Source organism: Ruegeria sp. S263, assembly GCF_056780525.1.
Genome location: NZ_CM165558.1, coordinates 3,234,305 through 3,684,136, shown reverse-complemented (window position 1 = coordinate 3,684,136; position 449,832 = coordinate 3,234,305). Strand labels below are relative to the sequence as shown.

Annotated in this window: 445 protein-coding genes, 4 tRNA genes, 1 other RNA gene, 2 pseudogenes and 2 riboswitches (1 of these 454 running past the window's edge); of the genes and pseudogenes, 264 read left to right on the top strand and 188 right to left on the bottom strand. The window is 57.3% G+C overall.

Annotated elements, in window-relative coordinates; genetic code table 11:
- The first annotated feature begins 211 nt into the window (after positions 1-211).
- Positions 212-838 carry a cytochrome P460 family protein gene (locus ACT2B1_RS18200; RefSeq protein WP_171240144.1) on the top strand — a complete coding sequence of 209 codons (627 nt, stop codon included), beginning with the start codon at positions 212-214 and terminating at the stop codon, positions 836-838.
- A 4-nt stretch (positions 839-842) separates the two neighbouring features.
- On the opposite strand, the gene ACT2B1_RS18195 is transcribed toward ACT2B1_RS18200, so the two are convergent.
- Complete coding sequence (locus ACT2B1_RS18195; protein WP_171126403.1) at positions 843-1,187, bottom strand: hypothetical protein; 345 nt, start codon at positions 1,185-1,187, stop codon at positions 843-845.
- Positions 1,184-2,101 (bottom strand): DnaJ C-terminal domain-containing protein, encoded by a 918-nt coding sequence (locus tag ACT2B1_RS18190; RefSeq protein ID WP_171240145.1) that lies wholly within the window; start codon positions 2,099-2,101, stop codon positions 1,184-1,186. The genes ACT2B1_RS18195 and ACT2B1_RS18190 overlap by 4 nt, the downstream gene beginning before the upstream one ends.
- Before the next feature lie 154 nt (positions 2,102-2,255).
- On the opposite strand from ACT2B1_RS18190, the gene ACT2B1_RS18185 reads away from it, so the two are divergent.
- Entirely contained in the window at positions 2,256-2,642 is a 387-nt protein-coding gene (locus ACT2B1_RS18185; protein WP_171124558.1) for a hypothetical protein, read from the top strand.
- Here the strand turns inward: ACT2B1_RS18185 and ACT2B1_RS18180 are convergent, their stop codons facing one another.
- Together ACT2B1_RS18180 and ACT2B1_RS18175 are read right to left on the bottom strand one after the other, a co-directional pair.
- The gene (locus ACT2B1_RS18180; protein WP_481668313.1) at positions 2,643-3,743 is read right to left on the bottom strand and encodes a cystathionine gamma-lyase; all 1,101 of its coding nucleotides are present in this window, start codon (positions 3,741-3,743) and stop codon (positions 2,643-2,645) included.
- A complete protein-coding gene (locus ACT2B1_RS18175; protein WP_171124554.1) occupies positions 3,744-4,586 on the bottom strand; it encodes an LOG family protein in 843 nt (280 codons plus the stop codon).
- A gap of 79 nt (positions 4,587-4,665) precedes the next feature.
- Between ACT2B1_RS18175 and ACT2B1_RS18170 the strand changes: the two genes are divergently transcribed.
- On the top strand, positions 4,666-5,583 hold the full coding sequence (locus tag ACT2B1_RS18170) for a threonine/serine dehydratase (protein ID WP_481668312.1): 918 nt from the start codon (positions 4,666-4,668) through the stop codon (positions 5,581-5,583).
- 107 nt (positions 5,584-5,690) lie between these two features.
- A complete protein-coding gene (dapD, locus tag ACT2B1_RS18165; RefSeq protein WP_171124550.1) occupies positions 5,691-6,518 on the top strand; it encodes a 2,3,4,5-tetrahydropyridine-2,6-dicarboxylate N-succinyltransferase in 828 nt (275 codons plus the stop codon).
- A gap of 50 nt (positions 6,519-6,568) precedes the next feature.
- On the opposite strand, the gene ACT2B1_RS18160 is transcribed toward dapD, so the two are convergent.
- Positions 6,569-6,904, bottom strand: a complete 336-nt coding sequence (locus ACT2B1_RS18160; protein ID WP_171124548.1) for a cupin domain-containing protein — start codon at positions 6,902-6,904, stop codon at positions 6,569-6,571.
- A gap of 97 nt (positions 6,905-7,001) precedes the next feature.
- Between ACT2B1_RS18160 and ACT2B1_RS18155 the strand changes: the two genes are divergently transcribed.
- Positions 7,002-7,346, top strand: a complete 345-nt coding sequence (locus ACT2B1_RS18155; protein ID WP_170388822.1) for a hypothetical protein — start codon at positions 7,002-7,004, stop codon at positions 7,344-7,346.
- Between the two features lie 6 nt (positions 7,347-7,352).
- Here the strand turns inward: ACT2B1_RS18155 and ACT2B1_RS18150 are convergent, their stop codons facing one another.
- Positions 7,353-8,411 (bottom strand): transporter substrate-binding domain-containing protein, encoded by a 1,059-nt coding sequence (locus ACT2B1_RS18150; RefSeq protein WP_171124546.1) that lies wholly within the window; start codon positions 8,409-8,411, stop codon positions 7,353-7,355.
- A gap of 208 nt (positions 8,412-8,619) precedes the next feature.
- Here ACT2B1_RS18150 and dapE point away from each other — a divergent pair, with 208 nt between their 5' ends.
- Genes dapE through rnr form a run of 3 tightly spaced genes read left to right on the top strand, consistent with a single transcriptional unit; the run spans position 8,620 to position 12,643 of the window.
- The gene (gene dapE / locus ACT2B1_RS18145) at positions 8,620-9,759 is read left to right on the top strand and encodes a succinyl-diaminopimelate desuccinylase (RefSeq protein ID WP_171240149.1); all 1,140 of its coding nucleotides are present in this window, start codon (positions 8,620-8,622) and stop codon (positions 9,757-9,759) included.
- Position 9,760: 1 nt separating this feature from the next.
- The gene (locus tag ACT2B1_RS18140; RefSeq protein ID WP_481668311.1) at positions 9,761-10,336 is read left to right on the top strand and encodes a TIGR04282 family arsenosugar biosynthesis glycosyltransferase; all 576 of its coding nucleotides are present in this window, start codon (positions 9,761-9,763) and stop codon (positions 10,334-10,336) included.
- A gap of 48 nt (positions 10,337-10,384) precedes the next feature.
- Positions 10,385-12,643, top strand: coding sequence for a ribonuclease R (gene rnr, locus ACT2B1_RS18135; RefSeq protein ID WP_481668310.1), 2,259 nt, complete (start codon positions 10,385-10,387; stop codon positions 12,641-12,643).
- Between the two features lie 77 nt (positions 12,644-12,720).
- Here rnr and ACT2B1_RS18130 read toward each other — a convergent pair whose 3' ends face one another.
- Both ACT2B1_RS18130 and ACT2B1_RS18125 read right to left on the bottom strand, forming a co-directional pair.
- Complete coding sequence (locus ACT2B1_RS18130) at positions 12,721-13,122, bottom strand: DUF1801 domain-containing protein (protein ID WP_171240152.1); 402 nt, start codon at positions 13,120-13,122, stop codon at positions 12,721-12,723.
- Complete coding sequence (locus tag ACT2B1_RS18125; RefSeq protein ID WP_481668309.1) at positions 13,119-13,814, bottom strand: glutathione S-transferase family protein; 696 nt, start codon at positions 13,812-13,814, stop codon at positions 13,119-13,121. The genes ACT2B1_RS18130 and ACT2B1_RS18125 overlap by 4 nt, the downstream gene beginning before the upstream one ends.
- Before the next feature lie 82 nt (positions 13,815-13,896).
- Between ACT2B1_RS18125 and ACT2B1_RS18120 the strand changes: the two genes are divergently transcribed.
- Entirely contained in the window at positions 13,897-14,610 is a 714-nt protein-coding gene (locus ACT2B1_RS18120) for a helix-turn-helix transcriptional regulator (protein WP_171240154.1), read from the top strand.
- A gap of 87 nt (positions 14,611-14,697) precedes the next feature.
- Complete coding sequence (locus ACT2B1_RS18115) at positions 14,698-15,972, top strand: lytic murein transglycosylase (protein ID WP_254449196.1); 1,275 nt, start codon at positions 14,698-14,700, stop codon at positions 15,970-15,972.
- A gap of 57 nt (positions 15,973-16,029) precedes the next feature.
- Here ACT2B1_RS18115 and ACT2B1_RS18110 read toward each other — a convergent pair whose 3' ends face one another.
- Both ACT2B1_RS18110 and ACT2B1_RS18105 read right to left on the bottom strand, forming a co-directional pair.
- The gene (locus tag ACT2B1_RS18110; protein WP_171124530.1) at positions 16,030-17,427 is read right to left on the bottom strand and encodes an aspartate aminotransferase family protein; all 1,398 of its coding nucleotides are present in this window, start codon (positions 17,425-17,427) and stop codon (positions 16,030-16,032) included.
- 75 nt (positions 17,428-17,502) lie between these two features.
- On the bottom strand, positions 17,503-18,186 hold the full coding sequence (locus tag ACT2B1_RS18105; protein ID WP_481668308.1) for a GntR family transcriptional regulator: 684 nt from the start codon (positions 18,184-18,186) through the stop codon (positions 17,503-17,505).
- Positions 18,187-18,326: 140 nt separating this feature from the next.
- Between ACT2B1_RS18105 and ACT2B1_RS18100 the strand changes: the two genes are divergently transcribed.
- The 5 genes from ACT2B1_RS18100 to ACT2B1_RS18080 all read left to right on the top strand — a co-directional run bounded on the left by ACT2B1_RS18100 (position 18,327) and on the right by ACT2B1_RS18080 (position 23,611).
- The gene (locus ACT2B1_RS18100) at positions 18,327-19,412 is read left to right on the top strand and encodes a polyamine ABC transporter substrate-binding protein (RefSeq protein ID WP_171124526.1); all 1,086 of its coding nucleotides are present in this window, start codon (positions 18,327-18,329) and stop codon (positions 19,410-19,412) included.
- A 68-nt stretch (positions 19,413-19,480) separates the two neighbouring features.
- Positions 19,481-20,608: an ABC transporter ATP-binding protein gene (locus ACT2B1_RS18095; protein ID WP_171126390.1), complete on the top strand. Its 1,128-nt coding sequence runs from the start codon at positions 19,481-19,483 to the stop codon at positions 20,606-20,608.
- Positions 20,608-21,498, top strand: coding sequence for an ABC transporter permease subunit (locus ACT2B1_RS18090; protein WP_171124522.1), 891 nt, complete (start codon positions 20,608-20,610; stop codon positions 21,496-21,498). The genes ACT2B1_RS18095 and ACT2B1_RS18090 overlap by 1 nt, the downstream gene beginning before the upstream one ends.
- Positions 21,495-22,313 carry an ABC transporter permease gene (locus tag ACT2B1_RS18085; RefSeq protein WP_171124520.1) on the top strand — a complete coding sequence of 273 codons (819 nt, stop codon included), beginning with the start codon at positions 21,495-21,497 and terminating at the stop codon, positions 22,311-22,313. Before ACT2B1_RS18090 ends, ACT2B1_RS18085 begins: the two co-directional genes overlap by 4 nt.
- Positions 22,310-23,611 carry an NAD(P)/FAD-dependent oxidoreductase gene (locus tag ACT2B1_RS18080; RefSeq protein ID WP_481668307.1) on the top strand — a complete coding sequence of 434 codons (1,302 nt, stop codon included), beginning with the start codon at positions 22,310-22,312 and terminating at the stop codon, positions 23,609-23,611. The genes ACT2B1_RS18085 and ACT2B1_RS18080 overlap by 4 nt, the downstream gene beginning before the upstream one ends.
- Before the next feature lie 2 nt (positions 23,612-23,613).
- On the opposite strand, the gene ACT2B1_RS18075 is transcribed toward ACT2B1_RS18080, so the two are convergent.
- The 3 genes from ACT2B1_RS18075 to ACT2B1_RS18065 are packed head-to-tail and all read right to left on the bottom strand — an operon-like array spanning position 23,614 to position 26,408.
- Positions 23,614-24,483 carry a phosphotransferase family protein gene (locus ACT2B1_RS18075; RefSeq protein ID WP_481668306.1) on the bottom strand — a complete coding sequence of 290 codons (870 nt, stop codon included), beginning with the start codon at positions 24,481-24,483 and terminating at the stop codon, positions 23,614-23,616.
- Positions 24,484-24,538: 55 nt separating this feature from the next.
- The gene (locus tag ACT2B1_RS18070; RefSeq protein ID WP_171240159.1) at positions 24,539-25,201 is read right to left on the bottom strand and encodes a flagellar hook capping FlgD N-terminal domain-containing protein; all 663 of its coding nucleotides are present in this window, start codon (positions 25,199-25,201) and stop codon (positions 24,539-24,541) included.
- Between the two features lies 1 nt (position 25,202).
- Positions 25,203-26,408 carry a flagellar hook-length control protein FliK gene (locus ACT2B1_RS18065; RefSeq protein WP_481668305.1) on the bottom strand — a complete coding sequence of 402 codons (1,206 nt, stop codon included), beginning with the start codon at positions 26,406-26,408 and terminating at the stop codon, positions 25,203-25,205.
- Positions 26,409-26,519: 111 nt separating this feature from the next.
- Between ACT2B1_RS18065 and ACT2B1_RS18060 the strand changes: the two genes are divergently transcribed.
- From ACT2B1_RS18060 to ACT2B1_RS18035, 6 genes are all read left to right on the top strand, one after another.
- Positions 26,520-26,795 carry a rod-binding protein gene (locus tag ACT2B1_RS18060; RefSeq protein WP_481668304.1) on the top strand — a complete coding sequence of 92 codons (276 nt, stop codon included), beginning with the start codon at positions 26,520-26,522 and terminating at the stop codon, positions 26,793-26,795.
- Positions 26,785-27,144 carry a flagellar biosynthesis protein FlgN gene (locus ACT2B1_RS18055; RefSeq protein ID WP_481668303.1) on the top strand — a complete coding sequence of 120 codons (360 nt, stop codon included), beginning with the start codon at positions 26,785-26,787 and terminating at the stop codon, positions 27,142-27,144. Before ACT2B1_RS18060 ends, ACT2B1_RS18055 begins: the two co-directional genes overlap by 11 nt.
- Positions 27,145-27,353: 209 nt before the next feature.
- Entirely contained in the window at positions 27,354-28,562 is a 1,209-nt protein-coding gene (locus ACT2B1_RS18050; RefSeq protein ID WP_481668302.1) for a flagellin N-terminal helical domain-containing protein, read from the top strand.
- Positions 28,563-28,640: 78 nt separating this feature from the next.
- Positions 28,641-29,015 carry a flagellar biosynthesis regulator FlaF gene (gene flaF / locus ACT2B1_RS18045; RefSeq protein WP_481668301.1) on the top strand — a complete coding sequence of 125 codons (375 nt, stop codon included), beginning with the start codon at positions 28,641-28,643 and terminating at the stop codon, positions 29,013-29,015.
- A complete protein-coding gene (gene flbT / locus ACT2B1_RS18040; RefSeq protein WP_481668300.1) occupies positions 29,015-29,416 on the top strand; it encodes a flagellar biosynthesis repressor FlbT in 402 nt (133 codons plus the stop codon). Before flaF ends, flbT begins: the two co-directional genes overlap by 1 nt.
- Positions 29,413-30,204 carry a DUF1217 domain-containing protein gene (locus tag ACT2B1_RS18035; protein ID WP_171240166.1) on the top strand — a complete coding sequence of 264 codons (792 nt, stop codon included), beginning with the start codon at positions 29,413-29,415 and terminating at the stop codon, positions 30,202-30,204. The genes flbT and ACT2B1_RS18035 overlap by 4 nt, the downstream gene beginning before the upstream one ends.
- Before the next feature lie 88 nt (positions 30,205-30,292).
- Here ACT2B1_RS18035 and ACT2B1_RS18030 read toward each other — a convergent pair whose 3' ends face one another.
- From ACT2B1_RS18030 to ACT2B1_RS18020, 3 genes are all read right to left on the bottom strand, one after another.
- Positions 30,293-31,864 (bottom strand): DUF427 domain-containing protein, encoded by a 1,572-nt coding sequence (locus ACT2B1_RS18030; RefSeq protein WP_171240167.1) that lies wholly within the window; start codon positions 31,862-31,864, stop codon positions 30,293-30,295.
- Between the two features lie 105 nt (positions 31,865-31,969).
- A complete protein-coding gene (locus ACT2B1_RS18025; protein WP_171126381.1) occupies positions 31,970-32,671 on the bottom strand; it encodes a winged helix-turn-helix domain-containing protein in 702 nt (233 codons plus the stop codon).
- Complete coding sequence (locus ACT2B1_RS18020; protein WP_171126380.1) at positions 32,643-32,930, bottom strand: hypothetical protein; 288 nt, start codon at positions 32,928-32,930, stop codon at positions 32,643-32,645. The genes ACT2B1_RS18025 and ACT2B1_RS18020 overlap by 29 nt, the downstream gene beginning before the upstream one ends.
- 177 nt (positions 32,931-33,107) lie before the next feature.
- On the opposite strand from ACT2B1_RS18020, the gene ACT2B1_RS18015 reads away from it, so the two are divergent.
- The 4 genes from ACT2B1_RS18015 to ACT2B1_RS18000 all read left to right on the top strand — a co-directional run bounded on the left by ACT2B1_RS18015 (position 33,108) and on the right by ACT2B1_RS18000 (position 37,040).
- A complete protein-coding gene (locus tag ACT2B1_RS18015) occupies positions 33,108-33,575 on the top strand; it encodes a hypothetical protein (RefSeq protein WP_171126379.1) in 468 nt (155 codons plus the stop codon).
- A 110-nt stretch (positions 33,576-33,685) separates the two neighbouring features.
- The gene (locus ACT2B1_RS18010) at positions 33,686-34,303 is read left to right on the top strand and encodes a ribonuclease HII (protein WP_171240168.1); all 618 of its coding nucleotides are present in this window, start codon (positions 33,686-33,688) and stop codon (positions 34,301-34,303) included.
- Between the two features lie 107 nt (positions 34,304-34,410).
- Positions 34,411-35,514, top strand: coding sequence for a site-specific DNA-methyltransferase (locus ACT2B1_RS18005; RefSeq protein WP_171124496.1), 1,104 nt, complete (start codon positions 34,411-34,413; stop codon positions 35,512-35,514).
- A gap of 143 nt (positions 35,515-35,657) precedes the next feature.
- The gene (locus tag ACT2B1_RS18000; protein WP_171240169.1) at positions 35,658-37,040 is read left to right on the top strand and encodes an adenylate/guanylate cyclase domain-containing protein; all 1,383 of its coding nucleotides are present in this window, start codon (positions 35,658-35,660) and stop codon (positions 37,038-37,040) included.
- Positions 37,041-37,122: 82 nt separating this feature from the next.
- Here the strand turns inward: ACT2B1_RS18000 and ACT2B1_RS17995 are convergent, their stop codons facing one another.
- Positions 37,123-38,259, bottom strand: coding sequence for an alkane 1-monooxygenase (locus ACT2B1_RS17995; RefSeq protein WP_481668299.1), 1,137 nt, complete (start codon positions 38,257-38,259; stop codon positions 37,123-37,125).
- Positions 38,260-38,318: 59 nt separating this feature from the next.
- Positions 38,319-39,374 (bottom strand): A/G-specific adenine glycosylase, encoded by a 1,056-nt coding sequence (gene mutY, locus ACT2B1_RS17990; RefSeq protein ID WP_481668298.1) that lies wholly within the window; start codon positions 39,372-39,374, stop codon positions 38,319-38,321.
- Positions 39,375-39,455: 81 nt separating this feature from the next.
- Here mutY and ACT2B1_RS17985 point away from each other — a divergent pair, with 81 nt between their 5' ends.
- Together ACT2B1_RS17985 and ACT2B1_RS17980 are read left to right on the top strand one after the other, a co-directional pair.
- Positions 39,456-39,962 carry a DUF721 domain-containing protein gene (locus tag ACT2B1_RS17985; protein ID WP_171124490.1) on the top strand — a complete coding sequence of 169 codons (507 nt, stop codon included), beginning with the start codon at positions 39,456-39,458 and terminating at the stop codon, positions 39,960-39,962.
- A gap of 14 nt (positions 39,963-39,976) precedes the next feature.
- The gene (locus tag ACT2B1_RS17980) at positions 39,977-40,639 is read left to right on the top strand and encodes a DsbA family protein (protein WP_171124488.1); all 663 of its coding nucleotides are present in this window, start codon (positions 39,977-39,979) and stop codon (positions 40,637-40,639) included.
- Between the two features lie 35 nt (positions 40,640-40,674).
- On the opposite strand, the gene lpxK is transcribed toward ACT2B1_RS17980, so the two are convergent.
- The 5 genes from lpxK to ACT2B1_RS17955 all read right to left on the bottom strand — a co-directional run bounded on the left by lpxK (position 40,675) and on the right by ACT2B1_RS17955 (position 46,824).
- The gene (lpxK, locus tag ACT2B1_RS17975) at positions 40,675-41,673 is read right to left on the bottom strand and encodes a tetraacyldisaccharide 4'-kinase (protein WP_481668297.1); all 999 of its coding nucleotides are present in this window, start codon (positions 41,671-41,673) and stop codon (positions 40,675-40,677) included.
- Between the two features lie 4 nt (positions 41,674-41,677).
- Positions 41,678-42,895, bottom strand: coding sequence for a 3-deoxy-D-manno-octulosonic acid transferase (locus ACT2B1_RS17970; protein ID WP_481668296.1), 1,218 nt, complete (start codon positions 42,893-42,895; stop codon positions 41,678-41,680).
- The gene (locus ACT2B1_RS17965; protein WP_171240172.1) at positions 42,892-43,692 is read right to left on the bottom strand and encodes a 3'(2'),5'-bisphosphate nucleotidase CysQ; all 801 of its coding nucleotides are present in this window, start codon (positions 43,690-43,692) and stop codon (positions 42,892-42,894) included. Before ACT2B1_RS17965 ends, ACT2B1_RS17970 begins: the two co-directional genes overlap by 4 nt.
- Positions 43,679-45,025, bottom strand: a complete 1,347-nt coding sequence (locus ACT2B1_RS17960; RefSeq protein ID WP_171240173.1) for a TldD/PmbA family protein — start codon at positions 45,023-45,025, stop codon at positions 43,679-43,681. Before ACT2B1_RS17960 ends, ACT2B1_RS17965 begins: the two co-directional genes overlap by 14 nt.
- A 275-nt stretch (positions 45,026-45,300) precedes the next feature.
- Positions 45,301-46,824 (bottom strand): DUF2125 domain-containing protein, encoded by a 1,524-nt coding sequence (locus ACT2B1_RS17955; RefSeq protein ID WP_481668295.1) that lies wholly within the window; start codon positions 46,822-46,824, stop codon positions 45,301-45,303.
- Positions 46,825-46,963: 139 nt separating this feature from the next.
- On the opposite strand from ACT2B1_RS17955, the gene ACT2B1_RS17950 reads away from it, so the two are divergent.
- Genes ACT2B1_RS17950 through ACT2B1_RS17940 form a run of 3 tightly spaced genes read left to right on the top strand, consistent with a single transcriptional unit; the run spans position 46,964 to position 49,046 of the window.
- Positions 46,964-47,707: an SDR family oxidoreductase gene (locus tag ACT2B1_RS17950; protein WP_171124475.1), complete on the top strand. Its 744-nt coding sequence runs from the start codon at positions 46,964-46,966 to the stop codon at positions 47,705-47,707.
- The gene (locus ACT2B1_RS17945) at positions 47,704-48,312 is read left to right on the top strand and encodes an enoyl-CoA hydratase/isomerase family protein (protein ID WP_171240176.1); all 609 of its coding nucleotides are present in this window, start codon (positions 47,704-47,706) and stop codon (positions 48,310-48,312) included. Before ACT2B1_RS17950 ends, ACT2B1_RS17945 begins: the two co-directional genes overlap by 4 nt.
- Positions 48,309-49,046: a VOC family protein gene (locus tag ACT2B1_RS17940; RefSeq protein ID WP_481668294.1), complete on the top strand. Its 738-nt coding sequence runs from the start codon at positions 48,309-48,311 to the stop codon at positions 49,044-49,046. Before ACT2B1_RS17945 ends, ACT2B1_RS17940 begins: the two co-directional genes overlap by 4 nt.
- Here the strand turns inward: ACT2B1_RS17940 and ACT2B1_RS17935 are convergent, their stop codons facing one another.
- Positions 49,047-49,343: an HNH endonuclease gene (locus ACT2B1_RS17935; protein ID WP_254428817.1), complete on the bottom strand. Its 297-nt coding sequence runs from the start codon at positions 49,341-49,343 to the stop codon at positions 49,047-49,049. It lies immediately after the preceding gene.
- Positions 49,344-49,391: 48 nt separating this feature from the next.
- Here ACT2B1_RS17935 and ACT2B1_RS17930 point away from each other — a divergent pair, with 48 nt between their 5' ends.
- Positions 49,392-50,576: a TIGR03862 family flavoprotein gene (locus ACT2B1_RS17930; RefSeq protein WP_171240178.1), complete on the top strand. Its 1,185-nt coding sequence runs from the start codon at positions 49,392-49,394 to the stop codon at positions 50,574-50,576.
- On the opposite strand, the gene holA is transcribed toward ACT2B1_RS17930, so the two are convergent.
- The 4 genes from holA to ACT2B1_RS17910 all read right to left on the bottom strand — a co-directional run bounded on the left by holA (position 50,573) and on the right by ACT2B1_RS17910 (position 55,171).
- Positions 50,573-51,601, bottom strand: a complete 1,029-nt coding sequence (holA, locus tag ACT2B1_RS17925; RefSeq protein ID WP_171240179.1) for a DNA polymerase III subunit delta — start codon at positions 51,599-51,601, stop codon at positions 50,573-50,575. The genes ACT2B1_RS17930 and holA overlap by 4 nt on opposite strands.
- On the bottom strand, positions 51,598-52,089 hold the full coding sequence (lptE, locus tag ACT2B1_RS17920; RefSeq protein WP_171240180.1) for an LPS assembly lipoprotein LptE: 492 nt from the start codon (positions 52,087-52,089) through the stop codon (positions 51,598-51,600). The genes holA and lptE overlap by 4 nt, the downstream gene beginning before the upstream one ends.
- A complete protein-coding gene (gene leuS / locus ACT2B1_RS17915) occupies positions 52,076-54,610 on the bottom strand; it encodes a leucine--tRNA ligase (RefSeq protein WP_171124464.1) in 2,535 nt (844 codons plus the stop codon). The genes lptE and leuS overlap by 14 nt, the downstream gene beginning before the upstream one ends.
- Before the next feature lie 72 nt (positions 54,611-54,682).
- Positions 54,683-55,171, bottom strand: coding sequence for a DUF3576 domain-containing protein (locus tag ACT2B1_RS17910; RefSeq protein ID WP_171124687.1), 489 nt, complete (start codon positions 55,169-55,171; stop codon positions 54,683-54,685).
- 282 nt (positions 55,172-55,453) lie between these two features.
- Between ACT2B1_RS17910 and ACT2B1_RS17905 the strand changes: the two genes are divergently transcribed.
- Both ACT2B1_RS17905 and ACT2B1_RS17900 read left to right on the top strand, forming a co-directional pair.
- Positions 55,454-56,488, top strand: coding sequence for a porin (locus tag ACT2B1_RS17905; RefSeq protein WP_171124463.1), 1,035 nt, complete (start codon positions 55,454-55,456; stop codon positions 56,486-56,488).
- A 100-nt stretch (positions 56,489-56,588) separates the two neighbouring features.
- The gene (locus ACT2B1_RS17900; RefSeq protein WP_171240181.1) at positions 56,589-57,248 is read left to right on the top strand and encodes a YggS family pyridoxal phosphate-dependent enzyme; all 660 of its coding nucleotides are present in this window, start codon (positions 56,589-56,591) and stop codon (positions 57,246-57,248) included.
- On the opposite strand, the gene ACT2B1_RS17895 is transcribed toward ACT2B1_RS17900, so the two are convergent.
- Both ACT2B1_RS17895 and ribA read right to left on the bottom strand, forming a co-directional pair.
- Positions 57,232-57,732 carry a L,D-transpeptidase family protein gene (locus ACT2B1_RS17895; protein ID WP_171240182.1) on the bottom strand — a complete coding sequence of 167 codons (501 nt, stop codon included), beginning with the start codon at positions 57,730-57,732 and terminating at the stop codon, positions 57,232-57,234. The genes ACT2B1_RS17900 and ACT2B1_RS17895 overlap by 17 nt on opposite strands.
- Complete coding sequence (gene ribA, locus ACT2B1_RS17890; protein ID WP_171124457.1) at positions 57,729-58,823, bottom strand: GTP cyclohydrolase II; 1,095 nt, start codon at positions 58,821-58,823, stop codon at positions 57,729-57,731. Before ribA ends, ACT2B1_RS17895 begins: the two co-directional genes overlap by 4 nt.
- A 161-nt stretch (positions 58,824-58,984) precedes the next feature.
- Here ribA and ACT2B1_RS17885 point away from each other — a divergent pair, with 161 nt between their 5' ends.
- Positions 58,985-59,671, top strand: a complete 687-nt coding sequence (locus ACT2B1_RS17885; protein ID WP_170415695.1) for a response regulator transcription factor — start codon at positions 58,985-58,987, stop codon at positions 59,669-59,671.
- Positions 59,672-59,949: 278 nt separating this feature from the next.
- Here the strand turns inward: ACT2B1_RS17885 and ACT2B1_RS17880 are convergent, their stop codons facing one another.
- Positions 59,950-60,207, bottom strand: a complete 258-nt coding sequence (locus ACT2B1_RS17880; protein ID WP_171124455.1) for a hypothetical protein — start codon at positions 60,205-60,207, stop codon at positions 59,950-59,952.
- 940 nt (positions 60,208-61,147) lie between these two features.
- On the opposite strand from ACT2B1_RS17880, the gene ACT2B1_RS17875 reads away from it, so the two are divergent.
- The 4 genes from ACT2B1_RS17875 to ACT2B1_RS17860 all read left to right on the top strand — a co-directional run bounded on the left by ACT2B1_RS17875 (position 61,148) and on the right by ACT2B1_RS17860 (position 63,781).
- A complete protein-coding gene (locus tag ACT2B1_RS17875) occupies positions 61,148-61,936 on the top strand; it encodes an exodeoxyribonuclease III (RefSeq protein ID WP_481668293.1) in 789 nt (262 codons plus the stop codon).
- Positions 61,937-62,012: 76 nt separating this feature from the next.
- Positions 62,013-62,930, top strand: a complete 918-nt coding sequence (locus tag ACT2B1_RS17870; protein ID WP_171124451.1) for a thioredoxin family protein — start codon at positions 62,013-62,015, stop codon at positions 62,928-62,930.
- Positions 62,931-62,957: 27 nt separating this feature from the next.
- Positions 62,958-63,599 (top strand): LON peptidase substrate-binding domain-containing protein, encoded by a 642-nt coding sequence (locus ACT2B1_RS17865; RefSeq protein ID WP_481668292.1) that lies wholly within the window; start codon positions 62,958-62,960, stop codon positions 63,597-63,599.
- Positions 63,596-63,781, top strand: coding sequence for a Trm112 family protein (locus ACT2B1_RS17860; RefSeq protein WP_171124448.1), 186 nt, complete (start codon positions 63,596-63,598; stop codon positions 63,779-63,781). The genes ACT2B1_RS17865 and ACT2B1_RS17860 overlap by 4 nt, the downstream gene beginning before the upstream one ends.
- Here ACT2B1_RS17860 and ACT2B1_RS17855 read toward each other — a convergent pair.
- Positions 63,778-65,040 (bottom strand): FAD-dependent monooxygenase, encoded by a 1,263-nt coding sequence (locus tag ACT2B1_RS17855; protein ID WP_481668291.1) that lies wholly within the window; start codon positions 65,038-65,040, stop codon positions 63,778-63,780. The genes ACT2B1_RS17860 and ACT2B1_RS17855 overlap by 4 nt on opposite strands.
- 53 nt (positions 65,041-65,093) lie before the next feature.
- Between ACT2B1_RS17855 and ACT2B1_RS17850 the strand changes: the two genes are divergently transcribed.
- The 4 genes from ACT2B1_RS17850 (at position 65,094) to ACT2B1_RS17835 (ending at position 71,357) form a co-directional block, all read left to right on the top strand.
- On the top strand, positions 65,094-66,422 hold the full coding sequence (locus tag ACT2B1_RS17850; protein ID WP_171240184.1) for an amidase: 1,329 nt from the start codon (positions 65,094-65,096) through the stop codon (positions 66,420-66,422).
- 108 nt (positions 66,423-66,530) lie between these two features.
- Positions 66,531-67,712, top strand: a complete 1,182-nt coding sequence (locus tag ACT2B1_RS17845) for an aminotransferase class I/II-fold pyridoxal phosphate-dependent enzyme (protein WP_481668290.1) — start codon at positions 66,531-66,533, stop codon at positions 67,710-67,712.
- A 14-nt stretch (positions 67,713-67,726) separates the two neighbouring features.
- A complete protein-coding gene (locus ACT2B1_RS17840; protein ID WP_481668289.1) occupies positions 67,727-70,621 on the top strand; it encodes a DNA translocase FtsK in 2,895 nt (964 codons plus the stop codon).
- Positions 70,622-70,760: 139 nt separating this feature from the next.
- Entirely contained in the window at positions 70,761-71,357 is a 597-nt protein-coding gene (locus ACT2B1_RS17835; protein WP_481668288.1) for a LolA family protein, read from the top strand.
- 14 nt (positions 71,358-71,371) lie between these two features.
- Here the strand turns inward: ACT2B1_RS17835 and ACT2B1_RS17830 are convergent, their stop codons facing one another.
- Together ACT2B1_RS17830 and ACT2B1_RS17825 are read right to left on the bottom strand one after the other, a co-directional pair.
- A complete protein-coding gene (locus tag ACT2B1_RS17830) occupies positions 71,372-71,953 on the bottom strand; it encodes a transglycosylase SLT domain-containing protein (protein ID WP_171124439.1) in 582 nt (193 codons plus the stop codon).
- 60 nt (positions 71,954-72,013) lie between these two features.
- Positions 72,014-72,895: an AEC family transporter gene (locus tag ACT2B1_RS17825; protein WP_481668287.1), complete on the bottom strand. Its 882-nt coding sequence runs from the start codon at positions 72,893-72,895 to the stop codon at positions 72,014-72,016.
- An 80-nt stretch (positions 72,896-72,975) separates the two neighbouring features.
- Between ACT2B1_RS17825 and hspQ the strand changes: the two genes are divergently transcribed.
- Positions 72,976-73,302, top strand: coding sequence for a heat shock protein HspQ (gene hspQ, locus ACT2B1_RS17820; RefSeq protein WP_171124435.1), 327 nt, complete (start codon positions 72,976-72,978; stop codon positions 73,300-73,302).
- A gap of 24 nt (positions 73,303-73,326) precedes the next feature.
- Here hspQ and ACT2B1_RS17815 read toward each other — a convergent pair whose 3' ends face one another.
- From ACT2B1_RS17815 to ACT2B1_RS17805, 3 genes are all read right to left on the bottom strand, one after another.
- On the bottom strand, positions 73,327-74,904 hold the full coding sequence (locus ACT2B1_RS17815; RefSeq protein WP_481668286.1) for a gamma-glutamyltransferase family protein: 1,578 nt from the start codon (positions 74,902-74,904) through the stop codon (positions 73,327-73,329).
- Between the two features lie 198 nt (positions 74,905-75,102).
- Positions 75,103-75,543, bottom strand: a complete 441-nt coding sequence (locus ACT2B1_RS17810; protein WP_171126349.1) for an ATP-binding protein — start codon at positions 75,541-75,543, stop codon at positions 75,103-75,105.
- Positions 75,544-75,574: 31 nt separating this feature from the next.
- Positions 75,575-75,913, bottom strand: a complete 339-nt coding sequence (locus ACT2B1_RS17805) for an STAS domain-containing protein (RefSeq protein ID WP_171126348.1) — start codon at positions 75,911-75,913, stop codon at positions 75,575-75,577.
- Positions 75,914-76,015: 102 nt separating this feature from the next.
- Between ACT2B1_RS17805 and ACT2B1_RS17800 the strand changes: the two genes are divergently transcribed.
- A complete protein-coding gene (locus ACT2B1_RS17800) occupies positions 76,016-77,188 on the top strand; it encodes a thiolase family protein (RefSeq protein WP_481668285.1) in 1,173 nt (390 codons plus the stop codon).
- A 59-nt stretch (positions 77,189-77,247) separates the two neighbouring features.
- Positions 77,248-77,700: a GAF domain-containing protein gene (locus tag ACT2B1_RS17795; protein ID WP_171124426.1), complete on the top strand. Its 453-nt coding sequence runs from the start codon at positions 77,248-77,250 to the stop codon at positions 77,698-77,700.
- A gap of 36 nt (positions 77,701-77,736) precedes the next feature.
- Here ACT2B1_RS17795 and ACT2B1_RS17790 read toward each other — a convergent pair whose 3' ends face one another.
- Together ACT2B1_RS17790 and ACT2B1_RS17785 are read right to left on the bottom strand one after the other, a co-directional pair.
- A complete protein-coding gene (locus tag ACT2B1_RS17790) occupies positions 77,737-78,126 on the bottom strand; it encodes an SHOCT domain-containing protein (RefSeq protein ID WP_171124683.1) in 390 nt (129 codons plus the stop codon).
- A 116-nt stretch (positions 78,127-78,242) separates the two neighbouring features.
- Positions 78,243-78,575: a DUF1294 domain-containing protein gene (locus ACT2B1_RS17785; RefSeq protein WP_481668284.1), complete on the bottom strand. Its 333-nt coding sequence runs from the start codon at positions 78,573-78,575 to the stop codon at positions 78,243-78,245.
- A 57-nt stretch (positions 78,576-78,632) separates the two neighbouring features.
- On the opposite strand from ACT2B1_RS17785, the gene ACT2B1_RS17780 reads away from it, so the two are divergent.
- The 9 genes from ACT2B1_RS17780 to rarD all read left to right on the top strand — a co-directional run bounded on the left by ACT2B1_RS17780 (position 78,633) and on the right by rarD (position 89,286).
- Entirely contained in the window at positions 78,633-79,202 is a 570-nt protein-coding gene (locus ACT2B1_RS17780; protein WP_171211150.1) for a helix-turn-helix domain-containing protein, read from the top strand.
- Complete coding sequence (locus ACT2B1_RS17775) at positions 79,203-79,826, top strand: LysE family translocator (protein WP_481668283.1); 624 nt, start codon at positions 79,203-79,205, stop codon at positions 79,824-79,826.
- A 4-nt stretch (positions 79,827-79,830) separates the two neighbouring features.
- Positions 79,831-80,211 (top strand): GFA family protein, encoded by a 381-nt coding sequence (locus ACT2B1_RS17770; RefSeq protein WP_171240191.1) that lies wholly within the window; start codon positions 79,831-79,833, stop codon positions 80,209-80,211.
- 15 nt (positions 80,212-80,226) lie between these two features.
- The gene (locus tag ACT2B1_RS17765; protein ID WP_481668282.1) at positions 80,227-82,674 is read left to right on the top strand and encodes a GcvT family protein; all 2,448 of its coding nucleotides are present in this window, start codon (positions 80,227-80,229) and stop codon (positions 82,672-82,674) included.
- Positions 82,674-83,726: a zinc-binding dehydrogenase gene (locus ACT2B1_RS17760; RefSeq protein ID WP_171126450.1), complete on the top strand. Its 1,053-nt coding sequence runs from the start codon at positions 82,674-82,676 to the stop codon at positions 83,724-83,726. The genes ACT2B1_RS17765 and ACT2B1_RS17760 overlap by 1 nt, the downstream gene beginning before the upstream one ends.
- A 14-nt stretch (positions 83,727-83,740) precedes the next feature.
- Complete coding sequence (locus ACT2B1_RS17755) at positions 83,741-84,634, top strand: homocysteine S-methyltransferase family protein (RefSeq protein ID WP_171240193.1); 894 nt, start codon at positions 83,741-83,743, stop codon at positions 84,632-84,634.
- Positions 84,635-84,638: 4 nt separating this feature from the next.
- Positions 84,639-85,583 carry a GlxA family transcriptional regulator gene (locus tag ACT2B1_RS17750; RefSeq protein WP_171124414.1) on the top strand — a complete coding sequence of 315 codons (945 nt, stop codon included), beginning with the start codon at positions 84,639-84,641 and terminating at the stop codon, positions 85,581-85,583.
- A gap of 89 nt (positions 85,584-85,672) precedes the next feature.
- Positions 85,673-88,126, top strand: a complete 2,454-nt coding sequence (locus ACT2B1_RS17745; protein WP_481668281.1) for a GcvT family protein — start codon at positions 85,673-85,675, stop codon at positions 88,124-88,126.
- A 254-nt stretch (positions 88,127-88,380) separates the two neighbouring features.
- Complete coding sequence (gene rarD / locus ACT2B1_RS17740) at positions 88,381-89,286, top strand: EamA family transporter RarD (protein WP_171124411.1); 906 nt, start codon at positions 88,381-88,383, stop codon at positions 89,284-89,286.
- Here the strand turns inward: rarD and ACT2B1_RS17735 are convergent.
- Together ACT2B1_RS17735 and ACT2B1_RS17730 are read right to left on the bottom strand one after the other, a co-directional pair.
- Complete coding sequence (locus tag ACT2B1_RS17735) at positions 89,277-89,981, bottom strand: SGNH/GDSL hydrolase family protein (RefSeq protein ID WP_254449199.1); 705 nt, start codon at positions 89,979-89,981, stop codon at positions 89,277-89,279. The two genes, rarD and ACT2B1_RS17735, sit on opposite strands and share 10 nt — an antisense overlap.
- Before the next feature lie 2 nt (positions 89,982-89,983).
- Positions 89,984-90,394, bottom strand: a complete 411-nt coding sequence (locus tag ACT2B1_RS17730; RefSeq protein ID WP_171240196.1) for a nuclear transport factor 2 family protein — start codon at positions 90,392-90,394, stop codon at positions 89,984-89,986.
- 96 nt (positions 90,395-90,490) lie between these two features.
- Between ACT2B1_RS17730 and ACT2B1_RS17725 the strand changes: the two genes are divergently transcribed.
- Positions 90,491-91,138, top strand: a complete 648-nt coding sequence (locus ACT2B1_RS17725) for an RluA family pseudouridine synthase (protein WP_481668280.1) — start codon at positions 90,491-90,493, stop codon at positions 91,136-91,138.
- A gap of 2 nt (positions 91,139-91,140) precedes the next feature.
- Here ACT2B1_RS17725 and ACT2B1_RS17720 read toward each other — a convergent pair whose 3' ends face one another.
- The gene (locus ACT2B1_RS17720) at positions 91,141-91,326 is read right to left on the bottom strand and encodes a hypothetical protein (protein ID WP_171240198.1); all 186 of its coding nucleotides are present in this window, start codon (positions 91,324-91,326) and stop codon (positions 91,141-91,143) included.
- A 103-nt stretch (positions 91,327-91,429) separates the two neighbouring features.
- Between ACT2B1_RS17720 and ACT2B1_RS17715 the strand changes: the two genes are divergently transcribed.
- The 4 genes from ACT2B1_RS17715 (at position 91,430) to ACT2B1_RS17700 (ending at position 94,421) form a co-directional block, all read left to right on the top strand.
- Complete coding sequence (locus tag ACT2B1_RS17715; RefSeq protein ID WP_481668279.1) at positions 91,430-92,119, top strand: helix-turn-helix transcriptional regulator; 690 nt, start codon at positions 91,430-91,432, stop codon at positions 92,117-92,119.
- A gap of 118 nt (positions 92,120-92,237) precedes the next feature.
- The gene (locus ACT2B1_RS17710) at positions 92,238-92,909 is read left to right on the top strand and encodes a YiaD family glycine zipper/OmpA-like lipoprotein (protein ID WP_171240200.1); all 672 of its coding nucleotides are present in this window, start codon (positions 92,238-92,240) and stop codon (positions 92,907-92,909) included.
- Between the two features lie 119 nt (positions 92,910-93,028).
- On the top strand, positions 93,029-93,574 hold the full coding sequence (locus tag ACT2B1_RS17705; protein WP_171240201.1) for an NADPH-dependent FMN reductase: 546 nt from the start codon (positions 93,029-93,031) through the stop codon (positions 93,572-93,574).
- A gap of 46 nt (positions 93,575-93,620) precedes the next feature.
- Positions 93,621-94,421, top strand: a complete 801-nt coding sequence (locus ACT2B1_RS17700; RefSeq protein ID WP_481668278.1) for an HTD2 family dehydratase — start codon at positions 93,621-93,623, stop codon at positions 94,419-94,421.
- Here the strand turns inward: ACT2B1_RS17700 and ACT2B1_RS17695 are convergent.
- Positions 94,413-95,447 (bottom strand): NAD(P)/FAD-dependent oxidoreductase, encoded by a 1,035-nt coding sequence (locus ACT2B1_RS17695; RefSeq protein ID WP_481668277.1) that lies wholly within the window; start codon positions 95,445-95,447, stop codon positions 94,413-94,415. The genes ACT2B1_RS17700 and ACT2B1_RS17695 overlap by 9 nt on opposite strands.
- Positions 95,448-95,502: 55 nt before the next feature.
- On the opposite strand from ACT2B1_RS17695, the gene mnmC2 reads away from it, so the two are divergent.
- Both mnmC2 and ACT2B1_RS17685 read left to right on the top strand, forming a co-directional pair.
- Positions 95,503-96,168 (top strand): tRNA (5-methylaminomethyl-2-thiouridine)(34)-methyltransferase MnmC2, encoded by a 666-nt coding sequence (gene mnmC2, locus ACT2B1_RS17690; protein WP_171240204.1) that lies wholly within the window; start codon positions 95,503-95,505, stop codon positions 96,166-96,168.
- Positions 96,165-97,034 (top strand): DMT family transporter, encoded by an 870-nt coding sequence (locus tag ACT2B1_RS17685; RefSeq protein WP_171240205.1) that lies wholly within the window; start codon positions 96,165-96,167, stop codon positions 97,032-97,034. Before mnmC2 ends, ACT2B1_RS17685 begins: the two co-directional genes overlap by 4 nt.
- Here the strand turns inward: ACT2B1_RS17685 and ACT2B1_RS17680 are convergent.
- The gene (locus tag ACT2B1_RS17680) at positions 97,008-98,972 is read right to left on the bottom strand and encodes a lytic transglycosylase domain-containing protein (protein ID WP_481668276.1); all 1,965 of its coding nucleotides are present in this window, start codon (positions 98,970-98,972) and stop codon (positions 97,008-97,010) included. The genes ACT2B1_RS17685 and ACT2B1_RS17680 overlap by 27 nt on opposite strands.
- A gap of 133 nt (positions 98,973-99,105) precedes the next feature.
- Here ACT2B1_RS17680 and dapA point away from each other — a divergent pair, with 133 nt between their 5' ends.
- Positions 99,106-99,978, top strand: coding sequence for a 4-hydroxy-tetrahydrodipicolinate synthase (dapA, locus tag ACT2B1_RS17675; protein WP_481668275.1), 873 nt, complete (start codon positions 99,106-99,108; stop codon positions 99,976-99,978).
- A gap of 98 nt (positions 99,979-100,076) precedes the next feature.
- On the opposite strand, the gene ACT2B1_RS17670 is transcribed toward dapA, so the two are convergent.
- The 6 genes from ACT2B1_RS17670 to pdxR all read right to left on the bottom strand — a co-directional run bounded on the left by ACT2B1_RS17670 (position 100,077) and on the right by pdxR (position 109,076).
- Positions 100,077-100,949, bottom strand: coding sequence for a dimethyl sulfoxide reductase anchor subunit family protein (locus ACT2B1_RS17670; RefSeq protein WP_171240208.1), 873 nt, complete (start codon positions 100,947-100,949; stop codon positions 100,077-100,079).
- The gene (locus tag ACT2B1_RS17665) at positions 100,949-101,698 is read right to left on the bottom strand and encodes a 4Fe-4S dicluster domain-containing protein (RefSeq protein WP_481668274.1); all 750 of its coding nucleotides are present in this window, start codon (positions 101,696-101,698) and stop codon (positions 100,949-100,951) included. Before ACT2B1_RS17665 ends, ACT2B1_RS17670 begins: the two co-directional genes overlap by 1 nt.
- 91 nt (positions 101,699-101,789) lie before the next feature.
- Entirely contained in the window at positions 101,790-104,642 is a 2,853-nt protein-coding gene (locus tag ACT2B1_RS17660; protein ID WP_481668273.1) for a molybdopterin oxidoreductase family protein, read from the bottom strand.
- 50 nt (positions 104,643-104,692) lie between these two features.
- Complete coding sequence (gene pta / locus ACT2B1_RS17655) at positions 104,693-105,706, bottom strand: phosphate acetyltransferase (RefSeq protein ID WP_171126324.1); 1,014 nt, start codon at positions 105,704-105,706, stop codon at positions 104,693-104,695.
- Positions 105,707-105,711: 5 nt separating this feature from the next.
- Positions 105,712-107,490, bottom strand: coding sequence for a sulfoacetaldehyde acetyltransferase (gene xsc / locus ACT2B1_RS17650; RefSeq protein WP_171240210.1), 1,779 nt, complete (start codon positions 107,488-107,490; stop codon positions 105,712-105,714).
- A gap of 125 nt (positions 107,491-107,615) precedes the next feature.
- Entirely contained in the window at positions 107,616-109,076 is a 1,461-nt protein-coding gene (gene pdxR, locus ACT2B1_RS17645) for a MocR-like pyridoxine biosynthesis transcription factor PdxR (RefSeq protein ID WP_171124379.1), read from the bottom strand.
- Between the two features lie 124 nt (positions 109,077-109,200).
- Here pdxR and ACT2B1_RS17640 point away from each other — a divergent pair, with 124 nt between their 5' ends.
- Together ACT2B1_RS17640 and ACT2B1_RS17635 are read left to right on the top strand one after the other, a co-directional pair.
- Complete coding sequence (locus ACT2B1_RS17640; RefSeq protein ID WP_171124377.1) at positions 109,201-109,509, top strand: ArsR/SmtB family transcription factor; 309 nt, start codon at positions 109,201-109,203, stop codon at positions 109,507-109,509.
- Positions 109,502-110,533, top strand: a complete 1,032-nt coding sequence (locus tag ACT2B1_RS17635; RefSeq protein ID WP_171211171.1) for a permease — start codon at positions 109,502-109,504, stop codon at positions 110,531-110,533. Before ACT2B1_RS17640 ends, ACT2B1_RS17635 begins: the two co-directional genes overlap by 8 nt.
- 82 nt (positions 110,534-110,615) lie before the next feature.
- On the opposite strand, the gene ACT2B1_RS17630 is transcribed toward ACT2B1_RS17635, so the two are convergent.
- Together ACT2B1_RS17630 and ACT2B1_RS17625 are read right to left on the bottom strand one after the other, a co-directional pair.
- Positions 110,616-111,005 carry a hypothetical protein gene (locus ACT2B1_RS17630; protein WP_171124372.1) on the bottom strand — a complete coding sequence of 130 codons (390 nt, stop codon included), beginning with the start codon at positions 111,003-111,005 and terminating at the stop codon, positions 110,616-110,618.
- 52 nt (positions 111,006-111,057) lie between these two features.
- The gene (locus tag ACT2B1_RS17625; RefSeq protein ID WP_170485727.1) at positions 111,058-111,819 is read right to left on the bottom strand and encodes a DUF1013 domain-containing protein; all 762 of its coding nucleotides are present in this window, start codon (positions 111,817-111,819) and stop codon (positions 111,058-111,060) included.
- A gap of 130 nt (positions 111,820-111,949) precedes the next feature.
- Here ACT2B1_RS17625 and ACT2B1_RS17620 point away from each other — a divergent pair, with 130 nt between their 5' ends.
- Positions 111,950-112,591: a ribonuclease T2 family protein gene (locus ACT2B1_RS17620; protein ID WP_171240214.1), complete on the top strand. Its 642-nt coding sequence runs from the start codon at positions 111,950-111,952 to the stop codon at positions 112,589-112,591.
- Here ACT2B1_RS17620 and ACT2B1_RS17615 read toward each other — a convergent pair.
- Entirely contained in the window at positions 112,588-113,076 is a 489-nt protein-coding gene (locus ACT2B1_RS17615) for a hypothetical protein (RefSeq protein ID WP_481668272.1), read from the bottom strand. The two genes, ACT2B1_RS17620 and ACT2B1_RS17615, sit on opposite strands and share 4 nt — an antisense overlap.
- A gap of 100 nt (positions 113,077-113,176) precedes the next feature.
- Here ACT2B1_RS17615 and ACT2B1_RS17610 point away from each other — a divergent pair, with 100 nt between their 5' ends.
- Positions 113,177-113,698 carry a hypothetical protein gene (locus tag ACT2B1_RS17610; protein WP_171240216.1) on the top strand — a complete coding sequence of 174 codons (522 nt, stop codon included), beginning with the start codon at positions 113,177-113,179 and terminating at the stop codon, positions 113,696-113,698.
- A gap of 34 nt (positions 113,699-113,732) precedes the next feature.
- On the opposite strand, the gene recR is transcribed toward ACT2B1_RS17610, so the two are convergent.
- The 3 genes from recR to ACT2B1_RS17595 form a co-directional block, all read right to left on the bottom strand.
- Positions 113,733-114,326 carry a recombination mediator RecR gene (recR, locus tag ACT2B1_RS17605; protein WP_170415635.1) on the bottom strand — a complete coding sequence of 198 codons (594 nt, stop codon included), beginning with the start codon at positions 114,324-114,326 and terminating at the stop codon, positions 113,733-113,735.
- Between the two features lie 64 nt (positions 114,327-114,390).
- The gene (locus ACT2B1_RS17600; RefSeq protein ID WP_170386032.1) at positions 114,391-114,735 is read right to left on the bottom strand and encodes a YbaB/EbfC family nucleoid-associated protein; all 345 of its coding nucleotides are present in this window, start codon (positions 114,733-114,735) and stop codon (positions 114,391-114,393) included.
- A 233-nt stretch (positions 114,736-114,968) separates the two neighbouring features.
- The gene (locus ACT2B1_RS17595) at positions 114,969-116,729 is read right to left on the bottom strand and encodes a DNA polymerase III subunit gamma/tau (RefSeq protein ID WP_481668271.1); all 1,761 of its coding nucleotides are present in this window, start codon (positions 116,727-116,729) and stop codon (positions 114,969-114,971) included.
- 160 nt (positions 116,730-116,889) lie between these two features.
- On the opposite strand from ACT2B1_RS17595, the gene ACT2B1_RS17590 reads away from it, so the two are divergent.
- Positions 116,890-117,396 carry a protein-tyrosine phosphatase family protein gene (locus tag ACT2B1_RS17590; protein ID WP_481669034.1) on the top strand — a complete coding sequence of 169 codons (507 nt, stop codon included), beginning with the start codon at positions 116,890-116,892 and terminating at the stop codon, positions 117,394-117,396.
- 2 nt (positions 117,397-117,398) lie between these two features.
- On the opposite strand, the gene ACT2B1_RS17585 is transcribed toward ACT2B1_RS17590, so the two are convergent.
- From ACT2B1_RS17585 to ACT2B1_RS17575, 3 genes are all read right to left on the bottom strand, one after another.
- On the bottom strand, positions 117,399-117,806 hold the full coding sequence (locus ACT2B1_RS17585; RefSeq protein ID WP_171240218.1) for a hypothetical protein: 408 nt from the start codon (positions 117,804-117,806) through the stop codon (positions 117,399-117,401).
- Between the two features lie 83 nt (positions 117,807-117,889).
- Positions 117,890-118,112: riboswitch (cobalamin riboswitch) on the bottom strand.
- A gap of 119 nt (positions 118,113-118,231) precedes the next feature.
- An RNA gene (ffs, locus tag ACT2B1_RS17580) (signal recognition particle sRNA small type) lies at positions 118,232-118,330 on the bottom strand.
- A 39-nt stretch (positions 118,331-118,369) separates the two neighbouring features.
- Positions 118,370-120,172, bottom strand: a complete 1,803-nt coding sequence (locus ACT2B1_RS17575; protein ID WP_481668270.1) for a 5'-nucleotidase C-terminal domain-containing protein — start codon at positions 120,170-120,172, stop codon at positions 118,370-118,372.
- Positions 120,173-120,414: 242 nt separating this feature from the next.
- On the opposite strand from ACT2B1_RS17575, the gene nudC reads away from it, so the two are divergent.
- Together nudC and ACT2B1_RS17565 are read left to right on the top strand one after the other, a co-directional pair.
- Complete coding sequence (nudC, locus tag ACT2B1_RS17570) at positions 120,415-121,395, top strand: NAD(+) diphosphatase (protein WP_171126312.1); 981 nt, start codon at positions 120,415-120,417, stop codon at positions 121,393-121,395.
- Positions 121,396-121,435: 40 nt separating this feature from the next.
- Positions 121,436-121,903, top strand: coding sequence for an SRPBCC family protein (locus ACT2B1_RS17565; protein WP_171124353.1), 468 nt, complete (start codon positions 121,436-121,438; stop codon positions 121,901-121,903).
- Between the two features lie 32 nt (positions 121,904-121,935).
- Here ACT2B1_RS17565 and ACT2B1_RS17560 read toward each other — a convergent pair whose 3' ends face one another.
- On the bottom strand, positions 121,936-122,769 hold the full coding sequence (locus tag ACT2B1_RS17560) for a prephenate dehydratase (protein ID WP_171124351.1): 834 nt from the start codon (positions 122,767-122,769) through the stop codon (positions 121,936-121,938).
- A 119-nt stretch (positions 122,770-122,888) separates the two neighbouring features.
- Here ACT2B1_RS17560 and ACT2B1_RS17555 point away from each other — a divergent pair, with 119 nt between their 5' ends.
- From ACT2B1_RS17555 to ACT2B1_RS17535, 5 genes are all read left to right on the top strand, one after another.
- On the top strand, positions 122,889-123,398 hold the full coding sequence (locus ACT2B1_RS17555; protein ID WP_171126447.1) for a c-type cytochrome: 510 nt from the start codon (positions 122,889-122,891) through the stop codon (positions 123,396-123,398).
- Between the two features lie 173 nt (positions 123,399-123,571).
- Positions 123,572-125,482 carry an extracellular solute-binding protein gene (locus tag ACT2B1_RS17550; RefSeq protein WP_171240220.1) on the top strand — a complete coding sequence of 637 codons (1,911 nt, stop codon included), beginning with the start codon at positions 123,572-123,574 and terminating at the stop codon, positions 125,480-125,482.
- A gap of 1 nt (position 125,483) precedes the next feature.
- The gene (locus ACT2B1_RS17545) at positions 125,484-126,578 is read left to right on the top strand and encodes a microcin C ABC transporter permease YejB (RefSeq protein ID WP_170386010.1); all 1,095 of its coding nucleotides are present in this window, start codon (positions 125,484-125,486) and stop codon (positions 126,576-126,578) included.
- Entirely contained in the window at positions 126,579-127,685 is a 1,107-nt protein-coding gene (locus ACT2B1_RS17540; RefSeq protein ID WP_171240221.1) for an ABC transporter permease, read from the top strand. It abuts the gene before it with no gap.
- On the top strand, positions 127,682-129,259 hold the full coding sequence (locus ACT2B1_RS17535; RefSeq protein WP_171211179.1) for an ABC transporter ATP-binding protein: 1,578 nt from the start codon (positions 127,682-127,684) through the stop codon (positions 129,257-129,259). The genes ACT2B1_RS17540 and ACT2B1_RS17535 overlap by 4 nt, the downstream gene beginning before the upstream one ends.
- A gap of 19 nt (positions 129,260-129,278) precedes the next feature.
- Here ACT2B1_RS17535 and ACT2B1_RS17530 read toward each other — a convergent pair whose 3' ends face one another.
- The gene (locus ACT2B1_RS17530) at positions 129,279-131,207 is read right to left on the bottom strand and encodes an elongation factor G (RefSeq protein WP_171211180.1); all 1,929 of its coding nucleotides are present in this window, start codon (positions 131,205-131,207) and stop codon (positions 129,279-129,281) included.
- A 205-nt stretch (positions 131,208-131,412) separates the two neighbouring features.
- On the bottom strand, positions 131,413-132,768 hold the full coding sequence (gene hemN, locus ACT2B1_RS17525; protein ID WP_481668269.1) for an oxygen-independent coproporphyrinogen III oxidase: 1,356 nt from the start codon (positions 132,766-132,768) through the stop codon (positions 131,413-131,415).
- 61 nt (positions 132,769-132,829) lie between these two features.
- Here hemN and fnrL point away from each other — a divergent pair, with 61 nt between their 5' ends.
- On the top strand, positions 132,830-133,573 hold the full coding sequence (fnrL, locus tag ACT2B1_RS17520; RefSeq protein ID WP_171126306.1) for a transcriptional regulator FnrL: 744 nt from the start codon (positions 132,830-132,832) through the stop codon (positions 133,571-133,573).
- A gap of 61 nt (positions 133,574-133,634) precedes the next feature.
- Entirely contained in the window at positions 133,635-133,889 is a 255-nt protein-coding gene (locus ACT2B1_RS17515; protein WP_171124335.1) for a GlsB/YeaQ/YmgE family stress response membrane protein, read from the top strand.
- A 42-nt stretch (positions 133,890-133,931) separates the two neighbouring features.
- Here ACT2B1_RS17515 and ACT2B1_RS17510 read toward each other — a convergent pair whose 3' ends face one another.
- Positions 133,932-134,771 (bottom strand): universal stress protein, encoded by an 840-nt coding sequence (locus ACT2B1_RS17510; protein WP_171211182.1) that lies wholly within the window; start codon positions 134,769-134,771, stop codon positions 133,932-133,934.
- Between the two features lie 196 nt (positions 134,772-134,967).
- On the opposite strand from ACT2B1_RS17510, the gene ccoN reads away from it, so the two are divergent.
- The 11 genes from ccoN to nusG all read left to right on the top strand — a co-directional run bounded on the left by ccoN (position 134,968) and on the right by nusG (position 144,994).
- Positions 134,968-136,575, top strand: a complete 1,608-nt coding sequence (gene ccoN / locus ACT2B1_RS17505; RefSeq protein WP_171124330.1) for a cytochrome-c oxidase, cbb3-type subunit I — start codon at positions 134,968-134,970, stop codon at positions 136,573-136,575.
- A 14-nt stretch (positions 136,576-136,589) separates the two neighbouring features.
- On the top strand, positions 136,590-137,318 hold the full coding sequence (gene ccoO / locus ACT2B1_RS17500) for a cytochrome-c oxidase, cbb3-type subunit II (protein WP_171124328.1): 729 nt from the start codon (positions 136,590-136,592) through the stop codon (positions 137,316-137,318).
- Between the two features lie 11 nt (positions 137,319-137,329).
- The gene (locus ACT2B1_RS17495; RefSeq protein WP_171124326.1) at positions 137,330-137,542 is read left to right on the top strand and encodes a cbb3-type cytochrome c oxidase subunit 3; all 213 of its coding nucleotides are present in this window, start codon (positions 137,330-137,332) and stop codon (positions 137,540-137,542) included.
- Complete coding sequence (gene ccoP / locus ACT2B1_RS17490; RefSeq protein WP_171124325.1) at positions 137,539-138,402, top strand: cytochrome-c oxidase, cbb3-type subunit III; 864 nt, start codon at positions 137,539-137,541, stop codon at positions 138,400-138,402. Before ACT2B1_RS17495 ends, ccoP begins: the two co-directional genes overlap by 4 nt.
- 383 nt (positions 138,403-138,785) lie before the next feature.
- A complete protein-coding gene (locus tag ACT2B1_RS17485; RefSeq protein ID WP_481668268.1) occupies positions 138,786-139,661 on the top strand; it encodes a LysR family transcriptional regulator in 876 nt (291 codons plus the stop codon).
- Between the two features lie 101 nt (positions 139,662-139,762).
- Positions 139,763-141,190 (top strand): cytochrome c oxidase accessory protein CcoG, encoded by a 1,428-nt coding sequence (gene ccoG / locus ACT2B1_RS17480; protein WP_171124321.1) that lies wholly within the window; start codon positions 139,763-139,765, stop codon positions 141,188-141,190.
- 2 nt (positions 141,191-141,192) lie between these two features.
- Positions 141,193-141,651: a FixH family protein gene (locus ACT2B1_RS17475; protein ID WP_481668267.1), complete on the top strand. Its 459-nt coding sequence runs from the start codon at positions 141,193-141,195 to the stop codon at positions 141,649-141,651.
- A 3-nt stretch (positions 141,652-141,654) separates the two neighbouring features.
- Positions 141,655-143,832, top strand: coding sequence for a heavy metal translocating P-type ATPase (locus ACT2B1_RS17470; protein ID WP_481668266.1), 2,178 nt, complete (start codon positions 141,655-141,657; stop codon positions 143,830-143,832).
- 4 nt (positions 143,833-143,836) lie between these two features.
- Positions 143,837-143,995, top strand: a complete 159-nt coding sequence (gene ccoS, locus ACT2B1_RS17465) for a cbb3-type cytochrome oxidase assembly protein CcoS (RefSeq protein WP_171124316.1) — start codon at positions 143,837-143,839, stop codon at positions 143,993-143,995.
- A gap of 68 nt (positions 143,996-144,063) precedes the next feature.
- Positions 144,064-144,261: a preprotein translocase subunit SecE gene (gene secE / locus ACT2B1_RS17460; RefSeq protein WP_171124314.1), complete on the top strand. Its 198-nt coding sequence runs from the start codon at positions 144,064-144,066 to the stop codon at positions 144,259-144,261.
- Between the two features lie 199 nt (positions 144,262-144,460).
- The gene (gene nusG / locus ACT2B1_RS17455) at positions 144,461-144,994 is read left to right on the top strand and encodes a transcription termination/antitermination protein NusG (RefSeq protein WP_171124312.1); all 534 of its coding nucleotides are present in this window, start codon (positions 144,461-144,463) and stop codon (positions 144,992-144,994) included.
- Between the two features lie 128 nt (positions 144,995-145,122).
- On the opposite strand, the gene gntH is transcribed toward nusG, so the two are convergent.
- Positions 145,123-146,379, bottom strand: coding sequence for a guanitoxin biosynthesis MBL fold metallo-hydrolase GntH (gene gntH, locus ACT2B1_RS17450; protein ID WP_481668265.1), 1,257 nt, complete (start codon positions 146,377-146,379; stop codon positions 145,123-145,125).
- A gap of 333 nt (positions 146,380-146,712) precedes the next feature.
- Here gntH and rplK point away from each other — a divergent pair, with 333 nt between their 5' ends.
- Both rplK and rplA read left to right on the top strand, forming a co-directional pair.
- The gene (rplK, locus tag ACT2B1_RS17445) at positions 146,713-147,162 is read left to right on the top strand and encodes a 50S ribosomal protein L11 (protein WP_113791694.1); all 450 of its coding nucleotides are present in this window, start codon (positions 146,713-146,715) and stop codon (positions 147,160-147,162) included.
- Position 147,163: 1 nt separating this feature from the next.
- The gene (gene rplA / locus ACT2B1_RS17440; protein ID WP_171124308.1) at positions 147,164-147,862 is read left to right on the top strand and encodes a 50S ribosomal protein L1; all 699 of its coding nucleotides are present in this window, start codon (positions 147,164-147,166) and stop codon (positions 147,860-147,862) included.
- 70 nt (positions 147,863-147,932) lie between these two features.
- Here rplA and ACT2B1_RS17435 read toward each other — a convergent pair whose 3' ends face one another.
- A complete protein-coding gene (locus ACT2B1_RS17435) occupies positions 147,933-148,910 on the bottom strand; it encodes a phosphotransferase (RefSeq protein WP_171240229.1) in 978 nt (325 codons plus the stop codon).
- Between the two features lie 452 nt (positions 148,911-149,362).
- Here ACT2B1_RS17435 and rplJ point away from each other — a divergent pair, with 452 nt between their 5' ends.
- The 5 genes from rplJ to ACT2B1_RS17410 all read left to right on the top strand — a co-directional run bounded on the left by rplJ (position 149,363) and on the right by ACT2B1_RS17410 (position 160,262).
- Positions 149,363-149,881, top strand: coding sequence for a 50S ribosomal protein L10 (gene rplJ, locus ACT2B1_RS17430; RefSeq protein ID WP_170355300.1), 519 nt, complete (start codon positions 149,363-149,365; stop codon positions 149,879-149,881).
- A gap of 80 nt (positions 149,882-149,961) precedes the next feature.
- Positions 149,962-150,339: a 50S ribosomal protein L7/L12 gene (rplL, locus tag ACT2B1_RS17425; protein WP_170485701.1), complete on the top strand. Its 378-nt coding sequence runs from the start codon at positions 149,962-149,964 to the stop codon at positions 150,337-150,339.
- A gap of 248 nt (positions 150,340-150,587) precedes the next feature.
- Positions 150,588-154,724, top strand: a complete 4,137-nt coding sequence (rpoB, locus tag ACT2B1_RS17420) for a DNA-directed RNA polymerase subunit beta (RefSeq protein ID WP_481668264.1) — start codon at positions 150,588-150,590, stop codon at positions 154,722-154,724.
- A 50-nt stretch (positions 154,725-154,774) separates the two neighbouring features.
- Positions 154,775-159,016, top strand: coding sequence for a DNA-directed RNA polymerase subunit beta' (gene rpoC, locus ACT2B1_RS17415; protein WP_171240231.1), 4,242 nt, complete (start codon positions 154,775-154,777; stop codon positions 159,014-159,016).
- Positions 159,017-159,374: 358 nt separating this feature from the next.
- Positions 159,375-160,262 (top strand): DMT family transporter, encoded by an 888-nt coding sequence (locus ACT2B1_RS17410; protein WP_171240232.1) that lies wholly within the window; start codon positions 159,375-159,377, stop codon positions 160,260-160,262.
- Here ACT2B1_RS17410 and ACT2B1_RS17405 read toward each other — a convergent pair.
- On the bottom strand, positions 160,204-161,010 hold the full coding sequence (locus ACT2B1_RS17405) for a putative rhamnosyl transferase (RefSeq protein WP_481668263.1): 807 nt from the start codon (positions 161,008-161,010) through the stop codon (positions 160,204-160,206). The two genes, ACT2B1_RS17410 and ACT2B1_RS17405, sit on opposite strands and share 59 nt — an antisense overlap.
- Positions 161,011-161,408: 398 nt before the next feature.
- Between ACT2B1_RS17405 and rpsL the strand changes: the two genes are divergently transcribed.
- The 11 genes from rpsL to ACT2B1_RS17350 all read left to right on the top strand — a co-directional run bounded on the left by rpsL (position 161,409) and on the right by ACT2B1_RS17350 (position 170,455).
- A complete protein-coding gene (gene rpsL / locus ACT2B1_RS17400; RefSeq protein WP_005621086.1) occupies positions 161,409-161,780 on the top strand; it encodes a 30S ribosomal protein S12 in 372 nt (123 codons plus the stop codon).
- Positions 161,781-161,795: 15 nt separating this feature from the next.
- Positions 161,796-162,266, top strand: coding sequence for a 30S ribosomal protein S7 (gene rpsG / locus ACT2B1_RS17395; RefSeq protein ID WP_010441203.1), 471 nt, complete (start codon positions 161,796-161,798; stop codon positions 162,264-162,266).
- 18 nt (positions 162,267-162,284) lie between these two features.
- Positions 162,285-164,402: an elongation factor G gene (gene fusA, locus ACT2B1_RS17390; RefSeq protein WP_481668262.1), complete on the top strand. Its 2,118-nt coding sequence runs from the start codon at positions 162,285-162,287 to the stop codon at positions 164,400-164,402.
- Between the two features lie 84 nt (positions 164,403-164,486).
- On the top strand, positions 164,487-165,662 hold the full coding sequence (tuf, locus tag ACT2B1_RS17385; RefSeq protein ID WP_481668261.1) for an elongation factor Tu: 1,176 nt from the start codon (positions 164,487-164,489) through the stop codon (positions 165,660-165,662).
- Positions 165,663-165,958: 296 nt separating this feature from the next.
- Positions 165,959-167,686 carry an amidohydrolase gene (locus tag ACT2B1_RS17380; RefSeq protein ID WP_481668260.1) on the top strand — a complete coding sequence of 576 codons (1,728 nt, stop codon included), beginning with the start codon at positions 165,959-165,961 and terminating at the stop codon, positions 167,684-167,686.
- 174 nt (positions 167,687-167,860) lie between these two features.
- A complete protein-coding gene (gene rpsJ / locus ACT2B1_RS17375) occupies positions 167,861-168,175 on the top strand; it encodes a 30S ribosomal protein S10 (RefSeq protein ID WP_008756422.1) in 315 nt (104 codons plus the stop codon).
- 18 nt (positions 168,176-168,193) lie between these two features.
- Positions 168,194-168,919 carry a 50S ribosomal protein L3 gene (rplC, locus tag ACT2B1_RS17370; RefSeq protein ID WP_171126011.1) on the top strand — a complete coding sequence of 242 codons (726 nt, stop codon included), beginning with the start codon at positions 168,194-168,196 and terminating at the stop codon, positions 168,917-168,919.
- Positions 168,916-169,533: a 50S ribosomal protein L4 gene (rplD, locus tag ACT2B1_RS17365; protein ID WP_170694153.1), complete on the top strand. Its 618-nt coding sequence runs from the start codon at positions 168,916-168,918 to the stop codon at positions 169,531-169,533. The genes rplC and rplD overlap by 4 nt, the downstream gene beginning before the upstream one ends.
- Positions 169,530-169,826 (top strand): 50S ribosomal protein L23, encoded by a 297-nt coding sequence (locus tag ACT2B1_RS17360; RefSeq protein WP_008757532.1) that lies wholly within the window; start codon positions 169,530-169,532, stop codon positions 169,824-169,826. The genes rplD and ACT2B1_RS17360 overlap by 4 nt, the downstream gene beginning before the upstream one ends.
- 11 nt (positions 169,827-169,837) lie before the next feature.
- Positions 169,838-170,248 carry a hypothetical protein gene (locus ACT2B1_RS17355; protein WP_171241001.1) on the top strand — a complete coding sequence of 137 codons (411 nt, stop codon included), beginning with the start codon at positions 169,838-169,840 and terminating at the stop codon, positions 170,246-170,248.
- A 3-nt stretch (positions 170,249-170,251) separates the two neighbouring features.
- On the top strand, positions 170,252-170,455 hold the full coding sequence (locus ACT2B1_RS17350; protein WP_171126015.1) for a hypothetical protein: 204 nt from the start codon (positions 170,252-170,254) through the stop codon (positions 170,453-170,455).
- Between the two features lie 216 nt (positions 170,456-170,671).
- Here the strand turns inward: ACT2B1_RS17350 and ACT2B1_RS17345 are convergent, their stop codons facing one another.
- Entirely contained in the window at positions 170,672-171,085 is a 414-nt protein-coding gene (locus ACT2B1_RS17345) for a hypothetical protein (RefSeq protein ID WP_480907600.1), read from the bottom strand.
- Positions 171,075-171,368, bottom strand: coding sequence for a hypothetical protein (locus ACT2B1_RS17340; RefSeq protein ID WP_481668259.1), 294 nt, complete (start codon positions 171,366-171,368; stop codon positions 171,075-171,077). Before ACT2B1_RS17340 ends, ACT2B1_RS17345 begins: the two co-directional genes overlap by 11 nt.
- A gap of 594 nt (positions 171,369-171,962) precedes the next feature.
- On the opposite strand from ACT2B1_RS17340, the gene rplB reads away from it, so the two are divergent.
- From rplB to rpmD, 19 genes are all read left to right on the top strand, one after another.
- Positions 171,963-172,805, top strand: coding sequence for a 50S ribosomal protein L2 (rplB, locus tag ACT2B1_RS17335; RefSeq protein ID WP_171126021.1), 843 nt, complete (start codon positions 171,963-171,965; stop codon positions 172,803-172,805).
- Between the two features lie 3 nt (positions 172,806-172,808).
- Positions 172,809-173,087, top strand: coding sequence for a 30S ribosomal protein S19 (rpsS, locus tag ACT2B1_RS17330; protein ID WP_005980699.1), 279 nt, complete (start codon positions 172,809-172,811; stop codon positions 173,085-173,087).
- Between the two features lie 3 nt (positions 173,088-173,090).
- Positions 173,091-173,471 carry a 50S ribosomal protein L22 gene (rplV, locus tag ACT2B1_RS17325; protein ID WP_039538267.1) on the top strand — a complete coding sequence of 127 codons (381 nt, stop codon included), beginning with the start codon at positions 173,091-173,093 and terminating at the stop codon, positions 173,469-173,471.
- Positions 173,471-174,181 (top strand): 30S ribosomal protein S3, encoded by a 711-nt coding sequence (gene rpsC / locus ACT2B1_RS17320; protein WP_008758042.1) that lies wholly within the window; start codon positions 173,471-173,473, stop codon positions 174,179-174,181. Before rplV ends, rpsC begins: the two co-directional genes overlap by 1 nt.
- Before the next feature lie 12 nt (positions 174,182-174,193).
- Positions 174,194-174,607 carry a 50S ribosomal protein L16 gene (gene rplP / locus ACT2B1_RS17315; RefSeq protein ID WP_058283513.1) on the top strand — a complete coding sequence of 138 codons (414 nt, stop codon included), beginning with the start codon at positions 174,194-174,196 and terminating at the stop codon, positions 174,605-174,607.
- Positions 174,608-174,912: 305 nt separating this feature from the next.
- The gene (locus tag ACT2B1_RS17310; RefSeq protein ID WP_171126023.1) at positions 174,913-175,377 is read left to right on the top strand and encodes a CBS domain-containing protein; all 465 of its coding nucleotides are present in this window, start codon (positions 174,913-174,915) and stop codon (positions 175,375-175,377) included.
- Positions 175,378-175,400: 23 nt separating this feature from the next.
- The gene (locus ACT2B1_RS17305) at positions 175,401-176,768 is read left to right on the top strand and encodes an ArsB/NhaD family transporter (RefSeq protein WP_481668258.1); all 1,368 of its coding nucleotides are present in this window, start codon (positions 175,401-175,403) and stop codon (positions 176,766-176,768) included.
- Positions 176,769-176,839: 71 nt separating this feature from the next.
- Complete coding sequence (locus tag ACT2B1_RS17300) at positions 176,840-177,460, top strand: 2OG-Fe(II) oxygenase family protein (RefSeq protein WP_171126024.1); 621 nt, start codon at positions 176,840-176,842, stop codon at positions 177,458-177,460.
- A gap of 428 nt (positions 177,461-177,888) precedes the next feature.
- Positions 177,889-178,095: a 50S ribosomal protein L29 gene (gene rpmC, locus ACT2B1_RS17295; protein WP_010437082.1), complete on the top strand. Its 207-nt coding sequence runs from the start codon at positions 177,889-177,891 to the stop codon at positions 178,093-178,095.
- Between the two features lie 4 nt (positions 178,096-178,099).
- Positions 178,100-178,330: a 30S ribosomal protein S17 gene (gene rpsQ, locus ACT2B1_RS17290; RefSeq protein ID WP_068340771.1), complete on the top strand. Its 231-nt coding sequence runs from the start codon at positions 178,100-178,102 to the stop codon at positions 178,328-178,330.
- A gap of 76 nt (positions 178,331-178,406) precedes the next feature.
- The gene (rplN, locus tag ACT2B1_RS17285; protein ID WP_008757934.1) at positions 178,407-178,775 is read left to right on the top strand and encodes a 50S ribosomal protein L14; all 369 of its coding nucleotides are present in this window, start codon (positions 178,407-178,409) and stop codon (positions 178,773-178,775) included.
- Positions 178,776-178,777: 2 nt separating this feature from the next.
- Positions 178,778-179,089: a 50S ribosomal protein L24 gene (rplX, locus tag ACT2B1_RS17280; RefSeq protein WP_170356681.1), complete on the top strand. Its 312-nt coding sequence runs from the start codon at positions 178,778-178,780 to the stop codon at positions 179,087-179,089.
- The gene (rplE, locus tag ACT2B1_RS17275) at positions 179,082-179,642 is read left to right on the top strand and encodes a 50S ribosomal protein L5 (protein ID WP_171126026.1); all 561 of its coding nucleotides are present in this window, start codon (positions 179,082-179,084) and stop codon (positions 179,640-179,642) included. Before rplX ends, rplE begins: the two co-directional genes overlap by 8 nt.
- A gap of 19 nt (positions 179,643-179,661) precedes the next feature.
- Positions 179,662-179,967, top strand: a complete 306-nt coding sequence (gene rpsN, locus ACT2B1_RS17270; RefSeq protein WP_010437098.1) for a 30S ribosomal protein S14 — start codon at positions 179,662-179,664, stop codon at positions 179,965-179,967.
- 13 nt (positions 179,968-179,980) lie between these two features.
- The gene (gene rpsH, locus ACT2B1_RS17265) at positions 179,981-180,373 is read left to right on the top strand and encodes a 30S ribosomal protein S8 (RefSeq protein WP_155148687.1); all 393 of its coding nucleotides are present in this window, start codon (positions 179,981-179,983) and stop codon (positions 180,371-180,373) included.
- A gap of 11 nt (positions 180,374-180,384) precedes the next feature.
- Positions 180,385-180,918 carry a 50S ribosomal protein L6 gene (gene rplF / locus ACT2B1_RS17260; RefSeq protein ID WP_170373361.1) on the top strand — a complete coding sequence of 178 codons (534 nt, stop codon included), beginning with the start codon at positions 180,385-180,387 and terminating at the stop codon, positions 180,916-180,918.
- 11 nt (positions 180,919-180,929) lie between these two features.
- Positions 180,930-181,289, top strand: a complete 360-nt coding sequence (gene rplR, locus ACT2B1_RS17255) for a 50S ribosomal protein L18 (RefSeq protein WP_170356678.1) — start codon at positions 180,930-180,932, stop codon at positions 181,287-181,289.
- Positions 181,290-181,461: 172 nt separating this feature from the next.
- Positions 181,462-182,025, top strand: coding sequence for a 30S ribosomal protein S5 (gene rpsE / locus ACT2B1_RS17250; RefSeq protein ID WP_170356677.1), 564 nt, complete (start codon positions 181,462-181,464; stop codon positions 182,023-182,025).
- 13 nt (positions 182,026-182,038) lie between these two features.
- Positions 182,039-182,227, top strand: coding sequence for a 50S ribosomal protein L30 (gene rpmD / locus ACT2B1_RS17245; RefSeq protein ID WP_074736195.1), 189 nt, complete (start codon positions 182,039-182,041; stop codon positions 182,225-182,227).
- A gap of 157 nt (positions 182,228-182,384) precedes the next feature.
- Here rpmD and ACT2B1_RS17240 read toward each other — a convergent pair whose 3' ends face one another.
- Positions 182,385-183,659 carry an adenylate/guanylate cyclase domain-containing protein gene (locus ACT2B1_RS17240; protein WP_171126029.1) on the bottom strand — a complete coding sequence of 425 codons (1,275 nt, stop codon included), beginning with the start codon at positions 183,657-183,659 and terminating at the stop codon, positions 182,385-182,387.
- Between the two features lie 445 nt (positions 183,660-184,104).
- Between ACT2B1_RS17240 and ACT2B1_RS17235 the strand changes: the two genes are divergently transcribed.
- The 20 genes from ACT2B1_RS17235 to ACT2B1_RS17140 all read left to right on the top strand — a co-directional run bounded on the left by ACT2B1_RS17235 (position 184,105) and on the right by ACT2B1_RS17140 (position 203,294).
- Positions 184,105-184,317 (top strand): DUF1127 domain-containing protein, encoded by a 213-nt coding sequence (locus ACT2B1_RS17235; protein WP_171126031.1) that lies wholly within the window; start codon positions 184,105-184,107, stop codon positions 184,315-184,317.
- A 240-nt stretch (positions 184,318-184,557) separates the two neighbouring features.
- Positions 184,558-185,031, top strand: a complete 474-nt coding sequence (rplO, locus tag ACT2B1_RS17230) for a 50S ribosomal protein L15 (protein ID WP_171127071.1) — start codon at positions 184,558-184,560, stop codon at positions 185,029-185,031.
- Between the two features lie 109 nt (positions 185,032-185,140).
- On the top strand, positions 185,141-186,505 hold the full coding sequence (gene secY, locus ACT2B1_RS17225; RefSeq protein WP_171126034.1) for a preprotein translocase subunit SecY: 1,365 nt from the start codon (positions 185,141-185,143) through the stop codon (positions 186,503-186,505).
- On the top strand, positions 186,502-187,146 hold the full coding sequence (locus tag ACT2B1_RS17220; protein ID WP_171126036.1) for an adenylate kinase: 645 nt from the start codon (positions 186,502-186,504) through the stop codon (positions 187,144-187,146). The genes secY and ACT2B1_RS17220 overlap by 4 nt, the downstream gene beginning before the upstream one ends.
- 80 nt (positions 187,147-187,226) lie before the next feature.
- On the top strand, positions 187,227-188,240 hold the full coding sequence (locus tag ACT2B1_RS17215) for a DUF1214 domain-containing protein (protein WP_481668257.1): 1,014 nt from the start codon (positions 187,227-187,229) through the stop codon (positions 188,238-188,240).
- A 208-nt stretch (positions 188,241-188,448) separates the two neighbouring features.
- The gene (rpsM, locus tag ACT2B1_RS17210; protein WP_171126038.1) at positions 188,449-188,817 is read left to right on the top strand and encodes a 30S ribosomal protein S13; all 369 of its coding nucleotides are present in this window, start codon (positions 188,449-188,451) and stop codon (positions 188,815-188,817) included.
- Between the two features lie 15 nt (positions 188,818-188,832).
- Positions 188,833-189,222, top strand: coding sequence for a 30S ribosomal protein S11 (gene rpsK, locus ACT2B1_RS17205; RefSeq protein ID WP_008757289.1), 390 nt, complete (start codon positions 188,833-188,835; stop codon positions 189,220-189,222).
- Between the two features lie 115 nt (positions 189,223-189,337).
- Positions 189,338-190,354 (top strand): DNA-directed RNA polymerase subunit alpha, encoded by a 1,017-nt coding sequence (locus ACT2B1_RS17200; protein ID WP_058276312.1) that lies wholly within the window; start codon positions 189,338-189,340, stop codon positions 190,352-190,354.
- A gap of 117 nt (positions 190,355-190,471) precedes the next feature.
- On the top strand, positions 190,472-190,894 hold the full coding sequence (gene rplQ / locus ACT2B1_RS17195; RefSeq protein ID WP_039538314.1) for a 50S ribosomal protein L17: 423 nt from the start codon (positions 190,472-190,474) through the stop codon (positions 190,892-190,894).
- Between the two features lie 132 nt (positions 190,895-191,026).
- On the top strand, positions 191,027-192,340 hold the full coding sequence (locus ACT2B1_RS17190) for a DUF3300 domain-containing protein (protein WP_171127073.1): 1,314 nt from the start codon (positions 191,027-191,029) through the stop codon (positions 192,338-192,340).
- Between the two features lies 1 nt (position 192,341).
- A complete protein-coding gene (locus ACT2B1_RS17185) occupies positions 192,342-193,232 on the top strand; it encodes a DUF2950 family protein (protein ID WP_481668256.1) in 891 nt (296 codons plus the stop codon).
- A 137-nt stretch (positions 193,233-193,369) separates the two neighbouring features.
- Positions 193,370-194,755, top strand: coding sequence for a trypsin-like peptidase domain-containing protein (locus ACT2B1_RS17180; protein ID WP_481668255.1), 1,386 nt, complete (start codon positions 193,370-193,372; stop codon positions 194,753-194,755).
- Between the two features lie 4 nt (positions 194,756-194,759).
- Positions 194,760-196,073 (top strand): replication-associated recombination protein A, encoded by a 1,314-nt coding sequence (locus tag ACT2B1_RS17175; protein ID WP_481668254.1) that lies wholly within the window; start codon positions 194,760-194,762, stop codon positions 196,071-196,073.
- A gap of 109 nt (positions 196,074-196,182) precedes the next feature.
- Positions 196,183-197,226, top strand: coding sequence for an RluA family pseudouridine synthase (locus tag ACT2B1_RS17170; protein WP_171240995.1), 1,044 nt, complete (start codon positions 196,183-196,185; stop codon positions 197,224-197,226).
- Complete coding sequence (locus tag ACT2B1_RS17165) at positions 197,223-197,894, top strand: HAD-IA family hydrolase (RefSeq protein WP_171240994.1); 672 nt, start codon at positions 197,223-197,225, stop codon at positions 197,892-197,894. The genes ACT2B1_RS17170 and ACT2B1_RS17165 overlap by 4 nt, the downstream gene beginning before the upstream one ends.
- A 4-nt stretch (positions 197,895-197,898) precedes the next feature.
- Complete coding sequence (locus ACT2B1_RS17160; protein ID WP_481668253.1) at positions 197,899-198,606, top strand: ATP12 family chaperone protein; 708 nt, start codon at positions 197,899-197,901, stop codon at positions 198,604-198,606.
- 207 nt (positions 198,607-198,813) lie between these two features.
- Entirely contained in the window at positions 198,814-199,830 is a 1,017-nt protein-coding gene (locus ACT2B1_RS17155; protein WP_171126054.1) for an amino acid ABC transporter substrate-binding protein, read from the top strand.
- 125 nt (positions 199,831-199,955) lie between these two features.
- Positions 199,956-201,188: an amino acid ABC transporter permease gene (locus ACT2B1_RS17150; RefSeq protein ID WP_171126056.1), complete on the top strand. Its 1,233-nt coding sequence runs from the start codon at positions 199,956-199,958 to the stop codon at positions 201,186-201,188.
- Between the two features lie 3 nt (positions 201,189-201,191).
- Positions 201,192-202,490 (top strand): amino acid ABC transporter permease, encoded by a 1,299-nt coding sequence (locus tag ACT2B1_RS17145; RefSeq protein WP_171126058.1) that lies wholly within the window; start codon positions 201,192-201,194, stop codon positions 202,488-202,490.
- A gap of 12 nt (positions 202,491-202,502) precedes the next feature.
- Positions 202,503-203,294: an amino acid ABC transporter ATP-binding protein gene (locus ACT2B1_RS17140; protein WP_269149813.1), complete on the top strand. Its 792-nt coding sequence runs from the start codon at positions 202,503-202,505 to the stop codon at positions 203,292-203,294.
- A gap of 46 nt (positions 203,295-203,340) precedes the next feature.
- On the opposite strand, the gene ACT2B1_RS17135 is transcribed toward ACT2B1_RS17140, so the two are convergent.
- From ACT2B1_RS17135 to rpmH, 12 genes are all read right to left on the bottom strand, one after another.
- Positions 203,341-203,838, bottom strand: a complete 498-nt coding sequence (locus tag ACT2B1_RS17135; protein ID WP_171126060.1) for a SixA phosphatase family protein — start codon at positions 203,836-203,838, stop codon at positions 203,341-203,343.
- Positions 203,835-204,521 carry a ferredoxin gene (locus ACT2B1_RS17130; protein WP_481668252.1) on the bottom strand — a complete coding sequence of 229 codons (687 nt, stop codon included), beginning with the start codon at positions 204,519-204,521 and terminating at the stop codon, positions 203,835-203,837. Before ACT2B1_RS17130 ends, ACT2B1_RS17135 begins: the two co-directional genes overlap by 4 nt.
- Positions 204,522-204,539: 18 nt before the next feature.
- Positions 204,540-205,403, bottom strand: a complete 864-nt coding sequence (gene argB / locus ACT2B1_RS17125; protein WP_481668251.1) for an acetylglutamate kinase — start codon at positions 205,401-205,403, stop codon at positions 204,540-204,542.
- 301 nt (positions 205,404-205,704) lie between these two features.
- Complete coding sequence (gene yihA / locus ACT2B1_RS17120; RefSeq protein ID WP_171126065.1) at positions 205,705-206,358, bottom strand: ribosome biogenesis GTP-binding protein YihA/YsxC; 654 nt, start codon at positions 206,356-206,358, stop codon at positions 205,705-205,707.
- Positions 206,355-207,092, bottom strand: a complete 738-nt coding sequence (locus ACT2B1_RS17115; protein WP_171240990.1) for an MOSC domain-containing protein — start codon at positions 207,090-207,092, stop codon at positions 206,355-206,357. Before ACT2B1_RS17115 ends, yihA begins: the two co-directional genes overlap by 4 nt.
- On the bottom strand, positions 207,089-208,918 hold the full coding sequence (gene yidC / locus ACT2B1_RS17110; protein ID WP_481668250.1) for a membrane protein insertase YidC: 1,830 nt from the start codon (positions 208,916-208,918) through the stop codon (positions 207,089-207,091). The genes ACT2B1_RS17115 and yidC overlap by 4 nt, the downstream gene beginning before the upstream one ends.
- Positions 208,919-209,041: 123 nt before the next feature.
- Positions 209,042-210,586, bottom strand: a complete 1,545-nt coding sequence (locus ACT2B1_RS17105; protein WP_481669033.1) for a putative bifunctional diguanylate cyclase/phosphodiesterase — start codon at positions 210,584-210,586, stop codon at positions 209,042-209,044.
- Positions 210,587-210,656: 70 nt separating this feature from the next.
- Positions 210,657-211,550, bottom strand: coding sequence for a tRNA 2-thiocytidine(32) synthetase TtcA (ttcA, locus tag ACT2B1_RS17100; RefSeq protein WP_481668249.1), 894 nt, complete (start codon positions 211,548-211,550; stop codon positions 210,657-210,659).
- A 44-nt stretch (positions 211,551-211,594) separates the two neighbouring features.
- On the bottom strand, positions 211,595-213,211 hold the full coding sequence (locus ACT2B1_RS17095; protein ID WP_481668248.1) for an acyl-CoA dehydrogenase family protein: 1,617 nt from the start codon (positions 213,209-213,211) through the stop codon (positions 211,595-211,597).
- Between the two features lie 56 nt (positions 213,212-213,267).
- The gene (gene yidD / locus ACT2B1_RS17090; protein ID WP_219635857.1) at positions 213,268-213,525 is read right to left on the bottom strand and encodes a membrane protein insertion efficiency factor YidD; all 258 of its coding nucleotides are present in this window, start codon (positions 213,523-213,525) and stop codon (positions 213,268-213,270) included.
- Positions 213,522-213,947: a ribonuclease P protein component gene (rnpA, locus tag ACT2B1_RS17085; RefSeq protein ID WP_171126074.1), complete on the bottom strand. Its 426-nt coding sequence runs from the start codon at positions 213,945-213,947 to the stop codon at positions 213,522-213,524. Before rnpA ends, yidD begins: the two co-directional genes overlap by 4 nt.
- Before the next feature lie 25 nt (positions 213,948-213,972).
- Positions 213,973-214,107: a 50S ribosomal protein L34 gene (gene rpmH, locus ACT2B1_RS17080; protein WP_005980833.1), complete on the bottom strand. Its 135-nt coding sequence runs from the start codon at positions 214,105-214,107 to the stop codon at positions 213,973-213,975.
- Between the two features lie 297 nt (positions 214,108-214,404).
- Here rpmH and ACT2B1_RS17075 point away from each other — a divergent pair, with 297 nt between their 5' ends.
- The 4 genes from ACT2B1_RS17075 (at position 214,405) to ACT2B1_RS17060 (ending at position 218,101) form a co-directional block, all read left to right on the top strand.
- Positions 214,405-215,136, top strand: coding sequence for a TVP38/TMEM64 family protein (locus ACT2B1_RS17075; protein WP_171240986.1), 732 nt, complete (start codon positions 214,405-214,407; stop codon positions 215,134-215,136).
- 4 nt (positions 215,137-215,140) lie between these two features.
- Entirely contained in the window at positions 215,141-216,559 is a 1,419-nt protein-coding gene (locus tag ACT2B1_RS17070) for a dihydrolipoyl dehydrogenase family protein (RefSeq protein ID WP_171126077.1), read from the top strand.
- A gap of 18 nt (positions 216,560-216,577) precedes the next feature.
- A complete protein-coding gene (locus ACT2B1_RS17065) occupies positions 216,578-217,960 on the top strand; it encodes a sensor histidine kinase (RefSeq protein WP_254428856.1) in 1,383 nt (460 codons plus the stop codon).
- Between the two features lie 64 nt (positions 217,961-218,024).
- Positions 218,025-218,101: transfer RNA gene (locus ACT2B1_RS17060), tRNA-Arg, on the top strand.
- Between the two features lie 112 nt (positions 218,102-218,213).
- Here ACT2B1_RS17060 and ACT2B1_RS17055 read toward each other — a convergent pair.
- Both ACT2B1_RS17055 and ACT2B1_RS17050 read right to left on the bottom strand, forming a co-directional pair.
- Entirely contained in the window at positions 218,214-218,591 is a 378-nt protein-coding gene (locus tag ACT2B1_RS17055; RefSeq protein ID WP_481668247.1) for a hypothetical protein, read from the bottom strand.
- Between the two features lie 154 nt (positions 218,592-218,745).
- A complete protein-coding gene (locus ACT2B1_RS17050) occupies positions 218,746-219,141 on the bottom strand; it encodes a hypothetical protein (RefSeq protein ID WP_481668246.1) in 396 nt (131 codons plus the stop codon).
- A gap of 347 nt (positions 219,142-219,488) precedes the next feature.
- On the opposite strand from ACT2B1_RS17050, the gene ACT2B1_RS17045 reads away from it, so the two are divergent.
- Positions 219,489-219,809 (top strand): FAD-dependent oxidoreductase, encoded by a 321-nt coding sequence (locus ACT2B1_RS17045; protein ID WP_480702549.1) that lies wholly within the window; start codon positions 219,489-219,491, stop codon positions 219,807-219,809.
- Here ACT2B1_RS17045 and ACT2B1_RS17040 read toward each other — a convergent pair.
- The 4 genes from ACT2B1_RS17040 to ACT2B1_RS17025 form a co-directional block, all read right to left on the bottom strand.
- On the bottom strand, positions 219,770-221,242 hold the full coding sequence (locus tag ACT2B1_RS17040) for a tetratricopeptide repeat protein (RefSeq protein ID WP_481668245.1): 1,473 nt from the start codon (positions 221,240-221,242) through the stop codon (positions 219,770-219,772). The two genes, ACT2B1_RS17045 and ACT2B1_RS17040, sit on opposite strands and share 40 nt — an antisense overlap.
- Positions 221,243-221,672: 430 nt before the next feature.
- Positions 221,673-222,293, bottom strand: coding sequence for a class I SAM-dependent methyltransferase (locus ACT2B1_RS17035; RefSeq protein WP_480702548.1), 621 nt, complete (start codon positions 222,291-222,293; stop codon positions 221,673-221,675).
- Between the two features lie 359 nt (positions 222,294-222,652).
- On the bottom strand, positions 222,653-223,918 hold the full coding sequence (locus tag ACT2B1_RS17030) for an NAD(P)/FAD-dependent oxidoreductase (RefSeq protein WP_170704606.1): 1,266 nt from the start codon (positions 223,916-223,918) through the stop codon (positions 222,653-222,655).
- A gap of 388 nt (positions 223,919-224,306) precedes the next feature.
- Positions 224,307-225,512: an aromatic ring-hydroxylating oxygenase subunit alpha gene (locus tag ACT2B1_RS17025; RefSeq protein WP_481668244.1), complete on the bottom strand. Its 1,206-nt coding sequence runs from the start codon at positions 225,510-225,512 to the stop codon at positions 224,307-224,309.
- Positions 225,513-225,978: 466 nt separating this feature from the next.
- On the opposite strand from ACT2B1_RS17025, the gene ACT2B1_RS17020 reads away from it, so the two are divergent.
- The 5 genes from ACT2B1_RS17020 to ACT2B1_RS17000 all read left to right on the top strand — a co-directional run bounded on the left by ACT2B1_RS17020 (position 225,979) and on the right by ACT2B1_RS17000 (position 230,755).
- Positions 225,979-227,088 (top strand): extracellular solute-binding protein, encoded by a 1,110-nt coding sequence (locus ACT2B1_RS17020; RefSeq protein WP_481668243.1) that lies wholly within the window; start codon positions 225,979-225,981, stop codon positions 227,086-227,088.
- Positions 227,089-227,176: 88 nt separating this feature from the next.
- Positions 227,177-228,319 carry an ABC transporter ATP-binding protein gene (locus ACT2B1_RS17015; RefSeq protein ID WP_170545218.1) on the top strand — a complete coding sequence of 381 codons (1,143 nt, stop codon included), beginning with the start codon at positions 227,177-227,179 and terminating at the stop codon, positions 228,317-228,319.
- A gap of 50 nt (positions 228,320-228,369) precedes the next feature.
- Positions 228,370-229,278, top strand: a complete 909-nt coding sequence (locus tag ACT2B1_RS17010; protein ID WP_481669032.1) for an ABC transporter permease subunit — start codon at positions 228,370-228,372, stop codon at positions 229,276-229,278.
- A complete protein-coding gene (locus ACT2B1_RS17005) occupies positions 229,279-230,121 on the top strand; it encodes an ABC transporter permease subunit (RefSeq protein ID WP_170352665.1) in 843 nt (280 codons plus the stop codon).
- 1 nt (position 230,122) lies between these two features.
- Positions 230,123-230,755 (top strand): TetR/AcrR family transcriptional regulator, encoded by a 633-nt coding sequence (locus ACT2B1_RS17000; RefSeq protein WP_170352666.1) that lies wholly within the window; start codon positions 230,123-230,125, stop codon positions 230,753-230,755.
- 21 nt (positions 230,756-230,776) lie between these two features.
- On the opposite strand, the gene ACT2B1_RS16995 is transcribed toward ACT2B1_RS17000, so the two are convergent.
- Positions 230,777-233,236 (bottom strand): GcvT family protein, encoded by a 2,460-nt coding sequence (locus tag ACT2B1_RS16995; RefSeq protein ID WP_170704613.1) that lies wholly within the window; start codon positions 233,234-233,236, stop codon positions 230,777-230,779.
- 186 nt (positions 233,237-233,422) lie between these two features.
- Here ACT2B1_RS16995 and ACT2B1_RS16990 point away from each other — a divergent pair, with 186 nt between their 5' ends.
- On the top strand, positions 233,423-234,202 hold the full coding sequence (locus ACT2B1_RS16990; protein ID WP_481668242.1) for a class I SAM-dependent methyltransferase: 780 nt from the start codon (positions 233,423-233,425) through the stop codon (positions 234,200-234,202).
- Between the two features lie 33 nt (positions 234,203-234,235).
- Here the strand turns inward: ACT2B1_RS16990 and ACT2B1_RS16985 are convergent, their stop codons facing one another.
- From ACT2B1_RS16985 to ACT2B1_RS16970, 4 genes are read right to left on the bottom strand one after another with little or no spacing between them, the layout of a single operon-like run.
- The gene (locus ACT2B1_RS16985) at positions 234,236-235,615 is read right to left on the bottom strand and encodes an aminotransferase (RefSeq protein ID WP_481668240.1); all 1,380 of its coding nucleotides are present in this window, start codon (positions 235,613-235,615) and stop codon (positions 234,236-234,238) included.
- A gap of 13 nt (positions 235,616-235,628) precedes the next feature.
- Positions 235,629-236,804: an aminomethyl transferase family protein gene (locus tag ACT2B1_RS16980; RefSeq protein ID WP_170704617.1), complete on the bottom strand. Its 1,176-nt coding sequence runs from the start codon at positions 236,802-236,804 to the stop codon at positions 235,629-235,631.
- Positions 236,801-238,333, bottom strand: a complete 1,533-nt coding sequence (locus ACT2B1_RS16975; RefSeq protein ID WP_481668239.1) for a phytoene desaturase family protein — start codon at positions 238,331-238,333, stop codon at positions 236,801-236,803. The genes ACT2B1_RS16980 and ACT2B1_RS16975 overlap by 4 nt, the downstream gene beginning before the upstream one ends.
- Entirely contained in the window at positions 238,330-239,967 is a 1,638-nt protein-coding gene (locus tag ACT2B1_RS16970; protein WP_481668238.1) for a phytoene desaturase family protein, read from the bottom strand. The genes ACT2B1_RS16975 and ACT2B1_RS16970 overlap by 4 nt, the downstream gene beginning before the upstream one ends.
- Before the next feature lie 139 nt (positions 239,968-240,106).
- On the opposite strand from ACT2B1_RS16970, the gene ACT2B1_RS16965 reads away from it, so the two are divergent.
- Together ACT2B1_RS16965 and ACT2B1_RS16960 are read left to right on the top strand one after the other, a co-directional pair.
- A complete protein-coding gene (locus ACT2B1_RS16965) occupies positions 240,107-240,745 on the top strand; it encodes a TetR family transcriptional regulator C-terminal domain-containing protein (RefSeq protein WP_481668237.1) in 639 nt (212 codons plus the stop codon).
- Between the two features lie 27 nt (positions 240,746-240,772).
- Positions 240,773-242,125, top strand: a complete 1,353-nt coding sequence (locus tag ACT2B1_RS16960; protein WP_481668236.1) for an MATE family efflux transporter — start codon at positions 240,773-240,775, stop codon at positions 242,123-242,125.
- A gap of 21 nt (positions 242,126-242,146) precedes the next feature.
- On the opposite strand, the gene ACT2B1_RS16955 is transcribed toward ACT2B1_RS16960, so the two are convergent.
- The gene (locus tag ACT2B1_RS16955) at positions 242,147-243,439 is read right to left on the bottom strand and encodes an NAD(P)/FAD-dependent oxidoreductase (RefSeq protein ID WP_481668235.1); all 1,293 of its coding nucleotides are present in this window, start codon (positions 243,437-243,439) and stop codon (positions 242,147-242,149) included.
- A 78-nt stretch (positions 243,440-243,517) separates the two neighbouring features.
- Here ACT2B1_RS16955 and ACT2B1_RS16950 point away from each other — a divergent pair, with 78 nt between their 5' ends.
- From ACT2B1_RS16950 to ACT2B1_RS16930, 5 genes are all read left to right on the top strand, one after another.
- A complete protein-coding gene (locus ACT2B1_RS16950; RefSeq protein ID WP_481668234.1) occupies positions 243,518-243,847 on the top strand; it encodes a DUF6614 family protein in 330 nt (109 codons plus the stop codon).
- A 175-nt stretch (positions 243,848-244,022) separates the two neighbouring features.
- The gene (locus tag ACT2B1_RS16945) at positions 244,023-244,691 is read left to right on the top strand and encodes a TetR family transcriptional regulator C-terminal domain-containing protein (protein ID WP_481668233.1); all 669 of its coding nucleotides are present in this window, start codon (positions 244,023-244,025) and stop codon (positions 244,689-244,691) included.
- 75 nt (positions 244,692-244,766) lie between these two features.
- Positions 244,767-246,824 (top strand): oxidoreductase, encoded by a 2,058-nt coding sequence (locus ACT2B1_RS16940; protein WP_481668232.1) that lies wholly within the window; start codon positions 244,767-244,769, stop codon positions 246,822-246,824.
- A 62-nt stretch (positions 246,825-246,886) separates the two neighbouring features.
- Positions 246,887-247,339, top strand: coding sequence for an N-acetyltransferase family protein (locus ACT2B1_RS16935; RefSeq protein ID WP_481668231.1), 453 nt, complete (start codon positions 246,887-246,889; stop codon positions 247,337-247,339).
- 547 nt (positions 247,340-247,886) lie between these two features.
- The gene (locus ACT2B1_RS16930) at positions 247,887-249,560 is read left to right on the top strand and encodes an acetolactate synthase large subunit (RefSeq protein WP_170704634.1); all 1,674 of its coding nucleotides are present in this window, start codon (positions 247,887-247,889) and stop codon (positions 249,558-249,560) included.
- Between the two features lie 828 nt (positions 249,561-250,388).
- Here ACT2B1_RS16930 and ACT2B1_RS16925 read toward each other — a convergent pair.
- The 12 genes from ACT2B1_RS16925 to ACT2B1_RS16870 all read right to left on the bottom strand — a co-directional run bounded on the left by ACT2B1_RS16925 (position 250,389) and on the right by ACT2B1_RS16870 (position 264,605).
- Positions 250,389-251,912 (bottom strand): DUF5906 domain-containing protein, encoded by a 1,524-nt coding sequence (locus ACT2B1_RS16925; RefSeq protein ID WP_481668230.1) that lies wholly within the window; start codon positions 251,910-251,912, stop codon positions 250,389-250,391.
- Positions 251,909-252,892 carry a hypothetical protein gene (locus tag ACT2B1_RS16920; protein WP_481668229.1) on the bottom strand — a complete coding sequence of 328 codons (984 nt, stop codon included), beginning with the start codon at positions 252,890-252,892 and terminating at the stop codon, positions 251,909-251,911. The genes ACT2B1_RS16925 and ACT2B1_RS16920 overlap by 4 nt, the downstream gene beginning before the upstream one ends.
- 48 nt (positions 252,893-252,940) lie before the next feature.
- Positions 252,941-253,144 (bottom strand): hypothetical protein, encoded by a 204-nt coding sequence (locus tag ACT2B1_RS16915; RefSeq protein WP_481668228.1) that lies wholly within the window; start codon positions 253,142-253,144, stop codon positions 252,941-252,943.
- A gap of 94 nt (positions 253,145-253,238) precedes the next feature.
- Entirely contained in the window at positions 253,239-253,673 is a 435-nt protein-coding gene (locus tag ACT2B1_RS16910) for a hypothetical protein (RefSeq protein ID WP_481668227.1), read from the bottom strand.
- Positions 253,670-254,911: a tyrosine-type recombinase/integrase gene (locus ACT2B1_RS16905; RefSeq protein WP_481668226.1), complete on the bottom strand. Its 1,242-nt coding sequence runs from the start codon at positions 254,909-254,911 to the stop codon at positions 253,670-253,672. The genes ACT2B1_RS16910 and ACT2B1_RS16905 overlap by 4 nt, the downstream gene beginning before the upstream one ends.
- Before the next feature lie 551 nt (positions 254,912-255,462).
- The gene (aspT, locus tag ACT2B1_RS16900; RefSeq protein ID WP_171240984.1) at positions 255,463-257,163 is read right to left on the bottom strand and encodes an aspartate-alanine antiporter; all 1,701 of its coding nucleotides are present in this window, start codon (positions 257,161-257,163) and stop codon (positions 255,463-255,465) included.
- A gap of 292 nt (positions 257,164-257,455) precedes the next feature.
- Positions 257,456-258,826, bottom strand: coding sequence for an FAD-dependent oxidoreductase (locus ACT2B1_RS16895; protein ID WP_481668225.1), 1,371 nt, complete (start codon positions 258,824-258,826; stop codon positions 257,456-257,458).
- Positions 258,807-259,673 carry an isocitrate lyase/PEP mutase family protein gene (locus tag ACT2B1_RS16890; RefSeq protein ID WP_171240982.1) on the bottom strand — a complete coding sequence of 289 codons (867 nt, stop codon included), beginning with the start codon at positions 259,671-259,673 and terminating at the stop codon, positions 258,807-258,809. The genes ACT2B1_RS16895 and ACT2B1_RS16890 overlap by 20 nt, the downstream gene beginning before the upstream one ends.
- On the bottom strand, positions 259,670-260,290 hold the full coding sequence (locus tag ACT2B1_RS16885; RefSeq protein WP_481668224.1) for a cysteine hydrolase family protein: 621 nt from the start codon (positions 260,288-260,290) through the stop codon (positions 259,670-259,672). Before ACT2B1_RS16885 ends, ACT2B1_RS16890 begins: the two co-directional genes overlap by 4 nt.
- Positions 260,291-262,351, bottom strand: coding sequence for a hydantoinase/oxoprolinase family protein (locus ACT2B1_RS16880; RefSeq protein ID WP_481668223.1), 2,061 nt, complete (start codon positions 262,349-262,351; stop codon positions 260,291-260,293).
- Positions 262,348-264,042, bottom strand: a complete 1,695-nt coding sequence (locus ACT2B1_RS16875; protein ID WP_481668222.1) for a hydantoinase B/oxoprolinase family protein — start codon at positions 264,040-264,042, stop codon at positions 262,348-262,350. The genes ACT2B1_RS16880 and ACT2B1_RS16875 overlap by 4 nt, the downstream gene beginning before the upstream one ends.
- Positions 264,039-264,605, bottom strand: coding sequence for a tautomerase family protein (locus tag ACT2B1_RS16870; RefSeq protein ID WP_481668221.1), 567 nt, complete (start codon positions 264,603-264,605; stop codon positions 264,039-264,041). Before ACT2B1_RS16870 ends, ACT2B1_RS16875 begins: the two co-directional genes overlap by 4 nt.
- Positions 264,606-264,751: 146 nt before the next feature.
- On the opposite strand from ACT2B1_RS16870, the gene ACT2B1_RS16865 reads away from it, so the two are divergent.
- The 6 genes from ACT2B1_RS16865 (at position 264,752) to ACT2B1_RS16840 (ending at position 270,546) form a co-directional block, all read left to right on the top strand.
- The gene (locus ACT2B1_RS16865; RefSeq protein ID WP_171123847.1) at positions 264,752-265,555 is read left to right on the top strand and encodes a GntR family transcriptional regulator; all 804 of its coding nucleotides are present in this window, start codon (positions 264,752-264,754) and stop codon (positions 265,553-265,555) included.
- A complete protein-coding gene (gene leuC / locus ACT2B1_RS16860; RefSeq protein ID WP_171240978.1) occupies positions 265,552-266,958 on the top strand; it encodes a 3-isopropylmalate dehydratase large subunit in 1,407 nt (468 codons plus the stop codon). Before ACT2B1_RS16865 ends, leuC begins: the two co-directional genes overlap by 4 nt.
- Positions 266,958-267,569 carry a 3-isopropylmalate dehydratase small subunit gene (gene leuD, locus ACT2B1_RS16855; protein WP_481668220.1) on the top strand — a complete coding sequence of 204 codons (612 nt, stop codon included), beginning with the start codon at positions 266,958-266,960 and terminating at the stop codon, positions 267,567-267,569. The genes leuC and leuD overlap by 1 nt, the downstream gene beginning before the upstream one ends.
- Positions 267,570-267,667: 98 nt before the next feature.
- Positions 267,668-268,675, top strand: coding sequence for a TRAP transporter substrate-binding protein DctP (gene dctP, locus ACT2B1_RS16850; protein ID WP_171241012.1), 1,008 nt, complete (start codon positions 267,668-267,670; stop codon positions 268,673-268,675).
- Positions 268,676-268,738: 63 nt separating this feature from the next.
- A complete protein-coding gene (locus ACT2B1_RS16845; protein ID WP_171211231.1) occupies positions 268,739-269,239 on the top strand; it encodes a TRAP transporter small permease in 501 nt (166 codons plus the stop codon).
- Positions 269,239-270,546 carry a TRAP transporter large permease gene (locus ACT2B1_RS16840; protein WP_171211232.1) on the top strand — a complete coding sequence of 436 codons (1,308 nt, stop codon included), beginning with the start codon at positions 269,239-269,241 and terminating at the stop codon, positions 270,544-270,546. The genes ACT2B1_RS16845 and ACT2B1_RS16840 overlap by 1 nt, the downstream gene beginning before the upstream one ends.
- 57 nt (positions 270,547-270,603) lie before the next feature.
- Here ACT2B1_RS16840 and ACT2B1_RS16835 read toward each other — a convergent pair whose 3' ends face one another.
- The 5 genes from ACT2B1_RS16835 to ACT2B1_RS16815 all read right to left on the bottom strand — a co-directional run bounded on the left by ACT2B1_RS16835 (position 270,604) and on the right by ACT2B1_RS16815 (position 275,079).
- Positions 270,604-270,777 carry a hypothetical protein gene (locus ACT2B1_RS16835; protein WP_171123836.1) on the bottom strand — a complete coding sequence of 58 codons (174 nt, stop codon included), beginning with the start codon at positions 270,775-270,777 and terminating at the stop codon, positions 270,604-270,606.
- 359 nt (positions 270,778-271,136) lie between these two features.
- Entirely contained in the window at positions 271,137-271,442 is a 306-nt protein-coding gene (locus ACT2B1_RS16830) for a hypothetical protein (RefSeq protein ID WP_171123834.1), read from the bottom strand.
- 324 nt (positions 271,443-271,766) lie between these two features.
- On the bottom strand, positions 271,767-272,426 hold the full coding sequence (locus ACT2B1_RS16825; protein ID WP_171240975.1) for a hypothetical protein: 660 nt from the start codon (positions 272,424-272,426) through the stop codon (positions 271,767-271,769).
- 3 nt (positions 272,427-272,429) lie between these two features.
- Entirely contained in the window at positions 272,430-273,830 is a 1,401-nt protein-coding gene (locus tag ACT2B1_RS16820; RefSeq protein WP_171123830.1) for a selenium-binding protein SBP56-related protein, read from the bottom strand.
- Between the two features lie 211 nt (positions 273,831-274,041).
- On the bottom strand, positions 274,042-275,079 hold the full coding sequence (locus ACT2B1_RS16815; protein ID WP_171241011.1) for an AbrB family transcriptional regulator: 1,038 nt from the start codon (positions 275,077-275,079) through the stop codon (positions 274,042-274,044).
- Between the two features lie 110 nt (positions 275,080-275,189).
- Between ACT2B1_RS16815 and ACT2B1_RS16810 the strand changes: the two genes are divergently transcribed.
- Positions 275,190-275,870, top strand: a complete 681-nt coding sequence (locus ACT2B1_RS16810; RefSeq protein WP_481668219.1) for a GntR family transcriptional regulator — start codon at positions 275,190-275,192, stop codon at positions 275,868-275,870.
- A gap of 22 nt (positions 275,871-275,892) precedes the next feature.
- Here ACT2B1_RS16810 and ACT2B1_RS16805 read toward each other — a convergent pair whose 3' ends face one another.
- The 5 genes and pseudogenes from ACT2B1_RS16805 to ACT2B1_RS16785 all read right to left on the bottom strand — a co-directional run bounded on the left by ACT2B1_RS16805 (position 275,893) and on the right by ACT2B1_RS16785 (position 280,359).
- Positions 275,893-276,741, bottom strand: a complete 849-nt coding sequence (locus ACT2B1_RS16805) for a 1-acyl-sn-glycerol-3-phosphate acyltransferase (RefSeq protein WP_171240973.1) — start codon at positions 276,739-276,741, stop codon at positions 275,893-275,895.
- A 204-nt stretch (positions 276,742-276,945) separates the two neighbouring features.
- Positions 276,946-277,145: pseudogene (locus tag ACT2B1_RS16800) on the bottom strand (DUF6525 family protein).
- 56 nt (positions 277,146-277,201) lie between these two features.
- Positions 277,202-277,837: a DUF1826 domain-containing protein gene (locus tag ACT2B1_RS16795; protein WP_171240972.1), complete on the bottom strand. Its 636-nt coding sequence runs from the start codon at positions 277,835-277,837 to the stop codon at positions 277,202-277,204.
- On the bottom strand, positions 277,834-279,048 hold the full coding sequence (locus tag ACT2B1_RS16790; RefSeq protein ID WP_481668218.1) for a GTP-binding protein: 1,215 nt from the start codon (positions 279,046-279,048) through the stop codon (positions 277,834-277,836). The genes ACT2B1_RS16795 and ACT2B1_RS16790 overlap by 4 nt, the downstream gene beginning before the upstream one ends.
- 303 nt (positions 279,049-279,351) lie before the next feature.
- Positions 279,352-280,359, bottom strand: coding sequence for a zinc ABC transporter substrate-binding protein (locus tag ACT2B1_RS16785; RefSeq protein WP_481668217.1), 1,008 nt, complete (start codon positions 280,357-280,359; stop codon positions 279,352-279,354).
- Positions 280,360-280,415: 56 nt separating this feature from the next.
- Between ACT2B1_RS16785 and ACT2B1_RS16780 the strand changes: the two genes are divergently transcribed.
- The 7 genes from ACT2B1_RS16780 to ACT2B1_RS16750 all read left to right on the top strand — a co-directional run bounded on the left by ACT2B1_RS16780 (position 280,416) and on the right by ACT2B1_RS16750 (position 285,980).
- Entirely contained in the window at positions 280,416-280,928 is a 513-nt protein-coding gene (locus ACT2B1_RS16780; RefSeq protein WP_171123816.1) for a Fur family transcriptional regulator, read from the top strand.
- A 2-nt stretch (positions 280,929-280,930) separates the two neighbouring features.
- Positions 280,931-281,662, top strand: a complete 732-nt coding sequence (locus ACT2B1_RS16775) for an ATP-binding cassette domain-containing protein (RefSeq protein ID WP_171126275.1) — start codon at positions 280,931-280,933, stop codon at positions 281,660-281,662.
- A complete protein-coding gene (locus ACT2B1_RS16770) occupies positions 281,662-282,459 on the top strand; it encodes an iron chelate uptake ABC transporter family permease subunit (RefSeq protein ID WP_171123813.1) in 798 nt (265 codons plus the stop codon). Before ACT2B1_RS16775 ends, ACT2B1_RS16770 begins: the two co-directional genes overlap by 1 nt.
- Positions 282,460-282,553: 94 nt before the next feature.
- A riboswitch (cobalamin riboswitch) is annotated at positions 282,554-282,759 on the top strand.
- A 170-nt stretch (positions 282,760-282,929) separates the two neighbouring features.
- Positions 282,930-283,217, top strand: a complete 288-nt coding sequence (locus ACT2B1_RS16765) for a DUF1636 family protein (RefSeq protein WP_481668216.1) — start codon at positions 282,930-282,932, stop codon at positions 283,215-283,217.
- Positions 283,214-284,005 carry an ABC transporter ATP-binding protein gene (locus ACT2B1_RS16760; protein WP_171123809.1) on the top strand — a complete coding sequence of 264 codons (792 nt, stop codon included), beginning with the start codon at positions 283,214-283,216 and terminating at the stop codon, positions 284,003-284,005. The genes ACT2B1_RS16765 and ACT2B1_RS16760 overlap by 4 nt, the downstream gene beginning before the upstream one ends.
- A 12-nt stretch (positions 284,006-284,017) precedes the next feature.
- Positions 284,018-284,965 (top strand): ABC transporter substrate-binding protein, encoded by a 948-nt coding sequence (locus ACT2B1_RS16755; protein WP_171240967.1) that lies wholly within the window; start codon positions 284,018-284,020, stop codon positions 284,963-284,965.
- A 1-nt stretch (position 284,966) separates the two neighbouring features.
- Positions 284,967-285,980 (top strand): FecCD family ABC transporter permease, encoded by a 1,014-nt coding sequence (locus tag ACT2B1_RS16750; RefSeq protein WP_171126272.1) that lies wholly within the window; start codon positions 284,967-284,969, stop codon positions 285,978-285,980.
- Between the two features lie 73 nt (positions 285,981-286,053).
- Here ACT2B1_RS16750 and ureG read toward each other — a convergent pair whose 3' ends face one another.
- The 9 genes from ureG to ACT2B1_RS16705 all read right to left on the bottom strand — a co-directional run bounded on the left by ureG (position 286,054) and on the right by ACT2B1_RS16705 (position 291,511).
- Entirely contained in the window at positions 286,054-286,698 is a 645-nt protein-coding gene (gene ureG, locus ACT2B1_RS16745; RefSeq protein WP_481668215.1) for an urease accessory protein UreG, read from the bottom strand.
- Positions 286,695-287,366 carry an urease accessory protein UreF gene (locus tag ACT2B1_RS16740; RefSeq protein WP_254449246.1) on the bottom strand — a complete coding sequence of 224 codons (672 nt, stop codon included), beginning with the start codon at positions 287,364-287,366 and terminating at the stop codon, positions 286,695-286,697. Before ACT2B1_RS16740 ends, ureG begins: the two co-directional genes overlap by 4 nt.
- Complete coding sequence (locus ACT2B1_RS16735) at positions 287,332-287,784, bottom strand: urease accessory protein UreE (protein ID WP_171123801.1); 453 nt, start codon at positions 287,782-287,784, stop codon at positions 287,332-287,334. Before ACT2B1_RS16735 ends, ACT2B1_RS16740 begins: the two co-directional genes overlap by 35 nt.
- 28 nt (positions 287,785-287,812) lie before the next feature.
- Positions 287,813-288,037: a hypothetical protein gene (locus tag ACT2B1_RS16730; RefSeq protein ID WP_171123798.1), complete on the bottom strand. Its 225-nt coding sequence runs from the start codon at positions 288,035-288,037 to the stop codon at positions 287,813-287,815.
- A 115-nt stretch (positions 288,038-288,152) separates the two neighbouring features.
- Entirely contained in the window at positions 288,153-289,913 is a 1,761-nt protein-coding gene (gene ureC, locus ACT2B1_RS16725) for an urease subunit alpha (protein WP_481668214.1), read from the bottom strand.
- Positions 289,913-290,218 (bottom strand): urease subunit beta, encoded by a 306-nt coding sequence (locus tag ACT2B1_RS16720; protein ID WP_171123794.1) that lies wholly within the window; start codon positions 290,216-290,218, stop codon positions 289,913-289,915. The genes ureC and ACT2B1_RS16720 overlap by 1 nt, the downstream gene beginning before the upstream one ends.
- The gene (locus tag ACT2B1_RS16715) at positions 290,215-290,376 is read right to left on the bottom strand and encodes a peptidase M23 (RefSeq protein WP_171123792.1); all 162 of its coding nucleotides are present in this window, start codon (positions 290,374-290,376) and stop codon (positions 290,215-290,217) included. Before ACT2B1_RS16715 ends, ACT2B1_RS16720 begins: the two co-directional genes overlap by 4 nt.
- A gap of 15 nt (positions 290,377-290,391) precedes the next feature.
- Positions 290,392-290,694 (bottom strand): urease subunit gamma, encoded by a 303-nt coding sequence (locus ACT2B1_RS16710; protein WP_152460019.1) that lies wholly within the window; start codon positions 290,692-290,694, stop codon positions 290,392-290,394.
- A gap of 1 nt (position 290,695) precedes the next feature.
- Entirely contained in the window at positions 290,696-291,511 is an 816-nt protein-coding gene (locus ACT2B1_RS16705; RefSeq protein WP_371808253.1) for an urease accessory protein UreD, read from the bottom strand.
- A gap of 398 nt (positions 291,512-291,909) precedes the next feature.
- On the opposite strand from ACT2B1_RS16705, the gene urtA reads away from it, so the two are divergent.
- From urtA to ACT2B1_RS16630, 15 genes are all read left to right on the top strand, one after another.
- Positions 291,910-293,190 (top strand): urea ABC transporter substrate-binding protein, encoded by a 1,281-nt coding sequence (urtA, locus tag ACT2B1_RS16700; protein WP_171126269.1) that lies wholly within the window; start codon positions 291,910-291,912, stop codon positions 293,188-293,190.
- Positions 293,191-293,251: 61 nt separating this feature from the next.
- On the top strand, positions 293,252-295,204 hold the full coding sequence (gene urtB / locus ACT2B1_RS16695) for an urea ABC transporter permease subunit UrtB (RefSeq protein ID WP_481668213.1): 1,953 nt from the start codon (positions 293,252-293,254) through the stop codon (positions 295,202-295,204).
- Between the two features lie 3 nt (positions 295,205-295,207).
- Positions 295,208-296,437 (top strand): urea ABC transporter permease subunit UrtC, encoded by a 1,230-nt coding sequence (urtC, locus tag ACT2B1_RS16690; RefSeq protein ID WP_481668212.1) that lies wholly within the window; start codon positions 295,208-295,210, stop codon positions 296,435-296,437.
- Positions 296,434-297,174, top strand: coding sequence for an urea ABC transporter ATP-binding protein UrtD (urtD, locus tag ACT2B1_RS16685; RefSeq protein ID WP_171123781.1), 741 nt, complete (start codon positions 296,434-296,436; stop codon positions 297,172-297,174). Before urtC ends, urtD begins: the two co-directional genes overlap by 4 nt.
- 3 nt (positions 297,175-297,177) lie before the next feature.
- On the top strand, positions 297,178-297,873 hold the full coding sequence (gene urtE / locus ACT2B1_RS16680) for an urea ABC transporter ATP-binding subunit UrtE (protein ID WP_481668211.1): 696 nt from the start codon (positions 297,178-297,180) through the stop codon (positions 297,871-297,873).
- Positions 297,874-298,156: 283 nt separating this feature from the next.
- Positions 298,157-298,339 (top strand): Flp family type IVb pilin, encoded by a 183-nt coding sequence (locus ACT2B1_RS16675; protein WP_174834559.1) that lies wholly within the window; start codon positions 298,157-298,159, stop codon positions 298,337-298,339.
- A gap of 54 nt (positions 298,340-298,393) precedes the next feature.
- A complete protein-coding gene (locus tag ACT2B1_RS16670) occupies positions 298,394-298,576 on the top strand; it encodes a Flp family type IVb pilin (RefSeq protein WP_174834558.1) in 183 nt (60 codons plus the stop codon).
- Positions 298,577-298,739: 163 nt separating this feature from the next.
- Positions 298,740-299,591 (top strand): Flp pilus assembly protein CpaB, encoded by an 852-nt coding sequence (gene cpaB / locus ACT2B1_RS16665; protein WP_481668210.1) that lies wholly within the window; start codon positions 298,740-298,742, stop codon positions 299,589-299,591.
- 27 nt (positions 299,592-299,618) lie between these two features.
- Positions 299,619-301,175, top strand: coding sequence for a pilus assembly protein TadG-related protein (locus tag ACT2B1_RS16660; RefSeq protein WP_481668209.1), 1,557 nt, complete (start codon positions 299,619-299,621; stop codon positions 301,173-301,175).
- The gene (locus ACT2B1_RS16655) at positions 301,172-301,663 is read left to right on the top strand and encodes a TadE/TadG family type IV pilus assembly protein (protein ID WP_481668208.1); all 492 of its coding nucleotides are present in this window, start codon (positions 301,172-301,174) and stop codon (positions 301,661-301,663) included. The genes ACT2B1_RS16660 and ACT2B1_RS16655 overlap by 4 nt, the downstream gene beginning before the upstream one ends.
- Positions 301,660-302,298, top strand: a complete 639-nt coding sequence (locus tag ACT2B1_RS16650; RefSeq protein ID WP_171240958.1) for a TadE/TadG family type IV pilus assembly protein — start codon at positions 301,660-301,662, stop codon at positions 302,296-302,298. Before ACT2B1_RS16655 ends, ACT2B1_RS16650 begins: the two co-directional genes overlap by 4 nt.
- 11 nt (positions 302,299-302,309) lie before the next feature.
- Entirely contained in the window at positions 302,310-303,512 is a 1,203-nt protein-coding gene (locus ACT2B1_RS16645) for a CpaE/TadZ family protein (protein WP_481668207.1), read from the top strand.
- 49 nt (positions 303,513-303,561) lie between these two features.
- Positions 303,562-304,959: a TadA family conjugal transfer-associated ATPase gene (locus ACT2B1_RS16640; protein ID WP_171126260.1), complete on the top strand. Its 1,398-nt coding sequence runs from the start codon at positions 303,562-303,564 to the stop codon at positions 304,957-304,959.
- An 11-nt stretch (positions 304,960-304,970) separates the two neighbouring features.
- Positions 304,971-305,999 carry a type II secretion system F family protein gene (locus ACT2B1_RS16635; RefSeq protein ID WP_171240956.1) on the top strand — a complete coding sequence of 343 codons (1,029 nt, stop codon included), beginning with the start codon at positions 304,971-304,973 and terminating at the stop codon, positions 305,997-305,999.
- A gap of 12 nt (positions 306,000-306,011) precedes the next feature.
- Entirely contained in the window at positions 306,012-306,995 is a 984-nt protein-coding gene (locus tag ACT2B1_RS16630; RefSeq protein ID WP_171240955.1) for a type II secretion system F family protein, read from the top strand.
- A gap of 3 nt (positions 306,996-306,998) precedes the next feature.
- Here the strand turns inward: ACT2B1_RS16630 and ACT2B1_RS16625 are convergent, their stop codons facing one another.
- Together ACT2B1_RS16625 and ACT2B1_RS16620 are read right to left on the bottom strand one after the other, a co-directional pair.
- Positions 306,999-307,490: an A24 family peptidase gene (locus ACT2B1_RS16625; protein WP_171211259.1), complete on the bottom strand. Its 492-nt coding sequence runs from the start codon at positions 307,488-307,490 to the stop codon at positions 306,999-307,001.
- The gene (locus tag ACT2B1_RS16620) at positions 307,490-308,335 is read right to left on the bottom strand and encodes a helix-turn-helix transcriptional regulator (RefSeq protein WP_171240953.1); all 846 of its coding nucleotides are present in this window, start codon (positions 308,333-308,335) and stop codon (positions 307,490-307,492) included. The genes ACT2B1_RS16625 and ACT2B1_RS16620 overlap by 1 nt, the downstream gene beginning before the upstream one ends.
- A gap of 669 nt (positions 308,336-309,004) precedes the next feature.
- Here ACT2B1_RS16620 and ACT2B1_RS16615 point away from each other — a divergent pair.
- The 5 genes from ACT2B1_RS16615 (at position 309,005) to ACT2B1_RS16595 (ending at position 314,230) form a co-directional block, all read left to right on the top strand.
- Positions 309,005-310,351 (top strand): substrate-binding protein, encoded by a 1,347-nt coding sequence (locus ACT2B1_RS16615; protein ID WP_171123757.1) that lies wholly within the window; start codon positions 309,005-309,007, stop codon positions 310,349-310,351.
- Positions 310,352-310,456: 105 nt separating this feature from the next.
- On the top strand, positions 310,457-311,488 hold the full coding sequence (locus ACT2B1_RS16610; protein WP_171123755.1) for a branched-chain amino acid ABC transporter permease: 1,032 nt from the start codon (positions 310,457-310,459) through the stop codon (positions 311,486-311,488).
- A gap of 3 nt (positions 311,489-311,491) precedes the next feature.
- Positions 311,492-312,697 (top strand): branched-chain amino acid ABC transporter permease, encoded by a 1,206-nt coding sequence (locus ACT2B1_RS16605; protein WP_171123753.1) that lies wholly within the window; start codon positions 311,492-311,494, stop codon positions 312,695-312,697.
- A 12-nt stretch (positions 312,698-312,709) separates the two neighbouring features.
- Positions 312,710-313,465 carry an ABC transporter ATP-binding protein gene (locus ACT2B1_RS16600; RefSeq protein ID WP_171123751.1) on the top strand — a complete coding sequence of 252 codons (756 nt, stop codon included), beginning with the start codon at positions 312,710-312,712 and terminating at the stop codon, positions 313,463-313,465.
- A 9-nt stretch (positions 313,466-313,474) separates the two neighbouring features.
- The gene (locus ACT2B1_RS16595; protein WP_171123749.1) at positions 313,475-314,230 is read left to right on the top strand and encodes an ABC transporter ATP-binding protein; all 756 of its coding nucleotides are present in this window, start codon (positions 313,475-313,477) and stop codon (positions 314,228-314,230) included.
- A gap of 269 nt (positions 314,231-314,499) precedes the next feature.
- Here the strand turns inward: ACT2B1_RS16595 and gph are convergent, their stop codons facing one another.
- Positions 314,500-315,177, bottom strand: a complete 678-nt coding sequence (gene gph, locus ACT2B1_RS16590) for a phosphoglycolate phosphatase (protein ID WP_481668206.1) — start codon at positions 315,175-315,177, stop codon at positions 314,500-314,502.
- 220 nt (positions 315,178-315,397) lie between these two features.
- Between gph and hemP the strand changes: the two genes are divergently transcribed.
- Positions 315,398-315,565: a hemin uptake protein HemP gene (gene hemP, locus ACT2B1_RS16585; RefSeq protein ID WP_171126255.1), complete on the top strand. Its 168-nt coding sequence runs from the start codon at positions 315,398-315,400 to the stop codon at positions 315,563-315,565.
- Positions 315,566-315,639: 74 nt separating this feature from the next.
- Complete coding sequence (locus tag ACT2B1_RS16580) at positions 315,640-316,038, top strand: hypothetical protein (RefSeq protein WP_481668205.1); 399 nt, start codon at positions 315,640-315,642, stop codon at positions 316,036-316,038.
- 52 nt (positions 316,039-316,090) lie between these two features.
- Here ACT2B1_RS16580 and ACT2B1_RS16575 read toward each other — a convergent pair whose 3' ends face one another.
- The 6 genes from ACT2B1_RS16575 to ACT2B1_RS16550 all read right to left on the bottom strand — a co-directional run bounded on the left by ACT2B1_RS16575 (position 316,091) and on the right by ACT2B1_RS16550 (position 324,497).
- The gene (locus tag ACT2B1_RS16575; protein ID WP_481668204.1) at positions 316,091-319,156 is read right to left on the bottom strand and encodes an aminotransferase class III-fold pyridoxal phosphate-dependent enzyme; all 3,066 of its coding nucleotides are present in this window, start codon (positions 319,154-319,156) and stop codon (positions 316,091-316,093) included.
- 105 nt (positions 319,157-319,261) lie between these two features.
- The gene (locus ACT2B1_RS16570) at positions 319,262-320,134 is read right to left on the bottom strand and encodes an NAD(P)-dependent oxidoreductase (RefSeq protein ID WP_171123739.1); all 873 of its coding nucleotides are present in this window, start codon (positions 320,132-320,134) and stop codon (positions 319,262-319,264) included.
- 77 nt (positions 320,135-320,211) lie between these two features.
- Entirely contained in the window at positions 320,212-320,601 is a 390-nt protein-coding gene (cueR, locus tag ACT2B1_RS16565) for a Cu(I)-responsive transcriptional regulator (RefSeq protein ID WP_171123737.1), read from the bottom strand.
- The gene (locus ACT2B1_RS16560; protein ID WP_481668203.1) at positions 320,598-323,072 is read right to left on the bottom strand and encodes a heavy metal translocating P-type ATPase; all 2,475 of its coding nucleotides are present in this window, start codon (positions 323,070-323,072) and stop codon (positions 320,598-320,600) included. The genes cueR and ACT2B1_RS16560 overlap by 4 nt, the downstream gene beginning before the upstream one ends.
- Positions 323,073-323,399: 327 nt before the next feature.
- Complete coding sequence (locus ACT2B1_RS16555; protein WP_171240946.1) at positions 323,400-324,020, bottom strand: pyridoxamine 5'-phosphate oxidase family protein; 621 nt, start codon at positions 324,018-324,020, stop codon at positions 323,400-323,402.
- A 12-nt stretch (positions 324,021-324,032) separates the two neighbouring features.
- On the bottom strand, positions 324,033-324,497 hold the full coding sequence (locus ACT2B1_RS16550) for a nuclear transport factor 2 family protein (RefSeq protein WP_171211267.1): 465 nt from the start codon (positions 324,495-324,497) through the stop codon (positions 324,033-324,035).
- A gap of 305 nt (positions 324,498-324,802) precedes the next feature.
- On the opposite strand from ACT2B1_RS16550, the gene ACT2B1_RS16545 reads away from it, so the two are divergent.
- Together ACT2B1_RS16545 and ACT2B1_RS16540 are read left to right on the top strand one after the other, a co-directional pair.
- Positions 324,803-325,369 (top strand): TetR/AcrR family transcriptional regulator, encoded by a 567-nt coding sequence (locus ACT2B1_RS16545; protein ID WP_171123732.1) that lies wholly within the window; start codon positions 324,803-324,805, stop codon positions 325,367-325,369.
- A gap of 113 nt (positions 325,370-325,482) precedes the next feature.
- A complete protein-coding gene (locus ACT2B1_RS16540; RefSeq protein ID WP_171240943.1) occupies positions 325,483-326,640 on the top strand; it encodes an acyl-CoA dehydrogenase family protein in 1,158 nt (385 codons plus the stop codon).
- Positions 326,641-326,776: 136 nt separating this feature from the next.
- Here the strand turns inward: ACT2B1_RS16540 and ACT2B1_RS16535 are convergent, their stop codons facing one another.
- Positions 326,777-327,691 (bottom strand): LysR substrate-binding domain-containing protein, encoded by a 915-nt coding sequence (locus ACT2B1_RS16535; protein ID WP_171126245.1) that lies wholly within the window; start codon positions 327,689-327,691, stop codon positions 326,777-326,779.
- Positions 327,692-327,928: 237 nt separating this feature from the next.
- Here ACT2B1_RS16535 and ACT2B1_RS16530 point away from each other — a divergent pair, with 237 nt between their 5' ends.
- Genes ACT2B1_RS16530 through ACT2B1_RS16520 form a run of 3 tightly spaced genes read left to right on the top strand, consistent with a single transcriptional unit; the run spans position 327,929 to position 332,464 of the window.
- The gene (locus ACT2B1_RS16530) at positions 327,929-330,121 is read left to right on the top strand and encodes a dehydrogenase E1 component subunit alpha/beta (RefSeq protein ID WP_481668202.1); all 2,193 of its coding nucleotides are present in this window, start codon (positions 327,929-327,931) and stop codon (positions 330,119-330,121) included.
- On the top strand, positions 330,118-331,152 hold the full coding sequence (locus ACT2B1_RS16525; protein ID WP_481668201.1) for an ACP S-malonyltransferase: 1,035 nt from the start codon (positions 330,118-330,120) through the stop codon (positions 331,150-331,152). The genes ACT2B1_RS16530 and ACT2B1_RS16525 overlap by 4 nt, the downstream gene beginning before the upstream one ends.
- 40 nt (positions 331,153-331,192) lie before the next feature.
- Entirely contained in the window at positions 331,193-332,464 is a 1,272-nt protein-coding gene (locus ACT2B1_RS16520; protein ID WP_371808165.1) for an NAD(P)/FAD-dependent oxidoreductase, read from the top strand.
- Between the two features lie 2 nt (positions 332,465-332,466).
- On the opposite strand, the gene ACT2B1_RS16515 is transcribed toward ACT2B1_RS16520, so the two are convergent.
- Complete coding sequence (locus ACT2B1_RS16515) at positions 332,467-333,168, bottom strand: SDR family oxidoreductase (protein ID WP_171126242.1); 702 nt, start codon at positions 333,166-333,168, stop codon at positions 332,467-332,469.
- A 103-nt stretch (positions 333,169-333,271) separates the two neighbouring features.
- On the opposite strand from ACT2B1_RS16515, the gene ACT2B1_RS16510 reads away from it, so the two are divergent.
- The gene (locus ACT2B1_RS16510; RefSeq protein ID WP_171240939.1) at positions 333,272-334,123 is read left to right on the top strand and encodes a LysR substrate-binding domain-containing protein; all 852 of its coding nucleotides are present in this window, start codon (positions 333,272-333,274) and stop codon (positions 334,121-334,123) included.
- Here ACT2B1_RS16510 and ACT2B1_RS16505 read toward each other — a convergent pair.
- Positions 334,114-335,016, bottom strand: a complete 903-nt coding sequence (locus ACT2B1_RS16505; protein ID WP_481668200.1) for a LysR family transcriptional regulator — start codon at positions 335,014-335,016, stop codon at positions 334,114-334,116. The genes ACT2B1_RS16510 and ACT2B1_RS16505 overlap by 10 nt on opposite strands.
- A gap of 76 nt (positions 335,017-335,092) precedes the next feature.
- Here ACT2B1_RS16505 and ACT2B1_RS16500 point away from each other — a divergent pair, with 76 nt between their 5' ends.
- The 5 genes from ACT2B1_RS16500 to ACT2B1_RS16480 all read left to right on the top strand — a co-directional run bounded on the left by ACT2B1_RS16500 (position 335,093) and on the right by ACT2B1_RS16480 (position 342,270).
- Entirely contained in the window at positions 335,093-338,305 is a 3,213-nt protein-coding gene (locus ACT2B1_RS16500; protein WP_481668199.1) for a reductive dehalogenase, read from the top strand.
- A 129-nt stretch (positions 338,306-338,434) separates the two neighbouring features.
- The gene (locus tag ACT2B1_RS16495; RefSeq protein ID WP_171240937.1) at positions 338,435-339,301 is read left to right on the top strand and encodes an FAD binding domain-containing protein; all 867 of its coding nucleotides are present in this window, start codon (positions 338,435-338,437) and stop codon (positions 339,299-339,301) included.
- Positions 339,298-339,777 (top strand): (2Fe-2S)-binding protein, encoded by a 480-nt coding sequence (locus ACT2B1_RS16490; RefSeq protein ID WP_171126237.1) that lies wholly within the window; start codon positions 339,298-339,300, stop codon positions 339,775-339,777. The genes ACT2B1_RS16495 and ACT2B1_RS16490 overlap by 4 nt, the downstream gene beginning before the upstream one ends.
- Positions 339,777-342,032: a xanthine dehydrogenase family protein molybdopterin-binding subunit gene (locus ACT2B1_RS16485; protein WP_171240936.1), complete on the top strand. Its 2,256-nt coding sequence runs from the start codon at positions 339,777-339,779 to the stop codon at positions 342,030-342,032. Before ACT2B1_RS16490 ends, ACT2B1_RS16485 begins: the two co-directional genes overlap by 1 nt.
- On the top strand, positions 342,025-342,270 hold the full coding sequence (locus ACT2B1_RS16480) for a MoaD/ThiS family protein (protein ID WP_170385336.1): 246 nt from the start codon (positions 342,025-342,027) through the stop codon (positions 342,268-342,270). The genes ACT2B1_RS16485 and ACT2B1_RS16480 overlap by 8 nt, the downstream gene beginning before the upstream one ends.
- Here the strand turns inward: ACT2B1_RS16480 and ACT2B1_RS16475 are convergent.
- The gene (locus tag ACT2B1_RS16475) at positions 342,267-342,971 is read right to left on the bottom strand and encodes a lysophospholipid acyltransferase family protein (RefSeq protein ID WP_171240935.1); all 705 of its coding nucleotides are present in this window, start codon (positions 342,969-342,971) and stop codon (positions 342,267-342,269) included. The genes ACT2B1_RS16480 and ACT2B1_RS16475 overlap by 4 nt on opposite strands.
- 142 nt (positions 342,972-343,113) lie before the next feature.
- Between ACT2B1_RS16475 and ACT2B1_RS16470 the strand changes: the two genes are divergently transcribed.
- The 3 genes from ACT2B1_RS16470 to lptF all read left to right on the top strand — a co-directional run bounded on the left by ACT2B1_RS16470 (position 343,114) and on the right by lptF (position 344,995).
- Positions 343,114-343,189 (top strand) — tRNA-Trp (locus ACT2B1_RS16470).
- Positions 343,190-343,320: 131 nt separating this feature from the next.
- A complete protein-coding gene (locus ACT2B1_RS16465; RefSeq protein WP_171123709.1) occupies positions 343,321-343,764 on the top strand; it encodes a hypothetical protein in 444 nt (147 codons plus the stop codon).
- Positions 343,765-343,855: 91 nt separating this feature from the next.
- Positions 343,856-344,995: an LPS export ABC transporter permease LptF gene (gene lptF / locus ACT2B1_RS16460; protein WP_171123707.1), complete on the top strand. Its 1,140-nt coding sequence runs from the start codon at positions 343,856-343,858 to the stop codon at positions 344,993-344,995.
- On the opposite strand, the gene ACT2B1_RS16455 is transcribed toward lptF, so the two are convergent.
- Complete coding sequence (locus tag ACT2B1_RS16455) at positions 344,992-345,822, bottom strand: LysR family transcriptional regulator (RefSeq protein ID WP_171123705.1); 831 nt, start codon at positions 345,820-345,822, stop codon at positions 344,992-344,994. The genes lptF and ACT2B1_RS16455 overlap by 4 nt on opposite strands.
- A gap of 100 nt (positions 345,823-345,922) precedes the next feature.
- On the opposite strand from ACT2B1_RS16455, the gene ACT2B1_RS16450 reads away from it, so the two are divergent.
- Entirely contained in the window at positions 345,923-346,513 is a 591-nt protein-coding gene (locus tag ACT2B1_RS16450) for an HD domain-containing protein (protein ID WP_171123703.1), read from the top strand.
- Here ACT2B1_RS16450 and speB read toward each other — a convergent pair.
- From speB to ACT2B1_RS16400, 10 genes are all read right to left on the bottom strand, one after another.
- Positions 346,510-347,352: an agmatinase gene (speB, locus tag ACT2B1_RS16445; RefSeq protein WP_171123701.1), complete on the bottom strand. Its 843-nt coding sequence runs from the start codon at positions 347,350-347,352 to the stop codon at positions 346,510-346,512. The two genes, ACT2B1_RS16450 and speB, sit on opposite strands and share 4 nt — an antisense overlap.
- A complete protein-coding gene (nspC, locus tag ACT2B1_RS16440) occupies positions 347,349-348,518 on the bottom strand; it encodes a carboxynorspermidine decarboxylase (RefSeq protein WP_171211282.1) in 1,170 nt (389 codons plus the stop codon). Before nspC ends, speB begins: the two co-directional genes overlap by 4 nt.
- An 84-nt stretch (positions 348,519-348,602) precedes the next feature.
- Positions 348,603-349,814 carry a saccharopine dehydrogenase family protein gene (locus tag ACT2B1_RS16435; protein ID WP_171123696.1) on the bottom strand — a complete coding sequence of 404 codons (1,212 nt, stop codon included), beginning with the start codon at positions 349,812-349,814 and terminating at the stop codon, positions 348,603-348,605.
- Between the two features lie 14 nt (positions 349,815-349,828).
- The gene (gene speA / locus ACT2B1_RS16430) at positions 349,829-351,718 is read right to left on the bottom strand and encodes a biosynthetic arginine decarboxylase (RefSeq protein ID WP_171240930.1); all 1,890 of its coding nucleotides are present in this window, start codon (positions 351,716-351,718) and stop codon (positions 349,829-349,831) included.
- 100 nt (positions 351,719-351,818) lie between these two features.
- Positions 351,819-352,901, bottom strand: a complete 1,083-nt coding sequence (locus ACT2B1_RS16425; RefSeq protein WP_481668198.1) for a DUF1513 domain-containing protein — start codon at positions 352,899-352,901, stop codon at positions 351,819-351,821.
- A gap of 3 nt (positions 352,902-352,904) precedes the next feature.
- Positions 352,905-353,915 (bottom strand): imelysin family protein, encoded by a 1,011-nt coding sequence (locus tag ACT2B1_RS16420; RefSeq protein WP_481668197.1) that lies wholly within the window; start codon positions 353,913-353,915, stop codon positions 352,905-352,907.
- Positions 353,915-355,429 carry a di-heme oxidoreductase family protein gene (locus ACT2B1_RS16415; RefSeq protein WP_171240927.1) on the bottom strand — a complete coding sequence of 505 codons (1,515 nt, stop codon included), beginning with the start codon at positions 355,427-355,429 and terminating at the stop codon, positions 353,915-353,917. Before ACT2B1_RS16415 ends, ACT2B1_RS16420 begins: the two co-directional genes overlap by 1 nt.
- Positions 355,416-355,901, bottom strand: coding sequence for a bacterioferritin (bfr, locus tag ACT2B1_RS16410; RefSeq protein WP_171123687.1), 486 nt, complete (start codon positions 355,899-355,901; stop codon positions 355,416-355,418). The genes ACT2B1_RS16415 and bfr overlap by 14 nt, the downstream gene beginning before the upstream one ends.
- On the bottom strand, positions 355,849-356,142 hold the full coding sequence (locus ACT2B1_RS16405) for a (2Fe-2S)-binding protein (RefSeq protein ID WP_171126224.1): 294 nt from the start codon (positions 356,140-356,142) through the stop codon (positions 355,849-355,851). The genes bfr and ACT2B1_RS16405 overlap by 53 nt, the downstream gene beginning before the upstream one ends.
- 133 nt (positions 356,143-356,275) lie before the next feature.
- Positions 356,276-357,547: an imelysin family protein gene (locus tag ACT2B1_RS16400; protein WP_171240926.1), complete on the bottom strand. Its 1,272-nt coding sequence runs from the start codon at positions 357,545-357,547 to the stop codon at positions 356,276-356,278.
- Positions 357,548-357,781: 234 nt separating this feature from the next.
- Between ACT2B1_RS16400 and ACT2B1_RS16395 the strand changes: the two genes are divergently transcribed.
- Entirely contained in the window at positions 357,782-358,327 is a 546-nt protein-coding gene (locus ACT2B1_RS16395; protein ID WP_481668196.1) for a ZrgA family zinc uptake protein, read from the top strand.
- 8 nt (positions 358,328-358,335) lie between these two features.
- On the opposite strand, the gene ACT2B1_RS16390 is transcribed toward ACT2B1_RS16395, so the two are convergent.
- From ACT2B1_RS16390 to ACT2B1_RS16360, 7 genes are all read right to left on the bottom strand, one after another.
- Positions 358,336-359,577, bottom strand: coding sequence for a dipeptidase (locus tag ACT2B1_RS16390; protein WP_481668195.1), 1,242 nt, complete (start codon positions 359,575-359,577; stop codon positions 358,336-358,338).
- Positions 359,578-359,605: 28 nt separating this feature from the next.
- A complete protein-coding gene (locus ACT2B1_RS16385) occupies positions 359,606-360,817 on the bottom strand; it encodes a carbohydrate porin (RefSeq protein WP_481668194.1) in 1,212 nt (403 codons plus the stop codon).
- A 3-nt stretch (positions 360,818-360,820) separates the two neighbouring features.
- Positions 360,821-362,200: an amidohydrolase family protein gene (locus tag ACT2B1_RS16380; protein ID WP_481668193.1), complete on the bottom strand. Its 1,380-nt coding sequence runs from the start codon at positions 362,198-362,200 to the stop codon at positions 360,821-360,823.
- Positions 362,201-362,385: 185 nt separating this feature from the next.
- Positions 362,386-363,801, bottom strand: coding sequence for an FAD-binding oxidoreductase (locus ACT2B1_RS16375; RefSeq protein WP_481668192.1), 1,416 nt, complete (start codon positions 363,799-363,801; stop codon positions 362,386-362,388).
- Between the two features lie 114 nt (positions 363,802-363,915).
- Positions 363,916-364,173 carry a DUF4242 domain-containing protein gene (locus ACT2B1_RS16370; protein WP_481668191.1) on the bottom strand — a complete coding sequence of 86 codons (258 nt, stop codon included), beginning with the start codon at positions 364,171-364,173 and terminating at the stop codon, positions 363,916-363,918.
- 27 nt (positions 364,174-364,200) lie between these two features.
- Positions 364,201-367,773, bottom strand: a complete 3,573-nt coding sequence (locus ACT2B1_RS16365) for an AAA family ATPase (protein ID WP_481668190.1) — start codon at positions 367,771-367,773, stop codon at positions 364,201-364,203.
- A gap of 93 nt (positions 367,774-367,866) precedes the next feature.
- Positions 367,867-368,742, bottom strand: a complete 876-nt coding sequence (locus ACT2B1_RS16360; RefSeq protein ID WP_481668189.1) for a LysR substrate-binding domain-containing protein — start codon at positions 368,740-368,742, stop codon at positions 367,867-367,869.
- A gap of 122 nt (positions 368,743-368,864) precedes the next feature.
- On the opposite strand from ACT2B1_RS16360, the gene ACT2B1_RS16355 reads away from it, so the two are divergent.
- Complete coding sequence (locus ACT2B1_RS16355) at positions 368,865-369,614, top strand: SDR family oxidoreductase (RefSeq protein WP_171123670.1); 750 nt, start codon at positions 368,865-368,867, stop codon at positions 369,612-369,614.
- A 17-nt stretch (positions 369,615-369,631) separates the two neighbouring features.
- Positions 369,632-370,039 carry an ectoine synthase gene (locus tag ACT2B1_RS16350; protein WP_171240921.1) on the top strand — a complete coding sequence of 136 codons (408 nt, stop codon included), beginning with the start codon at positions 369,632-369,634 and terminating at the stop codon, positions 370,037-370,039.
- A 381-nt stretch (positions 370,040-370,420) separates the two neighbouring features.
- On the opposite strand, the gene ACT2B1_RS16345 is transcribed toward ACT2B1_RS16350, so the two are convergent.
- The gene (locus tag ACT2B1_RS16345; protein ID WP_170353340.1) at positions 370,421-371,074 is read right to left on the bottom strand and encodes a GntR family transcriptional regulator; all 654 of its coding nucleotides are present in this window, start codon (positions 371,072-371,074) and stop codon (positions 370,421-370,423) included.
- Here ACT2B1_RS16345 and ACT2B1_RS16340 point away from each other — a divergent pair.
- The 12 genes from ACT2B1_RS16340 to ACT2B1_RS16285 all read left to right on the top strand — a co-directional run bounded on the left by ACT2B1_RS16340 (position 371,073) and on the right by ACT2B1_RS16285 (position 385,354).
- Complete coding sequence (locus tag ACT2B1_RS16340; RefSeq protein ID WP_481668188.1) at positions 371,073-372,365, top strand: Gfo/Idh/MocA family protein; 1,293 nt, start codon at positions 371,073-371,075, stop codon at positions 372,363-372,365. The genes ACT2B1_RS16345 and ACT2B1_RS16340 overlap by 2 nt on opposite strands.
- A gap of 100 nt (positions 372,366-372,465) precedes the next feature.
- A complete protein-coding gene (gene dctP / locus ACT2B1_RS16335; protein WP_170429695.1) occupies positions 372,466-373,476 on the top strand; it encodes a TRAP transporter substrate-binding protein DctP in 1,011 nt (336 codons plus the stop codon).
- Between the two features lie 30 nt (positions 373,477-373,506).
- Complete coding sequence (locus tag ACT2B1_RS16330) at positions 373,507-374,082, top strand: TRAP transporter small permease (protein WP_171125991.1); 576 nt, start codon at positions 373,507-373,509, stop codon at positions 374,080-374,082.
- Positions 374,079-375,374 (top strand): TRAP transporter large permease, encoded by a 1,296-nt coding sequence (locus ACT2B1_RS16325; RefSeq protein WP_170328647.1) that lies wholly within the window; start codon positions 374,079-374,081, stop codon positions 375,372-375,374. The genes ACT2B1_RS16330 and ACT2B1_RS16325 overlap by 4 nt, the downstream gene beginning before the upstream one ends.
- A complete protein-coding gene (locus tag ACT2B1_RS16320; RefSeq protein WP_481668187.1) occupies positions 375,341-377,266 on the top strand; it encodes a bifunctional sugar phosphate isomerase/epimerase/4-hydroxyphenylpyruvate dioxygenase family protein in 1,926 nt (641 codons plus the stop codon). Before ACT2B1_RS16325 ends, ACT2B1_RS16320 begins: the two co-directional genes overlap by 34 nt.
- Positions 377,263-378,090: a citryl-CoA lyase gene (locus tag ACT2B1_RS16315; RefSeq protein ID WP_481668186.1), complete on the top strand. Its 828-nt coding sequence runs from the start codon at positions 377,263-377,265 to the stop codon at positions 378,088-378,090. The genes ACT2B1_RS16320 and ACT2B1_RS16315 overlap by 4 nt, the downstream gene beginning before the upstream one ends.
- A complete protein-coding gene (locus tag ACT2B1_RS16310; RefSeq protein ID WP_254445533.1) occupies positions 378,080-379,267 on the top strand; it encodes a Gfo/Idh/MocA family protein in 1,188 nt (395 codons plus the stop codon). The genes ACT2B1_RS16315 and ACT2B1_RS16310 overlap by 11 nt, the downstream gene beginning before the upstream one ends.
- Positions 379,257-379,931, top strand: a complete 675-nt coding sequence (locus ACT2B1_RS16305; RefSeq protein WP_481668185.1) for a hypothetical protein — start codon at positions 379,257-379,259, stop codon at positions 379,929-379,931. The genes ACT2B1_RS16310 and ACT2B1_RS16305 overlap by 11 nt, the downstream gene beginning before the upstream one ends.
- Positions 379,924-381,114 carry a Gfo/Idh/MocA family protein gene (locus ACT2B1_RS16300; protein WP_481668184.1) on the top strand — a complete coding sequence of 397 codons (1,191 nt, stop codon included), beginning with the start codon at positions 379,924-379,926 and terminating at the stop codon, positions 381,112-381,114. Before ACT2B1_RS16305 ends, ACT2B1_RS16300 begins: the two co-directional genes overlap by 8 nt.
- Positions 381,115-381,268: 154 nt before the next feature.
- A complete protein-coding gene (locus ACT2B1_RS16295) occupies positions 381,269-382,183 on the top strand; it encodes a sugar phosphate isomerase/epimerase family protein (protein WP_170353936.1) in 915 nt (304 codons plus the stop codon).
- Positions 382,164-383,573 (top strand): aldehyde dehydrogenase family protein, encoded by a 1,410-nt coding sequence (locus ACT2B1_RS16290; protein ID WP_171125980.1) that lies wholly within the window; start codon positions 382,164-382,166, stop codon positions 383,571-383,573. The genes ACT2B1_RS16295 and ACT2B1_RS16290 overlap by 20 nt, the downstream gene beginning before the upstream one ends.
- Positions 383,573-385,354, top strand: coding sequence for a thiamine pyrophosphate-binding protein (locus tag ACT2B1_RS16285; protein ID WP_481668183.1), 1,782 nt, complete (start codon positions 383,573-383,575; stop codon positions 385,352-385,354). Before ACT2B1_RS16290 ends, ACT2B1_RS16285 begins: the two co-directional genes overlap by 1 nt.
- A gap of 104 nt (positions 385,355-385,458) precedes the next feature.
- On the opposite strand, the gene ACT2B1_RS16280 is transcribed toward ACT2B1_RS16285, so the two are convergent.
- Positions 385,459-385,686, bottom strand: a complete 228-nt coding sequence (locus tag ACT2B1_RS16280) for a hypothetical protein (RefSeq protein WP_481668182.1) — start codon at positions 385,684-385,686, stop codon at positions 385,459-385,461.
- A gap of 215 nt (positions 385,687-385,901) precedes the next feature.
- Between ACT2B1_RS16280 and ACT2B1_RS16275 the strand changes: the two genes are divergently transcribed.
- A complete protein-coding gene (locus ACT2B1_RS16275) occupies positions 385,902-386,633 on the top strand; it encodes a MobA/MobL family protein (protein WP_171240913.1) in 732 nt (243 codons plus the stop codon).
- A gap of 198 nt (positions 386,634-386,831) precedes the next feature.
- Here ACT2B1_RS16275 and ACT2B1_RS16270 read toward each other — a convergent pair whose 3' ends face one another.
- Positions 386,832-387,038 carry a helix-turn-helix transcriptional regulator gene (locus ACT2B1_RS16270; RefSeq protein ID WP_171123647.1) on the bottom strand — a complete coding sequence of 69 codons (207 nt, stop codon included), beginning with the start codon at positions 387,036-387,038 and terminating at the stop codon, positions 386,832-386,834.
- Between the two features lie 388 nt (positions 387,039-387,426).
- On the opposite strand from ACT2B1_RS16270, the gene ACT2B1_RS16265 reads away from it, so the two are divergent.
- Positions 387,427-387,831, top strand: a complete 405-nt coding sequence (locus ACT2B1_RS16265) for a PaaI family thioesterase (protein ID WP_481668181.1) — start codon at positions 387,427-387,429, stop codon at positions 387,829-387,831.
- Positions 387,832-387,878: 47 nt separating this feature from the next.
- Here the strand turns inward: ACT2B1_RS16265 and ACT2B1_RS16260 are convergent, their stop codons facing one another.
- Together ACT2B1_RS16260 and ACT2B1_RS16255 are read right to left on the bottom strand one after the other, a co-directional pair.
- On the bottom strand, positions 387,879-389,273 hold the full coding sequence (locus ACT2B1_RS16260; RefSeq protein WP_481668180.1) for a pyridoxal phosphate-dependent decarboxylase family protein: 1,395 nt from the start codon (positions 389,271-389,273) through the stop codon (positions 387,879-387,881).
- 376 nt (positions 389,274-389,649) lie between these two features.
- Positions 389,650-389,757, bottom strand: a pseudogene (locus ACT2B1_RS16255) (IS1595-like element ISTme1 family transposase); the annotation flags it as partial.
- 457 nt (positions 389,758-390,214) lie between these two features.
- Between ACT2B1_RS16255 and ACT2B1_RS16250 the strand changes: the two are divergent.
- From ACT2B1_RS16250 to ACT2B1_RS16195, 12 genes are all read left to right on the top strand, one after another.
- Positions 390,215-391,450 carry a tyrosine-type recombinase/integrase gene (locus tag ACT2B1_RS16250; RefSeq protein ID WP_481668179.1) on the top strand — a complete coding sequence of 412 codons (1,236 nt, stop codon included), beginning with the start codon at positions 390,215-390,217 and terminating at the stop codon, positions 391,448-391,450.
- Between the two features lie 259 nt (positions 391,451-391,709).
- Entirely contained in the window at positions 391,710-392,078 is a 369-nt protein-coding gene (locus ACT2B1_RS16245) for a hypothetical protein (protein ID WP_481668178.1), read from the top strand.
- A gap of 147 nt (positions 392,079-392,225) precedes the next feature.
- Complete coding sequence (locus tag ACT2B1_RS16240) at positions 392,226-393,608, top strand: hypothetical protein (protein WP_481668177.1); 1,383 nt, start codon at positions 392,226-392,228, stop codon at positions 393,606-393,608.
- A complete protein-coding gene (locus tag ACT2B1_RS16235; RefSeq protein WP_481668176.1) occupies positions 393,605-394,333 on the top strand; it encodes a hypothetical protein in 729 nt (242 codons plus the stop codon). The genes ACT2B1_RS16240 and ACT2B1_RS16235 overlap by 4 nt, the downstream gene beginning before the upstream one ends.
- Before the next feature lie 84 nt (positions 394,334-394,417).
- A complete protein-coding gene (locus tag ACT2B1_RS16230; RefSeq protein WP_481668175.1) occupies positions 394,418-395,155 on the top strand; it encodes a hypothetical protein in 738 nt (245 codons plus the stop codon).
- A gap of 959 nt (positions 395,156-396,114) precedes the next feature.
- Positions 396,115-397,086: a VOC family protein gene (locus ACT2B1_RS16225; protein WP_481668174.1), complete on the top strand. Its 972-nt coding sequence runs from the start codon at positions 396,115-396,117 to the stop codon at positions 397,084-397,086.
- 14 nt (positions 397,087-397,100) lie between these two features.
- Positions 397,101-398,615: a bifunctional 3-(3-hydroxy-phenyl)propionate/3-hydroxycinnamic acid hydroxylase MhpA gene (gene mhpA / locus ACT2B1_RS16220; protein ID WP_299353562.1), complete on the top strand. Its 1,515-nt coding sequence runs from the start codon at positions 397,101-397,103 to the stop codon at positions 398,613-398,615.
- The gene (locus ACT2B1_RS16215) at positions 398,612-399,592 is read left to right on the top strand and encodes a fumarylacetoacetate hydrolase family protein (protein ID WP_481668173.1); all 981 of its coding nucleotides are present in this window, start codon (positions 398,612-398,614) and stop codon (positions 399,590-399,592) included. Before mhpA ends, ACT2B1_RS16215 begins: the two co-directional genes overlap by 4 nt.
- Before the next feature lie 47 nt (positions 399,593-399,639).
- Complete coding sequence (locus ACT2B1_RS16210) at positions 399,640-400,431, top strand: DNA-binding transcriptional regulator (RefSeq protein WP_481668172.1); 792 nt, start codon at positions 399,640-399,642, stop codon at positions 400,429-400,431.
- Positions 400,432-400,563: 132 nt separating this feature from the next.
- Positions 400,564-401,577, top strand: coding sequence for a TRAP transporter substrate-binding protein (locus tag ACT2B1_RS16205; RefSeq protein ID WP_299353554.1), 1,014 nt, complete (start codon positions 400,564-400,566; stop codon positions 401,575-401,577).
- 81 nt (positions 401,578-401,658) lie between these two features.
- The gene (locus ACT2B1_RS16200) at positions 401,659-402,204 is read left to right on the top strand and encodes a TRAP transporter small permease (RefSeq protein WP_481668171.1); all 546 of its coding nucleotides are present in this window, start codon (positions 401,659-401,661) and stop codon (positions 402,202-402,204) included.
- Complete coding sequence (locus ACT2B1_RS16195) at positions 402,204-403,520, top strand: TRAP transporter large permease (RefSeq protein WP_299353548.1); 1,317 nt, start codon at positions 402,204-402,206, stop codon at positions 403,518-403,520. Before ACT2B1_RS16200 ends, ACT2B1_RS16195 begins: the two co-directional genes overlap by 1 nt.
- A gap of 643 nt (positions 403,521-404,163) precedes the next feature.
- On the opposite strand, the gene ACT2B1_RS16190 is transcribed toward ACT2B1_RS16195, so the two are convergent.
- From ACT2B1_RS16190 to ACT2B1_RS16160, 7 genes are all read right to left on the bottom strand, one after another.
- On the bottom strand, positions 404,164-405,342 hold the full coding sequence (locus ACT2B1_RS16190) for an acyl-CoA dehydrogenase family protein (protein WP_481668170.1): 1,179 nt from the start codon (positions 405,340-405,342) through the stop codon (positions 404,164-404,166).
- A gap of 192 nt (positions 405,343-405,534) precedes the next feature.
- Positions 405,535-406,554 (bottom strand): AraC family transcriptional regulator, encoded by a 1,020-nt coding sequence (locus ACT2B1_RS16185; protein WP_170520204.1) that lies wholly within the window; start codon positions 406,552-406,554, stop codon positions 405,535-405,537.
- Positions 406,555-406,682: 128 nt separating this feature from the next.
- On the bottom strand, positions 406,683-407,867 hold the full coding sequence (locus ACT2B1_RS16180; RefSeq protein WP_481668169.1) for an acetyl-CoA C-acyltransferase: 1,185 nt from the start codon (positions 407,865-407,867) through the stop codon (positions 406,683-406,685).
- The gene (locus ACT2B1_RS16175; protein ID WP_298856007.1) at positions 407,864-409,984 is read right to left on the bottom strand and encodes a 3-hydroxyacyl-CoA dehydrogenase NAD-binding domain-containing protein; all 2,121 of its coding nucleotides are present in this window, start codon (positions 409,982-409,984) and stop codon (positions 407,864-407,866) included. Before ACT2B1_RS16175 ends, ACT2B1_RS16180 begins: the two co-directional genes overlap by 4 nt.
- Positions 409,985-409,995: 11 nt before the next feature.
- A complete protein-coding gene (locus tag ACT2B1_RS16170; protein WP_014880570.1) occupies positions 409,996-410,682 on the bottom strand; it encodes a dimethylsulfonioproprionate lyase family protein in 687 nt (228 codons plus the stop codon).
- Positions 410,679-410,804, bottom strand: a complete 126-nt coding sequence (locus ACT2B1_RS16165; RefSeq protein ID WP_481669031.1) for a hypothetical protein — start codon at positions 410,802-410,804, stop codon at positions 410,679-410,681. Before ACT2B1_RS16165 ends, ACT2B1_RS16170 begins: the two co-directional genes overlap by 4 nt.
- 31 nt (positions 410,805-410,835) lie before the next feature.
- Positions 410,836-412,284: a long-chain-fatty-acid--CoA ligase gene (locus ACT2B1_RS16160; RefSeq protein ID WP_481668168.1), complete on the bottom strand. Its 1,449-nt coding sequence runs from the start codon at positions 412,282-412,284 to the stop codon at positions 410,836-410,838.
- 237 nt (positions 412,285-412,521) lie between these two features.
- Between ACT2B1_RS16160 and ACT2B1_RS16155 the strand changes: the two genes are divergently transcribed.
- A complete protein-coding gene (locus tag ACT2B1_RS16155) occupies positions 412,522-413,445 on the top strand; it encodes a LysR substrate-binding domain-containing protein (RefSeq protein WP_298856016.1) in 924 nt (307 codons plus the stop codon).
- A gap of 33 nt (positions 413,446-413,478) precedes the next feature.
- Here the strand turns inward: ACT2B1_RS16155 and ACT2B1_RS16150 are convergent, their stop codons facing one another.
- The 11 genes from ACT2B1_RS16150 to ACT2B1_RS16100 all read right to left on the bottom strand — a co-directional run bounded on the left by ACT2B1_RS16150 (position 413,479) and on the right by ACT2B1_RS16100 (position 423,720).
- Positions 413,479-414,537, bottom strand: coding sequence for a quaternary amine ABC transporter ATP-binding protein (locus tag ACT2B1_RS16150; RefSeq protein WP_298856018.1), 1,059 nt, complete (start codon positions 414,535-414,537; stop codon positions 413,479-413,481).
- A 12-nt stretch (positions 414,538-414,549) separates the two neighbouring features.
- Positions 414,550-415,578 (bottom strand): ABC transporter permease, encoded by a 1,029-nt coding sequence (locus tag ACT2B1_RS16145; RefSeq protein ID WP_298856020.1) that lies wholly within the window; start codon positions 415,576-415,578, stop codon positions 414,550-414,552.
- A gap of 67 nt (positions 415,579-415,645) precedes the next feature.
- A complete protein-coding gene (locus ACT2B1_RS16140; RefSeq protein WP_058274113.1) occupies positions 415,646-416,617 on the bottom strand; it encodes an ABC transporter substrate-binding protein in 972 nt (323 codons plus the stop codon).
- A gap of 571 nt (positions 416,618-417,188) precedes the next feature.
- Positions 417,189-417,383, bottom strand: a complete 195-nt coding sequence (locus ACT2B1_RS16135; protein ID WP_481668167.1) for a hypothetical protein — start codon at positions 417,381-417,383, stop codon at positions 417,189-417,191.
- 80 nt (positions 417,384-417,463) lie between these two features.
- Entirely contained in the window at positions 417,464-417,877 is a 414-nt protein-coding gene (locus ACT2B1_RS16130; protein WP_481668166.1) for a hypothetical protein, read from the bottom strand.
- A gap of 607 nt (positions 417,878-418,484) precedes the next feature.
- Positions 418,485-418,561 (bottom strand) — tRNA-Met (locus ACT2B1_RS16125).
- A gap of 84 nt (positions 418,562-418,645) precedes the next feature.
- Positions 418,646-419,620, bottom strand: a complete 975-nt coding sequence (locus tag ACT2B1_RS16120) for an alpha/beta fold hydrolase (RefSeq protein ID WP_171241462.1) — start codon at positions 419,618-419,620, stop codon at positions 418,646-418,648.
- Between the two features lies 1 nt (position 419,621).
- The gene (locus tag ACT2B1_RS16115) at positions 419,622-421,094 is read right to left on the bottom strand and encodes a flavin-containing monooxygenase (protein ID WP_171241461.1); all 1,473 of its coding nucleotides are present in this window, start codon (positions 421,092-421,094) and stop codon (positions 419,622-419,624) included.
- A 173-nt stretch (positions 421,095-421,267) separates the two neighbouring features.
- Positions 421,268-421,513 (bottom strand): hypothetical protein, encoded by a 246-nt coding sequence (locus tag ACT2B1_RS16110; RefSeq protein WP_171241460.1) that lies wholly within the window; start codon positions 421,511-421,513, stop codon positions 421,268-421,270.
- Positions 421,514-421,560: 47 nt separating this feature from the next.
- A complete protein-coding gene (locus ACT2B1_RS16105) occupies positions 421,561-422,715 on the bottom strand; it encodes an aromatic ring-hydroxylating oxygenase subunit alpha (protein WP_171241459.1) in 1,155 nt (384 codons plus the stop codon).
- Between the two features lie 99 nt (positions 422,716-422,814).
- Positions 422,815-423,720: a LysR substrate-binding domain-containing protein gene (locus ACT2B1_RS16100; RefSeq protein ID WP_481668165.1), complete on the bottom strand. Its 906-nt coding sequence runs from the start codon at positions 423,718-423,720 to the stop codon at positions 422,815-422,817.
- 203 nt (positions 423,721-423,923) lie between these two features.
- On the opposite strand from ACT2B1_RS16100, the gene ACT2B1_RS16095 reads away from it, so the two are divergent.
- Entirely contained in the window at positions 423,924-425,471 is a 1,548-nt protein-coding gene (locus ACT2B1_RS16095) for a trimethylamine methyltransferase family protein (RefSeq protein WP_481668164.1), read from the top strand.
- A 16-nt stretch (positions 425,472-425,487) separates the two neighbouring features.
- Here the strand turns inward: ACT2B1_RS16095 and ACT2B1_RS16090 are convergent, their stop codons facing one another.
- From ACT2B1_RS16090 to ACT2B1_RS16075, 4 genes are read right to left on the bottom strand one after another with little or no spacing between them, the layout of a single operon-like run.
- Positions 425,488-426,828, bottom strand: coding sequence for an NAD(P)/FAD-dependent oxidoreductase (locus ACT2B1_RS16090; protein WP_481668163.1), 1,341 nt, complete (start codon positions 426,826-426,828; stop codon positions 425,488-425,490).
- Entirely contained in the window at positions 426,825-428,321 is a 1,497-nt protein-coding gene (locus tag ACT2B1_RS16085) for an aldehyde dehydrogenase (RefSeq protein ID WP_481668162.1), read from the bottom strand. The genes ACT2B1_RS16090 and ACT2B1_RS16085 overlap by 4 nt, the downstream gene beginning before the upstream one ends.
- Positions 428,322-428,325: 4 nt before the next feature.
- On the bottom strand, positions 428,326-429,243 hold the full coding sequence (locus ACT2B1_RS16080; RefSeq protein ID WP_171241454.1) for a dihydrodipicolinate synthase family protein: 918 nt from the start codon (positions 429,241-429,243) through the stop codon (positions 428,326-428,328).
- A gap of 7 nt (positions 429,244-429,250) precedes the next feature.
- Positions 429,251-429,958: a GntR family transcriptional regulator gene (locus ACT2B1_RS16075; RefSeq protein WP_171241453.1), complete on the bottom strand. Its 708-nt coding sequence runs from the start codon at positions 429,956-429,958 to the stop codon at positions 429,251-429,253.
- A 123-nt stretch (positions 429,959-430,081) separates the two neighbouring features.
- On the opposite strand from ACT2B1_RS16075, the gene ACT2B1_RS16070 reads away from it, so the two are divergent.
- Together ACT2B1_RS16070 and ACT2B1_RS16065 are read left to right on the top strand one after the other, a co-directional pair.
- The gene (locus ACT2B1_RS16070) at positions 430,082-431,032 is read left to right on the top strand and encodes a GlxA family transcriptional regulator (RefSeq protein ID WP_481668161.1); all 951 of its coding nucleotides are present in this window, start codon (positions 430,082-430,084) and stop codon (positions 431,030-431,032) included.
- Between the two features lie 412 nt (positions 431,033-431,444).
- Complete coding sequence (locus tag ACT2B1_RS16065) at positions 431,445-431,951, top strand: hypothetical protein (protein WP_171126205.1); 507 nt, start codon at positions 431,445-431,447, stop codon at positions 431,949-431,951.
- Between the two features lie 104 nt (positions 431,952-432,055).
- Here the strand turns inward: ACT2B1_RS16065 and ACT2B1_RS16060 are convergent, their stop codons facing one another.
- Both ACT2B1_RS16060 and ACT2B1_RS16055 read right to left on the bottom strand, forming a co-directional pair.
- Positions 432,056-433,714 carry a pentapeptide repeat-containing protein gene (locus tag ACT2B1_RS16060; RefSeq protein WP_481668160.1) on the bottom strand — a complete coding sequence of 553 codons (1,659 nt, stop codon included), beginning with the start codon at positions 433,712-433,714 and terminating at the stop codon, positions 432,056-432,058.
- Between the two features lie 149 nt (positions 433,715-433,863).
- On the bottom strand, positions 433,864-434,442 hold the full coding sequence (locus tag ACT2B1_RS16055) for a TetR/AcrR family transcriptional regulator (RefSeq protein WP_171123616.1): 579 nt from the start codon (positions 434,440-434,442) through the stop codon (positions 433,864-433,866).
- An 86-nt stretch (positions 434,443-434,528) separates the two neighbouring features.
- On the opposite strand from ACT2B1_RS16055, the gene ACT2B1_RS16050 reads away from it, so the two are divergent.
- The 4 genes from ACT2B1_RS16050 to ACT2B1_RS16035 all read left to right on the top strand — a co-directional run bounded on the left by ACT2B1_RS16050 (position 434,529) and on the right by ACT2B1_RS16035 (position 438,101).
- Complete coding sequence (locus ACT2B1_RS16050; RefSeq protein ID WP_171241452.1) at positions 434,529-434,996, top strand: cupin domain-containing protein; 468 nt, start codon at positions 434,529-434,531, stop codon at positions 434,994-434,996.
- Positions 434,997-435,665: 669 nt separating this feature from the next.
- Positions 435,666-435,908 (top strand): hypothetical protein, encoded by a 243-nt coding sequence (locus tag ACT2B1_RS16045; RefSeq protein WP_171123612.1) that lies wholly within the window; start codon positions 435,666-435,668, stop codon positions 435,906-435,908.
- A 358-nt stretch (positions 435,909-436,266) separates the two neighbouring features.
- Positions 436,267-437,472 carry a tyrosine-type recombinase/integrase gene (locus tag ACT2B1_RS16040; protein WP_481668159.1) on the top strand — a complete coding sequence of 402 codons (1,206 nt, stop codon included), beginning with the start codon at positions 436,267-436,269 and terminating at the stop codon, positions 437,470-437,472.
- Positions 437,469-438,101, top strand: coding sequence for a hypothetical protein (locus ACT2B1_RS16035; protein WP_481668158.1), 633 nt, complete (start codon positions 437,469-437,471; stop codon positions 438,099-438,101). The genes ACT2B1_RS16040 and ACT2B1_RS16035 overlap by 4 nt, the downstream gene beginning before the upstream one ends.
- A 29-nt stretch (positions 438,102-438,130) precedes the next feature.
- Here the strand turns inward: ACT2B1_RS16035 and ACT2B1_RS16030 are convergent, their stop codons facing one another.
- Positions 438,131-438,541 (bottom strand): hypothetical protein, encoded by a 411-nt coding sequence (locus ACT2B1_RS16030; RefSeq protein WP_481668157.1) that lies wholly within the window; start codon positions 438,539-438,541, stop codon positions 438,131-438,133.
- Positions 438,542-438,684: 143 nt separating this feature from the next.
- Between ACT2B1_RS16030 and ACT2B1_RS16025 the strand changes: the two genes are divergently transcribed.
- The 5 genes from ACT2B1_RS16025 to ACT2B1_RS16005 all read left to right on the top strand — a co-directional run bounded on the left by ACT2B1_RS16025 (position 438,685) and on the right by ACT2B1_RS16005 (position 441,811).
- Positions 438,685-438,936, top strand: coding sequence for a helix-turn-helix domain-containing protein (locus tag ACT2B1_RS16025; protein WP_481668156.1), 252 nt, complete (start codon positions 438,685-438,687; stop codon positions 438,934-438,936).
- The gene (locus ACT2B1_RS16020; protein ID WP_481668155.1) at positions 438,933-439,208 is read left to right on the top strand and encodes a hypothetical protein; all 276 of its coding nucleotides are present in this window, start codon (positions 438,933-438,935) and stop codon (positions 439,206-439,208) included. The genes ACT2B1_RS16025 and ACT2B1_RS16020 overlap by 4 nt, the downstream gene beginning before the upstream one ends.
- 107 nt (positions 439,209-439,315) lie before the next feature.
- Complete coding sequence (locus ACT2B1_RS16015) at positions 439,316-439,945, top strand: helix-turn-helix domain-containing protein (RefSeq protein WP_481668154.1); 630 nt, start codon at positions 439,316-439,318, stop codon at positions 439,943-439,945.
- The gene (locus ACT2B1_RS16010) at positions 439,942-440,721 is read left to right on the top strand and encodes a single-stranded DNA-binding protein (protein ID WP_481668153.1); all 780 of its coding nucleotides are present in this window, start codon (positions 439,942-439,944) and stop codon (positions 440,719-440,721) included. Before ACT2B1_RS16015 ends, ACT2B1_RS16010 begins: the two co-directional genes overlap by 4 nt.
- Before the next feature lie 925 nt (positions 440,722-441,646).
- Positions 441,647-441,811 carry a hypothetical protein gene (locus ACT2B1_RS16005; RefSeq protein ID WP_481668152.1) on the top strand — a complete coding sequence of 55 codons (165 nt, stop codon included), beginning with the start codon at positions 441,647-441,649 and terminating at the stop codon, positions 441,809-441,811.
- 133 nt (positions 441,812-441,944) lie between these two features.
- Here ACT2B1_RS16005 and ACT2B1_RS16000 read toward each other — a convergent pair whose 3' ends face one another.
- From ACT2B1_RS16000 to ACT2B1_RS15990, 3 genes are all read right to left on the bottom strand, one after another.
- Positions 441,945-442,883 (bottom strand): Hint domain-containing protein, encoded by a 939-nt coding sequence (locus ACT2B1_RS16000; RefSeq protein WP_481668151.1) that lies wholly within the window; start codon positions 442,881-442,883, stop codon positions 441,945-441,947.
- Between the two features lie 663 nt (positions 442,884-443,546).
- Positions 443,547-443,927, bottom strand: coding sequence for a hypothetical protein (locus tag ACT2B1_RS15995; protein ID WP_481668150.1), 381 nt, complete (start codon positions 443,925-443,927; stop codon positions 443,547-443,549).
- A 428-nt stretch (positions 443,928-444,355) separates the two neighbouring features.
- Positions 444,356-444,430 (bottom strand) — tRNA-Thr (locus tag ACT2B1_RS15990).
- 83 nt (positions 444,431-444,513) lie between these two features.
- On the opposite strand from ACT2B1_RS15990, the gene ACT2B1_RS15985 reads away from it, so the two are divergent.
- The 9 genes from ACT2B1_RS15985 to ACT2B1_RS15945 all read left to right on the top strand — a co-directional run.
- Positions 444,514-444,669 carry a hypothetical protein gene (locus ACT2B1_RS15985; RefSeq protein WP_171123585.1) on the top strand — a complete coding sequence of 52 codons (156 nt, stop codon included), beginning with the start codon at positions 444,514-444,516 and terminating at the stop codon, positions 444,667-444,669.
- Between the two features lie 6 nt (positions 444,670-444,675).
- Complete coding sequence (murA, locus tag ACT2B1_RS15980) at positions 444,676-445,944, top strand: UDP-N-acetylglucosamine 1-carboxyvinyltransferase (RefSeq protein ID WP_171123583.1); 1,269 nt, start codon at positions 444,676-444,678, stop codon at positions 445,942-445,944.
- Positions 445,941-446,417: a DUF2948 family protein gene (locus tag ACT2B1_RS15975; RefSeq protein WP_171123581.1), complete on the top strand. Its 477-nt coding sequence runs from the start codon at positions 445,941-445,943 to the stop codon at positions 446,415-446,417. Before murA ends, ACT2B1_RS15975 begins: the two co-directional genes overlap by 4 nt.
- Positions 446,362-446,967, top strand: a complete 606-nt coding sequence (locus ACT2B1_RS15970) for a GNAT family N-acetyltransferase (protein WP_481668149.1) — start codon at positions 446,362-446,364, stop codon at positions 446,965-446,967. The genes ACT2B1_RS15975 and ACT2B1_RS15970 overlap by 56 nt, the downstream gene beginning before the upstream one ends.
- A gap of 19 nt (positions 446,968-446,986) precedes the next feature.
- Positions 446,987-448,288 carry a histidinol dehydrogenase gene (gene hisD, locus ACT2B1_RS15965; protein WP_481668148.1) on the top strand — a complete coding sequence of 434 codons (1,302 nt, stop codon included), beginning with the start codon at positions 446,987-446,989 and terminating at the stop codon, positions 448,286-448,288.
- A 185-nt stretch (positions 448,289-448,473) separates the two neighbouring features.
- On the top strand, positions 448,474-448,953 hold the full coding sequence (locus tag ACT2B1_RS15960; protein ID WP_481668147.1) for a UPF0262 family protein: 480 nt from the start codon (positions 448,474-448,476) through the stop codon (positions 448,951-448,953).
- A 3-nt stretch (positions 448,954-448,956) separates the two neighbouring features.
- The gene (locus tag ACT2B1_RS15955) at positions 448,957-449,409 is read left to right on the top strand and encodes an arsenate-mycothiol transferase ArsC (RefSeq protein WP_171123576.1); all 453 of its coding nucleotides are present in this window, start codon (positions 448,957-448,959) and stop codon (positions 449,407-449,409) included.
- A 2-nt stretch (positions 449,410-449,411) separates the two neighbouring features.
- On the top strand, positions 449,412-449,810 hold the full coding sequence (locus ACT2B1_RS15950) for a ketosteroid isomerase-related protein (protein WP_171241443.1): 399 nt from the start codon (positions 449,412-449,414) through the stop codon (positions 449,808-449,810).
- Positions 449,803-449,832: the beginning of a GNAT family N-acetyltransferase gene (locus tag ACT2B1_RS15945; RefSeq protein WP_481668146.1), read on the top strand. 570 nt of this gene lie beyond the right edge of the window; only the first 30 of its 600 coding nucleotides appear in the window; its start codon is at positions 449,803-449,805; its stop codon lies beyond the right edge, outside the window. Before ACT2B1_RS15950 ends, ACT2B1_RS15945 begins: the two co-directional genes overlap by 8 nt.

Sequence of the window (449,832 nt, the reverse complement as noted above, 5' to 3'; positions counted from 1 at the left end):
TCCTCTGCCAGATTTTCTGCGTCAAACGCTGTCTATTGCATGCGTAGTTTGATATATTTGTCTGATCTAGACTCGGCATTTGCCTTCACTCAAGCACACAAAGCGGTGAAGGTAGGCACCCGGACATGGCGCGATTGTTCAAGAGCGCTATTGTTACTCTTGCACGGCACGCGGCTTTCAACTGAACGAATTGACCATTTGGGCGATCAGTATGTTTTCTCGTTTGATAGCACTAAGACTTTGTTTAATTTGCGCACTTTCATTTGCAATTGTTGATGCAGGTCAGGCGCTGGCTCAGTCCGGGGGGGAGGATGCGCATCTGGCGATTGAAAACCCGGCAGAGTTGTCAAAGGAAGAAGCGCTGCAAATCTACGCATCATTGCAAAGGCGAATGGCGCAAGGATATGCAGCAGCGCAGTTTGAACAGTTGAGAAATTACCAGAACTGGCCTCTGTTCAATGACGCGCCCTATATATCAGCAACGCATGGGCAGCGGTTCGTGAACAGCTATGCAAACCGTATGGCGCACAATTATGGGACTTTGCAGGAAGGTGAAAAACTGCCGATCGGCTCGGTGCTGGCCAAGGACAGCATGACCGTGACGGACGAAGGAAACACCCATCCCGGTGCGTTGTTCGTCATGGAAAAACTGGCCGAAGGCACCAGTCCGGAAATGGCTGACTGGCGCTATATCATGGTCATGCCGGACGGGTCCCTGTTTGGCGACACCATGGGGGATCGCGCGGACAACGTCGCCTATTGCCACGATTGTCACGAGGCCGTCGCGGATCGTGACTATACCTTTTTCGTGCCCGAGGAATACGTGGTCGGTAACTGACCAGTCACCTGGGGCCGAACCGCGCCGCGCCGATTACTTCGATCAGGGTTTGCCGCACGGGGTCGGGCTGGGCTTGGACCGCGCTCAGAACCTCGCGCAGTTCAGCACGCAACCCGTGCATCTGGTCAATCAACGAGATCATCATGGCCAGCGCGTCAGCCTCCATGTCGTATTGCTCGTGCAATTCACAGGCCAGTTCCAGCCGCGCCACATCCAGCGTGTGATATACCAATCCCCGGTTTGTCTGCTCCGGGATGACGATTTCGGCGGCGAGATATTCGGACAGCCGGGTCGACGTCAGCCGGGCAACGGTTGTGATCAGTTCCTCTTCGGTCAGGGTGCGTGTCATGACGGCATTCCTTTGCGCGGGTCATAGCTGTGGGCTTCGCGCCATGTTTCGAAGAAAGTTTTCAGGTCTGCATCTATCTCGTCTGGCAGGGCAACAGTCAGTTCGATCAATTGGTCGCCCCGTTCCGAAGTCCCGCGTTTCTTGACCCCCTTGCCACGCAACCGCAGCGTCTTGCCGCTGCTGGTTCCTGCAGGGACGCTGACATTGACGCCACCATCAATCGTCGGGGCGGGGACTTTGCCGCCCAATATGGCCTCATCAATCGAGATGGGCAGAGTGATGTGGATATCATCCCCTTGACGGTCAAAGACCGGATGCGGCGCGACCGAAACCGTGACCAGAGCATCACCCGGCGGCCCTTCTCCAAAGCCGGGATCGCCTTTGCCCCGCAGACGGATTGTCTGGCCATCGGTGATGCCCGCCGGAATTTTGACCTCGATCCGGTCGCCATCGGGCAGCGTCAGCTTCTGACTTGCCCCGAACACAGCATCCAGAAAACTGATTTGCAGGCTGTAGCCGCGATTGTGGCCGGGCGCGTGAAAGTCCTGAGTGCGCTGGCCAAAGCCGCCGCGCCCTCGCATGAACTCGGCAAAGATGTCGGACATATCGTCCGGGTCCGCAGCCCGCCCGCGATAGGGGTTTCCAGCGGCCTCGGCATAGTCGCGGTAATATTGCTGCTGGGCGCGTTCCTGACCCGAGGCGTCAATCTCGCCATTGTCGTATCGCGCGCGTGTGTCGGGATCTTTCAGCAGGTCATAGGCCGCTGCGGCAGCTTTGAACTTGGCCTCTGCCTCGGCGTCGCCGGGTTTCAGGTCTGGGTGACATTCCTTGGCGATACGCCGATAGGCTTTCTTGATTTCGGCAGCGGTGGCGTCTTTCGCAACACCAAGGACGGAGTAAGGATCGTCGCTCATCTCACCTCTCATCGGTGGGGGTCTGATCTTGATAGTTCCGTTTTATCATGCGATTTCAACAGGCCAAAAGGAAGGGGCTTTTGAAACGCCTCGCTAAATTGCTTAATCCTGCTAATATCTTCATGTTTCTAATTGATTGCTGACGGAGACCTCAATGACGCGCAGACTCAAGTCCATTCTGGCCCTGCTGGTCGGTAACGCCATCGGGTTGTTGCTTGCCGCGATTTTGCTGCCCGAATTCGCGATCCGGCCGATTTCGTTCATCGTTGTGGTGATCGTCTTTACGCTGGTTCAGTGGATCGCGGAGCCGCTGATCCTGAAGCTGGGTGAAAAGCGCGCCCCCGCGATCAAGGGCGGTATCGCACTGATCGTGACATTCGTGGGGCTGTTGCTGACCGACCTGATTACCAACGGTCTGACCGTGGGTGGAATTTCGAACCTGCTGGCGGCGACCTTGCTGGTCTGGCTGGGGGCGTTGATCGCCAGCATCGTGCTGCCGATCTATGTGTTCACTGAGCTGCGCGAGCAGAAGAAAAAGTAATCACAGCGCAGTCAGGCTGGTATTGATCGCCTGCCAAAGTTCTTCGACGGGTTCGCAACCAACTGAAAGGCGGATGAAGGCCGGGTCCACATCGTCGCCCCACCGCGCGCGGCGTTCGGCTGAACTGTGGACACCGCCGAAGGATGTGGCGGGGCGCAGCATCGGGCAGGCGTTGATAAAGGTTTCGGCCTTGTCTTCGCTGTCCAGCGTGATCGACAGCAGGAATCCGAACCGCGCCACTTGCGCCTTGGCCAGCGCGTGCGCAGGATCAGAGGGCAGGCCGGGATAACGAATGGACTTTACCGCCGGGTGATCCGCCAACCGTTCTGCCAGCACCTGCGCCGAGGCACACATCCGGTCGAACCGCACATCCAGCGTTTCCAACCCGCGATGCAGCAGCCATGCCTCATGCGGGCCGGGGATTGCGCCTGAAACTTTGCGCCACTCCTCAACCCGCTCCATGATCTGCGCGTTGTGGCTGGCGACATGGCCCATCAGCAGGTCGGAATGCCCACCCATCGCTTTGGTATCCGACGCGACAACCACATCCACGCCCAGATCTAGCGGCCGCTGACCCAGAGGGGTCATGGTGGTGTTGTCGGCAATCGTGATCCCTCCGACCGCGCGCACGGCTTGGGCAATCGCGGGCAGGTCCATCATATCCAGACCAGGGTTTGAGGGGCTTTCGACAAAAACTACATCGAACCCGTCAAACCCGCCCTCGGTGAAACTGGTAGTGGACCGTTCAGTAACGGACACGTCCAGACCCGACAGGAACCGATCCGCCAGAACGCGGGTGACGTAATAGCCGTCGGACGGGATCAGGATGCGCGACCCGGCCTTGATGGTGGCAAAGAACGCCGCCGAGATCGCGGCCATGCCTGATGGGAACACAAGGCACGGCGCGTCCTCCAGATGGGCCAGAACATGTTCCAGATGCACCCAAGTTGGGTTATCGACCCGCCCATAGGTGGGCAGACTATCCGGCGCGCCGGGCAGGTGGTACATGCTGCTTTGCGTGAGGGGCAGCGCCACAGGGTCGCCTGCATTCAGGGCATTGCCGCGCAGGTGCAGCATCTCTCCGGGTTTTGGGGCCATCATTCAGCGCCCCGGAATGTCGTCACGGGGCGGGGCGGGTTCCCAGTTCTCGATGATCTCGACCGCCTCTTGCGCGGTGTCGACAAAGCGGAACAGGTCAAGATCTTCGTCCGATATGGTGCCTGCATCCGCCAGCGCCTCCCAGTTGATGACCTTTTCCCAGAATTCACGGCCAAACAGCAGGAAGGGCACGCGATCCATCCGGCCGGTTTGAATCAGGGTCAGGGATTCAAACAGCTCATCCATTGTGCCGAACCCGCCAGGAAAGATCGTGATGGCGCGGGCGCGCATCAGGAAGTGCATTTTACGGATGGCGAAATAGTGGAAGTTGAAGCTGAGTTCGGGTGTCACGTATTCATTCGGCGCCTGTTCGTGCGGCAGTACGATGTTCAGACCGATTGAACAGCCGCCCGCATCCAGCGCGCCGCGATTGCCAGCCTCCATCACACCGGGGCCGCCGCCGGTGACGATCACATTCTCGCGGCAACCGGTCTGGTTCGATTTCTCGGTCATCAGCCGGGCAAACTCGCGTGCCTCGTCATAATATTGCGACAGACCGGCCAGCGTTTCTGTACGCGCGGTGTGTTTCTGCGATGGTTCGGGAATGCGCGCACCGCCGAACATGACGATGGTTGAGGTGATCTGGCGTTCGGACATGATCATCTCGGGCTTGAGCAGTTCCAGTTGCAGGCGAACCGGGCGCAGTTCATCGCGGCACAGGAATTCATCATCGGCAAAGGCAAGGCGATAGGCGGGCGAGCGGGTCTGCGGCGTATCCGGCACCTCGCTCGCGGTCGAGCGGTCGGTCTGCGCGTCGCGGAACGGGCTGTGGCGGTCTTCTCTCATAGGTGAAGTTTCCCTGCTTGCGTGTTTCCAAAACAGCTATAGGGTTCGCGGTCAGAGTGCCAGTCACGGAAGAACAAGAATGAATTGGAAGAGCGAAATTTCAGCAGCCGCCGACCGGATTGCCGGATACGCACAGGTCACGCCGGTGATGGAAAGCCGTGCCCTGGGGTTGGACTATCCGGTTGAGATGAAGCTGGAGCATATGCAGCACACCGGCAGCTTCAAGGCGCGGGGGGCGTTTAACACGCTGCTCAGCATGGATGTCCCCGAGGCCGGTGTTGTGGCCGCGTCGGGTGGTAATCATGGCGCTGCGGCGGCTTATGCGGCTCAGACATTGGGGTATCCGGCCAAGATTTTCGTGCCCGAACTGGCCGGACCGTCCAAGATCGCGTTGATCCGGCAAACGGGCGCGGATTTGAGCGTGGTGTCGGGCGAATACGCCAACGCGTTGACGGCGGCTCAGGCGCATGAGGACGCGACCGGCGCGATGCAGATACATGCTTATGACGCGCCTACGACGGTGGCTGGTCAGGGCACCTGTTTCGCCGAATGGGACGCGCAGGGGTTGCAGGCGGACACTGTTCTGGTCGCGGTCGGAGGCGGCGGTCTGATCGCCGGTGCGCTGGCATGGCTACAAGGGGCGCGCAAGGTTGTGGCGGTCGAGCCCGAGGCATCCTGCGCGCTGAATGCCGCGTTAAGGGCCGGGGAACCTGTGGATGTCACCGTTTCGGGGATAGCGGCCAATGCGCTGGGCGCGCGGCGGATCGGGTCGATCTGCTTCGGACTGGCGGAGGGCAAGACATCGGTTCTGGTGTCGGACGAGACTATCGCCGAAGCGCAGAGGGTGTTGTGGCGCGCCCATCGGATTCTTGTCGAACCTGCGGGCGCAACAGCTTTGGCCGCGCTGCTGTCGGGCGCTTACAAACCCGATCCGCAAGAGCGGGTGGCGGTGCTTATCTGCGGTGGCAACATCTCTCCTGACCCGCTAGGCGGCTGAAACCGACCCGACCGGACGCAAACTGTGCCTGCTGCGTCGCATTGCGGCCAGTCCTTTGCTTGCGTATAGGCAAGACCAACGTGAACAGATTCTGCAGGGAGCCCTCCATGTCCAACGCTCAACTCGAAGCCGCCATCGAAGCCGCCTGGGACGCGCGCGACTCAATTACCCCCGCCACCACGGGCGAGCAGCGTGAGGCGATCGAGGATACGCTGAACGCACTGGACAGCGGCGCATTGCGCGTGGCGGAAAAGCTGGAGAGCGGTGATTGGCATGTGAACCAATGGGCAAAGAAAGCGGTTTTGCTGGGCTTCCGCATCAAGGATATGGAAATCCAGACCGGGGGCCCGCAGGACGGCGGCTGGTGGGACAAGGTGGACAGCAAGTTCACCGGTTGGGGCGAGGACCAGTGGAAGGATGCTGGGTTCCGCGCCGTTCCGAACTGCGTGGTCCGCAAGTCGGCCTATATCGCGCCGGGCGTGGTGCTAATGCCGTCTTTCGTGAACCTGGGCGCATATGTGGACGAGGGCACCATGGTTGATACCTGGGCCACAGTGGGTTCCTGCGCGCAGATCGGCAAGAACGTCCATCTGTCGGGCGGTGTGGGTATCGGCGGCGTGCTGGAACCGATGCAGGCCGGCCCAACCATCATCGAAGACAACTGCTTTATCGGTGCACGGTCGGAAGTGGTCGAGGGCTGCATCGTTCGCGAAGGCTCGGTTCTGGGCATGGGCGTGTTCATCGGCAAGTCGACCAAGATCGTCGACCGCGAAACCGGTGAGGTCATGTATGGCGAAGTGCCGCCCTATTCGGTAGTTGTCGCCGGTTCGATGCCGTCCAAGAACAATGTCAGCCTGTACTGCGCGGTGATCGTGAAGCGGGTGGATGAAAAGACCCGCTCGAAAACAGGGATCAACGAATTGCTGCGCGATTAAAACTCGCTCCAGCCGGAAAAGGGCCGCAGCATCGCGCTGCGGCCTTTTTGTTAGCCTTTCACCGGATAGCGGTCGGGTTCTTCGAACACGTCGATCACCCGAGACCCGGCTTTGATTTTGCCGCCATGTTCGACGCCTGTGGGGATCGTATAGCTGTCGCCGGGGCGGTAGGTTCGCGTTTCATCCCCGATGGTCAGTTCAACCTCACCTTCGATTACCGTTCCCCATTGGGCCTTGTGCGAATGCGGGGGCAGTTCAAAATCCTTCAGGAAAGTGAAAAACGCCACCAGTCCGGCATCGGACCGGATCACGGCGGTTTGCACGACGTCCTCGGGGAAGGGCACGTCGAGGCTGGGAAAATCGGTGATGAAATCTGGATATGTCATGAAGCACCTTTTTGACTAACGGCGGGGCCACTATGACGACGCGCATGCGTCAACGCAATCGCTTGACCGGGAAGGTGCACGGGGCTATGGCCCCCGCATGGAAAAGCAAAAGAAACCGTCCCGTCAGCAAGTTTACACCCTGCTTGTGCAGATCGGTCGCAAGGATGGCGACGGCCTGCCCGAAGGCGCGACCGGGGCGGCGTTGATGTGTTTCGCCAGTGGTGTGGATGAGGCCGAGGCGGTGCGCGAGACCGTCGCGATCCTGAAGCAGGCGGACACGGCGCCTCTGGATGTGACCGGCTATGGCACTCTGGCCGAGCGTGAGGCGCAAGGCCACGACATTGATCCTGATGAGCGGGCCCTGATGCAGCGCGCGCTGGACGAGAACGCGGTTATCGTCGCGCAGATGACACCGTTTTTCGGAGATGAGGAACCGGCTTAGGCCGCCTTAGTTCCGCACCCCGAACCACTTGCGATAAATCTCGTCATAGGTGCCGTCCTCACGCAGAGACAGCAGCGCCTGATTGACGTCCTCGACCAAAGGCGAGCCCGTCGGGAAAGCGATCCCGTAATTTTCGCGCAGGAAAACACCACCGGTGACCGATGCGATCCGCCGCCCTTCATGTGAGGCAAAGTAGGCCAGGATCGGGGCATCGAACACGACCGCATCGAGCTCTTCATTCTTGAAGGCGTCAAGCAATGGGTCCAACCCGTCGTAGCCGACAAACTCGATCTCGCGCCTGTTCAGGAAATTGGCTGCGGTTGAATTGGAAATCGTGCCAACCTGCTTTCCGTAAAGATCATTGACCGAATTCACATTGCCGCTGATGGCGTCGACGGTCATCACAGAGGTAATCCGCGCGGTGAAAACGGATACGATAAACAGCGAAGATACGACCAGAACAACACCCAACAGCCGACCAAACGGGGTGCGCGGCATCCGTTCCTCGAACCCGCCATTGACCACAAGGTTCAGCGCCCACCAGAAGGACGGGAACCATGCTTCGTCCAACTTGCGGTCGAAATAGGGTTGCGAGCGGCGTTCGAATATCCACATCAGCATGCCGCCACCCAGAAGGATCGCAAAGGCAAGCCCGATGGCGATAAACAACTCGACCGATAGCAATGCCTGCAGCAGTGACGGTCGCCGCACAGCGTCAGACGGGACCATGATCTGCAAACCCGCCTCGAAAATGGGTTGGCTGAAATCCATCTGGGTTTCGCGTGAGGCGGTGATCGAAATATTTGCGATGGCCAGATCAGCAGACCCGTCCTGAACCGACCCCAGCATTTCGCCAAAAGCCTCGACTCGGTTAATCTCGTAGTCCCAGTTCAGGGACTCGGACAGCGCCGCAAGCAGATCCATCGAAAAACCGGTCTGTGCCCCATCCTCTACATAGGAAAATGGGGTACGGGTCACGGTTGCGACCGACAGCGTCTGGGCCTGGCTTTGCTGTGCGAGAACGGCGAAAGTCAGGCAGATCAAAGCGAAAAGGACTCGTTTCATCGTCAATTTACCTGTTTCGCCGCCCTGTAACTCAGTTTTGAACAAGGCGGCAAGATGGTCTTGGGGTAAACGGGCATGTTTTATTGAGATATCAAACTGAGGCCTATGCAAAAAAGCCGCGGGAAATGGGGGTGTAGGGGTTGGCAATTCACCCAATTCGTTGAATCTGTGCGCGATCCTGCGAAGCCACAATCAGAAAGGGCGAGAAATGACAGATCCGGTAGAACTCACGGCAGACCTGATCCGTTGCCCTTCGGTCACACCTGAAGAAGGCGGTGCCATTGTCTTGCTTGAGCGCACCCTGTCCGACGCCGGGTTCGAGTGCACGCGCGTAGACCGGGGCGGCGTCAGCAATCTGTTTGCCCGTTGGGGCGCGAAAGGACATGCGCGCAGCTTTGGGTTTAACGGTCACACCGACGTTGTACCTGTTGGGGATGAGGCCGCATGGACTATGCCGCCCTTCGGGGCCGAGATCAAAGATGGTGTCATGTATGGCCGCGGAACGACGGACATGAAGTCCGGTGTTGCGGCCTTTGCCGCGGCTGCCGTTGATTTCGTGCGGGACACACCTCCGGACGGGGCGGTGATCCTGACGATTACGGGCGACGAAGAAGGTGACGCCGTGGACGGGACGACCGCGTTGCTGGACTATATGGACCGCGCGGACGAGAAGATGTCGGTTTGTCTGGTGGGTGAACCGACCTGTCCCAATACGATGGGCGAGATGATGAAGATCGGCCGCCGTGGGTCCATGAATATCTGGTTCACCGTGACTGGCGTGCAGGGGCACGCGGCCTATCCGCACCGGGCCAAGAATCCGATGCCCGCAATGGCGCGGTTGATGGATCGTCTGTCCAGTCACAAACTGGATCAGGGGACGGATCACTTCGACGCCTCGACGCTGGCCGTGGTCACGATTGACACGGGTAATCCGGCAACCAACGTGATCCCCGCGCAATGTACCGGCGCGGTGAATATCCGGTTCAACGACCTGCATTCCGGGGCCAGCCTCAGCGATTGGCTGCGGGCCGAGGCCGCTGCGGTGGCGGAGGCGTTCGGGGTTGAGATCGACCTGCGGATCAAGATTTCAGGCGAAAGCTTCCTGACACCCCCCGGCCCTTTGTCTGATCTGGTTGCCAAGTCGGTTGAGGCGGAAACGGGCGTGAAACCTGAGTTGTCGACCACTGGTGGCACCTCGGACGCGCGATTTGTGAAGAACCACTGCCCGGTGGTGGAATTCGGTCTGGTCGGGCGCACGATGCATCAGGTGGACGAATGCGTTGAGGTAGCGCAGATCGAACAGCTCAAGGCGATCTATACGCGCATCCTGCGGGACTATTTCGCCTGACATGCAGCGTAGTTTGGTCATCATGGTGAAAGAGCCGCGCCCGGGGCGGGTAAAAACCCGGCTGGGCCGCGATATCGGCATGGTCGGGGCAGCGTGGTGGTTTCGCCATCAGACCCGTTCGCTGATCCGACGCCTGCGCGACCCGCGTTGGCAGATCGTGCTGGCAGTCGCGCCCGACCGCGAGGGGCTGATCAGCCCCATCTGGCCTGCTGATCTGCCACGCGCCGCGCAGGGGCGCGGAGATCTGGGCGATCGGATGGGCTGGATGCTGCGCGGGATGCCGCCGGGGCCGGTCTGCCTGATCGGCGCAGATATTCCGGGCATTACGCGTACTCATATTGCAGGGGCCTTCAAGGCGCTGGGGTCGGCGCAGATGGCATTTGGCCCTGCGCACGACGGTGGCTATTGGCTGGTGGGCGCGCAGCGATACGGCGCGCTGCCCAGCGGCCTGTTCCGCAATGTGCGCTGGTCCACCGAATATGCACTGGCGGACACGCTGTCCTCTGTCCCCGGTCAGCGCGTGGCGCTGCTGAACCCGTTGCGAGACGTTGACACGGTGGCCGATCTGAAACCCTGATCCGTTTTTGGTCATGACGCCGTCGCACGCCCGTGTTACGCCAAATACATGAGTCGTATCCCCACCAAGCAGGAGGTCCTTGACTGGATCTCGGCGAACCCCACCCTGACCTCGAAACGCGATATCGCCAAAGCCTTTGGGATCAAGGGCGCGGCGCGGATCGACTTAAAACGCATCCTGCGCGAGCTTGAGGCCGAGGGCCATTTGGAAAAACGCAAACGCAGCTATGGCGACCCGGATCGTCTGCCGCCTGTCAGCGTGTTGCAGGTGAAGGCTCCGAACGCAGATGGCGATCTATTCGCTCGTCCGCTGGAATGGCATGGCGAGGGGGTCGAGCCCATCGTCTTGCTGATAACCCGCGCCAGCGACCCTGCCTTGGGCGAGGGCGACCGGATTTTGGCCCGCCTGACCGTGGTGCATGAGGAAGACCACAACTACGAGGCCCGCCTGATCCGTCGCATCGGCACCAATCCACGCAAGATCGTCGGCATTTTCCGCAAAGGGGCCGAGGGCGGGCGGATCGTGCCCATCGACAAAGCAGGCTCGACCGAATGGCTGGTTGCAGATGGTGCAGTTCTGGGAGCCAAGGATGGCGAACTGGTCGAGGCGGAACAGGCCGGACCAAAGAACCGCATGGGCCTGCCCCGTGCGCGCATTGTCGAACGGCTGGGCGACCCAACCGCGCCCAAGGCGGTGTCGCTGATCGCAATCCACCAGCACGGCATCCCGGGCGACTTCCCCGACAAGGTGATCGCCGAGGCGGACAAGGCCAAACCGGTTGGCCTGAAGGGCCGCGAAGACCTGCGGGATATGCCGCTGCTAACCATCGACCCTTCGGATGCGCGGGACCATGATGACGCTTGCTATGCCCATGCCGATGACGACCCGAAAAACCCCGGCGGCCATGTGATCTGGGTCGCCATCGCTGATGTGGCTGCCTATGTGCAGCCCGGTACCGCGCTGGACCGCGAGGCGCGCAAGCGCGGCAATTCCAGCTATTTCCCAGATCGCGTGGTGCCGATGCTGCCGGACCGGCTGTCGGGCGACCTGTGCTCGCTGCACGAAGGCGTCCCGCGCGCCTGTATCGCGGTGCGGATGCAGATTGACGCCGAGGGAAACAAGATCGGCCATCGCTTTGTGCGGGGGCTGATGCGATCCGCCGCGTCGCTGCATTATGCCGAGGTGCAAGAGGCCATTGATGGTACCCCAAACGACCGCACCGGGCCTTTGCTGGATACGGTCTTGAAGCCGCTCTATGCCGCTTATGCCGCGCTGAAAACCGCGCGGGCGGAACGGCAACCGCTGGAGCTGGATCTGCCGGAACGACAGATCGTTCTCAGCGACACGGGCGAAGTGACCAGCGTGGCCTTCCGCGACCGGCTGGATGCCCATAAGCTGATCGAGGAATTCATGATCCTCGCCAATGTTGCCGCGGCTGAAACGTTGATCGCCAAACGCCGCCCGCTGCTGTTCCGGGTCCACGAAGAACCTGCGCCCGAAAAGCTGGAAAGCCTGCGGGAAACGGCGCAGGCGGCGGGGTTGAACCTCGCCAAAGGGCAGGTGTTGCAAACCCGGCATCTGAACGCGCTGCTGAATGCCGCCGCCGGGACCGAGGATGCCGAACTGATTAACCTGTCGACGCTGCGGTCTATGGCGCAGGCGTATTACAACCCTGAAAATTTCGGCCATTTCGGGCTGGCGCTGCGCAACTATGCGCATTTCACCTCGCCCATTCGCCGTTACGCCGATCTGATCGTGCATCGGGCGCTGATCTCGGCGCATGACTGGGGCAAGGACGGGCTGACCGAGGATGAAATCGCGCGGCTGGACGAAACCGCCACCCATATCTCGGACACCGAACGCCGCTCAATGATGGCCGAGCGTGATACGACCGACCGCTATCTGGCTGCCTATCTCAGCGAGCGGGTGGGCAATGAGTTCTCGGGCCGCATCAGCGGTATTGCCCGGTTCGGCGCTTTTGTGAAGATGGACGAAACCGGGGCTGACGGTCTGGTGCCGGTGCGCTCGTTGGGGCGTGAATTTTTCCATTTTGACCGCGAGGCCGGGACGCTGATGGGATCAGACACCGGGCTGATCATCGCCATTGGCCAACGAGTCACTGTACGGCTGACACAGGCGACGCCGGTGACTGGCGGGTTGGAACTGGAACTGCTCTCAATCGACGATCAGGCCCTGCCGCGTGGTCGGGGCCTTGCGAAACGTGGTACTCGCCGTAAGGCAGCCAGCAACAAGCGCAAAAAAGACAAGATCAAGCGCAAGGTCGAACGCAAACGCCGTCAGAGGTGAAAACGCGTTTCAGAAATATGTCGTATCGTTTTTAGTTGCCTCTTGGCTTTGTCCTGAATGCGAAAAGCGATCCAAATTTATCTGGTTTTCTCTGTTACGTGATAAGTCAGCGCCCTGGCAATCAGCCAGCCATGGCGGTTTGCGTCGATCTGCCCGGGGTGATTGAACAGGACCGCGCGATTGCCGTCCAGCCGGTCTTCGCCGGGAAAGACCGAGTTATAGTCGCCGATCAGCCGTGTCTGGCAATGCACAAAAAAAGCGAATTTGGCAGACTTGTGCCCTCCCAGCCTGAGTGTTGACCCTTTGGGCGCAAGATAGGCTGGTTGACCCCAACGCAGAGCCTCTTGCATGGGGTGCGTGTCGGGCAGCGTCTGGGCGGTTTCAAAGATCAGATCCCGCAGCGCCAGCGCACCTTTGCGGGTGCTCTGGGGGAAGGCGTCGAACACGGCTTCGACGGCAGGGTCTTTGAAGGGCATCATACGGGAATCGCCTGTTCTATGCGGTCGGAGTAGCTGCTGAGCAGCGTATCTTGTTTGATCCGCCGGGTCAGCGGCGTTTCTACCGGTGTTGCGCGCATCGCTGCCAGAATTGGGCCCACGCTCATATCTGCTGCCGTGGGGGTGTCCCCCATCAGGAAGGGAGATTGCCAAAGCAACGCGGAAATCGACTCGAGATCGCGTTCCAGACGTCCACGGCGTTCGGACTCTGAGAATCTCGATACACCAACCCCGTCCAGACGCCTGAGCACCGACCGGCGAATTGCATTGGTCACAGGCTTGCGGATCAACGCTGGGATTTCGGTAAAGAACGTGTCGCGCAGAATCGGCCATGCCTCATCGTTGCCCCAACGATCCAGTACAATGTGGTGATAGATATGCTCTTCGGCCATGCGGATCAGGGCGCGGGACTGCGCTTTTTGCGCTTCAGTCAGCCCCTTGTCGAATTCGGTGCCCTGCGATTCCAGCCAATCCCGGATCAGGTCGCTGTCGGGCAAAAGACGGTCCGGTGTGCGCAGGACGGGCAGCTTTTGGTGGGGCATTTTGCTGGGGTTCAGCAGGTCGGATCGCTGCCAGCGTTGGCCTGAGTATTGCAGCATCAGGGCCGTCTTGACGCAGAATGGGCTGGCGCTGAAAGATCCAAAAGCGGCTGGAAAGGTCAGTAAGGTCAACATTGGTAACTCCCTTGGTTGGACGCCACTTGGTTACGTTGAGCTGATGACAAAAACTGTCATTAGGACTACGGTAACTTGCGCTATGTCCCGCACCGCCCGTCTGTTCCAGTTGATGCAAGCCTTACGCTCTGGCCCAACGCCGAAAACATCGGTGCAATTGGCGCAGGATTTGGGTGTTTCAGCCCGTACCGTTCATCGTGACATAGGCGCGCTGCGTGGTTTGGGCGCAGTGATTGACGGAGAGGCGGGGTTCGGGTTTACCCTGATCGAAGACGCGACTTTACCGCCATTGGGCTTTACCGATGATGAATTGGAAGCCTTGGTTCTTGGCCTGCGCGAGGTGCAGTCGATCGGTGATCCGGGGTTGGCCGAAGCCGCCGGTGACGCGCTTCGAAAACTGCAGGGCCGTTTGCCGTCGCGCCAATCTCATCGGTTAAGTCACGCGGTACTCGCCGCCGCCCGGTTTGCACGCCCGGCCAAGCCGACAATCGAAGTGGCCGATCTGCGGCGGGCCACATGGGCCGAGCGCACCATTGATTTTGCCTATACGGACGGCAAAGGCGAGGAAACGCGCCGAAGGGTGGACCCGCTTAGTATTGTCTATATGGATCGCGCCAGCGTTCTGCTGTCGTGGTGCCATCTGAGACAGGATTTCAGGGTCTTTCGTTTGGATCGCATGCGCGAAATGTTCGTAACAGACGATAGCTTTAGGCCAAATCGCGTTCCTATGTTGCGGCAAGCGCTGGCCCAGATACGGGCCGAGCGGGAAGCAAAAGATCGCGAACAGAACACATGACCGCTTTGTCGAAGCGCGGTTTTGCGCTATTCTGTGGATGAGCAGTAATCAGGAAAAATCGGAATGCGTAAATGCATAGGCGGCGTCATGACCGCTGCATTATGGGCATCCATAGTGCAGGCGGAATCGCAGGAAAAGTCAGATGGGTTGCAGATCTTGCAGTTGGCTTCGGCTGATGTAACGGTCTCGATCCGACCGGTCGTTCGACCACCAGCCAAGGAGTATCGGGTGTCTACCGAAGGAAACGCGCGGTTTCAGGCGTGGCTGGGTGCCTTTCGTGAGCGCGCCCTTGAACAGGGCATTTCCGCTGCGACTTTGGACCGGTCTCTGGAAGGTCTGACATATGACAAGGACGTCATCAAACGGGACCGCAATCAGGCGGAATTCTCAAAGCCCATTTGGGAATACCTGGACGCGGCGGTCTCGGATCGGCGCGTTTCGGATGGCCGCGTCGGATTGCAGCGCCATAGCGATACGCTGACCCGGATTGAGGCGCAGTATGGCGTTGAAAAAGAGGTTGTGACCGCGATCTGGGGGCTTGAGACATCCTTTGGATCCTTCAGGGGAAGTGACCACACCATCCGATCTTTGGCCACGCTTGCGTTTGATGCGCGTCGCGCGCGGTTCTTTGAAACCCAGTTGATTGCCGCGTTGCAGATCATTGAGGCCGGGGATGTCAGCCCGCACAACATGGTCGGAAGCTGGGCCGGGGCGATGGGGCATACGCAGTTCATGCCGACCTCGTATCTGGATCACGCCGTGGATTTTGACAGGGATGGCCGACGCGACATCTGGTCGGATGACCCGACGGATGCGCTGGCCTCTGCCGCGTCTTATCTGGCGCGCCATGGTTGGACGAAGGGGCAGCCGTGGGGCGTTGAGGTGCGCCTGCCCCGTGATTTCGATTTTTCTACTGCCAAGCGCGATTACACTCTGTTGCCATCTGAATGGGCGGCGCGGGGTGTAACTGCAATGAATGGCGAAGCCGTGGCGGATCATGGGCAGGCCGCGATCCTGCTACCTGCGGGCGGGCAGGGCGTTGCGCTTATGATTTTTGATAATTTCAGCGTGATCGAGGCGTATAACGGTGCAGATGCTTACGTGATTGGTATCGGTCACCTTTCAGACCGCCTGTCCGGTCGTGCCCCGTTTCAGGCCGGTTGGCCACGCGGCGACCGCGTGCTGAGTTTCACCGAAAAAAAGGAACTGCAGGCGCGGCTGACCCAAGCAGGTTTCGATACGCAGGGCATCGACGGACGGACCGGCCCCAATACGATCAACGCCGTTCGCGCTTATCAACTGGCACAAGGGCTTTTGCCCGATGGGTATCCCAGCCTGACACTTCTGGAACGTATGCGTTAAAAAAGGGCGGCTCCAAAGAGCCGCCCGTTTCAGTTTCCAAACAAGGTCAAATGCCACTTATGATGCGGCTTTCATCAAACCCTGTTCGATGATGTCGGTTTGTGCCTCATCCAGCGATTTGTGGATACGCACGAACATCTCGTCGATCTCTGACGGAGTCAGGATCAGCGGCGGCGAAATGATCATACGGTCGCCAACGTGGCGCATGATCAGATTGTTGGCAAAACAACGATCGCGGCAGATATAGCCTACTGTGCCGGGGGCCGAGGCGAACTTGGCGCGGCTGGCCTTGTCCGGGGTCAGGGCAATCGAGGCCATCATGCCAACGATCTTTGCCTCACCCACCAGCGGATGATCGGTCAACGCCTCCCACTTTTCCTTGAGGTATGGCGCGGCGACGTCGCGGACGTGCTCGACGATCTTTTCCTCTTCAAGGATACGCAGGTTCTCCAGCGCAACGGCAGCCGCAACCGGATGGCCGGAATAGGTGTAGCCGTGATTGAACTCGGTTCCGCCGATGACTTCGGCAATCTCATCGTTGACGATTGAGCCACCGATGGGCGCGTAGCCCGAACTGAGGCCCTTGGCGATGGTCATGATATGCGGGCGGATACCCACGGTTTGTGACCCGAACCAGTTGCCGGTGCGGCCGAACCCGCAGATCACCTCATCCGCGATCAGCAAGATGTCGTACTTGTCGCAGATACGCTGGATTTCGGGCCAGTAGGTGTCAGGTGCCACGATTACACCGCCCGCGCCCTGCACGGGTTCGGCGATGAAGGCCGCGACACGGTTTTCACCCAGTTCAAGAATTGCCTCTTCCAACTCGCGCGCACGGGCCAGGCCAAAGTCTTCGGGCGACATGTCGCCGCCTTCGGCCCACCAGTTCGGCTGGTTGATGTGGTGGATGTTCGGGATCGGAATGCCGCCCTGCGCGTGCATTCCGGCCATGCCCCCAAGCGAGGCCGAACCGACGGACGAACCATGATAGGCGTTGTGGCGGCTGATGATGATGTTCTTGTCGGGTTGGCCTTTTTCGGCCCAATAGGTGCGCACCAGACGGATATTGGTGTCGTTGGCCTCGGACCCGCCAGCGGCGAAGAAGACATGGTTCAGGTCGCCGGGCGCAAGTTCGGCCAGCTTATTGGCCAGCGCAATGGCGGGAACATGTGTGGTTTTGAAGAAGGTGTTGTAATAGGGCAGCTCTCGCATCTGGCGGGCGGCGACCTCGGCCAGTTCGTCGCGGCCATAGCCGATATTTACGCACCACAGGCCCGCCATGGCATCCAGAATTTCTTCGCCTTCACTGTCAGTCAGATAGACGCCCCTGGCACGGGTGATGACGCGCGCGCCTTCTTTCCCCAGCGCGCCATTGGCTGAAAACGGATGCATGTGATGGGCTGCGTCAAGCGCCTGCAATTCGGCGGTTGGCATGTGATTGGTGATGGTCGACATCAGGGAATCTCCTGCAAGAGCGGTTGGTGATCACAATATGATCAAATTTTTCCCTGTCAATCGAATCGCGTTGATCTAGACGTTCGCAAGTGAGTCCGCCATGAGCTCCATCCCCTGTTCGATGTCCTGAGCGGTTGCTTTTGCAACAAGATCGGCGTTTTGATCACGAAGCGCCCGGATAATATCCTTGTGGCGGTCAGGAAGGCTCTGGGTTCCGAATTGGCCACAGACCACACGCAGGGACGGCCCGAACCGGAGCCACAGGCGTTCCGCCAGATCATTGAGAATCGGCGCGTCGGCATGAGCATAGAGCGTTTCGTGAAACAGATGATTCAAACGCAGGTAGCCGCTGACATCCCCATCGGCGATTGTTTGATCCAACTGTTGATCAATGCGTTCCAAATGATCGACGTCCGCAGGTGTTAGATTGGCCGTTGCCTGCCGTGAAAGCTCTGATTCTATTGATATTCTTGCATAAATCATCTGCTTGACGTCACGCGTTGACAGCATGGGCACGCTGACCCGTCGATTTCCTTGGAACACCAGTGCTCCGTCGGAAATCAACCGCCGGATAGCCTCACGCACGGGGGTCATTCCGGCGTTTAGCGAATCAGTCAGTCCCTGAATGGTGACGGGCTGCCCGGGAACCAGATCGCCATACATGATCTGCGATCTGAGTGAATGATAAACCTGTTCGTGTGCAGGCCGCTTTGGCCCACTGCCGGACGACCCGACCGCCTTATTTTTGATCAAATCCAATTGGTTTGCCCTGTTTCCAATGATGCTGACTTGCCAGGTGCCTGACCTCGTGAAACCATACGCGGGATCGGGGGAAAACGCAAAACTTGATCAAATCCAAAAAAACGGGAAAATACCCGGACACTTGCAGGGAGAATAAAATGTCAATCAAAACGCTGACCATGACAGCGGCCATCGCACTGGGGACTTCGGCAGCCTTCGCCGAAGAAGTGCGCGTCTACAACTGGTCCGACTATATCGACGAAGAGCTTCTGACGAAATTCGAGGAAGAAACCGGTCTGACACTCATCTACGACGTGTTTGACAGCAACGAAGTGCTGGAGACCAAAATGCTGGCTGGTGGGTCGGGCTATGACGTGGTTGTCCCGTCCGGCACGTTCCTTCAGCGTCAGATTCAGGCCGGAGCGTTTCAGGAACTGGACGCGTCACAACTGTCCAACTCGGGCAATCTTTGGGACGTCATTCAGGAACGCACCGCCGGATACGACCCGAACAACGCCTATTCGATCAACTACATGTGGGGCACCACCGGTATCGGTGTGAATGTCGCCAAGGTCAAAGAGGCGCTGGGCGACGATGTTGCCCTGAACAGCATGGATCTGGTGCTGAAGCCAGAAAACATGGAAAAGCTGGCTGCGTGCGGTGTGCATTTCCTGGACGCACCAGCGGAAATGATCCCGATGACTTTGCAGTATCTGGGTGAAGACCCGGACAGCCATGATCCGGACGTCATCAAAAAGGTCGAAGAAGTTCTGACCAGTGTCCGCCCGCATATCCAAAAGTTCCACAGCTCGGAATACATCAATGCGTTGGCGAATGGCGATATCTGCGTGGCCGTGGGTTGGTCTGGTGACATTCTGCAGGCGCGTGACCGTGCGGCCGAGGCCGATAACGGGGTCGAGATCGAATACCACCCGTTTGCCGAAGGCTCGCTGATGTGGTTCGACCAGATGGCGATTCCGGCGGATGCTCCGAACCCTGAGGGCGCACACAAGTTCCTGAACTTTATTCTGGATGCCAACAACATGGCTGCCGCGTCGAACTATGTGTACTACGCCAACGGCAACCAGGCGTCGCAAGAGTTCCTTGAGGAAGACGTGATCGGTGATCCGGCGATCTATCCGGATGATGCGACGATGCAGAACCTCTACATCACCACGCCTTATCCGGCGAAAACGCAGCGGGTCGTGACCCGTCTGTGGACCAAGATCAAATCGGGCACCTGATCCGATTTACCAAGGCAGGGCGGCATGTCCGCCTTGCCCTTTTTCCAGATTGCCGAACGGGGGCCGTAGTGAACTCTGAAGTATTTGCGCCGTGGGAGGACCCGCAGGCGAAACCCTTGATCCAGTTCCAGAATGTCACCAAACGATTTGGCGACTTTACGGCGATCGACAACCTGTCTCTGGATATTTTCGAGAAAGAATTCTTCGCTCTGCTGGGGCCATCAGGCTGCGGCAAGACCACGATGATGCGGATGCTGGCGGGGTTCGAAACGCCCACCGAAGGCCACATCATGCTGGGTGGTCAGGATATCGACCCGATCCCGCCGAACAAACGGGCGGTGAACATGATGTTCCAGTCCTATGCGCTGTTTCCACACCTCAGCATCTGGGAAAACATCGCTTTCGGCCTGCGCCGGGACAACATGCCCAAGCACGATCTTGAAGATCGGGTCGAGGAAATGCTGCGCCTGACCCGGCTAACGCAATTTGCGCGCCGCAAACCGCACCAGATCTCGGGCGGGCAGCGGCAGCGGGTGGCGCTGGCCCGGTCTCTGGCCAAGGCGCCCAAGCTGCTGCTGTTGGACGAACCGCTGGGTGCGTTGGATAAGAAACTGCGGCAGGACACGCAGTTTGAACTGATGGATATTCAGGAAAAGACCGGCACCACCTTTGTCATCGTGACCCACGACCAGGAAGAGGCCATGACCGTGGCCAGCCGCGTGGCCGTTATGGATCAGGGCAAACTGATGCAGGTCGCTACCCCGGATCGGATTTATGAGAACCCGAACTCGGTCTATGTCGCCGACTTTATCGGAGACGTGAATATCATCGAGGGCCGTGCCTCCGCCAATGGCGAGGATACCTATCAGATCGACTGGGCCGAAGGGCAGGCCCCGCTGACAGCGACCTCGGCCAACGGGCTTTCGCAGGGGCAGGCTTGCCATCTGGCGATCCGACCCGAAAAGGTAACGATTTCCGCCGACCGTCCGGCAGATGCGATCAACGCTGTGCAGGGCAAGGTGCATGACATCGCCTATCTGGGCAACCTGTCCACCTATCACGTTGAGCTGCCCAACGGCACGATCATCAAGGCGCAGACGGCCAATACCCGCCGCATCTCACGCCGTTCATTCACTTGGGAAGACCCGGTCTGGCTGTCTTGGACAGCAACGGCTGCGGTTCTGCTGGCCGACTGATGCGCCGCGCGTTCCTGATCGCCATTCCTTATGTCTGGCTGCTAGCGCTGTTTCTGGTGCCGTTCTTCATCGTCCTGAAAATCTCGCTGTCGGATATCGCGTTGGCGATTCCGCCTTATACACCGACTCTGGACTTTTCGCAGGGCTGGGCGGGGATAAAGGATTTCTTCAGCCAGTTGGACTTTGAGAACTTCATCTGGCTGACCGAGGACGACCTGTATTGGAAGGCGTACCTGTCCAGCGTCAAGATCGCTGTGATTTCCACGTTTTTCACGCTGCTGGTGGGCTATCCCATCGCCTATGGCATGGCCCGCGCGCCGGTCGAATGGCGACCGACGCTGATGATGCTGGTGATCCTGCCCTTCTGGACCTCATTCCTGATCCGCGTTTACGCGTGGATGGGCATCCTGTCGAATGAAGGTTACTTGAACCAGCTTCTGCTTTGGACGGGCATCATTTCGACCCCGCTGACCATTTTGAACACGCAGACTGCGGTCTATATCGGGATCGTCTACACCTATCTGCCGTTTATGATCCTGCCGATCTATTCGGCGCTGGAGCGGATGGATGAATCTCTGATCGAGGCCGCTGAAGATTTGGGCTGTTCGCGCGTGCAGGCATTCTGGCTGGTGACGATCCCACTGTCGCGCCCCGGTATCATCGCGGGCTGTTTCCTGGTCATGATCCCGGTGATCGGTGAGTTCGTGATCCCCTCGCTTCTGGGCGGTTCGGGTACGCTGATGATCGGTAAGGTGCTGTGGGAGGAGTTCTTCTCGAACCGCGACTGGCCCGTTGCCAGCGCCGTGGCCGTTGTGCTGTTGCTGATCCTCGTGATCCCGATCGTGCTGTTCCAGCGCAACCAGCAGAAACAGACGGAGGCCGAGCAATGAACAGGCTAAGCTGGTTCAACGCGGTCTCGCTGACGCTGGGATTTGCGTTCCTCTACATCCCGATGATCATCCTGATCATCTTTTCCTTCAACGAAAGCAAACTGGTCACCGTCTGGGCCGGATTCTCGACCAAATGGTATGGTGAGCTGGTCCAGAACGAGGCATTTCTGGATGCCGCCTGGGTCACGATCCGGGTGGCCGTCTTTTCGTCAACGCTGGCGACTGTTTTGGGTACCGCCGCGGCCTATGTGTTGGTGCGCGGCGGGCGGTTCTTTGGGCGCACGCTGTTTTCCGGCATGATTTACGCCCCGCTGGTCATGCCCGAGGTGATCACGGGCCTATCGCTGTTGCTGTTGTTCATCGGCATCGGACTGGATCGCGGTATCCTGACCATCGTGCTGGCGCATACGACATTTTCGATGTGTTTCGTCTCGGTCGTTGTCTCGTCGCGTTTGGTGACGTTCGATCAGTCGCTTGAAGAGGCCGCTCTGGACCTTGGTTGTTCGCCCGCGCAAGCGTTTCGCCTGGTGACGTTGCCGATCATTGCGCCTGCCGTGATCTCGGGCTGGTTGCTGGCCTTTACCCTGTCGCTGGACGATCTGGTGATTGCGTCCTTCACCTCGGGGCCGTCGGCGACAACCTTGCCGATCAAGATATTCTCGGCCGTGCGTCTGGGGGTCAGCCCCGAGATCAACGCGCTGTCGACGTTGATGATTGCTGTTGTGACCGTGGGCGTCATCACCGCGTCTTTGGTCACAAAACGCGCCATGATGCGGCAGAAACAGGATGAGATGGCGGCGGCCCGTACCGAATGAAACGGCTGTTCCCGGATTACACCTATGGCTCCGGCCCGCGTGAGGGCTGTTGGTGGGACGAGACAATCGCCGCCCCGGATTGGCCGGACCTGCAGGGCGATCTGAGTGTTGACATAGCCATCGTCGGGGCAGGGTTCACGGGTCTGTCTGCGGCCCTGCATCTGGCTAACGCCGGGGTTTCTGTTGCCGTGCTCGAGGCTGAAACACCCGGTTGGGGCGCGTCAGGCCGGAATGGTGGGTTTTGCTGTCTCGGTGGCTCGAAACTCAGCCACAAAGCGATGGCGCGGATTTACGGAGCCCCGGCTGCTGAACGCTATGACGCGGCAGAAGCAGAGGCGGTTCACCTTGTTGCCGAGTTGTTGGACGCCCACGGGATCAACGCGGAAACCCATTCAAAAGGGGAAACCCAACTGGCCCACACCGCGCGTGCAATGGAAAAACTTCGCCGAAACGCAGACGCATCCGGAGTGCTGCACGAGGCTCAGGACCTTCCCGGGCTTGGCATCGGGGGGGCGTTTTATGGCGGATACACCAATCCGGTCGGTTTCGGCCTGAACCCCAGAAAATACCTGTTCGGACTTGCGAAAGCGGCAGCTAAGTCCGGTGCGAAGCTGTTTCAGAAAACTGGTGTGCACGCCCTACAGAAATCCGCGCGCGGTTTTGACCTTCGTACAGCGGCAGGCCGGGTGCGCGCTGAAAATGTTCTGATCTGCACCAACGGATATTCAAGCGAAGATATCCCAAACTGGATGGCAGGCCGCTACATGCCCACCCAGTCAACGGTTCTTGTGACGCGCCCAATGTCCGAGGGTGAGTTGCAAGCTCAGGGCTGGACCACGGATCAGATGTCATACGATACGCGCAACCTGTTGCATTACTTCCGTCTTATGCCGGACCGGAGGTTCCTGTTCGGTATGCGCGGTGGTTTGCGGTCATCGGCCAGGGCCGAAGCTGCAATTCGTCAAAAGGTTCAATCGGACTTTCGGAAGATGTTCCCCGAATGGGCGCATGTCGACGTCACGCATATGTGGTCCGGCATGGTGTGTTTGTCCCGCGATCTGATTCCGTTTGCCGGGGCGGTGCCGGGGCAATCAGGGTTATTTGCCGGGTTTGCGTATCACGGAAATGGTGTCGCGATGGGCACCTATTGCGGGCGTGCCCTGTCCCGACTGGTCTTGGGGCAGGATGCGGGGCTGCCAGAGGTGATTGGCCAAATTCCCGGCCGTTTCCCTCTTGGGTTCTGGCGGCGTGCTTTGCTTCCACCGGCATATGCAATGATGTCGCTTGCCGATCTTTGATATTACCCAAGGGTTGCGATTTCCAAATCCAATGCGGCTGAGTAATCGGTCGCACCATTTTCTACGCGCCACAGACAATATGCCGCCATCCGCCACGCAAACCACTTTTGTAGTTCGCGGTATCTGTGCGTTATCTCAGGTTGGTCATAGGCAGACAGGAACTGCGCCTCTTCGGCTGCGCGCAACGGGGCACCGCGATAAAGCTGTTGCATCCCGGGCGACAGGAACAGTGCGATATCCTCGCAGGGATCGCCACGGGCCGGACACTGCCAATCAATGAGCGTCAGCCCCGTTGCATTCACCAGTATGTTTCCGGCAACCGGGTCACCGTGAACCAAACAGGTGTGGTTTGTTGCAGGCACCGGGCTGACAGGGCGCAATCGCGCAAGTTGTGCCTTTTGATCCGAACGGCACATGTCCAGAATTTGTTGCGTCTGATGCGCAAGATCGGCGCTGCCGTTGCGCCCTGAGGGCACGTCTATCGAGATGTTCAGCATGTGCAGTTTGCGCAGCAAAGCGGCAACGCAGGTTGTTTCTGACTGCCATGGTGACCCGGGCGCGTGATCATAAAACACCCAAAGGCCGTTGTCGTGTTTGCCCGTTGCCCGCAGGCGTGGCGCAAAGCCCATCGGTTCCAGCGCATTCAGGCATCGGGCTTCCAGTTCGGCGTCGTTGCGAAACAGCGGGTTGCGCAGCTTGGACCGATAGAGTTTCAGCACTTTGTCCCCGTCACCGCCCAGAACCTTCCAGACCTGATTGGTGCGGCCCCCATACAATGTCTGAAACCGGGCACTGGCGTCGACAATGCCCGTGCTGCGGAGGTGGTCAACAAGATCACGTGGTGGGGCGGTTTGGTCGGGCAGAAGGTTCACCAGTTCTGTAAGCGAGTTGAATCAGGCAAAGCTTTGGCCTGCCTTGGCCGTCAGATCAAGTTCCAGATCGTACGGCACTTACCATGCTGACGGGTATAACTTGCCCGCTTTCCAGCGTTAGCAACAGCGCGTCATCCACGGCCTGTGCTTCGACGACGCGGTTATACGCTGATGCTGTCTGGTCGGACAGCAGATCCTCTCCATCATAGCTTTCCAACGTGGCGGAATAGGTCCCTGCAGGAACTGAATTGTCAGCGCTGTCTGTCCCGGTCCACACGAACTCGGAATTGCTGGGGGATGCCGGGACGCGGTCGACGACCGTTCCATTGGCGTCCCGAACCACGATAGATGCTGAGCTTGCGGCGACGTCGGGTTGCGCGAACAGTTTGACCGGCGCACCGTCAAATTGAAAGGCCGAGGCCGATCGCACATCCATTCCAACCCAGCCCGCAAGTTGTTCCAACCCGACATTGCCCATCGACACGGACAGGCCGGACAGCAACGCGTTGGTTTGTGCCTGCTGCTCGACCATTGAAAATTGTGCCAGTTGCGACGCGTATTCTGATGAATCCAAAGGCTCCAGTGGGTCCTGGTTTTTCGCCTGAGCGGTCAGCATCAAAAGGAATGTCTCAAAATCTGATTTTAACCCCGTTGTCTGAGGCTGAGAGGCCGGTGTCTGAGCGCCGGTTTGTATGGTGGAGGTGGTCGGATTGATCATGTCAAAGCCTTATGTCGATGCGCCCAGACGCACCAACGCGCGATGGGACCTGTGTATTTGAAGGGGAGGGGGCCTCCCGCTCTGGTTCAAATGGCGATTGGGCCAAGTCGTCCTGACCATTCTGTTGGGCATCAGATGAATATCCCAAGTCGAAAGACAGATCGCTGAAACCAAGGGCCCTGAACTCTGCCTCAAGAACGGAAATATGGCGGCGCATGATGTCCAGTGTTTCCGGGCGCTCGGCCGCGATTGTCAGGTGGACGCCATCGTCGCGGCCATTCAGTACGATAGAAACGCGCCCCAGCTCTTCGGGGTTCAATGCTATTTCTATCGCCCCGGCCTGAGGTCGCGTATGTATGACGGCGGCCATCTGCCCGGCAATGGCGCGCGCCACTTCAGCGCGAACGTTTGCCCCAAGTGCATGCACGGCTGAGGTGGGTTCCTGGGTAGTCTGCAAAGGGGAATTGTCCCTTAGCTGTTGAGGTGCCTCCATGTCCGGAACCTCAGCCTCAGCTTGGGTGTCCTGCTTTGTCATCAATTGCATTTGGACGAATTGCTGCGCCTTGTCCGGCGCGGAAGGGGCCTTTATCTGCGGTGTACCATCTGCGGTCTCGCGGCTGGGAACAGCATCCGTTTTCGACAGTTCAGCGGGTGCGGACCCGGCTTGGCCCGGGGTGGGCGGGATACCAAACCTTGCGCTGTGCAAGAGTCTACCCTCAGCAGACGTTGGAGCGTTACGCGCTAGGCTTTCCGTTCGGACAGGCGGAACCTCTGTCACAGGATCATCTGCAGAAACTTTAGGGCTGTCTTTGGAAAGGCCACCTGACGGAATTTCCACCCCGTTTTTCTGGTCCGAAACAGAATCGTTTGAATGGTCGTCGGCTGCCCAAACGGCAAGGCTTTTGCCCTGAACCTCGCCCTTTGGTTCGGACAATGAAACCTGTCGCGACGCGACATCTGGAATGGCCACGATGTTAGGTGTTGCGTCCATCGGCTCGCCGTTTTCGACCGTTTCCGACGGGTCCCCCCCGGTTTCCGGAACCGGATCTTCAGTAGGATGGGCGTCTTCAGCCTGTTGTATGATCTGTTCTTCCAGAACGGCTTCAAACGATCTTTCCGCCTTTTGCTCAGGCATATCAGTGGACGATCCGCCGGATTTGGCATTGGCGTTGGACGGGGCGATCGCTGTCAAAAGAGGGTTGGGCATTTTGCTCCGACTCCGGTTGTGTGAACCGAAATCTGACCGCAGGAAGTTACGTTTATTTTAACCGCTTTCATCTTTGTTCGACAAAGTTCGATGCAAATTTCGGAGAAAGTGATGAAAGTAGCTGTCCCCGTTTCCCAACCAATGCCCCCGTCCTCGGTCGAAAGACTAAAAACCGCAGCGGTTGAGCTTGAGGCAACTTTTCTGACCGAGATGCTGAAATCCGCGGGGCTGGGCGAGGGTCGCCAGTCTTTTGGCGGTGGGGCCGGTGAGGACCAGTTTTCGACTTTATTGGTTCAGCAGCAGGCGCATCAGTTGGCCAAGGCCGGTGGGGTCGGCCTGCAAGACGTTTTGTTCCAGTCCCTGATGGAGAAGGCCCATGCCGAGTAAATCCGAGTCTGACGTGATCACCTCACTTGAAGAGGTTCTGGATCTTGAGCGGACCGCGCTTGTGCAGGGCGATCTGGATCGGTTGGGTCAAATGATGTCCGAAAAGGAAAAGTTGATTGGCGCGCTCAACCAGTTTCGGGTTCGGGAAAGCGATGAACTTGTTCGGCTTCAGAGGAAGGTCGAAAGGAATCAGGCGCTTCTTAACAGTGCGGCCGACGGGATTCGGGCCGTTGCCGATCGTATGGCCGAACTTCGCCGCGTTCGAAACGAGCTCAGCACCTACAGCGCCGAAGGGCAACGCAAGGGTTTTGCGGTTCGCAGCAACGCCACGTTGGAGAAACGCGCCTAGCGTCGGGTTTGATTCAAATCCGAATTTTCCGGATTGCGGGTCTTAGCACTCCGTTAGGGGATCGGCGGCAATGGTGGCGACGCACCTGAAACGGCAGGTGGCGCGAACAGCCGGACGGCCGATCGCAGTGATCAGAAAGACGTTAAAGCCCGCAGGTGGTGCGGGGTTGGCACGGGCACAAAGGGCCCATACGAAAAAAGGAAGACGTTATGTCCATTCTGACCAACAACGGCGCTATGGTTGCGCTGCAAACCCTGAAATCGGTCAACAAGAACCTGGCCACGACCCAGAATGCGATTTCGACCGGTAAAGATGTGGCGACGGCCAAGGACAATTCGGCAGTCTGGGCCATCTCGAAAGTCATGGAATCCGATGTGAAGGGTTTTAACGCGATCAAGGACAGTCTGGCGCTGGGTGAATTGACCGTTGCGGTGGCGCGGAATGCCTCGGAAACTGTGACCGACCTTCTGAACCAGATGAAGGGCAAGATCGTCGCGGCGCAGGAAGACAACGTGGATCGCGGCAAAATCAATGCGGACGTGACCGCCCTGCGCGATCAGATCACTGCCGTTGTTGGGGCAGCCCAGTTCAACGGGCTCAACCTTGTCAACGGATCGGCGGCCTCGGCCTCGATCTTGTCCTCGCTGGACCGCGATTCGACTGGTGCCGTGACCGCCTCGTCGATCACCGTAGCTGGACAGGATCTGTCGGTTGGTGGTTACACAGCCAATGACATCTTCTCGGGCAGTTCGGCGGGGGCGTCTGCAAACGGTGATACCGTAGCTATCGCGCTGGATAATGGTGGCGGCAACGAGCAGATTGAAATTGCAGAAAACGCCACGGCTTTTGCTGCCGGGGACAGTGTCAGCCTGACCGTTGGCGATCAGACTGTGTCTTACACCGTGACTGCAGACGATGCGGCGGCAACAACCACGGCTGATATCGTTGCCGTTGCCCTGAAAGGCAAGATTGATGATCTGGGCATCACCGGTTTGACCGTGGACTTTGACAGCGGCACGCCGGGCACCCTTGATTTCACTAACGCTGGTGGCAATGACCTGACTGTCAGTGGCCAGTTTGCCAATGCCGGTTCCGGCGGTCTGGGTGCGCTGGCTGGCATCGATGTATCCACCGCAGCGGGCGCAACCGCTGCTCTGGGCACCATCGAAGGTCTGATCGACACCGCTATTGACGCCTCGGCGGCCTTTGGCTCGTCGCAGGGCCGGATTGAAACCCAGAAAGAGTTCATCTCGAATCTGGCAGATTCATTTAAGTCCGGTATCGGCTCGCTGGTGGACGCCGACATGGAAGAGACCTCGGCCCGTCTACAGGCCTTGCAGGTTCAACAGCAGTTGGCCACGCAGTCTCTGTCGATCGCGAACCAGGCTCCGCAGTCGGTCCTGTCGTTGTTCCGTTAATCTTAAAACCCTGGTCGGGGCGTTAGAAAGGCGCCCCGACTCTGATTGCCAAAAGACGGACTATTGGAAGGATTTCAAGTGACACCGCAAACCATGGCACACCGCGCCTATGCCCAAACCGCGGCTCCGACACGTACGCCACGGGATACCGAATACGAGGCCATTTCGAAAATCACACATCGCCTCAAAGCCGCTGCCGCCCGACAGAAATCCGACTTTGGCGGATTTGTTCAGGCATTGCATGAAAATCGTCGTTTGTGGTCAGTTCTGGCTAGCGGCGTTGCGGATTCAGAAAATGCTCTTCCAAACGCACTGCGCGCGCGGATTTTCTATCTGGCCGAGTTCACCGAGCAGCACAGCAGTCAGGTGTTGGGAAAGAAGGCAAGTGTCGATCCGTTGCTTGAAATCAACATGGCCGTCCTGCGCGGTTTGCGACAGATGAGGGCAACTTAATGGGCGGGCTGGTTTTGAAACTCGCCCCAAAAGAGCGGGTGTTGATCAACGGAGTCGTCTTGGAAAACGGGGATCGGCGCAGTCGGTTTTCGATTATGACGCCGCAAGCGAATGTCTTGCGCCTGCGCGATGCTATTCACCCGGACGAGGTCAATACGCCTGTGCGCCGCGTGTGCTATGCCGCGCAGCTAGTTTTGTCAGGAGACATGGAGCCTGAAGACGCAAGGCAGCAATTGCTGCGCCGCGTTGAAAAGCTAAGCCAGGTGTTCACGGATGCTGACAGTCGCAAGGTCCTCGCGGAAGCCACTGATGCGCTGCTAGCTGAGCAATACTACAAGTGTCTCAAGGCTCTTCGCGCGCTGCTGCCGAGGGAAGAGCGGTTGATGGCTTACCGGCAATGACGTTTCAACCTGTTGTACCGGTCGGGGGCATCGTGGGGTGGCGCTTTCTTCAACGTAGCTACGACACTCAGCTAGAAAGCTTTTCTTCGTCGGCGGTTAACGAACGAGAAACCCGGTACTTTCTGGAAAACATCGGCAAGGTTCAGACAGCCGAAGATTTGGTCTCGGATCGCCGTTTACTGCAGGTTGCGCTAGGGGCATTCGGATTGGAAGGTGATCTGAATAACCGTTATTTCATTCAAAAAGTGCTGTCCGACGGCACTTTTGCCGATGACGCGCTGCCCAATCGGTTGTCGGACAAAAGGTATCGCGAGTTTTCCGAGGCTTTCGGCCTGGGTCCGGGTGAAATTCGCCGAACCGGTCTTCAGAGTTTTATGGAAGATATCGCGCAGGACAACTTGGTCTCACGGTTTGAGGCTGCCGTGGGTGAGCGTGATGAGACAATGCGCATATCACTGTATGCGCAACATGCTCTGGCGGAATTGGCAGTTCAGGAAAGTGGGGCTGACACCAAATGGTTCGACTTGATGGGCCTGCCGCCATTGCGCAACATGATGGAAACAGCGCTTGGCCTTCCTTCAAGCTTTGCTCAGTTGGATATCGACAAACAGCTTGTTGAGTTCAAGGACAGGTTAAAAGGTCTCACTGGTTCAGATGATCTGGCGCAGTTTTCGGATAAGGCGGCGATCAATCGGCTGACGGACCAATTTCTGGCGCGAAGCCAGGTCGCACAGCTCCAAAGCACGATATCACCCGCACAAACTGCGTTAATTCTTCTTGGGGGCTGAATTCATCAACGCGCTCGTCTTAAGGGCCGGGCCGTTCAGTTGTTTCCGCTTTGGCCAGACACCACCATGCTGCAGGACTGCGACTGGCTCAGGAATTCAGCACAGCATCCGCCGAAGTTCTGAGCGCGAAGGACGACACAGGCCGTGAAACATTGTGAAGCTTAACGTCCCCCAATGGCACGGCGTCGGCGCAGGCGGGTGCTATGTCAGCCGACACGACGATCCGGTGATCCACCGTCTTGCCGTATTCACCTAACCGCGCCGCGATGTTTGCGGCCTGCCCAATAACGGTAAAGTCCAGCCGTTCGCGTGAGCCGACATTGCCGTATGTCACACGTCCGTAAGCAACGCCAATAGAACAGTCACAATGCAGGTCAGAGCCCGCCTGACGCAGATCGCCCAGCTTCTCGACGATTTCAACGGCCGTACGCTGCGCGTTGCTGCGGGCGGTCATCGCATCGTCACCTTCCGGAAAAACGGCCAAAACCGCGTCGCCGATGAATTTCAGAACCTCGCCGCCATTGTCGTGCACAATATCCGACACAGTGTCGAAAAAGTCATTCAGCAGGACAATATAGTCCGTTCGCCCAAGCCGCTCTTCCAGGATGGTCGAGTTGCGAAGATCACAAAACATGATGGCCGCGTCGATTTCGTCACCATCGCCACGCCGGATTTCGCCCCCCAGAACGCGTGCGCCCGATCGCTTGCCAACATAGGTCTCTAGCAGAACCTGCGCGTTTTCACGCTGCATGAAGACTTCGTAGAACCGTGCAATGACCGATGAGCATTCAAACACCAACCCCAGATTTTCCGTGGTGAAGCCATCGGGATGATCGCAGGTCAACGTCAGTACATTGGTGCGGCCGTCCGAAAAGGGAAGCGGCATTGCGACATAGTCGGTTGCCCCCTTGGCGCGCAAATCCTCCATGATTGGAAAGCTATTGTGAGGGTTGTCGTCATTCAGCCTTTGGCGCACACCACCCAGCCCGTTCGACACATGCCGAAGCGGGCTGTTGATATAGGCCGGGTGATCGTGAATTTCGTATGTCGGTACGTTGGTCGAGATTTCGGCCTCACCCTTTTCCCAGATATAGTGTTTACCTGCGATCAGGGGGTGTAGCGACCAGACCAGAATGCTGAGGCGCTGAATCGCTATCCCGTGTTCCAGCATCTTCTCGGCCAGCGCCTTGGTGAAGTCTTCAGAGGTCGTAAGCTCGGACGCGCCGCGCATCAGCCAGTCAATCAAAGGACCGCTGATACTGCCATCATCGGGTTCCCGAAGCCGATTTTCGCCTAGGTCGATCCGGTCATAGGCTGACGACAGGAAACCGATATGACCCTGAATCGCTTTGCTTTCCGGCAAAGCTTCTTCATAGGCCCAGACACTGTTTTGCAGGCGTTGACCGTTCAAAACGACGTCGTGATAGGTCGCGGTTCCTTTGAATGGGCAAAAGGTCTGCAACTCGGTCTCTTCGCCAAGATCTGCACATACGTCCTCGCGGGGGATGTAGATTGTTGGGGACAGCCGGGTTTCATACATGACCTTGGCATTATCGCTTTTGGCCAAAAGCACATCGCCGCGGTAGATCGCGACCGATCCGTTCAACGATTCGACCGAAATTCGATACCCTGTGGATTGCGGTGTGGCGTGGACGTTCATGATCAACCTCCGAGGCGCGGGTTCCCTAATGATGGGCATTTTTCCCGAATTTCCAAGGGGCAGAGATGACGGTTTCCCGGATAACCAGTGTGCGGAACCGTTTGGTCAGACCATCTGAATTACATCTTTGTCGATCGACAACATATAGCCTTTCTTAGCGATATTCTTGACCAGCAACTCACTGACCATCTGGTTTCCTAAGGCATCACGCAGCCGCTTGATCCGCGTCGCACCAGCGGCTTCTTCGCAATCCGAGGCGTCTTTGCCGGAAATGACGGCCTCAATCTGGGCGCCGGACAGCATTTCGTCGTCCAGTCTGGACTCGGCCAGAACCGCCAGCGTTTCCATCGCGGCAGGTGTCAGTTTGAAGTCCATATTGTTCAGATAAACCGTGTTTTCTTCGCGGCTGATCAGCAACGAGGTCACCTGAATGCCCGTCCTTTCGATCTGCGCCATCCGTCGGTTCAGCAGCACGAGCATCACCAGAAACACCAGCGCCGTGACGAGCATGGTGCTGGCGAAGACCAAAAGAACAAAAATGACCATCCTGTAGCTGGACAGAGTATCCGCAAAGGCTGTTCCCGATTGTGCGAGAATTTCCAGCAGGCGGATCTCGGCCGGCGAGGTCAGGTCGCTTTCGACAAACAGCCGCTCAACGCGCGCGTTAAAGGCGTTGGCGTCGGGCAAGGTCCAGAACAGAAAAATGGCGGCGGTTATCAGAATCAGAACGATCGCCGCAATGCCGACGCCGACCAGCCGTGTCCCGGATCGCCGCGCTTCAGTAACGGAGATAGAATTTTCCGGCATTGGCCTTCCTTTTGTCCAACCCATCCGGCCCAAACACCGACATCACGTTCAGCAAGGTCCATCCTGAGCCGCGCAGGCGTTGCGAGATCTCTTTTTTTGCCTTGCCCTTGTCGCAGGCGGATACCTGCATGACGCCGTAGTGCAGGCGCAAAGGATTGTCCTGTTTGGCCTTGTAATCGGCATAGCATCCCGCCGCGGATGCGGCAGTACCGACCGATATCAGGGCGCAGACAGCCAGAGAAGAGAAGATCTGTTTCATAGGCTGCATCCTGCGCATGGCTCGGCGCGATATTCAATAACTCAAGGGGTTTCGCGGCGCTGATATTTGATAACACCCGCCCGTTATTGCGTGTCTTTCAGGGCTGCGACCAGTGTTGAGGTAAGGAAAACGGCCACCGCGCCGGATCGCCCTAGCACTTGGAAAAGGACAAATACCATGCACCGGAAATTCATTGCTCTGATCGTGGCCACGGCAATTGCCATCACCGGCGTTTCTGTGTCTCAGGCGCGGGCCGCAGATGCCAGGGATATACTCGGAGGGTTGGCCGCCATCGCGCTGATCGGCGCTGGTGTCCACTACTACAACAAAGAGAAAGACAAAGAGCGCGCCAGCCGAAACCGGGCACCTGTCTACAAGGCCAAGCCCGACCCCTCTTATTATCCTGTGCGTCCGCTACCGGGCCGTGTTGCCAAATACGACTTGCCACAAAAATGCCTGCGCACATTCGATAGATATTCGGCAAAGCGTCCGCTGCTGGGGCCTGGGTGTCTGAAGAAGCATTACAAGCATGTCAAAAGCCTGCCGCCAGAGTGCAAGGTCGGTTTCTGGAACGGCAAAAAAGTCAAGCGCGCTTATGAGCCTACCTGCCTACGCCAAAAAGGATACCGCGTGGTTTACCAGTAATCGCGTTCGAGCAGGAGCGGCGTCACAGAAGCGCCGCGGGGAAGGGGGCAGCGCAGTCTGCCCCCTCCTTTTTGCTTGCGATCGGTCTTGAAACACGGTCTTTCCAAGGCATGACGAAACCTGATTATGAATTGGAAAAAGCCGCCATTGCGCAGGGCTATAAACGGATCGCGGGTGTGGATGAGGTTGGCCGTGGTCCGTTGGCAGGCCCGGTGGTTGCTGCGGCGGTGATCCTGAACGCCGATGACATCCCCGAGGGGCTGAACGATTCAAAGAAGCTGACTGCCAAGCGCCGTGCCGGTCTGGATGCCGAAATACGCGCGCGGGCTGAGTTCGCAATAGCCGAAGCAAGTGTTGCTGAGATCGACGAACACAACATCTTGCGTGCCTCGCATCTTGCGATGGAACGGGCTGTGGCCGCGCTGGACCCGCCGCCAGACTATCTTTTGATTGATGGAAACCTGATTCCGCACGGGCTGACGATCCCTTCTCAGGCCGTGGTTAAAGGCGATGCGCACTCGGTGTCGATTGCAGCCGCATCTATCATTGCAAAAAACTGGCGCGATCAGGTGATGGTGGATTTGGCGCAACAGCATCCCGGCTATGGATGGGAGACAAACGCCGGTTACCCGTCAAAACAACACAGGGAGGCGCTGCAAAATCTTGGTGTGACCCCACACCATAGACGTTCGTTTAAACCTGTACACAATATCTTGTATCAAGAGTAAATCGTAAGTCGCTGATTCAAAAAAGAAATTGACGGCGAATCGTCTTTGACTCATCCTTGTATCAACCAAATGAGCGCAAAAGCGCCGTGGATACTTGAGGCAGTATAATGACGACAACCACCAAAAAGGGCGCAAAAGCGCTCCCTTTAAACACGATTCTATCCGGTGACTGCATCGACGTGATGAACAGTCTGCCCGAGGCATCGGTTGACCTGATCTTTGCGGACCCACCCTATAATTTGCAGTTGAAAGGTCAGTTACACCGGCCTGATAACAGTCAGGTGGATGCGGTTGATGACCACTGGGATCAGTTTTCCAGCTTTGCGGTCTATGACCAATTCACACGCGATTGGCTGAAGGCAGCGCATCGGCTGCTAAAGCCTAACGGCGCAATCTGGGTGATCGGCTCGTATCACAACATCTTCCGTGTGGGCTCGGCCCTGCAGGACGCGGGATACTGGATTTTGAACGACGTGGTGTGGCGCAAGTCGAACCCGATGCCGAATTTCCGTGGCAAGCGGTTCACCAACGCGCATGAGACGATGATCTGGGCGTCCAAGCGCGAGGGCGCGAAATACACGTTCAATTATGAGGCGCTGAAGGCCCTGAACGAAGGTGTGCAGATGCGCAGCGACTGGGTGCTGCCGATCTGCACAGGGCATGAACGTCTGAAAGATGAAAACGGCGACAAGGCACATCCGACGCAAAAGCCGGAATCGCTGTTGCATCGGGTACTGATTGGCTCGACCAATCCCGGTGATGTGGTGCTGGATCCGTTCTTCGGCACGGGGACAACGGGTGCCGTCGCCAAGATGTTGGGGCGTGAGTTTATCGGCATCGAACGCGAGGAAAGCTATCGCAAGGTGGCCGAGAAACGCATCGCCAAGGTCCGTAAATTTGACCGCGAGGCGTTGGAGGTCAGCACCAGCAAACGCGCCGAGCCGCGCGTACCGTTCGGCCAGTTGGTCGAGCGCGGGATGCTACGCCCGGGTGAGGAATTGTACTCTATGAACCAGCGCCACAAGGCCAAGGTCCGCGCCGATGGCACGTTGGTGGGCGACAACGTCAAAGGCTCGATCCATCAGGTTGGGGCGCATCTGGAAAACGCGCCGTCCTGCAACGGCTGGACCTATTGGTGCTTCAAGCGCGACGGAAAGACCGTACCGATCGACGTGCTGCGTCAGCAGATCCGATCAGAGATGCATAACTGATTTCACGAACACCGCCGGTGCCTGTGGCCTGACACAAGGCACTAAGCCTTGCCCCGCCGATCTCGGCGGGGTCTTTTGTTTTTCGCATTCCCCTTTCGATGTGAGACTTCTAGGATGTGCAATGCACCGAAGGAGCTTCAGTCATGTCGGACACCGCAGCAAACGAAACTCGGTTCAGTCGATTTTTTGTGACGCGCCCGGATCAGTACGATCTGGATAACAAATATACCGAAGCCGCGTTAGAACGGCACAAGCGCGAAGGGCTGGAGCTGGCGGTCAGGGCGCGTTGGATCGCCATGGGTCTGACGGGAATATTGTTGATCTTCCTGAACCCGCATTGGGAAGTGATGTGGTATCATTTCATTCTGCTATTGATTTGCGCAAACGGCTGGTTGATCCGCAGGGCTGGTCAGGTTGGGCAATCGCGCACCGAACTTCTGCTGATCTTCGTGGACCTAGTGATCATGACCTTGGGCATGATCGTGCCCAACCCGTTCAGCGATGACGTGCGGCCATTGGCCATGCAGTACCGGTTCGACAACTTTCAGTATTTCTTCATTATTTTGGCCGCAGGTACGCTGGCCTATTCATGGCGCACGGTTGTTGCAATCGGTTCGTGGACTGCGTTGATGTGGACAGCGGGCTGGCTGATTGCGTGGTGGGTCTCGACCCCGATACCGGGCATTAGTGAACGTGTCGCGCAGGCTTTGTCAGGTTACCCGGATGTGGCTGAACTGCTTGACCCCAACAGCTTTATGCCGTCGCAGCGGGTTCAGCAGGTGATCGTGTTTATGATGGTTGCTGTAACGCTTGGCATCTCGATGCGGCGTCTCAATCAACTGCTGTTGACCAATGCCGGGCTGGAGCGTGAGCGTGCAAACCTGTCCCGGTATTTCTCGCCAAATGTCGTCGATCAGTTAAGCCAGAATGATGAACCCCTCAAACAGGTGCGTAAGGAAAATATTGCGGTTCTGTTCATTGATATTGTCGGATTTACCAAATACGCCGCCGGGCGCGACCCTTATGAGGTGATCGAGGTTCTACGCGGTTTTCACGCCCGCATGGAGACCGAGGTCTTTCGGCATCATGGGACATTGGACAAGTATCTGGGCGACGGGTTGATGGCCACGTTTGGAACTCCGGTCCCAACCCCGCTGGATGCCACGAACGCTGTGGCCTGCGCCCGCGACATGGTGCGTGTAGTCGACCGTTGGAACGTCGAACGAAAACGTCAGGGTGAGCCCGAAATTCAAGTGGGCATTGGTGTCCACTATGGTTCGGTCGTACTGGGTGACATCGGGGCAAACAGGCTGGAGTTCGCCGTCATTGGCGATGCGGTCAACGTTGCGGCCAAGCTGGAAGCATTGACCCGCGATTTCGGCGCGCGTGCCGTTCTGAGTGATGCAATAAACGTGCAATTGCAACAAGAAGGCCAAAACCTACCGGAAGTGATGGAAGGTTTTGCCAAGTACGAAAACCAGACAGTACGCGGTGTCGAGGAGCGGATGGACGTCTGGGTGCTATAGGGGCGGTCTCCCGCCGATTTCATGTGCATCAAAGGTGCGAACAAATTCGTTGGGCCGGGCAGCGCGCTGATGCGCGCTGCGGTCAGGCCCTTGGCAAAGGATTTCGCGACGCGTTGTAGGGCGCCCAATCGGTGATTTCTGGATAATATTGCCGTCGCCAGGCCCGAACACGCGGGTTCATGACCCGGCGCCAAAGTGGTGGGACCATCGCGGCGACCGTCATCACCGGATAGCCAAATGGAAGTTGCGGCGCGGTGTCTTCCGAGTGATGTTGCAACAGCGGAAACCGGCGGTTGGGTTTGTAATGGTGATCCGAGTGCCTTTGCAGGTTGATCAGCAGCCAGTTGGACGCCTTTTGCGATGCGTTCCAAGAATGGCGCGGTAGAACGTGTTCGTATTTTCCATCACCCAGGTGTTTGCGCGTCAAGCCATAGTGTTCGACATAGTTGACCAGCTCAAGCTGCCAGATAGCGACGCCTGCCTGAAGCAGGAATAGGGCCAAGCCCGACCAGCCACCAATCAGAAATGCCAGCAACAGCATCCCACCCTGTAATGCCCAATACCGCCAGAAGGGGTTGGCGAGGTCGGTCCAGGGGCGGTTCTTGCGCGCCAGCTTGTCCTTTTCGGCGCGAAACGCCGACATCAGGCATTGCCACAAAACGCGGGGGTAGAACCGGTGAAACCCCTCGTTATAGCGCGCGGTTACGGGGTCCCGCGGGGTGCCGACATAACGGTGATGGACCAGCAGGTGTTCGGACCGGAAATGAGAATACAGGACCATCGCCAAAAGGATGTCGCTCAGCCAGCGTTCCAATCGGCCCTTTTGGTGCATCAATTCGTGGCTGTAGTTGATGCCGATCGTGCCTGAAAGAACACCCATTCCAAAAAACAGGCCGATTTTCGACAGTGATGACAGGTGATCCGTATGCGATGCGTACCAGATCAGGCCATGGAGAGTCAGAAACTGCGCCGGAACCCACGCTTTGGTCAACAGGATATACCATCGCAAGGTTGCGTCAGAGGTGTCGGGATCTGCGTTCCCCAGCTCAAGCCCCGTCAGCCGGTCCAATAGTGTAAAGGCCCACCAGGTCGACAGCGGCACCAGCAAGACCCACCATCCGCCCGCAAATGCGGTGATCCAGATCAGCGGGATCAGCAGGAAAGATACCCAGAACGGGAGGGCAGATTGCCAGCGACTGAGGGTTTCTGCTGCGATCATCGAGTGGCTCCGAACGATTGCGCCAAGATTAGTCCTAGTCTGGTATTCCGCACAATGGGTTACCGTGCGCGCCAAAGGTCATGCGCTTTGCGCATGACGGTCGGCAGATCGCTGGGTTGAAACCTATGTTTTTCCACGACAATCAGGTCTTCGGGACGCAAACCTCGGGGAAGCTGGGTGGTCCAAATTTGCAGGATCAGGTGGAAATGGGTGAACGTGTGGCGCACCTCACCCGAAAGCCGCTGCCATTCTGCTGGAAACGGAGGGGAATTCTCGGGCGCGTCGGACCAGTCCGAGCCCGGCCAGCCCAACATGCCACCTAACAGGCCTTTGTCCGGACGCCGTTCCATCAGCATGTCGCCATTTTCGGCCTGAGCAATATAGATATGCCCGAATCGCGTTGGTTTCGGTTTCTTGGGGATCTTCCGAGGCAGGTCAGCCTGAGTTCCGGCGCTGCGCGCCTGGCAGGGGTCGCGCAAAGGGCAGATGCCGCAAGCCGGGGACTTTGGCGTGCAGATTGTTGCCCCCAGATCCATCACCGCCTGCGCATAGTCGCCGGGTCTGCTGTCGGGCGTCAACACGGTGGCATGTTCCTTCAATACCGGTTTTGAACCCGGCAGGGGATCGTGAATATCGTAAAGGCGGGACATGACGCGTTCGACATTCCCGTCGAGCACAGTTTCGGGCCGGTCAAACGCAATCGCCGAGATTGCGGCAGCCGTATATGGGCCGATACCGGGCAGTTTCAGCAGGGCGTCATAGGTGTCGGGGAACGTTCCACCGTAATCATCTGCCACCACGCGCGCGCATTTCAACAGATTGCGGGCGCGGGCGTAATAGCCCAGCCCGGCCCACTCTGCCATGACTTGATCGTCGGGCGCTGATGCCAGAGCCTGAACGGATGGCCAGCGGGTCGCGAAGCGCAGGAAATAGTCCCGCACGGCAGCAACCGTGGTTTGCTGCAACATCACTTCGGACAGCCAGACGCGATAGGGATCGGGCTGCACCCCCGCAGCCCTGTCCGCAGGCCCGACCCGCCACGGCATTTCCCGCGCATGGCGGTCATACCAGGCCAGCAATTCCTTGCTTACGTTCAAATCGGCAGAGTCACGCAAGTTTTATGTATCTCCGTGTCGGGTTTCGCTGGCGCCCAGTGTCCTGCCCTTTACAATAGCGGCGCAGGAGTTGGAAACCAGATGCAGCGCAGACGTTCTTCGACCCGCGGGTTCAAACGCACCGCGACATTGCTGAACGACCAGATCAGGCACGCCGGTGAAAGCCGGGGGTTCGCCGTAACACGCCTTTTGACTCATTGGGCCGAAATTGTGGGTCAGGACATGGCCGCGATCGCGCGACCTGTGAAGGTTGGCTATGGAAAAGGCGGGATGGGGGCCACGCTGACTGTGCTGACCACCGGGCCGCAGGCTCCGATGCTGGAAATGCAAAAGGAACAATTGCGCGGTAAAGTGAACGCTGTCTACGGCTATAACGCGATCAGTCGGGTACGTATCACGCAGACAGCTCCGACCGGATTTGCCGAGGGGCAGGCCAGTTTCGACCACAAGCCGAAAGCGCCAAAACCCAAGATCGAACCAGAGATTGCGGCCGAGGCGGACCGCGCCGCGCGGGATGTTCACGACGGTGATCTGCGCGCAGCCCTTGAACGTCTGGGCCGTAACGTATTAACCAAACAAAAACGTTGAGAAAGGGCCATGACATGAGCCGTATTGCAACCGGAATCTGCGCGGCTGTCGCCATAGCCGCTGGCGGCTATTGGCTGTCGCTGTCCAATTCAAACTCTGCCTATCCGCTGATCAGCAGCGCCGAAGCGCAAGAGGCTGATCTGGACACATCGACCATCGTGGAAATGACACTGGGCGCCGAGGATGCCCCGGTAGAGATCATAGAATACGCATCCTATACCTGCCCGCATTGTGCAAATTTTCATGCTGGGCCGTACAAGCAACTGAAGAAAGACTTTATCGACACCGGTAAGGTCAAGTTCATCTATCGCGAAGTGTATTTTGACCGCTACGGCCTTTGGGCTTCAATGGTGGCGCGCTGCGGCGGGCCCGAGAAGTTCTTTGCTATTTCCGATCTGATTTATGATGGCCAGCCCGAATGGACCCGCGCTGGCGGCCCGGCTGAAATCGTGGATGAGCTGCGCAAGATCGGTCGTCTGGCCGGTATAGACAATGACCAGTTGGAAGCCTGCCTTCAGGACGGAACACGCGCGCAGACGCTGGTGGCCTGGTATCAGGAAAATGCCGAACGCGATGGCATCCAGGCAACCCCGTCGTTCCTTGTGAATGGCAAGAAGGTCGACAACCAGTCTTACGATGACTTCAAAAAGCTGATCGAAGACGAGCTGGGAAGCTAAGTCTTGGGATGGCCGGTCTTTGGACCGGCCACAGATCAAGGTGAAGGGGCGGCTTGCAGAAGCAATTGTTTGACTTTGTCGCCCTCGTTCACGTTCAGGCGCACCGGCAGGGTTATGACTTTGCTGCGAAACGCGACAGGCAGGCGCACGGCATCCTTCTCTGTCGTAACCATCTGCGCCCCAAGCGCGCGCGCCTCAGTCTCGAGCCGCGTCATTAGTGCTGGCGTCAAGGGCTGGTGATCATCCAACGCTTCGGCACGCAAAAGGGTGGCACCCTGCTGGCGAAGGGTTGCAAAGAATTTCTCGGGATGGCCAATACCAGCAAAGGCCAGCACAGGCGTATCGGCCCAGTCCATTCCTGTTTGCAAAGGGGCAACCGCGCCGGTCGCATGGGGTACGGTCAGGGCGTTTCCCCAAGTATCCGCGAACTGGTTCTGCGCGTTTTGCTGTCCCAACGAAAGCACAAGATCGGCGCGTTTCAGGCCAATGTCGACGGGTTCCCGAAGGGGGCCAGCAGGAAGACACTGGCCGTTTCCAAAACCCCGCTCCGCGTCCACAACGATGATCGAGAAATCTTTGGTAACAGACGGGTTTTGAAACCCGTCATCAAGGACGATGACCGTGGCGCCTTCGGCTGCGGCAGCGCGCGCACCTGCCGCGCGGTCCTTGGCGACCCAAACATCTGCAAATGCTGCAAGGAGCAGCGGTTCGTCACCAACTTCGGCGGCGGAATGTTTGGCGGGATCAACCCGAACAGGGCCTTCCAGCGACCCCCCATGTCCACGAGTAACCACATGCGTTGTGTGCCATGCGTCGCGCAATTGTTCGATGATCCAGATCACGGTTGGGGTTTTGCCCGTTCCACCCGCGTTCAGGTTACCGACGCAAATGACGGGCACACCGGGGTTCAGACCCGGCCCCGAGGCTACCCGGCGCGCGGTGGCGGCTGCGTAAATACGCCCCAGCGGTGACAGAACCCGCGCTTGCAGGGTCAATCTGTCGGGAGTGGTGTTCCAGAAGTCAGGTGCTCGCATCAACTCAACTCCGCTGATCCAGACAATCCTGCACGATGTCGATCAGGTGATCTGCCTGGGGTGCGCCCTCGGTCACGATCTGCCATCCGGCCAAGGCCATGTCCGCTGCGCAATCCGGGGCCAGAAGAGAGACAACGGCATCACCAAGCTCAGTCGCGGATTTTACGGTTCGTGCCGCATTTGCCCGGTCCAATTGATCGTACAGTTGCTGATGGCGATGCACAAATGGGCCGTGAATGACCGCAGAGCCAAGCGCGGTCGCGATCAGCGGTTCCTGTCCGCCCGCGCCGCGTTCCAGAGAACTGGCCATGAAGGTCACAGGTGAGACACGTTGCCAAAGCCCCAGATCTTCAGGCTCTGCCGACAGGATGACCTGAGTGTTGTCTTCGATGGTTCCGCCATCGTCCCAGTTAATACAGCGCAGGTCCATGGATTCCAGGCGTCTGTGCAACGGACCGGCTTCGGAAATGTCGGCGACGTGAAGGACAAGCGCCAGTCGGGGCAGCATCCGCATGGCCTGACGATGCGCGCTGAGGACCGAGATGAACTCTTTGTCCTGAACCCATGCCGCCAGCCAGACCGGTCGGCCCGAAAAGGCATGCGTCATCTCGATCAACTCGTCTTCCGGCCAGGGGCGTGGGTTGGGGCTGACATGCAGGGGCGGAGAGACCTCGGCCTTGGACGAGGAGACACCCAACCGGCGAATATGGCGCACGACGTCCGGCGTGGTCGCAAGGATCGTGTGGAAACAGTCAAACGTATATCGGGTAATGTCCGGCAGCCAGCGCCCACCGCGTGCGACTTTGATGTCGACTTTAGCCTCGATCAGGATCAGGGGAATATCCCGCTCGGATGCGCGGGTGATCAGGTTGGGCATAAGCCCGCCGCCGATCCAAAGCCCGATATCCGGGCGCCAATGGTCCAGAAAAGCGCGGGCCGCACCGGTTTGTTCCGCAGGCAGATTAACCAACGGATGCGGGCAGGCATCCCATCTGGAAAGATCCGCCTCGGGCGGTGCAGACATGATGATCGAAAGTGTAGGGCGGGATTGCCGCAACCGCTGGCAAAAGTCGACGGCCGCGCGTTGCCGGTCCTGTGCTCCGACGTGGATCCAGATCACCTCACCATCAGGTCTGGGAATATAGGGATCGTCTGTCGCGTTGGGCACGCCCCAGGACAGGATGCGATACGCTGCAAGGCTGAGTGAGCGCGGCTTGCTCATGGGATAATCCCCGAGCCCCGCGGGTCAAGCTGTTCGAAAAGCAGATCGTGAACGGCAGTGCCAGCCGCAATAACTCCGGTCAGTCGGGGATGGGGGTTGTTGAACCGCAACGGCTGTCCAGCACGGTCCGAGCATACCCCACCCGCCTCACGAATGATCAGGTCCCCGGCGGCGATATCCCATTCCCAACTGGGGCGAAGCGTCAGCATTCCGTCGAACCGGCCCTGAGCCACAAGCGCCAGACGATAGGCCAGCGAAGGTCGATAATTGCGAAGGAACTCGGGCGGGTGACCGTGCAGCCAATGGCGTGCGTCCAGATTGGGTTTTGCAGCCAGTATTTCGGCGGACTTCAAATCAGTGACGCCAGATACCCGGATCGGCGCGCTGTTCAGCGTCGCGCCTTGTCCCTTGGCGGCCGCATACAGCAAATCGCGACGCGGCAGGTAGATCACCGCCGCCGTCACCTCGCCATCTTCCGCAATGGCCAGAGAATGCGCCCATGTGCGTGACCCTTCGGCAAAACTGCGTGTGCCATCAATCGGGTCGATGATGAACACGCGGGATTTGCTCAACCGGTCCTGCGAATCCTCGGTCTCTTCGCTGAGCCAACCGTAACCGGGCCGGGCGGCAGGAAGATCCCGTTCAAGCATCGCGTTGACGGCCAGATCAGCCTCGGTGACCGGTCCTGCGCCATCCGGTTTGTCCCAGCGCCGCGCAGAACTGCCCGTGTAGCGCGTGGCGATCTTTCCGGCCTCCAGTGCGGCATCAATCAGCAGAGGCAGGTCAGTTGCCGGCAAGTGTCATTCCTTCGATCAGCAAGGACGGAACCACACGGGACAGGTATGTCCGCGCGTCGTTTGCCGGAATGATCCGTTCGAGCATATCGCGTAAGTTGCCTGCGATGGTGCATTCGTTGACCGGATAGGCAATCTCGCCGTTTTCGACCCAGAAACCGGATGCACCGCGCGAATAGTCGCCCGTGTTCGGGTTGATCGTCGATCCGATCATTGAAGTTACAAGCAACCCTGTGCCCATGTCGCGCAGCAATTCCGCTCGGCTTTGATCCCCTTGTGTCAGGCTCAGGTTCCAGTTGCTGGGCGATGGTGGGCCGGACACGCCCCGCGCGGCGTTCCCGGTTGATGCCATATCAAGCTTGCGCGCACTGGACAGGTCAAGGGTCCAGCCGGTCAGGGTGCCGCCTTCAACGATGGCCCTGCGTCGGGTGGGCAGACCTTCGGCATCGAAGGGGCGCGAACCCGAAATACGCGGGCGGTGCGGGTCTTCGATCAGCGACAGGTGGTCAGGCAGAACCTGTTCACCCAGACGATCGGACAGCCAGGATGCGCCACGCGCGATGGCCGCGCCGTTGCTGGCCCCCAGAAGATGACCAATCAGCGATGACGAAATGCGCTCATCAAACAGAACCGGATACGTCCCTGTTGCGGGTTGGCGGGCGCCGACCTGTTGCACGGCGCGTTCTCCGGCACTTTGGCCGATATCAGCCGGGCTGCGCAGGTCTGACTGGAACGTGCGGCTGTCGCCGTCGTAATCACGCTCCATCCCGGTGCCTTCACCCGAGATCGCAACGCAGGATGTGGATCGGCTGCTGCGCACATAGCCGCCGGAAAACCCGTTCGTGGCGGCCAGATGGACGCGATGCGTCCCGTATGAGGCGGCCGCGTCAGAAACTTGAGTAACGCCCTGAACGGAAAGCGCCGCTGCCTCGGCCGCCAGCGCGTCCTGCATCAGATCTTCGGCAGAAGGTTCAGCTGTAGGGTCAAAGAGTTCCAGTGCCTCAATGTCCCAATCCGTTGCAAGCTGGTCAGATTGGGCAAGGCCTGTATAGGGGTCTTCGGGTGCTTCACGCGCCATGGCAACAGCGCGTTCGGCCATAGCCTTCAGGGTTTCCGGGCGGCTGTCCGAGCTGGAAACAATAGCTTGGCGTTTCCCGAGAAAAACGCGCAGCCCCAAATCGGTACCTTCCGACCGTTCCGCATGTTCCAGCGCCCCGCCACGGACCTCGACCGAGACCGATGATCCGTCAAGCACGATGGTATCTGCTGCTTCGGCTCCGGCTTTTATGGCCGTTTCCAACAGGACTTGGCTGATGTCTTCAGGTGTTCGGGTCATGAGGTCTCCGGTCTGTATATATTGGACCTAGCGTTGCACCGCGCCGCTCGCAAGACCTGAAGCCGGGCAAGGGCGAATCCGGAATTCAAACTATGGTGCAAATTGGACCCTGGTGAGGTTTTCGACGCAGCTCCAAGGGTCGCTGATCACGGCACATTGCCTGAAACTATGGAAATCAGCTTGCCGGATCGGGCCTGTGCCTTCGTCCGTCAATCTGATCTGACAGCCTGGCAGCAGCGTCGAGAGAAGGCCGGTTGGCCTTCTCTCGCAAATGGTTACTTGAGGCGTTGACCGTTGGCCACGATATGCCCGTCTTCGGTAAACTCGATTTTCGAGTTCAGCGTATCGGGTTCTTCGCCGGGAACAGCCATCAAACCCATCATCATCCTCGCGCCCAGTGCGTCGCTGTCCGAAATCAGGCCCATGCCGATCAGTTTGTCGATCAGTGTATTCGCGCCAGTCAGCGTCAGGTTTGCAGCCCCTGTCGGGTTAGGCAATCCGCCTAGTTCCTCGGTGTTGCTGTTGTCGAAGGTAAAGTCACCGGTACCCGTCAACTTTGCCCCGACAAGCGAGATCAGCAATTCGTTGATCTTGAGAGAGTGCAGTTCGCCCGGCGCGTCTTCGGCGAATTCCAGCGATTCTACGGCTTCGGGATCGAAGAAGTTGGTCAGGACCTTGGCTGTGCCCGAAGTATCAATCGAAATTGTGGCCGGATCGCGCGGAAGTGCGCCCGCCGGATCAAACATGCTCCACAGGACGTCGGACATGGTGAAATCGGTCATGTTGATGGCAAATCCAAAGGGCTGGATTTCTTCGGACTGCTGAATGGGAAACTCGAACTTCAGCCCGGCATTGGCCATTGCTATTTCGATCGGGAAAGGAAGATCGGCGGTTGTCACAGCCAGTTTTGCGCTGTTTTGCTCTACGTCATAGGCCAGCCGCTGTGCGTCAAAGCTGGCGGCAAAGCGGCCGCCCTCGGACTCGCTGCCCATCGAGAACGCCTCGCCATCGCTGGTGCCCGCCATCGCGGTCGTGCCAGAGCCGTATGTGAACAGGCCCGAAAACTCGAACCCGGCTTCGTAAAAGGCTTGCGGGTCCGACATGTCAAAATCGGACGGGATCACGCTGGTGCCTTCAAAATCAAGCTGGCTGAGGTTGCCGTCGATCTTTGCGGTTTCGTCGCTTTCGGGATCTTCGAATACCAGACCATAGGTCAGTCCAGCGGCCTTGAACGTCTGATCAACACTGCGGTTTTCGCCAACCTTCATCCGCGAACTGCCGGTCAGGTCGTTCATTTCCATATTGGCGCCAAGGATATCGCCGGGCATTTCTTCACCGTTGACCTCTACACCATCCAGCTTGATGCCAAGCGAGGCTGCGGAATAGTCATAGGTCATATCTTCGGGCGCCCCGGATACAACCATTTCAAGACCGTTATGGGTGTAGAGAATATTGGCCGAGAAAGTCTCGCCCTCACCCTCGCCTGAAACGGTCATGGGGAAGCTTTCGGGGAAACCGATGCTGACAGTCCCGTCCCCGTTTTCGGTAAGGGTCATCTGCGGAACCAGCATCTGGAATGTGGCGTCTTCCTCTGGCAGAGCCATTGCGATGCTCATGTCGCTGACGCTCGTCACGTTTCCGTCTACGGATTGTTCGCCGGACACGGTATATCCCATCTGGGTAAGATAGGACTGCCAGTCGTTCCAGACATCCTGCGCGGTCAAATCGGCCAGCGCGCCCTGAGTCACAATGGCATAGGCAAATACTGCGCCGCAGCTACGGCGAAGAAAAACGGACATTACAGAACCCTTCTTGATAAATCTTGCGCGCATCGTCGTGTCTGTGGCGGCGGGCGTCAAGGGGCAAGGGGTGGACCCTTTCCCCCTTCGCACGGTAGAGGTTCACACAATTTAAAAACAACGGAGGTACAGGGTTCATATGCAAGGAAAAACCGTACTGATCACAGGGGCAAGCCGCGGCATCGGGGCCGAGGCTGGGCGTGTTTTTGCCGCAGCCGGGGCAAACGTCGCTCTGGTCGCGCGCAGCCGCGATCAAATTGCAACCCTGGCCGACGCGCTGGGCGAAAACGCACTGGCACTGCAATGCGACGTGAGCGATTTTGCTCAGGTGGAACAAGCCGTTGCCGATTGCGTGGACAGGTTTGGTGGATTGGACGTTTTAATCGGGAATGCAGGTGTTATTGACCCGATCTTTCACATGTCCAGCGCCGATGTCGCGGCGTGGAGCAGTGCGATCGACATCAACCTGAAGGGGGTCTTTTACGGAATGCGCGCGGCACTGCCCGTGATGCGTGCGGCCGGTGGCGGCACTGTGCTGACCGTATCCTCAGGCGCGGCATCAAACCCTATCGAGGCGTGGAGCCATTATTGCGCCTCGAAAGCGGGGGCGAAGATGCTGACTGAGTGCTTGCATCTTGAAGAAGCTATTCACGGCATCCGCGCGATGGGGTTGTCGCCCGGAACCGTCGCCACCGATATGCAGCGCGTCATCAAGGCCAGCGGCATCAACGCGGTAAGCCAACTTGATTGGAGCGATCATATCCCGGCTGATTGGCCTGCCCGTGCGTTGCTTTGGATGTGTTCCGAGGATGCGGATGAGTTTCTGGGCACTGAAATTTCGCTTAGGCGCGAAGACATTCGGCAAAGGGTGGGGCTGACGTGATCCAACTGACCAAGACTGACGGGTTGTGGACCGTCACTCTGAACAACCCGGGCAAGGCCAATGCATTGACCGGGGCGATGCTAGCCGAACTGTGTGAAATCGCAGAAAATGCGACTGAGGCTCGCGCCCTGATCCTGACCGGTGCAGGAAAGGTTTTCAGCGCCGGTGCCGATCTGGACGAAGCCCGCGCGGGCCTTGCGACCTCGGACCTGTGGGAGCGTTTGTCAGGTGCCATCGCCGCCTTGCCATGCCTGACGGTCGCTGCGCTGAACGGCACTTTGGCCGGTGGTGCCAATGGTATGGTTCTGGCTTGCGATCTGCGCATTGCGGTGCCATCGGCCCAGTTCTTTTACCCGGTGATGAAGCTTGGTTTTCTGCCACAACCTTCGGACCCAAAGCGTATGGCAGCATTGATCGGCCCGGCACGCACCAAGATGATTTTGATGGCGGGACAAAAGATAACTGCGGATGAGGCGTATTCCTTTGGTCTGGTGGATAGCGTTGTAGAACCTGACCTGCTGATGCAAACGGCGCATGAACTGGTTTCCGACAGTGTGCAGGCCGATCCCAGAATCGCGCAGGGTATCGCAAGGCTGTGCGAATGAGGTTATCCGCCCTTCGGTTGCGCGTGTCTGATCCGGAACGATTGTCGGCATTTTATCGGGACATTCTTGGCATGACTGTCCAAGGCCAAGGGGTGTGCCAACGTGTCGGCTACGGCGGCCCTGACGCCGACGTGGTCATGATGCCAGGTGGCGGCAAATACAGCCACGATCAGGGGCAACGATATTGGAAGATCGGAATAACCCTGCCGGATGTGGATCTGGCGGCGACCCTCCTGCGTGAAAAGGGGGTGGAGGTTTCGGAGCCGAAGCAATTTCGGGATATCGGTTACATGTGCCATCTCAAAGACCCCGAGGGCTTCGTGATCGAACTCTTGCAGTGGGATTTTGAAGGTAATCGGCCTGAAAATGCGGCCACTTCGTCACACCCCTTTACAGAAGCGCGTCTTGGTCAGATCACGCTGCGCACGGGCGATATCGCTGCCGAGGATGCATTTTGCCGCGTGCAGGGGATGCGCTTGTTGTCTATGCAGGATGTTGCCCAATACGGGTTTGACCTGCATTTCTATGCGTTCACGGATGAAACGCCCCCAAATGCGGATTTATGGGCTGTCGAAAACCGGGAATGGCTGTGGAAAAGGCCGTATACCACGCTGGAGTTTCAGCATGTTGCCGGTGGAACGTTCGCGCCTTCCCCGGACTATCGCGGGCTTGAGGTCAGCGGGCTTTCGTCCCCGGTACGGGACGCGTTTGGGGATCAAGTTTGGCCCGAATAACTATCGCGCACGCCTGCGCCCCGGCACTTTCGAGCGAAAACTGGGCGGGCGCTTGCGAACCCAAGTCAGGAATTTTTCCAACCTTGGATGAGCGCGCAAAGCCTCTACTGTATTGAATTCCCGCGCCAACTGGCCCTCGGTCAGGGTTGCGTGGATTTCTTTGTGGCAGATCACGTGCAGTAAAACGGTGGGCCCGCCCTTGCCCCCTTTGAGTTTTGGGATCAGATGGTGCAGGCTGCCGTGCCCATCTGGTATCGGACGGTCGCAAAGTGGGCAGATTGGATCAATTTCTGACATAACTTGGCAAGAGTTGCGTCGGATTCGGCAGAAGGCAATAGGACAGGAATGGCACAGGCAGTGGTGATCGGGGCAGGGCCCGCTGGCTTGATGGCTGCGCAAGAGCTTGCAGCGGCTGGTCATGACGTATTAGTGGCCGAGGCCAAGCCATCGGTCGCGCGCAAGTTCCTGATGGCCGGGAAGTCTGGCTTGAACCTCACCAAGGATGAGCCATTCGAGGACCTGATGCAATTCTATGGTCCTGCTGCCCGGTGGCTGCGTCCTATCGTGGCCGAATTTGACGCAACCCATGTTCAGGACTGGGCCCGTGATCTGGGGCAGGAAGTGTTTACCGGGTCCACTGGGCGCGTATTTCCAACTGCGATGAAAGCCTCCCCCTTGCTGCGCGCATGGCTGGGTCGGCTCGGGTCGGCTGGCGTTGAGATCAAAACGCGCTGGAGGTGGATCGGATGGGAGGACGGAGCTCTGGTATTCGAAACCCCCGACGGCAAACAAAGCGTAAACTCGGATGCAACGATTTTGGCACTGGGCGGTGCAAGTTGGGCGCGGTTGGGCTCTGACGGGCAGTGGGCCCCAATTCTGGCGGCCAAAGGGATTCCACTTGCCCCGTTTGAACCGTCGAATTCGGCGCTTTCGGTGGATTGGAGCCATCACATGCGCCCTCATTTCGGTGCGGCCCTGAAGTCGATTCAATGGGTGGCCGGGGACGCCACCAGTCGGGGAGAGGCCACGATTTCCGCCAATGGGCTAGAGGGCGGAGGATTGTATTCATTGACCCCAGCCCTGCGCCAAGGTGCTTCGTTGTTTGTCGATCTGACGCCAGACCTGAACACGTCGGTCCTGACAGAACGCCTAACTGCCAAAAAACCCAAGACAACCGTGTCGCAGTGGCTGAAGAAATCGCTGCGACTGTCCCCTCAAAAAGTTGCTCTGTTCCACGAAATGACAAAGAGTGAGGTTCTTGAATCAGAGAAATTGATTTATGCTATCAAGCGTTTACCTATTCATCACGCCGGTCTACGCCCCATGGATGAGGCGATCTCGACAGCCGGAGGCGTTGCCAAAGCCGCCGTGGATGACAGGCTTATGCTTACGTCTTTGCCGGGGGTGTTTTGTGCTGGTGAAATGCTGGATTGGGAGGCCCCGACCGGGGGATATTTGTTAACGGCATGTCTGGCAACCGGGCGTTGGGCGGGTCGCAGCGCTTGCGTGTGGCTGGAAACCGGGCGCTAACGCGGCCGTGCAAGCATTGCCAGACGGATCATCGCCCGTTCAACAAGCGCCATTGCCGGGGCCGTCTGGCCTGCGGATCGCAATGTCAGGTCCGTATCTGTCAGAACGGTCAGGGCAGTCTGAAGTTTCGCTGCACCCCAGCCTTGCGCTTGCCTTACAATCCGATCCCGGCGCTTTCCATAGATTGGCGGGCGCATCTTGCTGATCCCCTGTGCCGCACCACCGGGGTCTGAGGCACATGCATATAACGTGCGGAAATGCCGAGTGGCCCCGATACACAACGCGACCGCATCGGTGCCCTGCGATTGCAACCTTCGGATCAGCGGACCAATCTCTCCGGCGCGACCCTCGGCAACGACGTTGAGAACATCATCCAATGCTGCCTCGGTCGAGCGCGGGGCGCAAGCTTCGATATCTTCGATCGTCAGTTCAGTTGCGTCGCCGGACTTGTAAAGCGACAGCTTTTCAATGGCCTGAGAGAAATCGCCGGGGCTGATGCCGGCAGCCAACTCGGTCAGGGCCGACATGGAATCGCGAGGGATGTTCTTCAAACCGGCTTGTGTCAGAACCCGCTCAATCTCGTTGCGCGAAGGCGGATCATCGTAAATTCCGGTCGCAAACGCTGCAGGATGTGCCTCGAATGCCTTGCGCATTTTTGAACTGGCCTTGAGCTGCCCAGCCGTAACGACAATCTGCGCATCGCCGGGGCGCCAATCCTCCAGCGCCGCAAGGATCGCAGGCGCTGCGGCATCGGTTGCGTCTTCGACCAGAACGGCGCGGGGGCCGGGAAAGAAGCCAACTGCCTTTACCGCATCCAAAAGCGCAGCGGGGTCCGCGCGCAAGTCGGCCCCTGGCAGACGGGTCAGGCGCATCTCTTCTTCGGCATTGGGCCCCAACAGCGCCGCAAGAACCTGCTGGCGCTTCAGCGCCACGCGCATGGCGTCGGCCCCGTAGATCAGCAGACCGGTCTTGTCTGCGTCCGGTTTAGCGAAATAGCCCTCGGCCTCGCGCGGGCTGAGTTTCATTGAGTCAGGCCCGGTGCCGCGTAAAGGCGGCTGACGATCTGATCAGAGAGAATGACCATCAACCTGTCAGTGGCGTCGCGCTCATCCGCAAGGGTCGACACTGTCGAACCCGCTGCCGAATACCCGACAAAGTCCGAAACCGTTCCAGAAGTCATAATCTGACCTGTTTCATTCGACTTAAGGGCGAATCTGGCACGGCCCTCGATCGTATACCGGTCGGTTTCGTTGGTTGTTCGGATGGCCGCCCGCCGCGTCTGGGTGACCAAGTTTACATCCAGTTGATAATCCTTGACTGACCCGGAACTGCGACCCAGCCGTTGTTCCAGATTTTGAACCAGCAAATAGCTTTCAACATCATTTGGTGCGGAAACCTGAACTTTGCCGTTCAGGGCATCGCCTGATCCGCCGGGGGCGTAAACAGGCTCAAAACCGCAGGTGGCAAGCGCCAGCGGCAGCATTAACAGGGTTCTGCGGTTAAACAACGACATTCACGATCCGGCCTGGGACAACAATCACCTTTTTCGGCGCATTGCCATCCAGCGCCTTTTGCACAGCTTCGGTGCTGAGCGCGATTTTTTCAACCTCTGCCTTGTCCATATCCTTGGGAACGCTGATTTCCGCGCGGCGTTTGCCGTTGATCTGGATCGGCAGGGTGACGGTATCGTCAACCAGCATCGCCTCATCCGCGACGGGCCAGGGGGCGGTGGCAACCAGCCCCTCGCCGCCCAGTAACTGCCACAGTTCCTCTGACAGGTGTGGTGTCATGGGGGACATAAGTTGCGCCAGCGTCTTAGCGGCTTGACGTTTGGCGTCAGAGCCTGCCTTGGATTTGGCCAGCGTGTTGGTAAAGGCATAAAGCTTGGCGATGGACGCGTTGAAGCCAAAGGATTCGACCCCGCCGGATACATCGTGGATGGCCTTGTGCATTTCGCGCAGCAGGGTTTCGTCTTCGGCATTGGCCGGAGCGTCCGATTCCGCGATTTCCGACGCGATGCGATGCACGCGGCTGAGGTGCTTGAACGCGGCCTCGGCCCCCGATGCGGTCCATTCAACGTCACGCTCTGGCGGCGAATCGGACAGAACGAACCAGCGGGCGGTATCTGCGCCAAAGGCCGAGATGATGCTGACCGGATCCACCACGTTCTTCTTGGATTTCGACATTTTGGCTGAGGGGATGATCTCAACCTCGGTGCCGTCGGCCAGTTTGCCGTCGGTCACGTCCTCCGGCAGGTGATAAACCGGGCGGCCATTGGCGTCGCGGGTCTGGTAGATCTCATGCGTGACCATGCCTTGCGTGAACAGCGCATCGAACGGTTCAATCGCCTTTTTTGGCAGGTGGCCGGTGATCTGCATCGCCCGCGCAAAAAAGCGGGAATAAAGCAGGTGCAGAATCGCGTGCTCGATCCCGCCGATATACTGGTCGACATTCATCCAGTATTCGGCTTCGGCCAGATCGGTGGGTGTTTCGGCGCGCGGAGCGGTGAACCGGGCGAAATACCACGACGAATCGACGAACGTGTCCATCGTGTCGGTTTCACGCTTGGCCGGTGCTCCACAGGACGGGCAAACGCAGTCGCGCCAGGTCGGGTGACGGTCCAGCGGGTTGCCGGGTTTGTCAAAGGTCACATCGTCGGGCAGGCGGACCGGCAGGTTCTCTTTCTTCTCGGGCACCACGCCGCAGGTATCACAATGGACAACGGGAATCGGGCAGCCCCAATAGCGTTGGCGGCTTAGCCCCCAATCGCGCAGACGGTACTTGGTGACACCTTGGCCCCATCCGGCCTTTTCAGCGAAATCGACGGTGGTGTTGATGGCCTCGTCGCCTGTTGCCTCGGTCAGGCCAGCGAAGTGGTTCACCCAGCGGACTTTTTCGGTTTTCGGCGGAACGAATGCGAGCTTGTCGACCGGAGAGTCGTCATCCAGCGCAAAGAACGTATCGACCACGGGCAGGCCGTATTTGCGGCAGAAATCCAGATCGCGCTGATCATGGGCCGGGCAGGCGAAAATCGCGCCGGTGCCGTAATCCATCAGGATGAAGTTCGCGATCCAGACCGGCAGTTCCCAATTCGGGTCCAGCGGGTGTTTTACTTTGATGCCGGTGTCATAGCCCAGCTTCTCGGCGGTCTCGATCGCTTCTTCGGTGGTGCCACCCTTGCGGCATTCCGCAACAAATTCAGCAACTTCTGGGTTTTCCGCCTCAAGCTGTTTGGCGATCGGATGGTCGGGTGAAATACCGACGAAAGACGCCCCCATCAGCGTATCAGGGCGGGTCGTGTAGACGGTGATCGGTTCGCCGCCATCAGTGCGTTCAAAGCCGAACTGCAAGCCGCGCGACTTGCCGATCCAGTTTTCCTGCATCAGGCGGACTTTGGCAGGCCAGTTGTCCAGCGTATCCAGCGCGTCCAGCAATTCCTCGGAATAGTCGGAAATCTTGAAGAACCACTGCGTCAGTTCCCGGCGCTCGACCAGCGCACCCGAGCGCCAGCCGCGGCCGTTTTCAACCTGTTCATTGGCCAGAACGGTCATATCGACGGGATCCCAGTTCACCACGGCGTTCTTGCGGTAAACCAGACCAGCCTCGAGCATATCCAAAAACAGCGCCTGTTGCTGGCCGTAATATTCCGGATCACAGGTTGCAAACTCGCGCGACCAGTCGATCGACAGACCCAGCGGTTTCATCTGACCGCGCATGTCGGCGATATTGCCATAGGTCCAGTCTTTGGGGTGGCCGCCAATGGCCATCGCCGCGTTTTCCGCAGGCATCCCAAACGCGTCCCAGCCCATCGGGTGCAGCACATTGTGGCCGGTTGCCAGTTTGTGCCGCGCGATCACGTCGCCCATCGTGTAATTGCGCACATGGCCCATATGGATTCGGCCAGACGGGTAGGGGAACATCTCAAGCACGTAATATTTCGGCTTATCCGCCTTGTGGTTGGCGGTGAAGATCCCGGCCTTGTCCCAGGCCTCTTGCCATTTAGCTTCGATTTCGTTGGCCGAGTAGCGCGACATCGTGCGGTCCTTCATGAATGAAAACGCCGGGAATGAACCCGGCGTGGTAATATTGTGATTTTCGGTGGGTTGCTAGAGCTTGTTGTCCGCAATACGCAACTGACGGGCGCGGGACAGGATGGCATCCTCGACCGCGCGTGTAGTTGCGGCGCTGACCGGTGCGCCGCCGCTGGATTGCAATGCCACCGACAAAGAGCGCGCCGCCAGAGCAGGGTCGCTGATATGAACCGTCGCCCGATACGAGCGCCCGCCACCCGGGGGTGTCCCGTAACCCGTTACAATTATGCCAGTAAATGGGTCGACCTCTTGTACGGGCAGGAAATTCAATACATCCAGCGACGCCGCCCACAGATAGCGGTTCACATTTGTAACCTGCTCTGCGTTTCTGGTGTCGAATACATCCCAGATGGTCGAACGGTTGGGATCGTTCAGTTCGCGTTCGCTTGATCGTCCGCTGTCTGTATTAAGCAGATCAGGGTTCGGCGCGGCCCCTCGATTCTGTCCGCAGGCCGACACTGCGGCAGCCACTATGATCAAACCGATAATCGTCTGCAGGCGCATCGTCGACTGGTCCTGTTTCACTTGGTCTCGTTCGTTCAGTGATACTCCTAGACAAGGTCCAGTGCGGCAACAACCCTCTTATTGTAACAAATAAGCGGTATTGCTGATGCTTTAAGGCTCAAAACAAACTGTGGCATCCTTGCACCAATCTGTTGCCAATGCAGGCTGTACAATTATGCCGTGCTTGCGCGAAGGGGGCAAAAAGAGCGAAACGGTTCCCGTGCTGAGACATGTGCTGAGGCATGTGTCGAGTAGAAAAACTTTGAAACCGAGGGAAACAAGATGAAAAAAGTTCTCTTCGCATCGACCGCTCTGATCGCAACCGCAAGTGTTGCAGCGGCCGACGTACGCTTTAGCGGTTACGGCCGCTTTGGTATTGGATACCAAGAAGACCGCACCGGTTCGGTTGCGAACTTCACCACCACCACAAGCGGTGCAATCACCGGCGCTGGTACCGCCACTGTCGACACCGACAACACCATCCTGATCTCGCGCTTCCGTCTGAACATCGACGGCGTCGTTGAAACCGATGGCGGCGTTGAGTTCTCGGCTCGTGTTCGTCTGCAGGCTGACGAAAACGCCGGCAACGGTGAAGCAAACGCAGCCGGCCTGAACGGCGCACGCTTCTCGGTCATCTACGGTGGTCTGCGTGTTGACGCGGGCAACGTTGCAGGTGCCTTCGACAACTTGGCAAACTACTACGGTAACGAGCCGGGCCTGGAAAACTTCATCGGCCAGTACTCGGGCGTTAACTACAGCTTCCTGGGTTACTCGTCGACCGGTTCGGGTTCGAACGCTGTGTTCTTCCAGTACGCAGTTGGCGACTTCGCATTCGGCGCATCGTATGACCAGGCAACCGTTGCATTCGGCGGTGTTCCTGAAGATGCAGACCGCTGGGACATCAGCGCGACCTACACCTTCAACAACATCACCGCAGCTCTGGCCTACGGTCAGACCGATGGTGGCTCGTTCGGCATCGACCCCGACCTGCTGGTCTTCACCCTGGGTGGTGAATGGGGCGACTTCTCGGGCACCCTGTTTGTCGGTGACGAAAGCGACACCGCTCCGAACGCAGCTGGTGAAGCAACCGACGACACCTTCTACGGTCTGTCGGCAGCTTACAACGTTGGTTCGGCTCTGACCCTGACCGCCGCTTACGGTGACGGTTCGGCTGACGGTGACACCCGTCAGTATGGTATCGGCGCAATCTACGACCTGGGTGGCGGTGCATCGCTGCGCGGTGGTATCGGCGACAGCAAAGTCGGCAGCGCAGACAGCACCATCCGTGCTGACTTCGGTGCTCAGTTCAACTTCTAAGTTGATCTGAACCGCAAGGTTTAAGGGCAGGTCTTCGGACCTGCCCTTTTCTTTTGGGCTGACATGGTGTTTTGCTGCCTCAAACCAATTGAGGATCCCCATGTCGCTGCATGATATTGCCACTCGTATCCAAAAAGCTGAAACCGCTGCCGGGCGGCCAAACGGGTCTGTTAAGCTGATTGCCGTGTCCAAGGTACAGCCGAACGAACGCGTTCGCGGTGTTCTGGATGAGGGGCACCGCTGTTTTGGGGAAAACAGGGTGCAAGAGGCCATGGAGAAATGGCCCGATTTCATGCGGGACTATTCTGATATTGATCTGCATCTGATCGGACCGCTCCAGACGAACAAGGCGCGTCAGGCCATGGAGTTGTTCAGCGCGATACACTCTGTCGATCGCCCCAAGCTCGCCAGAACGCTGGCGCGTCTGGCGCAAGAGATCGGAGCCTGTCCCGACTTGTTCATACAAGTGAATACCGGGGAAGAGGATCAGAAGGCCGGTGTCATTCCTGCCGAGGCAGATGCATTCATCGCCGAATGCCGTGATCTGGACCTTCCATTGGCCGGGTTGATGTGTATCCCTCCGGTCGAGGAAGAGCCCGCGCTGCATTTTGCGCTGCTTGCCAAAATCGCAGACCGGAACGGGCTAACGGGGCTGTCCATGGGCATGAGCGGTGATTTTGAAAAGGCCATCGCATTGGGCGCAACCCATGTGCGTGTCGGATCGGCGATCTTTGGCGAGCGTGTCAAACCGCAGGAATAATCAGCCGCGTATCGGGTGTTATCCTTCCGGCGATCCAATGAAGGTGTTCCCTTCGAAACGCAACGCAACCTTCGGTGGGATAGCCCGGTCTCCTCCACTGATGCAGAAAAATTGCCGAACCTTTTCCCGGAACAGCGTTCGGCCAGTTCCAGTCGGTAAGCAGAACCAGATCGTATAAGGGATCCGGCCGGCGCAGCTTTTCATGGCTGAACGGGTAGGGCACGCTGACCAGTTGGTTATATCGGTTATCGCGGCTGTCATCCGACCACAGATCCCACGGCCCAATCGGGATGGCCCATGGGGTCGGCGCCGCGATCCGGTCAGGGCGGTAAAGCATACCGACGATACGGTGAACACCGGTCGGGGTTGCGCCGTCGCCCTCACGCTTGGTGTTGCTGAGCCCACCCTTGCCGATCGAACAGGGAAACGTGCGCCCGGCAAACCGGACGCCGCGCGGTGTAAGCACGAGGTCAGAGGGCATCAAAGCAGATGGCCCGATTTTTCCGCCTTGGTCGCCAGATACCCGCGATTATGGGCTGTTTCTCCGACCTTCAGCGGAACGCGTTCCGTGACGGCGATTCCCGTTTTTTCCATCATCGCGATCTTGGCCGGATTGTTGGTCAGCAATCGGACAGCACTGAACCCCAGAGATTTAAGGATATCCGAACCCAAACGAAAATCCCGTTCGTCATCCTCGAATCCCAGCCGATGGTTGGCCTCGACCGTGTCGAAGCCCTGATCCTGAAGGAAATAGGCCCGCATCTTATTGGCCAGCCCGATACCGCGCCCTTCCTGGTTCAGATACAACAGCACCCCGGCCCCTTCCGTTCCCATCTGGGCAAGCGCACCCCGAAGCTGCGGGCCGCAATCGCATTTCAGGCTGCCCATGAGATCGCCCGTAAAGCAGGCCGAGTGCAAACGGGCCAATACGGGTTTACTACGGTCGGGACGTCCGATTTCGATGGCGTAATGTTCCTCGCCGCCATCTTCCGGACGAAAGACGTGAAGCCGCCCGGCCTCGGACACCTCCATGGGCAGGCGCGCGGCTACCACTTCGTTCAGAATGCTGCGGTCTGCCAGATGCGGTGCTGCCCGGGTGTGATCAATGCAGGTGAGGCCATGTGCGCTGGCAAAGGCGCGCCCGTCATCAATGGGGACAACAACGGCTGCGGGAAGCAAGCGGGCGGATTTGGTCAGGGCAATGGCGATACGATGCAGGCTGGAGCTGCCCTGACGTTGCGTCATCAGGGGGCCTTTCATCGGTGCGTTCAGATCATCGGACGGGTCGGCGACCGCTTGAACCCAACCGATATCCGCATCGGCTGGAATAATCACCCGTGCCAAATCCCCATCATAGGCTCGCGCCCTGAGCGTTTCTGCCCGGCGCACGGTAATGGCGACGACCGGTTCACCGCCCAGCCCGCGCAAATCCGCAAGCCGTTGGGCGCTCAGTGTTTCTGACGCGATTGCAAGAACGCTGAAGCCGCTGTCATCTGTCAGGATGACAGGCACGCCCATACGCAGGTCCGCACGCGCGCGTGCCAGCAGTTCCGAGATATCCGGGATGAGACTCATTTATGTTACCCTGTAACGATTAGCCCTTCCTGTAGCCTGATCGGACGGAAATGTGAAACATTTCCTCATCATCAGACACGAGGGCGTGAGACGATTGCAGCAAACCTTGTTGATTGCATCTTTGACGCGCAAGTGGTGGAAAAGGCTTAGGAGGACCAGATATGGCACAGCTTAAGAAAATCCTGCTGGTGGACGACGACGAAGATCTTCGCGAAGCTCTGAGTGAGCAGCTTGTGATGACCGAAGACTTTGACGTGTTCGAAGCGTCCGACGGGCAGTCCGCCATGGAGCGCGCCCGCGAAGCGATCTATGATCTGGTTATTCTGGATGTCGGCCTTCCAGATACCGATGGTCGCGAACTGTGCCGCCTGATGCGCAAGCAGGGTGTCAAAAGTCCGATCCTGATGCTGACGGGGCACGATAGCGACGCCGACACCATTCTGGGCCTTGATGCCGGTGCCAATGATTACGTACCCAAGCCTTTCAAATTCCCGGTCCTTCTGGCCCGTATCCGTGCCCAACTGCGCCAGCACGAACAGTCCGAGGACGCGGTCTTTGTTCTTGGGCCGTATACCTTCAAGCCTGCGATGAAGATGCTCATCACCGAAGATGACCGGAAAATCAGGCTGACCGAGAAAGAGACAAATATCCTCAAGTTCCTCTACCGCTCGGCCGACGGTGTGGTTGCGCGTGATGTGCTGCTGCACGAGGTTTGGGGATACAATGCCGGTGTCACCACGCATACGCTGGAAACCCACATCTACCGCCTGCGCCAGAAGATCGAGCCCGATCCGTCGAACGCGCGCCTTTTGGTCACAGAGTCGGGCGGATATCGTCTTGTGTCGTAACTTTGATGGAATGATGCAGATCAAAGTGATACTCTGGAGATATATTTAGGTTACTCCCAACCCGTGCATGTCCGGGTAATGACATGTACCTCCCTGTTGGACTGCCGGGCCTTTGGCCCGGCTTTTTTTGTGGGAAGTTGGGGATGGGTGTCTGCTTTGAGCCCAAAGCGGTTTCTTCCTCCTGCCGGCAGAAATGATCATACGAGTCATATCCAGTATTCGCTTTTATGAACCCCAAAGCTGCAGGCCACAAAACCCAAATCGCGGTCTATTAGTGGTCATCGCAGCGGTGAAACGTCAGCCCTTGTCGCCGGGTTCAGATCGCCATTCGGGTCAGTCAGAACGCTTGCGGGAAAAGACACCGAGACGGGCATGTCACTCGTGTCCACGCAGAGCATGTGATTGTTGTCTCCGTCACCCAAGTTGGCCAGCGCAGCTGGCTTTATGTCGCGCCGGGTACCGTCGGCTGCGGCGACGGTGATCGTGTAAAGGTCGCGCTCTGCCTCGCCGGGTTCGGTGCCGTCTTCCAATGTCACGCCGCCCTCCCACGTGACACGGACTGCCTGTACGATTCCCTTTGTCGGACAAAGACTGCCTCTGACACGGCGAGGCCCCAGCGTACCGACTTGTGTCCAATCTTCCACGACTTCAGCCAGGGTTATTGATGGGCCGTCTTCGAGGGGTATCACCGGCACACTAGCTCCCCGATAATCCACGGTCCCATCGATGGAATGCAAATGGCCGATGATGTCAACTCTGACAGGCGGGTCGCTGTCTGCGGGTCCCAATTGTCCTATCAAAAGAACCGTGCGCAACTCACCAGGGTCTGTGGCTGGCAGGACTGACGCGCAGTGCATTGTCCCAATTGCTCCTGATTGGGTCGTGACCCGAAAATCCCCCGCCTGCATCGTCGAAATGTCTATTTCAGTCGAGAAGATCACAGGCATTCCGGTATTACCCTCAGAACCTCTGCAAATCACATTCGAGACGCGAGGCAGTGCATCGAGCCCGTGAAAGGCTGAAAGGAGTTCAGCGGATTGACCGTTCGCCTCTCTTGGCAGGCCAGCATCTACGGTTGTATCAGAGAGGTCGCGATTGGATATGTTATCGGTCCAAACACCTGGTCCGTAAAGTAAGAACCACGTGAAAGCTAAGGTATTAAGCGCAACCACGGCACCCAAACCGCCTAAGATAAACCGCTTCGAGATGCCTTTGGGCATTCAATGTACCTCCGCGCTATGTTGCTTGCGATTTAAATTCTTAACCGAGACTTCCTATCGCCCAAAGCAACATTAGAGAGCTGCGGAAAAACCAAACGACTTGAACAAATGGATACCGATCGTGCTGAAAGCCCAAGTATTGCGCCATCTATGAGCGACTGTATTGTCCGCAGAACAGACTTGCAGTCTCTTTCCCCATGGCACCCCATCCCAACCCACGCTAACCTCCGCGCAACCCACGACAGAGGATTCCCCAATGCCCTTTACCCTTGCCACCTGGAACATCAACTCGGTCCGTCTGCGCGAGCCTATCGTGCTGAAATTGCTGCACGACGAAGCCCCCGATGTGCTGTGTCTGCAAGAGTGTAAATCGCCGGTCGAGAAGATCCCGACCGAAGGCTTTGCGGAACTGGGCTATACCCACATGGTTGCGCGTGGGCAGAAGGGATATAATGGCGTTGCGATCCTGTCGCGTATCCCGATGGAGGAAGTGGGTGACAAGGATTTCGCTGGTCTTGGCCATGCCCGCCACATCGCGGCACGGCTGGAAAACGGCGTGACCATCCAGAACTTCTATGTCCCCGCAGGTGGCGATGTGCCGGATCGTGAGGTGAATGAGAAGTTTGGGCAGAAGCTGGATTACCTCACCGACATGCGCGACTGGTTCCATGCTGAAAAGCCCGAAAAGTCCATTCTGGTGGGTGATCTGAACATCGCCCCGCGCGAGGATGATGTTTGGTCGCACAAGCAACTGCTCAAGGTCGTTTCGCACACGCCGATCGAGGTTGAAGCGCTGGCCGAGACGCAGGATGCAGGCGGATGGGTCGATGTCACCCGCCAGGATATCCCTGAGGGGCAGCTTTACAGCTGGTGGTCGTACCGTGCGCGCGATTGGGATGCGGCCGATAAGGGACGGCGGCTGGATCACGTCTGGGCCACGCCTGATATCTCGAACGCGGGGCATTCCAGCCGCGTGTTGCGCGATGCGCGCGGATGGGAAAAGCCCAGCGATCACGCTCCGGTCTTTGCTACTTTCGACCTTTAATTCTGCAATTCAACCCTTGGTTTCTGCCCTATGCGGTTGCATATAGGGCGCAAGTTCGAACGAAAGAGTGAGTGTCATGGACCTTCTGAACAGCGCAGCCAGCCCCGATACAGCGGATCTGATCAAGGACGGGTCCGAGGCCACGTTTATGGCCGACGTCGTCGAGGCTTCGCAGGAAACTCCGATCATCGTGGATTTCTGGGCGCCATGGTGCGGGCCGTGCAAAACTCTGGGACCTCTGCTGGAAGACGCTGTGACCGCCGCCAAGGGCGCAGTGAAGATGGTCAAGATCAACGTGGACGAGGCGCAGATGATCGCCTCGCAAATGCGTATTCAGTCTATTCCGACCGTCTATGCGTTTTTCAAGGGTCAGCCGGTTGACGGGTTTCAAGGCGCGTTGCCGGGGTCCGAGATCAAGGCATTTGTCGACCGTGTCATCGAAGCAGCAGGGGGCGAAAGCCCGGGCGGGCAATTGGATGACGCCGTTCAAGCGGCCGAAGAAATGCTGTCGGAAGGCGCCGCTGCGGACGCCGCGCAGACCTTTGCTGCCATTCTGGGCGAGGATCCGAACCATGCGGCGGCTTATGGCGGTTTGGTGCGCGCCCATATCGCAGCCGGTGATCTGGAACAGGCCGAGGCCATTTTGAACGGTGCCCCTGCCGAAATTTCCACCTCTGCCGAAGTGGAGGCGGCGCATGCGCAACTGGAATTGGCCAAACAAGCCGCAGATGCGGGCCCTGTGGCCGAACTGACTGCGGCGGTTCAGGCTGACGCGAACAACTATCAGGCCCGGTTCGACCTAGCGCAGGCGTTGCATGCCAATGGTGATGTGGAAGAGGCCGTAAGCCAGTTGCTTGAATTGTTCCGTCGGGATCGCGAATGGAACGACGGCGCAGCCAAGGCGCAGTTGTTCACGATCTTCGACGCGCTCAAGCCAAACGACCCGATTGTTCTGAATGGGCGGCGCAAACTTAGCTCGATGATATTTGCCTAATCTCTGATCAGAGCTACACTGGGGTACATGATGCATCCCGCTGATCTGCCGGAAACGATTTCCGTCTTTCCTTTGCCCGGGGCGCTGCTGTTGCCCCGCTCGCGCCTGCCGCTGCACATTTTCGAGCCGCGCTATCTACAGATGTTGGACGACGCCCTGAAAACGCCCGAGCGTTTGATCGGGATGGTGCAGCCGAACCCCTGCCAAAGCGACGACGACAAGCTGCACCAGATCGGCTGCGCGGGGCGGGTGACGCAGTTTTCGGAAACCGAAGATGGCCGTTACCTGATTACGCTGACCGGGATTTCGCGCTTTCGCGTCAAGTCCGAGTTGGACGCCTTTACCCCTTATCGTCGCTGCCAGGTGTCCTGGGATGGGTTTGACCGCGACTTGGGCCGGGCCGAACAAGATGACGGGTTCAACCGCACAAACTTTCTGACGCTGCTAGAGCGGTTTTTTTCGTCCCGGCAGCTATCGACCGACTGGGATTCGTTGAAGGACGCGGATGATGAACTGCTGGTCAACTCGCTGTCCATGCTGCTGGATTTTGACCCCGAGGAAAAACAGGCCTTGCTAGAAGCGCCCTGCCTGCGTACCCGTCGCGAAACTTTGGTAACACTGATCGAATTCGCCATGCGCGGCGGATCGAGCGAGGAAAAGCTGCAATGACCACACCTGAACATGCCTTTGACCGCCGTATGCTTGAGGCGTTGATTTGCCCGCAGACGCAGACAACCCTGCACTATGATGCGGAAAAGCAGGAACTGGTTTCAAAGGCTGCGGGGCTGGCTTTTCCGATCCGCAACGGCATTCCGGTGATGCTGGTCGACGAGGCGCGGCAACTGGATTAAATCGGACGCCCCTGAAGCAGTTTCGGCAGGTCCCCGGTCAGCCCGGCGGCCTCGCGCACGAAGCCCCGGCGCAGGCCCGGAAGTGACCCGACGATCCCCATCCCGATGTCGCGCCCAACGCGTAACAGAGGGTTGTCATTTGAAAACAGTTTGTTGAACACGTCTGTCGCCATCGCCAGCGACGCCGTGTCAAAGCGCCGCCACTCCTGATAGCGCTCCAGCACCAGAACCGATCCGATATCCTCGCCGCGCCGTCCGGCCAGGGTCAGCACCTCGGCCAGCGCACCCACGTCCCGCAACCCGGCATTAAGCCCCTGACCGGCGATAGGGTGCATACCGTGTGCGGCATCTCCGACTAGGGCCATTCGTTCGCCAATGAATGCGTTCGCTATCGTCAGGTTCAAAGGATAAGTGAACCGATCCCCGGCCAGCTTGATATCACCAAGGAAATCACCAAAGCGAGGGCGCAGGACCTGCAGATAATCCGCTTCGGGCAGGGCATTGATGCGTTTTGCAGCGTCGGTCCGTTCGCTCCAGACAATCGAGCTGCGGTTGCCGGTTAATGGCAGGATCGCAAGCGGACCCGGCGGCATGAAAAACTGATGCGCGATACCGTGATGGGGCAGGTCATGTTCGATGGCGCAGACCAGAGCAGTCTGTCCGTAATCCCATCCGCTGCGCTTGATGCCTGCACGCGCAGCCGTACCGCTGCGGCGACCATCGCACCCCACAAGCAGGCAGCCCGTCAGGGTCGAGCCGTCATTCAGAGTTAGGGTGACGCCCGTTGCGTCGTGATCCTGCGCAATGACTGTTCGGCCACTGATCTGCGTGATGTTGCTGTCCGCGTCCATCGCATCCAAAAGGGCTCGGCGCAGATGGCGATCCTCGACCATGTATCCCATCGGGCCTTCTTCGATCTCGGCGTGATCGAAATGCATGAAGAAGGGTGATGGCCCAGTCCCTGCGTGCCCGTCCGTGACCTTGATCTCAAGCATCGGCTGGGCGTGGTCGGCGACCCGTTCCCACACACCAATTGTTTGCAGCAAGCGTTGAGAGGCCAACGCAAGCGCATAGGCTCGCCCGTCGAACGCGGCGTTTTTCCGAACTTTCTCGGCCAGGGCGTCGATGATGGTGACGGTGTGTCCTGTCTGAGCTAATGCCAGCGCCAAGGCGGGACCGTTCAGACCGCCACCAACGATCAGGATATCGGGCTTGTGTTCCATGCCGTGCAATATGCGCGCCCTTTCGGGATTGTCCATATGCGGTCCTCTCGCTACCGTCGCCCAAAGCGAATTTTTCCAAGGGGGTAGGAATGCAGGATTGGTTGAACATGACCGCGTGTGATCTGGGCCGAGGCATTGGAATGGGCCAGATCGACCCTGTCGAATTGACCGAAACCTACTTGTCCGCCATTACCGCGCACCCCCACCGGGACTGCATTTATGCCCGCGTTACCGAAACACGCGCCCGCGCCGAGGCCGAAGCTGCGCGCGTGCGGGTCAAACTGGGCTTGCGCCGGTCCCTGCTGGACGGGGTGCCGATCAGTTGGAAAGACTTGTTTGATACCGCTGATACAGAGACCGAGGCCGGATCAGCCCTTTTGAAAGGGCGCGTCCCTGACCGGGATGCGGTTGTTGTCAGAAATGCAACGGCGATGGGGGCGGTTTGTCTGGGAAAGACCCATATGAGCGAACTGGCCTTTTCCGGGCTGGGTCTGAACCCGATCACCGGAACGCCGCCCTGTATCGACGATGTCGACGCGGTGCCGGGCGGGTCTTCCTCGGGTGCTGCAGCATCGGTCGCGTGGGGGCTGGCCGCGGGCGGTATTGGGTCGGACACAGGAGGGTCGGTCCGTATTCCTTCGGCTTGGAACAATCTTGTCGGGTTGAAGACCACGGCAGGGCGCGTAACGCTTGAGGGGACTGTGCCCTTGTGTTTGCGGTTTGATACGATTGGCCCATTGGCGCGTTCTGTCGAGGACGCCGCCCATCTGTTGGCGCTGCTGGAAGGCGGCACGCCCGCTGACCTGCGGGGTGCAACGCTGCAGGGCCGCCGTTTCGCCGATTTGCAGAACGTGGCCAAGGATGATCTGCGGGATGGCCCGGGCGCGGCTTACGAGTCCGCACTGGACCGTTTGCGAGAGGCCGGAGCCGAGATTGTCCCGCTAGAGGTGCCCGAACTGAACGACGCCATGAGCCTGTCCGGTGTCCTCTATACGACCGAAGCCTACGGTCTGTGGCGCGACGTGATCGAGGCCAACCCCGATGCAATGTACCCAGAGATTCTGGAGCGGTTCCGCGCGGGCAAGAACGTGTCAGGGCCGGATTACATTGCGGCCTGGTCCCGGTTGAAAGCCTGCCGGACCGCATGGGATGCGGCGACGGCCGGTTTTGACGCAGTGCTGGCCCCAACCGCGCCGATACTTCCCCCAAATCTTGAGCGGTTGATGACGGATCATGACTACTATGTCACCGAGAACCTGCTGGCATTGCGCAACACCCGGATCGGCAATCTGATGGGATTGGCCGCGCTGACCGTTCCGACGGGAACGGCGGGGTGCGGGTTGATGATGATGGGGTATCCGGGATCGGAAGAAGCGCTTTTGCGGGTGGGTGCGGCGGTCGAAACCGCTCTGGCGTGAATGCCACAATCCCCTGATTCGGCGTCGCTTTGTCTGGACGAAGCGGAATCCGACCTGTAATCTGCCAAAAAACGGGGCGAAAACGATCCCGGCATTGAGGCAGTAGTTATGAATTTTCCCGAGCGGTTCTCGAACCTACCGGAATATGCTTTCCCGCGTCTGCGCACCCTGTTGGATCATCACCAGCCGGGCGATGATGTCATTCACATGACCATCGGCGCGCCCATGCACGATTTTCCCGCATGGGTGACAGATGTAATCATGGAAAACGCGGCCGGATTTCAGGGATACCCCCCAAATGAGGGCTCTCCTGCGCTGCGTGGCGCAATCACCGATTGGATCAATCGCCGGTATGGTGTGACGATGGACCCAGACGCCAATGTCATGGCCCTGAACGGTACGCGCGAGGGGCTGTACAACGCGGCAATGGCATTGTGCCCCGAGGAAAAGAACGGTCATAAACCGGTCATCCTATGCCCCAACCCCTTTTATCAGGTCTATATGGTCGCCTCGATCTCAATCGGGGCCGAGCCGGTATTTGTGCCTGCCACCGCTGCCACCGGCCATCTGCCGGACTACGCAGGTCTGCCCGAGGATGTTCTCAACCGCACGGTTGCGGCCTATATCTGTTCCCCGGCCAATCCGCAGGGCGCGGTGGCGTCGCGCGACTACTGGGCCGAACTGATCCGGCTGGCCGAAAAATACGATTTCCGCATCTTCGCGGATGAATGCTATTCCGAAATCTACCGCGATGAGGTGCCGACCGGCGTTTTGACCGTCGCGCAGCAACTGGGCGCAGATCCTGAGCGGATCACATTGTTCAATTCGCTATCCAAGCGGTCAAACGTCGCCGGCTTGCGTTCCGGCCTGATCGCAGGTGGCCCCGAGACGATCAAACGGGTCAAACAACTGCGCAACTACGCGGGCGCACCCTTGCCGCTGCCTTTGCAGGCGGCTGCGGCAAAGCTGTGGGCGGATGAGGCGCATGTGGCCGAGAACCGCGCGCTCTATCAGGCAAAATACGCCATTGCGGATCAGGTATTCGCTGGCATTCAGGGGTATATGGCACCGCAGGCCGGGTTTTTCCTTTGGTTGCCGGTCGATAATGGCGAAGAAACCGCATTGAAGCTGTGGCAGGAAACCGGGGTCCGGGTACTGCCGGGCGCATATCTTTCTCAAGGCGATCCGGGGCAAAACCCGGGCGAACAATTTATCCGGGCTGCTTTGGTGGCCCCAAAAACAGAGTTGCAGCAAGGGCTGATCAAGCTCCGCGATTGCATCTATTCGTGAGGTACGAGGGCAAAATGGCATCATATAACGCGCGCAATCGCGATCCTTTGCTGGACAGTACGACGCAAGCCGCCATTGAGCGGCGCAGCAAAGAGCTGATCGGCATTGCCTTGATTCTGCTGGGCCTGGCTGCAGCCGCGATGATCTGGTCTTACACGCCGGACGATCCCAACTGGATGGTGTCGACCGATGCGCCGGTGCAGAATTGGATGGGCCGGATCGGTGCGTCGATTGCCGCGCCCCTGTTCATGATTGTCGGCTGGGGCAGTTGGAGCATCGCGCTGGTTCTGATCGGATGGGGCGTGCGATTTGCAGGTCATTTTGGTGAAGAACGTGCGATTGCCCGGCTGATCTTTGCCCCGATCTGGATCGCGATTGTTTCCGTTTACGCGGCAACGCTTGTCCCGGGCGAGGCGTGGCGTATCACACACAGCTTTGGGCTGGGTGGTCTTTTTGGCGACACGGTTATGGGCGCTTTGCTGACGCTGTTGCCGATCTCGTCGCATTTCATGGTCAAGGTGATGTCTTTGGCCATGGCGATCGGAATGTTGTCGCTTGGTGTGTTTGTTCTGGGGTTCACCAAGGATGATGTGCGCAAAGGGTTCCGTGCATTCCTGTTGGGTCTGGTCATGTCATACGATGGGTTGATGAACCTGCTGGGCCGGGGCGCCGCAGCGACAGCGCAGGCCGCCCGTGATCGCCGCGCGCAATGGGACGACCGCAAATCGGCAAGGGCAGAAGCCGCCGAAGCTGTTTTTGAAGATGAACTGGCCTATGCCGACCCCGTATTCGACGAACCCCCACTCGAGTCGCCGGAGTCTGTGAAAACAGGCCTTCTTGCGCGGATGCCTTCCTTGATCCGCCGCCCAGAGCCGATGCCCGAGCCTGAACTGCTGGATCGTGAGCCTGTTGCTGGGTTTGATGAGATGCCGGGTGAAGACCGCATTCGGTCAAAAATTTCCGCCGCCGTGCGCAACCGCAAAGTCGCAACCGGCGAGATGACGCCTGAGCCGAATCCGAACCTGCCGTTGACCAAGGGGCGCGGCCGGGGCCCCGATCCGCTTATCCTGAATGCGGGTGGGGCGGGTGAGTTGCCGCCTGAACCGCCGATGACGTCGGCGGGTCTGCCGGTGGAACCGATGATGTCGGCACCTCTGACAGACGATTGGCAAGAGTCTGTCGTGCAAGAGGATACGCTCGGCGCGGATTACGAAGAGGGGGCCGTGTTTGAAGATGTGGCAGAACCGGCTCCGCAACAGCGCCCGGCTGTAAAAATCCCGGTTGCCGAACCCCGCAAGCCAGTGGTTGCACAGCCTGTGCGCCGCGCACCGCAACCGTCGCGCCGTGCGCAGGCCGAGGCACAGCCAGCGCTGTCCTTTGAGGAAAGGCATTCGGATTTCGAACTGCCGCCTTTGGGGCTGCTGTCGAACCCCTCCAGCATTCAGCGCCACCACCTGAGCGATGAGGCGCTGGAGGAAAACGCGCGGATGCTGGAAAACGTGCTGGACGACTACGGCGTGAAGGGTGAGATCGTCAGCGTCCGCCCCGGCCCCGTTGTCACCATGTACGAGCTTGAGCCCGCACCGGGCCTGAAAGCAAGCCGGGTGATCGGTCTGGCCGATGACATTGCTCGGTCCATGTCGGCGCTGTCGGCGCGGGTTTCGACATTGCCGGGCCGCTCGGTAATCGGGATCGAACTGCCCAACGACAATCGCGAAATGGTAGTGCTGCGTGAAATCCTTGCAAGCCGCGATTTTGGCGATGGCAACCACGCGCTGCCTCTGGCCTTGGGTAAGGATATCGGCGGTGAATCCGTTGTGGCGAACCTTGCGAAAATGCCTCACCTGCTGATCGCGGGGACTACGGGTTCCGGTAAGTCGGTGGCAATCAACACGATGATCCTGTCGCTGCTGTACAAGCTGACGCCGGATGAATGCCGCCTGATCATGATCGACCCCAAGATGCTGGAACTTTCGGTTTACGACGGCATCCCGCATCTGCTGTCCCCTGTTGTGACCGACCCGAAAAAGGCTGTGGTTGCCCTGAAATGGGTCGTGGGTGAGATGGAGGATCGTTATCGCAAAATGTCCAAAATGGGCGTGCGCAACATCGCAGGCTACAACGGCCGTGTGAAAGACGCGCTGGCCAAGGGTGAAATGTTCAGCCGCACGGTCCAGACGGGATTCGATGATGAGACGGGCGAACCGGTGTTTGAGACCGAAGAATTCGCGCCCGAAGCGATGCCCTATATCGTGGTCATCGTCGACGAGATGGCCGACCTGATGATGGTTGCAGGTAAAGAGATCGAAGCCTGCATTCAGCGTCTGGCTCAGATGGCGCGGGCTTCGGGTATTCACCTGATCATGGCCACGCAACGACCTTCGGTCGATGTGATTACCGGTACGATCAAGGCGAACTTCCCCACCCGGATTTCGTTTCAGGTGACGTCCAAGGTCGACAGCCGCACCATTCTGGGCGAGATGGGTGCCGAACAACTGCTGGGGCAGGGGGACATGCTCTATATGGCGGGTGGTGCCAAGATCACGCGCTGCCATGGTCCGTTTGTCTCGGATGAAGAGGTCGAGGAAATCGTCAGCCACCTGAAACAGTTCGGCCCGCCAGATTACATGAGCGGCGTCGTGGATGGCCCGGCCGAGGAAAAAGCCGACAATATTGACGCCGTGCTGGGCCTGAACACTGGTGGCAACACGAACGGTGAGGACGCTTTGTACGATCAGGCCGTGGCGATCGTGATCAAGGATCGAAAATGTTCGACCTCGTATATTCAGCGAAAACTCGCCATCGGATACAACAAAGCCGCGCGACTGGTCGAGCAGATGGAGGATGAAGGCGTTGTTTCCTCGGCAAACCATGTCGGAAAACGCGAAATCCTTGTGCCCGAGCAATAAGTGGCTTTGCGGAATACCGCCGTATCAAAATCAAGTGACGCGCTGAAATTATGGGTTTCAGCGCGTCTGCTGTTTTAGGCACCCCTGAAATCGGATTTGGATATTTAATAACAGCGGCGAAACGCATATCTGGTAGATCATGAAACAGATTGCTTTTGCCCTGGCCCTGACGCTGGCTGCGCCGGCTGCGTGGGCCGCTGAAAAACTGCCTTTGTCGCAGATCTCCAACTATCTCAACGGTCTGAAAACCGTTGAGACCACGTTTACGCAGGTCAATGATGACGGTTCATTGAGCACTGGTAAACTGTGGATGGAACGGCCGGGCAAGATGCGGTTTGAATATGATCCACCAAACAGCGCGGTTGTTCTGGCGCGTGCAGGAACGGTTCAGATATTCGACCCGAAATCCAACCAACCACCCGAGCAATACCCGCTGAAGCGCACACCGTTGTCGCTGGTACTGGCGCGCAACGTCAATCTGGGGCAGGCCAATATGGTCGTCGGGCATGAGTTTGACGGAACAGCCACGGTCGTTACCGCTCAGGACCCGAAAAATCCCGATTCGGGCCGGATTGAGTTGATGTTCACTGGCGATCCGATAGAGCTGCGCAAATGGGTCATCCACGACAATGCCGGTAGCCAGACTACTGTTTTGCTGGGCCAATTGGATACGGATATCAGGTTGGATCAAAGCCTGTTTTCCAACCGCGCGCGAAGCGGGTCAGGCAATCGCTGACCCGCTGAGTTCTCTTAGTACCGACAGCCTGCCAACTGTGCCTGATACAGCTTGGCGCGCGCATCCACGTCATTTGCGACGTTCAACAGCCAAGTCTTGCTGTAGTGGCTACCACGTGCATATCCCGTATGACCTTCGTGATAGGCGAGATACTGGTTGCGCGTGTCGCTGGGATGAATCCCGTTCCGCTCATAGCTTTTGTTCATGTACCAGCCGATGAAATCCGAAGCGTCCCGGATACGGTCGCGCTTGGCACGGCGTTTGCCGGTCTCTTTCTGGTATTCATCCCAGGTTCCGTCCAGTGCCTGACTGAACCCATAGGCGCTGCTTTGACGGCCCATCGGGATGACGCCCAACACGTATTGATGCGGTGTCCTTGCGTCATGGCGATAGCGGCTTTCCTGATAGATAGTCGCCATCTGGACGTGAACCGGGACGCCCCATTTGCGCTCGGTGCTTTTGAATGCCTTGATATAATCCGGCCGTTCGCGCGCAATGCTGCACGCGTCATTTAGCTTGCTGGGCGGTTGCTTTGACCCGCCCCCACAGGATGCCAAAAGCAGCACCCCGAAGAGTACGATAAGAATTCTGCTCATGTGCCTCGTGCCTTTTTTCTTTATTCTAGCGCAGATTGCGCTCCGAGGAAATCACAATCGCTATAGAACGATAGCTAGAATAATAGGCAAAGCGGCAACAGACAGAACAGTTGAGACCATGACCAGCCCGGCGACGGCGTCTGAATCTGCGTCAAACCGCTCGGCCAGCAGGTATGAAGTCACCGCAACCGGCGTGCACATTTGCACAAGCAGCACCCCAAATGCGACGGCATCAAGGTCAAACGCCACCGCGATCCCCCACCCTAAAACAAAGCAAACCGCGAGTTTGAGCAATGAAAGCCAGATGGCCTGACCCAACTTGCGGGTGGTCAGGCGCGCGATGGCGACGCCCACGGTGATCAACATCATGGGAATCGCCATTTGCCCCAGCAAGTCCAGTGTATTGGTCAGAAAGACCGGGGTCTCCCATCCGCGCCACAGGAACAGCGCGCCGAGCAATGTGGCCCATACCATCGGTTCGCGGGCAACTTTGCCAAACGCGCCTTTGCCCGCGACCAGATAGATGCCGTAAGTGAACGAAAGCAACGCGGTAGCGGCCAGAAACACGACCGCAAACCCCAAACCCGCCTGACCAAAGGCAAACAGGCACAAGGGCAATCCAAGATTTCCGGTGTTCCCAAAGATCAACGGCGCCAGATACGTCCGTCGATCCAATCCGCCAAGCCGCACGAATACCTCAAAGGCAACTGCAAGCACGACGTGACCCGCAATGGCCGCCACAGTGAAACGCGTCAGTTCACCGGCCGGGATCTCGGTCTGCATCAGCGCAACAAAGATAAGGCTGGGCACCGCAAGGGTAACCGCAAGGCGGGTTACAAACTGCAGCCTGTATTCAAACCCCAGTTTGACCCAGACAAAGCCGATACCCGCCAAAAGAAAGACAGGGGCCACGATTTCAAAGACTGTTAGTAAGAGGTTCACAGACTGTTTCCCTAAATTTCAGATCAATGATTGGCATTCTCGCGCGGAAAGAGGTAGTAAGACCCTTGGGGGCTGTGAAAATGCTTAAGACAAACGCCAAGTACCGTTTGGGCCAGGTGGTCCGCCACAAAAAACATCCCTTTCGGGGGGTGATTTTCGACGTGGATCCAGAGTTTTCCAATACCGAAGAATGGTATCAGGCCATTCCGGAAGACAGCCGCCCGATCAAGGATCAGCCGTTCTATCATTTGTTGGCAGAGAATGATCAGTCCTTCTATGTTGCTTATGTTTCTGAACAAAACCTGATTGCCGATCAGTCGGGCGAACCTGTGGAACATCCTGATATCCCCGACATGTTCGGCCCGTTCGAAAACGGGGCATATCCGCTGCACTTTCATTTGAACTGATCGGGTGCGCGCTCTGCGCTCGGATCAATATCCCAGCGCACAACCGTCTTTCCTGGGATCGCTTCCGCCTTCCAAAACGCCATCTTCACGGATCCTGATTGCCTGGGCGCCGCCAAGTGGTGTTTCTGGAGTTTGGACATTGTGACCCATGCTGGCCAATTGTTGAGCAACCTTGGGCGGAATTCCGCGCTCTAGCTTAAGAACGCCTGCATCTGCAAAGGCACGCGGGGTGTCAATACTTTGCTGCAGTCCCAGCCCGTGATCTGTCAGGTTGGACAAAAGCCGGGCGTGCCCGGTTGGTTGAAAAGCGCCGCCCATAACGCCGAATGGCATGGTGACGCGCCCATTTTCGCAGAGCATACCCGGGATGATCGTGTGCATCGGGCGTTTGCCGGGGCCCATTTCATTGGGGTGCCCGGGTTCAAGCGTGAATCCGGCCCCTCGGTTTTGCAGCAGTATCCCGTATTTCTCGGACGCGATGCCCGAGCCAAAGCTGTGGAAGATCGAATAGATCAGGGAAACGGCCATCAGGTCGCGGTCAACGACCGTAATGTAAACGGTGTCTTTGTGGATTGCCTCGGTCAGGAGGGGCGCCGCAGGCATCGCGCGTTTGGGGTCGATCAGGGCTGCCAGCCTGTCGGCCAAGACCTGATCGCAGAATAACTCGGCCCGCGCAGTGTGATCAGGGTCTGCAATGAACCGGTTCCGCGCATCATATGCCAGTTTCGAGGCTTCGGCCTCGATATGTATGCGCTCGGTCCCGAAGGGATCCATGCTGGCCAGATCGAAGCTTTTCAGAATGTTCAAAAGCAGGATCGCGGTCGCGCCCTGACCGTTTGGTGGGTGTTCGACAAGGTCAACACCCTGATAATTGCCAACTACGGGCTGGGCTTCGGTGCATTTGGTTGCCTGAAAATCAGCAAGCGAATGTCCCCCGCCCATTTGCGTCAGTGCATCGACCATGTCTTGCGCGATATCGCCAGAATAGAAGGCGTCGCGCCCCCGCTTGCCGATCTGGCGCAGAACTTCGGCTTGACCAGGCGCGCGGAAGACCTGCCCGACCTTCGGCACTTTACCGTCGATCAGGTAATGACCGCGCGCGGGACCCTGCAGTGTTGCCTCGCCTGTTTGCCAGTCGAACGCGACCCTTGGTGCCACCGGCACACCGATGTCGGCGTAGTGAATCGCAGGCTGAAGGATCGCGTCGAGGCCCAGTTTACCTTCGGTTTCGGCCAGATGGCATATAGCGTCCACCGCACCGGGTATGGTGACTGACTCCGTTGTATTCAGCGGCACAGTCGTCAGACCGGCATTGCGCAGTTTCTGGGGGTCCGCCGCCGAAGGTGCTCGCCCCGAACCATTCAGCGCGCGGATTTCATTTTCTCCGGCCCGGTTGAAAAGCACAAAGCAATCGCCGCCCAGCCCAGTCATCTGCGGTTCGCAAATACCCAGAAGGGCGGCCCCGGCGATCGCCGCATCCATTGCGTTGCCGCCTTTTTGCAGAATGTCCACTGCGACTTGAGCTGCCAAAGGGTGCGATGTGGCACACATGCCTTCTGTCGCCAGAACTTCGGATCTGCCCGGAGTGTGAAAATCCCGCATAGCTTTGTTTCCCTGATTGAACGCGCCGAAGGTATCGCGCAGGCAGATATTGTCCAGTCAAATCAATGGGAAGTTCCTCGGCGCCGTTCACTGGGTGGGGGCTGTGACACTGGACGCCGAGGGAAGCTATCTGAGCTACGAGAATCACTATGCCCTTTGTTTGCGGCGTGACCATGGTTTGATTGTGGCGATTTTGGGTCAGCCGGAGTCTGGAAAATCGAACCGAAGCGACAGCCTGTTGCAGCCCCCTTTGCGCTCATATCGGATGTCGCTGGTCAATTCATGGATCAGGAACCAGCCAAACCCACCCTCGGGCAATTCATCAATCGTTTCGCCCAATGCTGCAGGAATGCCTTCGGGAATACAAAACCCTGGCAGAGGCATGCCGGTGTCGGAAATCAGGATGTCGAGCCAGTTCTGGTGAAAGCGGCAATGTACCTGCACCCGGGCCGGGGTTATCCCGGCATACGCATGTTCGACCACGTTGTTGATAGCCTCTGCCAGCGCGATTTTCACGTCACCGGCCTTGTGACCGGGCAGGCCCTTTTCTTCTAGGCACAAGCTCAACCTGGCGATGCCAAGGCTGGCTTCTGCTTCTGTCGCGACAAAACTCAAATCCAGGCAGTTACAGTTACTCATTGGTGTCGTGCCAATTCCGTTGAGCGGCTGGTTAGTCTGTGGGGGCGGACAGCGCGTCGTCCAGCGACGCAAACAGCTTGAAAACCGTATCCATGCGCGTCAGCCGAAATACCTTTTCGACAAAGGGATGCAGTCCGGCCAAATCCAGCCTGCGACCATTGCCGAGCTGCTTCATCGCAGCGACGATGGCGCCAAGACCGCTGGAATCAATGAACTCTACATGGGTCAGATTCAGAATGACCCGCGCATTGTCACCTTGAGCTTCGTTCCTCATGTCTTCCTTGAACTGGATGGCCATGGCTGCATCTATCCGGTCTGAATGAACCGTGATGATCTGTGTGCCGCCCGTTGTTTCGCTGGTCAGGCTCATGCGCGATGATCCTTTAAACTGAAATTCAATCGTAGAAATACGCTAGACGGCAATTCTTACCATTCGGTATCCATCAATCCGGAAAACAGGAGGAGCACTCCGATGAATCATGTTGTTATTGCAGGCGCGGCCCGGACACCCATGGGCGGATTTCAAGGCGTGTTTGACGGTGTGCCAGCGGCCGATTTGGGGGGCACTGCCATTCGCGCTGCGTTGCAAGGGGCCGGAACCCAGACGGTAGACGAGGTTCTGATGGGTTGCGTTCTGCCCGCTGGTCAGGGGCAGGCACCGGCGCGGCAGGCCGGGTTTGCGGCGGGTCTGGGCGAAGACGTCCCCGCCACTACGCTGAACAAGATGTGCGGCTCTGGCATGAAGGCTGCGATGATGGCATTCGACCAGATCGCGCTGGGACATGCGGACACGATGGTCGCGGGTGGGATGGAGAGCATGACCAACGCCCCTTATCTGTTGCCGAAAATGCGCGGCGGGGCCCGGATCGGGCACGGGCAGGTGGTTGACCACATGTTCCTTGATGGATTGGAGGATGCCTACGACAAGGGTCGGCTGATGGGCACCTTTGCCGAGGATTGTGCGGAAGCCTACCAGTTCACCCGCGAAGCGCAGGATGAATATGCGCTGCAGTCCCTGTCCAATGCTCTGGCTGCACAGGAAAGCGGGGCGTTTTCGGACGAGATCACCCCGGTCGTTGTCCCGACCCGCAAGGGTGAGGTGCAGCACGCCGCGGACGAACAGCCGCAATCTGCCCGACCCGAGAAGATACCCACACTGAAACCTGCATTCCGCAAAGATGGGACCGTGACGGCAGCCAACTCATCCTCGATCTCGGATGGCGCGGCTGCGCTTGTGCTGGCGTCCGAGGATGCGGCCAAAGATCAGGGGCTGACCGTACGTGCGCGAATTCTGGGCCATGCCAGCCATGCTCAGGCGCCGGGGTTGTTCACAACCGCACCTGTCCCCGCCGCCCAGAAATTGCTGTCTAGGATCGGATGGTCCAAGGATGACGTCGATCTGTGGGAGGTGAACGAAGCCTTTGCTGTTGTGCCGATGGCATTCATGCATGAAATGGGCTTGCCGCGTGACAAAGTGAACGTAAATGGCGGGGCCTGTGCATTGGGGCACCCGATCGGCGCTTCGGGCGCGCGCATTATAGTGACGCTTTTGAATGCGTTGGAAAAGCGCAACCTGAAACGGGGTGTCGCGGCGATCTGCATCGGTGGCGGAGAAGGCACCGCGATCGCGATCGAACGTGTTTGACCCATGGGCGGTTTCGGCATAGGTGGCGTAGCAAGACGACCTATGCCGGACAATCCAAGATGACCGTTGATTACGACCTGCTGGCGAAAACCATCTCAGCCCTGACCGAAGGGGAAACTGACGCGGTCGCGCTTATGGCAACCGTCGCGTGCGAGGTGCATCATTCCGACGACCGGTTCGACTGGACCGGGTTTTACCGCGTGACAGAACCGGATGTTTTGAAGATCGGCCCGTATCAGGGCGGTCACGGATGTCTGGTTATCCCGTTCGAGCGGGGAGTCTGTGGCGCCGCCGCGCGCACGGGCGAGGTGCAGCTTGTGCCCGACGTGGACGCTTTTCCCGGCCATATCGCCTGTGCATCGACCACGCGGTCAGAACTGGTCTTGCCGGTGCGAAACGCGTCAGGCGACATCATTGCCGTGTTTGACATCGACAGCGATCAACCGGACGCATTCACGCAGCAGGACGCGGATGCGCTTGGTGCAATTCTAAGTTCCGTTTTCGCGAGTTAACTCCGGCAAGTGCGGCACTGGCCGGAGCATTATTTGTTACGCGCTGAGGATCTTGGCTTTTTGGGCTGCGAATTCTTCGTCTGTCAGAACGCCCTTTTCCTTTAAGGCGGCAAGACGCTCCAACTCGTCCGCGGTGGATACCGTCGCGACGGATCGGATATAATCCTTCTGTGCTTCTTCGATTTTATTCATCGCCTCGACATTGTGTTCATGCATCTTTTCGCCTCGTGCGATCAGATAGGACAGAACCCCAAGCCAGGGAACAAGGATAACAAACGCGATCCATGCGGCCTTGCCGAAACCGCTCAGGTCTTTTGAGCGGAACACATCGGCCACCACCGAAATCATTACCCAGAACCAGGCTACCATCAAGAATAGCCAGAAGATCGACCACACTATGTCGAAAAACCCGATGCCATTTTCCATGTCTCTTCCAACCCTTTGCCAATATAAGATTATTTCAGGAATTCAGTAACTACGTCAGTGTAGCAGACAGTTTCCTCTTTGGCTGCGGATAATTTTTGATTGAAAGTTCGCGTGTGTCAGGGTGGGAAGTGGGTGGCCAGAAAGTACAGAACAGCACCCTGCAGACCGAGCACCAGATAGAGGTAAATTGAAAACCGTCGCTTGCGGGTTTTGTGTTGGAAAATCCAGCGTCCCAAAACCGCGCCCGGTGCCCCGCCGATCACGGCGAGCCATAGCAGTTTGGCCTCGGGCACGCGGGTTTTGCGACGTTTGGCGCGCAGTTTGTCCCATCCAAATGCCAGCAGGGTCAGCAGGTTAATGACCCAAAGATACGCAACTGCAATCCACATATCCGACGAATAAACAATCCCCGTCAGACACCCAAGTGAAAAAATGCTTGGAAATTTCACCGACTCAGGTCATCGTGAAAAAGTCACTAAAATTTTCACGAACAACCGGAGCACCACGTGAACAGCCAAGCCCCAAACAGGTCAACTCTTGGCGCGGATATCCGGGCATTGCGCAAAGCGCGGGGTCTGACCCTGACCGAGATCGCGGCGCGTCTGGAGCGTTCGGTTGGATGGCTCAGCCAGGTCGAAAGGGACAAGTCCGAGCCGTCGATCTCGGACCTGCGCCAGATCGCCGAGTGTCTTGGTGTGCCGATGTCGATGTTGTTCGCACATTCAGCCGCACCGGCGGACGAACAGGGGTATATTGTGCGCGCTGGTTCACGCCGTCCTATGGGATCGGGTGAGGAAGGTTTGATCGAGGAATTGCTGTCACCTGATCTGACCGATGATTTCGAAATGGTGCATTCCACGTTCGAACCCCGATCACAAATGCAGACCCCCGCTGATCGTCCCACGCAAGAGGTCGGCTATATGGTGTCCGGCCGTTTGGACCTGACGATCGGAGGACGGCAGTTCTCGGTCGGGCCGGGGGACAGTTTCCGCATCAAACATGAGCCCTATCAATGGGCCAACCCTTATGATGAGCCCGCCGTGACCGTCTGGGTCATCGCGCCACCGGTGTATTGAATGAGCTTCGAAGCCTGGACCATATTCGCGCTGTTTTGGGTGGTGTTCGTGACTACTCCGGGGCCAAACGCGGTGAATTGTATCTCGAACGGGATGAGCCTGCCGTTTCCCAAGGCAATGCTGGGGGTGTTGGCGATCCTGACGCAGGCCAGCGCGTTTCTGATCCTTTCGGCGCTGGGCATAACGGCGCTGATTGCGGCCTCTCCCACAGGGTTTTTCATCGCCAAGCTGATCGGCGCGGGGTTCCTGATCTGGATGGGCATCCGCGGTTGGATCAATGCCAGCAAGCCCGCGCCTGTGTCCGAGCGGCCAGCGCGCCATGTCTATCTGCATGCGTTGGCGGTGGCGACGATCAACCCCAAAAGCGTGGCCGGGTATCTGGCAGCGTTTTCTCAGTTCGTGCAGCCGGACGTGCCAGTCTGGCTGCAGATGGGGGTGATCATGCCGACCGCACTGATCATCACAACACTCACCTATACCGGGTTCACCCTGTTGGGTGCGCTGATGGGCAAAGCGGCCTTGGGGGCTGTGTTCAACATCTGGGTCCGCCGCGTAATGGCGACCTGTTTCATCATTTACGGCGTGCTGCTGGGCACCAGCTCAACGCCAGCACCAAGGGGGTAAAGACATGCACACCGGTTCCTGCCTTTGCGGCAAGGTTGCGTTCAAAATTGTCGGAGATCTCACGCCGCCAAATGCCTGCCACTGCGGTCAATGCCGCAGGCAGTCGGGGCATCTTTGGGCCTCAACCGTCACGCATCAGGACAACCTCAGCTTTACCGCCAGCGATACACTGGGTTGGTATCGCGCCTCGGATATCGCCAAGCGCGGTTTTTGCAGCGCCTGTGGCTCGTTCCTGTTCTGGCAGCACAATGACGAGGACACGATTGCGGTTTCAATGGGGTCTCTGGACGAGCCCACTGGCTTGAAACTCGCTCGGCACATCTTTGTCGCTGACAAGGGCGATTATTACGACATCCAAGACGATCTGCCCCAGCGGGCACACTGACAGAGGATCAAGACCATGAGTGATTTTCCAACCAAGGCCCGTGTGGTCGTTATCGGCGGTGGCGTTGTCGGCTGTTCGGCCCTGTATCATCTGGCCAAGAAGGGCTGGACCGACTGCGTTCTGCTGGAAAAGAATGAGCTGACGGCGGGCTCGACTTGGCACGCGGCGGGGAACGTGCCGACCTTTTCGACCTCGTGGGCGATCATGAACATGCAGCGCTATTCGACCGAACTGTATTCGCGGCTGGCCGATGAGGTCGACTATCCAATGAACTACCACGTCTCGGGCTCAATCCGTCTGGCGCATAGCAAAGAACGGATGCAGGAGTTCGAGCGTGCCATGTCCATGGGTCGCTATCAGGGCATCCCGATGGAGATGTGGACCGCGGAAGAGGCCAAAGAGCGCTATCCTTTCCTTGAAACCCATGACCTTGAGGGTGTGCTGTACGACCCCACCGACGGCGACATCGACCCGGCGCAGCTGACGCAGGCGCTGGCTAAAGGCGCGCGGGATTTGGGACAAAAGATCATCCGCTTCTGTCCGGCGACTGGCGTGACTCAGCGCGACGACGGCATGTGGACCGTTCACACCGACAAGGGCGATATTGCCTGTGATTACGTGGTCAATGCCGCCGGATACTATGCGCAGCGCGTGGGCGAATGGTTCAAACCCTTTGGTGGGCGCACCGTGCCTGCCATGGTCATGAGCCATCAGTACCTGCTGACCGACGAGATTCCGGAAATCGAGGCGTGGTCGAAGGAAAACGGCGGCAAGCTGCCGCTGCTGCGCGACGTGGATATCTCGTACTATCTGCGGCAGGAAAAGAACGGCTTCAACCTTGGCCCGTATGAGCCCAACTGCAAGGGTCATTGGATGAGCGAAGACGATCCGATGCCCGAGGATTTCAGCTTCCAACTGTGGAACGACGATCTGGACCGGATCGAGGACATCGTCACCGACGCGATGGAGCGGGTGCCGTTGATGGCAACCTCGGGCGTGGGTCGGGTGATCAACGGACCGATCCCCTATGCGCCCGACGGGCTGCCGCTGATCGGGCCGATGCCCGGTGTTCGAAATGCGTTCGAGGCGCACACATTCACCTTCGGTATCGCGCAGGGTGGTGGCGCTGGCAAGGTGCTGGCCGAATGGATCGTCGATGGCGCGACCGAATGGGATATGTGGGCCGTCGATCCGCGTCGTTACACCGACTACACCGATCAGGACTACTGCAACCAGAAGGGTATGGAGGTCTACGGCAACGAATACGCCATGCATTTCCCGCATCACGAATGGCCTGCGGCGCGCGACAAGAAGCTGTCTCCGGTTCATGACAAGATCAAGGAACTGGGCGGGGTTATGGGTGCCTATAACGGCTGGGAACGCGCCAATTGGTTCGCCAAGCCGGGCGACGACACCTCGCTGGACGCGACGCATACATGGGGCCGATCCGGCCCGTGGGAGCAGCGGATCAAAGAAGAATGCGAGGCCGTCCGCGACCATTGCGGCGTGCTGGACTTGCCGGGTTTCTCGCGCTTCATGGTCAAAGGCGAAGGCGCGGCCGAGGCGCTGCGCGGGCTGGTAACGGGTGGTCTGCCTAAGGTGGGCCGGATTAATCTGGTCTATATCGCCGACGACCGGGGGCGTATCCTGACCGAGATGTCCTGCTTGCGCTTGGGTGAAGATGAGTTCGTCATGATCACAGCCGCCACCGCGCAATGGCATGACCGGGACATTCTGGTGAATGCGATGCCCTCTGGTATCAGTGTCGAGGATGTCACCACGACGCGCGACACGCTGATCGTCACCGGGCCGAAGTCCCGGAACATTCTGTCGGGGGTGACCGATGCCGAACTGTCGCTGGGCTGGTTGACCCATCAGGCTGCCACGGTGGCCGGAAAACCTGCCTATCTGATCCGCGTATCCTTCGCGGGCGAACTGGGGTGGGAGATTCACGCCCTGAACGACGACATGCCCGCGATCTATGATGCGATCCTTGAGGCTGGAGCCACGCCGTTTGGCATGTATGCGCTGAACTCGCTGCGGATCGAAAAAGGCTACCGCGCATGGAAGGGCGATCTGTCGACCGATTACTCGCTGCTGGAAGGCGGGTTGGGGCGCTTCGTCAAACTGGACAAGCCGCAGGATTTCCCCGGCAAGGCCGCGATCCTGAACGAAAAGCAGCAGGGGGTGAAGAAGTCATTTGTGACTCTGACGGTCGAGGCCGGTGACTGCGACGCGCCCTACATGTCCTGCATCTGGCAAGGCGATCAGATCGTGGGTGAGACAACGTCCGGCGCATGGGGTTACCGCGTGGGCAAGTCTATCGCACTGGGCATGATCAAGTCGGAACTGGCAAATCCGGGCACGGCGCTGGAGGTTGAAATCTACGGTCGAAAATACCCCGCCGTGGTACAAGAGGACCAACCGCTTTGGGATCCAGCCAACGAACGGCTTCGGGCCTGATGGCTGTGCCAAACGTCATGCAAGGCGTCTATCTGACCCACCATGGTGGACCAGAGGCGCTCGAATGGCGCGCGGATATCCCGGTGCCACAACCCGGACCCGGTCAAGTGCTGGTTCGGGTTGCTGCCGCCGGGGTGAACAACACCGATATCAACACGCGCGTCGGTTGGTATTCCTCGGATGTGACCGGTGCGACAGATGCGGTGGATCAGGAGGTCGACGCGGGCGGCTGGGGAGGCGCGCTGCACTTCCCACGCATTCAGGGCGGCGATCTGTGCGGCATAGTTGAACAGGCCGCGCCGGGCACGGGTTTCACCAAAGGCCAGCGCGTAACCTGCCCGATCAACCTACCGCGCCCACGCCCCGGCAACCCGACTGGCTTCATCGCTTTGGGGTCCGAGATTGACGGGGCCTTCGCGCAATATTGTCTGGTCGAGGCGTTTGATCTGTACGATGTGTCGGCATCACCCCTGTCAGATGTTGAAATCGCTGCCGTCCCCTGTGCTTTTGGCACGGCGGAAAACCTGCTGACCCGCGCAGGTGTGACTGCCGGGCACAAGGTTCTGATCACCGGAGCCTCGGGCGGGGTTGGTCTGGCCGCCGTACAACTGGCCCGGCTGCGCGGGGCGACCGTGTGGGGCGTCACCAGTCCTGCCAAGGCCGAGGTGGTGAGGGATCAAGGCGCGATTGATACGTTCGACCGAGGCGCGCCTTTGCCGAAAGACATGTTCGATGTGGTGATTGACGTGGTCGGCGGTCCCGCATGGCCCGATCTGATCCTGTCACTGAAGCCCGGCGGGCAGTATGCCGTCTCGGGAGCTATCGCCGGACCTATCGTTCAGGCCGACCTGCGCGATATCTATTTGCGCGACATCGCCATTCACGGCTGCACCCATCAGGCGTTCGAGGTTTTCGGCCGATTGGTCGAACTGATGAACGCCGGCCGGGTAAAACCATTGATCTCGAAAACCTATCCGCTAAGAGACATTGCCAAAGCGCAAGCAGACTTTCAGTCCAAGGCGTTTGCGGGAAAACTGGTTCTCATTCCCTGAGGAAAGGTATGGAAATGGCGGATATCACTCTGTTGGACGGCTCGATTGGGCAGGAGTTGGTCAAACGTGGCGGCGAAAAGCCTACACCTTTGTGGTCGACGCGGGTGATGATGGATCAGCCCGAATTGGTGGGGCAGGTCCATGCAGATTACTTTCGACGCGGCGCGACCGTGGCGACTACGAACACCTACGCTATCCACCGCTCGCGTCTGGTACGCGAAGGGATCGAGGATCAACTGCCCGCCCTGATCGACACGGCGTTGACGCAGGCGGAAGGCGCGCGACCTGCGTCGCGTGGGCGGATCGCCGGGGCGCTGGGGCCTCTGCTGGCCTCGTACCGGCCCGACCTGAAACCCGATGTTGAAGAGGCGGCGCTGAAATATGCCGAGCTGGTCGGTCTGATGAACGATCGGGTGGACCTGTTCCTGCACGAAACCGTGTCCTCGCTGCAAGAGGCCGAAGGCGCGCTGCGCGGTACGGAAAACGCGACCAAACCTGTTTGGCTGGCGCTGTCGGTGATGGACACTGACGGCACCCGCCTGCGCTCGGGCGAACATCTGGCGCAGGTCGCGCCGCTGGTGGATCGCTGTAAGCCGCAAGCAGTGCTGATCAACTGCACCCGCCCGGAATCAGTGATGCCCGCGCTGACGATCCTTGAAACGATGGGCCGCCCCTATGGGGCCTACGCCAATGGTTTCACCGGCATCACGCAAGAATTTCTGGAGGACGCCCCCACCGTTGATGCGCTGGAAGAACGTCATGACCTGACCCCCGAAGCCTATGCCGATTTCGCAATGTCTTGGGTCGAGCACGGGGCCACCATTGTCGGCGGCTGCTGCGAGGTCGGCCCCGATCATATCGAGGCATTGGCCCACGCGCTGCACGCCGCCCGACACAGGATCGTGTAGGGCGATGGCGACACAGCAGCATTTCGATATCCTCGTCGCCCCCGGCTATGTGCTGCTGGAACTGGCGTCGCTGGTCGAGGTGCTGCGTCTGGCCAACCGCGTCTGCCCACATCCGCCTTTTACCTATGCGTATAAGTCCCTGAAGGGCGGCCCGATCCATTCCAGCAGCGACGCGATGATCCAGACCGAGGCCGTCAGTGCCCAACCCAAGGCGGATTACTTGTTTGTCATTGGCAATACCGATCCCGATCACCCTGACCTGTCGTTGGGTCGCGTGGTGTCCGACTATACCTATCGCGGCGCGCAGGTGTTTCTGCTGGCCGAAGCCGCCAGTCGTTACATCGACGAACATGGCACCGAGGATATGGCGACCCATTGGGAGAATGCTTCGTTCCTGCGCGAACGCGGTGCCCGGTTCGAGGCCAAGCTGTCCATCGCCACCCAGCAAGGCGCTGTAGTGACGTGTGCGGGGATGGAGGCGACGACGGATGTGGCGCTGTCGGTGATAGGCCGTCACATCTCAGGGCCCGCCAAGATGACCGTGGCCGATATCATGTTGCACGAGAACATCCGCGATTTTTCCTCGATGCAGCCGTTTTCCGGCGCGCGCCTGACCGCCACCGGGGATGCCAAGCTGGACCTGTGCATCAAGCTGATGCAGGCCAATATCGAAGACCCCTTGCCGATCCATCAGATCGTCGAAGAACTGCACCTGTCCAACCGTTCGCTTGAGCGTAAGTTCAAGACTTTCTTCGGCACCACCCCAAACGGATTCTACCGCGAGATGCGGTTGGCCAAGGCCAATAACCTTCTTCTCAACACTACTATGAGCGTGCGCGAAATCGGCCTGGCTTGTGGATTTCCGAACGGATTTTCGTCTGTCTACAAAAGCTTTTTCGGCGTCACGCCGTTTGTTCTGCGCCGCGAAAAGCGCGTAGCACATCGGTGAAAATTACCGATATTGTGACGCTTTTAGCGCATTTATTGTCGATCTTCCATGCCAATTTGGCCCAAACCTGACAGTGCGGAGATTTCAGGATGGTTGATCTTCCCAACAAGGCCCGTGTGGTCATCATCGGCGGCGGCGTCATCGGATGCTCGGTCGCGTATCACCTGACCAAAAAGGGCTGGAACGATGTTGTCCTGCTGGAGCGCAAGCAACTGACCAGCGGCACAACATGGCACGCGGCAGGCCTGATCGGGCAGTTGCGCGCAACGTCGAACATGACCAAATTGGCGCGCTATTCGGCCGAGCTGTATCTGGGGCTCGAAGAAGAAACCGGCGTAGCCACGGGGATGCGTCAAGTCGGGTCGGTCTCGGTCGCGCTGACCGACGAACGTCTGGAAGAGCTTTACAGGAACGCCGCAATGGCGCGCGCCTTTGGCGTCCCGGTCGAAGAGCTGTCTCCGACCGAGGTGAAAGAGCGCTACGGGCATATCAATCTTGATGGTGTGACCGGGGGGGTCTGGTTGCCGACCGATGGCCAGGCCGATCCCGCCAATATTGCGCTGGCACTGGCCAAGGGTGCGCGTCAACGTGGGGCGATTGTTCAGGAACGGGTAAGAGTTTCCGGCATTTCTCGGCAGGGGAGGCGGGTCAATTCTGTGGAATGGGTCAGCGATGATGGCATGACGCAAGGCCATATCGAATGCGATATGGTCGTGAACTGCGCGGGTATGTGGGGGCATCAGGTCGGCCGCATGGCAGGCGTAAACGTGCCGCTGCACGCCTGCGAGCACTTCTACATCGTCACCGAAGGCATCGACGGTCTGACCCAACTGCCGGTACTGCGCGTGCCGGATGAATGCGCCTATTACAAGGAAGACGCGGGTAAAATCCTGCTGGGGGCCTTTGAACCTAACGCAAAGCCCTGGGCGAGGAATGGAATCCCCGATAGTTTCGAATTTGACCAACTGCCCGAGGATTTCGACCACTTTGAACCGATCCTAGAGGCGGCGGTAAACCGGATGCCGATGCTGGCCGAGGCGGGAATTCATACGTTCTTCAACGGACCGGAATCTTTCACGCCCGACGACGCTTATCATCTGGGTCTCGCGCCCGAGATGGACAATGTTTGGGTCGCTGCCGGGTTCAACTCGATCGGTATCCAATCCGCCGGTGGTGCGGGTATGGCACTGGCCGAGTGGATGGACAGCGGAGAAAAACCCTTTGACCTGGGCGATGTAGATATTGGCCGGATGCAGCCGTTTCAGGGCAACAAACAGTATCTGTTTGAACGCTCCAAGGAAACGCTGGGCCTGCTCTATGCCGACCACTATCCCTATCGCCAGAAGGCGACCGCACGCGGGGTACGGCGTACGCCCTTCCACCATCACCTGCTGGAACAGGGTGCTGTCATGGGTGAACTCGCCGGGTGGGAACGGGCCAACTGGTTCGCCAACGCAGGTCAGGAACGCGAATACCACTACAGCTGGAAACGTCAGAACTGGTTCGAAAACGCGGCTGCCGAACACCGCGCGGTGCGCGAGACTGTGGGCATGTATGACATGTCTTCCTTCGGCAAAATCCGCGTTGAAGGGCCGGAGGCCGAGGCGTTCATGAACTATGTCGGCGGCGGCGATTACGCGGTACCCAATGGCAAGATCGTCTACACTCAATTCCTGAATCGCACAGGTGGGATCGAGGCGGACGTGACCGTCACCCGCCTGTCCGAGACCACGTATCTGGTCGTCACACCTGCCGCCACACGCTTGGCCGATCAGACATGGATGCAGCGCCACGCGGGTGCGTTCAACGTGGTCATCACGGATGTCACCGCAGGCGAAGGTGTTCTGGCCGTCATGGGTCCCAATGCGCGCACGCTGTTGCAAAAGGTCTCGCCTGCTGATTTCTCGAACGCGGCAAATCCGTTTGGCACCGCGCAACAGATCGAGATCGGCATGGGCCTCGCCCGCGCGCATCGCGTCACCTATGTGGGTGAACTGGGGTGGGAGATTTATGTTTCCTCAGACATGGCAGGCCATGTTTTCGACACCCTGTTTGAGGCCGGGCAGGATATGGACCTGAAACTCTGTGGGATGCACATGATGGACTCGTGCCGGATCGAAAAAGGCTTCCGCCATTTCGGCCACGACATCACCTGTGAAGATCACGTGGTCGATGCCGGGCTGGGCTTTGCTGTGAAAACCGACAAGGGCTGCGACTTCATCGGGCGCGAGGCAGTGATCGCACGAAAGGAAACCGGACCACAAAGCCGATTGGTTCAGTTCAAACTCACTGACCCCGAACCGCTGCTGTTCCACAACGAACCCATCCTGCGGGACGGTGAATATGTGGGTTATCTGAGTTCGGGCAACTATGGACACACGCTGGGTGGTGCCATCGGTCTGGGCTATGTGCCCTGCGCGGGTGAAAAGGCTGCCGATGTTTTGGCCTCAAGCTATGAGATCGACGTCTGCGGGGTGAAAGTCACAGCAGAAGCATCGCTGAAACCGATGTATGATCCAAAATCGGAACGCGTAAAAGTCTGACGCGCGGGAATAGGGGGCTCTGCCCCCGCCGCGGCAAGCCGCGACTCCCCCGGGATATTTTTGGCCAGATGAAGCAGGAGATCCACTCTTCATCTGGCCAAAAATATCCCGGAGCGCGAGGCAGAGCCTCGCAAGGTGAGCCGTCGCAATTGGCGAGACATATCAGATTCCATGATGGTGTCCGTCACAGATTTTGCGGATTTCTTTTTTCTGAGTTTGTCTTACAGAGCTTCAAGATCAATCGGAGACTCACCATGGCAGACACCCCAGTCCCGTCGAACAATGGCGACACGCCTAAAGGGTTGGCGCTGGCGGTCACGGCCTATGTTTTGTGGGGGTTTCTTCCACTTTACATGAAGGCGTTGGTGCATATCGGCCCGGTTGAGATCGTGGCGCATCGGGTCATTTGGTCGGTACCTGTGGCAGGTGCGTTGTTGATCGCGCTTGGGCGAACCGCTGATCTGAAAGCGGCGTTGCAAAACCCCAAAATGTTGGGCATGGCCTGTTTGACTGCGGCGCTGATATCTGTGAACTGGGCGATTTACATCTGGGCCATTGCCAGCGGAAATGCGCTGGATGCCGCGCTTGGGTATTATATCAACCCGCTGTTCAGCATAACTTTGGGCGCGGTTCTACTGCGGGAGCCACTTAACAAAACGCAATTGATTGCCGTTGGTCTTGCTGCGGCCGGCGTACTGGTCTTAGTTCTTCAGGCTGGCAGTTTGCCTTGGGCGGCACTGGGCCTGATGGTCAGTTGGGGGTTCTACGCATTCTTCAAGCGATCTTTGCCTATCGGCCCAAATCAGGGGTTCCTGCTTGAGGTTCTGATCCTATTGATTCCGGCATTGGTTTACGTAACGTGGCTTGGTGCCAAAGGGACTGGGCATTTTGGGGCAACGGGTTCGGATACCCTGTTGTTGGCCGCTGCGGGGGTGGTGACGGCCGTTCCTCTGCTGGTTTATGCAAACGGGGCAAAGCTGGTGCGCCTGTCGACGATGGGCATATTGCAGTACATCGCACCGACCATGATCTTCATCACCGCGATCACTGTTTTCGGCGAGCAGATCGACAGGGGGCGCATGATTGCGTTTCCGCTGATTTGGGCTGCGTTGGTTGTGTACTCGATTCCAATGATCCGGCAGATGCGCGCTCAGGCCTGACGCAGGAGTGTCGCGGCTTCGGATGCCCAGATGGCATAAGTTTTTGGGCTGGGATGATAGCCGTCTGGCGCGGCCAATGCGGGATCGTCAGGCAAGTTGAGCGTTAGATGGCGAGCCTGAGAAAACTCGGCGGTGACTTCTTGCAAAGCCTGATCCAACCGGGCGGCCTGCTGACCCAGAACCCAGGCCAATGGCTGCGGCAGCGCTGGAAACCGGGCCATTTGGGGGACGCCTGTCGCGACAATGCGACGAACGCCAAACTGCCGGACAAGAAGGTTCATCAATAGCGTCTGTCGGTCGGCGAACTTCTTACGTGTGACGCCATGCGTGACATCATTCACTCCCAGCGCTGTGACTGCCATGTCAAATTGGCCGACCAAAACCTGCAGGCGGTTAAGTGTATCCTGCGTGGTGTGGCCGGTCATGGCTTCAAGCTGCCATTCGACGGTGTAGTGCCGGGACAATTCCCGAACCAGATGCCCTGAAAGCGCCTGTGCCTGCGTGCCGGCGCCTACACCGGCGGCCGAGCTGTCCCCGGCGATCAAAAGGCGCAGTCGGGGCCCCCGACCATTTCGGCCGCTGCGGGGGCCTATGGGTTCGGGCAAAAGTTGCGCGCTCCGTCGGACAGACAGGCCCTGTGCGGCCAGAACTGGCAGCAGCGGCACCCGCAACAACTGGTCTGGGGCTACTGGCATCATCAGCTCAGTGCGTTTTTGTATTCCAGAAAACGCGGATCGGTCATGACGCGGGCCATCATCGCTTCGCGCAGGGCACCAATCGTTTTGTAGGGGCGCATGACGACTTCGAACTCCTGTATCATACCATCGTCATCCAACGTGATCAGATCTACGCCGACCGCATCCAGATCGCCAACCTTGCACTGAAATTCCAACGCCCAATCCTTGCCGGCGCCCATGACCCGCCGATAGTGAAAATCAGTGAACACCTGCCCCACGTGGCCCAGTACCGCCGCGACCGGGGCGCGCCCTGTCCATGTGCTGAAATAGGTTGGGGGTGAAAACCGCACATCCTCGGCCAGCAGTTCTAGAATCTGGGATTCGTCACCTTTGGCAACAACCTCTTGCATGCGCTCGATTGTGGGGTGCATGAATTTTCCTCCGCTTTAGGGGCAGAGTTGCGGAACTATGCGGCGCAAGCAAGGACGACGTTGCGGGAGGCAGCGGGCTGCGGTAGGCAGGCGCGCATGAGCGAACCCTACGATCCACCCCAAACACCTCTGGACGTGTTGCACGAAGATGCGCAACTGATCGTGGTGAATAAACCATCGGGCCTGTTGTCGGTTCCGGGGCGCGGAGAGCATCTTGCCGATTGCCTGCTGACACGGGTGCAGGCAGCCTTTCCGCAAGCCTTGTTGGTGCATCGGCTCGATCGGGATACGTCGGGGGTGATGGTGTTCGCGCAGACCCCGCACGCCCAACGGCATTTGAGCATGCAGTTCGAGAAGCGCCAGACGCGCAAAACCTATGTCGCGCGTGTGTTTGGTCGGGTTGAACCCAAAACCGGCACCATTGATCTGCCGCTGATTGTGGATTGGCCCAATCGCCCGCGTCAGAAGGTGTGTCATGAGACTGGTAAACCTGCTGTCACGGATTGGCGGGTCGTTAAACACGAAGGCGACACGACCCGTGTGCGCCTGTTTCCGAAAACCGGGCGGTCCCATCAGTTGCGGGTCCACATGCAGGCTTTGGGTCACCCGATTTTGGGCGACCCGTTTTATGCGGACGGTGCAGCGCGCGACTATCCGCGCCTTATGCTGCATTCCGAAGAACTGCGCCTGAAAAACCCCGAGGGCGGCGTTTCAATGAAATTCCGCGCGGCGCCCGATTTCTGACGTCATATTACGTTGGTCCAGTGCAGCTTGAGATTGCCCAGAGAAAACCGCCTTGCTCGGCGTCTGGCGGTGCAGCGTTGACGGTTTGCTGCGACTTTGCGCTCTATTTCAAAGGCGCGCAGGTTGTGCTTATCGGACCATTGACCCAGTTTGAGGGTCATCAGAACATGATTGTCTCGGCTTGGCATGGAGGGCATCCTTTTTTGTGTTGGTCCAGCCTTGCCGATCACTGCTGACACCACCTTGTCAGGGGGCTGTGTTAGAGTGTCAGCAGTTCAGCCGGAGATTTTCATGCGCCGTTCGACCCGTTTGTTTGAGATCATCCAAATTCTGCGCGCCTCAAACGCGCCCGTCACCGCCGAGATGCTTGCCGAAAAGCTCGAGGTTTCCGTTCGGACGGTTTATCGCGATATTGCCGCGTTGCAGGCGCAGCGCACCCCAATCGAAGGTGAGGCGGGCATCGGGTATCTGATGCGCCGTGGTTATGATCTGCCGCCACTGAACTTTGACGCGGAAGAGGTCGAAGCATTGTGGGTTGGTCTGTCCATGCTGGCGCGCACCGGCGACAGCACGCTGCAACAGGCCGCCGATCGGGTGTGTCGCAAAATCGACGCTCTGCGCGCGCCTGCGGATTGGCTGCAAGTGGCCCCGTGGGGCGCGCCCGCAGACGACCCCGAAAAGGGATGCGTTCAGGTTGTGAACTACCGTGAGGCGATCCGGTCCGAGCGCAAGATCCGTATTACCTATGTCAATTCTGCTGGTGACCGGACGGAACGGACCGTGCGCCCAGTTGCGCTGATCTATCATATCGAGTGCACGATGCTTGCTGCATGGTGCGAGTTAAGAAACGGGTTTCGACATTTTCGGACCGACCGCATCTGGTCCTGTGATCTGATCGATGATCACTTTTGCGGTCAGGGCGCGCCGCTTCGCGCGATATGGCAAGAGCAAAATCGCTGGGACGCTGTCACACAACAATGACTGGCGGGTAACTGCCGATATCACCGGATTGTTGCTTGAGCCTGCTCGGCGTCGGCGCGATATACTGCGCTGAACAAGATGGTCCCGGCAAACGGGTACCAGAGCAGAAGGTGATTTCATGACCATTTCCAAGTTTGTTGTTTCCGCCGGGCTGTGCTCGGCAATGTTTTTGGGCGCGTGCACGGACCCCGGTACGCTGAATTTGCCAGCCGACCCAAACCAGAACACAAAACAGGGTGCGATTCTGGGTGGATTGGTTGGTGCGGGTGTCGGAGCGATCGCGAATGGCTCTGATCCGCTTCTTGGTGCGTTGGCTGGTGGTGCGATTGGTGCGGCCGGCGGCGGCCTGATCGGTAACCAACTGGACCAGCAGGCCGCAGAACTGCGCCAGCAATTGGCCAATCAGGGGATTACCGTAACCAATGCCGGAGACCGGCTGATTGTCACCGTGCCGAACGACATCACCTTTGACACCGACAGTTCGACCGTGCGCCCGGCGCTGCGGTCCGATCTGGTGCGGGTGGGGCAAAACCTGGTCAATTACCCCAACTCAACCGTGCAGGTCATTGGCCATACGGACAGTGACGGCGAGGCGTCGTACAATCAGTCCCTGTCAGAACGTCGGGCGCGTTCTGTCGCCGATATTTTGCAGGCCAATGGCGTCAACAGTGCAAGGATCAGCACGATTGGACTGGGTGAGAACCGTCCGGCAGCCTCGAACCTGACGCCAGAAGGCAAGGCCCTTAACCGACGGGTCGATATCGAGATCATTCCAAACGGGCGTACCTGAACCTGACGGGGCATCATTAGGTGCTCTGGCTTTTTTGCACATTGACTGCGCGTCATGGGGGCTATGGCGCGCAGAGGTGTCGCGCTAGTTAGTGAAGTACACCATCACGGAGCCCTACCATGACTGAACCGATCCTGCTTGGCCTGTCCGGGTCGCTGCGCCAGAGCGCAACCAACCGTAAGTTGCTGCGCGAAGCCGCGCGGCTGTTTGACCCCGGGACATATGTCGAGGCAGACCTGAACCTGCCGCTTTATGACGGTGATCTGGAGGACGGCGAAGGTATACCCGAGCCGGTTCAATTGCTAGCGGACCAGATCGCACAGGCGCATGCCGTGATCATCTCGACCCCTGAATACAACAAGGGGCCATCCGGAGTGTTGAAGAATGCGTTGGATTGGGTAAGCCGAACCAAGGGCAAGCCATGGGCCGACAAACCCGTTGCGGTGATGTCCGCCGCCGCGGGTCGCGCAGGCGGAGAGCGGGCCCAAATGGTGCTGCGCGGCTATATGGTGCCGTTCCAGTCACGTATTTTGCAGGGGCCGGAAATTCATCTGGCCAGCAGTTCCAGTGAATTCGATGAGCAAGGGAAGCTGACCAGCGAAAGATACGAAAGCGCTCTGCAAACTTTGATGCAGAAGCTGCGCGCCGAGGCTGGTTTCCAATAACCACAGGTCGCTTGTCGGTGCCGGTTCCGCTGTCTAGTGTTTTGCCATGAAGGTAGAGACACGGACAGATGTTCTGGACCCGGCCCGCGCCGCCGCGCTTCAGATCGCGTTGGGGCAGGGCGGGACCATTAGGGCAGGCACACCCTTGCCTGCCTTTTTCCACCAGCTATATTTCTGGACACCAAAGCCACCCGACGGCCTTGGCCGGGACGGTCACCCAAAGGTTGGAAGTGGCCTGATCCCCGATTTGGGTTTGCCTCGCCGGATGTGGGCAGGCGGTCGGCTGGAGTTTCATGCGTCCCTTTTTGCGGGCAGGGTAGCCGAACGGCGCTCGATTCGGGAAAGTCTTCTGCGCAAAACAGGGCGAACCGGGCCGCTGGCCTTTGTCACGCTGCGCCACGAGATATGGCAGGATGAAACGCATTGCCTGACCGAGTGGCAGGACCTCGTTTACCGCAACGATCCATCTGGCAATGAACCACGCCCTGTGCCGCCGGTCGCACGGACCGACGAGACCGCTCGGCGCGAGGTAACTTTCGACTCGACTTTGTTGTTTCGATACTCGGCGCTGACGTTCAACGGTCACCGTATCCATTATGACCTGGACCATGCGCGTCAGGTCGAAGGGTATGATGGTCTGGTCGTGCATGGGCCGTTGCTGGCCCAGTTGTTGATGTTGTTTGCCGAGGATGTGATGGGTCCGCTTGCACGGTTCTCGTTCCGCGCGACTTCGCCGTTGATGCATACCGAAACTGCGACCCTGTGCCGGGACGGTCAGAGCATGTGGGTGCGTGGCCCCGACGGGCGGCAATGCATGATTGCCGATGCCGCCGCGCGGTCACAGTGACGCTTGGGGCCGGAAATCGTCTGGGATCGTATCGCGGTCGTCCAGTATCAGATCGGCCATGACCGCGGCCACCTTCGGGGCCATTCCAAAGCCGATCTTGAACCCGCCATTGGCGATGAACTGTCCCTTGTGCAAGGGATGCGCGCCCAGCATAGGGGCACGGCTTTTGCTGCGGGGACGAACCCCGGCCCAGCGTTCGATCACCTCGGCCCCGTGCAGAACAGGGACTGCGCGCGTGGCACGCTCCAGCACGTCCTCAAGCGCGGCATCTGTGCTGGTTGGATCGTCATACTCGCGCTCGGAGGTTGAGCCGATGGCCAGCGTGCCATCCGCATGCGGCACGATATGGACCGTATCGGCAAAGAGCTGGGGAACATCTCCGGCGTCGAACCGCAACAATGCGGCCTGTCCTTTGACGCCATTGCCGACAACTTTCCCCAATGCGTCGTTGAGTTCCTGAAGTCCAGCCAACCCGGTGGCGTGAACGACTTGCCCCCTGTCCGGTGCCTCAGCCACGACATCAACACCCATGACGGCCAACGCTGATACCAGCGCGGCACAGGCGCGCCGCGGGTGCATCCGGGCGCTGAGCGTGTCGTGGATTACGTATCCAGTTGGACTGGGTGGGCACCACGATCCCAGTTGTTCGGTTTCAATGACACGCCATTCGGCCTTGCCCTGCCACAGTTCAGCCGCCGTGTCTGCGCGGGCGTGAGCCAGTTCCAAGGTTCTGGCGTCAGGAATGGGCTGAAGCCGCCCCAGCCTTGCGTAACCCGCTGAAACCCCGCCGATTTCCTCAACGCCTTTCCAAAATGGTTGGGCCATGATCAGGCTGTCGAACTGAAAGGCTTTCTTCGCGTTCCAGTTCTCGGGGACATGGGGGGCAAGGGCACCGACCAATCCGCCACTTGATCCCGCGCCCGCGCCAAAAGGTTCAACGACTTGAACTTTTGCACCGCGTCGGGCACAGGTCCAGGCGATGGACAGGCCAAAGATACCCGCGCCGCGTACCGTCACATCGACCATTGCCAAACCCCTTTTCCTTGTTCAGTGTCGCGCCGCTTAGCTACAGGATTCCCCGATGGCAGACCAGCGTGCCGAACTGACTTGGACCGACGATCAAATACCCGTTTCAGACCGGTTCGACGACCCGTATTACTCGTTGCAAAACGGGCTGGCTGAGACGCGTCATGTCTTTCTTGACGGCAACGACCTGCCCGCGCGCTTCGCGCCGGGATTTCGTATTGCTGAACTTGGGTTTGGCACCGGCCTGAACATGCTGACCGCGTGGTCAGAGTGGGAGAAGTCCGGACAAACAACACCTTTGAGCTTTACCAGTTTCGAAGCCTACCCAATGGACCCTGCGGATATGTCCCGCGCATTGGAGGCTTTTCCCGAAATCGCCCCCTGGAGCACGCGTTTTCTGCAGCACTGGCGCGGAGGGTCGTGCGATCTGGGTACGCTGCGGCTTGAGGTTATCGAAGGGGATGCGCGCGAAACGCTGGCCAATTGGACCAAGTCTGCCGAGGCGTGGTTTCTGGATGGGTTCTCTCCGGCCAAGAACCCGGAAATGTGGGGGGCTGAGTTGATGCAGCATGTGGCTGACCACACGTCCCCCGGCGGTACTGCCGCGACCTACACGGCTGCAGGTTTCGTTCGCCGCGGATTGGAGGATGCGGGCTTTTCTGTCACTCGCGTCCCCGGATATGGCCGCAAACGCCATATGACGCGGGCGGTCAGATCATGACGCAGCAAAACAATACACGCGCAGGGATTGCCCTGATGATCGCGGCAACCGTTGTGTTCGCGTTGCAGGACGGCATGTCCCGCCACCTTGCAGGTAACTACAACACCTACATGGTCGTCATGATCCGGTATTGGTTCTTTGCAGCGTTCGTCCTGGCACTGGCCCTTCGCGCCCCGGGTGGCATCGGAGTGACGGCGCGGACTAGCCAACTGGGATGGCAGATATTGCGCGGTGTCCTGCTTGCCGGCGAGATTTGCGTGGCCGTTTATGCCTTTACCGTGCTGGGTCTGATTGAAAGTCAGGCTGTGTTCATCTGCTATCCGCTATTGGTGGCGGCGCTTAGCGGTCCGGTATTAGGGGAAAAGGTGGGCTGGCGGCGATGGACGGCAATTGGCGTCGGCTGCATGGGCGTGCTGATTATCCTCCAACCCGGTATGGGCGTGTTCAACCCGCTGGCAGTGATCCCCCTGATCTCGGCTCTGATGTTCGCGGTCTATGGGTTGCTGACCCGGTATGTCGCCCGACAGGACAGCACTGCAACCAGCTTTTTCTGGACCGGTATCGCCGGAGCGGTCGCCATGACTGCGGTCGGCATGTGGTTCTGGGAACCTATGGAAAGCCGCGATTGGTTCTGGATGGGGTTGCTGTGTCTCAGCGGGGTGCTGGGACATTGGCTGCTGATCAAATGCTATGAAATGGCCGAAGCCAGCGCCGTTCAGCCCTTTGCCTATTTCCACCTGATGTGGAGCGCGATTCTGGGAATCTCGGTTTTTGGCGAAACCCTGCGGCCCGCGGTTGTCATCGGCGCCGGACTGGTCATCGCCGCTGGCCTGTTCACCTTATGGCGCGAACGCCGCCAGAGTTGAGCCAATCAGCTCTTGCGAAAACGGGATCGGCAGGGCCGGTTGACCCAGACGGGCGCGGTAGACCGGCAGGCTTTCGGCGACGCGCATCACGTAGTTGCGGGTCTCGCTGAACGGGATCGTTTCAATCCAGTCGACAACGTCAATCTCACCTGCGCGCGGGTCACCATACCGACCCATCCAAGAGATCGGTCTGCGCGGCCCGGCATTATATCCGGCGGCCATCATCACTACGTTGCCGTTGAAATCCGCCGCCAGCCCAGACAGGTAATTCGCACCTAGCTTGGCATTGTATTTCCAGTCAGACGTCAGCTTGCCCGTCTTATGACCACTGAGGATGCCCATGTTTTTGGCAACCAGCTGCGCGGTCGCAGGCATGACCTGCATCAAACCTCGGGCACCTGCCCCACTGACGACAATGGGGTCGAACTCACTTTCGCGGCGGGCAATGGCCAACGTCATCTCCTTGGCCATCGGCAGGCCCAGATCGGCCACCGGATGCACCGGGTAATAGGCAGCAGGCAGGACAACACCGGTTTTGGCCGCGCGCTTGGCAATCATTACGGCCAGATGAGGCTCTTTCAATTCGATAACCAGATCACCCAGTTGAGTTGCCTCGACCGAGTCCAGGTCCTCCACCAGATGTGTCAGGAACCGTTCCGACAGGTTTGCTTCGCCAGCTTGCAGCAGCAACAACCCCGCCTCCAGCACGCTGGACTCGGCGAATTCGGCCTGTTTCCAATGTGGCGCGCGTCTGGGGTTTGCCAATTCACCATCGAACGGGCGGCCAATCTGTTCAGCCGCCAGCAATCCGTAGAACGAGGTCTGATGGTCCGCTCCCATGGCATAGGCTTCGTAGGCCTTGTCCGCATTGCCCTGTGCCGCGTAAGCCCGCCCAAGCCAATATCCGGCCCGCCCTTTCGAGATAGGCGACTGAACGGCGTCCGAGAAATTCTGGAAATGACGCACGGCTGTTGCCGGGTCGTTCAGTTTGCGCAGGGCAAGGAACCCTGACAGCCATTCAAGATCGGCATACCCATAGCCCATTTCAGGCGTCATGTGATGGTTGGCCGCGATGTCATAGGCGCGATTGATATCGCCGCCGCGCATCTCCAGCCGCGCCAGGCGGCGTCGGCCTTCTGCCCATTTGTCCGGCTCGCCCAAAGCCTCGGGGCCGGTGGACCGCGCCAGCATCAGGTCAATGGCGCTGTCGTCCAGTTCCTTTTTGTCCCGCCAGACAAACCGGTCAAACGCTAGCCCCGGGGCCTCTGCCAACGATTTGGGAACGGCAGCAACTTTACCATCCACACCAGGCAGGCGCTTTTGCAGCGCGATCCGGGCTTCGGCCAGCTTACGATGATCAGACCCGACCAAAGGCAGCATCTGTCCAGCGCTGACAAGGTGGTTATCCCACAGCATCCGATCCAGCCGGGCCTCATGGTGGGGCTTGAGGAGCTTCCCGAAGTTTTCAAGGTAATCCTTCTGCAGGCCTTTACCCATCGGCATGGTCCGCCACGCCGCAACGATATCTGCCTCGGCATCCCCTGGGCGCCCCTTGGCCTTGAGCGCCACCGCATAGTTCAATGCGCCCTCTGCCGCTTGCGGCGGTACATCGGCATAGAACTTCAATACACGGTCAGGATCTGCCCCGGTAAACGCCGGTTCGCTTTTGCGGCGCAGCCATGTCAGGCCCGGCCAATCAGGGCGACGGTCCAAAAAGACCAGTACGTCACCAGAGCTGCCAAAACCTTCGCGAAGCCAATGCCAGACGATTATGTCGCGTGATACCGATCCCCGCGCGCCTGCCTCACGCAAAGCGGCATTCCAGTCGCCTTTGCGCATTTCATCCAGCCCGGCGCGCAGATCGCTTGCTGCGTCGGCATGCGCCTGCCCGAATGATCCCAGAATCATTGCCATCAATAGCGTCAGAACGCGTGTCATGCCTTGCATTTCCTAACCAACCAAGGATAGAGCCATTCAGGATAAACCTTGCGCCGCCGGGATCAACTCACATCACTCAGATTGTGATCGCTGGCGGCACAATAATTGCCAACTGCACTCTGAGGAGCGTGTCATGTTCAAAGGCTCGATGCCAGCCCTGGTCACCCCGTTCACTAACGGCGAGTTGGACCTGGATACGCTCAAACGGTTGGTCGAATGGCAAATTCACGAAGGGTCAACCGGTCTGGTTCCCGTTGGCACCACCGGCGAAAGCCCCACCCTCAGCCATGATGAACACGAAACCGTCGTCGCAGAGGTCGTAAAGGCGTCGGCCGGGCGCGTACCAGTGATCGCGGGTGCGGGATCGAACAATACGGTCGAAGCTATCCGTTTTGTGCGATTCGCTCAGAAGGTTGGCGCTGACGCCGCGCTGGTTGTGACCCCGTATTACAACAAGCCGACGCAAAAAGGACTGATCGCACATTTCCGGGCGCTGCACGATTGCGCAGATATTCCGATCATCATCTACAATATCCCGGGCCGCTCGGTCGTCGACATGACGCCTGAAACGATGGGAGAGTTGGCGGAACTGCCGAGCATTGTGGGCGTTAAGGACGCCACCGGCGATCTGGCGCGTGTCAGCCAGCAGCGCGCCACCTGCGGCGCAGATTTCTGTCAATTGTCAGGCGAAGACGCAACTGCACTTGGCTTCAATGCGCATGGGGGCGTGGGCTGCATTTCGGTAACAGCAAACGTGGCGCCGAAACTCTGCGCCGAGTTCCAGCAAGCGACGCTTCAGGGTGATTACGCCAAGGCGTTGGAATATCAGGACCGGCTGATGCCTTTGCACGAGGCGATCTTTATTGAACCGGGTCTTGTGGGCGCGAAATACGCCCTCAGTAAACTCGGCCTCTGCAGCACCGAAGTCCGTTCGCCTCTGACTGAGCTGGAAGAAGGTACCAAATCTGCGATTGATGCGGCATTGGTCCACGCCGGTCTCCTATAGCCCGGCTGACCCTTGGCGGGGTCCGCCCTTCATCTGGCTGAAAATATCCCGGGGGATGAATTGGTCTGAAAGACCAAGAAGGGGGCTGGCCCCCTTCTTTATCTCTTTCCGTAATACAATCCGACCACGTGCTCGGCCTGCGCGAAAAACAACCAGCGTGACACGGCGACACCCGCCAGATGCGAGACCACCGCGATCAGCGCAAAAAAGTGGTTGAACGGCAAAAACAGCAGAACGACTGGTACGAAGAAAGCCAACAGAAACGAAAGGATCCGCAGCTTCTCGGCATGTTTGCGTCCCACGACATGCACGAACTCGCGCAGCAGATAGTTCGTCCCGGTATGCGGAGGTTCAAACGCCCGAACTGCCCCGCGCGACCCCAGACCCGTTGCCGTGCCTAGGTTGGTTCCAGATTTGGCGAACGCTTTGTCGCCCTGCCACCAATAAAGGGCTTGAATGGTCGCGGCGATAAGTAACAAAGGTACGGCAAGCCGGGTTTGACCTGCAAGCAGAGCCCCGCCAGCCAGACCGAAACTCAGAAACAGAGCCGGTGTCAGCTTCATGTTCCAGCGAGGGATGGTCTTGAGTTGGGTATAGATCATGGACGTCGTGAAAACAGTCGCCAACGAAAACACTGACCCGATGACCCCAAGCACGCTCCACTTTTGTCCCAGAAAGACCGCTCCAATCGCGTAAAAGCCCATGACGGTCAGCGCGATGACAGCGCACCAACCTTCACGACTAAGCCAACTGGACCTCCATTGTGTGAAGGCCTTCCAGGCGCGTTCAGGGTGCCCAAGGTGGAAGGTCGACGCCATAAGTCCGCCAACAGACAGGCCATAGGCGATAATAAAGAAGACGAACGCAACCCAGCCGGTGACGTCCGGCATCCCCAGACCCAGAAAGAAGAGAAGACCGAAACCCAGACCGGACAGGGTGGTGAAGATGATGACGGAAGGCGCTGGATGCATCAGAGCTTCTCCAGAGCTTTGTCGAGCCAGCCGATAAAGCCCTTGGGTTCTTCGGCGACCGGAGCCAGCAGGGGCGCGAGAATATCAATCTGGTCTTCCACCTGATCTTTGGGGCGCGGTGGCAGGTATTCGTTCACGGGTTTTGTGCCCATCTCGGGCATCAGGTCCATTCCTTCGCGTTCGGCCACCAATTTACTGACATCGCTTTCGGGGTCTCCCAGATCACCGAAATGCCGTGCCCCTGCGGGGCAGGTGCGAACGCAGGATGGAACTCGGTCCACTTCGGGCAGGTTTTCATTGTAAATACGGTCAACACACAATGTGCATTTCTTCATTACACCTTCCGCCATATCCATCTCACGCGCGCCGTAAGGGCAGGACCACGCGCAGAGCCCACATCCGATGCAGTCACTTTCATTGACCAGCACGATGCCATCCTCGACCCGCTTGTAACTGGCCCCGGTTGGGCAAACGGTGACGCATGGGGCGTCCTCGCAATGCAGGCAGGACTTTGGAAAGTGGATCAGTTGGGCCGGGCCTTGATTGGGTTGCACTTCGTAGGAATGAACTCGGTTCAGGAACGTGCCTGAGGGATTGCTGCCATAGGCATCCTGATCCGAAAGGGGAGCGCCATAGTTTTCTGTGTTCCAACCTTTGCACGATATTACGCAGGCATGGCACCCGACACAGGTGTCGAGATCGATCACCAGCCCCATTTTGCGCTCGGTGGATTGCGGGAGCTGGGTCATGGTTGCCTTGCCTCTGCGTTTGGGGTGACGGCGGGCTGGGGCTCTGCCCCAGACCCCGGGATATTTTGGGCCAGATGAAGAGCGGATCGGGTCATTTGCCAACCTTCCAAGCGAGGTCTTTGGGCCCGGTCCCCACAGGCGACTTGATCGGGCTAAACTCCGGTTGGCTTTCCGCATCCTCAGGCGGCGCGGCCTTTTCGATTTTGACCTTCAGGTCGAACCACGCGGCCTGACCGGTAATCGGGTCGGAATTGGCCCAGCGCATTCCATCGCCTTTGTGTGGGAGGAGTTCGTGGATCAGGTGGTTCAGCAGGAAGCCTTTGGTGGCTTCGGGGGCGTCTTCTTGCAGGGCCCAGGCACCTTTGCGCTTACCAATGGCGTTCCATGTCCACACGGTATTTTCGTTCAGTGCAGCCATTTCCATGACTGGGATTGTGATTTCCCCATGCGGTGAACTGACTTTGGCCCAGTCACCGTCTTGCAGATCGTGTTCGCGCATCAGCTTTGTGGGCACGTAAAGCGGGTTGCGCCCGTGCAATTGGCGGAGCCATGCGTTTTGGGTGCCCCAGCTGTGATACATCGCCATGGGGCGTTGGGTTAGGGCGTTGACGGTGAAGCCTTCGTTGCCCTGCTGGTCGGTTTCGTACCAGATGGGCAGCGGGTCCATCGTGTCTTTGAGGCGCTGGCGCAGGTGCTCGGGGGGCTGGCGGTCACCATGCCCTTCGGCGGCCAGTTGGAATTTGCGCATCGGTTCGGAATAGAGCTGGAACAAGTAGGGTTGCGGGCTGTCATAGAGGCCCATGTCAACGGCCCAATCCTGATAGGCGGTGTTCCACGGTTTGTAGTAGTCCGCGCCTTCGGGGATGTGGGCCACGTAGAAGCCGCCGTTTTCGATGTACCGGTTTAACTGGTCCGGGTTGACCTCACCACGCCCTTCCTTGTCGCCGTCCTCACCCCGGAACCCGGCAAGCGGGCCGATGCCCGGTTTGCGTTCGTGGTTGACGATATAGTCAGCGTAATCCTTCCATTTTGGTGTGCCGTGTTCGTTTGTGAAGCCCGGCAGGCTCATGCGGTTGGCCAGTTCAATGAGCACCGACTGGAACCCGCGTACGTCGCGGTCGGGTTCGATCACGGGCCAGCGGATCGCGTCGGCGGCGGCGTCGGCCTCGCAGATTGGGCGGTCCAGAAGTGAGATGCAGTCGTGTCGTTCCAGATAAGTTGTGTCGGGCAGGATCAGGTCGGCATAGGCGACCATTTCCGAGGAATAGGCATCCGAGTAGATGATCTTGGGGATGACGTATTTGCCGTCTTCGGTCTTGGCCGAAAGCATCTCCATCACGCCCTTGGTGTTCATGGAGGAGTTCCACGACATGTTCGCCATATACATGAACAGCGTGTCGATCTTGTAAGGATCACCGGCGGCGGCGTTCGAGATCACCATATGCATCAGCCCATGCGCCGACATTGGGTTTTCCCATGTGAACGCCTTGTCGATGCGCTGGGCATTTCCGTTTTCGTCCAGCAGCAGGTCTTCGGGGCCGCGCGGGAAGCCAAGATGGGGGCCTTCCAGCGGGCGACCCGGGCGGCGGTCGCCGTGCGGGGTGGGGTGGGCCTCGACCGGTTTGGGGTAGGGCGGTTTGAAGCGGAAGCCGCCGGGAACCTCGACTGTGCCAAGCAGGATTTGCAGGGCATGCAGCGCGCGACAGGTTTGGAAGCCGTTGGCATGGGCCGAAATCCCGCGCATGGCATGGAAGCTGACCGGGCGGCCCGTCATTTTCGAGTGCTTCTCGCCTCGGAAGTCGGTCCATTCGTGGTCCAGCTCGATCGCTTCGTCAAAGGCGACGCGGGCGATTTCAGCAGCGATGGCGCGGATGCGCTTGGCCGGTATGCCGCAGCGTTCGGCCACGGCCTCGGGCGCGTGGTCGTCGGACAGGTATTTCTCGGCCATCAGGTGAAAAACTGGGCGGTGCGTGACGCCGTCCTTGTCGTATGTGGCCGACAGGTCCGGGCGGACGCCGGGTTTGTCAAAGGCGGTGGGCTCGCCTGTCACGCGGTCGATCACCAGTGGTTTACCGTCGGCGTCGCGCAGGAACAGGCCCTTTTCCGGGCCCTCGGCAGCGTTCACCAGAACCGGCGCATTGGTGTAGCGGCTGATGTAGTCGAGGTCGATCTTTCCTGCCTTCATCAGTACATGGATCAGCGACAGGATAAACAGTCCATCGGTGCCGGGCGTGATCCCGACCCAATCGTCAGCGACGGCGTTATAGCCCGAGCGGATCGGGTTCACACCGATCACCCGCGCGCCGCGTGCCTTGATCTTGCCGATCCCCATCTTGATCGGGTTGCTGTCATGATCCTCGGCCACACCGAATAGCATAAACAGCTTGGTGTGCTCCCAGTCGGGTTGGCCGAATTCCCAGAACGCGCCGCCCATGGTGTAGATCCCACCCGCCGCCATGTTGACCGAGCAGAATCCGCCATGGGCCGCATAGTTTGGCGTGCCGAAATGCTGCGCCCAGAAACTGGTAAAGCTCTGGCTTTGGTCGCGCCCGGTGAAGAAGGCCAGTTTCTGTGGGGCGGTTTCGTGCAGTTCGTTCAGCCAGCCGACAGCGGTGCTGATCGCCTCGTCCCATTCGATTTCGCGGAATTCGCCCGAGCCACGCGGGCCGACCCGGCGCAGCGGTTTACGAAGGCGCGAGGGCGCGTTGACCTGCATGATCCCGGCGCTGCCCTTGGCGCACAGAACGCCCTTGTTCACGGGGTGGTCGCGGTTGCCCTCGATATAGGCAACTTTGCCGTCCTTCATGTGGACATTGATACCGCAGCGGCAGGCGCACATGTAGCAGGTGGTCTTGCGGACCTCGTCTGAGACCTTGGGCGAGGTGTCGATCACTGGCTGGTTCAAAAGCGCCCCCCTTAAAGACTGCGATCCGACCTTTCTCATAAAATGAGGTAAATCGGAATAATGTTTTCATTTTTTCTTGTGAGGACGACTTACGTCCCGGAATCGTTGTGTTGCGCCTGAACGGCGGTGACGGCGATCATGTGCAGTATGTCCTCGGATGAACAGCCGCGTGACAGGTCGTTGGCGGGTTTCGCCAATCCTTGCAGCACGGGGCCGATCGCCTCGACCCCACCGATGCGTTGCGCGATTTTATAACCCAGATTGCCCGCGTTCAGGCTGGGGAAGACAAAGACATTTGCTTCACCTTTGAGTGGTGAGTCCGTGGCCTTGGCGGCGGCGATTTCAGGCACGAAGGCGGCGTCGAACTGTAGCTCTCCGTCGATCAGCAGGCTTGGGTCTTTGGCGCGGGCGATCTGCGTCGCTTCGACCACTTTCGAAACCTTAGGGTGTTCTGCGCTGCCTGAGGTGGAAAAGGATAGCATCGCCACCCGCGCAACCTCGCCGGTCAGGGTCGTGTAGGAGTCAGCCGAGGCGCGGGCGATCTCTGCCATCTCTTGTGCGTCGGGGTCCACAATCAGCCCGCAATCGGCAAAGATTCGGGCGCCTTTGACCTCGTGATGGTCCTGGCAGAACAACATCAGGAAAAAGCTGGATACCATCGCGGCTTCGGGCGCGGTGCCGATGATCTGTAACGCGGCGCGCACGGTGTCAGAGGTTGTCTCGACCGCGCCGCCGACCGTGCCGTCGGCGATGTCCTGTTGCACCAGCATTGCGGCATAGATCAGACGGTTGGTGATCTGCTGGCGCGCGTTTTCCAACGTCATGCCCTTGTGCTTGCGCCGTTCGTATAGCGCTTGCGCAAGGCCGGGCGTCAGGTCCGACGTGGCCGGATCGTGGATGTCGATCCGGTCTGAATCATACCCGTCATGGGTTTCAAGCAGGGCCGAAACTTCGGCCCTGTCTCCGATCAGGATGATCCGCGCGACATTCTCTTTTACGGCTTTCACCGCGCCTTCGACAACGCGGGGATCGTCGCCCTCGGACAGGGCGATGATTTTGTCCGACGCGCTTGCCGTCCCGAGAATGGCGCGCAGAGGCTTCACGGGGGTTACGCCCCGGCCTGTGGGGCCATGTCATCGGCGCTGATGCCCGCAACCGCCACCGGCTTTTTCATCGCGTCGCGGCGGAAGGGTTCGCCCAGTTCCTGATTGATCATGGCTTCGATCAGGGTGGTGATGCCGTTCTTCTGGTCTTCGATAGCCTGATTCAGGGCGGCCGTCAGCTCGTCCATCGTGCGCGCCACGACGCCTTTCAGACCGCAAGCTTGTGCAATTCCGGCGTAAGACACTTTGGTGTCCAACTCGGTGCCAACGAAATTGTCGTCAAACCACAGGGTCGAGTTTCGCTTTTCGGCCCCCCACTGATAGTTGCGGAAGACGATCTGGGTGATGGCGGGCCATTCCTCGCGCCCGATGGCGGTCAGTTCGTTGACCGCGATACCAAAGGCTCCGTCGCCCGAGAACCCGACAACCGGCACGTCCGGGTTGCCGATCTTGGCGCCCACAACCGACGGCAGGCCATAGCCACACGGGCCGAACAGGCCGGGCGCCAGATACTTGCGACCATCCTCGAAGGATGGGTAGGCATTGCCGATGGCGCAGTTGTTGCCGATATCGGACGAGATGATCGCCTCTTTCGGCAGGGCGGACTGAATCGCGCGCCACGCCATGCGGGGGCTCATCCAGTCGGGCTTGGCGGCGCGGGCGCGCTGGTTCCATGTGGTGCCTGGATCGTCATCTTCGTGGTCCATGCTGGAGAGTTGCTGCGCCCATGCGGATTTTTTCTGGGCGATGCGCGACTTGCGTTCAATCCGCCCTGCATCGCCTGCAGTATCGCTTAGCTGCGCTAGAATGCCCTTGGCCACCTTGGCCGCGTCACCGATGATGCCCACCGAAACCGTCTTGGTCAGGCCGATCCGGTCGGCGTTGATGTCGACCTGAATGATCTTGGCGTCCGTCGGCCAGTATTCCATGCCATAGCCGGGCAGGGTCGAGAACGGGTTCAGGCGGGTGCCGAGGCACAAAACCACATCAGCCTCGCTGATCAATTCCATCCCCGCTTTTGAGCCGTTATAGCCCAGCGGCCCGGCAAACAGCGGGTGCGAACCGGGGAAGGCATCGTTGTGCTGATAGCCAACGCAGACCGGCGCATCCAGACGCTCGGCCAGATCTTTAGACGCCTCGATCCCGCCTTCGGACAGAACCACGCCCGCGCCGTTCAGGATCACCGGGTTCTTGGCATTCGACAGCAGATCGGCCGCCTGCGCCACGGCGCTTTCGCCGCCCGAAGGGCGCTCGAACTCAACAACTGCGGGTAGGTCGACGTCGATGACCTGAGTCCACATATCGCGCGGGATGTTCAACTGCGCAGGCGCACTGGCGCGTTTGGCCTGCATGATCACGCGGTTCAGAACCTCGCACACGCGGGACGGGTCGCGGACCTCTTCCTGATAGGCGACCATGTCTTCGAACAGTTTCATCTGCTCGACTTCCTGAAAACCACCCTGACCGATGGTCTTGTTCGCGGCCTGCGGGGTGACCAGCAGCAGCGGGGTGTGGTTCCAATAGGCGGTTTTAACAGCGGTGACAAAGTTGGTGATGCCGGGCCCGTTCTGCGCGATCATCATCGACATCTTGCCGGTGGCGCGGGTATAGCCGTCGGCCATCATTCCGGCGCTGCCTTCATGCGCGCAGTCCCAGAACATGATCCCCGCCTTAGGGAACAGGTCCGAGATTGGCATCATGGCCGAGCCGATAATCCCGAACGCATGTTCGATTCCGTGCATTTGCAGAACCTTAACAAAGGCCTCTTCCGTGGTCATTTTCATCTGAATGATCTCCGCGCATATGTGGAATGGCTGGGTCTTTCGCCCCGCCTTTAGATATGGTTTTGACGGATGGGGAAGAGTGACGTTAGGGCCAGAATGCGCAGCGGAATAGGTCCAGTATTCCGCTAATAGTCGCGGATCGCCTCGGCGATGCGTTTTACGCCCGGTGCGATGCGATCCGGCGCGATTGAGGAATATCCCAGACGGTAGAAATTCCGGGGCCGGTCGGGTTCGGAAAAGAATGGCGCGCCGGGTTCGATGTGGACGCTTTGGCCTTGCAGGGCCTTAGCCAGCCGGGTTGTGTCCACATGATCCGGTGCCGACATCCAGATTGATGAACCGCCCAGAACGCCGCGCCCGGCGACAGTCAGGCCATTCTGTTCGACGGCCTGATCTAGCGCCGTGCGCCGTTGGGCCAGCGCCTTGGACATCCGCCTGATCTGCGCGTCATAGTGGCCAAGCGACAGGAAATAGGCGGCCGTGCGCTGGATATGTCCTGGCGGGTGGCGCAAGACCAGTGATCGCAGGGCGCGGGCCTCGCGGATAAAAGGCTCGGACCCTACCATGTAGCCAAGGCGCAAGCCGGGAAAGAGCGATTTCGAGAAGCTGCCCACATAGATCACCCTCCCGTCCCGGTCCATCGACTTGAGCGCGGGCGAGGGCGCACCCAGAAAGGCCATCTCGAATTCATAGTCATCCTCGACCACCATCGCGTCCAATTCGCGGGCATGGGCCAGCAGAGCGGTGCGCCGGTCCACAGGCATGGTCGCGGTGGTCGGGCTTTGGTGGCTGGGGGTGGTAAAAATCACATCGGTCTGGTCGGGCAATGCCTCGGGTGGCAAGCCGTCGCGGTCCACGGCGACCGGGGCCACTTTGCAATCGGAATGGTTCAGCAGGTCGCGAAGGGCATAGTAGCACGGGTCTTCGATCACCGCCGTCCGGTTGCGGTTCAACAGAATGCGCGAGGCTAGCCAAAGCGCGTTTTGCGCGCCCATTGTAATCAGAATCTCTTCGGGTCGGGCTGCGATGCCGCGGCGGGGCAGGGTGTGGCGGGCGATGAACTCGACCAGCAGGGGGTCGTCCTGATCCACGTAATCCCCGGTCAGGGAATCGAAATCCTTATGTCCCAGCGCCCTGACCGCGCAAAGCCGCCAGTTGGCGTGGTCAAACAGCGACCGGTCGGCCTGACCATAGATGAACGGATAGCGGTAATCGCGCCAATCTGCGGGTTTGGTCAGGGTATCCCCGTCCGAAAAACGCCGGGCCAGCGCCGTGTTCCAATCGACCGTTTCATTTCCGCGCGGAGTGGGCGTGTATTTCGGCGGCACCGGCGCATTTTCCGACACATAATACCCCGACCGCCCTTTGGAGGTGAGGTAGTCATTGGCCAGCAACTCCGTATAGGCCAGCGTTACCGTGATCCGGCTGACCCCCAGATGTGCGGCCAGTTTGCGGGATGACGGCAGTTTCTCACCCACGTGGAAACGGCCCGACAGGATACCCTCGGCAATCATCTGCTGGATCTGTGCCTGCAGCGTGCCCTGACCGTTGAGTTCCAGAAAGAAAGTGTCGACCGAAATGCCCATAGGGCTTTATAGGGTGGACTTATGGGGTGAGCAATCTGGACTTACTGGTTTTTGATCATTTTCATTGACACCAGAAATCGACTCGCCTAAATAACTAGAAATCTAGTTTAATTGAGCACACGAAATGTGGGAAACCGCCGCTGCGGGATTTTCGGCCATGGGGTCCGAGGCCCGGTTGAAGGTTCTGAAAACTCTGGTCCGTGCAGGTGAAGCCGGGCTGACCGTAGGGGAAATACAGGAACGCACGGGTATCGCGCCTTCTACGCTGGCCCATCACCTGCGGTTTCTGGCAGCCGGAGGCGTGGTGCAGCAGGAAAAGATCGGGCGCACCACGATCAACCGCGCCAGCTATGACGAGTTGCGAAACCTGGCGCAGTTCATCCTGTCCGAGTGCTGCGTGGACGAAGAAGGAAAGGCCGCGAACGATGGCTGAACTGACACAGAACCCGAAGATTTCGGGAAAAGCCGCGCTGGACGTGATTAAAACGCCTTGGGCTGTGATCGTTGCGATCTTGATTGCCGTGGCGGTTCTGGACCCCGGAAACTGGGCAGAGGTTGTCACATTCGCAGGCAAGGCCCTTGCCCACACCGGTCAATATATCTTGTTTGCCGTCCTGCTTCTGTCTTACCTGAAGGCGACAGGGGCCGAAGTCATGGTCGCGCGCGCCTTTGAGGGGCGCGAGACACGGATGATTTTCCTCGCCGCTCTGTTTGGTGGGTTGGCACCATTTTGTTCCTGCGAGGTGATCCCGTTTATCGCCGGTCTGCTGGCGCTGGGTGCGCCCTTGTCGGCGGTGATGGCGTTCTGGCTCAGCTCGCCTTTGATCGACCCGCCCACATTGCTGATCACCGCAGGTGCGTTGGGCTGGCCGTTCGCGATCGGTAAAGCCGTAGCCGCCGTTGCCTTGGGATTGTTCGGTGGTTTTGTCGTGCGCGGTCTGATGCGCAGCGGCGCATTCGCGCAACCGCTCCGGGAATACAAACCCGCTGGATGCTGCGGGTGCGGCCCAAAGCAAGACGACAAACCCGTCTGGCGGTTCTGGCAGCAGCCCGAGCGTCGTCAGCGCTTTCGCACCGAGTTTGTTCACAACGGTCTGTTCTTGCTGAAATGGCTGGCCCTTGCCTATGTCCTTGAGGCGCTGCTGGTCAGCTATGTGCCCGCCGATCTGATTGCCCGCGTGGTTGGTGGTGAGGGTGTCGTGCCCATCGTTATCGCAGCCCTGGTTGGAATGCCGGCCTACCTGAACTCATACGTCGCACCGCCGCTGCTGGCCGGTCTGACTGAACAAGGGATGAGCGTCGGTGCCGCCATGTCCTTCATGGTTGCAGGTGCGGTCAGTTCGATCCCGGCCATGGCAGCCGTCTGGTCGCTGGTCAAGCCGAAGGTGTTTGCGACCTATCTGGGGCTGGGCATAACCGGCGCCATTATCGCAGGGATCATCTTTCAGATGGTTTAGTGCGATTTGGGTGCCAAGCTGAACCCCAGACGCGTAAAAGGAAAAACCGCCCGGTGTTTTCTCACCGGACGGTTTCGCGTGATCAGCTTGCGTCGCAGTAGCGTGGCAGCTTGAAGCGGTATCGCGGTTCACCACTTTCGACATACACGCGTTTTTCTATGCAGGCGCTGTCGCCAACGGTCTGGGAAATCGGTGATTCTGTCGACGAGATCGACGTTGCAGACCCGTCCGGCAACCGTACCGAGGCAATGACCCCATTCTTGAGATCTCCGTTGATCGGCGTGGCAGACAGGACCGGAACCGTCATGAATGCTTCGTGTTCGTGGCGCCCGTCATCGTTGAGAAGCAATAGGGCCGCTGCAACGGCAACGACTCCGACACCTCCGAGCACAGCCAGACCCTTGGTTTTCATAAAAGCATAGATCGACACGGCACGGTGTGGACCAAATAGGGCAGACAAGACATTCAGCATGGGGGTACCGTCAAAAAAGCCCCGGCCTGTTCAGGCAGGGGCTGTCTGTAGATTAGGGGCGCAGATCGTCTTCGTCTTCATCCTCGGCCCCGCCTTTGGGCAGGTTGAAGAAGCTATCCGCGTCGATGACCGGTTCGTCGTCTTTTTCTTCGACCGGCTCGTCAGACAGCGAGAATGTCTCGAGGCCCTCGATGGCGGTCGGGATTTTTGGCGCGGCGTCCATTTCCAGCGACTGCTCGGTCGAAACCAGCTTGCGGCGTTCGTCATCGCTCATGACGCCACCTTCGGCGGCTTTCTTGGCGGCCGCCTTCTGCACGATCGCATCCAGTTCGGACTGTTTGCAGAGGCCCAGGGCAACCGGGTCGATGGGTTGCATGTTGGCGATGTTCCAGTGGGTGCGCTCGCGGATCGACTGGATGGTGGGCTTGGTGGTGCCGACCAGCTTGGCGATCTGGCCGTCGCTCAGTTCAGGGTGGAACTTGACCAGCCAAAGGATCGAGTTCGGACGGTCCTGACGCTTGGACAGCGGGGTGTAACGCGGGCCACGGCGCTTTTCCTCGCCTGCCGCAGCAGCGTTGAACTTAAGCTTGAGCTTGTGCAGCGGGTTGTTCTGCGCGGCGTCGATCTCGTCCTGGGTTAGTTGGTTATTGGCGATGGGGTCAAAGCCTTTGACGCCAGCGGCCACGTCGCCGTCGGCGATGCCCTGCACCTCAAGCTCGTGCATACCTACGAAATCCGCGATCTGCTTGAAGCTGATCGTGGTGTTGTCCACCAGCCATACGGCTGTTGCCTTGGCCATAAGCGGTTTTGCCATCAGCCCGTCTCCTTTAAATACATCTGTCCCGTCGCCGGAATTCGGCGGCCCCGTGGTCTTGGGGCAGGTTTCCGTTGTCGGGGAACTTGGCCCGTATATAGTCGCGCAAGGTCAAGAAGGGAAGAGGCGAATGCGCCAAGGGATTCTGGGGCTGTTATTATGCGTTCTGAGTGCGGCGACGGCGCTGGCCGAGGGCGAAAAGGCAGGGGAATTCGACTATTATGTTCTGTCCCTCAGTTGGTCGCCCAACTGGTGCGCGCGTGAAGGGGATGCGCGTAGCTCGGATCAATGCGATGCGCGTCACGATCATGGTTGGATCCTGCACGGGTTGTGGCCTCAGTTTCATCAGGGCTGGCCGTCCTATTGCCGAACCGCCGTGGCGCCACCCACCCGTCGTATGACGCGGGAAATGGCGGATATTCAGGGCACGTCCGGTTTGGCGTGGCACCAGTGGAAGAAACACGGAACCTGCTCGGGCCTGTCCGCGCCGGACTATTTCGCGCTGTCGCGCCAAGCATATCAGCAAGTCGCGCGGCCCGAGGTCTTTCGCAAGCTGGAAGAGGCCGTCAAACTGCCGGCTTCGGTGGTTGAGGAGGCGTTTCTGAAAGCTAATCCGGGACTAACACCGGACATGATCACCATCACCTGCAAACAAGGCTACATTGAAGAAGTCCGTTTGTGCCTGTCGCGCGATCTTAAACCCGTTCCCTGCGGCCAGGACGTGATCCGCGATTGTGCAGCCAAGGACGCCCTGTTCGATCCGATTCGCTAGAGTTTCTTGTTCTGACAGTCGCGCGCGTATTCCAGCGCCTTGGCCGTGCCCTTCAGGTCTATGGCCATGACAGTTTCCCCTGCCGGATTGTAAACGGTCATCGTGCGGTTCTGAGCGATCGCATTCACAAAGTTCCGGTCGGTGAAAAACACGGTCGCACCCGGCACGCGGTCCAATTTGAACCCCGTGGCCGTGGCATCAAAACTTTTGCCATCCAGTTCGAACCGGATGGGATAGCTTTGGCCCTGTTCGATGTCGCCCCACGCCTTGTTGAAAACCGTAAAATACCCGCGATTGTTCAGCGCGTCGTAACCAATCCGAACCACCGACAGATCCTCATACACCGTCTGAATCAAGCACCCGTTGCCAAGCGCAGGGTCCATCATGATGTTCCAACCCTCCGCAAAGCCTTTGTCGACGAGTTCCTGCGACCAGGTGGCGGTTGCTGTTAAGGCGGCGAGGGTGAGGGCGAGAAGGCGGGTCACTAAACAACTCTACAGTTAACGTGGCACAGTTGAGGTTAGTGACTTTTTATTGAATTACAAAGACATAATTTCTTTGTGTGGAATAGGGTAATTTGGAGCAATGAAACTACTGCTCGCCTTTTTTTGCAGTGTTTTTGCATACGCTGCAACGGCGCTTATCTTGTTCGGAAATGTTCTTCAGCCAATTGCATTTGTAACATTTTGGAGCGATCGATTGGGCGCCCCTTTTTGGCCGATTCTCGTGTTCTTCGGCGGTTTTTTGGGTTTATTGGTCAGTGCGTTCTTTAGCAGGTTAAATTTCGAAGCCCATATCACTCTGCCGGTGTTCATTGTCTTGGCCATGAGCCTATCAAGCGTCTTTGTCGGATCTTATGCAAGCGTCCTGCGCGCTAGATCGATCAATGTTTTTGATGCGGATGCGGAGTTCAGAAACTCATTCTTTCAGACGCTTCGAAATGCGCCAAGAGAGTTTCAGTTCTATTTGCATGCGGCTGCGCTTAAGGACTGCGTTCCTTATGCTTGGAGCTACCGAACCATGTCGTTTTACCAACTGCCAAACAACATCGCAGTCAATGTTTTGCCGCACGAATGGGTGGTACAATGTGGAATCACAAGAGACTAGCCGGAGCATTTGTCACCCGGAACTTTTGATAAGATCAAAGTTCTTTCCGCGCACGCAGCGCCGCTGTAATCGTCCCGTCATCCAGATAATCCAGCTCTCCGCCAATCGGCACGCCCTGCGCCAGAGAGGTCAGGCGGACCTGCCCCTCTAGCTGATCGGCGATGTAATGCGCCGTGGTCTGGCCATCAACGGTGGCGTTCAAGGCGAGGATAACCTCGGTAACTCCTTCGGCGACCACCCGGTCCTTGAGGCGCGGAATGCGCAGCTCGTCCGGGCCGACGCCGTCCAGTGCCGACAATGTGCCGCCCAGAACGTGATAGCGGCCTTTAAACACGCCCGCGCGCTCCATCGCCCAAAGGTCGGCGACGTCTTCGACCACGCAAAGCTCACCAGTCGCGCGGGCCTCGCTGTCGCAGATATCGCAGATATCGGTGGTGCCGACGTTGCCACAGTTCAGGCATTCGCGGGCGGTGATGGCGACCTGTTGCATGGCGTCTGACAGGGGCGTCAGCAGCAGGGCACGCTTGCGGATCAGGTGCAGCACTGCGCGGCGGGCCGAGCGCGGACCCAGACCCGGCAGCTTGGCCAACAGGTCGATCAGGTTGTCGATGTCGCTGTTCGAACTCACTGAGCGCGCTCCTGCAAATGGGCCGGGCATGCGCGCCCGGCCTGTGTTTCGTCAGGAGTGTCTATCAGAACGGCAGCTTGATGTCTGCGGGTAGGCCCATGCTTTCGGTGAGCTTTGCCATTTCTTCCTGCGACCGCTCTGCGGCTTTGGTCTGTGCGTCCTTGATGGCAGCAAGGATCAGGTCCTCGACCACTTCCTTGTCGTCGCCATTGAAGATCGACGGGTCGATGTCCAGACCTTTCAGCTCGCCTTTTGCAGTGGCGGTGGCCTTGACCAGCCCGGCACCAGATTCGCCGACAACCATGATGGTGTTCAGTTCTTCCTGCATGTCGGTCATCTTGGTCTGCAAATCCTGTGCGGATTTCATCATCTTGGCCATGTCGCCCAGACCGCCGAGTCCTTTGAGCATCGTGTTTCTCCTGTAAGTCCGTTTGAAGCCTAAATACGGGCGGCACCCGCGCGGCACAAGGGCCGTGGGGCTCCCGCCTGTCGTCAAGGTCTTTGGCAAGACCTTTCCTCCCGTTAGGCCCGGCAGCGCGGGCCTTGCCCACGCTGCCGGGCCCAAGTCCGCTCAGGGCTGTCGGCGTCAGCCGATGGTCCGTGGCGGGCGCGGGAGTATTTCGGGTGTTTTTCGCGAAGGGTTCAGTCCTCTTCGAACGGGTCCCATTCGTCTTCGACTTCGGGCAAGGCTTCGGTTTCGACCTTTGCGGCGCGTTCCGCGGGCGTTTCGATCCTTTTGATCCGAGCCTTGGGGAATTGTTTCAGCACCGCCTGAACCAGCGGATGCTGCTCGGCCTCAGCGCGCAGGGCGAGGTCTGCCGCGTCCCTGACTTCGGCAATTGTCGCCATGTCGCCGTCCGATACGACCGATACCGCCCAACGATTTCCGGTCCAGCGTTGCAACGCTGACCCCAGTCGTTGCGCCAAATCCGTCGGAGCGTTGTCGGCCGGAGTAAATTCGATCCGCCCCGGCTGGTACGAAACCAGACGCACGCCGTTTTCAACCTCGACCAGCAGTTTCACATCCCGGTTTGTGCGGATCAGTTCAACCACATGTTCGAATGTCGGATACCGGGCCAGAGCGGTCTGTGTGTCCCGCGCCAAAGCCGCGCTGGGTGCGCCCGCGCCACCACCCGCTGGCGCCGCGTAGGATTGTGCCGCTGGCGCATGTGCCTGAACGGTGCCCTGAGTAGGCGCTGACATTCCACCGCCGGGCCCGCCGTTCGGGGCAGGGGGCGGGGCGTCCTGAAGACGTCTGATCAGCTCTTCCGGGGTGGGCAGGTCGGCGACATGGGTCAGCCGGATGATAGCCATTTCTGCGGACATCATGGCATTGGGCGCTGCCGAAACTTCTTCGAGTGCTTTCAGCAACATCTGCCACATCCGGGTCAGAATGCGCATGGGAAGGGCCTCGGCCATCTGGACGCCCCGGGCGCGTTCGTCAGGCGAGACTGTCGGATCTTCGGCTGCGTCCGGCGTAATCTTGACCACCGAGACCCAATGCGTGATCTCGGCCAGATCGCGCAGTACGGCCAGCGGGTCGGCACCTTCGGCATATTGACCGCCAAGCTCCGTCAACGCTCCGGCGGTATCGCCGCGCAGGATCATGTCCATCAGGTCCAGCACCCGCCCGCGATCAGCCAACCCCAGCATGGCCCGCACCTGATCCGCGCTGGTTTCCCCGGCACCATGCGAAATGGCTTGATCCAGCAGCGAGGTCGCATCCCGGGCCGAACCTTCCGCCGCACGAGTGATCAGCGCCAAGGCGTCCTCGGCAATCTGAGCGTTCTCGGCAGTTGCGATTTTTTTCAGCAGGCCGATCATGTCCTCGGGTTCGATCCGGCGCAGGTCGAAGCGTTGACACCGCGACAGGACCGTCACCGGAACCTTTCGGATTTCGGTTGTGGCAAAGATGAACTTCACATGCTCAGGCGGTTCTTCAAGGGTTTTGAGCAAAGCGTTGAACGCGCTGTTCGACAGCATGTGAACTTCGTCGATGATGTATATCTTGTAGCGCGCACTGGCGGCACGATAGCGGACGCTTTCGATGATCTCGCGAATGTCGTTCACACCGGTGCGGCTTGCGGCGTCCATCTCCATTACGTCGACATGGCGGCCCTCCACGATGGCCACGCAGTGTTCGCACTGGCCGCAGGGTTCGATTGTCGCTTTGCCTTCACCGTCTGGTCCGATGCAGTTCATGCCCTTGGCAATGATCCGCGCGGTGGTGGTTTTGCCGGTACCGCGAATGCCGGTCATGACAAAGGCCTGCGCTATCCGGTCGGCCTCGAACGCGTTTTTCAGGGTACGTACCATGGCGTCCTGGCCCACGAGGTCGGCAAAAGTTTCAGGACGGTATTTGCGGGCGAGCACCTGATAGGCGGGGCTTGGTGTTTCGGTCATGTCTGCTCTGTCGGATTCGTATCAGCTTTGCAGCGTAGTGACCCCTGCCGCTCACGTCCACCGCAGGGAGCGATGAAATTCGATTTGGATTACTGCGGCACATTGGATACAGGTTCGGGTGGGCGTGTATCGGCTTGCCCAGCCATTTCCTTCTGGCAGAGTGCGCACCTTGGACAGGTTTGAAATTTACTCAATGCCGGTTCGGTCCGGTCTGTTGGGCTTGGCGCAAATGCCAGGTCGGCACGGCGACTTTGCCGGGGATCTTGAGCGGATCATGCAATGGCGGCCGGCAATGGTCATTTCGATGACCACTTCCAATGAGTTGGAGGCCGTAGGAGCGCACCATCTCGGGCGCGACCTGCAGAGCCGCGCAATCACTTGGGTTCATCTTCCGGTGCAGGATTTTGGCGCACCGTCATCGAACGTAAGGTGTGATTGGCCAAACGCCAGCACCGATGCACACCGCGTCCTGTCTGCGGGTGGACGGGTCTTGGTTCATTGCCGGGGCGGATGCGGGCGGTCCGGCATGATTGTGTTGCGCTTGCTGGTCGAAGGCGGTGAAGCCCCGGATAAGGCGCTGCGCCGGTTGCGCGCGGTCCGGCCGTGCGCCGTCGAAACCGACGCGCAGATGGCTTGGGCCACGGCACCGGCATCAACCGGGCTTTGACGTCACGCCATGGCTGGTTGTGGGTCACCAGCCGCGGGACGCAGTCCCAAGGTTGTAACCTCGAGCATTGCGCAGGGCATATCGGACAGCGTTCCGGTTGGCATGGCCGACAGGCTGGTCCCGAACATCATGTCGGCGTAATCGTCCAGCTTTGTCGTCGGTGTATCCGGGGGCGTACCACAATAAACCCTGATCAGATCTGAATGGGCGCGAAACCGTGCTGTGCACCCTTCTGCGCAATGCGAAAGCTCTCCACTGCCTTCGACCTCGAACTCTTTGGTTGTGACAGGCTGCGCTGTCGCCATCGCGTCCGCCATGGCACGTGCCATCCTTGCCAAGGCCGGACAGGGTTTGCCGGTTTTCTGACAAATCGTTGCAGAAAACTCGTGCGTTTTTGTCTTCCAGATCATTGTGCGCCCTCCGCGCGAAGGACGGGGGGCGTGGGTCAGGTCGCTTTGTGCGGCTTTGACCTGCCCGGACACCCCGCCCGAGTTTCGGTTTCAGTCAGATGGCAGGTCTCCTGACTTGCGGGTCATCGCTTTGCCAACCTTCCCAGCCGTTGGGCCAGTGGTGTCTCGGCATTGCTCACCGCTTACAGTTGCGGGGGCAGTCGCGGCATTGGTCCGTTTCGGCATCGCCGGGGCAGGACCGCACCGTGTTCCCTTTTCATCCCTTCCCGGTAAGCCGGGTCGAGAACCATCAAGTCATCGCTATCCGGTGAAATCGGTCCGAGTCAAGCGGGCTTTGTCACCGCTTTAGACGCAGGGTTGTCTTCCCGATAGGGCGGCTGGCTTGTTCATGCCGGATCGCGGAATAGCCTTAAGCATGTGGGGGGAAGTGAGAGGTTGGACATCGACCCAAGCGGGGCTCGTTGTGGCTGCTTCCTTCCGGACCTGACCAGGTTGGCGAGGCGCTCGCCCGCGCCAACCTCTCAGGGGTGGATATATGCATTTCGTTTGCGGATGACAACCCGTCACAGCGTAAGCCGGATTAGTAAAAAACCATCGTCATCGCGCCCAATGACTGACGGGTTATACGTCTGCAATTCAGCTAAATGGTGCTGCGCCTTGGGACTGGTTCTGAGAATCGCAAACGCCCCGGATAGCGGTCTGAGTGTGAATGGCCGCGGCGCATCCGCCAACGGATCCGCGGGAAGGCGGCCCGCGACATAATCCCGAACAATGCATTGGATCGACAAAACTGGTAACGGAATCTGCCTTGCGGTGTCTACGAAGGGGAAATGCCCACCTCCGCTGGCCCGGTAGTTGTTGAGGGCAACAACAAAGGATTGCTGATCGTCGATAGGGTGCTCGGCAAGGCGAATATTCTTGACGCGGTTATGCGATGAATTCGTCAAATTGCCGCCCGCGTCGAACCGCGCGGGCATACCAAGGTCGATCTGGTAGCTAAGGCCGTGCAGGATATCAAAATTGTAACCGGCGCGCGCGGAATTCCGCAGGTCGATTTGTTGACCTGCGTGCATTTGATTGAGCACGCCAGCCGACATCTCAAGCCAGTCTCTAATCTGCGCGCCCGAAACCACGACGGCCTGCATTTCGTTTGGAAAGATGTTCAGGTCGTTGACATGGCGAAGCCGGATTTGACCCGCCGGAACGTCGGTAAAGGATCGTGGCCCTGCGCGCCCTCCGAATTTCGAGGGCGATACGGCTGACAGAACCGGTAGGCCCTCGTGCGTTGTTCCTTTTAGGAAGGGGCGCAACGCGGCGGCTTGCGCTGCCGCGACCAGCGCAAGCCCCCTGTCCGGCGCACAGAAGCTGAAATAAATGTGCAAATTTTGACGCGTTTCGCCGACAGGCTTGGCCGAGTGCAACCGTGTCTCTTTATGTGCTTGTGCGAACAGACGCTTCAGATCAGCGTCCTCTTCCGTCGGGGCCGCGGGCGTCGCTGGTGAAACAGAATGCAGTTCCACATGTTGGTCCCCAATCGACCACCCGCCCGCGTCTTTTTGGTGCAACGTCAGGTCAATGATGCCCAGATGCGAACCGGCCGCGCCCGGCATCACAACCGGTTTTCCGTGAACAAGACCGTGTTGTGGGTCGACATGCTCCAGACTCTGATGAGCAGAGCCGGGCAGGGTCAAGTGGGAATGCCCAGCAATGATCGCATCAATTCCGGGCACCGCTGCCAGGGGGATAGCCGCATTCTCAAGATTGGGCGCGGGTGCAGCGGCGCCAAGCCCTGTATGGGCAAGTGCCACAATCAGATCGCATCCCCCGGATCGCAATTCCCGCGTTTTTCGATGGGCGCACGTCAGGATGTCCTCTACCGAAACGGCACCTTGCAGGCGGTGCGCTTCCCACTTGGCTGTCTGCGGTGGGAGGACAGAGAACACACCGATTTTCAAAACCAGATCTTGCCCCTGCATTTTGATGTTCCGGTCAAGAATCGTATGCGCCTGCCAGCTTGCCGGGCGGTCGGCTCTGGTGGCATTGCTGCAAATGACCGGGCACGTGGCTTGGGCGACTATGCGGTCCAGTACCTCAAGCCCGAACCCAAAGTCATGGTTTCCCAACCCAACGGCGTCATAACCAAGGTCATCAAAGGCTTGCATCAGGATGTGACGGCTGTCGGTCTGCGCCACGGCCCATTCACCAATGGGCGCACCTTGAAGGGCGTCACCATTGTCGAACAGCAAGACAAGGCGCCCTTGAGACTGGGCCTGCGTTCGGGCCGCTTTGATCAGACTTGCGGTTCTGCTCAGGCCGATCGAAGGGTCAGGAGTGTCCGCATAATAGTCGAATCCGGTCAAATTCATGTGCAGATCGGTTGTCGCCAATATCCGGATCTGCGCTGTCATTAAGGAAGAGGGAGGTTTCACTACTCTACTTTTGGCAGTTTTTTATTAATCAATTTCAACAAAAAGCGTATCAGGTGCAAATTTCAAGGTCAGGCTAAGGCTTTTCAGCGGCGCAGGAACTTTTTCATAAGAAGCTGAAAAGCCATTGCAACGTCGTGGCTGCCATGGCAGCCCTGTGCGGAAAATCCGAAGGAACTGCAATGAAAAACGCGGAACATGTGACGTTTGGTGGCTCTGGCCTGGATCGTGCGGCGCATATTCGCGCAGACGCAGATGAGATCGCGCTGGCGCGCGCGAATCCCGAGGCACGGTGCATTTTGCTGTGGCGTGGCAAGCTGTTGGTTCAGGGGGAGGCGCTGGACCGACTGGGTTTCATCCCAATGACGCATCAACTGGTGAACAACGGACCCGGCGGTATCACGGATGAGCCGATATTTTTGGGCTTGTCCGACGACGCGCCCGTGTTTGCCGTCGATATTTCGAACTGGGCCGCCGATGATCTGGATATCTCGCAGGTCGGCGGTTTCTTTGACAGGTCCGAGCAGCAGCATCCCGGTCTGCCCAATGGGTTCGTCTTTGCCGAACTGCGCCGCATTATGACCCGCCTGTCCCCGCGTGACGCAGAATTGGCGGCCTCGGCCAAGGCTGTGATTGGCTGGCACGAAACGCATCGGTTTTGTGCCCGGTGCGGCGCGGCCAGCGAAATGACGCAGGCCGGATGGCAGCGTAGCTGCCCCAGTTGCGGTGGGCACCATTTTCCACGCACAGATCCGGTTGTCATCATGCTGATCACACACGGAGAAACGGTTCTGGTCGGTCGATCACCGGGCTGGCCCGAGGGGATGTATTCGCTGCTTGCCGGGTTTGTCGAACCGGGTGAGACACTGGAAGCCGCCGTCAGGCGCGAGGTCATGGAAGAGGCGGGCGTGCCTGTTGGCCGGGTCTCTTACCTGTCCAGCCAGCCTTGGCCCTTTCCCGCGTCGCTGATGTTTGGCTGCGCGGGTGAGGCGCTGTCCAAAGAGATCAAAATTGATCCGGTTGAGATTGAAGACGCGATGTGGGTCAGCAAGTCAGAGATGATGCAGGCCTTCGCGGGCGAACACCCAAACCTTCTGCCTGCGCGTAAAGGTGCCATTGCACATTTCCTTTTGCAAAACTGGCTTGCGGACACGCTGGACTGACAAAATACTGGGCTGACAAGTAAGAGAGCCGCGAACTGAAATGCAATTCACTGCGCGTGAAGATATCCAAGCCCCGATCAACGCCGTGTTCGAGATGGTCACTGATTTTGAGCGTTTTGAACGAATGGCGATGCGCCGGGGAATCGAAGTGCGGCGCCTGACCGGCCATATGGGCGTGGTCCCCGGAACAACCTGGACAACGGAATTCAGGCTGCGTGGCAAACCGCGGCAGGTCGAGATTGTGATGGCCGAATGCGATCCGCCATCACAGATGCGGTTCGAGGCGACGGGAAAAGGACTGAACGGCACGACGACCGTCGAGTTTATGGCCTTGTCGCAGCGCCGCACACGGCTGGAAGTGGACATGTCACTCGCGGCCAAGTCGCTGCCTGCCCGGCTTTTCCTGCAATCCCTCCGGCTGGGTCAAAACCGGTTCCGGCGTCGGTTTCAGGCGCGCCTAAGCGAATTCGCCAGAGAGATGGAAGAACGACATCAGCATGGCATCTGACCGGATTTGGCAGGCGCCGCTGGAAAAAGCTGCTAGCCGCGCGGCTGGGCAGCCGGGTAGACGCCCAGAATCTCGACGTTGGTGGTAAAGTGCTCCAGTTCTTCCATCGCCAGTTTTACATTCCGGTCTTCCGGGTGCCCGACGATGTCTGCGTAGAATTGCGTGGCGGTGAATGATCCATCCACCATGTAACTTTCCAGCTTGGTCATGTTGATGCCATTGGTCGCGAATCCGCCCATCGCCTTGTACAGCGCCGCAGGAATATTGCGCACCTGAAAGACAAAGCTGGTGATCATGCCGTGTTCGCCACGCCGGGACATATCCGCCTGACGCGACATGACCAGAAACCGGGTGGTGTTGTTGTCGCGATCTTCAATGTGTCGGGCCATGACGTTCAGGCCGTAAATTTCGCCAGCCAGTTCACTGGCCAGCGCCGCCGAATGCAGATCGCCCTGCTCTGAAACTTCGCGGGCGGCGCGGGCATTGTCCGGGCTGACACGGCCTTTGATTCCGTGCTTCTTCAGGAACTCTGCACATTGCGGCAGCAAAACCAGATGAGAGTGCGCCTCGGTAATATCTTCAAGCTTGGCGCCCGGAACGGTCAGTAGATTGATGTGAACCCGGACAAATGCCTCGTCAATGATGTGCAGGCCGCTATGGGGCAGCAGACGGTGTATATCGGCGACGCGGCCATAGGTCGTGTTTTCCACCGGCAGCATCGCCAGATCAGCTTCACCCGATCGGACCGATTCGATCACATCCTCGAATGTGCGGCAGGGCAGGGCCTCCATGTCGGGGCGGGCATTGCGGCAGGCCTCGTGACTATAGGCGCCGGGTTCTCCCTGAAATGCGATACGTTTGGTCATTTGGTCGATTCCGTGCAACAAGTTCTTGAATTGGGCGTTTAGTCGCGGTGTCTATACCTTGCCTCTTGCTAGGGGAAGCCTTAGACACCCCGCAGACAGCTGAAATGGACTCGCGATCAATGTTCGACACGATGACAGTTACCAAGGCCGCCGCAGGCCTGTTTGGCACCTTTCTGGTGCTGCTTCTGGCCAAATGGGGTGCCGAAGCTCTTTACCACGCCGATGGGCATGGCGAGACAGCCGCATATATCATCGAAACCGAAAGCGCGGGTGAAAGCGCTGACGGCGAAGAGGTGGTTTTCGAAGATATGCTGGCCGCCGCTGACCCCGAAAAAGGCGCCAGAGTTTTCCGCAAGTGCACCGCATGTCACAAGCTGGAAGACGGCGCGAACGGCACCGGCCCCTACCTGTACGGTGTAGTTGACCGCCCGGTCGCCTCGGCAAACGGATTCACAGGCTACTCGGCTGCCATGCAGGCCCATGGCGGAAACTGGACACCCGAAGCGCTGGATGCCTTCCTGGAGCGCCCAAGCGCGTATATCTCGGGCACTTCCATGAGCTTTGCCGGCCTGAAAAAGCCGCAAGAGCGCGCCGACCTGATTGCTTATCTGCAGACAATCGGCAACTGATCCGACACTCGGTTTTCCCGATTTTTAAAGCCGCTGCTTCCCGCAGCGGCTTTATTTTTGTTTAAGAAGAACTTCACAAAGCGTTCACGCATTCTAAACTTGCATATGACAGCGCTGGTCTTTTAGCTGGCGCTTACAAGGTTAAAGAAGTCAACGAACCAGAGGATGAGCATATGAAACCCCTGCCGCCTGCACCGCGCGTAACGACTGTTCGGCCTTGGGCAGCCTTTATGGGAATTGCCGCGGCGCTCATGCTTGGGGTTGGTGACAAAGCTGTTGCCGCTGAGGAAAACGTCACCCGCAGCCACGGCTATTCCTACTTTGGAAACCTCGACTATCCCGCTGACTATCCGCACCTGAACTATGTGAACCCCAATGCCCCAAAGGGCGGAGAGTTGTCGCTTGCTGGATCAGGTACATTCGATTCTCTGAACCCGTACTCGCGCAAAGGCCGGGCCGGGGCGCTTACGACGCTGCAATACGACTCGCTGATCGACAGTACTTCGGACAGCGTCGGGCAATATTACGGTTTGCTTGCGGAAAGCATGGAATACGACGAAGGCCGCAATTATGTGATTTTCCACATGCGCCCCGAGGCGACGTTTTGGGACGGAACCCCGGTCACGGCCGAGGATGTAGTCTATAGCCATCGCCTGTTTATCGAACAGGGTCTGCCATCCTATGCGCAGGCGGTTGGGCGGATGGTTACCGGGGCTGAGGCGCTGGATGACCACACTGTCAAGTTCACCTTCAGCCCCGACGTGACAAGACGGGGGTTGATTGAAACCGTCGGATCAACGCCAGTTTTCTCAAAAGCGTGGTTCGAAGCGGATGACAGCCGGCGTCTGGATGAACCCCGGCTTGAGGTGGCGGTGGGCTCGGGGCCGTACAAACTTGACAGCTACGACATCAATCGCCGCATCGTTTACAAGCTTCGGGACGATTATTGGGCGAAAGATCTGCCGATCAATGTGGGCCGCAACAATTATGGCACCATTCGGGTCGAGTATTTCGCCGACCAGACCGCCGCCTTCGAAGGATTCAAGGCGGGTGAATATACGATGCGTATCGAAAGTGACCCAAAACTCTGGGCCTCTAGCTACGACTTTCCAAAACTAAGCGCAGGCTCGGTCGTGCGGGATGAGATCACCGATGGCAGCCCACCGACACCATCGGGCTTTGTCTTCAACCTCGGCAAGCCCCAATTCGCGGATAAAAACGTGCGCAAGGCTTTGGCGCTGGCGTTCAATTTCGAATGGGCCAATGAATCACTGATGTTCGGATTAAATACTCCCCGGAACTCTTTTGTTCAGGGCACGCATCTAGAAGCCACCGGCGCGCCGGAAGGTGCTGAACTGGCGTTTCTGGAGTCGCTGGGTGATGTGGTCTCAGCAGATGTTCTGAGCGAACCGGCCCTGTTGACGCACGAGTCCAACCCGGCGCGGTTGAACGATCGCCGCAACCTGCGCAAGGCGTCGAAACTTCTGGATGAGGCCGGGTGGCCGGTGGGCGATGGAAATCTGCGTCGCAATGCGGCAGGTGAAACCCTGAAGGTGAACATTCCCTATGCGTCCAGTATTCCAACCTCGACCGCGACGATGATCGAAACCTTTGTGCAGAACCTGCAGTCGATCGGCGTTGACGCTTCGGCGGAAAAGGTGGACCCGTCTCAGTTCACCTTGCGCAGGCGCGAGCGGGATTACGATATGGTGTATTCCAATCGGTATGGATCATTCCTGTCGACCGGTGGCGGTTTGAGCCAGATGTATGGTTCGGAAGAGGCAGCGTTCAGCCTGTTCAACCCCGCCGGACTTGCCAGCCCGCTGGTGGATGCCGTGATCGAAGCCTCTTTTGACACCACAAATCAGGCGGAACAGGACGCGGCGCTTATGGCGCTGGATCGTGTGTTGCGGTATGAGTTCTTCATCATCCCCGATGGATATGTGGCGGACTACTGGACGGCCTATTACGACATGTATGAGTACCCCGAAAACCTGCCGCCATTTACGCTTGGCTATCTCGATCTTTGGTGGGTCAACCCCGAGAAAGAGGCTGCATTAAAGGCGAAGGGCGCGCTGCGGTAACATGGGCGCATATATACTAAGACGCCTGTTGCTGGTTATTCCCACGCTTCTGGGCATTATGATCGTCAACTTCACACTGGTTCAGTTTGTACCGGGTGGACCGATCGAACAGATTATCGCGCAGATCGAAGGCCAAGGCGACGTTTTTGCAGGCTTCGCCGGTGCCGGAGATGCCGGTGCCGCCGCCGAACCCGCCGGAGGCTCGTTTGACGACAAATACGTCGGCGCCCGAGGATTGCCGCCGGAATTCATTGCAGAGCTGGAAAAAGAGTTCGGGTTCGACAAGCCGCCGCTGGAACGGTTCCTGTCCATGATGGGCAACTACCTGACACTGGACTTTGGCGAGAGCTATTTCCGGTCGATCAGCGTTATTGATCTGGTCCTCGAAAAAATGCCTGTCTCGATCTCGCTGGGTCTGTGGTCGACGCTGATTGCTTATCTGGTGTCGATCCCGCTGGGCATTCGCAAGGCAATCAAGGATGGCTCGACCTTTGACACCTGGACAAGCGGAACGATCATCGTGGCTTATGCCATTCCCGGTTTCCTGTTCGCAATCCTGTTGCTGGTGCTGTTTGCTGGTGGGTCATATTGGCAGATTTTCCCGTTGCGGGGGCTGACATCGGACAATTGGGACAGCCTTAGCCTGATGGGAAAAATTGCGGATTATTTCTGGCACATCACTTTGCCGATTATCGCGCTGACCATCTCGGCCTTTGCGACCCTGACGCTGCTGACCAAGAATTCGTTCCTGGACGAGATCAAGAAACAGTACGTGATGACGGCCCGCGCCAAGGGCTTGAGCGAAGGCAAGGTGCTTTACGGTCACGTGTTCCGCAACGCCATGCTGATCGTGATCGCCGGGTTCCCTGCTGTGTTCATCGGCGTGTTCTTTGGCGGGTCGATCATTATCGAAACGATCTTCTCGCTGGACGGATTGGGCCGATTGGGGTTCGAGGCCGCCGTTGCGCGCGATTACCCGGTGATCTTTGGCACGCTGTTTATCTTTGGCCTGATGGGTCTGGTTGTCGGCATCATCAGTGATCTGATGTATGTGCTGGTCGACCCGCGCATCGATTTCGAAAAGCGGGAGGGGTAGATGGCGCTTTCTCCGCTGAACCAACGTCGCTGGCGCAATTTTCGGCGTAATGGCCGCGCATTCTGGTCGCTGATCATTTTTTCGATCCTGTTCGGCCTGTCGCTCTTTGCCGAATTCATCGCCAATGACAAACCGATCCTCGTGAAATACCGGGGCGAGTTTTACATGCCCGTTTTCAACTTCTATGCCGAAACCGAATTTGGGGGCGACTTCCAGACCGAAGCGATCTATCGCGATCCCGAAGTGCGCTGCCTGATCGACAGCGGCGGGTTGGAGCAATGTTTTGACGACCCCGAGGGCATTATCGAGCAGATCGACGCCGGTACGTTCCAAGCCGAAGGGTTCGAGCGTGGCTGGGCCATCTGGCCCCTGATCCCCTATTCCTTCAACACCAGCGTTGACCGGCCGGGTGCCGCGCCGCTGCCGCCAAACGGCCAGAACCTTCTGGGCACGGACGACACCAAGCGCGATGTGCTGGCGCGGGTGATTTACGGATTCCGGCTGTCGATCCTGTTCACCCTGATGGTTACCGGCGTTGCCAGCCTGATCGGGATTTTCGCCGGAGCCATTCAGGGGTTCTTTGGCGGATGGCTGGACCTGATCTTCCAGCGGATCATCGAGATATGGTCCGCGACCCCCTCGCTTTACGTGATCATCATCATGTTTGCCATTCTGGGCCGAAGTTTCTGGTTGCTGGTTGCGTTGATGATCCTGTTTAGCTGGACAGGGCTGGTTGGGGTTGTCCGGGCCGAATTCCTGCGGGCCCGGAACCTTGAATATGTGCGCGCGGCGCGGGCGCTGGGCGTGGGCAACATGACCATCATGTTCCGGCACATGCTGCCGAATGCGATGGTCGCGACGCTGACCTTCATGCCGTTTATCGTCACGGGAACCATTGGCGGTCTGGCTTCATTGGATTTCCTTGGCTTTGGCCTGCCATCCTCGGCCCCCTCGCTGGGTGAACTGACCTTGCAGGCGAAACAGAACCTGCAGGCACCGTGGCTGGCCTTCACCGCCTTTTTTACCTTTGCCATCATGCTGTCGTTGCTGGTCTTCATTTTTGAAGGCGTGCGCGATGCGTTTGATCCCAGAAAGACCTTCTCATGAGCCTTTTGGATGTGAACAACCTCAAGGTCTCGTTCAAACAGGACGGGCAGGTCAGCGCGGCGGTGAAAGGGGTTTCGTTCACCGTCGATCGTGGTGAAACGGTAGCTCTGGTAGGTGAGTCCGGGTCGGGAAAATCCGTTACGGCCTTGTCGACAGTGTCGCTGCTGGGCGACAGCGCGATCGTCGAAGGCTCGGTTCGCTATGACGGGAATGAGATGATCGGCGCGTCCGAGGACAGGTTGATGGATGTGCGCGGCAACGACATCAGCTTTATCTTCCAAGAGCCGATGACCTCGCTCAACCCGCTGCACACGATCCAGAAACAGATGGCTGAGTCTCTGGCCCTGCATCAGGGCTTGACCGGTGATGCGGCGCGTGACCGAATTGTCGAGCTGCTGACAAAGGTTGGTATTCGCGACCCGCAGGATCGACTGGACAGCTATCCGCACCAATTGTCGGGCGGGCAGCGCCAGCGCGTGATGATCGCGATGGCGCTGGCCAACAAGCCCGACATTCTGATCGCGGATGAACCGACAACGGCGCTGGACGTCACTATTCAGGCACAGATCCTGGAACTGCTGGCCGAGTTGCAGAAATCCGAAAACATGGGAATGCTGTTCATTACCCATGACCTTGGCATTGTACGCCGGATTGCGGACCGTGTGTGCGTGATGAAGGATGGTGAAATCGTCGAAACCGGCCCGACGGTCGCGATTTTCGACAACCCACAACACCCTTATACGCGCAAGCTGCTGGCGGCCGAGCCGTCCGGTCACCCGCAAGCGGTGGCCGCAGACGCAGAAGAAGTCGCGCGAACAGATCATCTTAAGGTTTGGTTTCCAATCCAGCGCGGGTTCCTGAAGCGGACGGTGGGACACGTCAAGGCGGTCAACGATGCCACGCTTAGCGTACGGGCGGGTGAGACGTTGGGAATTGTGGGCGAAAGTGGTTCGGGCAAGACAACGCTGGCTTTGGCGATCATGCGCCTGATTGCGTCCGAGGGTGGCATCACCTTCCGCGATCAGGATGTCCGGCGTTGGTCCACGCGAGAACTGCGGCGCCTCCGCAAGGACATGCAGATCGTGTTTCAGGACCCGTTCGGTAGCCTGAGCCCGCGTATGACGTGCCAGCAGATCATTGCCGAAGGTTTGGCAATTCACAAAGTCGACCCGCACCGCGCCCCGCGTGAACTGGTGACTGAGGTGATGACCGAAGTGGGGCTGGATCCGGCTGCAATGGACCGGTACCCGCACGAGTTTTCAGGCGGTCAGCGTCAGCGAATAGCCATCGCGCGTGCGATGGTGTTGCGGCCCAAGTTGCTGGTTCTGGATGAACCGACCAGTGCGTTGGACATGACGGTGCAGGTTCAAATCGTCGACTTGCTGCGTGACCTGCAGAAGAAATACGGTTTGGCCTACCTGTTCATTAGCCACGATCTGAAGGTCGTGCGCGCCATGTCCCATAACGTTATCGTTATGCGAAACGGTGATGTGGTTGAAATGGGCACGGCCGAGGATTTGTTTGAGAACGCCCAGACAGACTACACCCGTGAATTGATCGCAGCGGCAGGCTGAAGCCCGCCCTACAACTTGCTCAGGCGCTGGCTTTTTCCTTAGCCACCGGTTTTGGCACCGGGCCGCGCAGTTCTTCATAGTGATCAAAGCTCAGCTTGACCCAGCCGGTGCCGCGTGTCGCGCTGGCCAGACTGCGGTGCAGTTCATCCTCGGCTACTGCCGGTAGCTGCGCGTTGAAAATCTCCCAGCCTGAGGCGTTGGGATTGCCCTCAAAGCCCAGAACCTGACCCTGAAGCGAGCTGATCGTGGGAACAAGGTCGCCCACGAAATCCGAAGGCAGGTGAATCTCGGCGTTTAGGATCGGCTGCAGCACCACGGGCTTGGCCTGTGGCAGCGCTTCTCGCACGGCGTTTTTTCCGGCGGTGCGGAAGGCATAATCCGAGCTGTCTACGTTGTGATGCTTGCCGTCGCTCAGCGTGATTTTCACATCGACAACCGGGAACCCCTCGGGACCCTGTTCAAGCGCGTCCTTGGCCCCATGTTCGACCGAGGGGATATAGTTGCGCGGCACTGCGCCGCCCTTGACCACCTCTTCGAACTGGAACCCCGATCCGCGTGGCATGGGCGCAACTGAGATGACGACATCGGCGAATTGCCCGGCCCCGCCGGACTGTTTGCGATGGCGATGGCGATGTTCAATCGGTGTGCGAATGGTTTCCCGATACGCGGTTTCAACTGGATCGGCGACGATCTCGATCCCGAAGTCTTCGGCCAGTTTCGCGCTGACACGGCGCATATGCTGCGGACCCTGCGATCCCAGAACTGAATGACCGCTAAGTTCGTCCTGTTCCATGTGTAGGCCCGGGTCAATCTCAACCAGCCGGGTCAGGGCATTGGACAAACGCACATCGTCGCGTTCATGCGCGGGTGAGACCACCTGACGGTGAGCCGCCGGATGGGATAAGGCCCACTCGGGCAACGGCGTGGCCTCTTTGCTGTCATAGAGATTGCCGGGGTTCAGGTGATCAGATTTGACCGCCAACCCGATTTGACCCGCGCCCAGCTTGTCGATCTGGGTTTTTGCATCCAGTCCCGTCAGATTGCCAACGGTTTCACCTCCCAGCGGCTCATGGGCTTTTACGCCGTCGCCCAGTCCGCGTAGGACAATGATCTTGCCGATATGTTTTTTCACATCGGCAAACCCGGCGATCGCGCGGGCGTTTTCGGCGGCTTCGTCGCGTCCGGCTGCGATGTCAAACTCGGGCGCTTCATGCCGCAGGGCTTTCATCAGGCGTGTCAGGCCGTTTCCATGGCTGGCGGACCCCAGACAGGCCGGGATAAGCTGATGGTTCTGCAACACCTGCGCGGCAAGGTCGTAAATCTCGGCGCTGGGGGGCTGTTTGTCTTCGATAAGTTGTTCGAGCAGGTTGTCATCAAAGTCGGACAGAGTTTCCAAAAGCTCGGTTCGGGCTTCTTGTTCACGGTCTTCCACAGATTGGGGCAACTCGATCAGGTTGGAAGGTTTCCCCTCCTGGTATTTCCAGGCCCGTTCCGAAATCAGATCGACCGCGCCAACGATGGAGTCTCCATCACGGATGGGCACTTGCCGCAACGCGATGTGATGAACGCAATAGGTCTGTAGTGCCGCGATGATATCCCTAATGCGTCCATTCGGGCTGTCCATCCGGTTGATGAACAGGAAGCAGGGAATTCCGGCCTCTTCCACCAACCTCAGATAAGGGGCGCACAGAACGGCTGCGTCCGGGTCCGGGGGCACAACCACAACTGCCGCGTCGGAAATGGCCATGGCCGGGCCGACGTAGCCCAGGTTATCCCCGCCGCCATCCACGTCAACGGCGCACCATTGCTCGCCCAAATAAGAAAAACCGTGCAAATGCACGGTTCCGGACACGTCGAATGTGGTGGGTCGACCGTCGAGGCGGCTGATGGCCTCGACCAGGGTTGTCTTGCCCGACTGACTGGGGCCGAGGACGGTGAAAACGCGCATGAGTGCTGTCCCTCTTTCAGGTTGCAGTAATACCTGCACGAAAAGGGTCGTCCCACGCGGATGCGTCGGCAAGAACTGTCTGCAAATTCACCTGCCTCAGGGTGCGGATCGCACACCCCAAGTGTGGAGAAAATCGGATACCTGCGTCAAGCCCCCGCGCGAATGTTACGATGGCAGGCCGCAGGATCAGCGCAAATGCAAGACGTCAGATCGCCGAGCTGTGGCCAGCTTTGCTCAGGTCATAGGCGTCGAAACTGCGAGCAATCATCCGGGTCAGGGCGCGGGCCTCGGGTGGAATAAACAGCCCTTCGTCGGTGACGCGCAACAGGTTGTCGAACGCGGCATTGGCCGTTTGGAACATCTGATTCAGTTCAGTGGCCGAGACTTCGTGATCGCGCAGGATCTCCGCCGAATTGATCTGAAAGTCGCACATCAGCGCTTCGATCAAACGCGCTCGCAGAACATCCTGCCCCTTGAACATATGCCCGCGGGACGTCGAGAAACGCCCTTCGCGGATTGCTTTTGTGTGGGCCGACGTCGCGGGTGCGTTCTGGGCATAGCCTTGTGGAAAGCGTGAGATCGAACTGGCCCCGACTCCGATCAACACTTCGGCCTGATCGTCAGTATATCCCTGGAAATTTCGCTTGAGCCGCCCTGCTTTCAAGGCATGGGTCAGACCGTCATCCTGCGTGGCGAAGTGGTCGATTCCGATTTCCGCGTAGTTGTCCCACATGAAAAGGCGGCGAGCCGTGTCGAAAAGATCCAGCCGCTGTTCCGGCGTGGGCAGAGCATCTGACGGGATCAGCTGCTGTCGCTTGGCCATCCATGGCACATGGGCGTATCCATAAAGCGCCACCCGGTCCGGGTTAAGAGACAGAAGCTTCTGCACGCTTTCGGTCATTCGTGTTTTGGTCTGATGCGGCAAGCCATACAGGATGTCTGCATTCAGGCTGGAAATCCCACGGGCGCGGATCATATCGACCGCGTTGCGCGTGGTGTCATAGCTTTGAATCCGGCCAATGGTTTTCTGGATTTCATCGTCGAAGTCCTGAACCCCGATCGAGGCCCGGTTCATACCCGCCTCGGCCAATGCATTCAGCCGATCTGCGTCAATTTCGTTCGGGTCGATCTCGACCGAGAATTCCGCGTCAGCACCCAAGGGAACCACATCCAGAATATGAGCCGCGAGATTTCTCATCAGATCCGGGTTCAGCAAGGTGGGCGTACCGCCGCCCCAATGCAGGCGCGACAGTGTCACCCCTTGGGGCAGGCGTTCGGCCAGCAGATCCAGCTCGGCCTTCAACACGTCCACATAGGCAATGACCGGATTGTCGGTCTGGGTTCCTTGCGTGCGGCAGGCACAGAACCAGCAAAGCCTGCGGCAGAACGGAACATGGATGTACAAAGAGATGGCGCTGCCGGGCTTAATCTTGGAAATCCAGTCGCCATAACGATTTTCCCCCACGTCATTGTTGAAGTGGGGGGCGGTTGGATAGCTTGTGTAACGCGGTACTTTCGCGTCAAATAGTCCAAGCTGTGCCAGTTGTGGTTTAACAATCATGGCGATACCGTTAGAGGACGGCTCGCAAATAAACCTTGATAGAGATCAAGTGGAAACCCGCATGACACCGATGTTCAAGATCGACCATACCAATTGTGCCGACTGCCCCATTCGACATCGGGCGGTGTGCGCGCATTGCGATGCCAATGAGTTGGAAAAGCTTGAAGGCATTAAGTATTACCGCAGTTTCGAGGCTGGCCAGACAATCCTGTGGTCTGGGGATCAGATGAATTTCGTGGGTTCGGTCGTGTCGGGCATCGCGTCTTTGACGCAAACGATGGAAGACGGCCGTACTCAGATGGTCGGTCTATTGCTGCCCAGCGATTTTGTGGGGCGCCCCGGTCGCGAATCGGCGCCCTACGACGTGCAGGCTACGACAGATCTGGTGATGTGCTGCTTTCGCAAGAAGCCCTTCGAAGAGATGATGAACGAAACCCCGCATATCGCCCATCGCCTGCTGCAGATGACGTTGGATGAACTGGATGCGGCACGTGAATGGATGTTGGTGCTAGGGCGTAAGACCGCCCGTGAAAAGATTGCCAGCCTGTTGTCTATCATCGCCCGTCGGGATGCTTCGATCAGCCACGAGGGGAACGCCGGACCGATCGTCTTTGATTTGCCTCTGACCCGCGAGGCGATGGCAGACTACCTTGGTTTGACTTTGGAGACGGTCAGCCGCCAGATTTCGGCGCTGAAACGGGACGGCGTCATTACCCTTGAGGGCAAGCGTCACGTGACCATCCCCGATATGGGACGTTTGATGGAAGAAGCTGGTGACGATTCAGACGGTGGTTTTCTGGTCTGACGTGACCTGACGCAGTAGTCGTGGTTTAGTGGCCTGAGTGCAGTCAATTCAGGAGCAAACCATGGAATTCAGTAGCCTTCTCGCCATGATCTTCATTGGCGCCATTGCCGGTTGGCTTTCCGGCAAGATCATGGAAGGCCGGGGCTTCGGTCTGTTTGGAAACATAATTGTCGGTGTCGTCGGCGCGTTTCTGGCGGGAACGGTCTTTCCGGCGCTTGGCTTTTCGGTCGGGGGCGGCCTATTCTCGTCAATATTCTTTGCCACGATCGGCGCAGTCATTCTGCTGTTCCTGATCGGCCTTGTAAGACGAGGGTAAAAAACCGCCCTTATTAGGGGCGGTTTTACTAACTTACCGGCTTTAATGCGCCAGAAATACGGGAACCGGGGATTGTTCCAGCATGTTCCGAGTGGCGCCGCCCAGAATGGCTTCGCGGAATCTGGAATGCCCGTAGGCGCCCATGACAATCATGTCAGCTTCAGTGTCCGAGGCGTGGCGATTCAGGATGTCTGACACGCGTGTCATCGTTTTGCTGAGAACGTCGATTTCGCACTTTACTCCGTGCCGTGCCAGCATTTGCGACAGCATCCCCCCTGGGTCGGACCGATCCGGCCCGTGGCGGGGTGGGTCGATCACGACGATCCGCACAAGTTCGGCCTGTTGCAGGAAGGGCAGGGCGCGGCGTATGGCGCGCATGGCCTCAACGCTTTCGTTCCAGCCGATCAGAATCGTCCCCGGTCGTTCGAACGGCTTTGCGTTCTCCGGGGTGATAAGCACGGGCGCGTGTCCCTCGAACATCGCGGCTTCGACTATGGGTTCGCATTCTGCGCCCCGATCTTCGCCATAGGGCTGGGGCAGAACAACCAGATCCGAAAACCGCGCGCGATGGGCGACATGACGTCCAATATCGGCGATCTGAGCCACGCCACTTTCGGCAGACCACCGAACACCGGATTTCCCCAGAAACGCGTTGGCATATTCCAGCACTTCTTCTGCTTCGGCGTTGGCGCGGCTTAGTGTTTCCTGCAGGATCAACGCATTTGCGCCGGCATAGTAATACCCTGTCTGACTACGATCCACGCCCAGACACAGCGCCTCGGCATGGGCATCCTGTGCCAAAGCAAGTGCCGCCATCTGCGCAAGGGCCGCATTCGATTGCGTGGAATCTGTCATCACAGTGAGAAGAGATTTGTAAGCCATTTTTGACCTCTTACCTTCGAACCGTTGTAAGCTGCGACTTTCCAGCCCAGTCGTTTCTTTAGGATTGTCATAGTATTCAGCGTCCTGTCTTGACACAGATCAAAGCAGTTAAAGCGGCTGTCCGACAAAAGAACAGCCAGTCAAAAAGGTTCTGCGATATAAGAGAATCGCGCAGAGCATGGCAAAGGGACGCAATATGTCAAATTACATCAAGCTGATCGTGCTTGGTCTGATCGTGGTTTTTGCCGCGATCGGGACAAATTATGCACGCGATTTGGCGTATCAGGTGCATGCAATTCTGGTGATGCTGATCGCCGGCGGATTGTTCATCTGGACGCTTAGAAACACCGATGAGCCAGATATCCTCGTGGACCACTCGGCCGAGTATATGGACGGCGTGATCCGCTATGGCGTTATCGCGACTGCCTTCTGGGGCGTGATCGGGTTCATCGCCGGAACATTCATCGCCTTTCAATTGGCCTTTCCCGCGCTGAACTTTGAATGGGCGCAGGGCTATCTGAACTTTGGTCGGTTGCGTCCACTGCATACATCTGCGGTGATTTTCGCCTTTGGCGGCAACGCGTTGATTGCGACCTCGTTCTACGTGGTACAGCGCACCAGCGCTGCGCGTCTTTGGGGCGGCAATTTGGCGTGGTTCGTGTTCTGGGGTTATCAGCTGTTCATCGTGCTGGCGGCGACCGGCTATGTTCTGGGTGGCACGCAATCCAAGGAATATGCCGAACCCGAATGGTATGTTGACCTGTGGTTGACTATCGTCTGGGTCGCGTATCTGGCCGTTTTCCTGGGCACAGTCATCAAACGGAAAGAGCCGCATATCTATGTGGCCAACTGGTTTTACCTAGCCTTTATCGTCACCGTTGCGATGCTGCACGTGGTCAACAACCTGACCATCCCGGTCAGCATCTGGGGATCTAAATCCGTCATCGTCTGGTCGGGCGTGCAAGACGCTATGATCCAGTGGTGGTACGGCCACAACGCCGTGGGCTTCTTCCTGACTGCGGGTTTCCTGGGCATGATGTATTACTTCATCCCGAAACAGGCGGAACGTCCGGTATTCTCGTACAAGCTGTCGATCATCCACTTCTGGGCCCTGATCTTCCTGTACATCTGGGCCGGGCCGCACCACCTGCACTATACCGCGCTGCCTGACTGGGCTTCGACGCTGGGCATGGTGTTCTCGGTTGTGCTGTGGATGCCTTCGTGGGGCGGTATGATCAACGGTCTGATGACCCTTTCGGGCGCATGGGACAAACTGCGCACTGACCCGATCATTCGCATGATGGTCATCTCGGTCGGTTTCTATGGCATGTCCACCTTCGAAGGTCCGATGATGTCGATTCGTGCCGTGAACAGCCTGTCTCACTATACTGACTGGACCATTGGTCACGTACACTCGGGCGCGTTGGGCTGGAACGGTATGATCACCTTTGGCGCGCTGTACTACTTGGTGCCTGTCCTGTGGAAGCGTGAGCGTTTGTACTCGCTGCAAATGGTTAGTTGGCACTTCTGGCTCGCTACGATCGGCATCGTTCTCTATGCCGCGTCGATGTGGGTCACCGGTATCATGGAGGGCCTGATGTGGCGCGAAGTGGATGCCAACGGCTTCTTGGTGAACTCGTTCGCTGACACCGTGGCTGCTAAGTTCCCCATGTATGTGGTGCGTGCCTTGGGTGGCGTGATGTTCGTCGCTGGTGCCGTGATCATGTGCTACAACCTGTGGATGACTGTGCGGAAAGCGCCGGCCAAAGAGGCCAGCCTGTCCGTCGCGGTCCCGGCTGAATAAGGAGGGCCGGAGCAATGGCAATTCTCGACAAACATAAGATCCTCGAGACCAACGCGACCCTCCTGCTGGTGTTCAGCTTTCTGGTCGTGACCATCGGTGGCATCGTGCAGATCACCCCACTGTTCTATCTTGAGAACACCATCGAGAAGGTGGAGGGGATGCGCCCCTACACCCCCCTTGAAATGGCAGGGCGTGAAATCTACATCCGCGAAGGCTGCTATGTCTGCCACAGCCAGATGATCCGCCCCATGCGGGACGAGGTCGAACGGTACGGGCACTATTCGCTGGCGGCCGAGTCGATGTATGACCACCCGTTCCAGTGGGGGTCGAAACGCACCGGGCCTGATTTGGCCCGTGTGGGTGGACGTTACTCGGACCAGTGGCATGTGGACCACCTGCGTGATCCGCAGTCGGTTGTGCCGGAATCGGTGATGCCAAAATACGGTTTCCTCGAGCATCGCAAGTTGGACGGCAAGTATATCGGTGACATCATGAAGGCGAACGCCCTTGTCGGCACGCCCTACACCGAAGAAATGCTGGCCAATGCCGAGGCTGACTTCCGTGCGCAGGCTGATCCCGACAGCGACTATGACGGGCTGCTGGAGCGTTATGGCGACAAGGTCAGCGTGCGCAACTTCGACGGTCAGCCCGAGTTGACCGAAGCGGACGCGATGGTGGCTTATCTTCAGATGCTGGGCACGCTGGTCGACTTCTCGACCTTCACCCCGGACCCAAGCCGCTAAAGGAGGGTGTGATGGAAGAGTATACACTCCTCAGGCAGTTCGCGGATAGCTGGATGTTGTTGCTGTTGTTCGCATTCTTCGTTGGCATCGTGATCTGGGTTTTCCGCCCCGGTGCCAGCAAGGAATACAAGGATACCGCCAATATCCCCTTCCGGCATGCAGACGCACCAGCGCCCCTGCAGGGCGACGATAAACCCGCCACACCCAAGGAGGCGCGGCCATGAGCAAGACATCTGATAAACTGCCGGGTGATCCGAATACCACGGGTCACAGCTGGGACGGTATCGAAGAGTTTGACAACCCGATGCCCCGCTGGTGGCTGTGGACCTTCTACGTCACGATTATCTGGGGCGTGATCTACACGATCATGTATCCGGCGTGGCCGTTGGTTCAATCAGCGACCGCTGGTGTTCTTGGCTGGTCGTCTCGTGAGCTGGTGCAGGAAGAGATGGTTGCCTTCCAGGAGGCCAACGCACCTTGGAATGCCAAGCTGGTGGAAACGTCGCTTGAGGACATCTCGAAAGACCCTGAGCTGCAGCAATTCGCGGTAAACTCGGGCGGCGCGGTATTCCGTACCTGGTGTGCGCAGTGCCACGGTTCAGGCGCGCAGGGTGCACCCGGCTTCCCGAACCTGCTGGATGATGCGTGGCTGTGGGGCGGAACGCTCGAAGATATCGAGTTCACCATTGCCCACGGTATTCGGAACGAAGAAAGCGACGACGCGCGCTATTCCGAGATGCCGGCCTTTGGAGAGCTTCTTGAGAAAGAAGAGATCACGCAGGTCGTTCAGTACGTCATGTCCCTGACCAACGCGCAGACCGATGACGCCGCAGCGCAAGCGGGCAAGGTTGTTTTCGAAGACAACTGTGCCGCTTGTCATGGCGAAGACGGCACGGGCGATGTGTTCCAGGGTGCGCCGAACCTGACCGATGCGATCTGGCTCTATGGTGGCAGCGAAGAAGCTCTGACCCAGACAGTCACTTACAGTCGCTTCGGCGTGATGCCCGCTTGGGAAAACCGCCTGACTGAGGCGCAAATCCGCGCTGTGACTGCCTATGTCCACCAGTTGGGTGGTGGTCAGTAAGGTTTGAAGAATACCTTCGGACGGTTCGCCGCCCGAAGGTTGAGGCACCGGCTGTTCCATCTGTTCGCGCGTTTCCTGAACAGCCGGTGCTAATTTCACAGATTACTAATCCCGAATGATGAGGTCCAGATGCACCTTTTCGTGCGCTGGACCTTTTCCTTTCCAATGATCATGTGCTGGCCAGTGCTTTGGCCGTGACCCCAGGCGGGGCTTGCCGGTACGTTCATCGCGATCTCTGGTGTGAGTGGCGATCATGAAGCTTTTTGCAAGGATTGAGAGCATTTTGCCTCTCCATTCTTTAAACTGAGAATGCAGAAAAGATTGAACTTCTGACTGAAAAATGCGACTCAATTCCAATTCTCTTGTGTAAGTAAGGCTTACAAATGGATTGGATGAAAATGCCACCTCTGGCCTCGCTTCGGGCATTTTCTGCCTTCGCCGAGGCCGAGAATATTGTGCAGGCAGGTGCGGCGTTGAACGTCAGTCACGCAGCCATCAGTCAGCAATTGCGGGTTTTGGAAAAGCACCTGGGCGTATCGCTGTTGGACCGATCAGGGAAACCCATGACCCTGACCCCCGAGGGGGAAAAGCTGGCGCGCGCAACTCATCTGGGATTTGGCACAATCGGGGCCGCGGTCGCAGCCCTGATGCAAACGGACCAGGACCGCCCCGTCCACGTCTCGCTGACACCCTCGTTCGCAGCGTCTTGGCTGATGCCGCGTCTGCCTGCCTTTCAAGCAGAATTCCCAGATATTCCCTTGGCTTTGGACCCGACCCCGAAACTGGTCAACCCAAGCCCCGGAGGTGTGGATGTTGCGATCCGCTATGGCGGCGGTGATTGGTCTGGCATCGCCTCGGACCTGTTGTTGAGCAGCCCCATCGTGATCGTCGCGGCGCGGACCCTTTTGGGCGGTCGGTCCGATTGGACGCCGCAGGAATTGAGCCAGCTCCCGTGGCTGGAAGAGTTGGGGACGACCGAAGCCACAACATGGCTGGCGCGGCACGGCGTCGAACACGGTCCACGCGCGGGTCGGATCGCCTTGCCTGGAAACCTCTTGCTGGACGCGTTGCGCGCCGGGCAGGGCGTAACCGTCACGGCGCGGCATTTTGTCGAAGCCGACATTGCGTCGGGGCAGCTTGTCGAACTGTTTTGCGAGCCACAAAATAGCGGGTATCATATTGTAACGGGTGATTTTCCACTTCGCCCTGCTACCAAGATCTTTGTCCGTTGGCTTCGGTCGCAGTCCGGGGCGCTGTGACAAAAGGTGTCTGTACGATGCTCTTTTGACCCATGTCAAAGAGACTACCTTTGTGATCTGGAACAAGACGCGAAAAACATAGCTACATCTGGAGCCATCCCGTGAGCGATTCCGACCCCGCCCCCAGCCTTTACGCCGCAAGGGAGCCTATCTTTCCCCGGCGCGTATCCGGGCCATTTCGTAACCTGAAATGGATCATTATGGCTGTCACGCTGGGCATTTATTACGTGACGCCTTGGATCAGATGGGACCGCGGGCCCAGCCTGCCGGATCAGGCGGTGCTGTTGGATTTGGCGAATCGTCGTTTCTATTTCTTTTGGATCGAGATTTGGCCGCATGAGTTCTACTTTGTCGCAGGTCTATTGATCATGGCCGGGTTGGGGTTGTTCCTGTTTACTTCGGCATTGGGTCGCGTCTGGTGTGGTTATGCCTGCCCGCAAACCGTGTGGACGGATCTGTATATTCTGGTTGAACGCTGGATTGAGGGCGACCGAAACGCGCGCTTGCGCCTGCATCGGCAGGAAAAACTGGACTTCCGCAAGGCGCGGTTGCGCGTGACGAAGTGGACCGTCTGGTTGCTGATCGGTCTGGCCACTGGTGGGGCGTGGGTGTTTTATTTTGCCGACGCGCCGACGCTTTTGCGTGATCTGGTGACGGGCAACGCCCACCCCGTGGCCTATACCACGATGTTGATCCTGACCGGCACGACTTTCCTGTTCGGTGGGTTCGCGCGCGAACAGATCTGTATCTATGCCTGCCCCTGGCCACGTATTCAGGCGGCGATGATGGACGAGGATACTCTGGTTGTTGGCTACCGCGAATGGCGGGGTGAGCCGCGCGGCAAAGGCAAGCGTACTGCGGATTCCGAATTGGGGGATTGCATCGACTGTATGGCCTGCGTGAATGTCTGCCCCGTCGGGATCGACATCCGCGACGGGCAACAACTTGAATGCATCACATGCGCGTTGTGCATCGACGCCTGTGATGACATGATGGCCAAGATCGGCAAACCGCGCGGTCTGATCGACTATATGGCGCTGAGCGATGAAACGCGCGAGCGTGCGGGTGAGCCGCCTCGGAACGTCTGGAAGCACATTCTGCGTCCCCGGACGATCATGTATACAGGGATGTGGGCTGCGGTTGGCTTTGCGTTGTTGTTTGCGCTGTTTATCCGGCCCGATATTGATCTGACGGTGGCGCCCGTTCGGAACCCGACCTTCGTGACCCTGTCCGATGGCACGATCCGCAACACCTATGACGTGCGCCTGCGCAACAAACATGGTGAGGAACGGCCGTTCAAGCTGACGCTTGCGGGGGATCCGGCCATGCAGGTACAGATCGAAGGCAATGACGGTGACACTGTCATTGTCGCTGCGGATACGGCACAATTGACGCGCGTCTATATCGTGGCCTCCGGTGGCACCGGCCCGGCGTCAACTGACGTTACTCCGGTGCGCATCTGGGTCGAAGACCTGCAAAGCGGAGAGCGTGCCTACAAGGACACCACCTTTAACGGGCAAGGGAAGTGAACATGGCCGAACGCAAATTCACCGGCAAACATGCACTGGCCGTCTTCGTGGCCGCATTTGGTGTGATCATCGCGGTAAATCTTGTGCTGGCCTACAGCGCGGTGAAAACTTTTCCGGGGCTCGAGGTCAAGAACTCTTACGTCGCCAGCCAAGAATTCAATGATCGCCTGCAGGAACATCAGGCGTTGGGATGGGATATCCGTGCTGAATTGTCCGGGGGGCTGCTGATTCTGCATATTACAGACCAGACCGGCACCCCTGTCGAAGTGGCCGAGTTGCAGGCCGTCGTTGGACGGGCCACGCATGTCAAAGAAGATTTCACACCGGATTTCATTTTTGATGGTACCGCTTACGCCACGCCCGCGTCACTGGGCAAGGGAAACTGGAATATCCGTTTGATCGCAAAGGATCACAGCGGGGCAGAGTTCGCTCAGCGCGTGCCGCTGTACGTAAAGGGATAGGGAATGACGGCGCAGCTTACATCAGGCACGGCCGCCTGCCCGGGGTGCATTGCAAGCCCTGCGGAGCCCGCGCGCCCAATCCCCGAAGATGTGCAGATTGCGCTGTCACTGCCGGGCATCCATTGCTCGGCCTGTATCGCCACCGTCGAGCGCGAGCTTAACGCCCATCCCGGCGTGGAAGACGCGCGGGTCAACCTGACTCTGAAACGAGCAATGATCAAAGCCGCGCCAGAATTGCGCGCTGCTGACCTGATTTCGGTAATGGAACGCGTGGGCTATGAGGCGCATGAGCTTGATCCCGGTGCCCTATCCGCCACACAGTCCGACAAGGCGGGGCGCGACCTGTTGATGCGTCTAGCGGTGGCCGGATTTGCCTCGATGAACGTGATGCTCTTGTCGGTTTCGGTCTGGGCTGGTGCCACAGACGCGACGCGGGACATGTTCCACTGGATTTCGGCCGCGATCGCGCTGCCTGCGATTGGCTTTGCGGCGCAACCCTTCTTTTCGAACGCGTGGTCGGCTTTGCGGGTTCGCCGCCTGAACATGGATGTGCCGATCGTGCTGGCTATCCTTTTGGCGCTGGTTACGTCGCTTTGGGAAACCGCGCTCAGCGGTAAGCACGCCTATTTCGACGCCGCCCTTACGCTGACCTTTTTCCTGCTGGCTGGTCGCTATCTGGACTATCGCACCCGCGCTGCTGCCCGATCCGCGGCAGAAGAGCTGACCGCGCTCGAAGTCCCCCGGGCTATCCGCTTGTTGGATGGGGCCGAGGAAGAGGTTGCTGTTGCCACGCTGAACGTCGGCGATCTGATCCTTGTCCGCCCCGGTGGACGAATGCCGGTGGATGGAGAGATTGTCTCGGGCCAGTCGGAACTCGACCGGTCCTTGCTGACCGGAGAAACCCTGCCGGTGTTCGCCGAGGCGGGCGTGACGGTCAGCGCCGGTGAGGTGAACCTGACCGGCCCCCTGACCATCCGCGCGACGGCGGTGGGTGAAGACACCTCGTTACATCGTATGGCCGATCTGGTGGCCATCGCGGAATCGGGGCGCTCGCGCTATACCTCGCTGGCCGACAAGGCGGCCAAGCTTTATGCGCCCGGTGTGCATATCCTGTCGGCGCTCAGCTTTCTGGGGTGGTATACCTATTCCGGCGACGTGCGAACAGCGCTGAATATCGCCGCCGCCGTGCTGATCATCACCTGCCCTTGCGCGCTGGGTCTGGCCGTGCCAGCGGTGACCACTGCGGCCTCGGGGCGGTTGTTCCGCAAGGGGATGCTGATCAAACACGCCACCGCGCTGGAACGTCTGGCCGAGGTAGATACGGTCGTTTTCGATAAGACCGGTACGCTGACTTCAGGTACGCCCGAGCTGACCAATCTGGGCGCTCATTCCCGCGCTGATCTTGAGATTGCGCTGGCGCTGGCCGAGGCATCCTCGCACCCTTTGTCGGTTGCTTTGACACAGGCCGCGCGCGAGGCCGGGATCAAACCCGCCACGCTGGACGACATCACCGAGGTTCCGGGATTCGGCACCGAAGGCACTTCCCAAGGCCAGCGTGTCCGCCTTGGGCGGGCTGCGTGGACCGGCGCGGAAGAGGGCGACCAGACCGCCGCGTGGCTCTCTGTTGAAGGGCAGGCACCTGAGGCCTTCCTGTTCTCGGACAGCCTGCGAACCGGTGCTGCCGAGGCGGTGCAAGCGTTCCGCGACGCGGGTAAAGAGGTCATCCTGATTTCGGGCGATACGCAGGGCGCGGTTCAGGCGCTGGCTGATAAGCTCGGCATCCAGAACTGGATCGCGCAGGCTCTGCCGCAGGACAAGGCCAAGCATGTCGAGGCGCTGCGCGATCAGGGTCACCACGTGCTGATGGTGGGCGACGGGCTGAACGACACGGCGGCACTCGCGGCGGCGCATGTGTCGATTTCCCCGGCCTCGGCTTTGGATGCGGCGCGGGTGGCCTCGGACATCGTGCTGCTGGGCAATGACCTGTCGCCGATCTCTGACGCCTGTGATACGGCGGTCAAGGCGACGAAACGGATTCGCGAAAACTTTCGCATTGCCACTGTCTATAATATTATCGCGGTGCCGCTGGCAGTGGCCGGCCTGGCCACGCCCCTGATTGCGGCGCTGGCGATGTCGACCTCGTCGATCACTGTATCTTTGAATGCGCTACGGGTAAGATAAAGCGATGGAAGTTCTGGCCTATCTGATACCGATTTCCCTGTTTCTGGGCGGGGTTGGGCTGGTGGCATTTGTCTACACGGTGCGATCAAACCAATATGACGATCCCGAAGGCGACGCCCGTCGTATCCTCAACGATGAATGGGACGACAAGCCCAAGCCCTGACAGCCCTTGAAATCGCCGCAATGCCCGGTTATGTCCGGCCTATCCGCTAGCAGAGAGATCCAAGCCAAATGGCCACCACAAACCCGATCCAGTTTATTCAGCAAGTCCGCGCCGAGGTTGCAAAGGTCGTCTGGCCGACGCGCCGTGAGGTTCTGCTGACCACGGTCATGGTGTTCATCATGGCGGCCCTGACCGCCGTGTTCTTTGCGCTGGTCGATCTTGGTATTCGCGGCGGTCTGCAACTGATCTTGGGCGCGTTCGGGTAAACCGGTTAAGGCGCGCGGAAACGCGGCTTGCCCCTTGCACCGCGCGCGATGTCAGAGTAGTGACGCGGGACTATTCGGAATGGGCGTGCGGCGATTCGGGCTGCGCGCCGCTTTTTATTCCGGGTCACGTGATGGAAATTCAATGACGGCTGCGTCTGATTGACTGGATGCGCCGAAAGTAAACAAGGACGACAGGTTCATGGCGAAACGGTGGTACTCGGTCAGCGTTCTTTCGAATTTCGAAAAGAAGATCGCAGAGCAGATCCGCACGTCGGTGGCTGAACAGGGCCTTGAGGACGACATCGACGAAGTACTGGTGCCCACCGAAGAGGTGATCGAAGTGCGCCGGGGCAAGAAAGTCACGACTGAACGCCGCTTTATGCCCGGTTACGTACTGGTGCATATGGAGATGTCGGATCAGGGCTATCACCTTGTGAACTCGATCAACCGTGTGACCGGCTTTCTGGGCCCGCAAGGCCGCCCGATGCCGATGCGCGACGCTGAGGTGAACCAGATCCTCAACCGCGTTCAGGAAGGCGAAGAAGCGCCGAAACTGATGATAAGCTTCGAGGTCGGCGAAAAGGTCAAAGTCAACGACGGCCCGTTCGAGGATTTCGACGGCATGGTCGAAGGCGTGGACGACGAGAACCAGAAGCTGAAAGTTTCGGTCTCGATCTTTGGCCGCGAGACCCCGGTCGAGCTGGACTTCACGCAGGTGACCAAGCAGGCCTAAATTAGCGCTTTGCAAGTATATTGACACCGCGCCGTCTCAGACGGTGCGGTGTTTTCGTATTCTCTTGCGCCTTGGTGTCGAAACGCCAGCAAAGCAAAGGCGGGCCCCAAACAGGCCCGCTCAGCCTATTAATTTTTGAAGGGAAGGCTGGTATACGCGCCGACTTCGTCGTTTCCTGTGCGTTCGTTGAAATCATTGATCATGTCATTTGTGGCTTCGGCCGCGCCGAGGTCGATGCTTTCAAGATCAAATTCAGAGAACGGGAACTCTGCAGCAGAGTCAGGTGGTTGCTTTGCCATCTGAACGGGCGCAGGGAAAGACTCTTCGTTGGGCACACCTTGGCGTGTTCGAATGCTATCCTTTGTTACATTCCAAGTCATAAAGTCGGCTGCCAAATCCAAGGGGCCATCATAGGTTTCCCGGATTGCTGAATAGACGGCCAACGCAATGTCGTGATCGTTTTGGAAGTGATAGCAAACGGCCAGCCGAGGTTCGGTTTCCGACATGATCTTACCGAACGCTTGCGCGGCGGTGTGTCCCTGAGAGCCGACAAATATGGCTTCCGATGGTTCAAAGCCGTATTTTTCGATCATGAATTCTGGTGGGGTGAAACACTCGTGGATGGCAAGATCCACACCGGCGGCATGTTCTCTCCACCAGCGCGTTGGCAGCGTATCGGATGAAAACGCAAATCTGAGGCCATTCCATTCCAACAGAAAACTAACCGATTGTTCACCATAAATCGCGGGCAGAGTCCTAACTTGAACACCGTTTTCATCAAAGATGACGTTGTTTACAGCTTTCCAATCGAATTCATTTACCTCTAACTGCAACCCACGCGGATCAACTGCCGCGCCCCTGGTTGCTTCTTCCCAGGCCCACATCTTCATCATATGGTCAGCCCAGGCTTTTGTTCCCCATTCGGGCTTGATCCCCTCAGGCCCCCAAAGGCGAACGGGTGTCAGACGGTTGTTTACGGGGCCAGTAAAGTAGAAGGCCGGAAAATCGCCTGCGTGATCAAGGTGCAAGTGGCCCAGAAACACTTTGTCTAGCTGATCCAACGGTATCCCAAGCGCCATGATACGCTCATACGAGCCTTCGCCCATGTCAAAGATGAACTTTTCGCCGTTGCCCAGCTCAACAAGAAAACACGCCGCAGCCTGCTTGAGGCGTGGCTGGGGCATTCCGGTTCCACACGCGATGACGCGCATTTCGTCAGGACCCAGAGTTTCCGTTCCGGGATAATAGACGGTCTGGTTCGGGTAAGGTTCTGTTCTGGACCACTCCGAAGGTTCTTTGTTCTGCGCAACGGCAGTCATCGCAGTGGCTGCAACAAGCCCAGCGCCCAGCACAATTGCAGGTGCAATAAGTCTGGAAAGCGTCATAAAAATTCCTCCCTCAACGATTTCGCCGAAACAGCGCAAAGATTCGCCCCATACAAGGTTCGCAATTTTTGAATGCGTCTGGCAAGGTTGCTTAATCTTTGGCAGATCGGAGCAGTTGCACGAGTTGTGATCGGGGTTAGCTTACTAGGGCGAAAGCTTATCTGTTGGTGGGTTTGCACCCCTTGCCAACCCCCACATTCCGCTGTAAACGCCGCCTCTATCGTCTTCGGGCGAGATTCTCTCGTGGGAGGTTGCTGGGATCGCGATCCCGGATCGGACCACGCAACATAATCTGGGTGAAACGCGTTTCGCCCGAGTTGAAAGGAAAACCAAATGGCCAAGAAGCTTGCTGGTACAATGAAACTGCAGGTTCCTGCAGGTCAGGCAAACCCGTCGCCGCCAGTTGGTCCGGCGCTGGGTCAGCGCGGCATCAACATCATGGAATTCTGCAAGGCGTTCAACGCCAAGACCGCAGACATGGAGCAAGGCGCCCCTTGCCCGACCGTGATTACCTATTATCAGGACAAGTCCTTCACCATGGACATCAAGACGCCGCCCGCGTCTTATTACCTGAAAAAAGCGGCTGGTCTGAAGCCGGTTGGCAAGCGTAACCGCCCCCGTGGCGCGGAAAACCCAGGTCGTGAGACCGTGGCAACCGTGACCACCAAGCAGGTTCGCGAAATCGCCGAAGCCAAAATGAAAGATCTGAACGCCAACGACGTCGAAGGCGCAATGCAGATCATCCTGGGCTCGGCCCGCTCTATGGGCATCGAGGTGAAGTAAGATGGCAAAACTTGGTAAACGTACCCGCGCTGCGCGCGAAGCTGTCGCTGGCAAGGAAAACCTGTCGATCGAAGAAGCCGTTGCTCTGGTAAAAGGCAACGCGACCTCGAAATTCGACGAGACCATCGAAATCGCTCTGAACCTCGGCGTTGACACCCGTCACGCAGACCAGATGGTTCGTGGCGTTGTCGGCCTGCCCAATGGCACCGGCAAAGCGATGCGCGTCGCTGTATTCGCTCGTGGCCCGAAGGCGGACGAAGCGAAAGAAGCAGGCGCGGATATCGTTGGCGCAGAAGACCTGATGGAAACCATTCAGGGCGGCACCATCGAATTCGATCGTTGCATTGCCACCCCGGACATGATGCCGATCGTTGGCCGTCTGGGTAAAGTTCTGGGCCCCCGCAACCTGATGCCGAACCCCAAGGTTGGCACTGTGACCATGGACGTGAAAGCGGCCGTGGAAGCAGCCAAGGGCGGTGAAGTTCAGTTCAAGGCGGAAAAAGGCGGCGTTGTGCACGCTGGCGTTGGCAAAGCGTCGTTCGACGAAGCCAAGCTGGTTGAAAACGTCCGTGCCTTTGTCTCGGCTGTTGCCAAGGCCAAGCCGTCGGGCGCCAAAGGCACCTACATGAAGAAAATCGCGCTGAGCTCGACCATGGGCCCGGGTGTGACTCTGGATGTGGCGGCTGCTGCGGGCGAATAAGCCTTAACGCGAAGCAAAAAAGTATTGAGCCCGGGCAGTGCAAACTGTTCGGGCTTTTTCGTTCCATAGTCTAGTTTGCCGTGCCAAAGGCGATATCCAGCCGCATTTCCAGACGCGTGCGCCGAAATTTCTCGAACGCGCTGCAGGTAAAGTCAGTGCGCCAATAGTCCAGCCAGTCTTTGAGCAATCGGCCACGAATGCAGAAATCGAGGATATCGGTGTCAATCGGCAGGCGGTAGCGGCGCAGGAACATTTGCTTATTTCGCCGCAGAATGCCGCTCTGATCCACCGCGCTGGCTGGACCATCCCGAAAGATATCAGCCTTGAGAAAGTCGACGATATCGTAGACGGCCAGTTTTTCGCATACCTCAGTAAAGTCCAGACCGTGAGTTTTGCCTTGTCCGATAATCAGGTTCTGCCCGTGAAAATCACCGTGTGAAAAGACCCTCAGGTCCTCGATCCCCTTAAGGCGTTCGCCGTCGGTCACCATAGCATCAATCATTTTCCGGCTTTTCTGCGCGATGTCATCCGGGACCATCGCCGCAAGATCGCAAATGCTGTCAATCATCCATTTCGGCCGGAACCCATAGTTGACGGGCGCCAGGCGGCTGTGAAAGTCACTGAGCCAGGACCCCGCCCGACGATAGACCTGCACCACTTGGTTATCGTCCTTGCTGTTATAAATCAGATCAACGGCAGTGGGCCTGTCGATGAACTCTGTGACCAGAAAGGCCCCTCCGGGCGATAGGTAGACAGGCTGCACGACACGGGACGAGTCTGTGCGTTCAAAGTATCGGGACAGGTCAACCAATAACTCGAATTCGTCTTTCAGTCGACCGGTCGCCGGAGACTCGGTGTCGATCTTGAGGGCGAAGGATCCCGCTGTCGAGCGCAGAACCAGAACGGCCCGAGACTCTGCGAAGGCGTGCGACCGGTAGATACAGTCATACTGTGTCACTGGGGCGTGCAGGACCGCATTGGAAAACTCGACAATAAATGCGGTGACCCGGTCATGTTCTTGATCCGAGAGCGGAAGAGAAGTAGCCAACGGGCCATGTCCTTGGTGATGTGCCTTTCACCGGACTGGAACGCAGCGGGATTTGCGTGTCAACGGCAAGAAATAGGTTTTGTTGCCGGTTGGCGGAAAACGCTATGAAATTCGTACAGTTGGATGGGTTCTGGTGGGTTCGAACTGGGGTGCAAAATGGCGTGGCCAAATTCGCAATTTACCCCTTGGAAACCCCATCCAACTGCCCTAATAAGACTTGCGGAGTAAAGCGTGCGATTCGTCGTGCGCTTTATTTCGTTTCGTCCAAGACGGTGGGTGGTGCCATTCGGCCCCTTAATCTCCTGCCTGAGACGGGTAAGACCAAAGAATTCTGAGGGTCGCGATCCTCGGGCGCATTTTGGCCAATCCCGTAACAACGGACCTGAACGCCGGGGTTTCACCCTCGGCAAATATGAGCCGGGATGTCCAACATCCCAAACTTGGAGAGAACTGTGGATAGAGCCCAGAAAGAGAAAGTGGTCGAGGAACTCGGCCAAATCTTCGAAAGCTCTGGCGTCGTAGTGGTAGCCCATTACGCCGGTCTGACAGTTGCCGAGATGCAGGACCTTCGCGCACGTGCTCGTGACGCGGGTGGTGCCGTGCGTGTTGCCAAGAACAGGCTTGCCAAAATCGCCCTCGACGGAAAGCCATGTGAAAGCATTGGTGACCTGCTGACGGGTATGACCGTTCTGACCTATTCCGAGGACCCCGTGGCAGCAGCCAAGGTGGCCGAGGACTTCGCCAAAGAGAACCAAAAGTTCGAAATTCTTGGCGGTGCAATGGGCGAGAACGCTCTGGACCGGGCTGGTGTTACAGCCGTGTCGAAAATGCCGTCGCGTGAAGAGCTTATTGCTACGATCGCTGGTATGCTTGGCGCGCCTGCTTCGAACATCGCCGGTGCAATTGGCGCACCTGCAAGCAACATCGCAAGCATCCTTTCCACCATCGAAGAGAAGGCGGAAGCTGCGTAAGCGGTTGGCACTGAATGATCTGCGTGGGGTGAATACCCTGACGTTGGAACACACACTGTAAAACGGAAAGAGCTAATACAATGGCTGATCTGAAAGCACTGGCAGAAAGCATCGTGGGTCTGACCCTGCTGGAAGCACAAGAACTGAAAACCATCCTCAAAGACGAGTACGGCATCGAGCCCGCAGCTGGCGGCGCCGTAATGGTCGCAGGTGCAGCTGGCGACGCCGGCGGTGCAGCTGCTGAGGAAAAAACCGAATTCGACGTCGTTCTGAAGAACGCCGGCGCTTCGAAAATCAACGTGATCAAAGAAGTTCGCGGCATCACCGGTCTGGGCCTGAAAGAAGCCAAGGAACTGGTCGAAGCTGGCGGCAAGATCAAAGAAGGCGTCGACAAAGCAGAAGCCGAAGAGATCAAAGGCAAGCTGGAAGCAGCTGGCGCCGAGGTCGAACTGGCCTAAGTCAGTCCAATGGCGCATCGCTGATGCGTCGGAAATTTGGCTGGGTCCGGAGAAATCCGGGTCCAGCCGAACCTGTCTTAGAAAGGGCCTCAACTTTGGGGCGTTTTCTAAGACGCGGTTCTTGGATCGGGAGGCTGCCTTCGGGACGGTGGCCATGAATTGATCCGGACGTGTCGTCTCGAATGTGCAAGATGCCGGGGCCCGACGGTGTCTTTGCCCGCTGAGAACATCGAAAGGTGACATCTGACATGGCTCAAACGTTCCTTGGCCAGAAACGTCTTCGTAAATATTACGGCAAAATCCGTGAAGTTTTGGAAATGCCGAACCTCATTGAGGTCCAGAAATCTTCTTATGATCTTTTCCTACGCTCCGGCGATGCAGAGCAGCCCACTGACGGCGAAGGCATCAAAGGCGTGTTCCAGTCGGTTTTCCCGATCAAGGATTTCAACGAAACCTCCGTTCTGGAGTTCGTGAAATACGATCTGGAAAAACCCAAATATGACGTCGAAGAGTGCATGCAGCGCGACATGACCTACAGCGCGCCGCTGAAGGTGACTCTGCGTCTGATCGTGTTTGATGTCGATGAGGACACCGGCGCGAAATCGGTCAAGGACATCAAGGAACAGGACGTGTTCATGGGCGACATGCCCCTGATGACGCCGAACGGTACGTTCATCGTGAACGGTACCGAGCGTGTGATCGTCAGCCAGATGCACCGTTCGCCCGGTGTGTTCTTTGACCACGACAAGGGCAAGACCCACTCGTCCGGTAAACTGTTGTTTGCCTGCCGCATAATCCCGTATCGCGGCAGCTGGCTGGACTTTGAGTTCGACGCCAAGGACATCGTGTTCGCCCGCATCGACCGCCGTCGCAAACTGCCTGTGACCACCCTGCTTTATGCGCTGGGTCTGGACCAGGAAGCCATCATGGACGCGTATTACGAGACCGTGTCCTACAAGCTGGACAAGAAGAATGGATGGGTCACACCGTTCTTCCCCGAGCGCGTGCGTGGTACCCGTCCGACATATGATCTGATCGACGCGAAATCCGGCGAAGTGATTGCCGAAGCGGGCAAGAAAGTCACCCCGCGTGCTGTCAAGAAACTGATCGACGAAGGCACTGTCACCGACCTGTTGGTTCCGTTTGACCACATCGTCGGCAAGTTTGTCGCCAAGGACATCATCAACGAAGAAAACGGGGCGATCTATGTCGAGGCCGGTGATGAGCTGACCCTGGAATATGACAAGGACGGCGATCTGATTGGTGGTTCTGTCAAAGAACTGATGGATGCGGGCATCACCGATGTTCCGGTTCTGGACATCGACAACGTCAACGTTGGCCCCTACATGCGCAACACCATGGCTCAGGACAAGAACCTGAACCGTGAAAGCGCTCTGATGGACATCTACCGCGTCATGCGCCCGGGTGAGCCGCCCACCGTCGAAGCGGCCTCGGCCCTGTTCGACACGTTGTTCTTCGACAGCGAGCGCTATGACCTGTCTGCCGTTGGTCGCGTGAAGATGAACATGCGTTTGGCTCTGGACGCGCCGGACACCCTGCGCACCCTGCGCCGCGAAGACATCGTGGCCTGCATCAAGGCGCTGGTGGAACTGCGCGACGGCAAAGGCGACGTGGACGATATCGACCACCTCGGCAACCGTCGTGTGCGTTCGGTCGGCGAACTGATGGAAAACCAGTACCGCGTTGGCCTGCTGCGCATGGAGCGCGCGATCAAAGAGCGTATGTCGTCGGTCGAGATTGACACCGTCATGCCGCAAGACTTGATCAACGCGAAACCGGCTGCGGCTGCCGTCCGCGAATTCTTCGGCTCGTCGCAGCTGTCGCAGTTCATGGACCAGACCAACCCGCTGTCGGAAGTCACCCACAAACGCCGCCTCTCGGCGCTTGGCCCCGGTGGTCTGACGCGTGAGCGTGCGGGCTTTGAGGTGCGTGACGTACACCCGACCCACTACGGCCGGATGTGCCCGATTGAAACGCCTGAAGGTCCGAACATCGGTCTGATCAACTCGCTGGCCACCTTCGCCCGCGTGAACAAGTATGGCTTCATCGAAACACCGTATCGCGTCGTCAAAGACGCCGAGGTGACCGATGAGGTTCACTACATGTCCGCGACCGAGGAAATGCGTCACACTGTGGCGCAGGCGAACGCGACGCTGGATGCTGATGGCAAGTTCATCAACGATCTGGTCTCGACCCGTCAGGCGGGTGACTACACTCTTGCCCCGCGTGAGAATGTTGACCTAATCGACGTGTCGCCGAAACAGCTGGTCTCGGTCGCTGCATCGCTGATCCCGTTCCTTGAAAATGACGACGCCAACCGCGCTCTGATGGGCTCGAACATGCAACGTCAGGCGGTTCCGCTGCTGCGCGCCGAAGCGCCGCTGGTCGGTACCGGCATCGAAGAAAAGGTTGCGATCGACTCGGGCGCTGCAATTCAGGCGAAACGCGCCGGTATCATCGACCAGGTCGATGCCCAGCGTATCGTTATCCGCGCCACCGAAGATCTGGAACTGGGCGACGCTGGCGTAGACATCTATCGTCTGCGCAAATTCCAGCGTTCGAACCAGAACACCTGCATCAACCAGCGTCCGCTGATCAAGGTGGGTGACACCGTCCAGAAGGGCGAAGTCATTGCCGATGGTCCGTCGACCGATATGGGTGAACTGGCCCTTGGTAAAAACGTGGTCGTCGCGTTCATGCCGTGGAACGGTTACAACTATGAAGACTCGATCCTGATCTCGGAACGTATCGCGCGCGATGACGTCTTTACCTCGGTCCATATCGAGGAATTCGAAGTCGCCGCCCGTGACACCAAGCTGGGCCCGGAAGAGATCACCCGTGACATCCCGAATGTCGGTGAAGAAGCGCTGCGCAACCTCGACGAGGCGGGTATCGTTTACATCGGCGCGGATGTTGAGCCGGGCGATATTCTGGTCGGCAAGATCACTCCGAAGGGCGAAAGCCCGATGACCCCGGAAGAAAAGCTTCTGCGCGCCATCTTTGGTGAGAAAGCATCTGACGTGCGCGACACCTCGCTGCGCGTGAAGCCGGGCGATTACGGTACGGTCGTTGAGGTCCGCGTCTTCAACCGTCACGGCGTCGAGAAAGACGAGCGTGCGCTGCAGATCGAGCGTGAGGAAGTCGAACGTTTGGCCCGTGACCGGGATGACGAGCTGGCGATCCTTGACCGCAACATCTATGCGCGTCTGCAAGGTCTGATCCTGGGTAAAACCGCTGTCAAAGGCCCGAAAGGCGTCAAGGCAGGGTCGGTGATCACCGAGGATCTGCTGGAAACCCTGACCCGTGGTCAGTGGTGGCAGCTGGCGCTGGAAGGCGAGCAGGACGCACAGATCGTCGAGGCCCTGAATGAGCAGTACGAAGTGCAAAAGCGTGCTCTGGACGCCCGTTTCGAGGACAAGGTCGAGAAAGTCCGCCGTGGCGATGACCTGCCCCCGGGTGTGATGAAGATGGTCAAAGTCTTCATCGCCGTGAAGCGCAAGCTGCAGCCGGGCGACAAGATGGCCGGTCGTCACGGGAACAAAGGTGTGATCTCCAAGGTTGTTCCGATGGAAGACATGCCGTTCCTGGCCGATGGTACCCCGGTTGACTTCTGTCTGAACCCGCTGGGCGTGCCTTCGCGTATGAACGTAGGTCAGATTCTGGAAACCCACATGGGTTGGGCCGCACGCGGTCTGGGTCTGAACATCGACGACGCTCTGGGTGAGTACCGCCGGTCCGGCGACCTGACCCCGGTGCGCGAAGCGATGAAGCTGGCCTATGGCGAAGATGTCTACGAAGAAGGCATCACCGGTCTGGACGAGGATGGCCTGATCGAGGCTGCGGGCAACGTGACCCGCGGTGTTCCGATCGCAACCCCGGTCTTCGACGGTGCCAAAGAGGCTGACGTCAACGACGCGCTGGTGCGTGCGGGCTTCTCGGAAAGCGGTCAGTCGGTTCTGTTCGACGGTCGTACCGGTGAGCAATTCGCACGTCCGGTGACCGTGGGCATCAAGTACTTGCTGAAACTGCACCACCTTGTGGACGACAAGATCCACGCGCGTTCGACCGGGCCCTACAGCCTGGTTACTCAGCAGCCGCTGGGTGGTAAGGCGCAGTTCGGTGGTCAGCGCTTTGGTGAGATGGAGGTCTGGGCTCTGGAAGCTTACGGCGCCGCCTACACCCTGCAGGAGATGCTCACCGTGAAATCGGATGACGTCGCCGGCCGGACCAAGGTCTATGAGTCGATCGTCAAGGGCGAGGATAACTTTGAAGCGGGCGTACCGGAATCATTCAACGTTCTGGTTAAAGAAGTCCGTGGCCTCGGCCTGAATATGGAACTCCTGGATGCGGAGGTTGAGGAGTAAGGGCGCTGCCCTTTCTCCCGTCCCCCCTTCCGCAAGATTTGAGGTAACAAATGAACCAGGAAATCACCAACAACCCGTTCAACCCGCTGACGCCCCCGAAGGTCTTTGACGAGATCAAGGTCTCACTGGCGTCGCCCGAGCGGATCCTGTCTTGGTCCTATGGCGAGATCAAGAAACCCGAAACCATCAACTACCGGACGTTCAAGCCCGAGCGTGACGGCCTGTTCTGCGCGCGTATCTTTGGCCCGATCAAAGATTACGAATGTCTGTGCGGCAAATATAAGCGGATGAAGTATCGCGGCGTTGTCTGCGAGAAATGCGGTGTGGAAGTCACCCTGCAGAAAGTCCGCCGCGAGCGTATGGGCCATATCGAACTGGCTGCGCCCGTTGCACATATCTGGTTCCTGAAATCGCTGCCGTCCCGCATCGGTCTGATGCTGGACATGACGCTGCGCGATCTGGAACGCGTTCTGTACTTTGAAAACTACGTCGTCATCGAGCCCGGTCTGACCGACCTGACCTACGGCCAGATGCTGACCGAAGAAGAGTACATGGACGCGCAGGATGCCTATGGAATGGACGCGTTCACCGCGAATATCGGTGCCGAAGCTATCCGTGAGATGCTGGCCCAGATCGATCTGGAAGCCGAAGCCGAGCAGCTGCGCGCTGATCTGGCCGAAGCAACCGGCGAACTGAAGCCCAAGAAGATCATCAAGCGCCTGAAGGTTGTTGAATCCTTCCTCGAGTCGGGCAACCGGCCCGAATGGATGGTGATGACCGTGATCCCGGTCATTCCGCCGGAACTGCGTCCGCTGGTTCCGCTGGATGGTGGCCGTTTCGCGACTTCGGATCTGAACGATCTGTATCGCCGTGTCATCAACCGGAACAACCGTCTGAAGCGCCTGATCGAGCTGCGCGCGCCTGACATCATCGTCCGCAACGAAAAGCGGATGTTGCAGGAATCCGTGGATGCTTTGTTCGACAATGGCCGTCGTGGCCGCGTGATCACCGGCGCCAACAAGCGTCCGCTGAAATCGCTGTCTGACATGCTGAAAGGCAAGCAGGGTCGCTTCCGTCAGAACCTTCTGGGTAAGCGCGTCGACTTCTCGGGCCGTTCGGTCATTGTGACCGGCCCGGAACTCAAGCTGCACCAGTGTGGCCTGCCCAAGAAGATGGCGTTGGAGCTGTTCAAGCCGTTCATCTACTCGCGCCTTGAAGCCAAGGGTCTGTCTTCGACCGTGAAACAGGCGAAGAAACTGGTTGAGAAAGAGCGTCCCGAAGTGTGGGATATCCTCGACGAAGTGATCCGCGAACACCCTGTCATGCTGAACCGTGCGCCTACGCTGCACCGTCTTGGCATTCAGGCGTTCGAACCGGTTCTGATCGAAGGCAAAGCCATCCAGTTGCACCCGCTGGTCTGTTCGGCCTTTAACGCCGACTTCGATGGTGACCAGATGGCGGTTCACGTGCCTCTGAGCCTTGAGGCGCAGTTGGAAGCCCGTGTTCTGATGATGTCAACGAACAACGTTCTGTCGCCTGCAAACGGCGCACCGATCATCGTTCCGTCGCAGGATATGATCCTGGGCCTCTACTATGTGACCCTGGAACGCGAAGGCATGCCGGGTGAAGGCAAGGTCTTTGGTTCGATCGAAGAAGTTCAGCACGCGCTGGACGCCGGTGAAGTGCACCTGCACACCAAGATCACCGCGCGGATCACGCAGATCGACGACGAAGGCAACGAAGTTCAGAAGCGTTACGAGACCACTCCGGGCCGTCTGCGTCTGGGTGCGTTGCTGCCGATGAACAACAAAGCGCCGTTCGAGCTGGTCAACCGCCTGCTGCGGAAGAAAGAAGTGCAGCAGGTGATCGACACCGTCTACCGTTACTGCGGTCAGAAAGAGTCGGTTATCTTCTGTGACCAGATCATGTCGATGGGCTTCAAAGAAGCGTTCAAGGCGGGCATCTCGTTCGGTAAGGACGACATGGTCATTCCGGGCGATAAGTGGGGCATCGTCGATGACACCCGCGATCAGGTGAAAGACTTTGAACAGCAGTACATGGACGGCCTGATCACTCAGGGCGAAAAGTACAACAAAGTTGTCGATGCCTGGTCGAAGTGTAACGACCGGGTGACCGACGCGATGATGAGCACAATCTCATCCTCGGATCGGGCAGAGGATGGGTCTGAACAGGAACCGAACTCGGTCTACATGATGGCACACTCGGGTGCGCGTGGCTCGGTCACTCAGATGAAACAGCTGGGTGGTATGCGCGGCCTGATGGCCAAGCCGAACGGCGACATCATCGAAACGCCGATCATCTCGAACTTTAAAGAAGGTCTGACCGTTCTCGAGTACTTCAACTCGACCCACGGTGCCCGTAAAGGTCTGTCGGATACCGCTCTGAAGACGGCGAACTCGGGTTACCTGACCCGTCGTCTGGTGGACGTGGCGCAAGACTGTATCGTTCGTGAGATCGACTGTGGCACCGAGCGTGCGATCACTGCCGAAGCAGCCGTGAACGATGGTGAGGTTGTCGCCTCGCTGGCCGAACGCGTGCTGGGCCGTGTGGCCGCAGACGATGTTCTGCGTCCGGGCACCGATGAGGTGATCGTGGCAGCCGGGCAGCTGATCGACGAACGTATGGCTGACACCATTGACGAAGCTGGCGTTGCCTCGATGCGCATCCGCTCGCCTCTGACCTGTGAGTCCGAGGAAGGCGTTTGTGCAACCTGCTACGGTCGTGACCTGGCTCGCGGTACCATGGTGAACACGGGTGAAGCTGTTGGCATCATCGCCGCGCAGTCGATCGGTGAACCCGGTACACAGCTGACCATGCGGACCTTCCACATCGGTGGTGTTGCGCAAGGTGGTCAGCAGTCGTTCCAGGAAGCCAACCAGGAAGGCGTTGTCGCGTTCGAAAACCCGCAGATTCTGGTCAATGCCGCAGGCGAAAGCCTGGTCATGGGCCGGAACATGAAGCTGGTGATCAACGACGAACACGGCGAAGAGCGTGCCAGCTTCAAGCTGGGCTATGGCTCCAAGCTGTTCGTCAAGGATGGCGCAACCGTTGCCCGTGGCGACAAGCTGTTCGAGTGGGATCCCTACACCCTGCCGATCATCGCCGAGAAAGCCGGTACTGCGAAATACGTTGACCTTGTTTCGGGCCTTGCTGTCCGCGACGAGACCGACGAAGCAACCGGTATGACCCAGAAGATCGTGATCGACTGGCGCGCCGCCCCTAAAGGCAGCGACCTCAAGCCCGAGATCATTCTGGTCGGTGAAGATGGCGAGCCGGTCCGCAACGACGCGGGCAACCCGGTTCACTATCCGATGTCGGTGGATGCGATCCTGTCAGTTGAAGATGGTCAGCAAATCGAAGCTGGTGACGTTGTCGCGCGTATCCCGCGTGAAGGTGCCAAGACCAAGGACATCACCGGTGGTCTGCCGCGTGTGGCCGAACTGTTCGAAGCCCGCCGTCCGAAAGATCACGCGATCATCGCAGAAGCCGATGGTTACGTACGCTTTGGCCGCGACTACAAGAACAAGCGCCGCATCAGCATCGAACCGGCTGACGAGTCCATGGAGACCATCGAATACATGGTTCCCAAGGGCAAGCACATCCCGGTCGCCGAAGGGGATTTCATCCAGAAGGGTGAATATCTGATGGACGGTAATCCGGCTCCGCACGACATCCTGTCCATCATGGGTGTCGAAGCGCTGGCGGATTACATGATCGACGAGGTGCAGGACGTCTATCGCTTGCAGGGCGTGAAGATCAACGACAAGCACATCGAAGTCATCGTGCGCCAGATGCTGCAGAAGTGGGAGATCCTGGATTCAGGCGATACCACCCTGCTGAAAGGCGAACATGTCGACAAGCAAGAGTTCGACGCAGCCAACGAGAAGACCATCGCGCGCGGTGGTCGTCCGGCACAGGGCGAGCCGATCCTTCTGGGGATCACCAAAGCCTCGCTGCAAACGCGTTCGTTCATCTCGGCGGCGTCGTTCCAGGAAACCACCCGTGTGCTGACCGAAGCGTCGGTTCAGGGCAAGAAAGACAAACTGGTTGGCCTGAAAGAGAACGTCATCGTCGGTCGTCTGATCCCCGCCGGTACCGGTGGTGCGACCCAGGCCGTGCGTCAGGTTGCGCAATCGCGTGACAACGTGGTCATCGAAGCCCGCCGGGAAGAGGCCGAAGCCGCCGCTGCCCTTGCCGCTCCGGTCATTGACGACGACATGGTTGGTGATGAGCTGGACGTGGTGATCGACACTCCGGAAAGCCGCGAATAAGCGAACCTTTAGAACAATGAACAGGCCCTGCGGAAACGTGGGGCCTTTTCTTTTGGTCAAAGCCGTCGCCTTCGCCGGATGATGGGTGCCAAGCGCTGAGGGTTAAGACCAGAAAATCGAGCGCGAATACATTAAACGCACCTTTTGCCGATACGCTATGGATTGGTGGTGATGCGGTTATTGCCAGAAACCTTGAGGGTCTTTCTCGAAAATAGTCTCGGAAAAAATAGTAATCTCAAAAATAATTTTTAATTTCAGTATTTTATACAAAATGACAATTTTGCGTTTCGGGGTCGAGTATTGACTTGCCATGCTTCGTCCGCGCGAATGTGCAGGACGATATTCGAGTTTTGTTTCAATGACCCCAAACATGAAAGGCGCCCTGTTGATGATGGGCAGCATGGCTGCGTTTACCATCAACGATACCTTGGTAAAGGTTGCAGGGGCCGAGGTTCCTTTGTTTCAGATGGTGGCAATGCGGGGTGTTCTGGCGACGGTACTTGTTTTCTTGCTGGTTCGCCATTTTGGGGCCCTGCATCTGAATTTTCCGCGCCATGACAAATGGCTTGTCGCCGCGCGATGCCTGGCCGAACTGTCGGCCACATTCTTCTTTTTGACGGCGCTTCTGCACATGCCGCTGGCGAATGTGACGGCAGTCCTTCAGGCCTTGCCGTTGACTGTAACACTGGGGGCTGCGCTGTTTTTCCGCGAATATATCGGTTGGCGACGGGTCGCTGCGATCGGGATGGGCTTTGTCGGCATGTTGTTGATCGTGCGGCCCGGCCCCGAGGGTTTTAGCGTTTTCTCAATTTATGCGCTGATTGCGGTGGCTTCGGTGACTGCACGGGACTTGATCACACGACGCATGTCCAGCCATGTGCCTTCGCTTGTTGTGACACTCGCAACGACTGTGACGATTACGTTGGCTGCAAGTGTCGCCACGTTTGTAACGGGATGGCAGCCCGTGCCGACCGAGGCGGGCATTTTGGTCGCCTCCGCCGCCGTGTTTGTTCTGATGGGATACCTGTTCAGCGTTATGGTGATGCGCGAAGGGGATGTGGGTTTTATCGCACCTTTCCGCTATTCCAGCCTGATCTGGGCACTGGGGCTGGGTTGGGTGGTGTTCGGTGACTGGCCGGACGCAATTACAATGCTGGGCGCAGTGCTTGTCGTTGGCGCGGGTCTGTTTACGCTTTTCCGTGAACGCGCCGGACAGCGTCCTGTTCAATCGCGAAACGCGCGATAAACTCGCCTTCCTGTTCCGGGGTGAGGGGCAAAAGCTCGGCGCTGTTCTTGCGGGCGTGGGGTGAGTCGTTGAACTGGTTCAGTGTGCGTACCCACATTGGCGCATCAGGATAGCTGATCACCGGCATGAAATTCCCCATCCGGTAATGAGAGGAATTCATGATCGTCAGGTCACACCCGCCGCGCACATACATGCCCAAACCCACACCGAGCAAAGGCTGAAACTTCGGCGCTGCCAAAATCCCATTGGGACCGAACCGTGCAAGAAATCCGTTGTTGTAGTCGATTGCGACAGTTTTATTTTTTTCAATCAGCCCTTTGCCGTCCTGCAGGGCAATTCGCAGCCGTTCGACGAAATCAACGGATACTGCATCGTCGTCGTCATGACGGAATTGCAGACAAGGCGCATCGGGGTTTTCACGTGCGGCGTTCAGAACCTCTTTCATGACGAGGCGCTGTCGCTTGGGCTCTCGGGCGATGATCCTGATTTGCTTCATACCCGTCGTCAAATCGTGAAGCCGGTCAAAGGCGGGCTTGGGCAGGCAATCACCTATCACGACCAGCAGTTGAAAATCCTCGTCGGTCTGTTCTTTGAAACAGGGCAGGGTGGTTGTTTCGAACAGGCGAAACCGCTCTTCCAGACGAGCGGAGTTATAGAGATAGGCGCGGCGCTCTTCGATCGTTTCATGTTCGATCTGAAAGCCGCCATAAGCAGGGTAAGAAAAGCGGCACAAGCCGATAACTTGCATGTTTCATCCATGACGCAGGGCGTTGCCGGGGACTATGCCCACACGACCCGAAACTCGCAACGTCTGATGTGCTGGAAGTGCTGGGCAAACTGCGATAATTCAAGGCGAAGCCGTCAGTCGGGCACCAGATCAGGTGTGCTGTTGACACTTGGGCCGACTCCCCCTATTACGCGCGTCATCTCGGTACCGGGGGCCGCCCCATAACCGATTTCAGTAATGAACTGGTCAAGGCCCGGACAATTTTGCCGTTCGCGCCCTCTGATAACCAACCGCGACGTTCACCTCGGAATGGGAACGCTCGCGGGTTTTGCGCTTGTGGACGCATGAGTGCAGCAAAGTTGAACCGCACGCAATGCGCGTGCATGTCATGTGTGTTGCAAAACGGGGAAGAAACCGGAATGCCAACTATTCAACAGCTGATCCGCAAGCCGCGGCAGCCCAAAGTAAAACGCTCGAAGTCCATGCACCTGGAGCAGTGCCCGCAGAAACGCGGCGTCTGCACACGTGTGTATACCACCACACCGAAAAAGCCGAACTCGGCTATGCGTAAGGTTGCCAAGGTGCGCCTGACCAACGGGTTCGAGGTCATCTCGTACATCCCCGGTGAAAGCCACAACCTGCAGGAACACTCGGTTGTTCTGATCCGTGGCGGCCGTGTGAAAGACCTTCCCGGTGTGCGTTACCACATCCTACGCGGTGTTCTGGATACTCAGGGCGTCAAAGATCGTAAGCAACGTCGTTCGAAATACGGCGCGAAGCGTCCCAAGTAAGAAGGAGAGGCTGATATGTCACGTCGTCACGCCGCCGAAAAACGCGAAGTCCTGCCTGACGCCAAATTTGGCGACAAGGTTCTGACCAAATTCATGAACAACCTGATGATCGACGGCAAGAAGTCGGTCGCAGAGCGCATCGTTTACAACGCGTTTGACCGCGTCGAGAACAAGGTAAAGCGCGCACCGGTCGAAGTGTTCCACGAAGCGCTCGACAACATCAAACCGTCGGTCGAGGTTCGCTCGCGCCGGGTTGGTGGTGCAACCTATCAGGTTCCGGTCGAAGTCCGCCCCGAACGCCGCGAAGCATTGGCCATCCGTTGGCTGATCACCGCTGCGCGCGGCCGCAACGAAAACACCATGGAAGAACGCCTCGCCGGTGAACTGCTGGACGCTGTACAGTCCCGCGGTACCGCCGTGAAGAAGCGCGAAGACACCCACAAGATGGCCGAGGCGAACAAAGCCTTCAGCCACTACCGTTGGTAATCCAGAGGCTTATCAAAAATGGCACGCGAATATCCGCTCGAACTATACCGTAACTTCGGTATCATGGCGCACATCGACGCAGGTAAGACCACCTGCTCGGAGCGTATCCTGTATTACACTGGTAAATCCCACAACATCGGTGAGGTGCACGATGGTGCAGCCACCATGGACTGGATGGAGCAGGAGCAGGAACGCGGCATCACCATCACTTCGGCTGCGACTACCACTTTCTGGGAGCGCACCGAAGACGGTAAAACCGCCGATACCCCCAAGCACCGCCTGAACATCATCGACACCCCCGGCCACGTTGACTTCACCATCGAAGTTGAGCGTTCGCTGGCGGTTCTCGACGGTGCCGTCTGCGTTCTGGACGCAAACGCCGGTGTTGAGCCCCAGACCGAAACCGTGTGGCGTCAGGCTGACCGCTACAAGGTTCCGCGTATGGTTTTCGTCAACAAGATGGACAAGATCGGCGCAGACTTCTTCAACTGCGTTCGCATGATCGAAGACCGCACCGGTGCACGTGCTGTTCCGGTTGGCATTCCGATCGGCGCCGAGTCCGAGCTGGAAGGTCTGATCGACCTGGTCACCATGGAAGAATGGCTGTGGCAAGGTGAAGATCTGGGCGCAAGCTGGATCAAAGCTCCGATCCGCGACAGCCTGAAAGACATGGCTGACGAATGGCGCGGCAAGATGATCGAAGCGGCCGTCGAAATGGACGACGACGCGATGATGGAATACCTGGAAGGCAATGAGCCCGACGTTGAGACCCTGCGCGCCCTGCTGCGTAAAGGGACCCTGGACATCGCGTTTGTTCCGGTTCTGGGTGGTTCGGCGTTCAAGAACAAAGGTGTTCAGCCGCTGCTGAACGCTGTGATCGACTATCTGCCCAGCCCGCTGGACGTTGTTGATTACATGGGCTTCGCCCCCGGTGACGAAACCGAAGAGCGTAACATCGCACGTCGTGCAGACGACGACATGGCGTTCTCGGGTCTGGCGTTCAAAATCATGAACGACCCCTTCGTTGGCTCGCTGACCTTCACCCGGATCTACTCGGGCACCATGAACAAGGGTGACTCGATCCTGAACTCGACCAAAGGTAAGAAAGAGCGCATCGGTCGTATGATGATGATGCACTCGAACAACCGGGAAGAGATCGAAGAAGCGTTTGCAGGCGACATCATCGCGCTGGCGGGTCTGAAAGACACCACCACCGGTGACACCCTGTGTGACGCGAAAGAGCCGGTGGTTCTGGAAACCATGACCTTCCCCGATCCGGTGATCGAAATCGCGGTCGAGCCCAAAACCAAGGGCGACCAAGAGAAGATGTCTCAGGGTCTGGCCCGTCTGGCCGCCGAAGACCCATCCTTCCGTGTGGAAACTGATCTGGAATCGGGTCAGACCATCATGAAGGGTATGGGCGAACTTCACCTGGACATCCTGGTTGACCGTCTGAAGCGCGAGTTCAAGGTTGAAGCGAACATTGGTGCGCCGCAGGTGGCCTATCGTGAGACCATCTCGATGCCGGTCGAGCACACCTACACCCACAAGAAACAGTCGGGTGGTTCGGGTCAGTTCGGTGAAGTTAAGCTGGAAATCCAGCCGACCGAACCGGGCGAAGGTTATTCGTTCGAAAGCCGCATCGTTGGTGGTGCCGTTCCGAAGGAATACATTCCGGGCGTTGAAAAAGGCATCAACTCGGTCATGGACAGCGGCCCGCTGGCTGGCTTCCCCGTGATCGACTTCAAGGTTGCCCTGCTGGACGGTAAGTTCCACGACGTTGACTCGAGCGTTCTGGCGTTCGAAATCGCGGCCCGTATGTGTATGCGTGAAGGCATGCGCAAAGCTGGCGCGAAACTCCTGGAACCGATCATGAAGGTCGAAGTGATCACCCCGGAAGAATACACCGGCGGTATCATCGGCGACCTGACCTCGCGTCGCGGCCAGGTGTCTGGTCAGGAACCGCGCGGCAACGCGATCGCGATCGACGCGTTCGTTCCGCTGGCGAACATGTTCGGCTACATCAACACCCTGCGTTCGATGTCGTCGGGCCGTGCCCAGTTCACCATGCAGTTCGACCACTACGATCCGGTTCCGCAGAACATCTCGGACGAGATTCAGGCGAAATACGCATAAGACGGTGCGCCGGGCTAAGGCCCGGCCTACCAAATACCCGTAGGCCGGGCTTTAGCCCGGCACCCGCAAATTAAGGAGGCCATCATGGCAAAGGAAAAGTTTGAGCGTACAAAACCGCACGTCAACATCGGCACGATTGGCCACGTTGACCATGGTAAAACGACGCTGACCGCAGCAATCACCAAGTATTTCGGTGACTTCAAAGCGTATGACCAGATTGACGGTGCGCCGGAAGAAAAAGCGCGCGGCATCACCATCTCGACCGCCCACGTGGAATACGAGACTGACAACCGTCACTATGCGCACGTTGACTGCCCCGGCCACGCCGACTACGTCAAGAACATGATCACCGGTGCTGCCCAGATGGACGGCGCGATCCTGGTTGTGAACGCAGCTGACGGCCCGATGCCGCAAACGCGCGAGCATATCCTGCTGGGCCGCCAGGTTGGCATCCCGAAAATGGTCGTGTTCATGAACAAAGTTGACCAGGTTGACGACGAAGAGCTGCTGGAACTGGTTGAGATGGAAGTTCGCGAACTGCTGTCCAGCTACGACTACCCCGGCGACGATGTTCCGATCATCGCAGGTTCGGCTCTGGCGGCGATGGAAGGCAACAACCCGGAAATCGGCGAAGAGAAGATCAAAGAGCTGATGGCGGCTGTTGACGACTACATCGACACCCCTGAGCGTGAAGTTGACAAGCCGTTCCTGATGCCGGTCGAAGACGTGTTCTCGATCTCGGGTCGTGGTACCGTTGTGACCGGTCGTGTTGAGCGTGGCGTGATCAATGTTGGCGACGAGATCGAAATCGTCGGCATCCGTGAGACCCAGAAAACCACCTGTACCGGTGTTGAAATGTTCCGCAAGCTGCTGGATCGCGGTGAAGCGGGCGACAACATCGGCGCCCTGCTGCGCGGTATCGACCGTGACGGCGTTGAGCGTGGCCAGGTTCTGTGTAAGCCGGGTTCGGTTACACCGCACACCAAGTTCGAAGCCGAAGCCTATATCCTGACCAAGGAAGAAGGCGGCCGTCACACGCCGTTCTTCGCGAACTACCGTCCGCAGTTCTACTTCCGTACGACTGACGTGACCGGCACCGTGACCCTGGCGGCTGGCACCGAGATGGTTATGCCCGGCGACAACGTCGGCTTCACCGTCGAGCTGATCGCACCGATCGCGATGGAAGACGGCCTGCGCTTCGCCATCCGTGAAGGCGGCCGTACCGTTGGCGCCGGCGTTGTGTCGAAAATCATCGAATAAGGCGCGCTTGTCGCGCCTGGTTGCGACAGGCGATTTTCCAAAGGAAAATCTGCCGAGAGCAACTCGGTTATGAATTAAGAAAGGCCGCTCCCAAAGGAGCGGCCTTTTTCTTTTTTGCCTAAGCTACCTGAGGTGCTAGCTTCATTCTTATTAACAAATTGCAATTAAAAAGAGGTCATAAGATGCTTTTCTCGGCTCGTTCAGTTTGTCTTGTCGCGGCTGTTGCTTGCTTATCTACCTCGGCATCCTCGCAAGAAACCGCGGATAGGATTTATCTCGGGGGACCAATCGTTACGATGAACGACGCGGCTCCGTCAGCCGAAGCTGTCGCAGTCAAAGATGGGCGCATTCTTGCGGTGGGAGCGCTTTCTGATGTGTCGGCCCATCAAGGGAGCGCAACCGAAACCTTCGACTTGGAAGGGCGGGCGATGCTTCCGGGTTTCGTCGACAGCCATGGGCATGTCGTCATGGGGGGCTTGCAGGCTTTGTCAGCGAACCTTCTCGCGCCGCCGGATGGAGAGGTGGTTGATATCGCAAGTCTGCAATCCACGCTTTCAAGTTGGGCCGACGAGAATGCGCAGGCTGTCGAACAGGTTAAAATGATCATTGGCTTCGGCTACGACAATGCCCAGCTAAAGGAGCTTCGCCACCCAACACGGCAAGAGCTGGACCAGGTTTCTGAGGAATTTCCTGTCATAATCGTTCATCAATCCGGGCACTTGGGTGTCGCGAATTCAAAAGCCTTGGAACTGGCTGGCATCACTGCCGCTTCCGAGGCTCCTCCGGGCGGTGTAATTCAACGTGACGAGACTGGTGAGCCGAACGGTGTGCTGGAAGAGTACGCATTCTTTTCGGTCCTTGTACCCATGTTGGGAAATCTGGGTGAAGATGGTCTGGCAGAATTTGCCAAAGCGGGCACACAGCTTTGGGCCAAATTTGGGTATACGACCGGACAAGAAGGTCGCTCATCTGGCGAAATTGTCGAGGTTCTGAGGAAGGTTGCCGCCGAAGACAGGCTTCCCATTGACGTAGTCGCGTTTCCGGATGTTCTTGAGGCGCGGGATTTTATCGGCGCGAACACGTCTAGGAACTATGAAAACCGTGTCCGGGTCGGGGGCTGCAAGCTTACGATTGACGGCTCGCCTCAGGGGTTCACAGCATTGAGGGATCGACCCTATTACGATCCGGTAGGGAACTATGTTCCCGGGTATGCGGGATACGCCGCCATCACGATGGAGCAACTCCAAGACGCGGTGAACTGGTGTTTTGAGAACGGTTTCCAAATTCTCGTTCATTCCAATGGCGAAGGCGCATCTGACATGCTTATTGCGGCCTTAGAAGAAGCGCAGATCAAGTATGGCGACCCCGGTAACCGCCCAGTTCTTATTCACGGGCAGTTTCTAAGGGAGGATCAGGTCGCAAGCTTTAAACGGTTGGGTGTTTTCCCATCCCTGTTCCCGATGCACACATTCTATTGGGGCGACTGGCACCGGGACCACACGGTTGGGCCGGTGAATGCGGACAACATCTCGCCGACCGGGTGGCTGCGCGAGCGTGACATGATGTTTGGCACGCATCATGATGCCCCGGTGGCCTTTCCGGACAGTATGCGGGTCCTGGCCGCAACCGTCACCCGGCGCACTCGGTCCGGCGACATTTTGGGCCCGCATCAAAGGGTTAATGTCATGACCGCCTTGAAAGCCATGACAATCTGGCCCGCCTGGCAGCATTTCGAGGAGAACGAAAAAGGCTCGATCGAAATGGGGAAAGTGGCAGATTTTGTAATCTTGTCAGACGATCCCACGGCAGTTGACCCAGAGACATTGACCGAACTCAAAGTGCTCTTGACGGTAAAGGGCGACGAGGTCGTCTATGAAGCCGTAGAGGAAGTCAAAGAAGGCAACCTGCAATTCTCGCCATTTTCAAATGACCCTGTGATTGCTCATCTTTTCCTGCACGCAGTTTATCAAGGCATGAAGGTTGAAGATCCATGGTTAAGCAACCGCATGTCTGACGATCAATAAGAGGGTTGTCTTTATGGCGTTTGCCTCTTGCCAAACCGCACCAACCCCACTAATACGCGCGAGTTCTCAATAAGAACGTCAAGGCGGGGTGATTCCCGCCTTTTGGGTTCGAAGAGGGTTGGCGATGCGCGTCTGTCCTCCTCTCAACCTCAACGCCTAAAAAAGGCTGTTAATATGCAAAGCCAAAACATCCGTATTCGGCTGAAGGCATTTGACTATCGCGTTCTGGATGCCAGCACGCAAGAGATCGTCAACACTGCCAAGCGGACCGGCGCGAACGTGCGCGGCCCGATCCCGCTGCCGAACAAGATTGAGAAGTTCACGGTTCTCCGTGGCCCTCACGTTGACAAGAAATCCCGCGACCAGTTCGAGATCCGTACGCACAAGCGTCTGCTCGACATCGTTGATCCGACCCCCCAGACCGTTGACGCGCTGATGAAGCTCGACCTCGCTGCTGGTGTGGACGTCGAGATCAAGCTGCAGTCGTAAGATCGGAGGGTATAGATTATGCGCTCTGGTATTATCGCAAAAAAAGTCGGCATGACCCGCCTGTTCATGGAAGACGGCAAGCAGATCCCTGTGACCGTTCTCCACCTGGACAACCTGCAGGTTGTTGCACAGCGTACCGCTGACAAAGACGGCTACACCGCCGTTCAGCTGGGCGCCGGTGCTGCCAAGGCAAAACGCACCTCGAAAGCCATGCGCGGTCACTATGCCGCTGCCAAGGTTGAGCCCAAGCGTAAGCTGGCCGAGTTCCGCGTCTCCGAAGACGGCCTGATCGAAGTGGGCGCCGAGATTTCGGCAGAACACTTCCTGGAAGGTCAGAAAGTTGACGTTTCGGGCACCTCGATCGGTAAAGGCTTTGCCGGTGCGATGAAGCGCCACAACTTCGGTGGTCTGCGCGCCTCGCACGGTGTTTCGATCAGCCACCGTTCGCACGGTTCGACCGGTCAGTGTCAGGATCCGGGCAAGGTTTTCAAAGGCAAGAAGATGGCCGGTCACATGGGTGCTGCCCGTGTAACCACCCAGAACCTGGAAGTCGTCAAAACCGACGCCGACCGGAACCTGGTCTTCATCAAAGGCGCCGTTCCCGGACCGAAATCGGGCTGGGTCACCGTCAAGGACGCCGTCAAGAAGAAAGCACCCGAAGGCCTGCCTTTCCCGGCAGCCGTAAAAGGTGCCGCAACTGAAGCACCTGCGGAAGAAGCTCCCGCGGAAGGTGGTGAAGCATGAAACTTGATGTAATCAAACTGGACGGCGGCAAAGCCGGCAACATCGAGCTGGATGCTGACCTGTTCGGCCTCGAGCCGCGCGCGGACATCCTGCACCGTGTGGTCCGTTGGCAGCGCAACAACGCGCAGGCTGGCACCCACAAGGTGAAGACCCGCTCGGAAACCAGCTACTCGACCAAGAAGATCTATCGCCAGAAGGGCACCGGTGGCGCACGCCATGGTGACCGTAACGCGCCGATCTTCCGCAAGGGTGGTATCTACAAAGGCCCGACCCCGCGTTCGCATGGCCACGACCTGCCGAAGAAGTTCCGCAAGCTTGGCCTGCGCCACGCTCTGTCGGCCAAAGCCAAAGCAGGTGAGCTGGTTGTGATCGAGAACGCCGAAGCCGAAGGCAAGACTGCCGCTCTGGCCAAACAGGTTGCAAACCTGGGCTGGAAACGCGCTCTGGTCATCGACGGCGCGACCGTGAACGAAGGGTTCCTGAAAGCGTCCAAGAACATCGAAGGTCTGGATATCCTGCCGTCGATGGGCGCAAACGTCTATGACATCCTCAAGCGTGACACCCTGGTGCTCACCAAAGCGGCTGTCGAAGCACTGGAGGCTCGTCTGAAATGAGCGCGAAGGCAGAACATTACGACGTGATCCGCAAGCCGATCATTACTGAAAAGTCGACCATGGCGTCCGAAAACGGCGCGGTTGTCTTTGAAGTGGCGATCGACAGCAACAAGCCCCAGATCAAAGAGGCCGTTGAGGCGCTGTTTGGTGTGAAGGTCAAAGCGGTGAACACCACCGTGACCAAGGGCAAGGTCAAGCGGTTCCGCGGCCAGCTGGGTCGTCGGAAAGACGTCAAAAAAGCATATGTGACCCTCGAAGAGGGGAACACCATCGACGTGAGCACCGGTCTCTGATCGGACGCTTAGTGCGACTATTCACGGCCTCGGCGGTTCAACCCGCCGGGGCCGATTTCGTTTCAGACCCTGAAACTGTGCGGGCGCAGGTGCTGGAGCAGATGCGGGCGTTCAGCGCCGGGCCCTATTTCCAGATCACAGATGAGAAGCTAGGGCTTCTGTCGGTCTTCGATGATCTGAAATACGACCGGGCGGATGTGGACATGGTCTCTCCGGCGATGCGCAAGCACGTGGTCGGCAAACTTGGTCCGCTCGGGTTCCACCATACCTCGGGGACGGTTTTGGAGCACGCCGAGGCCGATATGCGCGTGCACATCCCCAAGTTTCATGCTCTCGGCGCGTCGCCCTTCGACATCGCACGCTATACTGAAAAACGCCCTCAAGACTACTGCCTGCTGACACCCACGCAAGTGGCTTGTTAGTACGTGGATCACTATGAGTTGGACGACGCGGTGCAGCGGATCGAGGCGTTGATTTCGAAACACCAGATCAACCTGCTCAAACTGGCGGATTATCTGGAAGGCAAACCCAAACACCGCGCCTTTCGCGAGGTGCTGGGGCATATCAAACTTAAACAGCGGATCGCGGTGGAAGCCGAGCCGCTTTGCCGCAGGCGTTCTTTGGGGTGAGTATTAGATTTGGCAGCTCTAGTGGTGTTGTGCAGGAACTTATTTTAATCTGGAACAGGGCTACAACTTAGTAATACAATTTCTCCCTTCATCTGGTTTCCAGAGAAGACTCGGTTTGGTGAACGGGTATCCAAGCTGATTGTACAGGTTTTGAGCGGGGCACAAAACTTTGAGCGAATGGAGCCATGTAATAGGCTCTAAACACTCGCGTTCAAATCAGTCCCAGACGATTGCGGGTGGCGGTGTTCCGCAAACATCGAGCCGCGCTGCAAGGGCAGCAATTTTGCCTTTAGTAACGGCAATTTCACCTTCCAGATCATCACCTGAGAGGCTGGAAACCGGAACACCAATCAAAAATACTCCTACTGCGTCACCTGTAACGGCCTGTTTTTGCCCAGCAATCAACCCAGGGACTTTTGCAGTTTCTTTTTGATAGAGCTCTCTCGCCTTGTTGCAAGGTACATTCGCGTAAACATCGCCCATCGCGACTGGTACGATCGAGCTAGGTTGTTCAGCGCAGGCTGAGATTACCGCAGAAGAACAAAGTATTATGCCGATATTCCGAATACTGAGAGACGCATTGCGTTCTCTTTTTGGTGAAAACATTGCCAACTCTAACTCAGCACGCATAGGAAAACTCCCACTGAGGGTCCACCACTAAGCGAGCTGCCAGAATCTGGCAATTCCGACCAGTAGACGCGAGATAATCTTTGGCAGCAGACTGAAAGACCAACTGAGTTGCATCCATGCTGCCAGCCAAGCCCAATGTTGCACCCTCGGCTGCGCCGGCAATTGCGGCGTCGCCTACGCTTGGTGTCAGCATAATCAAACCGCTTTCCGGTTTGTCAAAAACCCGCCAGGTTCGCCCATAGGCGTCAAAATTCACTGGCTTGACTTCGCCATAGGTTTCCATGGCGTAACTCAATCCGGTGCATGACGCTGACGCAAGTCCGCATATAAGGGCTAAAGCTACAGAAATAGACTTACAAGACATGATCTCCTCCGCAGAAATGACTCCGGTCTAGAACTGAAGGCTTTATGTCTGCTGATTTCGTTGATACAGATCAAGAAAACTGAATATAATGAACATTGGATGTGAAGCGTAAGCACCCAAGCGGCTGTCGTTGATGGCGTAGATACGACAATGACCTCCCGCAATTGGCGTTGCCGATCAATCATGAAGCACTTGGCCAACTACATTGGCGGCCAGGTCTCCGATAGTTTGGAAATGACATCGCTGTTATTAATACGATATAAGAGACTTGTTTCCACTGACGCGAAAAGTTGCCTGAGCATGTTTTAGGCGACCAGATTAGAAATCTGCCTTATGCTATAGACACCCACCCCCAACCCTGTTAAACGCTCCCAATCTTGCGGCCTCGGATTCGTTCCGGGGCCTCGGATATTTGTAACCGGGGACCTTCGGGGCCCTATACCCTTGGCACCTACGGGGGCCTATCACATAGCGGGGAAATCCCCTGCACTTGCTAAACGGAAGACAGAAAGCATGGCACTCAAGTCGTACAAGCCGACGACGCCGGGCCAGCGCGGGCTGGTGCTGATCGACCGTTCGGAGCTTTGGAAAGGACGTCCGGTCAAGTCTCTCACTGAGGGTTTGACCAAATCGGGCGGCCGGAACAACACCGGACGGATCACTTCACGCCGCCGCGGCGGTGGCGCAAAGCGTCTCTACCGGATCGTTGACTTCAAACGGAACAAAGTTGATGTCGCGGCAACCGTCGAGCGGATCGAATATGACCCGAACCGGACCGCATTCATCGCACTGGTAAAATACGAAGACGGCGAGCAGGCATATATCCTGGCTCCGCAGCGTCTGGCTGTTGGTGACAAGGTCATCTCGTCGGCAAAAGCCGACATCAAGCCGGGCAACGCAATGCCGTTCTCGGGCATGCCCATTGGTACCATCGTCCACAACATCGAGATGAAGCCTGGCAAAGGCGGTCAGATCGCACGTGCGGCCGGTACTTACGCGCAATTCGTTGGCCGCGATGGCGGCTACGCTCAGATCCGTCTGAGCTCGGGTGAACTGCGTCTTGTCCGTCAGGAATGCATGGCCACCGTTGGTGCCGTGTCCAACCCCGACAACAGCAACCAAAACCTCGGTAAAGCCGGTCGTATGCGCCACAAGGGCGTTCGTCCGTCGGTTCGTGGTGTTGCAATGAACCCGATCGATCACCCGCACGGTGGTGGTGAAGGTCGTACCTCGGGTGGCCGTACGCCGGTTACACCGTGGGGTAAGGACACCAAGGGTAAGCGTACCCGCAACAAGAACAAAGCGTCCCAGAAGCTGATCATCCGCTCGCGGCACGCCAAGAAGAAGGGACGTTAATCTATGTCTCGCTCTGTTTGGAAGGGTCCTTTCGTCGATGCTTACGTGCTGAAAAAAGCCGAAGCAGCGCGCGAGTCGGGCCGCAACGAAGTCATCAAAATCTGGTCGCGTCGTTCCACCATTCTGCCCCAGTTCGTGGGTCTGACCTTTGGTGTGTACAACGGCCAGAAGCACATTCCCGTCAACGTCTCGGAAGACATGATCGGTCAGAAGTTCGGTGAATACTCGCCGACCCGTACCTATTATGGCCACGCCGCAGACAAAAAAGCGAAGCGGAAGTAAGTCATGGGCAAGGAAAAGAACCCCCGCCGCGTGGCTGAAAACGAAGCAATGGCGAAAACCCGTATGCTTCGCACCAGCCCGCAGAAACTGAACCTGGTTGCGCAAATGATCCGCGGCAAGAAAGTTGAGAAGGCTCTGACCGACCTGACTTTCAGCAACAAGCGTGTCGCGCAGGACGTCAAGAAGTGCCTGCAGTCCGCAATCGCGAATGCTGAAAACAACCACAACCTGGACGTTGACGAGCTGATCGTCGCCGAAGCATGGGTTGGCAAGAACCTGGTCATGAAGCGCGGTCGTCCGCGTGCCCGTGGTCGTTTCGGCAAGATCATGAAGCCGTTCTCGGAGATCACCATCAAGGTGCGTCAAGTTGAGGAGCAAGCCTAATGGGTCATAAAGTAAATCCGATCGGCATGCGCCTACAGGTCAACCGCACCTGGGATAGCCGCTGGTACGCCGACACCAAGGACTACGGTGATCTTCTGCTGGAAGACCTCAAAATCCGTGAGTTCATTAACAAAGAGTGCAAGCAGGCCGGTGTTGCCCGTGTGATCATCGAACGTCCGCACAAGAAGTGCCGCGTTACGATCCACACCGCACGTCCCGGTGTCATCATCGGCAAGAAAGGTGCGGACATCGAAGTTCTGCGCAAAAAGCTTGCTCGTATGACCGACAGCGAACTGCACCTGAACATCGTCGAAGTGCGCAAGCCCGAGCTAGACGCGCAGCTGGTTGCCGAGTCCATCGCTCAGCAGCTGGAACGTCGTGTTTCGTTCCGTCGCGCCATGAAGCGCTCGGTTCAGAACGCCATGCGCATGGGCGCCCTGGGTATCCGGGTGAACGTCGCTGGTCGTCTGGGCGGCGCCGAAATCGCACGGACCGAGTGGTACCGCGAAGGCCGCGTGCCTCTGCACACCCTGCGTGCCGACATCGATTACGCACATGCCGAAGCGATGACCCCCTACGGGATCATCGGGATCAAGGTCTGGATCTTCAAAGGTGAGATCATGGAGCACGATCCGCAGGCACGTGACCGTAAAGCACAGGAACTCCAGGACGGCCCTGCACCTCGTGGTGCTGGTGGCGGTCGTCGCTAAGGAGGGAAAGATATGCTTCAACCAAAGCGTACTAAATTCCGCAAGATGCACAAAGGCCGGATCAAGGGTCTCGCCAAAGGTGGCTCTGATCTGAACTTTGGCACCTACGGCCTGAAGGCTCTTGAGCCTGAGCGTGTAACCGCACGCCAGATCGAAGCTGCACGTCGTGCCATGACGCGCCACATGAAGCGTCAGGGTCGTGTTTGGATCCGCATCTTCCCCGACACTCCGGTCACGGCCAAGCCGATCGAAGTTCGTATGGGTAAAGGTAAGGGTTCGGTCGACCGCTGGGCCTGCAAAGTCAAGCCTGGCCGCGTGATGTTCGAGATCGATGGCGTCAATGACGACATCGCCCGCGAGGCCCTGCGCCTGGCCGCGATGAAGCTGCCGATCAAGACCCGCGTCGTGGTTCGCGAAGACTGGTAAACAGTCTGGGGAGACCCCAAAGAACATGGCCCCTGCCGAACACTCGGCGGGGGCCTTTTTCGTTTTAGCTGTTTGCGATGAGCGACCAGTGTGTTGTTTCCGAAATTCAATACCGGCATTGCAAAAATCATGCAGCTCAGGGGTGGAAAATCCCCTGATCTGGTGAAAAGAAGTCCCCACACTTATTCCCGATCAAAGCTTGGGCAGTTCAATCCCTCAACTTGGTTTGAGCGCGTATGATATCCTGGCTTTGCCACCCCGTTGAAAGACCGAGAGCACGAATGGGCCTTACTTGCAGGGACGTCATGGTCCCCCCAGAAATTCAGAAGACAATCCATCCCGATGATACCGTCGCAAAGGCGTTCGAGATCATTCGCGACAGCCGGGCCCGGTTCCTGCCTGTGGTTTCCGACGACGGAAGCTTTCAGGGCGTGTTTACCGCTCCAACGCTCATCAAGATGATCTTGCCTCAAGCCGCACGGATTGGCGTCAGCTCTGAAACGGCCCGTGTGCCGATCGCAAATCTCAGCTTCATGGACCTGACCAAAGAGGACTTCGGAGAGCAGATTAAGCGTCTGAACGAAGAACGGGTCGGGGATCACATGTCTGAACCCGCAAATATTCCAGTGACCGCGCCAGACACTCCGGTCATGGAAGGCATTTTCCTGATCCACAAATTCAAGCGCCACGTCTTCCTTGTTGAGCCCGATACCAATCATTTTGTGGGCACAGTCAGCCCCAATTCGCTGATTGAACACGCGCTAAGTTAACCCCTAAATACCGGATCAGACCCTTGACCAACCATTCCGTTTCGCACGGAGAACACGCGTTCTCTGTCCCTCAACTGTTGGGAATTGATCCCCTTTGGATCGCCACCGGTATTCTGATTGCTGTTTATGCTGTCCTGATTACCGAAAAAGTTAATCGCGCAATTTTGGCCATGCTGGGGGCGTCATTGATGGTGCTTTTTGGCATCCTTAATCAAGAACAGGCCGTGGAAGGGGTGGACGCCAACACCCTGGCCCTGTTGATCGGCATGATGGTGATTGTGGGTATCACCAGTAAGTGCGGCTTGTTTCAGTACGTCGCAATCAAGGCGGCCAAGGTGGTCAAGGCCAACCCTACGGGTATCCTGATCATGCTGACCCTGATTACCGCGGTCTTCTCTGCTCTGCTGGACAACGTGACGACCGTTCTGCTGATTGCCCCGATAACCTTGCTGATCACGGACGCGCTGGATACGCCTGTATTTCCGTTTTTCTTCGCCGAAATTCTGGCGTCGAATGTTGGAGGGACGGCGACCCTGATCGGTGACCCGCCCAACATCATCATCGGCTCGGCCGCCGGGCTCAGTTTCAATGAATTCGTGGTGAACCTGGCGCCGATATCAGCCATCTGTCTGGTTGTGCTGACCGGGATCATTTACCTGATGAACCGGCGTACTCTGACCGCCATTCCCAAGTCGGCCAGCGAAAAGATCATGCGGTTCAACGAAGACGAGGCGATCACGGACGTTCGCCTGATGATCAAATCCCTGTCTGTTCTGGCGCTGGTTCTTCTGGGCTTTACGCTTGGCCATGGTTACGGCATCCAACCGGGGACTTCCGCGCTGGCTGGGGCTGGGTTGTTGATGTTGTTGGCCTACGGTCACCAAAGCGGTGAAGAGCAATCCGAGTCCGTGCACCATATTTTTGGTGAGGTCGAATGGATCACGATTTTCTTCTTCGGTGGCTTGTTCGTGATTGTCGCAGGTGTCGAGCATGTGGGGCTGCTGGAGTTCTTCGGCCAGAAGGTGCTGGAACTGACCGAAGGTGACATGATGTGGACCGCGTTCTTCATCTTCTGGGCGTCGGGCATTCTGTCGGCAATTCTGGACAACATCCCTTTTGTTGCCACGATGATCCCGCTGATTGAATCCACCGCTGACACATTCGGCGGCCCGGATGCGATCGAGCCGCTGTGGTGGTCGCTGGCTCTGGGTGCCTGTTTGGGTGGCAACGGGACCCTGTTGGGCGCCAGCGCGAACCTGACCGTTGCGGCCTTTGCCGAGAAAGCCAAACAGCCGATCGGTTTTGTCAAATTCGCGATCATGGCCTTTCCGATCATGATCCTGACCCTGATGATCGCCAACGTCTACATCTGGCTGCGCTACTTTTTTTAAGGCACCCGACCAGCCGCTTTTCTGGGGCGGCTGGTCTCGCGCTTGCGTCCCGGCTGGGCTATAGCCGGGACATGGCACAGATTGAATCACTCTTCGTTACCCGTCTCTATCGCGCAACCTTGTCCGAGTTCGATCCCAAGATCGACGCGGAGGAGTTGGAAAGCTCGTGCATTGTCATCGCCGAGGATGATGAGGCCGGGCAGGAATGGTGCGAGGAAAACGGCTATCCCGGCTATACAAGTTACGCCTCGCTTACCGACCTACCATGGCGGTTCCCGATCTTTGCCGATCTGGTCGCCGCACTGGATCAGCACGTGGCGTCCTTTGCCAAGGATCTAGAGTTTGATCTGGGCGAGGGTGAGCTAAAGCTGGAAGACCTGTGGATCAACATCCTTCCTGAGGGCGGCATGCACTCCAGCCATTTGCACCCGCACAGCGTCATCTCGGGCACAACCTATGTGGCGATGCCCGAAGGGGCGAGCGCGCTGAAACTGGAAGACCCGCGTTCGGGTCGCATGATGGCTGCGCCGACGCGGATCAAAGGTGGTCGGCGGGATTTGCAGCCGTTCATTTACATGAAGCCGCAAGTCGGGGACGTGTTGCTGTGGGAAAGCTGGTTGCGCCACGAGGTGCCGATGAACATGGCCGAGGAAGAGCGGATCAGTGTCAGCTTTAACTACAAGTGGGAGTGACTCCTGCATCGGCGAGGCCGTGAGTGCTGGTTCGCCGTTTTTCTGGGGTGGGTTTCTCGTTCTTTACTTGATCACTTTGCGCCGCTCTGGATGGAAATTCAAAGAGAGCCTTTTGGCAGCCTTGTGGCGGTCGCATCTGCATCTTTTGCCAAGATTTGAAGTTGGTTTATGGGTGATGATATTGACTGTGGCACTCTATGTCTCGTGGGCGGCCTTTAAGGCGTGCGCGGGCTGATCAATTTAGATCGTGATAACTTAACGCAGCTCCGCCAAACTTCCTCTTGCCACGCACCCCCCAAACCCTTATACGGCGGCATCCTGCGATCTCCCGGCGTTGTCGGGCGATTCGTATGTCTATCATTCATCCACCAGGTCCAAGGTGACCCTGTCAGGGGGCCTTCTGGTGTTTTGAGCAAAGGAAAAAGGCGATGAACGCCCAAGAACTGCGTGACAAGACCCCGGACCAGCTCCGCGAGGAACTGGCCAACCTGAAGAAAGAAAGCTTTAACCTGCGCTTTCAACAGGCAACCGGTCAGCTGGAAAACACTGCTGGTATCAAAGCGGCTCGCCGCAATGCTGCCCGTGTCAAAACCATTCTGAACGAAAAGGCCGCTGCAGCGGCATCCGAGGAGTAATCAGATGCCCAAGCGTATCCTGCAAGGCACCGTGACCAGCGACGCCAACGAACAGACCGTAACCGTATCCGTCGAGCGCCGCTTTACGCATCCGGTTCTGAAGAAAACCATCCGTAAGTCCAAGAAATACCGGGCTCACGATGAAAAGAACGCCTTCAAGGTCGGCGACACAGTCCGCATCATCGAATGCGCGCCGAAATCGAAGACGAAACGTTGGGAAGTTCTGGAAGCGTAAGTTTCCGGGATTTTCCCATTTGTCGAAACCCTGGGGGATCTAACTAGACCAGCCCCCACAGGTCGGGAGAAACCACATGATCCAGATGCAGACCAATCTGGATGTCGCTGACAACTCCGGCGCACGCCGAGTTCAGTGCATCAAGGTCCTGGGTGGTTCCAAGCGTAAATACGCCTCCGTCGGCGACATCATTGTCGTCTCGGTGAAGGAAGCCATCCCGCGCGGCCGCGTAAAGAAAGGGGACGTCCGTAAGGCCGTCGTCGTACGCACCGCCAAGGAAGTCCGTCGCGAAGACGGCACCGCGATCCGTTTCGATCGCAACGCCGCCGTCATCCTGAACAACAACAACGAGCCAGTCGGTACACGTATCTTTGGCCCCGTTGTTCGTGAACTGCGCGGCAAGAACTTCATGAAAATCATCTCGCTGGCTCCGGAGGTGCTGTAATCATGGCTGCTAAACTCCGCAAAGGCGACAAGGTCGTCGTGCTGGCCGGCAAGGACAAGGGCAAAGAGGGAACCATTTCCTCGGTTGATCCCAAAGCCGGTAAAGCTGTTGTCGAAGGCATCAACATTGCCATCCGTCACACCCGTCAGTCGCAAACTTCGCAAGGTGGTCGTCTGCCCCAGGCAAACCCGATCCAACTGTCGAATCTGGCGCTGCTGGACAAGAACGGCAAAGCAACCCGCGTTGGCTTCCGCATGGAAGGTGACAAGAAGGTCCGCTTCGCCAAGACCACAGGGGACGTGATCGATGCTTGATTCCGCAACCTACACCCCGCGTCTGAAAGCTCAGTACGTTGAGACCATCCGTGCCGCTCTGAAAGAAGAGTTCGGCTACAAGAACGACATGCAGCTGCCCAAGCTGGACAAAATCGTTCTGAACATCGGTTGTGGTGCTGAGGCGGTCAAGGACTCGAAGAAAGCGAAAGCTGCTGTCGAAGATCTGACTGCAATTGCTGGCCAACAGGCTGTTGCAACCAAGGCGAAGAAGTCGATCGCGGGTTTCCGCGTCCGTGAAGACATGCCGCTGGGCGCGAAAGTGACCCTGCGCGGTGACCGGATGTACGAATTCCTGGATCGTCTGATCACAATCGCGATGCCGCGTATTCGTGACTTCCGCGGTGTTAAGCCGTCTTTCGATGGTCAGGGCAACTTTGCCATGGGCATGAAAGAGCACATCGTGTTCCCGGAAATCGATTTCGACAAGGTCGACGAGGTCTGGGGCCTGGATATCGTAATTGCCACCACAGCGAAAACCGACGCTGAAGCAAAGGCATTGTTGAAAGCGTTCAACATGCCGTTCAACGCGTAAGCGCCGGGAGGATTGAGACATGGCTAAGAAAGCAATGATCGAACGCGAGAAGAAGCGCGAACGCCTGGTGGCCAAATATGCCGCAAAGCGTGCCGAGCTGAAAGAAATCGCGAATGACGAGAGCAAGCCGATGGAAGAGCGTTTCAAGGCGCGTCTGAAACTGGCGAAACTGCCGCGCAACAGCTCGGCTACCCGTCTGCACAACCGTTGTCAGCTGACCGGTCGTCCCCACGCTTACTACCGTAAGCTGAAGGTCAGCCGTATCGCGCTGCGCGAGCTGGGTTCTGCTGGTCAGATCCCCGGCATGGTGAAATCGAGCTGGTAAGGGAGACATAGATATGAATGATCCTATCGGCGATATGCTCACCCGTATCCGCAACGCGCAAATGCGCGGCAAGTCCACCGTTTCCACACCCGCATCCAAACTGCGCGGTTGGGTTCTGGACGTGCTGGCGGACGAAGGTTACATCCGTGGCTACGAAAACACGACCGGTGAAAACGGTCATCCGGCCATCGAAATCAGCCTGAAATACTACGAAGGCACCCCTGTCATTCGCGAACTGAAGCGGGTTTCGAAACCTGGCCGTCGCGTCTACATGGGCGTCAATGACATCCCGCAGGTCCGTCAGGGTCTGGGCGTGTCGATTGTCAGCACTCCGAAAGGTGTGATGTCGGACGCAAACGCTCGCTCCAACAATGTTGGCGGCGAAGTGCTCTGCACCGTCTTCTAAGGAGGTCTGCAATGTCTCGTATTGGTAAAAAACCGGTCGAGCTGCCCAGCGGCGTTACTGCCTCTGTGTCGGGTCAGACCATCGAAGTCAAAGGTCCGAAAGGCACCCGTAGCTTCACCGCCACCGACGACGTGACGCTGTCGGTTGAAGACAACGTGGTCAAAATCGACCCCCGTGGCATGTCCAAGCGTGCCCGCCAGCAGTGGGGCATGAGCCGCACCATGGTTGCCAACCTGGTAACCGGTGTGACCGAAGGCTTCAAAAAAGAGCTGGAGATCCAGGGTGTTGGTTACCGGGCTCAGATGCAGGGCAACACCCTGAAGCTGAACCTGGGCTATAGCCACGATGTTGATTTCACTGCTCCGGAAGGTGTGACCATCACCGCGCCGAAGCAGACCGAAATCGTTGTGGAAGGTATCGACCAGCAGCAGGTGGGCGAAGTCGCGGCCAAAATTCGCGAATGGCGCCGTCCCGAGCCGTACAAAGGCAAGGGCATCCGCTACAAGGGCGAGTTCATCTTCCGCAAGGAAGGCAAGAAGAAGTAAGGACGCAGACAATGGCAAACAGCAAAAGAACCCTGTTTCTGAAGCGCCGCCTGCGCGTTCGGAACAAACTTCGCAAAGTCAACGCGGGCCGCGTACGCCTGTCGGTTCACCGTTCGAACAAGAACATCAGCGTTCAGCTGATCGACGACGTTCGTGGCGTGACTCTGGCCGCAGCCTCGACCCTGGAAAAAGATCTGGGTGTTGTTGGCAAGAACAACGTCGAAGCGGCCACCAAAGTGGGCGCGGCCATCGCCGAGCGTGCCAAGAAGGCAGGCGTCGAAGAGGCTTATTTCGATCGTGGTGGCTTCCTGTTCCACGGCAAGGTGAAGGCAGTTGCCGACGCCGCGCGTGAAGGTGGTTTGAAGATCTGATGGTGCGCCGGGCTGAGGCCCGGCCTGCCTACGACATCGCTGTAGGCCGGGCTTCAGCCCGGCTTCGGCACCTGAAGGCGGGTTATCTCGCCTCGATGATCGGGGGGCGTTCACGCTCACTTCGATTGAAGAAAACGGCGTCACAAACGCCATATGAGAAAAGGGATGCCAAATGGCAGAACGTGAAAACCGTCGGGGCCGTGGCCGCGACCGTGAAGAAGCACCGGAATTTGCAGATCGTCTGGTCGCAATCAACCGCGTGTCGAAAACCGTAAAAGGTGGTAAGCGCTTTGGCTTCGCCGCTCTGGTGGTTGTCGGCGATCAGAAAGGCCGCGTGGGCTTTGGCAAAGGTAAAGCGAAAGAAGTACCTGAGGCCATCCGCAAGGCGACTGAACAAGCCAAGCGTCAGATGATCCGCGTGCAGCTGCGCGAAGGTCGTACTCTGCACCACGACATCGAGGGCCGTCACGGCGCTGGTAAAGTGGTTATGCGCACCGCACCTGAAGGTACTGGTATCATCGCCGGTGGTCCGATGCGTGCTGTGTTCGAAATGCTGGGCGTGAAGGACGTTGTGTCCAAGTCGCTGGGCTCGCAGAACCCGTACAACATGATCCGCGCCACCATCAACGGCCTGCAGAAAGAGCAGAGCCCGCGTTCGGTTGCCGCACGTCGTGGTAAAAAAGTTGCCGACATCCTGCCCAAGCGGGACGAAGCACCGGCTGAAGCCGAAGCGTAAGGAGTAGCGTACCATGGCAAAAACCATTGTCGTCAAGCAGATCGGCTCCCCGATCCGCCGCCCCGCCGAACAGCGCGCAACCCTGATCGGTCTGGGCCTGAACAAGATGCACCGCACCCGTGAGCTGGAGGATACGCCTTCGGTTCGCGGCATGGTCAACAAGATCCCGCATCTGGTTGAGATCATCGAAGAGCGCGGCTAAGCGCAGCCTCTTTTAGAATTGAAAGGCCCCCGCTGTTTGCGGGGGCTTTTTTCATGCTTACGATCATGTTTGCCCGCTTTGAGGTCAAAGCTGACCGGTTTCATTCCAGTACCCGCGCCTAAACGAATGATTGCCATTCGCCTAACGCAATTCAGCGTTATGTGAAAATTTCGTAAGAAAAGACTTCTAAGTCTTCCTCAAAACCCCGCAAAGAATGCCGCCCCAATTTTTTCGGCTCTTCAGATACCAAGTTCACAAAATCACCCGTTGCTAAAAGCCGCGCCTCCAATTTTCGCGTCAGGCCCTCTAACCTGCTGGCTATCGCGACTGATGGGCCAGTTACCGTAAAATCCAAACGCTTTTCAGTGCCAACATTCCCGTAGACAGCCGCCCCAGTGTGCAATCCAACCCCAAATTCAGCACGGTCTGATGGATCAAGTTCTTCATTCCTTTGGAACGCTTCACGTGCCGCGGACAGGGCTGCTTCGCACATGTCTTCGGGTAGTCTTCGTTGACCATCAAAAGGAAAGATCGCAAGCAACCCATCGCCAACGAATTTAAGAACCTCTCCGCCGTGATCGTGTACCGCCCCACCGACACAATCGAAGAATTGGTTAACCGTCGCGACATATTTTTCCGAAGACAAGCGCTGGCTCAAAGCCGTAGAGCCGCGCATATCGCTGAACAATAGAGCACAGTCAATTATGCTGACATCTCCCCGGGCTATTTGACCGTTCAGTACGGATCGCCCGGACAACTTGCCTAGATAGACCTCCATCAACTCAGCTGCCAAGAACTGCTCTGACAGTACACGCGCTGCACCAAGCAAAGGTAAAGATAGCCGCGACAGACCATCTACCTCACGATCTGTGAAGCCAGAACGACGCTTTGTAGCAAAAGACACTGACGCGCCCAAAGCCCACTCCATCTTTCCGTCAAAGACAACGGTACGATTGCCGAATGGTGCACTGCATACGACATAGTCGGTGACACCTGCTTCAGCGAGTTTTCGGAATAGCGGAAATTTGTCACGGGTCGCTTGGTCAGTCAGATTTGCTCGCATGAAAGGAAACTTGATTGTGCCGTTGGTAAGTCCGTCCGCCAAGTCCCAAACTTCCTCATTAAAGTGCTGTTTCGCAATCTCATTGGCCAATTTCGAATTCTCTCCGAAGGGTGCTTTGTCGAAGAGATCAGCCGTTACAGAACTGCGTGGAAGAACGGTCCATTCAATTCGATGGTTCGATGCATCCCACGTTGCATCGAGTAATCCAATTACAGGGTGCATCATCAGACGGCCCAAGGAAACACGCGTGACCGGCACGCCACCATCGATCAGCCTGTTACTTAACTGCTCGACTAGTCCACCAAGATCAGCATCAAAAAAGGCCAGCTTTTGCAGCCAATCTGCAATGCGGTCGAAAACATCCGCCATACCTTACACCTCCACCATCATCTTGTTACAGCCGAAGGCTCGTGTCATTCGGTTTGTCTTCGAACACTCAATTCTCCAGCGATGGGTTTGCAAATTTTCACGCGCATTCGCTCGCAATATTGGCCAAAGCCCGTCAATTTTTCGAGCTACGAAAATGTGCCAGGCGAAACAGTCGATAGAGAAACGTTACTATTCAACTCTAAAGTACTCCCTCCAATGTCCTGTGCAGCGGTGCAACTAACGGCCGCTTCCTTCCGCCAAGTGGACATTCATCGCGTTAAGCGCGGTGTACATACTCCTGTTTCGCCATTCCCCCAACGCATAGCGGATAGACCGAAACATCCGTTGTTAGCGATACCCGCCCTCCTTATCTGAGCCGTGTCCCAAACAGGAACGCAATCAGTATCCCGGGGAATTCGCTTCGGGCTTAGAAAGGAAATGAACTATGGCAAATACTGCAACATACACCCGCGAAGGCTTTGGCCTGAACGCCCGCATCGCAACGCTCGTCGCTCGCATCAAAGAGGCTTATACCCTGCGTGCCGAGTACAACCGCACCTATTCAGAGCTGCAAAGCCTGTCGGACCGTGAGTTAAACGATATCGGTGTGCGTCGGTGCGATATCCGCGATATCGCTCAAAAGCATGTCTACTGCTGATAAACTGATCAGACCGTTGACCTGACCCAGAGGCGCCAATTGGCGTCTCTTTTGGGTTTTAGGGGGCGAGCTTGTTTGTTTTTCCCGAAATCTTGAACATTGGGGGCAACAAAACTTGCATCCTGCAACGCGACGCTGTAACCCGCCCCGGTGGCATTGCGTCCACGAGAATCAAAACCAAGAAACGCCGTGTTTGGCCCATCACGCTTCGGGGGTCACATCCGGCTTAGGAGAAGCGATATGAAACTGCACGAATTGCGCGATAATCCCGGCGCTGCACCGAAACGGACCCGCGTTGGCCGTGGTCCCGGTTCTGGCAAGGGTAAAATGGGTGGCCGTGGTATCAAAGGCCAGAAATCCCGTTCGGGTGTGGCCATCAATGGCTACGAAGGTGGCCAGATGCCGCTGTACCAACGCCTGCCCAAGCGTGGCTTCAACAAGCCGAACCGTAAGGAATTCGCCGTTATCAACCTGGGCCTGATCCAGAAATTCGTCGATGCCGGCAAACTGGACGCTAAAGCTGCGATCACCGAAGATGTACTGGTTGAATCCGGTCTGGTTCGTCGAAAGCTGGACGGTGTCCGCGTTCTGGCCAAAGGTGAAATCAGCGCCAAAGTGAACCTGGAAGTCACCGGTGCTTCGAAGTCTGCTGTTGAAGCAGTTGAGAAAGCGGGCGGCTCACTTAAGGTCACAAAAGCCGCTGCGGTAGAGTAAGCGCTTGTGAGCGGGCCAAGACCCGCTTACATAGACCTCAGAGTTTTCCAAGACGCCGCCCGAGCCGGAAAACGGTTCCGGGCGGTGTTTTCATAAGAGAGACCGATTTATGGTATCAGCAGCAGAACAAATGGCAGCCAACACAAGCTGGTCTGCCCTTGGTAAAGCCACCGATCTGCGCAACCGCATCTTGTTCACGCTTGCATTGCTGATCGTCTATCGTCTGGGCACCTTCATTCCGGTTCCGGGCATCGACGGCCAAGCATTGCGCGAGTTCATGGAGCAAGCGGGGCAGGGCATCGGCGGCATGGTTTCGATGTTCACCGGCGGGGCGCTTGGGCGGATGGGTATCTTTGCCCTTGGCATTATGCCCTACATTTCAGCCTCGATCATCGTGCAGCTGCTGACATCTATGGTTCCCGCACTCGAACAGCTCAAGAAAGAGGGCGAGCAGGGGCGCAAGAAGATCAACCAATATACCCGTTTCGGCACCGTGGCACTGGCCACCGTACAGGCTTATGGTCTGGCCGTTTCACTGGAATCGGGCGATCTGGCAACCGATCCGGGCCTGTTCTTCCGTCTGTCGACCATGATCACGCTGGTCGGTGGTACGATGTTCCTGATGTGGCTGGGTGAACAGATCACCGCACGCGGCATCGGCAACGGTATCTCTCTGATTATCTTCGTGGGCATCATTGCCGAAGTTCCGGCTGCTCTGGCGCAGTTCTTTGCCTCGGGCCGCTCGGGCGCGATCAGCCCTGCAGTGATCATCGGTGTGATCGTGATGGTGATTGCCGTGATTACCTTTGTGGTATTCATGGAGCGCGCCTTGCGTAAGATCCACATTCAATACCCGCGCCGTCAGGCCGGTATGAAGATCTATGAGGGCGGCTCCAGCCACCTTCCGGTCAAGGTAAACCCGGCAGGCGTGATCCCGGCGATCTTTGCCAGCTCGTTGTTGCTTCTGCCGGTGACCATCTCGACCTTTTCGTCAGGTGCAACCAACGGGCCGATCATGTCATGGCTGCTGGCCAACTTTGGCCCCGGACAACCTTTGTACCTGTTGTTCTTCGCTTCGATGATCGTGTTCTTTGCCTATTTCTATACGTTCAACGTTTCGTTCAAACCGGACGATGTGGCGGATAACCTGAAAAAGCAGAATGGCTTTGTTCCGGGTATCCGTCCGGGCAAGAAAACCGCTGAATATTTGGAATATGTGGTCAACCGCGTTCTGGTTCTGGGTTCGGCGTATCTGGCGGCGGTGTGTTTGCTGCCTGAAATTCTGCGGAACCAGTTCGCCATCCCGTTCTATTTCGGCGGCACCTCGGTTCTGATTATCGTCTCTGTGACCATGGACACGATCCAACAGGTCCAGAGCCACCTGCTGGCGCACCAGTACGAAGGGCTTATTGAAAAGTCCCAGTTGCGCGGTAAAGGTAAGAAACGCGGCAGGAAGGGACCCGCTCGTCGATGAACATTATTTTGTTGGGCCCCCCGGGGGCAGGTAAAGGGACGCAGGCGCGCCACTTGGTGGAAACACGCGGCATGGTCCAGCTGAGCACCGGCGACATGCTGCGCGAGGCCAAGGACAGCGGCACCGAGATGGGCAACCGCGTGGCCGAAGTGATGGCCAAGGGTGAGTTGGTCACGGATGAGATCGTGATTGGTCTGATCCGCGAAAAACTGGAGCAGGGTGCCAAAGGTGGTTTCATCTTTGACGGTTTCCCGCGCACGTTGGCCCAGGCTGACGCGCTGGGTGAGTTGCTGGACAGCACGGGTGAGTCTCTGGATGCTGTCATCGCGATGGAGGTCAACGATGACGCTCTGGTCGCGCGGATCACGGCCCGGTCGACCTGTGCTGGTTGCGGTGAGGTCTATAACGACATCACCAAACCGATCCCGGCAGATGGGAAATGCACCAACTGCGGCAAGCAAAATGACTTTAAACGCCGCGCGGACGACAATGAGGAAAGCCTCAAGACCCGTCTGATGGAATACTACAAGAAGACCTCGATGCTGATCGGCTATTACCATGCCAAGGGCAACCTGTCCTGGGTCGATGGTTTGGGCGAAATTGATGAGGTTCAGGGCGCGATCGCAGGTGTCCTAAGGTAACATCTCTAATTAATTGAATGCGTGTGTTTGCCGAGGTATCACCTTTGCCAACGCGCGCATTTTTTTGGGAGATGGATTTGATGAAATTGCTCAGAATGCTCTCGGTCGCATCGGGTTTGACCAGTTTGGCCCTTGGCGCGTTGGCGGATACAACGCCGGTCAACGTCGACAATTTTGTCCGCGCTGCAACAGATATCGAGTTTCGCAAATATCTTGAAAATTCGGGCGCTGTGAATGCTTTGTTTCATGTGCGCGGGCCGACGCCCTTGGATATGCAGCCGACTATCCGCATGAACCGCGATACGCTGTATAGTATGGCGGTGGTGGATATCTCGGACGGGGCGGTGTTGACTGTGCCGGAATCCGGTGATCGGTACGTGTCGGTTCAGGTGGTCAATCAGGATCACTACGTCAATGATGTGTTTCTGGGCGGCGGTACTTATGAGCTGACTGTTGATCAGTTCGATACGCCTTATGTGGCGCTCCTGTTTCGGTATCTTGTCAACTCGGAGGATCCCGAGGATGTTGCCGAAGTGATCGCGTTGCAGGACGGGGTAACGCTTCAGGCCAATTCCGCGCGACCTTTTGACGAAGCGCATTACGATAAAGATGCTTTTGACAAGGTGTTGAGCGCGGTGCTGGAACTGGCGCGGTTTTCTCCCGACAGCACTGGCACATTCGGCGCGAAAGACGAGGTTGACCCTGTGCGGCACCTGCTGGGAACAGGGTTTGGCTGGGGTGGCTTGCCAGAGGCACAGGCCTTTTATCTGAACGTCGATCCGGGTCTGGCGTTGGGGGCGTATAAGCTGGACGTTCCGGCCAAGGTTCCGGTTGGCGCATTCTGGTCCGTCAGTCTGTATAACTCGGCCGGATTCTTTGAAGAGAACGATCTAGGTGTCTATGTGATCAACTCGGTGACGGGCGACCGCAACCCGGATGGATCGTTGACCGTGCACTTCGGTGAATGCGAAGACGGCCGTGTGAACTGCTTGCCGATCATGGAGGGCTGGAACTATGCTGTGCGCCTGTACCAACCAGCGCCAGAAGTGATTGACGGGACCTGGACCTTCCCCGAAATCGAGCCTGCGGAATGAATTCGGGATCAATATGCGATCTGCGCTTGACGCGCGGGTCGCGCAACACTATTGGACGCTATCTCGGAAGAGAATCGAATTGTGTGCGGGCAATCCGTTCACATGATCATATCATAAAATGCTGAGCCCTCTGGCGACACAGCCACGGTTAGGCGTTGTGAAAAAAGGTTCTGGAGCTACGGAACCGCAACGAAAAGGAAAGTGACACGTGGCACGTATTGCCGGCGTAAACATCCCGACTGCAAAGCGGGTACCTATCGCCCTCACATATATCACCGGAATCGGCAACACCTCGGCCAAAGCGATCTGCGACGCTGTGGGCATTGAAGCGACCCGTCGCGTCAATGAACTGTCCGATGCCGAAGTTCTGAAAATTCGCGAATTCATTGACGAAAACTTCACCGTCGAAGGCGATCTGCGCCGCGAAGTTCAGATGAACGTCAAGCGCCTGATGGACCTGGGCTGCTATCGCGGTCTGCGTCACCGCCGCAACCTGCCGGTTCGCGGTCAGCGTACCCACACCAATGCTCGTACTCGCAAAGGCCCCGCAAAGGCCATTGCTGGTAAGAAGAAATAAGGGAGGGTCTGACTGATGGCACGTGACAAGACTCGCGTTAAGCGCAAAGAGCGTAAGAACATCGCATCGGGCGTTGCCCATGTGAACTCGACCTTCAACAACACCAAGATCCTGATCTCGGACGTACAGGGCAACGCCATTTCGTGGTCGTCTGCCGGTACCATGGGCTTCAAAGGCTCGCGGAAATCGACACCTTACGCCGCTCAGATGGCTGCAGAAGATGCAGGCAAGAAGGCGCAGGAACATGGCGTCAAGACGCTGGAAGTCGAAGTTCAGGGCCCCGGTTCGGGTCGTGAATCGGCTCTGCGTGCGCTTGCTGCCGTGGGCTTCAACATCACGTCGATCCGCGACGTGACTCCGATTGCTCACAACGGCTGCCGCCCGCCGAAGCGTCGCCGCGTCTAAGCGATTTTGAATTGAGCTGGGGCCAGTGTTTTTGCACGGCCCCAGCACGTCATTTTGAACCTCGGGCGTCTGCACCTTGTTGGTCATGGGGCGCGGACAGGAATGGAGGGATTACATGATCCACAAGAATTGGGCAGAATTGATCAAGCCGACCCAACTGGAAGGCAAACCGGGCAACGACCCCGCGCGTCAGGCGACTCTGGTCGCTGAACCGCTGGAGCGTGGCTTTGGTTTGACACTGGGCAACGCGCTGCGCCGCGTTCTGATGAGCAGCCTGCAAGGTGCGGCCATCACCAGCGTTCAGATCGACAACGTTCTGCATGAGTTCTCATCGGTCGCAGGTGTCCGCGAAGACGTCACCGACATCATCCTGAACCTCAAGCAGGTTGCCCTGCGCATGGAAGTCGAAGGCCCCAAGCGCCTGTCGATCAATGCTAAAGGCCCAGCCGTTGTCACCGCTGGCGACATCAGCGAAAGCGCCGGCATCGAGGTTCTGAACCGCGATCACGTCATCTGCCACCTGGACGATGGCGCCGACCTGTTCATGGAACTGACCGTCAACACCGGTAAGGGCTATGTCTCGGCTGAGAAGAACAAGCCGGAAGACGCGCCTATCGGTCTGATCCCAATCGACGCGATCTATTCGCCGGTCAAGAAGGTCGCCTACGACGTTCAGCCGACCCGTGAAGGTCAGGTTCTGGACTATGACAAGCTGACCCTGAAGATCGAAACCGACGGTTCGATCACGCCGGAAGATGCGTTGGCCTTTGCCGCTCGTATCCTGCAGGATCAACTGTCGATCTTCGTCAACTTCGACGAGCCGGAATCGGCTGGCCGCCAGGACGAGGACGATGGTCTGGAGTTCAACCCGCTGCTGCTGAAGAAAGTAGACGAGCTGGAACTGTCGGTCCGTTCGGCAAACTGCCTGAAGAACGACAACATCGTCTATATCGGCGACCTGATCCAGAAGACCGAAGCCGAGATGCTGCGCACCCCGAACTTCGGCCGCAAGTCGCTGAACGAGATCAAAGAAGTGCTGTCCGGCATGGGTCTGCACCTCGGCATGGATGTCGAGGACTGGCCGCCCGATAACATCGAAGATCTGGCGAAGAAATTCGAAGACGCGTTTTAAGCGCGTCTTCCCCAATGCCCGGGCTGCCGGGGACAAAATGGGCACTTCCGCCCCAAGGAGAGCCGGTGACACGCATCGCCGGCCAGACAAAGCAAAACGCAAGATAGGAATTGAAAAATGCGTCACGCACGTGGTTACCGCCGCCTGAACCGTACTCATGAGCACCGTAAGGCTCTGTTTGCGAACATGGCTGGCTCGCTCATCGAGCATGAGCAAATCAAAACAACTCTGCCCAAGGCGAAAGAACTGCGCCCGATCATCGAAAAGCTGGTCACTCTGGGCAAGCGCGGCGACCTGCACGCCCGCCGTCAGGCCGCAGCACAGCTGAAAGAAGACAAGGACGTCGCAAAGCTGTTCGAAGTTCTGGGCCCCCGCTATGCCGAGCGTCAGGGCGGTTATGTCCGCATCCTGAAAGCTGGCTTCCGCTATGGCGACATGGCACCGATGGCGATCATCGAATTCGTTGATCGTGACGTCGACGCCAAAGGTGCGGCTGACAAAGCCCGCGTTGCTGCTGAAGAAGCCGCAGACGAAGAATAAGAAAGCCCGTCTTTCTGAACGAAACCCCTGCGCTACAGGCGTGGGGGTTTTTTCGTTTTGGCGGCCAAAAAGCGGTTTTGTTGCCAGAATCATTAACTTGGGCGATCCTTGGTTCAATTGAAGGATCGCAATATGTTTAGATATCTTGTCCTTTTACTCGGGTTTTGCGCACCGGTTTCTATGTTTGCGCAGGAGGCATCTCAGGATGCGCAGACCGACGATACCCTGTTGACCGACGCCGAACTGCAAACGCTGGTCGCGCCGGTTGCGCTGTATCCCGACACGTTACTCATCCAGATTTTCGTGGCGGCCACCCAACCGTTGGAGATCGTTAAGGCCGAGCGGTTCCTGCTGGACAACGCCGATCGCGATCCAACAGAGCTGGAGTCAGAGATCGACGCCATGGGATGGGATCCTTCCGTCAGCGTACTGGCAACGGCCTTCCCCGAAGTTGTAGGGCAGATGGCTACGCATATCGACTGGACCGAGACTATGGGGACGGCAATGCTGGCTCAGTCCGATGATGTGATGGACGCCGTACAGGTCATGCGGGATCAGGCGATTGACAGTGGCGCGCTGGTCTCGGGGCCGGAACAAACCGTCGAGGTGACCGAAGACGAAACGGTAGTGATCACGCCGACGAACACGGAAACGGTTTATGTCCCGCAATATGATCCGCAGACCGTCTACACCGGTCCCTCGACCGGGGACGTGATCGGAACCGCGCTGCTGACATTTGGGGCCGTTGCCCTGATTGACGAAATCTTTGACGACGATGACGATTGGAATGACTACTGGGGCTGCCGGAATTGTGGTGGATGGAACGGTCAACCCATCGTCAGAAACCCCGACATCGACATTGATGTGGATGGTAATATCAATATCGGTAATGAGATTGACCGGGGCGACCGGACGGATATCGGTTGGACTCCGGACCCCGAGCGGAAAGAACAGGCGCGCGACAAGATATCGGATCACAAAAGGCCTGAAGGCGGGCGCGGCGATTTACCTGTCAACCGACCGGACGGGCGGACGGATGAACTGCGAGCCAAGCTAAGCCGGGAATCCGGTGCGGCGGATATCAGTCGTGATCGCGCCGCTGCCGTTGCTGCCGGCGCTGGTGCCGGAGCTGTCGCCGGAAGTGCTTTGGCCAACCGTGGCGGCGACAAGCAACTGCCGAAGGTGAACCGTGGCAACGTGGACGGGGACAGGGCCGCCGCCAAGCAGCAGGCCATTGACCGCACTAAGCAAAGGCCGGACGCTGCCAAGAAACCGGTCAAGCAGAAGCCACAAAGCGTCAAGAAACCTCAGGCCAAGAAACCGGCGACGACTCAGCGGAAGCCATCTGCTGCCAAGGGCGCGGCCATGAAAAAGAAATCCTCTGGTAACAGGGCCAAAAGCGCGTCGAAACGTGGACACGCGGCCAAGGGAGCACGGAGAAGGTAATATGCGCAAAGCGGTTGTTTCTGTATTCTTTCTTCTCGCATCTGCTGGTCTGGCAATGTCCGAGGGCGCGCGATTTGACACGCCTCAGTCGGCGCTGGACGCGTTTGTGGATGCTCTCAGGTCGGATGATCACAATGCCCTTCTGGACATTTTTGGGCCTGAAGCCGAAGATCTGATTGGCTCTGGCGATCCTGCTGAGGACAAGCAAAGGCGGCGTGAGGTGCTGGCCATGTACGCCGAGGGCTATCGCTTTCAGCCTGAAAACGACGGGGTTGTGATCCTCTTGGGCGAGGATAGCTGGCCTTTCCCTATCCCGATCCTGCGCAGCGCAGAGGCTTGGCAATTCGACATCGAAGCGGGCGCTGAAGAAGTCGCCGCGCGTGAGATTGGCCTGAACGAGCTGGAAGTGATCGACCTGCTCGAAGCCTATGTTGATCTGCAGGCGGCGTTCCGGCTGGTCGATCACGACGGCGACGGTGTCATGGAATTTGCACGCAACATCATTGCCGATCCGGGCGCGCGCAACGGGCTATTCTGGCCGGATGAGGACAGTTTTGTCGGTGCAGCCCTTGCAAGGGCCGCGGCATCCGGATGGAGCGACGGCGAAGCGGATTACGACGCCGAGCCGTTTCTTGGCTACTATTACACGATCTTGCAGGGGCAGGGGCCAAGTGCCCCCGGTGGCGCTTATTCTTATATGGTCGGCGACAGATTCGTGGCCGGTCACGCGATGCTCGCGGTTCCGGCGGATTATGGCAAGACGGGCATTCACTCGTTCCTAGTGGGCGAAAACGGGATCGTATACGAGGCTGACTTGGGGCCGGAAACGCTGGACCTAAGCGCAGATATCGAAGCCTATGATCCCGGCCCAGATTGGTCACCGATAGAATGACGCGCCACCAGTGAACGCCGAGGCGTCCTTTTCTAACGTTCAGCCCAGGCACCGAAGCCGCCATTTTCGTGCGTCGGCGCTTGCATTACGGCGCACGGAGCCGCATATCCATCTGAGATTTGCAGGTCGAGGAAACAATGCTCCGCCCGTCCCTTTTCGCACTTTTCATAGCGTGCGCGTCTTTTGCTGCGGCAGAAACCCGTGTTCCCAAGTCACAGGCCGAAATCTCATTGGGATTTGCGCCGGTCGTGAAGCAGGCGTCGCCGGCTGTCGTGAATATCTATGCCAAGATCATCCGTCAGGGGCGTGCGAACACCCTGTTTTCTGACCCGTTCTTTCAGGACTTTTTCGGCCGCGGATTCTCGGAGCCTCGTCAACGGGTCCAGAACTCATTGGGGTCCGGTGTGATCCTGTCAGACGATGGCTACGTGGTGTCGAATTACCATGTCGTCGGAATGGCAACCGAGATTCGTGTCGTGGCAACAGACCGCCGCGAATACTCGGCGCAGGTTGTATTAGGTGACAAGGAAAGTGACATCGCCATTCTGCGGCTGGAGGATGCGACGGACCTGCCATACCTTCAGATGCGCGATTCCGATCAGGTCGAGGTCGGAGAGCTGGCTTTGGCCATCGGAAACCCGTTTGGGGTAGGGCAGACCGTTTCGTCGGGGATTATTTCAGGGCTGGCGCGCACGGGTACTGCGACGGGCAATGCGCGGGGCTACTTCATTCAGACGGATGCTGCGATCAATCCCGGCAACTCGGGTGGCGCATTGATCGACGTGAACGGGAACCTTATCGGGATCAATACGTCTATCCTGACGCGATCCGGCGGGTCGAACGGCATCGGCTTTGCCATCCCTGCTAATCTGGTGGCCGAGTTTCTGCGGCAAGCGCAGTCCGGCAATGACAGCTTTGTAAGCCCATGGGCAGGGATGGCCGGGCAGCATATGAGCGCCGATATCGCCGAGTCTCTGGGGCTTGTCATCCCGCAGGGCGTCGTGATCTCGGACCTGCACGGACTGAGTCCTTTGGCCGAGGCTGGATTGCGTGTTGGTGACGTCGTGACCCATGTTGACGGGGATGAGGTGAACTCACCCGCCGAGATGAAGTTTCGGATGTCTGTCGCGGGTGTTGGCGGAACATCGGTTCTTACCCTGTTGCGCGGCGACAGCAGCGAAGAGATTGAGATCGCGCTGATCAAAGCCCCGGAAACACCATCAGCCGACGAAACTACGCTGGATAATCAAACGGTCATGCCCGGTTTAGAGGTGTCGCGCATCAATCCGGCAGTGATTTCACGGATGGGTTTGCTGTTGTCACAGACCGGGGTCGTCGTGGTTGATGCCGGCCCTTATGGCGGGCGGTCCGGTCTGCGTGCGGGCGATGTGGTCAACAGCGTCAACGGTCAGGACATTCAGCATCCCAACGATCTGGTCGACGCGCTAACTGATCCGGGCCGCAGGCTGCAGTTCGACATCCTGCGCGGTGGACGCACCGTGTCTTTGCGGTTCCGGTTGTGACGCAATGAGCGATCTGTTCGATACCGGGGCCACTCAGCAGCCCACAACAAGCCCCCACCGGCCACTTGCGGATCGCCTGCGGCCGCAAGCACTGTCCGAGGTGATTGGGCAGCAGCAGGTTCTGGGCCCGGACGCGCCGTTGGGCGTCATGCTGGCGTCAGGTAGTTTGTCGAGCCTGATATTCTGGGGGCCGCCGGGTGTTGGAAAAACCACAATCGCGCGGTTGCTTGCGCAGGAAACGGACCTGCATTTTGTTCAGATCAGCGCAATATTTACCGGCGTTCCGGATCTGAAAAAAGTGTTCGAGGCCGCGAAGATACGGCGTCAGAACGGGCAGGGCACGCTTTTGTTCGTGGATGAGATTCATCGGTTCAACAAGGCGCAGCAGGATGGGTTTCTTCCGCATATGGAGGACGGAACGATCCTGTTGGTCGGGGCCACGACCGAAAATCCCTCTTTCGAACTGAACGCCGCCCTTCTGAGCCGATCGCAGGTTCTGGTGCTTGAGCGTCTGAGCCTGTCTGATCTGGAGCATCTGACCCAACGTGCCGAAAAAGAATTGGACCGGGCATTGCCTCTGACGGGTACTGCCCGTGAAGCGCTTCAGGAAATGGCGGATGGCGATGGTCGGGTTTTGTTGAATCTGATCGAACAGGTTGCGGCATGGCAGGTTGATGCGCCGCTGGACCCGGGTGCCTTGTCCACAAGGCTGATGCGTCGGGCCGCAAAATACGACAAGTCCGGTGATGAGCACTACAACCTGATCTCGGCGCTGCACAAATCCGTGCGGGGGTCCGACCCCGACGCGGCTTTGTACTGGTTTGCGCGGATGCTGACGGGGGGCGAGGATCCTAGATATCTGGCGCGCCGTATCACCCGGATGGCGGTTGAAGATATCGGGTTGGCTGACCCGCAGGCTCAGGCGATATGCCTGCAATCATGGGAAACCTATGAACGTCTTGGCAGCCCGGAGGGGGAATTGGCCTTGGCACAGGCGCTGGTCTATCTGGCCTTGGCGCCCAAATCGAACGGCGCTTATGTAGGGTACAAGGCCGCCATGCGGTTGGCCAAACAATCCGGCAGCGAGCCCCCGCCCAAGCACATTCTGAATGCCCCAACATCCCTGATGAAGGATCAGGGCTATGGCGCGGGCTATGCTTATGACCACGATGCCGAAGATGGGTTTTCCGGTCAGAATTATTTTCCGGACGGCATGCAGCGGCCTGATCTCTATCAACCTGTCGAACGCGGTTTCGAGCGCGAGTTGAAAAAGCGACTGGAATATTTCGCCAAGCTTCGCGCGCAACGCAACGGCTAACGCCCGCTTGACTCTTGCGGTTGGGCACGCCACAGACGCGCATGTTTTCTATGGCACTGAATGATACGCATTTCGCGCGGGATCACCGCGCGGCGCAGGGGATATTGGCATGAGCGGCGTACAGATGATCACCGTGGCAGAAGGTGACGGAGACCAGCGGTTGGATCGCTGGCTGCGCCGTCTGTTCCCACATGTCAGTCAGGGCCGTATCGAGAAGATGTGCCGCAAGGGTGAATTGCGTGTGGAAGGTGGCCGGGTCAAAGCCTCGACCCGGCTTGAGGCTGGACAAGTTGTGCGTGTCCCCCCTCTGCCCGACGTTGATCACAAACCGGCCGAAGTCAAACGCCGGGTTTCCGACGCGGACGCCAAGATGATCCAATCCTGCGTGATTTACCGCGACGATCACGTGCTGGCGTTGAACAAACCCCATGGCTTGCCTGTGCAGGGCGGCAGCGGCCAAACCCGCCATGTGGACAGCCTGTCCGAAGCACTGAGGTTTGGCTATGACGAAAATCCGCGTTTGGTTCATCGGTTGGATAAGGACACCTCCGGCGTTCTACTGATGGCACGCACACGCGAAGCCGCCAAGGGCCTGACCGCAGCCTTCCGCCACCGCGACACGCGTAAGATTTATTGGGCGTTGGTGGCCGGGGTGCCGACGCCGTATCTGGGCGAAATCAAGACTGGTCTGGTCAAGGCGTCGGGCCATGGAAAGCAGGGCGAAGGCGAAAAGATGGTCGCCGTTCACCTGAATGAGGTCAACGATACACCGGGTGCGAAACGCGCGCATACGCTCTATGCCACTCTTTACCGGGTGGCAGGGCGCGCCGCGTGGGTGGCCATGGAGCCGATTACCGGTCGAACGCATCAGTTGCGGGCACATATGGCCGCGATCGGTCATCCGATTATCGGTGACGGTAAATATGGCGGTTCGGGTCAGGAAAACCTCGGTGACGGTTGGGGCGCACAACTGGGCGGGATCATCAGCAAAAAGCTGCACCTGCATGCGCGGCAAGCGTCGTTCCAGCACCCGGTGACACGCAAGACGATCACCGTAAAAGCCCCCTTGCCGGACCACATGAAACACAGCTGGGATACCTTAGGCTGGACCGAGGATCTGGCCGCCGACGACCCGTTCGAGGAGCTGCAATGAGCGCACCCTTGCGTTTGGCGCTGTTCGACGTGGACGGCACCCTTGTCGACAGTCAGGGCAGTATCGTCGGCGCGATGACCGCCAGTTTTGACGCGCTGTCCCTGCCGGTGCCTGATCGCAAGGCGATTTTGTCCATCGTTGGCCTGTCGCTGCCCAAAGCCATCGCACAGCTTGCGCCGCTTCAGTCTGATGCGGATCAGGCGCGGTTGGTCGAAGGGTATAAGCAAGCCTATCATGCGCATCGGCTGGAACAGGGCATGGCAGGGTCGCCGCTTTATCCTGGTGCGCGAGAGGCAATCGAAGCGCTGCACGCCATCCCCGAGGTCTTGCTGGGCGTTGCAACCGGGAAATCTCAGCGCGGCTTGGATGCGCTGATCGAAGGGCACGAGTTGCAAGGTTATTTTGTTACGCGGCAAGTAGCCGATCACCACCCTTCGAAACCGCATCCGTCGATGATTGACACGGCCCGGGCCGAAACGGGCGTTGAGGCGGTGAATACGGTCATGATCGGCGATACCCGGTTTGACATGGATATGGCCGCTGCTGCCGGTGTCCCCGCCATCGGTGTGACATGGGGGTATCATACGCGCCCTGCACTTGATGCCGCAACGACCATAATCGAAACCTTCGACCAGTTGCCGGGCGCGCTGGATCAAATCTGGACCTGAAGTGATGAGCGATTGGAAACCGAAACGATTCTGGACCGAAAGCGCGGTTGTTGACGCAGAAGGCGGGTTTACTGTGGAATTGGATGGTCGGCGCGTCAAAACGCCGGCCAAGGTAGGGTTGATCGTGCCCACTCAAGCCCTGGCGCAGGAAATCGCTGCCGAGTGGGACGCGCAGGAAAAAGAAGTAGACCCGACCACGATGCCGTTTACCCGTTCGGCGAACGCAGCCATCGACAAGGTCCAGCATCAGCACGCCGAGGTTGCGGACATGCTGGCCGATTACGGCGATTCGGACCTGTTATGCTATCGCGCCACGCACCCGCAGGAGTTGCAGCAACGGCAGGCCGAACAGTGGGACCCGGCATTGGATTGGGCGGCCGAGGCGCTCACGGCGCGTTTGCTGCCGGTCGCCGGTGTTTTGCATCAGCCCCAGGACGCATCGGTTTTGCACGAATTGCGCCAACGTGTCTATGATTTCAATAACTTCCAGCTTGCCGCTTTCCACGACTTGGTCAGCCTGTCCGGGTCGCTGGTGCTGGGGTTTGCAGCCGCTGCGGACTGGCGCTCTGCCGAGGACATCTGGCAAATCTCAAGGTTGGACGAGTTGTGGCAAATCGAACAATGGGGTCATGACGACGAGGCCCACGCCGCCTCCGAAGTCAAAAGGGCTGCATTTCTACACGCCAAAAGGTTCTTCGACCTCTCGGTTTGAGCTCTTGCGCCTGAAAATCCGCCGCTGTGCCGAACATCTGTAAGATGAACCATCGTTTTCGCTGATCCGACCCTTGACGTTTGTTTATGAATGCGCCCAAACTCAAGCCCACTAAAGGGGAGACACCTTTGGGGAAACCTTTCTGGTACCAAAGGTGCCGGACAGAACCGTCCCAGAGTCGGGGCGGAAAATCAGGAAGAGGTAAAAATGAAAAAATCCGTAATCTTGGGCGTGGCAACCGTTGCCGGCCTTGCTGCAGGCGCAGCGGCAGCGGGGACTGTCGATGATGTCAAAGCGCGCGGTAAGCTGAACTGCGGTGTGACCACCGGTCTGGTTGGCTTTGCCGCACCCGACGCGAATGGCGAATGGCAGGGCTTTGACGTCTCGCTGTGCCGCGCAGTTGCTGCAGCCGTTCTGGGCGACGCAAGCGCCGTTGAATTCGTTCCGACCACCGGTAAGACACGCTTTACCGCGCTGGCTTCAGGCGAGATCGACATGCTGGCCCGTAACACCACCTGGACCTTCAGCCGCGACGTCGACCTGAAGTTCGAATTCGTGGGCGTGAACTACTACGATGGTCAAGGCTTCATGGTTCCCAAGGCACTGGGCGTAAGCTCGGCCAAAGAACTGGACGGCGCGACCGTCTGCATCCAGACCGGCACCACCACCGAGCTGAACCTGGCGGACTTCTTCCGCTCGAACAACATCAGCTACGAGCCGGTTCCGATCGAAACCAACGCTGAAGCGCAGCAGCAGTACCTGGCTGGTGCGTGTGACGTTTACACCACCGACGCATCGGGCCTGGCCGCAACCCGCGCCACGTTCGAAAACCCCGGTGACCACGTCCTGCTGCCCGAAATCATCTCGAAAGAGCCGCTGGGCCCGCTGGTCCGTCACGGCGATCACGAGTGGGGCGACGTTGTCCGTTGGACTCTGAACGCACTGGTCTCGGCTGAAGAGCTGGGCGTGACCTCGGCAAATATCGACGAGATGGCCGCTGGCACCGACAACCCTGAAGTCAATCGCCTGCTGGGTACCGAAGGTACGCTGGGCGAGATGCTGGGTCTGGACGCTGACTGGGCTATGAAGGCGATCAAATCCGGTGGTAACTATGGCGAAGTCTTTGCCAAGAACATCGGTGAGGAAACTCCGATCGGTCTGGCACGTGGCTTGAACGCACAATGGACCGACGGCGGTCTGCTGTACTCGCCGCCGTTCCGCTAAAATCCACAGAAAAGGGCGCGGGTTAACCTGCGCCCTTTTTCCATAACAGAATGCTACGGGCTGCTCAGGAGCGGGGAAAACCTCGCCGGGAAGGAAGCACCCGAAAAGCACGGGGATCCCAAAATATGTCGACTATGACTGACCCGCCGAAAGCAGATTTTCGGTTGTCGATGCTCATAAACGATACCCGCTACAGATCATTGACGTTCCAGGTGATCGCGGCGATCGTTATTGCGCTAAGTATCTGGTATCTGGGCAACAACCTGATCCAGAACCTCAGGGCCGCAGGCCTCAACATCTCGTATTCCTTCCTGGGCGATCCGTCCGGGTACGACATCAACCAGCGTTTGATCGAATATGACAGCCAATCCTCGCACGGACGTGCGGCTGTTGTCGGTATTCTCAACACGCTTTTGGTCGCGTTTCTGGCCTGTATCACCGCAACTGTGTTTGGTGTGATCGCCGGGGTTTTGCGCCTGTCCAATAACTGGCTGGTGTCCAAGCTGATGGCGGTTTACGTCGAGATTTTCCGGAATATTCCGGTTCTGATCTGGATCATCATCATCTTCACGATCATGACGGCGGTTTTGCCGGGTCCGCGGGAATTTCGCGGGGATAACCCGACATCCAGCATGTTGTTTGATCTGTTCGCATTTACCAACCGAGGCGTTTACATTCCGCGCCCCGAGTTTGCGAATGGTCTGTTTGGCGCGACGTTCCTGAATTGGCTGTTGGTCATTGCAGTACTGGTGGGCTCATGGTTTGCAACTCGTGAAATTGAAAAGCGCGCCACGCTGAAGCAGGAACAGACGGGTGAGCGTCCAAAAACCGGTCTTGTGAAACTGGCCGTATGGCTGGTGCCGTTTGCGCTGCTGATGGTTTTGATGGGCCTGACATGGGAAGTTCCCGCGCTCAAGGGCTTTAACTTCAGCGGGGGTATCAAGGTTGGCGGTCCGCTGATCGCGCTGTGGTTTGCTCTGTCCATCTATACGGGTGCCTTCATCGCAGAAAACGTACGTGCTGGTATTCAGGCGATTTCGAAGGGTCAGACCGAAGCTGCGGCTGCGCTGGGCCTGCGTCCTGGACGGATCATGAACCTTGTGATCTTGCCGCAGGCGCTGCGGGTCATCATCCCGCCGTTGATCTCGCAATATCTGAACATCACCAAGAACTCGTCACTGGCGATTGCTGTGGGCTATGCGGATATCACGGCCACGCTGGGCGGCATCACGCTGAACCAGACCGGTCGAGCAATCGAATGCGTCCTGCTGCTGATGCTGTTCTATCTGACGGCCTCGCTGCTGATTTCGATGGCGATGAACATCTACAACGCATCCGTCAAGTTGAAGGAGCGCTGAGTTATGGCTGATCAAACAACAAACCCGATCGCCTTTGTCGCTGATGGCACAATCCCGCCATCGCCTCCGCCAGCAAACCAGACCGGTATCATCAAGTGGCTGCGCGAGAATCTCTTCTCGGGCGTGGCGAATACCATCCTGACGGTTTTGTCGATCCTGTTGATCTATGTGCTGCTCAAGAACACGCTTCCGTGGATTTTGAATGGTGTATGGAACGCGGATTCATTGGCGCAATGCCGTGAGATTCTGGACGGCAAGACCGGAGCCTGTTTCGCGGTTCTGACCGAGCGCTGGCACCAGTTGATCTATGGGTTCAAATACCCTGACGATGCCTATTGGCGCCCGAACCTGGCCTTCTTGCTGATGTTGGTCGCGGTGGCACCCGTGCTGTTCTTCGACCTGCCGCGCAAGTTGCTGCTGTTTACAGCGGTGTACCCGTTCGTTGCGTTCTGGCTGATCTGGGGCGGAACCATCATGGTCCCCATCGTGGCACTGCTGGGCTGTGTCGCAGCCGCCGTGGTGTTTCAGAAATTCGGCAAGAACAGTTTTGCAGCCGGGTTCTTTGGGGGCATCGTTGTGGCGCTGGTTGTGTGGAATATCGGCGGGGCGCTGATTCCCGATGATGCCAACGAGGGCGCGCTGCTTTCGGCTGTTCCCAGCCGTGATCTGGGTGGCTTTATGCTGAACCTGATGCTGGGCGTGACCTGTGTGTCGCTGTCCCTGCCTTTGGGCATTGCATTGGCTCTGGGCCGTCAGTCCGATATGCCGCTGATCAAGTGGGTCTGTGTCATCTTCATCGAATTCATCCGCGGCGTGCCACTGATCACGCTGCTGTTCGTGGCTTCGGTGATGCTGGCCTATTTCTTCCCGCCTGACAGCACGGTCGACCTGTTCCTGCGCGTTGTGATCATGATCACCATGTTCTCGGCCGCCTATATCGCCGAGGTGATCCGCGGCGGTCTGGCAGCGCTTCCGCGCGGACAGTACGAGGCAGCAGACAGTCTTGGCTTGGATTACCCGCAGGCGATGCGGCTGATCATCCTGCCACAGGCTCTGAAGATCTCGATCCCCGGTATCGTGAACGTGGCCGTTGGCCTGTTCAAGGACACCACACTGGTTTCGGTCATCTCGATGTTCGATCTGGTGGGCATGATCCGGGGCCCCATCCTGGCGTCAACCGAATGGAACGGCGTCTATTGGGAGCTTCTGGGCTTTGCCGCGCTTCTGTTCTTCGTCGTCTGTTACGGCATCTCTCAATATTCCCAGTGGCTCGAGCGTCGCCTTGCCACGGATCATCACTAAGGAGTTCAACACATGTCTGAACTTGCAGTAGAACGCGAAATCGACCGCTCGAAGATGCAGGTGAGCGACGAGGTCGCCATCGAAATCAACGGCATGAACAAGTGGTACGGGTCCTTCCACGTGCTGCGCGACATCAATCTGACCGTCAATCAGGGCGAGCGGATCGTGATCGCGGGGCCGTCGGGCTCGGGTAAGTCCACCCTGATCCGCTGCCTGAACGCGCTGGAAGAACACCAGCAGGGCACGATCGTCGTAGACGGGACCGAACTGTCGAATGACCTGAAGAACATCGACAAAATCCGGTCCGAGGTTGGCATGGTGTTCCAGCACTTCAATCTGTTCCCGCATCTGACCATCCTGGAGAACTGCACGCTGGCCCCGATCTGGGTGCGCAAGACGCCCAAGAAAGAGGCCGAAGAGCGCGCGATGCATTTCCTGGAAAAGGTGAAAATCCCCGATCAGGCGCTGAAATATCCCGGCCAGCTTTCGGGTGGTCAGCAGCAGCGTGTGGCGATTGCCCGCTCGCTCTGCATGATGCCTCGGATTATGTTGTTCGATGAACCGACATCGGCGCTGGACCCCGAGATGATCAAAGAGGTGCTCGACACCATGATCGAACTGGCCGAGGAAGGCATGACCATGCTGTGCGTCACGCACGAGATGGGCTTTGCCCGTCAGGTCGCCAACCGTGTGATCTTTATGGATGCTGGCCAGATCGTGGAACAGAATGAACCGGAAGAGTTCTTCAACAACCCTCAAAGTGAACGGACCAAGCTTTTCCTCAGCCAAATCCTGGGGCACTGATCCGGTTGGAATCAGGGAAAGGGCGGGGCTTTGGCCTCGCCTTTTTCTATTCCAACAGCTCGCGCGGTGTGGTGAAATCCAGAACAACCCCGCTCTGCCATTTGATATTGGCCCAGTCTGAGATGTTGAATTGAATCACAGCCGTGGCACAGGTGGGATAATCCTGAAACCGGGGGTGGTTTGGTGCTTTGCCAACGATCCGCTGGGCAAAATCGCCAATGCCCGGATTGTGACCCAGCATCAGGACCGTGGGTTCTGTTGCACCAGCAAGTTGGGTCAACATGTCTTCGGGTGCAGCATGATAAAGACGCCGATGAAAGCAAACCTTGTCTGCCTGCAAACCCATCCGATCCCATGTCTCACGCGTGCGGGCCGAGGTTGAGCTGAGCACTTCGTCGGGAAGCCACCCATTGTCGCGCAGCCATGTGGCGATAGCAGGGGCGGATTTACTTCCGCGCTTGTTCAAAGGACGGGCGTGATCGTCAAGCATCGGGTTGCCCCAACTGGACTTCGCGTGTCGTGTCAGGATCAGGGTCAAGGTCATGCGGGGTGAAACGCCCTCATGTGATGGGCGGATTGCTCGGGGTCCCGGTCGGCCCCGACGCTGATCGGGCAGGACAGGCGCGCGAGACAACCGCCCGTCATGCAGGTCAGGCCTTCTTCGGTTGATAGATGGGCATGGCACGCGGCAACATCATAGAAATCCTGACTATTCAGCGCACCGACCGGACAGGTCGTCGTGCAGGGTGCCGGGCATTCGACGCAGGGCGAAGCGGTTGTGACTTCGGGGATGTTGAACTCTTGCGGGAAATGCAGCGCGCCACGGTACGAAATCATCATGCCAACCGTGTCATGAACCAACGCCCCAACCGGGCTGCTGAAGGTGCGTTGTGACTTCAGCGCCCAGTCTATGAACGGGGCGTAAGGCGGTCCGCCAAAGGGAAAATGGGCTTGCCCGCCCAATTCCTGCGCCATTTGGCCAATGACGCGCGCAGACCAGCGATCCACTGGATCAGGGCCTTGCCACTCGGGCGAGGTTTTCAGCACCGTCCAAAAGGCCGAACCCGCGCCCAATAGAACCAGTGTGCCCCCGTCCAGTCCCTTGGCACCGCTTTTACGAGGATGGGTCGCGCCCATGACAATCAGGCCAGCTTGATGCGCAACACGCCCGACCCAGCCATAACTAATGGCCGGAGCGTAAGTGAGGGGGGTGGACTGCCCGGTCATGGGACCTCCGCATTGGGATTAGTCGGGCCGGATCAGCGACCCCGCGCCGTGCTCGGTAAACAGTTCAAGCAGCACGGCATTGCGCGCGCGCCCATCCAGAATAACCACCGCCCGGACACCGCTGTGCAGCGCGTCCAGCGCGGTTTCAGTCTTGGGGATCATGCCGCCCGCAATCGTGCCATCCATCGTCATCTCGCGGATTTGGCCGGCCTTGAGTTCTGTCACCACCTCGCCGGCTGCGTTCTTGACGCCGGACACATCGGTCAACAGCAAAAGGCGATCCGCCTTCAGGGCCGAGGCAATCGCTCCCGCTGCCGTGTCACCATTGATGTTAAAAGTTTCACCTTCGCGACCCGCGCCCAAGGGGGCAATTACGGGAATCACATCATGTGCGAACAAATCGTGGAGTATTTTAGGGTTCATCTGCGCCGGAGCGCCGACAAATCCCAACGCGGGATCGGCTTGGTCACAGACAATTAGATTGGCGTCCTTGCCCGACAGGCCAACGGCTGTGCCGCCCTGACCGTTGATGGCCTGAACGATGCGTTTGTTGACCAGCCCTGACAGAACCATTTCGACCACTTCTACGGTGGCCTTGTCCGTCACGCGTTTGCCGTCCACAAACTCGGACTGGATATCCAACTGTTTCAGCATTGCGTTGATCATCGGTCCACCGCCATGGACGATCACAGGGTTCACACCGACCTGACGCATCAGCACGACGTCGCGGGCAAAGCTTTCCATGGCCTCATCGCTGCCCATGGCGTGACCGCCAAGTTTGATAACGACGACCGCGCCGTCATAGCGCTGCAGATATGGCAATGCGCTGTTCAGAGTTGCAGCAGTAGCGATCCAGTCCCGGTTCATATCTCTTGTCTTCATGTCTTGTCCTCTTCCCCTCGTGTTAGGCGTTTTGGACGCGTAAGCCAAGATCGCTGTTGTGGGTGCCATAGGTTGACCGGCCTGCAAATCCGACGCCCGGCAAAACGCGGCGTTCACCGCAGCGTTGCCAGCAAGCCCCAAGAGGTGGGTGCGAGAAGTCTGGCGTCCAACCTCACGGCAAAAGGGAAGAGTTCCGGCGTGAATTTCTTCGCGCCGGGTTTAGGTGGTACGTGGGATAAATGGGAAGCGGGCTGCAATACCTGTACCAACTACCGATGAAGCGCTGCGCGATTCTGCGTCGCTATTCCAGCCCGGCAATAATCGCGCGCAGCGTTTCGATCCCGTCGCCCTTTTCGGATGAGGTCAACACGATTTCCGGGAAGGCGGCGGGATGTTTGGACAATGCACTGCGCACTTGATCCAAGACCTTTTCCCGATCCTTGGCTTTGACCTTGTCAGCTTTGGTCAGCACGCATTGAAACGTCACGGCGCTGGTGTCCAGCAACTTCATGATCTCGGCGTCGACGGGTTTTACCCCATGGCGGGAATCAATAAGAACAAAAGCCCGGCGCAGGGTCTGACGGCCGCTTAGGTACTGTTTCAGAAGCCGCTGCCACTTTTCCACCACCTTGAGCGGCGCGTTGGCATAGCCATAGCCGGGCAAATCAACCAGATACAACTCGGGGCCTTGGGTGAAAAAGTTGATCTCTTGTGTCCGGCCCGGCGTGTTCGAGGCGCGGGCCAGACCCTTGGTCCCGGTCAGCGCGTTGATCAGGCTGGACTTGCCGACATTGGAACGGCCAGCAAAGCAGACCTCCAGCCGATCCGGGGCAGGCAGGCCATTCATCGCCACAACGCCTTTGACGAATTCCGAGGACCCGGCAAACAGCTTGCGCCCGCGCTCCAGCGCGAATTCGTCGGGTGTCTCGGCAAGGGGGAAGGGAAGCGTTGTCATAGCACTTGCACCGTGTCGCCGGTTTTTACCTCTCCACCTCGGATCACCTCGGCGTAAACGCCGAAATCCTGGTGGTTCCAACGGTTCAACGCGCCTAAAGTGTCCGCGTCGCGTTCACCGGTATCCGGGTTTGCGGTTGTGGCCAGACAGCGTGTGATCCGCTCACGCACGTGGAACACGGCCTGTCCGATCTGAACCTCGCGACCCAACCATTCGAACTCTTCCCACAGGGGCAGGCCGTTGAACCAGATATTGCCGCGCCAGCGCCTGATCGACAGGTCTTTGCCCAGTTTCTGCTCGACCGCTCTGTGCGAGGCCATGTTGCACAGGCTGACGGATGGGAGGTCACTGTCGGTCATTCCCCGCCCGGGTACGCGAACAATACGTGCAGACGCGGCGCGGTCAGCGGGCATCAATGGTTTTACCCAATCAAGGAACGCATCTTGTTCTGCGTCCGGCTGGAAACTCAGGTCTGGGCGCTGTGGGTGGCTGAGTGCCACCGTATCACCTGACAGTTTCGCCGTGATTGCCATCAATTGAGGGGCCTTGGCACCACGACTGAAATTCGCGCAGGGCGCCCATTCCGAACCGTCCGCTTTGGACGCCTCATGGGCGATTGCCCAAACACGATCCCCGGGCATGGTCTGCCCGGGGCTCAGTGTTACGGTTTCCACAGCTTCATGGCCGTGGCTTTTGATCGGATGCCGCCAGAGGCTGGTTACTTCTGCGCTCATTTGTCATCCGTCTTTGGTGCGCGCTTGAAGCTGGATTTGATATTGCCGAACACGTCGGGCTTATAACCCTGGCTTCTCATGATCAGGTATTGCTGGGTGAAGGTGATCGTGTTGTTCGCGATCCAGTAGACCACCAGCCCGCTGGCAAAGCTGCCCAGCATGAACATGAACACCCATGGCATCCAGGCAAAGATCATTGCTTGCGTCGGATCGGTTGGCGCTGGATTCAACTTTTGCTGCAGCCACATCGAGATACCCAGCAACAGCGGCAGGATACCGATGAAGATCAGCGCCATCAGCGTGTCTGGCTGCGGGCCACCCCAAGGCAGCAGGCCAAACAGGTTCATGATCGAGGTTGGGTCAGGTGCGCTCAGGTCCTGGAAGGGGCCAAACCACGGGGCCTGACGCAATTCGATCGTGACGAAGATTACCTTATACAGCGAGAAGAAGATCGGGATCTGCATCAGGATCGGCAGACAACCCGCGGCAGGGTTCACCTTTTCCTTCTTGTAGAGCTCCATCATGCCTTGCTGCATTTTCTGGCGGTCGTCGCCAGCGGCTTCTTTCAGGGCCTCCATCTGCGGCTGCAGTTCCTTCATCTTCGCCATCGAGACGTAAGATTTGAACGCCAGCGGGAACAGGATTGCCTTGATGATCAGGGTCAGGCCGATAATGGACCAACCCATGTTGCCGATCAGCGCGTTGATGTTGTGCAGCAGCCAGAAGATCGGCTTGGTCAGGAAGTAGAACCAGCCCCAGTCGATGCTGTCGATGAACTTCTGAACGCCGTCAGCCTGATATTCCCGAATGGTTTCCCATTCCTTTGCACCAGCAAAAAGCTGCGTGGTTACCTGTTCGGTTGAGCCGGGAGCCACTGTGAGTGTCGGCAGAACCGTCTCGGTCTGATAGATTTTGCGACGCGCGTCGTATTTCGCGGCGGCCTTGAAGGCCGAGCCTTCCTCGGGGATCAGGGTGGTCATCCAATAGTGATCGGTGAAGCCGACCCAGCCGCCTTCTTTGACCTGAAACACCTCGGCCTGCGCGCGTTCGTTGGGGTCAATGTCAAAATCACGGACATCGCCATAGTCGATCTCGTCCAGAACTCCGTCGGCCATGACCATCACGCCTTCATGCAGGATGAAGAAGTTTTTGAGACCGGGCAGATCACCATCCTCGCCGATACCGTGACGGGCCAGAATACCGTAAGGGGCCATGCCGACTTCGGCTTGGGTGTTGTTTTCAACGGACTGGGTGACCTCGAACATAAAGTTCTCGTCCACCGCAATTGTGCGGCGGAAGGTCAGGCCGTTTCCATTGTCCCACTTCAGCGTGACAGGAGAGTCTACGCCAAGAGTTTCACCTTGTTCCAGGGACCACTCTGTGTTCGGACCGGGCACATCCGTGCCGGCGACACCTGCACCCGGTGCCCAGCCATAAAGGGCGTAATAGGCGGACTCAGATCCGACCGGTGACAGAAGCTCGACAATCGGAGCGCCTTCTTCGATCGAGACCTTGTAGTCCTTCAGATACAGCTCGTCGATGCGCCCACCCGACAGGGACAGGCTGCCCTCCAAACGGGGCGTGTCGATCTGAACCCGCGGGGCCTGTGCGTCGGGCAGTGTTTCTTCGGCCGCAGCGGTTGCTTCGCCTACAGTGCCGGTTCCTGTGGCGCTGGGGGTTTGAACCTCATTGGCCTCGGTCGCGCTGATTTCGGCCTGTTCCGGTGACGTGGCCTGCTCAGGCGGCGGGAAGAGCACGAACCAAACGAGGATCACGAGGAAACTGAGCGCGGTTGCGAGGATGAGATTCTTATTCTGATCGTCCATCTGGGACAGCCACCTTAAGCAGTGAAACACACCCGGTGGGTTCAACAGAGTGCAGCCCCAAAGGTCAAGCGGAATCGCCCCTGCTATAGTCGCGTATAAGGCTTTTGTGGCGTAATTTCGCGTTTATGATCCCGCCTGACGCCCGATCCTGGGTACACCCCCAACCTTGTTCCGGTGCGCAGTCATCCAATCCAGAGTTTTTTCAAACGGCATCGGCTTACCGATACCGAACCCCTGAACGTGATTGCAGCCCAATTGTGCCATCAATGCATGTTCCCCGGGGGTTTCCACACCTTCTGCCAGAGTTTCCACGTTCAACCTTTCCGCCATCGTCAGAATCGCGCTGACCATTTGCTGCTGGCTGGCATCCTTGTCGGCTTTGGCCACGAATGAGCGGTCGATTTTGATCCGGGATACGTCAAAGCGTTTGATAGACGCGATCGACGCATGGCCGGTGCCGAAATCATCCAGATCAATGCAGCAACCCAAGCTGGATAGACCGATTACATTTCGGGTAATCACGTCATCGGGGTGCCGGGAAAACACGGTCTCAAGGATCTCTACCGCGAGCCTGTCAGGGGTAAGGCCATGCTGATCCAGTTCCCATTTCAGCCGATCCATCAGGGCAGGGTCGCGCAATTCTTCGGACGAGAAATTGATGCCGATCCGGGGCACACCGATCCCGGCGTGATCCCATTTCTGCATCGCCGCGAAGGCGTGGTGGCGCATAGCCTGCCCAAATCGCTCCATCAATTCGGCTTGCTCGGCAAAGGGCAAAAACACCTGCGGGCCGATGACGCCCTTTTGGGGATGCTCCCACCGGGCAAGGGCCTCGAATCCAGTTACCTTGCCGGTGTCTGTGGATATCTGAGGTTGAAACCATGGGCGGATTTCACCGCTTTCCAGCGCAGCCTCGAATTCTTTGCGCAGGTTTGCACGGGTGCGCGACCTGCGGCGGGTTTCGCTGGAATAGGCACGGATCGTTGATGGTCCGTTTCGCTGCGCCTCGCTCAAGGCTGCGTTCGTTGCGTCGATCCAGTAGTCGAACCCGTCTTCCTTCACGCTGGACAAAAGGCAGAAGCCGATGGAACAGGAAACATAAATGCTGGCACCGTTTACGCTGATCGGTTCCTCTATGGCGGCCTGAATGCGGCCAGACATTTGAATGCACGCTTCAAGATCCAGATGACTGGACGGGCGCAAGCCGATTGCGACCGAGTTCTGATCCAGTCTTGTCGTGATGTCATGCGTGCGAATCGACGACAGGACACGGTCACAGAACTGTTCTGCCAAATGATTTGCCGCCGCCTGACCATGCAGGTCTAAAATGTCGGCAAACCCGTCCAGTGCGACAATCATGCAGGCAGAGTCCTGCTGCATGTTTCGGCTGGCCTCAAAAAAGCCTTCCATCTCTGCGGCGAACATATCAATGGCCATCAGGCCGCTGGCTGCGTTCAAATCGGTGGAATCGGGTTGGACCTTGCGGACAAGCACCATGATTGCGGCGATCAATACAGGTAGAATGAGGGCCACGAGAACAAGCGTACGCTCTCCGCCTATCCAAAACGCAGCAAGGCAGATCGCCGGCGCGAATGCCAGAACGGATGGTCCGCTGAACACGGTGGCCAGAAAATCGAGAGCTCTGTTAACAGAGAAATGTTTCCACATCAGGTTTCCGGCCTTTCCCTTGGGCATCGCACGCTCAGGGTAACCGTAGAAAACCTATCTGAGTCAGTCGTTAACGCAACTGAGGAATTTTGTCCTCAATTTCGTCCTTTTTGTCAGTGTTCAGGCTCAGACCTTCGAAATCGAACAGCTTTGGGTCCAGCAGGTGCGAGGGCCTTGCATTGGTCAGCGCGCGGAACATCACCTGTCTGCGTCCGGGGCTGTTCTTTTCCCATTGATCCAGAATCTGTTTTACCTGCTGACGTTGCAGCCCGTCCTGACTGCCGCACAGGTCACAGGGGATGATGGGATAGCTCATTGCATTGGCGAATTTCTCGCAATCTGCCTCGGCCACATGGGCCAGAGGGCGGAAGACAAACAGATCGCCTTCCTCATTCACCAGTTTAGGCGGCATCGTCGCCAAACGTCCGCCGTGGAACAGGTTCATAAAGAACGTCTCAAGGATATCGTCGCGGTGATGGCCCAGAACAATGGCCGAGCACCCCTCTTCGCGCGCGATACGATACAGGTTGCCCCGGCGCAGGCGTGAACATAGTGCGCAATACGTCCGGCCCTGCGGAACTTTGTCCATCACGACAGAGTATGTGTCCTGATATTCGATCCGGTGGGGAACACCCATCCGTTCCAGAAATTCAGGAAGAACAGTGGCGGGAAAGCCCGGCTGACCTTGATCCAGATTGCACGCTAGCAGATCAACCGGCAGCAGGCCACGCCACTTCAACTCATACAGCACCGCCAGAAGCGTATAGCTGTCCTTGCCGCCCGACAGGCAGACCAGCCAACGAGGGGGTTTGCCATCCTTGTCGTGGGCTGACGGACTTATCATCCCGTACTGCTCGATCGCCTCGCGGGTCTGGCGCACGATGCGCTTGCGCAGCTTCTTGAACTCGGTGGTCGAGGGCGCACCGGCAAAGAGCGGGTGGATATCGTCAGCTTCGTCAAACATGCGCAGCCCCTACAATAGTTGACGGAACCCGGCAAGTGGCCGGGTCATCCCAAGCGCCCCAGCAGCGCGTTTGTGTCCAGACCTGCGACCGATCCCGCGATCCGACCGCTGTGTTCGGCGATTCTGGTGGCGACAAAACCATCGGCCACGGGACCGGGCGCGTGTCTCAGCAACTGGGACGCGGTCAGCAAAAGCGCTGTGCGTTCGGCGAACCAGCGCGCCTCGGTTTCGGGGGGGATGCCCGGCCAGCGGTCGCGATGTGCCTTTAGCGCGGCGTCGTATTCCAGATCCGCACCCGTTGCGGCGTTCAGTTCCGCTTGCAGAACCTCGGCGGCCAGCGGCTCTTGCGTCAAAGTTCGGAGTATGTCGAGGCAGATCACGTTCCCTGACCCTTCCCAAATCCCGTTCAGGGGGGCTTCGCGGTAGATCATCGGCAGGGGGTTGTCTTCGACGTATCCCATACCGCCCAGAATCTCCATAGCTTCAACAGCGACGACGGGACAGCGTTTGTTGTTCAGGAACTTGGCCAGTGCGACGCCGATGCGGGCAAAGGCGCGATCCTCGGCAGAGGTGCCATCAAACGCTTGGGCGACACGCAATCCCAGCGTCAATGCGCCCTCCCAGTCCAGCACCAGATCGGCAAGGACGGCGCGCATCAACGGTTGGTCGATCAGCCGACGCTGAAAAGCACTACGATGCAAGACCCAGTGGTGGGCTTCGGTCAACGCGGCGCGCATCAATCCGGCCGGGGCGATGGCGGTGTCCAGCCGGGTGTGATGCACCATTTCCAGAATCGTGCGTATTCCGGACCCTTCGTCACCAAGCTGATAAGCGAGCGCGTCGTGGTATTCGATTTCGGAAGAAGCGTTCGCCTTGTTCCCCAGCTTGTCTTTCAGGCGCATCAGATGAATCGCATTGCGCTGGCCTTCTAACCAGCGGGGAACAAGGAAACAGGTCAAGCCGCCCGAAGCCTGCGCCAAGGTCAGGAATCCGTCCGACATTGGGGCCGAGCAGAACCACTTATGCCCGCGCAATCGCCAGTGATCGCCGTCCCTTGTAGCGGTTGTTGTGTTGGCCCGCACATCCGAGCCGCCCTGTTTCTCGGTCATTGCCATGCCCAGCGTGGCGCTGCTTTTGTCGGAAATGGGGTTGATCGTCCCGTCGTAGTCGAAGGCGGACAGTTTTGGGCGCCAGATCGAAGCCAAGTGTGCGTCAGCTTCGATCGCAGGAATTGCGGCATAGGTCATTGTCAGAGGGCAGCAATGTCCGGGCTCGACCTGACTGGCCATATATACCATTGCCGCATGGGTGGTGTGGCCACCGGGCTGTCCGTCCCAGGCCAACGCTGCGTAGCCAGCGGCTTGGCTGATCTGCATCATCTGGTGATACGCGGGATGGAACCTGACTTCGTCGATGCGACGGCCGCCTTGATCGAACAGCATTAGTTCCGGCGGGTGTCGATTGGCCTCGCGCCCCAATTCCCGCGTTTTGGCGCGGCCCAGTATGTCACCATAGGTCAATACCGGGTCGGCGCGCCCACCGAAATTGTGCAGAAGGTTTTGGAGAACAGGATCAGCCACCCAAAGGTCGCTGTCACCGCGCAAAGGAGGTTGGTTCACGACGTCATGCGTGGGCAGAGTGTGACGCGCCTGGGATGTCATTTGGGCCTCCGGCTGAATAGGGCAACTGTTCAGCGCGGATCGGAACGGGTCAAGTGTTACTGCGGGTCGTGGGAAGAGCGTTCACAGTCCGAACAGCCCGGTACGGGATCATAACCATCCCCGCCCCAAGGGTGGCAGCGCCCGATGCGCCGGATGGTCAGCCAAGTTCCCTTGACCGGCCCGTGCTTTTCCAACGCTTCAAGGGCGTAGGCCGAACAGGTTGGTTGATACCGGCAGTTAAAACCGACCCAAGGGCTGAAGACCAAACGATAGATCCGGATGGGCAGGGCGAGGATATGGGAAAGCAGCGTCACGTCTTCGCGCTGTGAATTTTGCGCAGCGCGTATCGCAAATCGCCCAGAAGCGCGTCATAGGGGCGTCCTGCGGTGACCTCGGCGCGACCTATAAGGACATAGTCCCAACCGCTTTCCCCATTGTCCGGCAGGACCGCACGTGCCGCCTCGCGCAGTCTTCGCTTGGCGCGATTGCGTGCCACGGCATTGCCAACTTTCTTGGAGCAGGTAAAGCCGACGCGAATACCGTCCGCTTCGTCATCGGCGCGCTTTCGGGCCTGAACCATCATCGACGGTGTCCCCTGCCTGCGCGCGCGGGCGGCTTTCAGGAAATCGGACCGTTTTTTGAGGATGATGAGCGTTTCAGGCGCGCAAACGGACGCCGCCGGGGGCTTCACCCTCGGTTGGTTGTTACCATCCTCAGGGGCCTCCGGCGGCGTCATGTTCATAACCTGATCGGTGAGCGGTTTATGCGCTCAGCGATTTGCGGCCGCGTGCGCGACGTGCATTCAGGATCTTGCGGCCGGCCTTGGTGGCCATGCGCGCGCGGAAACCGTGGCGGCGTTTGCGAACCAGGTTCGAAGGCTGATAGGTGCGTTTCATCGCTCCGTCTCCAATCTATAGCGGTCGGGTGCGGCGCGGATTCGCCTGGCCCTAGTGTTCGAAGCCCGTCCTCTACTGGGTAGCGGGGGGTAAGTCAAACCCCTAGGTGGGGGTTTTCACGCCTTTTGCAACAATTCTGTAGCCGCGCAACCCGAAAGGTTTCAATTTGGGGGTTTTACTGCCTCAAACCCTCACATTCCCTACGGTTAACATCAACGCAGCGTGAGGTCCCTGTTGTCGAACTGCCAGACGTCGCATGTTGGGGGCAAGATGAAACGTACAAAATCGGACAGCCTCATGAGCGACACAACGCAGGCCCCCCGCGCTGGGCTTACGCGGCATATTCCTTTGCTGGTGATTCTTGCTGTGGCCACGGTGGGGTTTTTCGCACTGGGCGATTACCTGACCTTTGAAACGTTGCGTGACAACCGCGAGGCGTTGCTGGAATGGCGTGACAGCCATTTTTGGGCCATGGCCGGTGCGTTTGTCGCGATCTATATCGTGATCGTTGCATTTTCGTTGCCCGGAGCGGCGGTGGCTTCGATGACAGGAGGGTTCTTGTTCGGCCTGCTTGCAGGCACGGTCTTCAACGTCTTTGCCGCGACCATCGGCGCCTGCGCAATCTTTCTGGCAGCACGCTGGGGGCTTGGGGAAACCCTGACCGCACGTCTGGAATCATCGGAAGGTACTGTTAAAAAGCTGAAGGATGGGCTGCGCGAGAATGAAGTCTCGGTCTTGTTCCTGCTGCGCCTTGTGCCGGTGGTACCGTTTTTCGTGGCCAATCTGGTGCCCGCGCTGGTGGGCGTCAAATTCCGCAACTTCCTGATCACCACTGCGCTGGGCATCATCCCCGGGGGCATCGTCTATACTTGGATTGGTGTCGGTCTGGGCGGCGTGTTTGACCGGGGCGAGACGCCGGATGTGTCGCTGCTGTGGGAGCCTTTCGTGATTGGCCCGATCATCGGCTTGTGTGTACTAGCGGCTTTGCCGATAGTTATCAAAGCGATACGTGGTAAAAAGGACGCCTGACCCCATGCAAGAGCTGAAGACAGATATCCTGGTGATCGGCGCCGGGTCGGGTGGCTTGTCTGTGGCCGCCGGTGCCAGCCAGATGGGTGCGGACGTCATCTTGCTGGAAGGTCACAAGATGGGCGGCGACTGCCTGAACTTTGGCTGCGTGCCGTCCAAAGCGCTGATCGCCAGTGGCAAGGCGGCTTTTGGGCAGGCTCATGCCTCGGCGCTGGGCGTGGCGGATGTGGTGCCGCAGGTGGACTATGCCGCCGCCAAGGACCACGTGCATGACGTGATCGCGCAGATTGAGCCGATGGACAGTCAGGAGCGGTTCGAAGGCTTTGGCGTCAAAGTGATCCGCGAATATGGTCAGTTCATCTCGCCCACGCAGGTACAGGCGGGCGACCACCTGATCACCGCGCGGCGGGTGGTGATCGCCACCGGCTCGTCGCCGTTGGTGCCGCCGATCCCTGGTTTGGATCAGGTGCCGTATTATACTAACGAGACGATCTTTGACCTGCGCGACAAGCCCGAGCATCTGCTGATCATCGGCGGCGGCCCCATCGGGATGGAGATGGCGCAGGCCCATATTCGTCTGGGCTGCAAGGTCACTGTGATCGAAGGGATGCAGGCGCTGGGCAAGGACGACCCCGAGGCGGCGGCGATCGTGCTGGACACATTGCGTGCTGAGGGCGTCGAGATCCACGAACAGGCCATGGTCGCCCAGATTCGCGGCGCGGACGGGAAGGTCGAAGTTGTAACCGAAACCGGCCAGATCTACGCGGGCTCGCACCTGTTGCTGGCCGCAGGGCGCAAGGCCAATACCGACCGGCTGAACCTTGAGGCGGCTGGGATCGAACCCACGCGCACCGGTATCAAGGTGGATGACGCGCTGCGCACAACCAACAAAAAGGTCTACGCCATTGGTGATGTGGCGGGTGGGCTGCAGTTTACCCATGTGGCGGGCTATCACGCGGGCATCATCATCCGCTCGGCCCTCTTTGGCCTGCCCTCCAAGGCGCAAACGGCGCATATCCCCTGGGCCACCTATACCGATCCTGAACTGGCTCAGGTCGGCCTGACCGAGGCTCAGGCCCGCGCGCAGCATGGCGACAAGGTGGAAATCGCGCGCTTTGACTATCACCATAACGACCGCGCCATTTCCGAACGCAAAACTAAAGGTTTCATTAAGGTCATGGTCGTAAAAGGCCGCCCGGTCGGTGCGACAATCGTTGGGCATCAGGCGGGAGAGTTGATCAACTTGTGGTCTCTGGCATTGGCCAATAACCTCAAGATGGGACAGATCGCCGCGATGGTTTCGCCCTATCCGACGATCGGAGAACTTAACAAACGGGTGGCGGGTGCCTATTTCTCGCCAAGGCTGTTTGAGAATCAGACGGTTAAACAAGTGGTCAGGTTCGTCCAGCGCTGGCTGCCCTGACCGGGAAGGGAGAGCAGATTGAATTCTCTGTCAGGCCGATTTCTGATCCTGACCACGGTCTTCGTCATGTTGGCCGAGATTTTGATCTTTGTCCCCTCGATCGCGCGTTTCCGCGAGGATTTCCTGCTAAACCGTCTTGAACGCGCCCAGATCGCATCCCTGGCGCTGTTGGCCGACGACATGCTGGCTGATGATCTTGAGGCTGAGCTGCTGGCCAATGCGGGTGTCTATAACGTGGTGCTGCGCCGCGATGAGGTGCGGCAGTTGATGCTGTCTTCTCCTATCCCTGATCGGATCACCAACACCTACGATCTGCGCGACGCGACCCCATGGATTTTGATCCGTGACGCTGTGGCCCGGCTGTTTACCCCTGAGAACGAGGTGATCCGCGTGATAGGTGAGCCAGTGAAAGACGCGGGCTTGCTGATCGAAGTCACAACAGACAGCGAACCGCTGCGCATGGCGATGACAGATTACGGGCTGCGTATTCTGGGGCTGTCTTTCGTAATTTCGATTATCACGGCGTTTTTTCTGTTTCTGGCTGTGCGCGTGGTTCTGGTGAAGCCAATCAAAAGCGTCGTAGGTTACATGCAGCGCTATGCTGGCGCGCCCGAGGATGCGCGGGGAATCATCTCGCCCAACTCGAAAGTGACCGAACTGCGCGAGGCAGAAGAAGCGCTGGAACAGTTGCAGAAAGAGCTGACCCAAGCCCTGAAGCAACGCGAGCGTCTTGCGCAACTGGGCGGAGCGGTGGCCAAGGTCAGCCACGATCTTCGCAACATCCTCACGTCGGCGCAGCTTTTTACAGACCGGATCGAAGCAAGCGATGACCCGTTGGTGCGGCGTATGGCGCCTAAACTGGTGAATTCGATCACTCGCGCGGTTTCCCTGTGCGAAAGCACATTGGCCTTTGGTCGCGCCGAAGAGCCGGCACCTACGCTGACGATGGTGCCGTTGCATGACGTGGCAGATGACGTTGTCTCCAGCGAATTGCTGTCCGTTACTGGGGGCTGTGTGCAAATCCTTAACGAGGTGCCAGAGGATCTTGTGGCGCGCGCTGATCCCGAACAGATGTTCCGCGTCATCATGAATCTGGTTCGCAACGCGCGTCAGGCGCTGGTCGCGTCGGCGAAACCCGGGAATATCACGATTTCCGGCTATGAGGATGAGGCCAATTGGTACCTTGAGGTGAAGGACACAGGCCCCGGTTTGCCGCCGAAGGCGCGCGAAAACCTGTTTACCCCGTTTCAGGGAGGGGTGCGTAAAGGTGGCTCTGGTCTTGGGCTTGCGATCTCGCAGGAACTGGTGCGTGGGCACGGCGGCGATCTGGTTCTTGCCGAAACCGGCCCTGACGGAACAAGGTTCGAAATAAGGCTTCCACGGGGCGGTGGTACTTTTTGAATTATTTTTGCAGAATCGACTTGCACGTCCCGAATACCGGGTCTACATAGCGCCTCACCAACGCGGACCGATAGCTCAGCTGGATAGAGTACTTGACTACGAATCAAGGGGTCGGGGGTTCGAATCCTCCTCGGTCCGCCACTGGTTTAAACTAGAAAATAAAGACTTAGATGGTGTGGCCCACTTGATGATTTCACGGGCTTTTTACTCAAGGCAACTTTGAGGCAACCGTTCTGGGTAAAAAAGGATGTTTTCACCCCAATCCATACGGTCCACCCTCCTGTAAATCGCCGAATACTGCCCATGCCTCGTGGCATGCGTTTGCGAGTGCTATGTCATCTTCGGGAATGCTGTCCTTGAAATTAGGGTATTCCATTCGGTCGCCCAAGTTCATCAGCACCGTCATCAGGTGGTTGCGTGGAATGAACGCTCGGTAGCGATAGTCGCCGCCCGGTGTTTCGATCACCTCGCCGTCCATACCGTAATTGCGCAGAAGTTCGGCGTCCTGAGCGCGGCGGAACCGCAGACAGACGCGAGACCCCATGTGCGGTCCGCTGGTCTTGCCGTCCTCATCCTTTGCAACGGCAGAGAAAAAGCCCGAACCCTCGGGCGTCGAGAATGCTACCCACATATGCAGGTCCTCCTAATTTTTTGGAAAAGGGCGCCTTCTCTATCAAATACAATATAGGGCCGTCAACTCGAGGGGGCTTACGTGCGCGGGCACATGGCCTGTAGGCACAAAACCAAACCTCTACACCTGGCAGTAGCTAAGTGATGGTTGGAGACTATTCGTCGTCATCCAATTTTGCCTCAATCACCTTCTGTTGAGCCAATCTCTCTGGAAGGCGGTCGCTTATGTCTTTGAGCCGCTGTGTTGGATTGACGCTCATGCCTACAGTTCCGCTGTGGGTGTGCGTGATGCTTACGCCATCAGCGCGTCCGAAGGCTCGGTCCTGAGCTAGGGCTAAGAGGGCGATTTGTTCTTTGCCAGAGAGTTTTCCCGATACATATTCACCGTTCCCATCTATGTGATTGAAAAGCTCGTCCATCGACAAAAGGTCGCTCATGCGTTTCACAGCGACCTCGCCGTTCGACTGGATCAACTTTCTTGTCTCGGGGTCCAGCTTGGGTCGCCCGCCGGGATTGCCAGAATGACCTGGCTTGAAGAGAGGTGTTGGCATAGTTGACTCCTCTGTTCTCAGAAGGTGAAGGTACAACGTGGCAAGTATTTATTTTATATATCGTAATTCGGCATGAGTTGCGAATACTTGTGCCTTACACGGCATAGCTGGGCGGTAGTTATGTTCGAACCGCGGTAACAGCGGACTATTTTCGCCAGCGACTGTTATCGTGCAGAGCGATCACTAAATGAAGAAAGTTCGACTGTCTGCTGCCGAAAGACCGCTTAGCGGCGCTTAGCCGTCATCAGACAAAAACGGTCGAATGACCTCGTTGAGCCCTGAGCGGACATTGATACGTTGAAGCAACTAGCTGTCGCCGATAGAGTTTCATAGAAAGGTTTGCTGCTATGTACACCCTGATTGACACTGTGGTTGTGGGCGGAGGTCAAGCTGGTCTTTCCGTTAGCTGGCACTTAAAGCAGGCTGGTCATGATCACGTTGTTTTGGACCGCGGGCAGATTGGCGATACATGGCGTAAAGGCCACCGCAGAGCGATCTTCAACACGTCACCGGACAAGCAATTTCTGCGGGAGTTTAAGTCCCGCTCCGAATCCGTTGCGGTCATTCGGCTTGACCTGACGCAAGCATTCAAGACAAGCGGCAAAGCAAGGGCCGATCACAGGAAAAATCAGGCGGGGATACCTGCCTTTGCAAGCCCTGCAAGGTAAAGTTCCATTTGATCGTCCCGCTTCAGATAGAACAGTTTATTTTTTGCGAATGACCGCGAGAATTTCGGCTCTTCCACCATTAGGTTACGCACCATCTTGGCCAGATCTTTGTCCCGCCCGAGATTGGCAAGCGCCACGGCTGCATGCGCGGTGGCCCAGTATTGGCAATTTGGCACATCGCGAGCCCGCTCTGCCCAGTCCAGAGCTTTCTCGAACTGGTGATCGAAAAGCAGAGTCAGCGCGCCATAGCTCAGAAAGGCCCAAAGCTGTGGATGGTTAGGGCTCATCTCCACGGCTTTCTCGAAATTGGCAATCGCCTCTTCGTATCGTCCCTCATAGGAAAGTGAGTCTCCCAATCCGCAATATGCTGGAGCCAGCGTCGGGTTCAATTTGATTGCAGTTTCATTCTCAGCCAGCGCGCTGCGGTATTCCCGGCGGGCCAGTTGGACTCTGCCCATCAGCATGTAGAGCAGCGCATTCTGGTTATCCATTGAAACGGCGGTGCGTGCGGCAGCCAGCGCTTCGTCCATAAGGGCAGAATCCGGTTCCGTGTCCCAATACACCATCCCGAGAATCGTGGCATAGGCCCACCAGGCATGTGCCTCGGGAAAACTGGGGTCCAGTTCGCGGCTTTGGAGAAACAACCTCTGAGCTTCACGGTTGCTTACGGCAGTAAACTTGTAAAAATGCGCAAGCCCAAGATGATAGCAGTCCCAGGCATGGGGGTTTCGGCGCGGCGTATCTTCTAACTTGCGCCGGATCGCATTTCCGACCTCGGGCTCCAGTCTGCCAACAATTTTTTCCGTGATCTCGTCCTGAACATCGAAGATGTCTTCCAACTGACGGTCATATTTTTCCGCCCACACGTGGTTGCCAGTCGATGCGTCAATCAGCTGAACCGTGACTCGAATGCGCGCGCCCGCTTTCCTGACCGAGCCTTCGACAACGTAGTCGGCGTCCAAGTCATCGGCGAGCTGCCGAACATTCGGGGATTTTCCCTTGTAGGCAAAGGTCGTGTTGCGCGCGACGACCTCGAGCCAGTGGTGTTTCGACAGAGCCGTAATTATGTCTTCGGACAACCCGTCCGAAAAATATTCCTGTTCAGGGTCGCCTGAAATGTTGTCAAATGGTAATACGGCGATCGCAGTTCCGTCAGGGGACCCGGGCGGTTCAGAATCATAAAGCGGATCTACAAACTCGGCGTCCCCCCACCACCAGACTGGCACCGGTCGATCAATGTTCTTAAGCTCACGGTTTTCTCCGCCTTGGAAAGCGCAAGCCGTTTTGCTGTCCAGGCATTCATAGGCGGAGCCGGAGATGAGAACCTGCCCGGCTTCGGCAAGCGCTTCCAAACGAGCGGCGACGTTAACGCCGTTACCAAATACATCATCCTCCTCGAAAACGACTTCACCTGTGTGTATCCCAATTCTCAACTTCAGTGTATTCTCGCTGGCCAAAGAGTTCTGAATGGCGACAGCTCAGGTCACAGCGTCAGAGACTGATGGAAACTCGACTATCCAACCATCCCCCATGCATTTCACTAAATTGCCGCGATGCGCGACTACAGAAGGGTCAAAAAGCCCAGATCGAAGCTCTCGCAACGCGCTGAGCGTTCCGCTTTGATCCGAGTTCATAAGGCGGGAATACCCAACCAGATCGGCTGCTAGTATGGCGGTCAGCCTGCGTTTCAGAGGTCATCCTCCTCCGAGCAAAGTGCAATTATCAAAGATTATCATGCGCAGGCTTGGAAAGAAACCGAAGGGCGACTTCGTCCGCAAGACGGCCGCCGGATGAGTAAAGTTGCAGCGAAGGCATGAGCAAGGCCATTGGATGTCACAGTCGTGCCGAAGCGCAACAGCAGCGCTACTGGCCCACGCGTAACAAGCTGAATTGGAAGGACTGAGAGCTTCCCCAAGGAGTATGGTGTGTGTGCTTCCGATGCGTGACCAGGGAAAAACGATCGCCTAATACCTCACATAGCCCCTCTGGATCATAGCGAACGATCGGCAAACCGCTGCACTTCTTCGGACCGTCGAGCGCAAACGTTGCGATAATCGCATGGCCACCTGGGAGAAGGCAGCGGTACAACTGGTCCCGGTAGGCGGAACGGTCGTCCGCATCGACAAGGAAATGAAATACGGCGCGATCGTGCCATAGATCATAGCTTCTCTCCGGGCTCCAGGTTGTGACATCGGCTGCGATCCATTCAATCTGCTCGCCTACGGCGCCAAGTTGTCCACGAGATCGATCAAGCGCAGCTTTGGATACATCGAGCACAGAAACGTCGCTCAGTCCTCTTTCGATCAGGCGTTCTGCGAAGTGTGAAGTGCCTCCGCCTATGTCTATCACAGAGGAGGCATTATCGACGCCGACCACGTCGCAGAGCTCCAATGAGATCGAGGGATCATCCTGATGCCAACTCAGCTGGGTATCGTCTTTCTCGCGGTAGACCTCCTCCCAGTGGCTCACTCTCTCGTCTGCCATGGTGTCTCCACTTGATCCCGTCAGGTGGCGATCATGTAACTTTAGGTCAATGACTGCAATGTCCGCAGAGCAGACACAGACATTCTGCGACACTTAGCCTGGTTTCGTTCCTTACTGGGCATCCAAGAAAACTAATCAAAAGAGAGTATCTTACTCCATAGTGTCACCCCGCTGAAACACGGCCGCTTGGTGTTCGCACAAAACTTCCAACCGCTTATCATCTCTCTTTGATTGGATAGCTTGATCTGAATTGACCGCAGAGCACGCGAAAGCTGAGTTTAGCCTTGTGAATTTTGTCGAAAGGTTTGCTTGAAATTCTTAGATTGTTCTCGTGCTGGAGCAAATTGATCGCCAGGTGTTCAGCTTAACTGCGCCAACACATCTTCCGCGGCCCTTAATCCTTCTAGGTGGGCTCCGCTGACCGAGCATTGTTGGTTAGGATGTGTCGCTTCACCGGCGAAGTGCACCCGCTCAGCATGAGACTGGCGTAAGACAGCGCGTTTGTCGTGGCCTCCCGGTCTGGCTCCAGCGTAAGAACCACGCACATAAGGTTCATTTCGCCAAGCGGTCGCGTGGCCTTTGATGAAGGCTTTTCTGACTGTTGTGCCGAAGAAGCCAACCAGTGTTTCGAGCGCATGTTCTATGGCGCTTTCAGATCCCGCATCCTGCAAATCTTTGGAAAAGCTGCCAGAACTTTCAAAGCTAGTTAGACCGGTGTTTGAGATGTCGCAAAGAAAACCACCTCCACGGGCTACCCCTTTGGCGTCGGGTTCTAAGTGGTATGTCAGCCAAGTATCCGGTTGCACTGGCAAAGCTCCGGGGCGGAAAAGGAGGCCAGCGTGATTGTAGTCTCCCATAGTGATGAGCTCGAGCGCTGAGCGTCGGTCGGATTCTAGCGGGGGATCAAAGTGGATGATGTCTTCGGCTAAGACGCCGACGGAAACTGTAACAACTACGGTTCGAGCTTTGATCTTGCCAGTGGCCGTAGTTATCTGCACGCCTTCAGTAAGAGATTTTATTTCTGTGACCGGAGTGGCCAATTTAATTGGCAGCCCCTTTGCGGTGCATGCAATGAGGTGTCCGAAGCCTTCGCGGCAAAACCAATCGTCTCCGCCCTCCCATGCACTGATGTCTCGCAGAGATGTATCCGGCAAATCTCTGGCAATTGACAACGCGAATGTCATCGCTGCCGTAAATGACCAATGCCTTTTGTTATGCCAAATGTCTGCCAAGGACCGGTCTGTTGGAATTCCGGTACTTGCTTCAATTTCTGCATCGATGCGCGCCGCTTCTTTTATCGCGCTATGAATTTCGTCGACCTCGTCCCACAGAACAGCGTCATCCTCCAAGCCATACGTCACCGCGTTGTCCGGGGCCGCATAGAGATCAAGACCAAGTGCTAGACCCGGAGCTTTCAGAGCGTTTGCATGTTCGGTGTGCATCCAATGCGCTCCCACGTCGAACGGGACGCCAAAGATTTCCGTGTCCGTGTGCGCGCGCCCCCCGACGCGGTTGGATGCCTCGATGCAGACTACTGAGAGTCCCGCCGATTTGAGAGCACGAGTAGCTGCAATTCCTGCTGCTCCGGCACCAACGACAACGACGTCAAAGTCATAAACTTTCAATGTTTTCGCTCCAACACTTAAAGTGGCCTGTGAGACAATGTTCGGAGTAGGTTTTTGGCTTTCTCAGCATCGTGAGAATTTACAAGGATCTGAATTGTCTAAGGATTTGTTCAATTGCGCGCGAGAAGTCATTCGTCAGTTCTTGCGCATAGATTGCAAACGAATTCTGGAATTGAAACGCCCTCGTATCTAGCCAGATCGAGCGGATCTTCCGTGTCTAACTTGCTGCATCTTCGGTAGATTTCCAGCATCTCGGCAGAAAGCTTTCCGTTCTTAAAGAAATACATCGCAGCTGCATATCTTGTGGCACCAGAACCAGGCGTTCCGACAGTCGTTGCCAGGAACTGCCTTTGAGCTTCTGCTTCCTCCACTTTGAATATACCTTTCGTCACGATTTCGGCTCAGCGGACATCGCATCATTCAACGCGGCAACTTCATCTTCTCCAGGTGCTGATTCAGAGTTGTAGATTGGGAGAATTTTCCTGAGATGGTCATGATGGGAGCGTACGCCGTACTCGAGATCAGAAAGATAGAAGCCCTCGAACGCCTCTGAAGCCATGGCTTCGTTGGACCATATCGTGAGCTGAATATCTTCTTCCACTGTCTCTCGATCAATCCGAGCGGCAAGGTAGCGTGCCGCTCTTTGTTGGCGGTCTTCGTTCGGGTTTCGGTATGTCGCGCTCCGTAGAATGGATTTATCCGTCGTGATCGGAAACTCTTGATAAAAGAGGGTCGTCTCAGGTGTGACGGCTATTACCGCATTTGGAAAAATGCCGTAGTAAAGCCAAGTTTTGTGCAAGTGTTCTGGCAGGTGAGGCTGTGGACTAGTGAATTTCTTGTAGTTGCGAACAGCCCACCTGCGGCCCTTCGTCGGAGTGAATCTTCCATCGGAGCGTGAGACGCCGTCGACATATGGTTCGTCTGAATAGGTCGAGCCATATAAATCCTGAAGGGCAGGGTGCGCGAGCGGGACATGATACCCTTCGTTGTCGACATCTCTGATCGATTTCCAGTTTACAGGAGTCTCCTCGGTCCAGATTCCGTCCGTCGGGACATGTTCGGCCATTTTGTAGGCAGAGGCTTCCTGTTCAATCGGGGCTAGCAGTTCGGCTACTGATGGCTGGGGTCCAGGTTTGAAGCGAACGAAGACAAAACCCTGCCAGATTTCCATTTCAATCTCTTTCAGGCCAAACTCGTGCTTGTCTAGATCGGGGAATGACTCCGGACGGGCGGCGCCGCGTAGCGTTCCATCAAGATTGTAAACCCAGCCGTGAAATGGGCAGACTAGAGCGTTTGCACATTTTCCTTGCTCTTTCGAGACCAGCCGAGAACCGCGGTGGCGACAAACGTTTAGAAACGCGCGGATGTCCGAGTTGCTGTCCTTCAAGATCAGGGCGCGTTCACCGCACATGTCAAAACACAGAAAATTACCGGGTTCCGGAACATCCGAAACGTGGCACGCGATTTGCCAATGCGTTTTGAAAAGTTCGCTCTTCTCGAGTTCAAGAAGGGCGTTGCTGTGATAGCACCAGCCGGGCAACCCGCGACGGTCCCAATTGGCGGGAATTTCTGTGTTTCTGGCTTCGTCGCGCATCGGAACAACCCGCATAGTTTTGGTTTGGTCAGTTAGGGTCTCAGGTGGGGACAGTGTCCAAGGTTGAAAATTTTGCCCTGCTGAATCCGCCACTCTTCGACTGAGTGTAGGTGTCGCTTAAATTGACTTGCTCGTCAACTTTTTCTGACTGAATGATCATTCAAAAATGTACTGCTAGTTACGCCCGTGAGGTTTCCTTGGTCGATGGTTTTCGATTTACCTGCTCAAATCAGGTGCAAAACCAGTGGTATGTGGCGATATGATCAAAATTCATGCAACCAAGGTTGACAGTACAGATTTCAGCGGACTACCGTCCTGAATGACCAGTCAGATAAAAATATAGCGACTTGGGAGAATGGGGTGCTTGGTGATCGCGCCCGCAACGCAGGCGCGATCATTCGAGAAGACAGACCAGCAAACAAGGCAAGACAAATTCAGCCACCACTCAGGGAGAGGAAGCGAAGTTATGAACTCAATCAGGAAAATCGCCGGAATTACAGTTATAGCGGCAACTACTACTGCGGTTTCGGGATCGGCTTACGCGCAAGAGCGTGTGTTGAAGGTTACGAATTGGGGAGAGTACATCGCTGAAGACACAATCGAGAACTTCGAAAAAGAATACGGTATTAAGGTTATTTATGATCCGTATGACTCTGCCGAAGCAATTGATGCGAAGCTACTAGCGGGAAACAGCGGATATGATGTGGTTAGTCATGCCGGCAGTGATACGGCTCGATTGATAAAAGCGGGTATTGTTGCGCCGCTGGATATGTCGAAGCTGGACAATATCAAGCACATCGACCCCGCAATCATGGAGCAGTTGTCAAGTGAATGGGATCCAGGCAACCAACACTTCATTCCATATATGTGGGGAACGCACGGCGTCACGTACAACGAAGAATTGGTGAAAGAGACGTATCCAGGTGCCCCAATCGGCTCGATGGATATGGTTTTCGATCCTGTTCACATGAAAGAGTTGTCCAAGTGCGGCGTTTCATTCCTGGATTCCCCGGGCGACATCATTCCGATGGCTTTGGCGCATATGGGCTTGGATGCGAACTCCACAAACAAGGAAGACTATGAGAAAGTTGGGGAGATGCTGGCGGAAATCAGGCCATACATCAAAACCTTCGATAACTATGCTTATCAACGGATGCCTCAGAAAGAGTTCTGTGTCTCAACCACATGGGGTCCTGATGGTCTCCTTGCCATGTCTGGCGCAGCTGAAGCCGACACTGGTGTCGTGCTAGACTTCTTCCTGCCCGAAGGTGATCGTACAGCGCAGCTTTGGATAGATGGATGGCTGATCCCTGAAGACGCCGCGAACAAAGAAGACGCGCATCTTTTCCTGAACTATATGATGCGCCCCGAGGTTGCGGCTAATGATAGTAACTTCACCTGGTACGCGACCGCCAACCTGACTGCCAAGCCGATGGTGGATGAGGCTGTCACCTCCAGCCCTGCAGCGTTCCCAACATCGGATCAGGTTGCCAAGATGTACACGACTGCCGTTCTTCCTCCCAAGGTCGAGCGCTTGCAGACGCGTACCTGGACTGACTTTAAGGCCGGAAACTAAATCCACTCATACTGGCAAATGCAGTGGCGAACCTGACCGGTTCGCTACTGAATCCCCGGATCCCGACTGGCAGACTAAGAGGCCCAAATTGACTGTTTCCACGGCTGTCAGCCCACAACCATGGCTTGATCAAAAAGAGCAGCAACCTCTTGTAAAAATCAGAGGCGTCACCAAGAAGTACGGAGCAGTGACTGCTGTCGACAATGTTGATCTGGATATCTACAAAGGAGAGCTATTCTGCCTTTTAGGTGGATCTGGATGTGGAAAGTCGACACTGCTTCGAATGCTTGCTGGGTTTGAGGATTTGAACAGTGGCACAATCACTATCGACGGAGTCGATATGGCCGATGTGCCGGCCTACGAACGTCCGACGAACATGATGTTCCAAAGCTATGCGCTTTTTCCGCATATGACCGTCGAAAAAAACGTGGCTTTCGGGTTGCAGCAGGACCATGTCCCAAAGCTAGACATTGCTGACAGGGTTCACGACATCCTCAAGCTTGTTGAGTTGGAAGACTTCAAAAAAAGAAAACCTAAACAATTGTCCGGTGGGCAACGCCAGCGTGTTGCCTTGGCGCGTGCCTTAGTCAAACGTCCCAAGCTGCTACTCTTGGATGAACCATTGGCTGCTCTGGACAAAAAACTGCGTAAGCAAACGCAGTTTGAGCTTGCCAACATTCAAGACAAGGTCGGCGTCACGTTCATCGTCGTAACTCATGATCAGGAAGAAGCAATGACCCTGTCCTCGCGAATGGCAGTCATGGACGCGGGCCGCTTCAAACAGATTGGAACTCCGACAGAGATCTACGAGTTTCCAGAATCCCGCTTTGTGGCTGACTTTATCGGATCAGCAAATATTTTTGAGGGCAGGGTGACCGAGGATGGGGCCGACCATGTTCGGGTCGAAACCGAGTTCTGCGAAGTTTTTATTGATCACGGTCATTCGGTGAAGGTTGGCGGCAAGATTTGGGTTGCGCTGAGGCCCGAGAAAATTCGACTTGAGAAATCTGATACAATTGCTGAGGGCGCGAACCAGACAGCGGCCGTTATCGACGATGTTGGGTATTTGGGAGAGACATCGATCTATAAGGTAAGGCTTCCCAATGGCGAAATCTTCGACGTCACTCAGCCCAACCAGTCACGTCCGACGCATGCTGCGCAGCGATTAACGTGGGAAGACAAGGTGAATATCAGCTGGGATCCGTCTAGCGCCATGTTGCTCCACTCATGACGGATTTCACCGAGGATATGTCCGAACTGCCGCAGGTTGAACGACAACCCATGGTCCGTTTAGTTATGCGGCGTATCCAGAGCAGATGGCGTCAGATCATCACCGTCATACCGTTCTTCTGGTTGCTTGTTTTCTTTCTTGCACCGTTCTTCATTGTCGCAAAGATAAGCTTAGCTGAGCTGGCGATTGCGAGCCCGCCATTCACAAGTTTAATTGAGTGGACAGGCGACGGGATCATGACAATCCGCCTAGTCTTCGACAACTTTGTCTACATCTGGGAAGACAGCCTGTACTTTGACACTTACGTAAATTCACTCAAGATTTCAGTAACGTGTACGTTCTTGTGCCTCTTGTTTGGCTACCCTATTGCCTATGCAATTGTACGATCGGGGCCGGTCGCGAAGCCGCTCTTGTTGTTTGCGATCATTCTCCCGTTTTGGACGTCTTTCTTGTTGCGGGTCTATTCGTGGATGGGCCTGCTTGCGGATCAAGGCACAATCAACAACCTTCTGATAGCGCTGGGGGTGATCGATGAGCCGATCCGCATGCTTTACACGGAATTCGCCGTCTATATCGGGATCGTCTATACGTATATGCCGTTCATGATCCTGCCGCTGTACGCGAATATGGAGAAGCTGGACAACAGCCTGAACGAGGCGGCCGCCGACCTTGGTTCCAAACCAACGAACACTTTCTTCAAAATCACATTGCCTCTGACGATGCCTGGAATTGTCGCTGGTTCACTGCTGGTCTTTATCCCTGCGACCGGCGAATACGTTATCCCCGATCTGTTAGGTGGCGGCAACGTGCAGATGATTGGGCGGGTTCTCTACAATGAGTTCTCTAGAAACAGCGATTGGCCAGTGGCCGCCGCAGTTGCGATTGTTCTGCTGTTCATACTGGTGCTGCCAATCATGGTTTTCCAGCACTACCAAGGCAAAGCAGCGGAGGAGCAATAGATGTACGCCAAACGCTCCCGTTTCTTAACCATCATGCTGACCTTGGGGCTGGCATTCTTTTACATCCCAATGATCCTGTTGGTTATTTACTCATTCAACTACTCAAAGCTGGTACCGGTTTGGGGTGGATGGTCGTTGCGCTGGTACAAGGAGCTTTTTCAATCTGCCGAAGTCTGGAGTGCTGTTTCACTCAGTCTTCAGATTGCCGTTGTCAACGCTACTTTTGCCACGGCGCTTGGCACCTTGGCAGGTTTGGCTATGGTGCGCTTTGGACGGTTCAAGGGGCGGACCTTGTTCGGTGGCATGTTGGTCGCGCCCTTGGTTATGCCCGAGGTGATAACCGGATTGTCCTTGCTGGTTTTCTTCATCTCGCTGAACCAGCTGATCGGATGGCCTGCTGAGCGCGGTTTTGCGACGATTACGATCGCGCATATTACCTTTTCAATGGCCTATGTGGCGGTAACAATTCAGGCACGCTTAACCGGTGTGGGGCAAACACTGGAAGAAGCGGCCGCCGATCTTGGCGCAAAACCGTTCAAAGTTCTTACGGCTATAACGATCCCGCAGCTGACGCCGGCACTAATTTCGGGATGGTTGCTGGCATTCACGCTGTCTCTCGATGATTTGGTCATAGCAAGTTTTGTTACTGGCCCTGGCGCAAATACCTTGCCAATTTTGATCTTTTCACGCATTCGACTGGGCCTCAGGCCGGACATCAACGCGCTAGCAACCATCATGATTCTTGTGATTGCTATTTGCGTTGCTATCGCAGCAATAATTATGTTCCGACAACAGAGAGCGGATTTGCTGGACAGGCAAATGGCCGAACGAGAGGAGAGTTAAATTGGAGACGCATGAGCTTCAGAAAAAACGACGCACCGAACCTCCTGAAGTTCGTCGCTTGCAGTTGATCATGGCCGCCATAGACTCGATCTCGAAACGCGGGTTTTCTGACACGACGCTTAAACACGTGACAGAAACAGCCAATCTGTCCCATGGCGTCGTGAATTATCACTTCGACAGCAAGGAAGCTTTGTATGACGCCGCGCTTGGTTTCCTTGCACAAGAACACTATGAGAATTGGCTCAAATACTATGAAGCTGCGGAACCTACAGCCGCGCATAGGCTGGCTGCGATTATTCGAGCGGACTTTGACAAGAGTATTTGTACCCACAAGCGGTTGGCCGTCTGGTTTGCCTTCTGGGGGCAAGCGAAGTATCGGCCTAATTACTTGAAGATTCATAATAAATATGACAACGAAAGATATGATCGAATTTTGCACCTATGTGGTGAATTGATTGCCGACGGAGGCTACGACGATCTTGATCCAGAAAAAACAGCTCGGGCCGTAGAGGCGATGTCAGACGGGGCCTGGCTCAGTTTGATGTTGTATCCAAAGGTGGCTGATCGTCGGGAATTCAGGGATGTTTGCATGCTTTCGCTGTCGCGGTTCTTCCCAAAACACTTCCCGGTCTAAGGAAAGCAACGAACGGGGGCTTCAGCACTTTATCTTGTGCATGCACGGGTCATAAAGCGGTTTGAGCGAGGCGGTTGCATCGTGTTTCTCATCTGCGATTTCGATTTGCCAATTCCCCGTCGCGACTATGTCCGCGGTCAACGGTTCGTCAATCTCGGCAAAACCAATGCCGACAGCAGCGCCGAGCGTGTGCCCATATCCGCCAACTTGAATATACCCGACTTCCTTACCGTTTAGATAAATCATTTCGTTGCCGTACATGAGAGGCTCTGGGTCTTTTAGCAGGAACTGCAACATCCGGTTTTTGGGCGTGCCTTTCGCCTTGATCGCGGCGAGTGCTTCCCTACCGATGAAGCCACCGGGCTTGTCCAATTTGATGGCAAAACCAAGCCCGGCCTCAATTGGGTTGTCCGTGTTGTCCACGTCAATTCCGAAATCACGATAAGCCTTCTCTAGCCGTAGGGAGTTGAGAGTTTGCATTCCAGCATTGCGAACACCCAAATCTCGACCTGCTTCCATAATCAGATCGTAGGTCTGCACGGCCTGAGTGGCGGGTACGTGAAGCTCCCAGCCGAGTTCTCCAATAAACGTCACGCGATAAGCCATGACTACGGCATATCCGATGTCGATTTCACGCGCCGTCATGAAGGGAAAACCTTCGTCCGACAAATCGGCTCCGGAAATTTTGCACAGTAGTTCGCGCGACTTTGGGCCGTGAACGTTGATTTGGCAGCGCCCTGCGGTGATGTCCGTTATAACTACGTTCTCGTCGTCCAAGATGTGCCGTCGCATGCGCATCTCGGTATGACCCGCCGAGTTTTCTCCCACGATGACCCAGTATTTCTGATCGGATAGCCGGGTAACCGTAAGGTCAGCCTCAAACCCACCTCGTTCATTTACCCAGGCCGTGTAGACGACACGACCGGGTTCAATATCAACGTCATTGCAGGAAAGGCGAGACAGGAGGGCGCAGGCATCCGATCCTTCGACGCTGAAACACGCCATTGATGTCATGTCCATTACGATGACATCCTCGCGTGCTGCCCGGTGTTCTTCAGCGTGCCATTCAAACCAATTTTGGCGATACCAACTGTATTTCTCGACCTTGGCCTCTTCGGGCGTCGGAGCAAACCAATCAGGTTGTTCCCAACCATTTCCTTCGCCGAAAAAGGCTCCGGCCGCTTTGAGACGGTCATAGAGCATTGAACGCTTAACGTTCCTGGCCGTTTTGTAGTTCTCATTTTGGTAGTGCTGACCAAAGAGCTTTCCCAGCAACTCAGGTGTTCTGTCGCGTCGAAAGGCCGGTGTCGCCATTTCACGGGAAAAGCGATTGACGTTGATGCCGGTAACATCGATGGGCGGCAAGCCGTCCACCATCCAATGGGCCAAAACCATTCCCGTACCTGCGCCATTCAGGATGCCAAGTGAGTTCATCCCACATGCAACCCAGAGATTGCGCAGTTCAGGCGTCGGGCCAACAAGCGGTGCAAGATCAGGCGTAAAGCTCTCAGGACCGCAGAATAGTTTTTTGACGCCGTAGTTCATGGTGTCAGGCACGCGCGAATAGGCTTTCTCCAGGTCGGGCCCAACACGTTCCCAGTCTGGTTCAATCTCTCCGAATTGCCATTCATCCGGGATACTATCGAGCTTCCAAGCCGCAGCGCCGGGCTCAAAAAGCCCTAACATCATCCCGCCGACTTCTTCACGGTAATAAGTGAAGGTGGAAGGGTCTTCGAGAACGGGTAGATCGCGAGGTAGGCCCGGGATACTTTCCGTTATCAGGTAGTAGTGTTCAGCCGCCTGGAGCGGTAGATTTACACCGTGTTTTGCACCAAGTTGGCGAGACCACATGCCACCGCAGATCACAACGTTTTCGGCTGTTATGGTATGACCGTTCGCGGTGCGGACTCCTGTCGCGGTGCCGTTCCTGGCTAAAATCTCTTCAACCCGCACACCTTCGAAGAAACGTGCGCCTCTGTTTTTGGCTCCCTTGGTCAGAGACATTGTCACGTCCACCGGGTTGGCCCGACCATCCTCCGGAATGAGGAATGCTCCAACGACGTCTGATAGGTCCCCTATAGGGAACATATCCTGCGCTTCCTTCACTGAGACTTCGTGGTTGTTTATCCCAAAACGCCGCATGAAGGCGGCGACGCGGCGCATCTCATGCAGGCGTTCTTCATTGGTTGCAATCTGCAGATATCCAACGTCGCGGAAACCTGTGGATATACCGGTTTCCTTCTCTAGGTTCGCATAAAGGTCTCGACCGTGCGTGTAGATAGCGCACTCAGCTTCGGATTTAAGGAGGCCGGCTACGATCAGGCCGGCGGCATGCCAAGTGGTCCCTGATGTCAGTTGTCCCTGTTCCAGAACGACAACATCGGTATGGCCGAGCTTAGTCAAGTGATAGGCCGTGTTCGCGCCGATCGACCCCCCACCAATAATCACGGTTTGGGCATGCGTCGGTAGGGTGTCAGCCATTGCGAGAAAATCCTTTTAGGCGTTCTTCTCCCCGAATATCAGTCAAATTACTTGATGTCTACTGACTGAATGATCATTCAATTATAGCTGAATCTTTGACCTGCGATTTCGCGATAAAGCTTGTCTGAGATGACAGAAAAGGGTTCACTACAGTGACTGACTGACAATCAGATGCGGGGGAATCCTATGTCAGACGAAATCCTATATGACCAACAGGCAATCAGCTTTCTGGAGGAGCTTTGGGGGGAGGGATTTCTTTCACCGGGAGGCCCTGAAGAAGTTGCTCGTGTTGTTGAAGGGGTTGATCTGAAAGATAAGCATGTCCTTGATATAGGATGCGGATCTGGGGCGATCGCAGTGTTGATAGCAAGGGAGTTCAGCGCCGCTAGAGTTACGGGGATTGATGTGGAAGCCCCGGTTTGCGCGACTGCGAAAGAGCGAGTTAGGCAGGCGGATCTGGAGGGAAAGGTCGAAATCATACAGGTCGCTCCAGGTCCAATGCCATTTGAAGATGATACTTTTGACGTAGTGTTTTCGAAGGACTTGATCATCCACATCCCCGACAAGGTAGCGATGGCTGCGGAAGCTTATCGTGTGCTCAAACCAGGCGGTCATTTCGCTGCTTCTGACTGGCTGACCAATCATGATGGTGAGATGTCACCGGAAATGGCGCACTACGTAAAGATGGAAGCTTTGGAGTTTCAGATGGCGTCGCCCTCTAAGTACCGCGCTGCTATGGAGCTGGCTGGCTTTGAAGACGTAGAGTTAGTCAACCGCAACGATTGGTATGCTCAGGTATCAGCTGCTGAGCTGGAGGAATTGACCGGGCCAAACCGAGTCGACTGGGAAGCTCGTCATGGTGCGGAGTTTATTGAACATCAGATCGAGATCTGGGACGCTATGCAGCCAGTGTTGAAAACCGGAGAGCATTGCCCGCATCACATCCGTGGTCGGAAACCTGCCTGATCTGACTGGAACTTTGAATGGGCGCGATGACCGTTATGCGTCGTAGTCCTTGCTGACCTGTGCCATACCAGCTTCCATAATGTCGAACATTTCGTCTATCTGCGACGGAGTTATGATCAGAGGGGGCGAGAACACGGCCATGTTTCCAAATGGTCGCAAGAGGAGTCCCATCTCCTCGCACGCATCGTCCAGTTTCTGTCCAAACTTCACATGCGCTTCATAACTCTCGACGTTTAGTTCAGGGCGACATTCTATGCACCCGAGGAGCCCGTCACCGCGCACATCCCCAACTATGGGAAACTTTTCCTTTATTTGATTTAGGCGGTCCTGGAAATGCGGTGTGACGCGTTGAACGTGTCCTAGAATGTCCTCGCGTTCCATGATTTCAATATTTTTAATGGCAGCCGCGCAGCTCACAGGGTGCCCGGAGTATGTGTAGCCGTTGTAGAAAACATCGTCGCCCGGTGCGTCTGAAATGCGCTTCATTACTGCGTCCGAGATTACGCAGGCACCTAGCGGCAGATAGCCCGAGGTTAAACCTTTTGCGCAAGTGATAATGTCAGGGACGATGCCAAAGACCTCTTCTGAGGCGAACCAATGGCCCAGCCTGCCAAAGCCGGTTACGACTTCATCCGAAATGTACAGAATGTCGTTTGCCCTGCAAATTTCGAGCGTGCGCTTATGATAACCCGGAGGTGGAACGATCACGCCACCGGAACACAGGATCGGTTCAGCGATAAAGGCGGCAACACGGTCGGCACCTACCTCAGCAATTAGGCTCTCAAGGTCAGCAACTTTGGCGTCGCACCAGGCATCAACACTCATGCCTTCTGGCCGGTGGTAGGGATTCACGTCTGGAAGGAAACGCACCAGATCCTGAGCTTTCTCAAAGCTCGTTTCGAAACGTTCTTTCCCAGTGACAGTCGCGGCGAGAAAGGTAGATCCATGGTAGCCCTTCTCCCGGCTGATCACGATCCTCTTCTCCGGTCGGCCAAGCCGTTTGTTCATGAAAAGTGCGGTCCGCAGTGCGGTGTCAACGGCCGTAGACCCACCGGTCGTGAAGTGCACCGTGTTCAGATCGCCTGGTGTGCGTTCGGCGATCATTCGCGCCAAAACGGCCGCGGGTTCGGTCGTAAACGACCACGGCGACGCGTAGGGCATCTTCATAACCTGTTGAGAAATGGTATCGGCCATCTCTTGACGCCCATATCCGATCTGTGTGCACCACATTCCGCCAGGGCCATCAATATATCGCTTCCCGGCAGCATCCCAAAGGTAGATACCATCTGCTGTATTTACCCGCATGTACTCGTCGGACCCAAAGCCGTCGGTTCCGGCCCAAGGATGTAGGTGATGGTCGCGATCCCAAGCGACAAGGTCGCCGTCGGTTGGTGTATTACCTAGGGTGTTCACGTCTGCTTCTCCTTTAGGTACGAGCCGGTGGCGTAGCACGCGCGCGGGGCGGTGCGAAAAAGGCTTTGGTGACGGGTGTGAGGCGCGCCATCCTGGTGCGCCATTTGCCTTCTTGCAGAGTGTAAATCTCGGCCTTCAAGCCGGATGACCGACCAGCATCCGGCATACGGACATGGGCCAACGCAATGTTGCGCTTGGCGGTCGGCGACCATATTCCGGACGTTATGTGTCCAATTTCTTTTTTGCGCCGGTTGTAGATCAATGACCCTTCTGAGGGTTTGAAACCTTCAACATCGAAACGCATGAGGAGGCTTCTTGGAGCCTCTCGCTTGGACAGCAGCTCTCGCCGGCCATTGAAATGACCTTTGTTGAAGTCGACTAGCCGGCCCAGACCAAGTTCGAATGGTGTTTGGCCTCGGTGCAACCTTTCGGTAGCATGAACCGGTTGAAAATCCACACCTGCGGTCAGAAAACCGGCTTCGATGCGGGCCAAGTTTACAGCTTCGTATCCAATGGCGCGCAGTCCCTGATGTTCGCCACCTTTCCAAATTCTGTCCCATAGCGCTTCTGCCTTGCCCCAGTCGCACCAGAGCTCGTAGCCTAAATCCCCGGTAAAACCCGTCCGCGAGATCATGAGACTGTGGTCAATTTGGGCGAGATCGAATGGCTTCAGCTTGCTGACATCTAAACCAGCGGCTTCCAAAACTGCGTAAGAGGTCGGCCCTTGCAGCGAAAGTCCAGCAACACTGTGAGTTTCGTCGACGACTGAAACGTCAAAACCCCATGCAGCGTCGAGTAGCCATGTCAGCATTTGTTCCTGACAACAAAGGCGCCAATCGTTGTCGCCAAGGTGGAAAAGAGTCCCGTCATCGATGACCATGCCCTCTTCATCACACCAGACCGCGTACCCCACGCGACCAACGCTGATTTTTCGGACGTCCCGTGTAACTAGGCGATTGAGCATCGCTGTCGTGTCCGGCCCGGTCAATCGGTACTTGTGCATTGGTGAGATATCAAACAAAGAGGCCTGATTACGCAGCGCGAAGTACTCGAACTCGACACTGTCCAGCACACCCGGGGCAGCATAGCCGGCCCAATCGTACCAATTTTGTGCGCGATTTTGCTCTTCGAGTTTTTTGTGAAATGGCCCGGGTATCAAGCCGAGTTTTGGATCGGTAAAGATGCTCATGGCTGAGCCGCCAGCGCCGCCAGCGCCGCATTGCGACCAGCGAGCCCCATAATATCACCACCGGGGTGCGTTGCTGCACCGCATTGGAACAGCCCTTTTGGCCCCATGGAGTATCTGGACATCCCGTTCGCGGGCCGAAGTGTCAGGAGTTGATCCAAAGACATTTCTGCATGGTGCCAGTGCCCGCCGGGCGCCCCGGTTGCGCTTTCGATTTGATCCGGTGTTATGACCTGCTTACCTGCAATTTGATCACCCAAGCCGGGCAGGGCGCGGCTAAGAGTTTCAACTGTAATTTCCGCAAGCTGTTCCTTTGCCTTCTCAGTCCAGCCGCCTTCAAGGTCAGATGGCGCATATTGCACTATGGTTGACAGCCAGCTTGCTCCGTCGGTTGTCTGCATTTTGAAGGCTTCAATCACAGGTGCTTTGGACATTTGTCCATACTTGGCCGGGTTGAACGCAGCTTCGACGTAGTCCACAGAAGGAGCATAGATCAGACGTTCGTGTGCCAATTCGTCACTCAGGCTGGGCAGGGCGGAGCTATCTTTGAACCGTAGATTGACCTTAGCCGTTGTTCCACGCGCCCGTATATTTCGCACTCGCCGCATCGTTTCGATGTCAAATGCAGAGGGACCTGTCATTCGGCTTGTTAGTTTTGGGGCAAGGTTGCTGAGCACATTAGGTGCGGCAATGGTTCGTCCATCGGTGGTTTCCACTCCGGAGACGGCATCGTTGTCCAACAGAATGCGGGATACTTCAGTGTCCGGCATCAGCACGCAACCCGCCTTTTGTGCAGCATCTACCATCAAATCGGTCAGCGCAGACATTCCGCCTGCTGGTTGAGTGATGGTTCCTCCGTGACCTAGCCGATAGATCAAATTGAACACCGTGCCCGGAGATCTTGGACCGGTGGCTGTCCCCCAGATTGCATCAGCAGCAAGCATTCCAGCCACGGGTCCTTTCGACAGGTCATCTATGACAATGTCTTGGACATTGGATAAGACGATCTGCAGGAAACGCCGCATTTCAGATTTACCCAGCTTTTTCAGGCCTATTCCCAGTTTTGCCAAACGCAAAAACTCGTTGAGTCCACCCCTGGAAAGGATGGCCTTTTGACCCCCAGGAGGTGGAGCCTCGGCGAGTCGGCGCAAAAGGTCTCCATACGTAATTAACTGGCGTGTCAGATCGGACCAGGCATCTGATTCCGGATGTTTCGTCCCGTCGCTCCAATACACGCCGTCGTTCTTGAAGACGATGTGCCGCCCATCCTCAGACAGAGAGACTGTGGAGACGGGTTTGCCGGACAGGACAGGGTGTTGAGTATCTATGCCGATATCACCCAAGGCTCGCGAGCTCAGGTTGTAAAGCGAGTGGGCGAGAGTTGGGCCGCCGTCCACAGAATATGACGCCATGCCGCCGAACCTGTCGGATTTCTCGATGATACAGACATTCTTGCCGCGTCTACCAAGTAATGTTCCGGCAATCAGGCCGTTTACACCGCCGCCAATGACAATCGCATCAAATTGGCTCATGCGGCATACCCCTTCATTCGGCCATGTCGTGTTTCTTTCTTGAGAATAGCGCGGGCAGCGTTTGCACCTGGGGCTCCCATAACCCCACCGCCGGGATGGGCGGACGACCCGCACAAATAAAGCCCCTTGATAGGTAAATTGTACTGCGACCAACCCGGGACGGGCCGATTGAAGAAAAGCTGATCAAAAGTTAGTTCGCCTTGGAAAATGTTGCCCTCTGTCAGACCGACCTCGCGCTCAATTTCCAATGGTGAACGAACTTCCATATGAACAACGCGCTCGCGAATGTCGGGACACGCCACAGACATCTGGTCGAGTACAGTTTCTGCCATCGCGTTACGCTGCTTTTCGTCCCAATTCTCGGCCGATCTAACTCCGTCGACTTCTAGATCATAAGGCGCATATTGGACGAAAACCGTCATCATGTGGGCACCTGTCGGCGCCATAGTCGGATCAATCTGGCTAGGGATGAGCATGTCGATATAAGGCTTTTCCGACCAGCGCCCGACTTTCCAATCATCATAGGCCTTTTCAAGTTCAACGAGGTTCTGCGACACATGCAAGTCGCCCCTGAGAAAGCTGGTGTGCTCGGGTGCTGCAGGGAAATTTGGAAAGCGGTCAAGCGCAATATTGAGCTTTGCCGAAGACCCCCGAATTTTGAAGTTCCGCACCGCCTTGGTGAAGTCATCCGGTAACTCGGCCGCGTCAAAATGGTGCAGAACAGTGCGTTTGATATCCATATTGGAGGCAACGACAGAGGCATAGAAAACCTTTCCGTCCTCGAGAGCTACGCCTTCAACGCGTCCATCTTTGCTGAGGATTTTCTCAACCCCTGAACCTGTGTAAATCGTACCTCCGTGCTCTTTGAATGAAGCAGCAATCGCATTCGAAATCGCGCCCATCCCGCCGCGCGCGAAACCCCAAGCACCGATGCCGCCATCAATGTCTCCCATGTAGTGATGAAGAAGTACGTAGGCCGTCCCGGGCGAGTACACTCCGAGGCCGGTTCCGATAATACCTGAACCTGCCAAATGGGCCTTAATCAGGTCGTTTTCGAAGTGTTCATCCAGGAAGTCACCAATGGACATTGTCCAGAATTTCAGCGTTTCACCAAGCTCTCGATTACCCAGCCCATATGCTTTTTTTACGAGGTATGCCAGTTCGCCAAGATCGCGCGGATGGAGAGAAGCGGGGTCCGGTGCGTCCCGAAGTAGAAACGGACGGATAAAACGGCATTGCCGCATAATGGCTTGCGAATAGCGACGATAGGCGTCGGCATCATTTTCAGAATGACGTGCCATCTCACGCTTCAGAGCGTTGTGGTCGGAATAGTAGGCGAAGTAATCCCCATCGCGCGTGAAGCTCGCGCCGCCTTCATACGGAATAACCTGAAGACCGTATTTTGGTAGCTCGAGGTCCCTAGCAATCTCGCGCCGCAGGAGGGAACAAACGTATGAGCAGTTCGAGTATGTCCAACCCTCGTGTAACGACCGGCTGACTGCCGCGCCACCGATCCAGTCGTTCTTTTCGACCACCAAAACACGCATGCCAGCGCGCGCCAAATAGGCGGCGGCGGTTAATCCATTGTGACCAGCGCCAGCCACAATCACATCGTATCTGTTATCAACCGTCAAATTGTTCCATCCCTTTCTCTTCCGTTTACAGATCGGGTGCGCGTTCGTAAAGTTTATTTGAGCGCTCAAATAAATTTCAAGCTATTGACGCATCTTTTTTGCGCGCTGTAGATGGCTGCATTCGTAGGAGGAGCGACAATTGGTCGAAGCTGAGTGGAAACGTCCTCGCAAAGAGCGGAAGGAGAACGCTGATCGTCGTCGCCGGCAGCTGCTGGACGCGGCTTGCCGCTCTATATTGACCCATGGACTAGCAAAAACGACGCTTGCAACGGTCGCGTCTGAGGCTGGGCTTTCTCAGGGTGTCGCGGCGTTTTACTTCAAGTCAAAACTAGGTCTTCTGACAGAAACTTTGCGCGACCTTTACCAGCGTTACGAAAAGCACTGGACAGCTTCTTTAGAGCTAGCAGGGGACAAGCCGGCCGAAAAGATAAGGGCTTTGATAAAAGCTGACTTCCACCCGGATGCCTGTGGTCCCGATGTCTTGCCCCTTTGGTATGCATTTTGGGGCGAGCTTCGATTTCAACTGCAGTATGACGAAGTTGCCGAGCATTTTGAGACACGTCGAAGAGAGACTTTGAGATTGATCTGGAATGAACTGCTCTCAGCAGACGACGCTATTTCAGCAGATCAAATGGCTGAATGGATGGAGACATTGACGGATGGCTATTGGCAACGATTGCATCTCGCTCCGGAAGGCCTGAGCCGAAAGCAGGCGGAGCAAGCTGCCTGGGGATGCCTTGTTCGATTGGTTCCAGAATTACTTGGAGATACGGCTTAGTCAATTTCGACTGAAAGGCCCCACAATATGACGCGAGGGCGGATATCGCAGCGGCCTCGGCCATCCTGGGGCGCCATTATAAAAGAGGCGCGTTACCTTGCGCGGCTTGCTCTCCCGATCGTCATTTCTCTTGCTGCTGCTGCTTTGATTGGTGTCGTTGACACAGTGATGGTGGCCCCGTTGGGAACGCTTCCTTTGGCGGCGGTCTCAATCACGGCCTCGGTGCTGATTATTTTCTATTCAGCGCTCTACGGCTTTGTGTCCGCAATTGGGGTGCGCATGGCAGAAGCTTTTGGGAAAACGAGTGACCAAGGGCTGGCAGCAGCGACAAGCGCCGGGATTATTGTTGCCCTGGTCGTGGGGTCAGTTGGCGCTGTTGCAATGATCTTCCTTAAGCCTGCTCTTTCTTGGATTGGGCAGCCGCCTGAAGTGGTCAGTCTAATAGGTGGGTACTGGATCGCGATGAGCCTACTTTTGGTGCCCTTTACGGTTTTCTATACTCTGAAGGCTCTTTTTGACGCCATGGACCGTCCGTGGATTGGAGTTGGTCTTGCGTTTCTTGCGGTCGGTTTCAACATCCCTTCAAACTATGTTTTGATCCATGGAGTTGGTGGCTGGCCGGGTCTGGGTCTCCTCGGCGCCGGGATGGCAAGTCTGTTGTCTCAGATAGTGCCGTTGATCATGGCTCTCGTGATTTTGCGAGTGTGGAAAAGAAAGAGAGGTTTCTTGAGGGCCAAGATTTTCGACTGGTCCGAGGTCAAAGCGCAGATCAAAGAAGGCTTCATTATATCCGTTGGTTATTTGGGGGAGGGGGCCGCTTACGCAGTTGCCGGCCTTATGCTTGGTTGGTTCAGCGCCGCCGCGCTCGCCGCGCATCAAATCGTTTCCGCGGTCAGTGACGTCATTTACATGGTGCCGTTAGGCGTTTCGATTGCGATTTCGATACGCGTAGCTCAGGCAATTGGTGCCGATGAAAGAGAAAGGTTAAAGCCGATTGTGTTGGCTTCGTTGTTGGTGGTAGTTGGTTGGATGGCCGTTGTCGTGACTGGTATTTTGTTTGGCCGTGCCCCTTTGGCAAACAGCCTGTCAGATGACCCAGAGGTCGTTTCTCTCGCGATATCGATGTTCCTTGTGATTGCGGCAATGCAAATTGCAGATGGTTTGCAAGGAACGATGCTAGGCGCTTTCCGGGGCATGATGGACAATCACGTTCCTGTTGCTATTACCCTGATTGCCTATTGGGTTTTTGCATTGCCGCTTGGATATGCGCTGGGCTTTTGGCTTGGGTTCGGCCCCAATGGAGTTTGGATTGGGTACGGCTCAGGTCTCTCTTTGGCCGCTATCGCGTTGACCTTTCGCTTCTTCTCCAAAAACCGGTAGTCGGCGCTGTTTGCCAGCTCACTAAAGGCCCAACTTGTCTAAGAGTTTAAGGCGTAGGATTTCTGCTTCGACAAGAGTTTCTTTCGCGAATGAGAAGGGCAGTGGTTTGAGGAGGGTAACCGGAAATTCCAGTTCGTCCGCTTTGGTTCCTGTTGCCCATTTGGCGAGGACACGCCCCATTGCCGTGGCAATGGCTACGCCACGCCCATTGTATCCCAGACCTGTCATAACCCCAGGAGTGATCTCATGCAGGTGTGGATAATGATCTTTTGTCAAAGCGACAAAGCCACCCCATTCGTATTCCCACTGAACTCTGGACAATTGGGGGAAAAGTTCGACAGAAATGCGTTTCAACCGCTCAATTTGTTTGAGAGTGGACTTGTCGTTGTAGGTGCCGCGACCTCCCATCAGAAAGCGACCGTCGGCATCTTGCCTGAAATAGAGAAGTAGGCGTCGTGCGTCTGACAAAGCGTTGCCTTCTGGCAGAATTGACTGGCGGACATTGTCGGACAGGGGCGACGTGGCTACCTGAACTGAGCGAACGGGTAAAACTGATTTAGCCAACCGCGGATGCAGATCTCCAGAATAGGCGTTCGTGCAGATCAGCACTTTTTCTGAGATGACAGCTCCTTTGGGAGTTTCGACGCGAAAGCGGCCGGCTTCGGATTTAATCTGATTGGCAGGCGTTTCGCCGAAGATTTGCACGCCATTGCGGCGACCTGCTTCAGCCAGTCCAAGTGCATAATTCAGCGGGTGCAAAACACCACTGCGGCGATCCAGAACGCCACCAAGGTAGACTTCGGTCCCGGTGAGACGTTTCATTTCGCTTTGATCAAGCGGTCTCATGCCTCCGCCGTGGTTGTCCCAATCCTCGGCTAGCTTGTATAATTCCCTGAGCGTTTTGTGAGTATGAGCGGCGCGCAGCCAGCCAGGGCGCTTTGCATCGCACTCAATGCCGTGCTGGTCCACTAAGTCAAACACAAGGTCTCCAGCGTCACCGGCCATTTGGATCATTCTGGTTCCCCAGAATTCTCCGAACTTTGCTTTGATGCCCGTCGGCCCGTCTTTTAGGCCCACGTTGATTTGTCCGCCATTGCGTCCTGACGCTCCCCATCCTGGATGCTGCGCGTCGACTAGAATAACGTTGACGCCTTGCTCGGCTAAATGAATCGCTGCTGAAAGCCCGGTGAACCCCGCGCCAACCACAGTTACGTCCGATTTCTGTTCGCCAACGAGTTGGGGGTACTCGGTCGGATAAGTTGCAGTTGCTGACCAAAGACTGTTTGCGATGACGGGGTTTTCGTTGCGGATCATCTATGGGCCTCGCGCTTGCCTTGCGGGGGGAATTGCATAAGTTTGGCTGACGATATCTTGCCGGAAAGTTTGTGACGAATGCCAAGACTGTTGAACCAATTTGACTTGAAGCCAACTGTCGAACTCGACGCCTTCGAGCAAGCTTGGAACGCGTTTGTGGAACATTTGGTCACGACAGGTCTAGCCATGAACGGGACGCCTTTGTGTAAACGCAAACCCACAAGTGGCTACGATACCGACAAGCAGCGTGATCATTCGCTTATGGCAGTTATCGAGTTTAGGGATCAATTGCAGGCCGATGCAGCGTGGGTGGCCATTGAGGATCGCATTGAGCCTCTGGGGGCTTTGCATCGCAGGGTTATTTCTATGGTACACGACCCGCTTTTCACGTTTTGGTCGGAACTTTAGTTCGACGGTTGCGAACATGGGGATTGTTTTCACATCATTTTCTCTCCATTGATTGAATGATCATTCAATCAATGACATATATCCTTTAGATGTCAAACCCTCACTCGCTGGATGGGAATGGCTGTTGGGGGACGGCAAGACCGATGAATTGCTTTAGTAGATGGGATGCATTCGGGTGAGACAATCGCCAATCAAAAAAACACACCGTGAGGGCCGACGACGTACCGAATCCAAAGAGGTGAGGCGTCAGCAACTCATCGACGCTACAATCGACTCGATTGCTCAGAACGGAATTGGCGGAACGACCATGTCCACCGTGACCGAGATTGCAGGCTTGTCGCTCGGCATCGTCAACTTCCACTTCAAAAGCAAACAAAAATTGCTGGAAGAAACGCTGCTGTTTCTCGCCAACGAACACCACGAACAGTGGTTGGTAGCCTTCGATAATGCAGGCTTGTCAGCGCCAGAAAAACTGTTGGCGATCGTCGATGCGCATTTTCATCCCCAAATTTGCACTCCAAAGAAGCTGGCCGTTTGGTTTGCTTTTTTTGGAGAGGCAGGGCGGCGCAAAATCTACCGCAATCTTATCAATGACATAGACCAAGAACGGTACAATATCGCGCTGCGCCTGTGTTCCGAAATTTCTGAGGACGGTGGATACGACGAGATCCCGCCAATGCAAGTCGCCAATATTCTGGAGGCTCTTTACGACGGCATCTGGTTGGAGCTTTTGACTTATCCCGAGAATTTTCAACGTTCTGTTGCCCAGGATCACATCGCCGCCTTCCTTTCCAAGGTCTACCCGGATCACTTTCGAATGCCCGCGTTCATCACCGGTGATTGAAACAGAACGGCTCTCAAACCGGAAACTTCAGAAAAAATAAGCCAGCGCATGACGCAGCTAACAAAGGGTAAAAATATGGTTAGGGACTCTCGTTACGACATCCTTTTCGAACCAGTCCAAATCGGGCCAGTTACTGCGCCAAACCGGTTCTATCAGGTGCCGCACTGTACTGGAATGGGTTGGCAATACCCGCGTACACTTGCCGCGATGCGCAGAGTGAAAGCACAAGGCGGATGGGGCGTTATATGCACGGAATACAACTCTATCCATCCTTCTTCTGACGACCTACCTCACCCTTATGCGTCGCTTTGGGATGAAAGTGATGTTCGGGCGCACGCACTCATGACGAACGCGGTGCACGAATACGGCAGCCTTGCAGGGGCTGAGCTTTGGTACGGAGGCGCCAACTCGAATAACTTGTTTTCCCGCTTGCCGAGCATGGATGTCGACAGTCGCCCAAATACGAAAGGGCACCCTTTTCAGACACGCGCAATGGACAAGCAGGACATTCGGGATTTACGCCGCTGGCATAGAAAGGCGGCTTTGAGAGCGCGAGATGCGGGCTTTGACGTTGTCTATGTTTACGCAACGCACGGATACCTGATCTCGAATTTTTTGCACCCGCGAGTGAACACGCGCAGTGATGAATATGGTGGCAGCTTAGAAAACAGGGTGCGACTTACTCGGGAGTTGATTCAGGAAACCAAAGACGCCGTTGGCGACCGGTGCGCTGTGGCAGTTCGGTTCTCGGCAGACGAAGAGATCGGCGAGGATGGCCAGCCAATCTATGGTGAACGTCGAGAGATGTTTGAGATGCTCTCTGACCTGCCGGATTTGTGGGATATCAACATCGCAGATTACTCTGTCGAGATGGGTGTGTCCCGATTTACTAAAGAAGCCGCACTTGAACCATATATGCATTGGGTCAAATCGGTGACGAATAAGCCCGTCGTGACCGTTGGTCGCTTCACGTCACCGGATACCATGGTCTCGCAAGTCAGGCGGGGCATAACCGATTTCATAGGGGCTGCGCGCCCGTCGATTGCTGATCCATACCTTCCCAAAAAGATTGAGGAAGGGCGCTTGTCCGCGATCCGCGAGTGTATCGGATGCAATGTTTGTTACGCCAGTGACTCGATAGGGGTACCTATTCGATGCACTCAGAACCCAACAATGGGGGAGGAGTGGCGCAAAGGATGGCACCCTGAAATCATTCGTGAGAAACCCTCAGATGCACGCGTTCTGATTGTAGGGGCAGGCGCTGCTGGACTGGAAGCAGCACGGGCACTTGGCGTGCGTGGGTATGATGTTCAATTGGCAGAAGCTACTCGTGAGTTGGGTGGCAGGGTCTCTCGCGAAGCGGCTCTGCCTGGAATGAGCGAGTACATTCGCGTCAAAGATTATCGCGAGCAGCAATTGATCGAGATGCCCAACGTTGAAATCTACCGTGAAAGCCCGCTGACAGTTGACGATATCTTGGCTGTTGATGCTGACCACGTTGCGATCGCAACCGGCGCGACCTGGCGGAAGGAGTATTTTGACGAAGAACGTTTTGTCCCGGTCGCAGAAGGAGCCGTCCTAAGTCGCGTTTTCACCCCCGATGACATCATGGATGGAAAGCTTCCCGATGGACCGACGCTCGTTTTCGATGGGGACGGCTACTACATGGCCAGCGTTATCGCTGAGAAAATACGGGCTCAGGGAAATGCCGTAACGCTGGTTACACCATCTGACAGTGTTTCTGACTGGGCCGGAAAAACGTCCGAACGTTGGCGCATCCGAACGCATCTGCTTCGATTGGGGGTTGAGGTCCTGCCGTCAAAGTCGCTCAAGCATTTCGATGGCGAAATCGCAGAGTTGGAGTGCACCTATGGTGGGCCAAGTGTGACCGTTCCGGTTGCCAATATTGTTATGGTTACTGCTCGGAAGCCAAATGATGGCCTCTACAGCGGATTGCTAGGCCGGATGAGTTTTGAGGACTTGAAGTTTAGCCTTCGTCGTATTGGTGATTGTGACGCTCCGGCGATAATTGCGGCAGCGGTTTATTCAGGCCATCGATACGCCCAGGAGTTGGGCGAGGCGGTGGATAAGGACATTCCACTTTTACATGACCGAGTGGATGTCGGGCATTAGCTCATTTGACTGTATTACGCGATCTCGATTGAACGCATAAAAAAAACAAGGAGAAACCATCAATGCCAGAAGGCTTAACTATCCGTCCGCTCGAATTGCGAGACAACGGACAGTGGCGCCGACTGTGGACAGCATACTTGGATTTCTACGAGACCTCTGTCCCAGAAGAAGTCTATGAGGTTTCCTTCAATAGACTGTTGTCAACGGATGCAGGCGAATACAATTGTCTGATCGCTGAGTTGGACGGAAAACCGGTTGGATTAGCGCACTATCTCTACCATAGGTTCATGTGGTCGGTGGAGGATACGTGTTATCTTATGGATCTTTTCACTGATCCAAAGGTCAGGGGAAAAGGCGTTGGTCGAGCTCTGATCAACTCTGTCTTCCAGATCGCCAAGCAGGACGGTGTTCCAACCACCTACTGGACAACTCAAGATTTCAACTACGCAGGTCGAGTTCTGTACGACAAGGTGGCTAAAAAAACGCCATTTATTGTCTATGAAAAAGACGAATAACTTGTGCCGTCTTGCCGAAAAAAACATCTTGTTGCGGGGAGGGGTTTAGTAGCCTTCTTCCATGCAAAATCGATCCTAGAAAAATAATTCAAAACCAGCCGTGGGGCTACTTGATTGGCGGTGATGCTGTATGTTCAGTTCCCATTGTCGCCCCGAGTAGTGAAGATTTTTTGCACGTTGAAGGATCGACGTAAGCAAGGAAATCGTCCTGTATTGGCGGCACCACTGCGACGCCATGCTCGCGTCAGAGGTTCGAACAAATACTGTTCGATAATTGCGGATGTCTTGTCAGTAGTATTTGGTCTAACGCGGAGTTCGATGGCCTGCTTGCAACACGACATTGTCGGTTGCTACGGCTGTTGAAGCCCTGTCTCGCGCGTGCTGTATTGGAAAACGGTCGATGGGTAGAGATGGATGCTTTGTTTTTTGATTTCCAGTAGCCGCAAGCCGGCGAAAACCGAACGAACCGACCCTAATTGGGAAGGAATAGATTTTCACCTGCATCTCAGGCCTGACCAACGGATCCACTGTGATATTAGGAGAGCACATGTCCGCTTTTGACCAAACCGCAACCTCCTTTACCAAAGCTTCGGATTTGCTGGTCGCAGCGCTTAAGGCTGAAGGTGTTGAGTATGTTTTCGCTGTCCCGGGCGAGGAAAACCTTGACGTGCTGGAGTCTTTGAGGACGTCCAGTATTGAACTTGTTCTGACCCGTCATGAACAGGGCGCAGCGTTCATGGCGGCAACATATGGGCGATTGACGGGCAAGGCGGGGGTCTGCATGGCAACACTTGGCCCCGGTGCTACTAACTTTGCCACACCCGCAGCATATGCTCATTTGGGCGGGATGCCGCTGGTTATGATCACGGGGCAAAAGCCTATCAAAAAATCGAAGCAGGGCCAGTTTCAGATCGTTGATGTGGTGGGTCTGTTCGACCCGATTTGCAAGATGTCCAAGCAGATTGTGCACGGCAACACCATCCCCTCGTTAATCCGCGAAGCGTTTCGCGTCGCGCAAGAAGAGCGTCCTGGTGCGGTTCTGCTGGAACTTCCCGAGGACATAGCGGCCGAAGACACCACCGAACCGGTCCTGCAACCTCATCCCCGTTACTATGCCGTGGCTGGTGACACGGTTTTGAATGAGGCGGCCGAGATGATCCGCTCGGCCAAAATGCCTTTGCTGCTATTGGGGGCTGGTGCCAACCGGAAACACGCCCGCAGCGCACTTAGTAAGTTTGTAAATGACACGCAGATTCCTTTCTTTGACACGCAGATGGGCAAAGGTGTGGTGGACGAGCGGTCAGATCTGTTTTTGGGAACAGCAGCGTTATCCGATGGGGATTATCTGCACTGCGCGATCGAACGCGCTGATCTGATTATCAATGTGGGTCACGACGTCGTGGAAAAACCGCCATTCTTCATGAAAGAAGGCGGGACCAAGGTGATCCATGTGAACTACAAGGCCGCGCAAGTTGACCAGGTTTATTTCCCGCAGGTCGAGGTTGTCGGCGATCTTGCGCAATCCATCGAACGACTGGGGAAAAAGCTTGGTGGCCCACTGGATTTTGACCGCAGCTACTTTGAGCGGGTCAAACAGGAAACTGATGTGCACATCTCCGCAGGCGCAGATGATCCGCGGTTCCCGGTAATCCCACAGCGATTTGTGGCTGACACGCGTAAGGTCATGCGCGACTGCGATATCATTGCGTTGGACAACGGCATTTATAAAATTTGGTATGCCCGCAATTATCAGGCTTACCAACCTAATACCGTTTTACTGGATAATGCACTGGCCACAATGGGAGCCGGCCTACCCTCAGCTATGATGGCAGCCAAGCTCTATCCTGACCGTCGTGTGATGGCGATTTGTGGAGACGGTGGATTTATGATGAATAGTCAGGAGGTTGAAACGGCTGTTCGCCAAGGCCTCAGTCTGGTTGTGACCATTCTGAACGACAGCTCGTATGGGATGATCCGGTGGAAGCAATCTCACGCCGGGTTTGAAGATTGGGGGCTGGAGTTTAACAACCCTGATTTTGTGCAATATGCCAAAAGCTATGGCGCGATCGGCCACCGGGTGGAGCGAACCGAGGATCTGGTACCCACCTTTGAGCAAGCGTTCGCAGTAGGTGGCGTACACCTGATCGATCTTCCTGTTGATTACAGTGAAAACCAACGCGTATTGATTGACGAACTGGCCGAAAAGGTCTGTTTGATCTGATCCGTTTTTCGAAGTTTGGTCAGAGCGATTGGGCTGGAGTCGGGCAGAGCGTGAAAACACCAGGTCGACGCGATTTGTGTGTCGTAAGCACCTCCTACTTGAGTTGCGGGAATGAGTTTGAACCTAGAACACTCGTGCAATTGCTGACTTATTGGGCAATCGGAAGGGTGAAGTGAATGCGTTGCTGGCGAGTGGTCGCCACACCACGCATTCAGCCCGCGTATTTGTCCCCATAGTGGTCGTTCATGACTTTTCAGCGAACGTCAGCATCTAGCTCAAAACGGATACGGATGAGCGACCAGCCTGCCGCTGTCTGAAGTTTTGTATTCGGGAAAAATCGAAAAAAGGATCGTGGGCGGTGTTCGGATGGCAACCGTAGCGTTTCTCAGAAAATCGAAATTTTTTTTTGGGGGGGGGAAGGGGTGACGGGCTGTGGCGGTGCCAAGCTCCACTCGCCCCCGAGTTTTTTGTCGGGGTGGGGGGTATTTTCGGGATTATGCCTGGCCTGACAAAACCCACCCCGACGCCTACCTTTCGATCGACTAAGCCTCATTGAATGCTGGTACCAAGTCTATCTCTTTGTGTATCTCGATCGCCATTGGTTTGTGGTTTCGCGGGAATGCGCGGTTTGCCTGCGTCGCTCACGACGGTTCTTGACGCGGACCCAATCTGCGCGCGGCGCATCCACGGGCGCGCGCGATACAGAAAGGCTGCAGAACAAAGAAAACTTCAGGTTTCTTATACGGGGAAATGCGTGTGTGTTTTAGTACGTTCATTTCCACGTAAGAGAATTCAATACTTTTCTGACTTTTCTGCCTTTGTTGTTTTCTAATCGCGCACAGCGCCCCTGAGAAAATTGGCTAACGCTCTTTTTTGGCTCGGCAAATCTCCGATAGTCACCTGTCGGTCAGTGTTGGATGCAGAAACCTCCAAATCGAATGCACCACAGGCACGTAGTTGGTTCCAGAAGGCCTTTCCATATGGAATGTCGTATCGCTCATTGCCGTGACCGCGCGCCCATTCCTCGTAAACCTCGCGAACTTTCTGCCTAGAAACCGTGAATGTGCGCCCCTCCCAGCCCGTTCCGATTGGGTCAACTTCGCCGTTTGCTTCCAAGAACGATGCCAGCACCAATTCTTTGGGTAGTTCGCCGTCTTCGACGCCGCTGGCCCACCACCGCTGCGGCCCAGTTATTGACCTAGCGCGCTGTTCCACGGTCGCTTCCGTGATCACACGGTCTGCCATTGGGTTGAAGCCGGACACGTCGCGGTCGAGCATTTTTTGCAGAAAGTGCGCCGCGCCGTCGCCGCGAATATGGTCGTATAGCGCCTTGAAGTATTCCGTGTCGTCTTTCCGATGGTCCGAGACCTCGCAGACCACCACTCGTCGGTCGTCCACATCGATTTGGATTGCATGCTCCCGGTTGGTTGCGACCACGATGCCCATCGATGAGGCCACGGAGAAGCTGTCTATACCCTTTGGTTCAATTGCGATGGTTCCGCCCGTCACGCGGCGTTTCAGCTTCTGTGCTGCCCGTTTGTCGCCCGCGAACAGCGCCTCATCAGCGAACACGTAGCAGGCGTTTGCGAGGTGCTTGTTGAACTTGCCAGTCAGTTGCTCCGCGTCATCGACCAGCAGCCCATGCTGCCCGAAAATCCGCATCATCAGGTCTTCGAGAATGATGCCTTTCCCTGTTCCCTGCCCAGACCGGAACACCAGCATCGTGCCCATCACACGGGTCGGGTTCTGGATTTTGAGCGCGAACCAGTCCATCACGTACTGATGCAATTCCACGTCGCCTGCGCACAGCACGTCAAAAATGTGGTCGAGGATAATCTTGCAGTCACCGTGCTTCGGTACGACTCCGAACCCCTGCCAAAGGTTCAGCACGTCCTCGGACACAGCGCCGGTAGGGTCGAGGGCGACCGAAAGGAATGTGGGCCGGTCCAAGCTTTCGAGCCATAGGCGGCTCGCAGGTTCGCTCCCGTCGCCGACCTTTATGAATTCGTTTTCCAGCAGCAGCGCGAAATCGGCGCGGGTCATCAGGCTCAACACTTTCCGGGTGTCGCCGTCCGCGTTGAACGCTTCCTCGGCCCAATACCCCACACGGACTTTCCCGCCCTGGCGAATGACGAAATATTGGCCGTCGCCGAACAGTTCCGCCATTTGGTCGTCCACGCTGATCTTGTCTCGCGCCACCATCATACGCTTTATGGATTTTTCCAACGTACCTTTCCGAACGCCCCTCTGTTTTACCTTGAGCCACAGCTCGTGAATCGCCGTGTCGCGGTCCACGGCAGAATCCAGTTCAGCGATGTCAGCGAGTTTCGCCTTTAGTCGCTCCTTCTTCATATCTTCACATCCATCATTCTTGCGCGGCGTTCGGCACGCGTTCCGGACCTCGCAAGATGCCCGAACCGCGCTCTACCGAGCTTGTCCCCCATCACTGCAACCACCGGCGCGCCAAGGTCCGCGAAACGGTCGCGGTAGTCCTTGCTGCGCCTGTTCTGGCAATGACCATGGAAGCAGTAGATTGCTCGTCCAGCGTCAGTCGAGTTGGGCGGGTGGTAATAGGTGCCGGTCTCGTCCTGCCCCGTGTGCTCGTGGACAAAGGGGCAGATAATCGAGACCCACCCGTCCGTTACGGGTCCCCCCAGAACGTGACCCTGAGCGCCCAACCACAACAACAGGGGGTCGTCACTATGAACGACCACAGGTACGCCCTTGCGCCTGTACACGGAGCGCATGACGGTCTTTTCCACCAGCGGCACTTGGAACGCCTTCTCGACCAGAACATCCGGATTGAACCGCCGGGAAAAATCCGCGTAGACCAACTTGGCCGGGGCTTTCTTCCCCGGCGGCAGCGATCCGGGCAGTCGGAATATCCGGGTGCGGTCCACTGCGCCTGGGTCGGTCAGCCCGCCCTCTTTCGCGCTTTCTAAGATTGTCTCCACAAGGCTCGGGTCGCGTTCAATCCGGTTTAGCGCGTAAACCCATTGCGCGGACCCCGGCTTAGTTTCGAGGATGAGCGTGGGCTTGACCGGCGGCTCCTTAATTCGGACGCCGTTCTTCATCTCGCCCACGTCGTCCAGGCCGATCAGCGGCGTCCCGGTCCAGCGTTCCTTGCGCCGCCGGAAATCATGCGCCGTGGCGGGGGTGTTGAATTCGAACAGGTGCAGGGAGAAATGCGTGTCTGCCCCGGTCAGGTCAGTGAAGGGCCACGGGCGGGCGACATATGCGCCGCTCTTGTATTGAACGCCAATGCACACGCTCTCTGTGGGGCCGATATCGCAGACCGACCGTGTGAACAGTTTTTCCAGAAACTCATCCATAGTGCATCTCCGACAAAACGGACGCCAAGCGTTTCTCGGCGGGGGTCGTCATTGCGCGGCGTCGGATTTCACCGGCATGGGTTGCTCGCGGTGATAGCGGACCGCTCCGCCAAACTTTACGAATGGAATTTTTGGATGTTCCCTCAGCCGATCCTTGCGCAAGAAGGACAAGCTTAGCTGAAGCTCCGCCGCCTTCTGATGCTCGGTCAGCATTACTGCGTCGGCAGGCGGGGTGTCGGGATATATGGACATTTCAGCACCTTCGATACGTTTAAGGTGCCACCCAATATTCCCATTTTTTCACGCGTGGCTACAGTCTTGCTTTCCGAGTGGGTCACTTGGAAAATTACGGTCTAAACCGGCTCCACTCTCTAATGGCCTTCTTCGCGGCATCCGGTGCAAGCCCGTCGAGGCGCGCATTCATATATCGTTCGGCAACCGCGATTGTATCTTTGGTCACACCGTTTCGCAGGAAAGCTATGATGAAGGTTTCGCGTCGTGGGTCGTCGAAGGCTAACTTCCACATGTCCGCCATCACACCTGCATTTTCCGCGAACAACGTTTCCAAATCGGGCAGATCGCGGCGCTTCGGCCCGTTTGCCGATTGCGTCTCCAATCGGTGGTCACAGGCGAGGCAGATCAGAAACCATCGGCTCGCGGCAGCGGCGCGTTCAATGGTGCGCCTTTCCACCCCGTGCAATTTCCTCTTGGATGCCTCGTCATAGCGTTCGGCTTCGCGCCCGATCTTAATCCCAAGTTTAACAAGCTCCTCCGGTTTCATGACAACAGACCGGTTTCGATACGTTCGGCAAATTCCGGCAGTTGCGGACGCAGGGCCTTCGCGTAGGCTTCGGTGATGTCGCCCGTGCTATGACCCACCAACATCTTTATCGCCACGCTCGGCACCCCAATCACCTCGGCGGTGGAAATGTAGGTCCGCCGCAGATCATGCGGGCTGATGTCGCCGACGCCGATGCGTTTCAGGGCCTTGCGAGGGTCGCGGGCTGGGCCATTCCCCCGCACTGCCGGGAACACCCATTCGTCAGACGCGCCGCGCTGCGCGTCGAGGATGGCGCGCATTCCGGGTGTTATCGGGCGTTTGAGCTCCACGCCCGCTTTCATCCGCTCGGGGGGAATGGTGATTACATCGGACCCGACTTCCGCCCAGCGCAGATGCAGGATTTCGTCGCGTCGGCACCCCGTCAGGAACAGCATTTGTAACGCACGATACAGAGTGCCAGTGGGCCCGAGGTGAACCGCCAGGCGCTCAGCCTCTGCCCACCACAGCGGGCGCTCAACAGGTTTTAGCGCACCCTCGCGAGGAGGCGTGGCTTTAACCGCCTTGCGCTTGCCTGTCAGCTTGCTCACCGGGTTGGGAGATGGCTCCTGTCCTGCGGGATGGGCGTCGGCCCATGACTGCCACAGCGCCCGCACCGAACGCAGTGCGTTGGACGCCGAGGCCGGGGAAGTTACGCCCAGCATGCGGCGGTATTCGACCCGCACCATCTCGGGCGTGATGTCGCTCATCCTTACATCGGCGAGAAACATCCGTTTCACGGCGTAACCGTAGCTTTCGATAGTGGAGGCCCGGACGTGTGGGTTTTCCTTCCCGTGGAATGTGGGTGCACTGTAGATGGTTAAGTCCACGAGGGTGCGTTCGCGTGCGTTCATCGCAGCTCTGTCGGTTGGGCTGAGATAGGTGCCTGCGGCCAACTCAGCCATAATTGCCTGCGCTTTATCACGGGCCGCTTCGATGGTGCCGGGTTTGGTTGCTGGGGTGAACTCGGCGATACTGATGCGGTACAGCTTGCCCCGCACCTTCCGCTCGACACCCAGCATCCACGCCGAGGTCTGTTTGCGGCACACAAACCCGCGCAAGTCGGTGTCACGTAGCGTCACGCCAGTGGTGTCGGCGAATCCCGTGGTCGCTCTGGTGAGGGTCTGCTTGCCGAACCGGAAGCGGCGCGGCTCCTCGGGCCGGGCATTCGATTGGGGCAGGGGTACAACATTTGCGGACATGAGCGGTGGTCCTTTCATCGACTGGGTCAAGAACCCCGTTCCGGTTGCGGCCGCGGTGGGTTCGTCGTCAGATCACTTGACTGTCGACCTCAGAAATACGCTCAAGGCAACTTTGAGGCAACCACAAGAATGACAAATGAGGGGTAAAAAGGATAAAGGCAAAGTAATGGTATCGAGATCATAATGCTTGTTTTTATTATTAAATGGCAAGGTGTGGGTAATCGAGGAAAAGCTGGCACACTGGACTACGAATCAAGGGGTCGGGGGTTCGAATCCTCCTCGGTCCGCCACTTGGTGATTTCCTCAAACTGCGATGATCTGCACAGAGTTCTTTTAGACTGTGTGATTTACGGCTTTTGCCGCGCGAGCGGGGCTTGTTGGATTTTCACGACTATCCCAGTTTGTACCTGTTGAGTGGTAATTGCATGGCCCAAGACGTTGCAGTTCAGAGTTTTGTCTTCATACCCAACCCCAGATGAGTCCGAGATGTAATGGTCCGAGGGCGATGCCGACCCTGTGGGGGTCAAACATCGTGATCTTGCCTTTGTAACCTACGGCACAAACGCGACGACCAGCGGCCCCCATAGCGTCAGGAAAATGTTCGCAACCGCATAGGTCATGGTGAATGCTGGTGTAGGGGTCGAGTTCCCGGCCTTTTCTAACAGCGTGGCAAAACCGGGGTTGCCCGAGCGTGATCCTGTCACGACAGCGCAGGCCTCGATCGGGTTTTTAATCCGCAGGAAGTAATAATTGATCGGGAACTGAACGATCATGGGCATCAGAGTGACGACAACACCCAACAACAGCAGTATGACGCCATATTGTTGAATCGCTTCCAAAGCGGGTTTTCCAGCGTTCAGACCAACGACCCCGACGAAAACTGCCAAACCAAAGCTCTGCAGAAAATTCGCAGCCCCTTGGTTGATACCGCCAATCTTGGGTTGTCGAACACGCAGATATCCGATGATCAGCCCGGTCACGAGACAGCCGAGGCCCGAGCCAAGCGCGACTTTTGTCCCTGCAATGACAAAACTGATCTCACCGATCAAATAGCCGACCGCCACACCGATCCCCAGCGCGATGAAATTGGTGACCGAAGCCGAAGGGGGAACATATCCAGCCTCTTTAGCCACTCTGTTAAGGTCGTCCTTGTGGCCGACAATGCTGATTTCGTCGCCTGCTTGAATCACGGTGTTTTGCAGAACCGGTACGTCGTGACCAACCCGCGTGATCTTTGAGATATGAACACCGCGGCGTTGATCCACGGTTAGGGCTTCGCGGATTTCGGCCAGAGTCTTGCCCGCCAACTTGCGATTGGTGACAACGACATTGCGGCGTTCTTCGACAACGGTCAGTTCGGGCGGGAATTCGCCAATCTCACCGCTTGCGGTGCCCTCGAACTGGGTCAGGGTTGTGACCAGGCCAGATACGACAATAACGTCGCCTGCCGACACAACAATTTCAGGGGTCGGGTCCACCGGGACCCCATCGTGCAGCAGCTTTTCGACGATCAGATCACCGTTATAGGCGCCTTCGATCGCTTTGACCGATTGGCCGGAAACCGAGGCATCCGCATTTACTCGATAAGCGCGGGCATCGAAGCGGTTCATCGGAAGAAACTCGCCTTCTTCTAGTTTGCGGCCCCCGCCGCTGAGTTTCTGAGCAAGCTTGATTGCCTCTTGCCTCAGGTTGACGCGCATTATGATTGGAATAGCGCTTACCGCCAAAATTGGGCCGATCGAGCCAAAGATGTAAGTCACCGAATACCCGACGGCGATGTTGGTTTTCAGCTTTTCAGCCTCGTCCGCGGCCAACCCTAATAGGTCTATCGCGTTTCCTGCGGTGCCAATGATTGCGGATTGGGTCAGCCCTCCGGCGGCCAACCCGGCGGCCAAGCCTTTGTCCAACCCAGCTAATCGTGCGACGACGATGACAAAGAACAGCCCCCAAAGCGTCATCATAAACGCGGCCAGAAGTTTCGTGAGGGCGGTTCGGTTCAGAGCCGCAAAAAACTGAGGCCCGCCATTGTAGCCAACCATAAAAATAAAGAGCGAAAAGAAAACGTTCTGAACGTCGGGACTTAGGTTGATGCCACCGATCTGGCCCACAAAAACTGCCACCAGAAGGGTTCCGGCGATGCCACCCAGTTCGAATTTGCCAACCCGAAACTTTCCAAGACCGTATCCAAGGCCCAGGCAAAGAAACAGCGCCATGATCGGAAATGCCCGTAGCTGTTCAGTAATCAATTCCATTATGAAATCTCCTGGGTCGTTCAAATGGTCCGTTTTGCTCAAGATACATAGCGTAACTATTATGACGACTGGCAAATTATGACGACCAGCGTCATGTGGATAAAACACCTAGAATGAGCTTGCATCAAGAACAGATGAAAACGGAAGAAACGGAAACGTCTTATTTTGAAAGGTAAATTCGCCTGTCATTCAAATTGGCGTTTTAGTTTTGCCTCCAAATCCGAAATACGACGAGGCTGCATTCCTGCCTACAGGTAGAAATGATCGGAATATTCAGGTGCAAAGCCTGATATTAAGCGATCCGGCCCGCAATTCGACCTAGCACAACGGCACCCAACAAACCATTTCCGGAAAGATACCCGCTGTCCCCTTTGCCAGACACGCCAACAGCCGCGCCGCCGCCTGCGTAGAGGTTGGCGAATCTAGTACCGTCAGCTTTGAGAACACGTGCATAGGAATCGACCCGCAATCCACCTTGGGTGTGAAACAAAGCGCCAGTGACGCGAACGCCTTTGTAAGGCGGTGCTAAAGGCGGCTGGTTAAAGGGCCTGCCAAATTCATCCGTGTGACCGGTAGGAATGTCGTGAATGGTTTGCTCCAAAGCCGCAGACGGCAAACCCAGTGCTTTTGACAGGTCTTCGATGGATTCAGCGGATTGAATTGCCCCTGAATCTTCTGCGCGCTTGAAATCCTCGAACTGGCGCGCAATCGCTGCGATACGGTCGTCGAAAATGGCGAAAGCCTCTGCGCCGGGCTGCGCCAGAACCGCACGGGCGGCTTCCGAATAGCCCTGCGCTTCGTTCCAGAAACGGTGGCCATTGCGGTTCACCTGTACACCGCCTTCGGTGATCACCGCCCACGTAATCAATATCCCATGAGGGTGAGCGACATTTCCGTGACCCTGATAGGCGCTTAAGTTCAGAAGTCCTGCACCAAGCCCTTCCCCCCAAACGATAGCCTCGCCCCGGTTGCCGCTGTGCCCGAACCAGAGCGCCTCTTCGATCTGGGGCATATGCGCGGACACTAAGGCGCGATTGCCACCGAAACCGTTGCAGGCAAGAATAAGCCGATCACATGCAATGGTTTCAACGGTTTCGTCCGGGCCAGTCACGGCAACACCCAAGATCCGGTCTTGATCCCGATACAGCGTTACCGCCCGTCGATTGCATATGATGTCTAAACCTTCACGCTCGCAAGTGCTGCGCAGGGCGTCGATCAGTTCTTGGCCCGACCGTGACGGCAGCCCGTGCATCCGGCGGCGCGAGTGACCGGGATAGTCGAAATCCGCGACAACCGAAAAGGGCAGGGCGTGGCGTTCAGACAGCCAGTCGATGACTTCGGCGGCGTTGCTGGCCAACAGATCGACCAGAGCCTGCTCGTTTTCGCCATGTGCCTTTGTCTGGATATCACGCGCAAAAAGTGCGGCATCATCCGTGATCCCTGCAGCCCGTTGAAGCTTTGTGCCCGCAGCCGGGATCAACCCGGCGGACAACGCGGTTGAACCGCTTGGAACTGGATCGGCCTCAATGACCAGCACATCCTGTCCAGTCTCCGATGCCGACAGGGCGGCGACCAGACCACAAGCCCCCGCGCCGATGATCAGCGTGCCGGTCGTCAGATCGAACCGGTCCGGCGGAACGCTCTCAACCTTGGGTGTCATCATAGCGGGCCCCAGCTTCCAGCATCTCAGCAGTTCCGATGACTTCGTTCAGACCGCCGAAGTCGAACATGTTCTGGGCAAAGGGCTTGTTTGAGCCGTTGACAGCCAGACTTTGATAGTATGCCTGAGCGGTTTTGGCCAAAGCCCGGACAATCCCTCCGGGGAAAATGACGATGGAATATCCCTGTGCCTCAAGATCGTTGGCGCCAAGTATCGGGGTCGCGCCGCCTTCGACCATGTTCGCCAAAAGGGGGACTCGCGGGGCAAATTGATCGGCGATGGATGTAAGTTGTTCGCGGCTTTGAGGGGCCTCGAGGAACAGAACATCTGCACCAGCCTCCAGATAGATTTCCGCGCGGTCGGTGGCGGCCTGATATCCCTCGACGGCGATGGCATCTGTTCGGGCAATGATCAGGGTGTCACTATTGGCGCGCGCGTCGGCCATCGCTGCGATTTTCCCAGCCATTTCCTGCGCGGGGATAAGCGACTTGTCCGACAGATGCCCGCAGCGTTTTGGATAGGTCTGGTCTTCGATTTGAAGCGCAGATGCGCCGGCGCGTTCATACAGGCGCATGGTTCGCTGGGCATTGAGCGCGTTACCAAAGCCGGTGTCAGCGTCGATGATAACAGGTAAAGAGACCCGATCTGCGATCAGGGTCATGGTGTCTGCCATCTCAGACGCGGTGGACAGTCCGATATCGGGGCGGCCCAACCGCGTGTAGGCAACGGCTGCACCGCTTAGATACAGCGCCTCGAAACCAGCTTTTTCAGCCAGAGATGCGGTCAAGCCGTCATACACGCCGGGGGCGACAAGAATTTCTTTCTTTTTCAGGCGGGACTTAAGGCTCATTTGGCTCCCTCCAGCCAGTTCATCATGTGATCGCAACTTCGCTGGTGTGCAACAGTGCCCAACGACAGGAGCGTTGCATCGTGAACCTCTTGCCGAAATGCGGCGCACCCATCTGTCAGCATAACGGTGTCGATATCCCGCAAATGGGCATCTCGAAGAGTTGAGGCCACGCCGCCATTGGTCACGATGCCCCCGACGATCAGGTTTTCGATACCCAAAGCGCGCATCAGATATTCCAGCCGCGTCTGGTAGAAGGCCGAGTAGGCAACCTTTTCGATTACGAAATCGCAAGGTTGCAGGGTATCGACCAGACTGTGACCAAATCCGCCCGGCGCGAAGTCGCCTTTGGTCAGAAACGGGCGCAACTTCTTCAGATGCGGAGCAATCAACGGCTCGCCGTTGCGGTCCGGCACAAGTGTAAATTGCGCTGAAAAATAGCACCCGCCAGCGGCTTGCAGTTTTCGCGCCAAGGGGGCGATGCGTTCGGGAAGTGCCGCGATTTCTTGTGCTGACTGGCCTGCCCGGCCATAGGCACCTTTAGGATGGATAAAGTCGTTCTGAAGGTCGATGGTCAGCAGCGCCGTTTTGCGCGGGTCCCAGGTTTCTGGTTCGCTCATTCAGTCCTCCCCCAGTGGTTCGATGATCGTGTTGCCAAAGGAGTCTACGCGTCCTTGAAAATCCGGTTCGATCAGAACGGTCGTGTCCGGTTGGGTCAAAATGGCTGGCCCTTTGATTGCAGTGCCAACCGGTAAAGACAAGCGATCATAAATGGCCGTGTCATGCCAGGTATTACCAAAATGAACTTTGCGCGTCGACGAGGGCGCAATGCTGCCTTCCGTTGCCGGGGCAAGGGACGAAAGATCGAATTTCGGCCGCTTGCCCGTAACCGCGCTGCGCAGGTTCAGGATGCGTCGCACACCGTTTTTCAGCAGTCTTCCATAAGTGGCGTGATAAGCCGTATCAAAGGCTTGTTCGATATCGGCTTTGCCGGGCGCGGTCACCTTGCCGTCTGTCATCTTCACAGTCAGCGGAACCGGTACGGTATGCGTTTGACCCACATAGGCCATGTCCAGCTCGAATGAAATCTCACGCCTGTCGAACGTCGTCCGTGAGGCATCAAGAAGCGCCATTCCCTGATCCACGTGTTCTTGCATGAACGCGCCCAAAGCAGCTTTGTCTAACTGCGCGACCAATGTGTTGATGGTCTGAACGAAGTCCTGCCGCATATCCGCGATCACGCAGCCCAGTGCCGAGGTGACGCCGGGATAACGTGGAACGATGGCGCGGGCGATCCCCACTTCGGCCAGCATTGCCCCGGCATGCAACGCGCCGCCACCGCCGAACGGCATGAAGGCAAAACGCTTGGGGTCAAAGCCGCGCTCGATGCTTACAAGCCGGATCGCCCCAGCCATACGTGAATTGGCAACACGCAAAATGGCCTCGGCCGCCTCAAGCCTCGTCAAACCCAAAGGTTCGCCGACGTGAATATCAATGGCTTTGCCAGCGGCCTCTACGTCCAGCCTCTCCAGTTTGCCACCAATCGGGTTGTCCGGGTCGATACGACCCAGCACGACATTGGCATCCGTTACCGTCGGGCGATCATTGCCAAGGCCGTAGGCGACCGGGCCGGGATTTGATCCTGCGCTTTCAGGGCCGATGTTCAGTAATCCGCCCTTGTCGACCCACGCTATCGACCCGCCTCCCGCGCCGATGGTCGTTATTTCGATCATCGGGTTGCGCACAACCATCCCGAAATCAATGGAGGTCTGGGCCGACAGCATCGTCTGCCCTTGTGAGATCAACGAAACATCAAAGCTGGTGCCGCCCATGTCCCCGGTGATGACGTTGTCAAAGCCCGCCGATTGCGCGATGTAGCCTGACGCAATCACACCGGCTGCGGGGCCAGACAGCGCCGTGCGCACTGGAAGGCGGGACGCGGTGTTGACCCCCATGACGCCACCATTGGATTGCACAATCATGAACTCACCATCGAATCCGCCGGATCGCAGGGCGTTTTCCAAGCGGGTCAAATAGCCCGAAACCTCGGGTTGCAGATAGGCGTTCAGTGCCGAGGTTGAAAATCGTTCGAATTCACGGATTTCCGGCAGGATTTCTGACGAGGCCGACACATGTGGATTTGGCCAGATTTCGCGTATGGCCGCGACAGCAGCGGCTTCGTTATCTGGGTTGGCATAGGCATTGGCGAACAGGATCGCGACAGCTTCGCACCCTTGTTCAAGCAATTGCTTTGCCGCTTTGCGCACGGCGTCCAAATCAACCGGCGTGCGAATGGTGCCGTCCGCAAGCGTGCGTTCCGGCACCTCCAGACGGTCGCGACGATCCACAACGGGTTCGAAATCACCGCGCAGCCCCCAAGTGCGCGGCCGATCCCTGCGGCGCATCTCCAACACGTCCCGCAAGCCCTCGGTGCAGATAACGCCCGTTCTGGCCCCTTTGCGTTCCAGCAGAGCATTCGTGCCCGCTGTGGTGCCATGTACGACAACAGAGATCTCGGATAGGTCTTCCACCTCGCGCCCGATCCCGTCGAGAAACCCGCCCGACTGATCCGGGCGTGTGGTGGGAACTTTGGCGACGGTTGCGCTGCCGTCCGCTTCGTTCAGAACAAAGACATCCGTGAACGTGCCGCCAACGTCCACACCGATCATACGCCCGCTCATGGTGCCACCTCGCGCCATGCGGGGCCATAGTCCTGATCCGCCTGTTCGGCGCTTACATGTCCGCGTGCCACGTCCCGAGCGATCGCTTCGGGTGAACGGCGACCCGCAGCGCCATAACCCCCGCCGCCGGGTGTCTCTAGGCGCACCGCTTGTCCTTGCTTCAATTCGATCCCTCTCATTTTTGAAACCAGGGGCGGTGCCTTCCACCCATCGTCCTGTTCATAGGTGAAGACATTCATGGCCCCGTCGCCGCCTTGGGCGATCCCCTTTGGGGCGAACTTGCCGCGTTCGCCAAACAGAAAAGCCTGAGCGCCATTTTCTTCAATTACTTCAATCTCATAGATGGCCCCAAGCCCGCCCCTATGGGTGCCCGCACCTGCACTGTCAGGGCGCAAAGCCCATTGACGGAACATGACCGGATAGGCGGCTTCTAGAATTTCCATCGGCGGGATCGTCGCCGTTGAGATCGGAGCGTTGCCGTGGTTCAACCCATCGCTTTCGACCGAGCCGCCGTGTCCCCCACCGAAAAAGCTGAACATCACCCATGGCTGTCCGTTTGAGCGTTTCCCAGCAATGGAAAGCGCATTGATTGTCCCATAGGCATTGGCGACAACCCGATTAGGTGCGGCGTTGGCAAAGGCCGAGAAGACCACGTCGATCATCCGTAGAATAGTTTCCGTGTATCCACCTGTCGGGGCAGGGAACTTGGCCGACAACAGGCTGTCTTCGGGCACGATGACGTCGATGGGGCGCATTACCCCGGCGTTGGCAGGCAGCGCCGGGAAGACGTGTTTGATTGCCACATAGGCGGTCGCAACGGTCGTCGGCAGGGCAATGTTCACAGGCCCGGCGCATTGCGGGGACGAACCCGTGAAATCCAGCACCATTTGATCGCCCTTGATCTCAAGCGCCAGTTTGATGCGAAGCGGCTCATCTGTGATCCCGTCATTATCGAGGAAATCCTCGGTCTCCCACCGGCCGTCCGGCAGTTCCTGCAACTCGGATCGCATCAGAGCTTCGGCCCGATCGCTGAGCGCCGCAAGTGCGGCTGAGACCGTGTCAGCCTCGTACTCGTCCAGCAGCTCGTCCATTCTCCGGACCCCAAGATCCAAAGCGCCCAGTTGCCCGTTCAAATCACCCATCGCCGATTGAGGCAGGCGGGAATTCCGTAGAAGAATGTCGATTATGTCCTGATTTATCTCGCCCTTGCGCGCCAGCTTAACAGGCGGCAGAACGAAGGCTTCCTGAAAAACTTCGGTCGCAGCCGGGTTATAGTTTCCGGGTACAGCGCCGCCCACATCATGCCAATGCCCAACCGACGCGAGATAGCAGAACAACGTGCCATCGCGGAAATAGGGACGCACCAGACGCATGTCGGACAAATGCGTGCCGCCGATATGCGCATCGTTGAAGATATAGATATCACCGTCTTCCAGATCGCCGTCCGAGGCTGCCTTTTCGATCACTGCTTTCACCGCAAAGGACATCACCCCCACAAAGATCGGCAAACCGGATTTGCCCTGAACCAGAGTGTCGCCTGTCGTCGCAGAATAAAGCCCATGACTGGCGTCATGCGCTTCGGCAATGATCGGGTTGAAAGCCGCCCGAAACAGGGTAGCGTCCATTTCGTCGGCGATCTGCTCCATGCGGCCTGCAAGAACAGAAAGGGTGATAGGGTCAATTTCGCTCATGCCTGCGCCCTTGTTTCTGCGATATCGTTCCAGACATCCTGGCGTGTGATCAAATCGTTCTGTATCTCGAACCGGTCAATAAAGCGGATGCCTTCGAATGGTGAACCATCAGTCCATTCACCGGATAACGTACCCCTGCAATAAACGATCGCAGCGTCGCCATCGCCTTGCATCGCGTCGAACCCGTCGTAGGTTTTTGCGATGCGGCGATACCGGGTGGCTGCCCAGTTTCCGAGATCCCCCAGATCACGCCTGGGCGCGGTTCCGGGAAATTGCATCACGAAGTCCGGGCTTAGCCTTTTGCGCGCGCTTTCAACCGCGCCTTCGCCCATATCGGATAGAAACGCACGCACGATATGTTCGGGGTCGTCTTTCGCCCGGGCGGGCTGCCGAACCTTGCCGCCACGATAGTAGTTTTGATCGGATATGTCGTGGATCACGACGGTCACAAGCTCTGGCGCGGCAGGCACTACGAATCGCACTGCATTGGTCAGCGCCACGCCAAGTCGTTGTTTTTCTTGTGTGCTATAGCCCTTGATCACATGCAATTCGACAATCGGCATGCAAAAGCTCCTCCGGTTGTTGTATTATCTTTAATACAGGTTTGAAAATAATTGTAAGACTATTTTTCGAGTTGTAATAATACTAAAGCTTGCTTTTTAGAGTTCCGGTTCTACGATTGGAGGCGCTGTGAAAGGGGAATCATCGGGTGAACAAGATCAACGCGGCCAATCTTCCGGACGGGACCAAGGCGCAACGCGTCTATCTGCATCTGCATGATCAGATCACCGAAGGGCAGCTTGCGTCAGGGGAAACTTTGCCCGGTGAACAGCGGTTGGCTGAAAAATTCGGGGTCTCGCGTGTCACAATTCGGCGGGCGCTGGACGCGCTTTCTCGAAATGGTCTGATAGAACGTCAGGCAGGTAGCGGCACCCGGGTTTCGGGCCAATCCACCCTTGGGGCACCTGCTGCGATGGACTTCAACACGCTGATGCCGCAACTGGTTGAAATGGGGCACAGCACCACCGCGCGGCTTTTGTCCTTTTCATACGGCAAGGCGCCGGAGGTGGTGGCATCGGCCATGGGGCTGCCGAGTGACCAGCAGGTGCAGATCGCTACGCGCGTGCGCCTGACTGATGATGTTCCGTTTTCACATCTGACGACCTACGTACCCGCTTCGATTGCGCAGAACTATTCGGAAAGTGACCTCGCAACGACACCGCTTTTCAAACTGCTGGAGCGCAGCGGCGTGCAGATCGAGGAAGCGCATCAAACCGTTTCGGCGACCTTGGCGGGGCCTGATGTGGCCGACGCATTGGGCATCGCTGTCGGCTCGGCTCTGTTGTCGCTCAAGCGGATCGTTCGGGACGTCGAAGGCAATGGGGTCGAATATCTTTCCGGCCTCTATCGCTCTGACATGTTTCGGCTCGAGATGCCCTTGGCGCGTGTGGGAACCGGCTCGGCCCGGCATTGGGAACCTGCGATCGGACGCAGCGAGGAGGTCGGGAAGTGAACGCACCGCGCACCATGCTCGACAAACTCTGGGCCTCGCATGAGGTTCTGAGGCGCGAGGATGGTGTGTCGCTGCTTTGGGTGGATCGACACTTTGTACATGAAGGGTCGCATCATGCCTTTGCCAAGCTGGCCGAGCGCGGCCTGCCTGTGGCTGAACCAGCCCTCACCTTTGCGGTGGCAGATCATTACGCGCCCACACGAAGCCGGGAACGGATTGCCGATCCAAAGATTGCCCGGATGATCGAAACCCTGCGAAACAATGCGTCGGCTCACAACCTCAGGATTTTCGATCTGAGCGACCCTTCGCAGGGCATCGTTCACGTGATTGGGCCCGAGTTGGGCCTGACTTTGCCCGGACTGCTTATCAATTGCGGGGACAGCCACACATCCACTCACGGAGCATTTGGTGCGCTGGCGTTCGGGATCGGGGCGACCGAGGTTGCGCATGTGCTGGCGACGCAGACGGTCTGGCAGCGCAAACCCAAGGCGATGCGCATTAATGTCGAAGGTCGTTTAGGGTTTGGTGTAACGGCCAAGGACATTGCCCTGAACTGGATCGCGCAACTGGGCAGCGGCGGTGCGCAGGGTCATGCGATTGAATACGCAGGGCAAACGATCCGGGATCTGTCGATGGAGGGGCGAATGACTCTGTGCAACCTCTCAATCGAAGGTGGGGCGCGGTTTGGCATGGTCGCACCTGACGAGGTCACGTTTGCCTATCTCGAAGGGCGCGAGTACGCACCTTCGGGGGCAGACCTGCAAAGCGCGCGACAGGTGTGGCGCGGTCTGGTCACGGACAAAGAGGCTGTTTTTGACCGCGATATCACCCTGGGCGCGGCTGACATTTCGCCAACTGTCACTTGGGGCACCAGCCCAGAGCAGGCCCTGCCAATAACGGCCAATATTCCCGCTCCGGACCCCAGCGATCCAGCCACGTCAAACTTGGCGCGTGAAGCATTGGATTACATGGGATTGGCACCGGGGCAACCCTTGGACGGTATCCCTGTAGATCAGGTTTTTATCGGCTCGTGTACGAATGGGCGCATTGAAGACCTTCGCGAGGCTGCTTTGGTTTTGTCAGGGCGCCGCGCGCGCGTACCGGGGCTTGTTGTGCCCGGATCGGAACGTGTCAAGGCACAGGCCGAAGCCGAAGGGTTGAACAGGATTTTCCAAGATGCCGGGTTGGAGTGGGCCGCGTCGGGTTGTTCAATGTGCGTCGGCATGAATGGCGACGTTGTGGCCGAGGGTAAGCGCTGCGCATCCTCGACCAACCGCAATTTCCGTGGGCGTCAGGGACGCGGTGCGCGAACGCATCTGATGTCCCCGGCGATGGTTGCCGCAGCGGCCGTAACGGGCACAATCACAGATGTCAGGCCGCTTATTCAGGGCAGGGCGGCATAATGGCTGGTTGGAGCACACAAAAGGGGCACGCCTTGGCGCTGGCGATCGACAATATCGACACGGATCAATTGATCCCGGCGCGTTTCATGTCGGCCCCACGCAGCGAGGGATATGGCCAGTATCTGCTGCACGACATGCGGCGGGACGATGACGAACAACTGACGGCAGATTTTCCGCTGAACCGTCACGAAGGGATCAGTATTCTGGTCGCCGGGCATAACTTTGGCAGCGGGTCGTCGCGTGAGGCTGCGGTTTATGCGCTCGTCGATGCGGGCATTCGCGCGGTCATCGCGCCCAGTTTCGGTGACATCTTCGCCAACAATGCGATCAACAACGGCCTGCTGCCTGCGCAGGTCGATGCCCAGAAGGTGATGCAGCTACAGCACGCGTTGAAGGATGCCCCGGCCCAGGTTTCGATTGATTTGCCCGCAAGCCGACTGACCCTCGGGGACATTACGGTGACCTTTGAGCTGGACGAAGGATGGCGTGTGAAACTGATCAACGGCTGGGACGACATCGACCTGACCCGGCAGCATATGCAGGCAATCGGCGCGCATAGGAAAAACCGCAACAAGGCCGCCCCTTGGGCGTGGCCGAACAAACCGAATTAGGACACGTCGCGTGAAGACGGCGCAATACGGGCCAAGCGGCCTGAAATGGGGTGAGACCAAAAAATGCCCCTTCAACAAGTGGAGGAAGACTTATGAAAATGAACTCATTGGCTGCCCTGTTGGCAGGGGCCGTAATCGTCGCCGGAACGGCCAAAGCCGAAGAAACCATCTCGGCCGTTCACGCCTTTCCCGAAACGCTGATTTACACCCAAAGCTTTCTGGACTTTGTCGACAAAGTTAACGAAGCGGGCAAAGGAGTCATCCAGATAGACGTGCGCGGCGGTCCGGAAGCCATTGGCATGTTCCAACAACCCGATGCGGTTCGCGACGGTGTCGTCGACATGGTATATACGCCGGGCTCGTTCTATGGTGGCGCACTGCCCGAGAAAGACGCGATGGTCGCCTCGAACCTGACCGCTATTGAAACCCGCGAAAATGGCGGAACAGAACTGATCGACCAAATTCATCAGGACAAAATGGGCCTGAAGTACCTTGGTTGGTTCGACAGCGGCGTCTGCTACAACCTTTGGACCCGTAACGAGCCCAGCTTTGATGCCGACGGCAATCTGGAAGTCGAAGGGCTGAAGCTGCGCGGCAACAACGTCTACAACGCCTTTTTCACCAACTACCTTGGCGCACAGGTGATCGACCTGCCAACTGGCGAGGTTTACTCGGCGCTGCAACGTGGTGTTGTTGATGCGACGGGCTGGACCCAGATTGGCCTGATTGACCTAAAATGGAACGAGTTCCTGAACTTTCGTATCGAGCCATGCTTCTTCTCGACCGATCTTGGCGTCATCGTGAACCTCGACCGTTGGAACTCGTTGTCTGAAGAAGCGCGCACGATCCTGCAAGACGTCGCGATCCAACACGAAATAGACAGTGTTGAAGCCCTTCGCAGCAAACGCGACGAAGACTTTGCGGCCCTTGATGCAGCGGGAATGACAGTTGTCAGTCTGGAAGGGGAAGCAAAGGCAAACTACCTTGCAGCGGCCCGCGAAAAGACGTGGGAGCGTATGAAAGGTCTGATGGCCGAACAGCCCGGCGGCACTGATAACTATGATCGCCTGATCGAGCTGTTCTACGATCTCGACGCTGCAAACTAAGTCCAAAGACAGGCCCGTTCTGGTTGGACGGGCCTATAACATTTTTGGGGCAAAGCAGGCGGGATGATGAAAAGGATCTATGACGCAGTGCTGTTTGGCATGGCCATAATCGCTGGTCTTTTGCTGGTTTGGCTGATGCTATCCGTCATCACGTCAGTTCTGATGCGAAATGCCGGGCTGCAACCCTTTGCTTGGCTGTTTACGTCTGCAGAATACGGGCTGTTGTACATGACCATGCTGGGCGCGCCTTGGCTGGTACGGGAAAAGGGCCATGTCCACATCGAACTGGTGACAGCGGCGCTGCCGATTGGTTTGCGCCGGATTGTCAGCCGTTCGGTGGCTGCCGCCTGTGTACTGGTCTGCCTCATCCTTGCCTGGCAAGGGGCCGACTTGGTCCTGACGAATATCGAACGCGGGGACTATGACACCCGCGCTTACTATTTCCCCCGATGGATGCTGACGATCGCCTTTCCGCTTTCGTTTGGAATGATGGCGGTTGAATTTTCGCGCTTTGTCTTCGGACCCGAGCTGATGCACAGCGGAGAAGCAGGGATACACGAATAATGGAATGGTACGAAGCGCTTGCCCTGCTGCTTGGGTCAATAGTGTTCCTGATGGCCATTGGAATGCCTGTTGCGCTGGCGTTTCTTGCGGCCAACATTCTGGGCGCCTGGATTTTCATGGGGGGTGAACGGGGGGTTACGCAACTGCTCAACAACGGGCTGGGCGCGTTGACCAAATATGCGCTGATGCCAATCCCGCTGTTTCTGTTGATGGGAGAGATCTTCTTTCACACCGGGTTAGGTGGGCGCATGTTCAGCGCGATAGATAAGCTGTTGGGCCGCCTGCCAGGGCGGCTGAGCTACGTAACGGTTCTGGGCGGCACCGCGTTTTCCACGTTGTCGGGGTCGTCAATGGGCTCAACCGCGCTTTTGGGGTCGCTGATGGTGCCTGAAATGAACCGCCGCGGTTACAAGTCGTATATGAGCATTGGACCAATATTGGGAACGGGTGGCTTGGCGATCATCATACCGCCTTCGGCGCTTGCCGTTCTTCTGGCCACGCTCGCACAGATAGACGTGGCGGCCTTGCTGATCGCGGGCGTTATTCCGGGCCTGATACTCGCCTTCTTTTACATTGGTACGATCTGGCTCCAAACACGGTTGGACCCCAACGCGGCTCCGGCCTACGACGTGGAGCCTATGTCTTTGGCATACCGCCTGAAACTGCTCATGACCGAGGTCGTGCCGATGGTTGGCGTCATGGTCGTGATCATCATCTTGATGATTAAAGGTTTTGTCACCCCGTCCGAGGCCGCAGCATTTGGCGCATTGGGCGTGTTGATCCTGGCCGCCATATTCCGCTGCCTCTCGTGGGAGGCGATCAAAAAGTCGGTCATCGGTGCCCTCAAGGTTACACTGATGGCCTATCTGATTGTCTTTGGCTCGGCCACGTTCAGTCAGCTTTTGGCATTTTCCGGAGCGTCACGAGGATTGGTGAACTGGGCCATCGCATTTGAACTTGCCCCGTTGGCCATGCTGACCGTGATGTTCGCTGTCTTGCTGCTGCTTGGCATGTTCATGGAGCAGATCTCGATCATGTTGCTGACCGTGCCAATCTTCTTTCCACTGGCGCAGACGCTTGGGTTCGATCCGATCTGGTTCGGCCTGATCATGTTGCTTTCGCTTGAAATCAGCTTCACCACCCCGCCATTCGGGTTGTTGCTGTTTGTTATGAAAGGCGTCGCGCCGCCGGGTACCACAATGCGCGAAATCTATACATCAGCTTTCCCGTTTATTTTCTGCTCGATCTTGTTGGTGGTTCTACTGATCGCGTTCCCCGGCTTGGCATTGTTTCTGCCTAGCTTATGAGGCTGCCACGACCAGTAAGCCGCCACAAACGTACGATGTATGGTTCTGCACGGGTCGTCAGGCGCGTTGGGCCGCAAGGCTGCGTTTCTCTGCGCGTCCACCGACGATGATGGCGCTTATCAGGACGATGCCAAAAAATGCTGAAACTCCGACAAAGGGGCCCCCTATGGCTGACGCAATGCCGGTTACAGCCAAGACAATAAGCAACGATAACGACGGTCTTTTGTTCATCTCGATATCCTCTTTGCGTTTGTCACTTCACTTATTGTTAAGTGGTTCGTCCGGTCGCCTGAGGCTTGCGAGGTTGCGCCAAAATTATATGAGTTCCCGTCTAATCACGCCGCGCCCATACGCACCGGTGTTGGCAAAACTGCGTATAAATTTGGCGGCAGGGCGCAAGCCATATCGCCGGGCATCAGCCACATATTCGGCAATCCTGCCGGATGGCGTGGCGATATCGTCCTCTGAGGGGAGTTCGGTAGGATAAGGGGGTGCGGCCCGCAGCTAACGTACCACGCACTCACAGCCGTTGCGGTGCCCCCCCTTAGTCAACCAAAACGGATGAAGCCTGCGATGTTCGCCCGTGGAACTTAGCCATTGCGCATCTCAACCAATGTCAGAGTGTCCGAGAACGGATCATATGCGCAAAAACCGGGATCCAATTCAGTTCCCGAAGGGTCTTGTAACCCGATGCTGATCAGGAATCCTTCGTGGCTGATGTGACGTTCTTCGGTTCTGCGAAACGGAATTCGATACCCTGCGTCGTGCCACATGATTTTGCATCTTGTACCCAGGGCCAGCTCTGGGTCTGTAAAGGCGCGATGCAATTGAAACAAGAAGGCGCAGACGAAAGACAGCACCGCCAATCCTGTCAGTATCTTGAATTTGTGCTTCAAACGAAAAATCCTTTCTGTCTCAAGGCGTTACGCACACGGCCAAAAAACGCGAAAACTGAAAATCTTACAACTGGCCATAACTTACCTCAGGATGCGCTTTGTCCAAAGCCGTTAATTTGGGCTTGTTTCCAAAACCCAGCCAACCACGAATTCAACCGTTAATCTGTTGAACGGACAAAGTAGAAACTGCGCCCGGTGTTTTCAGCCCGCGAAGGTCGAGACGCCATAAATCCGTTTTTGATCATCGGGATGGCAAGGCATTCGCTCATCTCCGCAGCGAACCATACCAAGTTCCGATCGCTGAGCTGCCAAAGGTTGGGCAGCTTAGTGGGTGAATATCAGCGACAATGTCCCCACTAGGATCAGGCTTAGTGCCCAAACCAGATCCAGATTGAACCAGCTTTTCGACAGAAACCTGAGGCCTAGCCAATGATAGACGCCAAAGGCAAGCAGGCCGCCGGAAATAGTCATGGCTAAGGTGTGGGCAAGGGCAACAGCAACCGCAATTCCGGCATTTCCGGTCATCAGGTCAGACGCGGCTGCGTGACCTGCATTAGTGGCAACTGTTCGGCAGATTCCCAGATAGATCGGAACCAGCATCAGGCCCGCTCCATGCGCCATCGCAGCCAGAAATGACCACAGCACAAGCCTTGTCGGAGGCACGCGCGCAAGGAAGCGCGGGTGGCGGCGATTGAAAAGCAGGTAAAGGCCCAGGCCAATCACAAGGCACGACGCGGCAATCTGGATTTCTCGCTGCCACTCGGCCAGAAACAGCAATGCGGTAAAGGGAAACAGTATCGCGGCCATCGCCAGAAGATGCCCGGTTGCCAAGGCGAGCAGCGCCTTGAGCAGACTGTTGCCGCTTTTGTCCATCAGTGCCGCAGACACCGCCAAGGGCCAACCCATACCGGGGTTGACCCCGTGATATATGCCCGAAGCGACAACAGCCCACCAAAGGGCTGCTGCCGTATCTAATCCGTCCACGTGTCAGACAGACGGGTAGCAGAAACTGTCGGTTGAACAATCGCCGCCCTCTAGGCGGATCTGGTGGCTGCGATACCCCTTTGGAAAAGTAACATAGAAGTCTTTGTCCAGCTCCAAACCGCCATTTTCGCCGACATTGGCCATCACCATCTGGCCGCCCTCGTCATCGGGGTAGAACTGGTCGTCCCATGTCGAATACAACGAATTGGTCCAGTAGACCCGCTTGCCGTCACGACTGATTTCGACCATCTGTGGACCATAGGCAAAAGCCTTGCCGTTGGGGTGTTTCGTCCCACGCGCAATCCCGCCCAGCTCGACCTTGCCAGTCAGTTTGGGTTTCATTGGGTCGGATACATCATATTGGTGCATTTCACCCTGACCCCAACATGCGACGTAAAGGTACTTGTCATCCAGGCTCAGGTCGATGTCGGTTACCAATGGCGGCACGGCCTCGAACCCCTGCAACAGGGGTGGAAGGTTTTCGGCCTTTTCTGGCCGGGGGTCGATCGTGATCGTTTTCTTCGCCTCGAACGTGCCATCGTCCTTCTGCCACCACGTGAAAATCGAACCCTGCAGGTTGGTCGTATCCACAACGACCCCGCAGAACCCATAATCTTTTGCCGGATCATGCGCAGGCCGGATTTCCAGCGCCATCTGGTGGTTTTCGCCAAGGTCGATGGTCTGGACGTTGCGGCGTTCGCGCAGGTTCCAGAAGTGAATTTTGTGACCGTATTTGTTGGACAGTAAATCCTCGGCCACGATCCCGTTTTCGAATTGTGGGGGCAGGCCCCATTCCGAGCTCACCATGTAATCGCGCGGAAGGTTCCACCAGAAGTCGTAGTGCTTGGTTTGCTCACCCCGGTCCATTTCGTATCGGCCGAGGATTTCGAAGCTTTCACAATCCATGATGAAAATGCCGGGTGGTCCGTCTGTGCCGTCTTTGCCACCACCCCCAAGCGTCGAGACATAGATACCTTCGGGGCCGCAATGGATTGTATGCGGGCGCGAGTATCCTGTCTTGGCAAACACCTCTTCGGGTTCGATGATCTTGTGGATTTTCGCCTTGAGCGGCTCTTTAACGTCGATCACGTAGATGCGTGAGGATCGAATGCCGGGAATGATCAGGTACCTGCGCTCAAGGAAGGCGTGCCCGGTCAGGGGGGACAGCGCAGACGAGCAAGCGTTCCACCCGAAATGATGAAACTCATCACCTTTGTTGGGCATAATGAGTTTGTGAACAATCTTGCTGTAGGTTTTGGAATTCGGATCAACGTCGATAACTGCTAACCCATCCGGTTTCGAACCGTCAGGACTGAGCATCAATGTAAAGGCCAGCGTTTCCGCCGGAGCCTCCATCGCAAGTTTAGGGGTTGCGTGAAAAGTGGGATCAGGTCTTAGGTTCATATCTGGCTCCTCCTAAAGCGCGGGCGCATGGCCAAAATGGGTTGGCCTATTAGCGCCCAATCCAGAGAATGCCACATAAACGAGATTCGTTAAATCTGTGGCGGCGGCCAATGCCCGACCCCGTTAATTGGCTTGTTGTTTAAGCCTGAAAATCTCGGCACCCGGCAGACCCACTGAACCAAGTGCTGACCCAAGGCGAAACGACTACAAATCAGGGGTGGTCCTTCGGTTTGGACAGTCGCAGGATTAGGTTTGCGGCAATCGGTGCGCCAATGATGACCAGCACAATTCGCGTCAGGTGGTGCGTGATGACAAACCCCAGATCCGCGCCTGATACAATCGCCAGCACCGTCATTTCCGCCTGCCCGCCGGGTGCGAAAGCAAGGAATGCTTCGACCGGACGCCCCAGGCCCAAAGTGGTAACGATGGCTGTGAACCCTGCCGCCAAGACCGCAAGCACTACGACATAGGCGAAACCGGCGGCGACAACGCGCTGAAGCTCTCGCCAAGTGACGCCAACGAATTTCACCCCGATGGTGCAGCCGATAAAGAACTGCGCCGCCAAGATAGCCTCGCGTGGGGGGCGCGAGTGTATGAAATCACCCAACGACAACGCGGCTGTCAAAATCATGGGGCCCAGAATGGACGCGCCGAACAACCCAATCCTCTCACCCCCTTTCCAGCCTACAACCGCGGCCAGAACCATTAGCAGAACCTCGTGAATGGGTAGCTCGCTGGCGGGTTGCCCAATGGGGTTTGTCAGGTCCGCATCGTAGAAAACTGCCAGGAAAATAGGGGCCAACGTCACGATGATCAGAACGCGCGTACCGTGGATCAGGGACAAGGTACGCGGGTTGGCCCCGGCTTCGGTGCCGAAAATGATCATGTCCTGAAGGCCGCCGGGCATGGCGGCATAGAATGCGGTTGTGGTGTCAAACCCCCATAGCTTGCGAAAGAACGGCACACCAATCAGGGCGATCAGGAGGATGAACAACGGGATCAGCATGATCGAGGCCGCCATTTTGGGCAGTTCGGCAAACAGGCTGGGGGTGATCGACGCGCCGACTGCAACACCCAGAATTGTCCGCGCCGCAACCGAAACTTGTCCGAAGCCTTCCATCGGCGCATGGGCCAGAGCAGCCATCAGGCAAGCTGTCATCGGGCCGAACAAAAACGGCAGCGGCAGCCCTAATGCCCAAAAGACCCCTGTGCCCAGAACCGCAAGGCCAGCGGTCACGGACCGCTTCATCAGCAGAGAATGAAAAATGTCTTGATTGGCCAACTCTCGTGTTCCATCGGCATTGACTCGTTTTGTATCCATATGTATACAATTGGACGCAACATGCAAGTATAGGCGTTATGAGCATTCAGGACGATCAGATTAAGCCCGGACCGCAGGGCAGCTCCGCTTATCAATCCCTGCTGGATGAAATTCGTGAAGGGGCTTTGCTGCCGGGGGATCGTCTGCGCGAGATAGAGCTGTCGGAACGGCTGGGCGTCAGCCGCACCCCTGTGCGGGAAGCGATCCGACAGCTAGAGGCGGATGGGCTGGTTACGCATGTTCCGCGTCTGGGCGCGACGGTCCGCAGCCTCGACTATGCCGAAGTGATGGAGCTGTATGAGATGCGCGCAGTGCTTGAAGGGACTGCGGCGCGACTTGCTGCGCGCGCTGCCTCTGACATTGAGTTGGATGAGCTGGACGTTCTCAATGACCGGCTGGCCGAGGCAGGCACAGGGCCGGATGCCGTGCGGATCAACAAGATTTTCCACGCCACGTTGTTGGATGCGGCAAAGAACAGATTTCTGACGAAATCCACATTGTCCTTGCAGAAGGCGTTGTTGATTCTGGGACCCTCACAGCTTTTGGACAGTGAACGGGCCGCGTCAGCCGTGGCGGAACACCGGCGCATAATGGTCGCGTTGAAAGCGCGCGACGGTGCTGCGGCAGAATCTGAAATGCGCGCTCATATCCAGGCGGCGCAACGAATGCGCATCCGCGCGCTGCAGGAGCGCGACCGGGCAAAGGACCAGGATTTATAAGGCCGGGAAAAGCTAAGCGCCACTATTGGTCATAGAGGTCGGGAACCAACCCTTCGGACAGTCTTTTCAGAATGTCGGGTGCGGTGCCTGCTTGCTGAACCGGGCCGTAATAGACATCAAATGAGCCGCCAAGCTTAGCAATCAGCTCTGACACGTATCGCAGAGACGCGACTTTGCGCCCAAACTCGTCGTTGCCCCCACTCAGGACACCAGCCAGACGGCGCGTCCGGTAGTAGTGCCGAGAGTTGCGCATGTTTGCCGATGCGGGAACGATTGGCGCCTCGGCCTCTGCTGAAACACGGGTTACCCCGGTCCTCCAGGGAGGTTCGACCAGACGGTCACCTTTCAAATACGGAACCCGGCCAGAGCCGAACACGAGCAGGGCGCCGTCTTTCTTAAGGTGTTGCAACATTCCGGCACGGGTCTGTCGGGCCGTCAAAACCCTGTCCTTTTGATCCAGATCCACCGGGACGATCAGATCGCGGCCCAAAAACCTTTCAGCTTCGCGCCCGGCGACAACCTTCAGGTCCGCGCGATGGTCCTGCAATGCCCCCGCATGGGCAAGAAAATCGAAGGTCCCGATCGGATGGGTCGAGGCGATGACGACCGGGCCTTGGGTCGGAATATTCTCAAGCCCGTGCGCGCGTATCGTGGTTCCGTGGTTCATCTGCAAAACCGCGCGCACCAACTCTGGCCCGGTGCGTTCACCAAGCTCCGACAATATCTCTTCGGTTTCTTTCAGGGCAAAGAAAGCCTGACCAGTCGTGGTGCGGTTGATCCAGTCAACGCCCTCCATCAGGTACCGCAAGACCCTTAACCTAAAGTCTGCTCCAACTGGAATGCGCAGACGGGCGCGCAGTAAGTCATCCACCGGATTATCATTATTGTCGTTGCCCAAGGCGCGCCCAAATCATTGTAGTGTCGTGATCACGACGCTTACACGTATTCGGTTCAACTGCACAACCTTGCGACAGTCTACAGGCTGTTTAACTCCGGACACCGTGAGATTATGGGGGCTGGTTTGACGGGCGAGGAAGTCGCCCTTTCAGATCGTTTTCGGTGAGGTCCAAACATATCATGCTAATGCTGCGCCTTTGCTATCTTTGGCAAGTTGCAAGGCTTCAAGGCGGCCCAGTTCCTCTAGGGCACGGCCATGATCACCTGTATGGGCCAGCGCTTTCTGATAGGCACGAAGGACTGATCGTGGACGCCAAGGCAACGCGGCCTGAGATACCCACGCACGCAAGACCGAGGCAGGCGGTCAAACTCGCGCATCGGATTTTCGGCGCGGCGTCGCTTTCTGAGTTTCGTCTGGCCAAGATTTCGCGGCATCAGACGTCTTCTTCGATGTCAAAAATGGGATCGAGCACCAGAACAAGGCGGGTCTCACCTGTTCCCGCAATTGGTGGCGAGCGATGCAGTAACCCTGACGGAGGGTTCTGTGGCCAAAGCGTGCCACGCATAACTATGGGGGCACCGGTTGCCACGGTAAACACGCGGTCTGGGTCAAGGCCATCCCTTGAAACACCGTATTGCGTGCCTGTCCCGCGATAGGTGCAGATCAGGCGCGCGTATAAGGCATCTATGTGGAATTTCCTGCAGGCATTGGTGTTGATCGCGTCTAGGCGAAGTCGAAGATAGGGTGCGCGCATCATCTCGGCAAACCGCGTGGCGAGGTCTGAGATGTCATCCTCTAACCAAGTGCGTTCTGCACCTTCGTCCATCCCCGCCATGTTGCACAAGTGACTCAGGGCGTCCGGAACGGCCTGAGGGCGTAGGACTAGCCGCGCTTTGGGCAGATGCGATGGGTCCAGGGTGTTGATCCATGCCTGAAATTCCGGCGCAAGTTGACGGCGCCAGATAGTCGCCGCGCACCCCGGCATTTCGATTTTGGCCAATCCGTCCGGCTTATCCGATACGCCCACTCCGACGGCTGCGCCGTTCAGGTCGGTGCGATGATAGGTCATGCGGCATCCTCCACTCGGCGCCACAGCGGAAACGGGTCAGGCAAGTCAGATGGAAGGGCATCCGGCCCGGGTGCAGCGGCCTGAGATAGCAGGCAGGATTCAAGACGGGATTTGAGGGATGGCCAGTCGATACCTGCACCGATAAACACAATCGCTTGCCGCCGATCGCCCCAAGGCTCGACCCAGTGTTGTTTGATGTAGTCAAGCACTGACGGGTGATCAGGCCATCTGGTATCGGGCACGGACGCCCACCAAGTTCCGATTGGCTTCACGCTGGACAGAGCGCCAGCAAGGGAAAACTCAGCCACCCACTCGGGACGGGTTGCAATCCAGAAATGACCTTTCGCCCGGATCACACCGGGCAAATTGCCATTCAGCAGCACCAGGATTTTCTCGGGCTCAAAGGGTTGTCTGGCGCGAAAAACATAGGACGAAACGCCATACTCTTCGGTTTCCGGCACGTGGTCGGCAAAACCATAAAGCTCCTTGACCCACATGGGGTGCTGATGCGCCTTTTCGAAATCGAAAAGGCCAGTGTCCAGAATGGCATCACTGGAAAGCTCGGATTGGTTCGTTTCGATGATTTTTGCATCCGCATTGAGGCTACGGATGATCTTGCGCGCTGCATCGGTGCGTTCGGGCCCGGCATCAGCAACCTTGTTCAGGATGACAACGTCGGCAAATTCGATCTGGTCGGTCAGTAGATGCACCAGAGTGCGATCGTCCTCGTCGCCAAGGGTCTCGCCACGGTGGTGAAGGAAGTCGTGGCTGGAGTAGTCGTTAAGCAGATTCACCGCGTCAACCACGGTGACCATCGTGTCAAGGCGGGCCACGTCAGACAGGCTTTTGCCGTCTTCATCGCGAAAATCAAAAGTCGCCGCGACGGGCAGGGGTTCTGAGATACCAGTGGATTCAATCAGGAGATAATCAAACCGACCTTCCGCAGCCAGTCGCCGGACCTCGGCCAGAAGATCATCGCGCAGGGTGCAGCAGATACAGCCATTTGACATTTCAACCAGAGTTTCATCGGTCCGGCTGAGTTCCGTTTCGGCCCGGATCAAATCGGCGTCGATGTTCACTTCGGACATGTCATTAACGATGACGGCGACACGCCGGCCTTCACGATTATTGAGAACCCGGTTCAGCAGGGTTGTTTTGCCAGCTCCAAGAAAACCGGACAGGACAGTAACGGGAAGGCGGGTATCAGTCATAGCTTAAAAACACTTCTTCTTTCGTGGTGGGTATGGGGCGACGGGTTCGCAACATGTTGGCGTGGGGTGGGAGGTCGTAATTTAGATAATGAAATGTAATAACCTAACGATATGAAAATGTAAACCACAAGCGCCTCGTGGATGTTCGCGGATTGGGGCTAAGGCCGTAGGTCTTTCGTTCGGTTTTAGGGCGAATTTGAAAACGTCAGCGGATCGCGATCACTCGGAACTTGGGCAAACACTCACTTGCGATGCCGCTGACGTTCAGCCCGGCCGAATTTTGAACTTCGGCCGGGCAGGGGATCAAAGGCAATCGGCCAGTGTTTGCGCCATGTTGCGAATGACTTGGGAGTAAAGCGCCGCTCCGGGCTCAAGATCAGAGCCGAGCGGGTCGATCACTGCGGTATTGGCGTCGGCACCATCCATCACAACCTCGACGATCCCAGGATTGAACTGCGGTTCGGCCAGAACGCATTTCACGCCTTCGTCCTTGATGCGCGCCTGAATTTCAGCAATGCGGGCCGGGCTTGGGTCGGATGCATCACCGATCGAAATGGCGCCAGAGGCGGGAAAATCAAACGCATTTTCAAAATACTGGTAGGCATCGTGGAAGACGACAAAGCTGCCTCCTCGGACCGGCTCGAGCGTTTCGGCGATCTCAGCAGACAGGGCCGCCATTTCTTCGCGCGCCGCCGCAGAATTTGCGAAATACGTACCGGCGTTGTCCGGATCAGCCGCAGATAGTTGAGCGGCGATCACATTCAGCCACGTATTTGCGTTCTCTGGCGACAACCAGGCGTGCGGGTCATGGTCCCCATGCGCGTGACCATCGTGGTCGTCATGCCCCTCGTGGTCATGATCATCATGGGCATGTTCATCGTCATGACCTTTGGCTTCAGCATGGTCGTCATGGCCGTCATGTTTGGCGTGATCGTCATGATCGTGGGCTTCAAACAGGGCGTTCTCACGGAAATTCAGAAGAATAGTTCCATCCGTTTCCAACAGGGTCGTGACGGTTGCGCCGTCAGCAAGGGTCTCGACGGCCCCTTCCATCCACGGTGTCAGGTCTTCACCCATCCAAAAAACCAAGTTGGCGTCTTGCAGCGCAGCAGCTTCTGAGGGGCGCAGATTGTATTCGTGCGGCGAGGCACCCTGTGAGATGATCAGGTCGGGCGTTCCGACACCTTCCATAACCCGTGCCACAAGCGAGTGAACTGGCGCGATGTCGACCGCGACATTGGGTACATCCGCCAAGGCCGTTCCGCCCATGAATGCAGCGGTGATAGATAGTGGGAGAAGCTTTCTGGACATCAGACCCTCTGTGTGATTTTATAACATTGCGAGCGACATACATGATATGGAATAACATGACAAGTGATACGCAACCCGAAATAACCGGAGATACGGCCCCGGTTGGGTTCCAAAAGCATGACCACAAGACTTGCGTTGCGGCCGGGCTGTCCGCAGCGGAAAACCGGTGCAAGGAAGAAGGACTGCGTCTGACGCCAGTCCGTCGCAGGGTTCTGGAAATGCTGTTGCAAGAGCATCGCGCGCTGGGCGCGTACGCGATACTCGACCGATTGCGCGAGGAAGGCTTTGGGTCACAGCCTCCGGTGGCCTATCGTGCGCTCGACTTTCTTGCTCAGAATGGGTTCGTGCATAAGATTGAGCGACTGAACGCCTTTGTTGCCTGTTCTCACCCGGGGGCCTCTCATTCGCCGGCCTTCATGATCTGCCGAAAATGCGACGCCGTGGCCGAGGCGCAATCCACTCCGGCCAAAGGTGTTTTGGGGGCTGCAGCACGCGCGGCGGGTTTCGAAATTGAACGAACGGTTGTAGAAGCCGAAGGGCTTTGCCCCGACTGCACCGAAAAGGCGTAGAAATGACCCTGATCACCGTTGAAAAACTCAGCGTAAGGTACGGTGCGAACACCGTTCTGCAAAATGTGGATATGGCGATTGAGGCAGGTGAGATCGTCACCATCGTTGGCCCGAACGGATCGGGCAAAACCAGTCTGCTTAGGGCCATCATCGGTGCGACAAATCCCTCTGCTGGCCATGTTTCCCGGAAGCCTGGGCTGAAAATCGGCTATGTGCCGCAAAAACTGCATGTTGACCCGACATTGCCGATCTCGGTTGCAAGGTTCATGCGTCTGACGCACCGTGTTTCAAAAGATGACTGCGCTGCGGCGCTGGCGGCGGCAGGTGTGCCGGATCTTTTGAAGCGCCAGATGTCCCAACTGTCCGGGGGCCAGTTTCAGCGCGTATTGCTGGCGCGGGCTTTGATCAATCGTCCCGACATCCTTTTGCTGGACGAAGCCACGCAAGGTCTAGACCAGCGAGGCTCGGCCAGTTTTTACCAGCAGATCGAGGCGGTGAGACAGGAAACCGGTTGCGCCATCCTGATGATCAGCCACGAGCTGCACGTTGTGATGAGTGCTTCGGACAGGGTGATCTGCCTCAATGGTCATGTCTGCTGCGAGGGGTCGCCTGCCGTGGTTGCTTCGGCACCAGAATACCGCGCCCTGTTTGGAACAGGCACCGGTGGCGCGCTTGCCCTGTATCGCCACGAACATGATCACAACCACGACCACTCTCACGAAGCGGCAGAATAATGCTTGATGATTTTATGACGCGGGCAACGCTCGCCGGTATTGGCGTGGCAATTGCAGCCGCCCCCCTTGGGTGTTTTGTGGTCTGGCGGCGTATGGCTTACTTTGGCGATGCCACCGCTCATGCTGCGATCCTGGGTGTTGCGCTGTCGCTGGCTTTCCAGATGTCGGTCTTTCTGGGCGCATTGGTTGTCGCGCTTATCATGGCGTTGGCCGTCACATTGCTGTCCGGTCGCGGTTATGCCATGGATACCCTTCTTGGAGTTATGGCGCATTCGTCGCTTGCCTTTGGCCTTGTCGCGGTGTCGTTTTTGTCGGGCATTCGCATCGACCTGATGGCCTATCTTTTTGGTGACATACTGTCAGTTTCGCGCACCGATCTTGTCGTGATCTGGGGCGGGGCCGCGCTGGTCGTCGCGTTGATCGTATGGCGATGGTCGCAACTGCTGACCGCTACGCTGAACGAAGAATTGGCCTACGCCACCGGGTTCGACCCCAAGCGCGAGCAGTTGATCCTGACTTTGTCACTGGCGGTTACGGTTGCTGTCGCGATCAAAGTTGTAGGCGTGTTGCTCATTGCCGCGATGCTGATCATTCCGGCGGCGGCCGCGCGCAGCCTGGCGCGATCTCCGGAAACGATGGCATTGATTGCCGCGGCAATCGGGGCTTTCTCGGCCGTAGCAGGACTGCGCTCAGCTTATGTGTTTGACACACCGGCGGGTCCCTCAATCGTCTGCGTGGCCGCGGTTTTGTTTGCCGGTTTCAGCCTCACGGGATGGCGGTCGCGAAGCGGGGTGTAGGACAATTATACTTTGGATTGGTCAATGGGGTTTTGCGTCTGCCAAAAATTGATTGGCTGCCACAATATTGTCGTTGACCTGACATGTGATCTCGGGCACTCGTTCGGATGATGGTTCCCGATGGTGCGCCCAAGGGATGAAAAGGGAATACGGTGAGGCCGCCATTTTGCGCCAAGTCCGTGACTGCCCCCGCAACTGTAAGCGGTGAGCGACGCCAACAACCCACTGGCCCAAGTGCCGGGAAGGATGGCCGAGCATCGACCCGCAAGTCAGGAGACCTGCCATCAAATGTTAACCAACTCGGGGCGGGGCGTCCTGAAAGGAGGCTTTGATGGCACGAGCACATCGTGTTTACATTTCCGACACTGTCTGCCCGCGCTTTGAAGCTGGCGGAGGAACCCATGCCGTCAGCGCCTGACCATTTTCTTCTCATCTGCAAAACGTGCCAGGGAGAGGCCCACGCGCAGGGCTTGTCCGACGCGCTGTTCGATCGTTTGCCAAATGGTTTTTCCATCCGCATGGTCGATTGCATGGCTGGATGCGCGCGGCCTGTGACTGTTGGATTTCAGGCAGTCGATAAAGCGCAGTACCTTTTTGGTGACATTCTTGATACGCAGGATATCCAGGCACTGACTGAGTTTGCCCACCAATACCAAAACAGCGCAGATGGCTGGACCAATGCGACCGAGCGTCCGAAAAAACTGTTCACAAAGACACTGTCCCGCATGCCCCAAATTCAAAAAGGGCTGTGTCCATGACCAACCCAGCTATTTTGGTTGCGCGTGATCTGACCCATCAGGTTCTTAGTGGCGATATACTGCTGCAGGGGGTCTCATTCACATTATGCGAAGGCGCAATCCTTGCAATTGCCGGGCCCAACGGGGCAGGCAAGACGACGCTTTTGAATCTGTTATGCGGCGCGCACGAGGTGAATCAGGGTGATGTTCTGGTCAACGGACGCAGCCTGAAACAGATGTCCGCACGGGATCGGGCGCGGACGATCGCCGTGGTCAGTCAGCAGGAGTTCCCGGATGGCAGGTTGCTGTTGCGGGATTATGTGGCGCTGGGCCAGATTCCGATCCGTGCAGACCGCTCTGCCGAGGAACACGCCGCGGATCTGGTCAGAATCCTGAGCCTCACCGGGCTTAGTGCTTTGGCCGAAAAAAAGATGGCCGTTCTGTCCGGGGGGGAACGCCAGCGCGCGCATATCGCCCGTGCTTTGGCCCAGAATCCTACGCTTTTGTTTCTGGACGAACCCACCAACCATCTGGATCCAGACACGAAGGGGCGGATGCTGTCGCTGGTCGCTGAACTGGGAATCACTGTGGTGATGATCCTGCATGATCTGGTGATGATCCCAGAATTTGCCACTCATGTGGCATTGATGAAAGATACACGGCTGACTGGTTTTGGGCTGGTCGCCGATGTGCTGACCCCGGACAGGGTTAGTGACACGTTTGGCGTCGATTACCTGTGCTTTCACCACGAAGGGCGCGTGATCCCGGCGCTGGATATCCGAAAAACCTCGATAACAACTTATGAATAGGAATATTTCTGAATGAAACAGATCTTGTCTGTGGCGTTGACCACCGTTTTGGCAGGTGGTGCCGTCGCGCACGAAGTCACGGTTGATAATTGCGGTGCGCCGCTGGTGTTCGACACCCAGCCCGAGCGTCTGGTTGTGCATGATATGAACATGACCGACATGGCCTTTGCGTTGGGTCTGCAGGACAAGATCGTGGGTCTGACCGGCATCACCGGCTGGTACAAGACCAGCCCCGAGTTTGACACGCTGCGCGGTGACATCCCCGAGCTTGCGCCGAAATACCCAACTGTTGAGAACCTTGTGGCGGTAGAGCCTGACCTGTTCTTCGCGGGTTGGTACTATGGGATGAAGCCGGGGGGCGACGTGACGCCCGACACGCTGGAACCCTTTGGCATCAAGACAATGATCCTAACGGAAAGCTGTGTGCATCTGGACAAGGAGCGTCCCGAGGCCAGCATGGACCTGTTGTTTGATGATGTGCTTCGTCTGGGCGAGGTCATGCATGTTGAAGACAAGGCCGAGGCTCTGGTTTCCGGCTGGAAAGAGGAACTGGCAGCGATCCAGGCGCAGACTGCGGACCTGCCAAAACCCCGTGTTTTCCTGCTGGATGGACCAGCCGACGCGCCCTTTACCGCAGGTAAATTCGCCATCCCTGACGCGATGATCGCTGCAGCTGGTGGTGCGAATGTCACTCATGACATGGACACAAGCTGGGGCCGCACCTCGTGGGAAGCTGTGGCAGCTTCGAACCCCGAATTTCTTGTGCTGCTGGATTATCAGACCGGCAACGGCGCGGAGGACACGTTCAAGTTTCTGCAGGAACACCCCGTGATGTCGCAGACCGACGCGGTAAGGAACGAGCGCTGGATTGGCCTACGTTACGAAGAACTGACCCCCGGACCCGCAAATATCGCGGCGATTTCGAAAATGGCCGACGCGATGCACCCGGGCCTGAACTAATATGGGCCGTTTTGGCCTGACACTCTTGCTTGGGGCGGTTGTTGTGGCCGCCCTTTTGCTGGTTTCGACCATTTACGGCACGACGCAAATTCCAGCCGCGGTTGCGTTGGATGCGGTGATGCTGGGCACCGGCATGGCGGATGGCGAGGTGTCGCCGCTGCACCGCATTGTCTTTGACCTTCGCTTGCCGCGTGCATTGTTTGCGGCCGTGATCGGTGCAGGGCTGGGCGTTGTCGGCGTAGTGCTTCAGACCACAACACGCAACGACTTGGCTGATCCCTTCCTGTTCGGCCTTTCGTCGGGTGCGGCGGCGGGTGCGGTTTTCGTCATTACGGTGACCGGCGACATCCTGGGATTCTGGACGCTGCCGCTGGCTGCATTTTGTGGCGGGCTTGTCGCGTCGGGAATTGTGCTGGCACTGGTTCACGGGTTGCGCACCAGTGCGCCGGAAAAGCTGATCCTGGCGGGGTTGGCAGTTTCGTTTCTGTTTTCGGCGATCACGAACTATCTGATATTTGCGGGCGACAGTCGCGCCGCGCACTCGGTCATCTTCTGGATGCTGGGTGGACTGGGTCTGGCCCGATGGGAGACATTTCCGCTGGTCTGCGCCGGGATGTTTCTGATCTTGATGTATGCCCTGTGGCGCAGTCGCTGGCTGGATGCGCTTTTGACCGGCGACTTGACGGCAGCGACGCTGGGCGTTCCGGTACAGGCATTGAGGTTCCGCATGTTTTTTGTAGCGGCACTAGCGACCGCCGTTTTTGTTTCGGTTGCGGGGGTTATCGGTTTTGTCGGGCTCATGGTGCCCCATATCGCACGTGGGATCGCTGGGCCTCTGCACAACCGTCTTGTGCCCGCTGCCGCCATCGTCGGGGCGGCTTTGCTGACCGGTTCAGATATCCTCAGCCGCCTGTTGCTTGCGCCTCAGGAACTGCCAGTGGGTATTGTTACCACCTCGATCGGGTCGGTTTTTGTTTTTCTTTTGTTGTTTAAAACAGCAAGGGACACGAAGTGACGAAGGCACTTTTGTCTAGGTCGAAAAGTTTGCCTGCAATCTCGCGATGAGCTTCCATTGCCAGGGGGCTGCGCTAGGCGGCCCCCTCGGTCACGGCGACGGGAATATTCAGCCCCCCGATTTGCGCCAGCAGGTCAACGACCTGATCCACGCCCTTGCGATGCCGCAGCGAAGTGAACACGAATGGGCGACCGTTGCGCATCTTCGTCGCGTCTCGGTCCATCACCTCCAGCGACGCGCCAACATGCGGGGCCAGATCGGTCTTGTTGATGATCAGGACGTCCGATTTGGTGATCGCAGGACCGCCTTTGCGCGGAATCTCTTCACCCGCGGCCACGTCGATCACATAGAGCGTAACGTCCGCCAGTTCCGGGCTGAACGTGGCAGACAAGTTGTCGCCACCGCTTTCGATCAGAACGACCTCGACCTCGGGGTGACGCGCCTGCATCTCGGCAACAGCCGCAAGGTTGATCGAGGCATCCTCGCGAATGGCCGTATGCGGGCAGCCGCCGGTTTCGACGCCGATGATCCGGTCCTGCGGCAGGATTTGCATCCGCATCAGCGCCTCGGCATCTTCGCGGGTGTAGATGTCGTTGGTGATCACGCCAACGGATACCCTGTCGCGCAGCGCTTCGGACAGGGCGGCGGTCAGAGTTGTCTTGCCTGCGCCAACAGGACCACCGATGCCCACGCGCAGGGGGCCGTTCATTTTGCTCATGTTCGGAACATCCTTGAATATTGAGTTTCGTGTTTCATCGACGCGACATCTGTCAGAAACGCCGTCGACCCCAGATCATCCAGCCCCAAGGTCACAGCGCCCGTCGCCACATGCTGACACAAAGGCGTTAGATCGCGGATCATCCGCTGCCCTTCGGTTTGACCCAACGGTACCAAACGCGTCGCACACGCGACCAGATTGGACATGAAGGCCTGCAGGTACATCTGGGCCGTCAGGGCGAGCGGCAAGCCCTGTCGCTGTGCAGCGTATCCCACGGCGACCGGGTAGGTCAGGGTGCCCAGCTCCACCGCCCAGACATCTGCGGTTATGCCGCAAAACGCCTCTCCCAGCAGTCGAGTTTCCATCAACCGCTCGGACGAGGCGCAGAATGCGCGCGCAGCCTGATCCACCTCGGACAAGGAGGTGGTGGTCTGTGCCGAATACGCGGCTGAAAGAAATATGCAATCATTCCGGCCAGAGCCGTATTCGATCACATCGGCAACCCACTCCTTTGTGTCGGCGGCGTTGGCAACGCTGCCGCACTCGATCGCCCATTCCAGACCGTGTGAATACGCGAACCCTCCCACCGGATAAGCAGGCGAGAGCCATTGGGTCAGCGTCAGGATATCTGTGTCAGTGGGCGTGGCCATGGGTCCTGCCGTGGCCATAAGCACCACCTTCGGGGGTAAAGGGTTCCTGAACCTCACGCACCGTTGCGCCGATTTTCAGCAACATGTCGCGGATGACGTGGTCGATTTGGATCAGCAGGCGGTCCGCTTCGACCTGACAGGGTGTGTGGCGGTTGCCGATATGCCACGCGATGCGGGTCAGGTCGGGGGCCGTGACTTCCAGCAACGCTTCTGGCGCGGCCTGGATTTCGACCTCGCGCCCGTCGTCAAGGATCAGGGCACCGCCATGATCTAGCGAGGTTGTTTGTGACAGATCAATCAGAATCTGCTCACCGCTTTCACAGGTCAGCACCTTGCGGCGCAGAAAGCGATCTTCATAAGTCAGTGACAGGTGGTCGGCGGGGTCACCATGCGTATGGTCGGAATACTGCCGTGCCGTGCAGAGAAGAGCTGTCATGCGGTTGCCCCCCCTGCCAAAAGCCCGGTCAAAGCCAGATTGAATCCGCGAAGACGCGGTGTGGGATCCGGTCGCGTGTCAACCCGAGCTTGCGCAAGTCTTCGTCGCTGAGGGATTGAAGAAATCTGATCTGCTGAACGCGCGTTTGTGCGTCTGCCATCCGGATAAGAAACGAATAGATCGACGTCCCGAAGGATGCGATCAGTCCGGGTAGCGAAACGCGCGGGGTGGTTTGCGGTGCTGAATGTGCCATGTGGACCTTCAAACTTGTTGGTCCTCCCTTGGTCTTCATGATGTGTCATGTCGGCCTCGTTTTGTAGTAGATGTTTGGTCATGGCTGCGTTGCATATGCTGCAACGCAGCATGTCTCAGAACATGAAATAGCGTTGCGCCATGGGCAGAACCTCGGCGGGTTGGCAGGTCAGCAACTCGCCATCGGCGCGGACCTCATAGGTTTCGGGGTCAACCTCGACCTGCGGCGTGGCGTTGTTCAGCAACAGGTCGCTTTTGCCGATATTGCGGGTGTTTTGCACCGCGACGGTTTGCTTGGCCAACCCCAGTGTATCACCAACTCCCGCAGCCTGCGCCGCGCCCGAGACAAAAGTGATCGCCGAATGTTCGACCGAACGCCCATAGGCCCCGAACATCGGACGGCTATAGACCGGCTGCGGTGTCGGGATCGAGGCATTGGGGTCGCCCATCTGCGCGCAGGCGATGGTGCCGCCCAGCAGAACCATCTCGGGCTTGACCCCGAAAAAGGCCGGGTTCCACAGCACCAGGTCGGCGCGCTTGCCTTCTTCGATGCTGCCGATCTGATGGCTCAGGCCGTGGGCTATCGCCGGGTTGATGGTGTATTTGGCGATATAGCGGCGCACGCGCATATTATCGTTCTCGCCAGTTTCCTCGGGCAGGCGGCCGCGCTGTTTCTTCATTTTGTCGGCGGTCTGCCATGTGCGGATTAGAACCTCACCCACACGGCCCATAGCCTGACTGTCCGAGGCGATGATGCTGAACGCGCCCATGTCGTGCAGGATATCCTCGGCCGCGATCGTCTCGCGCCGGATGCGACTTTCGGCAAAGGCCACATCCTCGGGGATGGATTTGTCGAGGTGGTGGCACACCATCAGCATATCCAGATGCTCTTCGACAGTGTTCACGGTGAAGGGGCGCGTCGGGTTGGTCGAAGACGGCAGAACGTGGTTCTCGCCGCAGATCTTGATGATATCGGGGGCGTGACCACCGCCTGCGCCTTCGGTGTGGAAGGCGTGAATCGTCCGGCCTTTCATGGCCCCCACGGTGTTCTCGACAAAACCGGATTCGTTCAGCGTGTCGGTGTGGATCATGACCTGCACGTCCATCGCGTCGGCCACCGTCAGGCAGCAGTCGATAGCGGCAGGGGTGGTGCCCCAATCCTCGTGTAGTTTCAGGGCGCAGGCGCCCGCGTTGATCTGCTCCTCCAGCGCGGCGGGCAGCGAGGCGTTGCCCTTGCCCGCAAAGGCCAGGTTCATCGGAAACGCGTCGGCGGCCTGCAACATCCGCCCGATATGCCACGGTCCTGGCGTGCAGGTGGTGGCCAGCGTCCCATGCGCAGGGCCAGTGCCGCCGCCCAGCATGGTGGTCAGGCCGGAATGCAGCGCATCCTCGATCTGTTGTGGGCAGATAAAATGGATATGGCTGTCGAAACCCCCGGCGGTCAGGATACGCCCTTCGCCCGCAACAGCCTCGGTGCCGGGGCCGATGATGATATCGACGCCGGGTTGCGTGTCGGGGTTCCCGGCCTTGCCGATCTTGGCGATGCGCCCGTCTTTCAGGCCTACATCCGCCTTGTAGATGCCCGAGTGATCCACGATCAGCGCATTGGTGATGACCGTGTCCACGGCCCCTTCGGCCCGCGTGGCCTGAGACTGCCCCATCCCGTCGCGGATCACCTTGCCACCGCCGAACTTGACCTCTTCGCCGTAAAGCAGCGCGTTGCCGCCGGCGCCCCCGGTAGCAGCGGCACCCGCGCGTTCGGCGGTCAGGTCGCGTTCAACCTCGATCACCAGATCGGTATCAGCCAACCGCAGCCTGTCGCCGGTGGTGGGGCCGAACATGGCGGCATAGTCAGAGCGTTTGATTGTTGCTGGCATCAGAGCGACCCCATGACCTTTTGATTGAACCCATAGATCTTACGCGCGCCCCCGATGGGGATCAGCGAGACCTCGCGCGCCTGACCGGGCTCGAACCGGACGGCGGTGCCGGGGGCGATGTCCAGACGCAGCCCGTGTGCGGCGGCGCGGTCGAAATCCAGCGCTGGGTTGGTTTCGGCGAAATGATAGTGCGAGCCGACCTGAACCGGGCGGTCACCAGTATTGGCGACCATCAGGGTGATGGCTGAGGCACTTGCGTTAAGGGTGATCTCGCCCTTGGCCGGGAACAGCTCGCCTGGGATCATTTGTTCAGCTTTACCATCAACGCGAAGGCGGCCAGCGCGACAACGGCCAGACCAACGCCCAGAGTGGCGTAATCCGAGCCATGCGCATGGATATGTGTTCCGTTATGGGCTGCCGCAGGGCCAGCAAGGATCAGGGCGGGGAAAAGCATACGGGTCATGTTAGTGTTCCTTTCTTAGCGAATAGGGTTGTGGACGGTCACCAGTTTGGTGCCATCAGGGAAGGTGGCTTCGACCTGAACTTCGTGGATCATCTCGGGCACACCTTCCATGCATTGCGCGCGGGTGATCACTTCGGCTCCGGCCTGCATCATATCGGCAACCGAGCGCCCATCGCGCGCGCCTTCGACCACCGCGTCGGTGATCAGCGCGATCGCCTCGGGGTGGTTCAGCTTGACGCCTCGGGCCAATCGCTTGCGGGCGACCTCGGCGGCCATGGCGACCAGCAGTTTGTCTTTTTCACGGGGGGTCAGGTTCATGTCAGATCATCCAGCATCGGGGAAGCGTGTCATTGTTCAGCCGCCGCAGCACCGGCATCAGTGTTCGACGGAGGGTAAAGCTGTCTTCGGCAAGCACCCGGATCACCAGCAGATCGCTTTGGATCAGCGAGGCTCCTGCGGTGGAGGGCAGCATCGCGCGGATAGGGCCGATCTGACCCTCGGCAGTGGGTGAGGCAAAGGCGACCAGCGCCATCGCCCCCGCACCGCCCGCGATATGTGTCTTGGCCAGGTGGGCGTGCAGATCACCGTCGAACTGCATCGCGTCCATAAACAGAGGTGCGCCATCACGAGCGATCTCAATTCGGTCTCGCAGGCGGATATTGGTCAGGGTCTCGCCCATCGCCATGCGACCAAAGATCAGGGGTTCGACCATCAGGGCGGTGGCATCCGGGGCAAGGTCGATCTGCAACCGGCGATCCAGCGCGCTGCCGTCGAACAGAATGGTTTCCTGCGGTAGCCAGTTCAGCCGCGCGCCCGGAGCGACGCTGAGATGGTTCACGATCTGACCTGACGGGCCGGGTTTGGCCTTGTACGCGCGTTCGCAGGCTTGGGTGGTCAGGGTCAGGGTCGTGCCATCGCCCGCGTGGCCGCTAAAGCGGAATGCGTCCCCGCCCGTGATGCCGCCAGCGGTGTTCAGCAGCACCGCGTCCAGCGCGTTCCCGTCGGTTCGGGGAAACAGGCACTTAAATGACCCCGATTGGCGAAAACCGTCCAATACCGACTTTTCGCCCAATTGCTTTGCACTTAGCCGAATCGCGCCCTTCGCGCGCGGCGGCATCGCGTCTTGCTTGGGCAATATGGAGGCATGTTGAGTAATGGCGCACCTGCGGAACCAGAAGTTATGCTGCTTGTTTCAACGTTTGCGCGCCGGAACTCTATTCTTCGACGTCGGTTTTCGTCGGTTTTCCGCAGTACGTGATTAATTTTTGGGCGTGACCTCAGGCGGCTGGTCAAAAAACAGGCAGATACGGCGGATTGTGAAAAATGATGGGCCCTGCATTTGCTAAATTCTCGGCGATGCAGAAACCGTATGGGTGCCCGCCGAGGAGACGACCCGGGGGTGTGTGACGGCTGCGCGAATTGGACCTCGGACACAACCGCCACACGGAACGCAACAACAGTTGCGGGGATCAGGTAGAAGAAGAGTGCGCGTCTGCGCAAGCCCTCTCTCCCGGCCCCGCCCAGGAGAATCATATGACATCTCTCAAATCCACGCTCGCCGGATCACTTGTCTTTGCCGCCATGGCGACCGCTGCACTGTCTGCTGAAGACACGATCAAAGTCGGTGTATTGCACTCGCTGTCGGGCACCATGGCGATTTCGGAAACCACGCTGAAAGACACCATGCTGATGCTGATCGACCAGCAAAACGCCAAGGGTGGCCTGCTGGGCAAACAGCTTGAGGCCGTGGTCGTTGACCCCGCATCCGACTGGCCGCTGTTTGCGGAAAAAGCGCGCGAGCTGCTGACCGTACATGAGGTGGATGTGATCTTTGGCAACTGGACGTCGGTCAGCCGTAAGTCGGTTCTGCCGGTGATCGAAGAGCTGAACGGCCTGCTGTTCTACCCTGTTCAGTATGAGGGCGAGGAATCCTCGAAAAACGTCTTCTATACCGGCGCCGCGCCGAACCAGCAGGCGATCCCTGCGACTGACTATTTCCTGGATGAGCTGGGCGTCGAGAAATTCGCGCTGCTGGGCACCGACTATGTGTACCCGCGTACCACCAACAACATTCTGGAAAGCTACCTGAAGGGTAAAGGCATCGCGGACGAGGATATCTTCGTCAACTACACTCCGTTCGGTCATTCTGACTGGTCCAAGATCGTGGCGGACGTTGTCGCGCTGGGCGCGGATGGCAAGAAAGTCGGTGTGATCTCGACCATCAATGGCGACGCGAATATCGGCTTCTACAAAGAACTGGCCGCTGCGGGCGTTTCGGCGGATGACATTCCTGTCGTGGCCTTCTCGGTCGGTGAAGAAGAACTGTCGGGTCTGGATACCGCGAACCTGGTCGGTCACCTGGCCGCGTGGAACTATTTCCAGTCGGCCGATACCGAAGCCAACGCTGAATTCGTTGAAACATGGAAAGCCACCATGGGTGACGAGCGTGTGACCAATGACCCGATGGAGGCGCACTATATCGGTTTCAACATGTGGGTGAACGCCGCAACTGAGGCTGGCTCGACCGAGGTCGACGACGTACGCGCCGCGATGTACGGGCAGGAGTTCCCGAACCTGACTGGCGGCACGGCGGTTATGCTGCCGAACCACCACTTGGCGAAACCGGTTCTGATCGGTGAGATTCAGGAAGACGGTCAGTTCGACATCATCAGCGAAACCGAGGTTGTGCCGGGTGATGCCTGGACAGACTTCCTGCCAGAATCGGCGGTTCTGATCTCGGATTGGAAAGAGCTGGGCTGCGGTATGTACAACACCGAGACCAAGACCTGCGTTCAGACGCTGTCGAACTACTAAACCAGATGCAAGGCGGGTGTGATCGCCCGCCTTGCCCATAAGACACCTCGGGTTTCTCTACATGTTACGACTATTCCTTGCGGGCCTCGCAATTCTGTGCGCCTGCCTGACTGCCAACGCGCAAGAGGGCGGTCTGCAACCGATCCTGCAAGAGCATCAGGAGATCATCGCCAAAAGCTCACGCAAGACGATCGGACCTGCGATTGACGCGATTGCCAGCAGTGGTTTGCCTCAGGCGCAGGTGATGCTTGAGACTTGGGCCGCCAAGAATGTGTGGATGCGCAAGTCGGATGGTCTGTTCTTTGCCGGTAAAAAGGGTGAGGGACGTTCTTATGAGCTGACCGATTTCGACACCGGCGAAGTTGTTGGCACGTACGAGAAATCTGACCTGAAACAATTGAAGCCCAATAGCGGTATCCGCGCAATGATCGGGACGGCCTTGGTGCAATTCCAACTGACCGACCCGGACCGTGCGAAACGCGCGGCCGCGTTGCAATCTATACAACGTGATCCTGAAGGGGCCTTGCTGGCCCCCCTGCGCGCGTCGATTGAAGATGAACCCGACGAGGCGTTGAAGGCGCAGAAACAGCGGCTGGAGCGGTTGCTGACCATTGGTTATGACGAAGACAATGCAGCGCGCGTTGCCGCGATTGAGGACATGTCCGGCGATCTGGGCGTGGATGTCCGCGCAGCGCTGAATCCTCTGGTCGTGACCAGATTGCAGACGGCTGCGGAATTGCCCTCGGATGAGAATATAGCGACCGTGCTGGAGCCCGGATCAGACGTACTTTCACGAGATGCGGCCTATGACCTGCTGGTTGTCAGCGATCTGGCCGCCCCGCGCATTTCACCGGACGATATCCGCTCTGCACTGGCTGCTCATATCGACGGTGGCCGCGTCGGCGACGTCCCTGTCGCGCAACTGAATACAGACGCCACCCGCGCACAGGCTTATGCGGCGCTGGCAGAAACCGGACTTGTTCCTGCGCTGGTCACTGAGGCCGACATCGACGCCGCGCTGGGCGCACATGTGTTCTTTGAAACCTACGCAGAGCCGTCGCCCGAAGTGACCTCCGCCGCCGCGCAAGCGCTGGAGAAGATCGAGCTGAAGGTCGGCCTGAACCAGACGTTCGATTTGACGCTGGACGCGATCTCGCTGGCGTCGATCTATTTCCTCGCGGCCATCGGTCTGGCCATCACCTTCGGCGTGATGGGCGTGATCAACATGGCCCATGGTGAGTTCATCATGATGGGCGCCTATACCGGCTACGTGGTGCAGCAGTTCATCCCCGACCATACGCTGTCAATCATCGTCGCCATCCCGATGGCCTTTGCCGTCACCTTCGCCATGGGCGTCGCGATGGAGCGGTTGGTGATCCGCTGGCTCTATTCCCGTCCGCTGGAAACGCTGCTGGCAACCTTCGGCATCTCGATCGCGCTACAGCAATTGGCCAAGAACATCTTTGGCACGCAGGCGCGCCCGCTGACCGCGCCCGGCTGGCTGGACGGAGCATTGGTGCTGAACGATGTGGTCTCGATCAGCTATATCCGTATCGCGATCTTTGTGCTGGCGATGATCTTTTTGGGGCTGTTCCTTTACATCATGAAGCGTACCCGGCTTGGGCTTGAGATGCGCGCGGTGACGCAGAATCCGCGTATGGCCGGGTCGATGGGGATCAATCCAGGGCGGGTGAATATGCTGACCTTCGGCTTGGGCTCGGGCATCGCCGGGATTGCGGGCGTTGCGATTGGGTTGTTCGCCAAAGTCACGTCCGATCTGGGCAGCGACTATATCGTGCAGAGCTTCATGACCGTGGTCGTTGGCGGTGTCGGCAACATCTGGGGCGCACTGGCGGGCGCTGGCATGATCGGCTTCCTGCAAAAAGGGATCGAGTGGATGAACCCGTCGAACACCCTCGCCGCGCAGACCTACATGATCATCTTCATCATCATTTTCATTCAGTTCCGGCCAAGGGGCATCATCGCCCTCAAAGGCCGCGCGGCGGGGGATTGAGCCATGGAACGCAGCTTTGTCGCAAAGAATCCCTCGGTGCTGGTCTTTCTGGCCATCCTGTCCCTGTTCACTTTGGGCGTAACCGTCCTGTCCGAAGGGTTCGGGATCGGCGTGATCTCGACCAGTTTCGTCAAGACGCTGGGCAAGACCCTGTGCCTGTGCCTGATCGCCGTCGCAATGGATCTGGTTTGGGGCTTTACCGGTATCCTGTCCCTCGGCCATTTCGCCTTTTTCGGGCTGGGCGGCTACATGATCGGCATGTGGCTAATGTACGAACGCACCCGCCTGATCGTGGTCGAGTCGCTATCGCAGGCCGATATCCCGCCAACCTCAGCCGAGGTCGTGGACGCCATCGGCACGCAAATCTTCGGCGTGGTCGGATCGTCCGAGTTCCCACTGATCTGGGCCTTTTCGGACAGTTTGTTCCTGCAACTGGCGCTGGTCGTGCTGGTGCCCGGCCTGCTGGCGCTGATCTTCGGCTGGTTGGCATTCCGCAGCCGGGTGACGGGCGTGTACCTGTCGATTCTGACCCAAGCGATGACTTTGGCGCTGGCGCTGTACCTGTTCCAGAACGACAGCGGGTTGCGTGGCAACAACGGCCTGTCGGGTCTTCAGAACCTGCCCGGCGTCACGGCCTCGCAGGACGTGGTGTCGATTTGGTTCCTCTGGGCCTCGGCACTGGCCTTGGGGCTAGGATACATGCTGGCCGCTTGGGTCGTGTCGGGCAAGTTTGGCTCGGTCATCCGCGGTATCCGCGATAACGAGGCGCGGGTGCGGTTCCTTGGATACTCGGTCGAGGTCTATAAGCTGGCCGTCTTCACCCTGACCGCCTGCATCGCAGCCATCGCGGGCGCGCTTTATTACCCGCAAGCGGGCATCATCAACCCAGAGGAAATGGCCCCCATCGCCTCGATCTATCTGGCTGTCTGGGTCGCCATCGGTGGGCGCGGCCGCCTTTACGGCGCAGTCATTGGTGCGGCCTTCGTCAGCCTGCTCAGCACATGGTTCACCGGCGGGCAGGCGCCGGATATCCCGCTGGGGTTCTACACGATCAAATGGGTCGACTGGTGGCAGGTGCTGCTGGGCGTGTCCTTTGTGCTGGTCACGCTGTTCGCCCCGCAAGGGATCGGGGGGCTGTTCGACCTCTGGACCAACCGTCGCGCGCCACAGCGCTACGGCGCGGACCTTGGGCCTGATGAAAGCGCACTACGCGAAAAGGAGGCCACGGAATGAGCACTCTGCTAGAGGTCAGCGGCGTTTCTGTCACTTTCGACGGGTTCCGTGCCATCAACAACCTGTCCTTTCAGATCGGCAACGCGGAACTGCGTGCCGTGATCGGTCCGAACGGGGCGGGCAAAACCACCTTCATGGATATCGTCACCGGCAAGACCCGCCCTGACGAGGGCCGCGTGATCTGGGGCGAGAAATCCGTGTCCCTGCTGCGGATGAGCGAGGCGAAAATCGCGCAGGCAGGCATCGGGCGGAAGTTCCAGAAACCCACCGTGTTCGAAGATCAGACGGTGCAGGAAAACCTGCTGATGGCGTTGAAGAACAAACGCGGGTGGTTGGGCGTGCTGTTCTATCGCCCTTCAACGGTTGATCTGGACAAGGTCGAAGAACTGGCCGCCGAGATCGGCTTGAAAGATGAACTGACCCGCAAATCCGGCGAACTCAGCCACGGACAGAAGCAATGGCTTGAGATCGGCATGCTTCTGGCGCAGGAACCGCGCCTGCTGCTGGTCGATGAGCCCGCCGCCGGGATGACGCCGCAGGAACGTGAGCATACTACCGACCTGCTGGTGCAGGCCGCGAAAACCCGTGCCGTGGTGGTGGTGGAACACGATATGGAATTTGTGCGCCGTTTGAACTGCAAGGTCACGGTCCTGCACGAAGGCGCGGTTCTGGCCGAGGGGTCTTTGGACCACGTGACATCAAATCAGGACGTCATCGACGTCTATCTGGGGCGCTAGGCGATGCTGACACTTAACGATCTGACCCTGCATTACGGGCATTCGCAAATTTTGAACGGCATCTCGATGCAGGCTGCACAAGGCGAGGTGACCTGCGTGATGGGCACCAATGGTGTTGGCAAGACCAGCCTGATCAAGGCGATCTCGGGGACGCACCCACGATCCGGCGGGCAAATGGTGCTGAACGGAGAGGAGCTGGGCATCCTGCCTGCGCATCGCATGGCATGGAAAGGTGTGGCGTATGTCCCGCAAGGCCGAGAGATTTTCCCATTGCTGACCGTGCGTGAGAACCTGGAGACCGGATTCGCCTGCCTTCCAAAAACCGAACATCACATTCCCGATGAAATTTTCGAGCTGTTCCCAGTGCTCAGACAGATGCAGAATCGCCGGGGGGGTGATCTGTCCGGTGGGCAACAGCAGCAACTGGCAATCGCACGCGCTTTGATCACCAAACCAAAGCTGCTGCTGCTGGATGAGCCGACCGAAGGCATTCAGCCAAATATCATCCAACAGATTGGAGAAGTCATTCGCCACCTTCGCTCCAAAGGTGAAATGGCAATTGTGTTGGTCGAACAGTATTTTGACTTTGCTTATGACCTTGCTGACCGCTTTGTCGTGCTGAGGCGTGGTGAAATCCTGATGAAGGGCAGCAGGCTGGATCTGTCGCGTGAGCAAGTCCTTCAGGGTGTAACTGTCTAAACTAAATAGATTTTATTTTTCTGTCCCGCCTTGCGTATGTGAGGCGGGATTTTTTGTGATCGCATTAAAGAATCCTTAAGAATCATGGCGCGACTCACCTGACTGAGGCCGAATTTAGGACACAAATCTGCCCCAAACGACAAAAAATTCCCGTTATACGGGAAAACTTTTGCGTTTGTGGGGAGGTTTGGCAGCTTTCCGCTTGGTAACCATTTGTTAACGGGGATGTCTGCCTCGTGTGTGCGGATTTCGCACGTTGGTAAAACAGTCTGGAGTAAAAGTTATGTCGAATTCCATTCGCAAAATTTTCCTGAAGCTGCGCAAAGACGAGCGCGGCGCAACCTTGGTGGAATATGGTGTTGCACTGCTGGTTGCGATTATCGCCGGTGGTACCTTCCTGACCACACTGGCTGACAACACGAACTCGAACTTTAGCGACGCTACTTCGGCGATTCAAACCCGCTAAGTCGCGTGAATCCTGTGCGCTGGCTGCACAACCATATCTTTTCTGGAGAAAAACATGTCTAATTCTATTCGCAAGATTTTCCTGAAGCTGCGCAAAGACGAGCGCGGTGCAACCTTGGTGGAATACGGAGTTGCTCTGCTGGTTGCGATTATCGCAGGTGGCACATTCTTGACCACACTGGCTGACAACACGAACTCGAACTACTCGGACGCCGGGGTAGCGATCACTCAGCGCTAACTCTGGGCGGCCTGAGTTCTTAAAACAGCTAACCCCCGCGCTTTTAGCGGGGGGTAGCGCCCAACTTAATCAGTAGCGTCAGTTTGATTACCGTTTTGTAAAGTTACACAGCAATTCGCCCAAATCTGACTGCCAAAGCCGACTTCGGAAATTGGAGGGCAAAATGCGAGTTAAATCATTTTTGATGACAGTCTTCGGGGTCGCCTTGGCGGGGGGCGCAGTATTCTGGGCCCAAGACCAGCTTGAAAGAAACCAAGCAGCGGCTGTCGACAACACCATCGTTAGTGTCGTCGCCGTGGCGGATAACATCGCCTTCGGTAGCCCGATCGAAAGATACAAGCTTACTACGATTGATTGGCCGGCCGACTCTGTTCCGCCAGGCGTATTTACAAGTTTCGACGATGTTGTTCCCACACCAGGCGGCGAGCCGCGCCGCGCGAAGCGTGCCCTGGCGCAGGGAGAACTTCTGCTGGCATCCAAAGTTTCGGAATTTGGTGAAAAAGTCACCATTGTTCAGACGCTTAGTGAAGGCAATCGTGCTATGGCGATCAACGTCAACGCGCAGACCGGCGTTGGTGGCTTCGTCACCCCCGGCGATTTTGTCGACATCGTACTGACACGTGGCAGCGACGATACTCTGCGCGCCCTGACCATCCTGCAAAACATCCGAGTTGTCGGCGTTGACCAGAAAACCGATGAAGAATTGGACCAGCCAGGAATTGCCCGCACCGTAACGGTCGAAGTGACACCGGATGAAAGCCAACGCCTGGCGCTGGCGCAGAAAGCCGGACAGCTGAGCCTGTCTTTGCGGTCGCTGGATGAACTGGACGACAAGCCGCTGGAAACCGTGCGCCTGAGCGACATCCTGCTTGAAAAGTCACCGGTTGATGACGGCACGCCGCAGCCTGTGGTGAAGGTACGCCGCGGCATTACGGACGTCCAAGAGGTTCCGGTCGTAAACAACACTACAGAAGAAGAGACACCTGTCACTGATACGTCCAGCACCGTGAATTAAGGCGCGTCGAATTTGTCCGGAGGGTTAATGATGTTCTCGTTACGTACTTTCAGGAAAGAAGAAGACGGAACCATCCTGGTCTTTGCGGCCCTATGTCTGGCCATGATCATCGGATTTGCCGCTTTGACCTTTGACCTTGGACGTATGGCGTCGACGCAAACTGACCTTCAGGCCTACGCCGACCACGTAGCCTTGGCCGCCGCCGGAGAGCTGGACGGAAACGCAGATTCAATCACACGTGCTACAAATGCGGCTGGTGCGATGATTGCGGACAAACAGTTCTTTGCCGATGGTGATAAATCCCTGGATTCGGCGGCGGATTTCTCGCTTCGTTTCCTGACAGGTTTGCCGACCCCGGCAGCAGATCCTGACGACGATGATGCCGTAGACAGCTTTGTCACGACCGACCCGGCTTTGGCTGTCATGGTTGAAGTGACAGCGACCCCAAGAACTGTATTCATCCCGTTTGCTCGTGCGCTGGCATCTTTGGTCGGTGCAGCGACTCCCAATGAACAGGTCGGTGCCCAGGCGATTGCAGGGTACACGTCTTACGCCTGTGACGTGACTCCGCTGATGTTCTGCATTCCTCCGGGTTGGTCTGCCAGCAATCCTGCGGTTGTTGGATCAACCATCAAATTACGCACCGGCGGGAATAATGCGCCCTGGGGCCCCGGTAACTTTGGCTTTCTTGATCCGACGGACTATGGGGTTAACCCGCTTGGGCCCTGTGCCGGTCTGAACGGTTCCAATCTTTACATTTGTCTGATCGCGGCCGAGGGCAACAAGGGTCGGTGCATCGCGCAGCGTGGCGTTGATACCGAGCCGGGTCAGCGTCAGGGGATTGGCGGTGCGATCTACAATTCGCGCTTTGATTACTTCACCTCAACTTTGAACAACAAGAAAAACGATCCGGCCTATGCGCCCGGCCCTCAGGTCATTTCTGGTTGGGTTCGGTCTGGCGGCAACGGTAATGGCAACGGAAATGGTGGCGGCAATAGCTGCATCAGTGGCCAACCAACGCTGTCGACTGACACTATGCCGTTCCCGCCGGATGATTGCTTTGCCGATAATTCCTGCAGCTTTGCAAGCGGTGACGGTGGTCGCTTTGGCGATGGAAACTGGACGAATGGTAAAGCGGCTTACCTGGACATGAACTATGGCAACGGTCCCAACAATGATCTGACTCCGCATCCTTCGATCGCGAATGGACTCATTGCAGAGCCAGCGGGAACGACGCGCTACCAGATGTATCTGGACGAAATCGCAAAGTTTAGCGGCGGCAATATTCTGGAAGGTCGCAGCGAAAGAGGTATTCCGCAGTGTAATACGCCTGCGAATACCGATCCTGACCGTCGGACCTTTATTCTTGCTGCCATCGACTGTGCTGCGAATAATGTACAAGGTCGCGCGACGGATGTGCCTGTAAAGGAATACATAAAAGGCTTCCTGATCCAGCCTTTGGCGAACTCGGCCGGTACTGACTTTGACATCTATTTGGAAGTTGTCAGCCAGGTCGGTGGTGACGGTCTGGGCGGCAACGAAGACGACGGAATCTTCCGCGACGTCGTGAGGTTGTACCGGTGAAACGCCTGATCGCTCATATCACGCGGCTCAAGCGCTGTGAGTCAGGCGCGCCGATGGTCGAGTTTGCCATCATCCTTCCGGTCCTGCTGCTGTTCATCGCGGTTATTATCGAAGGCGGCCGGATCACCTGGATCCATCAGGCGACGGCAGGTGGTGTTCGGGATGCGTCCCGCATGATTGCCCGCATTGCTCCGCTTGACTTGTGTAATGCCGGAACCGTCGGGACCTATGACACGCTTGCGACCACTATCGTCACCAACCAGTTGGGTGGCTCGTCGATCATGCCGGGTGGGACGACTGTCGTGGATGTCACCCCGACCTGTATCCCCCGTGTAGGAACCTATCGGGTCAACCCGGCGTCTATCGTCGAAGTTACGGCCGAGGTTGAGATCGACTTTATCTTTGGTGGGGTTTTCGGGTGGTTCGGCGACTCGCTGACATCCATTACCACCGTGATTTCGGATCAAAGCAGGGTGTACGGCGTATGAGACAGCTAGCCCATATCGCAAGGTTGCTTGGCCGACAGGACCGTGGCGCGGCATTGGTCGAATTGGCCATCGTCATTCCAATATTCCTGTTCCTGATTTTTGGCGTCATCGACTACGGTCGCCTGTATTGGTCAACAACGGCTGCGCAGAAAGCGATGCATACCGCCGCGAGACTGGCAACCGTCGGTCCGCCTCAATGTGGCGCGCTGCCTGCGTCGCATGACCTGTCTGGAACTGCGCCGGGTGACACACGATTTGGAACGCTGTGCCGCAGCGGGAATATCTGTGCGGTCCCCAACCTTCCGGCTCCGTGCACGTTGGACACGTCGACGGCCTATGGCGCGCGTATCTGGGACGAGATCGGCCCGTTGCTTCCGCCTGGAACGACGGCAACCAATGTTCAGTTCACTTATTCGCATGACTCTCGGCTTGGATTCCTCGGTGGACCCTATACGCCGGTTGTCACAGCAGATCTCATTAATGTCGACTTCAATTTCGTGATGCCTTTGGCAGGACTGGCTGCCTTGGCAGCCGGAAACCCCGGGGTCACTTCCAATACCCCAAACAGTATTTCCCTTCCCGCCATGAGCACTTCGGTACCTGCCGAAGATCTGGCTGTCGGGGCGGTAGAGTAAGGAGAAAGATAATGAGTGCTAAGCAGATTTCAGTATTGTTAATTTCGCCTGACGAACAAATCTATTCGGCGATCGAAGGATCCCTGGCCAGTCAGGATAACTGCACGTTCACCGGTCAGAAGGACACGGTCGAGGGTGCCAACGGATCGGCCGTCTCGCTGACCGCGCTGCATGATGTTGTGCTTTTCGACGTGGACGAGAATTCGGACGCCATGCTTGAGACCGCGCAATCCATCTGCGATGCCCGGATGCCGAACGCAATCATTATCGCTCTGGCCCCTGAAGACCTGCCGCTTGAAAAGGCGCGTCAGCTCACGAAGCTGGGCGTAGATGATGTTCTGCCCCGTAAGGCGATTAACGAAGAAATCGTTCCTCAGGTAGACGCAATCCGTGCCCGCCGCCAGGCTCAGTTGCCCGCCGTTTGGGGCGGTCAGGCGACTCTTGGCAAGGTCATTGCCGTAGCGAAGTCCCGAGGAGGGGTAGGGTCTTCGCTTGTTGCCGCGAATATGGCCAACGAACTGCAGTGCAAGGAAGGTTTTTTCAAGAAAAAGGCCGCGAACGACGTCGCCGTCGTCGATCTTGACTTCCAGTTCGGGTCCATCGCGGCCCTGATGGACGTCGAAGAAAGTGATGCGATGTGGCGGATGGCTATGGAAGAAAGCATCCCTGACAGTGCGTTTCTGGAACAGGCCATGGTGAAAGCGCCCTGTGGCGTAGACGTTCTGGCCGCGCCGTCGCGCTATGGGCCGCTGTCTGCAATCAAGGAAGAGCAAATCTCGGCCATTCTTGATAGCCTGCGGCGCACCCATGACTACGTCGTCGTGGATTTGCCTCGTGCTCTGGTCGAGTGGATCACACCTGTTCTTGCTCAGGCAGACCGGTTGTACCTGGTCACGGACGTCGCGGTTCCATCGGTTCGGTCCGCCCGTAAACTGATGGACTTCTATCAAGCCGAAAATCCGGCGATTGATATTCAGCTTGTCGCCAGCCTTGAGAAGAAGCCGCTGTTCCCCGCCGCGCACCATCGAGCAGCGTCGAAACTGCTGGAAAAAGACTTTGCCTATTGGGTGCCAAAGGATGATCGCACAGTGCGTGAATCCGTTGATCGCGGCATCCCGCTGCAGGAGGTCTCAAACCGGGCACCTGCGACGCGCGCCATCAAGAAGCTGGCAGATGAAACCCGTATCGCAATGCCGCCTCGTGCCGGTAAGTGATCGGTCGCCATCTGTAGACGTGAATTAACAAGTAATAAGGGTTTGGAATATGTTTCGTGAATTTGACAGAACAGGTCGCACATCTTCTGGCGCAGCCAAGATTGTGGCTTTGGACACGAAGCAGGTTGCCGACAACCTGTCCGATATTGCAGCTTTTGATGCTGAGAAAAAGGCGAACCAGCAAGCAATGGAGCTGGAACGCATTGATCTGAAGGCGCGGATGCATAACTCGTTGCTGGATAAGCTGAATCTGGCCGTCATCGACAAGGTCGAAGAAGAAACGCTTCGCGGCGAGATTGGGAAACACGCAACGGAACTTCTTCGTGCCGAAGGTCGCGCGATGCGCAGCGAAGAGGTCAAGCAACTGGTCGAGGAACTGATGCATGAGGTTCTGGGGCTTGGTCCTCTTGAACCGCTGCTGGCCGATCCAACGATCAACGATATCCTGGTCAACGGGCATGAACAGATTTTCGTGGAACGTGCCGGTATTCTTGAAAAAACGTCGGCCCGGTTCCGTGATGAACGTCACCTGCTTAGAATTATCGACAAAATCGTCAGCCGCGTGGGTCGCCGTATTGACGAACGCCAGCCCTGGGTGGACGCGCGTCTGGAGGATGGCAGCCGGGTCAATGCGATCATCCGCCCCTGTGCGCTGGACGGCCCGGCGCTGTCAATTCGGAAGTTTGCACGCGTTCCGCTGACGATGCAGCGTCTTGTTCAGAACGAAGCCCTGAATGACAGTGCTGCGGCCCTGTTGCGCGGGCTGGTCGAAGCCAAGATGAACGTCTTGATCTCGGGCGGTACCGGTTCGGGCAAAACGACCATGCTGAACGCTTTGTCATCCTATATCGGTGCTCGCGAACGCATCGTAACGATCGAAGACGCCGCGGAACTGCAACTGCAGCAGGAACACGTCCTGCGCATGGAAACTCGCCCGGCAGGTCTGGACGGAACTGGTGCGGTGGCGCAGCGTGATCTGGTTCGCAACGCGCTTCGGATGCGTCCCGACCGTATCGTGGTGGGCGAGGTTCGCGGCTCGGAAGCCTTTGACATGCTGCAAGCGATGAACACAGGTCACGACGGATCGATGACCACAGTTCACGCCAACACGCCCCGAGACGCTTTGGCGCGGGTCGAGCAGATGGTTCAGATGGGTGGGATGGAGCTGCCGCACACGGCGATCCGGTCAACCATCGCGTCGGCCATCAACTTTGTGCTGCAGCTGAACCGTATGTCTGACGGCACCCGTCGTGTAACGTCCATTGCCGAAGTTACCGGTATGGAAGCAGACGTCGTGACCATGCAGGACATCTTTGTCTTCAAGCGTCAAGGCAAGGACGAAAACGGCAAGGTACTGGGTAAGTTCGTTGCAACCGGCATTCGCCCCAAATCCAGCGATGTTTTGGCCGCGGCCGGCGTGGACTTGTCTTCGGTCCAATTCAACTAAGGAGGTCGGCTATGTTTGAGCAAATTCGGGCTTTCTTTGCAGACATCGACATCAACGCCATTTTAGGCCCAGAGTTGGAAGTGGCCGGGTTTGACGCCCAGTTGGTTATGGCACTGGCCATTTTCCTGGGTGCGCTTATTGCCTTTGAAGGAATACGGCAGTTTCTGAAGCGCGGTGAAAACCGCGAAGAGGCGATCAATCGTCGCGTTCAGATGTTGAACCAGGGTTCAACCGGAGAAGACGTTCTGAACCTGCTGAAACCGCAGGAAGCCAGACCGCTGCTGCGGAAGTTTCCTTTTGTCGGCGATTTGCCTGCCGCGCTCAAGGCGTCTGGTTTGAACATGGTTCCCGAAGTATTTCTGTTGGCCTGCGTCGCAGCGTTTCTGATTTGTGCGATCGGCGGGTCGATGGTGGCTAACCCCCTGCAGGTGGTTCCGATTTCTGCTTTGGTTTTTCTGATCGGGCCGCTTGTTGCTTTGGGCGCCACGCTCCGTCAGCGTAAAGCTGCCTTGATCAAGCAACTGCCCGATGCGCTGGACCTGATGTCGCGCGGGTTGAAGGTGGGGCACCCGCTGAACGCGACCTTGCAAAGCGTCGCCGAAGAAATGCCGGATCCCATCGGAACAGAATTTGGCCTTGTCGTTGACCAAGTGGCCTTTGGCGAAGAATTGACGACGGCCATGAAGGCAATGGCCGACCGTATTGACGAAGAAGACGTTCAATACCTGGCCGTTGCGCTGATGATGCAGCACGGCACGGGGGGCGACCTTGCGGGTATTCTTCGCACACTGTCCCGCGTTATCCGTGCGCGCATGTCTTTGCGCCGCAAGATCAAGGCGATTTCGGCCGAAGGACGGATGACTGCTTATATTCTGTCAGCTATTCCGGTTCTGATCGCAGTATTCATGACGATTATTACGCCTTCATATTATGGCGATGTAATGGACGCTCCGGCGTTTTGGCCGGCAATGAGCGTCATTGCGGTGGCAGTCGTTCTCAATGCCTTCGTGATGTTCAAGCTCGTGAATTTCCGGATATAAGGAGCATTTACGATGGAATTTATTAGTTCACTTTTGGATGGTGGCTGGGCAACACAAGCCTTGATCCTTGGCCTTGTTGCTGTTGGTGCCATTATCGCTTTTCTGGGAATTTCGTCGTCGCTAAGCGAACGCTCCACAGCGGCCGAACGTATGATGCCGAGCCGTCAGCGTCAAAACCTGGCCCGTACAACAACCAATGACCTCGAAGGCGAGGCTCCGGTAGGGTTGAGCGCGGCCCTGATCCCAAGCGATGCCAGTGAGCGCTTCGAAGTTGGGCAGGTTCTGGCGAAATCGGGTTTTCGGGGAAAGAACGCGATTGCGGGGTATTATTTCCTGCGGTTGATGTTGGCCACGTCACTGCCTTTGCTGTTCATCCTGTTGCTGAACTGGCAGCCGGCGAACAGTGTCGGTAATTCCATCGGCAAATATATGTCCAGCTTGGACTTGATGGAAATCATCCGTAATGTCGCCATTTTGTGCGCGATTGGTTTCTTTGGCCCCCAGTACTGGATGAACGCGCGCATCAAAGAGCGTAAGCGGCTCATGGAAAATGCCTTTCCCAACATGCTGGATCTTCTTCAGATCGGCGTCGAAGCAGGAATGGGCTTTGATCAGGCCCTTCTGAAGGTCGCTGTGGAAATGCAGCTGGTTTCGCCCGAAATGTCCGAAGAAATCCTGATTGCGCTCAGTGAAATTCAGGCCGGTCGCGACCGTGACACAGCCCTCATGCGCATGGCCCGTCGCACCGGTATCGAAGAGATGAGTTCCTTCGTAAGCGTTGTCCTTCAGTCGACAAGATTCGGTGTGCCGCTTGCGGCAGCACTGAACACATACGCCGAAGAGATGCGCGAGTTGCGCGAATTGCGGGCGCAGGAAATGGCGAACAAACTGCCGGTGAAAATGTCGGGTGTGATGGCCTTCCTGATGCTGCCAGCAATCGCTGGCCTAATCCTGACGCCGATCTTTATCCGCTATGCTGAAACGTTCGGGAACTGATCGTTAACCGGTCAGTTCCGCGACTGATATGGCGATCAGGACTAATCCTGCCGACCCGATTGCGATGCCCATTGGAAACTCACGTGATTGGGCGGTCGACTTGAAACGAGGGGAAGTATCGCGCGCAAGACGGCGGAACAAGGCCATGCCAACCAGACCGACCGCCATCGCGGCCGCAAACAAGAACAGGTAGTTCGGTATCTGGGTCGAAGGAACAGCAAGAAAGACGATGGGTAGCATCTTGGCGTCCCCCCCGCCAAGCCAGTTGATGGCAAACAGACCGAAACAGATCACAAAGCACGCCCCCGCGATCAGCAAGCGCAAAAGAAGCTCGTTCCATGCCAGAAAGGGTGCGGCAGCCACAAACAGGATCAGGCCCACAATGCAGTAGGTATTTGGAATCCGAAGTTGGGTGAAATCCGTCCAGGCCATTGCGACGAACAGCGGTGCGAACAGCCACAATGCCAGCCAATTTTGCCAGTCGGTGTCTGGCATCAAGCCCTTGCCTGATGCTGCTTTCCGTGCAGTGCTTCGCGTTCTTCGACTGAAACCAAACGTCTTGCCAGCATGTGAAAGTTATCCAGACCTGTTTTCGAATAGATATGCTTCAGATGCGTTCTAACAGTTGCTGGCCCAATTCCAAGCTCTGTGCCGATCCCTTGCGGAGAAATGCCGCGCGAAACCAGCGCGCATACGCGCCATTCAGCGCGGGTCAACCCAGCCGGGTTTCCTGTGCTTAGGATTGGAGTGTCCGTTGTGCTTTTCCGAATTGTCGACACTGTTTGGCGCGACAAAGCTTCGGTGACCAAACCCGGTCGACGGCTTTGGTAGGTTTCTGAAAGCTGCGGAGCGATCTGTTCAATGGCTTCCTTGAAACCAGGTTCGGGGGTTTGCCCGAAATGCAGCTCCAGAAAGTCGATCTCGCCCCCTTGGTGATCCAGGCAGACAAACAGAATGTCCTTAATCTTGCGATGAGTTACCCAATCGACAAGGACGGGTGACAAATCGCTGGGATCTTCACCATCCTCACGCAGGCTGAAAACGGATGCCCGTTTCGGCATGTTGCGGAAAGGGCCCAATGCATCGTTGGCAAAGGACAAGAACAGCGGGCGGCTGACGGCGGGATCACGCGTGTCCGCACGGGCGGCAACGCGATGCGCCCCCTTGTTGAGCCAGAGCCGGCTGATCACGCCGCATTCTGCACCGAAGGCTTCAACAATGCCTTTAAGCGCGGCGTCTAATACCAGACCACCTTGGCTCCAGTGAATGAAATTTATGATGGCTCTTGCGTGAAGCGTGTTAGGCAGCCACACTCCGCGATGAGCTTTCCCCCCATTCATGTCACACCGTTCCGTTACTCGTAAAAAACTGCAGGTTAATGATTTATAAAGTCTTTTCACTTTTACCGATTCTACTCGGCCTACCAGAAGTATCACTTGAAAATGAACCGAAAATTAATTTTTAACTAATTCGAGGGTATCGCTTGTAAGTTGTGACTAATTAGTCGCCGTTGCGACGACAATGCGTCGTTTAACCTTTCACTGTGTCTGGGATTGGGCCGGAAAGCAGAGGCAATTCCAGCCGTTTTGTGCTGGTGTCAGAAGAGTCTTTGAGTCGGGTTGATGGCCGTCGACTGCAATATCAGAGCGATGTTACGCGTGTGGGTTTATGCGAGGCATTCGGCCTGCAAGTTTCAACCTGGTACTTCGTGGAGGGGTATTTCAGTAAGTATGGACTCATGGTTTGCAGAAATATCGGGATGGGCCTGAATGCCGAGGGTGAGCATTTTTACTATTTAATTGAATGAAAATAGAGCCTAACGATCACTGGTATCAAAACAGTTACAAAACATTCTCGTTTCTGTGTATTTGTTTACATAAGATTCCTTCGAAATTAATGGGTTGTTGTGAATTTTTCAGAAGCGCCACCATACTTACTGCACGCAGAAATGCGATTTCGTCCGATGGAAGAGGAGCCAGAGGGCGGAAAATGGGAAATGGGAGGAATTAATGACCAATAAATCTGTCACACGCCGCGGCGTGCTGAAGTCCGGTGCCGTTGCGGGAACCGGTCTGGCCCTGCCTACGATCTTTACCGCTTCGTCGGCTGCTGCCTACACCAACGAACCGACAGGGTCCTCTGTCACTTTGGGATTCAACGTCCCACAAACAGGTCCTTACGCCGAAGAAGGTAATGACGAGTTGCTCGCGCAGCAACTGGCGGTTGAGCATCTGAACGGCGAAGGCGACGGAGGCTGTTTGAACACGTTTTCGTCCAAGGCCCTGAAGGGGAACGGTATCCTTGGCAAGAAGGTCGAGTTCGTCACCGGCGATACGCAGACCAAGTCGGACGCCGCACGCGCATCGGCCAAGTCGATGATCGAAAAAGACGGCGCGGTGATGATCAATGGCGGTTCGTCCTCGGGCGTGGCCGTTGCGGTTCAGGGCCTGTGCCAGGAAGCGGGCGTGATCTTTATGGCGGGTCTGACCCATGCCAATGACACCACCGGCAAGGACAAGAAGGCCAACGGCTTCCGCCACTTCTTCAACGCCTATATGTCAGGTGCAGCCCTTGCACCGGTGCTGGCGGCAGAGATGGGCAACGAGCGCCGCGCCTATCACCTGACGGCTGACTACAACTGGGGCTGGACCCAGGAAGAGTCGATCGTCGCTTCGACCGAAGCTCTGGGATGGGAAACGGTCAACACGGTGAAAACACCACTCGCGTCGACAGACTTCTCGTCCTATATCGCTCCGGTTCTGAACTCGGGCGCGGACGTGCTGGTTCTGAACCACTACGGCGGCAACATGGTGAACTCGCTGACCAACGCGATCCAGTTCGGCCTGCTCGACAAGGTTGCCAACGGCAAGGACTTCAAGATCGTCGTGCCGCTTTATTCCGAACTGATGGCCGCCGGTGCGGGCGAGAACATCAAGGGCGTTCTGGGTTCGATGAACTGGAACTGGCAGTTGCAGGATGAAGGCACCAAGGCCTTCGTGAAGTCCTTTGGCGAGAAGTATGGCAAACCGCCATCAAACTCGGCCCAGACTTGCTATGCGCAGACCCTGCTTTATGCGGATGCCTGTGAGCGTGCGGGGACCTTCAATCCCTGCGGTGTTGTCGAAGCTCTGGAAGATTTCGAGTTCGACGGCTTGGGCAACGGCCCGACCTGGTATCGCGGTGCCGACCACCAGTGCTTCAAAGACGTGCTGGTTGTGCGGGGTAATGAAAACCCGACCAACGCGTATGACACGCTGGAAATCGTTGAGATCACGCCACGTGCGCAGGTCGAATACGATCCCGAGCACCCAATGTTCGCCGGTGGCGAACTGGGTCAGTGCAACCCGGGCGCATAACCTGAGGTAATGGTCTGGCTGCCTGACGGCGGCCAGACATTTTCGGCAGGCATGATGGCCTGCTAAGCCACTCAATCTACGCTGACCAATCTCGAGGTGGGGCCAATGGACGCCATCCTATTGCAAATTCTGAACGGTCTGGACAAAGGGTCGGCCTATGCGCTTATCGCGCTGGGGCTGACGCTGATTTTCGGAACGCTAGGGGTTGTGAACTTTGCGCACGGGGCGCTGTTCATGATCGGGGCTTTCTGCGCCGTTACCCTGCAAAAGCTCATGAACCTGAGCTTCGTAACCCTTGACGAAACCCAGACCGATTTTCTGGGTAATCCGCTGAAAGTGGAAACCCCCTATGTTCAGGCGTGGTTCGGGCCCGAGGTCGGAGCGACCATCATCGACTGGTCCGTTCCCCTGGCGATCCTGTTTGCGATCCCGATCATGCTGTTGGTCGGATACGTGATGGAGCGTGGTCTGATCAAACATTTCTACAAGCGCCCTCATGCAGACCAGATCCTGGTGACCTTTGGCCTTGCCATTGTTCTGCAAGAGATCGTCAAGTATTTCTTCGGTGCCAACCCGATCCAGACCCCGCCACCTGACGCGCTGAGCGGTTCGGTTGATCTGGGCACCATGATCGGCTTCGATCCGAACGCGATCATCTACCCGATCTGGCGTCTGGTCTATTTCGGATTTGCCGTAGCCATCATTGGCGCTGTGTTCTCATTCCTGCAATTCACGACCTTTGGTATGGTCGTTCGGGCGGGCATGGCGGATCGCGAAACCGTGGGTTTGCTGGGCATCAATATTGACCGTCGCTTTACCATCATGTTCGGCATCGCCGCCGCGGTGGCAGGATTGGCTGGTGTGATGTACGGGCCGCTTAACCCGCCGAATTATCACATGGGTATGGATTTCCTTGTGCTCAGCTTCGTTGTGGTTGTTGTGGGCGGCATGGGATCGCTGCCCGGAGCGGTGCTGGCCGGGTTCCTGTTGGGCATTCTTGAAAGCTTTGCCTCGACTACTTGGGCCACGACCACGATACCGGGCATCAACCAGATCATCATCTACCTTGTCGCCATTATCGTGCTGCTGACGCGACCGCGCGGTCTGATGGGGCGCAAAGGCGTGATGGAGGAATAATCAATGTTGGGACTGAACAAAAAAGACACCAGCCTGCTGATCATCGTCGGCATCCTGACGCTGCTGGCCCCCTTCATCCTGAACCCATTCCCGTCGGACAGCGCCATGGCGCAGTTCAACGCGGGCTACCCTGACCTGATGCAGCGTTTTGTGATCTTTGGCATTTTTGCCATTGGCTTCAACATCCTGTTTGGCCTGACCGGGTATCTGTCCTTTGGCCACGCGGCCTTTCTGGGCGTGGGATCCTATTCGGCCGTTTGGATGTTCAAACTGCTCAGCTATAATGTCATTCCGGCCATCGCGCTGAGTGTCGTCGTCGCCGGGTTGTTCTCGCTTCTGATTGGCTTTGTCAGCCTGCGGCGTTCGGGTATCTACTTCTCGATCCTGACGTTGGCCTTTGCACAGATGAGCTTTGCTCTGGCCTATTCGGTGCTGTCGAACCCCAAGTTCAACCTGACCAATGGTGAAACCGGCCTTCAGGTCTATGCGGATGATCCGCAAATTCTGCAGGGCGCCAATGCGCCGGACCTGCCGCATTTGTTCGGCCTGCCCATGCGGGCGACCTATACGCTGGATGTGGGCGCCTGGAGCTTTGACTTCAACGCAGGTTACTACCTGTGTGCAATTGTCATGATGGTGGTGTTCTATCTGGCAATCCGCATCTTCCGTTCGCCCTTTGGCATGATGCTGCGGGCGGTAAAGTCAAACCAGCAGCGGATGAACTATACCGGTCTGAACTCCAAGCCATATACATTGGCGGCCTTTGTGATCTCGGGCATGTATGCTGGTCTGGCCGGTGGCCTGATGGCTGCGATGGACCCGCTGGCCGGGGCGGAACGGATGCAGTGGACAGCCTCGGGCGAGGTTGTTCTGATGACCATCCTTGGTGGTACCGGTACGCTGATCGGCCCGGTTCTGGGCGCGGGCTTCATCAAGTATTTCGAGAACATCTTCTCGAAGATCAACGACAACGTCCTGCACAGTTGGTTCGCTTTCCTGCCTGACGGTCTGGAAGACGCCGTTGTGTTCCTAATCCACCCGTTCATCGGAAAAGGCTGGCACCTGACCCTGGGTATCCTGTTCATGCTTGTCGTTATCTATCTGCCGGGTGGCCTTGTAGAAGGTGGGCAGCGCCTGATGAAATGGTTCAAGCGCAAAAAATCAGGCACCGACGATGCACCGTCGGGCAAGACTGAGCCAGCGGAATAAAGGAGGGCGATCATGGCAATTCTGCGAGTAAAAGACGTCAGTAAACGCTTTGGTGGCCTCAAGGCGCTGACGGATGTGAACCTGAACGTCGAGGAAAACTCGGTTCACGCCATCATCGGGCCAAACGGTGCGGGCAAGTCGACGCTGCTGAACTGTCTGGTGGGCAAGCTGATGCCGGATACCGGGTCGGTTCTGTTCGACAACAACTCGGTCCTGGGGCTTGAACCGTACCAGATCAATCAGATGGGCATCAGTCGCGTTTTCCAGACGCCCGAGATCTTTGGCGAATTGACGGTGATGGAGAACATGCTGATCCCGATCTTTGCCATGCGGGATGGTGCGTTTCGGATGCACGCCTATGAAACGATTGCCAATGAGAAGGACATCGTCGAACAGGCCGAAGCCATGCTGGAAGAGATGAACATGGCCGACAAACGCGAGATGCACGCCGCATCCTTGTCACGCGGAGATAAACGGCGGCTTGAGATCGGCATGTGCCTCAGCCAGAACCCGCGTCTGCTGCTGCTGGATGAACCCACGGCGGGCATGGCGCGGGCCGATACGAACAACACGATCGACCTGCTGAAACAGATCAAGGATGAACGCGATATCACCATCGCCATCATCGAACACGATATGCATGTGGTCTTCAGTCTGGCCGAGCGGATCACCGTTCTGGCGCAGGGGACGCCACTGGTCGAGGACACTCCGGAGAATATTCGCGGTAACCCCAAGGTCCGCGAAGCCTATCTGGGCGAGGCTGCGTAAGGAAAAGCTATGAACGAGAAACCTGACTTTTCAAAAAACGCGAATATGGCCACCACCGCGCCTGCCTTCCTGTCGGTGTGGGACATGCATTCCTACTATGGCGAAAGCTACATCGTGCAAGGTGTCAGCTTTAACGTGCATGAGGGCGAGATTTTGGCTCTGCTCGGCCGGAACGGGGCGGGCAAGACCTCGACCCTGCGCTCGATTGCACGGGTGGGTGAGCCTGACGTGCGCCATGGCGAAATCTGGCTGGATCATCAACCGCTGCACAACATGACCAGCTACGAAGCGGCGGCCGCGGGCCTGGGTCTGGTGCCCGAGGACCGGCGGATCATCCCCGGCCTCACGGTCGAGGAAAATCTGCAATTAGCCCAGATCGCGCCTCCGATCGGGTGGTCACTAGAGCGGCTTTACGAGTTGTTTCCCCGTCTGGGTGAGCGCCGCAAGCAAGAGGGCGTGACCCTGTCGGGTGGTGAGCAGCAGATGCTGTCGATCGCGCGGGCCCTGGCCCGCGACATCAAGGTATTGTTGCTGGACGAGCCTTACGAGGGGTTGGCTCCGGTGATCGTGGATGAGATCGAAAAGACGCTGGTCCACGTCAAACAGCAAGGCATGACAACGATCATCGTCGAACAGAACGCTGTGCGAGCGTTGGAACTGGCGGATCGAGCTATCATTCTGGATACGGGCAGCATCGTTTTTGACGGCACCGCCAGCGAGGTGCTTGAGAACTCCCAACTGCGCGAAGAGTATCTGGCCATCTGACACAGGCCGAACGGAAAAATTGTTCAGTTCTGTTATGGCGGGATGGGTTTTTCATTCCGCCATTTTTCTTTTGGCGAAACGGCTGCTTCTTACGAAATTTTCGCTTAAAAGTTTCGAACTAACAGGAGGTTAAAGGGGACTACGGGAAACCCCCTATATCTTGCCCCAGCGTAAGTGGTTAACACGGGCTTATCCAAGGAATAACCGCGGACATTACCACTTTTCCCCTGAGGGGCTGGCGACTTACCCCCTATGCTGGCCCCTCGCTTTCACGAGGTCGGTTGGCCCATCTCGTCCAGCACGTCAACTACAAGCGCGGCCAATTCACTGGCGTGGTCGTAGGCGCGCGAATGTGGAATTTCCGAAATTGGTGTTTTTCGATACCCTTCCGTAAACAACAGGAACGGCACCTTTGCCCGCTGCGCTGTTTCGGCGTCGACTTCACTGTCGCCGACATAAAGGCGCGGACCAGCGGATTTAACAGCATCAAAGCTTGCGTTCAAATGGGCAGGGTCCGGCTTGCGGACCAGCAGCGTATCTCCTCCGAACACGGTGTCAAAATGACGATCCAGCTTAAGTGCGCTTAGAATGTGTCGGGCAGGGGCCTCGGGTTTGTTGGTGCATACGCCAAGGACGCACCCCATTTCTTGCAGTTCTGCCAGGGCTTCGGCAACGCCGGGATAAGGAACGGTCCGGTCGCTGGAGGCCGCATTGTAGTATGCCAGCGTTTTTTGCGTCAGGTCCGCGTGGTGCGCTAAGGGAAGACCGCAGTGCAGGATCACCCGTTCGACCAGTTTCGGAAGGCCGTTACCGACAAACTGTTTGATCGTGTCCTGTGGCAAGGGCGCTGTGTCGGTGTCCTGCAGCATCTTGTTCGCCGCGGCAGCGATGTCGGGGATGCTGTCGACAAGCGTGCCGTCAAGGTCGAACATGATTGTTGCGGTCATCGAAAAATCCCCCATTTGATCGTCGCGAGACACCTATCTCCAACCGGAGCGCCTTGCAATTGAGGAAGGTCGATTAAGCATCCGATTATGCCTCTTGACATACCTGAGTAAATTTATCAGATTATCGGCAAGTCAGTCAGCAAACCCGGAACCGGGCCAGCCAGAAACTTGAATTGCGAACACAATCGGCCATGCGCCAAGATATTCTGGAGTTGCCCTAATGAATATGCAGACCCCAAACCCCGCTCAGTCCTACGCTGTGTCCATGTTGCCTTCGCACAAGGCCGAAGACCTGACCAAGGGAGGCAATCTTGCGCATATCGAACTGGGTGATCAGCTCTATACGTTGCGCATCACCCGCGCCGGTAAGTTGATCCTGACAAAATGAGCAGTAAAACGTCGCGCGGCGGGGCACCCGTCGGTCGCCTGTCGGATCTAAGCCCGCACTAGGCCGGTGCCGTAATGTACCTGCGTTTATGGAGCGATGGCGGTCAGTCACGTGTGGATGCGGCCAGTGATCTTCAGATCGCGCTGGGCGCGGATATGGGACACGCGGCTATGATGACATTGGACAGGTTGTGTTCCCTATGCGCCCATCATGGACGTCGGCCCTTGATCCGGCATGGGCTGGGATGCTCGTGCCTGGGTGCTGATGAAAACTGTTTTGCCCAGATGATCGCATCGGCCTCCGAAGGCGCACGCGAGGATGCCATGATGATGGCATCGCTAATTGTGCGGGCGGATTTTGCCCCGGCTTTGGCTTCGCTATCCGAAGAACTGGGGCTGGCGCTGCGACGTATGACGTCAGCGGTCCCCATGCCGACGACTGGCCACCAACCCCCAGCGACCGTGCTGCACTAAGTGGCGGGCGCGTTAGACCCCGGCACGCTCCTCGCGCCGGGGTTTTTCTGGCTCAACAGCAGCCGCATCCGGCGTGGTGGTGATCATGGTCGCAGGCCGGGGCAGGGGCATAGTCACCCACCTCGGACAGCACATCGCGCAGCGTCCACAGGATCATGTCGACGTCATCCGCCTCGATCGTCAGGGGCGGGCGGATTTTCAGGATGTTGTCCTTGGGCCCTTCGCTGCCGATCAGGATGCGGTGATCGCGCATCCGGTTCTTGACGTATTTGCAGATCTCGGTGCCCTCGGACCCGTTGGGGTTGATCAATTCGACCCCCAGAAACAGGCCCATGCCGCGCACGTCGCCGACACAGGCAAAATCACCCTCAATCGCGCGCAGCCCGTTCATCAGCCGCGCGCCCATCACGCGGGCGTTGTCCTGCAACCCCTCATCATCGACGATGTCCAACACCTCTTTCCCGATCCGGCAGGACAAGGTTGATCCACCGAAGGTCGAGAAGAACTCGATCCCGTTGTCAAAGCTTTGCGCGATTTCCCTGGTCGTGACCAACACACCCAGAGGGTGCCCGTTGCCGATGGGTTTGCCCATGACCACAATATCGGGCAGCGCGCCCTGATGCTCGAAGCCAAAGTAATACTCACCCAGACGGCCCAGCCCGGTCTGCACCTCGTCGGCGATACACACCCCTCCGGCGGCGCGGATTTTTTCATAGACTGCGGGCAGATAACCCTTGGGCGGGATGATCTGACCCCCGACCGAAGGGAACGTCTCGGCGATGAAACCGGCAACGCCGTGCCCTTTGTCCTGCAAAGCGGCAATCGCAGGGTCCACTAAATCCGCGAACTTTGTAGCGCGGCCGGGATCGTCGCGCTTGAATGATCCGCGATAATCGTCGGCCACTTCGACCAGTTCGACCCAATCCGCCTGACCCACGCCGCCGGGCTTGTTGAACTTGTAGGCCGAGATCGCAACCGCCGCATTCGTATTGCCGTGATAACCGTGATCCGGCGTCACGATCCCCTTGGCCCCGGTATGCGCGCGCGCCAGCCGCAGGGCCAGTTCATTGGCCTCGGTGCCGGAATTGACGAAAAAACAGACCTCAAAGTGATCGGGCAGTTTCGACAGCACCTTGTCTGCAAAAGCGGTCTGTGCCGGGTGCAGATAGCGGGTGTTCGAGTTCATCCTCCGCAACTGATCCGCCGCCACCGCCTGAATTCGCGGATGTGCGTGGCCCACATGGGGGACGTTGTTATAGGCGTCCAGGTAAGGGCGCCCCCATTCATCGAACAGGTGGTGTTTCCACCCGCGCACCAGCATCACCGGGTCGTCATACGTCAGGCTGAGATTGCCGCCAAAGTGCTCGTGCCGCCCCTTCAGGATCGCCTGTTTGTCTGTCGGGCGATAGAACACCTTGTCATCGGGCAGGTTCAACAGGGCTGCGGGGTTCGGGCAAACCGCGTGCCACAGCTCCATCTCATCGGGATCACCAACACCTGGCCAATCATTCTGCATTCCGTCCGTGGTCATCGCCAGCTGGAAATGCACATGTGGGGACCAGCCGCCGTTCTGGCTGGCATCCCCCAGACGCGCGAATGCCGCGCCCTGAGCTACGGGATCACCAGGTTTCAGTCGCTCGCACACCTCGGGGTCCAGATGACCATAGAGCGTATAGAACGCATCCCCCTCGGGCGTTTCATGATGCAGGATCACCACACCGCCGTAGTCCAGATGGGCGTCACGGTTCTCGACCGCCTCAACACGTCCGCTTAACGGTGCGTGTAGCAAGGTGCCCACCGGGGCAAACACATCCACGGCCAGATGTACCGTTCGCCGATCTGACGCTTTCCACGGTCCCTTGCGGAATCCCGGCTCGGCATAGATCAGGCGCGGCTCGTTGTAATAACCCAGCCACGGGCCCTCACCATACTCCTCGCCCACGCGCGCGGCCTCGGCCAAAGGCATGTCGAAAGGATTCTGCGGCCAGACACAGTTTTCCACCGACAAAGACCCCATCGGCACATCGGTCAAGTCTTGCCTGAACATTGGGGCAAACTGTCCGCGATGCTCATGCAGATAGGTAAGGACATGCTCGGCGCCGTCGGTGACAGGCAGCCCGCAGGCCACACGCAACCGCGCAGACATCAGGCCACCATTCACCGCCTTGTTCTCCAGGAACCGCCACGCCGGGGCCTGACTGATCGTAACATACGGATCATCAGGGTTTTCAGCCGCCATCAAGGTCGAGTTCACAACCGATACCGCCAGCCGCATCCGTAACAAAGGCCAGATCAGGTCAACCTCTTCCGGACGCAAACGATTGGCCGCGTGATACCCGCGCACCAAAGCGGCCAGCGCATGTTCTGGTCTAGGGTGATCCAGAACGATATACGCCCCGGCAATCGCCAGATCGCACACGCGGGGGGCGGCACACATGTCGCCCAAATCTATCAGCCCGGATACGCTTTGGCGCTGACCCAGATCGCCTTCGACCAGAATGTTGTAATCATTGGCGTCGTTGTGGATCGCCTGTTTCGGCAACGTGGCAAGCGCAGCTGAGGTCGCTGTAAATTCGGCGCAAATCTCTGTCAAAAGCACCCGCTGCGCGGTGTCCGTAATCGCGTCCAACTTTTCCAAAATCCAGCCGGCCTGCGTCAGGTCCCACTTGAAGCTGGCCCGGTTCAACCCGCTATGCGAAAACCCTTCCAATGCGCGATCTGTTGCCCCCAATACGCGCCCCAGCCTGAGTATCAGGTCTTCGGATTTAGGCGCGGCCTTGGCGTAACATTGCCCCGGAAGGCGTTCCAGCAGCCACGCTAGACGCGGCGCACCTTCCTGATCTTCAATTTGTGGCAGTACCACACCTTCAAGATCTTGTATCACCTTCGGAAAGGGCAATCCTGGCGCAACGTGCGCGATGTGATCCAAAGCTTTGACCTGAAGGTCCACGAGTTCCTGCTCACATCCGGCGCGCATGACTTTGAGCACATAGTCCTGACCATTTGTCGCCTGCACCAGAAAGTTAAGGTCGTATTCGCCATCCAAACGGGTCAGTCGCGCATCCAGACCCCAATGCTGGCGCAATGCGCCTGTCCAGAAACCAATCAAGTCGCTCATTCGAATTCCTGTCCCGCGTTCAGCGGGGTCCTCTTCATCTGGCCCTAAATATCCTCGGGGGTGAATTGGGCCACGGCCCAAGAGGGGGCAGACAGCCCCCTTGCTTCATCCCAACGCGCGCAAACGCTTGATCAGGGACGAGGTGTCCCAGCGCCCGCCGCCCAGTTTCTGCACATCCTTGTAGAACTGATCAACCAGAGCCGTCACAGGCAGAGACGCACCTGTTTCATCTGCGGTGCTCAGGCAGATGCCCAAATCCTTGCGCATCCAGTCAACAGCGAAGCCGTGATCGAAATGGTCGTCCAGCATGGTCTCGTACCTATTCGCCATCTGCCAGCTTCCTGCCGCGCCCTGGCTGATCACCTCAACCACCGACCGGCCGTCCAGCCCGGCTTTTTCGGCAAAATGCAACGCTTCACTAAGGCCCTGAACCAAACCAGCGATGGCGATTTGGTTGCACATCTTCGTCATCTGCCCCGCGCCGCTGTCGCCGATCCGGCGGCAGATTTTGGAATAGACCTGCATGATCGGCTCTGCCGTGTCATAGGCCAGCTGGTCGCCGCCGCACATGATTGACAAGACCCCGTTTTCGGCCCCCGCCTGCCCGCCCGAGATCGGGGCATCGACAAAGGCGATCCCACGGGTTTTGCCCGCCTCGTACAACTCGCGCGTCACCTTGGCAGAAACAGTTGTGTGGTCGACAAAAATCGCACCGTCAGACATCCCGTGAAACGCGCCATCTTCGCCGGTGCACACCATGCGCAAGTCGTCGTCATTTCCGACGCAGGACATGACGAACTCAGCACCTTCGGCTGCCTCATGCGGTGTCGCGGCCATTGCACCGCCATGCTGGGCAACCCATGCTTCGGCCTTGGCTTGCGTTCGGTTGTAGACGGTTACGTCGTGACCTGCGGCCTGCAGATGGCCGGCCATTGGGTAGCCCATGACACCCAATCCAAGGAATGCGACTTTTGCCATTTGGTGATCCTCTCTCATGCCCGGTTGGGTCGTTCAGCAGAGACAAACCAAAGCTGCGTGCAAAGGGCAACCCCGTGTTATGCTTTGCCTCCCAAATCTTGCAGGATTGGACAGTCGGGCCGATCATCACCCGCACATGCGTCAATCAGGTGTCCCAACGTATCGCGCATGGCGTTCAGGTCAGCGATCTTGGCCTCGACCTGGGCCAGATGCGCGCGCGCGACCTTCTTGACGTCGGAACTGGCGCGGGTGTCGTCTTCGTATAGGGCCATCAATGTGCGGCAGTCTTCGATCGTAAAGCCCAATGCACGGGCGCGGCCCAGAAAATTCAGCTTGTGTATGTCCTGACTGCGGAACCGGCGGTACCCGTTGTCATCGCGCAGGGGTTTGACCAGTCCGATGTCTTCGTAATAGCGGATCGTCTTTGCGGGTAACCCGGTCTGGGTCGAAACATCACCGATATTCATGGTGCCACCGTTTGCTGAGTTTCTGTGTGCTCTCTTTCAGGCAAAGTGGCCCGGACCCGGCGCAGGCGCAGCGCATTTGTGACTACGAAAACACTGGAAAGCGCCATTGCTCCGGCGGCCAAGGCTGGGGACAGCAATGGCCCGCCAAAGGGAAAAAGCACGCCTGCCGCAACCGGTATCAGCAAGACGTTATATCCAAACGCCCAGCCCAGGTTCTGCCGGATGTTCCGCATGGTGCGGCGGCTGATATCCATCGCGTTCGCCACACCGCGCAGATCACCTGACATGAGCACCACATCCGCCGTTTCAATGGCCACGTCGGTTCCAGTACCAATCGCAATACCAATATCCGCTGCTGCAAGCGCCGGGGCGTCATTGATGCCATCCCCGACAAAAGCCAGCGATCCAAACTGGTCGCGCAGGTCATTGATCGCGGCCAGTTTGCCGTCCGGCAATACCTCGGACGTCACGTGATCAATACCAAGTTTCCGGGCAAGCGACTGCGCCGTGCCGCTATTGTCCCCGGTGACCATCGCCAGAGTCAGCCCCATCGCATGTAGCCTGCCAAGGGCCTCAGCAGTGCCGGGTTTGAGCGGGTCTGAAACTGCAATCATTGCGGCGGCCTTGCTGTCGACAGCCAGGAACAAGGGGGTTGCGCCCTCGGCCGCGCGCTGGTCGGCGTCCTGTTTCAACTCTGACACATCCACGTTGTACTGCCGCATTAGCCTGAGCGACCCGATGATAATCTCTTGCCCGTCAACCAAGGCCCGAGCTCCCAAGCCTGTCAGTGACTGGAAGTCCGACGCATCGGGCGGCACCGCAGGCCCTGCGCGCGTGATCGCAGTTGCAATCGGGTGTTCGGATCGGGATTCAACCGATGCCGCAAGCCGTAGGGCTTGATCGTTGTCGAACCCGTTGGCCGTCACGATAGTTTCAAGTTCAGGGCGTCCCTGTGTCAGTGTCCCGGTCTTGTCCAACGCAACGACCTTGGCTTGCTGAAGCTGTTGCAGAGCATCGCCCTTGCGAAACAGAACACCCAATTCGGCTGCGCGGCCCGTGCCCACCATGATCGACGTCGGTGTTGCCAGCCCCATGGCGCAGGGGCACGCAATGATCAGAACCGAAACACCTGCGACCAAGGCCATCGGCAAGGCGGGCGCAGGCCCAAACAGCAACCAAGCCGCAATCGTTAGTGCTGCAACACCGATAACCGCTGGCACGAACCACGCGGTGATACGGTCGACCAGCCCCTGTATAGGTAATTTTGCACCTTGCGCCTGTTCAACCATCCGAATGACTTGTGCTAGAACAGTATCGGCACCAACGCGCGCTGCCCTTACCCGCAGCGCCCCAGTGCCGTTGATGGTGCCAGCCACGACCTGATCCGCCTTGGATTTTCCAACAGGGATCGGCTCACCCGTAATCATGCTTTCATCCACGAAGGACGTGCCTTCCAGAACTTCGGCGTCCACCGGAACACGCTCACCTGGTCTGATCTGAAGGATATCGCCCACCACAATCTCCGAGATCGGGCGGTCGATCATTGTGCCGTCCCGTTCCACCCTGGCCGATTTGGGTTGCAGGCCGATCAGCTTCTGGATCGCAGCACCAGTGCGCCCCTTTGCGCGTGCCTCCATCGCGCGACCCAGAAGGATCAGGACGACGATGACGGATGCCGCTTCGAAATAGACATTGGCGCTGCCTTCCGGCAAGGCGCCCGGCGCAAAAGTCGCGACAACCGAATACAAATAGGCCGCCCCGGTTCCCATGGCGACCAGCGCGTTCATGTCCGGGGACCTGCGCAGCAAAGAAGGGATGCCTTTCGCGTAAAAGACCCGACCCGGTCCAAGCAGAAGAAGAGTGGTCAGGCCAAACTGAATAAGGTGGCTTGTCTGAGTTCCAATCGTGGCGTGAACCCAATGATGAAAGGCTGGGATCATGTGCCCGCCCATTTCCAGCACAAAAACGGGCAGCGCCAGCATTGCGGCAAACAGTGTGGCGCGAGTCAGCGAATTGGCTTCCTGCGCCTTGCTGTGGTCTGCTTCACCGTCCTCTTGCGCGACACGGGCTGGATAACCCGCTTTGGTACAGAGGTCCGCCAGCGCCTGTGCGGTGGTTGCCCCGTCCACATACGTCACCGTCGCAGTTTCAGTCGCAAGATTGACCTGCGCTTCAACGACGGCTGGATCACCTGACAAAAGCCCTTCGATCTTGCGCACGCATGAGGCGCAGCTCATGCCGGAAACATTCAGCGTCGTATGAGCAATAGCAGTGGGATAGCCCGCCTGATCCAGCGCGTGTGTCAGCGACTCAACTGGCCCGGAAAATGAGACCTGTGCGGTTTCGGTAGCAAAATTGACCGCGGCCGATGTGACGCCCGGAACGTCATCCAGAGCAGCCTCAACGCGACCAACGCAGGACGCACACCCCATTCCGGTGATTTTCAATTGAATTTTCTGCGGTGTAGTCATCCGACTCATCCCGAAGTGCTTTTCACCCTCTAAATGAGGGTTCCAGTCACGGGAAGGTCAAGGGGGTGCGAGTGGATATATGTGTATTTTGAAGAAGAATTAAGCCCCATCTGCCTTATCGCTTCGCGAGATGCTCCAGCAACAAAGAGTTGTAGGTAGCCGGAGGAGGAGAACGCACCGCTTCGGGAGATGCAAAAAAGCCTAGCATCAGAACTCCGGTCGACAGGGTACAGCCAATCAGGCAAATAAAAGCGAAATTCAACGTGGAACGCGGCATGAACTGCTTCCTTGCTTACAGAACATAATCAGGACTTCCGGCAAGCCGTTTCAGGATCGGCTTGCCAGTTGCTGTTTCAGTTTCTCGTTTTTGGCCTGAAGCTGCGCCAGTTGTTGACCAAGCGTGTTCAGGTGGGGGCGCAGTTCCGCCTCGGTAAAACGTGGTGTGATGTGGCGCGGGCAATTCCAATCCAGCCCCTCGACCCGAATAATGACGGCGCGTTCTGCCACAGCATCGGCTTCATCGGGAAACAGGCTGGCTGCGGCGGCTTCGCCTTCGGTGAACGCGACCCGCCCCAGAATCTTCAATCGGCGCTGGTTTGCATAATCCATCAGGATCATGGCCACCCGGTCGTTGCCGTCCAGATTCCCACGAGAAATATACTGCTTGTTGCCGGAAAAGTCGGCGTATCCAATCGTTGTCGGGCCAAACACTTTCAGAAATCCGGCAGGCCCACCGCGATACTGAACATAAGGCCAGCCGGTCTCGGACACCGTGGATTGATAGAACCCATCCCGGGCTTCGATAAACGCTTTTTCTGCGGGGCCAATCTCATGACCTTGCTGGGGGCCGCCCTCAAGGAACTTGGCATAGGTCTTGGCAGAACCCATACGTTCCTGATGGGCGCGAACGGCAGGCGTGAACATCAGTTCGGAAAATGCACGGGGCATGGGCTGTCCTTTCTACAGGCCGAGATCTGACAGGCCGGGGTGATCATCAGGCCGGGGGCCGCTGGGCCAGTGAAACAGCCGGTCTTCTTCCGAAATCGGCACATCATTCAATGACGCATGACGTTTAGCCATCCGGCCATCAGTAGCAAATTCCCAGTTCTCGTTCCCGTATGAGCGGAACCACTGACCGCTGTCATCGTGCCATTCATACGCATAGCGCACGGCAATCCGGTTGTCTGAATGTGCCCAAAGTTCTTTGATCAATCGGTAATCCAGTTCCTTCCGCCACTTTCGCGTCAGAAAGGCGTGGATTTCTGCATGGCCGGTAATGAACTCGGCGCGATTACGCCATTGACTGTCTTCGGTGTAGGCGGGCGTGACGACATCCGGATCGCGGCTGTTCCAGCCGTTTTCAGCCATCCGAATCTTTTGAATGGCGGTTTCCTGCGTGAACGGGGGAAGAGGGGGGCGTGTCATTCTGGTTCCTTTCAGGTCAATGAGGCCGCAAGCAATGCGATGGTCAGAAGAATGGGGACATACTGAGGTGAGAAGGGGCTGGCACGGCGTCTCATCTGGAAGCTCCAAAGGTTTACTGATCGGTACATGTTGTAATTGAAGGTGTACAGATCGGTAATGTTTGTCAAGTGTCACGTCGATATTTTTCTCGGGGCTGTATTGTAAGGTTCTTGTGTTATTTGAGATATTCCCCGCAGATTTGGAAAGAGGTTGTAGTTTTCAGATCAAAATAATATGTACAGATCAGTCAAGGATTGAGCTAATAAATGCGCCCAAACAAACGAGATGAACTGGTCCGCAAGGCCCTGCAGGTCTTTTACCAAGACGGATTCCACGCCACGGGTATGGATAAACTGGTGGTGGAAACTGGCGTGTCCAAGACCTCGATGTACAAGCATTTCCGAACCAAAGAGGAATTGATCCTTGCTGCGCTGCGTTTGCGGGACGAGAACTTTAGAAACTGGTTTCTGCGTCGCATAGAAGAACTTGCCGACACGCCGGCTGATCAGTTGATCGCCAGTTTCGACGCCTTGGGCGAATGGTTCGAAGAGGATGGATTTCGCGGCTGCATGTTCATCAAGGCCGGTGCAGAGTTTCAGGACAAGACGCATCCGATCCATGTTCAGGCGGCCGAACATAAACGCCTGCTGTTGGAGTATTTCACCGATCTTGCACGCAGGGCAGGCGCGTCTGCCCCTGAGGCACTTGCCTGTCAGATTCTATTGCTGAAAGAAGGGGCCATCGTAACGGCGGTTCTGCTCAAATCCTGCGACCCGGCCCGCGAAGCCAAGGCCGCCGCAAAGGTTCTTCTGGAAGCGGCGTTGCTGAATTAGTTTCGGCCTGTTCGAATTCCTGAAATGACGTTGCGTTGTGTGTCTCTGCACGCATTGGATCGTTTGTCGGTGCAGATTACGGTGCGCAAAATTTGTTTTTGGGAGGACGCTCTATGTCTCTGTTTTCTGCTACATCCGCTTGGGCGACAGAAGAACACAAGATGTTCGCTGAAATGGCGAGCCGATTTATGGCAGATGAACTGGTGCCGAATATCGAACGGTGGAACGACAACGGTGTTGTTAACCGGGAATTCTGGCGCAAGGCCGGGGATATGGGGCTGATGGCGGGTGCCATCCCCGAGGAATACGGCGGCGTTGGCGGCGACATTGGGTTTGACGCGATCACGATGTATGCGCAAACCTCACATGGGGACGCAGGTTGGGGGTATGGAATTCAGTCCATCGTGACCCACTATATTACTGCCTACGGAAGCGATGAGCAGAAACAAAAGTGGCTGCCCAAGCTGGCCTCTGGCGAAATGGTTGGCGCATTGGCGATGACCGAACCTGGGGCGGGATCTGACGTTCAGTCCATCCGTACAACCGCAGAAAAGGACGGGAACTGCTATCGCCTGAATGGCTCTAAGATTTTCATCACCAATGGGCAATCTGCCGACCTTATTCTGGTTGCGGCGAAAACCGACAAGTCCGAGGGCTCCAAGGGAGTTTCACTGGTCGCCGTCGAAACAGATGGCGCCGAAGGGTTTCGCAAAGGGCGCAACCTGAAAAAACTGGGTATGAAAGGCAACGATACGGCCGAGCTGTTCTTTGAAGACGTGAAGGTTCCGATGACGAACCTGATCGGGCCCGAAGAAGGGCAGGGTTTCTACCAGATGATGAAACAACTGCCGTGGGAACGTCTGACGATCGCTATCATCGCGCTGGGGTCTATTGATTACGCAATCGCCGAAACGGTGAAATACACGCAGGAACGCAAAGCCTTTGGGCAGCGTGTCATGGATTTCCAGAACACCCGCTTCAAGCTAGCCGAGTGCAAGACCAAGGCCGAAATTCTGCGCAGCTTTGTGAGCGATTGTATTGCCAAGTTGGAGGCAGGAACTTTGGACGCTGCGACGGCGTCCATGGCCAAATATTGGGGGTCCGAGGCGCAAAACGAAGTCATGCATGAATGCCTTCAGCTTTTCGGTGGTTACGGGTTCATGATGGAGTATCCCATTGCCCGCCTTTACACGGACGCGCGGGTTCAGATGATTTACGGTGGCACCAACGAGATTATGAAGGAATTGATCGCCCGTTCGCTGGATACCTAGATCGAAAGAGGCTTTCCCGCCCGTCGTCGATGTTTCTGTCGAAACACCTCCTCCCGTTGGGCATGGCAGGTGCGGGCCTTGCCCGCACCTGCCGCGCGCGTTGCCAACTGGCAGTTAAGTTGAAGGCGGCGCTGGCTTAGTCCGCGTCAGAGCTGTCGGTATCTGAAGCCGCAACCTGATCTTGCAGCCAGAGCCGGAATGACTTGAGCGGCTCAGGCTCTGCTCTGGATTGCGGCCAAACAAGGTAGAAATCGCCCAGACTGAAACCCGGACCGTCCCAGGCAAGGGCCAGTCGTCCAGACTTTAGGTCATCATCAACCAAATAGCTGGGCAGCAATGCAACGCCCAGCCCATGAATGGTTGCCTGGCACATTGTCGAGAACTGGTCAAACAGCATTCCCTGAATGCCCGAAACCTCGTGCCCTTGAACGGCGAACCATTTCTCCCACGCGTCGGGGCGCGTTTCCAATTGCAGAAGGGGCGCTTTCAGCAACCACTCGATGTTGCCGTTCTGGTCGGGTAGCAGCGCGGGCGCGCAGACCGGCAGGACGTCTTCTCGCATGATGGGAAGGTAGTTGACGCCGGTCCAGTCTTTGCGGCCGAAATGGATTGCGGCGTCAAAGCGTTCCCTGTCAAAATCAAAGGGGCGCAGGCGTGTATTCAGGTTCACCGTGACCTCGGGGTGCTTGCGGGCAAAGTCCTGAAGGCGTGGCGCCAACCAGTGCATTCCGAACGCGGGCAGTATCGAAAGGTTCAGGGATCCGCCGGTCGGGTTGGCCTTTAGTTTCAACGAAGCCTGCGCCAACTGATGCAAGGTCGCGCGGGCCACCTGAACATATTCCTGTGCCGCAGGCGTCAAGTGAAGCCGCATATGACTGCGTTGGATGAGGTCGACGCCCAACTGTTCTTCCAAAGTCTTGAGCTGCCGACTGATTGCGCTTTGGGTCAGGGACAGTTCTTCGGCAGCGGCCGAGGCGCTTCCCAAACGATCCACGGCCTCAAGCGCCAGCAGCGAGGGGATCGAGGGCAGAAACCGACGAGGCGCAATCATATGATATTTCCTCATACCTTTTGAATGGAATATCACTGGCCTTTCGTGTGCGCCAGTCCGATACAGAGATCTGGGTTCACTTGTGGCGAAGGTGCCTTGGGGCCGGGCCGGATGGGATGTGTTGGCGGTGCAAGGTGCAACGGCGACTTTCCGTTGCCAAAACCGTGTGAAGCCTGTGACAAAGAGAGTATCCCATCGTGGATGCTGCTGCGAAACAGTTTTTGAATGAGGCCGCTGATGGATCGCGCTCAGATCGTTCACGACAATTTTCTGAACCGGGTCGCACAGGGGGATCTGCCAGACGGCCCATTGCCTTGCCCGGGGTTGAACAAGACAGACGCGGTTTCCCTGTTTCGGTCGCAGGTGCTTAGTCGGGCGTTGGACCGGACCAGCCGTGCGATGCAGAAGGCGGGGCAGGGGTTCTATACCATCGGCTCCTCGGGGCACGAAGGGATGGCTGCGGTGGCTCATGCATTGCGCCCGACCGATATCGCGTTCCTGCATTACCGCGATGCGGCGTTTCAAATTGCGCGGTCCGAGCAAGTGCCGGGTCAGCAGATAGCGTGGGACATGTTGCTAAGCTTTGCCTGCTCGAAAGAAGAGCCGACATCGGGAGGGCGGCATAAGGTCTTGGGGTCCAAGGCGCTGATGATCCCGCCGCAGACGTCTACGATTGCCAGCCACCTGCCCAAGGCGGTTGGCGCGGCCTATTCATTGGGCGCGGCACGGCGTCACGATCCCGAACACCGGGAACTGCCTGAAGATGGAATAGCGATGTGTTCCTTTGGTGATGCGTCGGCCAACCATTCGACAGCTCAGGGCGCGATCAACACGGCGGGTTGGACCAGTGTTCAGTCAACGCCGTTGCCTCTTTTGTTTGTGTGCGAGGATAACGGGATCGGCATTTCGGTGAAGACGCCCACCGGTTGGATTCAGGCGTCCATGCAGCACCGACCGGGGATAAAGTACTTCCAAGCCAACGGTTTGGACATTTTTGAAACTTTTGCCGTGGCTAAAGAAGCTGCTGACTACGTCCGAACCCGGCGCAAGCCAGCGTTTCTGCATCTGCGCACTGTGCGCCTTTATGGTCATGCCGGGGCGGACGTGCCCACGACCTATTTGACAAAGTCCGAAGTTGAAGCGGATGAAGCGAATGATCCTCTACTGCATTCGGTGCGACTGTTGGGTCAGGCAGGCGCGCTGACGCCCGATCAGGCGCTGAAGATTTACAATGACACCTGCGCCCGAACTGAGCGTATCGCAGCCGAGGCCGCTTCGCGCCCGCACCTGGCCGACGCGGCTGAGGTCATGGCAAGCCTGATTCCCCCAACACGTGCCTGCAAGCCCACCAATGGCCCAAGCGCCGAGGCACGCACGCGCGCGTTTGGAAGCGATCTACGCGCGATGGACGATCCCCAACCCATGAGCCGACTGATTAACTGGGCACTGACCGATTTGATGCTGGAGCATGGCGAGATTGTCTGTATGGGCGAAGATGTCGGTCGCAAGGGCGGCGTCTATGGCGTGACGCAAAAGCTGCAACAACGGTTCGGGCCGGATCGGGTTATTGATACGCTGTTGGACGAGCAATCAATTCTGGGGCTGGCAATCGGCATGGGGCATAACGGGTTCATCCCGATCCCCGAAATCCAGTTCCTCGCCTATCTTCACAATGCCGAAGACCAGATCAGGGGCGAGGCGGCAACCCTACCGTTTTTCTCGAACGGCCAGTTCTCGAACCCGATGGTTCTGCGGATTGCGGGTCTGGGGTATCAGAAAGGGTTCGGGGGGCATTTCCACAACGACAACTCTCTGGCCGTATTGCGCGATATTCCCGGGGTGATTATCGCCTGCCCTTCGACAGGATCGGACGCTGCGCAGATGCTGCGTGAATGCGTGCGGCTGGCGCGGGAAGAACAACGTGTTGTGGTGTTTCTGGAACCTATCGCGCTGTATCCCATGCGCGATCTGCACGAAGCTCAGGATGCCGGGTGGATGACGACCTATCCCTCGCCGGATCAACGCATCGCGATTGGAGAGGTCGGGGTGCACGGTGACGGGACCGATCTGGCGATCGTCACCTATGGCAACGGGCACTACCTGTCGCAAAAGGCGCTGCCTGCTTTGCGGGCGGCTGGGCTAAAGCCTCGTGTCATTGATATGCGCTGGCTTGCGCCACTACCGGCAGAAGCGCTGCGCGCGGCGACCAAGGGATGCAAACATATCCTGATCATGGATGAATGCCGCCGGACCGGAAGCCAGTCCGAGGCGTTGATGGCCTTTTTTGCCGAAAACAGCGCCGATACCCCTGTCGCACGGGTCGTGGCTGAGGACTGCTTTATCGCGACCGGCCCCGCCTATGCCGCGCCTTTACCGTCAGAAGAAAGCATCGTTGACGCTGCGCTCAAGCTGACCGGAGGCCGATCATGACCCGCACCGCAGTTGTCATCTGCCCCGGGCGGGGCACTTATAATAAGCCTGAGTTGGGATATTTGCATCGCCACTACGCAGACCGCATGGACATGCTCCACCGGTTTGACGATCTTCGTGCTGAGGCCGGACAAGAGCGGGTAACTGATCTGGACGGCGCGGGGCGCTTTTCGGTCAGCAAATACTCGCGGGGGGATGTCGCCTCGCCTTTGATCTATGCGGCATCCTTATCGGATGCCTTGGATCTGGCTGACGATATCGAGGTGGTCGCTGTCACCGGGAACTCGATGGGGTGGTATATCGCCCTGGCCGTGGCGGGTGCGTTGTCGCCCGAGAACGGGTTCCGCGTCGTGAACACCATGGGGACGTTGATGCAGGATCACCTGATTGGCGGGCAGCTTGTCTATCCCTTTACGGATGAGACATGGAAAAACGATCCGGTCCGCAAGGCGGAGTTGCTGGCCGATGTCGCGCGGATCAATGCGATCGACGGTCATGATCTGGCATTGTCGATCGACTTGGGGGGTATGCTTGTGCTGGCGGGCAATGAGGTGGGGCTGAAGGCCTTTGAAACCTCTCAGCCTGTTGTCCAAAATCAGTTCCCAATGCGACTGGCGAACCACGCCGCATTCCATACACCTCTGCAAGCGCCAGTCGCCGCTGAGGGGCGGTCGCGCCTAGGGGTTGAACTTTTCAGCCAACCGACCCGGCCCCTTATCGACGGGCGGGGCAAGGTTTGGTGGCCGGGCGCTACGGATACGCAGGAACTTTGGGATTATACGTTGGGGCATCAGGTGACGGAGGCCTACGACTTCACCCGTTCCGTACAGACGGCGGCCCGCGAATTCGCACCTGACCTTTTCATAGTCACCGGTCCCGGCGCAACGCTGAGCGGTGCTGTTGCGCAATCACTGGTGCAGGCGAATTGGCGTGGGATGAAGGACAAGGCCGCGTTTCAGGAACGGCAGGACACGCAACCGGTCCTTCTTGCCATGGGGCGCGAGGACCAAAGGGCCCTTGCAACCGGCTGATGCAAGCTGGATGATCCGACCAATTTTCAAGGAGCAGCCCGTGCGCGACCATGACCAGTCCCTTTGGCAACAGACCTGCCGCGAACGGGTCGAAAGCACTGTGCTGACAAATACCCTGACCGTCGATCTTGCGGTGATCGGCGGGGGGTATACCGGCTGCGCGGCGGCGTTGACCGCTGCGCGTGCCGGGGCGTCGGTTTGTTTGCTTGAGGCGCAAGAGATCGGGCATGGCGGGTCAGGCCGCAATGTGGGTCTTGCAAATGCCGGATTGTGGCTGCCACCCGAGGATATCCGGGCACATCTGGGGGCAGCGTCAGGGGATCGCCTGATCAACCTGCTTGCTGTCGCACCTGCCGACGTCTTTGAACTGATCGAGCGGCACGCGATTGATTGCGAACCTGTGCGCAACGGAACCGTGCATTGCGCCCATTCCGGTGCGGGTTTGAAAGATCTGCAAAACCGCTACGCGCAGCAACGCGCAGTGGGTGCGCCGGTTGAGTTGTTATCCACCGATCAGACGCGCCAACGCACAGGCAGCGCGGCTTTCCACGGATCACTGTTTGACCCGCGGGCCGGAACCATTCAGCCGCTGGGCTATGTGCGCGGGCTTGCACGGGCTGCGTCCGAGGCCGGGGCGCAGGTTTTCACGCGCAGCCCGGTTCAATCGTTGACCCGTAGCGGGGATATCTGGGTGCTTGAAACGGAACGAGGCTCAGTGCGAGCCAAAGCCGTGATTCAGGCCACAAACGCCTATCATCAAAGCCTTGCGGCGTCGGCACCGGCTTATGTCCCCGTCTACTATTTCCAGTTTTCCACCGCCCCCTTGTCGGACAACCTGCGGGCCAGCATTTTGCCGGGCGGAGAAGGGTGTTGGGATACTGGGTTGATCATGACCTCATTCCGCGTCGATCAGGATGATCGGTTCATTATCGGTGCGATGGGTGATCTTTCACACGCGGGGAGTGGAGCGCACAGGCGCTGGATTCGGCGCAAATTGTCCGAACTGTTCCCGCAACTGTCCGACCTGCCGTTGACTGAGGGCTGGCATGGGCGGATCGCGATGACCTCGGATCATATCCCGAAGATCACCGAGATTGGCCCAAACGCGCTTTCTGTCCATGGGTATTCCGGGCGAGGCATCGGGCCGGGAACCGTGTTTGGCCGGTTGGTGGCCGAAAGCCTGTTGCGCGAAGATCCCGATCTCTTGCCCGTCCCGATGGTGTCGGAATACTGCGAAAGCTGGACCGGCCTGCGCCGCGCCTATTTTGAAACCGGCGCGGCGTTGACTCATTTTGTCAAAGCGCGGTTCTGAATTCAGACCGACCGGGTAATGCCGCCGTCAACGCGTATGTTTTGGCCCGTGATGTAACCCCCGCCTTCTGACGCAAGCAATGCAACGACCGAGGCGATCTCATCATAGCTGCGCCCATATCGGCCCATAGGAATGCGGGCGCGGAAATCCTCGTTCTCGGGCAGGCTGTCGATAAAGCCGGGCAGGACGTTGTTCATGCGGATATTGTCAGCGGCGTATTTGTCTGAATACAGCTTGGTGAAGGCGGCAAGGCCAGCGCGGAACACGCCCGAGGTTGGAAACACGGGGTCAGGCTCGAACGCAGCAAAAGTCGATATGTTGATGATCGAGCCACCGCCTTGCGCCTGCATGATCGGCGTCACCAGCCGCGTTGGCCGGACGGCGTTCATGAAATACACATCCATTCCCGTGTGCCAGTCTTCATCGGTCAGATCCAGAATGGGCGCGCGCGGCCCGTGCCCCGCGGAATTCACAAGCACATCTATGCGTCCCCAATGGGCCATCGCTGCATCGACCAGTTTTTGCAGGTCGTCTGTCGACTGGTTCGACCCGGTCACGCCGACCCCGCCCAGTTCATGCGCCAATGCCTCGCCTTTGCCCGACGAGGACAGGATGCCCACCTTGAACCCGTCGGCGGCCAAGCGGCGGGCAGAATCTGCCCCCATGCCGCTGCCGCCTGCTGTAATTAGCGCTACTTTCGTCATCTCAAGCCTCCGATGTCTAGTGCTCTAAAGATGCGCTCTGACTGGTGGTTTGACCAATCAGTTCTTCTGTCTTTATGCTGTAGAAAAACTACAGGATAAGCAAATGGCAGCCCTGCCCCCATTGAACGCGCTCCACGCCTTTGAAGTTGCGGCCCGGCATTTGAATTTCCGGCTTGCAGCAGAGGAGCTTGGCGTCACTCAGGGTGCCGTGGCGCAACAGGTCCGTGGGCTTGAGGCGCGATTGGCCGAAAAGCTGTTTGAACGTCTGCCGCGCGGTTTGGCGCTGACCGAGGCGGGTCGCCGTTTTCATGCGCCACTGCGCCGGGCGTTCAGGTTGATTGAAGAGGCCGTGGATGAATTGTCCAGCGATCAGCAAGTTGTTGTTTCAGTGACACCAAGCTTCGCTTCAAAATGGCTGGTGCCGCGTTTGCCAGATCTGACAGACAAGCACCCCGACATCTCGGTGAAAATTGATGCGCGGGAACGGCTGGCGGATTTCAAGGGTGACGGCGTGGACATCGCCGTGCGGCAGGGACGAGCGCCGTTTGGGGCGGGCCTGACATCAACCCCTTTGTTTTCAAATGCGTTCGTTCCGGTCTGCAGCCCCGAATTGGCAGGGGAGATCACGCGACCAGCGGACCTTTTGGACCACGTTCTTCTGAACGATACGCATGGGTTGTGGCCGCTGTTCCTTGAACGCCTTGGGCTGGTTGGCAAGCCTCGAGTTATGAGTTTCAGCCAGACGAGTCTGACCATTGACGCCGCTGCCTCGGGGCAGGGGATTGCACTGGCACATGAACCTCTGGTCGCGACGGAACTTGCATCGGGACGGCTTGAACGGCCCTTGTCGGATGTTCTGATCGAAGACCTCGGGTTCCATGTTGTCAGCCCGGCAAAACCGCGGCAGCCCGAATTGGTTGCGTTGATGAAGAACTGGCTGCTGTCTCAATCGTGAAGCGTGGCCGCTATGTTTTCTATTCGTCCCCGCAACCAGCGATGCGCGGGGTCATTGGCAAACCTCTGATGCCAGACCATGTAGATCGAGACCGGTTCACAGTGAAACGGTAACGGTGCGCAATCCAACGCGGCGAGGGGACCGTGCCTCATCAAGGCCGTGTCGGTTGAAATCAGGTCGCTTCCTTTCACAAAGGATGGGATGGCGTTGAAATGGGGTAAGGTGACCGTGGCGGGCCTGATCTGGTTTTGGTCCACACCCCGCATGACCGCGCGCGAACTGCGCCCGTCCGTGAACCGCACCTCGACATGTTCGGTTTCGCAATATGTTTTCCAATCGTTTGGCGGCTGGCGGCGGGTTCCGTCGTAGTAGATCATCAGCGGGCTGCTGAGGACACGCTTTTGAAAGATGTCTGGCCCATCCGGTGGCAATGGGGACAGCATCAACTGACACCGGTCGCTGCGCAGCAGGTCCGGATCCGGTACGCCCGAGGGAATAAAGCCAAGCCGCAGTCTGATACCTTCGGAACGGACCAAGCGGAGCAGTTTGGGGAAGATCAACTCTCGCGGCATGTCGTTTGTGGCGATTTGAACGTGCAATTCCTCGGATAGCGGATCGAACGGGCGATCGTCGGTCAGCGCCCGCAATCCATCAAGCACGCCTTGCACCGGTTCTTTCAGGGACAGGGCGCGTTCGGTCGGTATCAGGCCTTGACCTGAACGAACAAACAAAGGGTCTCCCAGAACCTGCCTCAGCTTGGCCAGCGTATGGCTGATCGCCGATTGCGTAACGCCCATTCGGTCCGCAGCCTTTGAGACCGAGTTCTCCTCGAGTATCGTCAAAAAGACGCGCAGAACTTTGCCATCAAGGTCAGTGAAATCAATTTTGCTCATGCCGTCTATGATAATTCATGAATGGATTGGTGGTCCATGACGATTTAGATGACGTTGAGCAAACAGGAGGCACGCGATGGGGATCCGCTTTTTCTCGGACAGGAACAGGTCGGTACATATGGGGTCGTACCCTTTGGAACGGCTGGCCCGGCAGACCGCGATGCCAGATATGTCTGGGGCCCGTCAAATGCCGGTTCTCAGTTTCCAGCGCCCTAATCAGCCCGAAAGCATCGTGAATGCGATGGGTGAGTTTCAGGCGATGATGGATGCGACCCGCGACGGGTTCGTGAACCCGGTGCCGTCCGAGATACCCACAGATCCGACAGAGCGTGCCAACCACCTGAAGGCGTTTGGATATTTCAACGATGCATCCATGATGGGCTGCGGTCCGCTTCCCGCCGAGGCATTGCTGTCCGAACCCCGCCGCAACCCCGATATTGACCGTCTGGCCCATGCGTTGAAGACGCGCCAGACCAAGACGCTGGCGTCCGGCATCGACCTGATCATGGCCGATTTGAAGGAAAGCATGGAGGCCGAGCCGCGCCCCATGGACCGTCATCGTCATGCGATTGTCTTTCTGTACGAATACAACCGCGACCCAAATCCGGAAGAACCCGGGTCCGACTGGATCATGAACGCGCAGGACCACCGCGCATGTCTGCTGGCCACCGAGAACGCGGTGGTCATCGCCAATTACATCCGCATTCTGGGGTTTGACGCGCGGGCGCACACGGTCATGTCGTCCGAGGTTGATCTGGGAAAGCTCGCCGTCGCGGCGGGCCTGTGTTCGGTCGAGGACGGAGAGGTCGTTGCCCCATGGCTGGGCAAACGGTTCGGGCTGGCTGCCGTGACGACCGAGATGGAGATCGCGCATGATCTGCCATTGGCGCCGATGGCCCGGCAGCCGTGGTTTCACACCCAAGGCCCCGCTTGGTGGCTGGGTACGGGGTTTGCCAAGAACGCGCTGAATCGCGACGCTTATGCCAAACGGCGCTATGTGGATGGGGCGCATCCGTTTGAAAAACTCAAGCGGGTCGACGCGCCCACCACGTATATTGACGAAGAAAACGTCGCCCGCGTCCCCAAACGCGCTGACATGTTCGCACGGGCACAATTCGGCGACATGGGGAAAAACCTGCAGGACGCGGCGAAAGGCGGTTATTACGTTCGCAAAGCGGCCCCCAGTTTCGCGCAACGCCGCGCGCTGGGCGCGTTTGTGTTGTTGCAGGATGGGGAAAGCGCGGACACTTCGCCACCAACCGATACCGCACGCAATGCCGCGAATATCAAGGCGGCCACGTATTTTCTGGGCGTTGATGCGGTGGGCCTTAGCCGCTGCCCCGAGTGGGCGTGGTACTCCCATGATGCGACGGGCGAGGAGATCAATCCGCCCCACGACCAAGCCATCAGCATGATCATCGACCAAGGCTATGAAACGATGGAGGGCGCCAGCGGCGATGACTGGATCAGCGTCGCGCAGTCGATGCGCGCCTATCTGCGGTTCTCGCTTCTGGGTGGAGTGATCGCGCAGCAGATCCGTAACCTCGGGTACAAGGCCCGCGCGCATACGGTAATGGATGGTGAGGTGCTGCAACCGCCCCTCCTGTTGTTGTCCGGGTTGGGTGAGGTCAGCCGGATCGGAGAGGTGATCCTGAATCCCTACCTTGGGCCGCGCCTGAAGTCCGGTGCGGTGACAACGGATATGCCGATGGCCCATGACAAGCCGATTGATTTCGGCCTGCAAACCTTTTGCGAGTCTTGCAACAAATGCGCCCGCGAATGTCCCTCGGGCGCGATCACCGCCGGGCCAAAGCTGATGTTCAACGGCTATGAAATCTGGAAATCCGACAGCCAGAAATGCGCCACCTACCGCGTGACCACGCCGGGCGGTGCAATGTGCGGGCGGTGCATGAAGACCTGCCCGTGGAACCTAGAGGGAATCTTCAAAGAGCGTCCGTTCCGATGGGCCGCGATGAACATCCCTCAGGCCGCGCCCGCGTTGGCGAAACTGGATGACACTGTCGGCAATGGCGGCCTGAACGACATCAAGAAATGGTGGTGGGACATCGAAGTGCAATCGGACGGCGCTTACCGCCCGACCGAGCATCCGTTGAACCGACGAGACCTGCAAACCGATCTTGATCTGAAATACGAAGACCAGACGCTTGCGGTCTACCCCGCCTACCTTGCGCCGCATCCCTGGCCCTATCCCTTTGCCATGGACCGTGAGGCCGGGATCGCCGCGTATCAGGCAATGGTGACCGCAGATGAATACAAGGCCCGCAAAGCTGCGGGTGATATGTCGGTGATTCACCGCTACGCGATCGCGGGCGATGCTCCGGTGATGCGGGTTGAACTAACGAAGGTCGGTAAGATGACGGCAGATGTGACCAAGTACGAATTCTCTACTCTGGACGGCTCGCCTTTGCCGGAATGGACTGCTGGCGCGCATCTGGACGTTCTGGTCGCGCCGGAATTCCTGCGGCAGTATTCCATGTCCGGCGACCCGTCCGACCGCATGACCTATCAGATCGGTGTGCTGCGCGAGGATGACGGGCGCGGCGGCTCGGCCCTGCTGCACCGGATTTTCAACGAGGGGCGCAAGGTCTTCATCTCGAAACCCATCAACCATTTTGAACTGGACGAAGGCGCGACCAAGAGTTTTCTGATGGGCGGCGGAATCGGAATAACGCCGATGATAGCCTTCGCCCATCGGTTGCACGCCTTGGGCAAACCGTTCGAACTGCATTATTCCGCCAGCACCCGCGCCGGGGCCGGGTATCTGGAAGACTTGGCGGGGATGCCTTGGGCGGATCATGTGCATTATCATTTCTCGGACGAAGGCACGCGCGCCGACCTGGATGTGATCTTGAAAGGCTATCAGGACGGTTGGCATGTCTATACCTGCGGACCGGATCGGTTCATGGACGGGGTGATGCAGGCGGCTGAGCGTCAGGACTTTCCCGATGAGGCGCGGCATCTGGAGTATTTCTCGGTCCCCGAACAACCCGAATACGAGAATCACGAATTCACCTTGCGGCTGGCCAAGTCGGGCCGCGATCTGACTGTGCCCGCAAACAAGGACGCCGCGCAGGTGTTGAATGAGGCGGGTATACACGTGGATGTGAAATGCGCTGACGGCATCTGCGGGGTCTGTAAATGCGGCGTGGTCTCGGGTGAGGTCGAACACCGTGATTTCGTTTTGTCCAACAAGCAGCGCGAGGGGGCGATCATCCTTTGCCAAAGCCGAGCTGCGCAAAAAGATGGTGTGATCGAGATCGACCTCTGATCGGAAGTTCAGAAATGACATTTTGAATCGCAAAATTTGGTCGTTCCAGCCATGGACGCCGGGGCGGTGCTGCACTAACGTCCCCTGCGAACCCCAGTAAATCCTGATCAACAGGTGCGAGGTATTTTCATGGATTATCACAGCCCCGCCAGTTTCGCCGAGGCGTCGGCTCTGGCTGCAAACGCAACGGGCGTTACCCGCTTTCTGGCTGGCGGAACGGATGTTCTAGTGCAGTTGCGCTCGGAATTGGTTACGCCCGACACGCTGATCGACATCAAGAAAATCGACGGTGTCAGCGACATAACCCGCAACGCTGATGGAAGCTGGACGCTGGGCGTTGCCGCCACCGGCGCCGAGATGAGCGAACACCCCGAGCTTGGCCGCGACTGGCCCGGCGTGGTTGAGGCGATGGATTTGATCGGATCCACGCAGGTGCAGGGCCGCGCAACGCTGACCGGCAACTTGTGCAATGGTTCTCCGGCGGCGGATTCGGTGCCTGCGATGGTTGCGGCAGGCGTGACTGTGACGGTCATCGGCCCCGAAGGTGAGCGCGAGGTGGCGGTCGAAGACATCCCCACCGGCCCCGGCAAAACGTCGCTGGCCAAGGGCGAGGTTGTCTCAGCCGTGAATATCCCTGTGCGCGGGGACAACGCGGGCGACGCCTATCTGCGGTTCATTCCGCGCACCGAGATGGATATCGCCGTGGTCGGCGTAGGTGTCAGCCTGCGTCTGGATGGCGATACTGTGGTCGAGGCGCGTGTGTCGCTGGGCGCGGTCGCCCCCACCGTCCTGCTAGTTGAAGATTGCGCCAAAGCCATCATCGGCAGCACGCTGGACGACGCGGCGCTGGATGCGCTGGCGGCAGCGGCCTCTGCAGCCTGCAACCCGATTGACGATAAACGCGGGACGATCGCATTCCGCACCGAGGTCGCTGGCGTTCTGGCCAAACGTGCCGCGAAAATCGCCTATGCCCGCGCGAAGGGAGAAAAAGCATGAGTAAGCTCCACGTATCCACCACCGTGAACGGGGATGAGGTCGATTTTCTGTGCGACCCCCGTGAAACCTTGTTGGACTGTCTGCGCGACAAGCTGAATCTGACCGGCGCGAAAGAGGGCTGCGGAACCGGCGACTGCGGCGCGTGTTCCGTCACCGTCGATGGCCGTTTGGTCTGTTCGTGCCTGATGTTGGGTGCCGAGGCCGAGGGTAAGCAGATCGAAACCGTCGAAGGTATCGCGGATGGTGACGTGCTGCACCCGTTACAGCAGAAGTTCATCGACCATGCCGCCCTGCAATGTGGCATCTGCACACCGGGCATTCTGGTGGCGGCCAAGTCGCTGCTGGAAAAGAACCCCAACCCGACCGAGGAAGAAACCAGGTACTGGCTTGCAGGCAACCTTTGCCGCTGCACCGGTTATGACAAGATCATTCGCGCCGTGATGGAAACGGCAGAAGAATTGCGGGAGGCGTCGTAATGGCTCTGGACGATCGTAAGACAGAATTTACCTTTGTCGGCACTCGCCCGAACCGCCCAGACGGGTTGGACAAGGTCACGGGCCGGGCCAAGTTTGGCGCGGACATGTCAGCCCCGGGGATGCTGCACGGTGCGATCCTGCGCTCGCCCCATGCCCATGCGCGGATTGTGAAGATCGACGCGTCCAAAGCTGAGGCGTTGAAGGACGTCAAAGCCGTCGTCACCCGCGCCGATTTCGCCGAAGTGCCGTTCATGCCCGGCCTGGAAGGTGAGTTCTGGAATGTGCTGGAAAACGTCATGGCGGGGGAAAAGGCGCTGTATGACGGGCACGCAGTTGCGGCTGTTGCGGCGACATCGGCTCTGGCCGCGCGCGACGCGTTGAAACTGATCGAGGTCGAGTACGAGGTTCTGCCCCACGTCACTGACGTGGACAAGGCGATGGCCCCGGATGCGCCGGTCATCCGCGAAGGGGCTGCGGATTATTCCGTGCCCGAGGGGATGCATCCCAACGTCGTGCGTTATCACGAAAGCGGCCATGGCGATGTCGAGGCCGGGTTCGCCGAGGCAGATCTGGTGATCGAAGACAGTTTCGTCACCGAAGCCACCCATCAGGGCTATATCGAACCGCATGCCTGTCTGGGGATGCTGGGCACTGACGGCAAGGGTGAGCTGTGGTGTACCACTCAAGGCCACTGGATCGCGCAAAAAACCTGTGCGGCGCTTTTGGGCATCGAAACCTCGCAATTGCGCGTCACCGCATCCGAGATCGGAGGCGGTTTCGGTGGCAAGACAACGGTATTCATCGAACCTGTCGCGCTGGCACTCAGCCGCAAGGCCAACCGGCCCGTTAAAGTTGTGATGACCCGATCCGAGGTGTTCCGGGCGACCGGTCCGACAGCTTCGGCGTCGATGGATATCAAAATCGGGATGAAGAAGGACGGCACAATCTCTGCCGCGCAGGGTGTATTCCGCTTGCAGGGTGGGGCATTCCCGGGCGCGCCCGGCGACATGACCGCCATGTGCGCCTTTGCGCCTTACAACCTGACCAACGTCAAGCAGATCGGCTATGACGTCATGGCCAACCGTCCGAAACAGGCGGCCTATCGCGCGCCGGGTGCGCCAATGGGCGCGTTTGCCGTTGAGTCGGTGATTGACGAGCTGTGCAAGAAGCTGGGTCTGGACCCGGTCGATGTACGCCTGAAAAACGCGGCCCATGAAGGGACCAAGGCCAGCTATGGCCCGCGCTATCAGCGGATCGGTCTGGTTGAAACGCTGGAAGCGGCCAAGGCGCATCCGCATTATTCGGCCCCACTGAATCCAGGGCAGGGGCGCGGGATTTCCTGCGGGTTCTGGTTCAACCACGGCGGCGAGACAAGCGTGTCGCTGGCCCTGTCCGAGGACGGCTCGGCGCAGTTGATGGTGGGGACGCCGGATATTGGCGGCTCGCGCGCGTCGATGGCGCTGATGGCGGCCGAAGTGCTTGGTATCCCTTATGAAAACATCCGTGTGACAATCGCGGATACGGCGACGCTGGGCTATAACGATGTCAGCCACGGTTCACGCGTGACCTATGCCAGCGGTCTGGCGACCATCAAAGCGGCGCGCCATGCGGTTGAGAAACTGAGCGAACGCGCGGCGGCCAAGTGGGGCATCCCCGTGGACGCGGTAAAATGGGAAAACGGTTGCGCTGTCCCGTCTGGCCCCAATGCCGGAGATTTCGATCCGATGCCACTGGCTGATATCACGGCCAATATGGGCAGCACCGGGGGGCCGATCTCGGGCCATTTCGAGGCGACGCCCGAAGGTGCAGGTGTATCCTTCGGCACGCATATTGTGGATGCCGAAGTTGACCCGGAAACGGGTAAGACCAGCATCACGCGCTATACGGTCATTCAGGACGCGGGCAAGGCTATCCACCCGACCTATGTGGAAGGCCAGTACCAAGGCGGCGCTGCACAAGGGATCGGTTGGGCGCTGAACGAGGAATATATCTATGGCGAGGATGGTCGGCTGCAAAACTCGATCTTCCTTGACTATCGCATCCCCGTCGCCAGTGACCTGCCCATGATCGACACGGTGATTGTCGAAGTCCCCAACCCTGGCCACCCGTTCGGCGTGCGCGGAGTGGGTGAAACAGGAATCGTGCCGCCTCTGGCCGCTATCGCAAATGCGGTATCGCAAGCGGCGGGCGTTCGAATGAAGCAACTGCCGATGTCCCCGCCGCGCATTCTGGCCGCGCTTAGGAACAATGGTTGAGGTTCACCTCTGGTCTGGTCTTCGGTCTTTGACCGGGGGCCAGCAGGTGGTGGAGGTCGATGCCAAAACCACGGGTGAGCTGCTACAGGAACTGGTGCGGCTACATCCTCAGCTTCAAGGGCCGATAGATGCCGGCGTGTCCATCGCGATTGACGGGCGCGTTGTAGCCAGCGGTCTGACCGAGCCGATCCCTGAAGGCAGCGAAATCTATCTGATGCAAAGGCTGAGGGGCGGTTAGCCCTTCGGCGACCACGGCTCGCGCCCAACCATCCGGTCAGCCTCGGCTGTGATGTCGTTCATATGTTTTTCAAGGCTGAGGCGCAGCGCTTCGATCTGGTCTTCGGTCGCTTTGCGCGGAACGGGATCCGTCCATTCGCGGCACAAAAAGACGCCTTCGTTCCGCCACGGGCGCGGCATCAGTAGGCGATCCCAGGTTCCAGCCTCGCTTCCGTGTTTGGCTGAGAATGTGATGCCAAAGACCCGTTTGCCCGACGTGCGCGCCCAGATCAGGGGCACGGTTGAAGATACGCGTTCAGGCCCACGCGGACCATCGGCGGCGATCCCGATCGAGATACCCTGTTTCATCTTTCCAAGAACCTCGCGCGACAAGGCGACGTGGCGCTTGTGGCTGGACATGGCAATCGTGTCCATGCCGAACAGTTTCTGCACCCGGCCTACCATGCTGCCTGCACGTGCCGACGAGGTGATCGAACAGATGCGACCCTTGTCCAATGGAAAGAAATAGGGCGACTGCGCCAGTCGCTGATGCCACAGAACAACGATGACCGGTTCGCCTTGATCGGCCAGTTGGTCAAGTTCTTCGTACCCGATACGTTGCCACTTGGTATTGCGGTTGACCATCCGGATATAGCTTGCGATCCGCCGGGCCGCCCAGTTCAGAACGGCTTCGCTGTCGGCAATTTTCTTGCGGAGGTTCACGTCAGGCGTCCTTCTGTTGGCGAAAATGTGTCTTATAGAACTCAACGCCGCGCGCAACTTGTTTGTGAAATACATAACTGTGGCTGAATCTCAAAAAGCCTCTTGAGTCCGCCGCGCGGCTGGCATATCTGAGGCGCACCTTAGGGGTATAGCTCAGTTGGTAGAGCGACGGTCTCCAAAACCGTAGGTCGCGGGTTCGAACCCTGCTGCCCCTGCCATTGCCATCAAAATCTCAGGCGAGCCTGTGCCGTCGGCACCGTAGCATTCTGACCGGAGTTTCTAAATTTTCAGCAAATCAAGTAGTGTTGGTCGCGTTCTTGATGAGTTTTTGCTGTTTTGGGGGCAATCCATGCGTATTTTCTTTAAACAAAGCCTTGTTGCGTTCTGGTTCGTATGGTGGGCTTTTGCGTTCCTCACCGACTTTGTCGGTGGTCTGGAGCTTCTTGGGTACACGTCTACGCCGTGGTTCGATGGGCACAACTATCCGTTCCTGCAAAAAACACTTGAGCAGTTCGGAGCGACTCCGGCCGTGGATATCGCCTTGTTTGTCGGTATCATCGCTTGGGCTTTGATTGCGGCCTTGCTGTTTTTGATCGCAGTTGCAACGCCTTACCAGAACAAGAAGCTTTGGATCAAACGCGTGGATACGGCCTTTGTGGTGTCAATTGGCCTGTGGCTTGCGTTCTTTCTGTCTGACCAGACAGTCATGAAATTCGATCTGGAAGAAAACCATATGGTTCAGGGTGGTTTTCAGCTTTTGTGCTATCTGACAATTCACTTGCTGCCGGATTGAGGTAAAATTCAGCCGAGTGTCCAAACGCGGTTTCCACGGCTTTCCGAATACAATACTGTCGGCGGGAACTTGATCAGACGGATGGAGTCTCATGTCGCGCTTCGATGGCTATTTCCTGCGGCAACTGCTGATTCTGTTCGGCTTTTTCACCCTGGTTCTGGTGGGTGTATTCTGGATCACCCGGTCGGTCAGCCTATTTGACCGCGTGATCAGCGGCGGGCAGTCGGCAATGGTGTTTCTGGAATTTACCGCCCTGACCCTTCCCACCCTGATACGAACCGTGATGCCGATGGCGGTGTTCGCCGCCGCCGTCTATGCCACCAATCGTCTGAGCCGGGAAAGCGAACTTACGGTCATGTTGGCCACCGGGTCCAGCCCGTGGCGGTTGGCGCGCGCCGTGTTTCTGTTTGGGCTGATAACCGGGCTGATGATGGCTGCGATCAGTGTGTTCCTGCGCCCCGCGTCCGTTGATCAGCTTGAACGACGTCAGGCCGAGGTCGCAGGCGATGTCACCGCCCAGCTATTGAATGAGGGTGAGTTTATGCACCCCGCGGTTGGTGTGACGGTTTATATCGGGCGGATTGACCTGGACGGGACGCTGTACGAGGTGTTCGTCTCTGACCGTCGGGATGAGGATAATCCGGTCAGCTACTCAAGCAAAACCGCCTATCTGGTCAATAGTGGCGAGGGGATACACCTTGTGATGGTGGACGGGGTCGCTTTGCGGTTGACCAAAGATGGGCGAACGCTGTCTTCGACCCTGTTTGAGGACGCGTCTTATGACATCTCTGGGATGACAAACACCAACCGGATAAATAATCGCAGTCTCGAAGCCATTCCCACCCTCGAGCTTTTGCAAAGCCGGGACAAGATTATCGCGGCAGGGGAGTTCAGCGAAGGTGAGTTGATCGACGAACTGCATCAGAGGTTTTCGTGGATTGCCATATGCGTGGCGGTCGCGATGGCCGGATATGCCACTTTGATGTTGGGAAGTTTCTCAAGGTTCGGGCTGTGGCCGCAGATTTTCGGGGCGTTTACGATTCTGGTTCTGCTCGAGGGCGTTCGGGGATTTGTGTCACCTGTCGTGATCGACGATCCGGATCTGTGGATATTGCTTTACCTACCAGCGATTTTGGGCATCTTGATTTCATGCGTGTTTCTGTTGATCGCAGGACGCCCGCTTTTGCGGACCAGACGACGAAATGCGACACCAATGCCGACTGCGGCCTAGCTTGCTCCTCTAAGGTCTGTCACGCACCCCAGAACACTTTCCAGGGCAGGGCTGTTCTTCCGGGCGATCAGGTAAACAGGCAGCAAAAGGTCGCGCGAACCGATCACGCGGCATAGATCGCCAGCGTGTAAATACTCAGCAACGAGATATTCGGGGAAATAGCCGGTTCCGCCCCTCTTGAGGATATAGCGCAGGGCCATCATGCAGTTTCCCAGAAAGACCGATTGAGTCGACGCCTGTCGCGCGATTGACCGAATGTGATCCTGATAGACCTCGCCCAATTCCAGATTAACGAAGACGGGATCGTGCAGGTTGGTTGTTGCCTGAACCAATATCAACCGTTCTGGGACAAGTTCCTTACACTCAACCCGCGCATCTGTTGGTTTTTCATGTGTCAGCGCAGCGTCAAGTACATGGGTCGCCACGGCGTCGACCATGTTCAGATCGTGATCATAATTCAGCGTCAGCAGAATTTGCCCAAGACGCTGTTCAAAGCGCACCGCGAGGTCGACCAGCAAGGGGTCCCAAATGCTGAGTTGCGCACCTAACCGCAAAGCGATCCGGTTCTGTGTTTGTGCAGGCAGATCGCGGGATGCAAAGGACCAAAGCGACAGCATCTGTTCCGCATAGGGTCGGAATTGGCGTCCGAATTCTGTCAGCCTTGTACCCCCGGCACCGCGTGTGAATAGGGGCTTTCCGGTTTCTTCTTCGATCAATCGGATACGGGCGCTGACAGCCGTCTGGGTGATGTTCAGCTTGCGGGCCGCCGCGTGAAAGCCTCCTGACTCGGCAACGCATAGAAAGGTCTCAAGGGCTTTGGTTTGCATATTGAAAGTATTTTTTGATTGATGTGATAAAATCAATTCATTTTTTTGGGCAAGCAGTTTGCGCTATCCTCGCTGAACAAATCAGCCAAAGGACCGCGCGATGCTGGACAAAAGCCACAAACCCACCTGGACCAGTTTCGAGGAGGCGACCAAAGCCGACTGGGATGCCGTCATCGAATATGAAGAGGCCTATAACGCCGCTCTGCCCGACCGAATTCTGGATGCGATCCGCTCGCTGGACGAAGATTGGACGCCTTATCCGGTGAATCGCTACCAGCACAGTCTTCAGGCCGCGACCCGCGCCTATGAGGATGGCGCGGATGAGGAATTGGTCGTAGCGGCCTTGATTCATGACACTGGCGATATTCTGTCCCCCTACAATCATGGTGAGTTATCAGCCGCAATGATGAAGCCTTATGTCAGCGAAAAGACCTATTGGATTTTGAAACATCACTGTGTCTTTCAAGGGTATTACTACAATCATCATTGGGGCGGAGATCGTAATGCCCGCGACAAGTACCGCGACAGCCCGTACTGGGAGGACTGCCGCTATTTCTGCCACGAATACGATCAGAAGGCGTTTGACCCGGACTATCCGACCAAACCGTTGGAGTTCTTTGAGCCTATGTTGCGCCGCGTCCTGAGCAAGGGTGAAGGGCACATGGAACTGAATGAAACGTCCGAGGGTTAACAGGCTGCCATCAGTCGATAGACGATTTGTGCCGCGGTAAAATCCCACGCTGCATTGCCGTCGGGGGCCAGCTCGACCACGTCGAAGCCTACGCATTTGCGGCCCTTCAGGGCGTGTTCGACCAGGCGCAGGGCTTGGTAATATCCAAGCCCGCCCGGAACCGGGGTGCCGGTGGCGGGCATCAGCGACGGGTCCAGACCGTCTACGTCAAAGCTGACATAGACCAGTTCGGGAAAATCCTCGGGCAGGTTGACCGCGTGGATATTGCCGGTGACCAACTCCTCGGCATCCACGTGGAAGACGTGGTTTTTCAGACGGCTTTGGGCTTCTTCGGTGGAAAAGGCGCGGACGCCGAATTGGGCCAGTTTGACGCCTTGCTCGGCCAGCAGGTGCATAACCGACGCGTGAGAGTGTTTCTCGCCCTGATACGCGTTGCGCAAATCGGCGTGGGCGTCGATCTGCACGATCCCTATGGGTTGGTTAAGCGCCCGTGCCACGCCCATTACCGCGCCGTAACTGAGCGAATGCTCCCCGCCCAGCGTCACCGGCACCTTGTCTGCGCGGATGGCGGCCTCGGTGCGTTGGGCCAGCCGTTCCATCACCTTGGGCAGCGGGCCGTCGCAGTCCAGCGGGGGTTCGGTAAAGATCCCCTCGACGCAGGGTTCGGCATGGCCGGTAATGCGCTCCAACTCATTGCTGGCCTCGATGATGGCTTCGGGGCCCTTGGCCGTGCCCGCGCCATAAGACACGGTGCGTTCGAGCGGCACGGGGATCACGCGAAAGCGGGCGGATTCGCTGCGTTCCGCGGCGGTGAGTTCGCTGTCGAGGAAGATGCTCATGAGAGTCTCTCTTTGAAGTCGTCATAGCCGAATTGCCGGATAATTTTCAGGTCGTCCGTATCGCTATTCCACAGGGCGATGGTGGGCAGGGGAACGCCGTTGAACGTGTTGGTCTTGACCATCGAATAATGCGCTTGATCGAGGAAGGCAAAACGCTGGCCGATTTCCAGCGGCTTGTCCCACGTGTAGTCGCCGATCACGTCGCCCGCGAGGCATGAGGGGCCACCCAGACGGTAGGTATGGCCTGTTGCGGCCTCGTCCATCAGGGCGGGGCGATAGGGGGCTTCGATCACGTCGGGCATGTGGCAGGTGGCCGAGATATCGGTGATCGCAAGACTCATGCCATTGGTCGGCAGGTCGAGGATCTCTCCGACCAGAATACCCGCGTCCAAGGCGACTGCCTCGCCGGGCTCGAGGTAGATGTCGATATTGTATTCGGTGCGGATGGCTTTGATGAAACCCACCAGCCCGCCGCGGTCGTAATCGTTGCGGGTAATATGGTGCCCGCCGCCGAAGTTCAGCCATTTGAGTTGGCTGAGGAAGGGTTTGAGCTTATGTTCGATTGCCGCCCACGTGCGTTGCAGCGGTTCGAACCCCTGTTCGCAGAGCGTGTGCATGTGCAGGCCATCAACCCCGTTCAAGGTTTCGGCGGTCAGTTGACTGACCGGTGTGCCAAGGCGCGAGCAGGGCGCGCAGGGGTCGTATTTGGGTATCTCGCCTTCGGAATGTTCTGGGTTGATGCGCAGGCCGACCTGAACTTTGGCGCTTTCGGCCTTGCTCAGAAACCGATCCTTTTGCGCTGGAGAGTTGAAGATGATGTGGTCCGACAGCGACAGGATCTCGTCGATATCCGCGTCCTTGTACCCGGCGCAGAAGGTTGCGACCTCGCCACCATATTCCTCGCGGCCCAGACGCGCTTCGTAGATGCCGCTGGCGCAGGTGCCACCAAGGTGCTGGCGCACCAGCGGGGCCAGAGAGAACATCGAAAACGCCTTGAGCGCGCTGAGAACATGCGCGCCTGACCGGGTGCCGATGTCTGAGAGGATGGTCAGGTTTCGTTCGACGGCTTTTTCGTCGACCACGAAGCAAGGGGTGGGGACGCGGTTAAGATCGAAATTACGGAAGGCACCGGCGTCGCCGGCTTGGGTGGTCATCATGTCGGACATGTCAGGCGTCTCCGATTGTGGAGAGGCCGGGGGGCCAGCCCCCCGGACCCCCCGGGATATTTTTGGCCAGATGAAGTTCCGGATCTAGAACTCGACTGGGCCGTCGAGTTCGTGGACTTGCCACGGGAGGCCGTGATTGTTCAGCATGTCCATGAAGTCATCCGGGTCGAGTTGTTCCATGTTCCACACGCCGGGTTCGCGCCAGTTGCCTTTCAGCACTTGTGCCGCGCCGATCATGGCGGGGACGCCAGTGGTGTAGCTGACGGCCTGGGAGCCGACCTCAGCGTAGCATTCCTCATGGTCGCAGATGTTGTAGATGTAAAAGGTCTTCTCGCCCGAGCCATCCTTGGCCTGACCTGTGGCAATGTCGCCGATGCAGGCTTTGCCCTTGGTTTCCGCGCCCAGATCGCCGGGATCGGGCAGAAGGGTTTTCAGGAACTGGATAGGTATGATTTCCTTGCCGTCATGCATCACCGGGTCGATGCGGGTCATGCCGACATTTTCCAGTACCTTGGCGTGCATGATATAGGCGTCGCCGAAGGTCATCCAGAATCGGGCGCGCTCGATTTCGGGGAAGTGGGTGCTGAGTGACTCCAGTTCCTCGTGATACATCAGGTACATGTTTTTGGGGCCGATGGCGGGGAAGTCGAACTCGACCTTGTGGGTCATGGCGGGGGAGTGTTTCCATTCGCCACCTTCCCAGTGGCGGACCTCGGCCAGCACTTCGCGCAGGTTGATTTCGGGGTTGAAGTTGGTGGCGAATTCCTGATCGTTGCTGCCGCCATTGGCATCCAGAACGTCGATCTGGCGGATTGTCTCCAGCTTGTGTTTCTTCAGCCATTTGGCGAACACGGATGTCACGCCCGGATCAAAGCCCGAGCCGAGGATGGCGGTCAGGCCCGCCGCTTTGAACCGCTCCTGATAGGCCCATTGCCAGTGGTATTCGAACTTGGCCTCATCCTCGGGCTCGTAGTTCGCGGTATCGAGATAGTGGATTCCGGCCTCGAGGCACGCATCCATCAGCACCAGATCCTGATAGGGCAGGGCGAGGTTCACAAGGATTTCAGCACCGGTTTCCTTGATCAGTTTGACCGTATCTTCGACCTTGTAGGCGTCCAGTTCGGCGGTCTTGATATCCACGCCAACGCGATCCTTGACGGCCGCTGCGATGGCATCGCATTTCGATTTCGTGCGGCTGGCCAGCGTGATTTCGGTGAATATATCTGAATTCATCGCCATTTTGTGCACGGCTGCGTGGGATACGCCGCCGGCGCCGACAACCAGTGTTTTGCCCATGGTCTGTCTCCTTCTTATTCGTAATAGGTGTAGCCGTTGATCGAGTCGCGATAGGCGCTCATCAGGGTTTTGCGGTCCTTGGCTTGCAGAGTACCGGTCGAGATCGCCTCGTCCACCATTTTGCGGAAAGCGGCGACGCAGTCTTGCGGGTCGAATTCGACATAGGACAGGACCTGGCTGATCGTGTCGCCCTCTTGTTCATGCAGCAGGTCGAAGCCGCCATCGGCGCGCAGGTCGATGGTGACGACGTTGGTGTCGCCAAAGAGGTTGTGCAGATCGCCAAGCGTTTCCTGATAGGCGCCGACGAAAAAGACGCCCATGAAGTACTCGCCCTCATCCGGCAGCGAATGCACCGGCAGGCTGGGTGAGACACCGTCGGCCAGAATGAACTGGTCGATCTTGCCATCGCTGTCGCAGGTGATGTCTGACAGGACAGCGCGCCGGTCGGGCGTTTTGTTCAGGCCCTGCAACGGCACGATCGGGTGTAGCTGGTCGATGGCCCAGACATCGGGCAGGGATTGGAACAGAGAGAAGTTGCAGTGGTAGATATCGGCGACTTTCTCAAGCTGGTCATCCACATCCGTGTCCAGATCATCGCTTGCGGCCAGCGCCTTGAGGCGGGCCATGAGCGACAGGTAGATTCGTTCAGCGCGCGCCATCTGGCGCAGGTCGACATAGCCGCGTCTGAACAGCGCGCGCAGTTCGTTGCGATAGAATGTGGCGTCGTTCCAGCATTCCTGTAGGCGGGTTTTGCTGAGGTATCCGTGAACGGCTGCAAGGTCAGCGACCATGTGATGATCGTCGGGTTCAACCTCGGGGCCGGTTGGGGCGTCGTAGAGCGTGCTTTCCAACACATTGAACACCAGCATCGAGGATGTAGCCACCACGGCCCGCCCGCTTTCGGTGACAAGCGTTGGGTGGGCGATCTCGGCCTCATCCATGGCATAAGCCACGGTTTCGACCACGTTGGCGCAGTATTCCTCGACCGTGTAGTTGATCGAGTTCTCGGCGGCTTTCTTCTCGCCCGTGTAATCCACGCCCATGCCGCCGCCGAGGTCCAGATGGGTCATCGGCACGCCTTCGCGCGTGAGTTCGGTGTAGTAGCGACACGCTTCGCCCACAGCACGGCGCACGTCGTTGACGTCCTGTACCTGACTGCCCAGATGCGAGTGTTGCAGTTTCAAGCAATGCAACAGCCCCGCGTCGCGCAGTTTGTCCACCGCTGCGACAAGTTGGTCAGTGTTCATGCCAAAGGCCGAGCGGTCGCCTGAGCTTTCTTCCCATTTGCCGCTGATCTGGTTGGTCAGCTTCACCCGCACGCCGATCAGCGGTTCGATGCCCAGCTCGTTATAGACCTTGATCACTGTGTCGGCCTCTTTCGGGCTTTCCAGAACGATCACGGTATTAAAGCCGATCTTGCGGCTGAGGATGGCCAGTTGGATGAACTCGGCATCTTTGACGCCATTGCAGACAATCAACGCCTCAGGCGCAAGGCGATGCGCCAGCGCCACAACCAGTTCGGGTTTTGATCCGGCCTCAAGCCCGTAATTGTACTTCTTACCGAACTCGACGATGCGGTCGACGACCTGCGCTTGCTGGTTCACCTTGATCGGAAAGACGCCGCGATAGGAGCCTTTGTAGCCCACGCGCGCAATGGCGTCGCGGAAGCTTTCGTTCAGATGCGCAATTTCATGTTCCAGATAAGAGGAAACCCGCAGCAGCATCGGGGCCTTGATCCCCCGATCATCCAGATCGGCCAGAATCCCGGGCAGGCTGATCGCGGCAGCGTCGGGCGCGAGCGGATTGCGCAGACCGATTTCACCCTGCTTCGTCACCTCGATCAGGTCTTTGCCCCATTTATCAACCCCGTAGATGGAATGCGGTGCGTCGGGCGTCTGTTTCAATCGAGTCAGTCCTTAACTCAGAGGGGAGCCGGTGTTTCGCCGCCAATACGGTAGCTGTTTGATTCTTCCAAGTGTAATCTAAGGGGTGGATTTGCCCAAATTACGCCGGACGTCCCACGGGGATCAGGTGGTTGTCCCATTGGCAGTCCTGCCGGGCCGACGTTTTGACCGTCGCGCCCAGCGTTCCAACCGCGCCGGTGCCTGTGGTGTACACAAACCCGTCTCCGCCGGTGCCAAGTCCGCAGACGTCATCCAGTTCGAAAGCACCTATCAATTGACCGTCCTCGACACGAAATTGGTGCAAAGCGTTTCCGCGGGGACAGGTGATCGCGACCGATGCACCATCGCCGGAAAAAGCGATGCTGCCGGCATAGCCTTGCAACCTGCTTTGATTCGCATTCGGGGCGGATAATAAGCGGATTTCGTCGCCCGGTCTGTGCAGGCCAAGCAGGGGCGGGTGTTCAATGGTTTGACCCTGCCATTGGGTCGCAAACCCAATCAGCCCGTCAGGCCGGACCGCCAGATGACGGATCGAGTTCTGGCGCAGCCCCGGCGGCAATTCGGCCTGTTCAAGCATGGAGCCGTCGAGGTCCAGATAGGTGAGGTTCGGCTGCATGACCGGCAGGTTCAGCTTGGTGCGGCCGGTGTCGGGGTGCGTTTCAATCCCTCCGTTGGCGATGACCAGTGTTTTCCCGTCCGCCATAAGGCGAATGTCATGGGGGCCGGTTCCCCCTGACGGAAACTCGCCCAACCGAGTATATTGTGCCGTCTCCCAGACACCGATCACGCCTTCTCCGGCTTCGTAGTCATTTTCTGTTGTGAATAGTCGGGTGCCATCCTGTGAAAATGCGCCGTGACCGTAGAAGTGTCTGCCGTCAGGCGCGTTTAACGCCGCGGTTTGCGCACCTGTTGTGCAGTCGATGATCACGGCAAAGGTCCCCGGTCGCCGCGCGAAGGCAACAGCCTGCGGGCGATGGGGGTGCGCGGCGGCGGCGTGGCCTCGGGCGGGCAAGATCAGTGAGAACAGAATACTTCCATCCGCCAACAAACCGACCAAACGGTGTGATCCATCAGGAAACAGGGCGGCGGCCAGATAGTCGGGCGCACCGACGGCCGCCCATCCTTGGGTGGGGGCAAGGCTAGCCGCAGCCAGTCCTGCCAGAAATCGGCGGCGGCTGGTCATACCTTAATCACCATCTAATGCGTTGAACCCGGCGTTGATACCCAATGTCGGGCCAAGGTCAGTAGTGGCAACCGACCGGATGTCGTTGATCGACTGTTGCAGAGCTTCAACCCGCAATCGCCCCTGAGGTGTCGCGATGCCCGCAAGCCTCGGATCATCCAAACGCTGCGCGCGATCGATGGCCTTTTCGAACGCTTCGGCCAGATCGGTGTCAATCTCGGGGTGATCAGACGACAATCGCGCCGCAAGATCCCACAATGCGATCAGGGACAGTTCGACATGGCGCAACGAGCGTTCAGATCGCCGCGCCTCGGCACGCTTGGGCCGGGGGCGGTCGAACGCTCCTAATGGCCGCCCGAGGCGGGTGTTGGCCGTGAATTCCAACCCCGTGACAAGCGCCTTGTACAGCTCTTGCATGGCTTCATTGTCCGAGCGGAATGCGCTTTGGCCTCCGGGTTTGGTGATTTGACTTGCGTATGACACCCAATCCGCATCAATCGCATTGGCGTTGTGATTGATGTCGACTGCGATTGCTTGAACAAGGGCGCATCGGTACGGCTCGTCTTCGGTTTCCATGAAGGCGGGGTCGTACAGCATCATCTCCAGCGCAAAGAAACCGCGCCCGGCGACTGACGTCTCAGCAAATCCTTCGGGCGTTTCGAAGGCGGAATCCCGAACTGCGATCAGACCTGACAGCGCCTTGGTTGTGAACCCTTTAGTATCGGGCCAGAACGCCAGCGCAAAGGCCCGGTTGTCGGTCTCGGAGGGACCGAACCGCAAATGACTTACTGTAATCCAGCGATCAAAAGCAGCATGATAAGCCGCGCGCAATTCGGGGGATGTGGCTGCGCAATCCCCTTGCGCCGCGCTGCTAAGTGCGCCGGTTGCCTTGGACAAACGCGCATAGCCGGGCAGGATGTGCCCTTCGACCACGTCCGTCAGGATCGGCCCCCGGTCCTGAGCTGTTGCGGGCAAAGGGGTCATCAGAGCGCAAGCGAGTAGAACGGCACGCACTACAGGCTCTCCAAAAACCGGATGAGGGCCGCACGGTCCGCCTTGGGCAGCGTGACAACCTTGTCGCGTGCCACCTGAGCTTCGCCGCCATGCCACAGGATAGCTTCCAGCAGCGATTGCGCGCGACCGTCGTGCAGGAACTGGGTATGCCCCGAAACCTGCTCCGTCAGGCCAATTCCCCACAACGGCGGTGTACGCCACTCGCGGCCTGTCGCGCGGGACTCGGGACGGTTGTCGGCAAGACCCTCGCCCATGTCGTGCAGTAACAGGTCGGTATAGGGCCAGATCAATTGGAAACTATGCTCGGGCCGGTCTTCCAGCCGGTGCGTGACGTGTGATGGCGTGTGGCACGCGGCGCACCCGCTGTCGTGAAACACGCGCTTGCCGCGCAAAACTTCGGCATCGTCCACGTCACGACGCTCTGGCACACCCAGATTGCGGCTGTAGAAAACGACCAGATCCATGCCCTGCTGGTGTATTTCAAACGTGCGATCGTCACCGTCTCCGTGCGGGGCGCTTACACACTCTGCCTGCAATTCAGTGCAGTCCCCATACGCTGCCGGGTACAGGGGACTTGAAATTCCGATGTCCCCGGCAAAGGCCGCAGCGGATTGCTGCGCAATCGTCGGCATACCAGCCTTATGCCCAAAGCGGCCCATCATCGGCGCGCCATATTCGATCGACCAGATGATATTCGGTCGGCCCGAAATACCATCGCCATCTGCATCGTCGGGGTCAGCCTTGGCGAGCAGGTCATCGACGGGGATCGCCTCAAGCAGTCCCAACCCGATCATCTGCGGTGCGACACGCGGGCTGAGCATCGCATCGGGGTGCAGAGGGCCATAGCCCAGATCAGCGGCCTTATACGTTGGTTTGCGCAAGACGACAGTTTCATCGCCCGAAAGCTTTATGGGCACGTCCTCGTAAGTGATGTCCAACCTGTATTCCGCCGGGTGACCGAGCAGGGACAGGTCCTGCATCTGTCCGCCGTAGTTCGGCTCGGGCTGTGTGGCGATGTAGTCTTTGATCTCCTGTATCGGATCCCCGCCGGGGATCGACACACGCAGATACATCGAAATGGCGTTGTCATCCGGCCCATTCGGCGTGTGCCCCCGACCGTCCTTGAGGTGGCAGCGTTGACACGAGCGCGCGTTGTATAGCGGCCCCAACCCATCCGAAGCCAGGGTGGAGGACGGCGATGAGACCCAGATTTTTTTGAACAGCCCATTGCCGACTTTGAAGTCAAGTTCCTGGGCGAATTCCAGATTGCCGGACGGTTGGGAAAACGCATCCGCGTCGGTGCGCAGGCGCACGGTTGCTGCACCCGCAGGTAGTTCTTCAAACCGTTGTGGGGCGTCGAAATCCAACGGAGTAGCCGTGACAGCCGCAATCCGGGATTTTTCGTCTTCGGTGGTGGGGATGACGTTTAAGTGCAGGTCCTGTAATTCGGCCGACAGGGATGGGGTCGTCGCACAAACGGCCGCCACCGCAAACGAAAGCTTACTCGCCTTCATCCATTTTCGATGCGTTGAGGTGTGCATAATTGGCCTCGCCGATCCTTTCAAACAGATCAAGCTGCGTTTCAAGAAAATCAATATGCCCTTCTTCATCGGCCAGTAATCCTTCAAACAGAGACATGGTGACGTAGTCCCCGGCGCTCTGACAATATTCGCGCGCTTCCTTGTAGAGGGCCCTGGCGTCGATCTCTGCCGCCAGGTCGCATTCGAGTGTTTCCTTTGGGGTTTGCCCGATGCGTAAAGGGTCCAGTTTCTGAAGGTTTGGATGGCCGCCAAGAAAGATGATCCGCTCGACCAGCTTGTCCGCATGCCCCATCTCTTCGATGCTTTCCTCGCGGCTTTTCTTGGCCATGTGACCAAGACCCCAGTCTTCCTGCAGACGATAGTGAAGCCAGTACTGGCTGACGGCCGTCAACTCATGCCGCAGAGACTTGTTTAGATATTCTATGACCTTTGGGTCGCCCTTCATTCGTATTCTCCTGTGATGCATCGGTGCGCAACGCACGAAGCTGCATTGGGACTTCCAGTTTGTCGCTGGACCGCATCGTGTCTAAGAAAAGCGGCATGCAACCGCCACAATCCGCAGACTTTCCAAGGGCATGGTAGATCTTTCCGGGCGTGATGACCGCGAAGGGATCAGCCGAGCGCATCCAGTCAATCGCTGTTTGGATGTCGTGATCCGTTATATTTGTGCAGTGGCATACGATCATAACGACTCGGTGCTCGATATATTTCTTACTTAATTAGTAAGTTATTTACCTTTGGTCCAGAGTCAACTGGTGGGTCTGCGGGATCAAGGATGCCGGAGGCGTGGCAAAAGACGCGCCTCCGGCAATGCTTGAGTTACTGGAAAACAGCGTTTGGGTTGTCCAGACTGTCCGAGCCTTCAAACTCGATCTGGTCCAGTTCCAGAGCTGTGACGATCCGCTCGATCGTCTTCGTCTGATCGACCAGACCGTTAACGCCGCCCATGATCAGTTGTTCACCGCCTTCGTTGCCACGCTCGAGCATCTGGTCATAAGCAAACCCGGCCTCAGCCGTGGATTTCAAGCGCCCCAGCGCCTGCATTGTGTTCGCCAGCTTGATCTTCATCTCGGCGTCCAGTTTCGGATTGCTTGACGACACCAGATCAGACAGAGATGCACCGCTGACCGGGGTGCCGTCTATGCGGGTGTAGCTGCCCAGATAGACATTCTGGATACCAAGCCCGTCATAGTAATGGCTGTTGTGCGTGTTGTCAGAAAAGCAATCATGCTCTTCCTCGGGATCGTTCAGCATCAGGCCAAGGCGCATCCGCTCACCTGCCTGTTCACCGTAAGACAGCGAACCCATTCCGGTCAGAATGGCAGACACACCGGCGGTTTCGTCCACGGCCAGAGCGGCCCGCGCTTCGCCGCCTTCTTTCCATTGATCGGCCATCCAAGCCAGATCGCTGACCAGCAGGTCGGTGGCCGCACTCAGGTACTGCGCGCGGCGGTCGCAATTGCCGCCTGTGCATGCATTGCCCTGCACGTAGTCCGTGAAAGGACGGTTTCCTGCGCCAGAACCGTGGCCGTTCAGGTCCTGACCCCATAGCAGGAATTCAATGGCGTGATAGCCGGTCGCGACATTGGCCTCGATCCCATCCGCTTCGTGCAGAGTATCACTTAGAAGGGCCGGGGTGATCTCGGTGGCGTCAATTGTTTCGCCTGAAAGGTCGAAGCTGGGATTGGCGATCACGTTTAGCGCAGCGAATTCGTTTTCGTCGCTCGGGCCGCCATAGGACGCATCGACATAGTCGATCAGCCCTTCGTCCAACGGCCACGCGTTAACCTTGCCTTCCCAATCGTCGACAATGGCATTTCCAAAGCGATAAACTTCGGTCTGCTGATACGGCACGCGCGCTGCGATCCATGCAGCCCGGGCAGCGTTCAGTGTTGCATCTGACGGTTGTGCGATCAGCGCGTTCACGGCCTTCTGCAGGGACTTTGCCGCAATCAGGCTGTCTTCGTATTTCGCCTCGGCAATGTCGGCATAAGTGGTCAGGACATCGGATTTCGAATGAGTATCGCCCGCGGCAAACGCGGTCGCTGCGGTAAGGGTCAGGACGCTGGTGGCGGCAAATAACTTTGTCATCGGGGTAGAGTCTTCCATTGCTGAAACGGTATTTGGCGGGCATCACGACGCTTGCTAATTGATAACTGAGTGAAATAGTCAACAATGTCAACCTGACTTTTATTGTCGGATATTTTCCTCCTCGAAGCCCGCGCACTCCCCATATTTGGTGGGGTCTTGGGGGCTCGTGTTGTGGTTGTACGGGGTGTAATACAGATTTATTTTTGAGGCGCAGAGCTCAGGTTGGGTGTTGCCGTGTTAAAGAAGTTTTTTGTTTTAGTTTTGGCCTTGATTACCGCAATCGCCGTGCCATCCACGCAGTCCAAAGCGTATGGGCAGGTCGGGTCAGGCCGCCTGAATATAGCAATTTCGGATGGGCAGATCACTTTGTCATTGTCTGCCCCCGGTTCGGAAATCATGGATCAATTGAGTGTCGAACAAGACAGCCAAACACGTGTGGCGATTGCAGTCTCGCGCCTGTCTGACCCGCTGGAATTGTTTCGCATGGCTGACAGTGCAAGGTGCTTTGCAACCTCGGCTAATGTCACACTGCCGGGAAAACGCTTTGGCGTGATTTCCGACAAGGGCGGAGAAAGAGATCAGGCCAAAAATTCTGAGTTTCACGCCGATTATGAGATCAGGTGTCAGAACATGGACGCGTTAAGGGAAATCGAGTTCCGGTATTTTGATCGTTTCCCAAGCGCCAAGACATTGGCGGTGAAAATCACCGAAGCCGAAGGAATCAGCACACAGCAGGTAACCCGCACAACGCCGGTTTTAAGCGTAGCCCCCGCGCGCTGACTTTCGTTTCAGCGAGAATGGAAAAGATCCCGAAATTCCTGCCGCATGCGCAGGCGTTCGGGGTATTCCTGCAGGAACTGTTGCGGATGTTTGCCTTCCCAAACCTGCGCATAGACCCGCATCTTGTTGCCGCCGTAAATCTTCGCCAAGTCCTCGTTGCTGTAACCGCGCGCCCACAGATCGTCTGTAACGGCGGCCAAAATCTTGGCAAGCTCTCCGTTGCCGGTTGCGCCTTTGTTGAAGGCGTCAATCATGTAACCACCGTCGTCATACATGCTGGCATTGGCCGTCGCGAATTGCACCACAAGTTCGAGTGAGAACATGTCGTCCGTGGCGATCCCCACGTGATCAACGCCCACCAGTTGCACGTAATAGTCGATCATGTCCGCAGCTTGCTGGGGTGAGATATCCTCGGGCCAGATGCCGTCCATCATCCATTCCGTAAATGTGGGCGAGACATAGCCGCCCGACTTGGCGGCACGCAGGGCTTCATCGTCGGGGATCGCGCGATAGCACCCGCGCGCGGTGGCTTCTGGCGCGTTTTTGTACAGCCCGGCAGGAACCGAATGGGTATAGACATACGGGACGCCGGGATAGGTCTCGTCAATGTAATCCATAGCATCATTGGCGGTTTTTGACCCGGTATGGCTAAGGTCCAGTAAGATCCCAAACCGCACCATTTCGTCGATGACGGACTTGCCCCACGGCGTCAGGCCAATGTCACGCCCGTTATACGCCGCCAGTTGCCCCGAACCGGTTCTGAAAATGTCGTTATAGGCAAGGATCATGCTTTTGATCCCCATGTCCTTGAGTAGCGCCATTTTCGTCAGGTCGCCGTCCAGAGCCGTGGCTGTCTGACTGTTCCAGATCACAGCCGTCTTACCTTGGGCATGGGCTGCTTCGATGTCGCGTGTTTCGTTCACGATCAGGTAGTTCTCTGGCTGCTGGGCCATCGCCGCCCGAAAGTGATAGTGCTGTTCAAGCAGCGCTTCAAAAGACATGCCCGCCGCCGCAAGCGTCATTTCGTGCCCGGTTATACCGTTGTCTCGGGCGCGTTCGAAATAGGTGTGAAGCTGGTCGTATTCCGTCCAACCTGTGCCATAGGGGCTGGCCAGCATACCCAGAACAATCGTGTCCTGAACAAATTGCTTGGCCTCATCAGAGGCGTCCCAGGTTTTGCTTTCCTCGCTGGCAAGGATCGGGGTACCCAAAGACAGAGCCAAAATACCGGCGGCGATCAATTTGTTCATCAGGATACTCCTTTGGGATAGGCGGATGTCAGAAGACGATGCGCGTGCGAAGGCTGAACAGGGCGATGCTGTCCTGATCGGGATTAAGCAGCGGGTTGGAAATGAATTGGGCAGACGGCGTGATCTGCAGCCCCGGCGCAATCGAGAACCGATAAAACGCTTCGAGCGTGATCTGATCCCCGTCCACGCCGCGCGCCTCGGCCCAGTTCAGGCCCAGACCGGCAAGGTCCGTGTTGCGCCCATAATACCCGATACCGGTCGAGACGGATCGGTCGTACAGAGCTGCCGTTCCCTTAGAGGCACCTGCGCGAAGGAACGGCATCCACGTGTTGCCAACGAACCACGCTGCGGAAAAGGCGGCACCGTAGTCTTCAGCGCGGCTGCCGTCTTCTGCGGCGTCTGCATGCCAAAGGGTCAGGTGGACATTGTCGAAGTAGATACGATCAAAGGCAGAGGTATAGCCCAGTTCTAACGACTTAAAGAGGTTGCCGTCGCTGAACACGTTGAAATTCGGGTCGGACGGATCCGCGTTGGCGTCGGCGATGCTGGCCACCGCGTATAGGTTGTTGTTGAGTTTAAGCCCCCCGGCGATCCCCAGCCCCTGATTGGGGGTGTTGATCGTGGGGTTTGTGTTGAAGGCGAGGTTTTGAAAGCCGCTATAGGGGCTGACCAGCCCGTAGATATCGACGAAATCTGTCACGTCGATTTGCCCGACCTGCAGGGTCCATGCGCCGTTCTCGGCGCGCTGGGTCCAGAACAGATTGGTCAGCAGAAGCCCGCTATCGTTGAATGCGGTGCCGGTGATCGACAGCGCCCCCCCGTCTAGTCCCAGAAACTGCGGCGCGACATCGGTATAGCTGCGGCGATCTTCGATCTTGAAGGTCAGCGAGCCAAGGTCGCTTGCTTGCCAGTTCCCATAGAACCGCGCGATACTTCCGGCGGCTTCGGCTTCGCCCAGATCAGCATTCGTTGTCTGTCCAAGTGCGAGATAGTCGATGTTGAACCGAAAGCCATTCTCGGCAAGGCGATCTTTCCACGCAAACCAGTTCGGCGCGATATTGCGGGGAAAGTCTGATCGGTATTGCGGATCGGTCAACCCGTCACCGGGCTCAAGCTCTGCGCCGACAGATGATGGCCCGGACAAACCCTGCGCCAGAGCTGCAGTGCCGCAAGACATGAACGCCAGTGACGCGCCGAGCATTTTGATCGTCCCGAACCCCTCGGGCCAGTGAATAGGCAAGCGTTACTCCAGCGTATTCTTGTAGATCACCCCGTCTTTCATGATCAGGCGAATGGTCTCGGGGCTTTCGGGACGCGGATCAGCGCCGAACCACTGATCACCGGTGCCAACGACGGAAAAATCCTTGAGCGGGTTGCCGTCGATCAGCAGGATGTCGGCATAGGCGCCTTCTTCGATCACACCCAATTTGCCCGCAGGGTAGGGGTTCATGAAATCGCCGGACAGGGCAACGATCTCACCACCTGTCGAGGTCAGCGTTGTCATGGACACGAAGGGGCCGAAGAAATCGTTGTTGAGCTTCTTCTCATAGGCAATCTGGATATTACAGGCTTCGACCGAGCCGACGCAGTCGGTCTGAAACCCGCGTTTGACAGGACATTCCTTCATGTTGTCGATATAGCCAGCAAAGGTCTCGGACGCAGACTTGGCCTTGGCGAGGCTGGACGGCACGCTGGCAACGGCGGGAATTTCCAACAGGCCGGGGTCGAATGCGGTCAGGTTGGTCGTGATGTAGGCACCTTTCTCGTTCATCAGTGCGGCGATTTCGCAATCAAAGGAAAACCCGTGTTCGATGCTTTTGACGCCCGCGTTGAGCGCATTCATGATGGCCTCTTTCCGGTAGGAATGTGCCATGACGTAACTGCCGTATTCACTGGCAACCTGCACGGCGGCCTCAATTTCTTCGGGGGATCCGGCCAGCAGTTGCCACGGGTCAAAGGCAGACACCACGCCGCCCGACTGCATATATTTCAACTGCGTCGCGCCCATCCGAAAGTTGTTCCGGCCAAATTTCTGAACGTCTGCAACGCTGTCAACTTCCTGTGCCATGTTCAGGCGGCTGAAATTCGTCGACGCGCCGGGTGGAGAGGTAAAGCTGGCGAAATCCGCATGTCCGCCCCGCGTGCCGAGAAACGCACCTGACGGATAGTAACGCGGACCAAGTATTTGCCCTGAATCAATGGCCCGGCGCAGCCCTCCATTCGCGCCTCCGGCGTCCCGTACAGTTGTGAAGCCCTGCATCAGGTACATCTCGGCCATACGCGTGCCGTGGATGCCGAAATCCTCCCACGTGGCATTGGCTTCCATCGCGGGAATGCTTGGCCCCATCAGCATCAGATGCGCGTGCGTTTCGATAAACCCCGGCGTCAGGGTGCGGCCTTCACCGTCGATCACAGTGGCATTGGGCGCGTCTATCTGTGAGGTCGAGACAGCTTTGATCAGGTTCCCTTCGACCAGAACGTTTGCGTTTTCGACCCGTTGTTCATTCACGCCGTCGAAGACATGTACGTTGGTGAAAAGCGTTTGCTTGGGCGTGGCGTCCTGCGCAAAAGCAGCGCCCGAAAAAACGAGTGCTATGAGCAGGTTAATCTTGGAAAGCCGCATCCATCCCTCCTGATCAAGTTGGTTCTTATTCTATCATATTTTTGAATATGACGGAGATGCCCGCGCGGTGTCAACGATTTGAAAAGGGCGCATTTGCGTATGTCGAACAATGAGCGTCACGGTTCGATCACCCTTGACGGCGACCCGTGTTTGGGCCGCCGTCGGATGGCATAACCCTGTGCCGTTCAGGTCGGCAGGATATTATGATTGACCCTAAACAGGTTGCCGGGGTCGTACTTGCCCTTGATTTTGGACAGCTTGCTGCCGTTCGCGCCGTAGGCTCCAGCCATATGGTCGGCCTCATCCTCGGGCATGAAGTTCACATAGGCGCTGCCGGTCGCGTGCGGCTGCATCCTGTCATACAGAGTACGCGCCCAGTCGATGCATTCGGCGTCCTTGGCGGGATCTTCCCAACGTGTGTGCACATTCATGATGAAATGCGCCGACCGTTGTGGATAGGCCGTTGAATCTGCTCCAACCCGTGCCATCGCACCCCCGACATGGGCAATGAACACCTCGCACGCCGGATCCGGAAGCGTGGCAATGCCGTCCAGCAATCCCGTTATCGCATCCGAAGACAACGTTTCGAAATCGTGGCTTTTCCAATAATTTCGAGCGCCGGGTGTCAGAAGAGCATCGAAAGCAGCCTGCCAATCCACGAAGGAATGCGGCGAGATAACATCGACAATCGGATCACCCAACGCGCGCAACCCGGCGACGGCCTTTTCGCCATCCTCCATTGCACCGGCATAGCAGGCGGCAAAGATCAGGATTTCTCGTCCGTGCCACTCTTCCGGCAGGAAGGGTAATGGCGGGGCCTTTCGCATGACGCTCCAGACGGTCAGCTCGTCCGGTGATGTGTCCGCGATTTTGGCATATTCTGCCAACAGCGCAGGGGCGTTTTCAATGGGATGTACAATCAAGCCTGACAGGACCTCTGGCCCCAAGTCATGCAATTGAAACTCAAAGGACGTCACGACGCCAAAGTTTCCGCCGCCCCCACGGATCGCCCAGAACAGCTCGGGGTGACTGCTGGCGGATGCGGTGACAATTTCGCCCTCTGCCGTAACAACCTCAGCCGATACCAGATTGTCGATTGTCATGCCGAACTTCCGCGTGGTCCAGCCGAAGCCACCGCCAAGCGTAAGTCCGGCTATCCCTGTGGTCGAGTTGATACCGGTCGGAACGACAAGACCGTGGGCCTGTGTCTCGCGGTCCACATCGCCAAGCAGGGCACCCGGAGCGACCCGCGCAGATTTTGCAATCGGGTCAACGTGGACGGATCGCATATGCGACAGGTCCAGCATGACTGTTTCGTCCGCAACCGCGTGACCTGCAATCTGGTGGCCGCCAGATCTGACAGACATCACCAACCCGGCATCGCGCACGAAATTGACCGCCTTCTGAACATCGCTGGCGCCCAAGGCCCGGATCACGAAACCGGGGTATCGCTCGACCATACTGTTCCAGGTCGTTCTGGCTTCGTCGTATTCGGGGCTGCCGCGAAGATAAACGCCCCCCCTGAGCGATACGCTAAGGGCATCGAGCGCGTCTTGATCAACCGTTACCATATCGCCGTGCAGCGACTTCAAATCAAACATTGGGATAACCTTTCATTTGCATAAAAGGTTTCTTGCGCTACTGCCCCAGTAATCGAAGATCCACCTGTTCCCGGTATTGATGTGATTTTTGATCCGTAGGAGAACGGTTGGGCTTCAGGCAAAAATTCCGGGGTCGATCCGGTCGACCGGCGTAATGACGTCGGCTGGGAAATTCAGCCTTTTGGCCGCCTTGCGCAAACTTTCTTCGTCCGGGGCTTCGTACAGGCAGTAGGTTTTTCGCTTATCCGCGCTGAGGAACGAGAAAATCCACTCGATCCCTTCTTCGTCGTTGATTTCTTTAATCTTGATCTTGTCGTCGTTTGTTACATCAAGCTGTTCTGCAAAATTTCTTTCGATAATGTATCTTGGCATCATGCTCCCCCAAGCATTTTTAAGGGGTCAAACGGCAGTTCCTTCAAGCTTTGACCTAAGGGAAACCATACTTAATTTTTGTGCCGTTGCCAACGCTTCCGCTTCCAGTTGAAATGCCCGGCGTATGTCGGCCGCGCGCCCTCGACGCCGCAGCGCCGAGGCAAAAGCCGCCTTGCTATGCGCAATCCAGGGGACCGAGGCCATCCGCGTGTCGATCTCGATTGCCTTTTCGAAAAGGCGCTCGGCCGCCTCCCAATCCGCCAGCAAAGCGGCAAGGCTGCCCAGACGCCGCGCTGCGGCACCGGCACACACCGTGGTTGCGCCTGCTGTAATCGTCAGCTCTTCGTAGGGTTTGAGAATTTCAAAAAGCGCTTCCGCGTGCCGCTTGTGTTCGACGGCGACGCTGATGTCAGAAAGGTAGGACAAGGTCGTCGTATACATCGCGTCGGGCGGCAAAACGAAATTGTTTTCAGCCATTTCGTTAAGAATACGTTCGGCCGGTTCCTTGTACCCAAGCTCGGCTGCGATCAGCCCGAACCCCGGTTTCCAAGCGACATCGCCGGGGCTTTCCGACATCAGCTTCTTGATGACTGGCGCCACTTCGTGCAATCGGTTCTGTTCGCGACGGATCGTGAACATCTGAACGCCATAGACGCCTTCGACATGCTCACCATGCGTCTTTCGGCCAATTTTGACGGCTTCTGTCGCGTGTTTCTCCGCCGCCTCAAAGTCTCCGTCCATTATGGCAACCATTGCGCGCGCATGTTTTTGCACCCAGTAAAGCTGTAGGTGATTGTCCTTTCTGGATATTTCGGTCAACAACTCAAGCGAGTGCTCCATGAGCTGGCGATCTGCCATTTCCGCACCCACAAACAGGCTTAGGGTTCTGTCGCGACCCTGATCAATGCTGCCAAGCTTTTCGGCAACTTTGTGCATTGCTTCTAGGTTCTCGCGCCAGTTACGTGCTTCGCTTTCCTTTCTGGCGACAAAGGGCGCGCCATAATGCATCATCATGACCGAAAACTGGGACTTGTGATCCCCAAGTTTCGCTGAAAGCTCCATGGCAAGCTGTCCATATCGGGAACCCTCGGCTAATTGGCCGACAAAGATATAGGCCCGTGCAAGCTGGCTTATCAGGCGGCAGCGGCGGGTTTCATCTTCTTCCGGCAGGGCGTCCAGAGCGTCTCTGCAAAGCTCTATGGCTTCGGCGTGTCGTTCGCTGGACATCATGCAGGAATCCGCAAAATGGTTGGCGGCATCCGCCGCCAATCCGATATCGCCAATCTGACAGGCGGCGTCTGACGCCTTCTTGAGAACCGCAATCCCTTCCGGCAACTCGCCAAGGCTGTCATAGCTTCTGCCAACAAGAATCTGCCCGACAATCGTTTCCACGCTGATCCCAGCGCCCATATTTTGGGCCGCCATAAGCGCCTCGCGCGCATTGGACATTGCCTCTTGGCTGGCGGACCGGGCAAGGGCCATTTCGGTTGCTGTGCGCCACTTGTCGAAAGCAGCGGCCCAGTCCTCGGCCTCGGATAAATGGCGGGCGACCAGTTCGGGCCGGCGTGCAATTTCGGCGGATCGTAGCGTATTCAGGGCCTGTGCGACATCTGCATGTTGTTGCCGCCGGGTAGAGCCAAGCATGGATTGATAGGCCGTGTCGCGGATCAGGGCATGGCGAAAGACAAAATGCCCACGGTTATGCCCGCTTTCGAAAATCAGGCCAGTACGGGACAACTCATCCAGACTTGTCTGAACGCTTGACTTGTCTTCTCCCATGGCAGCGCCCAGCAAGACCGGGTCGAACTCACGGCCAATGACCGACCCCGTCAGCGCAACCCGCTTTGCGGTTTGAGAAACGGCGTCCAGACGGGCCATCAAAGCACCCTTGAGCGAAGAGGGAATGGCGACGTTGTCCTGACCTCCGGCCTCTAGGATTGCGCGCGTCAGTTCCTCGACAAACAGCGGCACGCCGTCGGTTTTTTCGATGATCAGATTGATCATCTTCTGATCAGGCTCTGCCCCCGAGATATTGCGGATTAAATTCGCGACGTGAGCGGAATCGAAGCGCCGCAATTTCAGTGTTTGAACATGCGCTTCGCCTTCGCTCTTGCCCAACTCCCATTCTGGTCTGTGGGTAATTAGGATAATCAGGCGTAGGTCGGCACAGATCGTTTTGAACCGCTCTAACAGGGCCTGAGTCGAAGGGTCGATCCAATGCGCATCTTCCACGCACAGGATCACGGGTCGTGCGTTCGACCGTATCTTGACCGTCTTGATCAGAGTTTGGATCGTAAGGTCGCGTTGTTCTTGTGGTGACAATTCAAGAATTTGTCGGGCCAGCGCACTGCGCGGGGCAACCAGAGCGGCGAAAACCGGCAGAACCTTTTCCAGATTCAGCCCGGGGCGCGAACTGAGCATGTCGCGCACATGTTCCAAAATTTGATTGTCGTCGAAATCGGGCTCGACACCTGCGTCTTGGGAAATTCGTTCCGTGACCGGATGGAAGGGACTGCTGGTCAGGTATGGAGAACAGTTCAGCCGGATAACGTCTGCCTGATCATCCGTCGTGCAGTCAGCCAGGAACTCTTCTGTCAGACGGGATTTGCCAATGCCCGGTTCGCCCGACAGAAGAACCACCTCGCCCTGTCCGTTACGGGCCCTTTGCCACGATTGTAGAAGGATGCCCTTTTCGTAATCCCGCCCAATAAGGGCGCTGGTGCTTTCGTCCCCGTGGGAGGCCTTGAACCGGCTTTCGGCACTGCGTTCGGCCACCACCTCTAACAAGGTTCGGGGGTCTTTGAACCCTTTCAGATCCACTTCCCCGAGCGTTTCAAACTCAAAGATACGATGCAGGGCAGCTTCGGTTTCTACTTCGGGAACGACAACCGTATTTGGTTTTGCATGTTCCTGAATCCGTGCCGCCAGATTGAGGATCGGGCCGGTCATGGCGCCTTCCTCATAAGTGTTTTCGGTGACGGTGTTCCCGACCACGACATCGCCGCTTGCGATGCCCAGCCGTGCCGACAGTTGGTCCCCATCAGGTGTTCGAAGCTCTCTGACGCGGTTGATCGCATCCAACCCGGCCTTGACCGCGCGAATGGCGTGATCTTCGTAGGCGCGCGGCCAGCCGAAGAATACAAGAAGCCCGTCGCCCAGATATTTCGCCACGTACCCGCCATATCGACTGACGGCCCCTGCGACTGCGTCCTGATAGTTCAGCAATAAGATCCGCATGTCCTCTGGGTCCAGCCGGTTCGTCAATTCGGTCGACCCAACAAGGTCAGCGAACATAACCGTCAGGTGGCGTCGCTCGGCGACCGGGCTTGCGCTGTCCGATGTTTCTGGCACGGGGGTTGATCGGGTGGGCCGGTCGATGGGGTCCGTGTCCACAGCCTTGGGCGCGGGCGCGTCATCGGGTGTCAGATCAGAGATCGCCGCCAACAGAATTTTGCGATGACCGAGGCTGACGCCTAATTCCTTCAGGTCTTCCGCGGTCAAAAGTGGCAAGACCCGCGCGTCAACGTCATTCTGGACAAAAGCGTCAACATACTGGTCCAGACCAAGACCGTTCAGCCAATTTTCGATCCCAACTCCCATCTTTGGATCATGCTGAGTTGTTGAATACTAATCAAGAACGTCGAGTCTGAACCTGTAGGTGGTGATGCTGACTTCGGTACAACAGGCAAATCCTCAAATCGACATGAGCCATTTCTTGAAAATTCTCACTGTGACCCGCTCCTGATCGCCGGGGCGACAGACGAAATACAGCCCACGGTCCAGTGGGACGCTGCTGTCATCCAGGCGGATTAGTCGGCCAAGTTCCAAGTCTCTGGCGGCCAGCAGGTTTCTTGCCAATGCCACGCCCTGTCCGTCAATAGCGGCCTCCAACAAAACGGCGCTATCCACGTATTTGACACTCTGTGACTTGATCCGCTCGGGGCTTAGCCCAACCTGCGCAGCCCAACTTTCCCATCCAACGTTGAAGGCGTCGTGCAAGAGCGGGAGGTCAGCAACCTCCTCGGCGTGCATTGGTCGTCGTTGTTTTTCAACAAGCGATGGCGCGGCGACGACAATCAACTCTTCTTGCTTTATTTGCTCATGATACAGCTCGCCCCAGCCGGGCTTGCCGAAACGCAGGGCTATGTCGACCTCGGACCTGTCGAAGTCCGCATAGGCGTCATTTGTGTCCAGCAGCAGGGCGATACCCGGATGCTCCTGTTGAAACGAACTGAGCAATGGGACAAGCCATTTGAGCGCCAGAGATGTGGACAACGACACTGTAATCGACTGGCGATGACGAATCCGCTTTACCTCTGACACACCCAGTTGCAATGCGGAAAACGCCCCTCGCGTCGATTGATACAAGCGTTCCCCGGCCTTGGTCAGTTCGACTCCATTGGGACGACGATGAAAAAGCACCGCGCCAAGATGCAGTTCCAGTAGCTTGATTTGACGGCTGATCGCCCCGTGGGTGACGTTCAGCACATCCGCTGCCTTTGTCAGGCTGGAATGGGTCGCCGTTTCATCAAACGCTTGAAGGGCCCGCAGGGTGTCTGAGATTTTCAATCATGTGAGAATATCTAACATCAGGATACCAAAAACTCGATAGTACTGCTTCCTTTCCAGCAATTAGGCTGATTTCGATTGAGTAAATCTCATAAGTAGTCTGCCTGAAGAAAGGAAAGATCATGCCCGAACTTAAGGTCGCCCTGATGACGGGAACCGGACAAGGTATCGGCCGGGGATGCGCCATTGAAATGGCGAAAGCCGGCTACAAGGTCTCGCTGATGTCCCCATCTAACCGTTCGGTTGAACTGGCAGAGGAACTTGGCGGTATTGGACGCAGGGGGTCCGTGCTGGATGTCGATGATCTGCAAGCAATGATCGACGACACCATAAGCAAGTACGGGCGGATTGACGCGATCGTCAGTAATATGGGCCACGGTGGGACGGTGCCCGAAGCCATCAAAACCGTCGGATTCGATCCGGATTTTGACGGGCCGCTGCTGGAGCTCAGCGATGCGCTTTGGCACGAAAGTTTGGACATGTACGTGCTGAACGTTGTCAAAATTGCCCGCATCCTCACGCCCATATTGATCGAGCAGGGCGGCGGTGCATTCGTCAATATCTCATCCATGAACGCTGTAGAGCCGCGTGCGCCTTACCCCATGAGCATGCTGCGCGGTGCCTTGCACAGTTTCTCGAAGCTGTATGGTGATCGTTACGCCCGGCACAACATTCGCATGAACAACCTGCTGCCCGGATTCTGCGAGAATGTGAACCTGTCCGATCGGGCCCGTCGGGAAATCCCCGCCCAACGGCCCGCTACCTTTGAGGAAATCGGGCAGGCCTGCGTGTTTCTTGCCAGCGACGCCGCGCGGTATATCAATGGTCAGAGTATACTGTCCGACGGTGGAATGAACCGGGCGGTGCGATAGCAAAAAGGCGGAGAAAGATGATTGTTACAGCACTTGCAGATATCCTTGAGACAGATCGGGACGTCTCTGGTCCGGGGTGGAGCAGCCGAAGGTTGCTGCTTGCCTCTGACGGATTGGGGTTTTCGCTGACGGACACGATCATCAAAAAGGGTGCTGCGCTTGAACTTGAATATAAACATCATTTCGAGGCGTGCTATTGTATCGAAGGTAAAGGGCAGATCAGGGCGTTTGACGATGACACATGGCACACCCTTGAGCCATTCACCCTGTATGCGCTGGATCTACACGACCGGCATGTGGTGCGTGCGACAGACACGGACCTGCGGCTAGTCTGCGTTTTCAATCCGCCGCTAAGTGGACGGGAAGTGCATCGCAAGGATGGAAGCTATGCGCCCTTGGATCACGATGATGGCGGCGAGGTCTGAACAGCCCAACCAAGGATGCGATGTGCGGCGCAGTTTCAACTCATGCAACGCCCGAGCAGCGAATCCCAACACATTTCGCAGGTGAATTTTCATCTGCTGTTATCCGGATTGTCACCCAGTGCACATTCCACGCAAAACCAACGGCGGGAAGTTCACGTACCTAACGGAAAATGAGGGGGATAATGGTAGCGGAGGTCCGTCTTGGACACAAACCCCACACATTAACACTCTGTAAAATATGCGTGCCGTGACCTTCAAGGGGTAAGCCGAAAGGTCAATTGTCGTAGCGGTGCCCTGACTGGCGAATTCGATCAAAAGAAATTCGCCTTCACCGGGGTGCTCTGCGTTGAAGGCTGTCGCTATTGCGGCAAGGGGAACGTCTTACATAGCCTCCAAGGTATGCTGGAGGCCATTTCGAATGTGATCTTCCAACAGCCTCTTCGCCGTGTCGGCGTCTCTGGCCAGCGCGGCATCGAACATGCCCTTGTGCTCCTTGACCGCCTCTTCGCCGCGATAAGTCAGCACAAGCATCTGATACCGCAAGTACTTGTCGTAGATGATGGAGTGCAGAGACAGAAGGTTTTTGGAGTTGCAGGCCGCGATCATCGCTTGGTGAAACTCCCAATCATATCGTTTCCAGGTTTCTTTCTCGGACTCGTCGCCCTTGAGAAGCTGCTGTTCCATCAGGTGCAGTTTGTGGTGTGCGGCAACGAGGTTGCCTTCCCAATCCGTGTCGCCATTCGCAATGGACAATTCCAACGCGTGGCATTCCAACAGGACTCGCAGCTCTGATATCTCGGTCAGGTCTTCTCGTGATACTGGTGTGACCAGGAAACCCCGTTGCTCGGGAGCTTCGACAAATCCGTCGCTGGCGAGCCTGTTCAGCGTTTCACGAAGTGTCGAAAGGCTTGCCGAGTAGCGTTCCTTCAAGGCGTCCAGCTTCAGTTTGGAGCCGGGCTGCAGCTCCCCGAAGATGATGTCCCGCTTGATGCGCTGATAGGTGCTTGCACCTATCGTAGACGGCTGTTTCGCCATGCGTTTCACCCGATATTATCAGTTTCCTCGTTCAATTAGCATTTTTCAGAGACATCAGCAATCCAAACTGATGTATGGTATAAGTAAAAATATCATACATTATTGCGGAATCGCGAAAACCCCAATACGGTCGTGGCCAAGTTGGGCAAAGCAGCCCGATCGCAATCATCGGTTTCGGGATTTTCCAGACCCTCCGGAAGGAAGCAAAGTGTCTAAGAATTTTCGCATTGCCATTGTCGGCATTGGTCTTGTTGGACGCCGCCACGCGGACGCTATCCGAGCGTTGCGCCATGTTGATCTCGTCGCGGTGGTCGACCCCAGCGATGACGGTCGTGCTTACGCCGTTGAGCACGGAGTCGCATGTTACGCGACCCTTGAGGAAATGTTTGCAGACCAGGCGCCGGACGGAGCTGTTCTTGCGACCCCTACCACGCTTCATGTCGAACAAGGCCTCACGTGTGTTCGAAATTGTTGTCCCGTTCTTGTCGAAAAACCGATCGCCGTAGAAGCCACCGCTGCACTTGAGCTTGTTCAAGCAGCGGAGAAGGCCAATGTGCCACTGATGGTCGGACATCATCGTCGACACAATCCTCTGATCCGGTCGGCTAAGGAAGCCATAGCCGATGGGAAGATTGGAGATGTGCGCGCTGTCCATGCGAATTGCTGGTTCTATAAGCCAGACGAGTATTTTGATGCTGCGCCCTGGCGAAAGAAACCAGGTGCAGGGCCCATCTCGGTCAATCTGGTCCACGACGTCGATCTTCTGCGGTATTTGGCCGGAGAAGTCGTGACCGTTCAGGCTCAGTCGGCTGTATCCAAGCGCGGTTATGACAACGAAGATGTTGCCGGTGCTCTGTTGACGTTCGAAAGTGGGGCGATTGGGACCATAAGTGTGTCCGACAGCATCGTTGCTCCATGGAGCTGGGAGATGACGTCTCAGGAATATCCAATCTATCCTTCAACCACTGAGAGTAGCTACATGATAGGTGGCTCTCATGGTTCGTTGTCCGTTCCCGATCTTCGCCTGTGGAGTTACCAGAGTGAGCAAAGGGACTGGTGGACGCCAATCTCATCGACCGCGCTGAAGAAGGGGGCGTCTGACCCTCTGGTCAATCAGCTTAGGCACTTTGTTGAGGTAGCTCGACACGAAGCAGAACCGATTGTGTCTGGATGGGAAGGCTTCAGAACGCTTCAAGTTATTGAAGCTATTCAGAATTCCTGCAGAACAGGTGATACGGTCAGGATCAAAAACTTACAAAAAACACCAGTGGTAGGTATGACGGCAGTCTAAAATATCAGATATTTTGTAAAAAATCTTGCAAAATGTCCAAAATAGGTCAAAACTCTGAATCGCAAAAAAGAAGCATCATGATGTCTCAGGGAGGAGCAAAGTGATTACCAAACTTACACGCCGGGCTGCTGTATCAGCCCTGGTCGCAACCGGTGTTCTGTTTAGCGCAACAAGTGGTGCGCTGGCGGAAGACAAAGTCCAACTTCGCCTCGCAACATCAGGGTCGGAGACCGATCAGCGCTCGGTCGCTATGGCCGAGGTTTTCGCACCCATGGTCGCTGATTTCGCAAGTTATGAGCCCAGCTATAACGGCACAATCTTCGCCCAAGGTACGGAGTTGGACGCCATCAGCCGGGGTAACCTGGAAATGTCGATTACCTCGGCGCAGGAACTGGCACAGTTCTTCCCCGAGTTTTCGATCTTTACCGCAGGCTATGTCCACCAGGACGCCGCGCATCAGGTGGCTGTCTTCAACGATCCCTTGATGGATGCCTTCAAGCAAAAAGCCGAAGAAGAGCTGGGCGTCAAACTGCTGTCGGTCATGTATCTGGGCCGTCGTCAGGTGAACCTGCGCCAACCCAAGGATGAACTGACCGTCAGCACCCCGGCTGATCTGGAGGGTGTGAACCTGCGGATGCCGGGCACAGATGCGTGGCAGTTCCTTGGCAAAGCGTTGGGTGCCGCCCCGACACCAATGGCGTTCTCAGAGGTTTACACAGCTCTGTCAACCGGTGCCGTTGACGGTCAGGACAACCCATTGCCGACCGTGGTTGATGCCAAGTTTTACGAAGTGACCAATCAGATCATCCTGACATCGCACTTGGTCGACTTGAACTACATCGCCATTGGCAAAGAAGTTTGGGACGGGTTGACGCCGGAACAGCAAGCCAAGGTTCAGGAAGCTGCGGACGCAGCCGCTGAGTCGGGCCGTCAGAAGCAGCTTCAGAAAGAAGAGGATCTTGTCAGTTTCCTGAAAGAGCAGGGCATGGAGATCTACGAACCCGATCTGGCAGCGTTCCGCGATCAGGTACAGTCTATGTATCTGGACAGCGAGTTCGCTGGCTCATGGCCCGAAGGCGTTCTGGATCAGATCAACGCTCTAGGCAACTGAGCCCAGTAAGACAATGGAGGGAGAACCACAATGAAAGCCTTTATAAAGGGGTTCTCCCGACTGACCGAAGCGATTGCCGGCGGGATGCTGGCGGCAATCTTCCTGATCTTCCTTCTACAAATACTTCTGCGGTACTTCTTTACCCCCGCCGGATGGACGCTTGAACTCATCGGCATTCTGTGGGTCTGGGTGATCTTCTTCAGTTGCGCTTTCATAGTGCGAGAACGGGATCACGTGAAGTTCGACATCATCTACCTTTCCGTGCCGATGCGCGTGCGGCAGGTCTTTGCGATGCTGGCGGCCGCAGCGATCGTGGTCGGTATGCTCTACAGCTTCCTTCCGACGTGGGACTACATCGATTGGATGAAAATCCGCAAGACATCGACTGTCCGCAATCCGTTTTCCGGCGAGAAGATACCTTTGCGCACAGTATTCTCGATTTACGCGGTATTCATGCTGGTCGTCGCAGCGCGCTACGCGTGGCTATTCTTCGACGTCATGCGCAATGGCCCACCAAAGACAGAGTTGGAGCTGGTCGTTGGGTACAACGTCGTTGACGATCATCCCCGTGTCGACGTCGAAGGGGACGAGGAAGTTAAGAAATGAGTTTTGAACTTCTTTCCTGCCTGCTCGCTCTCTTTCTTTTGGCAGGCATCGGGACACCTATCGGATATTCCATCCTTTTGGCCTCATTGGTGTATCTGGGCACGGCCGGGCTGGACGTAGCACTCGCAGGCGAGAAGATCCTGCAGGGCTTCTACAAAAGCACGATCCTGCTTGCCGTGCCTTTGTTCATCGTCGCCGCCAATATCATGAACGCGGGCTCGATCACGGACCGTCTGCTGAACTTCTGCGTCGCCGCTGTTGGTCGGTTCAAGGGCGGTCTCGGGCACGTCAACGTGGTAGCGTCTCTGATCTTTTCGGGTATGTCCGGCTCGGCCGTCGCGGATGCCGCGGGGATCGGTAAAATCATCATTGAGATGATGACCAAGGATGGCCGCTACAGCCGAGGTTACGCAGCCGCGATCACGGCGGCGTCGGCGACGATTGGCCCGATCATTCCGCCCTCGATCCCGATGGTTTTGTACGCGCTCGTTTCCAAGGCCTCTATCGGGTCGCTGTTCCTGGCCGGTATTCTTCCGGGCCTGATCATGGGCGTCGTCCTCATGGCGATGAACTATTATCTGGCCGGAAAGCGGAACTTTGCATTGGAAGAACCTGTTCCTCTGCGCGAATTGCCGGCTAAAACCGCCAACGCGTTTCCGGCACTGCTGATGCCCGCAATCCTGCTGTACGGTATATATGGCGGCGTCACCACTCCGACCGAAGCCGCCGCAGTTGCTGCATTCTACGCTCTGCTACTGGCAGCGTTGTTCTACCGCGCGCTGACCTTCCGTGGCCTTTATCAAGTGTTCGTCGACAGCGCGCGCTCCTCCGCCGCCGTCGGGGTGGTCATTGGTGGCGCGTTCATTCTGAACTTCATCGTCATTCAGGAACAGATTCCACAGTCGATCTCGGCACTGCTGGAGGGTTCGGATGTTAGCCCGATTGTATTCCTGATCCTCGTAAACCTGCTGATCCTCGCGCTGGGATGCGTGTTAGACGCAACAACGATCATCCTGGTGATCGTGCCCCTGTTCATTCCAACCTGCGAAGCGCTCGGGATTGATCTGGTGCATTTCGGAGTGCTGGTCGTCGTGAACTCAATGATCGGTTTGATCACGCCGCCCTATGGCATTCTACTCTTTGTGATCAATGCCGTGACGGACATTCCGCTGCGCGAAATCATCTCCGAAATCTGGGCCTTCCTCGCGGTTCTCATCTTCGCCTTGGTGATAATGATGCTGATGCCGGATCTGGTCCTGTGGTTGCCGCGTATGTTTGGATATCAGGGATAATGTGCCTGTCGGTTTCGACAACGTCGATCCCCGGTGATCTGGCTGAAAAGCTGAGTGCTATCGCTGACGCGGGATTCGGGGGTGTCGAATTACACGAACCGGATTTGACCGCTTTTGACGGACCGCCATCGCAAGTCCGCAAGATTGCATCGGACCTCGGCCTGAAGATATGCCTGTTACAACCCTTCCATAATCTTGAAGGCCAGCCCGAAGCCGGACGTGAGCGCGCCTTTGATCGGCTGAAACGCAAACTCGACCTGATGACCGAGTTGGGAACGGAATTACTGCTAATCGGGTCTGCCTTCGACGTCGATGCCACTGCAACTGAAGAACAGGTAATCGCAGATCTTGGCGAGGCGGCCCAAATCGCTAAAGAAATGGGGATGCGTCTGGCCTATATGGGCTTGCCATGGTCGGATCTTATTCACTCGGATGAACAGGCGTTAGGCGTCGTTGATGCTGTCGACAGCCCTAATCTGGGGTTGGCTTTGAATTCCTTCTTCTCGCTTGCCGACGGATCCAAACCAGCCCGCCTTCGGGACATTCCCGGAGAGCGGCTGGTCCATGTGCAACTGTCCGATGCACCCCGGCTTGAGATGGATATACGTCGGCTCAAGCGGCACTTTGGGCTTCTGCCGGGGCTTGGGTCGCTGAACCTTGCGGGCTTCGTTCGCGTGTTGTCCCGCGCCGGATACAAAGGGCCTTGGTCGGTTGCACGCGTCAACGAAGCAGCTCCTCAACCCGGTGGCCGAACACTGGCCCGAGACAGCTACAGGTCGCTGGTGAACCTCCTGGATGAGGTATCCCGGACCGAGCCGGGAACCGACTTCGGCATCCGGAACCTGCCGGAACGCGTCTATGCGTCAGGCTTCGAATTCGTCGAATTTACAGCCGACGAAACAAGCGGCGCGCAGCTGGCAGATGTGTTGTCAGCAATGTGTTTTCGAATGGAGCGAAAACACGTATCCAAGTCCGTCGAGCTGTGGCGGCAGGGCGCGATAAACATCGTTGTGAATACCGAAAAGGAAGGCTTCGCACATTCGGCATTTCTGGGCCACGGCCCCTCGGTCTGCGACATGGGGTTGCGCGTCAAGGACGCGGATCAGACGGTTCAGCGCGCGACCGCGCTGGGCGCGCCGAATTTCTCACAGCCGGTGGGGACCGGGGAACTGGACATCCCGGCCATCCGAGGTGTCGGCGGCAATGTCGTCCATTTCATAGATGAGAAATCCGATCTGCATCGAGTTTGGGACATCGAGTTCGAGCCAGTTGCCAAAACCAAAGCGACCCAGCCTGCCGGTCTGCGCCGTATCGACCATCTGGCACAGACCATGCGTCACGATGAGATGCAAAGTTGGCTGCTTTACTACATTTCAACTTTTGAGATGGCAAAGTCTCCTATCGTGAACGTCGCCGACCCGTCCGGTGTCGTGCAAAGCCAGGCTATCGAAAGTCCCGAAGGCGAAGTGCGCCTGAACCTGAACGGGGCCGTTGGGCGTAGAACACTGGCAGCGTCATTCCTTGAAGATGGGTTTGGGGCCGGTGTTCAGCACATCGCCTTCCAGTCGGACGATATTTTTGAAACGTCGAATCAGTTGCGCAAATCAGGCTTTCCCAGCCTGTCCATCCCGGAGAACTACTACGCTGATCTGCAAGCGACATTCGGATTGGATGACGATTTGGTCGCCCAATTGCGCAGGGGGAACATTCTCTACGATCGGGCGGCGGGTGCTGAGTATTTTCAGATATACAGCCGCCCCATCTTTAACGGCTTCTTCTTCGAAATTGTTGAACGCCGTATGGGCTATGCCGGTTATGGCGCGCGCAATGCACCCATTCGCCTTGCTGCGCAAAGCAAAACTCAGCCGGTGAAAGAGGTGCAGACGCAATGACCGCGCAGACGACAGACGATGAGCGCGCCGTTCGCCAATGGTGGCGTACCTCCATCATCGACATGAAACCCGGACAGATCTCTTTTCGTGGCAACGCCATAGAGGACCTGATCGGAAACGTATCTTTCCCGCAGATGATCTGGCTTATGGTGCGGGGCGATCTACCCAGCGACGCGCAAGCGCGCCTGTTCGAAGCCGCTTTGGTCGCAGGCGTGGATCACGGCCCACAGGCTCCCTCAATCGCGGCTGCGCGTATGGCCGCCACCTGCGGGGTAGGTCTCAATAACGCGATGGCGACTGCGGTGAACATGCTGGGCGACGTGCACGGCGGGGCAGGAGAGCAGTGTGCAGAGCTGTACTATGATATCGCAGCTCGCATGGATTGCGGAGCATCGTTGAATGACGCAGTGAAGGACGGTCTGGACAGCTGGCGCGAGACCTATGGCAAGATCGTCTCGGGCTTTGGTCACAGGTTTCACAAACCTGTCGATCCACGCGCACCCCGATTGATGCAACTTGTTCGAGATGCGGCGGCAGAAGGCACAGTTTCTGGCCGGTTTGCCGATATCGGAGAAGAGGTTCAAGCCGAACTCGGTCGTCAACGAGGCGGTCGGCCAATTGCTATGAATATTGACGGCGCGACAGCTGTGATCTTCTGCGAACTTGGCTTTCCTGCGCCCTTGTCGCGAGGGCTGTTCTGCCTGTCCCGCTCGGTCGGAATACTCGCCCACGCTTGGGAACAGATGAACCAGGGTGGCCGCAACAAAGGGCCGATGCCCCCTAATTACTTACCCCTCTACGAAGACAGGAAAGATGACACGTGAGACATCGAAATCCTTCCGGGTCGGCCTTATCGGCTGTGGTCGTATCAGCGATATTTATCTAAAAACACTATCCAAATTCTCAAACGTTGAGGTCGTGGCTTGCGCAAGCCTTGACCCTTCGGAAAGCCGCACCAAGGCAGATCAATACGGTATCGCCAAGGCCTGTGCGCCAGATGGGGTGTTTGACGATCCGACGATTGACTGCGTTCTGAATCTGACAATTCCGGCGGCGCATGCCGAAATCAGCCTGCGTGCGTTGGAGGCGGGCAAGCACGTCTATTCCGAGAAGCCGCTGGTTATGGATCGAACGGATGGTAAGACGATTCTGCACATGGCCTCTGAAAAGGAGCTACTGGTCGGTTGCGCACCCGACACATTTCTGGGCGGTCGTTGGCAAACCGTTCGGCGCTTGATCGATGAGGGTGCCATTGGCAAACCGACAGGGGTTTTTGCCCATGTCGGTACCCACGGGACGGAACGCCACCATCCCAACCCGGATTTCTACTACCAGGCCGGTGGCGGGCCCTTGCTGGACCTTGGGCCATATTACCTGACCGCCATGGTTTGCTGCCTTGGTCCGGTTGACCGGGTCGCCGGAATGGCGCGATGCACTTTCGACAAAAGGATGATCGAAAACGGCCCTCGCAACGGCGAATGGATGGACGTCGAGGTCGACACGCACTCCCTTAGCCTGCTGCAGTTCTCCTCCGGAGCTATAGGGTCGATGACCATGAGCTTCGACGTCTGGGACAGCGAAACGCCGCGGTTCGAGATCTACGGTGAAAAAGGCACCATCAGCATCCCAGACCCAGACCCGGTTCATGGTGCCAATATCTTTCAAGGGGATGTTTGGCTGAAAACGCGGGACACCTCGCGCTGGTCTCATCAGCCCCGTCCAACAGGTCGCGAGGACTGGCAAGTGGTCGAAAACAAACATGGATTCAATGAAGACAGCCGCGGGCTCGGCCTTTTGGATCTGGCCCTGGCGGCGCAAGAAGGACGCCAACCCCGCGCAAGTGGAGCGCTCGCCTACCACGTTTTCGAGGTCATGGACGCGATCGAACGGGCACCAAAATTTGGCGCCTATCAGACGATAGAAAGCCGTTGCGCGGCTCCGGAGCCTTTGCCGGTCGATTTCCTTAACGATGAGAGGAAGGAATTGGTTCATGCCGATTGAGACACTCGACTTTGCTCAGCCATTCTTTCGCGTCCAGCACATAACTGACGAGCGCAGAATTTCTATCGAGGGTCGCGCCATCGTCCTTAACCTTGGGGGGCGAAATCTCTCTGTCGAGGATCAGACCATTGCACCGCTTTCCTCTGTGATCGTGCAAGACAGCACGCTTAGCGGCGTGGAACGTGCAGTCATTGTCCACGATTTCGACGCCCATGCCGATGACAACGAGTTGTTCGCATGGGTGAAAGATACATGGCCATCTGCTTTTGATGTTCGCCAAGAGGAGCGTTTACGCGGTGTCAGCCACTACATGTCCCCAAAGGTCTTTGTGGGTAACGTTGGGCTGACCATGTACCATTCCGGCTCGGTGCCGCTGAATGTCGGATTGCACAAGGATCATCCGTTCTGCCCGGTACCGGGGTTTCGCGAAGTGCATACACAAATCGTAGGCTTTGGGAAAATGCAGCAATGCCGTGAGCGGGATGTTGAATCCCTTTACCTCGAAGAATTCATGGCCCCCGGCACGACGCACAAACCGATGTATGACGCCGAAGGCAACTATCCCTGGCATCAGTACGAGACGATTACCCCCAGCATTTTCATGGCGGTGGAAATGCTGCCGGAAGGCGTACGGGTCCCGGAAATGGAGGCTCAGAATGGCTGAGAGACTTTTACCCGAAGACCTGAACTTTGACGGTCCATTCCCCCGGTTGTCTCGCCGTTTGCGGCTGGGCGTTATCGGCGGCGGACGGATCTCTGTCACGCAGGCAACGGCCGCGCGGATGACCGACCGGTGGGAGGTCGTCGCAGGAGCGCTCAGTTCTGACGCCGCGCGAAGCAAGGCGCGCGGGGCCGAGTGGTTCCTGCCGGCAGACAGGTGCTATGCGTCGTTCGACGAGATGGCACAGGCCGAGGCGGCGCGCCCGGATGGCGTAGATGCCGTCATGATCACCACCCCGAACCACGTTCATTTCGAAGCGGCCAAAGCCTTTCTGGAGGCGGGCATTGACGTGCTGTGCGATAAGCCCCTGACCAACGAAGTCGCGGAGGCCGAAGGGATTGAGGAGATTACCGCGCGCACGGGACACATCTTTGCTGTCGGCTATGCGATGTCATGTTTTCCAGTAATCCGTCAGGCCAAACAAATCGTGGCGGAAGGCGGCATCGGTAAAATCAACCAAATCCACGTCGAGTTCATGCAAGACTGGATGACGCCCGATGATGTGGCTGATGCGCCCCACGTCAACTGGCGGCTGGACCCAAAGATTTCTGGTCCGACCAGCTGTGTCGGCGATATCGGCACCCATGCCGCGCATCTCGCCAGTTTTGTCTCGGGCCTGCCCTTGACCGACCTACGGGCTGAGTTTCATGTCTGCGGCGCGCCAAAGCCTTTGGAAGACACAGCATTCATGTTCACCCGCTATCAAAACGAGGTTCCGGGAACCCTGATGGCGACACGCCTTGCCCCCGGGAATCGGGGAGGGTTGCGGTTGCGCATATTCGGGAACGAAGGAGGTCTCGAGTGGGACCTGGAGAATTCGGAACAGCTGAAGTTCAATCGGTTCGGTGAGCCGGATCGTATCATCAGCCGAGGTCACGGGCATGGCATCGGCCCCGGCGCAGAACGTCTAATCCGGACCGCGCGCGGCTTCCCAGAAGGGATTATCGAAGCCTGGGCCAACCTCTATACGGAATTTGCTATGGCCGTAGCCGCGCGTCGGGATGGCGTTACCGTTCCGGATGATTGGCTTATTTATCCCAGTGTCGAACAAGGTGCAGATGGCGTCCGGTTTATTGGAGCCTCCGTGCGCTCTCACCAGTCCGGAGGTGACTGGGTCACTCTCTAAGGCTCTGCCAACAAGAATGAAAAACACGCCCGGGCAGTTGCCCGGGCGCTTTCATTTCCTGCTCAGTATTAAAAGTTGATATTTTAAAAAATATCAGATATTTTTTACTACGTGTGATGAATTTGAGATTCGCAGACACGTGGAGCTGCCGTTCATGGTGAAACCCGAAGAGGCTGGCGCAAGCCCCTCTCTCTATTCCTTGGCGCATCTGACGCTGATTGGCTGTACGCCGCCCGAGTTGGTCTATATCGCAGCGCGGGCCGGTTACGATGCCGTCAGCCCCCGCTTCATTCCGATGCATGTGCCCGGTGAATTCACTCAATCTCCAATCGACAAGGCACAGGTGCATGCCACCAAAACTGCTCTCTCTACCACTGGCTTGAAAGTCCTCGATGTCGAACTTGCGCGCATCACAGAAGATGTCGATCCGCGCAGTTTCGAGCCGTCGCTGGAGATTGGCGGGGAACTGGGCGCCAAGCGTATGATCATGAGCGCGTGGACCAACACCCGCGATGATCGTGACTTCCTGATCGACGTCTATTCTGAGACCTGCGAACTGGCGGCTCCGTATGGGCTAACAGTGGACCTTGAGTTTCCAAGCTTCTCCCGCTTGCGCACTCTGGATGAGGCGCTTGATATCGTGCGTGCCTCCGATCAGCCCAACGGCGGTATTCTGGTCGATACGCTTTACCTGCACCTCAGCCGCGTGGATTTGGGAGAGTTGCTACACGTCCCCTCGGATCTGTTTCATTTCCTGCATATCTCTGATTGCCTGCCTGGCATCGCGGATACGCGTGAGGGCATGATCCAGTTGGCCCGCGATGCGCGGCTCTATCCCGGCGAAGGCTGGATTGACTTCACCGGCATCATCGAACGGATGCCGCCCGTCGACTATTCCATCGAACTGCCCAACCAAAGCCGCGTTGCCGAGTTGGGATATGAAGAACACGCGCGTCGCTGTCTCAGCCACGCCAAGCGAACATTTGGCGAGGCGCGGTCACAGCGTCGTATGCCCGATGCTACAATTCCAAAACACCAAGAGGATCATCATGGGCAAAGAGCTCACTGAAAACGACCGCAACATGGCGGCAGATATGCTGGCACGCGCCCGCGCCGCCATGGCCGAGATCGAGGATTGGGATCAGGACAGGCTGGACCGCCTGTCTCAGGCCATTGCGTGGTATGCGGGTAATGAGAAAACCTTCACGCGTCTGGCTCAACAAGGCGTAGATGAGAGCGGTATCGGAGATCGCGAAGGCCGCCCAGCGAAGCGCTTCAAGATTCACATGGTGCTGCGAGATGTCTTGCGCACACCCTCGACCGGCATCGTCGAGGTTGATGAGGAAAAAGGTCTGGTGAAATATGCCAAACCTGCTGGCGTCATCGCATCCCTGATCCCAATGACTAACCCAGCGATGACACCACCGGTGACCGGCGTTTCCGCCGCCAACGCCCGGAATGCCGTCATCTTCAGCCCGCACCCGCGAACCGCTCATACGACCTTCGAAATGGTCGAGGTTATGCGTGCAGCTTGTCGTGCTGCCGGTGCCCCCGAGGACTTGTTTCAATCCATTCGCAAACCCTCGATCCCATTGACGCAACATCTGATGGAGATCTGCGACTTGACTTTGGCCACTGGCGGTAAGCCCATGGTTAAAGCGGCCTACAGCTCAGGGCGTCCGGCCTATGGCGTCGGCGCGGGCAATTCGTCCATCGTCATCGATGAAACCGCCGATCTGGACATCGCCGCGCAGAACACTCGCATTTCAAAGACCTCCGACTTTGGGTCGGGCTGCTCGGCCGACGGCAACATCATCATCCAGCGCTCAGTTTACGACGATATGATCAAGGCGCTGCAAGCCGAGGGCGGCTACCTGTGTTCGGATGAAGAGAAGGCCATGCTCGAAGCGGCCATGTGGGATGAAAAGGGAAACCGTACATTTCCGACCATCGCCTGTCCGCCGCAGCAAACGGCCAAGGTCGCCGGTTTTAGCATCCCCGAAGATCGCAAGTTTCTGATGGTTGAAAACCAGGGGCAAATCGGCCCGCAGCACAAGTTCTCCAAGGAAAAACTGACCACGCTGATGGCGCTTTATCACTTCGAAACGTTCGATGATGCGCTGGAAACGGTCAGCCAGATCTACAACACCGGGGGCAAGGGCCATTCCTGCGGCATCTACAGCCACAATGACGATCACATCGACCGGTTGGCGCGTCTGGCTCCGGTCAGCCGTATGATGGTGCGACAGCCTCAGTCCAAGGCCAATGCGGGTGCCTGGACCAATGGCATGCCTATGACCAGTAGCTTGGGCTGTGGCATCTGGGGCGGCAACATCACCAACGAAAACGTCACCATGAAACACATGATGAACTACACTTGGGTCAGTCGTCCGATCCCTGAGGATCGCCCCTCGGAGCCGGACCTGTTCGGTGAGTTCTACGGACAGGAGGTCGCGTGATGGACGGAGCGAAACTGGACGGCAAAACCGTTGCCGAACATATCGTTGACTTTCTCGAACGCCGTGAGGTCAAGCACGTTTTCGGCCTGTGCGGGCACACGAATATTGCGATTCTGGCTGCGCTGGCGGAAAGTCCTATCGATTTCGTCACAGTACGACACGAACAAATCGCCAGCCACGCGGCGGATGCATATGCCCGCGTGACGGGCAAGGCCTCGGTGGTGCTGTCCCATCTCTCCCCGGGGCTGACCAATTGCGCCACCGGGGTCGCCAACGCCGCACTGGACTGTATCCCGATGGTCGTGATCGCGGGTGACATTCCCACGCATTACTACGGTAAACATCCGCATCAGGAAGTGAACCTGCATGCAGACGCAGCCCAATGGGAGATTTACCGACCCTTCGTGAAGCGCGCTTGGCGCGTGGATCGCGCCGACCTGATAGCCGAGATTCTGGAAAAGGCGTTTCATCTCGCTGAAAGCGGCCAGCCCGGACCGGTACTGGTCAATGTCCCCATGGACATCTTTTCAGAGGTGATCCCCTCGGACAGTTTCGACCGTATCCGCGACAACACGCGCGCGCTCAAGAAACCGTCGGTTGACGACGAGACAGCGGGAGAGATTGTCGAAGCGTTGGCTAAAGCCGAAAACCCAGTCGCTTATGTCGGGGGTGGTATTCTTCTGGCACAGGCCAGCGAGGAGTTGCGAGAATTTGTTGAACATATGGGCCTTCCAGTCGCGCATTCCCTGATGGGTAAAGGCGCGTTGCGAGACGACCATCCGCTTGTACTGGGAATGACCGGGTTTTGGGGCACCGAATTGGTCAACCAGTCCTGCTTGAATGCGGACTACATCTTTGCGGTGGGAACCCGGTTCAAAGAGGCCGATTGTTCCAGCTGGTATCCCGGCTATACGTTCAACATTCCCGGCTCGAAGGTCATCCATATCGACATCGAACCGCAGGAAATCGGTCGGAACTATCCCACCGAGATCGGCGTCGTTGCTGACGCCAAGGCCGCTTTGCGCGCCCTCAACCGGGTCGCCCGAGAGATGTATCCGGACGGTTTCAAACGCCCCGCTCTGGAACAGAAGATCGCCGACTTCCGAACGGATTTCAAAGCGCACAACGTGGAAATGGCGGCCTCAGCAGCCTTTCCGATGATGCCCGAGCGTATTCTGGCAGATACCCGCAAGGCACTGCCCGAGGATGCCATCATCACCACTGACGTTGGGTGGAACAAGAACGGTGTCGGGCAACAGTTTGACATTTTGACGCCGGGTTCAATCCTGACCCCGGGTGGGTTCGCGACGATGGGTTTCGGTCCTCCGGGTGCGATCGGCGCGAAACTGGCGGCACCTGATCGTGTGGTGATCAGCCTTGTTGGCGATGGTGGTTTCGGCCAAAACCCGTCGATGCTGGCAACGGCCGTCGAACTCGATCTGGGCATTATCTGGCTGGTCATGAACAACAATGCCTTCGGAACCATAGCAGGTCTGCAAAAGGCGCATTACGGTCTGACCTATGGAACCACGTTCCCCGGATCAGCCGCCGCACCCACAAACGGACCGGGCTATGCCGACATAGCGCGAGCCTACGGCGCGGAAGGGCACAGACTTAGCGCTGCTGACGAGTTGTTGCCTGCATTGGAAGCGGCAATCGCCAGCGGCAAGCCAACCGTGCTGGATGTGCCAATGATCAACAACCCGACACCAACGACCGGTCATTGGAACATCCTGGACATTTATTCGCCGGACAAGGATGTTTCTCACGTCGCGACCTGACGATACTGAGCGCGGTAAGCCGCGCCAGTTTTTTTTCTTTCAATAGACCCAAGTCAGCCAACCCTTCTGAGAGCGTGCAGTGCCTCAAGAAGATCTAACTGGGTTTACAGCCCTAACAGCTCTCGATCTGAGTCGCGTGAGATACGTTCGTGCAGAAGCTTGAGCAACCGATCAGCTTTGTCTCTCTCAATTTCCTCGAGAAGCTTCAAAACAGCAGCGCCATAGATAATCTTTTTGCGCGTTTCATCGCGACGCCGTTGCTCGCTCGCCCGGGCCTGGAGGTCCCTGAGCCTCGCGGGCGCCTGTTCGATTTGTTGATCCAGGTCCGCCATTTCGTCCTCCCTTTTCAGTGGTCGAACAGGAAATGCGGCCTGGATCCCGACTTCGCTCCCCTTGCGTGAAAACATAGGTCCGCCAGGCCGCCGTGTGAGCGACCGTCCGCATGCCCGCTGGGCAATGCGCGCAGTTACGCAAACTTGGGGTTTGCCTGCGCGCCTGCCGCGGACTTTTTTGTGCGGAGATCGGGTTGGGGCCCGATGTCCTTTACATGATACACCCCGCCAGCAGACTCGAAGTCATCCTGCATTCTCGGGCCGACGGTCGCTCCGCCGTCAAATCCGCCGCTTACACCGCGCGCACCACCTTTCGGGATGCGCGGGTTGGACGACGGTTTTCGCCGGGCAGAAAGGGTGGCCTCCTGTCGCATGAATTGATCAACTGGACAGGAAACGCCGAGGAGCTCTGGAACGCAGCCGAACATTCTGAGCGCCGAAGGAATGCAAGAGTCATCCGCGAACTGCGCCCATCCTTGCCACGCGAGCTACCGCTTCTCGAGCAGGTTGGGCTTGTCCGCGGCTTCTGCCTCTGGCTTCGCGATGAATACGGCATTGCTGTTCAAGCCGACATTCACGCGCCGCGTTTCTTGTGCCCTGAGGAAGAGAAACTGCACAGTGCGGGCAAACTCGAACTGACGCGAGAAGACTACGAGCAGAGGCTCTTCAAGCCATCGAAGACCAACCTGAATTTCCACGCCCACATCCTGATGACGACGCGGAAGGTTGATAGGATCACTGGCGATTTTGGTGAGAAAACGCGTGTTCTTGACGACAGAACCTCAGGCCCCGGAGAAATCAAGCGTATCCGCGGAGAATGGGAAAAGCGGACCAACGCGGCCCTGCGCAAGATTGGCTCCCACGCGCGGGTTGATCTTCGTTCGTATGCCGAGATGGCCAAGACAGGCGATGCACCGCAGGCGTCGTGTTCGGCGGGTTTATCGTGAGTTGATCATGTTGCGCGACACTTTGCGGGCGCGGCTTTTGCCTCGTGAGGGGCAACGCCGCTTGCACCCAGAGGCCCCCGAACAGGAAATTCACCAATCCCCCCCCCCCACCAGAAACGACAAAGCCCCGACAAGGCGGGGCAGAGCGTGGGATATTGGGAGTTAGATCATAGGTGGGGATTTTCTTGCCGGGGCAGTTTAGGCCGCCATCGGTGCGTCAGGGTCAACGATCTTGTTGAGGTCCGACATCCGCCAGCGAGACGAACCGCCCAGTTTGATAGGTTCCGGGAAATCACCTCGTTGGATGTCACGGTATATGCTGGCGCGTGACCGGCACAGAGTCGCGCAGACGGTCTTAATATCGACGAGTGAATCTTGGAGTGAGTTTTCGAGGGCGTAGGGCACTGTATGGTCTCCATTGTCAGGTTCGCGGCGAGGTCCGCGCGCCTGATATTGGACAAAGGCCAAAAATCCGAAATTTGGCGGCCAACTTTTTTAGCGGCAAAGTAAAACGCAATGTTGTCAAAACGTGTTGGCAATTGTGATTTGTCTGCTGAATGGCAGGCTTGTCGGATTTTCTGTTAGAATCTATAGCGCAGGAATGAGAATTTCGCAGCGCTCAGGAAGAGCGGCGGCCCTACGGACCTTTCGGGCTTTCACGGCGAATGTCCCAATGTCCGGTTGCGACACCTTCCGTCAGTTGCTTCGAAAACCCGATTGCGCAAGTTCTGGGTCGAGTTCAGTTGTTCCAGATGCAAGCTTGCTCTCGTCACCGAAAATCGAGGGTATAGGGATGACCATCAGAGAAAAGCTGGCTGCGAATGAATGGAAAGGCGAAATCTGCTCTAACATTGAAAGCCGCGAGCCCGAACGCGTGGTTGCCAAGATGCCGGTAACCGAATCCGCGAAGAATCCGTTCGGAACAATGCACGCTGGTGCCTTGATCTGGTTTGCCGACATCGCAGCGACCCTCTGTGCAATCGGCGATTTGGAAAGCATTGGTGAAGACGGGTCCGGTTTTCCACTCGCCGTTGATCTTCACACAGTCTTGTCGGGTAATGAAAGGACGGGCGATCTGATCGCAACATCCACCACGGTCAAACGCGGTGGTAAACTCATTGTCATTCGCACCGAAGTTCGCGGAGAGACGGGTCGTCTGTTGATCGACATGACAACCACCCACTTGCGCGCAGGTTGAAGGCCTCCGAGAGCACCCGCCATTCGTATGACGGGTGCCTTTTTATCTTAAGCCGACGTCAGGAATTCAGTGAGCTGGTCAATGGTCTCTTCGTTCGTGCGTCCATTGGTGACGCAGGCCCGCAAAACCGGATTGCCCTCGAACACCGCCTTGGAAATCCAGAACCGGCCATCTGCGTGAACCGCATCGACATAGCGTTGCATGGCGTCGTGCCCTTCCGGCGGGACCATGCAACTTACCCCCATGAAAGACCGGTTTGCCTCTGTCCAACCCGCCTTCTTCAGGTTGTCCGTGAACCGGCTGGTCAGCCGGATGCAGCGTTCCACATGGTCGCCGTAGCCGTCCCATCCCGCGGCCCCGAGAGCGAGGAACAGGCGCAATCCCACAAAGCGGCGCGACCACTGATTGGAATTCACGTAGAAATCCTTGGCTGCCTCGCTTTCTGGCATGTAGCTGGCCGAGATCCGGAAAACCTGTGCCGGTATGTCAGGGTGTGAGGTCAGGAACATGCCGGCCCCCATTGTGGTGGCGAACCATTTGTGGGCGTCAATCGTGATCGAATCCGCCTGTTCAATGCCATCCAGCACGGACCGCCTTGCCGTGCTGGCAATCATCGCACCACCCCAAGCCGCGTCAACGTGAAACCACATGCCGTGCGCTTGCGCCAAGGCGCTGCAAGCTTTGAGAGGGTCGATCATCCCGGCATTCGTGGTGCCAGCCGTGGCCACGATGAGGACCGGGACAAAGCCGCTTTTCAAATCCTCATCAATGGCAGCCGCAAGACAATCCGCATCCATCTGACCTTGGCCATCAGTTGCGATCAATCGAACGGCGTTGCGTCCGATGCCTGCCGAATGCGCCATCTTCAACCATGCAAGGTGGCTTTCCTTCGAGACGTAAATCGTCGGCTGACCGCCGAACTCATAGATGCCCTTGTCGCTGTACTCCGGGCATTTGGCCTGCAAGGCACACAATACAGCCGTCGAATTGGCTTCGGCACCGCCACTGGTAAAATGCCCTCCGGACCCCTTGGGAAGTCCTGCGCGTCGGGCCATTTCATTGATGACATGCTGTTCGATTTCGACGGCAGCAGGCGCATGAGAATACACACAGATTTGCGGATTGAACATCGACGCGATCCGATCCGCACATTCTGCGGCAAAGGTAGGTGCCGGATTGAACAGGCCAAGATATCCCGGATGAGTCATCTGCACACTGCCAGTATCGAGCGCATCAATCACCCAGTCCATCAGCGGTTCAAGATCTTCCGCCTGCTCAAACCGCTTGGATTTCAACTCCTCTAACCAATCAGGCGTTAACTCCGCCGAGGTCGCATTGCGACTGGCGTAGTCACGGCGAGCCTGGTTGAGGCGCTCGGTCAACGCGTTTTCAGCGTCCATCAGATGGTCAAGGTTTGGAAAGAGTGCATCGCGTCCGTGCATAGAGAAATCCTGTGATTACTTTCGAGGGAAAATACCGACATTGAATACTTCCATCGACCCGAAACATGCGGTTTCTGCTTGGCACTATTGCAAAGCTCACGATCCCGATCCGGATCAACGGCGGCTTTTCGCGCATCACTTCAATATGAGCGGAGCGCAGCATTGGTCAAAAGGGCTCAGAGGCGTTGTTCGACGCATCCTGGTTAAATGGCTGTATTGGGTTTCCTACTACCTTGTGCAATTCAGAATTCTCGGTGATGTTCTCGGCTGTGAAACTTGCCTCTAAGTAAGGGAGAAGGGGCTAAACCTGCAGCCTGTTTGCCCTCTTCACCAAGCCATCGAGTGCCTGTTGGGGTTCAATACCTTTCCTCAGAAAATACCAGTCCACGTAGCCATCCAGATACTTCTTCGCAGGCCCCTTGAACGGGCGCAGGAAGTCTTTCATGCGCGAATGCAGTGCATTTACATTCTGGATGTGAAAGCTCTGCCCTATCTTGCGGGTGCCCGGTTTAGGTGAGGGCACCTCTGAGACCGAGTTGTCGACGCCCAACAAAGAAGTATAAGCTGAAAACGACCCTCAATCAGCAGGGCGGGTCATACCGGCGGTTCGTGGAGAAGACTGAGAATCTCGTAAAGAAAGATCCAACTACCAAAAATCCTGAATTAGAATTGAATTGCCGGGGGGCAGTCCCATTGCAGTCCCGGCGATTAGATCGCAGGGAGGGTTTTGGTCGACGATCGCAGTTCACTGATATTATTGGGGATTTTGGTAGCGGAGGAGCCTATCCAATTTCTCGTGTGTAAGACCTGAAGCATACGTAACAGCGTTTTGTTACTGGGTTTTTCTGATCCACGGTTGCCGGAGCCCCAAGGAAACTTGGGTGCTGCATCACCTCCAATTGTGGGGGTGAATGTGGGGCCGGTGATGATGGAGTATGCACATGAGTAAATTGACAGACCCGAAGATCAAAGCAGCCAAACCGGGCGCAAAGAAGATCAAGATGGCCGATGGGAACGGCCTGACACTTATCGTCCATCCAAAGGGAAGCAAGACGTGGGTTCTGCGCTATCGCGCGCACGGCAAGGCTAAGGAAATGACGCTGGGCACGTACCCTGCGACAACCTTGAAGGACGCACGTGAGCGCGCTCTGGAGCAGAGAAGTATCCTTCAAGACGGCAAGGACCCGGTCCGCGAGGAAGCCCGCGAAAAGGTGCGTGAGCAGTTGGTGGTTAATGATCTATTCGAGACCATTGCAAAGACCTTCATCAGCAGGCGGACCAAATGGAGTGACGGCCATCGCGACCGGTTCGTTCACAGGATGGAAAAGGACGTCTACCCGGTGATGGGTGCGATGCGGGCCAAGGATGTCCAGCCCCTCGATATTATGCAGGTCGTCAACACCATTACGGACCGCAAAAGCGCGGAGGATGATCGCGCCCGTATCGACACGGCCAAGCGCGTTGTCGGCATGATCGGTCAGGTCTTGGCCTTTGCCGCTGTCAATGAATTGACGCCCCATCTGATCGACACCAAGAAGATGGTCAGCGTCATGGAGGACACGCCCGCGCCGAAACACCGCGATGCAATCCTCGATCCGCTCCAGATGGGCGAGTTCCTGCGTGACCTCTACGCTTGGCCGCACGACAGTATGGCCGTGCCTCTGTTGAAGATGCTGTCTATGACGGCGCAACGGCCCATTGAAGTGCGGCACATGCGCTGGTCCGATCTCGATATGGACAAGCGTGTCTGGTTCAACCCGGTCAGCAAGATCGGTGCTGTGCTAGCGGTTCCGATTACCGATCAGATGGCAACGTTGCTGCAAGAGCTGCGGATCTTCAATGGCAATCGCGACTACGCGTTTGCCTCCGAGGGCAACAAGCCGATGTCCAACGTCATGCCGTCCAAGATGATCGCAAAGCTTGGCTACAAGGGCATTATGAGCGCCCATGGGTTTCGGGCCAGCCTCCGGACAATGGGTGTTGAGGACCTGAAATTCAGCAGCGAATGGGTGGAAGCACAACTGAGCCATCGGTCAAAGGAAGCACACGGCAGGAGTTATGACAGGACCAAGCTGTTGGACGAGCGCCGCCAGATGATGGCGACGTGGTGCGACTGGCTGGATCGTCTACGTATGCAAGACGAAAATGTTGTTGCTCTGAAATCTGGCACGGTCTAGCGTATTGATCGAGCCCATGCCGCTTTGCGGCCCGCGTCCCGATAGGGAGCCTCCGGAGGAGGGGTCTTCTGTAAGGAAGATCGAATAATAGTTTCACTGTGCGAACAGTGGCGCGGTGCCTAGCCCATCTCGCAGGATCGAAAGGTCCGGAAAGCTGATGGAGCCACATAAACCGACCTCAGATGCATGGTTCTAGGTCTCGCGAGAGCGAGGCCTTTTTCGTTTTACCTCCTCTCGAAATTAAAGAGGGGTTCAGTCCGTGAAGACCAAATCCAAGACAACTATGGATGCGGCATTGCGCAATGGCACCAAGCGCCCTGTGATGCCCATCGCACCAGATCAATTTCCACATACGGGCATGGTGTCGCTGCGCGAACTATCTAGCCACAACGATCAGAAGGGCTTCTTTCCTATGTCGCCGGACAAGTGGATGAAGCTTGTGGATGAGGGTACCGCGCCACCGCCGGTAAAGCTGGGCCGCCAATACCACTGGCACGCATTGCATGTTCGCGCCGTCGCTGCGGGCCTGGATTGGCGCGACGTGGATTTGGGTCTGCCGCCCATGAAATTGGACGCCAAAACCATTGCAGCTGCGGTGGCAATGGCCGCAACCGGATCAGAACCATGACCCGGAAAGAGGGCCAGCAAGGCATTGGAAACGCAATTGTCTTATCGCACGGCGTCTTGTCGCAAAACTACGAGAAGCGTTGTGTTTTTTGGAACAGGTCTTCCTCAGGGCCGACTTCACAGAGCCAATAAAATGGGGGGCTGCGGAGTGAGTAGGCCTTCCAATCATGCCGGGTTCCTATCCGCCATTTTCCACGCCGCCCAAGAGGGTGAAACAGGGTGTATTGCAACGGTACATACCAAGGCTGACGGAACAATCAGCTTCCCGGCTTATGCGTGGCCACAGTACACAGCGCAGGATTTCCACACTCACTACGGCGTTGGCCTCCACCAACCGCGCGATCCTAAAGAGTTCAAAAAAACAGGCCGTAGTAAATTCAAACGGACGAAGGACACATGGAAAGGTATGGCGGCTCTGGTCCTGGACGATATTGGCGAGCAGAAGCAAGGTATTAAGATCGGCGTACCCGATATGGAGCCAAGTTTCATTGTCGAGACCAAGCCTGGTTCTCAGCAGTGGGGCTATATCCTTGATGCACCTTTGCGCGATTACCGCAAAGCCCAATTGATATTGGCAGCCACCCGGCTCGTGAAATTCAACGACGCCTTCGGTCAGAACCCGGCCCGCCTTGTCAGGCTCCCCGGCTCGTGCCCGTCTGGAAAGAAGCACAAGGCCATGCTGGTCAAATGGACCGGCAAGCACTTCACCCCCGATGAAATAATCATAGGCCTCAAGCTCGACCTGAAGGCGGCGAAGGAGATGACCAAAAACACAGGTCATACGCCACTGACACAAGACGATGCGGCCCCGTTCAATATGGGCGACGATCCCGTCCTCGAATGGCTGGACCATCAGGGGCTCATTCTGGGGGATCGCGGCGAAGATGGCTGGATCGACATGATCTGCCCGTGGCATCACGAACATACGAACGGGATTGTCGTGGGCACTGGCTACCGGCCACCCATGAGCACTGACCCCTACCGCTCGTTCCATTGCTTCCACCGCTGCTCAGGCGTCGAGTACATGCGGAACACGAATGTGTACCTGCAGTGGGTCAGAGAGAACGGCGGGCCGGATGTAGAGTGTCTGGATGACGCGGCACTACGCGAGCGTAAAGAGGCCAACAAGGCCGCACGCAAAGGCGTCCCCGGAGGCGCGACCGATCCGGTCCTTATGCGGCACGTAAAGGCAGCGCGCGGGGCCACCAGCAAAGACGCTCGGGCCGGGCATCTGAATTCGGTCATCTGGCTGCTGTGCGATGATGGTTGGGGCGATGCAGAGATCATCCGCCTCCTGATCAATGCCGGGTTGGAAGGTCCGGACATCCTCAAAACTACAAACTGGGCTCTCGGCCAAATCGAAACGATCCGGGTCAAGCAAGATCGGGCCAAGGCAAAGCAGGATGAACGGGCAGAAAAGAAGCCACTGACCGACGATGAGCGATGGGCACGGTTCCAGCGTTCCTTCATATCTCTCACCAACTCCGAGCAAGAACAGGCACGAGACTGGATCAAAGGAGAGTTGGAGTGAACCAACAATTGCACGCGCTCGATGGCGGTCGAGAAGATAATCGCGGTCTCCGGTTCGAGGACATCAAGGAGTACCGGGAGGTCGCTATTCGCATACTGGATGAGTTCTACAAACGCGGAGGCATCCCTATCTTGCGCCACTGGCAGGGGGAGTTCTGGCGCTACCGTAGCGGCCTATGGACCGCAGTTGAAGAGGTGCAGAAAGGCAAGGACGAAATCTTCCATGAGGTCCACCGGCTCCTCAGCAACTCGACAAGAGTGAACCGCAACCGAGATGGGTCTGTTTCCCACGTACCCGTCAAACCAAACACACCACTGGTCAATGAAATCTACTGCGCCCTATCGGGGCTAGTCCGCTACCACGGCACCGACATGGCGTGGATATTCCGAGACGGACCAGAGGACGTCTACGCCTGCCTCAACGGCCTCGTGAACATCGAAACCAACGAGATCATCGAAAATACGCCACGCTTCTTCAACACCAGACAACTGAACGCAAACTTCAATCCGGACTGGATGGATGATGACGATGTTTGGGAAGAAGCGTGGAACAACAGCAAATCAGCCGCATTCTTTGCGCAAGTGTTCGAGGAAGACCCTGACCAAACCGACCTCCTGCAGGAAATTGTCGGGTACATTCTGTTCGGCGACAACGAGCAAGAAAAGATATTCCAGATCATTGGCCTTAAGCGCAGTGGCAAAGGCTCCATTAACAACATGCTCTAGTTCCTGCTCGGCTCAGCTGCGTGTGCGCCTTCCACCAAGTCGCTGGAAGGTGACTTTGCTCTGGAAGGCCTGAACAACATGCTCATGGCCACTCTCACCGACGCGCGGATCGACCGACACACGAATTTTGGCGCACTGGCAGAAACCCTTCTGGCAATCTCCGGGGGAGACCCACGCGACATCAACAGGAAAGGGCGCACATTTCTCCGTGGCGTGTACCTGATGGTCCGGTTCTTCATCCTGTCAAATTCGCTCGCGGGATTCCGGGATAATGACGGCGTCCTTGCGGATCGCATGATTTACCTGAAGACCAGCGGCTCGTTCTTTGGGCGCGAAGACCCATCCGTGAAAAAGAACCTGAAATTGGAGGCTGACATATGGCTCGCTTGGGCCGCGCGTGGATATCTGCAACTGCAGGCCCGAGGTCACTTTAAACTGACCCAAACGCACCACGCCCTACGAAGCAAATCACGCGCCAAGATGGCACCGATCAAGACGTTTCTGGACGACTTTATTGCGATGGATCCAAACGGATATATCCCCGTGGATGATCTCTACTATGTCTTCCGGAACTGGATCGACGCCATAGGCATTTCGAAGTGGGAAAAGAGCCGAATGATCTCCTCCGTTCACGACATGTCGGAGGGGGCCACACGCAAGTCGAGGCCGGTTCATGAACGTGAAATGAAGGACGGAAGCACCAAAAAACGGCGCGAACGAGCCGTCGCAGGTATCTCTTGGAAGGAGGGGAAAGCCCCCACGCAAGACCAATTGGCCGAATATCGGGAGTTCGCTGACGAGGAGGATAGAGACGATGACTAGCCTTTGGGTTGATAATCAGCCTGGTGATGCAGTCGTAGGCGGTATTTCGTCCGTCTTGTCCGGGTTGTCTCAAAATCTAATGCGTGAAAGGGGTAAATACACGCGCATGTATAAGGGTAAACGTTCAAGGCGGACATCCCGGACCAAGGGGTTTTGACCGTAAAACCGAGTGAGATTGCCGCGATGCAGGATGCTGATCAGGTGTACTGCGCACGCCGGGCCTGCCGAGGCGGAAGAGGGACCGAAGTTCACGTAAGACGACAACTGTTGTCCCTGAGTATGGCCCAGTTGTCTCGAAGCGAGGACGGCGATCCCGAGGCCTATGAGGCTTTGGCCGAAAAGATATTGAATTGGAAATGAAGAGTTTCCAGCCAGTGAACCATGCAATCTGCTTACACAGAGATATTGCCGATAACAGATTGCCCACTTATTGACTGCAGTGTTTCTATGCCGACTTCTGCACCTCTATTCTTCAACGTCCGAACGTCTGGTTTGACGTCCCACTGACTGCTTATGCTGGAACCAGACGTTGGTTTGAACAGGACCTACGTCTGCCTTGCGGGACAAAACGGTCATTCGCAAAACCGTGCCTTCTGTCGCCATAGGCCCATTCACGACCTTATGAACTCTGTCAAACGCTGTGGTGCAGTTTCACAAGAGCAGCCGTTCATGCATCGTGCAGCATCCATTGCCAGAGAACAGCGGACGCGTGGGCAAATTGGTCCGTTTCGGCGGCAGCATGTCCACGCCCCAATCCAGCGTGGTGTCAGAAACCGGAAATGATCCATTTTTTCGGATCAAGGCTGCGTGCAAAGATGCAATCTGCGCAAAAAACAACGCTGTTTTCAAAGGCGCTCCACGAGCACACCTTGTCCGCCTGGCGGACACTGAGCCGGACAGAAGTTCTCTCCGGTACCGTCTCTTTCTAGTTTGGTTGCGCAGCTGTGGAAGGAAATGAAATGCCAATTCAATCTTTGGGCTATCTTGGTGTGCGATCCGACCGGACGGATGACTGGAAGCAATTCGCAAGTAAAGTACTTGCCATGCAACTCGCTGATCACGGCGGGCGCCAACTTTCTTTCCGGATGGATGATTTGGTGCAGCGCCTGGTGATATCCGATGAACCCGGCGAAACGCTTGCCTTCATCGGCTGGGAACTTTCGCAGAAATCAGACCTGCAAGATTACGCCGCCCGGCTGGACAATGCGGGACATAAGGTTGGGCAGGGAAGCCGTGAATTGGCAGACCGCAGGTTTGTCGAAGACCTGATCGTATTTCACGATCCTGCGGGAAACCGGATCGAACTGGTGTGGAACCCACAAAAAGCCGAAGACCCCTTTACGCCGGGGCGGCCGATCGACGGCTTTAAAACCGGCCCGCTTGGAATGGGGCATGCGGTGTTGCACGTGCCCGATGCGACGGCTCTATTACCGTTCTATCGCGATGTGCTGGGATTTGCCGTCAGTGACTATGGTCTGAAACCAGTGCCGCTCTACTTTTTCCACGTCAACGGGCGGCATCACAGCTTTGCCATAGTTGGCTCGGGCAATTCGGGGTTTCACCACTTCATGGTCGAATATCACAACCTTGATGACGTTGGTCAGGGTTATGACCTAGCCTGCCAGGAAGAGGATGGCATTGCCTATACGCTGGGGCGCCATACCAATGACTACATGACCAGCTTCTACGCCAACAGCCCCTCGGGTTTCTTTGTCGAAAACGGATGGGGTGGGCGCGTGATCGACCCCGCGACCTGGGAGCCACATGAAACAAAGTGCGGCCCCAGTTTCTGGGGTCACGACCGTCTTTACTTGTCCGAGTCAGGGCGGGAACCTTTTGTCGACATGCGGCTCAAGGCCGCTGAGGACGGGTTGCGCGCGCCGCCCGTAGTCGATTGCCCATGGCTATATGAAACCCGTGGGCGTGGCTGAGAGAGGGGAACCTGATGGCACAGATTACCAAACATTTTGATGTCGCCATTGTCGGCTATGGGCCAACTGGTGCGACGCTGGCCAATCTGCTCGCCGAATGCGGTGTGAGTGTGGCTGTCATCGAGCGCGAGGCGGCGATTTATCATCTCCCCCGGGCTGTGCACTTTGACGGTGAAACCATGCGGGTTTTTCAGGCCGCAGGCGTAGCCGAGCAGCTGAATGAAAAAGTGCGGGTCAATCCGGGTATGCGCTTTGTCGATCAACAAAGAAATCTGCTGATGGACTGGCCCCGTCCGCAAGGGATTGGACCGCAGGGGTGGCATTCAAGTTATCGCCTTCACCAACCTGACCTTGAGAAGCTGTTGCGTGACAAACTGACCAGCCGCGACACTGCGATGATTCTGACAGAAACTGAGGTTGTTAGCGTCGAGGATCAGGGCGAAGAGGTTACTTTGTACTGTCGCAAAGCTGGCGACGAGCACAGCACAATGGTTAAGGCCAATTTCGTTGTCGGCTGTGACGGTGCTCGATCTTTGCTGCGTGAAGCCATCGGTTCTGGCATGGACGATCTGGGGTTTGACGAACGTTGGTTGGTCGTGGACCTATTGCTTAAGAGGGACCGCCCCGATCTGGGTGATCACACGGTTCAGTTCAGCAACCCTGATCGTCCAATGACCTATTGCCGAAGCCCGGAAAACCGGCGGCGGTGGGAAATCACGGTTCTAGATGACGAAACCGACGACGAGGTTTTGCAAACCGCGCGCATATGGGATTTTCTTGCGCCCTGGATTGGCCCCGAGGATGCGGATCTGGAACGGAGCGCGGTCTACACGTTTCGATCTGCAATCGCGCAGAACTGGCGCAAAGGTCGATTGATGATCGCCGGAGATGCCGCACATCTGACACCGCCTTTTATGGGTCAAGGCATGTGCGCGGGGATCCGTGACGCCGCCAATCTGGCGTGGAAACTGGCGCTTTGCGTCAATGGCGAAACCGGAATTGACTTGCTGGACAGCTATCAAGCCGAGCGCGCGCCCCACGTGCGCACGTTCATCGAAACGGCGGTGCGCTTAGGTGGTTTGATCAATACGATGGATCGCGACACCGCGCTGGCACGAACAGAAGCTGATTGCGACGGAAAGGCTCGCATGGAGTTCACCTCGCCCCCACTTGGTCGCAGTGATTTGGCCAGCCTCGTGGTTGGCAACACGCCGCACACCGGGCACCTGTTCAGCCAGCCGACACTCAGTGACGGTCAGCGGCTTGATGATGCCATCGGGTATGCACCAGTGCTTGTGGTGCGTCACAAACTGCCCCGTGATGTCGTGCCAGCCATGCGCGTTCTTGATGGAGAAGCGCATCCTGCCTTTGCAGATGCGTTGGACGAAATTGGGGCAAATGCCGTTCTGCTGCGCCCTGACCGATACATCGCCGCTAGCGCCATGACTCAGACAGACATCAAAGCAATTGCAGCTATGAGCCTGCCAACCCCTTACAAAACCATCATAGAAAGAGAGCCCGTAAAATGAAACTTGCTTCCCTGAAAACTGGCGGGCGCGACGGCACGCTGGTCGTTGTGTCCCGTGATCTTTCCCGTTTGACTTTGGCCACATCCGTGGCACCCACACTGCGCGAAGCGATCGAAGACTGGCAGACCGCCGAGCCTGCCCTGCGCAACCTTGAAAAACAACTCGAGGACGGCGTCGTCGATTCCATGTCGTATGATCCGGCGGCACTGGCCTCACCGTTGCCGCGAGCGTTCCAGTGGGCGGACGGTAGCGCCTATCTCAGCCATATGCGGCTTGTACGCAAGGCGCGCGGCGTTGACATGCCTGCAAATTCGGAATCCGACCCGTTGCTCTATCAAGGTGGTGGCGACGGGTTTCTTGGACCGGTCGACCCAATCCCCTGCGTCGATACCGATTGGGGTCTGGATTTCGAGGGCGAAATTGCCGTGGTCACAGATGACGTGCCGATGGGATGCACGGCCAAGCAGGCCAGATCGCATATCAAACTGATCATGCTGTGCAACGATGTAAGCCTGCGCCATGTCATGCGCCCAGAACTGGTTAAAGGATTTGGCTTCTTCCAGTCGAAACCCGCAAGTTCCTTCTCGCCCGTGTGCGTAACCCCCGACGAGCTGGGAGAGGCCTGGACTGGTGGGCGCATCAACCTGTCACTAGTCACGACTTACAACGGTGACGAATTCGGATGCGTCGACGCGGGCGCGGATCTGAACTTTGAGTTTCCCGAGCTGATCGCCCACGCCGCGCGTACCCGCGACCTATCGGCCGGCACGATCATCGGGTCGGGCACTGTCAGCAATGAAAACCACCAAGAGGTGGGTTCATCCTGTCTGGCTGAAAAGCGTATGATTGAAACCATTCGCGATGGCGAGCCGACAACCCGGTTCATGCAACCCGGCGACACAATCCGGTTCGAGATGCTGGACCACTACGGCACCAGCGTGTTCGGCGCTATTGACCAGTCGGTTGTGGCCGGGTGAAACTGCATCATGGGCGGACAGAACGCCCCCCTGATCGTGATGGATAAATGGCGGCAAACTCTGAAACTGTCCGCGCGCTTGCGCGTGGATTGAATATCCTGCGATATCTCAACCGGGCCGGCGCAACCCGTCCGGGTGAAATCGCGTCAGAGCTGGGTTTGCCTCGCCCAACGGTTTATCGCTTGCTGCACACGCTGGAAGAAGAGGGCTATGTCCTCTGTTCCGCCAGCGATGCCCGGGTGCGTGTGTCGCCTTTGGCCGCGGCATTGGGAGACAATGTGTCGGTGCGCTCGCGCCTTTGTCAGGTGGCGGCACCAGTTATGGCGGAATTCACCGAAACCCACGCCTGGCCAGCCGATCTTTCCACCTATGAAGACGCCCATATGGTGATCCAGGAATTGACCCATGGCCGCAGCCCGTTGTCGGTGGACCCAGGGATGGTCGGCTTTTCCCTGCCCATTCTGCGCTCGTCAGCGGGGCGGGCCTATCTTTCGGTCTGTGGTTCGCGCGAGCTGGAGATGATTATCGAGTTATTGCGCGCCGAAAACCTTCCCGAAGACATGCCGTTCCTCAGAAAAAGATGGCTGGAGGAAAACCTGACGATCTATGCCGACCAGGGATACGCCACCCGTGGCCCACACACATTCAGGCCCAAAACATCCAGCCTGGCCGTGCCTATCCTAACTGATGATCGCGCGGTCGGCTGCTTGTCGATTATCTGGGTCACCAAGGCCATGAACATGGATCAGGCGATCAAGCGTTATGCCGACGCTTTGCAGTTTGCTGCGGCGAACATCGCCACCGAATATGAAACCCTTGAAATTTCGGGTCGGCCTTAACGGCGTCTGTGGGCATATGGCGCGCTTCAAAACGCTAAGTGTCCGCCACGCGGACAGCTGGACGCAAGAGCATATTTTTTTTGTGCTCTGAAGCGCTAGAATTTCGCCAAGAAATGGGAGGAAACACACATCATGAAACATACTTTGATCACAGGTCTTGCCGCCGGCGCGATGTCGATTGCATCCATGGCAGCGCAGGCCGCTGACACCACACTGACGATTTCGTCTTGGGCCCCGCCAACGCATGGCGTCAACGCCATGATCTGGCCTGAGCTAACCAAAATGATCGAAGAGGCCACCGACGGGCGGGTCAGTGCCGAAGTCAAATATGGTCTGGGCAGCCCTCCGGCGCAATTCGACCTGGTGCTTGACGGTGCGGCCGATATCACCTGGATCTTCCACGGCTATTCGCCTGGCCGCTTCGTGTCGACGAAAATGATCGAACTTCCGGGCTACGAGGGTAACGCCGAGGCCGCGTCGGTCGCAAGCTGGCGGGCGTATGACACATTCTTTGCCGATTTGAATGAGCACAAGGGCGTCAAGGTTCTGGCGATGATGACCCATGGCCCGGGCGTACTGCATTCGAACGTGCAGATCACCGCGCTTGAAGACATTTCTGGAATGAAGTTGCGACTAGGTGGCGGCGTGTCTGGCGATGTCGGGGCTGCACTGGGGGCAACGGGCATCCGTGTGCCCGCTCCAAAAGTCTATGAAACATTGGAATCGAATGCCGCAGACGGTGTGATGATGCCGATGGAGGCGAAGAAGAGCTTCAAACTGTTCGAAGTTGCCAAAAACTCTTACGAAGTTCCGGGCGGGTTTTATCGTGGATCTTTCGCCATCATCATGAACCAGGACACATTCGACAGGCTGTCTGATGCCGATCGCGCTGCACTGGATAAGGTATTTGGCGAAAACTTGTCACGCGCTGCGGGCAAAGCCTGGGACCAGATCGATGCGGCTGGCATCGAATCGCTGCACGCGAATTCCGACAATGCACTGACACAGGCCTCGGCTGACGATGCGGCCAAGTGGCAGGCACTTACAGGACCGCTGATTGAAAAGGTCCTCTCCGAGGTCAGTGCAAAGGGCGTCGATGCAGTTGCCGCGCATGCCTTTATCGTCGAGCAGATGTCCGCCGAGTGACCTGACCGCACGTTCAGCGTTTCAAAACACCAACAACAAGGCCCTTCATTGGGCCTTGTTTCATACAGTGGACCCACCATCATGACTGAACAAGATGACCAAACCTCAAATCCAGCGCAAAACTGGGACATGTCGCTGCGACAAACAAGTCCCTGGCGCTATATCGCCGTTGCCCCGACATGGTTTGCGGCCGGTATCTTGTTCCTGTTGATGTCGATGACATTTGCAGATGTCGTTTTGCGCAGCCTGTTTGGCAACCCGATTGAATCGGCAACCGAATTAACGCGACTGTTCATGGCCATCATCGTGTTTTCGTCTCTGCCTATCGTCAGTTGGAAAGGCGCGAACATCGTGGTTGATCTTATGGACCCGCTATTTTCCCGTCGCCTTGCGGCCCTGCGCGACTTTGTAATTGATCTTGCGTGCGGAATCTTTCTGTTGTGGCCCGCAAAGCGGGTCTGGGAACTTGCCGAACGTGCGCGCGAATACGGCGATGTCAGCGAATACCTCAACCTACCACAACACTATGTCGGTTGGTTCATCTCCGTTTTCACCGTTGTCACTGCAATCACCTTCATTGCCCGTGCCGTCGCGCGAGTAATTTCCCCAACAAAGGCAAACTTCTGATGCTGTTTTCCATCCTTGGCCTGGCTGCGGTCCTTTTCCTTGTGTTCCTGCGGATGCCGATTGCGATAGCAATGGGGTTTGTGGGGTTTGTCGGCTATGCTGAACTGCGCGGGTTTCGTGCCTCGATTTCTATGGTCGGTCGGTTGATCATAGACACCGCACAGGACTACGGGCTGTCGGTTGTCCCACTGTTCATCCTGATGGGGCTTTTCGTGAATAAGGGCGGACTGTCGCGCGAATTGTATCAGGTATCTTACGCCTTTATGGGTCACTTTCGAGGTGGGCTGGCAATGGCGACAATCGTTGCTTGTGCCGGATTTTCGGCCATCTGCGGCTCGTCCCTGGCGACTGCTGCCACGATGTCAAAAGTCGCGATGCCTCAAATGCGCAAATACAATTATGCTGACAGCCTGTCGACGGCATCCATCGCCGCCGGGGGCACGTTGGGGATTCTTATACCGCCCTCTGTCATTCTTGTTATCTATGGTTTGCTGACCGAAACCAGCATCGGAAAATTGTTCATCGCCGGTATCATCCCGGGATTGCTCGGGGTCGTTCTTTACCTTGCGGCAGTGCGCTACACGATCCTGCGCAACCCAGAGGCCGGCCCCGCCGGGGATCGCGCGAGCTGGGTTGATCGTGCCAAGGCTTTGAAAGGCGTGTGGGCGGTACTTCTGTTGTTCTTCATTGTAATCGGCGGGTTGTACGGAGTTTTGGACTTCTGGCCACTGAATTTGACATTTTCCCCGACCGAGGCGGCAGGTATGGGCGCGGCAGGAGCCTTTCTGATCGCTTTTTCGCGGCGCAGACTCAGCTTTGCTGCAACGATGCAGGTCTTGATCGAAACCGCCCAGACGACCGCCGCTCTGTTTACTGTTCTGATCGGCGCCTGGGTGTTTTCAAACTTTGTGAACCTTGCCGGCCTGCCGGAAGCGCTGCGCGCCACGGTTTCCTCTGCGGGTCTGGGGCCAATGACGGTAATGCTGATGATCCTTGGCGTTTATGTCATCCTCGGATGTGTTTTCGAAAGCCTTTCGATGCTATTGCTGACTGTGCCGATCTTTTTTCCACTGGTCACGAGCCTAGGCTTTGATCCGGTCTGGTTCGGCATCATTGTTGTCGTCGTCACCGAAATCAGCCTGATTACACCACCGGTCGGATTGAATGTCTTTGTCCTCAAAGGCGTTGTTGGGAACGTGTCGACAGCAACGATCTTCAAAGGCGTCACGCCATTCTGGGTCGTCGACATCATCCGCTTGGCCGTGTTGGTACTTGTACCAACACTGGTGCTGTTCCTGCCAAACTCTATGCACTAGCGAGTGGTGCCTCCCAAAAGGACGCTAACCAACTCTCTGATATGGCGTGTTAAAACGTACGGCTCGCGGCGTTCGGCGCTCAACGAACCTAGTTAGAGATTGGTTAGCCTTCCAACATCTGTTTTGCGAAATTCAATTGAGGTTACAGCACGGGCTATTCCTCAGCTCCGACAAAGGTCCTGCATTTCTCGCCTTCACTGCAATGCATTCGGCAGCGATCTCTGCTGAAAGAGAGAAGTACGAGAACCTTGGTGCGTTCCGCGCGACTGACATTTTCAGTGCCGGATTGCCGGAATTGCAGCCAAAGATTGCATAGTCGCCCAGTCAAACACCGGTGGCGGGACAATTTCTGAGGGCGTAACGAACGGCAGCTTTTCTTTCTGCAGTGTGGCTGATGGTCTCGGTAAGCGGGAGTTGCAGCACCTGCGAGCGTCGGCGTTGACTATGTCTACTCCGGGCTCACTGCAGTCATTCGCTGCGCAGTGCATCAATGACCGAGTTGCGGACAAAGGGTGAATCCGCTGCGTTTGCACCAAGGTCTGCAATCTCGAGTAACCGGCCGCACATGTGCGGCTGGTCTTTCGACTTTACCGATCTCAGAGGAGATTTTCAGGTTGGTTCCGCTTCACCGGGGGTGGGACGTTCAGCCGGTTCCACCAAATCCTTTCGGTACTGGCAGGTCAGGCAAGGTCGCCGCTCGTCTTTGCAGGGCCCGCCCAATGACCACCCGGCTGATTTCGGTCGTCCCGTCCACGATCCGCAGCATTTGTGCGAGGCGGGACAAACGATCCAGACCATAGGGCTGCAACAGCCCCATACCGCCCAACACTTGCGTGCAGGTGTTCGCAGCCTTCACTGCGGCATCTGGCACAAACCGTTTGGCATGAGCGGCCATCAGAGGGCCTTCGGGTGTGCCAAGGGATTCTGCCGCCCTTCGATAGAGCAGCTTGGAGGCTTCAAGATCGGTTGCAACCTCGCCGAGCATCCACTGGATCCCGTCCAGATCGAGGTTCTTGCCACCGAACATCTTGCGGTTCTTGGAATAGGACAGCGCCGTGTCCAATGCGGCTTGCATCAATCCACAGCATCCTGACGCAATCGAAACGCGGGCGATATCGATCGCCATGAGCGAGCCTTGCAAGCCCTGACCGATCGGCAAGATGATGTTGTCGTCACTCACCACGACTGTGTCCATGTACATCTCGGCCAGCGGCAGGAAGTTATAGGACGGGGTGTCGTAGAGCGGACCAAAGCTGAGGCCCGGCGCATCGGCTGGAATGGCGATCATCGCCATATCCTGGTGGCCGGGCTCATTGCTGGTCTTGACCACGGTGAAATAGATATCAGCCTCGGTCGCCAGGCTGACCCATGCCTTCGCACCGCTGATCGTCCATGTGCCGTCGTCATTGATCACGGCCCGCGAATACATGTTTGTGGCATCCGATCCGGATTGCGGTTCGGTCAGTGCAAAGTTCGCCAGTTTGCGGCCAGAGGTCAGGTCTCGCGCCCATTTTTCCTTGAAGGCATCTGTGCCATAGCCGCAGCCCGCGAACGTACAGATGTTATGCATCGACAGGGCAAAGGCATAAGCGCCATCTCCGAGCCCCAGCTGTTCGTAGACCTGAATGCCCTCTGAAAGTGGCAAGCCCTGGCCGCCAAACTCCTCGGGGGCGTAGAGCCCCGTCAGGCCAACGGCCCCGGCCTTGTCTGACGCATCACGGGGCCATGTCTTCGTGGCGTTCCAGGCGTCCACATTGGGCAGGATGACCTGCTCGGCGTGGTCGCGTGCGGCCTGGAGTATGGTGGCGAGTTTGTCTGACATTGATGGATCCTTTCAATGGCGATTGTTCTCAGATGACGCCACAACCCGGCAATCGTGGATGGCCGGACTGATGAGCTATGAAGGCGAAACTTCAGCAGAAAATGCTTCTCTGCGGCAAGACTTAGCGAGCCAGCCCGTTAAGCTCTATCTCGTGTGCTGACAGATAATTGTCCAAAAGTGACAAATGGCCGCTTATGTATGTGATTTGCGATATGCGCTGGGTGTACTGCCGGTCCAGCGTTGAAAGGCCCTGTGGAAATTGGCAGCCGAGGAAAAGCCGACATCATGTGCGATGGCCTCAACGCTTTTGCGTCCCGCTTGTAGATCGCGGATCGCGATGTCGCGCCGCAGGGCATCCTTGATCGCCTGAAACGACGTCCCATCCGACTGCAACCTGCGGATCAGGGTGCGCGGGGTCATGTGCATTGCGGATGCTGTCTGGGTCAGGGTCGCCGCGTCCCATCCCGTTTGGCCCAGATAAGTGCGCACCCGCAGCGATTGGGTGTGTTCACGCGAAGAGGTGAAGATCCAGTCCCGGGGCGCGTTTTGCAAAAACCGGTCAAGATCAGCTGTACTTCGAGTTTGCACTGGACCCAGTGCATTCGGGTCAAACGCGATGGCGGTGGCGGGTTGGCCAAACCGTAGCGGTGCGGGAAAGATGATCGCGTAATCCTGATCAAAGTCCGGGCGGTCAAATGCGAAATCGACGCCCCTGACCGGAACCTCGTGCCCTGCCAGCCAAGACATGAGCCCGTGGGCAAGTTTGAGGATCAGCATATGTCCAAACCGCTGAAGCGGCACTTCGCCTTGTGGTTTCAGGGTAAGCACCAACGCGTTGTCGGCGTCCTCCAGATCAAACTGATAATCATCCAGCAACAAGTTCCAGAACGTTGAAAACCGGTAGAGCGCCGATGCAAGAGACGTGGCTTCCCTGACAGTGGTCAGAAGATGTTGTAGGGCCCTCGGCCGGACGGGTCTGCTCCAAAGCCCCATCATCTCATCACCGGTCTCAACTGCGGCAAGTTGATAGAGGCAAACGATCTGATCCAGCGTGACGCGACCATTCGGCGAGCGCGTATCCGCGTTCAGACCGGACCGGCTAAGCAGCGACGCCATCTGCGCCTCTGGGCACAGGGCACGCAGCGCCGCCAGCCAGTCATCGACAAACTGGCTGGAAACCGTGGAAAGGATCGTTGGCGTGACATTGGTCATAACGCCTCAGGAGGTATCACCAATTCCGGTCGACATGAAACGCAGGCTTGCAGATGGCGGCCTTCGCAGATGACAGAATGTCAATGTCTCAACCAGATAACGCTCTGCTTGAACTCATTTCAGTGGGGTCAGGCGACTTCGAACAGTGCTGCGGCGCCCATGCCTCCGCCGACACACATGGAGGTCACCACGTATTTCACGCCACGACGCCTCCCCTCAATCAGAGCATGCCCGACTTGTCTCGCACCTGTCATGCCGTAGGGGTGGCCAATCGATATTGCACCGCCGTTCACGTTGTAGATTTCGGGATCGATCCCAAGATGGTCACGGCAATACAGAACCTGGCAGGCAAAGGCTTCGTTAAGCTCCCAAAGGCCGATGTCTTCGATGCGAAGACCTGCATTCTTCAGCAGCTTTGGAATTGCAAAGATCGGGCCGACCCCCATCTCTTCCGGTGCGTTTCCTGCAACAGCCATGCCGCGATAGATACCTAGCGGTGTGAGGCCCTGCTGCTCAGCCACTTTGCCTTCCATGAGCACACAAGCCGAGGCCCCGTCAGAGAGTTGGCTTGCGTTTCCGGCAGTAATCACGCCTCCTTCGACAACTGGGTTCAATGCCCCGAGAGTTTCGGCCGTCGTGCCCGGCCGGTTGCCTTCGTCTTTTGACAAGGTCACTTCTTCCAGGGTTTCCTCTCCGGTTTCGCGATTCTTGCCCCGCTTTATCGCAGTGATCGGAACGATCTCGTCATCAAAGGCGCCAGCGGCCTGAGCCCGGGCCGTCCGACCTTGGGAAAGTGCAGCGTATTCATCCTGGGCGTCACGACTGATCCCATATACCTGCGCCACATTTTCCGCCGTCATCAGCATCGGCATATAGGCATGTTCAGATTGGGCGATAACGTTTGGATCTTTCTCATCGCCCGCCCATTTCAGATAGGCATTCTGCAGGATGGAAATATTTTCCTGCCCGCCTGCCACCGAGACATTCTGACCATCCACAATGACCTGCTTTGCGGCCGTCGCAATGGCCATCAATCCCGATGAACATTGCCTGTCGATCGTCTGTCCTGCCACCGTATTGGGAAGGCCCGCCGCCAGCGCCGACAAACGCGCGACATTCATGCCTGCGGTTCCCGCCGTAAGGACCGATCCGATGACGACATCTTCGATCGAACCGGGGTCCACGCCTGCACGTTCAACAGCGTGTTGAATGGCGTGCCCCATCATGGTAGGGGATTTGATGTTGTTCAGCGAACCTTTGAAGGCAACCCCAATAGGGGTTCGTGCGGTTGAGACGATAACGGCTTCTCTCATGATTTTTCCTTTTTGGCATCAAAATGCGCGGCAAGTGTTACGCCCGAGGTTGCGAGTTCTTCCAGCAAAGGCGCAGGCGTGAACCACATCTCACCATAGGCACCAAGCGACTGCCGATAGTGGTTCATGCGTTCCAGAATCTGGCTTAATCCAAACTCGTCGGCATAGTGCATTGGGCCGCCGCGCCAGTTCGGAAAGCCATAGCCGTTGGTCCAGATCAGGTCGCAATCACCCGGGCGCGTCGCAATGCCCTCTTCAAGGATCAAGAAGCCCTCGTTGATCAGGGGGAACAGACAACGCTCAAGGATTTCCTGATCGTCGATTTCCCTGCGCTTCACGCCATGCAAGTCTGCCAAATGGGCACTGATTTGAACAATCTCAGGGTCTTCGACCCGCGTCCGCCCCTCGTAGACATAGCTTCCTCGCCCGGTTTTCTGACCCAGTCGGCCTAGTTTAAACAACCTGTCCTGCACAGCCTGGTATGTCGGGTCATGCGCGATTTCACTACGCCGCTCCTGACGCACGCGGGCGCCCACATCGACTCCCGCCAGATCTGCCATCGCATGAATGCCCATGGCCATGCCGAAGCCTTCAAGGACGTCATCCACCTGTTTCGGCGTCGCCCCCTCTAGAAGCAGACGGGATCCTTCGCGGAAGTATGGCTCCAGCATCCGGTTTCCAACAAAGCCGTAGCACACGCCAACCGTGACAGGGAGCTTCCGGATCTTCTTTGCGACCGTGATTGCCGTTGCAATGACATCGGGAGCGGTCTTGGCGCCGCGCCCCACCTCCAGCAAGCGCATGACATTGGCCGGGCTGAAGAAATGGAGACCAATCACATCCTCCGGGCGGGATGTGACTGCGGCGATTTCATCAACATCCAATGTCGATGTGTTTGAGGCCAGTATCGCGCCAGGTTTTGCGTGTCGGTCCAGGGCTTCAAAAATCTGGCGTTTGACATCCATGCTTTCAAACGCCGCTTCAATGATCAGGTCGGCCTCTGCAAGGTCGCCGTAGCTGAGTGTCCCGGTGGCGTTGGCGGAGATTGCCTCTGCCCGATCCGCACTGAGCCGCCCTTTTTGAGCCGCACGCTGGAAATGCTCCCGGACCTTTTCCAGCCCCTGTTCGAGCGCACCTTGCGTGGTTTCCAGAAACGTGACCGGATACCCCGCCTGCAGAAAGGCGATGGCAATGCCGCGCCCCATTGTTCCGGCACCGATCATAGCCACCGATGAAATGCTACGTGGTTGGTCAGCACGGGTAACGCCGGGAACCTTGGTGCATTCACGCTCTGCAAAGAACAGATGCCGCCCCGCCCGCGATTGAGGTGTGTCGAGCAGTTCAGCGAAACCTGCCTTCTCTTGTGCCAACCCCTCGGCCAGCGGCATTTCGCACGCGGCCTCGATGGACACCAAACATCGTTCAGGGGCGACAAGGTTTTTGGACGTGTGCGCTATCTGGTCTCGGAAACCCGCGAGATAACCCTTCGGATCAGGATGTGTGACGGTCATATCCGCGCAACTGCGTTTCGGATCGCCCTCATGGCTGACACGGGTGGCGAAACCCAAAACATGCGCGCGAAAATCCTGGTCGTTCTCAAATAGTGCGTCGACCAGCCCACAAGACAGGGCATAATCGCCTTTCACGGGGTCACCGGAAAGGATCATTTGCGTTGCCACTTCCAGACCGGCAATCCGGGGTAGTCGTTGGGTGCCTCCGGCACCAGGCAGCAGCCCCAGTTTGATCTCAGGTAGGCCCATCACGGCATCCGGCGTGGCGACACGGTAATCACAGGCAAGCGCGATCTCCAGCGCACCACCCATAGCGGGACCTGCTATCGCGGCGATAATGGGTTTCTTGCTGGTTTCAATCGTTACACACAGGTCTGGCAGGTCCGGCTTGTCCCAAACTGCCCCGGTGCGGAACTCAACGATATCAGCGCCGCCGCAATAGAGCGGCAGAGCCGAGCATAGAACGATAGCTTTGACCTGTTCATCGGCGTCCAGCTCGTGGATGGCCGAGGAAAGCGCCAGTCGCATCTTGAGACCAAGAGCGTTCACTGGCGGGGCATTCAGCTCAATGAAAGCGACACTCTCGGTGTGTTTAGTGGAAATCATGTTTGGAAACCTCAATTGGACTGTTTGGCAAGATCTTGTTCGATCTCTGCCCAATCGTCGAAGTGGATTACGTTGCAGGGTGAATTCACGTTCTCGAGCCAGACAAAGACGGAGATAAATGGCTGGTCATAGACCCGGGTGGCGTGGGGATCGCCCGCCGCGTTCCAGATAAGTGATCCAGCCGGATAATCCTGCCAGTCACGGGTGCCAAACCGCCAACCAGATTTCTCGGACAGGTTCAGGTACAGCTCTGGCGCGTCGTGGTTGTGGTCGCGATACAGCGTCCTTGGACCCAGCATGAAAATGCCAAGGTTGAAATCGGGATGGTGATGTCCACATGCGTCTGGCCCAATCAGCAGAGTATGTAGGTTACACTTTGTGTATCCCTCGCCCAATTCGGCACCAGGGGGATAGAATTGGGCGTTGTCTTCGCGCCAGATCAGATCATCCTTGGCCGCTTTCAGACAACCTGCGATTTCCTGCAATTCGGGGGCGACAATCCCGGCGATGGCGTTCTTCAGAACCTCATCGTGCCGGGTTCCTTGGGGAGGTAAATCAATGAGCCTCTCACCCTTCAGGTCCATGGCTGCCAGCTTGTCCAACGTCAGGTCAACGCCGCGCGTGGCAGCTCTGTGAGCCTGCAGATAGGTGACAATGGACCCGATAAGCGCCTGAATACGGCGTTGCTTGTCTGTCATGATTTAAAGTCCGAGCGCGTTGAAATATCTTTCCGCACGAGTTTCTTGTCGAGCTTGCCGACGCTGGTTTTAGGTAGGCGGTCGACAAAGACTATCTCGTCTGGAACTGCCCATTTTGAGATCTCGCCTGCACCGACACGCGACTGGATTTCTTCAATGACTTCTCAAGCGCACAAGATCCGGATCGGCATCTTTTGCGGCTTGAGCAACCAAGACCGGCCTTTCACCCCATTTCGCGTGCGGCAACCCGATTGCCGCGACGTCCTCAACGCCGCTGCAAGACGATGCTATGTTTTCCAGTGCCAGTGAGGATATCCATTCGCCGCCGGTCTTGATCACATCCTTGAGGCGGTCAGTAATCTGCAGCGATCCATTCTCGCGGATATACCCAACATCCCCGGTATGCAGATACCCACCGTCCCAAAGCTCATCCGAGGCTTGCGCATTATCCAGATAGCCTTGTGTCAACCAGGGCGCCCGAGCAACAACTTCGCCGGTTGTTTCACCGTCATGTGGGACGTCCTGCATATCCGGTGTTACAACACGAAGGTCGACAAGAGGGCCGGGAAAGCCGGTTTGCGCCTGCATCTCGGGGTCATTGCTGGACAAATCGGCCACCGTCAGAAACGGACAGGTTTCGGACATCCCATAGGCCGCATGCAAGGATATGCCTGCCGCCGCGGCGCGGTCCTGCAGGCCTCGCGGCAAGGCGGCCCCGCCAATGATCACTTTCCATCTGTGCAGGTCAGTTTGCGGGCAGATGGGATGGTCGAGCGCCATTGACAGAACCGTTGGCACGCAATGGGAAAAGGTGACGCCTTCGGCTGCAATCAATCGCAAGATAGTGTCAGGGTCATATCGACCGGGATAGACCTGACGCAGCCCCAGCATCGTTGCGGCATATGGAAATCCCCAGCCGTGGACATGAAACAATGGTGTAAGCGGCATGTAAACGTCGCCGCGATGAAATCCGGCATTCCCGGGCCACGCGCCGAAACCAGCGATCAGACCCAAGGTGTGAAGGACCAACTGCCGATGTGAATAGCTCACTCCTTTGGGATTGCCGGTGGTCCCGGTTGTATAAAACAAGGTTGCCGTTTGGTTTTCATCGAAGTCCGGGAAGTCAAAGCTGCCTGGGGCTTTGCCTATCCACTCTTCATATCCTTCTCCGTCTCCAATCGGCACGATGGTGATGTCCCGATCAAAGCCCGATTTGATACCCTCAATGAGCGGCATGAAATCGCGGTGCACGATGATCAGATCCGGTTGCCCATGGTTGATCGTATAAAGAACCTGAGCAGGAGACAGACGCACGTTGATCGTGAAAAGGGACGCGCCCATCATCGGGATCGCGAAAAAACACTCAAGATAACGGTGCGTATCCCAATCCATGACACCGACGCGCATACCCTCATGTATCCCGCTCGCCTTTAAAGAATTGGCAAGTTGGCGCACGCGTTTGCCCAAGTCCGCATAGCTCAACCGCATTTCGGTGCCGCTGACGATCTCTTGGCTGGCTGACGCAAGCTGGGATCCGGCCAGCAAGTGTTTAATCAGCAACGGATAGCCATATGCATTTGGCGAAGGTGAAAGTGGCGGCATGAAGGTGGAATCCTTGAGCTTCTTTAGCCCCTAATCTGGCATCTCTTCCCCAGTTGAAGAACTGAAAGAAATTTCCGTTCATCAAGATATTCTAACCGATCACATCGCACCGCGAATTGCGTGCTACCCCCTGACAGGTTATGAAAAAGAGTATCAATACCCTGCTATATTCGCGCCCGTCGTCGGATAACTCTGCTTGAGGGTAAGCAGAATTGATTTCATCGAGGAGATGCAGCAATGACCACTCACATGCCCACGCTGGTTTCACTGCGCGCTTTTGAGGCGGTGGCGCGTCACAAGAGTTTCCGAAAGGCCGCTGACGAGATTTGTGTGACGCATGCGGCAGTCAGCCACCAGGTCAAAGCATTAGAAACAACAATCGGTGTTAAACTACTGGAACGCACAAGCCGTTCGGTCGAGCTAACACCGGCTGGCGAGCAATATTACCCGCCAATACGCGAACACATTCAGGGAATCATCAAAGCCACTCGGCGCATCCAGACACCTGAGGAACCGGACGTGTTGCTCGTTCAGTCCTACGCAAGTTTCAATACAATGTGGTTACAGCCCAGATTGGCTGAATTTCTTCAGGATAATCCGGACACACGCGTGCGCATCGTCTCGACCTTTGAAGACGGTGATTATGATATGCACCGGTTCGATGTGGGCGTGTTCAACGCGCCACCGTTTGATAAGAGATTTGACTACAGCCCCTTGTTCGAAACCGATATCTACCCGGTATGTGCTCCGGAGGCCTTGAAAACCGCAAGCGGTGGAATGCCGCTGGAAGAGCTCAGAAATTTCCTTCTGCTTAGTGTCCCAAGCACATGGAATGAGCCGGATGACTGGGACTGTTGGTTGGATGCGGCGGGCTTAGATCGCGAAACGATGAAATTTGGCTCTGTTTTCGACAATTACCCGCTTGTCCGTGAGGCTGTTCTAAATAATCACGGTATCAGCGTCGCAAGGGCACCGTTTTGCGAGCGTGATCTTGAGCGGGGGCGTCTGGTTAGACCCTTCGACATTTCAGTACCCGAGCCAGGCCGCTGGTATCTGGCGACGCAAAAAGAGCGTGCACCCAACCCCAAGCTCGATACATTTATCGACTGGCTGTTCGAACAGATCGAAGCCGACCCAACCATGCGGCTATTTCGGGCCTGATCTGTTGAATTCCAGCTCTGCCGTCAGCGCGCTTCAGGACTGACGGGCACCGGCCTCGGATGCGACGCGAGGGACAAGAGCGCGAACCAGTTCAGTCATATCCAGTGAGCCGACTGTCTTCTCCCCATCCTTGACAACATAGGCGTGTGACGTATCCCCGCCGGACCGCGCGATCATGCTTTCGAGCGTGTCGTTCACGTCCACTTCGCCATGGGCATCTTTTGGCACTTTGCCACCGACAAGCGGGGTCATAATCGAGCGCACCCGCAGAACCCGTGCGCGGTTGATGTCGCTCACGAAATCTTCGATATAGGGATCGTTGGGGTTCAGCAGGATATGCTGCGGCTCACCCTGCTGCACGACAAAGCCGTCCTTTAGGATCACAAGGTGATCGGCCAGCTTCAACGCCTCATCTAGATCGTGAGTGATGAAGATGATGGTCTTGTGCAGCTCTTTTTGCAGCTCGAGCAGCAGGTCCTGCATGTCGGTTCGGATCAGTGGGTCAAGAGCCGAGAAAGCCTCGTCCATCAGCATGATCGGTGTGTTCGCGGTCAGCGCCCGGGCAATGCCCACACGCTGTTGCATCCCACCGGACAATTGCGCTGGATAATGGTTCTCGAACCCGCTAAGACCCACGCGTTCCAGCCATTTTGCGGCTTCACGGTCGCAAGTCGTCTCGTCCTCGCCGCGCACCGAGAGCGGCATGCCTGCGTTCTTCAGCACGGTTTTGTGCGGCAAAAGCGCGAACTTCTGGAACACCATCGACATCTTTTCCTGTCGAGCATGGCGCAACCCGTCCTCGGACAGTTGCATCACGTCCTCACCCTGCACGATGATCTCGCCCGCAGTGGGTTCGATCAAGCGGTTCAAGTGGCGGATCAGAGTAGATTTCCCAGAGCCGGACAGGCCCATGACCACTGTGATTTCCCCCGCCTGCATATCGATGTTGATGTTGTTGAGCCCCAACACGTGCCCGTGCTGCGCCAGCAATTCTTCCTTGCCCATGCCATCCTGGACATGGTGCAACACGTCCTTGTCGCGGGCGCCAAAGATTTTATAGAGCCCGGACAGGCGGACCATTGGCTGTGTCATTGAACCGGCTCCTTAATGTTTGACTTGGGTCTTATCGACCCGTGTGAGAGCTGCCTTTGACACGCGGTCAAGGATCACGGCCAGCAGAACAATGCCGATACCCGCAACGATGCCCACACCCAGTTCAAGGTTTCGGATACCGCGCAACACGTTCACGCCAAGGCCAGGGGCCGAAACAAGAGAGGCGATCACGACCATGGCAAGGCTCATCATGATGGTCTGGTTGATCCCGGCCATGATGTTCGGCAACGCCAGCGGCAATTGTACTCGCATCAGTTTCTGGCGGTCATTCATGCCAAAGGCATTGGCCGCTTCGATCACATCCCTGTCGACAAGCCGGATGCCCAGATCGGTCAGGCGGATCACCGGGACAATCGCGTAAAGGATGATCGCAATCCCGTACAGTTTGGATTCCGTGACCGAGAACAAGAAAATCAGAGGGATCAGGTACACGAATGTCGGCAGGGTCTGCAGCAGGTCGAGCAACGGAACGACGCCTTTTTGCAGTCGGTCGGATTTCGACATGGCAATTCCAATGGGCACACCGAACAGCACCGAAATCGTCGTACACACAAAGACGATCGACAGGGTTTGCATCGCCACATCGTAGTGGTCTACGAGGGCCAGCATCATAATCGAGGCGGCCACGAAGATCGTCACAGGGCGCGAACGTGACGCGTACCAGGAAATCGCCACCAGAAGCGGGACCATGATGAACCATGGCGTCGCTTCAAACAGCCAAAGTGCGCCATCCAATATCCAGCTCAATGGCTGTGTGATCGGGTCCAGAACGGTTTTCAGGACCGGTTTGGCTGCCAGAAACCCTTCTTCGATCCCGTTGGTTACATCGCGCGACTGCCATATGCGGTTGCAGCTTTCGTGCAGATTATCAAATGAGGGAATTGGAATGAACGGCCCAGAGGCCTCTTCTCCTCCTGCTTGCGCCGCAAGGTCCGCCAGCGAAAGAGGCGCTTTGTCATCTGACGTGCCACACCATTCGCTCAAACCCAATGCGCTGAACAACTTGTCATAGAAGGCCATTTATCCCACTTTCCGATCTACTTCAGTGCGTTAGGGGCATCGCTGAGGATGCCCCTGTCCATGCAGTTTACTGCAGCAATGCGGAAAGTTTGTCGCGCGCAGCATCGTTAAGCCACGCTCCCCAGACATCCTTGTAGGTCGTCAGAAAGTGCACCGCACCTTCATCGTAGGAGGCATTGTTGTCCTCGACCCATGCCAGCGTTTCGCCCATCTGTGCGTTGGTGAAGGACAGATTTGTCATCAGGTCAGACACTGCTGCGTTTTCGGCCATGAATTCTTTCGACAGAACTGTAACGACTTCACTGCGGGGGAAGGCGCTCATTTCTGGCGTCGCGCATTCCGCTGTGATGTTGCAGGCGTGCTTTTCAGGGTCATGGGGGCCCATATCGACCAGGGTCATCGGGTATTTGCCCAGTACCGATGTCGGTGCCCAATAAAAGCCGAACCACGGCTCTTTGTTTTCGTAGGCGGCAGCGATCGAAGCCGCAAGGGTTTCGCCTGATCCATGCACGAAGTTTTCAATGCCTGCATCAATCAGCCCGCCTGCCTTCATCAGGTTGGTGCTGACATTCAGACAGGTCCATCCCTCGGGGCAATTGTGAAAGCGATTTCCGACGAGTTCGGGGTTGGCTGCGATGCCTTCAATTGTTGCCAGTTCCGGATGCTCCTCCACAAGGTAGTTCGGAACAAAGAACCCTTCGACACCGCCATCTGACAGAACTTCGGTCACAGGAATGATTGCACCTGAGTCAACCAGCCCTTGGTAAGCCGGCGCGCCGTTTGTCCAGATTTCAGTCAGAATATCGGGCTCTCCTGTCTCGGAAACGGATGCCAGCGCAGGGTTGCTCGAGAGCGGAACCGTGGTCACTTCGCAACCATAGCCTTGCTCCATCAGAAACTTCGAGACCGCGGTCACAATTTGCGCTGACCCCCAATCGGCCTGCATCAGTGATACTTCACCGCATTCGTTTGCCTGGGCCGCCGAAGCGGTGATTGCCGCAGCAAATACGCACCCGAGACCCGCTGAAATCTTGAACATTTCTTTCCTCCTTGTCATCGGCGAAACAGGGGCAGAGAAACGCTCCAAGCCAAAATTCGCCTTGTTTGTAGCGATGATTTGTACAGACAGGCCTAATAGCAAAAAACTGAAAAGAATTTTATATCATGTACAATTGTTTACAGGTGGAGAGTTGAAGCCAGGCTCGAATTTAGTGACCTTCGTTCCAACGAAAGCTTCTTAGATGTAAATCCATAGGTGGCTTATGCGTGTGTATAATTGCCTCTTCTCAAGAGTCGGCAGGAGGAGTGATCAAACCCGGGGACGTCCGTTCTGTGCTCATCACGCCCATTCGAACTAGCTGCAGCATCGGTAGATTTGGGCTCATAGCCGTATATGCTGCTATTGGAAGGAATGCCCGGTTTGAGCAGTCTTCTGCACTTTGCAAAGTCCGCTTTTCTGTGCATTGCTGTCATTGGGACATCGCGCAGCATCGGTCAAAATGGGCTCGAAGCGGGCATTCGAGCATTCTTCAAAGATGGCGGCTTTGTCGCGTTAAGCAGCCATTGATAAACTTAGCGGTCGTCGGCTCCAGTAATTTTGGTCGCCATTGTTACGAGCCATTTTCTTTAAAGTTTGCTATGGCTGAAGACAGCAATCGGCTTGCTTCATAGAGTTCTCGCCGTGCGGACATTAATTTAGGGGGAAGCGCACCAATCTGCTCCGAATGCCGAATGGCGACTGCCAGTCTCGCTTCAGCATCTCGAGCGGCTTTCAGCGAGGCCGTAACTGCCGCAAAGTCAGACATGGATTTGTCCGTTCCATTCGTTCGCCTGGTATTCAAGCTTGCGAGACATAACACTAATCTGACGCCATATCCAACTTCGGTTAGTCATGCTTGTCAGTCTCACGTAAGCGGCCCCATTTCGGCACTAGAGATTTGTTCACAGCCTGTGGCCCGCTGTGGGTTCGTTGCAGCTTCTCAACCTGAGCACGAAGCACAGAAAGTTCCTCTATGCTTTTCAACTGCACGTGTCGTCCCAGAGCTTCCTGCAACCATTTGGAATCCTGCAAGCTGATTTCACCTTGAGAAACTGCCATGGCGATGCGTTCTGAACTAACGACGATGTCTTCGATGGTTTCAAAGCTGATGTCTTCAGTCAGTTGCACATAGTCGGATCGTCCTGGCGGTCGAACCCTGTCGATGAGCCATTGCGCGATGGTGGGATTACCATCTTCCAGTTCGTCAGAAATAACTTCGGTGGCGCGTCCAAGCATTTGTTCAAGACGTTCGCCTGCCAATTTAGATGCCCGCGCCTGAATGCCCTTCGACCCTCGTGGTCGACCGGGCGACTTTGGCGGTTTGTGCCCTGGCAGGAACTTCCCGTCTGGACCGCGTTTGGGCTTTGGCTCGTCGTGAGTCATTGAACCGTAATTACCGTCATTTTTACGTCAATAATGCTGACATAATAACTTAACTTTACGTTCTTGTCATCTGCCCTGGGATTTGACCCGTGGGTTACGGAGTTCAGGAGCGAGGCGGGCCGCTGCTTCGAGTGAGAAACCAAATCGGCTGTTGCATTCCCGCAAAGAAATCGTGACGTGAGGATTCCTCCAAGGCCATCTGGTATCAGATGCTCAACGCTCAATTCCTTAGTTACAAGACATGCAATACACCTTGGATGCTCCCACTCAAGTCTCAATTCTCGTTTCTCAAATTTGGACGTGCGCTGTTCGATTTGCATCGTAACTCTCGCTTCCTCAACGAGATAACGAATTCGGAAGCAAGTCAGATCACCAACAGCGGCTATGAGGAACCTTGAATACCATTCATACGCGGAATATATGGGGCTCTGGCCCCGGTCGCCTATGAAAGCCCCTTTGTTTTAAGGCATTTCATGCGAGATTTTGGTAGCGGAGGAGGGACTTGAACCCCCGACACGCGGATTATGATTCCGCTGCTCTAACCAACTGAGCTACTCCGCCACGAGTGAAAGGCGATTTAAGGGAGGGGCCCGAGGGGGTCAAGAGGGAAATGACCCCCAAACCGGGATTCTTTTTGGCGGTGCTTCATCCTGTCTTGTCGGCGGCCTCGCCTTCGGCGTTTGCGGCCACCACAATGCGGCGGATAAAAGCAACGCAGGTTTCTGGGGCCGTAATTGGTATCATGTGACCCAGCCCCTCAAGTCGTTCGTCTGTCAGGCCAAACTGCGTCATGGGGGCGGCATGCGCCTCTGGCGACAGGATGGCGTCTTCTTGGCCGTACAGGATGCCGCCGGGGACTTTCAGATCCGGGTAACGCGCAACCTGCGTGTCCATGCTGTCGTCAATGCCCGCAACATCCTGTGACGCAGTAACGAAAGCCGTCGGGCGCAGACCCAAGGCACCACCCGCGCGATCCAGAAAATCTTCGGGCGCGGGCTCGGGGCCGAACACGATGCCCAGAGTATGAGGGGCGGTTTTTGCGGCCATTGGCACCGCGATCGTATTACCGATGAAGCTGCGCAGCCAATCCGTTCGGATCGCCAACGGTTTGAAGACGTCAGGCGGCCCCGGCATGACTTGCGTCAACGGAGCCAGCAGCGCCAGCGCCTTTGTCTTGCTAGGATTGTCTAGTGCCATGGCCAGTGAGACCGCTCCGCCCAGTGAATGTCCGACCAAGACGGCATTTTCCACGCCCTTGGCATCCAGCAACTCTTGTATCATCCGGCCCTGTTGGTGCAGTTGACCAAGATCGCCCGTGTCGCGTGTCGAATATCCGCAGCCGGGGCGGTCGACCGCAATGACATGGTAATCATCGGCCATCATGTCGACCATCGCATAGGTGAAATGCTGCAACTGCCCGGCAAGACCATGGATCATCACGATGGTCTGTTTTGCAGGATCGCCCGCCTCGACATAGTGAATACTGCCGCCTTGCACCGGTGCGATCTGACCCAGTTGCGGAACTCGCTTCAAACCATCCTGTGTCAGCTTTCGGGTCCAGAGATTCATGGCTCCGAAAAATGCCGCGATCAAAAGAACGATAATGAATAGGGTGGTCATCTCAATGCTCTCCACTTTGGGTCGGGACGACCGAGTATTGCTCGATCCCGGACCGCGCCATGCGCTTTTCATATTCTGATACGGTGCCGGGCCAGAGGGTTGTGTTGCGGCCCTTGGCATCCTGATACCAGGATGTGCACCCTCCGGCTTGCCAGACACTGTCTACGTGCCGGTCCTGCATTTCCTGCAGGAAAGAAGCCTGCTTTTCAGCATCCGGCGTGATGGTCTGGGTGCCATTGCTATTCATTTTGTCCAAGACACGCCCGATATGGCGCACTTGCGCCTCGATCATCAAAACGACCGAGTTATGACCCAGCCCGGTATGGGGCCCCAGCAGGATAAAGAAATTCGGAAATCCGGCGATAGCTGTGCCCAGATTGGCTTTCATCCCGTCAGACCACGCGTCCCGCAAGCTCAGGCCATTTGTTCCATTGATATTCAGAAATTCGACCGTTTCCGTGACATTGAACCCGGTGCCCCAGATCAGGATATCGGCCTTGGTACGCGTGCCGTCAGAGGCGATGATCTGATCGCCTTCGATTGCGGCCACACCCTGCGGCACGACCGTTACGTTGTCGCGTGCAAGGGCAGAGTACCAGTCGTTAGAACTGAGGATACGTTTACAGCCGATCTGATAGTCGGGCGTCAGCATGTCGCGCTGGGCTGGGTCCGAGATCGCTTTTTCCAGCGAATTGCGCCACATCTTCATAGCAAAGTTGACGGCCCCCTTTTCGCCGCGAAAGACTCGGTGGCGGTATTCGAAAACCAGATAGATCAGTTTGCGGCGAAGCCTAGGCAGTATGGGCAGGCGTTGATACAGGCGGCGCACCCACGGCGCGATCGGTCCATCGGGGCGGGGCAGTACATAAGGCGCGGTGCGTTGAAAGATCGTGACTTGGGCTGCCATCTTCGCGATCTCAGGGACGAACTGGACAGCCGAAGCGCCTGTTCCTACGACCGCGATACGTTTGCCTGTAAGGGAAACATTGTGGTTCCACTGGGCCGAATGAAAGCTGGGGCCGGGAAAGCTGTCTGCGCCGGGAATGTTTGGAATACTGGGAATATGCAGGGCGCCTATGGCGGAAACAAGAAACCGGGCCGACCAGAGCTGACCCTCGTGGGTTTCGACCTGCCAGCGCGCTCCGTCCCACCGCGCCGCCTTCAGGCGATGGTGAAAATGGCACAGGTCGTACAGCCCTTCGTCCTGTGCGACTTTTTGTAGATACGCCTGTATCTCGGCCCCGCCCGCATAGGCGCGGCTCCAGTCAGGGTTCAGATGCGTGGCCATGGAATACAGGTGCGAAGGCACATCGCAGGCCACGCCGGGATAGGTGTTCTCGCGCCAGGTCCCGCCGATATCGTCTGCCTTTTCAAGGATTGCGATTTTGGTGATCCCTCGCTTTCGCGCCTCGACCGCCATGATCAGACCCGAGAACCCCGCGCCAACGATCAGCATATCCGTTTCATGTTCCATGCGTCCGCCCCTCCCAAAGCGACCGTGGTGGTGCGATCAGGATATAAACTGCGCAGGCTCGTGGATAGGGTCCCGTAGGGTCAGGTGCTAATCCACGTGCTTTCTTTCACCATCGGTGCAGGAAGGGCAACTGACGCAGTTCTTACTCCCGGTCGAGCAGGCTTAGTGCCACGCTAATCCAAAAAGTCCAACCGATGCACACGCCCATAAGCAGCCAGTCGCGCGTTCAAGGCGTCTGCCTCGGCTGCGCCGGATTCCAGTGCAAAGACAAAGGCGTGGGTCAAATAGAAACAGGCCGCGTCGATGTCCTGCGCGGCCTCACACTCGTCAGCGGCCATGGTGTAATAGCGGATCAAGGCGTCAAGATCATTGTGATCATGCGCCTCAAGCAACAGACGATCCAAGTCGGTCTTGTCCATTGGGTCTCCGTCGGGATCGGTCGGCGCAGGCCAACCGGTTCGTGGCTCTATTCCGCGCGACCGTTTTCGATCTGTGTTGCGACCCAGTGATGGAAGTTATGCGTCGGCCCGTCCATCGCGGGCGAGAAGCGGCCGCCGTCGAACAGAACACCGTGGCGGCCTTTCTGCATGCCTTCGACAACAAAGACGTCTTCTTCGAATACGGTCTTCCAGAGTTGCGCGTTTGAGGCGCGCAGGCCGTCATGTTGGGGTGTGTCTTCTATGCTTTTGGCATAGTACAGTTCGATATGCTCGACCGTGTTTTCCTGATCGACGGGTTCCAGCACGATTGCAAAGGCATGGTCGCGCTGCACGCCCAGCAGGACATTCGGATAGAGCGCCACATACTCCGCGCCCTCATCCCATTGGTCGCTGAGGCCTTCAAAGTCCTCGAAGGTTGCGCCGTCCTGATCGGTCAGTTGCCGATAGACCAGCGTGCCCTGACCGGAATAGTGCCCGCGTTCTTCGATATTGTAGTGATCCTCAAGCCGGGAATAGCTGTTCAGGCCGGGGTGGACCCACGGCAGGTGATAGCTTTCGCAATAGTTCTCGACCGCCAGTTTCCAGTTGGTCTTGACCTCCAGCTTGAACGAGGATGTCTCGCCGCCGTGATACACGGGCTGGTCAAATTCCTTCCAACGCTCCAGCAGAGCGGCATGGGCGTCCTCGAAGGCAGGGGCATTGCCGTCCACGTTCACAAAGATCACATCGCGCCAGACATAAGATCGCACGCGGACCAGGCCCAGCTTCTTGCGGTCAACATCTTCGTGGGTGTTGTGGCCGGGGCCGCCCACATGTGGGGTCGCGCGCAATTCCCCTTTCAGGCTGTAACACCAGCTATGGTAGGGGCAGCGGATCGCGCCGCCGATTTTGCGGGGGGTATCGACCAGAATCATGCCACGGTGGCGGCAGGTGTTCTGGAAAACGCCAACCTCTCCGTCGCGGTCGCGCACGATCAGCAGGGGCATTCCCAGAAAGTCGACCGGCTTGGCGTCGCCTTCTTCGGGCACATCCTTGCCGAACCCGATCCCGGCCCAGTTCGCATACAGGACCGATTTCCGTTCTTCGGCGAAAACGGTCGGGTCGACATAATGTTCGTTAGGCAGGCCGTTGGCGACATTTACATCGGCCAGAACGGAGGATAGCGGGCTATGCTTGTTCATCGGGCTCTCCTGAAGGTGTGCTGGATGCGCTTTATCTGTATTGGCGGAAGGGAAGGGCACCACACAACATCAGAAAACCTCATCAAAGAGTGATTTCACCTAAACCGAACCGTTCTGAACCTCTTGAATGATCCAGTTCTTCAGGGCGCGCGCGCTGTCAGACAGATCTTCATCGGGGCGACCGACAAGGTAGAACTGGTTTGGCGCGGTCAGTTGATGCGGGCCGATGGTGACCAATTTGCCGGATTGCAGCATCGGCTGGATAAGCCGCTGCCACCCCAGCGCCAACCCAGCCCCCTTGCGGGCTAGCTGCAAGGCAACCGAATAGCTGTTTACGCGGGATTCAATTGGAATTGTGCCGCTATACCCCAATTGCTGAAACCATTCTGGCCAGGTTGTCCAGCTACGGTCTTCGGACTCAAGGTGAATCAACCGCTCGGCTGCAAGTTGATCCAATCTGGCGCCGATCAGTCTGTCGGCGACCTCGGGGCTGGCGACCGGCACCAAATGATCGCGGAACAAAGGCGTATTTGTAAGGCTGGGATCACAGTCACGGCCATAGCGGATAAAGAAGTCAACATCCGGCCTGTCGCGAAAGGCGCGGTCTTGAGACAATTGATCAACGTTGACCTCGGGCATGTCGCGCCAGAACCGGATGACAGCCGGGGACAGCCACAGGGCGGCAACGGCCGTGGTCGATCCCACCGTGACCTTTTCGACCGAAGCGCGATTCCGGATTGCGCCCAGAGTTTTCGAGATACAAGTGAAAGAGGACGACAGTGCCTCGTACAAGGCTTTCCCATCTTCGGTCAGATCAACGCCCCGGTGTTTTCGTTGGAAAAGGGCTGTGCCCAGATCGCCCTCAAGCGCCTTGATCTGGTGGCTGACCGCGCCGGGGGTGACCGAAAGTTCCTCGGCCGCGTTCTTAAAGCTCAGGTGCCGCGCTGCGGCCTCGAACGCGGATAAGGTGGTTAACGGCGGGAGGTTATAGTGGCGTCTGGACATGATGGGCGGCAATCATCGGCGGGTTTTGGATTACTTTCATTCACCTCAGTATTGGCAATTCGACGGGTGAAAGCCAGTCAGCATTTAAGAGTTTAGCGGATCGCTTTCTTGTCAATGTCGCTTCTTGCAAACAGATATCGCAATCAGTGACGTACGTGGCCTGCGAATCCTCCAGTCTGGGGTCAAGATCGGAGGATTGCCCCATGAACATTCGCACCGCCAACCGCGCAGGAGGCCGTTCCGCCCGCCGCGCCCTGCGCACCGCGCCCAATTTCGACATGCTGCCCGGTCTGACCCGTGGCATCCCCTTGTGTGAGGTGATGGACGGCGCGCAGGTTGAACGCATCGACAACGCCTCAATGGATATTCTCGAGAATGTGGGTGTCCAGTTTCGCGATCCCATCGCGTTGGAGGATTGGAAGAGGGTTGGCGCCAAGGTCGAGGGTGAGATGGTCTATCTGGATCGCGGGTTGATGCGCGATCTGATCGCCACCATCCCCAACGATTTCACCTATCACGCGCGCGATCCGAAAAAGAATGTGCGGCTGGGCGGGCCGCATTCGATCTTTGTGCCGATGACCGGCGCGCCCTTCCTGCGCGACCTTGAGGATGTGCGCCGCAACCCGACGCTGGACGATCTGGCGATGTTCCACAAGCTGTCCCACATGCTGCCCGCGCTGCATTCCAGCGCCCATCACATCGTGGAACCCTATGATCACCCGATCAGCCAGCGCCATCTGCGGATCACCTATTCGTCGATGAAACATTCAGACAAGACCTTCATGGGCATGACCACCAGCCCCAAAAACGCCGAGGACGTGATGGAGATGTGCGCCATTCTGTTCGGCGAGGATTACCTAGAGGATCACCCGGTCACCACCGGCAATTGTAACGGCAACTCGCCCTTGGTATGGGACGAAACCATGCTGGGGGCCTTGCGCGCTTTTTGCCGCCGCAAGCAACCGGTGCTGTGTTCGCCCTTCGTACTAGGTGGGGCGAATACACCGGCATCCGTTCCAGCTACCGTGGCGCAGTTGAACGCCGAAGCGCTAAGCGCACTGGCCTATACGCAGATCATCCGCAAGGGTGCGCCCGCGATCTACGGGCATTACTTGTCGACCGTCTCGATGAAGTCCGGTGCGCCGATGGCAGGCACGCCCGAGATCAGCCTGATGAACTTCATGATCGGCCAAATGGCGCGGTACTACGGCGTGCCGTGGCGTACCTCGAACACTTTGGGCGGTGCCAAGACCTTTGACGCGCAGGCCGGATATGAATCCGCCACCACGTTGCAGGCGGTGGTCCATGCAGGTGCCAACTATATATGGCACAGCGCGGGCTGGAATGAGGCCGGGATGCACTGTTCCGTCGCCAAGTTCATCGTCGATGCGGAACAATGCGCGATGGCCTATCGCATGGCCGAAGGGCTGAAATGGGATGATTTCGATCAAGCCTTGGCCGCTGTTCCCGATGTCGGTCCCGGCGGACACTACCTGGGCCATCCGCATACGCAGGACAATTTCCAAAGCGCCTTTTTCATGCCTGAGATGTTCGACAACAACTCGATCGAGCAATGGCAGGCCGAAGGCAGCATCGAGATCACAGAACGCGCCCTGACCCGGGCCAAAACCCTGCTGGCCGAATACCAGGAACCAAAGCTGGACGAGGCCAAGAACGAAGCGCTGCTGGATTATATCGCCCGACGGGAACGGGAAATCCCGGCGGCGGATGAGTTGAACCAAAGCTATTGAAAAGCGGTGGGTCCGTTCATTCGTCGCGGGCCCGCCATTCCTTCCATCGTAATACTGCATTCGCACCAAGCTCGCGAAAGGGCTGCGGGGGCAAGCGTTTGGGTGGGTGTTCTGCTTCGAAGTGCCGGGTGATGTCCGAGTTGTACCCGCAGGCGCGCTCGGCCGCTGCGATGCCTGTCAGCGTTCCGCGTGCGGTGCCCAGCCCGTTCTGGACGCAGCCGGAAAAGACATCCGGTTCGATCTGCCGCGCGACGGACACTCCGTTAAGGCTCAGGCACAGATGGCCCGCCCATTGGTACTGCATTGGCAGGCCTGCCAACTGTGGAAAACGCTGATCAAACTTGCGCTGCATGACCCGCGAGGCGCGTTCAAGATCGCGAGGCGTGGCGGCCATTCCGGGACGCAGCGCGGCGCAGGTCCGGGTAATGATACGATTGCCGCCCTGACCGGTATCTATCCGACGCATGGTCGTGCCCATCGGGTCAGACGGGGTCACACCCCAGCGCGGCTGACCGCCGATAAGGGCCATTAGATCCACGTCCAGCTCGGGTGTCATTGCAGCAAAGAGGAACAGTTGCATCAGTCGGTCGGTCTCGATCCCGAAGCTTTCCAGATGACCGTTTACGGTAAGGATAACCGCACCCGTGCTGACCGCGCCACGCGCCGTTCCTACCTGCCACGCGCCGCCTTGTTTCTGAAACCCAGTGACGGCTGAGTTCTCGAACACCGCGACCCCATCCCCGACCAGCCCAGCCGCCAAACCGCGCACATAGCCCGCCGGTTGCAGCATCACCGTCCCCGGTGTGAAAAGACCCGAGCGATAGTGGCGCGAGCCGGTCAACTCATACATTTGCTGTGGGTCCAGCATTTCACTGGTCTCGCCCAGACTGGCCAGATGCCGTGCGTAGCTTTTGTTATGCACGTGCCCTGCTGCGCTGGCGGCGCCGTTCACTTTGCCCGCCGCATCGAAATAGTTCGGGTCGATCCGGTATTGCTCGACGGCTTCACGCGCGAACGCAATAGCGCGGCGGTTCAATGCGATCATGGCCCTGTCATCGCCCGCGCCCGCATAATCGTCGGACGCCAGATCATGCGGCAGGTCGATCATAAAGCCTGAGTTCCGCCCCGCCGCGCCTTCGGCCACGCGCCCGGCCTCCAGCACTACGATCTTGGCACTGGGCTGCAGTTGCGTCAGACGCCGGGCTGCGGACAAGCCAGCAAATCCTGCGCCTATGATCGTGAAGTCAGCATTGATTTCGGCCTTCAGCTCGCGGGCCGAGGGCTGCGCCCCCAAAAGAACGCTCCACGCCGCAGGCCCACGGTGGAGGGGCAGGGTGCGGGCGGTGTAGCTGCTCAATCCACCGCCTCATCCGCGTCATCGGCCAGATCAATCCAGATGGTTTTCAGCTGGGTGTATTGATCATGGGCGTGAACCGAGTTGTCGCGCCCGCCAAAGCCTGATTGCTTGTAGCCGCCGAAGGGCGTGGTGATGTCGCCCTCGCCAAAGCTGTTCACCGTGACCGTACCGGCCCGGATCGCCCGAGCGCCGCGAATGGCGCGTTTGACACTGGCCGTAAAGATCGAAGCACATAGGCCATACTCAGTGTCATTGGCAATCTTGATGGCCTCGTCAAAGCCCGAGACTTCGATCACCGACAGCACGGGGCCGAAGATTTCCTCGCGCGCCAAAACTGCGTCATTGCCGGGCACCTCAACGACCGTGGCCTCGACAAACCCGTCCTTTGCGGTGCCGCCGATCACGACATTATCGGCCTGTTCCAGATAGCCGCAGACCTTGGTGAAGTGCCCCTCGCTGACCAGCGCACCCATACGCGTTTCCGGGTTCAGAGGGTCGCCGATATTCCATTGTTTCGCGTGATGGGCGATGCGTTCCAGCAGCTCAGTCTTCACGTCCTTATGCACGATCAACCGGGACGAGGCCGAGCAATTCTCTCCCATATTCCAGAACGCGCCGTTGACGATATGCGCGGCCACGCGGTCCAGATTTTCGGCATCTTCCATCACGATGGCGGGGTTCTTGCCGCCCATCTCAAGCACTACCTCTTTGGCGTTGCTTTCCGCCGAATAGGTCAGGAACCGCTTGCCGGTGACGGTTGAGCCGGTGAAGGACACCATGTCGATATCCATATGTCGCCCGATGGGCTCGCCCACCTCGGCCCCGCCACCCGGAACAATGTTCAGCACGCCGCGCGGCAGACCGGCCTCCATCGCCAGTTCGGCCAGACGCAGGGCGGTCAGCGTGGTTTCGGCCGCCGGTTTCACGACCACGGTACAGCCTGCCGCCAAGGCTGGTCCGATCTTCCACGCCAGCATCAGCAGAGGGAAGTTCCACGGCAGCACTAGACCCACTACGCCAATCGGTTCACGAACCACCATAGCGATGTGATCGTCGCTGGCGGGTGAGACCTGATCATAAATCTTGTCGATCGCCTCGGCGTGCCATTTCAGGCAGTGGATCGCCTCAGGGATGTCGACGGTTTCGCAGTCATAGATGGTCTTGCCGCTGTCGATGCTCTCCATCACCGCCAGCTCGCGGGCGTTGCTCTTCATCAGTTTGCACAGGCGGATCAGCACATCCTTACGGTCCGAAGGATGCAATCGCGACCATCGGCCATCGTCAAACGCCTCGCGCGCTTTTTCGACGGCAAAATCTACGTCTGCGCCGCCGCAGGAAGCGATATCGGTCAGTTTCGCGTTGGTTGCAGGGTTCACCGTCTCAAACGTCTGGCCCGAGATCGCGGGGCGATAGCCGCCGTCAATGAAGGCCCCGGTGGGCAGGTCCAGCCTTGCGGCGATGGATGTGTATTCGTCCTGTGTCAGCAGTTCCATTGCCTTACCCCTCAGCCACAATGTCAGCGATTGTTTTCTTCAATACGCGTGTCACCTGTTGCAGCGCGCGCTTGTCATCCTTGTTCAACCCTTTCAGCGGGGGGCGCATCTCGCCCGCATTAATCCCGTTCATGGTTACGCCGTGCTTGATCGTCTGGATGAATTTGCCGCCCTGCTCCAAGACCCGCATCAGGGGCATCATCGCCGACATGATCCGGCGGCCCTTGGCAAAATCCCCCTCGGTCACGCAAGCCTGATACAGCGCCACATGCTCGGCAGGTAGAAAGTTTGATCCACCGCAAACCCAGAACGGAGCGCCCCAGGCAAAGAACTCCAACGCCTGATCGTCCATGCCACAGCCCAGTTGGATATGCGGGTAATCCCGCGCCAGCAGATGCACCCGGTTGATATCGCCCGAGCTTTCCTTGATGCCGCAGAAGTTTCGGCTGCGACCAACCCGGTCAAGAAACTCTTCTCCCATCATCGTGCCGGTGCGGTGCGGATAGTTATACAGCATCACGGGCAGGTCAGCGGCCTTGTCGACGGCCAGCGCGTTCAATGCGTTCTCGCGGTCGGTGGGCACCGCGTAGGGCGGGCTGGCCAGCAGGATTGCATCCGCGCCGATCTCGCGCGCGCCCGAGGCCAGAGCGATCGAATCCGCCGTCAGCATCGCGCCTGTGCCGATCACCAGGGGAAGACGGCCCTTCAACTGCTGATGCGTGAACCGCGCCAGCTCCAGCCGTTCTTCGACCGTCTGGGCATAGTTCTCACCCGTCGACCCGCCCGAGATCAACCCATGCACACCGTGGTCGATCAGGTACTCGATTACCTGCGCCAGAGCATCCCAATTCACGGACCCATCGGCGTGATAGGGCGTGATCACCGGGGTATAGATCCCCTCAAACTTGAAAATCGGGTTCATTGCATCCTCATGCAGGTTTCGACAGGGGCGCGCCCATGGGCACATCCAACGCGTCGGGCATCACGAACAGTTCGATCTGATCGCGTGACAGGTTCCAGTGGTCCTCGGCCAACTGTGCAGCCGCCGCCTCATCGCCCGCCTCGATGGCGGCGATGATGGCGTCGTGCTGGCGACTGGCTTCAGACAGGTTTTCGGTCATCTTGGTGGTTTGAGGGCGATAGAACGTCATCCCGATCCGGGCGTGATCTATCAGCAGGCGGTTGAACGAGGGCAACAGATAGACATTGCCCGACATCTCTCCGGTCACGTCGTGGAAACGGTTATTGGCCAGGGCGCGGTCTTCGGCGGACCCAGCGCGCAAGGCCGCCTTGAACGCCTGCTGCGCATCTTTCAGCGCGTCGATCTGTGCCCTTGTCGCGTTCTGCGCCGCTAGTCGCAGAATGGCCCCGTAAACCATCGGTGCGGCCAGAAAGAAGTCGCGCAGGGTGGTATATGACATCTCGGACACCCGCGCAGATCGGTTTGTGCGCAGATCCAGATATCCTTCACCTGCAAGTTGTCGGAACACCTCGCGCAGAGGCGTGCGGGACAGGCCGAACGCATCGGACAGATGCGCCTCGTCCAGATCAGTGCCGGGCTGCAAGCGCAGGGTTAGAATTCCGACCTTCAGATGTTCGGTCAGCTCCGCTTTGCGAGATTTGGCGTCGTCTTTCATCCGGTTTCCCCCAGTCAAACACGATTCGTGTTGGGTCTTCCCTTCTGTATTCGAAAAAAATACAAATTGTATACACAAAAGAATCGTGCAGCATGAAACACGCCCAACTAGACGGATCACCCCATGCGCCAAACCCGGCACATCACTTTCATCCTGATCGAAGAGTTTTCGCACCTTGCCTTTTCATGCGCGGTCGAGCCGCTGCGGATCGCAAATCTCGTCAGTGAGGAACAGCTTTATGACTGGACGCTGGTTTCAGAGGATGGTGAACGCGCGGTCTGTTCCAATGAACTGGTGACATTAGTGCATGGCGGGCTGGACGATCTGCCGAAGACCGACCAGCTTTTTGTGTTGTCCGGCATCCATATGCGCAACCACGTCACCCGCCCTTTGCTGGCGACCCTACGCCGCGAACGGGCGCGGGGAACGGCGATCGGTGCCTTATGTTCGGGCGCATGGCTGCTGGCCGAGGCCGGTTTTCTGGATGGAATGCAGGCGGCAATTCATTGGGAATACCACGACGCCTTTATGGAGGCCTTTCCCGAAGTAAACCTTGTCCGTAGCGTTTTTTTGGCAGATGAAAAGCACATTACCGCGTCCGGCGGTACGGCCACAGCCGACCTGATGTTGCACCTGATTGAGCGCGACCACGGCGAGGAACTGGCCATCGCGGTGGCTGACCAGATGGTTTACAACGCCGTGCGCAATGCCACCGCAAAACAACGCGTTTCGTTGCAATCCAGAAACGGGATGCGTAATGCGCATTTGGCGAAAGCCATCCACATCATGCGAGACTGCATAGAGGCCCCCATGTCTCCGTCTCAGATTGCCGAAGACCTTGGCATTTCGACCCGGCAACTTGAGCGACTGTTTGGAAAATACCTGAATACGTCCCCCAAGAAATATTTTATGGAGTTACGTCTGGAGCGGGCGCAGAAATTGCTGTTGCAAACCGAAGCGTCGGTCACCGAGGTGGCGATGGCTTGCGGGTTCGAAAGCCCGGGCCATTTCTCAAGGGTGTATCGGTCGAGTTTCGGCGTCACCCCGCATGCGCAAAAAAGCAAGATCGATTAAGTCGCTATGATGGGGGAGCTGCTCTGCCCTTGGGCGAGTCGGGCTGGGCAGGCGCTCACCCCCCTTAGTCCCGCTCGTACCCCCTCGTTAAAGTCTTACTGGTAAACAAATCCGCGGGATTGAACTGGTATAGGCGGTGAAATAGGCATAACTGGTACCAGATCATGTCCGTTTTGAGGGCATTTTGCGCGGGAACGCCTGATTTTGTTGCACGGTTCAGCCGGTGCTTGGGGCGAGCCGCGTCACGGCGAAAACAAACTCAGAGCGGATATGTTTGCGTTAAACGCCCATTTGTGTCATTTTTGTAATTGCCAGAAATCGAGGGATTACAGCGAAATAAGGCAGAAAAAAACATTAGAATGAACTTTGAGTTTCCCATGTCCTCATCAAGGGTTTTTACCGGAGGGCTAAAATGAATTTTGAAACACAAGACGCTGCAGTGAGTTCAGCATCGTGCGGTGTTCCTACAAAAATGCGCGAACATCAGATCTGTCAGGCATCCTCGGCGGCAGAAGCAGCGTTTGAACAGATTGCACGCGCTGCCTCTTTCGGTGCGGGTTTGACAGGTGAGTTCCAGAAACGCGTGTTCTCCATTTTCCGGTGGTATTTTCTTTCAGCCTTTTGCACGCGCATGCTTTCAGAGTCAGTGCATCGGTTGGAGCATCAGACGTTGCAGGTATCTATGGATATCTACAGCGCCGTCAGCATGGTGCTGACGGAAAGCGAAATCGAGGAATCGATGGCGCTTGTTCGCACGGAACGCACCTCTTTGACATTGGGTCGGGCGAACGACATCGGTGCCAGAGGTCATACGGTTGGCTGGGTCGCTGCAGGTTTGCATGAAAAAGGTCGCGAATTTCCCGGTGAGATCGAGAATGCCCTGGCGGGTGCGCTGGCTGCGTCCAAGCGATTGAACTGACGCCACCGGCGGCAAGTGGCCCCGCTTACGCAGGCTGGAACCCTCACTAACAATCGGGCGGTTTGCGCTACAGAAGCGCCGGGCAGGGTTGAGTAATCAACATCCTACTCCCGGGCTTCTAACAGACCCCAGGTTTCGCCTCCAAAGCCGCCATTGAACAAAAAGCGGAACCTGGCTGACAGCATGTCGGCCTCGACCGCGGATGTCAGGCCGTCGCCCTTGAAGGCACCCAAGGAAAAGATGAAGTATAGTTCTCCGGTGTCAGTAACTTGGCCGACACCTTCAGCCCGTTGTTGGTTTTGGTCGTCGGAAATAATCGTCCAGTGCAGGCGTGCATAGTTCTTCAGGTCTTCCTCGGCCTGAATCGAGAGGATTCCGTTGTAGCAGCACTGTTCTTCAACATAGGTGTTTGTCGCGTTATCGAAATAACCGTCGAAATACCCCTCCACAAAATACGTGCCGACGATCCGCTCAACGTCTTCGATGGGTTGCATTGTCATCGGGGCAGCCGTCTCCAAGCCTGAGTCTGGATTGCAGTCGCGGCTTTCAAGTGAACCGTCAGGCATGATCGTGTCGCACAGGATCGCGTTTTGCAGCGCTTTCTGGGCGACTTCAAAGTTCTTTTTCAGGGTTTCCTCTTTCTGAGCGTGCTCGGGGTCGTGGACTTCCTCGATAAAGCTGGCATTGGTCAGATCCGCGCCACTGAGATCGGTGCCCAGAAACGAAGTCCCGATCAGGTAAGAGTCATCCAGCAGCGCCCCTTGCAGATCAGCCCAGTTGAAATCGGCGCCATCCAGAAATGCCGCCTTGAAGTCTGCTTTGCGCAAAAATGTTTCTGACAAGTCTGCGTTTCGGATATCGGCGGCCCAGAAATTAGCGCCTTCCATGGACGAACCCCTGAAATTCGCGCGGCGCAAGTCTGCGGCCTCCAGATTGGCCCCTCTCAGAAAGGAACACCTCAGGATTGCACCGGTCAGCCCTGCACCACGCAATTGGGTATTCACCAGATAGGCGCCTGTCATTTCTGCGCCGATCAGGTTCGCGGAACTAAGGTTGGCCCCCCGTAGATCCGAGTTGACCAAAATGGCCGAGGACAGGTTGGCATTGCGCAGATCGGCTTCGCGCATGTCCACGTCGGTCAGTTCGACGGCTTGCAGATCCGCGTTGGCTAGGGACACCCCGATCAGCTTGGTATCCTCCAAGGAAAGAAACGCGCGATTATCAACTGTCGTCGTCGATTGCGGCGTACAGTCATTGTTTTGATAGAACGGGACGACTGTTGCCGGCTGCCTGTGAACAATGAGGTTGGCATCTTTCAGAAACTGAACAACCAGACCCTGCCGTTCGCGGTTGATTTCCCGCATGATGGTCTGCGTCTTGGTTCTTGCGATCGCCAATACCGCCGGTCGGACCCAGACTTTTCCCAAGGACTGTTCCAACTGAAGCTCGCCGATCGCATCGAAATACGCCTGCAGCGCGTTGGTCTGCAATCGGCTTTCATCCCTTTCGCGTTGCCGAAGTGTTTCTTGCTGCTGAATTTCGTTCTGACGTTTGACCGAAATATCGTTCAGCCAGAACCCACCCACCGCCAGAACAAAAGGCACGATCAAAAGGTTTAGGACATCCCACAGCGTGCGCCCCTGAAACCCCGACCAATTCGCACTGAGCGGAGCACCGCAAGACGAACAGGTTCCGGACGCTATATCCGTAAGCTGACCGCAATTCGGACATTTGGTCGTTTGGGGTGGCCGTTTCGTACCCATCCGTCGCTCTCGTCCTTCGGAAACAATAGTTTACTGAGACACGTGCTTTGGTGAGTTATGCCACATTTTCGGAAACTCTGAAAATTTCGCCGAAAACGCGCTGGGACTAACACCAGCCTGTGACAGTGAAATAAGTATTTGATGCACTGCTAGGTCGGAAGATATCTGTCCAGCAGGGCATCGACCAACCCCTCTTGAAGCCGGTCACCGGTCGGCTGGTCCACGCGCAAAATGTCTTCGAGAATGATGAATTGTTCCATTCCGGTTGTCATGGAAAGCCGGTTTGCAAGATCTTCGAACTTTGAAGGGCCCAGAGCAGACCGAACAGGGGTAAGAGCCTCAGCAAAGGCGGCAACGCGTCTGGCCCCCCGCATCTTTACGGTTCCGTCCTGAAGCGATGCTTTGAAGGATTCTGACAAAAATTGGCGAAAATACGCCTCATGCGTGCGCGAGAATTCAAGGTAATACCGCGCCACCGCATGAACACGCCGCCGAACGTCCGATATCCCCTCAAGCAAGTCTGAAGTCGGCCTGACCTCCATGTCCAATGTGGCATCCAGAGCCAGCACCCCGGGATCGGAGAAATACCTGTAAACCGTGGCGCGGCTGATCTGCGCGTGTTCGGCCACTTTCGCCAGGGTTACTTCGGTGCCCTCGGACATGAGCGCACGCGCCGCCGACAAAAGTGCCTCGCGCGTTCGGTTTTTCTGATTTGTCCGTGTTGCCAAGTTCAGGTCCTTTTATGATACACTTGTCTCATAAGTAGATATGTGTATCATAATGACATGAAGATTGAAGTAAAGGGAGTCGCCCGATGACTGAATCTCGTCCACGCATTTATCACCTGCTTGGTAATCTTTTGACCTTTCACGCCTTTCCGGCAGAGACCGGGGATCGCTATACGATTGTCGAGATCAAGACCGCCCCGGGTGCTGGCGCGCCGCCTAATCATCATGCGGGTGAAGACGAAAGTTTCTTCGTGCTGGACGGGGAGTTTGAGTTTCTTGTGGACGGTGAGACCATCAAGGTCTCAGGCGGTGATTTTGTAAAAGTGCCAGATGGCGCGGTTCACGCATTTACTTGTACTAGCGCCCAACCCGGTCGGCTGCTTTGCGTCAATTCTCCGGGCGCCATGCATGACACGTTTTTTACCCAGGCTGGCGAAGCCATGCCCGACGGAACAACCGAGATTCCGGTTATGGACGCGCCCCCTGACATACCGGCGATCATGGCTGTCGCAACAAGCGCCGGTATGACGATCCTGGCACCTGCTGACGCCTGATCCCTTTCAACTGCGCCTGACAAGGCAACAGAGATTTGCCTTGTCTTACCCGTTAGATGCAAAGCCTTTTGGCGCTTAGACACATGTTTCTGGCAGGGATTCATACGTAGACCCGCAGGGCGCTTGCCATATGCGCGGCAGTCCTGCTGTATCGTATGGTTGCCACGTCAACCGAGGGGGTTGCGGCGGGATCAGGGGGTGCGGCGCATAGCCAAAACACCAAGCACTCGCGGAGGCTGTGATGCCCCCCCGACTGTAACCACATTCAGACTTGGAAACCCATTTGGCCGCAATGCGAATGTCATTGGCGCTTTGCAACATGCTGCGTGAACTGCCTCCTTCCACATCATTTGGGTGATTGGAATGGAGATAGACGTATGGCGAATATCGAAAGACTGATTGAGGAGCCCACCTTGGATATGCTGAATGCAAAGATTGCGCAGATGTCCCAATATGGCTGGAAACCGATTGGTTGTCCGAAAAGGTCCAGAACGGGGTTTGTGCAGACTGTACAGCGGATATGTTGTATCTGTTGAATATGATACGGTCTCGCTAACCGAACAATTAGACCCGAATGACAAACCGGTACACCAATGTGGGTCGTAACTGGCGACGATGTGCCAGCGGTGGACGGAGGCCCGGAACGACTAAGTAAGGAACCGAACGCCGATGAGGTATTCCGACATGGTCAAAAACCGATCTTGGCAATGCGCCACGGAATTGGCGATGGCCGGAGAACATGAGCCTGCGGGAAAAATCCTGCACGCCTACGGGTTGATGAAATCAGAAAGCGATGACCTTGAGACTGTCCTGCGCCTAATGCGCGAGGCGCGCGACGACGTGAAAGAACAGGGCAACAGTCAAAAGCCAAAGCACCTGGTTCTGCATTTCGAAGCACATTTTACGGAATAACCCAAACGGGGCTGACCAATTGCGACCAAAGCTGGATGCAGGAGGCGGCAAAACCTATCGATAAACAGCGTTTCACACACGGGTGCCCAATACCGGCGAATTCAGTTTGCTAATCCAGTGTTCGACCGAATTTTCAAACAAAAAAATTTGGGGGCTTGATGGTGCTGCTGGAGAGAATTGAACTCTCGACCTCTCCCTTACCAAGGGACAGGTGGGAATAGACAGCGCCCGCCACAGCCCCAGGAACCCCTTCAATTACAAGCGTATGCAGCCTATTCTGCTGACTGAGGTCGCCACAAGCCCTCACTATAGTGCGCCATATGTGCGCCACACGCCAAACGATGATGAGACGGAAACAATGACAGACAGACAGCCCACGCCCGTGGTGCGCCTGAAGCCCAAACCCGCCGAACCGATCAAGCTCACAGCTCAGCGCGTGGCCAGGCTCAAACCGCGCGCTAAGCCCTATGATGTGCGGGATGCGCAGGCACCGGGCTTAATTGTCCGCGTGCAGCCCGGCGGGTCGGCGTCCTACTATGTGAAGGGGCGTGTTGGCTCTGGCCGGAGGGCTATTGCCCGCAACGTGCGGATAGGGTCGGTTGATGCGGTCACGCTGGCCACGGCGCGCGATGAGGCGCTGCGGCTGCTGGCTGAGATGCGGCAGGGCATAGACCCAACGGACAAACCCGACGCGCTCAGCCTGTCTCAGCTGATTGAAGCATACACTGAACGCTTGGCGCAGCGTGGCGTCGTAAAGCGCAACGATGTGGTTTCCTGCCTGCAGCGTAACCTAAAGCGATACCTCAACCGCCCAGCGGAGGATCTGACGCGGGCGCAGATCGTGGGCGTGATGGATGCGATTGAGGCAGGCGGGCAGCAAAGTGACTATTTGCGCAAGTGCTTGTCCGGTCTGCTGACCTGGGGCGCAAACGCTGGGTATCTGCGCGCAAACGTGCTTGCCGGGTATCGCAGGGACCGGGAAACGCGCAACCAGAAACTCAACACGCGCCCCAAGGTGACGCTGACCACGCCAGAGGAAATTCGTGGTTTCTGGATCGCGACAGGCCAACTGACAAACCCTGTGCATCGCGATCTGCTGCGGTTCATGTTGTTGACCGGACAGAGGCGCAGCGAAACAGCCTGGATGACGCACGCGGACATATCCAGTGACGTTTGGAATATCCCGGCTGCCTTGCACAAGATGGGTGAGGCTGTGCGTGTGCCTCTGGGTACATCATCGCTGTCCCTTGTGGATGCGCAGGAGCGGCTGGCCGGATGTGATCTTGTGTTTCCGGGTCGGCATGGCAAGCGCATCAGCGGGTTTACCCAGCTGCTGAAACCTCTGCGCGTGGCGCTGGGCATATCGGGGTTTGGGTTTCACGCGCTGCGCAGAACATACCGCACAGGTTTGGAAGATTTGGGTGTACCGGAACGGGTTTGTGAGTTGATGATTGGTCACGCCCGCCCTGATTTGCTGGGGCGTTATTCGGCGGCGAACCTGTGGGCGCAGCGGGTTGAGGCCCAGGCGCTATGGGAAACGCACATTGTGAAGGTGGTGTCATGAAGCCGGTACTAACCCCAACCCCGCCCGAACACATCGACGCAGAGGCTGCAACAGCCGTGATTGCGAAACTATGGCACGATTTAGACGTCGCACGCGTGAACGAAACCGAACCGGAAACCCGGATGGGCGCACTTACAGCGGTCTTGGCAGCGGTGGAGGCGTTAGCACCGGAAATACGTCAAACCGCCCTGTTGGGTTCACTAGTGCGTATGCGAGAGGGTTTGCTAAACGACGCCATAGCCGCACGAACGCGGGAAGGTGGACAACCGGCGATTGCGGCTGATGTGCGGTTTGTCCGCTGCCACGCCATAGCCTGCGTACAGTTTCTGGCCAGCGCGGGCGGCATGGCGAAACAGCCTGCACGGCAGGCGGTTAGCAGTATCCTGCGCAGTACGCCTTACATTGCTGCAACGCGCCAGATTACGCGGTGGGAAAACGATTGGTTGCCAAATCAGTACATAGAAAAAGCACACGGCGATATTGCAGAGGCGGCACCAGCGAAGGACGTGGAGATCATAAGGGACGCACTGTCCAGTGGCTACCAAAAGACCGAGCTAAAACCGGATGCTGTTGAATTGGTGCGTCGGGTGTTACTGGCGGCAGTGGCGAAAGCAATTGAGGAAGTGTGACCACTTAAAGTGCTAACGGCTAACTAAAATTAGCGGCAAATCAAAGGCCCACCGATAACGCTCTCATCCGGGTTGAAGCCTTCAATGATAACAGTCGTGGTTACGGACAGGTTCATATTTTTGTTCCCAGGTGCGAAGTTGCCTATCGCCAGGAAAATCTCATTGGTTAGCGAACCAGAACCAACGGTTTCCGTTCCGGTAAAGCTAGATATTTTTTTGCCTGTGCTTTCAACGGTTAATACTGTTCGGTCCAATTCAATTACTATCGGTTCACCTAAATACGAAGTTGTGAACGTAAGCTGTCCTCCTGAAGAGTTTTCTTCAAACAGAACCGGTATAGTACCGACCCAAACCTGATACGGCGCGAACACGCAGTTCTCTGCGGAAGTAGCTGTTGCGAACATGGACAAAGCTATCCCTGCATAAACCCAATGACGCATCTTATTTTCTCCTGAGTTTTTCCACTACTAGCGATAAACGTGACGCGGCCTTTCTCAAACAATCGTTTTGCCTCCATCCAAACCGGTAGCTGACGTGTGTATTTTTTTCCGCATGTCGCAACTCAGTGAAGAGGCAACCAAACATGCGCGAAGATTTCGCTCAAATTATTCAACCCGCGTTGGCCGTATCCGGCGGGCAAATCGAAGCGGACGTACTCTACGACAGTGGCCAGGTGGCGCGCATCCTGAGCGTCAGCACTCGCACGCTGGAGAGGTGGCGCAGTGAGGGCCGGGGGCCAGCTGTGACACGGCTTTATCCCGGTATGCCGCCAAGGTATCGGGGCGCGGATATTCTGGCGTTTCTGGACAGCCGCCGGACTGAGGGCGCGGCATGACTGACGCTGCCGATCAGATTGCGCAGCTGCAGGCTGAAAACGCAGAGCTGCGCGCCAAGTTGCGTTTCCCGAGTTGGCCGCTCTGTCTGCATCCAGATGCGATGTATTCCGACGATGAGACAGCCACGGCGCTGGGCGTGTCCAAGCGCTCGGTTGCCTTGTGGGCGCGTCAGCCGAATGGACCGAAACCCACGCGCCTACACCCGAACATGCGCCGCAAGTATCGCGGCATGGATCTGCTGACCGCCCTGACCAGGGCGCAGGAGGGCTGAGCGATGTTGCGAGATGGGAAATCGGGTGAGGCGATGAACCCTCACCCGCACGCCAAACTCTGCATCACAGTGCAGACGAAACCACGTCGAAACGCGGTGGGCGTACTATGACGGTATCAACACGCAGTGACAACGGGGGCGCTGACCTGAAATCAGGTCAGGTGCGCATCAATAATCACAAGCAAGCGCGCCAGTGGGCATATGCCGTGCTGGGAGCAAACCCGGCGCTGACTCCTAGCGCGCGGATGGTGTTGCTGTATCTGGTGGGCCGGTGGTGGCGAGGCCATGGCAAGCACGGAATTGCCGCATCGGTGCGATACATCCAGCGTAACTTGGGGTGCAGCAAATCATCCGTGGAACGCGCGCTGAACGAACTGCAGCGCGGGCGGGCAATTGAAAACATCGCGCCAGATGGGGAAATGTCCCGGTGGTTACTCAATCCGGGATATTCGGAGGTGCTGGATGACACCCCGCCTGACGCGCAAGAAGCACCAGATAGCGGGGCTGATGATGCGTTGGATGGGGACAGGGGGTGTCCGCAAAATGCAGACACCCCTGACTGCAAAAAGCAGACACCTACCCCCGACCTGTGTCCGCAAAATGCAGACAAGATAATAATACCCACGCCCAGCGCACAAAACGACGCGGCCAACGGCGCCGCAACTGACGCCACGCGCGCGGACGAAATCAACCTCTCCGGCGCTGCTTGGGATCCTGTCCCCTGGTGGTCAGAGTGACGCGCTCTCCGGTCATTCCAGCGCTGCGCCCGTCATGTGGCACCCGCTGCGCTTCCATCCTTGGCGTCTGTCCCTGTGGCGGCGTTTGCGCTGATGCTGGGGAAACGCAGGACGTGTGGATTGCCCTGCGCGACATGTCAGCTGTCCGGTCGGCGGCTGATGATGCGCAACGCCATCCGCACCAGCTGTGCTGTCTCAGCACTGACGCAACAGAACCCACGGGCGCAACATCGCCCCTGTATCCCCCAAGCTCACCACAGGCCGATACGACGCTGCCACGGGCAGAACGGCTGCGTGTTTGGGCGGGGAGAAAAAAACGCAGCGCAACGTCAAACGGAGGAACAGACAACATGCTGAGCATCACAATTTCAGGACGCGTATCGAAGGGCGCGAAACTCACCAAGGCGGGCAATTCCGACGTGTGCAATTTCCGTATATTGGCTGGCCGGGGCGATGACGCACAGATTGTCGGGTGCAGCCTCTGGGGCAAACGCGCTCAGGTGCTGGCGGAACATCTGGTACAGGGCGTTCCGGTCACGGTATCGGGGGCTCTGTCTCTGGAAACCCAAGAGGGCAATTCATACCTGAGCGTGCGCAGCGTGCAGGACATCGCAATTCTGGATACTGCCGAAAATGTGCGGGCCAATCGGGAACGTTATCGTATCAAGCGCAAAGCCGAGAAACAGCAACAAACCACGCAAAGTGCGGTTGGCAGAGGAAGCGGCGTCGTGGATGGGAGGCCGTGGGGTTTGGGGAGCTCAGGCCGACAGGAATAGAACGTTGCCGCTGCAGTTTATCTCATCCCCGCAACGGCTAATCACGTGCCGCTGTTGCGGCACTGTAGTTTTGGCCCGACGGTCATCGCGCCGGTATTGTTTTGACGCCTGCCGCAGTGCTGAGTGCCGTTGGCGCAAGACGCAGGCGAAACACGATGCGGCATTTGAGGAACACTGTCGTTTGTTACGTGTCCAACGTGAAGGACAACCACTGCCCACCGGTACACGAATTTGCGCGGAATGTGGGGAGGCGTTGTTTCCGTTGGCCAAACGCACTGCTCGCTATTGCAGTGGGAGTTGCAGAAGCAGGGCGTGGCGACAGCAGTAAACGTGCAAATCAGTGGTGGCGCTAAAAAAGATGTAAACTGGACTCATGTTTGGTTCTTAAGTTCGTATAGCGTCAAATTTCGTAGTGAGCTCAAGTAGTTTCTGTCTGAGTGGAGGAAACCAGGTTAATTTACCGCTTGGGCTATCCTGCAACCCCACGCCAATCTCATCCCCGATATCGGCGTGGGGTAACTTGCGCAACAAAATACCACATAAACATATGTAAACGTTTGGAAATAGCATAACCATAACGCCGAAACCGTGACGGTATATAGTCGAAGAACAAAGCTATAGCAAAGAAAGTCGAAATTGGCAGAAAATCCTAGGAAACTGCCATAGAACGCAGCAATTCTCATAGAGCCCTTGAATTCTATCAATTAAGTTCGAATAGCTACGGATTTTCTCGTGCAGACCTATGTTGGTTCGAGAAGTGGCGCGCCAGAGTAGGCAACTGTCGGACCATCCATTGAACGGTCCACCGGCCCAGAAAAAATACTATTGCTGCTCCGAAAAAGATAAGAAAAAGCGCGATCCCATCAACATCAAAGTCAGACTGGTTCCAGCCGTATGAAAATTATACTTCTTGAGGAAAACAAAAATGGATTTTGATAAACAAAAGATTGAAGACCTGTTGTGTCGAATTGATGCAATGGTCAATTCTTTGCCCGACACAAAAGATGATAAGATGCATCCGCGCGTAGTATTGTGGGTCGCATTAGGCCAATTGCGAAACGAATTGGGCGTTCCAAGGAAGCAAAGCTGAACAATGGTGCCTAACTGAAAACGCAGTTGTGTTCAAAGGTCGTTCTAGCACAAGCCGTTTGCCGCAAAAATTCTATACCAAAACGGCTAAAAATCTAAAACTGTTGCTTGTGGAAAACTAGGCTTTCTATGCCTTAGTGCAGCCGACTCTTTGTGGCTTGGAGTAGCATGCATTCAAATCGTTTAAGAGTAGGCCGACTTGTTTGACCAAATTTTCCAACATTGTTTCGTAAGTCGGGAAATATTTCAAAAATCTCATTGCGGGTTTCTTCTGCCATTCCATCGACAACATAATCCCCTGGATGAAAACTCTCTGAGAGCGCATCTTCGGCTACAATGATCTCGTGTTGGTCGAATAGTATGTGATAGTATTTCACTTCAGTAATACTGCATTTGTAAATCGTATCACCGTTCACCAAGTGTTTTGCCGCCGCCAAAAAACAATGATCGCCGAAAAGTAATTCTTCCTGCCACCCGCTAATTACCATTCGATGTTGCGGGGAAACAAACAGGTCTCTCGACGGCACGTTATTGCCCAATGCTCCTTGAGAGATGCATATTGGAAGTAGTTTCGGATTCAAGGCTAGATCAATAGCGTCGAGTTTTCGCGAACCTATCCACCGAATTGGTTGGAGTCCGTGGTCCGCTGTGAGAACCAAATCTCCAGGATTTAATTCCTCAATTGGCCGTTTGTTAACGTCTGTTTGGATGAGCGTACCAGCGACAAAGCACGGTACAATATAATCTCCCCTGTCAAGGTCGCCTTCATTGATAGTTCCTGGCGGAATGTCTACCACTCCTTCCGGAGTATAAACTTTCCATTGCCCAGTGTTAGGACCCGTGCTCGGAACGGTTTCAACCACTATCCAAGTGCTACTACCGACAGTGAATGTACCATTAAATGTTCCGATTGGACTCCCGTTTTCAAACAATTGCTCACCAAACTCAAAGGTATTGTTTGAGCCATCGTCGGAAAGAACTCCGTCTGTTGGATCAGTTGAACCCTGTTTGTAGTTCGCGCTAAAACCCGCCTCTTCGTATATAAAGGAAGACGTGAAATCTAAGGAAGCCATATCCACTATTTTCCCAAAGTCGAAGGACCATTAACCTAGTTTTCCCCGATTTTATCATTAGATCAAGTTTTCTAATGGCTAAACCTCCGGTGTACTGGTTGCGCCGTTTTACTTTTTCGCAATCTCCAAGATCGCTGAAATGTCCTGGCGTCCAGCACGGTCCGCAACTCGTTCAATTGGGCGGCGATTGGGCTTGACGTAGTGTTCACTCGCCCATTGCGATTATCATCCGCCAACGACTTTAAGCCGTATATCGTATCGTCTGTTTTTTTCGACCGGACAATGCCCGTACTTTGGTTCGCAGCCTCTGAACTGCGGTACGGGCAATCTGATCCAATATTAAACACTTGCCGTAATATGTATGATCCCGAACACCCAGCCGGGATCGTCTCATGAGTGACTGCACCTCGCCTTCGTGCGGGGTGCAGCCTCTTTTTGAAATCCAGCTTTCGACAAGTCAGCGCCAGAAAGGATGCAAACACCCACACGCAATCTGATCCACGGCTCATGTTGCTTCGTATTGTTTTACGTCTCTTCCCCGAGACACCCGGTTTTTTGGACCAACTTCACCCTGCCTTTGGGCGGGGTGCTTTTTCTCAAGCCAGCTCTACCGAGCCAGAAAAAATGGCCCGAGTTGTACGTAACTTTCAAATCTTGGCGTTCTTACTTCAAACTTTGTCCGAAGTCCTTGTCCGTGCCCCAAGACAGCGCCTTATTGAGATAAGCATCCATGTCACCGCCTCCAAACTCGTCCCACAAACTGTCGAGCAATTCGCTGCACATGTTTGCCATGTTCAGTCTGTACCAAATTGTATTTCTTTTCTGCGGAACCTGCGTTTCGTATTCGATCAACTTCACCAGTTCTGCGTGATCAGTAAAGTTTTGACACTCTGCGCCTGCGGATATGAACCCCGTTACTCTATCAAGTCTTCGATCCTCTGCCTCGCTATACCATTGGTAAAGCGGGAACACCGCAATAGCTGCGGCGGCTATTACAATCAGTCGTTCAGCAACTTCTATAATTGCGCGAAAATTCGTTAACATTTTGTGCCCCTCTCAAGAATACATGGAAGGTATGACATGGTTTTCTTTACCGAGGAAAAAGTCTCGTCTCAGCGCGGGGTAGGCGACGCGGGTTTTATGCATGACCGACCGGCCCGCGTAGTTCTGGCTCTGTCGGTAAGGCATGATCAGGTGGTTTGACACCGTGCTCGGTAAGCCACTCGAAAATTACCCTCCAGTCGTCCTGTACGGATGGCCGGCTGCAATACTCGCGCCATACACCAACCACAGTTCAAGATTACGAGCTGCACTGCCTGTCGAGCTGAGTAGTGGATGATTAGAGTTTCAGCTGTGCTCCAAACGGTACTGATGGGGTGTTGCAACCACGCAAAATAACTTCAACGTGCGCCACATGTGAGCCACGGGTGGACATCTCATTTGGATTGCAGAGCGGTAACTAATTGAAAAGATGGTGCTGCTGGAGAGAATTGAACTCTCGACCTCTCCCTTACCAAGGGAGTGCTCTACCTCTGAGCTACAGCAGCGCTGTGGGCGGGTGATTAGACTCAAACGAAACGGTGCGCAAGGGTGTCTGGACGGTTTTTTTCGCCTCCTGTAGAGAAAGACTATGGCAGATAGAAATACACCTAAAAAACACGGTAAACCCGGTGACGCACGCGAGGAACGGCTGAAGGCCGCGCTTAAGGCGAATATGGCGCGGCGCAAGGCGCAGGCCAAGGCGCGTGCGACATCTGGGGACAAGGCCGGCAAGGACGAGGGATAAGAGCAGATGGATTCGATTCTGGTGACGGGCAACGGGCCGCTGAACGGTCAGATACCGATTGCGGGGGCCAAGAATGCGTGCCTGACCCTGATGCCCGCCACGTTGCTAAGCGATGAACCGCTGACGCTTACCAATGCGCCGCGGCTGAGTGACATCAAGACCATGACCGCCCTGTTGCAATCGCTGGGCGCCGAGGTGTCGGCGCTGCAGGACGGGCAAGTGCTGGCAATGTCCAGCCATGACCTGACGAGCCATACGGCCGATTATGAGATCGTGCGCAAGATGCGGGCTTCGAATCTGGTGCTAGGCCCGCTGCTGGCGCGGTTTGGTGAGGCTGTGGTCTCGCTTCCCGGCGGTTGCGCGATCGGTGCGCGACCAATGGACTTGCACGTCGAAGGGCTTGAGGCGCTGGGCGCCGAGATCGAGTTGAAAGACGGTTATCTACATGCCAAGGCTTCAGGTGGGCTGAAGGGCGCTGTGCATGAGATGCGTTTTGCATCCGTCGGTGCGACCGAAAACATTGTGATGGCAGCGACATTGGCCAAGGGCACCACGGTTCTGAAAAACGCAGCGCGCGAACCCGAGATTGTCGATCTGGTGGAATGCCTGCGCAAGATGGGCGCGCAGATCGCCGGTGAGGGCACGTCGACCATCGAAATTCAGGGCGTCGACCGTTTGCACGGCGCGACCCATCAGGTTGTGACCGACCGGATTGAACTGGGCACCTATATGCTGGCTCCGGCCATGTGCGGAGGTGAGGTCGAATTGCTGGGTGGCCGTATGTCTCTGGTCGAAAGCTTCGCGGCGAAACTGGATGCCGCAGGTGTGAATGTCACCGAAACCGATAAGGGTTTGAAAGTCGCACGCAAGAACGGTCGCGTCAGCGCAGTTGATGTGGTCACCGAACCATTCCCGGGTTTTCCGACGGACCTGCAGGCGCAGATGATGGCATTGATGTGTACGGCCGAGGGGACATCTGTTCTAGAAGAGCGTATCTTTGAAAACCGGTTCATGCACGCACCCGAACTGGTGCGTATGGGGGCCGACATCGAAGTGCATGGCGGCACGGCCACCGTGACAGGGGTCGAGCGGTTAAAAGGCGCGCCCGTCATGGCGACGGATCTGCGTGCGTCGGTATCGCTGATTTTGGCGGGATTGGCGGCAGAAGGTGAAACGACGGTCAGCCGGGTCTATCATCTGGATCGCGGATATGAACATGTGGTGCGCAAGCTCGAAGGCGTGGGTGCCAAGATTGAACGGATCAAGAACCAATGACTGATGCAAGTTTCCACGACGGTCGCGAGGCCCCTCTGAACCTGGGCGCGCAGGACCCTGACGACCTACAGGTGATCTCGACGCTCACTCAGGACGCGGTGTTTCCGATCACCGAGATGACGTGGCGCCCGTCGCAACGTCGTTTTGGCCTGCTGCTCAATCGTTTTCGGTGGGAAGACAAGGAGGCTGCTACCCTTCGCGATCGGCCATTCGAGCGGGTGCAGTCGGTGTTGGTCTTTGACTCGGTCCTTTCGGTTGCCAGCCAGGGTATCGACCGCAGCGACAAGGACATGGTCATGTCACTGTTGTCGGTCGATTTCGAGGCCGCAGAGGATGGTGCAGGTCAGGTCTTGCTAACCTTGGCCGGAGATGGCGCAATTCGCCTGACGGTCGAGGCGCTGGACGCCACCCTGAAGGATGTCACCCGACCGTATCAGGCTCCATCCGGGCAGGCCCCGCACCATCCGGAATAAGCGCGGCATAGCGCAGGCGTTCTCTGGGCCATCCACGGGTCTGGAGCTGCGTCGCGCGACCGTGTTTGACGTGTTTCAGATTAGCCGGGTTCTGACCCGGTCGATCACCTATCTTTGCGCTGGTGACCACCATAAAGACGCCGCTCTGCTGGCGGCGTGGACGGGTAACAAGGATCCTCAGACCATAAGGCGATGGATACAGTCGGGGGCGACCCTCTGGCTGGCCGAGGTAGATGGCGTCGTCGCTGGTGTCGGTGGGGTGCGCCACGGGGCGGAACTCTCGCTACTTTACGTCGATCCTGCTTATGTGCGGCGCGGGATCGGGTTGGCGCTGCTGATCCGATTGGAGCATGAACTGGCCGGGCAGGGATGCACGACGGCGCATCTGAATGCCACGACAACTGCCCGCGCGTTCTATCGTCGCTATGGGTGGTTAGATGTAGGCGCGCCGACAAACTGGCTTGGTATGCCGCATTATCCGATGCGCAAATCGCTGCACCCTGCTGCTGAAGGGTTGAGGCCAGCCCATCCGGGCGATATGTCCCGGTGAAACGCCCCGGAGTGCACATATGCCCGTCTTTCTAGATACGACCTCGCGCGAATTCGAACCGGCGTTCAAGGCGCTGTTGTCCGCCAAGCGCGAGGATAGCCCCGACGTTGACGCCGTTGTGGCACAGATTATTGAAGATGTGCGCACCCGTGGTGACGCGGCAGTCATAGAACTGACCGCAAAATTTGACCGGCTTGATTTAACGCCCGATACATTGGCTTTTTCAGCGGCTGAAATTTCCGAAGCCGTGGCACAGGTCACGCCCGATGATCGCGCCGCCTTGGAATTAGCTGCAAACCGAATTCGGGCATATCATGAACGGCAGATGCCGTCTGGTGATCAATGGGTTGACGAAACCGGTGCGACATTGGGCTGGCGCTGGTCTGCTGTATCGGCGGCTGGCTTGTATGTGCCGGGTGGTTTGGCCTCGTACCCGTCCTCTGTGTTGATGAATGCCATTCCGGCAAAGGTGGCAGGAGTTGAGCGGCTGGCGATTGCCGTGCCGACGCCGGACGGTCAAGTGAACCCGCTGGTTTTGCTGGCGGCGCAACTTTCGGGTGTGGATGAGATTTACCGCATTGGCGGAGCACAGGCGATCGCGGCGTTGGCCTATGGCACGGGCACGATTGCTCCGGTCGACAAGATTACCGGACCGGGCAACGCCTTTGTCGCCGCCGCAAAGCGTCGTGTCTTCGGCAAGGTCGGCATCGACATGATCGCTGGGCCCTCTGAGATTTTGGTGATTGCCGACAAGGATAACGACCCGGATTGGATTGCACTGGACTTGCTGAGTCAGGCCGAGCACGACGAAAGCGCGCAGTCGATCCTGATCACGAACGATGCTTCGTTTGGGCAGGACGTAGCAAAGGCCGTGGCGAAACGGCTTGAAACGCTGCAGCGGAGCGCGATCGCCGGTGCCAGTTGGCGTGATTTCGGGGCGATCATAACAGTGCGCGATCTGGATGAGGCGGCGGAGTTGTCCAACCGAATCGCACCCGAGCATCTAGAGCTGTGCGTGTCTGATCCAGTCGCGCTTAGTGAAAAAACGGTCCATGCAGGTGCTATCTTTCTTGGGCAATACACCCCCGAAGCGATCGGAGATTATGTCGGCGGCCCCAACCACGTGCTGCCCACGGCGCGGTCAGCGCGCTTTTCGTCGGGCCTTAGCGTTATGGAATTCCTCAAGCGGACCACCCTTAGCCAGATGACGCCCGAGGCATTGCGCGAAATTGGCCCCGCGGCCGAGCAACTGGCCCAGTCAGAAAGCCTTGAGGCACATGGTCTGTCCGTCACGGCACGGCTCAAACGGCTGAACGAGTGAAAGCTTGGCGGCCCAAAGTTGGAACCCGACACGCATCTGACCCACTGGCATCCCGGTATGTTCGCCGACCCATTGCTACAAAAGAGCAAATTGACCCAGCGGAGCCGTCGATTTGATCCATTCCCGCGTTGTCCAATTATTTCTGTTGCGATAAGCCTGATCCGACCTGAACGGACTGCACACACATGACCCGCATTTCGCATATCGAACTGGATGACCGCAATCTGCCTCCGCCGACCCCTGAGATCGAGCAGGAGCGCAAGGTCGCGATCTATGATCTGTTGGAAGACAACTCGTTTGTCCTGCCCAAACGCGGGGACAGGGTTGTGCCAGACGGTCCCTACCATGTGCAGTTGTCGATCCGCGACAAACGGCTGGTGTTCGACATCGCGACCGAGGTCGAGGAGAAAGCGGCCGAATTCCATCTTTCGCTGGGGCCGTTCAAGCAGGTGGTGAAGGATTACTTCCAGATTTGCGAAAGTTATTTTGATGCGGTGAAGTCTCTGCCGCCCAGCCAAATCGAAACCATCGACATGGCCCGGCGCGGCATCCATAACGAGGGCAGCCGGGTCCTGCAGGAGCGGCTGGAAGGTAAAGCCGAAGTCGATACCGACACCGCCCGCCGCTTGTTCACGCTGATCTGCGTGCTGCATTTCGGGGGGTGACGGGTGACGCCTCTGCCGCAGTCCATCCTGTTCTGTTGCGACCATAATTCGGTTCGGTCACCCATGGCCGAAGGTATCATGAAAAAATTCTATGGCACCGGCACATATGTCCAGTCCGCCGGTGTTCACAATGACTTGGAAATCGACGGGTTCTGCATTGCAGTGTGCCAGGAAATCGGTGTTGAACTGTCCCGCCATCGTTCACGCTCGTTTGATGAGATGCAGGAATGGGGCGACGACCTCAGCTCGTTTGACCTGATCGTCGCGCTGTCGCCCGCCAGCCAGCGCCGGGCGCTGGACTTAACCCGGATTTTTCATCTGGATGTCGATTATTGGCCAATAATGGACCCTACTGGACTGGGCGAGAACCGCGAAGAAAAGCTACATCACTACCGACAGACCCGCGATCAGATCATCAAGCATCTGAAAGACCGCTGGGGCGAGCCTACGGAGTGATCATGAACGAGACCGTCAAAACCTACTTCAACGCCTTCAACGCAGGTGATGTGGAGGGCATGTTGGCGTGCCTGTCCGACGATGTGGCCCACCATGTGAACGAAGGCCAAATTCGGGTTGGCAAAGAACAGTTCGCAGCCTTTTGCGCCCATATGAATCGCTGCTACCGCGAGAACCTGACCGACATCGTGGTGTTCGACGCCGAAGGCGGCACCCGCGCGGCGGCCGAATTCACCGTGAACGGCACCTATCTGGAAACTGATGAAGGCTTGCCCGAAGCGCATGGGCAGACCTATCGCCTTCCTGCGGGCTCGTTCTTTGATCTAAAGAGCGGAAAAATTACCCGCGTTACGACCTTCTACAACCTCGCTGATTGGACCAAACAGGTCTCGAATGGCTGAGGTTACAGCCGTCCGCCCCCTG

What these genes read in the sequence shown, in the direction of transcription:
- ACT2B1_RS18200 (WP_171240144.1), top strand. Translation starts at nt 212, where the DNA reads ATGTTTTCTCGTTTGATAGCACTAAGACTTTGTTTAATTTGCGCACTT.
- ACT2B1_RS18195 (WP_171126403.1), bottom strand. Translation starts at nt 1,187, where the DNA reads ATGACACGCACCCTGACCGAAGAGGAACTGATCACAACCGTTGCCCGG.
- ACT2B1_RS18190 (WP_171240145.1), bottom strand. Translation starts at nt 2,101, where the DNA reads ATGAGCGACGATCCTTACTCCGTCCTTGGTGTTGCGAAAGACGCCACC.
- ACT2B1_RS18185 (WP_171124558.1), top strand. Translation starts at nt 2,256, where the DNA reads ATGACGCGCAGACTCAAGTCCATTCTGGCCCTGCTGGTCGGTAACGCC.
- ACT2B1_RS18180 (WP_481668313.1), bottom strand. Translation starts at nt 3,743, where the DNA reads ATGATGGCCCCAAAACCCGGAGAGATGCTGCACCTGCGCGGCAATGCC.
- ACT2B1_RS18175 (WP_171124554.1), bottom strand. Translation starts at nt 4,586, where the DNA reads ATGAGAGAAGACCGCCACAGCCCGTTCCGCGACGCGCAGACCGACCGC.
- ACT2B1_RS18170 (WP_481668312.1), top strand. Translation starts at nt 4,666, where the DNA reads ATGAATTGGAAGAGCGAAATTTCAGCAGCCGCCGACCGGATTGCCGGA.
- dapD (WP_171124550.1), top strand. Translation starts at nt 5,691, where the DNA reads ATGTCCAACGCTCAACTCGAAGCCGCCATCGAAGCCGCCTGGGACGCG.
- ACT2B1_RS18160 (WP_171124548.1), bottom strand. Translation starts at nt 6,904, where the DNA reads ATGACATATCCAGATTTCATCACCGATTTTCCCAGCCTCGACGTGCCC.
- ACT2B1_RS18155 (WP_170388822.1), top strand. Translation starts at nt 7,002, where the DNA reads ATGGAAAAGCAAAAGAAACCGTCCCGTCAGCAAGTTTACACCCTGCTT.
- ACT2B1_RS18150 (WP_171124546.1), bottom strand. Translation starts at nt 8,411, where the DNA reads ATGAAACGAGTCCTTTTCGCTTTGATCTGCCTGACTTTCGCCGTTCTC.
- dapE (WP_171240149.1), top strand. Translation starts at nt 8,620, where the DNA reads ATGACAGATCCGGTAGAACTCACGGCAGACCTGATCCGTTGCCCTTCG.
- ACT2B1_RS18140 (WP_481668311.1), top strand. Translation starts at nt 9,761, where the DNA reads ATGCAGCGTAGTTTGGTCATCATGGTGAAAGAGCCGCGCCCGGGGCGG.
- rnr (WP_481668310.1), top strand. Translation starts at nt 10,385, where the DNA reads ATGAGTCGTATCCCCACCAAGCAGGAGGTCCTTGACTGGATCTCGGCG.
- ACT2B1_RS18130 (WP_171240152.1), bottom strand. Translation starts at nt 13,122, where the DNA reads ATGATGCCCTTCAAAGACCCTGCCGTCGAAGCCGTGTTCGACGCCTTC.
- ACT2B1_RS18125 (WP_481668309.1), bottom strand. Translation starts at nt 13,814, where the DNA reads ATGTTGACCTTACTGACCTTTCCAGCCGCTTTTGGATCTTTCAGCGCC.
- ACT2B1_RS18120 (WP_171240154.1), top strand. Translation starts at nt 13,897, where the DNA reads ATGTCCCGCACCGCCCGTCTGTTCCAGTTGATGCAAGCCTTACGCTCT.
- ACT2B1_RS18115 (WP_254449196.1), top strand. Translation starts at nt 14,698, where the DNA reads ATGACCGCTGCATTATGGGCATCCATAGTGCAGGCGGAATCGCAGGAA.
- ACT2B1_RS18110 (WP_171124530.1), bottom strand. Translation starts at nt 17,427, where the DNA reads ATGTCGACCATCACCAATCACATGCCAACCGCCGAATTGCAGGCGCTT.
- ACT2B1_RS18100 (WP_171124526.1), top strand. Translation starts at nt 18,327, where the DNA reads ATGTCAATCAAAACGCTGACCATGACAGCGGCCATCGCACTGGGGACT.
- ACT2B1_RS18090 (WP_171124522.1), top strand. Translation starts at nt 20,608, where the DNA reads ATGCGCCGCGCGTTCCTGATCGCCATTCCTTATGTCTGGCTGCTAGCG.
- ACT2B1_RS18085 (WP_171124520.1), top strand. Translation starts at nt 21,495, where the DNA reads ATGAACAGGCTAAGCTGGTTCAACGCGGTCTCGCTGACGCTGGGATTT.
- ACT2B1_RS18080 (WP_481668307.1), top strand. Translation starts at nt 22,310, where the DNA reads ATGAAACGGCTGTTCCCGGATTACACCTATGGCTCCGGCCCGCGTGAG.
- ACT2B1_RS18070 (WP_171240159.1), bottom strand. Translation starts at nt 25,201, where the DNA reads ATGATCAATCCGACCACCTCCACCATACAAACCGGCGCTCAGACACCG.
- ACT2B1_RS18065 (WP_481668305.1), bottom strand. Translation starts at nt 26,408, where the DNA reads ATGCCCAACCCTCTTTTGACAGCGATCGCCCCGTCCAACGCCAATGCC.
- ACT2B1_RS18060 (WP_481668304.1), top strand. Translation starts at nt 26,520, where the DNA reads ATGAAAGTAGCTGTCCCCGTTTCCCAACCAATGCCCCCGTCCTCGGTC.
- ACT2B1_RS18055 (WP_481668303.1), top strand. Translation starts at nt 26,785, where the DNA reads ATGCCGAGTAAATCCGAGTCTGACGTGATCACCTCACTTGAAGAGGTT.
- ACT2B1_RS18050 (WP_481668302.1), top strand. Translation starts at nt 27,354, where the DNA reads ATGTCCATTCTGACCAACAACGGCGCTATGGTTGCGCTGCAAACCCTG.
- flbT (WP_481668300.1), top strand. Translation starts at nt 29,015, where the DNA reads ATGGGCGGGCTGGTTTTGAAACTCGCCCCAAAAGAGCGGGTGTTGATC.
- ACT2B1_RS18035 (WP_171240166.1), top strand. Translation starts at nt 29,413, where the DNA reads ATGACGTTTCAACCTGTTGTACCGGTCGGGGGCATCGTGGGGTGGCGC.
- ACT2B1_RS18030 (WP_171240167.1), bottom strand. Translation starts at nt 31,864, where the DNA reads ATGAACGTCCACGCCACACCGCAATCCACAGGGTATCGAATTTCGGTC.
- ACT2B1_RS18025 (WP_171126381.1), bottom strand. Translation starts at nt 32,671, where the DNA reads ATGCCGGAAAATTCTATCTCCGTTACTGAAGCGCGGCGATCCGGGACA.
- ACT2B1_RS18020 (WP_171126380.1), bottom strand. Translation starts at nt 32,930, where the DNA reads ATGAAACAGATCTTCTCTTCTCTGGCTGTCTGCGCCCTGATATCGGTC.
- ACT2B1_RS18015 (WP_171126379.1), top strand. Translation starts at nt 33,108, where the DNA reads ATGCACCGGAAATTCATTGCTCTGATCGTGGCCACGGCAATTGCCATC.
- ACT2B1_RS18010 (WP_171240168.1), top strand. Translation starts at nt 33,686, where the DNA reads ATGACGAAACCTGATTATGAATTGGAAAAAGCCGCCATTGCGCAGGGC.
- ACT2B1_RS18005 (WP_171124496.1), top strand. Translation starts at nt 34,411, where the DNA reads ATGACGACAACCACCAAAAAGGGCGCAAAAGCGCTCCCTTTAAACACG.
- ACT2B1_RS18000 (WP_171240169.1), top strand. Translation starts at nt 35,658, where the DNA reads ATGTCGGACACCGCAGCAAACGAAACTCGGTTCAGTCGATTTTTTGTG.
- ACT2B1_RS17995 (WP_481668299.1), bottom strand. Translation starts at nt 38,259, where the DNA reads ATGATCGCAGCAGAAACCCTCAGTCGCTGGCAATCTGCCCTCCCGTTC.
- ACT2B1_RS17985 (WP_171124490.1), top strand. Translation starts at nt 39,456, where the DNA reads ATGCAGCGCAGACGTTCTTCGACCCGCGGGTTCAAACGCACCGCGACA.
- ACT2B1_RS17980 (WP_171124488.1), top strand. Translation starts at nt 39,977, where the DNA reads ATGAGCCGTATTGCAACCGGAATCTGCGCGGCTGTCGCCATAGCCGCT.
- lpxK (WP_481668297.1), bottom strand. Translation starts at nt 41,673, where the DNA reads ATGCGAGCACCTGACTTCTGGAACACCACTCCCGACAGATTGACCCTG.
- ACT2B1_RS17970 (WP_481668296.1), bottom strand. Translation starts at nt 42,895, where the DNA reads ATGAGCAAGCCGCGCTCACTCAGCCTTGCAGCGTATCGCATCCTGTCC.
- ACT2B1_RS17960 (WP_171240173.1), bottom strand. Translation starts at nt 45,025, where the DNA reads ATGACCCGAACACCTGAAGACATCAGCCAAGTCCTGTTGGAAACGGCC.
- ACT2B1_RS17955 (WP_481668295.1), bottom strand. Translation starts at nt 46,824, where the DNA reads ATGTCCGTTTTTCTTCGCCGTAGCTGCGGCGCAGTATTTGCCTATGCC.
- ACT2B1_RS17950 (WP_171124475.1), top strand. Translation starts at nt 46,964, where the DNA reads ATGCAAGGAAAAACCGTACTGATCACAGGGGCAAGCCGCGGCATCGGG.
- ACT2B1_RS17940 (WP_481668294.1), top strand. Translation starts at nt 48,309, where the DNA reads ATGAGGTTATCCGCCCTTCGGTTGCGCGTGTCTGATCCGGAACGATTG.
- ACT2B1_RS17935 (WP_254428817.1), bottom strand. Translation starts at nt 49,343, where the DNA reads ATGTCAGAAATTGATCCAATCTGCCCACTTTGCGACCGTCCGATACCA.
- ACT2B1_RS17930 (WP_171240178.1), top strand. Translation starts at nt 49,392, where the DNA reads ATGGCACAGGCAGTGGTGATCGGGGCAGGGCCCGCTGGCTTGATGGCT.
- holA (WP_171240179.1), bottom strand. Translation starts at nt 51,601, where the DNA reads ATGAAACTCAGCCCGCGCGAGGCCGAGGGCTATTTCGCTAAACCGGAC.
- lptE (WP_171240180.1), bottom strand. Translation starts at nt 52,089, where the DNA reads ATGTCGTTGTTTAACCGCAGAACCCTGTTAATGCTGCCGCTGGCGCTT.
- leuS (WP_171124464.1), bottom strand. Translation starts at nt 54,610, where the DNA reads ATGTCGCGCTACTCGGCCAACGAAATCGAAGCTAAATGGCAAGAGGCC.
- ACT2B1_RS17910 (WP_171124687.1), bottom strand. Translation starts at nt 55,171, where the DNA reads ATGCGCCTGCAGACGATTATCGGTTTGATCATAGTGGCTGCCGCAGTG.
- ACT2B1_RS17905 (WP_171124463.1), top strand. Translation starts at nt 55,454, where the DNA reads ATGAAAAAAGTTCTCTTCGCATCGACCGCTCTGATCGCAACCGCAAGT.
- ACT2B1_RS17900 (WP_171240181.1), top strand. Translation starts at nt 56,589, where the DNA reads ATGTCGCTGCATGATATTGCCACTCGTATCCAAAAAGCTGAAACCGCT.
- ribA (WP_171124457.1), bottom strand. Translation starts at nt 58,823, where the DNA reads ATGAGTCTCATCCCGGATATCTCGGAACTGCTGGCACGCGCGCGTGCG.
- ACT2B1_RS17885 (WP_170415695.1), top strand. Translation starts at nt 58,985, where the DNA reads ATGGCACAGCTTAAGAAAATCCTGCTGGTGGACGACGACGAAGATCTT.
- ACT2B1_RS17875 (WP_481668293.1), top strand. Translation starts at nt 61,148, where the DNA reads ATGCCCTTTACCCTTGCCACCTGGAACATCAACTCGGTCCGTCTGCGC.
- ACT2B1_RS17870 (WP_171124451.1), top strand. Translation starts at nt 62,013, where the DNA reads ATGGACCTTCTGAACAGCGCAGCCAGCCCCGATACAGCGGATCTGATC.
- ACT2B1_RS17865 (WP_481668292.1), top strand. Translation starts at nt 62,958, where the DNA reads ATGATGCATCCCGCTGATCTGCCGGAAACGATTTCCGTCTTTCCTTTG.
- ACT2B1_RS17860 (WP_171124448.1), top strand. Translation starts at nt 63,596, where the DNA reads ATGACCACACCTGAACATGCCTTTGACCGCCGTATGCTTGAGGCGTTG.
- ACT2B1_RS17855 (WP_481668291.1), bottom strand. Translation starts at nt 65,040, where the DNA reads ATGGACAATCCCGAAAGGGCGCGCATATTGCACGGCATGGAACACAAG.
- ACT2B1_RS17850 (WP_171240184.1), top strand. Translation starts at nt 65,094, where the DNA reads ATGCAGGATTGGTTGAACATGACCGCGTGTGATCTGGGCCGAGGCATT.
- ACT2B1_RS17845 (WP_481668290.1), top strand. Translation starts at nt 66,531, where the DNA reads ATGAATTTTCCCGAGCGGTTCTCGAACCTACCGGAATATGCTTTCCCG.
- ACT2B1_RS17840 (WP_481668289.1), top strand. Translation starts at nt 67,727, where the DNA reads ATGGCATCATATAACGCGCGCAATCGCGATCCTTTGCTGGACAGTACG.
- ACT2B1_RS17835 (WP_481668288.1), top strand. Translation starts at nt 70,761, where the DNA reads ATGAAACAGATTGCTTTTGCCCTGGCCCTGACGCTGGCTGCGCCGGCT.
- ACT2B1_RS17830 (WP_171124439.1), bottom strand. Translation starts at nt 71,953, where the DNA reads ATGAGCAGAATTCTTATCGTACTCTTCGGGGTGCTGCTTTTGGCATCC.
- hspQ (WP_171124435.1), top strand. Translation starts at nt 72,976, where the DNA reads ATGCTTAAGACAAACGCCAAGTACCGTTTGGGCCAGGTGGTCCGCCAC.
- ACT2B1_RS17815 (WP_481668286.1), bottom strand. Translation starts at nt 74,904, where the DNA reads ATGCGGGATTTTCACACTCCGGGCAGATCCGAAGTTCTGGCGACAGAA.
- ACT2B1_RS17810 (WP_171126349.1), bottom strand. Translation starts at nt 75,543, where the DNA reads ATGAGTAACTGTAACTGCCTGGATTTGAGTTTTGTCGCGACAGAAGCA.
- ACT2B1_RS17805 (WP_171126348.1), bottom strand. Translation starts at nt 75,913, where the DNA reads ATGAGCCTGACCAGCGAAACAACGGGCGGCACACAGATCATCACGGTT.
- ACT2B1_RS17800 (WP_481668285.1), top strand. Translation starts at nt 76,016, where the DNA reads ATGAATCATGTTGTTATTGCAGGCGCGGCCCGGACACCCATGGGCGGA.
- ACT2B1_RS17795 (WP_171124426.1), top strand. Translation starts at nt 77,248, where the DNA reads ATGACCGTTGATTACGACCTGCTGGCGAAAACCATCTCAGCCCTGACC.
- ACT2B1_RS17790 (WP_171124683.1), bottom strand. Translation starts at nt 78,126, where the DNA reads ATGGAAAATGGCATCGGGTTTTTCGACATAGTGTGGTCGATCTTCTGG.
- ACT2B1_RS17775 (WP_481668283.1), top strand. Translation starts at nt 79,203, where the DNA reads ATGAGCTTCGAAGCCTGGACCATATTCGCGCTGTTTTGGGTGGTGTTC.
- ACT2B1_RS17770 (WP_171240191.1), top strand. Translation starts at nt 79,831, where the DNA reads ATGCACACCGGTTCCTGCCTTTGCGGCAAGGTTGCGTTCAAAATTGTC.
- ACT2B1_RS17765 (WP_481668282.1), top strand. Translation starts at nt 80,227, where the DNA reads ATGAGTGATTTTCCAACCAAGGCCCGTGTGGTCGTTATCGGCGGTGGC.
- ACT2B1_RS17760 (WP_171126450.1), top strand. Translation starts at nt 82,674, where the DNA reads ATGGCTGTGCCAAACGTCATGCAAGGCGTCTATCTGACCCACCATGGT.
- ACT2B1_RS17755 (WP_171240193.1), top strand. Translation starts at nt 83,741, where the DNA reads ATGGCGGATATCACTCTGTTGGACGGCTCGATTGGGCAGGAGTTGGTC.
- ACT2B1_RS17750 (WP_171124414.1), top strand. Translation starts at nt 84,639, where the DNA reads ATGGCGACACAGCAGCATTTCGATATCCTCGTCGCCCCCGGCTATGTG.
- ACT2B1_RS17745 (WP_481668281.1), top strand. Translation starts at nt 85,673, where the DNA reads ATGGTTGATCTTCCCAACAAGGCCCGTGTGGTCATCATCGGCGGCGGC.
- rarD (WP_171124411.1), top strand. Translation starts at nt 88,381, where the DNA reads ATGGCAGACACCCCAGTCCCGTCGAACAATGGCGACACGCCTAAAGGG.
- ACT2B1_RS17735 (WP_254449199.1), bottom strand. Translation starts at nt 89,981, where the DNA reads ATGCCAGTAGCCCCAGACCAGTTGTTGCGGGTGCCGCTGCTGCCAGTT.
- ACT2B1_RS17730 (WP_171240196.1), bottom strand. Translation starts at nt 90,394, where the DNA reads ATGCACCCCACAATCGAGCGCATGCAAGAGGTTGTTGCCAAAGGTGAC.
- ACT2B1_RS17725 (WP_481668280.1), top strand. Translation starts at nt 90,491, where the DNA reads ATGAGCGAACCCTACGATCCACCCCAAACACCTCTGGACGTGTTGCAC.
- ACT2B1_RS17720 (WP_171240198.1), bottom strand. Translation starts at nt 91,326, where the DNA reads ATGCCAAGCCGAGACAATCATGTTCTGATGACCCTCAAACTGGGTCAA.
- ACT2B1_RS17715 (WP_481668279.1), top strand. Translation starts at nt 91,430, where the DNA reads ATGCGCCGTTCGACCCGTTTGTTTGAGATCATCCAAATTCTGCGCGCC.
- ACT2B1_RS17710 (WP_171240200.1), top strand. Translation starts at nt 92,238, where the DNA reads ATGACCATTTCCAAGTTTGTTGTTTCCGCCGGGCTGTGCTCGGCAATG.
- ACT2B1_RS17705 (WP_171240201.1), top strand. Translation starts at nt 93,029, where the DNA reads ATGACTGAACCGATCCTGCTTGGCCTGTCCGGGTCGCTGCGCCAGAGC.
- ACT2B1_RS17700 (WP_481668278.1), top strand. Translation starts at nt 93,621, where the DNA reads ATGAAGGTAGAGACACGGACAGATGTTCTGGACCCGGCCCGCGCCGCC.
- ACT2B1_RS17695 (WP_481668277.1), bottom strand. Translation starts at nt 95,447, where the DNA reads ATGGTCGATGTGACGGTACGCGGCGCGGGTATCTTTGGCCTGTCCATC.
- mnmC2 (WP_171240204.1), top strand. Translation starts at nt 95,503, where the DNA reads ATGGCAGACCAGCGTGCCGAACTGACTTGGACCGACGATCAAATACCC.
- ACT2B1_RS17685 (WP_171240205.1), top strand. Translation starts at nt 96,165, where the DNA reads ATGACGCAGCAAAACAATACACGCGCAGGGATTGCCCTGATGATCGCG.
- ACT2B1_RS17680 (WP_481668276.1), bottom strand. Translation starts at nt 98,972, where the DNA reads ATGACACGCGTTCTGACGCTATTGATGGCAATGATTCTGGGATCATTC.
- dapA (WP_481668275.1), top strand. Translation starts at nt 99,106, where the DNA reads ATGTTCAAAGGCTCGATGCCAGCCCTGGTCACCCCGTTCACTAACGGC.
- ACT2B1_RS17670 (WP_171240208.1), bottom strand. Translation starts at nt 100,949, where the DNA reads ATGCATCCAGCGCCTTCCGTCATCATCTTCACCACCCTGTCCGGTCTG.
- ACT2B1_RS17665 (WP_481668274.1), bottom strand. Translation starts at nt 101,698, where the DNA reads ATGACCCAGCTCCCGCAATCCACCGAGCGCAAAATGGGGCTGGTGATC.
- ACT2B1_RS17660 (WP_481668273.1), bottom strand. Translation starts at nt 104,642, where the DNA reads ATGAGAAAGGTCGGATCGCAGTCTTTAAGGGGGGCGCTTTTGAACCAG.
- xsc (WP_171240210.1), bottom strand. Translation starts at nt 107,490, where the DNA reads ATGAAAATGACCACGGAAGAGGCCTTTGTTAAGGTTCTGCAAATGCAC.
- pdxR (WP_171124379.1), bottom strand. Translation starts at nt 109,076, where the DNA reads ATGGGCATTTCGGTCGACACTTTCTTTCTGGAACTCAACGGTCAGGGC.
- ACT2B1_RS17640 (WP_171124377.1), top strand. Translation starts at nt 109,201, where the DNA reads ATGTGGGAAACCGCCGCTGCGGGATTTTCGGCCATGGGGTCCGAGGCC.
- ACT2B1_RS17635 (WP_171211171.1), top strand. Translation starts at nt 109,502, where the DNA reads ATGGCTGAACTGACACAGAACCCGAAGATTTCGGGAAAAGCCGCGCTG.
- ACT2B1_RS17630 (WP_171124372.1), bottom strand. Translation starts at nt 111,005, where the DNA reads ATGCTGAATGTCTTGTCTGCCCTATTTGGTCCACACCGTGCCGTGTCG.
- ACT2B1_RS17625 (WP_170485727.1), bottom strand. Translation starts at nt 111,819, where the DNA reads ATGGCAAAACCGCTTATGGCCAAGGCAACAGCCGTATGGCTGGTGGAC.
- ACT2B1_RS17620 (WP_171240214.1), top strand. Translation starts at nt 111,950, where the DNA reads ATGCGCCAAGGGATTCTGGGGCTGTTATTATGCGTTCTGAGTGCGGCG.
- ACT2B1_RS17610 (WP_171240216.1), top strand. Translation starts at nt 113,177, where the DNA reads ATGAAACTACTGCTCGCCTTTTTTTGCAGTGTTTTTGCATACGCTGCA.
- ACT2B1_RS17600 (WP_170386032.1), bottom strand. Translation starts at nt 114,735, where the DNA reads ATGCTCAAAGGACTCGGCGGTCTGGGCGACATGGCCAAGATGATGAAA.
- ACT2B1_RS17595 (WP_481668271.1), bottom strand. Translation starts at nt 116,729, where the DNA reads ATGACCGAAACACCAAGCCCCGCCTATCAGGTGCTCGCCCGCAAATAC.
- ACT2B1_RS17585 (WP_171240218.1), bottom strand. Translation starts at nt 117,806, where the DNA reads ATGATCTGGAAGACAAAAACGCACGAGTTTTCTGCAACGATTTGTCAG.
- ACT2B1_RS17575 (WP_481668270.1), bottom strand. Translation starts at nt 120,172, where the DNA reads ATGAATTTGACCGGATTCGACTATTATGCGGACACTCCTGACCCTTCG.
- nudC (WP_171126312.1), top strand. Translation starts at nt 120,415, where the DNA reads ATGAAAAACGCGGAACATGTGACGTTTGGTGGCTCTGGCCTGGATCGT.
- ACT2B1_RS17565 (WP_171124353.1), top strand. Translation starts at nt 121,436, where the DNA reads ATGCAATTCACTGCGCGTGAAGATATCCAAGCCCCGATCAACGCCGTG.
- ACT2B1_RS17560 (WP_171124351.1), bottom strand. Translation starts at nt 122,769, where the DNA reads ATGACCAAACGTATCGCATTTCAGGGAGAACCCGGCGCCTATAGTCAC.
- ACT2B1_RS17555 (WP_171126447.1), top strand. Translation starts at nt 122,889, where the DNA reads ATGTTCGACACGATGACAGTTACCAAGGCCGCCGCAGGCCTGTTTGGC.
- ACT2B1_RS17550 (WP_171240220.1), top strand. Translation starts at nt 123,572, where the DNA reads ATGAAACCCCTGCCGCCTGCACCGCGCGTAACGACTGTTCGGCCTTGG.
- ACT2B1_RS17545 (WP_170386010.1), top strand. Translation starts at nt 125,484, where the DNA reads ATGGGCGCATATATACTAAGACGCCTGTTGCTGGTTATTCCCACGCTT.
- ACT2B1_RS17540 (WP_171240221.1), top strand. Translation starts at nt 126,579, where the DNA reads ATGGCGCTTTCTCCGCTGAACCAACGTCGCTGGCGCAATTTTCGGCGT.
- ACT2B1_RS17535 (WP_171211179.1), top strand. Translation starts at nt 127,682, where the DNA reads ATGAGCCTTTTGGATGTGAACAACCTCAAGGTCTCGTTCAAACAGGAC.
- ACT2B1_RS17530 (WP_171211180.1), bottom strand. Translation starts at nt 131,207, where the DNA reads ATGCGCGTTTTCACCGTCCTCGGCCCCAGTCAGTCGGGCAAGACAACC.
- hemN (WP_481668269.1), bottom strand. Translation starts at nt 132,768, where the DNA reads ATGATTGTTAAACCACAACTGGCACAGCTTGGACTATTTGACGCGAAA.
- fnrL (WP_171126306.1), top strand. Translation starts at nt 132,830, where the DNA reads ATGACACCGATGTTCAAGATCGACCATACCAATTGTGCCGACTGCCCC.
- ACT2B1_RS17515 (WP_171124335.1), top strand. Translation starts at nt 133,635, where the DNA reads ATGGAATTCAGTAGCCTTCTCGCCATGATCTTCATTGGCGCCATTGCC.
- ACT2B1_RS17510 (WP_171211182.1), bottom strand. Translation starts at nt 134,771, where the DNA reads ATGGCTTACAAATCTCTTCTCACTGTGATGACAGATTCCACGCAATCG.
- ccoN (WP_171124330.1), top strand. Translation starts at nt 134,968, where the DNA reads ATGTCAAATTACATCAAGCTGATCGTGCTTGGTCTGATCGTGGTTTTT.
- ccoO (WP_171124328.1), top strand. Translation starts at nt 136,590, where the DNA reads ATGGCAATTCTCGACAAACATAAGATCCTCGAGACCAACGCGACCCTC.
- ACT2B1_RS17495 (WP_171124326.1), top strand. Translation starts at nt 137,330, where the DNA reads ATGGAAGAGTATACACTCCTCAGGCAGTTCGCGGATAGCTGGATGTTG.
- ccoP (WP_171124325.1), top strand. Translation starts at nt 137,539, where the DNA reads ATGAGCAAGACATCTGATAAACTGCCGGGTGATCCGAATACCACGGGT.
- ACT2B1_RS17485 (WP_481668268.1), top strand. Translation starts at nt 138,786, where the DNA reads ATGGATTGGATGAAAATGCCACCTCTGGCCTCGCTTCGGGCATTTTCT.
- ACT2B1_RS17475 (WP_481668267.1), top strand. Translation starts at nt 141,193, where the DNA reads ATGGCCGAACGCAAATTCACCGGCAAACATGCACTGGCCGTCTTCGTG.
- ACT2B1_RS17470 (WP_481668266.1), top strand. Translation starts at nt 141,655, where the DNA reads ATGACGGCGCAGCTTACATCAGGCACGGCCGCCTGCCCGGGGTGCATT.
- ccoS (WP_171124316.1), top strand. Translation starts at nt 143,837, where the DNA reads ATGGAAGTTCTGGCCTATCTGATACCGATTTCCCTGTTTCTGGGCGGG.
- secE (WP_171124314.1), top strand. Translation starts at nt 144,064, where the DNA reads ATGGCCACCACAAACCCGATCCAGTTTATTCAGCAAGTCCGCGCCGAG.
- nusG (WP_171124312.1), top strand. Translation starts at nt 144,461, where the DNA reads ATGGCGAAACGGTGGTACTCGGTCAGCGTTCTTTCGAATTTCGAAAAG.
- gntH (WP_481668265.1), bottom strand. Translation starts at nt 146,379, where the DNA reads ATGACGCTTTCCAGACTTATTGCACCTGCAATTGTGCTGGGCGCTGGG.
- rplK (WP_113791694.1), top strand. Translation starts at nt 146,713, where the DNA reads ATGGCCAAGAAGCTTGCTGGTACAATGAAACTGCAGGTTCCTGCAGGT.
- rplA (WP_171124308.1), top strand. Translation starts at nt 147,164, where the DNA reads ATGGCAAAACTTGGTAAACGTACCCGCGCTGCGCGCGAAGCTGTCGCT.
- rplL (WP_170485701.1), top strand. Translation starts at nt 149,962, where the DNA reads ATGGCTGATCTGAAAGCACTGGCAGAAAGCATCGTGGGTCTGACCCTG.
- rpoB (WP_481668264.1), top strand. Translation starts at nt 150,588, where the DNA reads ATGGCTCAAACGTTCCTTGGCCAGAAACGTCTTCGTAAATATTACGGC.
- rpoC (WP_171240231.1), top strand. Translation starts at nt 154,775, where the DNA reads ATGAACCAGGAAATCACCAACAACCCGTTCAACCCGCTGACGCCCCCG.
- ACT2B1_RS17410 (WP_171240232.1), top strand. Translation starts at nt 159,375, where the DNA reads ATGACCCCAAACATGAAAGGCGCCCTGTTGATGATGGGCAGCATGGCT.
- ACT2B1_RS17405 (WP_481668263.1), bottom strand. Translation starts at nt 161,010, where the DNA reads ATGCAAGTTATCGGCTTGTGCCGCTTTTCTTACCCTGCTTATGGCGGC.
- rpsL (WP_005621086.1), top strand. Translation starts at nt 161,409, where the DNA reads ATGCCAACTATTCAACAGCTGATCCGCAAGCCGCGGCAGCCCAAAGTA.
- rpsG (WP_010441203.1), top strand. Translation starts at nt 161,796, where the DNA reads ATGTCACGTCGTCACGCCGCCGAAAAACGCGAAGTCCTGCCTGACGCC.
- fusA (WP_481668262.1), top strand. Translation starts at nt 162,285, where the DNA reads ATGGCACGCGAATATCCGCTCGAACTATACCGTAACTTCGGTATCATG.
- tuf (WP_481668261.1), top strand. Translation starts at nt 164,487, where the DNA reads ATGGCAAAGGAAAAGTTTGAGCGTACAAAACCGCACGTCAACATCGGC.
- ACT2B1_RS17380 (WP_481668260.1), top strand. Translation starts at nt 165,959, where the DNA reads ATGAACGACGCGGCTCCGTCAGCCGAAGCTGTCGCAGTCAAAGATGGG.
- rpsJ (WP_008756422.1), top strand. Translation starts at nt 167,861, where the DNA reads ATGCAAAGCCAAAACATCCGTATTCGGCTGAAGGCATTTGACTATCGC.
- rplC (WP_171126011.1), top strand. Translation starts at nt 168,194, where the DNA reads ATGCGCTCTGGTATTATCGCAAAAAAAGTCGGCATGACCCGCCTGTTC.
- rplD (WP_170694153.1), top strand. Translation starts at nt 168,916, where the DNA reads ATGAAACTTGATGTAATCAAACTGGACGGCGGCAAAGCCGGCAACATC.
- ACT2B1_RS17360 (WP_008757532.1), top strand. Translation starts at nt 169,530, where the DNA reads ATGAGCGCGAAGGCAGAACATTACGACGTGATCCGCAAGCCGATCATT.
- ACT2B1_RS17345 (WP_480907600.1), bottom strand. Translation starts at nt 171,085, where the DNA reads ATGCGTGCTGAGTTAGAGTTGGCAATGTTTTCACCAAAAAGAGAACGC.
- ACT2B1_RS17340 (WP_481668259.1), bottom strand. Translation starts at nt 171,368, where the DNA reads ATGGAAACCTATGGCGAAGTCAAGCCAGTGAATTTTGACGCCTATGGG.
- rplB (WP_171126021.1), top strand. Translation starts at nt 171,963, where the DNA reads ATGGCACTCAAGTCGTACAAGCCGACGACGCCGGGCCAGCGCGGGCTG.
- rpsS (WP_005980699.1), top strand. Translation starts at nt 172,809, where the DNA reads ATGTCTCGCTCTGTTTGGAAGGGTCCTTTCGTCGATGCTTACGTGCTG.
- rplV (WP_039538267.1), top strand. Translation starts at nt 173,091, where the DNA reads ATGGGCAAGGAAAAGAACCCCCGCCGCGTGGCTGAAAACGAAGCAATG.
- rpsC (WP_008758042.1), top strand. Translation starts at nt 173,471, where the DNA reads ATGGGTCATAAAGTAAATCCGATCGGCATGCGCCTACAGGTCAACCGC.
- rplP (WP_058283513.1), top strand. Translation starts at nt 174,194, where the DNA reads ATGCTTCAACCAAAGCGTACTAAATTCCGCAAGATGCACAAAGGCCGG.
- ACT2B1_RS17310 (WP_171126023.1), top strand. Translation starts at nt 174,913, where the DNA reads ATGGTCCCCCCAGAAATTCAGAAGACAATCCATCCCGATGATACCGTC.
- ACT2B1_RS17300 (WP_171126024.1), top strand. Translation starts at nt 176,840, where the DNA reads ATGGCACAGATTGAATCACTCTTCGTTACCCGTCTCTATCGCGCAACC.
- rpmC (WP_010437082.1), top strand. Translation starts at nt 177,889, where the DNA reads ATGAACGCCCAAGAACTGCGTGACAAGACCCCGGACCAGCTCCGCGAG.
- rpsQ (WP_068340771.1), top strand. Translation starts at nt 178,100, where the DNA reads ATGCCCAAGCGTATCCTGCAAGGCACCGTGACCAGCGACGCCAACGAA.
- rplN (WP_008757934.1), top strand. Translation starts at nt 178,407, where the DNA reads ATGATCCAGATGCAGACCAATCTGGATGTCGCTGACAACTCCGGCGCA.
- rplX (WP_170356681.1), top strand. Translation starts at nt 178,778, where the DNA reads ATGGCTGCTAAACTCCGCAAAGGCGACAAGGTCGTCGTGCTGGCCGGC.
- rplE (WP_171126026.1), top strand. Translation starts at nt 179,082, where the DNA reads ATGCTTGATTCCGCAACCTACACCCCGCGTCTGAAAGCTCAGTACGTT.
- rpsN (WP_010437098.1), top strand. Translation starts at nt 179,662, where the DNA reads ATGGCTAAGAAAGCAATGATCGAACGCGAGAAGAAGCGCGAACGCCTG.
- rpsH (WP_155148687.1), top strand. Translation starts at nt 179,981, where the DNA reads ATGAATGATCCTATCGGCGATATGCTCACCCGTATCCGCAACGCGCAA.
- rplF (WP_170373361.1), top strand. Translation starts at nt 180,385, where the DNA reads ATGTCTCGTATTGGTAAAAAACCGGTCGAGCTGCCCAGCGGCGTTACT.
- rplR (WP_170356678.1), top strand. Translation starts at nt 180,930, where the DNA reads ATGGCAAACAGCAAAAGAACCCTGTTTCTGAAGCGCCGCCTGCGCGTT.
- rpsE (WP_170356677.1), top strand. Translation starts at nt 181,462, where the DNA reads ATGGCAGAACGTGAAAACCGTCGGGGCCGTGGCCGCGACCGTGAAGAA.
- rpmD (WP_074736195.1), top strand. Translation starts at nt 182,039, where the DNA reads ATGGCAAAAACCATTGTCGTCAAGCAGATCGGCTCCCCGATCCGCCGC.
- ACT2B1_RS17240 (WP_171126029.1), bottom strand. Translation starts at nt 183,659, where the DNA reads ATGGCGGATGTTTTCGACCGCATTGCAGATTGGCTGCAAAAGCTGGCC.
- ACT2B1_RS17235 (WP_171126031.1), top strand. Translation starts at nt 184,105, where the DNA reads ATGGCAAATACTGCAACATACACCCGCGAAGGCTTTGGCCTGAACGCC.
- rplO (WP_171127071.1), top strand. Translation starts at nt 184,558, where the DNA reads ATGAAACTGCACGAATTGCGCGATAATCCCGGCGCTGCACCGAAACGG.
- secY (WP_171126034.1), top strand. Translation starts at nt 185,141, where the DNA reads ATGGTATCAGCAGCAGAACAAATGGCAGCCAACACAAGCTGGTCTGCC.
- ACT2B1_RS17220 (WP_171126036.1), top strand. Translation starts at nt 186,502, where the DNA reads ATGAACATTATTTTGTTGGGCCCCCCGGGGGCAGGTAAAGGGACGCAG.
- ACT2B1_RS17215 (WP_481668257.1), top strand. Translation starts at nt 187,227, where the DNA reads ATGAAATTGCTCAGAATGCTCTCGGTCGCATCGGGTTTGACCAGTTTG.
- rpsK (WP_008757289.1), top strand. Translation starts at nt 188,833, where the DNA reads ATGGCACGTGACAAGACTCGCGTTAAGCGCAAAGAGCGTAAGAACATC.
- ACT2B1_RS17200 (WP_058276312.1), top strand. Translation starts at nt 189,338, where the DNA reads ATGATCCACAAGAATTGGGCAGAATTGATCAAGCCGACCCAACTGGAA.
- rplQ (WP_039538314.1), top strand. Translation starts at nt 190,472, where the DNA reads ATGCGTCACGCACGTGGTTACCGCCGCCTGAACCGTACTCATGAGCAC.
- ACT2B1_RS17190 (WP_171127073.1), top strand. Translation starts at nt 191,027, where the DNA reads ATGTTTAGATATCTTGTCCTTTTACTCGGGTTTTGCGCACCGGTTTCT.
- ACT2B1_RS17185 (WP_481668256.1), top strand. Translation starts at nt 192,342, where the DNA reads ATGCGCAAAGCGGTTGTTTCTGTATTCTTTCTTCTCGCATCTGCTGGT.
- ACT2B1_RS17180 (WP_481668255.1), top strand. Translation starts at nt 193,370, where the DNA reads ATGCTCCGCCCGTCCCTTTTCGCACTTTTCATAGCGTGCGCGTCTTTT.
- ACT2B1_RS17175 (WP_481668254.1), top strand. Translation starts at nt 194,760, where the DNA reads ATGAGCGATCTGTTCGATACCGGGGCCACTCAGCAGCCCACAACAAGC.
- ACT2B1_RS17170 (WP_171240995.1), top strand. Translation starts at nt 196,183, where the DNA reads ATGAGCGGCGTACAGATGATCACCGTGGCAGAAGGTGACGGAGACCAG.
- ACT2B1_RS17165 (WP_171240994.1), top strand. Translation starts at nt 197,223, where the DNA reads ATGAGCGCACCCTTGCGTTTGGCGCTGTTCGACGTGGACGGCACCCTT.
- ACT2B1_RS17160 (WP_481668253.1), top strand. Translation starts at nt 197,899, where the DNA reads ATGAGCGATTGGAAACCGAAACGATTCTGGACCGAAAGCGCGGTTGTT.
- ACT2B1_RS17155 (WP_171126054.1), top strand. Translation starts at nt 198,814, where the DNA reads ATGAAAAAATCCGTAATCTTGGGCGTGGCAACCGTTGCCGGCCTTGCT.
- ACT2B1_RS17150 (WP_171126056.1), top strand. Translation starts at nt 199,956, where the DNA reads ATGTCGACTATGACTGACCCGCCGAAAGCAGATTTTCGGTTGTCGATG.
- ACT2B1_RS17145 (WP_171126058.1), top strand. Translation starts at nt 201,192, where the DNA reads ATGGCTGATCAAACAACAAACCCGATCGCCTTTGTCGCTGATGGCACA.
- ACT2B1_RS17140 (WP_269149813.1), top strand. Translation starts at nt 202,503, where the DNA reads ATGTCTGAACTTGCAGTAGAACGCGAAATCGACCGCTCGAAGATGCAG.
- ACT2B1_RS17135 (WP_171126060.1), bottom strand. Translation starts at nt 203,838, where the DNA reads ATGACCTTGACCCTGATCCTGACACGACACGCGAAGTCCAGTTGGGGC.
- ACT2B1_RS17130 (WP_481668252.1), bottom strand. Translation starts at nt 204,521, where the DNA reads ATGACCGGGCAGTCCACCCCCCTCACTTACGCTCCGGCCATTAGTTAT.
- argB (WP_481668251.1), bottom strand. Translation starts at nt 205,403, where the DNA reads ATGAAGACAAGAGATATGAACCGGGACTGGATCGCTACTGCTGCAACT.
- yihA (WP_171126065.1), bottom strand. Translation starts at nt 206,358, where the DNA reads ATGACAACGCTTCCCTTCCCCCTTGCCGAGACACCCGACGAATTCGCG.
- ACT2B1_RS17115 (WP_171240990.1), bottom strand. Translation starts at nt 207,092, where the DNA reads ATGAGCGCAGAAGTAACCAGCCTCTGGCGGCATCCGATCAAAAGCCAC.
- yidC (WP_481668250.1), bottom strand. Translation starts at nt 208,918, where the DNA reads ATGGACGATCAGAATAAGAATCTCATCCTCGCAACCGCGCTCAGTTTC.
- ACT2B1_RS17105 (WP_481669033.1), bottom strand. Translation starts at nt 210,586, where the DNA reads ATGTGGAAACATTTCTCTGTTAACAGAGCTCTCGATTTTCTGGCCACC.
- ttcA (WP_481668249.1), bottom strand. Translation starts at nt 211,550, where the DNA reads ATGTTTGACGAAGCTGACGATATCCACCCGCTCTTTGCCGGTGCGCCC.
- ACT2B1_RS17095 (WP_481668248.1), bottom strand. Translation starts at nt 213,211, where the DNA reads ATGACATCCCAGGCGCGTCACACTCTGCCCACGCATGACGTCGTGAAC.
- rnpA (WP_171126074.1), bottom strand. Translation starts at nt 213,947, where the DNA reads ATGACGCCGCCGGAGGCCCCTGAGGATGGTAACAACCAACCGAGGGTG.
- rpmH (WP_005980833.1), bottom strand. Translation starts at nt 214,107, where the DNA reads ATGAAACGCACCTATCAGCCTTCGAACCTGGTTCGCAAACGCCGCCAC.
- ACT2B1_RS17075 (WP_171240986.1), top strand. Translation starts at nt 214,405, where the DNA reads ATGAGCGACACAACGCAGGCCCCCCGCGCTGGGCTTACGCGGCATATT.
- ACT2B1_RS17070 (WP_171126077.1), top strand. Translation starts at nt 215,141, where the DNA reads ATGCAAGAGCTGAAGACAGATATCCTGGTGATCGGCGCCGGGTCGGGT.
- ACT2B1_RS17055 (WP_481668247.1), bottom strand. Translation starts at nt 218,591, where the DNA reads ATGTGGGTAGCATTCTCGACGCCCGAGGGTTCGGGCTTTTTCTCTGCC.
- ACT2B1_RS17050 (WP_481668246.1), bottom strand. Translation starts at nt 219,141, where the DNA reads ATGCCAACACCTCTCTTCAAGCCAGGTCATTCTGGCAATCCCGGCGGG.
- ACT2B1_RS17045 (WP_480702549.1), top strand. Translation starts at nt 219,489, where the DNA reads ATGTACACCCTGATTGACACTGTGGTTGTGGGCGGAGGTCAAGCTGGT.
- ACT2B1_RS17035 (WP_480702548.1), bottom strand. Translation starts at nt 222,293, where the DNA reads ATGGCAGACGAGAGAGTGAGCCACTGGGAGGAGGTCTACCGCGAGAAA.
- ACT2B1_RS17025 (WP_481668244.1), bottom strand. Translation starts at nt 225,512, where the DNA reads ATGCGCGACGAAGCCAGAAACACAGAAATTCCCGCCAATTGGGACCGT.
- ACT2B1_RS17020 (WP_481668243.1), top strand. Translation starts at nt 225,979, where the DNA reads ATGAACTCAATCAGGAAAATCGCCGGAATTACAGTTATAGCGGCAACT.
- ACT2B1_RS17010 (WP_481669032.1), top strand. Translation starts at nt 228,370, where the DNA reads ATGGTCCGTTTAGTTATGCGGCGTATCCAGAGCAGATGGCGTCAGATC.
- ACT2B1_RS17005 (WP_170352665.1), top strand. Translation starts at nt 229,279, where the DNA reads ATGTACGCCAAACGCTCCCGTTTCTTAACCATCATGCTGACCTTGGGG.
- ACT2B1_RS16995 (WP_170704613.1), bottom strand. Translation starts at nt 233,236, where the DNA reads ATGGCTGACACCCTACCGACGCATGCCCAAACCGTGATTATTGGTGGG.
- ACT2B1_RS16990 (WP_481668242.1), top strand. Translation starts at nt 233,423, where the DNA reads ATGTCAGACGAAATCCTATATGACCAACAGGCAATCAGCTTTCTGGAG.
- ACT2B1_RS16980 (WP_170704617.1), bottom strand. Translation starts at nt 236,804, where the DNA reads ATGAGCATCTTTACCGATCCAAAACTCGGCTTGATACCCGGGCCATTT.
- ACT2B1_RS16975 (WP_481668239.1), bottom strand. Translation starts at nt 238,333, where the DNA reads ATGAGCCAATTTGATGCGATTGTCATTGGCGGCGGTGTAAACGGCCTG.
- ACT2B1_RS16960 (WP_481668236.1), top strand. Translation starts at nt 240,773, where the DNA reads ATGACGCGAGGGCGGATATCGCAGCGGCCTCGGCCATCCTGGGGCGCC.
- ACT2B1_RS16955 (WP_481668235.1), bottom strand. Translation starts at nt 243,439, where the DNA reads ATGATCCGCAACGAAAACCCCGTCATCGCAAACAGTCTTTGGTCAGCA.
- ACT2B1_RS16950 (WP_481668234.1), top strand. Translation starts at nt 243,518, where the DNA reads ATGCCAAGACTGTTGAACCAATTTGACTTGAAGCCAACTGTCGAACTC.
- ACT2B1_RS16940 (WP_481668232.1), top strand. Translation starts at nt 244,767, where the DNA reads ATGGTTAGGGACTCTCGTTACGACATCCTTTTCGAACCAGTCCAAATC.
- ACT2B1_RS16935 (WP_481668231.1), top strand. Translation starts at nt 246,887, where the DNA reads ATGCCAGAAGGCTTAACTATCCGTCCGCTCGAATTGCGAGACAACGGA.
- ACT2B1_RS16930 (WP_170704634.1), top strand. Translation starts at nt 247,887, where the DNA reads ATGTCCGCTTTTGACCAAACCGCAACCTCCTTTACCAAAGCTTCGGAT.
- ACT2B1_RS16925 (WP_481668230.1), bottom strand. Translation starts at nt 251,912, where the DNA reads ATGAAGAAGGAGCGACTAAAGGCGAAACTCGCTGACATCGCTGAACTG.
- ACT2B1_RS16920 (WP_481668229.1), bottom strand. Translation starts at nt 252,892, where the DNA reads ATGGATGAGTTTCTGGAAAAACTGTTCACACGGTCGGTCTGCGATATC.
- ACT2B1_RS16915 (WP_481668228.1), bottom strand. Translation starts at nt 253,144, where the DNA reads ATGTCCATATATCCCGACACCCCGCCTGCCGACGCAGTAATGCTGACC.
- ACT2B1_RS16910 (WP_481668227.1), bottom strand. Translation starts at nt 253,673, where the DNA reads ATGAAACCGGAGGAGCTTGTTAAACTTGGGATTAAGATCGGGCGCGAA.
- ACT2B1_RS16905 (WP_481668226.1), bottom strand. Translation starts at nt 254,911, where the DNA reads ATGTCCGCAAATGTTGTACCCCTGCCCCAATCGAATGCCCGGCCCGAG.
- aspT (WP_171240984.1), bottom strand. Translation starts at nt 257,163, where the DNA reads ATGGAATTGATTACTGAACAGCTACGGGCATTTCCGATCATGGCGCTG.
- ACT2B1_RS16895 (WP_481668225.1), bottom strand. Translation starts at nt 258,826, where the DNA reads ATGATGACACCCAAGGTTGAGAGCGTTCCGCCGGACCGGTTCGATCTG.
- ACT2B1_RS16890 (WP_171240982.1), bottom strand. Translation starts at nt 259,673, where the DNA reads ATGAGCCTTAAGTCCCGCCTGAAAAAGAAAGAAATTCTTGTCGCCCCC.
- ACT2B1_RS16885 (WP_481668224.1), bottom strand. Translation starts at nt 260,290, where the DNA reads ATGAGCGAACCAGAAACCTGGGACCCGCGCAAAACGGCGCTGCTGACC.
- ACT2B1_RS16880 (WP_481668223.1), bottom strand. Translation starts at nt 262,351, where the DNA reads ATGAGCGGGCGTATGATCGGTGTGGACGTTGGCGGCACGTTCACGGAT.
- ACT2B1_RS16875 (WP_481668222.1), bottom strand. Translation starts at nt 264,042, where the DNA reads ATGAGCGAAATTGACCCTATCACCCTTTCTGTTCTTGCAGGCCGCATG.
- ACT2B1_RS16870 (WP_481668221.1), bottom strand. Translation starts at nt 264,605, where the DNA reads ATGCCGATTGTCGAATTGCATGTGATCAAGGGCTATAGCACACAAGAA.
- leuD (WP_481668220.1), top strand. Translation starts at nt 266,958, where the DNA reads ATGGCTGGTTGGAGCACACAAAAGGGGCACGCCTTGGCGCTGGCGATC.
- dctP (WP_171241012.1), top strand. Translation starts at nt 267,668, where the DNA reads ATGAACTCATTGGCTGCCCTGTTGGCAGGGGCCGTAATCGTCGCCGGA.
- ACT2B1_RS16845 (WP_171211231.1), top strand. Translation starts at nt 268,739, where the DNA reads ATGATGAAAAGGATCTATGACGCAGTGCTGTTTGGCATGGCCATAATC.
- ACT2B1_RS16840 (WP_171211232.1), top strand. Translation starts at nt 269,239, where the DNA reads ATGGAATGGTACGAAGCGCTTGCCCTGCTGCTTGGGTCAATAGTGTTC.
- ACT2B1_RS16835 (WP_171123836.1), bottom strand. Translation starts at nt 270,777, where the DNA reads ATGAACAAAAGACCGTCGTTATCGTTGCTTATTGTCTTGGCTGTAACC.
- ACT2B1_RS16820 (WP_171123830.1), bottom strand. Translation starts at nt 273,830, where the DNA reads ATGAACCTAAGACCTGATCCCACTTTTCACGCAACCCCTAAACTTGCG.
- ACT2B1_RS16815 (WP_171241011.1), bottom strand. Translation starts at nt 275,079, where the DNA reads ATGAAGCGGTCCGTGACCGCTGGCCTTGCGGTTCTGGGCACAGGGGTC.
- ACT2B1_RS16810 (WP_481668219.1), top strand. Translation starts at nt 275,190, where the DNA reads ATGAGCATTCAGGACGATCAGATTAAGCCCGGACCGCAGGGCAGCTCC.
- ACT2B1_RS16795 (WP_171240972.1), bottom strand. Translation starts at nt 277,837, where the DNA reads ATGACCTATCATCGCACCGACCTGAACGGCGCAGCCGTCGGAGTGGGC.
- ACT2B1_RS16790 (WP_481668218.1), bottom strand. Translation starts at nt 279,048, where the DNA reads ATGACTGATACCCGCCTTCCCGTTACTGTCCTGTCCGGTTTTCTTGGA.
- ACT2B1_RS16785 (WP_481668217.1), bottom strand. Translation starts at nt 280,359, where the DNA reads ATGTCCAGAAAGCTTCTCCCACTATCTATCACCGCTGCATTCATGGGC.
- ACT2B1_RS16780 (WP_171123816.1), top strand. Translation starts at nt 280,416, where the DNA reads ATGACAAGTGATACGCAACCCGAAATAACCGGAGATACGGCCCCGGTT.
- ACT2B1_RS16775 (WP_171126275.1), top strand. Translation starts at nt 280,931, where the DNA reads ATGACCCTGATCACCGTTGAAAAACTCAGCGTAAGGTACGGTGCGAAC.
- ACT2B1_RS16770 (WP_171123813.1), top strand. Translation starts at nt 281,662, where the DNA reads ATGCTTGATGATTTTATGACGCGGGCAACGCTCGCCGGTATTGGCGTG.
- ACT2B1_RS16760 (WP_171123809.1), top strand. Translation starts at nt 283,214, where the DNA reads ATGACCAACCCAGCTATTTTGGTTGCGCGTGATCTGACCCATCAGGTT.
- ACT2B1_RS16755 (WP_171240967.1), top strand. Translation starts at nt 284,018, where the DNA reads ATGAAACAGATCTTGTCTGTGGCGTTGACCACCGTTTTGGCAGGTGGT.
- ACT2B1_RS16750 (WP_171126272.1), top strand. Translation starts at nt 284,967, where the DNA reads ATGGGCCGTTTTGGCCTGACACTCTTGCTTGGGGCGGTTGTTGTGGCC.
- ureG (WP_481668215.1), bottom strand. Translation starts at nt 286,698, where the DNA reads ATGAGCAAAATGAACGGCCCCCTGCGCGTGGGCATCGGTGGTCCTGTT.
- ACT2B1_RS16740 (WP_254449246.1), bottom strand. Translation starts at nt 287,366, where the DNA reads ATGGCCACGGCAGGACCCATGGCCACGCCCACTGACACAGATATCCTG.
- ACT2B1_RS16735 (WP_171123801.1), bottom strand. Translation starts at nt 287,784, where the DNA reads ATGACAGCTCTTCTCTGCACGGCACGGCAGTATTCCGACCATACGCAT.
- ACT2B1_RS16730 (WP_171123798.1), bottom strand. Translation starts at nt 288,037, where the DNA reads ATGGCACATTCAGCACCGCAAACCACCCCGCGCGTTTCGCTACCCGGA.
- ureC (WP_481668214.1), bottom strand. Translation starts at nt 289,913, where the DNA reads ATGCCAGCAACAATCAAACGCTCTGACTATGCCGCCATGTTCGGCCCC.
- ACT2B1_RS16720 (WP_171123794.1), bottom strand. Translation starts at nt 290,218, where the DNA reads ATGATCCCAGGCGAGCTGTTCCCGGCCAAGGGCGAGATCACCCTTAAC.
- ACT2B1_RS16715 (WP_171123792.1), bottom strand. Translation starts at nt 290,376, where the DNA reads ATGACCCGTATGCTTTTCCCCGCCCTGATCCTTGCTGGCCCTGCGGCA.
- ACT2B1_RS16710 (WP_152460019.1), bottom strand. Translation starts at nt 290,694, where the DNA reads ATGAACCTGACCCCCCGTGAAAAAGACAAACTGCTGGTCGCCATGGCC.
- urtA (WP_171126269.1), top strand. Translation starts at nt 291,910, where the DNA reads ATGACATCTCTCAAATCCACGCTCGCCGGATCACTTGTCTTTGCCGCC.
- urtB (WP_481668213.1), top strand. Translation starts at nt 293,252, where the DNA reads ATGTTACGACTATTCCTTGCGGGCCTCGCAATTCTGTGCGCCTGCCTG.
- urtC (WP_481668212.1), top strand. Translation starts at nt 295,208, where the DNA reads ATGGAACGCAGCTTTGTCGCAAAGAATCCCTCGGTGCTGGTCTTTCTG.
- urtD (WP_171123781.1), top strand. Translation starts at nt 296,434, where the DNA reads ATGAGCACTCTGCTAGAGGTCAGCGGCGTTTCTGTCACTTTCGACGGG.
- urtE (WP_481668211.1), top strand. Translation starts at nt 297,178, where the DNA reads ATGCTGACACTTAACGATCTGACCCTGCATTACGGGCATTCGCAAATT.
- ACT2B1_RS16675 (WP_174834559.1), top strand. Translation starts at nt 298,157, where the DNA reads ATGTCGAATTCCATTCGCAAAATTTTCCTGAAGCTGCGCAAAGACGAG.
- ACT2B1_RS16670 (WP_174834558.1), top strand. Translation starts at nt 298,394, where the DNA reads ATGTCTAATTCTATTCGCAAGATTTTCCTGAAGCTGCGCAAAGACGAG.
- cpaB (WP_481668210.1), top strand. Translation starts at nt 298,740, where the DNA reads ATGCGAGTTAAATCATTTTTGATGACAGTCTTCGGGGTCGCCTTGGCG.
- ACT2B1_RS16660 (WP_481668209.1), top strand. Translation starts at nt 299,619, where the DNA reads ATGATGTTCTCGTTACGTACTTTCAGGAAAGAAGAAGACGGAACCATC.
- ACT2B1_RS16650 (WP_171240958.1), top strand. Translation starts at nt 301,660, where the DNA reads ATGAGACAGCTAGCCCATATCGCAAGGTTGCTTGGCCGACAGGACCGT.
- ACT2B1_RS16645 (WP_481668207.1), top strand. Translation starts at nt 302,310, where the DNA reads ATGAGTGCTAAGCAGATTTCAGTATTGTTAATTTCGCCTGACGAACAA.
- ACT2B1_RS16640 (WP_171126260.1), top strand. Translation starts at nt 303,562, where the DNA reads ATGTTTCGTGAATTTGACAGAACAGGTCGCACATCTTCTGGCGCAGCC.
- ACT2B1_RS16635 (WP_171240956.1), top strand. Translation starts at nt 304,971, where the DNA reads ATGTTTGAGCAAATTCGGGCTTTCTTTGCAGACATCGACATCAACGCC.
- ACT2B1_RS16630 (WP_171240955.1), top strand. Translation starts at nt 306,012, where the DNA reads ATGGAATTTATTAGTTCACTTTTGGATGGTGGCTGGGCAACACAAGCC.
- ACT2B1_RS16625 (WP_171211259.1), bottom strand. Translation starts at nt 307,490, where the DNA reads ATGCCAGACACCGACTGGCAAAATTGGCTGGCATTGTGGCTGTTCGCA.
- ACT2B1_RS16620 (WP_171240953.1), bottom strand. Translation starts at nt 308,335, where the DNA reads ATGAATGGGGGGAAAGCTCATCGCGGAGTGTGGCTGCCTAACACGCTT.
- ACT2B1_RS16615 (WP_171123757.1), top strand. Translation starts at nt 309,005, where the DNA reads ATGACCAATAAATCTGTCACACGCCGCGGCGTGCTGAAGTCCGGTGCC.
- ACT2B1_RS16610 (WP_171123755.1), top strand. Translation starts at nt 310,457, where the DNA reads ATGGACGCCATCCTATTGCAAATTCTGAACGGTCTGGACAAAGGGTCG.
- ACT2B1_RS16605 (WP_171123753.1), top strand. Translation starts at nt 311,492, where the DNA reads ATGTTGGGACTGAACAAAAAAGACACCAGCCTGCTGATCATCGTCGGC.
- ACT2B1_RS16600 (WP_171123751.1), top strand. Translation starts at nt 312,710, where the DNA reads ATGGCAATTCTGCGAGTAAAAGACGTCAGTAAACGCTTTGGTGGCCTC.
- ACT2B1_RS16595 (WP_171123749.1), top strand. Translation starts at nt 313,475, where the DNA reads ATGAACGAGAAACCTGACTTTTCAAAAAACGCGAATATGGCCACCACC.
- gph (WP_481668206.1), bottom strand. Translation starts at nt 315,177, where the DNA reads ATGACCGCAACAATCATGTTCGACCTTGACGGCACGCTTGTCGACAGC.
- hemP (WP_171126255.1), top strand. Translation starts at nt 315,398, where the DNA reads ATGAATATGCAGACCCCAAACCCCGCTCAGTCCTACGCTGTGTCCATG.
- ACT2B1_RS16580 (WP_481668205.1), top strand. Translation starts at nt 315,640, where the DNA reads ATGTACCTGCGTTTATGGAGCGATGGCGGTCAGTCACGTGTGGATGCG.
- ACT2B1_RS16575 (WP_481668204.1), bottom strand. Translation starts at nt 319,156, where the DNA reads ATGAGCGACTTGATTGGTTTCTGGACAGGCGCATTGCGCCAGCATTGG.
- ACT2B1_RS16570 (WP_171123739.1), bottom strand. Translation starts at nt 320,134, where the DNA reads ATGGCAAAAGTCGCATTCCTTGGATTGGGTGTCATGGGCTACCCAATG.
- cueR (WP_171123737.1), bottom strand. Translation starts at nt 320,601, where the DNA reads ATGAATATCGGTGATGTTTCGACCCAGACCGGGTTACCCGCAAAGACG.
- ACT2B1_RS16560 (WP_481668203.1), bottom strand. Translation starts at nt 323,072, where the DNA reads ATGACTACACCGCAGAAAATTCAATTGAAAATCACCGGAATGGGGTGT.
- ACT2B1_RS16555 (WP_171240946.1), bottom strand. Translation starts at nt 324,020, where the DNA reads ATGCCCCGTGCATTTTCCGAACTGATGTTCACGCCTGCCGTTCGCGCC.
- ACT2B1_RS16550 (WP_171211267.1), bottom strand. Translation starts at nt 324,497, where the DNA reads ATGACACGCCCCCCTCTTCCCCCGTTCACGCAGGAAACCGCCATTCAA.
- ACT2B1_RS16545 (WP_171123732.1), top strand. Translation starts at nt 324,803, where the DNA reads ATGCGCCCAAACAAACGAGATGAACTGGTCCGCAAGGCCCTGCAGGTC.
- ACT2B1_RS16540 (WP_171240943.1), top strand. Translation starts at nt 325,483, where the DNA reads ATGTCTCTGTTTTCTGCTACATCCGCTTGGGCGACAGAAGAACACAAG.
- ACT2B1_RS16535 (WP_171126245.1), bottom strand. Translation starts at nt 327,691, where the DNA reads ATGATTGCGCCTCGTCGGTTTCTGCCCTCGATCCCCTCGCTGCTGGCG.
- ACT2B1_RS16530 (WP_481668202.1), top strand. Translation starts at nt 327,929, where the DNA reads ATGGATCGCGCTCAGATCGTTCACGACAATTTTCTGAACCGGGTCGCA.
- ACT2B1_RS16525 (WP_481668201.1), top strand. Translation starts at nt 330,118, where the DNA reads ATGACCCGCACCGCAGTTGTCATCTGCCCCGGGCGGGGCACTTATAAT.
- ACT2B1_RS16515 (WP_171126242.1), bottom strand. Translation starts at nt 333,168, where the DNA reads ATGACGAAAGTAGCGCTAATTACAGCAGGCGGCAGCGGCATGGGGGCA.
- ACT2B1_RS16510 (WP_171240939.1), top strand. Translation starts at nt 333,272, where the DNA reads ATGGCAGCCCTGCCCCCATTGAACGCGCTCCACGCCTTTGAAGTTGCG.
- ACT2B1_RS16505 (WP_481668200.1), bottom strand. Translation starts at nt 335,016, where the DNA reads ATGAGCAAAATTGATTTCACTGACCTTGATGGCAAAGTTCTGCGCGTC.
- ACT2B1_RS16500 (WP_481668199.1), top strand. Translation starts at nt 335,093, where the DNA reads ATGGGGATCCGCTTTTTCTCGGACAGGAACAGGTCGGTACATATGGGG.
- ACT2B1_RS16495 (WP_171240937.1), top strand. Translation starts at nt 338,435, where the DNA reads ATGGATTATCACAGCCCCGCCAGTTTCGCCGAGGCGTCGGCTCTGGCT.
- ACT2B1_RS16490 (WP_171126237.1), top strand. Translation starts at nt 339,298, where the DNA reads ATGAGTAAGCTCCACGTATCCACCACCGTGAACGGGGATGAGGTCGAT.
- ACT2B1_RS16485 (WP_171240936.1), top strand. Translation starts at nt 339,777, where the DNA reads ATGGCTCTGGACGATCGTAAGACAGAATTTACCTTTGTCGGCACTCGC.
- ACT2B1_RS16480 (WP_170385336.1), top strand. Translation starts at nt 342,025, where the DNA reads ATGGTTGAGGTTCACCTCTGGTCTGGTCTTCGGTCTTTGACCGGGGGC.
- ACT2B1_RS16465 (WP_171123709.1), top strand. Translation starts at nt 343,321, where the DNA reads ATGCGTATTTTCTTTAAACAAAGCCTTGTTGCGTTCTGGTTCGTATGG.
- lptF (WP_171123707.1), top strand. Translation starts at nt 343,856, where the DNA reads ATGTCGCGCTTCGATGGCTATTTCCTGCGGCAACTGCTGATTCTGTTC.
- ACT2B1_RS16455 (WP_171123705.1), bottom strand. Translation starts at nt 345,822, where the DNA reads ATGCAAACCAAAGCCCTTGAGACCTTTCTATGCGTTGCCGAGTCAGGA.
- ACT2B1_RS16450 (WP_171123703.1), top strand. Translation starts at nt 345,923, where the DNA reads ATGCTGGACAAAAGCCACAAACCCACCTGGACCAGTTTCGAGGAGGCG.
- speB (WP_171123701.1), bottom strand. Translation starts at nt 347,352, where the DNA reads ATGAGCATCTTCCTCGACAGCGAACTCACCGCCGCGGAACGCAGCGAA.
- nspC (WP_171211282.1), bottom strand. Translation starts at nt 348,518, where the DNA reads ATGTCCGACATGATGACCACCCAAGCCGGCGACGCCGGTGCCTTCCGT.
- ACT2B1_RS16435 (WP_171123696.1), bottom strand. Translation starts at nt 349,814, where the DNA reads ATGGGCAAAACACTGGTTGTCGGCGCCGGCGGCGTATCCCACGCAGCC.
- ACT2B1_RS16425 (WP_481668198.1), bottom strand. Translation starts at nt 352,901, where the DNA reads ATGACCAGCCGCCGCCGATTTCTGGCAGGACTGGCTGCGGCTAGCCTT.
- ACT2B1_RS16415 (WP_171240927.1), bottom strand. Translation starts at nt 355,429, where the DNA reads ATGAAGGCGAGTAAGCTTTCGTTTGCGGTGGCGGCCGTTTGTGCGACG.
- bfr (WP_171123687.1), bottom strand. Translation starts at nt 355,901, where the DNA reads ATGAAGGGCGACCCAAAGGTCATAGAATATCTAAACAAGTCTCTGCGG.
- ACT2B1_RS16405 (WP_171126224.1), bottom strand. Translation starts at nt 356,142, where the DNA reads ATGATCGTATGCCACTGCACAAATATAACGGATCACGACATCCAAACA.
- ACT2B1_RS16400 (WP_171240926.1), bottom strand. Translation starts at nt 357,547, where the DNA reads ATGACAAAGTTATTTGCCGCCACCAGCGTCCTGACCCTTACCGCAGCG.
- ACT2B1_RS16390 (WP_481668195.1), bottom strand. Translation starts at nt 359,577, where the DNA reads ATGAACAAATTGATCGCCGCCGGTATTTTGGCTCTGTCTTTGGGTACC.
- ACT2B1_RS16380 (WP_481668193.1), bottom strand. Translation starts at nt 362,200, where the DNA reads ATGCGGCTTTCCAAGATTAACCTGCTCATAGCACTCGTTTTTTCGGGC.
- ACT2B1_RS16375 (WP_481668192.1), bottom strand. Translation starts at nt 363,801, where the DNA reads ATGTTTGATTTGAAGTCGCTGCACGGCGATATGGTAACGGTTGATCAA.
- ACT2B1_RS16370 (WP_481668191.1), bottom strand. Translation starts at nt 364,173, where the DNA reads ATGCCAAGATACATTATCGAAAGAAATTTTGCAGAACAGCTTGATGTA.
- ACT2B1_RS16365 (WP_481668190.1), bottom strand. Translation starts at nt 367,773, where the DNA reads ATGGGAGTTGGGATCGAAAATTGGCTGAACGGTCTTGGTCTGGACCAG.
- ACT2B1_RS16355 (WP_171123670.1), top strand. Translation starts at nt 368,865, where the DNA reads ATGCCCGAACTTAAGGTCGCCCTGATGACGGGAACCGGACAAGGTATC.
- ACT2B1_RS16350 (WP_171240921.1), top strand. Translation starts at nt 369,632, where the DNA reads ATGATTGTTACAGCACTTGCAGATATCCTTGAGACAGATCGGGACGTC.
- ACT2B1_RS16340 (WP_481668188.1), top strand. Translation starts at nt 371,073, where the DNA reads ATGCGTTTCACCCGATATTATCAGTTTCCTCGTTCAATTAGCATTTTT.
- ACT2B1_RS16345 (WP_170353340.1), bottom strand. Translation starts at nt 371,074, where the DNA reads ATGGCGAAACAGCCGTCTACGATAGGTGCAAGCACCTATCAGCGCATC.
- ACT2B1_RS16330 (WP_171125991.1), top strand. Translation starts at nt 373,507, where the DNA reads ATGAAAGCCTTTATAAAGGGGTTCTCCCGACTGACCGAAGCGATTGCC.
- ACT2B1_RS16325 (WP_170328647.1), top strand. Translation starts at nt 374,079, where the DNA reads ATGAGTTTTGAACTTCTTTCCTGCCTGCTCGCTCTCTTTCTTTTGGCA.
- ACT2B1_RS16315 (WP_481668186.1), top strand. Translation starts at nt 377,263, where the DNA reads ATGACCGCGCAGACGACAGACGATGAGCGCGCCGTTCGCCAATGGTGG.
- ACT2B1_RS16310 (WP_254445533.1), top strand. Translation starts at nt 378,080, where the DNA reads ATGACACGTGAGACATCGAAATCCTTCCGGGTCGGCCTTATCGGCTGT.
- ACT2B1_RS16305 (WP_481668185.1), top strand. Translation starts at nt 379,257, where the DNA reads ATGCCGATTGAGACACTCGACTTTGCTCAGCCATTCTTTCGCGTCCAG.
- ACT2B1_RS16300 (WP_481668184.1), top strand. Translation starts at nt 379,924, where the DNA reads ATGGCTGAGAGACTTTTACCCGAAGACCTGAACTTTGACGGTCCATTC.
- ACT2B1_RS16295 (WP_170353936.1), top strand. Translation starts at nt 381,269, where the DNA reads ATGGTGAAACCCGAAGAGGCTGGCGCAAGCCCCTCTCTCTATTCCTTG.
- ACT2B1_RS16290 (WP_171125980.1), top strand. Translation starts at nt 382,164, where the DNA reads ATGGGCAAAGAGCTCACTGAAAACGACCGCAACATGGCGGCAGATATG.
- ACT2B1_RS16285 (WP_481668183.1), top strand. Translation starts at nt 383,573, where the DNA reads ATGGACGGAGCGAAACTGGACGGCAAAACCGTTGCCGAACATATCGTT.
- ACT2B1_RS16280 (WP_481668182.1), bottom strand. Translation starts at nt 385,686, where the DNA reads ATGGCGGACCTGGATCAACAAATCGAACAGGCGCCCGCGAGGCTCAGG.
- ACT2B1_RS16275 (WP_171240913.1), top strand. Translation starts at nt 385,902, where the DNA reads ATGATACACCCCGCCAGCAGACTCGAAGTCATCCTGCATTCTCGGGCC.
- ACT2B1_RS16265 (WP_481668181.1), top strand. Translation starts at nt 387,427, where the DNA reads ATGACCATCAGAGAAAAGCTGGCTGCGAATGAATGGAAAGGCGAAATC.
- ACT2B1_RS16260 (WP_481668180.1), bottom strand. Translation starts at nt 389,273, where the DNA reads ATGCACGGACGCGATGCACTCTTTCCAAACCTTGACCATCTGATGGAC.
- ACT2B1_RS16250 (WP_481668179.1), top strand. Translation starts at nt 390,215, where the DNA reads ATGAGTAAATTGACAGACCCGAAGATCAAAGCAGCCAAACCGGGCGCA.
- ACT2B1_RS16230 (WP_481668175.1), top strand. Translation starts at nt 394,418, where the DNA reads ATGGCCACTCTCACCGACGCGCGGATCGACCGACACACGAATTTTGGC.
- ACT2B1_RS16225 (WP_481668174.1), top strand. Translation starts at nt 396,115, where the DNA reads ATGCCAATTCAATCTTTGGGCTATCTTGGTGTGCGATCCGACCGGACG.
- mhpA (WP_299353562.1), top strand. Translation starts at nt 397,101, where the DNA reads ATGGCACAGATTACCAAACATTTTGATGTCGCCATTGTCGGCTATGGG.
- ACT2B1_RS16215 (WP_481668173.1), top strand. Translation starts at nt 398,612, where the DNA reads ATGAAACTTGCTTCCCTGAAAACTGGCGGGCGCGACGGCACGCTGGTC.
- ACT2B1_RS16210 (WP_481668172.1), top strand. Translation starts at nt 399,640, where the DNA reads ATGGCGGCAAACTCTGAAACTGTCCGCGCGCTTGCGCGTGGATTGAAT.
- ACT2B1_RS16205 (WP_299353554.1), top strand. Translation starts at nt 400,564, where the DNA reads ATGAAACATACTTTGATCACAGGTCTTGCCGCCGGCGCGATGTCGATT.
- ACT2B1_RS16200 (WP_481668171.1), top strand. Translation starts at nt 401,659, where the DNA reads ATGACTGAACAAGATGACCAAACCTCAAATCCAGCGCAAAACTGGGAC.
- ACT2B1_RS16195 (WP_299353548.1), top strand. Translation starts at nt 402,204, where the DNA reads ATGCTGTTTTCCATCCTTGGCCTGGCTGCGGTCCTTTTCCTTGTGTTC.
- ACT2B1_RS16190 (WP_481668170.1), bottom strand. Translation starts at nt 405,342, where the DNA reads ATGTCAGACAAACTCGCCACCATACTCCAGGCCGCACGCGACCACGCC.
- ACT2B1_RS16185 (WP_170520204.1), bottom strand. Translation starts at nt 406,554, where the DNA reads ATGACCAATGTCACGCCAACGATCCTTTCCACGGTTTCCAGCCAGTTT.
- ACT2B1_RS16180 (WP_481668169.1), bottom strand. Translation starts at nt 407,867, where the DNA reads ATGAGAGAAGCCGTTATCGTCTCAACCGCACGAACCCCTATTGGGGTT.
- ACT2B1_RS16175 (WP_298856007.1), bottom strand. Translation starts at nt 409,984, where the DNA reads ATGATTTCCACTAAACACACCGAGAGTGTCGCTTTCATTGAGCTGAAT.
- ACT2B1_RS16170 (WP_014880570.1), bottom strand. Translation starts at nt 410,682, where the DNA reads ATGACAGACAAGCAACGCCGTATTCAGGCGCTTATCGGGTCCATTGTC.
- ACT2B1_RS16160 (WP_481668168.1), bottom strand. Translation starts at nt 412,284, where the DNA reads ATGCCGCCACTTTCACCTTCGCCAAATGCATATGGCTATCCGTTGCTG.
- ACT2B1_RS16155 (WP_298856016.1), top strand. Translation starts at nt 412,522, where the DNA reads ATGACCACTCACATGCCCACGCTGGTTTCACTGCGCGCTTTTGAGGCG.
- ACT2B1_RS16150 (WP_298856018.1), bottom strand. Translation starts at nt 414,537, where the DNA reads ATGACACAGCCAATGGTCCGCCTGTCCGGGCTCTATAAAATCTTTGGC.
- ACT2B1_RS16145 (WP_298856020.1), bottom strand. Translation starts at nt 415,578, where the DNA reads ATGGCCTTCTATGACAAGTTGTTCAGCGCATTGGGTTTGAGCGAATGG.
- ACT2B1_RS16140 (WP_058274113.1), bottom strand. Translation starts at nt 416,617, where the DNA reads ATGTTCAAGATTTCAGCGGGTCTCGGGTGCGTATTTGCTGCGGCAATC.
- ACT2B1_RS16135 (WP_481668167.1), bottom strand. Translation starts at nt 417,383, where the DNA reads ATGTCTGACTTTGCGGCAGTTACGGCCTCGCTGAAAGCCGCTCGAGAT.
- ACT2B1_RS16120 (WP_171241462.1), bottom strand. Translation starts at nt 419,620, where the DNA reads ATGACCACCCTATTCATTATCGTTCTTTTGATCGCGGCATTTTTCGGA.
- ACT2B1_RS16115 (WP_171241461.1), bottom strand. Translation starts at nt 421,094, where the DNA reads ATGGAACATGAAACGGATATGCTGATCGTTGGCGCGGGGTTCTCGGGT.
- ACT2B1_RS16110 (WP_171241460.1), bottom strand. Translation starts at nt 421,513, where the DNA reads ATGGACAAGACCGACTTGGATCGTCTGTTGCTTGAGGCGCATGATCAC.
- ACT2B1_RS16105 (WP_171241459.1), bottom strand. Translation starts at nt 422,715, where the DNA reads ATGAACAAGCATAGCCCGCTATCCTCCGTTCTGGCCGATGTAAATGTC.
- ACT2B1_RS16100 (WP_481668165.1), bottom strand. Translation starts at nt 423,720, where the DNA reads ATGTCCAGACGCCACTATAACCTCCCGCCGTTAACCACCTTATCCGCG.
- ACT2B1_RS16095 (WP_481668164.1), top strand. Translation starts at nt 423,924, where the DNA reads ATGAACATTCGCACCGCCAACCGCGCAGGAGGCCGTTCCGCCCGCCGC.
- ACT2B1_RS16085 (WP_481668162.1), bottom strand. Translation starts at nt 428,321, where the DNA reads ATGGAACTGCTGACACAGGACGAATACACATCCATCGCCGCAAGGCTG.
- ACT2B1_RS16080 (WP_171241454.1), bottom strand. Translation starts at nt 429,243, where the DNA reads ATGAACCCGATTTTCAAGTTTGAGGGGATCTATACCCCGGTGATCACG.
- ACT2B1_RS16075 (WP_171241453.1), bottom strand. Translation starts at nt 429,958, where the DNA reads ATGAAAGACGACGCCAAATCTCGCAAAGCGGAGCTGACCGAACATCTG.
- ACT2B1_RS16070 (WP_481668161.1), top strand. Translation starts at nt 430,082, where the DNA reads ATGCGCCAAACCCGGCACATCACTTTCATCCTGATCGAAGAGTTTTCG.
- ACT2B1_RS16065 (WP_171126205.1), top strand. Translation starts at nt 431,445, where the DNA reads ATGAATTTTGAAACACAAGACGCTGCAGTGAGTTCAGCATCGTGCGGT.
- ACT2B1_RS16060 (WP_481668160.1), bottom strand. Translation starts at nt 433,714, where the DNA reads ATGGGTACGAAACGGCCACCCCAAACGACCAAATGTCCGAATTGCGGT.
- ACT2B1_RS16050 (WP_171241452.1), top strand. Translation starts at nt 434,529, where the DNA reads ATGACTGAATCTCGTCCACGCATTTATCACCTGCTTGGTAATCTTTTG.
- ACT2B1_RS16045 (WP_171123612.1), top strand. Translation starts at nt 435,666, where the DNA reads ATGAGGTATTCCGACATGGTCAAAAACCGATCTTGGCAATGCGCCACG.
- ACT2B1_RS16040 (WP_481668159.1), top strand. Translation starts at nt 436,267, where the DNA reads ATGACAGACAGACAGCCCACGCCCGTGGTGCGCCTGAAGCCCAAACCC.
- ACT2B1_RS16035 (WP_481668158.1), top strand. Translation starts at nt 437,469, where the DNA reads ATGAAGCCGGTACTAACCCCAACCCCGCCCGAACACATCGACGCAGAG.
- ACT2B1_RS16030 (WP_481668157.1), bottom strand. Translation starts at nt 438,541, where the DNA reads ATGCGTCATTGGGTTTATGCAGGGATAGCTTTGTCCATGTTCGCAACA.
- ACT2B1_RS16025 (WP_481668156.1), top strand. Translation starts at nt 438,685, where the DNA reads ATGCGCGAAGATTTCGCTCAAATTATTCAACCCGCGTTGGCCGTATCC.
- ACT2B1_RS16020 (WP_481668155.1), top strand. Translation starts at nt 438,933, where the DNA reads ATGACTGACGCTGCCGATCAGATTGCGCAGCTGCAGGCTGAAAACGCA.
- ACT2B1_RS16015 (WP_481668154.1), top strand. Translation starts at nt 439,316, where the DNA reads ATGACGGTATCAACACGCAGTGACAACGGGGGCGCTGACCTGAAATCA.
- ACT2B1_RS16005 (WP_481668152.1), top strand. Translation starts at nt 441,647, where the DNA reads ATGGATTTTGATAAACAAAAGATTGAAGACCTGTTGTGTCGAATTGAT.
- ACT2B1_RS16000 (WP_481668151.1), bottom strand. Translation starts at nt 442,883, where the DNA reads ATGGCTTCCTTAGATTTCACGTCTTCCTTTATATACGAAGAGGCGGGT.
- ACT2B1_RS15995 (WP_481668150.1), bottom strand. Translation starts at nt 443,927, where the DNA reads ATGTTAACGAATTTTCGCGCAATTATAGAAGTTGCTGAACGACTGATT.
- ACT2B1_RS15985 (WP_171123585.1), top strand. Translation starts at nt 444,514, where the DNA reads ATGGCAGATAGAAATACACCTAAAAAACACGGTAAACCCGGTGACGCA.
- murA (WP_171123583.1), top strand. Translation starts at nt 444,676, where the DNA reads ATGGATTCGATTCTGGTGACGGGCAACGGGCCGCTGAACGGTCAGATA.
- ACT2B1_RS15975 (WP_171123581.1), top strand. Translation starts at nt 445,941, where the DNA reads ATGACTGATGCAAGTTTCCACGACGGTCGCGAGGCCCCTCTGAACCTG.
- ACT2B1_RS15970 (WP_481668149.1), top strand. Translation starts at nt 446,362, where the DNA reads ATGTCACCCGACCGTATCAGGCTCCATCCGGGCAGGCCCCGCACCATC.
- hisD (WP_481668148.1), top strand. Translation starts at nt 446,987, where the DNA reads ATGCCCGTCTTTCTAGATACGACCTCGCGCGAATTCGAACCGGCGTTC.
- ACT2B1_RS15960 (WP_481668147.1), top strand. Translation starts at nt 448,474, where the DNA reads ATGACCCGCATTTCGCATATCGAACTGGATGACCGCAATCTGCCTCCG.
- ACT2B1_RS15950 (WP_171241443.1), top strand. Translation starts at nt 449,412, where the DNA reads ATGAACGAGACCGTCAAAACCTACTTCAACGCCTTCAACGCAGGTGAT.